Below are 461,373 nucleotides of genomic sequence, written 5' to 3'. Positions count from 1 at the left end.
TCCTTCCCTTTCAAAAATTCCTTAATAAGTTCTGTTTTTCCGATACGTCTCCGGCCGGTTATGACTGCAAATGAGGGTGCCTTCTCATGGAGCATGGTTAACAGTGATAACTCATCCTGTCTTCCATAAAATTTTATATAATTACATTCATAATCATTATATTTATAATTATTATGTATTTCTAAGGCATTCAATATACTCTTTCAATGTCACAAAAAATAAATAAATTTTAATTTACAATGAAATATTATTATTCATAACCCGAAATCCCCCGGCCTGATTATCAACGGGAAAAACTAAATGCCAACCAATCCTCCTGAAAATCTGGTGTCAGGTACCAATATAATGGTTCAATGGCGGGAATTTTAGAGTAAATCATAGATCGGCCCTAATGAATCATAGGGTAGCACATGACACTGACCTCTCATCTGATTAGTCACACCACCATACACTACAAAGGATCTCTCAGGTTTCTGACCGGATAATCTATTCCAATATTCAATATTCTTAAAATAATCTCCGGATATTGTCCTTCCGGCTTTCATCTCAACAGGTATTAATTCAGTCCCTGCCCTGTCAATCAGACAGTCTATCTCATATCCACTCTTATCTCTCCAGAAATAGAGATTACTTTCAAATCCCCGGTTTAACCGGTATTTCAGGAACTCACCGATGATAAAGGTTTCAAATAGCCCGCCTTTCATGGGATGATTTAAAATCTCTTCAGATGAGCGGATTCCGATAAGATAGGCGGCAAGACCGGGATCAGTAAAATAGAGTTTCGGCATTTGCACAAGCCTTTTATTAAAATTTTTGTGGTGAGTTCTTACCAGAAATACAATGAAGGATGTCTCTAATAGCGATAACCAATCCTGAGCAGTTTTATAGTTTATTCCACAATCATTTCCAAGTGAGGAAAAATTTACAATTTGTCCAACCCGGTTTGCACACATCCTCAGGAATGTCTGGAATAATGAGAGATTCTGGACCTGCTTTAATTGCCTGAGGTCCCGTTCCAGATATGTCTGAACATATGCGGAATAGTAATCAGATGGAATGATAGTATCGGTGTAAAGTCTGGGGTAGCACCCCTGATAGAGATAATCTTCATAGTTTTTTTTGTGAATTCCATTCCGATGTAACTCATCCATGGAGAGGGGGAGTAACTTGAGAATTCCAATCCTTCCTGCAAGGGACTGGGATATCTTTTCCATCAATAGGAAATTCTGGGATCCGGTAAGAATGAATCTGCCAGTCGTGTCCTTGTTGTCTATGATTCCCTGAAGGTAGGAGAATAACTGAGGAACATGCTGAGCTTCATCAATAATTGCCCCTGTTTTTGTATATTGAAGAAGAAAAGTCCGGGGGTCTTCTTCAGCAAACCGCCGGGTATCCGGGTCTTCAAGCAGCGTATATGGTATATCTGGAAAGATATCCCTGACTAATGTCGTTTTTCCAGATTGACGCGGTCCGATTACTGCAACAGCTGGAAATCCAATGGCTAATTGTTTCAGCTTCTCTCCGGCAGTTCTCTGAATCATCATTTTTGCCAAATTAGTATTGCAATTCCTAATTTGTCCTATTGGAAGAAAATAATTGTGGTGAAAATTTTCAGGAATGAAGAGAGAATTGCCAGTAACAGGATCTCCCAATTAATAAGTTGAGAAAGTATAGATTATTAATATGTATCATGAATAGGTTTTGGTGTTTGATTACTATCGACAATTTTCTTATATTCTTTGACCTACATTCTCATGTATCTGCATCATGAAAGTCATTACCAATCCTGTTTCATGGCTCGTGATATCGAGCATTTGCCATTTCATAGATTTCAAATAGAAATTGTGTAAACGCCATTGTAATACGAAGAAGAGTAATTATTTAATCCCATACTCTTAAATCCGGATTCCCCCAGGTATATATAATAATTGATGAATATGATAACTTTGTAAACCAACTTATTACCTTGAATCAGGACCGGTTGTACGAGGAAATCACATCGGGGGACAGTTTTTTCAGGACCTTTTTCAAGGTGCTTAAAGAAGGCAGACAGACAGGATCTGTTGCAAACGTATTTATTACCGGAGTCCTCCCAATTACTATTGAGGATCTGACTTCCAGTTATAATATCGGAACATTTCTTACCCTTGGTTCTTCCTTTGAACATATGCTTGGGTTCACCCAGACTGAAGTGAATTCTCTCATAGATACAATCTACCAGGATTATGGAATTGATCCATCTACCAGGAAGCTGGTTGATGAGGTAATAAAAAGCCAGTATAATGGCTACCATTTTGTCAACACAAATATCGATGCAGTATATAACCCGACAATGCTTATGTCCTTTCTCCGGGAATTCTGTGACCAGAAAATTATTCCAAAAAATCTCACTGATCTGAACCTTCGAACAGATCTTTCATGGGTTAAGCGGATTACCAACCGACCGGAGAACACTGAAGAGATCCTCACCGATCTCATTCAATCAAATACAATTCCTTATGAGGGTGTTGCACCAATGATCAATATCATGCAGGATCACAAATGATCGATCTCTACCCCTTAAGCTATCAACCAAAATAGACTAATTGATGTATGAACCTGCATGTATCAATTCCCACTTTACATACTGTGTTTGCAAAAATATAGGAAAAACCTGAACCTCTTGACGGTTTTATAATATTCGTAGCAAATTCTTTAATTTTAACTATACCCTCAAATCTGATAAGTTTTTTTATATTATGCACTAATGCAGCTAAAAAGAATTCTCCCTCGCAATTCTCTTTCCCTTTTTGAGAGAAACTCCTAAACCTCATATTATGTTTCATATTACCAAAAACTGGTTCGACCATGTATTTTCGTTTTCGATATAACTCTCTACCAGTGGGGGATTTCACACGTACTTCCATAACTCGTTTACAAATTTCCTGAGTTGTTGCTTGTTTCTCTCTGTTCATAAAAGATTGCCAAACAAACGTCCCGATACTTTGCAATTCCGGAAATGTGATTATTTCTCCCATACAAATCGCCCGACATATCATTTCCATTCGTGAGATATACCCATCATTATCTGAATATTCTGGAATTTTTCTTTCTTTAGAAGGAGGGATGATGAGTTGAATGCCATAATCCAATTCTGCTAAAGAATTCGGGTATGAGAAATAACCTGCATCAGATAGTAGTATATTAGGCGAAATTGATGGATGAATACCCGTAAAAAGGTCTTCGAGTTCATTTAGCATAGGTATTAATAATTTTTTATCGTTTTGCTCATCTGATATCATTGCAGCGAGGATAAATTGATTTTCAGAAACGATAATCTGCCCATTATACCCTTGAATCCAGCCATTGGTGGTTGACATTATCTGACTTTCAGGATCAGTGAGATTTACTTTTGAATCTGAAGATGGCTCTTTTTTAGGCTCTAAAGGCTTTCTACCTCGTTTCTTTTTACCCGATTCTAATTCTTCTTTTTCGCGGTCCAGAATCTTTTCTTCTTGTTTTTTAGATTCGATATCATGTCGTTCAATTAATTTCTCTTTAGCCCGATTAAGAACTTCCTTTCGTTTTTCTTTTGTTGAAAGATGCTCAGGTAGTCGGTTAATCTCCATATCCTGAATATTTATATCATCGTTTTCTAACTCATCAATTTCCTGTGATTCATCAAAAAGCCGACCTAGCTCTGCTTCAAGGTATTTTAATTTTTTATTGGCTGATAAAGAGGCATTACAGCCAAATTTTGATCCATCGAGGGCTAGGACACCGATTCTTGCTATCCCGGATTCTACGATAATTTGAGATAATTGTTTAAAAAGGGATTTGATTTCTTTTGAATTATTCTTCTTGAAACGATAGATCGTTGTATGGTCAGGTGTAAGATTATTGGCGACGATCCGATATCCAATATCATAATGGCAGCACATCTCAATTTTTCTGCTAGATTTTTCTCCACGAATCATTGAATAAATTATTATTCCAAGCATTGAACGAGGATCAAAAAAGGCAGAACCGCGACCATCGTCACGATATTTATTAATAAATGGACTAATATCGAGAATCGAAAGAATTTCTAATATGCCATAAGTAATATCATTTTCAGATAGCCAGTCCATCGCATTGACAGGGAGTAAAAATTGTTGTTCATTACCATATCCTCTAATCATGTTATAGCGATGAGACATATAATATATTGATCTTAATAATATATATAATTAAGCTTTAATAATTTATATTAAGCTTTTTTTGTGTTTGTGCAACAGCCTCTTATGACGAGGAATATCTTGTTTCAAAATTCAACAAAAATCAATTTTTTAATAGGAATTATTACCCAATCTCTTTGTTTTACCTTGGCATGCTCACCAGGAAAGATGAGTTTATGCTGGAACTTCCCAATCTTTCCATGAGAAAGATCTTTACCGAATACTATAACGAACTCCTTCATATCGATGTATCTACCCGGTATGCATCCATGATGCAGAAGTTCATTCATAATCCAAACCTTGAACAACTCTTCACAGATTATTGGGAACTTTATATCAGGCAATTCCCTGAAGCAATCTTCACTTCGGTGAATGAAAATTTTTATCGCACGACTTTTTATGAACTCTGTAGCAGATATCTCTCAACCTGGTTTACCTGGAACGTTGAACGATCATACCTGAAGGAAGATCTGATCTTGAATTTGTTGGAAAATATCATGAGCGGTTTGCCGGACTTCGATTGGTTATTGAATTTAAATACCTGTCAAATACTGAATTTTCCCGGATGAAAGAAAAACTTGAAGATTTTAAAATGAGGAAAGAGGATACGATCCAGATAGAAGGGTATGCAAAAAGCTTGATACAGGAAAATCCTGAGGCACATATCCGGCTGTTTGTGATATATTGCATAGGTAACACCGGGTTTAAAATATTTGGAATATGAAATAGGAAGATACGGCACGATTTCAGCCTGTCATGACTTGATCAGGATTTATTAATTGTCATCACAACAGAATGAAAATCCGATTATAGAAATTGTCGATACATCTCCAATAAAAACCGTTACTCTATTTTTATCATCACCACTCTACATAAAAAAACGTTCGGCCTACAAGATGTCAATGTGACCATAGGGTCGTTCGATATAACTTTAATGAATTTATAACGCTGGCGATGAGAGGGCAAATATTTGAAAATTCAGGGCACCTTTCATCAATAGGCTGATCACAATCAGATACATTCCGTAGACAATTCATCATACCTCTTATCGCCCTTAACCAAGTATAAGTTAAATATTTACCACCGGAATCACAATCTAATGGACTATTAAATATGCAAAAAAATATCCCCTATGGAATAATGAATTTTGCCGAATTAATTCTGGAAGACCGTTATTTCATTGATAAAACACAATATATATCAGAATTGGAGCTAATAAAAAACCCCATTTTCTTACGGCCAAGAAGGTTTGGAAAATCACTCTTCTGTTCAATGCTCAAGTATTATTATGATATTAAAGAGAAAGATAATTTTGAAAAATATTTCAGCCATACCTGGATTGGACAGCATCCCACTCATAACCATAACAAGTATATTATTTTACACCTGGATTTTTCTAGAGTTGAACCTGAAAATTCAATAGAGAAAATTGAGCATAATTTTAAACAATACTGCAATAACCTGCTCATATTACTTCAAAAGTCTTATTCAGGAGTCTTGGGATCAGCTCCGGATCTTCCCGTAGATAATCCAGCCTCTACAAACCTTGGGATATGGCTGGATGCAATTCAATTATCCGGTGGCCCACCGGTTTATGTAATTATTGATGAATATGATAATTTTGTCAACCATTTCATTACCAGTCATCAGGATCATCTGTATAAGGACATTACATCAACTGAAAGTTTTTTCAGGAGTTTTTTTAAAGTTCTTAAAAATGGAAGACAAACCGGGTCTATCGCAAATCTCTTCATCACCGGTGTATTGCCCATTACTATTGATGATCTCACCTCTAGTTATAATATTGGAACATTTCTTACACTGGACCCATCCTTTGAACACATGCTTGGATTTACCCAGACAGAAGTTGATCAACTTCTGGATTTTATATATAGAGACTATGGAATGGATTTTTCCACTCGAAAACAGGTAAATGAAGTTATTAAAAGTCAGTATAACGGGTATCATTTTGTTCATACCAATTCTGATGCCTTATATAACCCAACAATGCTCATGTTCTTCCTTCGGGAATTCTGTGATCAAAAAATAATTCCAAAAAACCTTACGGATCTGAACCTTCGAACAGATCTGTCATGGGTTAAGCGGATTACCAACCAACCTGAGAATACTGAAGAGATTCTCACCGACATTCTCAAAACCAATACTATACCCTATGATGAGGAATACCTCATTTCGAAATTTAACAAATCCCAGTTCTTTAATAAAAATTACTATCCAATCTCATTATTTTACCTTGGGATGCTCACCAGAAAAGATGATTTTTCCCTTGAACTGCCCAATCTCTCCATGAGGAAGATCTTTACAGAATATTACAACGAACTCCTTCATATCGATGTATCTACCCGGTATGCATCCATGATGCAGGACTTTATCGATAATCCTGATTTGGAGAGGCTCTTTTCTAATTATTGGGATCTATATATCAGACAGTTTCCTGAAGCAGTCTTCACTCAGGTCAATGAGAATTTTTACCGCACGACTTTTTATGAACTCTGCAGCAGATATCTCTCAAACTGGTTTATCTGGAACATTGAGCGATCATATCCTCAGGGAAGATCTGATCTTGAGTTCGTGGGAAAATATCATGAACGGTTTGCGAACCTCCGCTGGGTGATTGAATTCAAATACTTTTCCAATACTGAATTCTCAAAAATGAAGTGCAAAATCGAAGATATCCCCTTGAAAGAAGAAGATACCAGACAGATTCAGGGGTATGCACAAGGCCTCATGCAGGAATATCCAGAAGCATCAATCCGACTTTTTGTCATATATTGTATCGGGAACCAGGGCTTTCGGGTATTTGAAGTTTAAAATCGGAAGATCAGGTAACTATTTTTAAATGATAAAAATGTAACCCCCAATATATATTTCCAAAAAATTACTCCAATACTTTCACCCATAGATGCAGATCCCGGTAACTCTGGTTTATCCGTTCCATACCCCAGACAGATCTATCAGGAACAGACTCATTAAATAATAAAAACTCAATCCTGTTATATCCTTTATCTGCCGCAGTTAGATTATAGGGCAACGTCACGGTTTCATTATGAGGAACAGCGACAGATAACCGGTCAGTCATATTCATCCGGGTGATATACGAGACATTCCCAGATTCATCGGTCTCCATGGTTATCTGGTGGACTTCAATCGTATAGGAAACATTCCGATACTCATGATTTCCAACCCCGATATACATCGAATACTCTTCCCCGATGAACAATCGGTCAGGGTAATCAGCTGCCATCCGCTTCTCCCCCAGGATATAAAATTCAGTAAATTTCTCCCCTTCCTTGGGAAAGACAATAACAAAGATGGTCGTCCCAATCGCAGCAAGAATCGATATCAGAAGGATGATGGAGAGTATTTTATCTGTTCTGTTCCCCTCAGTCGGAAAGAACTCCTCACGAATCCCTGCCATTATCTCATCTGCAGGGAACTGGTACCGGTCATCAGGATCAGTCATCGCCCGGCGCCCCTGGGCAATAAGGACCATAATAATCGTAAACAGGGAGAGAGAGATAACAATCGGGTCAAGCCTGATCCCCCAGGGCGTATAATTCAGACCAAGACCAATGAGAGGTACGACTGCAATAGAGAGACCAAAAGACAGGGCAATACGCTCGATAAGGTCCAGATCTTCATCGGTGGGAAACAGGGCAGCAATGAGGGCATACCCTGGTATGAAGAGAACAAGGGGGAGTGCCAGAAGTACCCTGATAGATGTTTCATTTAAAATCGGGACGTATATACATGTAATGGCACCAATAAGCCAGAGAATTATGAATTTCAGATCTGAAAAGATGCGGGTCTGAAGAAAGGATAAATAAAGTATATGAAGGACAGGACTGTCTCTGTCAGCCGGATGCACTTTAAAGTATTGGAACCAGTATTGTTTATAGCTGGATCATCGGAGTCATGTGGAGCAATCATATCCGATGGGAGGCAGGTATATGAGAAGAACAGGCACAAAACTCATAATTTGTGGAATACTACTCATCATTTTGATTGGTACCGGGCCGGTTCAGGCGTTTTCATCTGACCGGCTGGCAGTTGATCTTCTGGATGATGGCGATGCATATATCGCATTCGAATACACCCTGAACATGGCTGAGCAGGTTGCAGTCTATCTGAAGATCGCCGATCCAAATGCAGAACTGAAAAAAGCACTCGAAGATATGTTCCATCATCCAGTGACAGTGGATGAGGTCACGAACAATTCAGCACGGTTCAGGGTGGAGGCCTTTTCAAATATCACCGAAACAAACGGATCGGTCCTCATGAAGACTCCGGAGATATCATTTACCATGGCTGAGAAGGCACTGCAAAAATACTGGTTTGCTCCTCTCGTTCAGGCAGATTACACTGCGGAGATTGCAACCATCACCTACCCGGACGGATATGTCGAGGAATTTTTCGATACCAATAAAATCCCGGCAATATCCAGGGTCCTTCCCTGATTTTTACGGGAAAAGAGTAAATATCATCTCTACCGAATCGCCTTTTTTTACCGGAACACACCGGTCAACCTGAACCGGCCTATCCAGTCCGTGTGCAATACAGGTGGCAAAGAGGCTGCAGATAACACAGGGACTTAATGTACAGCAGGCTGGGGACTCACGGGTCACGAATAGGCATCCCTCACACAGCCGATATCCTTCCATGTGGATGTGAACACTGGTATCTGACCAGGAAATCTGTATTTCGCTGGTGACTTCCAGAACATCAACCGCTACCTCATGCAGGAGTGTTGAGAGTTCCCCCTGTGTTTCGGGTATGGTGAGTTGATTGGTCTTTTTCAGTTCATTGAGCAGCGGAGTGCAAACCGGCGGTAATAATAGCCCTGAAAAGCCTTCTCCGGAGACAAAGACTGACCCGGCCACCGGTTCCCCAGAATATCGGGACACGGGGATCAGATGCATAACACCCTGTGATTCTGACCGGCTTTGAGGGAGAAAACAGGATAAACCAGAGAGACCAAGATCTGCAGCAACCGTGCATGTATTTATAGTTCCCTGAACCTGGAGCAGTGAAACAAATCGTTGATCAAGTGAATCCGGACGATGAAACACCAGAAGCAGGATTGCAGTCAGAAAGAGGATGACTGCTGATATAAGAAGTGCTGCAGAGATGATGTCCTGTCTTCCGGTGATGCTGACTACTCCGGCACATATGCCTGCGGTGAGGAGGAGAATAAAAGAGCCAAATACATATCGCCCGGGAGATGGGAGTTTCATAAATCATTCCCTCCTGCATGGTAAATCATCCGGAATTCATAGAGCAGCAGGGCAAGAGCAACAAGACCGGCGATGAATAATACCGCCATACAGGGGAGGAGCGTATGCTGAATCCTCTCTGACATGAATGCCAAAAGACCGGTACCAACCGCCCAGAGAGCAAAAAGGGAATACCCATTCCGGTTCTTCATAACATCAAGCCCGGTCAGAAATTCTGCAGTAATAAGGAGTGCAGTTATCACACCCAGGAGAGGAGAGACAAACCAGAGAGCAATGACTGCACTTTCCCCCAAGCAAAACCTGGTGAATTGGTGGGACGGTGTGTGCCGCCAGATATATCCCACCATGACATACAGTGCGAATAGAGAGATTCCCAAATAGGTTTGGTAATCAGGAAAAACCAATGCATACAGAACCAGGGAGAGAATGAGAATACCAGATAGAAGAGAGAAAATCCGTGCCATATTCAAAGTCATCAGATCACCTCAACCGGTTCTCCACAGAGGGAGAAGAGACTCATACCTGATAGATCGGATCGTTTCGGGGTTCGTATCCGGAATGGAATGCTCTGCCTGCCTGCAAGGGCTGCTACCTCCCTGATATGACTCATATCTCCATCACAAAGTGAATACAGAATAATCTCATGAAAATGCCGTTGCATGAGAATAGTGTTCATGGCATGGGCAAACCTGGTGGTTTTCACTTCCTGGATATGCTGTTTTCTGATATCCCGGACCCTGACAATATATGACCGTTCATCACCAGAAATTTCCGACCTGTCCATAGATAACGCAGCGTGATGTATCTCTTTTCTCATATCTGATCGCATCATGAACCTGAATAGATGAAATGTCCGGGGAACAGGATGGATTCTTTCACGGATTATCGTCAGGCAATGGGCCATATCATATCCCTCATAATACAGATCACTCATATTCGGTCCTGATATCCCCATAAGACGAATTGGTTCCTTCTTCGCTAGTTTCGACTCAACGTACCCGGAAATTGAACTGACCATCCGTGAAAATGCCTGCATATCGATCTGCTGTCCGCTATCCGGGAGATCAACAATGACCATGGGGAGTTCATCAGATGGCGTTGCATACTCACGGATATAGAGAGTTCCCCGTTTTGCCGATATCTTCCAGTCAACATGCCGGATGTCATCTCCGGGGAGATATTCCCGAAACTGCCTGATTGAATATCCTTTCACCGGTCCGATACGTTCAAGATCCTTTCCGGATCCGTGTTTTTCAACCGGACCAAATAATGGCCAGGGTTGTACCTGCACTGAGGGAACTGATGATTTTTCCGGTCGAAGGGGCAGTGAACTTGAAAAGAACCGGTTCTGAATCGTGATAATACCCCCCTGATGATATATGGTCCCATGATAGTGAGGGATAAACCGGTAGGAGAGGGTGAGGATCTGTGATCCGGCAATGTCAGTCCAGGTCTGGTTCTCTCCAGACTCAAGGCTGCACATAGCCGGAACAGTATCCAGATATCGAACCTTGTATCCAGGTGGGATTTCCAGGCAGAGGGTGCAATCAATGGCATTACTTTTCCCCTGCCGAATGAGCGATTTTTCCATCTTCCATGAACCGCTGATTGTCCGGTAGGTTTTTTCAACCGTATGAAGAAATTGAAGACAGAGGCCCATGAGCAGTAGTCCGACTGACGTTCCTGCCATGAGGAGGACTGGATCATCCAGGATAATGGCAAGAAAGATGAGGATGAGAAAGACTGCAAGCAGACCCGTAGAGCAGGGAGTGAGCTTCACCGGTTACGGCACCTCAATACGGTCCATGATATCCCGGATAATATCTCCCGGGCGAACCCCTTCAATCTCCGCCTCCCGTGTGAGGTACAGCCGGTGAATCAGAACAGAGAGGGCGATTTTCTTCACATCATCCGGAATGACATACGCCCTGCCGGCAAGAGCCGCGGCACCTTTTGCCCCTTTTACAAAAGATATTGACGCCCTGCTGGATGCCCCAAGCCCGATATCCGGATGGTTCCGGGTAGCAATGACGATATCCCGGATATACCGATGGATTGGATCCTCCATCCTGACCCGTGAAACCTGCGCAATGGCTGCCTGCAGTGCGTCTGGCGATGTGACCGGCTTGAGTGTTTCAGCAAACCGGTTCCAGGTCAGGGTTCCATCTGAAGCCCGTTTAATTACCGCTAGTTCCTCATCAGGACTGAGCGGAGAGATGCCGATACTGAACATGAACCGGTCACGCTGAGCCTCAATGAGGGGAAAGGTTCCTTCAAGTTCAAAGGAGTTCTGGGTTGCAATAACGATGAACGGACGGGGTACGGGGAGAGTTATCCCATCAATGGTCGCCTGTCGCTCACTCATGGCTTCAATAAATGCCGACTGAGCCTTTGGGTGAACCCGGTTCATCTCGTCAGCAAGCAGGACATTGGTAAAAATAGGCCCCTTGCGAAGGTTGAATTCACATGACTGCTGATCATAGATGCGGACTCCGATCATATCAGCAGGCTGTAGATCAACGGCTCCCTGAATCCGTGCAAATTCACACCCGGTCACCATGGCAATGGCTTTTGCAATAGTAGTCTTCGCAGTCCCCGGGAGCCCTTCAATCAGGATATGACCTTCTGCGAGGAGGGCAATCAATATGAGTTCAATGAGATCCTGGTTTCCGACGATAAATGGAGAAAGAGCGGATATAACGGCAGTATGAAGTTGTGCAAGTGCAGAGATATCCTCCTCATCTCCATAATAATCAATGGTCTGATCCATATCACGGTCAGTCATGGCTTTCAATACATCCTATCATTTATCTGCTCTTCTTTACATCATCACCGGTTCAGAACCGATATCTGAAAATCCCGGAGGCCTCTTTCTGAAAAGAAATGCACAGGCGAGGAGGGAGACCAGAACTATCATGGTCTTCAAAAAGGAATCCAGCCGAATATGCCGAAATAACCACCCCATGCCACTGTAATCCGCTGTCCGGCTGTGAATCTGTTCAATAAGAAGATTTGGCCTGTACTGAATGCAACGTGATAAAAACTGCCCATTCCCATACTCTGATTCAATTCCGGACATAGAATTGATAAAAACTCCCGAGTCAGACAGGACGATTATCTCTCCATTTCCCATTTGTTCTTGTGAAAGAACGGTATATCGTCCAAATGACTCATCGGATGAGATGCGAAAATCATTATTGGTATCAATCCAGCTCATGATACCAGTCTGTATCAAAGGAGTTCCCCCGGTCAGGGGTTTTGCCTTATCAAGAACAAGCGAGCCAATGCCACGGGTGAGAGGATGCTCCTGTACCGGGCTGGTGATGAGAATTGAGGAGTTGTTATATGCCCGGTCAATCCCGGCAAGATACGAGGGCCCTATCCTGATGGAACTGCCAAGACCCGATAGAAGGCTGTTTCCGGTATCGGTCTCATCTGCAAGGAATACCGTATTCCCTCTTTTCAGAAATGCATGGATAATCCTTATCTCCTCACCTGACCACGATTCATTCGGTGCAATTATCAGAAGAGTCGTATTTTCCTTCGTTTCCAGTGCAGAGATATCAGTAATCATTTCAGTTGTATGACGATCCAGCCGGGAGAAGAATCCTGAACTCCCGTTCCAGCCGATATTATCCTGTGAGAATTCCAAAGTATTTGTGGTAAGAAATATCCCCAGGATAAGGAGAGCGGTGCAAATCATCAATCCAATAATGAAATTACGCTTCATCTCTCATCTCCTGGCAAGACTTTCGGACCGCATCTGCTGCCTTAATCAGACCTTCGGTGCACCGCACATCCTGACATCCCCCGTATCTGATACGTTCATACCATCCGATAAACCTGGTGAACCGGGCTTTACACACCTCCTCCGGCAAGGCCCGGGCTATCTCCCGCGGGGTCATAACAGGTGATATCTCAAAAACCTGATGACTTGACAGGAATGAGAGCATCTCCAGGTATATTTTCCGGGGTAATTCTTCAGGACCGGAGGGATACTCCGCTGCAGGGATGCTATCCGAATCAATCATACCATCAACTGCACTCCCACCAACCCACTGTTCGCGTACATCTTTCAATTTGGATGAATCTTCAACCTGGCTGACAGATCTCTGAACTATCCCCTTTCGCCAGAGATACCAGATAGGAATTGTAAAGAGAAGAATACCAGGTAGTACAAGTATCCACGGCGGGATAGGGCCGGCCTTTGAACTGGTGACGGATGTGATACGTGTCCCGTCAGATTCAACGATATAATGCTGACTTTCTGATTGAAGCAAGGGATATGAGGGATCATCAAACCGGGTAAATACATCATACCTTCCTTCAGACAGAGGTACCGTCACCAGGTACGTCCCCGCTGCATTCGTCATGACCGTATCACATACCTTATCCTGAACAAGGATGCTGACCGGAACATCCGGAACCGGGTCACGTGCAGTTAGAGTGCCGGTCAGATTAACCGCAGACATACCTTTTACCGGGAGTACCTGAAGTCCCAGCGTAGCTTCCAGAGGCTTTACGACCAAATGAGACGGATCAGAGACCACAATGCCCCATCGGGCGGTGAGGATATGTTCTCCAGCGGAAATATTATGGATCTGCACCGTTGAACGGAATTCACCAATTTCATTAGGGATAACTTCCAAAAAAGGCTCATTATCCAGAGTAATAACGACCGGGAATGAGCGGCCCTGTGATCCGGCGATAAACCCATACACATCTACCTTGTCTTGAAATGTCACATTATTCGGTACTGCCAGGAATGAAACAAAGGGTGATCCGGTATCGGCAAAGCGGGTATACCGGTCACGTTCATTCTGCCGCTCTGCAACCATCCCGGTAAGTTTATCAAATTCAACCCTGCTCTGCATCACGGGCTCAGTATTTACTCCAAGGGTCTTCCCCCGTGATGACAATGAATCGGTTATATCTGCATACTGGTTCTGCAGGGTCTGAATTCTGTTTTTGAGTGCTTTCCCCTGAAGCCTGACTTTGGTTACGGATTCAGGATTCCCTTCGTTCTGATACTGAATCTCCAGTTTTTCAAGTGACTGCAAAGATTCCGATGTTGTTACGAACTGGGAGAGCATATCCTTTTGCTGACCTGCATCCTGAGAAAACCGGGCGATTTCGCTCTCATTCATATCCAGTCGGATGATAAGATTCTGAAGATCATGGTACCGGCTTGTATACCGGGCAAGATCGGAACTTGCGGACTCGATATCAGATTTTCTCAACGTGACAGCAATCGTTCCGCTATAGTCCAGAAGTTCCTGCATCAGGGGGAGAAGATCTGTGGAACTGTTAAATGCCTGTTTTCGGAGGTCGTCGATATTCATATGATATCTGGTCTCACGGACACTCTTCTCAGCAGGATAGAGAAGTGGTTGTAGCCCGTTTCCGATCAGAAGACCTGCAACAAGGAGACAAAGCGTAGCATAAACAAGATAAAAGAGATGCCGCTTTACCTGGCAATTCACCCGTATAATATCACCCAGACCTTTCGAAGCACAATAATACCAAAAAGAACGGTCCCGGCTCCTGCAATGATCATGATCATTCGTGCATATCCGGGACGGACATACCGGGTATCGATGAGTTCGGCAATGATGAGAATGCCAATAAGCCAGAGAATAAAAAGAACCTCAATATCAAAAGATCTGGCCAGGAACATGAATGTGATGATAATAATAAGCCAGGAGACGATGCATCCAATTATCAGGGGTTTTTTTGATATTGTCATGGCTGATTATTACCAGGAGTATGACCGTTCCATGAATTCATTACACCTGCTTTTATGTACAGTGGGATTTTTATTCCACATCTCTCTTTCCTTCGAAAGACAATCTCATTTTTTTAGATGAAAGAAGTAAACTATTTATATCATATTGTATTATATTCAAACAATATATATTTAGATCATGATGCAGACAGGACGGGGGTCCAAAATCCATTATGGTGTGTTCTGATCAGGGCAGAGTAATTTCGAAATGCTCAAAAGTGATGCAGGTGAACATCTTACAGGGAATGGAGGGGGCTTTTACGTGAGGGTCCAATTCCAGACTCATATCCTGTGATATTATGAATTCATCACATGAGCAATGGTGCTTTCAGGGAGAGATTACTCCGGCATGTGATGATCTCTGGTACCATTCCGAAATCAGTTCAAATAATCATGATTTCTCATATCACACCATACCCTCTTCTTTCAGATATCAGTTTAGTCCTGAAGAAGATTCCGGACATCTTCCGATCAATCCATTTTCATCCACTGCAGTCCTCATCCCTGCATACAATGAAGGGCAGATTATCGGTTCGGTAGTGAGAGAGGCGCGAAAAATTATCCCAATGGTAATTGTTATCGACGATGGATCCGCTGATAATACCGCTGAACAGGCAACTGGTGCAGGGGCTGATGTAATTCGGTTACGTGAGAACCAGGGGAAAGCAGGGGCAGTAATGATCGGATGCTCCTATGCAAAGAAACACGGCATCGAAACCATCATTCTCCTTGACGGTGACGGGCAGCATGATCCCAGGGAAATACCAGTTGTTGCTGCTCCGGTCATGACAGGAGTTGCGGATATGGTCATTGGTTCACGATTCATGGGAGAGAAGAATCAGATTCCCCGATATCGGAGGGCCGGTCAGCAGATTCTGAACGGCGTCACCAGACTGGCATCCCAGATTGCCATCACCGATTCACAATCCGGTTTTCGGGTTCTCGGTAAACGGGCACTGGAGAACCTGAACTTCACATCAAAGGGATATAACCTTGAATCAGATATGATAACCCATTTTGCTTCGATTGGAATGAGGATGGTTGAGGTCCCGATTACCGTCAGATATGATGTGCCAAATAAGCACAAGATGAATCCCCTCCGTCATGGGGTGGGTATTATCTCCCATTTACTCTGTAATATTACCAGAAACAGTCAGATCCTCTCCAAAGTCCCGTCAATGACAACGCTCATCTTCGGGGCTGCAATATTCTTCGCTTTTCTTTCAGGGTTATTATCCAGACCGTTTATTGAGATTCATCTCCTTTCCATCGGGCTTTTTACTATGATCATGGGAAGTTACGGGTTCATATATCAGTTGATTCATCGCGGGTAAATGTTTGATGATAGGATTGAATTTTCAAATATTGGAGAACTGATGAAAGACATTACTCCGGATAACAAAATTCAATCAATATTCCAGGAACCAAATTATTACCAGCATTCTATCACGAGTTCATTCCGTATAGCCGTTTGGTGAAGGGTTGGATAAAATAATAGAAGAGTATGGAACTCAAACGCTCAAACCTGCGATGCTATCCATTATTTCAACTGAAAATTGTACCCAGGTGACCCTCTATTCAACAAGAGATCTGTTCCGTGTAAAATCCAATTAATTATCTGATAGAGGATTATATTCTTAAATATTTACGAAGAGGTTCATTTACTTGAACTGAATGCGTGGACCTCCTGATTATCTCAAAAGATACAGCAATCAGGGAGTTAAACAACTTAATAGAGAATAACTCATCGAACGGGAAAAAACGGGAAGGTCAGTCAGGTACGACGCATATTGATGCGACGCAAATGAGACGTAAAATTACCGAACGATAGTATCATACAGGTCAACAGAATCTATCCACTACTCTCATTCGGTGATTTTTATGTCTCCAACAGAACAATATTCCTCTGCACAGGATCAAAAACAATTCCAACAAGTTAGAGCGGTTTTTCACAGCTTCGGTACTTTTCAGCATATTTTTTCTCCTGCAATTGCAGAAGAGGACTTTTCTGATATGCACCTCTATTAGTCTGATCCTGAACTTTACACTCAAAAAGCCAAATAGCATATAAGGTTTGAACCGTCATGTCTACCGGTCCATGATTTGTGGTATCTTCAGGTATGACCAGATATCCAAGGCTTACAACATATGCATAGACGATACTTGCATAATACTCTTCAAAAACGGATATCTGATTTTCCGTTACCAGTTATGAGGAATCGAGGCAGAAAATGATTAAAAACCTCTTTTAACCCACCCACATCCCTGCCCTCAGCAGGTTGGCAAGCCTGACCTGGTTTGCAGAAATATTCCCTTTTTCCGTCAGGGATGTCAACATCAACTGAGAAAAGGCTGATTTGACTTCAAGATTTGGAAACCCTACATTATACAGTCATTTAGATCCTGCAAAAGTCTCTCCCTTTATCGTAAGATAGCCGGTCTGAAAGAGGAGAGACTCAGGGCGAACATCCTCAATATCAGATGAACTGAGGAGTTCTTCACCAGCAAGAAGATTGTCAAGTTCCGGAAGATTAAGGGGTTTTATCTACGTACAAATAGCCATGGGTTCGGATTTCTTTGAAAGACTGAATGCCGATGGGAAGTTTGCCAGCGTTCATACCTGTACCAGTGTATTGGATACATGAAGATTTCATTGTTTATATGAGATGAACCATGAATGGATGACAACAGATGTATCTGGAGTGATCAAATACAAATTTTCGACTCATCCGTGAATGTATTGGTGTCAAAAGTGGGTTTATTAAGTTTTAATATGTAATCATGAAAGAGAATAAAATGTTATCAACTTAAAATATGAATCACTCAGAAAGAGGATATGATGGATGGGAATGTACAATGAACCAAGCATGAAAGATAGATGCGATAAACCAGAAAACAGGAATACAAAGAATGTACCTTTATTCCCACCTGAACTTCTGGAGAGTATGATTCAGACAGAGATATGTGATTGTAATGAGGCACGTCGAATATTGAATGCAAAGGTCAAAGGCAAATTTTCCGATATTATTCGTGAAATACGTGATGAATAACGAACATCATCCAAAGCTGCCCCAGATAATCTTGCAATCTAAAATACGGCATTGGAGTTGATAAAAGGTAGGGCATGCATCGAATCAAATGATAATTATACCCATTTGCCCTTTGTTAATTATATATGTCCAAAATTATATTCTCACAGACCGATTATATCGAGGTTTTTTATTTTACCCATTACATAGATCATCTCATAACAGGTGGCCATACCGTGCATTGGTGAGCGTTAGGTGACATGCATTCCGCTGATTTTTAGACAAAAGAGAGATTTTAAGGACTTATTTTTATGAGTGTGGGGAAATATCGCCAATATGACCTTATTTTTCTGATCGATGGATAAGGAAAAAGAAAATACGGCCAATTTTGCCTCTATTTTTTAGTGCCTTTATGTGAACGGTATATCTACGGATAGGTAGTATCGAAGGGTCAATTCATAATATATCATATTCAGATACGAATCAGATTTATCACACTGGTCAGCATTATTTAAGAAAAGAACTATCTCGAATGTGATAATGAAACCGAAAAACACTATTACTGATGCGGTCCTGAATCTCATACCTGACCTCCTTCGTCTGCCATCCAGTCGGATATGGTGTGATTACGATGAAGAGGATGATGTGTTGTATATCAGTTTTCGAAAACCGCAGCATGCTGATCAAAGTGAGATGGAAGATAATATCATTACTCATTATCCCGTTGACATACATCAGGTTGCTGGAGTGGAAATACGAAATTACCTATGAAGAATTTGATACGAAAACTAAAACACAGGGACCCCGATATAAAGAGGAGGACGACTGGATTGACTGGGGTGATTTGATTGATCTGGTTCAGGGTCTTTTAAAAATCCGGGGAGATGTAAATCTCATAAACAAAGATCTACAATCGTACTGATTCAGAATTATTCTTTCAGCAAATCATTGAATTCTTCGACAGAAAGGCCTGAATCTTTGATAAGATCACGCTGTGTCCCTTTTGCAATCGTTGAATGATTTGGGACAACCAAAAAATCTTCACCCCTAGACAACATAATATGGCTGCCTTTTTGTCTTATAACCTGAAATCCAATTTTTTTGAAGACTTTAACCATTTCGACTCCGGAAACCGGTAGAAGTCTATGGTTCATACTGCAATTGTAACGAGAGATAATCCAGACTGAGAATTAGTTAATGTCATAGCCTTTTCATGTGCTACTTCGAGGTATAATTCAATTGCCTCTTTCATATTTTCAATGGCTTCCTCTTTGGAAGAACCCTGAGAATGGCATCCTTTAAGGGCAGGACAATGGACAGACCAGTAACCATCCTCTTCTTTTTCAAGGATGATATCGAACATCATATATCTCAATACTATGTTTATATAATATTTAGAAGTATATCAAAAAAGGGGGCCTCGATAAAGTCATTGCTAAAAAAGGCCCTCCAATTATGTTATCGCGGCAATATACTCACCTTTTATGGAATTCAAATGATATAATTCTTATTTTGACAGATCGCCAATAAAGAATATACTGGTCACCAGAACTAAGTATTCATTCATTAAATTTCCGGGTGTATTCCCACCAGAGAGGAGAGATCTGTTTATGTGTTCCTATAAGGAAACTGAGGGATACATCTGCTGAACTTATCAGAGTGAATAAAAAAAACATTATATCCAGATCAGAGTCCTTTATAGAGCATCCAGATAACCATACAGTATTAGTATTGAGCGGCTGATATGCATGGCAGTTAATGATGAGCCACCATCAAGTGAAATTATGAAAGAGATAGAGGCAGGAAGAGACAGAAATCCCCAGGCCATAACTTCAGAAGGAATTTGTCTATCAGATATCCTGTCTCATTATGAACCAAATGTGGATCTTGCCATGAGTATTAAAAAAACTTCAGAAGAGATGCGTTCCAGCACTATGCGTGAGGTTCTATTCTAATGGTAGTTCTGGATTCCTCATTTCTTGTTGATATTATTTAAAAAAAAAGATCCTGCAGCAATCGAAAAACTAAAAGAGCTTGAAAGAAATGATGAAATGATATGTTCAACAATAATTAACATTCTTGAAATTTTTAAGGGAGCATATCTCTCATCACAAATAGAGAAAAACCTGCTTCAGGTTGAAGAAATAATTTCAAGCCTTATTCACTTACAAATTGATTCTGGTGTTCAGGAAATCTTTGGAAAGCTTTCAGCCTCTCTTCTGAAAAATGGTAATAGAATCGGAGATATTGATGAAGTGATTGCAGCGATATGTCTTGCTCATAATCAAAATATACTTACAAGGGATTCTCATTTCAATAAAATACCTGATTTATCAGTATTGTCATATTAATATAATAAAATTTTTATACCGGTTTTTTCGTTCTGACATCTCCGAAGGTCATGATCGAAGAACAATGCACCATGATGAAGATTTTTTATTCATCCAGGAAGTATTACGGGGCGGGATAGCCATTGTCTGATACAAAAGAAATTTCTCTATTCTTTCAGAAATTGCATGATAAATTACTATCCTTGACTAAAGAACTTCATCAACATGGACATTATGCAGATGCAGTCTCTTGAAATTCCCTCAGATTTTCTTATTGAAAGCAGATGGCTACCTCCCACTGAAAACAGAAAATTGTTGAATCGGTAAAGAACAAATAAGCATAGAGAACTGTATGAGTACAATTGAAGATGCAGTCAGATCATTACCCCGGATATTCGGGTTAAGGTTAAGATTTATATCGATTCTCTCATGGAAGAACATAAGAAGCATCCGGCCAGGCCGCTTCGTCAGGATTGGGCTGGGGGGTTTTCTGAGTTCAAATCTTAATGCATATAAATAGGTCTCCAAACCTAATGGTGCCCATTGGAGATCCTGGCGAGACGAATGAAAAATTAAATTTTCTTGTAAAACCCCTATGAGGCGAAGCCTCAAGCCTGACGAATTAAAATCTTCATTTTGAACTTCATTCATGATTCCATATAGATTTTCTTGTAAAAAATCACATAAAATTAGCGATATTGAAAGATTATCGTCTTTCTCTTGTTCGTTTTTACCCTGATTTCACCAGGACATCAACGGGAAGAAAACCGCCTGACTACAACCCTCCAGGAAAATTATACACTCATTCCGGGGTAAATTTGTGTTCCTGATTTTTTCCCGAGGGAGGAGGCTCTGTCGTTTTTTCGAGTGATAGGTAATTATCACTTCAGAATTACCCCGTTATCCTGGGCATCCTCATTGAATAATGTCAAAATACCAACCAGAATAACACTCTCCTGGAGGACTTGGTATCTCGTGATTTTCAGACCGGAGCGGGAGAAGAACTATCATGACAACCCCCCCCTTCACAGTGATATCATCTATCGCGTTCTGCTGCACCTGCCAGAGAGGATATCAAAATATACCCCAGAATCATGAGTTATTACGATATATTTATTAAAATAAAGGTCATATTTTACGTTAGTACAAAATAAGGGGTTTCGGGCTGTAATTTCAAACAAACCCTGACCATCCACCCTATGAACCATCCCCCGGATGCAGAAAGATTCATCTCATCATCATATGATCAGTATTATTGTTGGCACGAGGCCGGAGATTATCAAGATGTCCCCGATCATCCGGGAGTGCCAGAGACGAAATATCGATTTTTCTCTTCTCCACACCGGCCAGCATTACTCATATGAGATGGACCGGATTTTTTTTGAGGAACTGAACCTCCCGGTGCCGGATCATCATCTGGATGTCGGGTCAGGGTCTCATGCCGACCAGACCGGGGCTATTATGAGCGGGATTGGACGGGTGTATGAAGAGGAGCGGCCAGATGTGGTGTTGGTCCAGGGGGATACCAACACGGTTCTTGCCGGGAGTCTGGTTGCGGCTAAGATGAGGGTTCCACTGGGGCATGTGGAGGCCGGGCTGCGGAGTTATGATCGGACGATGCCGGAAGAGGTGAACCGGGTAGTGTCGGATCATGTGGGGGATTGGCTCTTTGCACCGACGGAGAAGGCACGGGAGAATTTGCTGAAAGAAGGAATTGATGAGAGTAAGATCCTGGTCACCGGCAATACCATCGTCGATGCAGTGTACCAGAACCTGGAGATCGCGAAAAAGAGGGGTGATGCCCTAAAGACCTTTGAAGTCAGGCCAAAGGAATATTTCCTCGTTACCGCTCACCGGCAGGAGAACGTGGATAACCCGGAGAAATTGCAGCATATTATCAGTGCCCTGACGACGATTCATAAACAATATACTATCCCTATCATTTTTCCAGTTCATCCCCGGACACGAAAGATGATAGATCAGTTTCAGATTCCGGTAAACGGGATATTCCTGACCGACCCTATTGGGTTTTTCAGTTTTCTCCAGCTTGAATCCAAAGCCCGACTTGTCCTCACCGATTCAGGTGGTGTGCAGGAAGAGTGTTGTATTCTTGGAGTGCCCTGTGTTACTCTCCGGGAGAATACCGAACGACCGGAGACAGTGGATGTCAGGGCAAATACTATTGTCGGGACAGAACCGGAAAGGATTCTGGCAGGTGTGCAGAAGATGATTGGAGGATCCGGGGGGTGGAGTAATCCATATGGGGATGGAACTGCCGGGGAGAAGATAGTAAATATTATTACAAAAAGGGCAAAATAATTTTGATCCATGGGAGGGGTGTGGATTTATCAATGAAAATTTTACAGATTGCCCCGTATTTTATTCCATATATAGGTGGCCAAGAAATTTATATCAAAAATCTATGTAAGTATTTGATAAAAAAAGGACATGACATTGATTTGATTGTAAGTAATTTTCCTAAATCAAAAAAAAGAGAGAGATATGAAGGAATAAATATTTTTAGATATTCATGTATTATCAGACCATTAAGAAATCCTATCAGTCCAAGTTTTTTTATCCCCGATCAAGAAATCAAAGGATATGATGTAATTCACACACATAACGAACATAGCTATGCAGCGATAACATCAATTTTTCACTCGGTATCAAAAAGAAAACCTCTTGTAATAACTTGCCATGGTCAACTCTTTTTTGGAAATCCTATAATTGACTTCATAGAAAAAATTTATAGTAAAATCATCGGAAAAATAATATTTACCAAAGCAAATGCAATTATTGTATTATCTTCTTCAGATAAAAAATATGTTGAATCTTTGGGAATTAAACCGGAAAAAATTCACATAATACCAAATGGAATAGATCCAATTGAATTAAATACTGATCAATTAAGCAATCAAGAAATTGAATCCTTTAGAGTAAAAAATAACTTATCAAATAAATTTATTATTTTGTTTGTTGGACAAATTATTCATAGAAAGGGAATTTTATACCTCCTTTATTCAATACCCTTAATTATTAAAAAAACAAAGAAAAATGTATTATTCCTTTTTATCGGAAATGGAGATTATTATTACGAATCGCTCAACCTAGTGAAGGAATTAGAAATAGAAAAAAATACTCTGTTTACTGGATCAGTCAGTAAAAAAGATTTAATTGCATTTTATCAGTCCTCCAATCTTTTTATCCTTCCATCCCTATCGGAAGGCCTTCCAACGACCATCTTAGAAGCTATGTACTTCAATCTTCCAGTAATATCATCAGATATTCCTGGAGTGAGAGATCATTTTGCTGATCATGCAATACTTGTTCAACCTCGTGATTCACAAAAAATCGCTGATGCGGTGATACATATTCTGGATAATGAAGAATTAGCTAGAGAACTCTCATCTAAAGGAAAAGAATTTATCCTTTCTCATTACACATGGGATAAGATTATTTGCGAATATGAGAAAATATTTTTAAATCTCAAAAATACGGAAATAGAACCAATCAATGAAAAAATTAAGACATTTTTTCGCTGAATCAACAAATGAAAGTTTGTCCATATAAAGAATAAAACCAATTTTTTTAATTATGAATCCATTAATTGATTTTCTGAAACCTTCAGTAATTATTAATAATATTGAGTATGGTCTCCTTTTTGCATTTTCACTCATATTCATCTTTTTTTACTCAAAGGGATATTATAGTTATTTACTAATGCTCTTATCAATAATTGGGGTTCTTTTTCTTTTAATTATTATTAAAATATTATTTAAAAATGCACCATATCAAAAATTTTCTTTTCCATTATCATTTAAGAAAAGGAACAAAACTCTGATTATTCTATCAATTCTTTTCCCTTTTTTCTACGGATTAAGTTTCTTATCATTAATGTATGGATTCTATGAAAAAAATCCGGTACTGGCCTCCTTTAGAACTGAACATGGTAGTTTAAAAACTCACTCCAATTCCAAAGATGATCAGTAATACTTTCTAACATTGCTGGAGACTTGTGACTACTTTTTACTTCGATAAAATTATGCACAAATTGAAAGATATTTAGCGCTGAAATGAATCTATTGAGTTTTTTTGAAAAAGAGGCAGTTTTCCTTCCAAAACGGCTCAATCGTTGTCTGATTTTATTATTGTAGCCCTCAATGACTGAGGTAGAGATTGCTTTACTATCTGGATTTCCCATAATTTTCTCTCGAATGACATAAACAAGTTTATTCTTCTCTTTTACTTTGATCACCTGACCATAATCCAAGCATGGCTCACAATATAATTCAGGTAAACAAATGCTATATTGGACGTTTCCATCAGTAAAAATCGATATTTTGTTTTCTGGCGTTGGAAGTTCCATTCGGTTAAAAAATCGAACTAACATATCTGCACAAGTATCAATATTTCTTTTTCCAGATTCAAATGCTAAAAATAATCCAGAATCCCTTTTAAAACAAGTATAGGACCAACAATCACCTAATTCTTCAGAGTCAGTTGTTAGGAGATTCTTGTTTTTTTTTGAACAAACTCCCAAATTTCATCCATCTCACAATCCCCCGCGGAAATGTCATGAATAAAATAATCGTTGAGTTTTTCAGCATGTTCACCGATTAAGTGATAATATCGAGATATAGTGTCGCGATGGTGTCCGGTAACTCGAGATACTCCTCGAATTGAAGTTTTTTCAGTCGAGTGTTTCGCAATTATGAGAACAGCAGTTCGTGGTAAACGAGAATCATACAGAGGAGTATTTTTAGTTTCAATAAAAAAACGTCGACAGTGATGGCAATAGTACTGTTGATTGCCTGCAGAATTATGCCCATTTTTAGTAATATTCTTTCCATCTTCAATTTGAAAATAAGTACAATCCGGATTTTGACACGTAATCAATATAGGACCACGTTTTCCAACCATGAAAATAATTATATCTAAACTTATATTAATTTTTAGTACATAAAATTTAATACTTTATTTGCACTTAGTATTACCAGCTTGCTAACAGGGCACTACCAAAAATCCACTCTATTATGTTCTAATATCAATATGCACAGCAATCCTCATAATCGAAGCGCTAATTATTAATACCCATGTAAAAGGGATTTTTTTAGTCTTAAAATCTTTTTTTTTATCTTTGAATATTTCATTAAGTAATCAAATCATTTTTCCCAAAGGAATTGCTTTACCTGATTTTGATTTACATTTTAGTGCATTTGTCATTCCAATCCTAAAAAATGGTTATATCCCTCACCCAATCATATTTACAGGTACATACGATTTTTTCCCTTGCCATCACATTTTCGCTGCAATTAATATATTGGTCTGCGGTTCAGACCCAAAAAGTACATACATAATTCTGGGTGGTTTTTTACTTTGTTCCACAGTAATATTTATTTTTTTAATCGCAAGGGCATTTTGGAACAATAATTATGCGCTAATAACGGTAATTTTATTTAACTGTCTTGATTATTATTTGATGTATGGAGCACATCCAGAGCATCAAGCATACAATTATTCTTTTTCGGTGATGTTATTATCAATAATTTTGTTATATTTTTCGTCCACAAATTTGCGATATATACCCTGCATTATAATATTAACGATATTGATCATATTTACCCATCATTTTTCTGCAATGATTATTTTAATTTTATTAGGCATATTAGCATTTTTGGAAATTTATGTGAAAAAAAAATTATCCAAACAGAAGGCAATTTTATGGCCTATTTTTTTGATCTTTTTATTGATACTCTCCTTACAATTGATGTATTATTCAAATCTTTTTGGAAGTCTTATCCAGATAATAAATAATTACTATATATCTTTTCAGGATATTTCGATGAATCTGGTAGAGTCAACTGTATATGATCAAGTCCCAATAAAAACTATCTTTATCAATACGATTGGATCTTCGATTTTACTAGGTTTGGCCGTATCTGGATTTTTAATTTTTTTGCGACGAAGAACAATACCAGACCTTTTCATAATATCTATTTCTTTAGTCTTATCCATTTTTCTTGTCCTCGGAATCGGCTTTAAACAGGTAGCTCTCCTACCTGATAGACTATATCCATTATTGCAAATTTTTTCACTAATTTTTTTAGCAGCAGAAGGATTGCTATTTTTTCTTGGAAGGATAAAAACCGATAAAGGAAAAATTGTTACCGCAACTGTAATCCTTATCCTATTATCTTCCTTTTCACTTTCATCAACTATCGCGGGCTTTGAAACTAGTCCTTTTGTCGATGAACATTTATCATATTATAAATTATATGATACAGAGCAAGAAATAGTTTTCAAGGAGTGGAAATCAATTTATACCACAAAAGATAATAACCAAATCTCCAACTTGCCATTGTTAAATTCTGGCCAAATAAATATTAATGATATCCCTTCAAGGTCTCTATTAGATTATAATAAACTCAATATAAAAACTGGTTTCCTTCATCAATTTGGGGAACATATGGGACAATATAATTTTATTAAAATACTTCCGGGAGAATCAAATAAGTTAAATATATTTGATAAATTATATTGTAACAATATTATTACATATTATTATACGTAATAAATAATATAATCTGATTTGTTATTCCCTAGGATATTTATCAAACAAATGAAATCCGGATTTATCTTCTCATGAAAATAATAATGGTACGATCTCATCCCATTAATCCAGATGTAAGGTTAGAAAAAGAAGCGACAACACTATCTAATGCAGGCAATGAGGTAGTTATTCTAGGGTGGGGTAGATATGGTAGTAAGGTAAAAGCTCAAGAAATCAGAAGAAATTATTATATTCATAGATTTCAGTTACATGCGCCACTGGGGTACAAAATATTTTTTTTCCTTCCCTTATGGTGGATATATGTTTCAATATGGCTCCTAAAAGAAAAATGGGATGTAGTTCATGCTGCAGATTTAGATTGCTTAATTCCATCATTAATCATTTCAAAATTTTTATCTCGCCCGATCATATATGATATTTTTGATTTCTATTCCGATCAAATAGCATTTTCACCAACAATTCGGAAAATAGTTGAATCAATCGATTGCTATTTCATGAAACATGTCGATGAAATTATTCTTGTTGATTCATCGAGAATTCATCAAATAAAACAGGGAAATTATAAAAATGTATCTATAATATACAATTCTCCACCAAAGGAACTGGCAGATAAGTTACGTACATCAAACCAATCAGAAAATTTTAAAATTTTTTTTGCAGGAGGACTATCTTTGGATAGAGATATTTCATCAATAATCAAAGCATGTGGTGACATTACAGATATTTTTTTTGAAATTGCTGGTTATGGTCCTCGAGTTGCTGAATTACTAAATATTTGTAAAACAAATTCCCGAGTTCAATTTCTAGGAGAAATTAACTATGATACCGTGATTTTAAAAAGTTTTCAAGCAGATTTACTTTTTGCTTTCTACGATCCAAAGGTTCCAAATAATTTCTATGCCAGCCCCAATAAATTATTTGAAGCAATGATGTGTGGTAAACCAATTTTAGTAAATAGTGGAACAACCATGGCAAAAATCGTGAGTGAAGAAAACTGTGGATTGGTAGTACCGTATGGTGATATCCCCTCAATTCGAGAGGCAGTATTAAAAATCAAAAATGATAAACATTTTCAAGAAAAACTCGGCAAAAATGGCAAACGAGCATTTGAAAGAACGTTTAATTGGAACATTATGGAGAAAAGATTAATTAAAATATATCAGAGAATACTTACCCGATAAATGAAGCAAGGATACCTACTTACTTACATATTCATATAATAAAAGATATCTATCAGCAATAGACTCCCAAGTATTTTTCATCCCAATTTTATGGCCTTCTTTCATATAAGATTTCATTAATTCAGGATTTGAAACCAGTTTTAACAATGTATTCAATATCAATTCTTTACTTTCATTTCTTCCAAAAATAATTGCCACATTCTGTATTTCCATATAATTCTCAACATCAGCCCTTACGATTGGAATGGTCCCACATATCAAATATTCATTAATTTTATTGGAGGATATTTTCACCCAATATTCAGATTCAGGTTTTATAAAATTGAAGCCAATATGCGCTTTTTGAGTTATTTCATTAGTAATAGAATAAGGAACGTACCCCAGATATTCAAATCGTTTTGGATATTTTTGAGATAAATCGTTAATCATTGGTAATAATGATGGATCTAAATCCTTCCCACCTAATATCACCTTCACATTATTACAGGTTTCTAATATCTTAAAAAAAACCTCCAATAAAAGATCGATATCGCGGTCAATTTTTTTGGATAAACCACCGATATATACCATGTTAATTATTGAATCCTCATTAAATTTTTCATATTTATCTTTTATTTTATCTAGATCATAATTCTTAATTGACGGGAAATTTGAAATTGATAGAATATTTGAATATGGAAATATGTTTTTTGTACTTTGATAATAAAGATCAGAAATAATGACGACACCTGAAATTTCTTTTTTATTAATTCTCTTTTCAAAAAAGTTTGGAAATCCAAATATTAATTCTAAATAATTATTTAACACCTCATAAATTTCATGCCTGTCATAAACTAACTGAATATTTCGTGAATACCTTGTTTTTAAATATTCACCCAAAGGGAGTAATTGAGGATCATGAATATGAATAATTATTTTTTCATTCTCATTTATGGATATTTTTTTTAATATTTTTATACAGTCTTTATAAAAAAGAAAAGTTTGACACAGTATTAGAAATAAAAAAGTGTTGATTTTTTTATTGCCAAATAAAAAAATATTCCGTATATATCCCACTTCCCCAAAGAGCGAAAAAGGGCCGGTCTTTATAGTTTTATCTGTATAGTTATAGTGAATTCGATATACTTTAATTTTTTTTTCTAATAAATATTTAATATGCCGCTGAATTCTACCATCTTCTAATGGATGGATATCTAAAATTATAATATTCATTTATATCCCTTTTTAAAAAAATTTTTTTAAAACAATATTAGTCATAATCATTATAAGATTAACGAACTTTAAAATGTCATGTTCAACCGCGACCTTGGGAAGGTTTTGCAATGAAAAAGAAGAAAATTGCGGGAGTTTTCAATTTGATCAAATTTTTCAGCTTAATTCTCAACCTTTAAAAAAGTTGAATCATAAATGCTAAATAAGCAGAAAATTAGAGAACACTTCTAAGCCTGTAGCTATCGTTGATAGATTAGCGCACACACCTGACTTCGATGTACTAGTGGTTCAAGACACCTTAATATGTGGGTAAAGTCGCTTCAATCTACTCCGTGCATCGGCAGTTGTAAATTGCCAATTTACTCCTTTCTGTAATTCATTTCTTTTTAGAGGCTGTTGCATAACTTCAAACAGTTAGTACAATGAGGAAAAACCCAGATTTTTTTCGACGATTTAAGTTCCAATCGAATGGAAATTGTCCTCTTGCGGAAATGACATTTTGGTTATGCAACAGCCTCTAATATATGACAGAAATCATCACTCGGAACCCAGTCTCTAATATCCTCGGGGAGAAGGTAAAGTTGTTCAAAATCCCGACCTATCGTATTATACATTGAGTATATGTTGGACGTACTAAGGTAAAGTACTTTTGATTGACCTTAGTTGAAAAATTATGGGGGGATCTGAGTTGTGCAACACCCTCTTAACTTATATTCAATTAACGTAATTGAGCAACCCGTTTTTTTATGCGAGATATCTTTAGTAAAAATTACCAAAATATGTCTAATTTTTGACTACTGGAATGGTATTAATGTTAGTTTATGTCCTCTACGAAACCATGATCAAAAAGGAAAAATTCTATATCTCCTCTTTGTTGCAAATGTCAGTCGATGGCATGGAATCGATCGCATAATCCGGGGAATCTATGAATATAAAAATAACCATTTAATTTGCCTACACATTGTGGGCAATGGCAAAGAAATTCCCAATCTCAAAAAACTAGTTGATAATTTACACTTATCAAAACAGGTTATCTTTCACGGTTTCAAATCAGGTACTGAACTTGACTCTCTTTTCGACACCTGCCATATTGCTGTGGGAAGTCTCGGTCTTCATAGAATTGGATTATCTGAGTCTTCAACCCTCAAAGTCCGAGAATATTGTGCCCGTGGAATTCCGTGGATTATTGCATGTAAAGATCCAGATTTTCCAGATGATTTTCCTTATATCTTGAGAGTCCCCCCAGATGAATCGCCGATTGACATTGATCCGGTAATAGATTTTGCACAAAAAATATGTTCAGACCCTGATCACCCAAAAAAAATGAGGAAATATGCAGAAGAGAATTTAGATTGGTCAATAAAAATGAAGAAATTAAAGGGATTCCTTGAATCATTAATAGAAGATCCCTCCTCGAGCGCATAGTTATTTTTTTCGCCGCCCGCCGCCCAATCCTCTCCCTCGGCTACACAGACGGAGGCGTTGTGAAAGAACTGCTGGACCAGACAAAGGCAGGAGTCCACTGCGCAACAGAGGACGAACTTCGCAATTACCTGATCCAGGCATACCGGGAATACAAGGAATTGGGGGCGGTCCAGTATCACGGAATTGAGAAGGAGATCATGAAGTACAGCCACGTCGAGATGGCGAGGAAGTTTACTGTATTACTTAATTATTTAACCGAAAAAATTGAATGATTAGTATTGACTGCTTAAATATTAGTTTTGATTCAAATTCACTAAAAAATTGGTATACTCATTAAAATTGATTATTCGATAACATATCGAAATTACATAATGAGAAATTACGGAGGTAGGAAAAATATCTTTAAGATTTGGTGATTATTGTTCAGCACTTGACAACACCACATATATCTACAAAAAAACTTGAAATTGGATTATAAAAACTAGATTTGGACAAAGGCTAAATAAGCAAAAGACATTATAAATCATCGTGAATGAAAGTCAATCATAAGCAGAAATGTATAATGGGGTTTGTTTCAATCATAATTTCATCTCTTAAGAAGTTACCATTTACTTTTCAAATATTAGAATTCATTCAAAACAATCCTCTCTACAAAGGAGTGTTTATCCTTGGCAGTGGGACAGCAGTTACCCAATTGATTGGGATTATTTCGATGCCAATCATAACACGTCTTTATACGCCTTCTGACCTTGGAATCCTTGCAGTTTATTCATCAATATTGGCAATAACTGGGATAGGTGCTTCATTAAGATATGAATTTGCCTTAGGGCTACCAAAACGCGATGAAGATGCTGCGAATCTTTTGGGTTTGTGTTTGGTTCTTCTGTGTTGTACAACGGCCATTTTTGCTTTTATTCTTGTAATAGCTGATGATTATTTTATTGATACCTTTAACTTATATAGTATTTCAGAATATCTTTGGTTTCTTCTTTTTGGGTTCTTTGGACTTGGGCTATATAGTATTTTTAACTATTATACCATACGAAACCAGGATTATCGAATAATTACATATACAAAGATTAACCAAGGTATTGGAGGTGCAGTCTGTAAAATATTTCTAGGTCTTTTTTCTTTCGGTCCAATAGGTCTTATCATCGGGCATATTATCTCCCAAACTGCTGGGATTGGGACTCTAGTGAGGAGTATTTGGTATAAAAAACAAAATATTTATAATTCTATATCAATCAATTCGTTGAAGATTATTGCTAAAACCTACAAAAATTTTCCCATTTTTCATTTTCCAGCATCTATTATGAATACAATATCCCTTCAACTCCCACCTCTAATGTTACTTTGGCTATATGATTCTCAAATTGTGGGTTTTTATTCACTTGCTAATATGCTATTAATTCTCCCTGGTAGTTTTATTTCGCAATCAATGGGTCAGGCTTATCTTGGTGAAGCGTCAAAAATGGTAAGAGATGGTTCAAAAGAATTAAGGAATTTTTATTTGAAAACACTAAAGCACCTTTCGCTCATAGGATTGCCTCTAATTGGTCTTCCAACCTTGTTTGCTCCGGTTTTTATTTCGGTAATTTTTGGACATGTTTGGAAGGAAGCCGGTTGGTATTGTTGGACGCTGGGGGCGATGGTGATAGTTGGTTTTGTAGTTTCACCAACATCGATTCTTTCAATTTATGGTAATAATCATTGGAATTTAATATGGGATATTATTCGAACTGGAGGGGTTTATTTTGGTTTTTATTTTTGTTACGTATTTAATTGTCCAGTATTAATGACATTATTTATTTATTCAATAATCATGATTATGATGTATTTTGTTCTCATTTTTATAGTATTATATGTAATCGAGAAATTCACCCAAAATGTAAAAGGTAAGGTTGATGATTATATTCAGAATTAAAAACGGCATATAATTTAAGGAGAAAATATCTATGGTTACAACAAATATTCATAAATTTTACTTTAAAATCTTAAAAAACCTTTTCAGTTCGAAATAATAAGGAATACGTGGAAATTATGCATTGTCCAATATGCTCTAAAAAAGTTTTCTATATTAATTGAGGCTGTTGCACAAACACAAAAAAAGCTTAATATAAATTATTAAAGCTTAATTATATATATTATTAAGATCAATATATTATATGTCTCATCGCTATAACATGATTAGAGGATATGGTAATGAACAACAATTTTTACTCCCTGTCAATGCGATGGACTGGCTATCTGAAAATGATATTACTTATGGCATATTAGAAATTCTTTCGATTCTCGATATTAGTCCATTTATTAATAAATATCGTGACGATGGTCGCGGTTCTGCCTTTTTTGATCCTCGTTCAATGCTTGGAATAATAATTTATTCAATGATTCGTGGAGAAAAATCTAGCAGAAAAATTGAGATGTGCTGCCATTATGATATTGGATATCGGATCGTCGCCAATAATCTTACACCTGACCATACAACGATCTATCGTTTCAAGAAGAATAATTCAAAAGAAATCAAATCCCTTTTTAAACAATTATCTCAAATTATCGTAGAATCCGGGATAGCAAGAATCGGTGTCCTAGCCCTCGATGGATCAAAATTTGGCTGTAATGCCTCTTTATCAGCCAATAAAAAATTAAAATACCTTGAAGCAGAGCTAGGTCGGCTTTTTGATGAATCACAGGAAATTGATGAGTTAGAAAACGATGATATAAATATTCAGGATATGGAGATTAACCGACTACCTGAGCATCTTTCAACAAAAGAAAAACGAAAGGAAGTTCTTAATCGGGCTAAAGAGAAATTAATTGAACGACATGATATCGAATCTAAAAAACAAGAAGAAAAGATTCTGGACCGCGAAAAAGAAGAATTAGAATCGGGTAAAAAGAAACGAGGTAGAAAGCCTTTAGAGCCTAAAAAAGAGCCATCTTCAGATTCAAAAGTAAATCTCACTGATCCTGAAAGTCAGATAATGTCAACCACCAATGGCTGGATTCAAGGGTATAATGGGCAGATTATCGTTTCTGAAAATCAATTTATCCTCGCTGCAATGATATCAGATGAGCAAAACGATAAAAAATTATTAATACCTATGCTAAATGAACTCGAAGACCTTTTTACGGGTATTCATCCATCAATTTCGCCTAATATACTACTATCTGATGCAGGTTATTTCTCATACCCGAATTCTTTAGCAGAATTGGATTATGGCATTCAACTCATCATCCCTCCTTCTAAAGAAAGAAAAATTCCAGAATATTCAGATAATGATGGGTATATCTCACGAATGGAAATGATATGTCGGGCGATTTGTATGGGAGAAATAATCACATTTCCGGAATTGCAAAGTATCGGGACGTTTGTTTGGCAATCTTTTATGAACAGAGAGAAACAAGCAACAACTCAGGAAATTTGTAAACGAGTTATGGAAGTACGTGTGAAATCCCCCACTGGTAGAGAGTTATATCGAAAACGAAAATACATGGTCGAACCAGTTTTTGGTAATATGAAACATAATATGAGGTTTAGGAGTTTCTCTCAAAAAGGGAAAGAGAATTGCGAGGGAGAATTCTTTTTAGCTGCATTAGTGCATAATATAAAAAAACTTATCAGATTTGAGGGTATAGTTAAAATTAAAGAATTTGCTACGAATATTATAAAACCGTCAAGAGGTTCAGGTTTTTCCTATATTTTTGCAAACACAGTATGTAAAGTGGGAATTGATACATGCAGGTTCATACATCAATTAGTCTATTTTGGTTGATAGCTTAAGGGGTAGAGATCGATCATTTGTGATCCTGCATGATATTGATCATTGGTGCAACACCCTCAATTCACTAAAACTTTTAAATTTAGTTGAATCATCAACTTACCATTGTAAAAATTGTGGATTGTTTTTTCGGTATCCTTTACCTAATGCGAATTCAGTAGCTAAATACTATTCTTCACGATATTTTCGACATGCTGATGACATTGAGAAGAAGATGGCAGAAATCCAATCCTTGTTTATTATTGATGGATTGAAAAAAAATTTGAAAATACCTGATTCAATTAATTATCTTGAATTTGGAGCAGGAAGAGGCTGGGTTTTATCGTTTTTACAAAAATCAGGTTTTATCAACTCAGGAGTAGGGTATGATCCAGATTCTGTTTCAATTCAATGGGGAAAAGAATTTTTACATGTAAACTTAAAAAAGGGATTTTTATGTGAAGATATTGTTCTAGAGATTGTTAGTCAAAACCCTGAAATAAATTTTATTTCTCTCATACATGTTCTAGAGCATCTTCAATCTCCGTGTGAAATAATTAAAACATTTCAACAAAATTTTAAAAATCATTTTCTCTTTTTAGAGGTTCCAGATGCTGATTATGAAGGATACGTGTTAAAAATTGATACATTTCCCTCTAGTTCTATGGGTCAACATTTTTGGTCTTTTTCAGAAACGAGTCTTCGTTTATTATTAGAGAAAAACAATTATGATGTTTTATTGTTAGAAAAGGATGGAAACTCCCATTTCTGGGACTCACGAATTGAAAACATTGTATTATGGATGGAGTTTTTTAATGGTAGAAAAAAAATGTTTAACCAGGGAGAGTTTAATGTAAAAAATATATGTAAATCTGATGTAATTTTTATTATTAATTATCTAACAATGAGTCTCAAAAATTACTATAAAAAAAGGTACACTCGGTTAGATCTGCCCGTAATAAGAATTCTTGCAAGGAAGAAAAATTTCATTAATTGCGATTGATAATACTATATGATGCATTAAAGAAATCATAAGGAATTTTTTTTAAATTTTTCGTTTTTAATGATTTGATCAATTGACTACAGTGTTTTAGACATTTCGAAGAGTAAGTACCAATTAAATCTTCATTTAAGGATGAAAATGATATTCTCTCAGTTAATTCATCCATTTTTAGAACAACCTTTACTAATCCAATTTCACATGCAAGATGAGCATCACTCCCTGCTGTAAAAGGCTTATTAAACTGTTTGGCCAATTCTAATGATAATTGATTTTCAATTTCTGAAGATCTACTATTAAAGATTTCAATTGCATCACATTGATTAATTAATTTTTCATTCAGATTATGACCCCTAAAGGGATGTGGTAAGACAACTATTCCTCCTTGAGATTTTATCTCATCGATTACATCTAAAGATAGTCTAGACTTTATCTCTTCGTTTAAATATAATCCAATAATATCACCAATTTCTGTATGGATTTCACTTCCAACAATCACGGAGATTTTTGAATCAAGATTTATTCTTAGAGTTTCAAGTCCTCCACGAATTGTATTATGATCAGTGATGGCAATAACATCTATTTTATGTTTTTTCGCTTCTTTTATAATGTTTTTTGGAGAAAGAAATGAATCAAATGAATATTTTGAATGAATATGAAGATCAGCAATCATAATTTTTCGTTGGTTTTCCATGTGGAAACTTTATTTTCCGATTTAATATCCTTGAACTTAAAATAAAAAAAGTATCTATCATTTGAATTAAGGTTGGAAGAGGATCTCTAATTATTATATTGCAATATGCTCGTTTGTCAAAAAAATCAGAAATTATCTCAAGTATTGAATATGGATTTGCACATAAGTGAAGTATTTCATCAGGAAATGGCCACTGATACTTAATATCAATATCATACTGGTTGATAGGTTCGACATCCCCTTCGATAGACATCTCAACTAGTAATTTTGGAAAATTCACTTTTGAGGCAATAGAAAGATCTAATGAACCCCAAAATTTCGGATTAATTTCCATTAGCACATAATTTCCATTACATGTTTTTTTCTTAAATTCAACCATGGCAACCCCATGCCAATGGAGTTCTTTTAAAATTTTAAGTCCAATTCTTTTCAATTCATCACAATAAACACTTTTAGCACAAGTACTAGAACCGCCAGTAATTGGATATTCTCGAATTCTTTGATGCATACAAAAGGCTCTCACATTGCCTCTATTAAATAATGCATAAAATCCGTATCCTTCACCAGGGATATATTCCTGAATGACGTTAGTTGCCAAATCTATTTTTTCTGCTTCTTCTTTAGAATTAATATATTTTATCTGTCCAGATTCATATATTCCTTTTAAAACAACAGGATATCTACCAATTTTCTCAATTGAATTGTATTCTTTTGGAATTAATACTTGTAGATTTTTTGCTAATTGTAAGGTTTTTCTTTTATCAGATGCGATATCAATAGCCTTTTTTTCTGCGATGGGGATTTTTACATATGGCAATAATTCACTTCTATTATTAGATATTGTTATTGTTGAATTATAACCAACAGGTAATAATACGTCAATTTTGTTATTCATCAAATAATTTTTCAAAAAATGAATAAAATCAGCTTCATTTTTTGGGTCAGGGGAAATGAGTTTCTCTTTACAGTATTTAGAAAAAAATGATTGTGATCTTTTATTCGGATCCATTGCAATAACATAATATCCAGATTGCCCTAAACTTCTCACAATTCCTAGTGTATGCTTATAGCCAGCATCGGTAACTAATATCTTTATTTTTGATTGCAAAACTCATCCAATCCATCATTTTTGATGAGCATCAATATTCGTTCTCATCCAGGCATCCTTTTCCTGACAATATCCAAGTATCTTCTCAAGAAGTTTTCTCTCAACACTCCATTCCCGATAACTGGTATTATGCCAATTAATTACCAATATTCCCTGACATCCTTGAACTCTTTCAATAATCTGTTGGACTAGTTTCCATCCCATATCAAAATTAAGTCGCATATAATGATGGAACATACTCCCTTCCATAATATGGAGTGGTAATTCAATAATATTGATCTCTTTACCGGTATTCAAATTCACCGGTTTGTAAGGATGACACATGCCAGTTCTAAACCCGATACAATCTGCATAACCAAGCGTTGAATCATAAGAAAAACCTGCTTGTGCAAGCAGTTCCAACGTGTCCGGCATTTGAAATTTGAGGAAATGATTCCGGTAGCCTGCTACTTTTTGACCCAGTATCTTTTCAAGCCGGCTTTTCTCAAGTAAGAGTTTATCCAGATTATATGGGGCTTCAAACCCTCCATGAAGACCTATTTCTCCTCCAGCTTCAAGAATATCCCCAAATACACACTCAATATCAGATAAAAAATACCTGAATTCCGGCTCACCTGGATTTAGCGCCTGAAAAAACCAGGTAGATTTCACACCATATTTCTCCTCTAATGATAGAATCTCATCAAAATTGAAATATGGCTTTTTTTTCGTGTGGAGTGATAAAATTTCTTGTTTTGCTGTTTTCGTATCACCCTGTTTTATTGCAAGGCATCCTGCTATCAATTTTGTATATGGAGATCCATATATAATATCAATATCATGGGTCACCCAAACCGCAAACTCACATCCATCCGGATACTCCGGATTAACTAATCCTTGTTCAAACAAATATTCCGAAACTGAGGGCCTAAAGATATCCCGTTCCCTACTTGCCCAGTATGGAAACCTCCCATACATATCTCGTATAGGATTTTCGTACTCTTCCCGTCGGGTAAACCGGTCCCACAGGTCAGGGCGTTCGGATTTAAGGAATTCAAACCCCATTCATATACTCCCCGACCAGTTCACCAATACTCCCCGATGCACCACTCCCAAACAAGTCCGGATGCCCACCGGAAGGCAGAAACTCTCTTACCATCGCTCCAATCTTCTCCCTATCAGCCCCAACCAATACATTCCACCCTGCCTCTACTGTCTCCACCCACTCGGTATTCTCACGCAAAGTAATACACGGGACCGAGAGCAGGTACGCCTCTTTCTGAACTCCGCCTGAATCGGTCAGGATCTTCCCGGCTGAACCCATTGCCGCAAGCATATCAAGGTATCCAAGAGGAACACAGGGTATGATATTCCCCGGCATGCTATCCCACAACTCAAACGAGATAAGATTTTTCCTGGTCCGGGGATGAACAGGAAATAACGTCAGCAAACCACAATCACCAATGGCCCCGATAATATGTTCCATGTGATCAGGGTTATCAGTATTTGACGGACGGTGAACAGTCAGGATCAGATACTTGCCGGGAGTGAGCGAATACTTTTCCAGAATCTTTGATCGTTCCCTTGCGATCTCCTTATTATATTCAAGAGCATCTACCATCACATCGCCGGTCAGGAACACCCCCTTTGTTATCCCTTCGCTTCGAAGATTATCCACTGCAGTCTGGGTGGGACAGAAGAGCAGGTCAGACAGATGATCGACCAGGACCCGGTTGATCTCTTCCGGCATTGTCCTATCAAAACTTCGAAGCCCTGCCTCCACGTGGGCAACCGGAATATGGAGTTTTGCCGCAGCCAGCCCTCCGGCAAGGGTCGAGTTGGTATCACCATACACGAGGACAAGATCCGGCTGCTCCTTGATCAGGACCTCTTCGATCTTCGCGAGACATTCCCCGGTCTGCTTCCCATGTGGTCCTGATCCAACCCCGAGATGATAATCAGGTTTTGGGATCTCAAGTTCCTCGAAGAAGACGTCAGACATCTCCGGGTCGTAATGCTGTCCGGTATGGATCAAAACTTCCTGGTGGGTTTTTCGAAGCTCCCTGGATACCGAGGCACATTTGATGAACTGGGGTCTGGCACCGACGATTGATATGATCTTCATGAATTGATTTGGAATACTTTTCTGGATTATTCAGATTAACGGTACGGTAAATGGATATTCTTCTGCAACACATGAAAGTATAGAATCACAACAAACAAAAATCCAATCATCATTTGAAATCAATGAAAATGCTGCCAGATGAAGTGAATCAAGGGTTCGAAGGCCAAATTTATCTCCATACGAAAATATGAGTTTTTGGGCTTCTTTAATCACCAGGGGTGTTGTTGGCTCAATACAATAATGAGACATTTCTTTTTCAAATCCTGATATGGCTATATTTAATGATTTTTTTGACAACTCATGATTACGATATCGTCGAAATATTGCACTAAAGTATTCAATTTGCGCAATATCCAGTATATAGAGATTATTTTGTGCATTTAAAATTAATTCACGAGTTCTCTCTGACCCTTCCTCATTATGGAAGATTTTTACGAGGGCAGAGGTGTCAAAAACAGATTCACACTCGGTCATCTCTAGCCAGGATAATGTCATCTGACAGGTTTCCCGTAAGGCTACTCAGAGCAGAACAGACTTCTTCAAATGCATGTTCCCTTTTTTTATTACTTGGTTTCGGGCGAATTGCTTTAATCGCATGAATATACTGATACACAGACAGATATTCTGAAACTGACATGTCTTTAATTTCATCCAAAACCAGATCCTTAACCTTCATGATGGCTCCCTCTTGATAATTTATTTTAATTATCTTATTCACAGATAATATGATTCTTATAGGTAAATCTGTCACTATCTGGGGGTAATATTTATTTCATTCTCTCTTTCTGCTAATGCACAGATGAGAAAATCGATGGTTGAACCAAGGGTTCCTGCAGATGGACAAATGTTATAGAACTCTGCTGCTTTCTTGGTGTTACATCCACCAATTACCAGGGCTTCGGAGATGAGATTATCGTCGACTGCAAGGTTTGTTGCCATCCGCACACCTTTTCACACAATGGATTACATATCATATGTGTAAACGTATAAAATAAAGGTAATTTCCAGATGAGTGATTTAATTTCTTGTATCTTTCAACTTTCTTACAATAATCATGAACAGAGAACAACCGCGATACAATGCCCGCCTACAAGTCCGGGCCGGTACGGGTGAACGTTCCATTTTGTCCCGGCAGCCTCTAGGACCGCCGTCGTATCAAGACCCATGCGGGAGAATATCAGGGATAACTCGTTGACAAGAGCAATGTTCAGGTCACGCTGGATATTCTCGATGACCTTGGCCGCTTCAGCGGTCCTGATATCAGGAGCACGGTACACTGTCGTCACCAATCCGTATACCTGGCAGTTCGTATCTGTAGTCTTTTCATCCATGCCGGATACGATCTTTGTCGTTCGCTCCAGAGTATGCTCATCGTCATTCGGGTTGATCCGCTCCGGGGAGTACCCGACAAAGAAATCCTTTCCGCAGACCATCCATATCATTGATGAAAAATGAGATAAATTTGATATAAATTCATGCCTAACACGTAATAATATGACTTTAAAATTTAAAGTTGAATTAATCCAAGAGCCTGATGGGGGCTATATCGCTCATGTCCCTGCTCTACCTGGATGTCATACGCAGGGTGACTCATTTGATGAAGTAATTGAAAATGTCAAAGATGCAATTCAGTTATATATGGATGTATTATCTGAGGAATCAACCATATCACCCACCAATAGCCAATCTCAAATTGTAGAAGTATCTATATGACACGTCTACCAGTGATTTCTGGATTCGAAATGGTAAAAATTCTAACCCGATTTGGATGGACCCCGGTAAGACAAACCGGTAGTCATTGCATCATGAAAAAACAGGGTTCAATCTTCAGAATTGTTATCCCCCAGCATAGGGAATTACGCCCGGGTATCATTCATCAGATCATGAAAGAAGCAGATTTGAGCATTGAGCAAATAACAAAATATCTATAATCTTTGTTTTCCCTCCATATTTGAGTTGAGATATTTTTGGTTTATGCAGATTAATTCAAAATTTCCCATACCAAATCCCTCTCCCTTCCGCTTCTCCCTGGCCCACAATCCATTATATCCACAAGCACCGGATGGTCATTCATCAGACCACGAATCTCACTGACCCCATCTCCCGGAATTGTCGGTGACCCACCGCCATTATCACCGCATCCATCTTCAGGTCCAGCCCGGGTAACCCTTTCACCCCGAACTGCTCAATCATCTCATCGGAAAGCAGAGGGTTATACCCATACTCTTCAATCGTATACACTATCAATTCCCTCCCTGACGATCTCAAAGACCGGCGACTCCCGAATGTTAGGCACATCCTCCTTGTAGATGCCCCATAATCAGGACATTCGACCCCCGGATCACCTTTCCGACATCATTCAGGCCCATGATAGCCATCCGTGCCACATGACCCGCCATCGAGTCATTAATCGACCGGCCAGAGTCGAGTTGGTATCACCATACACTAGGACAAGAACCGGCTGCTCCTTGATCAGGACTTCTTCGATCTTCGCGAGGCATTCACCGGTCTGCTTCCCATGTGGTCATGAACCAACCCCGAGATGGTAATCTGGTTTTGGTATCTCAAGTTCCTCGAAGAAGATGTCAGACATCTCCGGGTCATAATGCTGTCCGGTATGGACTAATACCTCCCGGTGGTTTTTTCGAAGCTCCCTGGATACCGGGGCACATTTAATAAACTCTGGCCTGGCACCGACGATTGATATGATTTTCATGGAAAAAGTAACTCTTTTTTGGATGTTAAACTGCGAATTTATTTTTTTTGGTGAAAAAAGAGTGATATCAAGATGTTTTGCATAATGAAAGAAGTCATTATCTGTCGTAAAAATGGGTGCATTCTCTCTTTCTGCTAGTGCACAGATGAGAAAATCGATGTGTGACCCCTGGATCCCTGCAGAACGACAAATATTATAGCACTCTGCTGCCTTCTCATAATCAGAGCTTATAAGAGGAAGATCTCGAAAAGCCTGGAGTTTTTCTTTCAATTCTTCGAATTGTTTATTTGAAGAGATTCCAGATAATAATTCCTGTCTGATTGGTCCAATCATCAGTATTCGGGTTTCATCTATTAGTTCAATCAATGAATGAACGAGATTTGCTTCTTCTGGCGTTCTAACACCAGACCTTCTCAGGGCTAATGACCAGACAGATGTATCTACAAGAATTTTCACGTTCTAGACCTATTTTTCTTATAATCATAATCTGAATCATAATCAATTGTTCCGAACAATGATGTAATCTGGATCTGTTTTCTTCTTTGGATGTATTCTATGAGAGCTTCAGTAACTGCTGCTTTCTTGGTGTTACATCCACCAATTACCAGGGCTTCGGAGATGAGATTATCGTCGACTGCAAGGTTTGTTGCCATCCACACACCTATTCACACAATGGATTACATATCATATGTGTAAACGTATAAAATAAAGGTAATTTCCAGATGAGTGATTTAATTTCTTGTATCTTTCAACTTTCTTACAATAATCATGAACAGAGAACAACCGCGATACAATGCCCGCCGAAAAGTCCCGGCCGGTACGGGTGAAAGTTCCATTTTGTCCCGGCAGCCTCTAGGACCGCCGTCGTATCAAGACCCATGCGGGAGAATATCAGGGATAACTCGTTGACAAGAACAATGTTCAGGTCACGCTGGATATTCTCGATGAACTTGGCCGCTTCAGCGGTCCGGATAACAGGAGCACGGTACACTGTCGTCACCAATCCGTATACCTGGCAGTTCTTATCTGTAGTCTTTTCATCCATGCCGGATACGATCTTTGTCGTTCGCTCCAGAGTATGCTCATCGTCATTCGGGTTGATCCGCTCCGGGGAGTACCCGACAAAGAAATCCTCTCCGCATTTCTTCCCGAACTCCTGCTCAAGGATTGGCACGACGACCTCTTCAGTCACACCAGGATAGACCGTGGACTCCATAACAACGATTGCTCCCTCTTTCAGGTTCTGCCCCACCGTTCGTGCAGCACCCATGACCGGGCCAAGATCCGGATCTTTCGCTTTCATCACCGACGTCGGGACACAGATCATGATGATATCCGCCTCCCGGATTGCCTTCGGATCAGTCGTGGCCAGATTATTCGAGCCTGATGCCGTGAGCAGCTCAGTCTTCCTCCGGTCGATGTCAAAGCCCATGGTCGGAAGGTGCTCTGCAAAGGCTCAAGCCAGGGGAGTTCCGATATAGCCAAGACCGACAACGCAGATGGTAAATGGGGTGAGTGGTTTTTTATTTTTATCTGAATGTTCGAAATAGTTTGTCATAAAAATTTTCTCTGGTTTTTACCAGTAGAATCTCAATCTCCCTTGAAGACTCATTAATCTGATATGCTATCCGATATTGTGTTGAATTAAATGTGAAATGGTATGATCTGATACCTTTGAGAGGTTCAGACAGTTCCTCATAGATATATGGATTACGAGCAATGTGAAGAGCTTCCGATTTAATCTTTTCCCTTAACTTTTCTGGAAATTTCTTATAATTTTTCAATGCCGAAGGAGCCATCGAGATACCATAGGGCTCCATTTCACCACTGATCAATAGGAATTCCTTTTTGTTGAGAATATTCCTTTGAAGACTGCTGGATGATCTCAAATGAATCATTATCAAGGAGAATTTCCAAAGTCTCAATCTCCTTTTCATCAAGTGATTTGATTATATGAGCAAGACGATTCAAATTAATGAGATTGAAATCTGTCTGTTGTTCAGAAATAATAGTCATGTTTAAATTAAGATTTAGAAATGCATAGTATTTTTTACTTTGTATCCAATTAGGATCTGTCGTAACCTGCACCTTTAACCTTTTTTCAAAAAACTTTAGTAATACTCGTCTCCTTTTCCCTGAAAAGGAAGTGAATTTCAGGGAAAAATCAGACATATCAATAACATGAAATTATCCGGAATATCACCAATAATATGACAATTCATCCGATTCAGCAATCTCCTCGATAACCTGAATATCATCAATTTGAAGGCAGCCATGGAACAAATCCCGAATTGGTTTATGTGGGTTTCTTGAGACTTCGACTTCTGTTCCATCTGAAAATCCGGTTATTTTATCACATATCTAATTATTTTGTGAAACTTCCGCTTTCACCATAATACTCTATTCCAATCTGAACAGATATCTTTTTTTCATGATACGATGTACAGGTTTTTATCATTGGGATCATTGCGATACCCATTGGTTTTATTTTGTGATTCTACTTTCATCTAAATTATACATGAAAAATCAATTTTCATATCTCTCCTCTAGGGGTCTAGAGCGAGCCCGGTTAGGAGTATAATAAATATCATGAGACCCTTTTCCATGTCGTTTTAAGATATATCCCACTTTCATCACCTTACGGACCACCTCTTTTGATTGATACCGTGGTATTCGTGTCATACAGATACAGGAATTGGGACATGAATATCTAAAAGATACGTTGATTCCGGATCTGTTTCGAGGGCCTCTCTTCTGTTCTCTTCTAATTCAATGGAAATCAGGTTTCGTGCCACATCTTCAGCTATCTCAATAGTTTCATCAATATTATTACCTTGTGCAATTAATCCAGGGAGTACATCACTCGTTACAAGGTAATAGCCCTCAGGCAGATATGTTATTGGGATTGGAATAATTATTGTTTTCACAAACTCACCGGTTCTAAATAATTTATTATCTTATGTATTGTAAGATGGTATCATAAGAGTAGTGCTCACCAAATATACCTCCTCTTCCAGTAGTCCTGTCAAAAATCAGAAGTCAGTCTCCAGATGGACAACCGGAATGTTGAATTTTACTACAGCCAGCCCTCCGGCCAGAGTCGAGTTGGTATCACCATACACTAGGACAAGAACCGGCTGCTCCTTGATCAGGACTTCTTCGATCTTCGCGAGGCATTCACCGGTCTGCTTCCCATGTGGTCCTGAACCAACCCAGAGGTGGTAATCAGGTTTTGGTATCTCAAGTTCCTCGAAGAGGATGTCAGACATCTCCGGGTCATAATGCTGTCCGGTATGGACTAATACCTCCCGGTGGTTTTTTCGAAGCTCCCTGGATACCGGGGCACATTTAATAAACTCTGGCCTGGCACCGACGATTGATATGATCTTCATGAATTGATTTGGAATACTTTTCTGGATTATTCAGATAAACGGTACGGTAAATGGATATTCACTCATGGTTAAAACCTATATTTTCTTGTTGTATTGGATTTAAAACGGTAAATTGACTTTCTTCTGCAACACATGACAGTATAGAGTCACAACAAACAAAGATCCAATCTTCACTTGAAATTAATGAAAATGCTGCCAGATGAATTGAATCAAGGGTTCGAAGGTCAGATTTTTCTCCATATGAAAATATGAGGTTTTGGGCTTCTTTAATCACCAGCGGTGTTGTCGGCTCAATATAATAATGAGATATTTCTTTTTCAAATCCAGATATAGCGATATTCAATGATTTTTTTGACAACTCATGATTACGATATCGTCGAAATATTGCACTATAATATTCAATTTGCGCAATATCCAGTATATAGAGATTATTTTGTGCATTTAAAATTAATTCACGAGTTCTCTCTGACCCTTTCTCATTATGGAAGATCTTTACGAGGGCAGAGGGATCAAAAACAGATTCATACCCGTTCTTCTCTAGCCTGGATGATATCATCTGACAGGTTTCCCGGAAGCCTACTCATGCAGAACAAGCATCTTAAAATGAATGTTCTCTCTATAGATTATTTAATTTCGGGCGAATTGATTTAATTGCATGAATATACTGATACACAGACAGTTCTGCCGATGCTGACAAGTCTTTTATTTTTCCAAAATCAGATCCATAACTCCCAACCTTCATTGAATTATTTAATCACAGATGGGGATAGTTACCGTCGGAAAATTCTTCAATGTGATGTGTACCAGAACCACCTTATATCATCCATATCTTAATAATGTATAAAAGGTAAAAGATGGTATGATGTCAATTCTGGCTGGTTTGAAATGGTCAATCGGAGTCCTCTCCATTATATGTTTGGGAATACTCTATTTCGGAACGGTATCTGCCGTGATGGTATCAAGTCCTGATGTCGTGAAACCAGGTGAAGAGGTTTCAATTTTTATTGGTAACATTAAAGCAGGAGATCCTTTTAAAATTGATATTATCGGCAATATTAAAACTGAAGCTGGCTCATTCTTTTCTTTCAAATTGAATAACCTTAGTTTGCCATTAGATATCACGAATCCAACACTTCGGATAAATATGAATGGATTAGTCCCTAATAGTATGTTGAATGTTTCAGTTAATCAACATAAATATAATGGAGCATTAGATACTGCAGATGCGACAGGATTGTATGACTATGAGATCGATAAACCTACTATGCCTGAAGGAAATTATGATATCGAAATTAATGGAACTGCAGCGAAAACTCAGATCCCAGTTACCTTTACAATTAGAGGGACAAATGTTGTCGCTGAACCGCTCGCAGAATCCACCTTTAGTATTACCGGTTTCTCAAATGGGGTTTTTGATGTAACATCTTATGTTGTTAACATGGAACCGGATAAATATGTAGAGAAGAAACAATTTACCGTTCAGGACCAGCTTATCGCTATAAAATAATAATTTGCCTTGATTTTGTTATAAAATAATTATTACCATTTTCATCCAAATCACCTTTTTTACACTCTTATTCATTGAGAGTAAAGTGACTACTTATGATTCAACATACTTTCATCAACCTTATACAGGTGAGAAAATTTGGTAGTGCCCTGTTAGCAAGCTGGTAATACTAAGTGCAAATAAAGTATTAAATTTTATGTACTAAAAATTAATATAAGTTTAGATATAATTATTTTCATGGTTGGAAAACGTGGTCCTATATTGATTACGTGTCAAAATCCGGATTGTACTTATTTTCAAATTGAAGATGGAAAGAATATTACTAAAAATGGGCATAATTCTGCAGGCAATCAACAGTACTATTGCCATCACTGTCGACGTTTTTTTATTGAAACTAAAAATACTCCTCTGTATGATTCTCGTTTACCACGAACTGCTGTTCTCATAATTGCGAAACACTCGACTGAAAAAACTTCAATTCGAGGAGTATCTCGAGTTACCGGACACCATCGCGACACTATATCTCGATATTATCACTTAATCGGTGAACATGCTGAAAAACTCAACGATTATTTTATTCATGACATTTCCGCGGGGGATTGTGAGATGGATGAAATTTGGGAGTTTGTTCAAAAAAAAACAAGAATCTCCTAACAACTGACTCTGAAGAATTAGGTGATTGTTGGTCCTATACTTGTTTTAAAAGGGATTCTGGATTATTTTTAGCATTTGAATCTGGAAAAAGAAATATTGATACTTGTGCAGATATGTTAGTTCGATTTTTTAACCGAATGGAACTTCCAACGCCAGAAAACAAAATATCGATTTTTACTGATGGAAACGTCCAATATAGCATTTGTTTACCTGAATTATATTGTGAGCCATGCTTGGATTATGGTCAGGTGATCAAAGTAAAAGAGAAGAATAAACTTGTTTATGTCATTCGAGAGAAAATTATGGGAAATCCAGATAGTAAAGCAATCTCTACCTCAGTCATTGAGGGCTACAATAATAAAATCAGACAACGATTGAGCCGTTTTGGAAGGAAAACTGCCTCTTTTTCAAAAAAACTCAATAGATTCATTTCAGCGCTAAATATCTTTCAATTTGTGCATAATTTTATCGAAGTAAAAAGTAGTCACAAGTCTCCAGCAATGTTAGAAAGTATTACTGATCATCTTTGGAATTGGAGTGAGTTTTTAAACTACCATGTTCAGTTCTAAAGGAGGCCAGTACCGAAAATTTCCTGATAAACAATATCAGTCAGAAATTCCCTCTTTATCATATTCTATGGTTAATGACGAATTAGAAAGACTGAATTAATGCGCTATTAAGCAAAAATAAAGTAAATAAAGAACCCATCTGACACTCATAAAAAACCTCATGTCAATGGCCTTAACACAAGAGAAAAATACACTGAATGGAAGATCAAAATGAAATTTATATGCGAGGGAAGGGATTTGAACCCTTGGATTCCTTCGAAACCGGATCTTAAGTCCGGCCCATTTGGCCAGGCTTTGGTACCCTCGCGCCTTATTACATTGGAATACCAGATATTAGAATCTATCCCGTGACCCAGTCAGATGTACACCAATACCCAAATTCATACCTGAAAATCAGGTAATTGACGAACAGGTATACACAATTATTCCCACTTTCCAGAGAGAAACCAATAATTTGCGCACACCAGGATGATAACAAACACGAGAAAAATAACAAGAAGAAGCCATTCAGGCCTTATTTGCAGCCATTTCAACGTCTTCTTCTTTTATCGTTTTCCTACCTGCGTGCATGGCAAGCTTATTTGCTTCCTTTGCAAGGTATCCGATATAATTCTCCGCTTTCTCAACTAATACCGCCGCTGCATCGCTGCCGACACGCTCAGCCCCATTCGATTTCGCAATCCTGACAACTGCTGCAATTGGCAGATCTGTCATAACACTACCCCAAAAATAAGTTATCTGGGATCTATATAAAATTTATGACTCAATTGACGACAACCAGTTTCAATTTCCATAGTACAACAAATTGGTATAGGCCCATGATGCAAGAAAATTAATTTTATGTATGATTAGTAAGAACGAACATGCAATCCGGGAACCTTCCGAAAATGTAAATCACGAGTGATGATACAATAATTATTGGTAAGACAGATTGATGCAATCAATTCATCAAAATCTCCAATACAATCACCCTTTTTTAAGATTTGATGATAGTTCTCATGTCTCTCGAGTACCGTTGAATCAATATCTAATTAAATTAAGACCGAGATTAATTCTTCAACCTCCCTTTTATCTCTCTCAATATCTGATAATCAGAATACTCCCTTGAAAAGTTCCAGTTTAGTAATTAATGGTTATACAGATAATCTCATTATCTCTTTCGAGTTCCCTGAGAAGTGATATTGTATCTCTATCTTTCTGGATAAAATCAATAAGAAAGGAGGGATTGAGAATTACCATTAAAAATTAACCTCACGTAGGACACGTGATCTAATTTCTTCAAGATGCTTATTTTACATGAAAAACCCTATTGGGGAAATCCCTCAAGGCCCTTAATATTCCTGAGGATCAGGCATATTTAGAGTCTGGGACAAGCCCCTAGAAGAGATCCCGTTTCCCGAGAAAATATAATTTTATTGTTGATAGAAGGAGTGATTTTCCAAATCTTCGGGGTCTTGCAAGGAAGAACAGGCCTTTTGGATACCGGACGAGTTCATACACATCTCGCGTTTTATCGACATACAAAAATCCACCCTCAATCAGATCCTGGAATGTGTAGATACTAGTGCTCCTCGGTTTTATCTCTCCCTCTCTTATGATATATTGTGCTGAAAGCGGATAAACCCGGCTCTCTTACATCCTATTTACGGGATCTTCTCTGTTTCCTAGAATAATAGTGACGAAGAAAATATCAGGTCAGGAGTTTCTGGCAGATCTCTGGTTACCCGGTACGTATATATTTCCCGGGGGGGACGATTATCTCAAATTTTGCTCCCTCTCCTAATTTCCCGGTCTCCCGGATTTTCATTCCGGTAATACTCAAAATTTCCCTGACTAGAAATAATCCTAATCCGGTCCCTTTTCCATACCCCTTGGTAAAGATCTGTTCTTTCTCAGTATCTGGAATACCTGGGCCATTATCATATATCGAAATAATAAGACCTTCATCGGATTCATGACATTGCATACGAATACATGGCTTATCTGGACAATATTTAATAGAATTATCAACAATATTAAAAAACACCTTTTCAAGAAGTGGATCAGCATACACCAGAACTGAACTGCAATTATTGGTGCCTTCCCCAAATGCCACGGTACAGTTCATCGTTGCCGTCACATCAAGGAACGTCTGTAATACTGGTTTCCATACCGGCTTTCTAACGCCGATCTCCTGGTATTCCCGGGCAAGATCTATGAAGTTTTTTGTGTGTGTTTTATGGGGAGCGAATATGGTCTGCACTTCTCCGCCGGGGATGAGAAGATTGCAGATTTATTATGGGATATCGGGCTGAGGCGGAACAGTGCCCGTGTGCTGACACTCATGGTAAAAGATGTGGATCTGACCTCCCGTGAGATTGAGAGGGTGGTGGAACTTCGTCAGCCGGAAGTAGTAGTGCAATAACTGATCTTATGAAAAAGAGATGGATCCACATCGTTCACCAGATAACAGAGAATAAAGGGAGACCGATGAAGGTGTTTCACATCGCCAAGACCCTTAATGAGATGCTTGATGAACTCAGGGATACCTTAATCGGTTCATATGAGATGAAATTTCAGGATATCGAGCGGGTTCGTAATTTATTGCATCAAAAACAGGCATAAACGAAATTTTGAGCAAGTAATAACTAGATGGAATACTATGTTTGAATCATTATCCCGCAGCATAACACTGACAAGGGAAAGTTTTGCAGTTATTCAGAAAGATAAGGAGATACTCCTCTTCCCGGTCCTTCCCGGAGTTGCATGCATTCTTTTTCTCTGAACAGTCATAACTGCTACGATTGATTTGATTCTCTCTCTGATTGGGGATAATAACAACATTATCAGACAGATTATTATAAGTATGATCGGCTTTGTATGGAGTCTGCTGACATACTTCGTTAAATCAGTCATGATTTTAAGGGATCTGGGAATTGGGGCATCGATAAAAGAGTCAGCAGCACTCTTTCGAAGAACCTGCGAGGCAATCGTAGGTCCCGGGTCTATCTCACTCATCTTTGTGATCATTGGGATTATTGCACTAGCCCCGGTCTTCCTTGTCTCCCTGAGTGGGAACGGGGCGCTCATCCTGGCCGCGATTACTGAGTATATCCTCCTGATCGTGATTCTTACAATTATTGCATCCGCCCTTCAGGAAGTGCTTAATACTCCATTGCATATCTATGCGAAGACAGGTACTGTTCCATCGGCATTCAGCTCTGATCTTATCACCATTGTATTTGTTCCAAAAAACAGCCGGATGAGTCCGGGAAATAACTATCCCTTTTTTATTGAATTAACCTGAATTCCCAGGTCATCGTTGATGTCTCTCCAAAGATGACCGCAATGGGGCAGAGGAGAGTCATGGTTTTTTTCAGGGTATCTGCTATGACAGCCTCATCACAAGCACATTTCAGGGAGATGAGATGATGTACCGTCTCGAAGGTAGCTGGGAGATCCTGTTTTCGTGTTGCAGTTGTTTCGATCAGGAGCTGTTCAGGTTTTATTCCCTTATCGCCAAGGTCCAGAAGAATCTTAATCCCAATGCACCCGCCCAGGGATGCAAACAGGTAATCGATAGGATTCGGGATGGCACCTCCGCCGCCAAGATGGACATGGGCATCTATCGGAATGGTAAGTCCGGTGCTGGTATGGGCGGAAAAACTCATGTTACCAGTATGCCTGACGGTCATAGTCACCGGCTTAAACTCCATTCTGGCAGAATCCCAGGAAATATCATTACTCATGCATACAGGTTTTTTAAGCAGATAAAAAAAAGTTGGCACAGGAAATGACTATCCGGTATGATCAGATCTGTTCCACATCCGGCTCTTCCTGAACCGACCCGATAATCATCGCAAGGGATCGGGTTTCCGGATAACTCTCAAGGATCATCTTCAGAAGTACTGTCAGGGGAACTGCCACGACAACCCCTGCACCTCCAAGAAAATATCCCCAGAATATCATTGAGATGAATACAATCGCTGGAGAGAGCTCCATACCCCTGCCTGCCAGTTCAGGAAAGAGAACATTTTCAGAGAAGAGATTTACAATACTTGCAACAATTACAACCAAAAGCGCTGCATATGGGTTAATTTCTATAAGAGCCAGCACCGTCGGAGGAACAAGGGCGATAATAAACCCGATATAAGGGACAAAGTTCAGCACAAACATCAATAATCCCCAGAGCCAGGGGTCCTGCACCCCGATGATAAACAAGGCAATACCAAATCCCGCACCGGTAACAAAATTCACTTTTGTCCGGATTATGACATATTCAATAACGACAGAACCAAATTCAGTCATCCGGGTGGCAAGTTCCTGCCGGTACGAACCAAGGACGGTATTGATCTTCTGAGAGAATACCGTAGCCTCTAAAAGCAGGAACAAAGTTGTAAAGAGAACGATAAAAAGAGCGGATAACTGCCCGATAAAAGAGGTAACCATTTCAGGTGAGATGACACCAAGTGATCCGGTCATCTGACTTGCCGGAATGAGAGTAGACACCTTTATTCCAAATTTTGAAAGGATTGTATCAATCTCCCCCATATTGGACTGTATCCCTTCTTCTATCCGGGGTATATGTTCAATGAGAGGTGATATCGAAAGCACCACCATCGCTACAACCCCGATAAGACAACCGAGAAAGATGAAAAATGCCAGATATCCGGATATCCGTGGATCGAATCCCCGTTTTTGGAACCATAGCGAGACAACGGAGAAGATAACCGCAGCAAATACCGATAATAAAAACGGTCCTATAAAACCTCCGGCCATTTTCAACCCTGCGAGGATGATAAAACAGCAGGCGGTCAGGAAGATAATCCGATCGGTCTGAGGAAGATTTTCAAGAGAGACCATAGTATAGAGACGATCGGGAGCTGTATAGTTCTTTTCGTATGAAAAGGGTTATGAGCTGATAGGGAGATGTATTGATTTAGATAATCATCATCTGTTTTTTGCCTGGTGGGGTTGGGCATAACCGGATGTTCTTCTAACTGGTGAATTATGGGGGGATTCACATGGACGGTATCGCCATACTTGGATTATTCTGTCTTATTTCAGCAGTAATCACGTATGGTCTTGGTATTTTTGTCTATGCCAAAAACCCTGATTCCAGAGTGAACCGCCTGTTTCTCATGGTGACCGCCGGTGCATCATACTGGGCTGTCGGAGAATACCTGATTTGGAGTGTTAATAGTTATGAAAATGTCCTGTTCTGGCTGAAGGCGAGTTCCCTATGGACCGTGGTCATCGTAATGTGTATTCATTTCATCCTCTGTTTTGCGGATCATCCGATGGCACGACGGGAAAATCGTGCATATCTCCTCATGCTCCTCTATATTCCCGCAATAATTCTTGCAGGGGTGAATTTTTTCACGGACCATATCTTTACCGTCGGATACTCACCAGATTTCAGGTATTATTACACACCCTCAATCGGGGATCCAATTTATACCGCTGCTACAATCTATTTCCTTGCAGTTCTCTTCTGGGCGATATACATCGGATGGCAGGCACGAAGATCAGCCGGGAATGATACCTTAAAGCGGCAGTCAAGTTCTGTCAGTATCGGACTTCTTATTCTATTAGGATTCGGTTCGCAGTCTGTCGTCATTCTGCCACTTTTTGGAATTTTTGCACCTAATATGGTGTTTATCGGCATTGTTCTCTTTTCGGTGGCAATCACCTATGCAATCCTGAAATACGGACTGTTCATTTTAACCCCTGAAACTGTTGCAACAAATATCATTCAGACCATGCCGGACGGACTTCTCCTCACCGACATGGATGGGCGGGTAATTACCACCAACAATTCTGCAAAAAAACTTCTCACCGGTTCATTTCAGACAAATCCGGAAGTATTCACCGGACCTCCTCTGCCTGAACCGGTTTTTTCCAAAATTCGCGATGATATTGTCCGGAATGGAATGATCTCTGACTATGAACTAATTCCGGATTCTGACACTAAGAAAACCATGAGCATATCAGGATCACTGGTCACTGATCCGGACCGGGGACCAGCCGGACTAATTCTTATCATTCATAACATCACCGAACGGAAGAATGCAGAAAAAGCACTCACACTTGCAAATGAAAAGATATCCCTTCTGACACACCTGACCAGACATGATATCAGCAATCTTGTTATGGCCGTTTCAGGGTATCTGGAGATTTTGGAGAGTGAGGATGATGAACAAAGGCGCAAGGAGATACTCTCTGTCTGTATCAACCTCGTGGAAAAAATTACCAGACATCTGCATTTTTCACGGGAATACCAGAGTATCGGACTTCATGAGCCCGTATGGCAGGATTGTGAACGGCTGATTCTGCGGGCTGTAGAGGATATTCAGCATGACCAGGTTGAACTGACAATTGACCTCGTTCCAGCGGACATTTTTGCTGATCCACTCTCGGTAAAAGTCATATACAATCTCTTAGAAAATGCCATGCGTCATGCCACGGGAATTTCCCGGATAGAGATTTATTCGCAGAAGATGGATGATGGATCATATGCACTTGTCATTGAAGATGATGGTCCTGGTATCAGACCGGATGAGAAAGAGCGCATCTTTAAGCAGGGATATGGAAAGAATACCGGCCTTGGTCTGACACTTGCACGGGAGATCCTGCTGGTTACGAATATTCAGATCTGTGAAAATGGTGAATTTGGAAAGGGAGCACGGTTTGAGATAAGTATTCCACCTGAATCATGGAGAATGAAAACTCGGGAATAAAATCATGAATCATACACCACTTTTTGTAGATTTTCAAAATATCACGGTTGCACACAATACGACGATCCTGTTACATGCACTCTCGGTTCAGATTCCTGACGGAGAACACGTTGCTATTCTCGGACCAAACGGCTCAGGAAAATCCACCTTTATCAGGACACTCATCAGGGAGCATTATCCAGTCTATTCAGAATCAGGCTCAGTATTTCGGATCTGGGGTCAGGAGACATGGGACGTCTTTACTCTTCGATCCCATTTCGGGTATGTATCCCAGGACCTCCAATATACATTTCACCGGAATATTTCCGGGAGAGAGGTGATTCTATCAGGCTTTTTTAGCAGTATCGGGCTCTTCTTTCATACCATCACACCAGAGATGGAAAACAAGGCAGATGAGATCCTCTCTTTTTTGGAAATTTCCCATCTGGCTGATCGATCATTTTCTGATATGTCAACCGGCGAGGCCAGGAGATTTCTTATCGGACGGGCACTGGTTCATAATCCACGGGTCCTCATCCTTGACGAACCTTCAAACAGTCTGGACCTTCATGCCCTGCACATGCTCCGCTCTACCATGAGAAAAGTTGCGGCACAGACTGTCATCATACTTGTCACTCATTCCCTTCCTGACATCATCCCGGAGATAAACCGGGTCATTTTGTTTAAAAACGGTGCCATCTACCAGGACGGACCGAAAGAAGAGGTACTGACAGATCGGTTTATCCGTGCTGTCTTTGATGTTCCGGTCAGGATCATTCATGATGACGGATACTACTATGCAACAGGATATTAACAGATTAATTGAATAATAATCCAATATTTGGATAAAAAAGGGAGATATTGATCTGATTAGAAGCGTCTTCTGTTAAAGCCGCCACTTGAGCCGCCAAACCCACCGCTCCGGTTTCCACCAAAGTCACGGCGTGGCTGCATTGGGCGTGCTTCATCGATACGCATAGTTCTTCCGTCAAATTCAGTATCGTTCAGGGCATCGAGTGCTGCCTGGGCTTCCTCTGAAGTTCCCATCTCGACAAATCCAAAACCTTTGTTCTCAATGATTTTGGCGCTGACAACCTCTCCATAGGATGAGAAAAGTTCGCTGAGCTGGCTTTCGTTTGTGGAGTAGGGCAGGTTGCCTACGTATAATTTCTTTCCTTCCATGATAGTCCCTTATGGGCTTTTGCATAACTGTTGGGCCGCAGTGATCAAAATCACATTGCGCCAGAGAATTACCAAGAATAGCAGTGAGATACCCTTTCGAACTGAACGAGAACTTACAAAAACTATTTCCAGAATTTACTCTTTCGTCTGCACATACAGATTGCCGCATGAGCATATAAGGTTTGTCATCATACAGAAAAATTACCTTCGGATTTTGAGAGAAAAACATCATATTGCTGGTATTGTTCAAAAATGGGATGAAGTGAGATGTCACAAGTGCTTTCCTGCCTGAAAAAATTTCACATGCCCGCTCTCACGAAAATCAGTATCAGGATTCATCCTATCATTGATCAATCACTACCAAAAGACCGGACATGGTCCCAGGCATCATGATATTTTTTCCATGCACCTGTATCATCATACATCCTGATATCAGTCCGATTAAACAAATCCCGGTCAGCTCCAACCGGGCATACCTTGATACATATTCCACATGGAGACCGGTACTCTCCATTCAGGGCAGCACTCCGGTCAGCACACGCCTTTTTATTTGTTTTAGATTCTGGGTAATCCTCCTCTTCCAGGGCATGGACCGGACAGGCACGGACACAGGCATTGCATCGGGTACAGAGGGATGATTCAATAAGAGCATCTGATTCAATCCGGGCACTGGTGAGAACCGTTCCAAACCTGACCCGTGGCCCCCATGCTCTAGTCAGAACCATATTATTTCTCCCAAAGGTGCCGAGACCTGCAAGCACAGCAGCATGACGATGTGAAAAGAACGCAGCCGGATTCTTCTGAAGTACCGTGATACTGCCATACCCGTCACGGGGGATTGAGACCGATGCATAACCCTGATCATTCAGAACAGTCGCTATCCGCCAGGTATATTGATCAAGGAGACTGTTTACGATCTTATACTCTTCACGATACCAGATGGATGGAGCAGTCTCAACCACAGGCAGATGCACGGGAAGGCCGATAACAACAGCGGTTTGTGCCTCCGGATAGATGGCATTCGGATAACATGATTCAGGAACCCACGGGAAAAAGAGGGGCTGCTCCCACCGGATCACAGCGGCACATCCGACACATGAGATGCCCATATCTGTGCAGGTCCGGATGATGAAATCCCTGATTGTCATAACTGAAATATCCTTATCCCAGGGAAATAAAAGGAATGAATTGTCCCTACAGACCTATATGGCATGGCTTACCCTATACCCTGAAACGGGACATATCACGTGATATTTTATCTATCCTGATCGTTGCTTCCTGAATAGACTGGGCAATACAATCAAGTGAAACGGAGTTCTCTTCGGTTAATGCAGCAGTATTGCCCAGCTCATTGATGATAGTGTGGAATGACTCATTCATAGAAGTAATATGCTCCATCACCATCTCATATGCTGCCATCTGATCCTGGCTGGCTGAGTCGATAGAAACGATCCGCTTGGTAATTTCATCGATTGAAGATGCCAGCTCAGAAAAGATCTTCAATGTTTCATCGACTGCCCTGCTGCCATTATTAACATCCTGTCGTGAGGTATCAATGGCACTTTTCATCTTTGCCGACCGTTCCTGGAGAAGAGAGATGATACCACTGATCTTCTCTGCAGATTTCTGTGATTCAAGTGCAAGTGCCTTCACTTCTCCGGCAACTACTGCAAACCCTTTCCCTGCATCACCTGCACGGGCGGCTTCGATTGCGGCATTGAGTGCAAGGAGATTTGTCTGATCAGCAATATCAGTAATGATACCAACAATATCACCGATCTTATCCATCTCCGAATTAATCTCATGAATGATTCTGCCGGTCTCATCATGCGACTTTACAATGGACTTCATACCGATATCTGCAAGAGTACTGCTTTCAGATCCCTTATGTGAGAGCTGCTGTGACTGATTGATAAGAACTGATGCCTCTGCGGTCTGATTGGCTATATCAGAACCGATGGATATCACAGAACTGACCGTATCCTGAATCTTTGTGATTTCGGATTTTGACAGATCAGCCTGTATACTGAGCTCATTTGTCCCCCGTGCAATCGCCTGGGATGCAGACGCAATCTCCTCTACACTAGCATTGGACTCTTCCATCTCGGTCATCAGGCCTTGAACCTCGTTAGAAAGAGCACCAATAAGGGACCCCATCTGGATACCAATGGTATCAAGCGCCGTCCTGAAATGAATAAAGTCTCCTGATACCGGAACACCAGGGTCAAACCGTGCAGAGAAATTCCCTGCTGAATACTCACGGGCAAGCGTCATTGCTTCAGTAACCGGCCGGACGACAGCATCAAGAGTATCATTCACCGCTTCGATGACATGGCGGTACTCACCGGAGAAATGAGCTGGATCTCCACGAACATTGAGATCACCATTTGATGCCGCCTGTGCTATCCCGTTTATCTCTGCAAGGACCGCCTTTTGATCTTCTCCATCCCGGGTGATAGTATTCATTGTCTGCTGCAGGCGGGAAGCCATGGTATCAAAGGTTCTCCCAAGGATAGCAACCTCATCATGTCCGTCAGGATTAATCCGGCAGGAAAGATCACCCTCTGCCAGGCGCCCGGCTGCATATGTGATCTCCTGTATCGGACGACTGATGGATCGTGCAACAATATAAAGCAGCCCTACTCCACCGGCGGAGATCAGGATACCAAAGATGACCAGGATAATGGTAAGGGAGATTGCATTGGCAGTCAGGATGGATGACGGGACCAGGACCAGAACCTTCCATGGCAGGCCAGGATCACCAACCACGACATCTGACATCTTCCCGACATAGGGACCAAGTGTAAAGGTTGCATCAGACTCTCCGGTGATAATGTGCTGAATGGTCTCCTCTGATACTGAAAAAACGGGGGCGAGGGAAGTAAGAGGTTCACCAACCGTTCCGATATCCCCGGTTACTCCTGCTATCGTTCCGTCATTACTCACAATAAGGACAATACCTTCACCATTGTAGAGACGGGTTTCATCTGCAATCCGGTCAATATCAGCAAGGGTGACGTCGACACCAGTTATCCCAAGAAAAGTTCCCTGAGAGAGGATTGGAACGATGGTTGACGCCATCAGGACCGGGACACTCTGTGATGGTTCAACATACGGATTGGTTAGGAGTTTCTGGTGTGTTTGTGCAGGAATGGTATAGTAATCCTGTGTATAATCAGTCTCTGTGTCTACAGAATCCGGCTCATATATCATCCGCTGCTCAACACCATCCTCCCGGTACCAGTACATATTCATCCGCCCTGTACTGGAGAACCCGTTCTTACCTGCATACCGGGAGTCAGCACGATCATACGCATTCTCTTCCCACATCGTGTAAACCCCATTATAGAGAGGATGGTTCTTCAATATTCCACCGATGATTGACTCAACTTCCTCTCTTGGCAGTGGTTTTCCAGCACTATATGGCCCAAGAAGCACTTCAGCCAAAGATTCGGTCGAGTGCATCGGTTCAAGTAATACTCCTTTTATTGCTTCAGCCTGTGCATCTGCGAGAATTTTAAGTTCATCTTCAGCTCCTGATACAGAGGTGTTATATGTAGAAAATGCTGCAAACAGAATAATAACACTGGCAACAACAAGAAGAGAGAGAGAACCTGCATAAAGTATTTTTTTATTGATTGAACTGACCGAAAAGAGAGAAACCATGTAAGATCATGTATGAGCAATGTAATAAAGGAAGAGGGTATGGAGAACATTTCACCTGCACCATGACAGATCCTATCATGGTTGTCGCCAAATGTGTACTATGGACAGCCGGGTACCTGGATCAGAGTTAGAACAACGGATGAAACGATTTAAAGCCCGAATGGAGGATCAAAAACCTGACTATGAACTGGTAGTAATTTTTGGAAATATCAACCTTTATTATTTTACCGGTACCATGCAGGACAGCATGCTTTGCATTCCACGGGACGGAGAACCAACCCTCTGGGTCAGGAAGAGTTATGAACGTGCGAAACATGAATCTGAATTCCCGTATATTGAAAGAATGGGAAGTTTTCGTGACGCTGCCAGGGCATATACGGACGTTCCTGACACAGTACATCTTGAAACTGATATCGTTCCGCTCGCTCTTTACCAGCGGTTTTCAAAGTATTTTCCAATATCGCACGTTGAATCAGTGGATCGTGAACTCTCAATGGTCAGGGCTGTGAAGAGCCCATTTGAAATCTCCCTCATGGAAGAGTCAGGGAGAATTCATGCCCGGGTGCTGGAAGAAAGCGTTCCTGATATGCTGACTGAAGGTATGCGTGAGAGCGAATTCGCCACCAAACTGTATGGGCATCTGGTTAATGAAGGCCATCATGGGATTGCACGGTTTGGTATGTTTAACACCGAAATGCTTCTTGGTCAGATAGGATTTGGAGAAAACTCACTCTATCCGACATATTTTGACGGGCCTGGTGGATCTGTAGGATTATGCCCTGCCGTTCCCCTCCTTGGTGACCGGAAGAGGAGACTGAAAAAAGGAGACCTCGTCTTTGTTGACGTTGGATGTGGATTTGGCGGGTATCATACAGACAAAACCATGACCTATATGTTTGGTGCATCACTTCCTGATGACGTTATTGAGAAGCACAACCGGTGTGTGGATGTGCAGAACCATCTGGCTTCTCTCCTTGTCCCGGGTAATATCCCATCGCAGATATACCAGGATGTAATCGCAACGTTAGAGCCTGAATTTTTAGAGAATTTCATGGGATATAAAGACCGGAAGGTAAAGTTCCTTGGCCACGGTGTCGGTCTGTTAATTGATGAGATCCCGGTGATTGCTGAGGGTTTTCATGAGCCACTGGAAGAGAATATGGTATTTGCCCTTGAGCCAAAGAAAGGAATCCCAGGAGTTGGAATGGTAGGAATTGAGAACACCTTTGTGGTTTCAAAAGGGAGGGGGCGGTGCATTACGGGAACAAATCCCGGACTCATCCTGGTATGAGAGATCCTATCTGAATCTGATATGGTGGTACTTTTGAAGATACTGAAGTATTTTATCTGATTCAATCCATCTTCATCTGCTCCGGGCCTGCATATCCAAACATGGTGGCAAAGGCAATATGTACCACTAAATAACCGATAGAATAGAGATACCCTATGGCCGACAGATTATGGTGATCATTGCGCGAGTTACAAATTCTCGTTTGCAGATTATATTATTCACTGACCTTCTCATTTTTTCTAACCACCAATAAATCGATAAATTGCTGCCTGATTGAAATTTTATTCAAATATAACATGCAGGATAATGATCTACATATCTGTACGACAAATGCATCATTATATCTCTTTCAATTCTACACGATTGATCATACGATCAGCAATCATTTGATTGTCGATCTGAATTCAGCCGGATATGATGATCATCGATCCGGCCGGATATGCCCCCACATGAACCAGATGGTGGAACAACAATGGCTGACAACTTTGATGTCAAACTTGACAACAAAACCTACATCCCAGACCCGTCCTATCAGGCAAATTCTGCCCTGGGTGATTATAAAAAAGCCTATGCAGAGTTTTTATCAGACCCGGATGGATTCTGGGCAGGTAAAGCCAGGGAACTGGACTGGATAAAACCATGGGATAAGGTAAAAGAGTGGAACTGGCCGAATGCCCGGTGGTTTTGTGGAGGAAAACTCAATATCTCCGCAAACTGTCTGGACCGGCATGTTAAGAACGGAAGGAGAAATAAACTTGCCCTGATCTGGAAGGGTGAGCAGGGGAAAGAGGAGATCTACACATACCGTCAGCTCTACCGGGCTGTGATGCGGTTTGCCAATGCCCTGAAAAAACTCGGTGTTCAGAAAGGGGACCGGATATGTCTGTACATGCCCCTTGTCCCTGAGCATATCATCGCCATGCTTGCCTGTGCCCGGATTGGTGCAGTGCACTCCATCGTCTATGCCGGATTCGGAGCAGAGGCTCTCCATGCACGAATCAGGGATGCACAGGCAAAAATTGTCATAACTGCGGATGTCGGAGTCAGACGAGGTAAATTAATCCCACTGCGGAGTATCGTGGATGATGCGGTTAAGAACTCTCCCAGTGTTGAGAAGATTGTGGTACTGAGCAGGGAACGGTGTCCGGTGGAACTCTATTCAGAGATGGAAGTGGACTTTTACGCTATCCAGGAAGGAGTCAGTGATGAATGCCCGCCAGAGGAGATGGACAGTGAAGACCCGCTCTTTATCCTCTATACAAGCGGGACGACCGGCCAGCCAAAAGGAATTGTTCATACCACAGGAGGATATCTCGTCGGAGCTCATTACACCTGCAAATATATCTTTGATCTCAAAGAGAACGATGTCCACTGGTGTACTGCCGACCCGGGCTGGATCACCGGACACAGTTACATCGTCTATGGTCCGCTCTCTGTAGGAGCAACGGTGCTCATCACCGAGACCACCCCTGATTATCCTGACCCGGGAATCTGGTGGAGCCTTATTGAAGAGTTTGGTGTAACGGTCTTTTATACCGCTCCAACCGCCATACGAATGTTCATGAAGGTAGGGGAGCAATGGCCGGATAAGTATAACCTCAGCTCCCTCCGGATCATCGGATCGGTCGGTGAACCTCTCAACCCGGAGGCATTTGAATGGTACTACCGCGTTATCGGAAGAAACAGGTGCCCCATCCTTGATACCTGGTGGCAGACCGAAACCGGCATGCACATGATCACAACCCCGCTCGGACAGCCTATGAAACCAGGATTTGCAGGCGTTCCTATACCAGGAGTTGTGGCAGATGTGGTGGACAAGGAAGGCAATCCGGTTCCTGCACGGCAGGGAGGTCTGCTGGTCATCAAAGAGCCATGGCCGTCGATGATGCGGACCGTCTACAATAATCCGGACCGGTATAAACAATACTGGAACCAGATTAAAAACTGGTATACAGTCGGGGATCTTGCAGTAAAGGACGAGGACGGATACATCATGGTCCTGGGGAGATCTGATGATATCATCATCGTCGCTGGCCATAATCTGGGAACGGCAGAGGTGGAATCAGCGCTGGTCTCCCACGAAGCGGTTGCAGAGGCTGCCGTCATCGGTGTTCCGGACGATGTGAAAGGACAGGCGGTCAAGGCCTTTGTTATCCTGAGACAGGGATATGAACCAAGTCAGAAGCTCGTCTCTGAACTGACATACCATGTACGGATGACCATCGGCCCAATCGCCATGCCATCCGGCATAGAATTTATGGATAAGTTGCCAAAGACGAGAAGCGGGAAGATCATGCGACGTGTCCTCAAGGCAAAAGAGATGGGAGTGGATCCAGGCGATATCTCTACCCTTGAAGAATAACTTTTTTCACCCCCCTCCTTCCCTTCCAGAATGGAAAGAGTACCATATTCATTCATATTATCCAAAAATTAAGCGTATTATTGAAAATAAATTCAATTTAAGGATTTAAGACACCTGATCTGACCTAGGTCAGGCTCCAGAGTCACGATAGCGGCCGTCTATGGAATCACATATTCAAACACTATTCCCGGATCGTTTCCGGTAGGTAAAAGGACCCATTTATTAATATATTATAATTATTATATTCACAATAATGAGTCTCGAATCAAAACAAGACCTTTATAGAACTCTTCAAGATATTCTTCCATATTCAGACTTCCTTCTTGGAAAGGACAGTCAAGTTCCATTATTTTATTAATTACATCCTTTCCTGGCATGATGATATCAATAGGGACTCCTGCCAGTTCGGATCCCTGGATTAACGCCCTCCGAAACGGACCAATACAATAGGCAATCCGTTTTTTATACGTATCTTTTGTTTTTTGAAGATACCCGGCCACCCGATCGGTTTCAATCCTGAGAAAATCCTCCTGTATAGATGGATCCTTCACTTTTCCCAGCATGTACTGATAATGAGCGTAGGGGTACATGGTCTCCAGTTCTGCAGGAAGGATACCACAGGTTCCAAAGATCACGAGATGAAATGAATCCGGCTGCAGAACCTTATCGATGATAGCTCGCATGATCCGGTGACTCGGACTGGTACTGTATGGTTTTCGAACCGCACAGGGGATAAATATGGCAATGTCACGAGGGGGCACCTCATACACATCAATGATGTACCGGTAGGATGCCTCGAATTCAGGAAGATAAAAGGGTGGATCGGTCAGTATCTTGTCAGATGGGGTGCGCTGTACATCAGTTCTCAGATCTTCCATTCCATAACAATGACCATGAAAGTGCATAAAGTCCTATGAGAGAGAAAAGATCATGTCTGGTTGTGACCAGCTAGAACGATATACGCGTGTACCTGAATGGCGTATTAGATGTCCACTCCGGGTTATTGAGATTCCAAAAGAGCTTCAGATCAGAGTTCTATTGCATGCCCAAATGGAATCCTGAATCAAAAATCCCATGTATTATCATATCCAATAAATAAATCATGACTCATTATTTGATTATTTGAGGCTGTTGCACAAACACAAAAAAAGCTTAATATAAATTATTAAAGCTTAATTATATATATTATTAAGATCAATATATTATATGTCTCATCGCTATAACATGATTAGAGGATATGGTAATGAACAACAATTTTTACTCCCTGTCAATGCGATGGACTGGCTATCTGAAAATGATATTACTTATGGCATATTAGAAATTCTTTCGATTCTCGATATTAGTCCATTTATTAATAAATATCGTGACGATGGTCGCGGTTCTGCCTTTTTTGATCCTCGTTCAATGCTTGGAATAATAATTTATTCAATGATTCGTGGAGAAAAATCTAGCAGAAAAATTGAGATGTGCTGCCATTATGATATTGGATATCGGATTGTCGCCAATAATCTTACACCTGACCATACAACGATCTATCGTTTCAAGAAGAATAATTCAAAAGAAATCAAATCCCTTTTTAAACAATTATCTCAAATTATCGTAGAATCCGGGATAGCAAGAATCGGTGTCCTAGCCCTCGATGGATCAAAATTTGGCTGTAATGCCTCTTTATCAGCCAATAAAAAATTAAAATACCTTGAAGCAGAGCTAGGTCGGCTTTTTGATGAATCACAGGAAATTGATGAGTTAGAAAACGATGATATAAATATTCAGGATATGGAGATTAACCGACTACCTGAGCATCTTTCAACAAAAGAAAAACGAAAGGAAGTTCTTAATCGGGCTAAAGAGAAATTAATTGAACGACATGATATCGAATCTAAAAAACAAGAAGAAAAGATTCTGGACCGCGAAAAAGAAGAATTAGAATCGGGTAAAAAGAAACGAGGTAGAAAGCCTTTAGAGCCTAAAAAAGAGCCATCTTCAGATTCAAAAGTAAATCTCACTGATCCTGAAAGTCAGATAATGTCAACCACCAATGGCTGGATTCAAGGGTATAATGGGCAGATTATCGTTTCTGAAAATCAATTTATCCTCGCTGCAATGATATCAGATGAGCAAAACGATAAAAAATTATTAATACCTATGCTAAATGAACTCGAAGACCTTTTTACGGGTATTCATCCATCAATTTCGCCTAATATACTACTATCTGATGCAGGTTATTTCTCATACCCGAATTCTTTAGCAGAATTGGATTATGGCATTCAACTCATCATCCCTCCTTCTAAAGAAAGAAAAATTCCAGAATATTCAGATAATGATGGGTATATCTCACGAATGGAAATGATATGTCGGGCGATTTGTATGGGAGAAATAATCACATTTCCGGAATTGCAAAGTATCGGGACGTTTGTTTGGCAATCTTTTATGAACAGAGAGAAACAAGCAACAACTCAGGAAATTTGTAAACGAGTTATGGAAGTACGTGTGAAATCCCCCACTGGTAGAGAGTTATATCGAAAACGAAAATACATGGTCGAACCAGTTTTTGGTAATATGAAACATAATATGAGGTTTAGGAGTTTCTCTCAAAAAGGGAAAGAGAATTGCGAGGGAGAATTCTTTTTAGCTGCATTAGTGCATAATATAAAAAAACTTATCAGATTTGAGGGTATAGTTAAAATTAAAGAATTTGCTACGAATATTATAAAACCGTCAAGAGGTTCAGGTTTTTCCTATATTTTTGCAAACACAGTATGTAAAGTGGGAATTGATACATGCAGGTTCATACATCCATTAGTCTATTTTGGTTGATAGCTTAAGGGGTAGAGATCGATCATTTGTGATCCTGCATGATATTGATCATTGGTGCAACACCCTCATTTGTTTGGTTTTTTTGTGCGGTATTACTTCCCTTTCAGCAGATATGCAGGATAGCCCTGCAAGGGTGGAACCAATCACTATTACAGAAACCAACCTCACGGAAAACCAATCACAATCAGAATTACAAACGGACAATGAAATGACATCCGATTCACTGGACAAACCTGTTGCAGAAATGGTGGCATTTGTTCAGGAGGCAGTTCAATATGCCCGGGATAATAAAAAGGAAGATGTCCTTGCTGAATTTAGGAACCGGAACGGATCATTCTTCAGAGGAAACCTCTACATCTATGCCTATGATTTTGACGGGATTACCCTTGCCCACCCGCTCCAGACCGAATTAATCGGAAAGAGCAGACTGGAAGAGCTTGATGCGAGCAATGAGTACTTTATCCGGAACCTCCGTGACGCAGCACTGAACGGATCAGGGTTTGTGGTATTTCATTATGTAAATCCTGCTCATAACAATACCGTTGAGAAGAAACTTGGGTATGTAGAGGCAGTAGATGATACCTGGTGGCTTGGCTCTGGGATATATGGTGAAAATGTCACCCTTCCGAAAGAAGTAACCTGGCATACACCAGCATAAAATAAGCCAAACAGGTCCTTTTTTCCGGGCCTGAACCTACTTTTTTCTAAACCTCTAAACCGGCAACCCTTTGGCACATACCGTCTCATGATGTTTATGAGCCGTATAGTGGTTTTATTCATGTCGGGCCTGCTTTTTTTAAGTCTGATATCAACCGGAAATGCAGTCATGACCACCCTTCCAAAGGTCCAACTCCCGCTTGCCCCACCTGCACAAGAACCACCATTTGACGATAGTAAATTCTTTGATCGGGTAAATACAACCATATACCAGATCTGCACCGGGGAATCACTCCCGGTCGGAAAGATAAATAATGCTCTTCATGACTCCCTGGCTGAGACATATTACACCCTTATCAGGATGAATATCAGTCAGGAACAGTATCCACGGGCAGAAGAGATCGTATCATTCCTGTCCTACACTCTCACACTTATGGAAAAATACCTGGACTATGAATCAGAGCAGAATACCTTCTCTCCGGTTGATATGGGCATTACTCCCTATAAGGATCTCGAACTTTGGTATGATGCGGCAGCCGGAGTCTGGAAGAAGATTTCACAGGATTATCCGGATGTGAAGATGTATGATATGCCTGCTCCAATCGAACCAAAAAGATGGATTATCGGGCAGGTTCCCTAGATGCCGGCACTCTCTTCTTTTGTGTATCAGGGATCTGTTCAAGAACCATATGAATAGGAACCATTCAGGCATCCACCAATATTTATTCTTTTTCAGAACACTTCAATCGGAGAGAGATCCTTATGAGTATATGATTATATTTAAGAGTTTTTCGAAATAATATTTGAATTGCCTTGCTATTAACCGATTTTATGAAAGTTCTATGCATCTCACTTTTCATGAACGCATGTAATAATAGCATTAGAGACTCACAGGAATGTATTTTATATACTATGAGAACGGGAATCAATAATTGGCAGGGATGAATACCGGATTTAATACTATTTAAAAAGGAGAGAGGAACTCATGACTATCATTGACAACATTTCTATCGGAAAAAAACTCATTGGCAGTTTTCTCTTTATCGCAGCGATTATTGGTATTGTTGCATTCATTGGATATTCTAATATGCAGACAATGAACACCAGTCTGACATCAGTATATAATGATCGGCTTATCCCAATTCAGGATCTGGGTTCAGCTGCTGCTGTTCTGTATGAAATCAGGGGTGATTTTTACAAATATCTACTCATACCTGAGGAACAAGAGAATACCCGGAAAAAAATTGATGAAAATATTAAACTTGTAGATCAGTTGATGCAAAATTACCAGTCATCGAACCTTCTGGATTCTGAAAAAACGGAACTTACTACATTTACTACCAACTGGGAACGATATAAGACCCTGATTAAGGAAAACCAAGCATACTGGGATGAAGGAAATGAAAAAGTTGTCCTTGATTCACTCACATTTGGTGAGATGCAAAAGGTAAGAAAAAATATTGGTGCCTCAATTGATTCTCTCAAAGAAATAAATAAGAATGCTGCTGAAAATTTAAAAACAGAGTCTGATTCCATATTTGCACAAGCCTCATTGATGAGTACTTTTGCAGGTATAATCGGAATAGTAATTGCTCTTATCCTTGGCATCTATATCAGCAGAGGAATTACCGGTCCCTTAAACAGGGCTGTGAATATGATTCAGGAGATGGGAAAGGGACATCTCGGTTTAAGGCTGGGAATGAACCGGAAAGACGAAATTGGAACTATGGCAAGAGTAATGGACTCTTTTGCCGATGATTTGCAGGGAAAAGTCATCCGAACGATACAGATGATTGCATCAGGTGAGAAAGCACAAAAGCTGGAAGTACATGATACCTCTGATGAGATTACACCCGCTTTAAATCAGATGATCGAAACCCTGAATGGATTACTGGACCAGATGGGTATTCTTATCGGTGAGGCACAGGAAGGACATTTAAATTCACGTGGTGATGCATCACAATTTATCGGAATTTACCAAGATTTGGTTACAGGGATTAACAATATGCTTGATGCCATTACCATTCCATTGAATGAAACCCTCCGGGTAGCTGAACGATATGCCAATGTTGATTTTAATGCACGATTTGACGATGGGTTGACCGTGAAAGGCGATCTTTTAGTATTAAAACAAAAAATGAACCAGATCGGTATTCATGTTGGTCAGGAGTTAAAAGCAGTTATACAGGAGATATCAGATCAGGTCACCAATCTGTCTCAATCGGCTGAATCATCAGCAGCAACCGTTGAGCAACTTGCCGCAGGAGCAGATGCAATATCTCAGAATGTTGAAAATGTCCAGGCAAATGCTGATTTAACAAAGCGATCAGTGCAGCAGGTTCTTACTGCCATGGAAGATCTTTCCACATCAGTCTCAACGGTTGCTGCCAAGGTGGATTCAGTTGCGAGATTAAGTCATGATGCCGATACTACTTCCTCTCAGGGTGTTGAGAAAGCGGCGATCGCTGAAAAAGGGATTCAGGCAATTAACGGTGCAGTAAATGATGTAGGAGACATAATCACTCGTATCAGGGAACAAATGATTGAAATTGGCAAGATCGTGGAGATTATCAGTGGCATTGCTGATCAGACAAATCTGCTCGCACTCAATGCAGCAATAGAAGCTGCACGTGCTGGCGAAGCAGGAATGGGATTTGCAGTGGTTGCCAATGAAGTGAAGACTCTGGCACAGGACTCGCAGGGATCAGCAGAAAATATCGCTAATATTATAGCAACTTTACAAAATCAGTCAGAAAAAGCGGTACAGGCAATGGACCTGGCTACCAGAGAGGTCTCCAAAGGCTCCGCTGCAATTAATGAGACGATTGCCTCATTCCGTTCAATCGCCGAGCAGACACAAGAGATATCCCTGCATATGGGTGAGGTTGCAAGTCTTTCAGAAGAGGAGGCGGCGGCTGTGGAACAGATTACCGCAAGTGTATCTGAAGTCAGCAAGATATCTATTGCTACTGCTGAAGAGGCAGTTGGAGCATCGGCTGCATCTGAAGAGGCAGCAGCTGCATTAAAACAATTATCAGAAATGCAGGTTATCCTCGCTGAAGCAGCAATTAAAATCCAAAAATCGATGGTACGGCTCACCGGTTGATCCAGAAGACCATTTTCAAAAATTTTTTTGTGTAATAAAATTTATCCTCAAAGTTTATTGACGAAATACCTCATCATGGTCTTCAGATAATAGGGATCATAATTCAGGTCATGATTCTTATTGGTAAACACCATAAGATCATACTTTTTCCCCGCTGATTCCAGGGCATCTGCCAGTTGCATAGTCATTGAGGGATGAACATTATCATCCATATCTCCGGTCATGAGAAGAAGATCTCCCTTCAGGTTTGATGCCTTGAGTGCCGTTACCTGCTCCAGATACCGGTCAGTAACCGGATATCCCTCATACTTTTCTCCCCAGAATGAACCATATAACCTGCAATCATGATCCCCTGATGCAGCGACCCCGACTTTGAAAAATTCAGGATACGTGAGCATTGCCTGGGCTGCCATAAACCCACCTGCTGATTTCCCATAGATACCGACCCGGTTCAGATCCATCCATGGATACCGTGCTTGCAGTTGTTTAAGACCTGTGATATGATCAGGAAGACCGCAGTCACTCAGGTTCCCGTAACTGACATCGTGGAATTCTTTTGACCGGTACGCCGTTCCAAGCCCGTCCATGGTAACAACGATGTATCCCAGCTCTGAAAGCATCTGGCAGGTCCAGTATATTTTAGAGTTCCAGGTCAGAGAGGCGGGATAGGCGGTTTGTGTGACAATAGTATAGGGGCCGGGGTAAACCACATCAATGACCGGGTACTTCTTCGTGTTGTCAAAATTCGTTGGTTTAAAAAGCAGCCCATAGAGTTCAGTCTTTCCGTCACGGGCGGTTACGGTGAACCGTTCAGCAGGAGACCAGCCATTTCTCTGAAGATCGGAATCGTCAGCGGTTGCAAGATGCATAAGCAGGGTTCCATCCATGGATCTGAGTACCGTAACCGTTGGAAGATCCGCACGGGAGTAGGCATCAATGAAACAGGTGAGGTCGGGTGACAGAAAAACCGAATGATCGGCCTGACCGGGTGTGAGGAGCCTGAGATCATTTCCATCGGTCTGGACCCGATAGAGATAGTGGTAATAAGGATTTCCTTCTTCTTTCCCACTGGCAGTAAAGTATATGTGGCCATTCTTTTCATCAACAGCCAGAATTTCCCTGACTACCCAGGGTCCTTTCGTAATCTGTTTTTTCAGGGTTCCATTGGCATCGTACCGGTACAGATGTCCCCATCCGTCCCGTTCTGAAAACCAGATGATATCTCCATTCGCGAGGACATGAATATTCGGGGTGCCGGCATATTCAAGGCTTGACTCAATATACGAAGTACCGGTTTCATTGAGTATCTCCCGAACGGTACCGGTCCGGGCATCTCCTGCGAGGAGCCGAAGTGTTTTCTCTCCCCGTTCGACAAAGAGCGAGTAGGTGATATTCCCGGTACTATCCCACCACTGCAGGATATCCTGGTCGGTATCCATCAGACTCACCTCAGGCTGTGCCCTGAATTTCAGAGGAGTCACACTCCGAACCGATGTGTCAATGACAACCGGTTCATACTTTGGAATATGCAGATCTCCGGGAGTTGCGAACTTGTAGGTATACAATAGAGGCCTCTTACCAATACCAGGTGCATCCTGGACAAGCGAAAGGGAACTTACATTTCGCTGATCAACCCGGTAGGTTACAATTTTTGATGAATCCGGGGACCAGACCAGGTATGGTGCAGGAGTCGAATTAAGGCGTAATTCAGAAACCGGGTACCTGACCGTGTCAGATCGCTTTCCGTAGAAATAATCAGGAACTCCATCAGTAGTCAGGGGAGAAGCGGTTTTTGAGCTTACCGTATACAGCCAGAGATTGGAGCCATTGACATAGGCGATCTTCGTGTTATCAGGCGACGGAATGCCAGAGATTATCTCATCAGGAAGGTTATTCTTTGTCAGGGCATACGATACGAGATCGCAGGTCCATGATGAGCCAAAAGAGGTGAATTGCAGGGTCTTTTCATCTGATGACACCTCCATCTCTTGGATGGGCAGGAGTGAGGGTGAAATTTGTTTCCCGGTTGCAGATCCCAGGACTTTTGCAAGCCGGTTTGCATCAATAATCTTCTTTCTGGAGCCCTGTGAGATATTAACCAGAAAGAACCGGGTCATATCACGGCCGGTATCAGCATACCAGAATGCATCAGATCGAATCCAGTGGGGTTCGATGGTAGCATGATAGATATGGGATACGGCATTGTCTGGATAAAAGAACTCTGCCATCTGTTTTTCATACTCTGGTACCGGGTTATGGGTATCTTTTGCCATGACCGGTATAATAAGGAGAGCAGCGACAATAAATAAAAAAAGAAGGAGATATTGTGATCGAAATGCCATAAAAAAGGAAGGAGATTATAAGGTAAATAAATGACTGAAACCGAATACCTGGAACACCCCATACAGGATCACTGAGTGAGGTTTGGCAATGGTCCCTACGGGATGACGGAGAATGAAAAACCAGCCCACAAGATGATAAAAAGAGAGGATATATGAATTCTCTGACAAGGGAGCCCAGGATCCAGATGCTATCCGGGATGATAAATGGACCACGCCGATCAAAGAATTAAAAGGAGTGAGATGATGAGAATTTCCAGGATGAAGAGATGTTGCTCTCATTCAGGTCATTTCTCAATTCTTTCTATTCTCCTGAATTTATTGCTTTTTCCCTCCAAATTTACCGGAACATGGCATTATCGTCACCGAACTCCTGGGGATCTCTTTCTCCAGTGACTCTTTTATGGCATAGATTGTCTTCTGGACATCATCCATCAGTCTGTTTCCATCAAACTCAAGGAAGAGTTCAATAAAGATATCATTCCCGCACTTTCTTGATCTGACGCCATGAAATGCTTCATACTCATCAAAGAAGTCTGCAAGGGATCTGACTACCACCAGTTGCAGTTCCTCTTCGATGGTCTTGTCCAGCAGGTCAGGAAGTGAGGATGATATGGTCCGGTATCCGGAGAGGAGAAATAAACCGATGACGATGAATGATGCAACCGGATCAATATAATCCTCCCAGGGATTATCCTCAATAAATAATACCAGTAAAAGTGCCGCAAGAACAACGAATTCCGTAATCGCTTTTGTCTTAAACAGAGTAATCTGGGCTTCAATGACCGGTGAATACTCCATCTTTGCAATGTGAACCTTCTCCCTCCAGAGAATGGTGCTGACGCAGATGCCGGTGAACATGACGATCATTGCAACGATGGTAACCTCTTCATGGAGCATATGGGGATTGAGAAGCTTCAGGACAGTAAGCCCGAAAACCAGGACCAGTGAGAGGATCATGACAATGCCGGTCACGATACCGGTCATGTTCTCAAATTTACCCATGCCGTAATCATACGCATGAGCTCCCCCTTGTGACATCTTTTTCAGAGCCAACCAGGCGAAAAAGGTAGAGAGGATCTCATTCCCTTTCTTGATGGCTTCGGTGGATAAGGTTACCGAACCAGACATGCCTGCAAGGATAAGGGAGGGGATCCAGAAGATCGTATCTATTATGAGACTTTTGAAAATAACCCGTTCTTTCAGTCTCTGCATGCGAATTTCTGAAGATTTTATCTCTTCTTCTGACTGGACATGGACCATGTGCGGGTACTTGTGGGCGATATGGAGAAAAAAAGTACTCCCACAGAAAGGCAAAAACAGATATACCCCGAACCAACCGGGGGGAATCACAAAAATGATTCCTTAAAAACCGGATGCAAAAGACAAATATTCTCGAAACAGTAATGCATATGTATATTTTCATAACCGCCTATGGCAGCCATTATTGATATTCTCGTTTTAATACTTCTCATTATTGCCAATGGTTTCTTTTCCATGGCAGAATTTGCTCTGGTTTCGTCCAGAAAGATGCGGCTCAAACAACTGGTATCGGAGAATAGGTCCGGGGCCGGTGCAGCATTATCGCTCCTTGAGGATCAGACCTCATTTTTATCTTCAATTCAGATAGGGATAACCCTTATCGGGGTATGTACTGGTGCATATGGAGGAGCAACATTTTCAGGATCACTGGAACCTTTGTTCAGATCGATTCCAATTATTGGTCATTATAGTGCTGCTATCAGCCTGACCTTTATTATCCTTCTGATCACATACTTCTCCATCGTCATAGGAGAACTGGTTCCAAAACGAATAGGCCTTGCAAATCCTGAGCGGATTGCCTGCACTGTTGCCCCGGTTTTCATCCTTATTACCCGGATCTTCTCCCCGTTCTCGTATCTTACTTCAGGGCTGACCAATATTATCGTAAAACTCTTCGGGATATCACCGGTAACTTCCCCGGATGTGATTGAAGAGGAGATTCATATGCTCCTGGAAGAAGGGACCGAGTCGGGTATCATCGACGAGACAGAACAGGACATGGTAGAGAGTGTTTTTGAATTTGGTGACAGCCAGATTGCAGACCTGATGATACCCCGTCCAGACATTGTTGCCCTGAATCTCAATGATCCTATCACAAAAAATTTTGAGATAATTGAAAGAACAGGTCATACACGGTACCCAATCTACCAGGATACACTGGATTCAATTATTGGCATTATATCAATCCGTGATCTCTGGCTTATTGCACATAAAAACACCGAAGTTGATTTTTCAAAGATCATGCAGGATATTCTTGTCGTGCCTGATAATATGAAGGCCCTTGACCTGATTCGTCGATTTAAAACAGCTACATCGCCCCTGGCAGTCATCATTGATGAATATGGTTCAGTTGTAGGCCTTATCACCCTTCATGATCTGCTCGAGGCACTGGTCGGAGACCTCTCCAGAGTTGACCAGGATGATGAAGAGCCCCTGATTACCAGGAGGCATGATGGGTCCTGGCTGATTGACGGGAGAACCTCACCTGAGGAACTCTATGAAATAACCGGGATTGATTGTTCAGAAGAGTCATCAAAAGGGGCATTCCGAACCATGGCCGGGTTTATACTCTACAAAATGGGAAGTATTCCTGCAACCGGCGATTATTTTTCCTATGATGGAAATGAATACGAAGTTGTTGATATGGACGGGCACAGAATTGATAAAATTCTCATAACCCGTCTTCCATCTCCGGAAAATTTATAATTTTTTTGTCCTCTGGTGGTAAAACCGAAGGAACGGCCATATGAGAAGGACAGGCATCGTCCCGATTCCGATCACTATCCATTGCAGGGGAGTTAAGGGAACCGTATCAAAGATCTCTCCCCCATACTGGACAATAAGGATCTGTATTCCAACAATAAGTCCCATTATAACAAAAAATACCGGGTTGCCTCTGAACAGCGGAGGCATGATCCCGTTAATACCCCGGCAGTTAAACCCGTTCCAGACCTGGGCGATTACAAAACCGGCAAAGAACGCGGTTGCCTGCTGTTCGGGGGTCTCCATGAACGGAAGACCGGTTATCATACAGGTAATGCCGACTACAATATAAATCATAGCCGTTATCAGGATCGAAAATTTCATGTAGGGTGTGATTACCGAAGCGGTTCTGGGTATGGGTTTTCGGTTCATGAGAGCAGGATGAGGAGCCTCTGAACAGAGTGCAAGGGCTGCCAGCGAGTCCATGATGATATTGATCCAGAGTAACTGGATGATGGTAAACGGCGGGGGAAAACCAAGAAGCGGAGAGATAAATGTCAGTATCGCAGCGGAGATGTTGATGGTGAGCTGGAAGATCAAAAACCGCTGGATGTTTTCATAGAGAGCCCGACCCCACCAGACCGCACGCTCTATGGTCGGGAATGAGTCATCAAGAAGAATGATGTCACTTGCCTCTCTCGCAACCTCAGTTCCGGCAATCCCCATGGCCAGTCCCACATCAGCATTCCGAAGGGCCGGGGCATCATTTGTCCCGTCACCGGTAACGGCCACGACTTCCCCGTTTGCCTGCAGGGCCTTGACCAGGAGAAGTTTGTCATGAGGCTCGGATCGTGCAAGAACCTGGAGATCAGAAACGATATCCCGTCGCTTTTCATCAGATAACTCACGAAACTCCGGGCCGGTCATGACCTTCCCATCCCTGAAAATTCCTGTCTCCCGTGCGATTGCCGTTGCAGTCTCAGGGCTGTCCCCGGTCACCATTTTAACGGTTATACCGGCATCATTACAGGTTTTCACTGCCTCCGGAACATCAGGACGGACTTCATCACGAATTCCCACATACCCGTCCCAGATGAGTGTTGAAGGTTCCTCACCATCCGGTTTCAGTTCTCCGTGGGCAAACGCAAGGGTTCGCATGGCCCGCTGTGCAAGATGATGAAGATTGGAGAGATCAGGAGCGGGACTGCACCTGGCTGCAACGATCTCCGGTGCACCTTTCACCAGGATATACCGTTTTGAGTCGTACTCAAAGATGGTTGACATCTGTTTCTTCTTGGAGTTGAAAAAATCCTGGGAGATGGAAGGCCAGGCATGCCGGATATCAGTGTAGCTGACTCCGGTCCGGTGCAGCCATCTGAGAAGGGCAGCCTCGGTTGAGTTTCCAACGGTGATCAACCGATCCTCATGATACTCCAGTTCTGCCGTGCTGTTCACCGCAGCATTGAGGGTTATCCATTCAGAGGGGGTTTTCGGCAGGCCGCTGGAGATTTCAGGCACTTCTACAGATGATGCGGCAACCTCCATCTGATTCATAGTAAGGGTACCGGTTTTATCCGTGCATATGACCGTCACCGAACCGACCGTCTCACAGGCAATAAGTCGTCTTACCAGGCTTTTTGCTCTGGTCATCTTCCCCATGGTCAGAGCAAGTGATACCGTAACACTCACCGGAAGACCTTCTGGAACAGAGACCACGATGATGACAACGGCAAACATGCAGGCATGCAGGATCACACTGAAGATCTCAATCGGAGTCTGTGGAGGAACACCAATAACAAAATCCTGAATTAAAACAACCCCGATAATCAGCCCGGCCATGATGTACCCGAATTTACTGATAAGGTGGGCGAGATCATGGAGTTTAATCTGAAGCGGGGTTTCAGGTCGTGTCCCTTCGGTGAGTGACGACGCAATCTGCCCCATTTTTGTCCGGTCACCAACAGCTGCAGCAAACATGGTTGCCCTGCCACCGGTAATGTAGGAACCTTTGAGGACAGAATCCTGAACAATTTTCTTCACCGGTTCGCTCTCTCCGGTAAAGGCTGACTCATCTGCTTCGGTCTCAGCTGCAACGAGGAGGTACCCGTCTGCCGGAACCATATCTCCAGCTTCCAGCAGAATTACATCGCCAACGACGATATCCCGCATCGGAATGCTGCCCGGACTGCCATCTCTGATAACTTTAACACCGGTATCCTCACGCATGGCATTTAATGCATCAAACGCCCGGTTACTCCTGAACTCGGTCAGGAATGCAATCGTTGTTGCCAGGATGACTGCAAGAGCGATTCCAAGGGTATCAATGAGGCTTTCGCCCTCTAGTAATGCAACGAGAGCGGAAAGAACGACTGCAACGAGCAGAATGCGGATGATCGGATCCTGATATTTTTCAAGATATTGTTTCCAGACCGGTATCCGCTTCGGGGGAGTTAATTCGTTCTTCCCATAAAGTTTTCTGGATTCCAAAACCGTTTCGGAAGACAAGCCGTCAGTTCCAAAACGTTCCAGGTCCTGAGTTGGGATCATGGTGATACCATACTCATGTCTTCTGAGAATTTCAAAATTGTGGCAGATACTCTGCAGTGAGCTATCGATTTTCAGAAGAACAGAACAGGTCATTCGGTTCAGGTAGCTTATCGGATGATGAATCCTTATCCCATTCGGAGATAAACGTATTATCAGAGTTTATCTATGAAATGGAAACGTGACACCGGATTGTCGGGAAGGATCTTTTTCACCTGGATTCTGTTATTATTTGTTTATCTTGTCTTTATGGGAGTTCTCATTGCTCTGGGGCTTCCTTCTGTGTTCATTATAGTTATCGCTGTAGGAATGGGTCTGGTTCAGTACTTCTTTTCAGATAAACTGGTACTGATGACAACAGGTGCCAGAATCATCGAGAATGATGAATATCCTGAGCTGCACCGCACGGTAGAAAATTTATGTTCAATTGCACAGATCCCAAAACCCAGAATCGCCATCATGCAATCTCCCATGCCAAATGCCTTTGCCACTGGCAGAAGCCCGAACCATGCAGTTGTTGCGGTTACTGATTCAATAATGGCGACGCTGAACCGAAATGAACTAGAAGCAGTTCTGGCTCATGAACTTGCCCATGTCAAAAACCGTGACATCCTTACCATGACCGTCGCTGGATTTCTTGCCATGATTGCATCCATGATTATGAATAATTTCCTATTTGCTTCAATATTTAACCGTGAGCAGGGAGGAGCATGGATAATTGCAGGTATTGTTGCAGCAGTTGTCTGGGTTATCGCAACGTTGCTCATGATGGCATTATCACGGTACCGTGAATTTGCTGCAGACCGGGGAGCAGCATATATTACAGAGGATCCTGATGCACTCATCTCTGCTCTGCAAAAAATCAGCGGAAAGATGGATCGGGTACCTGTACAGACCAGAGCAGCAGCGGAAGGGGCTAATGCATTTTATATTATTCCTGCAATATCAGGTAAATCTCTCGCTGCTCTCTTTTCTACTCATCCGGCACTTGAAAAAAGGATAGAAAATCTCGAGAAGGTCCGCGAAGAAATTCGTGGTTATTAATTATCCTTTTTCTATTTTTTAAAAAAAATTATCCCAGGTTCTAAAAATTTCTAAATAGGGACACAATTTAACTTTTTACGACTCTTTCACAGAACTATCCATACCAGGTAAACCTTTAAAAAATATGTCCATCTGATCTCCTGATATTAACCTGGTTTTTCAGGGCTATCAGATGAACCGGGGGGTGATGTGTGATTTGTGTAATTAAATAACTATGTACAGATTTTGACCTTGTGAGGGGGTTTTAAAAGATAATGCGAAAAACTCACCTCCAGAGCTATTCAGTAACACTTGGTTACCGATAATATCATATTATCCGGTATTCTAAATACTCACTCTGGTCTGAAAAGCTACCTGTTGGGATCAAACATTACATGAGAGAATTCTTTTACCTTTCCACTACCAATAATAATTAGAATTATGCAATCAACCGGTTTTGGTTTTGCATTGGGCTTTTTCCTGATTTCTCTTGGCATTCCTCTGGAGTGCTGTTACCCGGAACCCCGGATAGTGTCGTTCAATGAACCGGACGAGAGAAATTCCGGGAGACAGAACACTGAAGGACAGGAAAAAAAGGGATCAGCACCTGATGTCAGATGGATAATCCCGAATTTTATACGAGACCTATGGTGTACCCCTTCTGGTTTGAGGGCCGAATTCAGGGGTTACCGAAGAATTACTCCTCAAAATGTTCTGGATCATCCTATCCGCCGGAAAATTTATGCACTGATATGCGAAAATCCAGGAATTGACCTTCATAATCTTGCCAGGAATTCCGGATGTAATGAAAATACTATCCGGTACCACGTGGATCGAATTGCTGAAGAAAAATGGATTACCATCTTTTATCAGGGAAAATCAGATCATTTCTTCGAAAACCACAATACATATTCCGAGGATGCTCAATTATTTCTCGCACGATATGCATCAGGCCTTACGGGGAGGATCCTGAAGGTGATACGACATAGCCCGGGAATTACCAGGAAAGACCTTGCTGACCAGCTTGGTATTGCCGGTCCAACGGTTACCCGGGCTGTGCAGGACCTTGCTCATGAGGGATCCATACGTCTGGAAAAGAAAGGTAAATTCACCAGGCATTATCTCTCAAACGAATCTCTTTCATTGATTCAACAGATAAAATCTGCATAACGTGTAGAAAATCAGGGATATTGTGAAAGATAAGAGATTCCTATAACCGGATCTCAAATCCTGATTTAAATGAAAGAGAAACAAATGAGGCCTATGAAATTGCCATCATTGAGTTTTATCAGGGCATCCACAGGCCATATGAACCCGACCAGCGATTTTTTCAAGGTTTATGACAAATGCAATGCCCATGCCCGGACTATCGAGTTCTGCTGCTCTTTCAATAGCTGAAAGAATCGTTTCGGTCTGATCCACTTCCACCACTGTCAGAATGATCTCTTTTTCCGGCTCGATTGGAAGACCGAAGACTGACTGGGTCTCGTGAATTCCCGTCCCCCTTCCCATAAGAACGGTTCCTCCGGATGCACCAGCTTCCCGTGATGCCTGGATTACCTTCTCAGACCATCCCTTTTTGACAATCGTCACAATCAGATTTTTACATCCTTCATGAATCATGATACATCTCCTTCTTTTTCATCTTAAAGATAATACCAATAATTAATAACATAAGAATCGGAGTGAGAAAAATTAATGAAATCATTCCAAATCCATCCAGGAGTGGATCTCTCCCTCCCATAGAATCAGCAACGCCGACCGCAAATGCCATAAGAAAGGTGACTGCCATCGGACCGGTTGCAAAACCGCCTGAGTCAAATGCAATTCCAATAAAGTCAGAATCACAAAACCGTAGCAGAATGAGAACAAGAAGATATCCACCGAAGATAATGGGAAGAAACGGAAAACCATACAGTATCCTGATCATACCCACACCCACTGATATGGCTACACCAATTGAAAGTGCATACAGGATGAGAGAGCCCTTAATATAGCCATTTGATGAGGTTTCAACCTGGTAACAGAGAACCCGGACTGATGGTTCGGCATATGTTGATAAAAAGCCCAGCATGAATCCAAATGGAATTAATAACCAGGTCTGCTCAATAGTTCCACATAATTCTCCTATCCTCTGACCTGCCGGGAGAAATGCTATCTTAACCCCCTGGAAGAACAGGACCATCCCAATGAGTGTAATGAGAAGTCCCTTCAGTAGATTAATAACATAATCTTTCGGCAGTTTCAGTGAAAGGACCTGCAAAATAAGAAAAAACAAGACCAATGGTGACAACGCCTGAATGACGTCAACGATGACATGATCAATATTGTCAGCAATCGGTAAATAAATCATAATGCCACAATCCCCATAATAAGAATTGAAATAACCGACCCTAGTGATGCGAGCCCTATAAGGCCAAATCCATCAGATATAGCTGAGCGACCCCCGAGGATTGAAGTAACACCAATACCCATCGCTAAAAATATCGGGCCATTAATTGACCCAATGGTGACACCCCCCGCATCAAATGCGATAGGAACATAGTCTGGAGGTGCAAAAAATAAAAGCAACAATACCAGAAGATACCCGCTGGAAAAAAGGTAAGCCAGGGGGACATTATAAATAATTCTGAAAATTGAGGTGGCAATAAAAAAACCACCTCCAACTGATATCACCATAATAAATTGGAGCCGCTCTATACTGTTTTCGGAAACGATCTGAATCATATCAGCCAGAACCCGGACATTCGGTTCAGCTATTGTTGCTAAAAACCCTAAAAAAAAGGTAGTCATGAGAATGATCACTATTGAACCGGAACGGGGAATGTCTGAACCTATGGCATTTCCAATCGGAATCAACCCTACATTTACTCCGACGAGAAAGAGGGCAATACCCAGTGTTACCATCAGGCTGCCTAAGATCAACACCAACGCATTTGATATAGAGAAGTCTGGTATGAAAAGGAAATGGATAATTAAAATGACCAATATAATTGGAGTTATTGCTTTAGAGATTTCAATAAACTGGGATTTGAAGTCTGATAACATATGAGTCTAAATAATGGAGATTTTTCAACCGATAGGATACGTAATTGTATAATGCAAATTTTCTTCATATAATCATAAATTCTGATTATACGATGAATTCCAATGAGCGTTCACTTTTAGAATACCAATCGTTTCACGATGTTTACTCTAAATCCTCATGCAGTGCAGGATAATAAAATGTACAACGATATCCTATCATAATAAAGTATCGATATGAACATTCTTCAAATCTCCAGCAAGATTTACAGCGATTGAAATATATAATAAACCCAAAAAAATTACACGAAAAAATTTAAAATTATTCTGATCTTCGGAGAATGAAAAGAGGTTTTTTAGCATTTCGTGCAATTGCCTCTGTTGTTCCACCAATGATTTTATGCACGAACCCCCGGGTTCCGGTGGACTTTACCACGATAAGGGATATATCCTCTTTTTCAGAGAACCGAATTATCTCATCTGCAGCATCACCAATCCTGACATGAGTTCTGACCGGAATGGATTTCTCTGGGCAGGAAATGACAATACTTTTTAACCTCTCTTCTGCTTCCATCACCGAACGATTTATCTCCTCATCTGTATCCCCTTTCGAGACAACATGGAAGAGATCCACAGATGAAACCAGGGGAAGAATATCTGTAAGAAGAGTTTCAATGTCAGGTTCTGAAAAATCAGTACATACCAATGCCCGTGTGAAGATATCCGGACAACGGACACCAGGTGAGAACTCTGAAACGTTTTCAGGTGGATGGATCAGGAGAAGACTGGATGGACAGAACCGGAGAATATCCCATGCCGTACTTCCCAGCAGTATTGTCTCGATGACTCCCCGCCCTCTTCTGCCCATCAGGATGAGTGAGACCTGCTCACGTTCTGCAACCCGGATGACTGCATCAGAGATCTCTCCTCCGGTAATCTCCTCTACGATGATCCGGACTTTTGACCGGGGCATCTCGATCAGATCCCGTACCTTTTCAAGTCGCAGCCGGGCATAGTCAGCCTCAGGATTTTCCCTTTCCGGAGAAGAGACAAGGTACAGACTTCTGGTGACATGGACCAGGATAACTTCACGTATCCGGGGAATGTTTTTCAGGCACCTGATGATGTATTCAGCGTCATCAGAGAAATCATAGGGTATCAGGACTTTTGTAAACATCAGTTATCACCTTTTTAGAAAATCTGTTTTCAATACAGTAAGAAGGGTCGTATGAATAAATAGTTTCTAATTTATCTCTGGTATAGATAGATGTATCCTCAATATGAGGTGTTCTGGTGATGAACTCATGGTCAGGATTCTGATTTTTCTCCCGGACTGGTGCTTGTTGATCCAAGATATATCGCTCCAAGTGTTAGCACAACACCAAGGACGGTGACACAGGTAAACGGAAGCCTGAAGATGAGAATATCCCAGATAAAAGCCCCGGCTGGTTGCAGAAGTAATATGAGTCCGACTTTAATCGGAACCGTAAAGGGAAGTCCTGCTGATATGAGCAGCCATGCAATAACCTGACATATTATGGCATAAGCAGCAAGATAGAGCCATGAATCAACACTTGGGACGTCGAAACTATCACCTGATCCGATAACCACGAGCCCGGTAATAATGGTGGTGAGGATGGATATCATACACAGATTCGCAATCTTCCCCTCCAGATCAAATGAAGTCTGTAAAAGACGGAGGAATAAAACATACCCGCCGTACCAGAACGCTGTTGTCAGTGCAAGCAGGACTCCCATCTGAAAACCATCAGAAGCAGTGCTCCATTGCACCCCGCAGATAAGATACAGGCCAATTATCGAGACCGGGATTGCAAGAATCAGCCGGGGGGTGACTCTGGTATGAAGGACAAGGACACTGAACGCTGCCAGGACAAAAACCTGAAAATTCCCCAGGATCGTCGCAAGTCCAGGGCCGATGAGGAGGATACTCTGGTGCCAGCAGATGAGATCAAGCGTATAGAAGATACTTGCAAGAAGGGCAATTCCCAATTGCCGGGGACCAAGCCATATTTTTCCCCGGATAAAGACCAGCAGCAGGAGAAGTGGAGGAAGGGATAATGCCATCCGGTAAAATGCAGAGGCACTCGCACTTACTCCGGAAAGAACGACAAAGACCGGTGATAAACTTATGAGAACAGCTCCAATGACAACGAGTAACTGACCATAGACAGGTCCCGGGTTTCGCAGAATGTTCATTGATAGGAAAAAAATTACCTTTTAAAAAGCGATAGATATTTGGATTGTTTCGCTCAACAGATACCAATCACATGTAACTCGGGAATTTTTTTAAAATCCCTGTAATTATCAGTAAGTATTCCATCAGATTCAACATCAAGGGCATGCTGACCGATAATCGCATCATTTGTCATTACATTCTGCCGGTTTGAAAGACCAATTGCACGAAGTATTGTTGAATTATCGATGGGTAGATATGTTATATGCGAAGAATTAAGGATTTTTATCATTCTTTTTTCCGATTCCTCTGAACCAAGAAATTTTCTTAATTTATAATGTACTTCAGAAACAATAATGGAATTTATGATAAACCGAGCATCATTCTCAACATAATCATGAATAATTGACCTTACAATGGGATATTCAGGTGAATCACCAAGGTTAGCAAATATCAGAATATTTGAATCGATAAAGATATTCATTGTCCCCAAATTTCATCATCGATTTTTCGAAGTTCCTGTGAGGTAACAGGCCGACCAAGGATTGCAGGATGATCAATGAGATCGATAAGAGAATCCTCTTGGGATACACGTTTCAATTGTATGGTAGAATTATTTAAAATTTCAATTTTAAATGAATCATGAGGTTTAATACCTAGAATTTCTTTTATTTCTCTTAAGGGAATAAAATAATCTTCCGTTACTTCAATAATTGTTGACATAACTAATCAGTAAGGATTTTTTGATGATAAATAATTGGTGAAGTACATATTAGTTACTTTTTCATTAAGATATAATCTTATATTTTTTTATCCAACAATAATACGATAGTTATATTTGAAAAAATGATTCGGGAATTATAGAATAATGCGAATTTTTCTGAAATAATTCAGAAATATTCGCTTAAACTATGCAGTGCATTTAGAGTGCAAGCCTTGGAATAATCTTTTTTTCAATCTGATTATTCCAAAACGTTTCGCAAGGCACTGTAATAATATATACATCATTCGGTTTTATTAACTCGTGGCCAGATTACCTTAAACAACTCCATGATCACAATAATCAAACATGCCGCTGCAAAGAGCACTCCCCACTGGGACAGGCTGACCGGCTGAAGCCCTAGGACATCCTGAAGAATTGGGATATGCATGGCAACCTGGTGTATCACCTGAGCTGCAATTACCGAACCGACCAGGAATAGATTTCTTGACAGGGGCATCTGGAATGCAGACACGTACTCTGACCGGCAGTTAAACACATGGACATTCTCAAGCAGGACAAAGAGCAGAACTGCAAGATTTCGTGCAGTATTCTCCTCAACACCGATTGAGATCATGGAGTACCAGGCAATAAACCCGATCAACCCCATTACCACAGATGAAACCAGGATCTGGCCGATCATCAGGCGATTGAATATTCCCTGTGACGGTGGTCGTGGCGGACGGTTCATAGCACCCTTCTCACCAGGTTCAAATGCCAGACCGACATGCTGAATTCCATTGGTTACGAGATTCAGCCAGAGCAGCTGAACTGCAAGGAGGGGTAAAGGCAGATGGGCGATAAGAGAGCAGGTAAAGAGGATCACCTCTGCCGCTCCGGTTGAGACGAGCAGATAGGTCACTTTCCTGATATTATCATATGCAAACCGCCCCTCCTCAATACCAGCAACAATTGATGAGAACCGGTCATCGGTGATGATCATCGCCGCATTATCCTTGGCAATATCGGTACCGGACCCCATCGCAACCCCAATATGGGCACGCCGAAGGGCAGGAGCATCATTGACCCCGTCTCCGGTGACAGCAACAAAATGACCCATCCGGATGAGAGCATCAACAATGGAGAGTTTCTGGACCGGGGTGACCCGTGCAAATACCCTGGCCTTCTGGACAAGGTCGAAGAACTCAGGTATATCAACCGACCCGAGTGCATCTATCTCCATTCCGGTGAGAATCTGATCCTGAGTATCGGCAATCCCCAGTGTTTTCGCAATGGCAAGGGCGGTTGCAGGATGATCACCGGTGACCATAACAACAGTAACCCCTGCTTTCTGGCAGGACTCAACCGACTCTCGAGCATCGGGCCGAACCGGGTCGATAAACCCGATATACCCGAGCAGCACAAGTGGAGGGAGACCCGATTTTATAGGATCTTCAGGAATACCAGGAGATACTGCTTCGGCAACTGCAAGAACCCGGTATCCGTCCACTGCAAGTTCTTCTGCCTTCGCAAGGAGGAGTGCCTGATCAACCTCCTCATCACCGGCAGCTGTTCTCATCCTGATACAATGAGGGAGAACTGCTTCTGCTGCTCCTTTGATACCAAACCGTTCCCCGGTTGCGTCAGTGAATCCCGCTGCTGAATATCTCCGTTCTGCTTCAAAAGGAATAAAAAGAGATCTTTCAACTGACTTCTGTATCAGTGACGTATCAAGACCCGATTTGTGTGCAAGTGCTAGAAATGCCACGTCGATTGGATCACCGGAGTGATGCCAGCCCTCATCAATTCTCTCCAGCTGAGCTTCGCTGCAAAGAGCAGCAATATGACAGAGTCGCTGTACCTGATGAAGATCAGTCTCTGAAAGATGTTCTCCTTTGTGCGTATGGATGCTCCCTTCACCAGTGTACCCCGTCCCGGTGACCTGAAACGAATCCCGTCCGGGGAGAAGAACAATATGGGCTGTCTGCTCATTCATTGTGAGAGTGCCGGTCTTGTCACTGGCAATCAGAGTGCATGATCCAAGGCTTTCAACCGCCGTCATCTTCCTGACTATCACATGCCGACCGGCCATCCGGTGAGCAGCGATTGAGAGAACGACGGTCAGAGCTACCGGGAGACCTTCAGGTATTGCTGAAACCGCAAGCGCAACAGCAAAGAAGAAGACATCGATGATTCCCATTCCCTGATAAACCGCAATGATGCCCAGAACTGCAGTTGCAACCAGAACTGCAACGGCAATATGCTGGGAGAATTTCTCCATCCTGATGATCAACGGGGGCTTTGACAGGGTGGTATCTGCAACTGCCACAGCGATCTTTCCAACCTCTGTGCAGATTCCCGTATTGACAATAAAACCTCGGCAGATACCACGGACTACTGTTGTCCCGGCAAACGCCATATTCTCCTGGTCACTTATGGGAATTTCTTCAGGAAGAGTGGTCACCTTTTTTGTAACCGGAACAGACTCCCCGGTGAGAACCGATTCATCAATTGAGCAGTCGGCAACCTGAGTTATCCTGAGATCTGCCGGGACCCGTGTACCTGCTTCAAGATAGACCAGATCTCCAGGTACCAGTTCCTCTGCAGGAATCCGAATCTCATGCCCGTCCCGAGTGACGACTGCAGTGATTCGAAAGAGTTGTTGGAGAGCTTTTGCACTCTGTTCAGCTTTCCATTCCTGAATCGTTCCAATTACTGCATTCACAAGGATGACAACGGTGATAAACGCCGTATCGGTCAGGTGGTCAAGAAACCATGACAACAGGGCAGCAGCTATCAGAACGTAGATGAGGGGGCTCTTGAATTGGCTGAGAAATATGGTGAATACAGATGCCCTTTTCGATTCAGGAAGCTCATTCTTCCCAAATTCCAGAATTCTGGTTGCAGCTTCCTGACTCGAGAGGCCCTTTTCTCCGGTTGCAAGTTTTTCATAGATCTCATATTCAGAAAGAGAATGCCAAGATATTCCTGTCCTGCAATGAGATGCTGTATCCCGGACCATACCACAATTCTATCGCTCTGGAATTAAAGCATTTCCCGATGAGACGGTAATTTAAAAATTTGGAAAGGGGCTTTGGCTACCATAGGTTATTTAAATTAGTGTTGCACAGTGAACATCATGAGGTGATCGAAATGCTGGAAAATGTGAAGATTGGAAAGAAGTTGATTGGCGGATTTATCCTTACTATTATCATAATGCTCATCATTGCAGGGACCGGTTTTATTTTTATCAGTGATCTTGCAGCGAAGAGTGAAGAGATGTATAACGACCGGTTAATTCCGATTCAGCAGATTGGTGTCATTAATGGTGCATTCACCCAATTCAGAGGTGATGTGTACAAGGGTATGCTGATCCCGGAAGAACGTACCGTCAACCTTGATTCTGCAGCAAGTGTACTTGCGTCAGTGAATGACCAAATAGCAATTATTGACAAATTAAATTTGAATGAAGAAGAGAGAAAAGTTTTTGAAAGTTTTAAAACTGCTTTCCAGGGATACAAAGTTGAGTCTGAGAAAACTATTGCTCTCATAAAAGAGAATAAAATACCTGAAGCGATTAGTTCTCTGGCCGCAGGAACCCCTCTGGCAAATTACCGAACTCAATGTAATGAGGCATTGAAAACCCTGATGGAAACTAACCTGAAAGTAGCTGAACAGATTAAGAAAGATAATGATAATAACGCAAATGCAGCGAAAACGACGATGATTATCGTCACCATCATCGGCGCAATCATCGGTCTTGGTTTTGCCATAGCCCTGACCCGGAGTATCACCGGGCCCCTAAGTAAAACCGTGGAGATGATCGATGAGATGGGACACGGGCACCTAGGTATGCGGCTCACCATGGACCGGAAGGACGAGATAGGAATCCTTGCTTCAACAATGGATACTTTTGCAAACAACCTGCAGCATGAGGTTATCGGGATTATGAAAAAGATTGCCGCAGGAGAAAAAGTAACCTCTGTTCCGATCATGGATGATCGTGATGAGATTGGTCCTGCTCTCAAGGAGACCGCAGAAACGCTCAGTGATCTGATTGAAGAGACAAAAACCCTGGCACATGCTGCAGAAGAAGGGAACTTAAGCATTCGCGGTGATGCAGACAAATTTAAAGGAGGATATCGTGAGATCATCGCCGGAATCAACAACACCCTTGAAAACATCATCGGCCCGGTCAATGAAGCCATGAATCTTGCCGGTGCATATGCGTTCGGAGACTTCACTGCTAGTTTTAGTGATAAGGTTTCAGTAAAAGGAGATTTCATACCATTCAAAGACTCTCTGAATAAGATCGGTATTGAAACTGGCAGGGCAATCGGGCAGGTAAAGAAGGAAGTGGATTCACTCCTTGCCGGGATGGAAGAGACCAGTGCAAGTGTCGAGGAAGTGACCGCCGGTGCACAAAACCTTGCCCATAACGCAGGCGTTGTCAGCGATCTGTCAGAAAAGAGCGGAGCAGGCGTTAATCAGGTTCTTCAGGCCATGAATGATCTGTCAACCACCGTATCTGCAGTTGCAACCCAGGCAAATGAAGTGGCCAATCTCACCCAGGAGACTGATGACCTCTCAAGACAGGGAGCGGAACTTGTCGGAAGGACAGATGCCGGAATGCAGAAGATATCAAGCTCCTTTAATGAGACTGATCATGTCATCGGTGAGATCGGAAAGCAGATGGAGGATATTGGAACCATTGTCAACGTTATCAGCTCAATTGCTGACCAGACCAACCTCCTTGCCCTCAATGCAGCGATTGAGGCAGCTCGTGCAGGGGATGCAGGACTTGGATTTGCCGTTGTTGCTGATGAAGTAAAATCCCTGGCACTAGAGTCACAACAGTCTGCAGAAAAGATTGCAAACCTCATTACCGACCTGCAGAAAAAATCACGTGCCGTTACCGAATCCATGAAAAACTCACTGAAAGATGTTGATGAAGGAAATACCGCTGTACGGGAGACCCTGACCGTCTTTAACAAGATTGCAGAGGCGATTGCGAATGTCTCGATCAGAGTCGGAGAGGTTGCCGGTGCCAGTGAAGAACAGGCAGCATCGGTTGAGCAGATAAGCGCCAGCGTTCATGAACTTGGAAATCTCATAGAACAGGCGGCAAAAGAAGCGGTTGATTCATCAGCAGCAACTGAAGAGGCTTCAGCAGCCCTTGATCAGATAACCAGAGTCATCACCGATGCAACTGCATCAATAGACCGCATTTCCCAATCTATGGGTAGATTTACCACCTGAATACCCCTTTACATTTTTCCGGCATCTATTTTTTGATACTTTTTTGCACTTCACCTGGATCCTCCTACTGAATGATAGATTTATGATACATGCTAACATATATCATGACATAGCATCGCACGGTGATCGATATGCTCAATGTGAAGTGTGTCTCCAAATCTTTTGGCGGACTACAGGCGGTCCGCAATGTGGACATGACACTCAGGGAGGGAGAGATCCTTGGGCTGGTCGGGCCGAACGGGGCTGGAAAAACCACACTCCTGAATATGATATCCGGAGTCTGCCGACCGGATGCCGGAGGAATTTATTTCGAAGAGGAGAATATCACCCGGCTCACTCTGGATGCCATATGTAAGAGAGGTATTGCAAAAACATTTCAGCACCCGCGTTCTTTTCCAGGTCTTTCCGCAAAGGAAGGAGTACTGATCAGTGCTCTCTATGGAAACGGGCATAAACCCGGTATGAAGCAGGCCCAGGTGGAAGCAATTGAATGTCTGCAGCGTGTTGGATTTCCGGATGAAAAACTGGACTGCCCGCTTGGTACCCTCAATACCATCGACCTTCGCAAGACACAACTGGCCCGTGCCCTGGCATCAAAACCAAAAATGCTCCTTCTTGATGAGATTATGACCGGCCTAACTCCAAGCGAAGGGAAAGAGGCCATCAAATTGATCCGGTCCCTTCGAGATGAGGGATTGACCATTCTCATGATCGAGCATGTGATGAAGATCATCATGGAAGTATCAGACCGTGTTGTTGTTCTGGATCAGGGTGAAAAGATTGCTGAAGGGACTCCAAGAGAAGTCGCTGCAGATGAGCGAGTCATCGAGTCATACCTCGGAGAACAATACCACTTCCAGGAGCACTAAGTGCTGAACATACAAAACCTCACCGTCTCCTACTCCCATCTGCAGGTTCTCTGGGATGTCAGCCTGGAGGTCAAAAAAGGGGAGATAGTCACCCTTATCGGTTCGAATGGATCAGGGAAGACAACTCTGGTCTCTTCAGTCATGGGATTTGTTCCTGCATCCAGTGGAACAATTACCTTTGCCGATACGCCTATCACCGGACTTCCAACGTATGAGATTGTCCATCACCATCTGAACCTGGTCCCGGAAACGAGGAAATTATTCGGAAAGATGACCGTAAGGGAGAACCTGATGCTGGGATCCTATATGAATCATAAGGACTTTGATATTGAGTACATCTATTCCCTCTTTCCAATCCTACAGGAGAGACAGGACCAGTATGCCGGAACACTCAGCGGTGGTGAGCAGCAGATGCTTGCAATCGGGCGATGCCTGATGTCTGGTCCGGAGATGATCATCCTTGACGAACCTTCACTTGGATTATCTCCGAAATATGTTCATACTGTCCTTGATACCATCAATGCACTCAATAAAGAAGGGCTTACCATCCTACTTGTGGAGCAGAATGTGAAACGGGCCCTTGAGATATCACACCGTGCCTATATCATTGAAAATGGAAGAATTGTCCTCTCCGGACCTGCAGACAAGATGTTACATGATCCCCATGTAAAAGAAGCATATCTTGGCATGTGATCAATGTGATCACTTTTCATCTCCCGTTTTTATCCTTTTTAAATATTGTAATCGTTCCGGAAGACTGACCAGACCCTTTGGCAGGAATATGATCGTCAGGATGAGCAGAATCCCAATCACAATAAACCGCTCATACGTAAAGCCGAGAGCATTTAGTCCTTCCCAGAGAAGACTGATAACAATAGTTCCGATGATCGGCCCTGCAAGTGTTCCAAGCCCGCCGGTTATTGAATAGATAATCGGCCAGAAAGAGATATCAGTCCCGAATATCTCAGGAGAGATGTATCCGAAATGACATACCTCAAGGGCCCCTGCTATTGCCGTGATAAAAGAACTTATCCCAAACGCAAAGAGCTTGAACGGGACCGGGTTTATCCCTGATGCCTTCGCTTCCATCTCATTCTCACGGATTGCTGCAAGTGCAAGTCCAATCTTTGATTTGAGCAGCAGATGAAAGACCAGAATGGAGCCGACAGCGATTGCAAGGATACCATAGTACTCAAGGTTTGGTGACCCCGGAATTGATGAAGGGATAAGCTTTGGAACTGCAAACCCATCCCATCCGCCGGTGATGGGGCTCAGCTGACTTATCACAATAAGGGTCTGGATGATGACCGCAAACCCGAATGTCACCATGGCAAGGAACCATTCCCGGAGTCTTACACAGGTCATTCCGATAAGAACACCAATTCCGGCTGTGACACATGCTCCTGCAAAAACTGCGATAATCAGCGGGATACCGGAGTTAATAGCGATGAGAGATGAAAAATATCCGCCCAGCCCAAAAAAGGCAGCATGACCGAGCGAGCCCTGGCCTGAGAAAGTAAGAAAATTCCAGGCCGACGCATAGATGATAAAAATCAGCATCAGGATAAGGACTGTCCGGTAGTACTGGTTTGATCCCACAATGACCGGAAGAAGAATAGCCACGATGAATGCCAGCACCGCGAACTGATATCTTCTCTCCTGGAGAAACTGAGGGATCATTCACTATCCTCCCCAAAGAGACCTGTTGGACGGATAATAAGCACAATGATCAGGAGAATAAATGATACAGCATCCTTCCATGCACCACCAAGGGTAAAAGCAGTCCCGTTCTCAACAAGACCAACAGCAAGACCTCCGACAATTGCACCGGGAATACTGCCAAGACCTCCCAGAATAATGATTGCAAATGCCTTAATGGCCGGAATGGACCCCATATACGGATTAAAGACCTGGCCGCTGACTGCCCAGAGTGTCCCGGCTGCTCCTGCAAGGGCCGCACCAATGCCAAAAGTTACCATATCCATCCGCTCGACATTGATTCCCATCAGCATCGCACCTTTCCTGTCCTGACTGGTAGCCCTGATTGCCTGGCCGGTCCAGGTGTGATGAAGAAAGATATACAGGCTGATGAGCAGGATAGCCGTAACCGCCATGATAATAAGATAATCAAGCGGGACCTGAATAACTCCCAGATCAACACTGATATCTCTGAACGGACTCTGTATAGTCTTCCATTCATCAGTCCATATCCTGGCAACCAGGTTCTGAATGATATAAATTAGTCCGATACTCACGAAGATCTCATTCAGTTTTCCAGTCCCGAGAATAGGTCTGAAACAGAGCCTTTCTACGATAACTCCTATCACCACAAGAAGCGGAATTGAGGCACAGAGAAGAACATAGGGATTGAACCCGCTCATAACGAAGAGAAAGAAGGTAATGTACGTTCCCAGCATAAGAAATTCCCCATGGGCAAAGTTCACAATCTTCATGACTCCGAAGATAAGATTCAGCCCTGTTGCCAGGAGGATGTAAATACACCCGGTGTATAATCCCCAGAAGAGAACCTGGGTGATTATGTCAATATGTAGGTCCATTCCTGCGATCCTTCTTCTAAAAATGTGATCAGGGAGATCCCGGCTGATACCAGTCAGGGATCACAAATCCGGTCTCACGGATTGATTCAGGCCATACGATATGTGGTCTGATCTCTCCTACAGCCGGATCCATCTTCATCTGTTCAACATACAGGTCAAAACTGCTCTCCTGATAATCAGGACTGAACCGGATCACCTGATCTTTCATCACTTCAATCATGTGGTCCATGGAAATCTCTGAAAGAGCCTTTCGGACTGCATCTTTCTGTACCGTTCCTGCATTTTCGATGGCTTTTGCAGCGATATATACGGATTCATACGTTGCAGCACCCATCATTCCGGCAAACCCGCCATACTTTGTCTGGAAATCCTCAAGGAATTTTTTCGTTCTTTCAGAAGTACTGCCTTTCGGGATGGCATATGGTGAGAACCTGCTCTCCATCAACGTGTAGTCCCCTAACGCTCCAACGCCTGAATAGTAATCAGGGTCATCATTGTTCTCAATTGAGAGGATGAGTGTATCAAGACCGACATCCCGCCTGGCCTGCTGGGTGAGCGGGATCAGTTCATTCAGGAAGGTGACCGCATAGATGATATCCGGTTTTTTCGCTTTTACCGAGGTCAGAGCAGTCCTGAAATCAGACTCTCCCATCTTGAACGTCTCTTCGGCCACGATCTCAATTGGGAGGTTTAAGTCTTGTGTCAGATTTCTGACCGCTCCCTGTTGTCCTTTTCCAAAAGGACTATCCTGAAAGATAAGTGCAAGCCGGAGCGGACGGTCATCGGGAAGATTGAATTTTTTATAAATCTCCGGCCGTACCATTTCATCTATGAAAAGGATGCTAGCTTTGGCTGAATCATCTGTGTTGGGTCGGTGGAAGAACATATAACTGGTATCGATGTCATCACGATGGGATACTGAGGTGCTGGAACCCCCGGAGATGATATAGGGGACTTTATTGTCGGCAACGATGGACTGGTGGGCTGACACAACCGCACTTGAGTACCCCCCGACCAGAAGATCAACATTATCCTGGGTGATTAGCTTGGAGACGGCTTTTATGCCTCCCTCACGGGTTGACTCATCATCACCCTGGACCAAAGTAATCGGGATCTTTTTATTCAGATCTTTCACAAAGACCCCGCCTTGTGCATTGATCTCCTGAGCTGCCAGTTCTGCAGACTGCCAGATGTCTTTTCCGGTTGTACTCGCCGGACCACTCATTGACGCAACCACTCCGATCTTAATCGATTCGGCAGATTCAGAAGCAGGCTGCTCGGTGCACCCGGAGAATAAGAGTGCCCCGATAATGACGATACTCATTACCAGGCTGTATGGAACCCAATGTTTCATGTCTGTTCACCGTGCCATGACATGCCATGACATACTTCTGTATATGATTAGCAACTTTATAGAAATTATGGTATATCATTCAAAAAGAGAGGTTTGCCGCGTTCTTGTCATCACACCCTGTTCGCCGGTTAATAAAATCATGGAGCACAGAACTCTTCCAGTCTGCCAAGAAGCAGGTCTGCAAGAGGGGCGATGGTTATTGCAGGGATCACTCCATTAAAAATGCCCAGAGGAAACCTTACAACTCGGATCGTCTGGCAAAAGGGACGATTTAAATTCGTGAATAATACCTGATGAACGCTTCAAATAATAACTCAAACCGGAGAAGATTCCTGATAATACCGGTAACAATCCGGAGGAACAATAATTTCAAATCTCGATCCAGTTCCGAATACACCAGTCTCTTTCATTGACAGACCGGTGATAGAAAGTATCTCACGTGACAAAAAGAGACCCATCCCCGTGTTTTTACCATACCCGCGTTCAAATATTTTCTCTTTTTCACCGACAGGAATTCCACAACCGTCATCCTCGTACACAATAACCAGATTATCACCTTCTGTTCGGGTAGAGAAGAGAATATTTTGAAACTTCCCCCCATGACGAATGGAATTGTCGATTAGATTATGGCATATAAGGGGAAACAATGGATCTGCATAGATCTGAATCATTCCCATCGAACTGGAAAGATGTATGGATTCATGACAAAAAGTCTTCTGTATCTCTTCAAACTGCTCAGGAAGGCTGTGCCAGATTGGCTCTTTCACACCAATGTCCTGATAATTACGGGTAAATTCCAGTTGCCGCCGAATTGCATCAGCAATCTGCTGCTCTTTTTTGATAAGATCACGATGGGCAGGATTATCAGTCATATCTTAAGATATATCCATATATCCAAGAAGAGAGGTCAGATGATTCAGAATATCATGCCGGGTGATGGATGAAAGAAGGTTTAACTTCTTATTTGCCATTCGAAATGCTTCTTTCGTCGTTTCAAGTTCCTGATTCTGAAAAGCCAGCTCATCTCTGAAATGAGTCATACATTCAACCACTGAGCCGGCAATAAATGCAATGACACAGAGCATAATCGCACGCAATACTGGTTCAAATGAGAGAAAACCCTCATTCAAATAAAAAACAAAGATATGAAGCATGCCAAAGAAAAATGCCAGATATACTGCATATCGTTTGAACCAGATCGCTGCAAGAATAATAATCAGGTAAAACAGGTGAGTATACGCATATGGGATCTTCAGATAATAATGAACAATAATTTCTAAAAGGACACCTAATAAAATGAAAAATATTAGTGATCTTACCTTTGATTTAATGATAAAAACCTGACAAAAGTCATCAATTTTTATAGGCATTCCCTCATGATAGTATAAGAACTACATGCTACTCATAAGTATCGATTCATATTCAGGGGAGAGGAACCAGGTTTTTTACGACCAATGAAATCCCCCCGTCAAGACCGGTAAAAAAATGCTCCCCGTTGATGCAGCAGGTATCATACTCAATGCATCCAGCCAGTTCAAAATCACAGGAGGAAAAAACCTGAAGGGAAGCAGAAGAGGTACAATCTGCAATGACTTTTGAAAACCCCAGGTTCTTGCCATGCTCCACCACAGTATGTATAAGCGAACAGCCAATTTTTAATCGCCGGTATTGTTTATCAACCCCGATCTGGAAGATATGTAGTGCTTCTCCGGGAGAAAGTTCTTCAATTTCTAAAAACCGGTGTTCAAGTTCATCGATGAGAATGACTGTTTCATGAAAGTGGGAGAGGAACCGGACCATCTCCTCCCCTTCATCCGAGATATCCGATTTCAGGTCAAGACAGAAGATAAAACCGATGATATCACCGGTCACGCTGTCCAGGGCAATGAAACTCAGGTTCTTCGGAATGAGAGATCTGACATATATCTCCGCATACCGGATGAATACAGATGGATCAGGGGCATGAAGATAGGTAGTCGGCTCATCAGATATGAAAACATCCGAATAGAGTTGAGCAGCTGCTTTGTAATACTCAGTACTCAAGGGAAGTATCTGAATAGTATCCGGAAGAGGGGTGAGGAGGTTAGTTTTACCTATTAAATTCTGAAATATTGTCATAAAGTTATATCCATAGATATTTACATAGTGTATTAGATAGCATGAATGAAAAAGAGAGAGCCATTGAATATTATACAATAAACTTCGCCATCTCTTTCGTAATATGATCAGTTGCTCTCATTCCATCAGATGCCAGAAGTACCTGATACCCTGCCTGATGAACAATTTTGGCAGCGATCTGAAAATTATTTTCATTATCATCAACAAAAAGACCAATATGTTCTTTTAATTAGCCTTGTTCCGATTGTAAATTTTCCATAATGATGACCATTTCATACTTGAAAAGTAAAGAAATTATAGAAAAATCAGGTATTATCCAATTATTTCCGGATTACTTCCATTGAAATACAAAATCATTCATATGACATATGTCTGATGTACGGGAGAGCCAATGTGATACGGGGAGTATTGGTTCTTCTCATTTGTGATCGGATGATTCCTGGTGGCAGGGTACATAGTCAGACAGATCATAGCGATTCAGACATCTCACCGGGGAAATACTCCATTGGAAAATACCGGATTTACTTTCTGTACCTCAAACCAGGTACACATGACAAGTCATTGGATTATTATGTAAAAATAGAGGATATGACTGGTTGGAAGATTCAACCAGATGGTTGTGTGTTCTTGTTATTCTGCCCGGAGAGCTTCTATCGGGTCCATCTGGGCTCCCCTCCAGGCAGGGTATAAACCGGACAGAATACAGATGATAAGACCGACAGCCATAGCATATGGAAGATGGATCAGACTATCATAAGTGAAGAAATATTTCGTATTTCCAATCATGATATGGATAAAAAAATACCCCATGATAAGACTGAGAATCATCCCGAGAGTTGCACCAAGAATCCCTATTAATGCAGCTTCATAGACAAACATCCTGAGAATCTCTTTCTTTTGTGTTCCGATACTCCGGAGAACACCAATTTCCCGTATCCGTTCGGTAACAGACATCATCATAATGTTAAAAATAGAGACTGCGGCCACAAGCAGGGATATACTGGCGATAAGTGTAGCAAAACTAGTAATCGTGGAGACAGAGGAAGAGATCATGGAGACCATCCGGCTGCTGTCCTGAACCCGCACCGTCTCTTCTCTCCGGTTCATCTGTGAGTCAATATCATTGGATACGGCATCGGCATCATTTATATCATGCAATACGATATTGACCTGGTTGTACTCATCCTTTGCTCCAAAAGCAGATTCGTACATATTCTTCGTCAAAATAACCGCATTATCAGTGCTCAGATCCATGGACATACCCCGCGGTTCGATGATGCCTGACACCTTCACTCCTGAACCTCCCACGGTGAACCTGCTTCCCACTTTGAAATCATTATCTTCAGCAAATGATGACCCTATGAGAACGGAATTATCACTGCTCGGGTAACCTCCGGATGTAAGATTATTGAGGATGGTCTTCATGTCACTGACTTCAAGGCCATAGACCTGTGTGTTCCATTCATCTTTCCCTTTTTTCACCTTCGCACGGATGGAATGAACCCCATATACATACCCGTATTTGCTCGCAATCTTGTAGATATTTTTATACTGACTTTTTGTCAGATTGTCACTTCCGGAAGACATGCCCGGAGGGCCGCCCCCACCTCCCTTTCCTGAATATGGACTTACAATCAGTTTATCAGCCATAGCAGAGAGAGACTCGGTTACAGAAGCGGTCATATTTGATCCGAGCATGCCCATACAAGCAATAGAGATGATACCGATGGTAATCCCGATGGCAGCAAGAATTGACCGGAGGAGATTAATTCTGACATTCCGGACAGCCATAGCAAAGATAATATCTTTCATTACGAACCATCCCGGACGATTTTTCCGTCCCGTATTGTAATTATCCGGTCAGCCTGTTCTGCAATAGTTGGATCGTGAGTGACAATAATGAGGGTTTTCCCCTTTTCATTCAGCTTTTTCAGGATCTTCATAACAAGAACACCGGTTTTTGAGTCCAGGTTGCCGGTTGGTTCATCACACAGGAGAATTTTTGGATTATTAACGAGGGCACGGGCTATTGCTACCCGTTGCTGTTGCCCTCCGGATAATTCACTGGGTTTATGTTTGGCTAGCTCCTCATTGATCCCGACCATGGAAAGAAGTTTTGAAACCCGGCCGCTGGTGTCCTTTTTCCGGTACTTCAGTGTATATGGATATTCCACATTCTCATACGCAGAAAGGAGAGGGAGCAGATTGAATTTTTGAAAGATAAATCCTATTGTCATGAGACGGAGACGGGTGAGCTCATAATCATTCATCTGAGTGATACTCTTTCCACCAATCTTCAGATCTCCGGAGGTCGGAACATCCAGACAACCCAACTGATTGAGGAGCGTGGATTTTCCTGATCCAGACGGGCCGATGATTGCAACAAATTCCCCTTTTTCAATAGAGAGGGAGAGGTCATCAAGAGCCATGACATCTCCCGAAAGAAGGGGATATATCTTGGTGATATGCTCAAGACGAACTACTTCATCTGCCATATCGTCACCGGTCATTTGAAACTGATCTTAATTTTCCGTCCATTGGTCATTCGTTTCCATATCTTCCAGATGATTACAATAACCAGCAGAATGCCAATTCCGTATAAAATTTCCATGACCGGTAGACTATTCAGTCCTGATCCCATCCCAGACAACGGATTCATGGGGTTTGACCTGCCAGACGGACCAGACCCTCCTGCCTGCCCGGATGGAGCTCCTGATGGTGGATTGCCACCCCCTGAAAACCCGCCAGAAGCCCCGTTCATTGCAGAACCAAATCCGCCATTGACCTGGTTTGTATCAATCGAGATGTTCTTCGAGAACTGATTTCCTGATGAATCCTTGTATAAAATGACGAGAGGAACAGATTTCAGGTTTTGAGGAACGGTGATCTCAAAACTTGCAAAGTCCCCGGATGTGATAGTCCCGATAACATACTTCTGATTCGGGTTTCCGGATTCATCGGCAGCACTCTCTAACGCAACAATAACACCATATGCATCCGAAAGACCGGCATTTGATACATCTCCGGTGATCGTATTCCCGCCAGACCCAGATGTCACCTCAATATTGTTTATGATGGGATCAGCTGCAAGTTTATCGGTGCCTAGAGGAATAGCAATGGTATACGATGTTTCATGGGCATTCATTCCACAGGTATAACTGATGTTAAAGGTGAGGTCAGTCTCTTTTGAGGGAGTTATCTCAAAGGGGATTGCTTTTTCAGAATGAGGAGGCAGATCTCCGATGAATGCTGAACTCCGGTTGGACTGGATACCATCTCCGGATGGGATAATGGTAATCCCGGTCATGTTTACACTTTTCGCATTCCCAAGCAGGAGCGTGAGTCGTGTGGTTACGCCACTCGTAAATACCTGGGGGATACCTGATACTGATACCGCAATCTGGGGCTCTTCTACCCGGATGGGAACATTATATCGAAGGCTTCCCGCATCCTTATAATTGATGTAAAATGCCGGATAGTAGATATTCTCAGGCTGGTTGGCAAGAATGGTAAAGGTAAATTTTGTCCTTGTTCCGGCACCGATTGTCCTGCTGCTTTTATAGACATCGCTATTCAGGACCACAATCTCCTTTGAGATAAGCTGGGCATCAGTAATAGCAACATTCGAAGTGCCGGTATTTTCCACGGTAAACGTAATAAGCCCCACATCACCGGTCATTAACACAGATGGTTCTATAACAACGTCAGTTACGGTAATTCGTCCGGCAGCATCAATAGTCTCATTGGTCGCAGCTCCAAGCACCGGCTGAGAACATGTCATGACACCGGCGAGCATAATCAGCAGAATCGCGATTACAGAAAGATTTGAAATCCATTTATAACTTTTTTTATTTTGAACAACCGGTATAATATGTAGCTCATTCATAAAAGACCTCAGGGAATGTGATGCCTGAAATATTTTCTCTCATTATTTCTGGTTCGCATGACGAAAGGAGTTATCGAAATCATGTGAATTATATTTGTAAAATAGTGTTCAAATGGTATCTGATTTGTACGTGATGCGTGGGTCAAACCATGCTGTCATAATTATTTCCAAAAATGAAATATGGTCCGGATGAGAACGCCATTCCTACTGTGGTGGCTTCTCACTTTGGTTCGGAGGGGCCGGGCGTTCACCAGGGTTATTCTTCCAGAACTCGTCAAGGAGACTCTGAGCAGCGGTTGTATTTCCACCTGCAAGAGCAGTTTCAATTGCTGTTACATCCTTTCCTTTTTCCTTCAGTTCCTGGATGATCTTTGCAAGTTGCTCTGCACTCATCTCCGGTCGCTTGGGTTTCGCTTCCGGGTGTGCAGCATAGAACTCATCGAGGAGTTTTCTGGCAGTATCATTATCACCACTGTCAATGGCAGCCTGGATCTTTGATACATCAAAACCCTGTTCACTCAGGTTCTGAACCATTTTGTCAAAGCCACCATTCGGATGTCCATTTGGAGGTGCTGCATGTGTATCCTCTGCAAAAACACTGCAGATCATCACACTCAGAACCAGTGTGATAATCAAAGAAACGATGATATTCGATGCTTTTTTCATACTCAATCTCCTGATTCAGACCATCGAATGCCGAAGATCTGATGTTCAGTCACCACGTATCGGATAAGAATAGAGATAAATATCACGAAACCAGCAAGTACAATATCCAACCATCTGGTTCATCATTCATTATCAGTACCAATGATCAAATCATTATAAATACAGGAAACCATCTATGATTTTCACCAATATTGAAAGGGGATTCTATCAAAGAATTCTTCTCCTGGGAATGTTCCTGCTCAGTATCGTTTTTCTCTGTGGGACGGTAACGGCAGATACTCATGACGCAGATAATTCCGTCATTACATTTCATCTGACAGATTTGGGAGACGATGATATACTCCGCGTGTCCCTGATGAAAGAAGGAGAGTCTTCAAAAAACGGTATGGTCAGACAGGAACAGAATATTGAATTTATCAGAGATCGGAATGAGATCAGATGGAATCCATGCAATGATAACGAATGCATGATCTTCTCTTCAAAAACCGCCGGGGGAAAAACCGGACGTGATCAACTTATCCTTACGATAACATTCAGCAATCCCAAGGTGGATGTTACTTCCTGCTCTGGTGATCCCACCTGTGAACGACTCAAAGGAGGGACATATACAAAAAGCGGGATGCTGGACGGGATACTCTATACCGGTAAAACCTATGCAGTATCTGCAAGCAGCCTGAAAGCAGGGGTCGGGGAAGCGTTTGAAATGCAGGAGATGCCAGCATAATTTTTTCTTACGATTCCGAGATGAGATTTATCATTGCAATAAACTCTTTTACATTCTGATATCGCAGGTTAGGATCAGCCTGCAATGACCTGGAAACAATTTCATCGCAGAATTTTAATGCAGGATTCACTTCTGAAGGGAGGATATATTCATTCTTCTGAATTCTGGTAAATAACTCTCCAATATTCGAACTCCCATACGGTGGCGTCCCACAGATCAGTTCATACAAAAGTATCCCCAGCTGATAGATATCCGTTCTTTGATCACCATTTCCATATTTTTCCGGGGATAACTGTTCAGGACTTGCATAAAACAATGAGAAACTGGTATTTCTCGTATCATCAACCCGTTCAATCAACCGGGAAAGACCCCAGTCGGTAAGTTTTACCGTTCCGTCATCCGCGATCAGGACATTTCCCGGTTTAATATCACGGTGAATAACTCCATTCTCATGAGCATACGCAAGAGCAGAGGCTATCTGCCGGATGATAGTAAGAGCCCTGCCAGGAGATACGGGAAGCGTAATATCTTTCAGGGATCTTGGGATGTACTCCAGCTCAACATAGGGAACCGGGAATATGTTCTGATCAGTAATTTGTGCTATGTGAGGATGCGTAAGATCCCGCCAGACTGACATCTCATTCAAAAAGGTCTTTCCACTTGTTTCATCAGCAGAGAATGGAATTTTAAGCGCAACAGTCTTCCCGTCAGCATTTCTTATCGCACGATATACAATCGCCATCCCCCCGCTTCCAATAACAGAAATGTCATGATATTTCGAGGTTAATCTTTCAGGAAATGAGGGGGGGAGCTCAGCAGATACCAGGGGGAGAGAACGGGTGATGGTTTTATCATGACTGGTTCCAAGACCGGTTCCTTCTTTTTTATGAATGAAATGGGTGGTAATAAGCGAGAAGGCAGCACCAGGAGTAATAATCGTCAGAGCGGTCACAATATTTACTTGTAGTGCGAAGTTTACGGGTATGCGGACTGAGAGAAGGAGAATTATTGCTATAACGGAGAAGAGGATGTGTGCCTGGTGCAGGGGAACAAGGGGACGGGTTCTGAACAGCGATACTGCCTGAATTATCGATGAGAGAGCAAGATAAAACAGGATGCCAAACGTTGCATACATGGTATGTATAAACGGATCAATTCCACCTTCAAACGACCCCAGCCCATATAATATAAAAATAAAAGCACCAATGAGACTGGCGCTGATGATATGACAGATTATCATCATGATTCCCGCCCTTTTGGAAGATGAGTAGTGATATTGTCCCCCGATTGAGAATCCGGCAATGAGCATGATGATCAGAATAATCAGACTCACTCCTATGGACACGGCCGGTAACTGCCAGCTCTCGAAAGGAAGGCGTATAGGTTCAGGTTCCGGGACCCCTCTTCCACCAGTAAACTGTGGCGGGTAAAAAGTTCCGGATTCAGGATAGGGAGATCTGTTACCGATATTATCTATGAAATCGTTATTTTTCCAAACAAGATCCGTGTTTAAGGATTCAGAGGATACAGGGACGGCAAGAACGATAAGGAGACTGATAAAAATAAAAATATTGTAGAGAATGGATTTTGTAATCATATCATTTCAGGTAGTATTTTTTTATTTAATCGGTGATGAAGAGGAACCGTGCCGACATATTGCCGGTTCCAAGGATGATGAGATCCCCGTCGGTTATTGTTCGCCGGGTATGTGGTGAAATAGGTTCGGTATTGACAAAGGTTCCGGATGTGCTGCCACAATCTTCTATCTCCCATACATTTCCATGGTAGATACGTGCATGAGGTCGGCTGATACGGGAGACTGATTTATACTCCGAACTCAGCATCACAACACTACTCTGCATCTTTGAAAAACTCATATCGGTTGGATCAACCCGGCCAAGAGGTATCTTATCACCATTCAAAGAAAAAACCTTGCCTTCTTCAGGTCCGGTTGTCAGATAGAGACAGGGTGAAGTTACTCCAAATTGTGTGCTAATGTCTTTTCGGAGAGTACTCAGTTGTGTCGCAAGATCTGTATGAGTGATCATCAACGATACTTTTGAGAACATCGAAAGGTTCGTTATGATCTGTTCCATCCCGCCTGGTGCAAGTGAATATTTCCATACCGGGTGGATTCCGGTCATAGTCTCTGAGCTCATGCCGGCGTCTTTTCTAACAAGACCAGCCAGAAGGAGTTTGTCAATATGTTTCCTGATATTTTCATAGCTGGTCCTGGTTATAGCGGCGATCTCCTTGAGTTCCATGGGCCGGGTTTCAAGAGAGGAGAGGATCTGCAGCCGGACCGGATTTGCAAGGGCATTCAGATATTCTGACATCTCAATGAGATACTCAGGGTCACGTTTGCCCTGAATGGTATTGTCTGTCATATCAGGTACCCAAGTCATATGTTCACTGGGAGATTATGTCTTTTCTGTATAAAGGAATGCGAGTCACCCATTCCCTGGGATAATGATTGATTCAGAGTGATAACAACAAAGAGATTATGATAATTGATGGATGTGTTGAATTAAGTATTACAATTAATCTTTAAGTATGAATAGATAATATTAATATCAGTAGAGATATACAATTATATGCAGTGGGTTACTTCATCTGGGAGCGGGTGCCCTAAAACCAATACTACCAGCCATTTCATGCACGGACAGAGCGTCGTCTTTAAGAGCAGCACTCATATTATCACTCGTACAAATCCTGGCACCGGCCCATTCCATTGCATGAACTGAGCTAACTTTCATTCATAAGTTCCCTTTGATTGTTCTGAGCACAGTATCTGGTTTTTATGAAATTATAAGTTCAAATTTCTCTGATAATAGTAAATACAAGGTATATCAGCAAAAAGAACTAATCGAAGGAGGGAATTAATAAGTTATCCGGGACTGCCCAGTATTCTCCGTACTGCAGAGAGTAATATCTCCGGATCATAGGGTTTAACGACATAGCCATTCGCACCAGATCTCATCGCCAGATCAATAACCGGACTCTGACCTGCAGAAGTACACAGAATAATCCGGGCTGATGGATTAGCTTCCCGCATCTTTTGCAGAAGATCAATACCATTCATGCCAGGAAGAATCAGATCAATTATTACCAGTTCTGGAGATCTCTCAAAATATTGTTGCAGACCTGATTCTCCATCCTTTGCTATGCCATTGATCCGATATCCAGCCTGGCTCAGAATTTCCCTGGCTCTTTTCAGATCTTCATCCGCATCATCAATGATTAGTATACCCGCCATACCTATACATGAGGAATACAAGAACGTAGTCTTGCCCAATATTTTTTCACAGCATCTCTGTAATGGTATACATTATATTTCTATATCAAAAAATTTTTCTTAATTAAAAAATAATTTATTAGATAACTTGTAGAGAAATATTCTTTCAATGATATGTATATTGAGATGATTAATCATAATTCTTTTGAATTCATAGAACTAAGTATTATAGAAAAATTTGATAATTGAAAAATTAATAAGATTTTATATTTTTTAATATTAATAGTGAAAAATTATTCGCATACCATCATAGAAAAATTATGGACGGGATAGATAGTAAACAATGTGGAGATTTTTCTCCAATGTTAGCCTCCCAGTATCAGATCCCAGGAACTCAGGTAATTATATCAATAATTCAGACCGGTCCATTATTCTATGAATACCAGGTAAAGGAACCAGAACTCATGGGAGACGATTCTGAACGGATCAAATTCCTGCGTTCACATTTTTCCCGCTTATTTCAGGATAAAAAGAGAAATCAGCAGTTTGTCCAAAACTTTTCTCATGAATTCGCCCTTGAAACTTCAAAATTATATCCATCATTATCCCTGGATAAGATCAAATTATTTGAGTATTATATATTCAGAGATTCCAGGGGATTTGGTCCGATTCAACCTCTCATTGATGATCCTTTTATCAGTTCAATAGCGATCAATGGAACGGATGGCTTGGTACATGTAACCCACGACACATATGAGACCATTTCCACCTCCCTTCATCTTCGTGAGGATGAAATTCGAATACTTGTAAAAAAATTTTGTAACAGATCGATTCGCCCGTTTGATTATGATACTATCCCAGACGTAGTCGAACTCCGAACGGGTTTGAAAATAATTTTTTCAGGGCAGAAAAAGAATAAAACCCCTTTGATTATTACTATTGAAAAACCCTCTTCAGACACCCGGAGTCTTGTTCCTGATAGGATCATTTCCTCATATCATCTCTATCATGATATGATAGAAGTCACAATCATCGTATCACCTCCTGACCGGTTTTTTTACCAGATATCCATCATTCCCCTGAGTGATCATGAAAAAAGTGCAATACAGGCATCAATAGAATATATAAAAAAGAAAAGCGGTTTACAGACGTTTCATGAGGGTGCATTCAGGATATCAGAAAATGATTTTTCAGGATTTTTACATACGAATTATCCGGATATTCCGGACCGAAAACACCATCTTCTGTATACAGCCCTGACTTTCAGACAGGATGTTGTAAAATGGATTCGGGTTATTCTTGCTGACCCAAACATTACTAGAATTCTCTGCACCCACCCCGGAAAATCGGTTAAGGTATGGCACAAAAAAACCCTTGGAGAAACAGAAACCTCCGTCATCCCAAATAGATCAGATATTAACCGATTTGCAACCTTTTTAATTAAATCTTCAGGGAAAGATTATGACCCGTCTCAAAATGAAATCACCCTACAATTTAAAATGGGAGAGAGAGTTTTCCTTACCAGAATCAGGGATGATAAAGGTCATTACTACCAGATAGAAATAGAGAAAAACGGGAATAAAAAACCATTACCTGAAAAGAATCAAAGGGTATCTGTTCCGAAGATCACTCACACACTAGAATCCGAACCAGATGAGCGTATTGATGCTCTGATTTCAAAAATTTTCGAACGTGACCTTAAAAAAGAATCATCCGAATCTTTACCTTCACCTAATGAACCGGTAAAATACTCTGAAGAGGAGCAGGGATTTTTCCGTCTCCTGAATCCTCTAAAAAAGGGTTTGAAAGGGTTTTCCCTATCCGGTTATCAAAGAAAAGAAAAGCCCAGCCGGGACGAAGCCCCGGTTCCTGATGTTCTTCAGGTTCCATCGGTCATGAATATTCCTGCCAGAGATGATGATATTGCAGAGGAAGCATACTGGCTTTACCAGCCGCATGCATATGCAGTCATCTTACAGGACAAAAACAAGGAGCGATTGTACCGGGTTATTGAACCTGAACTTACTCCCCGTGAGAGAATCATTCTTGAAGAGACACACGAAACACTCCGTGATGTACTGGTATATGACAAACCGGTATCCCGGGGAGATCTTTTCCTCGAATATGGTGAAGTTGCAAAGATTGTCAGGACGTATGATCCGAAAATTCACGATGATCGGCTCTCAGTTATCTATTATTATCTCCGACGCAATCTGAATGGGTATGGGAAGATTGATCCTCTGATGTATGATGAGCTTCTTGAGGATATCTCATGTAACGGCCATGATCTTCCCGTGTATATTCATCACAGGTATTACGGAAGTATCCCAACATCTATCAGATTTGAATCGGAAGAACTCAATCGGTTCGTTCTAAAACTCTCACAAAAAGCAGATAAACAGGTTTCACTTACATCACCCCTCCTTGATGCATCACTCCCGAACGGGTCACGTGCCCAGATTACGTATTCTGATGTCGTTTCAACAAAGGGTAGTTCTTTTACAATTCGTAAGTTCAGATCCGACCCGATGACCCCAGCGACTTTGCTTGCATTCGGGACGTATAGTAACGAACTTCTGGCATTTATCTGGCTTGCTCTTGAAAATCGTCAGAGTCTTATTGTTGTCGGGGGAACTGCCAGTGGTAAAACATCAGCAATGAATGCATTCTCATTTTTTATTCCTCATAATTCAAAGATCGTCTCTCTTGAAGATACCAGGGAGATTCAAATCCCCCAGAAAAACTGGCTCCCAGTTCAGACCAGAGTGAGCAATTCATTTAATGATCGGGGAAGCGTGGACCTTTTCGACCTGCTGAAGGCATCTCTTCGTCAGCGGCCGGAATACATCATTGTTGGAGAGGTGAGAGGGAGTGAAGCCCAGACCCTGTTCCAGGCGATGAACTCAGGCCATACCACTCTATCTACCCTTCATGCGGGAAATATCGAAGAGGCATTGAACCGTCTAACAAACGAGCCAATAAATGTCCCTCCGGCTATGTTTGGTGCTCTAAACCTTATGGTTATTCAGACATTTCATTACCGTGCCGGCAGGATGATCCGGCGATGTGATGCCATTCACGAGATTGTTCTTGGAGAAGGTGACAAGGTTAACTGGAATACCCTGTATGAATATGATCCGAAAAAAGATTCATTTAAAAAAGTATTTAAAAAATCCAAAACTTTACAGACGATTCAGTACATGCATAACTGGACCGATGAAGAGATTCAGTTCCAGTTGAATCTTCGTGCATCGTTCCTTTCCAAACTCCGCAATCAATATAGTACCGATCCTGAAATCCTCATTCAGATGATCTCTGATCTGCGGAGGATGGCATGATGTTCATATCTCCCCGGCAGGTGGATGCATGGCTTGAAGGAACCAATATTCGAAAATATATCCGGGCAGCTCATCTTCCATATTCACAATATTCCTATTTTTTACTGTTACTCAAATGCAGCATAGCATCAGTCAGTATTTTTGCAATTCTGACCATTTATATACTATCTCTACCTGATGATGTCCAGCTCATTCCAGGAATGGCCAATATCTATACAATCCTTATCGCATTTGTCCTCCTCGTACCTGGTGTTATCATTGGCATTTTCACCTATCCACAGACAGTTGCCACAGGGAGAAAATCCTCTATCGATCTTGATCTTCCCTATGCAATCACATATATGCAGGCCCTTTCCACGACTATGACATTATATAATGTCATCCGGAAGATTTACGAGGCTGATGATCTTTTTGGAGAGGTGGGAAAGGAATTCGGGCTCATTGTCAGAGACGTAGAGGTCTTTGGTGATGATCTGTATACCGCTATCAGAAACCTGCAAAAAGTAACCCCATCGAAGAATCTTGAAGAATTTTTAAATGATCTCCTTCTTCTCTCAAACAGTGGAGGAGACGTGACAAATTTTCTCTCATCCCGGTCTGCATATTTCAGGGAGTCTGCAGCTCGTGAACTGGAATCAATATTAAAAACGATTGAGGTGATGGCGGAGGTCTATGTAACGGCTTTCGTGGCCGGACCTATCACGATGATCATTATCATTGTGGCACAGAACCTGGGAGGAAAATCCGATCTTGCCGGATATATGCCGCTGATTATCATCGGTCTTGCTCTTGGATCAATAGGGATGATTTACATCCTATACTTGATGCTCCCCTCCATTAAAATGGATATTACGAGGAAACCTAGAGAGGAATCTGAATTTTCCGATGTAATGATAGGGAAAGAGGAATATTCAAAGGTTGACAAGAGTTTTTTAAAGAGGGTTGAAGCAAAGAGAAAGCGATTCAAACTGGAGAATTTACTGAAAAATCCGGCACGTGCATATATTTCCGATTATAATTATGGAATAGCACTTGGATGTGTGTGTGGCGGAATTGTATCTGCACTCTATTACCTGGGTTATCTGAATGAATGGATACCGGGGATGTCTCTGGAAGCATTCATAAGTCTGCTCATAATATTTTCACTGGCTCCACCCTCTCTTGCATATGAAGGAAGAAGCTGGTTTGTGAACAGTGTAGAATCTCATACTCCGGAATTTCTCCGTCAGCTCGTAGATATGAAAGATGTGGGAGTTACGTTGCAGACGGCCATCAGTCTGATCTCCAATTCAAAACTCGGGGTGCTTTCACAGGAACTGGTCATGACATCAGAGGATATCAGGAGAGGGGCAACAACCATTAACGCCCTGGTCAGGATGGAAGATCGAATCGGACTGGTATCAGTCAAACGTGCTATCTCACTCCTGGTCAAGGCAAGCGAGGTGACCGATTATATCAAGGATGTCCTGATTATTGCCATCAATGATTTCGAGCATTATCTGAAATTAAAGAAGGACCGGTTTAATATTGCGATCACGTACGTGATGATTGTGTACCTGGCCGTAGGGATTTATATGTATACCGCTTATTCCCTGAATGTCTCCTTTGTATCATCTTTTACGAATTTCAATATCTCATTTGATACATCCGGAAACCTGACCGATATGTTCAGGATCGGGTTGGTTCTTGGGTTTTTTTCCGGCCTTATGGCCGGACAGTTATCTGCGAACAGTGTTCTGGCTGGTTTAAAGCATGCTATTCTTCTTGTCCTTGGATGTTTTGTGTTATTTGTTTTTATTATTCCATATCAGCTGGATATTGCAGCCGAAGCGGCCAGGGTTGCGGCAGATGCAGCAGCAAACGGAGGGGTGTAATGAGAGAAGAACCTGCTGTTTCGGCAGTCCTGAGTGAAGTTTTAATGATATCACTCGTGTTAATCCTCGTGCCGATTGTGACGATAAGTCTGATGAACCAGTTACCTGAGGATCGGGTTCCGACAGTTAATATAAAGATGAGTCCGATTACGAATAATAATGTGACTTTTTATCATAAGGGAGGTGACTGGATAAAATTTACTGATATTAGAATTCTCCAAAATGGAAGGCAAATAAGTTTTATGTATGATAAACCTGTTTTCGATTTGGGAGACCATATTACTGTTAGTGGTGTTATTCAAAATGCTAGAATTGATTTTGTTGCGAAAAATTCAATAATATTTTCAGGTGTACCCCAGCCATGAAAGATAACGCTGTTTCACCGGTTGTTGCCTTTATGTTACTCCTGATGATTGTAGTATCCTTCATTTCTGTTCTCAATGCATATTATATCCCATCACTGAAACAACAGGCAGAGATTGAGCATCTTCACAACGTGGAACAAAGTTTTTTAAAAATTTCATCAGATATCCTTCAAATCCTGACATTTCGGCAAAATATGACGATGAATGAACCGATTCAACTTGGCGGAGGTGATGTGTTTTTTTCACCAGTAAAATCTTCTGGATATTTAGAAGTAAACACATCTGTACAAGATAATCCATTATATACAATTAATATTCAGGTGAAAAATAAGGATGATCATATTATTTATTCTCAATATTCAGAAATTAACCAGTCAAAAATTATTTTCCGTCCAATAGGGAATTTTTGGATTAACCAGGGTTACGAATGGGAAGATGGGATTATTTACATTACTAAGGGAAATCGAAAAACGAGTCTAATATATTCAGATACAGATGAAAAAATACAACAAACAAGGAATAATTACTATAATATGTCTTTACCTCGAATAAAATTATCAGAATCCCAGAATAATCTTACTAACATTATAATAGATATCATTAACATTGAAAATCCCTTACAAAAACGCTCCTACAGCGGAAATGGATACGGAAGTTTTATTGTAGATCTTAAAAAAGTAAAACAGTACAGTGCTCCACTCAACATTAGTGAGAAAATAATTTTTGATACTTCAAATAGTGCAGTTAATTATGGAGTTGACTCCACAATCAATGATACATTCTATCGCTCTATTCCCTGGACAAATGCTATCTGGGATCATAATTCATTTACTCTTACAATACCAAATAATCCAATATTGTTAATGGAAAATAAAATTCCGGATTTGACGATAAATCTTTGGAATCTTTCTTTTCATTTTTAATGAAGAGGAAAATAGGATTTGTGGTTATTAGATAAAAAAAATCTTTGGTCATTCCTCAATTAATACTTCATTTCTGGATATCATTGAATTTTTATAGTAGAATTCTAAATAAGAGGTATTTCCAGGATTGTCGGGATTACTTAGCCTATCTTTTTCTGCGATTTTAGCCTGTATTGTATCAAGATCGGTTGGACTAATATATGAAACATCACCAACTTTAAACGAAGTAATCCCTGAAGCCCATGAATTCAATCCATCTAAATCGGTAATGTATTCTTTTTGTACTTCAGAAGCATTCTGAATTGCATTTCTACCCATTGTTTCAGATGGACGAACAATTACTTTAACTGATGATGTTGGAATTGGATCACCACTCACATGCCGGATCTCCATCCCACCACTCTGACTATATTTTACCTGTAAGGTAGCTGAAGGAGCTTTCGGTTCGGTATCCACGAGACCGCCTGCATAACTGTTAACTATCGCAGCAATAATCAAAGTAAGAGTCAGCATGAGGAGGACGCCGATAACCGGAGAAACCGCTTCATTATTCATGATTTATGACCTCCGCTGTTACCTCTTTATCTGCAATTATTGCCCCACTGGGAACATGTATGAACTGTATTCTTACTGTCGTTCCATCCCGAATATTTTTCCAATTTTTCAGAGTTGCATCCATATATTTAATATCGGTACTATTTGCACTCATACGGGTTCCCCCCAGTAAAGTAAAGTTGCCGAAATCCTTAGGATTTAAACCACCCGGCTCATATCCTACTGGATAGGTAAATTCATTATCAACATTTTTTGATAATGGGGTAATCACAGTCCTATTTGGTTCACCATCACCTCTCCACTCAGTAACTAATTTCAAATCCCGCGTAGGGATACCCTGACTCACAGAAACTACTCTTATATCCAAAAAACTATCTTTTCCCGTTGAATTAATGAATACTGACGCTTCAAATAACAACTGAGGCGGTTTCTCCTGTTTCTGTGCAATTCCCCCGGTCATACCACTAATTATCGCAGCAAGTATCAGGGTAATTGTAATCATAAGCATGATCCCGACAACCGGAGATACGGCCGATTCCTTTTTCACACCTACACTTGAAAAAAATTCTGCCAGTTTCTCTATTACCAGATTTTTCTGATCCTTTTCAGTTGTAAATACAGACATAGCATAAATAAACGACTTAAGAATATTTCAAAATATGTATTAAGTTATTAAAATTTATCATAAAAATTAAACGATATAAGCAATTATATCAGATTGTTGTCAACGGCGGTGTAAAAATCCCCAACTCAGGCGTTATTTATTCCGCCCTAACTGGGGAATTTGATCCCGACGAGATTGGGGGAAATAAACCGCCATTGACACTTACTCGGATAAGACTTACCATTCATGAAATGAAGAATTTATTTTCAAGGCCCCTTATTAATTTCTCACGATTTTTCTGTACCAGCTCATCATACGGGTGAATTCGAAGAACTGAATCATAGGCAGTAATTGCTTTGTCGTAATGACCCATCCTCTCATATCTCTAACCTTTATTGTGCCATGCCTAAGTAGAATTCGGTTTAATCTGAAGAACTTTATCATACGCCAGTATCGCCTCATCACATCTATCAAGGACTGAAAGGTAAAGCCCTCTCAAAAACCATGCTTCAGGCTTTTCCGGATTAACCTGAAGAGATCTATCACAGGCTTGGATTACTTCTTCATCGCAACCCATATACGAATAAACAAGTGCTTTTTCATACCATGCATCAGCATTTTTCCAATCTATACGAATTACTGCATCAAATGCCTGTATTGCTTCATCATATCGACCCAGCCGATAAAGGACTTTCCCTTTTTCAATTCCAGCAGAAAGATTCTTTGGATTCATCAGTATTCTCATGTTATATGCCATTAATTCCCAATTATACCTGATGAATAAGGGTGCAGGCAGATCGTACTCCGTCTGAATCAAATTTCCACAATCAGATGTGATTATGATATGTATCGGTGTTCCGGATAAAACAACCAAAAAACATAGTAGATTAAATATCGAGATCATGCAATGTACTCCGTTTTTTTCAATCCATACAGGACTCCATATATTAAAACAACCGTTCTCATAGAGAAAAAGAAAAAGAAGGTGCCCTTATAAATTTATCATCGGAACCCTCAGTCAATAATAACCTCTCCTTTTCTGATTGCAAATGTCCCCAGATAAACCTTGACAGACATTGATACAACCGGTTGTCTATGCTATTGTGAATACAGGAACCATCCAGGCGTTCAGTAAGCCGGTTCATCGTATCATAAGGCATACTCCGAAACCAGTGATCACAATCAAGCAGGACTGATCTGGTAACATGCTCAATATTTTGTCTCAATTTTTGTTCCAGGTAAAATGCATTACTGACCGGTATATCCAGATCACCTGATCCATGAAGAATGAATGTCGGGGAATTGAGTTGTGAAAGTAATGAGTAACTCTCTTCATGCAAATCCGGATGAATATGGATATCTAAAGATTCAGGCCCTTCCCGAAGCACAAGTTTATTTCTTCCCTTCCGCATAGCATACAGAATAGTACCGAAATGAGAGACGACAAGACGGGTTTCTGGATATAATTTATTTATCGAAACCGGGAAAAAACACGGATTTTTTTGTATTTGTGAGAGATATTTCTGTGAAAGAACAGTTTCAGCGTCTGAATAGATCCCCCCTGCCAGAACGTATCCTGCCGGATGGATTCCTGACCTGGCATAGGTACATAATTTTCGTGAGCCAAACCCATGTCCGAAGAAAATGGTGTTCTTTAATGAATATCCCGTTTTCTGAAGTAAATCATGTAATCAATCAAAACCGGCAACATACACTCATTCGGAATACCCTCTTTCCAGAAGAGATCTGGTGAAGACCCCGGTTTTTTATGATTCATTCATATAAATTAGAGAAGCAGGCATTTAATAATAATTTTATATAAAATCGTAATATTTTTCTATACGTACATCAAATAATTATGTGTGGGTGTGCTATCTCTGATACCATCTCACACATATCCAGGGATTGATTGTTTGGCATTGGGGAACCTTCATCGGATCCTGCAGAATCGTGATCGCACTCGTACACCTTACGGAATAATATTTATTTCTCTTTTTATCAGGAACAATAGTGAGTAATCGGTGAACATTAACCCCCGGATGCTGATGGCAGGGATGATGCCGGGGGCTCAGGAATTATCATAAACCGGCAGATGGATCTGTATCTTCGGGAGAAGTTATTTGACTACAGGATGAATAGCTACGTACGATGAGATTTTTCAATACTGCCGGGCCTGTACAGTGTGAGAAACATTACTGTCTTCCTCCTCTTTCCCGGTTTGATCTACCAGAAATACTCAATCTCATCAATCAGGAGAAGTATTTTGTTCTGCATGCACCAAGGCAGAGTGGAAAGACTTCATGTCTACTGGCTTTGCGGGAATATTTGAACCGTGATGGGAAATTTGCTACATTCTATATGAATGTGGAAACCGGACAGACTGCAAGAAGTGATGTTGGGAGAGGAATGAAAGCAATAATCAGCGAACTTGCATTTCAGACTGATTTAACGATAGAGGACGCATCACTAAGGGATCAGATAAATCATTATATTGATGTATATGGTCCTGATGCAGCATTTAAAATGGTTTTATCAGATATATGCAAAAAGATCTCTCTTCCGGTCGTTGTTCTTATTGATGAGATTGATGCCCTGGTTGGTGACACTCTTATTTCAGTTCTTCGGCAACTTCGATCTGGTTACACTGAAAGACCTGCGTCGTTCCCATCATCAATCATCCTCTGTGGTGTTCGTGACGTCCGTGACTACCGGATTCATTCAGATAAAGATAAGGCAATAATCACCGGTGGAAGTGCATTTAATGTCAAAGCCGAATCCTTACGGCTTGGAAATTTTACTGAAGAAGAAACCAGAACTCTGCTTCTTGAACATACCAAAGAGACCGGGCAGATATTTGAAGAAGAAGCCCTATCCTCTGTCTGGAACCTGACACAGGGTCAGCCCTGGCTGGTTAATGCTCTTGCATATGAGATCTGTTTCAAAATAGAAGAGGGGAAGAACCGATCTAATCCGGTACGTAAGTCCATGGTTATGGAGGCAAAAGAACATCTCATCCAGAGGAGGGAGACTCACCTAGACCAACTGGTGGATAAATTACAGGAAGAGCGTGTCCGGAGAGTTATTGAACCTATATTATGTGGTGAATCCGGACCTGAAACGATTCCGGAAGATGACATCTGGTACACAGAGGATCTGGGAATTATTACAACCAAAGGCCAGCTTCGAATCTCAAATCCTATATATCAGGAGATAATACCCAGAATTCTCACATACTCAACCCAGCTTACTATTACAAAAAAACCTGCATGGTATATTGATTCCAGGGGCAGACTGGAGATGAAAAAACTTCTTCAGGAGTTTCAGCAGTTTTTCCGGGAGCACAGTGAATCCTGGCTCGAAAGGTTCTCCTATCGAAAAGCCGGCCCTCAGTTACTCCTTCAGGCATTTTTACAGCGGATAATAAACGGAGGCGGACAGATTACGCGGGAATATGGACTTGGCAGAGGTAGGACCGATCTTTTTATCCTTTGGCATCTGCCTGACGATACATTTCAGCGGTTTGTCATCGAATGCAAGATTGTGTATGGTTCACGGGAAGCAACGATTCAGAAAGGCCTTGACCAGGTGACCAGGTATGCTGACCGATTTGGAGCAGAAGAGGTATACCTGCTCATATATGACCGGAAGAAAGGAAAGAGCTGGGAGAAGAGGATCTTTACTGATACGATTGAACATGAAGGCAGACAGGTAACGGTATTTGGGATGTGATGTATAGAATGAGGGATCCACTTGAAGATCTTGATCTCGGAGCTCCTTATGATGATCGGATGAAAAAACGGATCATACAAAAGTACAAAGGAAGGGGGAGACGGGCGATATCGATGGTGAGCAAAGGAGTAGTCGTACGGGAAACGCAAGATCATTATATAATTCATGATGATTCATTCGATCATAGAGTCATTGAAGATACCTGCACGTGTCAGGATTATATGCAGACAGGAGGACCGTGTGCACATATGATTGCCGTTGCGATAGTAGAGGCCATGAATCCGAATTTTGATTCATATGATACAGAAATAGAAGCATGGAATGCGTATTATTTTGAGATGTTTGGAAGAAAATGATCGAAAAGCCTGTGGTTTTTCTATTAGCCGGGCTTTACAGGGCATTTCCTTCTCCTCAAGCATGATTGTATCGTTTTACCTATCAATTATATGAATCCATTTTATTGATTATTATCCAAATAAACCCGGATTTCCATCTATCATCCCATGTATACCTTTTTTAGGAGGAATCCTGCGTGGTGTTTTTTTTTCAATCCTTGGAAACATACATAGAGATTGAGGATCTGGAGACCTGTGATGTGATTTCATGAGTGTAAACTCAGGGTATTTCGCCAAAATAAAGTCAGATTAAAGGATTTGTTATTACATCCGATTTTGGCTGATAAATAACAGTAATTTGAACCCTGTTTATAAAATAATCAGAAATTATCGGTTTAATAGAGGGTCGCTATTGTTTAAAATTTTCAAGGTGAATTTATAAGGCCAACCAGATATCCGGCAATAGAAGCCAGCCATAAAAATATTATTATAATAATCATAAAATTATTTTATAAATTATAAATTTATATCTGTTCATTTCTGAAGTACGTACCACTCTGCTCCAGAGGGGCTGACCTATGCCCATTTGAAAAGTCCATCCCTTTTCGTTTTTTCAGGTGGTCCATTGTATTGTATACCCATTGGTTGTTCTGATCTATCTCATTGGATTATGTAATTACAAAAGACAGAATGAAAACCATAAATTATCAGGATCGAATTTCGCGAGTGCTATCACCGGATTTTCAGACAGGGCCCTGTTTTAATCATTTTTCTGTCATTTAACGAAAGGTGACAATTATTATGTAGATCATAAGCCGTGAATGAATGATACATTTTTGTATTTGATGGAACTGGAGTATGGCATTCAAGAGCGGATGAGTGCAGTAAAAGATATCCAATTTCAGGGCAATAGATATCAGAGAATTACCGGGAAGAGATGAAAGATGCCAAAATTTCGTATCGGAACTGATGATTTCAAAAAACTTCACGATCAGGATGGGTACTTTGTCGATAAAACTTTACTCATAAAGGAGATTATCGATGGCAGCGACGTTACTCTGATACCCCGGCCACGGAGGTTTGGTAAGACCCTGAATATGACGATGCTTAAATATTTCTTTGAAAAATCTGGCGAGAACCGGTCATACTTATTTGAAAAGTATGCTATCGCAACCCATCCCCAATATATGTGCCATCAAGGGCAGTACCCGGTCATTTATCTGACATTAAAAAAGATAAAAGGGAATACCTGGGCTGATGCCAAAGAGCAGATCATTCAGATGATTGGCAGATGCTGTTCTTCAGCAGATCTTTCGGTCTCATCTCTGCGTTTGGAGGATCAGGAGATCTACACATCACTGGTATCCTTTCGCCCATCTGACACAATCCTTTCACTCAGCCTTGAATTACTGACGTTATGGCTGTATGAATATCACAAAAAGCCGGTAATAATCCTTATCGATGAATATGATACTCCCATGATAGAAGCGTGGATACGGGGATATTATGATGAAATGGCTTCCTTCATGCGGGAATGGCTAGGTGCAGGATTAAAACAGGAACATGGACATGCACTCTTTCGGGCAGTTATAACAGGAATTCTTCGCATTGCAAAAGAATCGATCTTCTCAGAGCTGAATAACCTGGACGTTGCAAGTCCACTTATGATAGGTCCTTTCTCAGATAAATTCGGTTTTACTGAACCTGAAATGAAATGTATCCTTGATGCCTTTCATGCTCAAAGTCATGCCGGGATCATACGCGACTGGTATAACGGGTATTCATACGGTGAGCAGACAATATACAATCCTTGGTCTGTCATAAGTTACATTCAGGCAATTCCAAATCCTCCCGGACCGAAATGGCTCAATACGTCTTCAAATGCTCTTGTCTACGAGGAACTTGCAACCGGGGGTCTGGAAATTAAACGTGACCTTGAAATTCTTTTATCCGGGGGAGAGATTCGCTATCCGATATCTGAAACCATTACCTTTCCTGATATCGGAAAAAATCCGATGAACATCTGGAGTTTTTTATATTATTCCGGATATCTGAAGGCTGAAAATCCGCAACCTGATCTTCGGGGGAGGATTACCTATCAACTTTCAATCCCAAATCGGGAAATTAGTTACATGTATGAACATTTCATTGAGTCACTTTATGATTAGACAGATGGTGGGCTTGATGCACTTATGAAATGTTTTCTGGGTGAAAGATCGCTCCAGCATCTTGAAAGTATTTTACAAGATCTTACGTTACGTCTGGTAAGCATGTATGATCTGGCAAAACTTCCTGAAGCAGTCTTTCATGCATTCATACTCGGACTTTTGGCGAACCTGAGAAATATCTATGAGATCAGATCAAACCCGGAGGCAGGGTATGGCCGGGCAGATATACTCATGATTCCAAGAAAAAGTCATAATTATTTTGCCTATATTATAGAATTTAAAACTACAGATACCAAAACCGATACAGAGAAAACTGCCCAAGATGCAATCGAACAGATCCAAGAGAAGGAGTATATATCTGCTATCCTCAATGCCGGCATAAAGCCGGATAAAATAATAAAACTGGCAATCATCCTTCAGGGGAAGAAAGTTGTTGTAGAGATTGAGAAATTCGATATACCCTGCATGGTTTGAAACTTAAGTGATGAGATAACGAAAAAAAGGGAGAAAGAGTTCAGGATCGAGAACCAGAGTTGGGAGGATGGGAGGGATTCGGGAAATATATCTGTTCTACTCGATTGTTCACCTCCTTCCCATCAGTACGGCCCCTCCCCTTCCGGCCATTCATCCTCTTAATACTCCGGAACCGGTGTCGGTGTCATCTCGGGTGCAGGATCTCCGGTCTTTATGGAATAATTCACTGTCGCAAATTCTCCTTCGATGGTCAGGTAATGGATTCCTTCCCGGTATATCGTTATCGTCTTTGTTTCTTCGCTTGAGTATCCCCGGTTATATCCATCCTCGGCGATTATTCGTTGCCAGGGATCACTGACGGTAAGCTTTGCCCATACGAGAAGGGGGTTTGTAACGTGCGGGTGAACGGAATAGGTGATGGCAAACGGGCCTTTTGTGATATTCAATAATTTTCCGTTTGCATATCCACCAAGACCAACAGAACCTGAAAATGTGGTGTTAAGTGGTTTTCTGGCATTTGTATCATCATTTCTCAATATCGATGTGCGATTTCCGATTTATTTCGGGAGAGGAAGAACTTCGTATGGATTCCAGTCAGTGACTTTGGAAATAATGGGGGTAGGGATCGGGTGTTGATATCCTTCAAGAGAGGAATTTATAAAAGTCCTATATCCAGGGAAATGGTTATTGTTTTCTTCATGTCAAATTCCGTTTCCTAAAATGATAAAAACCAGGAATGAAAAGAAGCTCAGATCGGGAAGGATAAATGACCTGACCTCTTCGTGTTTGATGGAGACGAGAGTATGGAGAGCAGGGAACGGATGATTATTGATATGGCAATAATACTATTTCCGGGAGTATGTTTTGTGAGCTTTTTCAATCGTTTCTATCTTTGCAATTTTAACAACCTTTTTTTCTTCTTCAATGAGGTAAAAAACTGTATAAGAACGAGAGATATGGAGACGATATACTACCGGAGGATTTTGAAATTCCAGTTTTTCTCTATTGCCCCCGGAAAAAGGATTTAATTGTAGTTCCTGAATTTTTTCTACAATAATCCGACGTGTTTAATGGTAATTTCTGGAGATATTCACGCGCCTTTTTTTCTATAAGGATAGTATACACGGGTTTTACTCCTCTTCCGTTAAATCCCCGTTCATAATTTGTTCTGCCTCAAAAGGCTCAAATTCTCCCGATTGATCAATCTCCATTACCATCTGCCAATCTCTAAAATCTTTTTCACGTTTTATCATTCCAGCGATGAGGTTATCATAGCTCTGCCCAGCCTTTTTGAGTTCATGGAGACTTTGCCATGTTTGAACCTTAATCGGAATCCGTTTAATCTCATTTTGGTTTATATTATACACACTCGATTCCATAGGAATAGATTTGCAACCAGGATAGATAAATTGTGCATATGTGCCAATTTGTGCATATCATAATTGAGAAATGTGTAAATGATTATTTAGGCAGTTAAACTGAATAATGGTTAAAGTAAAATAAAAGACTGGCGAAAAAGGACATGAAAATTATTTTTTTCTCTTTTTCTTAGGAATTCCATAAAAAATACCCTCTTCTAGTAATTTCTTATATTCAGGTTTTATCCTACCGTCACCAGTACTTGCCTTATTCATTATACCTCTCAAGGTCCGAGGGCCTTTCGTAATACCAGGGATCTTTGGTACCATAAAGCAAATAAGTTTTTTAAATTATTAATAAATTTCGATCAATTTTTATATAAAATATAAATACCACTCAGATCTTATTACTTTAATATTGGTTCGCCATTCTAAATCCTGATGAAATGACTTTCATAACAATATTCTACGTAACCAGATAAGCAAAAATTGATAGCGAAGAAGTTATTGTATTGAATTATCCACATGAACCAATTCTCCTTGGTATCCAGGCTTGTTTTGATCTCCACCTACCTCTCCCACAATCATCCCATCAGTACGGCCCCTCCCCTTCCGGCCATGTCCCTTCATAATATTCCGGAACCGGTGTCGGTGTGATCTCGAGTGCCGGATCTCCGGTCTTTACGGAATAATCCACTGTCGCAAATTCTCCTTCGATAGTCAGGTAGTGGATTCCTTCCCGGTATATCGTTATCGTCTTTGTTTCTTCGCTTGAGTATCCCCGGTTATATCCATCCTCGGCGATTATCCGTTGCCAGGGATCACTGACGGTAAGCTTTGCCCATACGAGAAGGGGGTTTGTAACATTAGGGTGAATAGTGTATGAGATCGCAAACGGGCCTTTTGTTATGCTCAAAACTTTCCCAACCGCATATCCTCCCAGTCCGACTGAGCTAGTATACGTGATATTCAGGTGCTGGCGATTGAGAGAGATGGGATTTTTCAGGATTGATGTCCGGTTTTTGGAGGCAGGGGGCAGGGGGAGGATCTCATAGGGGTTCCAGTCAGAAACGGTTGAGATGAGTGGAGTGGGGGTAGGTTCCGGTGTCGTGGGAATAAATTCAGGTTCATAAGAATTGAGTTCGTTCAACTCCGACAGGTCCTCCCCCTGCGTTTGTTCCTGAGTATCCATCGTCGGTTCATAATCAGGTAATCCAGGAATACCCAGACAACCGGAGGTGAGTATGAAAGAGAGAGATATAAAAAAAATGAGAGGAGAGAACAGGATATTGAGGAAATGTGAGTTTTTCATTCTTACATTATTTTAATTTAGAGTTGAAAATAGTTTATATGAAGGTTAATAATTTTATTATTTAGGCAATAAATATAATACAAAATTAAAATTAGTATTATCAAATCATTAATGTATTAAAAAATTAATACTAAATTAGCTCAAAGAAATGAACTGAGAGCTACGGAGAATTATTTATGATAAGGAAAGATTGTGCAGTATCGCCGGTAGTTGGTGTTCTGCTGATGTTGGTGGTGACTATTATCATCGCCGCAGTTGTCAGCGGATTTGCCGGCGGACTAGCCGGATCACAGGAAAAGGCTCCCCAAGCAAGTTTTGAGGTGAAAGCAGGAAGTCAGGATGGACAACTAGAAATATCATTTGAGCATCTGGGGGGAGATCCTATTCTGACCAAGGATTGTGAGTTAATTACCTTTCTTACCCTCCCGAATGGTACGGTGGTAAAACATGTCCAGACTCCTTCCTCACCGCTAGGAAGGGGAAATACAAATCCAGTTGCTATGTATTCCAGAGGACCTCATCTGACAGACCCTCAGAAATACGCTTACCCATGTAATCCAATTGGAGCTGATGTTACTTTAGGAACCGGATGGGTATTGAGTGGAACTGACACATTAGGAACAGCAGAAAACCCTGCATGGTTCGGAAAGGCAGTATGGCTTCCAGGCGATGTGGCCAGAACTTACCATACCAACATGACTGCAAACATCCTTGGTCTGGTAAGTAATCCACAGCCGGGAACTGATGCTGAATATTCCGCCGCAACCGCGATATTAAATGATGCATACACGAAAAATTCGAATGTAGAGATCAAACTGCTCCATAAACCGAGTGAAAAATACATACTGGATAAGAAGATTGTTTTGAGGAAGTGAGAGACCATGAAACAAATTACATATAAAGATTCAGCTGTCTCTCCGGTTATTGGTATTCTGCTTATGCTGGTAGTGACAATCATTATCGCAGCGGTTGTATCCGGATTTGCCGGAGGGTTATCAGGCGGTCAGGAAAAAGCACCCCAGGCGTCGATCAATCCTACAGATTTCCAGATAAAAGATGTCAGGTATATTGGTTCAAATGTCAATTTTGGACAGGGACTACGGGCTCCGGCACAGGGAGCAACCAATCCTGCAGCGGACATATTTATCACTTTTGAACACAAAGGCGGTGAACCTATCAACCTTGATGGGGTTGAAATGCATTTAAGTGCTTTAGATCAACCCCATTCCGGAACAGTGGTAAGCAGAGCATTAACTCCTCAAACCGGACCTGATATGACTCATTCACAGGGAACTGCCGGACAAATTGGAGTGAAATCTACCATTCCGGGATGGAGTCAGGGTTGGAGTAAATATATCGAAAAATTCCCGGATAAAACCAGTACTACCGTTAAACCCGGGGAGCGTTTTGTCCTTCACGCAGATTATGCAAACAACGCAGGTCAGGTAGCCTGGCATCAGCAGGCCGGAGCATATCCGTTCTTTATAAAGCAGGGGCAGGTACTGGTCTACGACCTGATGGATAAAAACACCCAGAAGACTATCTCCAGCGGCAAAGTCGTCGTGCCGGAATTTTCTGTAAGGACCAGCTGACCGGAGGAGAAAAGAATGAAGAAAAATTATCGTTTATTTGAAGACGCAGTCTCACCAGTTATCGGTGTCCTATTGATGCTGGTTGTGACAATTATTATTGCAGCCGTTGTATCCGGGTTTGCCGGGGGCCTCGCAGGAGATACACAAAAGGTTCCCCAGGCAAGTATTCAGGTAAAGACCGGGTACGGAACGAATTACTATGGTGATGCTATTGATAAAAACAACTTTGGCATTTACTTTGAGCATTTAAGTGGGGATCCACTTCCAACCAAAGATATTGAAATTATTACTTACCTGACATTGCCAAATGGAACGGTGGTAACTCACAAGCAGAACGCGAACTCTCCATTCCAGAATGAAACAACCACCGGATATACTCGTGTACCATTTATACGCGACCAGATGCTTGGGAATTATTATAATACCACTGCCCAGATTGATGCAGGTGGAAGTAACCCATGTTGGTTTGGAGTTTATACCCTGATGCCGGGTCAGGTAGTAAGAACATATAAAAAAGGTGTTACTGCAGGATTCCTTGGTTTGGTGCCAGAATCGTCACTCTACCCGGTTAACGCAGCTGACTTTGCAGCAGGAGCAGATCTTCTTGAGCAATGCATTCAGCAGGGATCACAGGTAGATATCAAATGGCTCCATAAACCGAGTGGTAAGTACATCCTTGATACGAAGATAAACTTGCAGGGGTGAAAAAGATGAAATTTATTGAACATAAGGATAGTGCGGTTTCGCCGGTCATAGGAATTCTGCTGATGCTTGTGGTGACAATTATCATCGCCGCTGTTGTTTCAGGGTTTGCTGGAGGGTTTGCAGGAGATACCAGTAAGGCACCCCAGGCAAGTATTGTTGCTAAAGATATAGTTGTGAACGAAGCATATGATGGCTCAAATACTGATTATGATTTTAATGTAGTAGCGGGAAAGGCTGCTGACATATACGTTGTCTTTGAACATCAGGGTGGAGACGGGATTAATCTAAACAACGTTGAGATATATTTAGGTTGTACCAAATACCCCAGTGCAAAATCAGTAATCTCAAATGGAAAAACTCCTGAAAGTAGTGATTCTTTCTTCGGCGATCATACAAATATCCAGTCCACATTCTCAAAGGGATGGACAAAATACCTTGAAACATTTCCAGAAAAAGGTTCAATAAGTTCTCCAGGGTCGAAATTTGTTCTTCATGCTGATTATGCCAGGTGGAGAATATCGGGAGATAGTTCAGCTCCATGGAAGAAAATTTCCTGGAAGCCGAGTGGAGCCGCAGGAGCATTCAGTGTGGATGTCGGTGATTATCTGACTTATGACATCATCGACAAAGCAACGAAAAAGTCAATTGCATCTGGACAGATACCAGTAAAAGACTTTACAGTTTCATTAACATAGATCTTTTTTCTATTTTTCTTTCTTTATTGAAAAAATAGTAATTTTTTATTCAGAATTAATTATTTGTCAAAAAAAGGAGAATTCATGATAAAATCTGATCCAATCATTCAGTTGCATAACATCTATACTGCCTATGAAGGAGCGAACCGCCCTACGTTAACCGACATCTCTCTCTCTGTGGAGAAAGGAGAGTATGTCATCATTGGCGGTCCGAACGGTGCCGGAAAAACCACCCTCCTTGAAACGATAAACGGGATGCTAACCATAACCCATGGAACTGCAACGGTGTGCGGATATGATGTCCGAAAGGATGGAAACCGGGTCAGATGCAATGTAGGGTACCTCATCCAGAACTTTGTATTCGACCCGCTCACTCCCTTTTCCGTAGAAGAAGTAGTGATCATGGGGAGATATGGAATGATTGGAACGTTTCGAAAACCGAAGGAGGAAGATCACATCGCTGCCAGATCAGCTATGTCGCTCCTTGGCATTGAAGACCTGAAGGATACTCCTATCGGCCAGCTATCAGGCGGACAACAACAAAAAGTCCTCCTTGCATTAAATCTAGCCAGAAACCCGGAAGTTCTCCTTCTCGATGAACCGTTTTCAAACCTGGATATGTTTGCCAGGGACATGATAAATTCACTTTTAATAAGGCTTGTAAATGAGGGAATGACTATTCTCATTGTCTCTCATGCATTTGATGATCTTCCTGACCGGGACGTCAGGGTTGTTGTCATGAATAAAGGGAAGATAATGATGAACCGGGTATCAGCACCAGGAAGTGTTGAACAAATGATCAGAAACTGTGGACCGGGGAATATCCATGCTTGAATTCATCATTACAAACATCGTGGTCTGCCGGACCGTGGAAGCAATGCTTTTTGCATCAATCGCATGTGCTGTTCTTGGTGTAATCATCACCCAGGTCCAGATCTCTTCAATAGGGTTTACGATGTCCCATGCCGCTTTTGCCGGAGCGGCAATTGGTATCTTCTTTTCTATTAACGCCACCCTTTCTGCAATTATTGCCAGCATTTGTGTAGCATTTCTTATAGGCCCATTGAGCGACAAGGCGAAAGTATCTGCTGATACAGCCCTGGGACTCCTTTTTGGCATCTGCATGGCACTTGCAATTTTCTTCATTGCGTATATGACGATGCTGGGGAGGGGTTTTTCTGCGATGGGACTGATGTTTGGAAATGTAATTTCATTATACCGTGAAGATGTTTATCTTCTCGCCCTCGTCTGCCTCGTATCGGTCGCATTTGTGGCAATTCTCTACAAGGAGATAACCTGCATCATTTTCAACAAAAAAATTGCTGAATCGGTTGGTATCCGTGTTAGACCCATCTATTATGTCTTGCTTTTTGTCATTGCCCTGACCGTGGCATTGTGTCTCCCGATTGTTGGTGGGCTATTACTCTATATATGGCTTATCACCCCGGCTGCAATCGCTCTTCAGTTTTGTACAAAACTGAGCAGTATGTTTATCGTTGCTCCTATCGTGGGTGCAATTATCAGCATTTCAGGAGCGGTAATCGGCCTTGAATGCTCCCTTCCGGTGGGACCTCTAATTGCAGTTTTCTTCTCATTTATTCTTGTATTTTCAGTAATCCTCTCACCAAAAAGGAGAATTACAAAAGAAAAATTATAATGTTATTGTACGCAATATTGTATGAATGATTAAATTATTATTATTTTTTTTCACACTATTAACCCTTATATTTCCATTAAGTGTATCCGGACTTAATGTTGTGTCAACCACCTCAGTCCTCTGGGAACCAATCCAGTTTATCGGGGGAGAAAAGGTGCATGCAATTTATATCACCGACCCTTCCATCTGCCCTCATATGCAGACAGATATTGTTCCAAACAGGATGCAGATGCAGATTGAATTCATCCGGGATGCCGATCTGTATGTTGCCCATAATGACAGTCTTGATGCTGAAATGGTAATACCATATATTGACAGGTTTATGGACGCTAATGGATTCAAACCCATTACCTGGAAAACTGTTATTCCCGGGACCTCATGGAATACGCCCGATACTGCAAAAAATTTATCAGAGCAGGTTGCAGGATGGTTAAGGCAGGCAGATCCTTCTAATGCCTCTTATTATGAATCAAGACTAACTGAATACCTGGATAAAATTGATTCCGCAGATTTAACAGAAGCAGAGAAAGATGTTATCAGGAATCAGGATGTCATTGTCATGATCTGGCAATCTGATGCTGCTGATAAATGGCTTGGTTTGAATATTGTCAATGTATTCGGTCCTGATTTTTATAACCAGGGTCAGAACACGCCACGGGCGTTAGTATCAGATATTTACAATAGCCCTGAAAAATACCGGAATGTCCGGTATATTATTGAAAATATGCAATCCGAAGAGATGGCAAAAGGTGTGGAAGAAGCATTGAAGTATCATGGCATCAATGCAAAGCGAGTAATTTTTACTAACTTCCCAAAATCATTACCCAATGTTGAATCACTTCCGGATGTTCTGGCATACAATAAAGCACTTGTGATGCCCGATGAATCAGACAATAAATCTAACCCGACAACACCATTATCATTAATTGGACCAATAATTAGTCTTGTAATAATTATATCTGATTATGAATACAAATCCCGAAAAATGGAAGGATAAAAGAAATAAATCCCGGATTATCTTTTTTCAGTTTAATCTGATAATATATTTCCACCAACTAAGAGAAAGTGAGAGCGATACAGGACCATTTCATATCTATTCCGGGTTCAATTCCTTTCTCTCAATAAACAAATGAGACATATAAGATTAAATTTATTAAAAGAAGAATATCTAAACTTTTGTTTCTGAATAAATAATATTTCGTATGAACTTATTTTACATAATAAAAAAAATTATTATTTTATCGCCCCTATAGAGTAGAGTGAATTCCAAAATGGCTCTTCATCCAAACCATTCATATTCAGTACATAAATTCCATTTCAGAAAAACCAGCACACATACTAAAAAACATTCCCTGATTTTAAAATACCTCACAGGAACAAATAGACATGACTTAAAATCATTTTAAAAAAGGACTCATATTATGAAAATATCAGGAATCATCTGGGGCGGAGAACTCCCGCTCCTGACCAGAGCATGTAACTCACAAGGAATAGAACATGCCTTTATTACCAGTACAGCAGCACGAAACCTGGATACCCTCAATACATATATCGCTCATCTCAATACCGCTGATCTTATCATTATTCACCCCTCAACCGATCCCTTCTGGGATGATGTCATCCCAAAAATTCCTGAAGGTATACCGGTAATCCCCATCGGGTATGATCAGGAAGGACTATCGGCTTCAACGGTCCCGGTAAAAGTTGCCGCAACCGCATCTGCATACTATATCTATGGCGGAGAAAAGAACCTCGATCACCTCATCAGGTATCTCCGGGCTGAAGTCCTTCATGAAGATATGTCATATGACCCCCCCGAACCGGCAGTCTGGGACGGCATATATCATCCTGATGCAGACAGAATCTATACAAGTACTGATGATTACTTCACCTGGCGGGGAAAAACACACACATCAACCATCGGCATCCTCTTTTACCGGTTATACTGGGCTAACCGCGACCTGAAGGTTATCAATGCCCTGATCCGAAGACTTGAACAGGAGCATAATGTCATCCCGGTATTCTGTATTGGGACCGGGGATGCAGATCTCGGGGCACGGCCCGGACAGGAGGTCATCGACCATTACTTCACCGGGAAGATAGACCTTCTCATCAATCTCCAGTCAGTCACGTTATCCCGGAATACGAAAGAGACCGTTGAGGGATTAAAGAGCCTGAATGTCCCGATTATCCATCCGGTGATCATCTATAACCGGAGCCAGGCAGACTGGGAACAGGATAGTGCCGGACTTACGGCATCGGAGATAGGCTGGGCCATCGTTGTTCCTGAATTTCTTGGAATGACCAGCATGATCCCGGCTGGTGTCAAATCTCCTGATGATCCGCTTATGGGAGAGACCGAGTGGCATGATCCGCTGCCTGAACGGATTGACCGGATCGGCCAGCTGGTATCTGGGTGGATTCGACTCAAACAGAAGAATCCTGCAGAACGGAGAGTTGCCTTTATCCTAAACAATGCGCCATGTGCATCTATTGAAGCAACCGTGGGGACCGCTGCCCATCTTGATGCATTGGAATCGGTTGCACAGATACTGCAGATGATGAACAATGCCGGGTACACGGTAGACCCACCTGCGGATGGAAAAGAACTTATCACGACCATTCTTGAGAGAAAAGCCCTCTCCGAATTCAGGTGGACATCGGTCACTGAAACGGTGACAAAAGGAGGTGCCCTAGCTCTCCTGGGCAGGGAGACCTGGGAGCCATGGATAACCAGCCTTCCCCGGAAATTACAAGACCAGCTTCGGGAAACCTGGGGCGATCCTCCTGGCGAAGAGAAAGACGGAGTGCCGGCAGGGATGATATATGAGGGAAAACTGGTCATCACTGGCATATCATATGGAAATATTCTCGTCATGACCCAGCCGAAACGGGGTTGTGCGGGAAGCAGGTGTGATGGCCAGGTCTGTAAAATCCTGCATGATCCCGATATCCCGCCGCCCTATCATTACTTTGCCACGTACCAGTACCTGGTAAAAGAATTCCAGGCCGATGCAATCGTTCATGTAGGGACTCATGGCACTCTTGAGTTTCTGCCGGGAAAATCAGTCGTCCTATCAGATTCATGTCTTCCTGATGCCGTCCTTGGCCCGGTTCCGTTCCTCTATATCTACAACACTGACAACCCCCCGGAAGGAACGATTGCCAAGCGGAGAACTGCAGCAACCCTCATTGGTCATATGCAGTCCATTATGACTGAAAGCGGCCTTTATGGAGAATTATCAGAATTAGCAGACCGAATAGATGAATATACCCGTGCCAGGGATGCAGATCCTGCACGAGCCCATGCTCTGGAACATGTTATCCTAGACCTTATCAGGAGATCCAATCTCGGGCAGGAGATCAAACTGGAACAGATCAAAGAATCAGGAGGAGGAATGGATGAGGTCATAAAAGCCGCTCATACATCATTGACACAGATATATAACAGCCAGATTCCAGATGGGATGCACATCTTTGGTTCAATTCCCATCGGAGAGAAACGGGCAGCATACATCACCGGCCTGCTCAGGTTCAACCAGGAACTGCGTACACTTATGCTGGATCTTGCAGGCCTTGATATGATACCAAAAGCCGGTGAATTTGCACTTCACCGGATGCTGGATGACCAGGCAAAAAAATTTGTCTCTGCTCTTCTGGAGGGGGAGAATCCTCGGAATGCTGCTGAAATAGCCTTAGGAGAACGACTGATCCGACCTGATTCTCCATTACTGAGCCAGGTTTCGGAAAAAGTTATCGAGCTCTCAGATCTCATCGGTTCTTCTGATGAGCATGAGGCATTACTCAGGGCACTCTCCGCAGCATATATAGAGCCAGGTCCGTCAGGTCTTGTCAGCAGGGGCAGAACCGATATTCTTCCAACCGGGAGGAATTTTTACAGTCTTGACCCATACTCGGTTCCAACTGAGGCAGCATTCAGGGTTGGGAGAAAACTGGCAGAGGTTCTGCTGGAAAAGTACCGGACTGAAGAAGGCAGGTACCCGGAGACCGTGGCCGTCTACTGGATGGCATCAGACATCATGTGGTCAGATGGGGAAACATTCGGAAAACTTCTCCATCTGCTCGGTGTTGAACCGGTATACCGGCAGGGACGGGTGACCAGTCTGAAAATACTCCCCCTGTCAACACTGGGAAGGCCGAGAATCGATATCAATGTCCGGGCATCAGGCATTCTCCGTGACTGTTTCTACAACTGTATTGATCTGCTGGATGATGCAGTTGCTCAGGTCGCGGCACTTCATGAACCGGACGAGATGAATTATGTCAGGAAACATCAGGCAGATAAATCCGGACTAATGCCCCGGATCTTTGGCAGCCGGGCCGGGACGTATGGAATGGGAGTAAACCTGGCTCTCTATGCCTCTGCATGGAAAGAAGAGACAGAACTTGCAGATATTTACATCGCCTGGAACGGGTACGGGTATGGAAAGGGCGTCTATGGAAGACCCGCACATGATGATCTCATCGCCCAGCTGAAAACCGTTGATGTCACGTTCAATAAAACAGCAACCGATGAGTATGATCTCCTTGGCTGCTGCTGCTATTTCGGGACGCACGGGGGCATGACCATCGCTGCAGAGACTGTGAAAGGTCAAAAAATAGCCACCTATTATGGGGATACCCGCGACCCCAGCCAGGTAGAAGTCCGGACTCTTGCAGAAGAATTAACCAGGGTTGTGAGGACAAAACTTCTCAATCCAAAATATATCGACGGTCTGAAAGAACACGGGTACTCCGGCGCAAGTGAACTCTCCCGAAGAATTGGCAGGGTTTATGGCTGGGATGCCACAACCGGACAGGTGGATGACTGGATCTTTGATGACATTGCCCGGGCCTTCATCTTAAATCAGGAGAACCGGGACTTTTTTGAAGAGAACAATCCCTATGCTCTCGAAGAGATTGGACGCAGACTCCTTGAAGCTCATGAACGGGGAGTCTGGGAAGCAGATCCGGATGTAATTGAGGGAGTAAAAGAGGCATATCTGATGATTGAAGGATGGATGGAAGACCGGATGGATGGAAGTTACGGTCAGGTACAGGGTGGATCTATCGATATCTACACGATGAATGATATTTCGGCCTGGAAAGAAAAGATTGGTCATATGAAAGGGGGGAAATAATGTCTCATCATCATAAAAAACCGCTTATTCCATTTACTGCTATTATCGGCCAGGACCAGATGAAAAAAGCCCTGGTCCTGAATGCTATCAACCCGACCATCGGAGGTGTCCTTATCCGGGGTGAGAAGGGGACTGCAAAATCAACCGCGGTCCGGTCTCTTGCCGAAATACTTCCCATGATAACGGTAGTTCCCGGGTGCCCGTTCTCCTGTGATCCGAAAAAAGAATCTGAATTTTGTGAACTCTGTGCAGAAAAAAAGAAACAAAAATCTCTGCCAAATCCAAAAGACCAGCAGATACGGGTGGTGAATTTACCGGTCGGGGCAACCGAGGATCGGGTTGTCGGCACGATAGACATTGAGCGGGCATTAAAGGAAGGAATTAAAGCACTTGAACCTGGAATACTCGCTGATGCAAATCGCGGAATTCTGTATATTGATGAAGTAAACCTTCTTGATGATCATGTCGTTGATGTGCTTCTTGATGCAGCCGCCATGGGGGTGAACACGGTTGAACGTGAAGGAATATCATTTTCACACCCCTCACGGTTTATTCTCATCGGCACAATGAACCCTGAGGAGGGAGAACTGAGACCCCAGTTACTAGACCGGTTCGGACTCCAGGTATCGGTTGAGGCACTTGATAATCCGGATGAACGAATGGCGATCGTCAAGACATCTGAAGAGTTTTTAAAAGATCCGGATACCTTCCGTCAGAAATTCAAAAGAAAGCAGAAAGATATCGCAAAAAAGATTCGGAAAGCGATAAAAATCCTCCCCAGTGTAACGATTTCAGATGATCTGGTGCGAAAAGCAGTGGATGTGTGCATTGGCCTTGGGGTACGAACACACCGGGCCGAGATCACCATTGTCAGGACAGCGAAGACCATAGCAGCATTTGATGGTCGGAAGACCGTAAACCAGGACGACCTTCGGGAGGCTATTGAACTTGCCCTTCCCCACCGGATGAGAAGAAGACCGTTTGAGGAGCCAAAAGTTGATCCGGAAAAGCTTGATGACCTGATGAACGAACCTTCCCAAAATCAGGAGAATCAGCAGGACAACCCTCCGGATCAACCCCCATCTGATCAACAGGAATCCAAGGGACAAAACCAGCAATCTGAACCAGAAAACAGAACAGATCCATCAGCTTCACAAGGGAACGCTCCAAAGGAACAGCAGGTGTTCCGGATTGGATCGCCCATAGATCCGGATAAGATAAAATCACCGGACCGAAGAACGGTTGAAAAACGATACGCCCCGGGGCGACGGTTTGATACGAACGGAGGAGACCGGCGTGGTCAGTATATCGGTGCGGAAAAAAGACCAACCGGACGTGACATCGCCCTTGATGCCACAATCCGGGCCGTTTCCCCGTATCAGAAGATGCGTCTGTCAGACTCATTGGCCATAGTTATCCGTTCAGATGAAGTCCTTCAGAAGAAACGGATAGGAAAAACGGCCACTGCCACCCTCTTTGTCGTGGATGCAAGTGGTTCGATGGGGGTTGAACAGCGGATGGAGGCAGCAAAAGGGGCTATTTTCTCCCTGCTTGAAGATTCCTACCAGAACCGGGATCGTGTCGGCCTTGTTGCATTCCGGGGTGAAGGAGCAGATGTGGTTCTGCCCCTTACATCCAGCATAGATCTTGCATACCAGCGCTTATCTGAACTGCCAACCGGTGGAAAAACCCCGCTTGCAGCCGGATTGCAAAAATCCCTTACAATACTCATGCGGGAGAAACAAAAGTATCCATCATTACTTCCCCTACTCGTTCTTATTACCGATGGACGGGCGAATGTCGGAAATGGAGGAAAACTGAAAGATGAGATTGGATTAATTACCGATGACCTGGTAAAAGCCGGAATTGAAACCGTCATTATCGATACCGAATCAAAACAGAAAGGACGGTTAAGTATTCAACTTGGATTCTGTCCTTTCATTGCACAGCGGACACAGGGACGATACTTCCAGATCTCAGATCTGACTGCTTCAGATCTATCCAGTGCAGTAGTATCAGGAATGAAAACATCCTTGGCTTGAATATGAATTACTTCATGTACCATCAGAGAAATTTTTGATGAAATCACCAGAAAATGCATCCATCTCCCTATACCTATCCGGGAGAAAACAGAAATTCATAGTTATCACAGGGCTTACCATTCTCCTCTTTTGTGCAAGTATTTATGCCCTGAATGCAGGATCCTACCATCTCTCCTTTGATCGGATCCTTACCATAGTTCATCAGGCAGTAATGAACCCGGATCTTCTGAAAGATTTCCCTTCTGAAAAGACGGTGGTGATTGATTTCAGAATGCCACGGGTACTTCTTGCAATATTTACCGGTATAAGTCTTGCGATAGCCGGATGTGTCATGCAGGCACTCCTTCGAAATCCGCTTGTAAGTCCTTTTACCCTTGGACTCTCATCCGCAGCATCATTCGGTGCTGCCCTGGCTATCGTCTTTGGAGCCTCCCTTATGCCTTTCATCCCGAAAGAATTTCAAAACGGCGTCATCATCTTTTCAGCATTCCTTCTGGGATGGTTTTCAATTCTTTTTATTTATGCAATCTCACAGATGAAAGGTTCATCAAGTGCTACCCTTATCCTTGCCGGGGTTGTTATCGGGTATATCTTCACTGCCGGTGTCATGATTCTGAAGTATTTGACAAATGATGAAAAACTCAGGGAGATTACCCTCTGGTTGATGGGAGGGATGTGGGGTGCGAACTGGGGAGCAATTATTATCGTCGCTCCAATTTCACTCCTCTGTTTCCTTTATCTGGAATCCAAAGCCTGGGATCTCAATACCCTCTCAGCCGGAGATGATGTTGCAAAAAACCTGGGGGTCAATGTGAACAGACTTCGTCTGACCGGACTGTTCGTCTCAACCCTGGCAGCATCAGCTTGCCTTGCATTTACCGGGATTATCGGATTTATTGGTCTGATGGGCCCCCATATCGGCAGAATGCTGATTGGAAATGATAACCGGTTCCTGATCCCCTGTTCCGCCCTCCTGGGAGCACTCATTCTGTTGATCTCGGATACCGCTGCACGAACGATTATGGACCCGGTTGAGATCCCGGTCGGGGTTATCATGTATGTAATCGGGGGTATCTTTTTCATGTTCCTCATATTACGGGGAAAACACCGGATGATCACATGAGAGGCGGATTATGACACTTGTCGTTGAAAAATTATCTGTGCATTATGGATCCATTCGTGTCCTCTCTGATATCAGTTTCTCTCTTCCTCTTGGAGAAGTTCTGTGTATCATCGGACCGAACGGATCAGGTAAAAGCACGTTAATCAAGACAATTGCAGGAATTATGGAGCCTAAATATGGGAACCTTTCATTGGAAGGTCAGAACCTGGATTCTATTTCCCGGAATGAGATAGCGAAAAAGATTGGGTATGTCCCCCAGGATTTTCAGTATCTCACCTCTTCAACAGTCCTTGAAGCTGTCATTCTTGGTCGCCGCCCCCATGTACAATGGTCACTGACCCAGCATGACCTGGCAAAAGTCGATACTGCAATGGAAATGCTCCATATCACATCCATGGCTGAAAAAATGCTCACCGAATTATCTGGAGGAGAACGACAACGGGTTTTCATTGCCCGTGCAATTGCCCAGGAACCGGATTATTTCCTGTTTGATGAACCAACCAGTGCCCTTGATATCAAGCACCAGATTGATGTATTCCAGATGATTAAAAGAATCGCAGATTCTCAAAGTCGATCTGTTTTGGTAGCAGTGCATGATCTTAATTTTGCTTATCATTACGCAGATCGGGTAATCCTGCTGGATAAAGGAGAGATTGTGAGTATGGGAACTGTTGAAGAGGTAATGACTGAGGAAAATATCATTTCAGTATATGGAATCCCCATGCAGTTTGTCACAACAGATGCAGGCAGGTACGTTTTACCTGATTGGAAAAAGGCAGAAGACCGGACATCTCCCAAACCGATAAATGTGATCTGAATGAAAAAAGAAATTCAAAACTGTCCATATAGTAAAATAATCACGAAAAAGCTTACAAAAAACTTCGGTAACCTCTGTGCTGTAAATCAAATCAATCTCTCCGTTGGAAACGAGATATTTGGCATTCTCGGTCCAAATGGTTCAGGAAAAACAACCACGGTTCTGATGCTGACAACTCTCCTCGAACCGACAGAAGGAACTGCAGAAATCTGTGGATATAATATCCAGACCGAACCAAGGAAAGTCAGGGATTCGATCAGTTATGTCCCGCAGGATATGGCAGTTGACGTCAGGCTTACCGGGAGAGAGAATATTCATATGTTTGCAGAACTGTACGGAGTCCAAAACCCGGCTGAACGATCCGAAGAAGTACTCCGGATATTGGAACTATCCGACCGTGCTGATGAATATGCCAAAGTATACTCCGGTGGAATGAGAAGAAGACTGGAACTTGCCCAGGCTCTTGTCCACAATCCCAAGGTTCTATTCCTTGATGAACCCACGGTTGGGCTTGATGTAGCAGCCCGAAAAAAGATCTGGGAGCATATTAAGAAACTCCGCAATGCCGGGATGACGATTTTTGTAACGACACACTACATGGATGAAGCTGATAAGTACTGTGATAGGGTTGCAATTATTGATCATGGCACTATCAAGGCGATAGACACTCCGGAAAATCTTAAAAAAATTATCTCAAAAGATGTAATTTCGGTATCTGTTTCAGGTACATACACAGGAGTTGATCTTCCCGGTGTCAGGTTCGCCTTTTTCGAAGATGAAAGCATAATCTTCTATGCTGATTCGGGAGACGAGGCTCTCCCTCAAATCAAAGATGCCCTGAGTGTAAATGGCGTGACCGTAACCGCCATGTCACTTCGAAAACCTTCTCTGGATGATGTATTTCTCCATCTTGTCGGAACTGAAGAGGATAAGGGTCCTTTTAATCTAAGCACGTTTCGAAATATGACCGGGAGGAGAGGATGAATCCGATTCTGGTATACTGCCGTCGGGATTTGATCCGTTGGTTCAGAGGGAAATGGGGGTTTATTTCCGCCATGGTCATGCCTGCAGCGTGGCTCCTCTTTGTAGGCCTGGCCCTTCCGATATCCTTTACCGATAATTACATCGACTTTGTAACCCCGGGAATTCTTGTGATGACTATTCTCTCAGCATCGCTCGCTGGTGGAGGACTACTCATTCTTGACCGCATGCTTGGATTTTTTAATAAATTTCTTGCTCTTCCCCCACCACGGGAAAGTATTCTGTTTGGAAAGATTCTGGTAATTTCAATCAGGGGAATTATTCAGTCAACGATAATTCTCTGCTTCGCTTTTCTTGTTGGGGCGAAACTCTATACTCCATCCCAATTAGCAGGAACATACCTTATCCTGATCATTTTCGGGGCATTACTCGCTTCAGCAGCGGCGTCTATTGCGATCTACCTGGATGATCATGATCAATATGCTGCTGCCAACGCAATGATTACGATGCCCCTGTTTTTCTCCTCATCGGCAATGATGCCCTACGAACAGATGCCCTCATGGCTAATACCTGTAGCCCAAATAAATCCGCTCAGTTTTGCGATAGATGGGATCAGGATCTTCCAGACCGGAGAGATTCCTCTGACTCAGATCGGATTTTTATCCATCTTGTGTGTGTCCATAATCGGAGTTGCAGTTCATGTATTCAGAAAAGTCCAGGTATGAGAATTCCTACGCTTTTTGTATTGCCAGACGAACAAAAAACTGATGATTACCATGATGAAAAACTCGTACATTTCCTACTTCGCGATATTCGTCATTGTTTGTGGATTAATACTACCATTTTGCTCTGCTGATGTCTCATTCACCGATACGTCAGGAGATACCATCACCCTTCCATTTGCTGCGAAAAGGATTATCTGCCTGAACAGTGATGCAGCAGAAGCATTGGTGATTCTTGGGGCAGGAAACAGCATAATTGGTCTTACTGATAGTACCATGAAAGATACTGCACTCATGAAACACATGCCAAACGCGATAAGTGTTGGAGACTGGCAGACACCCGGTATTGAGCGGATTCTTGCATTAAAACCAGATGCCGTCATTTCGTATTCCAGTTCCAAACCAAAGAACGCTGAACAGTTGAAAAACGCAGGAATTAATCTGATTTATCTTGACTGTTATAAATTCAATACTCTTAAACAGGATATTACATCTCTGGGAACATTGATCGGTGCTGATGAGAAAGCAGAACAATATCTTACCTTCATGAAGAAATGGGAGGATGAAGTTACGTCACGGTTGAAAAATATTCCTGAACAAGATCTCCCGACAGCATACATTGAAGGATATTCTGATTATTCTGCTCAGGGCAAAGACAGCGGAATAGATATTCTTATGGGAATAGCCAGGGGAAAAAACCTTGCTGCAAGTCTTGGTGAACAATGGCCAAAAGTCACTCCTGAATGGGTTATGAGTGAGAATCCGTCGGTAATTATAAAAACAGTCTCCCTTAAGCCGGATAAAACGCTGGAACAGGTCAGGGAAGAGATGATTGCAAGAACCGGGTTTGACTCACTTGATGCAGTAAAAGAAAAACAAGTGTTTGTCCTGAATGGAGACCTTGTTTATGGTCCCCGGAGTCCGGCTGGTCTCGTATATCTTGCAAAGGCATTGCACCCGGATGAATGTAAAGACCTTAATCCAAAAGATGTCTTACAAGAGTATGCTGATACCTTTGTTTCCGGAACAGAAATGGGCGAATATTATGCACCAGTCTTGTAAGGTATTGATGAGGTAAAATTGTTACAGGATAAATAGCCCATAATTACATTTCATTTTCAGAAAAAGAATAAAATATTCCATTTTTGGTCAAGTCAGAAGATAAAAAAATGATTTATTCAATCATTTCCCTTTGTCTGGAACAAATTGAGAGTAATTCAAATGACAATTAATCTCGAAAAAAGAGAATTTTTACGAGAATCTGGAGCACACGGCAATAGGGAGGGACCGTTCTCCAAACCAACCGAATTATCATTCTGACCTGATGGAAACCTCTCTTACAAATACCGAGGATAACCAGAACGTCATTATGAAGGTAGAAATTGTTGGAGATAAAAACTTCAAAAAGAAAGTAACATAGACCAATCGTAATCCTCGTGATGAGAGACCTTATCTGAATTATTCAGATAACTCTGTAACAAAAATAAAGACAAGTTTCATGCTGTTTATTTTACGAGTAATATCTCACCAATTAAGATACATGAAACCCTTTGATATAATGATGTCTGATCACGAACATTATTTGAACCGCATCACTCAGTACGACACGAACCTCTTTCGCATCCTCCCGAATGCGGAGCTCTTCTTTTCCACATGCCTTTCATTCATTCCTCACCGGAAGATCTCTATCATGGAACTTGGTTCAGGGACCGGGTATTTTACTGCACTTATGCTCAGTCAATATCCTGAATATCAGATCACCTGCATGGATAAATCTCCAGAGATGCTGGAACTGGCAAAAAGAAAAGAAGAATTAACAGGGTGCACATTCATCGAAGGTGACATCACCACCGGCCTGCCTGAAGGGAACTATGATTGTATTATATCAACACTTACTCTTCATCACATCTCTGATAATTTCAGAAAAAACCTCATTGATGAGATATATCAAAAACTAAATCCAGGTGGACTTTTTATATGCGGAGATGTTATGAGACCGGAAGAGGACTGGATTGAATCGATATACCGAAACAGATGGGAGCGTCACATGAGAGATACCGGCATGCCAGAAGATCAGATTCTCGAGACAGTATCCGGAAGAGAGAAGGCATGGCCCCTTCTTGACACAAACCATGGTTTCTATAGAAAATTGAAAGCTGCAGGTTTTGCTCGGATACTTTCACCCTTACAGTATGATATGTTTGGAGTGTTTATTGGCTGGAAATAACAAAACCTCGGATAGAAACCAGATTACCCAGAAAATTTCAGATATCAGAATTCTATCCCTTTCCTTGCTTTCACCCCAATATCAAAATAATGTTTCACTTTTTTCATCTCTGTGACCAGATCTGCTGCTTCAATCAACTCATGTGGCGCCTTTCTCCCGGTGAGTACCACTTCAACCCATGACTTTCTGGATTTCAGCATAGAGAGAATCTCTTCAATGGTGATTAGCCGGTAATAGACACTCATGATTATCTCATCAAGGACGACAAGGTCAAAATAACCGGATGACAGCACACTTTTGCAATGTTCAAGTCCCAATCTTGCCTGCTTTAGGTCTTCTTCAGTAGGATCACTGATAATGAACTTCCCGGTTCCATACTGTTCCATCACAAAGGTATCAAAGAGTGTACACAGCCCCAATTCTGCCGTCTCTGATCCTTTACAAAACTGGGCAAAATACACTGATCCACCAGAGAGAAGGGTCCTGAGCGAGAGACCTAGTGCTGCAGTTGTTTTCCCCTTTCCGTTTCCACAATATACCTGAATGTATCCTTTCCGATCTTTATCCATGCGCTTTTTTTACCTTAAATATTGCCTTCTTCAGAATGAATAATCAGAATTACAATCGAAAAATTGAAAGAAATAAAGGAGGAATCATTCAGGCAGGTGAAAGCTGAATCTGTTTTTCCTGGCCGATTGCCCAGATGATGAATTCATCAGGTGATGGAAATGACGCAGCAGGATAGTCATTCTCAAGACCGGTATCAGTTCCAAGGCGAACCACCTTTGATTCTTCCGATGGCTGGTATCTGTACAGAACTTCAAATTCATTTTCTCTGCCATGAAGTTTGGTAATACCCATCTGGTTAAAACCCACAGCAAATTTCCATTCATCTTCCATGATGTCAACAAAAACCCTCCCAACGAGGGATTTGTTGTTTCTCCGAATTAGGACCTTGGTTTCAAACTCATCGGCAAGCTTTGCAGTCTTGGGCTTCGGTTCATAACCAAAAAATTTTGACATAGATCAAAATTTATTGTTCATACAGAAATACTTTGCGGTAATACCATCTTTTGTTTTTATCAGACAAAATAAAATAAATTACAAAAAATTATTTGCTTCTATTCACTCTCTCAACGTCTTTATTGCATATATCAGACAATTTTCTATCTTACCATCCCCCTGCTAAAAAACATATATATGCAGTAATCTGGTCACCATCATTTTTTTTAAATACCTTCATGGAAGTCTTTTACTCCGATGCAATAATAAACAGAAAATTTCATCATTGCATCCAAGAATTTATGATATTATTAGAACAAGTTTTTTTGCATTAAAGTAAAATATTATTATGCACTCATTCGGGAGGAAATTCCAATCATTCCAGCAAAAGTCATCATAGGATCATCTGTTATCAAATAAAAGGAGAAAAAATGATTAATCTTTTCTATCTTGGTTCTGGTAGTGGCGAAAATCGTCTTCTATTTGAGGCTGCAAAAAATTTACGTAAAGAATCCTGTAATATAAATGTTATTCAATATTGCTCTGAAGAATTGGATAAAAATGAGGAGGTTTTTTCTTATGTTCTCAAAGAAATTTCTTCTGTAGATTTTATCATAATAAACCTCCATGGTTCAGTCCCATATTTTAAGAAATTTCCCCGGCTTCGGGAAACAATAAATTCAGAGAAATGCCCTGTGTTTCTTATCAGTACAATCGAAGAGGAAATGACAGAATATCGATCCTGGTTCCCATTCTCAAATGACGATTATCGTCAGGTTTATTCATACCTCCATCTTGGGGGTTTACAGAACATGCGTTCTTTGCTTCTTTGGGTGTATGTGCAGATAGGAAAAGGGGATCACAGCATTCCTAAACCAGTACAACCTCCAACTCATGGTATATATCATCCAGGATGGTACCCGGACATCCAGATATCAGAATATCGAATGTTCCTCCCAAAAAGTACCTTGAAAGCGGGAATTCTCTTTTGGCAAAACGACTACCTTTCGAAATCCCTTGCAGCAGTTGACTTGGTCATCTCTTCTCTTGAAGAAGAGGGTTTGGATACCGTACCGGTATTTTGTTCATCAGCGCCGGATCCAATTAGTGGATCACCTGGAATCTCAGAAATTATTCGCCATTATTTTATGGAGGATGACAAAACTACAATTGATGTGCTGCTTATCATGATGGGGTTTTCCCAGCTCAGCTTTTCGGTATCGTGTTCAGGGGAAACAGGAATTCAGCCAGATAACTTTTTTTCTTCCCTTGGAGTTCCCGTCCTGCAGCTCATTACTACCAACCAAAGTTATGGTGAATGGAGTGAAAATATCGCAGGACTTTCTATTTTGGAAATATCTTCTCATGTAGTCTGGCCAGAATACGATGGACAGATTATTTCAATTCCAATTGCATGCCATGAACCGGATGAAAATTCAAGGAAGATTAATGGAATTGAAGAAAGAACTCGGAAAGTCGCAAAAATGGCAAAATCATGGGCTTCACTTCGACGTACTCCGGTTTGTGAAAGACGGGTTGCAATTATTCTCTACCAGTATGGTCTTGCCAATGATTGCATCGGTGGCGCATTTGGTCTTGATACTCCGGAAAGTGTAGTTCAAATCCTCCACGCAATGAAAAATGCGGGATATGATTGTGGAGAAATACTTCCTGCATCAGGACAGGAACTTATTCACCTGCTCTTATCAGGTCTGACGAACACACCCGAATGTATGGATGAGGGGGAGTTACTAAGTAAATCTGCAGATCTGGTATCCAGGGATGAATATCTGACCTGGCTCTCCAAAATACCGGAGATATGCAGTCAGAAAATTATACATGACTGGGGAGAACCACCGGGAACAATTCTGACTGCCGAAAAAAAGGTTCTTATTCCAGGAAAAATGTTTGGGAACATCTTCATCGGACTGCAGCCACCACGCGGATTTTTAGAGGACGCTGATGCGGTTTATCATAGTACTGACATTGTTATGCCCCACCAGTACTTTGCTTTTTACCGGTGGCTCAAAGAAGGATACAAAGCACAAGCAATCATCCACATGGGAACCCATGGGACCTTGGAATGGCTTCCAGGTAAAAGTGTGGGGCTGTCATCAACATGTTATCCGGATATGATGATTGAGGATCTTCCACACCTGTATCCATATATTATTGATAACCCAGGGGAGGGGATACAGGCAAAGAGACGATCTTCAGCAGTTATCCTGGATCACCTCATCCCTGCCATGACTCGTGCAGGAGGATATGGTAATCTTGAGGAACTCACAGTATATATCCAGGAGTATTTCCGTGCAGAAAAGAACCGCGATGACGTAAAAGCATCTGAAATCCTAAAAGAAATTCAAATATTGGTTGAAGAGACAAACCTTGCTTCTGATCTTCAGATCTCTCTGTCAGCCCCAGAGAATCTGGCAGTATCGCTGGGATCAATGTATGATTATCTATGTACGGCCAGGGATTCTTTAATCAAGGATGGCCTTCACATTTATGGTTTTTGTCCTCAGGGAGAGAGATTTTCTGAAATGCTCTACGCTCTGACAAGAATTAAAAATGGATCAATACCCTCACTTCGTGAATCCATTGGAAAATCTATGGGCCTTGTTCTTTCCGAACTACAGGAAAACCCTTCCGGTTGGAACGATTTATTTCAAAAACCGAATGGTGCATTACTCGATGATATCGATACACTTTCATTTGATATAATCCGAAGCATTGTTGCTACAGGATGTAATCCTGAAAAAATACCAGATATTACACGGGATTTATGCAATGATCCAGATCTGAACGAAACACTTTACAAGATTTGTAAAAATATTGTCCCTAACCTTGAACAGACCACCGATGAGATGAATAACCTGCTATCCGGACTCAATGGCAGGTATGTTCCTCCTGGTCCATCAGGCCCTCCAACCAGGGGAAATGCCCACATCCTCCCCACGGGTAGGAATTTTTACTCTATTGACCCAGCGATAATCCCAACACCTGCTGCTTTTGCCATAGGAAAAAAGATGGCTAATCAGATGATTGAGCGGTACGTCAAAGATGAAGGTGTTTATCCTGAAAATGTTGGAATTGTCATTTTTGCGACCGACAGTATGAAAACCGGAGGGGATGATATTGCATACCTTCTCTGGCTTATGGGTCTTCGTCCTCTCTGGTCAGCATATGGAGGACGAGTTACAGGTCTTGAAATTATTCCATTATCGGATCTGAAAAGGCCACGGATAGATGTTACTCTTCGGATAACCGGCCTCTTTCGTGATGTTTTTCCCGGTCTTGTCGATTTGATTGATGAAGGAGTTGAGATGATTGCAACCCTTGATGAAAAGGATGAAGAAAATTATCTTGCATCTCATCTTCGTAAATCCCTGCTTGAATCACTGAAAAATGGAATGGATCCAGAAGAGGCCAGATCGCGGGCACTTATCAGGATTTTTGGCTGCCCTCCGGGAACATATGGAGCAGGAGTTGCAGATAAAATTATTACATCCGGATGGGAAAAAAAGCAGGATCTTGCAGATACTTATCTTGACTGGGGCGGTCATGCATATGGGCGTAAATATAAAGGGGAGGTTATGAAGGATCTTTTCAAAACTCTTCTCTCCAAACTTGATGTAACAGTAAAAAACCACAATTCGCGAGAACTTGATATATTAGATAATGATGATGATTTCATGTATCATGGAGGTATGATTGCGGTTACCAAAGCGTATGGAGAAAAAGATCCGGTTTCGTTTGTGGGGGATAGTTCTGATCCTGATAAACCGGTCATCCGGACGATTGAAGAAGAAAGTAAATTTCTGTTTAGAAGTCGAATTCAGAATCCAAAATGGCTGGAAGGTCTGAAACCTCACCGGTATAGGGGGGCACAGGAATTAACTTACCTTTTTGATTTTGCTTTTGGATGGGATGCTACTGCTGACGTTCTTGAAGAATGGCAGTACCAGTCACTTGCTGAAACATTTCTCTTTGATGAGTCCTGCCGGGAATGGTTATCGGAAGATAATCCTTATGCACTCATACATATGTCTGGCAGATTGCTTGAAGCGGTGGATCGCGGAATGTGGAGTCCTGATGAAGAAACACTCAGATTACTCCAATCCATATACTTATCCATAGAGAGTAACCTGGAATCTTTGACAGATCCTCAAAAAAAGATATCAACGCAGAATATTTAAGATTTCCTCTATAAGCATGAGTGATCCGGAAATTCCAAAGATTGTTTTGGGAATTATTTCTATTTTTCCAGATGGTGGATGAGAAATATCAATATATCCTCTGCAAATGCCTTGATTTTTCATCATATTTCCTGTTGCTCCATCAGTAAAAACAATATCCGGGTCTTTTCCAGGAAAGATTCCCAGGAACTGAATAAGATGGTTCTCCTGAAGAAAGATCCTGAGTTCATCAGAATATACCTGGCATGAGCCATCAGTAAGTTCTATTCCGACCGGGATCATACCAAGGTACGTATAGAGCCATTTTACCAGGGGAAGTGCAAGAGAACTTTCCGCTCGTATGGCAAATCCTGAACCACGGGGAATTCCGGATACTGCATTTACACGGGCAATATTGCTTGCAGCGGTTTTTTTGGCAGAATGAATCTCCTTATTCACAAAGATGGGATCTGTTCCGAAAGCCCTGCAGATATCGGTAATCCAGGACTTTGTAGCATCAAATCCTACCGGGGCTCCATCTTTTGGCAGAATGAAAGGGATTTTATAGGAATTTGCATAAAAATTGGCTGTTTCAATTGCATATTCTGGAAACACTATGGCATTGAGGGACGCACCGGATGATGCAATGAGGTTTTCTGTGTCTGACCCTGCTCCCGGAGTTGAAAGAACGAATATTCCTGATTTTTCAAGGAGATATGAAATTTCTTTTTTTGTTCCTTCACAATATCGCTGAAGAATCGATAAGCCGATAAGATTGACCTTATTATCGGGTTTTCCTGAAGGTCTTAAATGTTCCAGAATTCTGACCAGCATTCGATCAACTCCGGTTGGTGCTGATAGTGAATATCCAGGTATTTCAACCGGAATACATCTTTCCTCCAGCTCCATAATGGCTATTACTTTTTTCAGATCATCTCCTATGAGTGAAGCACCAGGAGCGTTGATAAGAACGATAAGGCCGCTCCACCGGGTTTTTATGTAGGTCAGGATTTTTTCAAGTTTATCATGAGTTCCAAAGATGTAATCCCTATCGTCAAGATACGTACAAGGAATCCGTGATTGTCCGAAAAACCATGGCTCAGGACGAAGATATGGATCAGAAATATCCGATTCGTTCCTCTTGAGATGTGCAATATGCCCATGATAAAATTTACATCCGGTTGGACTGTTTAAAATCACCATAATATCTGGAATCCCCTCAGCACCCAGTATCATTCCGGTAAGGATGTCAGGATCTGTTACTCCAGTTATCAAAGATCATTCCTCCATCCTTCTCTTACCGGCCCTGAAAGAATAGATGCCCAGTGTTTCATTGAGGATAATGCTCCAAAAAATCCCACATTTGGACAAAAGGGGATCATTCCATACCGTACGTCAGCTTTTTTATAATCAAGCCAGATAGTGGTTAATACAAGGTCCGGGCGGTATGTTTTGATATCATCATAGAGTGCATCAGGAGTATAATCCATTACAATTGATGGTTCTGATTCTTTTTGATTATTTTTCGTCGTATACGGAGATGAAAAATATCCTGCACGGATTATTTCCATCCCACATTCTCTGACCGCCTCTAAAACCCAGGATATATCCGGACCAGATGAGGCGATAATAACCCGTTTTCCAGCAGTCATCAGCATAATCAATGCAATTTCTTTACGGTATATTTTCTCATTTCGTGCGATCAGAGCCGAACCTTTATCCTGGATCCTGAATCTATCAGCAAGATCCTGAATCCATCTGACTGTCTCATTGAAGGTATACGGAAAAGCATGGTTAAAAATTTCTGATCCGGTTTTTTCTGAAATAATTTTAGATATTTCCAGGGTAATTTTATCAGAAGATACCGGCAGAATAAGACTCTGTTCACTCATGGATTGCACTTCGTTTACAGAGGTATATGCAAGAAACCTACATGAAACCTGGATATCAAGGGTAGAGAGATACTGACTTAATTCATTAAAATTTGCAGTAGTATTATTTGCAAGTATTTTTTCTCCAACAAGGATCACAGAACGTTCATTTTTCCCGGCTTCCTGTTTCACCAGTTGTAAAGAGGCGTGATACCCTGCCATGATGCCAGCACTGAAATCTCCCTCTCCGATTCCGTTGACCGATACAGGAATGATCGGAATACCCAGATTCTGGCTCATTTCAGATGCACAACCAACAATATCATCCCCGGTAATACCGGGTGTACAACCGGATACAATAAATATTACACGATTGCCGGATTCAACAGACTTAATAATAGTTTTTTTTAACCCCTCTATCCCCCCGAATACCATCATTTTTTCATCCATTCCAGTATGAATAAATGAAAACGACGTCTGTTTACCATAATCAGCAGATTTATCACGGTCCCGGTTTTGTGAAGAGACCAGAAGATTTGAGACAATATGTGCACAACTTGAGGGACAATGGGCAATAATAGAAGCATCCTGGATTTGAGAGAGTACGGCTATTGCCCCGGCAAATGCACAACCAAAAAGAGAAGGCTTTTGTGGGATTGTACAATGAACAGTTCCATTATCTGTGTCATTTGTTATGGGCCTGAAATTTACAGGGACCTGATGAGAGGGGGAGGTATATCCGGATATATCTCTTCCGAGTATCAGTGACTCAAGTTCCATTACTTCAAGAGGGTGGGCACGATACCTGGGAATAGGATTTTTAGTTGAAAAAAATTCAGATATCAGTTTCCGAAATAATACTGTCTCCTGGCTATTTGGAAATGCAGCAACAACGGTCTTTGAATGCCGTTCTGCGGTAAGAAAGATCTCACTTCTGGGGATCTTTACAAGGATAGGGAGACTGACCGCAACGGAAAATTTTCTGACTTGTTCATCCTCTTCTGCTCCTCCCCGGGAATTATATATTATCCCACCAATTCGTTTAATATTGCCATCGAAGTTATGAATGCCACGAAGGATATTATTCGCTGCATACAATGACATATATTCGCCAGATGTCACAATCAGAATGAGATCTGCATATCCATGTCGGAGTGGGACAGCAAATCCTCCACATACCACATCACCCAGGACATCATAGATGGTATAGGTATACCGGGAAGAATCAGTCTCCATCCGTTTGAGAATTTCAAATGTACTCAGAATTCCCCTTCCTGCACAACCTACACCAGGTTCTGGACCCCCGGCTTCTATACAGGCAATTCCATTATAACCTATTCGGATGAGGTCTGAATAATCAGTCTGAATTTTCGATGTTCGAAAAAAATCGGTTACGGTGTGCGTATGAAGTTCCCCGAGAAGTGTCCTGGTTGAATCATGTTTTGGATCACAACCTATATGTAGGACTGAATATCCTTCATCTGCAAGAGCTGCAGAAATATTAGCTGATATTGTCGATTTTCCTATTCCTCCTTTTCCATACACTGCAATTCGAGAAATCGGTCCGTCCGTGTTATTATATTTCATTATTCAGATATCACCAATATCAGTAGGTAAAAAATTGATTACTGCCAAATAATTAAATTAAACAACTAGCTTTAAGGTTTGTATCCAATGTATTCCATCAGTCAGGTTGGAAAATTTTTTCACTGTACCGGGAGTCTTAATGATCCACGTTATACAACTTTCTGTGGGAGCGATATGTACATGAATCTCTGCCGGTTCATTTTCCTGTGAGATATATCCAATCCTTTCCATGGCTCTTTCTGTCCAGAATCTGAATTTCCCATTCTCTCCAGTTATCCGGGCTGATCCCTTAGGATGGACAGGCATATGAAAATGTCCCCGCTCAGCATCATAGGAGATTTCACCAATTGCAAACACCTGTGAAATAATTCCATTTAAAACCAAATCCTCAGGAGCACCATCATGAAAAGAACCATCATGATTGACGACCCAGAGACGATCTGCGGTTCGCATTGCGAGATCCAGATCATGTGTTGAAAGGAGAATTCCCCGATCTTCGTTCATGGCAAGATTTTTGAGAATGTGCATTATTTCTATCCGGTAGGGCATATCAAGAAAGGCAGTAGGTTCATCCAGAATTATGAGTTTTGAATTTTGTGCAAGAGCCCGGGCAATCATCACCTTTTGTCGTTCGCCATCTGACAGTTCATGTAAATACCGGTGTGCAAAATGTCTGATTCCAATAGCATCCAGAGATGCGGTTATCATATCATGGTCTTCCTGTGCCAATGATCCCATCCAGTCGGTATGTGGATACCTTCCCAGACTGCACACATCATATACCGTCAGTTGTCCAGCCTGTACCGGATTTGTTAGTACCATAGATACCAGTTTAGCCCGTTCCAGAGATGATATCGATCTTATATTCCTGCCCGAAAGAAAAACCTCACCGTCTAACGGCGGCAGAAGGCCAGTAATTGTTTTTAAAAGAGTTGATTTTCCACTGCCGTTCGGACCTACAAGACATATTAACTCACCGGATTTCATATCCAGGTTAAGATGAGAGATGACTTTTCTCTCTCCATTCTTTCTTTTTTTGTATCCGATGGTAAGTTTGTCTATTTTTATAAGCCCCATCAGACACTGACCTCCATCCCATTCCTGCTTTTTGAAAAAATAATCCAAATAACTACTGGTGCCCCGATAAGGGAGGTAATGGCATTTAATGGAAGAGTAATGGAATACCCCGGAACTGATGCAATAATATCAGCAGTAAGAGCAAGACAGGCCCCCAGCAGGATACATGCCGGAATAAGAATGCAATGATTTGCAGTCGCAAAGAGTGCACGGCAGAGATGGGGGACAGATATACCAATAAACCCAATAGGTCCGCAAAATGCCGTTACCACTCCGGAGAGAACTGCGGTGATGATGAAAATTTTATTTCTTGTTCTGATAAGATCAAGACCCATGCTCTCGGCATACTGGTCACCGAGAAGGAGTACATTCAGATGTTTTATCAGAGATATCGAATATATCAGACCTAATACGGCAAACAAAACCAAAACCTGTATCTGGTCCCATGTCGCTCCACCAAATGAACCAAAACTCCATATGGTATATGCCTGTATACGCTCTGCAAGGGCAAAATGCATGAGAATCGAAATGAAAGAATTTGCAGTATACCCAAACATGAGTCCAAGAATAAGGAGCGTCATACTGTTTTGAACTCTTTTTGAAACCGCCAGGATCATCAACAGTACAAGACCTGATCCAAAAGATGCTGCTATTGCAATACCAACACTTCCGAAGAATCCAAGATTACCAAGAATTGAAGAGGCTCCAGCCGTTCCTGCTGAGAGAACAACAATTGCAACCCCAAGACCTGCTCCTGCTGAAAGACCAAGAACATCAGGTCCGGCCAGAGGATTTCGAAAAAGGGTCTGCATAAAAAGACCGGCGATTGCGAGACATGCACCTGCACATAAACCAACCATTGCTTTTGGCAGGCGGAAATTGTAAATGATCATAATCCAGCTGTCATGAGAGGAACCCTGACCAGTAAGAATACGGACAATTTCTGGATAGGGGATTGCAACTGATCCGAGAACTAATTCAAGAAAAAACAGGATAATTAATGAAAGAAGAAGGAATATCATTATTCCTGTAATTCTCATATTGAAATGCCCGGACAGAATCATTGATATTGGATATTTCATTTATTCCAGATGCCGATAGTAAACCAGATTATGATCTGACACGATTTCCGGATGGAATATTTTAATTAAATCCTTTAATACTGTTTCAGGATGTGCCACGCCGGATTCCCAGTAATCATTCCCTCCTCCGGCATTTACTCGGGCATTATTGTTATAAATCTTTTTAGATTTTACAGCTGTAAACTCTGAATACCTGGCGTCCTCTCCCAATAATTCCTGAAGAGTCATAGCAGTACCCGGATTTAACCAATAGTCTGCATTCTGGCCCTTATCATATACTATTTCAAAATCAAGAGGGATGCTTCCGGTAGTTGTGTCATCAGACCAGAGATAATCTGCTCCTGCGTCTCTTAAAAGTTCAGCAACATAACTCTGGCCTCCAGCCATATTCCAGGTCCCTTGCCAGTTATTATTCACAAATACGGTCGGATTGGTACCATTGAGGAAATGAACAGATTTTTCAAGTGACTGGTATTCATTTTTTATCTTTTCAAAGTAGGCATTCGCTTCTTTTTCCCGGTTGAAAAATACTGAAATGAATTTTATCCATTCTGCCCGTCCCAGGGGATCTTCTTCCATGTATTCAGCATTCAGAACAACCGGAATACCTGCTTCCTGGAGTTTTGGGTGTGCATCATACTCCGGTTGTCCGGTTGCATAGGTCATGACAAGATCAGGGTTCAGGTCTATCAAAGTTTCAAGATTGATACCTGTTGCCATTCCGGACCCACCTCCGGAGACATCAATTACTTTCCCCTCCTGTATGAGATTCATAACCTCAGGCGTATACACGGTATTCGTATTCGTGACTCCTTTTAATGAACTGGTGATTCCAAGTATGGGAAGATATGGAAGATAGGTCGATGAGAGTGAAACAAATCGTTCTGATGGAATAGTTATAATTTCTTCTCCTTTTCCAAGATGAGGAGGGCTCACTCCCGGTTTTACGAGGACATATGTATATGATTCATCAGATCCTCGCCAGGGTTTTGTAACTGTGACAACTTTATAGCCCTCATGATATTCAACAGAAAAACCGGTTGCATATTCCGGATGTACCTGATCCTGATCCACATTCTGGAGTTTATCATCTGCCAACACCGGCAGAGGTATGAGAAATCCCAATAGCAAAAATAACACAAAGATAATACAGGAGCTTTGTAAGGAGACTGTATGGCTTACCATGATCAAATTCTCCTTTACATGTGTAACTTTATTTTAGTTAAATATTTTTTTATTTAATTCATCGATATTTGGTTTAACGACCCCTCTCCTGTCTGACAAGCTGAACGATTTCTTCTCCGTTCATCGTATCAAGCAGGGTATATGTTCCCCCGATATGTTCAGCAAGTTTTTTTGCCAGGAAAAACCGGGGGTAGCCACATTCAGTATCTATGACATAGTAATGTGCTTTCTCATTTCTCGCAGCCGCCGCAGCCATCCATGCTTCTGCAACCGGATCATTATCAGATCGTGCATGATTGGCCCTGCCATCAGAGATAATTATGACAAACGGTTCATCATGAGAATTTTTCCGTCTGATAGTTCTGATGAGGCTTACTGTAGTGTAAATTCCAGAGGATAAGGGGGTTTGTCCTCCGGTTGGAAGATGCGCCAGCTGATGATACGCAGTCATTCCACTTCGGGTGGGTTTTAACAGAACTTCTGCTCCCGGCCCCCTGAATGAAATGAGAGCCACCTGGTCTCGGTTGATATATGCATCTTTCAATAATGAGAGGACTGCTCCCTTGACTGCACTCATTCGTTTTGCAGCACCCATGGAACCACTTGAATCGACAACAAAGATTATAGTACGCCCGGATTTTCGTTTCCGTTCTTTTACACGAATGTCCTGTACGGATATATTCAAGGCGAGCGTTCCATTTGATCGGGTAATCTGGTGTGGTGCCGCTGCACGGAAAGTCGCATCAAACGCGATATCGTAGATTTTTCCTGAAGGATTTTTTGACCGGAAATATCTCCCGCTATCAGATATTTTCTGATGTGATCCCTTTTTCCCGGTTTTAACCATTGAATGGAAATTTTTGTTTTTCTTTTGAACTATGAGATCTTTTGTGAATTGTATATCGCCTATTGTAAAGACCTGATCCGGAGCAGGAGCTTGTGGGATTTGTTTTTGCTGTGACTCATTCTGATCCCCTTCTTCGTGCCGGTTATCCTGTGGCAATCCATCGCCGTCCTTTTTATTCTCGGGTTCCGGTGGAGATGATTTATTTTTATCGGTATCATGTGAAGATTGTGGCTCTTTCTGGTAATCTCGTCTTCGGTGTTGGAGAGATACCTGGAGAGTTGCTGAAATATCATCAACCGAAACCTGATCTCGTTCGTTCAACGCTGCAAGGGCAGATGCTGCGCTGGAATGAGCAATATCACCACGATGACCCTCAACTCCCAGGTCTGTAGCAAGGCTGGTGATCAGATCCATTATCCCATCCGGAATTTGGACATATGGGTACCGGTGTTGGGCTTGTAAAATCTGTTCTCTTTGTTGATTTTCTTTTTCAGAGGATTTAGAATCGGGAATAAAATTACCAGGATTTCTTATTATGGCTTTTTCAAGAAACTGCTTCCGGAGCAGTGGATCGGTTATTGCCGGGCATAGAGCACAGAGGGAAAACCGATCAATTATATGTGGAGAGATTTCCCCTTCATCCTGATTCAGGGTCGCGATTATTTTAAAATTTGTCTGATATCCTGATGATATTCCATCTCTTTCAATTTTCACCATTCCGGTTTCTGCTGCAGAGAGAACTGCGGTTATGAGAGTATGATCCATGAGATGAATATCATCCATGATAACAATACCTCCATCAGCCTTTTTTAAAAGTCCGTGCTCAATTACTTTTTCTCCCCGTGCTAATGAGGCCGTGATATCAATTGAGCCAAAAACCCGGTCCCATGTTGCATGTTGAGGGAGATGTACGGTTTTCACATCTGTTACTGATTTGGTCAGCCTGGCAAGATGAGATTTACCAGTACCGGTCCCACCAATAAGAATCAGACTCCTGATAACTGGTGATACCAGGAAGAGAAGAAGTGATAATTTTGCTTCATTAAGTCCTTTAATATCAGCAAAATACTCGTGCTCATGAAACATCCTGATAAAGCTCCGCAATCCAGGATTCTACCTGTTCCATGTTACTATACTGTTCCTCGAAAGGTCTGCGATACATCCGGTGAGGGAGGGCAAGTCCGGCAGCCCGGGTAATGTCTTCCCGGGAAATGGATGCTCTTCCTGCAAGAGCTGCTGAAGCAAGAGCAGCACGTATCAATGTCAGATCAGCCCGATGACCGTCAACACCCAGTCGCAGACTAATAGTTACAACCTTGTCAAGAATTGTATCATCGATTGGTATCCGGTCAGTCATGGGTTTTGCAGACATCACACAATCCCGTAATGCTTTTTCTGATTCATGATAAGAACGGGTGAATTCCTTTGGATTATGTTCAAAGGCCAGTCTTCTCCGGATGATCTCTTTGCGTACCTGCATATCCTCTTCACCGGTTACATCCACCACAAGGCCAAACCGGTCCAGGAGCTGGGGACGGAGGTCACCCTCTTCAGGGTTCATAGTCCCCACAAGAAGGAACCGTGCCGGATGAGAAAATGAAATTCCTTCTCTTTCTACGTAATTTACCCCCATTGCCGCTGCATCAAGAAGTAGATCCACCAGATGGTCTTCGAGCAGATTTACTTCATCAACGTAGAGAATATTTCCATTGGCTTCAGCAAGAATTCCCGGTTGAAACTTTCTCTTTCCAGTCCGGATAGCATGTTCAATATCCAGTGTTCCGGAAACCCGATCTTCAGTGGCACTCAATGGAAGCTCAACAACTCTCATCCGGACCATATCCGGGATCAGTTCTTCCCCGGACAATACACGTTCTTTACAGAGGCTGTTGCACAAACACAAAAAAAGCTTAATATAAATTATTAAAGCTTAATTATATATATTATTAAGATCAATATATTATATGTCTCATCGCTATAACATGATTAGAGGATATGGTAATGAACAACAATTTTTACTCCCTGTCAATGCGATGGACTGGCTATCTGAAAATGATATTACTTATGGCATATTAGAAATTCTTTCGATTCTCGATATTAGCTTACCTTTCGCTGATCTTATAAGGTAAATGTTAAATTATAAAGCTTAACTTTATATCTGAGAAGTGTACATATATATGGGATGATCGCTCCGACACATCAAATTGAACACATCGGCGGAATCCCATATATCTTTGAAACATTAAAAGAACTTCAAATCATACGAATTTTGAATGAGGTATATTCGCCTCACAGAAACTGGGTGGGTTTGCCGATTGGTGAAACGATTGCCATTTGGATCTGCTACTGCCTGACCGAAAATGATCATCGTATGTGTCCCTTGGAGAAGTGGGTTACTACCAAAAAAAATTTACTGGAAAAATTGATTGGTTTTCAATTTAGTCCAAAATGCTTTACTGATGACCATTTGGCTCGTATATTATCTCTATTGCACAATAATGAACTTTGGAACCGATTTGAATCTGAATTAAATCGTTCTACACTGCGTATATATGGTTTAACGGATGAAAACATCGTCCGTCTTGATATGACAACAGTAAACAGCAATGGAATTATCGATAAAAACGGATTAATACAATTTGGCAACTCAAAAGATGACGCCTCCCTCCCTCAAATAAAAATCGTACTTTCAGTGCTTGATGTGCTGGGTTTGCCCCTCACCGTTAGTGTAGTCCCTGGAAATTGTGCTGATGATCCTCTCTATATCCCTGCAATGGAAAAGGTGAAAAAATCTACGGGACAATCTGGATTACTTTTTGTGGGAGATTGCAAAATGGGTGCCATAGCAACTCGTTTGTATACGACTATCAATAATGACTTTTATTTATGCCCGTTATCAGAAGTCTCTCATCCTACTCAGGAAATTTATTCTGCAATCATAGCACATCAGGAGTCTAATCTTTCCTTCACACAAGTTTCACGATCGTACTATGATGGAAGCGATGCGATTATAGCCGAAGGATTTGAGAAAAAAATATCTCATTCAATGGAATATGAGGGGAAAATCATAACCTGGGAGGAACGGCTAATCTACGCAAAATCATTTGCTCATGCAAATAAATTCAGATTATCACTTGAAGAGCAAGTAAAAAAAGCTTTCTTTGAGATAAATTCAATGAATAAAAGAGGAAAGGGAAAGAAAATTTACCGAACAATCGAGGAAGCAAAAGAAAAAGTACATGCTATTCTTGGAGATAAGGGATTAACAGCGGTATTCGAAGTTGAGTATATCGAGCATATTAGTAATACTCCAAAACGAAAATACGGAAACAATCCCGCCAGAATTGAACAATCGACGAGAATTGAGGTTAAACCAACTATTAACTTGCAAGCCCTTCAACAAGCGCAGGAATTATCAGGATGGAGGGTATATGTAACAAATAAACCAGAAAATGAATTATCGATGCAAGATGTTGTTCTGACTTACCGTGATCAGTATATCATAGAGCATCAATTTCATCGGCTGAAGGGAAAGGCACTTTCACTTGCCCCAATGTTTATTCAACGAGATGACAGAATTGATGGTTTAGTGAAGTTTTTGACTATTGTAATGAGACCACTTGTTATTATTGAGAAAAAAGTCAGGGATTCGCTGAAAAGTAGAGGTCAGGGTTTGAGTGGTCTTTTCGAATATAATCCAACGAAAATAGTAAATAATCCTAAAACTGAAAGAATTATTGAGTTTTTCAAAGAGATTTATTTGTTAGTTTCATTTTATGGTGAACAGGTTTTTTACACAATTACTGGGATAAATCAAAAGCATCGAGAGATTTTAAATCTGATGAATGTTGATATTAGTGTTTATACTCAATTGGGATCAATTCAGGAATCTGAATTTAAGATCAGCGAACGGTGAGATTAGTCCATTTATTAATAAATATCGTGACGATGGTCGCGGTTCTGCCTTTTTTGATCCTCGTTCAATGCTTGGAATAATAATTTATTCAATGATTCGTGGAGAAAAATCTAGCAGAAAAATTGAGATGTGCTGCCATTATGATATTGGATATCGGATCGTCGCCAATAATCTTACACCTGACCATACAACGATCTATCGTTTCAAGAAGAATAATTCAAAAGAAATCAAATCCCTTTTTAAACAATTATCTCAAATTATCGTAGAATCCGGGATAGCAAGAATCGGTGTCCTAGCCCTCGATGGATCAAAATTTGGCTGTAATGCCTCTTTATCAGCCAATAAAAAATTAAAATACCTTGAAGCAGAGCTAGGTCGGCTTTTTGATGAATCACAGGAAATTGATGAGTTAGAAAACGATGATATAAATATTCAGGATATGGAGATTAACCGACTACCTGAGCATCTTTCAACAAAAGAAAAACGAAAGGAAGTTCTTAATCGGGCTAAAGAGAAATTAATTGAACGACATGATATCGAATCTAAAAAACAAGAAGAAAAGATTCTGGACCGCGAAAAAGAAGAATTAGAATCGGGTAAAAAGAAACGAGGTAGAAAGCCTTTAGAGCCTAAAAAAGAGCCATCTTCAGATTCAAAAGTAAATCTCACTGATCCTGAAAGTCAGATAATGTCAACCACCAATGGCTGGATTCAAGGGTATAATGGGCAGATTATCGTTTCTGAAAATCAATTTATCCTCGCTGCAATGATATCAGATGAGCAAAACGATAAAAAATTATTAATACCTATGCTAAATGAACTCGAAGACCTTTTTACGGGTATTCATCCATCAATTTCGCCTAATATACTACTATCTGATGCAGGTTATTTCTCATACCCGAATTCTTTAGCAGAATTGGATTATGGCATTCAACTCATCATCCCTCCTTCTAAAGAAAGAAAAATTCCAGAATATTCAGATAATGATGGGTATATCTCACGAATGGAAATGATATGTCGGGCGATTTGTATGGGAGAAATAATCACATTTCCGGAATTGCAAAGTATCGGGACGTTTGTTTGGCAATCTTTTATGAACAGAGAGAAACAAGCAACAACTCAGGAAATTTGTAAACGAGTTATGGAAGTACGTGTGAAATCCCCCACTGGTAGAGAGTTATATCGAAAACGAAAATACATGGTCGAACCAGTTTTTGGTAATATGAAACATAATATGAGGTTTAGGAGTTTCTCTCAAAAAGGGAAAGAGAATTGCGAGGGAGAATTCTTTTTAGCTGCATTAGTGCATAATATAAAAAAACTTATCAGATTTGAGGGTATAGTTAAAATTAAAGAATTTGCTACGAATATTATAAAACCGTCAAGAGGTTCAGGTTTTTCCTATATTTTTGCAAACACAGTATGTAAAGTGGGAATTGATACATGCAGGTTCATACATCAATTAGTCTATTTTGGTTGATAGCTTAAGGGGTAGAGATCGATCATTTGTGATCCTGCATGATATTGATCATTGGTGCAACACCCTCTACAGAGTGAGCAATAATTATCCGGTTCATCAAAATTACATCGGAACGGGCACCCTTTTACGCATTTTCGTTCAGGCAGGAGTGATGCCAATGCCCTGACTGCGGTTGATTTTGCTGTTCCTTTCTCTCCCCTGATAAGTACGCCCCCTATGGAGGGCATTATAATATTATAGAGCAGGGCCTGTTTCATTGCTTCCTGACCAACAATGGCAGTAAAAGGAAAATTGTATGATTCAGACATTATACCGGAATCCTCCTTTTGATTATCCATGCAAGTGTTTTCTGAAGGAGTTCTTTTACCGAGTCTTCATTTTGGAGGAGTGAGTGGAGTTCCTCATCCGGTATTAATCCGCACATTTCCGGAATCCCCTTAAGATAAATTCTCGCAGTGTTTCTTCCTGCAGTCTCAGGGAGGAGACCCCAGCTGATCTCATCCATAATATGAATAATAGCAGTAACTCCGGCGAGAATGGCAGGATCTCGTGCTACCTGTTGAAGTGAACGGAAAAAGGCAGGTTTTCGATTCTCTCCATCCAATCTTGTTGCAAAAACCCAGAGGTCATCCTCCTTCACTCCAAACCGGTTTAACCGTACCATACAATCTGCCTGGCTTTCTGCTGAAAGCTCAGACTGTCTCCGGAGCGCTGTAGTTGTTGCCTCCTTTACCACAATTCCAATAAGTTCACCGAGCTTCGAGTGTTTGCCTGCATCAGTAAGTCGTTTTTCATGAGTTGTGTCTGCAATAACTGCGATTCCATCCGTCCCGGAACCGGTTGCTATTCCTGAAGAATATTTGCTCTGGGCCATGAGTTCCTGTAGCGCTGCTGCTTTCGCCTCGGTTGCAGTCATTACGGCCTTTGTCATGGCGTATGCCGGGAGGTGTGCGCCAATGAGAAGAAGCGTGTTGATAGTGCCGGAAATCATCTCTATATTTCCGTTTTCCTGGAAGTATGATGCCGGATCTCCTGCACGCCCTCCGTTCACTTCTATTCCCCCGGTGACAACTGCGGTAACTTCTACCCCCCTGAATGACCGGGTTACGACTGCAGCATGTTTCATCTTTGCCGCGGTCAGAAGTCCGGCACTTTTCTTTGGTGAAAATCCAAGTCTTCCGGCAACTATTGCCATGTATGCTTCTACTGATCCGCCTTCAAGGCTGTGCGAACAGGTTGCATGATGGGGAGGCTGGTGGTTGAATACTCCCCTTAGTCCTTCCTGGTATCCCCCGTTTATCCATGATGTCGAGAGGACAGCCCGTCCGGGTGGAAGTTTGATAAATATGCTATCCTCTGTCCGGTATATCTCTTCATGGTTCGATGTCGTATGGAATAGTTTTATAGATGGCTCAGGTTCTGACATACGTAATGTATACTCCCCGTATCAGGTTTTATTTACAATTAAATCTGGTAAAGAAATGACCAGCGATCTTATACAAGTGAGATGTATAAAAGTAAAAAATATTTGATCTGAAATTTGTAAAAAGGGTTGTTATGCAATTTTCGGAGAAAGGATTACCTAATAAACAAATGTTTTGTTAACGTTAAATAATTTCAGCGATATTTTATTATCTTACGCGTATTATGCAATGCTGGTGGTCAAGATGTTTGCAAACCTGACCGGACAAAAACTAGAAAAAATTCAGCAATTGGAGAACGAGCTTGGTGTTTACCTGCTTGCAGAACCCCATTATAAGAACCTGACACCAGATGACCTCAAGGCTATTAAGGATCTTGAAGGGAAACTCGGAGCTGTCCTTGTAGCATACGAAGCCTGAAATCTCTTTCAGGCTCTCTATTTTATAATACCTTATTCTAATACCAACGGTTTTTTCTACAGCTTCCCCTCCCTCATCAGCCGTTCCCTGAGCTGTGGAGGTATATCATCAGGAATTTCCAGCCCGCTCTTCGTTGCTGATGCCCGGGGTTGGACCTGTCCGTCCGGAGTGTTGATACTGATGTCAAGGGTTGCATAGCCACCGCTTATCATGACCGTAAAATTACCTTCTCTAAATACAACAAATTCTTTGACTTGCTCACTGCTGAATTCTCGATTATATCCATCTTCATGAAGGATATTCTGGAAAGGATCCAGAACTGTAATTTTTGCCCAGGAAACAAGAGGAGTACTTTTTGGATGCACGGTGAATCTGACAGAAAAGGGACCCTTTTCGGCATGGATTTTCAGTTCCTTTATATTGGAGTTTAATGGAATGTCCGTTTGGGCATATACTGGATTGAGGTTTCCGGGTCCGGACCCTGAAGTATTATTCGAAAAATAAATTGATTCCCGTGAAGGAATAAACACATCATCAGAGAGGGAACCTGCACCCTGAATGACATAGGACGTGGGGACAGGATTGTGTATAGTCTGTTGTGTTTCGGTTATCTGCCTCTGCACAGGAGATGGGATTTTTCCCTCCCGTATGAGTCTTTCCCGTATTTGTGGGGGCATGTCAGGGGGGAATGCCGATTCTGTATTTTCTTCCGGGGCCGGAGTAATTGTAGGCTCTGGGTCCTTATCCTCTGTCAAAGAAGTATCTGAACTATCGGATGAATGAGGGGCAAGGAAGGACATATCAAGACAACCGGCAGAACAGATCATGGTACATAAGAGCAAAAAAAGTGTCCATGCCAGTTTTTGGCAGTTAGAACTGATCATTAATAGTTTCATGGCTTCGAGGGTTTTTTCTCTTTGACAAGTTCAGATTCTAGATTGGAATCAGGTATGCATACGAACGAATCCAGTACCATCATTATTTGGAGACTCTTTTGTGAAGGTGTATCTATATTCAATTTTTTTGGTTATTGAGGCTGTTGCACAAACACAAAAAAAGCTTAATATAAATTATTAAAGCTTAATTATATATATTATTAAGATCAATATATTATATGTCTCATCGCTATAACATGATTAGAGGATATGGTAATGAACAACAATTTTTACTCCCTGTCAATGCGATGGACTGGCTATCTGAAAATGATATTACTTATGGCATATTAGAAATTCTTTCGATTCTCGATATTAGTCCATTTATTAATAAATATCGTGACGATGGTCGCGGTTCTGCCTTTTTTGATCCTCGTTCAATGCTTGGAATAATAATTTATTCAATGATTCGTGGAGAAAAATCTAGCAGAAAAATTGAGATGTGCTGCCATTATGATATTGGATATCGGATTGTCGCCAATAATCTTACACCTGACCATACAACGATCTATCGTTTCAAGAAGAATAATTCAAAAGAAATCAAATCCCTTTTTAAACAATTATCTCAAATTATCGTAGAATCCGGGATAGCAAGAATCGGTGTCCTAGCCCTCGATGGATCAAAATTTGGCTGTAATGCCTCTTTATCAGCCAATAAAAAATTAAAATACCTTGAAGCAGAGCTAGGTCGGCTTTTTGATGAATCACAGGAAATTGATGAGTTAGAAAACGATGATATAAATATTCAGGATATGGAGATTAACCGACTACCTGAGCATCTTTCAACAAAAGAAAAACGAAAGGAAGTTCTTAATCGGGCTAAAGAGAAATTAATTGAACGACATGATATCGAATCTAAAAAACAAGAAGAAAAGATTCTGGACCGCGAAAAAGAAGAATTAGAATCGGGTAAAAAGAAACGAGGTAGAAAGCCTTTAGAGCCTAAAAAAGAGCCATCTTCAGATTCAAAAGTAAATCTCACTGATCCTGAAAGTCAGATAATGTCAACCACCAATGGCTGGATTCAAGGGTATAATGGGCAGATTATCGTTTCTGAAAATCAATTTATCCTCGCTGCAATGATATCAGATGAGCAAAACGATAAAAAATTATTAATACCTATGCTAAATGAACTCGAAGACCTTTTTACGGGTATTCATCCATCAATTTCGCCTAATATACTACTATCTGATGCAGGTTATTTCTCATACCCGAATTCTTTAGCAGAATTGGATTATGGCATTCAACTCATCATCCCTCCTTCTAAAGAAAGAAAAATTCCAGAATATTCAGATAATGATGGGTATATCTCACGAATGGAAATGATATGTCGGGCGATTTGTATGGGAGAAATAATCACATTTCCGGAATTGCAAAGTATCGGGACGTTTGTTTGGCAATCTTTTATGAACAGAGAGAAACAAGCAACAACTCAGGAAATTTGTAAACGAGTTATGGAAGTACGTGTGAAATCCCCCACTGGTAGAGAGTTATATCGAAAACGAAAATACATGGTCGAACCAGTTTTTGGTAATATGAAACATAATATGAGGTTTAGGAGTTTCTCTCAAAAAGGGAAAGAGAATTGCGAGGGAGAATTCTTTTTAGCTGCATTAGTGCATAATATAAAAAAACTTATCAGATTTGAGGGTATAGTTAAAATTAAAGAATTTGCTACGAATATTATAAAACCGTCAAGAGGTTCAGGTTTTTCCTATATTTTTGCAAACACAGTATGTAAAGTGGGAATTGATACATGCAGGTTCATACATCCATTAGTCTATTTTGGTTGATAGCTTAAGGGGTAGAGATCGATCATTTGTGATCCTGCATGATATTGATCATTGGTGCAACACCCTCTATTGATAAAATTATATGTTGATGCGTTTTATGAGAGATTGATCCTGATTCTCCACAAATAGTTTCTTCCTGGATATTACAATGTTCCCTTATGATGCGTGTTTTCTATGGTATTACCGGGATAGTAAAAAGATTGCATTGAATGCCTTTAGATTCTAATTAGGGTGCCCACATATGAAAGAAATGTATATTAATGTAGAACCATCATTCTTTTTTTGCTAAGAATTTTTTTACTTAGCACAAAAATATTTGAGCGTGTGACAATGATGAAAATAAATAAAGGCAGAACGGATCCGGCAGTATCGCCTGTGATCGGTGTTCTGTTAATGCTTGTGGTGACGATTATCGTTGCTGCTGTGGTGAGTGGGTTTGCCGGGGGGCTGGCCGGAGATGCCAAGGCAGCTCCATCGGTGTCCATGGATGTAAAGATTGATACATCTGCAAGTAATGGGATGGGAGGAACAACAAGCCAAATGACATTCGAAATGCTGAGTGGAGATCCTATACCCACCAAAGATCTTGAAATTATTACCTACTTTACCAATAGCACGGGTCATATTTACAAGACTTCTCACTCCGCCACCAGTGAAAAATTTGATTTATATGGATATGGAACAAGTTATACACGGTTACCATATCTCAATGACATTTCAAAGGTTGGATATGCTGGAAATAATGATAAAGCAGATTTTGGTAACTACACCATTTCAACTGGTGACATCCTTTCTGCAGGATCTACCCGGCAGGTTGCAGAATTCCTCGGCCTTGATTGGACTGCAGGGACGGATCCGGATCCTGATACTATTGATGATGCGGACTTTAAACCAGGGGCAACCGTTCAGGTAAACATTCTTCATACTCCCAGTCAAAAAACTATCTATTCCAAGGAGGTTGTGGTAAAATGATCGCTGTAAGAAAAGATGAAGCGGTTTCACCGGTTGTTGGCATTCTCCTGATGCTGGTAGTAACGATTATCATCGCTGCAGTAGTCAGTGGATTTGCCGGATCATTAGCTTCAGATCAATCCAAAGCCCCTCAGATCTCTCTTGGAGTAAAAGGGATTATCCAAAATATTTCCGATACAGATAAAACCAACTATCAAGCAGATCATCCATCCGGATTTGTGTCCGCAAATGGTTTGGAATTTGAACATAAGGGTGGAGAATCTTTTGCTCTTGCAGATGTTGCCCTCCAGATTCAATCAGGTGACACAAAAACAATTATTGATTTAAGTGACAAAATCCCAAGTACTACCTGTCTTCCACCATCTGTAGATAAGTATATTATGGAAATTGGAGACGATGATGGATTCATAAAACCCGGAGATAAGTTCATGGTTTATGCAGATGACTGCCGTATTGATTCCAGTGGTTCCGTGATATCCTGGAAACCAGATGGTGCAGCAGGTGGTTTTGCAGCATACCTGAACACCAAGTGTGAGTATAAACTCATTGATAAGGCCAGCGACAAGGTCATGCAACAGGGATCTTTTGTTTTACAATAAAGCAATTATTCCCCTTTTTTTGTTAGATTTTTAGAGAAAAACAAAAAAATAACCCTAGAACGCCATTTACAAAAAAATGACTCTCACTTCTCTATCAGACCCCTTTTCAGTGAATAATTAACACAGGCGAACAGATAACCAGGGAATATGACTTAAGGATAGGCCTGTCTGATGTTTTTATTCAATTGTCTCTTCCGGATGGAACAATTCTGTGGTTTGTTATTGAATGCAATAATTTGAGAGGATTACGCAAAGCAATAATTACCAGGAAATGTAGCCCGATTTCTGGATCTACTAATTAATGCGGGGCTAATGAGATCTACTTGCTCATGTAAGATCGGGAGGAAGAGAAAATCTGGGATGAGAAGATTCTAACTGAAACGGCAGAGCATGATGGGGTACAGGTATGATCTTTGGGATCGTACCCAAATGAATTACAGAAAAAAGGTTATTTAAGGAAATTATGTGATTCAGCCGTTCTTTTCAGCCGATTCATGAACAGTTCAATGACCTGATCATATTCTCCTAATCCTTTGGTTTCAACTGTGACAGAACAACCAATGGATTCTAACTGCTTCTGCCACGACTGGGTATTTGCATTGCCGGAAAGTTCTATCCATGCATGAATTCCCGGAACGATGGTGAGTGGAACCAGTTTAACTTTCTTTGCTCCGATATGGGACAGACGTTTTTTCACTTTCTCAAAATCCGGATAACCATTCACTGTTCCAATAATAATCTGACCACCTGGACAGATATCATCCAGAATCATCTGCAGTTGGCATAATGCAGGTTCAGCTCCCCCTTCTGCCGTTGGAGATACCAGAACAACTGCCTCATCTTTTGCCTTAATTGAGTAAATTGACTCGATTGCCTGAGCCGTGTCAACATAATCCTCCGGGTTCATGAGCAGTGAGGAACTGATAAGTATCCCGTCAAAACCCACTGCTCCATGTGCTCCGGCTAGTTCATTGAGGGCAGTGATAATCGGATATAACTCATGATATCGTGCCCCGGATGTAATGAATAATGGCTGCACAACAACCTGTGAATGACCTTTATCCAGAAGAGATGTAATCGCCGCCAGAGGTCCCAGAATATATTCATTCTGTTCCCGCAGGACAAGTCTGACCGGTTCGGATGTGAATGAATACGCAACCTCTGCTTTTGGATATTCTTTCTGTATCTTCTTTATACAGGTATCAATAACTGCTCTCCCTTCCGCCTGGGTCGTTCCGATGGAGACAAGTAACACTGCTCCATGACTCTCAATTTTCTTGCCATGACCTTTCATTATGCCACTCCATAAATTTATAAGCACATAATTGTGTGTAATTATTTACTTATAAAATTATTTATTTTGTTAAATTTATATATAATTAAAAATAATTTTAATATACTCGCTATTACAATAAATTTGCGATAAAATACGCATTATTTGTAATTTGTAGAGAAGGCATTTAAATTTATTAAATTATTATTTAAAATTGAACTTAAATAGTTAGTGATATGTAAGACTTGACCATTCAATTTTACAAAAAATAACTGCACCACATATCCTTATTCATTCAATCAAAAACTCAGGAATTCTTCCTTGATCGCTGAAAAAATCTTAAATGCCAGTAATTTCCAATCCTTAATTCAATTAACATGGCACACATGAACGATCATCTCATCCCCGGATCCTAATCGCCCCTATTAACTCACTAAAGGGCACGTATACGAGATAACATACTTTTTATCAAATACCCGTGCCTTTTTTTGTGCCGGATATTTGCCCCCAAAATGTTTGTACCACGAGCCACTATTTCTAAATCTTGTCTGATTCATATCAAACCATGATCCTAATCATCCCCACAATAGCGGGCATTTAAAAATCTAATTTCGTACAATTTTTAGCCATTATAAACCCTATTTGAACTCCCTTTATTATTTAAAAAAGCAGTCAATCTCAAATTAGCAAATTCGACTTTATTTTAAAAAAAAAGACCCATTTTATTAATTTGAACATCAAGAAAAATATTTGAGTTACACACGTGTCATACCCCCTTACCTGGTATAGAAAATATGAGATTATATTTTTTAATCTTAATCACCATTGTAACATATAGATATCCTCTTCAAAAAATCCGAAATGCCATTCCAAATTATATCAGGGAATAAGCTATGTCAATGAATACAATGAAGAATAATATTTCTCGAGTTTAAAAGTGATTACGCGAGGAATTCGAACAATATTATTACGTATTGAAAATTTTTAATATTTAGTTAGTATTATTAACACTATTTTCCCAACATATATGCCTGGATCAACAGGCTATTAACCCATTAAAACAAATATTTTGTATCAAAGTAAATATAAATTTACTTAATGGGGCATAATTTTTTCAGGAGAATAGAAATGCCTATATTTCGATTAAATACCATCCAAAAAAAGATTGCAATATCATCAACATGTTGTATGATTCTTATCGGATTATGTGTGATTGTATTCTCATGGTTCAGTTTATCAGCCCTTGCTGCACAATCTGCAGAGGAACTACTGGTCACCCAAAATACTATGGAATTAACCATAATCAAGGAAAAAATAAGTGAAGGGCTCCTCTGCGCTAACATGCTTTCGACATATTTTTCAGCTAATTATCAAAACCATCAACTCTCACGTGATGATGCTACGGAACTTCTAAAACAGATACTCATAAAAAATCCGGAATACTTTAGTTTTTTTATTGCTTTTGAACCAAATGCTTTATTAAATCTTTCTCGGTTTCAGATCTGATTTTCATGTATTCTATCTTGTATGTTGATGATGAACCAATAATTCGGGATCTCATCAGCTTATTTCTCCCTAAATTTGGTGAATTCTCCATAGACCTGGCTGAAGATCCTGATACCGGTCTGATAATGCATCAGGAAAAGAAATATGATGCAATTATTTCAGATTTTGATATGCCTGGATCAAATGGCATTACCTTTCTTATCAATCTTCGATCAACTGGTGACAAAACTCCATTTATTCTTTTTACCGGGAAAAGCAGGGAAGAGATAGCGGTAGAAGCCCTGAACTGGGGTGCAGATCACTATCTCCATAAAGGTGGAGGATCTGATCAGTTCCGTGAACTTGCTCATGTTACCATACATGCCATCCAGCGGCATCAATCAATTGAAGAAGTAAAACGATCCAGTGCGACAAGAAGCAGTAAATCGGATTGCGAACCCGGTTTAAAATCGGGAACGCCACCCAATCCATTCTGGGCGTCCCTACCTGCACGTGCGTGTTTAGCAATAAACGGGTGCGAAGCTGCAGGAACAACGTGGTGATTCCCATAGTCTCTTTGGGATAAGCTGCCAGGGAAAGGTATCATGGACAAACAAACGTTGAACCGCTGCAGGATCGTTAATTATATCAGGAGGAAAGAGATTTGCCCCTGTCCCCACTGAGGGAGAATCACGGTATCAGTAGCTTGAATTATGCTGGTACGAATGGACGAAGCTGATTCCGGTCTATGGGCGGGTCCTAAAATACCACAATTATCCGATTTATTGAACTTGGAAAACCCAATACGCTCCTAAAAAAAAAAAAAAAAAAATTTTTTTAGGTAAGAACCTTGTGAGAGGAACCACATGCGTAGTGGGAGTAGGAGGCTGCAAAACGCGAATGCCCGGCTGTAATGGCTGTGGATAGGGGTTCAAACTTTGCCCTGACCTGAAAGGGTGCCGACGTGCAGCTGGTTTTTCACGGCGAACAGGATGGTTTCAATGAACGGGATAAGTTCAATTACGCATAAAAGCGAGGACATCTCGGACAGAAAACTTGCAAAACAATGGAAGAAATTTCCATTTGCTAAAGCAAGAGATTATGTAAAGCGACTTCAGACACGTATCGCAAAAGCAGTGAAGAACGGCCAATGTCGACTTGCAAGACGACTCCAGTATCTGCTTACACATTCGTTTTATGCAAAAATGTTGGCAGTACAACGAGTAACCAAAAACAGAGGTAAAAGAAGTGCAGGAGTAGATGGGGAAAAATGGACCACCCCTGAACAGAAAATGAAAGCAGCATTAACGCTTTCGGACAAGGGCTATCGGGCAAAACCTCTCCGGAGAATCTACATCCCTAAACCGCAATCGAGTAAAATGCGACCTCTTTCGATTCCAACCATGTATGACCGTGCTATGCAAGCTTTGTATGCAATGGCTCTTATGCCTTGGGCTGAGACCACAGCAGACAAGACATCATTCGGATTCCGAATGAAGCGAAATGCACAGGATGCTGCTTCATACACTTTTCAGTGCTTAAGCAGAAAGACTTCGGGCCAATGGATATTAGAAGGTGACATAAAAGGGTGCTTCGATAATTTCGCACACCAATGGATGCTTGATAACATCCCTCTTGACCAAAGAATCCTTAACCAATTCCTGAAAGCCGGTTATATTTATGATGGAATACTCTACCGTAACAAGTCAGGTACGCCCCAAGGCGGCTTAATTTCCCCCTTATTGGCTAACATGGCTCTTGACGGCATGGAAAGAATGTTGAAAGAACACTTTCCCGGAAATAAGGTTCATCTCATACGGTTTGCAGATGATTTTCTCGTAACGGCAGACTCACAGGAAACGGCACTCCAGTGCAAGGAACTCATCACTGAATTTCTTCATGAACGAGGGCTTGAACTCTCTGAGGAAAAGACCAAAATCGTTCATATCAACGAGGGGTTCGATTTCCTGGGCTGAAATTCAGAAAATTCAAAGGCAAATTCCTGATACAACCTTCGAAGAAAGCTATTGCCGCAATCATTGATAAAGTAAGGGTAATCATTAAGTCGGCGAAGGCCTGGAAACAGGAAGACCTTATCAAAGCCCTAAATCCCGTAATTAAGGGATGGGCAATGTATCACCGGACGGTTTCTGCAAGTATGACCTTTGGGAAACTTGACTGGGTTGTCCGAAATATGTTGTGGAGATGGGCAAAGCGCCGTCATAATAATAAAGGGAAGAGATGGATTGCCAGAAAATACTGGCACCCAACACTTACCAGAAAACAGGTCTTTAGAACCTCTACTCTTACTCTCGAAAACTTCTCCAACACCAAAATTCAATACCGAAAATTCATAAAACTGGATGCAAATCCGTTTATTGATACCGAGTATTTTGAAAACAGGCCAGGAGTTTTCCTCTCAAAGCAAAGATCGATACGGATGTTCCTTCACTACGCCCATAAAAGCGGGTAGTGAAAAACTTGAGCGGATTGCGGTGAAAATCGCACGGTCCGTTCTTGGAAGGCTGGGTTAGGGTAACCTAACCTGGCTATTCGACGCAGGTACATGAACAATTCTATGACCAGATTATATTCTCCCAATCCTTTGGCTTCAACCGTGACAGATATACAATTGGATTCAAACTTTTTCTGCCATGACTGATTTTTAACATCGCCTGAATATTCTATCCATGCATGAATACCCGGAACAATGGTGAGTGACACCAGTTTGTCCTTATGTGCCCCGATATATGTCAAGCGGGTTTTTACTTTCTAAAAATCCTGATAACCATTCACTGTTTCTATGTTGATCTGACCACCAGGACAGATATCGTCCAGGATCATCTGCAATTGCCAGAGAGCAGGTTCGGCCCATCCTTTAGCGGTTGGGGATACCAGAACAACTGCATCATCTTTTTCTTTCGAAAAATTGAAGCTATTACACCTCAATATGTCAGAATAACTGTATTTATCTAAATACTGGCTTCTATCGTAAACCTGCTTTGTATATTCTTAGCGACACATTAACCACAAATTCTTATAATTCCATCAGCTTTATCGAAATATGAATCAAATGAGACTATTTTATCAAGATGTTGTATTTTCATTATGAAAACTGATACAGCATCTGGGACTGAAAGAGTCCCATCGTACTTTAAAAACTCAAATATGCCTTATTTTAGGGTTTTTTCTCCTAAATGAACAGTATGGCAATTATCAGTAAAAATAATTGAATAGTTACTCTCCTGCTTTTCCTCCACTTCTTTTTCCTATTATGGATACCGATTCAACTATGATAAGATCTGAAATAAGCATATTGTCATCTGCAAGAACAGGCAGGAGATCTTTTGCCTTTTTAAGCCATTGATCCTTTGAATCAACAAGTGCGACAAAAAAAAAGATGAATCAACAAAAATCATTTCTCACCACATTGATTTTTCTTTTTATCTTCTACAGCATCCCCTCCAGAGCTTATAGAACCAAAATATCAGATAGTGTCACCCTCTTTCTTGGTTTAATTATAATTGTAGAGGCTGTTGCATAACTTCAAACAGTTAGTACAATGAGGAAAAACCCAGTTTTTTTTCGACGATTTAAGTTCCAATCGAATGGAAATTGTCCTCTTGCGGAAATGACATTTTGGTTATGCAACAGCCTCTGTATTATTGTCAATATACCATTGGAGAATATCCCCGGGAGTTAGGGTTAGTGTTTTTCTGATTTCAGCAGGGAGAACTGTCGAGTAACCTTCTGAAATTTTTGTCTGACTAGTTATGATAATCACCTTATTGAACCATACTCTCCTAGGTATTAAGTATTCACTAATAATATATGATATACGAAGTAAAATAGTATCTTTTTCCATATCAGATCATCCTTCCAATATTGACCGGGTTTTTTCATTGTGAACCTGATCTAAAAAACAACAAACTCACATATTGGTGAAATGAACGTAGTTCCATAAAAATCTAGGATTTTTATCAGTGTAATAATATCACGAATAAAAATTTAAGTTTTGGACTGCATACCCACGACCACCGCTCATAGTCACTTCAACACGAAATCAAGTATCTAATTTCATGACTGCATGACCGCGGTGACCAGATGAACCAATCCATTGTGACATTATAGCCTTATATCCTCATCTACTGGATCATAGGCGCATAAGAAAACTTGTTTTAAGTCTAATTTTTACTTTGTTTTAGAATAATTTTGATAAATAACCCTATTTTTAAACTTTTTAACAGTTACATTTAAATATTTTATGTGCTTATAAATTAGTAACAGAAATGCAGGTTAAAAAACGTATCAAAAAAATTAATGGGATTGAGTACTGGTACGAAGATACTCCTTACTATGATAAAGAAAAAAAGCAGATCCGGCATAAATCAAAGTACCTCGGAAAAAACATAGATGGGCAACCTGTTAAGGTTCGAACGAGTGAAATGATTCCTGCACGAATGGTAGTTTCTTCTGCCCCAAAATTCGCATATAATCACGGGAATCTGCTACCACTTCAAAGTATTACCCAAGAGCTTTCAATACAGGCAACACTGGAAGAATTTCTTTCAGAATCAGAAACGGATACATTATTAACTCTCGTTTACAACCGAATTCTTCGCCCAACGGCGATGACAAATGTTCAGGTGTGGTATGAAGGATCTTCACTATGGCTAAATAACAATAAATTGCCTCTATCTAGCCAAAGAATAAGTGAATTCTTGGCAAACCTTGGTCAAAAAAACATCCCTGAAGAGTTTATGAGACGATTCGCTGCTCAAATTGAACCAAATGCAACTCTTCTCTATGACATTACCAGTTTATCCAGTTCATCTAAACTTTTAGAGAGCCTAGAATATGGATACAATCGGGATAATGATGGCCTTCCTCAGATTAATTTTTCACTGGTAGTGGATAAGGAAAAAGGTATTCCCGTCCGTTATGATATATATCCAGGAAGTATTGCCGACATCACTACGTTGAAAAATACCATCATACGATTGAGAGATGCTGGTTCAGAACAATTTAGACTAGTAATGGATAGAGGTTTCTTTTCCCAAACCACATTGGCTGAACTTTTGAGCGAGAATATCCCTTTTATTCTGCCTGCGACCTATCAACTCACGTCAATTAAAGAATTAATGAGTAAATCTCAAAATAAGGTAAAACAAGCTGAATATCTTCAGAAATTGGAGAAAGGTCCTATATTTGCAATGCCAGTGAAATTAGAGCATCAATTAGAGATCGATGATAAACCTCGAACAATTACTGTTGATGGCTATTGCTATTATGACCCAAAAAGAGAACAGGATGAAAGAGATTCTTTTTATGTACAATTATTCGACGCGGCTGATAGATTGAAGAAAGCAAGACCACAAAGTTGGAAAAGACCTGAAGTAGTGGTGAATGAAATCGCGAAAGGGTTTGCACGTTACCTGAAATGGAAATTTACAGACGGAACATTCGAGGTTTCAATAAGACAGAAAGCAGTTACTCAAAGAATAAATCGCCTAGGACGATTTATTCTTTTTTACAACGGCGAATTAGACTGGCTTTCCTGTCTCACCCTTTATCGTGAGAGAGATGCAGTTGAGAAGTGTTTCTTAAGAATGAAGAACGATTTGGACACTTTACCTCTTAATGCAAGAAGAGAAGATACGGTGAGGGGTTATTTGTTCATGGTTTTTATAGCCCTTATCATTAGAATGAGATTACAAATGATTTTGAAGGAAACGGGCCTTTCAAAACAATATTCTGTCGAAAAACTACTTCTCGAACTTGAAAAGATCAAACTTTTTGTACTATCTCAGGGAGAGATTATTCAATCTGAAGTCAGTAAGAAAAATAGAGAAATTTTGACTGCATTAAGTCTATGCGCCTAAAGGTTTTCGGGAGGTGAGGTTATATATAAAATACGTATTTTCGCCAGGTTCTTTTATTGCGAGAGAGTTGGGGAGACCCCATAATCTGCTGTCATTCTGCATTGAAGGGACATAGAAGATGATATCACAAAATTTTTGTCAATTTTTTACCCCCTGAAATTCCACCCATCCTTTTCCCATATGCAGACTGTACCAAAGGTCATAATGCCCAAATTATATGTCAGATCATATCTACCAAAGGGATATATATGCTCACTAATATAGGGCCACAGTAAATCGTAATTTTCTTATAATTTTCGAAATGAACGTTAATATGCCCGTTATTCGGACATCTGGAAATCTCTAAAATTAAACCTCTATTTTGGGGTTATTTTCAAAAAATATGGTAGGAATATTTATAATAGGAATCTTGAATATTCGGGGAAAGGATCTGTTATTGATGTACAGGAGATTCATGGTGTGATTGAAGAAAATGACTGAACGATTATAAGAACATGAAAGAAATTATCAATATATCTGGATATTCCGTTGATTTGGAACGGTATAACAACTCCTGGGAAGAAGTCAGGAGATTTGTAAAGGATATGGAATGTTCAGGTGTTGAACTCCTGATGGGGGGAGAATATGACGAAACAATCCCAAGGGATCTCATATCATCGGTTCACCTTCCCGGCTGGCTTGGATGGGTACGCCTCTGGCGGGAACCTGAATCAGTTCCTGCGAAATGTGATCCATTCAAACAGGCATACTATTATGGAGCTGCAACGCCGGATACACTCATCCGGACATTTTGTGATAACCTGGAAAAAGCCGGAAAACTGGGTGCAGTATATGCGGTGTTTCATATCACCCATATTGAACTTGACGAATTTTTTACCCGGAACCACCGATATTCCTATCACGAAGTCCTCTCCTCTGCTGCCTCATTTTTAAATGCCGTCTGTAGGAATTATCCAGGTGGTGAGCCCCCGGTGACTATTGGATTTGAAAACCTCTGGTGGCCTGGGCTGACGTTCTTATCACAGGCTGAAGTGGATTTTTTTACGGAGCAACTTGAATTTAATAACTGGATCTTTGTCCTTGATACCGGACATATGATGAATGCTGGAGATATCCGGACTGAACAGGATGGAATTGTATATGTTATATCAGCTCTTGATGGGTTATCTGAGAGAACGATAAGACGGATTCGATCAGTTCATTTCCAATGTAGCACCTCCGGAGCATATCAAAGAGAACACTTTTTCAGGGAACCCCCATCCGGTTTTTCGAGTCTCTCATATGGGGATCAAATTTCTCTGCTCATGCCCATGGTTGCTAAACTTGATGAACACCGGCCTTTTTCAGATCCATGGTGTAAAAAAATAATTGAGATAATTAACCCTGACTACCTGGTGCATGAATTTACCAGTAGATCAAGAGATGAATTTCAGGAAAAGATTATGGCTCAGAAAAATACTCTAAAAAGGAGTATAGAAGTTACAATTCCCTGATTTTCGGGGCAATCTCCTCTAACAGATCCCACAGACGCGGCCCGGCACGATCTGCAATATCACTATTAACCATGATGGTCTTATTTGAAGTAATTGCTGACAACCCGGATAATCGAGGCTCATTTACGAAATAATCTAAAATATCTGTCTTATCACTTCCCATTCCACTTCCTGAGTTTACCATGATAATATCCGGTTTCTTACTGATAAATTCCTCAATATTTGCGATTGCATGACTGTTCTTATCTGAAAAGGCATTCACTCCCCCGGCAATCTGAATAAGTTCATCCTGGAATGTCCCTTTCCCACTTACGTAGATCGGATCATACCAGATAACATGGGCAATAACCGGTTTTTTCGTAAAGGCTTCTCCCTCTTTCCGGACTTTTTCTTCCCTGGCTTTCAGTTCAGCAATTATTTCCGATGCCTTATCAGATGTTCCGGTTATGTATCCCAGTTTTTCAAAAGTGGCATATATACCAGCAAGGTTCTGGGCATCTGCAAAATAAACCGGAATACCAAGGTCTTTGATCCGATCAACCGCTTCCTGGTTATTTCCTGGAGAGGCAATAACAAGGTCAGGGTGTAATGCAACGACTCTCTCGATACTCACCGTAGAAAATCCGCCTATTTTACTTTTTTCTAATGCTTCTGCCGGATAATTACAAAAATCGGTGACTCCGACGATCCGGTCACCAAGTCCAAGGGCAAAAAGAACTTCGGTATTCGATGGGGCAAGGGAGACGATTCGTTGAGGTTCAGAAGATACCAGTACTGATTGCTGTTGATCATCCTGAATTGTCCGCGGCCATGGATCAGAATTCCCTTCCTGAAGAGTACCTGAAAGAGGAGAACACAGAAGAGATATGAATATTATACAATAAATCGCCGCTTTCAGCCATTTCAAACGATAATTCGATCTCATATCAGATTCGGATTTTCTCTTCATCATAACACAATCACTTATCTTACATTAAGTAAAAATTAATTTAATAATTTCCCACTCATCATATGAATACCATTCGAAATTTTCTAATACTTATCGGACTCTTTTGTACGGTGATTATAGCGATCCTGCTATCTGTCATCACCGGCCCGGTTGAAATATCATTGATAGAAATTCTGACCGGTATAATGCAGGATACTACGCATTCGCAGATCCTTTTTGATATCCGCCTGCCAAGGGCTATCGCAGCGTCGCTTGTAGGTGCCGGACTTGCCTGTGCAGGAGCAGCCATGCAGACATTATTCCGCAATGATCTTGCTGATCCGTATACACTTGGAACATCAGCAGGTGGGGCGGTTGGTGTATCTCTTGCCATAATCACCGGTGCTGTTTTGCTGGTACCGATTGCAGCATTTTGCGGCGCAATAGGTTCGGCATTTCTCGTGTATCTTCTGGCAGCACAAAAGAGACGACTCAGTACAGGAAATCTTCTCCTTACCGGGATCGCGGTTTCCATGTTTTTCTCGTCGGTGGTTTCTGTATGTCTGGTATTTTCCGGAAAGAACATGCACCAGATAATGTTCTGGCTGATGGGAGGGCTGTGGAATGCTTCATGGGCAGATATTCCTCTCCTTCTCATAACGCTCATCCCTGCCGGGATACTTGCACTTTTTTCCCGTGACCTGAACATCATGTCTTGTGGAGAGGCAGAGACACGAACTCTCGGTATTGATCCAGAGAAAACAAAACTCCTTCTCCTTGCGGTATCAGCAGGAATCACCGGCCTGGTAGTTTCAGTATCCGGATCAATCGGGTTTATCGGACTTGTATCTCCCCATATTATGCGTATCATCACAGGTCCGGATCACCGGGTCCTAATTCCTGCATCGCTGGGATGTGGAGCACTCCTGTTGGTCTGTGCAGACACTATCTCCCGGACATGGCTTGGAGATCTGCCGGTTGGAATTGTTACCGCATTTTTTGGGGCACCATTCTTCCTCATGCTCATCAGACGGAGATCAGATTTATGACTGGACAGATCCTCGAAATATCAGATCTCTCTACCGGTTATGATGAGAATGATATTCTTCATGAGATCTCACTGCTCGTCAGGGAGAAAAGTTTTATTGGAATCATAGGACCGAACGGCTCAGGAAAAAGTACGTTTATGCAGGTGCTTGCCCGATCACTTCCGGTCAGGGAAGGGGACATTATGCTTCTGGGTGATTCCCTTCAATCCTATTCATTTCGTGATTTTGGGATGAAAGTGGGCTATGTACCACAGGAATCGGAAATAAAATTCAAATATCCGGTTTATGATGTGGTTATGATGGGCAGGAATCCACATATCGAGCGATTTCGTTCTCCATCAGAAGAAGATCATGAGGCAGTCAGAAGAGCTCTTGCGCAGACCGGGACCCTCGAACTTGCAGACCGACCAATTACCGCACTCTCCGGAGGAGAACGGCAACGGGTCATGATCGCACGGGTGCTTGCACAGGATCCAATTCTCCTTCTGCTCGATGAACCCTTCGCCCATATTGATATTCATCACCAGTATGAACTCATCCGGATTATTCGTGAGACATCCAGGGATAAAAGAGCAGTAATCGGGGTTTTTCATGATATCAACCTTGCTGCGGCATACTGCGATCACCTGGTACTCATGCATGACGGCAGGATACGGGCATGTGGAAAACCGGAGGAAGTCCTGACCAGCGAACTCATCCATGAGGTATTCAGGATAAGACCAGTTATTGATATCAATCCCATAACCGGAACACCCTTTGTATATGTAGAGGAGGAGTGGAAAGAGTCAGAAGTGCACAAACCCAGGGTTCACCTGATTTCAGGGGGAGGAACGGGATCATACCTGATCTCACTAATGAGCAGATCCGGATATTCACTCAGTTGCGGAGTATTGACAGAAAATGATTCAGACTGCATGATGGCAAGAAAATATGAGGTTCCAACTCTTGCAGAACCACCTTTTTCCCGTCTCTCCCTGGAAATGGAAGAAAAACTGACCGAACAAGTACAAAAAGCTGATGTTGTCATCGTAACATCAATGCCGGTCGGGTGGGGGAATTATCCAAATATCAGGGTTCTTGAACAGATTGATCCAAAAAAGATAATTTGCATTCTCCCTTCGTCAGAACCATTTCTTCCGGATTTTACAAGCGGGGTTGCAACCGAAACCATAAAAAGGCTTTTGTCAGCCGGTGCACATAAGATATCAAACCCGGCTGAACTTCTGGAGATGATGCAATCAAAAATTTTCTCTAAAGATACAATGCAATAATTATGCATCATTATTACTCTCAGTCACCTAATATCCTGAGAGCCCCTCATTATGATAACGACACCGGAGATTTCTATACAACAAGCCGCAAAATTACTGGGATTTTCTAATAAAGCCAGCCTGATGGAAATCAGGAAAAGATATCATGAATTAGTCAGGGAATGGCACCCGGATGTATCAGCACATGAACCTGATGAATCCCATGAGATGATGATACGGTATAAAGAAGCATATGAGATCCTTGTTGATTACTGTATGAATTACCAGGTCACATTTACCGATGAAGGGAACAATAAACGGCATATTTCCCGATCAATGGAATACTGGAAGGAACATTTTGGTGATGATCCGATTTGGGGATAAACGGCTGATGCAAAATCAGTTTTTCAGACTTTGTCACGCTTATTAAATTTCAGGATACAAAATCCCAATCTGCAATCGATTGATGTGATATCAAACCCAGTCCCAGTGATCATGTGAATCACCTCATCATGCTCATAAAACCGGGCATGCGAAAGAAACCTCCCCTTATCCGGACGGGCCAGATATCGCTCTGCAATAATCCCACCTTTTTCAATACATGCAACCAGAAGGTCCCCATTATGTATGAGAATCCGATGGACCTCCCGGAAGGTCTCCTCAGGTTTTTTTAGAAAACAGAGAACGGTAATCATCACGACCATCCAGATTATTCCAGGCTTCATCGGAACTGCTTCTCCCACAGCACGGATAACCTCAATTCCTCTCTCTTTCGCCATCAAACCAAGAGCACGGGATGGTTCAATACCATGCCTGATACCAAGCGGCTCTGAAAACCGTCCGCTGCCAACCCCGATCTCAAGAGCCGGAGAAGGGATATCCCCTATAGCCTCCCTGATCCGTTTTAATTCCTCCAGATAAACATCGCGATTATCTAAAAACCACTGATCATACTCATCAGCATACTCTTCAAAGACGGAAAAAGACATGAAATCAGGATGAATTACCATATAACCGGGTTTTCACACGCTCCATGAGAGCGGCATCACGATGGTTAAATCCAGAAATTCAGGAGTAACTTCTGTATCAAGGATGAATTCTTTCATAAACGAACCGTCAGCACAATATTTATGGCGATTAGATCTGAGAATCCGCATGGTGGGCAATCTCCTTTATAGCATCAGCGGCTATCTGGCATTCTTCATCAGTCGTAAACCATGAAGGACTGATTCGTACACATCCGGCTCCATCATCTATTGCATTATGCAGCAGTGGAGCACAATGAAGACCGGTTCTGACAACGATATTATCTTTCCTGGCAAGAATATACCCCACATCATCATTATCAAGTCCGGCAATGTTACACGCAATAATCGGAAGATCAGGCTCAGGATTATAGATGGTAATCCCTGGTTCGGATGAGAGTTCCTTCATGAAATATTCAATCTGACGATCTGCTTTTCTTTGCAGGGTATCCATCCCGATTGTCTGGAGGAAGGAGATACCTGCAATCAGCGATGCAACTCCCGGATAGTTGTGAGTTCCAATCTCATACCGCTCCGGCAGATCACCCGGTTGATCAAGGGATTTGGAATTAGTACCAGTTCCCCCCATCCGAACCGGAAGAACCGGATCAGGATTTCGAATACAGAACCCGCCAATACCGGGCATTCCAAAGAGACCTTTATGCCCGGTAAACACAAAGGCATCTAGTTCGAGAGAGGAGAGATTCAGGGAAATATGTACGGCGGTTTGTGATCCGTCAACAATAAAGAAAATTCCTTTATCATGCAGATACTCCCCAACCGCACGGATGTCCTGCACCGATCCAAGGACATTGCTTCCATGATTCATTACCACCAGATGGGTTTTATCGGTCACCGCTTCAATGATGGACTCAGGATTTACCTGTGCATTGGAAAAAGGGATATAATCCAGATAAATCATCCCTGTTTTTTCCAGATAATGAAGAGGCCGGAGCACAGAGTTATGTTCAAGGGCGGTTGTAATCACATGGAATTTTTCGGTCTGTGATGCAGCAAACCCATGAATGAGAGTGTTTAAGGCATCGGTTGCATTCAACGAGAAGACGATTGTATCCGGAGAATCTTTACCAAAAAATTGTGCTACCGTTTCCCGACCTTCGGTCAGATAATCCCTCTGTGCTCTGCCAGTTCCCCTTCCTCCCCCACCGAAGGGTAATTCCAATGATTCCTGAACGGCCTGAATAACTTCCGGCGGTTTTGGCCAGCTGGTTGCAGCGTTATTCAGATAGATAAGGGGGTTTTCTTGTTTCAATAATACATACTAAGGGATAAGGTCGCAAAAAGGTTTTGCAGGGTGAAAATTTCTAACAAATGTCACAATTGAGATAGTTGACTGAAAATGGAGAGATGGTCCAGGGGTTATGTCCCGATGATCTCTGTTCGTTACAAACGAATAAATAATCAGAAAATAACATATCATAATTGTGCTCAAAAGTGCCCTGAGACAAACCATCATTGATCAACAAAAAATCCTGGACTTTGATGAACAGTATGTCCCCCGAGACATTCCTCTTGAATCACTCCTTCAGTCAGAAGAAATCATCGTATTATCCGGGATTCGCAGGTGTGGTAAGAGTACAATCCTTACCCAGTTGTCAAAAATACTTGATGGCAAGTTTCTTTATATTAATTTTGATGATATCAGGTTTTCAGATTTTAATCAAGAAAACTTTCAGCATATTTATGAAATTTTGGGCGAACTCTTTGGACCTGATGCACACGTGATCCTACTTTTGGATGAGATCCAGAATATCCACGGTTGGGAACGCTGGCTTAACAATCTCCATACTTTTAAGATCAAAACCATTGTGACTGGATCAAATGCATCGGTTCTCAGCTCTGAACTGAGTACATATCTTACCGGACGACACAAAACAATCAGGGTCCATCCATTTTCATTCAGGGAATACCTTCGATATTACTCCATATCCTGTGAGAATCCTGAATTCGTTTCATCAACACAGAAGGGAGAAATAATCCGCTATCTTAGAAAATACCTGGAAGAGGGAGGATTTCCTGCAGTTATCCGTTCTGGTGATATCGCTCTTTCCGAGCAGTACCTGACAGATATCATATACAGAGATATTGTGAGCAGATTTGGAATTCGTGAGATCAAGGAATTGAAGGATCTGACAGTGTATCTGATTTCCAATGCTGGCAGGATGATATCATACAAAAAACTTGCTGATATTACCGGCCTTAAAAGTGTAAGCACGATAAAGAATTATCTTGATTATCTGGAGCAGGCATTTCTTCTCTTCCGGATTGCGCCTCTTCATTATTCACTCAAAGCAACCAGCAGGGCATCACATAAAATCTATGCAGGGGATCTTAGTTTTATCCAATCAGCAGGATTTCATCTGTCCGAAGATCTGGGTCAAAGAATAGAAAATCTCATATTCCTGGAGCTGCTCCGAAGATATCAGGAAGTATACTTTTACTCTGGCTCTGGAGAATGTGATTTTCTTGTTAAAAAGAATCAGGTAGTAGAAGAAGCAATTCAGGTATCCTATTCACTTAGTGATCAAAAAACTCTGGACAGGGAGATAAAAGGGCTTACCCTCGCAATGGAAAAATTCAATGTGAAAAAGGGACTTATCCTGACTTTTGAAGACGAAGAGTTATTTGATATTCCTGATATTAGAATATCAGTTATCCCAATTTGGAAATGGCTGTTAACAGCCCCATAATTTTTTTTCGGAAAAGGATAACACCCAAAACGACCGGATGTCTAACTCATTTTCCGGAGTATCAACTCCTGTTTCATCGTGCTCACCGATTCTATGTACGCGTTCTCAACGACTTGAGAATTACCCATAACATCCATGAGAGTAACTGAGGTTTCCCTTTTTATTGCACCTACGATATTCCGGGTAATCTTCTCCTGCTCTTCTGAATCTGCTGTCTTTACATAAACGGTAAACTCACACATATGACTCTCCTGTTTTGTATCATATGGATCTTGTAATATTCCAATGTTTTCATGAAAATTTTATAATTCCATGTGAGTATGAGAACTTCATCATGTGATTTCAGATACTCATTAAGGCCATCCGTAATATTTATATCATTACGGATATCCTAATTATGTAGCACATGGATCCGACATCCAGATTACGGCTCTCCCTGGGATTTGTTTCAACGGTCATGAGTATGATCTTTGGAACAAATAAAGGGAGAAAAAACCTTCTCAGCCCGGGAGCCATTGAGATACTCTACTCATCATATTTCTCCAGGATTTGTATGGGAGATATTGCCGGAATGCTTGAGATATCCCCCAGCTCTGCTACAGACCTGGTCAATTATCTTGAGCGGGAGGGGTATGTTAGACGCGTTCCTGATACAGAGAACAGACGGAGTATTCAGGTGATACCTACTGAAAAAGGTGAGGAATGGATCCTTTCTACTGAAGAAAAGATCTATGGATTTCTCGAATCCGGTCTTTCCAGGTTGACACCTGATGAACAAAAACAGTTTGCTGACCTCTGTACACGGTTTTCAGGCGTACATGATACTGCCAGTTTCACCTCATCACTGAGAACATTCCGGGAAACAGGAAGTCAGAATCGGATCTCGCTCATCCAAAGACGAAACGGCAGACTGCTCAGGTTGGAAGAAGTTGTTGATGGACGATATGCACATTCACATGAAACAGACATAAAAGAGGAACAAATGACATTAAAACCCAGAATACCAGAAACATCAGAAGGAATACAAGATGAAATTACCGTAGAGCAGTATGACCATATGCAAAGAGGGCTTCGGGATAACGGGCATCTCCCGGTTGAGGAACTGATCCGGGCGTCAAAACCAGGAGATAGTGCTCTTGAAATTGGTCCTGGACCCGGGTACTTTGGTCTAGAATGGCTGAAACATACAAAAAAAACTCACCTGACCGGCCTTGAGATAAGTCCTGCCATGATTCGTATGGCAGAGAAGAACAGCAAGGATTATGGTCTTTCTGACCGTTCAATCTATCATGAAGGAAATGCCCTCTCTATGCCATTTGCAGATAATTCATTTGATCTTGCGTTTTCAAACGGATCCCTGCATGAATGGGAAGATCCGGGAAAGGTTTTTTCAGAGATATTCAGGGTCTTAAAACCAGGCGGGGAGTTACGTGTGAGTGATCTCCGAAGGGATCTGTCACCAGAGATCTACCAGTTCATGCTCGATAGTTGTAAGGGGCCGGAGATCAAAAAAGGGTTTCAAACCTCAGTTCAGGCAGCGTATACAAAAGAGGAGTTAGAGATCCTGTTACAGGATATCGGTTTTACCTGGGTACAGGTTATCGCTCACCCATATGGACTGGTTGCTGTGGGAAAAAAATAATTTTTTTATCCCTGAATCAGAACTTCAGGTTTGGCAATGAGGTTTCGGTCATAATAAAATTCGAGATAAACCGTATTTCCTTGATATTTTTCGGCCATGAGATCATATTTACCATTTAATTTTGAGATGTTTGTATCACCAAAAACACCATGAGTATCTCCAACTTTCATTGATGTTATCCCATTTGCCCATGTTTCTGAATAAGTTCTGCTATTTGTAATATTTGCCTTGCCTATTTCTATAAAATTATTCTCTGCATCATCACCAAAAGTCCGGGTAGGCCTTAAAATTATTGAGATATCAGATACAGGTAATGGATCACCAGAAACATGAGTAATCAAAAGACTGGCATTGTTGGGATCAGCAATGCGATTTTGATGAAAAGTGGCCTGCAAAGTAGCCGAAGGAGGTTTTTCTTTGGTATCCACAAGTCCTCCGGCAAAACTATTCACAATCGCAGCAATAATTAAGGTCAAAGTTAACATGAGAAGAACGCCAATAACAGGCGAGACCCCTGAATCCGTTGTCATCAGTAATCTCCTTCAATAATGAACTCTTGGTTGTAAATTGTGGACTGTGATGGAATATGAATGATTTTTATATCAACAATACCTCCGGCATCGACCAGTGCATATTGATCCCCGAAAAAAGCCTCAATTCCATCCGTATTATTTACAATCATTTTTGTTCCGCCTAGAAGGGTATAATTACCAAAATCTTCAACTAATGGGTTTCCTCTACTTGGGACGAGCCCCAGGGGATATTTAAAACCGGGTACTGTAATATTTCCACCAGAATATGATCCTGAAGTCCATGATGTTATGATCTTTAAATCTCGTGTGGGTATCCCATTCCCTGCTGATAATACAGTCATTGAAACGTTAACATAATCACCTTTTACCAACTCGGTTTGTAAAACTAATTGTGGAGGTTTACTTTTTGTCTCTGACATTCCACCAACGTAACCGGATATTATCGCTGCAAGAATCACGGTGACAATAAGCATAAGCATTATTCCAATGACTGGAGAAACCGCAGGATCTTTTATCTTTTTTTCATTTCCGACGGATTGGAAAAAACTTTGGAAAGGTGTACCTCGAATTATTTTCTCATTGATTACTCTATTATTGTTCATATCATATGTCCACGAAATAACCACAATTATTTTGGATTAGATAAAAATAAATTTAATTGATGAGACATAAAAAACCTTTGATTATAATTCCAATTCTTTTTAAAATAGTGATTATAGGGGAAAAACTATTGATTCGTAGCTGAAAGATAACACGGCATGCACACCCGCTTTCCATCAAGTTCGCGGGTTTTTGCATCGGCTACCATCTCACCACAGCATTCACAGGGAATTGACTGAAATATCCTCGCTTTCTGGGGTGGCTGCATATCAACAAATTGTATCTTCAGAATTTTCTCTTCTGGTGCTGAAAGTATTGCATGAACACCCTGATGAGCAAGTTCCTGGTATCGTGCTTTTTCTTCCTCTGTTGCATGGCCGGAGAACACCTTTGGTCTAAGCGAATTCATCTCTTCAGGCAGGAATCCATCAAGACTGGTCACAACACGAACGGCTTTGTTGCTCTTCCTGCAGTAAAAAGTAAACGCATGTTTTCCATAATCATGAATGATGAGATTTCCTTTGCCTGCCGTGCATCCGGTAATGAACTGGATGGCATCAACACCACAGGCATTGGTCTCTGCGATTGCTACCAGTTCTTCATCTTTTGGACGCTCTACTCCGAGTGCTTTCAGCGCAGCAACAGCGACCCGATAGCCGGATGCAAGTCCACCGCATGAATGTCCATGAAACTCAACTGCCTGTTCATATGACCCGTAATTGCCCCGGGCGGGTTCTCCGGCGGATGATGAAATACACATATGATATTAGGTTATCGGTGGAAACACATATATCCATCGTTTTTGTGTCTGAATTGTATTATGAGTGACTCTTTAAATTGAAAAAATTGAGATAAAGAAAGAAAATCTATCAAAAATAGTTACTCAATTGTGAAAATTTATGAAATTATTTTCAATAGTTTTAAATTTCATAATAATCGTATAATTAATTAAGATGTCTTTAAAATTTGTAAAGTAAATTAAGACGGATTGTGGCTTAAAATTACTTTATTAAAACAGACATCGGATTTCTTAATGAATGGCAATCATTCCGGATGAATGAGGAATACAATGAAACGAACGATAATCTTCCTGATAGCATTCTGCTGCCTGGTTATACCATTATCAGCAACAGCTGAAGATGATCTCATGTATGACCTTGGGTCGCGGGCAGCGGAAGTAGGTATGGATCTTTTGAAATTTGAACCGGGAGCAGACAATATCCTGGCCCTTACCAATGCCGGCCATGCAATTGTGAAAGGAAAGACCACAGAACGTGCTCTTTCCGGCCTTACTGATATGTCCGGTCTTCGAAATGGTGACAATAATCTTTACCAGGTAAACCGCCCGGACTGGAAAGGGCTCTGGTTCTACTTTTATAACAAGGATTCAGGACTTGCTGCATATATGGAACCGGATGCAGCGTTCTACACCATGAGCACAGAGGAACGGACAGCTCTTCCGGCAGACAAGGCGTTCGGACAGGTTACGCTCATGAGTGCAAATCTGGACACACTCCTTGCAAACCCAAATGAAGGGAATACCACCTTTAACAAGAAAAAATTTGGCGGGAACGAGTTCTCGCTTGTAGGACTCTCAAATGTCTGGGCTGCAGGAGCAACCTATGATTTCATGAACGCTGCAGCATTTCATGATCATCTCTGTCCGGGTGTTACCAGTGGATATATGATAATCAAATATATTCAGAAGAACCTGCCGATCACGAATCAGTCGGCTGAAACGTACATCGACATCGGATGCCCGAATTGGTGCAAGGAAGATGCATTCCAGATGATCTGGGATAGTACCCCTGGTAAAAACAGTATGTTTGTTATGGCATTAAGCCCAGATGATGAAGCCGCCCTGAAGGCAAAGTATGGGACCCGTCCTGCAGGAATAATCATCAGATGGAATGATGCAGCCAAGAAAGGAAAAGGAGTTGCCCTTGGGTTTGACTTTGATACTATCAGCGAAGAAGTTGGAGTTGCAAACTGGACCGGACCATCCTGGGCTCCCAAGCTGGTGCAGGATATCGGCATGATGGATTATATTGACAAACCTGAATCAGTCATCACTACGCTTAAGGAGTTTGATATCGACGAGGCAAATTTGACAAAATTGAAGACAGCCGGGAATAACCCGTACAAAGTCCTGGGGATGCTGTAATTGCATTACCACCTGCATACAAAAAAATGTGAGTGATCATATGAAAAACCTGACAAAAATTCTGGTTGCAATCTTAATGCTGGTTTCTCTTGTATCTATACCAGCATGCATGGCTACTGATTCAAATGGAGCAGAGAGAACAATTACCGATGGATTTGGCAGAACGGTCACCATTCCAACAGAGGTAAAAGAAGTTATCTGTTCAGGCTCCGGATGTCTCCGGTATCTTACCTACCTTGATGGACAGGATCTGATTGTGGGTGTTGATAGTATTGAGAAAGAACCGCAGGCCATGGATGCTCGTGGATATGCACTCCTCAACCCACAGTTTAAGGATTACCCTTTATTCGGTGAATTCAGAGGAAAAGATGATCCTGAAAAGGTAATTGCTCTAGCCCCCCAGTTAATTTTTAAGACCGGAGCTTCAGGTCAGCCATCTGCAACAAATTCTGTCGAAGGGGATAAATTAACCGAAAAGACGAATATCCCCGTTGTTATGTTTCCTTATGGGTCACTAAGAACGGCTGCTGAACAGGCCGAGATGTTTGGTGGACTTCGTTTAATGGGAGAAGTAATTGGTAAAGAAGACCGTGCAAATGAACTGATTGCTTACATTGAGGAGACCATTTCTGATCTTAAATCCAGAACTAAGGATATTCCGGAGTCTGAACAAAAGACAGCATATGTCGGAGGTGTCAGTTATTCAGGAGCTCATGGAATTATTTCAACTGAACCGGCATATCCACCATTCCTATGGCTGAATATCAAGAATGTTGCAGGAAAAATGGGGACTCAACATGCTGATGTTGCAAAAGAAGCAATTGTTGACTGGGATCCTGAATTCCTGTTCATGGATGTTGGAACGCTACAGATGGACAGCGAAGGAGCAATTGGAGAATTGAAGAATGATCCGGCCCTTCAGGGATTAACAGCAGTGAAAGAAGGAAAGGTATACGGAGTTCTCCCATACAATTTCTATAACACGAATTATGAGAATGTTCTTGCAGATGCATACTACATTGGAAAGATCGTCTATCCAGAGAAGTTTGCAGATATTGATCCTGAAGCAAAGGCAAATGAGATCATGACCAAATTCCTTGGTTCATCTCCACTGGACAAAATTAACTCCCAGTATAAAAACATGGGATTCTCTCAAATCTCTCTTTGATGTCGATGAACAACCACATTTCCTTTTTTTCCGGAGGTGATAGATGTGCATGTCGCTGATGGAAGAATCCCAGCTGATTATCTCGGTTATGTCAGAATAAAATACCTCTGGATTGTTTTTGGAATTATTCTCCTATTCTTTCTGTTTATCATATCCATTTCAGTTGGTGCTGTCTCCATACCACCATATGATGTTCTTATGACACTTTTTGGACAAAATGTGAATCATAAATACGATGCAATCATCTGGAATATCAGGCTTCCACAGGCATTGACCGCAATTATTGCAGGTATTGGTCTTTCTGTGGCAGGGGTTGCGATGCAGTCAATTCTCAGAAATCCCCTGGGATCGCCATTCACATTGGGAATATCCAATGCAGGTGCATTTGGAGCTGCAGTATCGGTGATATTTTTAGGGACAGGAAAGATACAATCCACCATTGCTAACCCGATTACCATAAATAACCCGTACATCACCACCATATCTGCATTCATCTTTTGTATGATTGCAACGGGAGTAATTCTTATGATCTCCCGAATTAGGGGAGCATCCCCTGAAGTAATGGTCCTCACTGGTGTAGCATTATCTTCATTATTTACTGCCGGGACCATGTTTCTGCAGTATTTTGCATCAGATACACAACTAGCCGCTGTTGTATTCTGGACATTTGGTGATGTAAGCCGTGCAAACTGGTCTGAACTCGGCCTTATGTCAGTCCTTGTCACCCTTGCCTGCATTTATTTTCTCTTAAACCGGTGGAATTACAATGCGATTGATGCGGGAAATGAGACTGCAAAAGGCCTTGGGGTGAACGTGGAACAAGTCAGGTTGTTTGGAATGACAATTTCTGCAATGATAACCGCCGTTCTTGTTGCATTTCTTGGAGTCATCGGATTTGTCGGCCTTGTCTGTCCCCATATGGTACGACGAATCATCGGTGATGATCAGCGGTACCTGATCCCCGGATCGTGCGTAATGGGAGGTATCCTGCTCCTGACATCTGACACCGTTGCACGGCTTATTGTTGCCCCATATGTCCTTCCTGTTGCAGTCCTTACAGCCTTTATGGGGGCTCCGGTATTTATTTATCTTATCATCAGGGGGTATAAGCGATGATTCTGAATGTTCAGGAACTCGGTTTTTTGTACAGGAATCACGATGTACTGCATGATATTGCATTTGAAGTAAATCATGGCGAAATAATGGCGATTCTCGGTCCTAACGGGGTAGGGAAGACCACACTTCTCAAATGCCTGAACAGGATACTTAACGCGAAAAAGGGCCATATTTATCTGGATGGATCAGAGATCCAAACACTTGAAACGCTTGAAATTGCCCGTCGGGCCGGATATGTTCCCCAGCGGGTTGAGACCGGAAGACTCACTGCGTTTGATGCCGTTCTTCTCGGCAGAAGGCCTCATATCGGTTGGGATGTGAGTGATCGGGATCTCCGTATTGTTGATGCCATTTTCAGCCGGCTGTCAATGGATAATCTCCGGCTCTCGTACATCGATGAGATGAGCGGGGGTGAACTGCAGAAGATCGCCATTGCTCGTGCACTTGTCCAGGAACCACGGATCTTACTCCTTGACGAACCTACCAGTAGTCTTGATCTGAAAAACCAGGTGGATATCCTTTCAACAATTGCAGGAATTGTAAGAGAACATGGAATTGCTGCAGTGATGACCATGCATGATCTCAATCAGGCACTGCGATATGCTGACCGTTTCATCTTTTTAAAAGACGGGTATATTCACTTCCATGGTTCATATGATGCCGTTACACCGGAGATTATTGAAGACGTATACGGTCTTCCTGTTATGATGGGAATGGTCGGAGGGGTGCGGTGCATTGTTCCTGGCCTCAGCCCTTCTGAAGCATAAACAAACATTAATTTATCGAATTTGACGATTAAAATGATAGACTGGGCTCACATATGGAAAGAACAGTATGAAGCAGGGAGCAGACTCAAAGAAGTCGGAGACTGTGCCTCTCTTTGGAATTCAAAAGAGCGTGCCCTTGAATTTCTGAATATGTCACGGGAAAACCCTGAACGGATAGAGCAGGTATTATCACGACTTCCGATAACCCATGAAAGCCGAATTCTTGATATCGGTGCAGGTCCCGGAACACTTGCCTTTCCGTTTGCAGAACGGGCAGCACATGTCACTGCCATAGAACCGTCTCCCGGAATGATTGAAGTCATGAAGGACCAGATTGCTGAATTACAGGTACATAATCTTACTATTGTTCCAAAACGATGGGAGGATGTCGATCCTTCTTCAGATCTTACGGAAAGATTTGACATCATTGTTGCATCGTACTCTCTTGGAATGCCCGATATTAGTGCTGCCATTGACAAAATGCTCGCTGTTTCTTCTGGCCAGATATGGCTTTTCTGGTTTGCAGGAACAACACCCTGGGAACGGCACATGGAACGGTTATGGCCGGATATACATAACGAATCTTACTCACATGGTCCGAAATCTGATGTTTTGTATAATGTGCTGTATCAAAAAGGGATTTACCCGAATATGACGGTGCATGAGATGAAATATGAGAAAAAGTATCAATCCATGGACGATGCAGTCTATGAAATGAGGCGGCAGATTGGGTGTTCTGATAATTATGATCCTCTTATCAAAGAATATCTCAAGGATAAAATTTACATGAACGGACAGTCTTTCATCGAAAATGGCATGACCACACGGGTATGTATGTGGTGGGATTCGAATCAGTACCCCAAAAAATGATGTAAATCACATGAAATATAGGAGTTGCATGTAATATGAAGATACTTATTTGTGGAAAAGGAGGCAGCGGAAAAAGCACTCTGACCGCTCTTCTTGCAGAGTATTATGGAAAAGATGGAAAAAAAGTCATGGTCGTAGATACCGATGAATCAAATCTCGGACTTCACCGGTTCCTTGGAGTGAACCATCCGACTGATCTTATGGATCAGATGGGAGGAAAACAGGAACTTTTGGGGAAGATGATGTCAGCCATGAAGAGTTCTGAGGGCATTATGAATCTACAGTTATTTGACCAGGAATGGAAGCTTCAGGACATTCCCCCTGCCTGTATTGCAGAAAACGGTACCGTGAGACTTCTTTCTATCGGAAAGATACATCATGCCGGTGAAGGATGTGCCTGTCCCATGGGTTTTGTAGCCAAACAGTTTCTGAAAAACCTCAAACTCTTGGATAACGAGATGGTGATCATCGATACTGAAGCTGGTCTCGAACACTTTGGACGGGGAGTTGAGGAAGGAGCTGATGCTGTTCTGATGGTCCTTGACCCTTCGTATGAGTCTGTTCTTCTCGCAAAAAAAGCTGCAGATATGGCCGCGTCCCTGAGTCTTCCGATGTACTTTGTTCTCAATAAAGTCACACAGGAAATCAGTACCCAGATGAGAAAAGATCTCCCCGCTGACAAAATCATCGGAGAAATCCCTGTTGATCAGAACCTCCTGTCAGCAGGACTTGCCGGGAAGGAGATAACCGGTTCATCACAGTCTGTTATGCCGGTTATCCAGAATATCATCGCAGGAATAAAAAGTTCCTAAAGAACAAGAAACATTCTTTATTTAAAAAATTTATATCCGAAGCGGCATGGTTTTTTTATGGAGAACCACGCTTGCCAGAATCAGGATAATTGTGAATGCCAGCAACATTCCAAGATCAAAACTAATCGGAAAACTTCCTGCACCGGTATACGAAAACCGTACAATATCGGTAAAGTATGTAAGGGGTGAAATAAAGGCTAATATCTGGCCCAGCGGAGGGAGCTGATCAACCGGCATAAAAATTCCGGATATAAATATCAGGGGAAATTTCACCAGAGTTGATAAGAGCATGATATTCTGGGGGATAGCAGTTGGCGGAACAGATAACAGAATTCCGATTGCTGAAAAACATAGTGCTCCAAGAATAATTACACAGATGAGTAAAAAAAAGTTCAAAACCGATGCTCCGAGTATTAGACCAATTATAAGTGCAACCAAGGTTACTGCAATACCAAATACCGAGGATGCTATCAAATCCCCAAGGATGATGGCTTCAGGAGATATCGGGCAGGAGACAAGCCGCTCTAAAGTTTTTGCCTGTCCTTCCCAGGGAAATATGACAGGGGAAACTGCGGTTGATGTGAAGAACAATGTCATTCCAAGCAGTCCGGATATTAAAAAAGACATGGATATCGGTTTGCTCCCCATGAGAAATGCCAGATAGAGAAATACCGGCATCAGTATGCCGGAGATCAGCACCGGGGGTTTATAGTAATAAATTCTGATATCTTTCTTTGCAACAGCCCATGCTCGTAGAACCTGTTCACCAATAATCCGGGTATTCATGAATACTGCCCTCCGGTCAGCTGGAGAAATACATCGTCAAGTGTTGGGGCGAGAGTATGTAAAGAAATAATCGTCAGCCCTTCCCGTTCACTCAAACGAACCAGTGAGCGGATGAGTGCATCGTTATTATCGCCAGAGATCTTCCATTTGTCTCCAATATGAGACATCTGCTTTATTCCCGGGATAATTCTGAGCAGGTCTTCAGATATTTCCTGTTCAAAACTTACTTCCACCTGGTGAAGTTTATCTATTGTATTCTTGAGTTTTTCTGGAGAATCGATCGCAATAAGCTTTCCTGACCTAATGATACCCACCTGGTGACATAGATTATTTGCTTCATCCATGTTATGAGTAGTAAGAAATATCGTCACTCCCCGCGTATTCATCTCCCGGAGCATTGAGAGAATCAGGCGGGAACTTGAGACATCCAGACCGCTGGTCGGTTCATCAAGAAAGAGTACCTCTGGCTCATGGAGAATGGCCATAGCGAGAACCAGGCGTTGTTTCATGCCTTTTGAAAAAGACTGAACCTTTCTCCCGGCATGTTCAGTTAATTCAAATGCCCTGAGAAGGGTTTCTGATTGTCTCCTGGCATACGCATCAGAAAGTCCGAATACCTCTCCCATGAACATCAGATTCTGCCAGGCAGTAAGATCAGGATATGCATTTGACGTTTCAGGGACCACACCACATTTCTGTTTTGCCTGAAGAGGAGCGGTAACCATGTTGTCGCCAAATATCTGAATATCCCCGGCATCTGGTTTTATAATACCAGTGATCATTCGTGTCGTCGTCGTTTTGCCTGCTCCATTCGGACCAAGAAATCCAAAGATTTCTCCCTTTCTAACAGAAAATGAGATATTATCTACAGCAGTGAGGGAACCAAAATGTTTGGTAAGGTCTTTGACTATTATTGCATCTGACATGATACCCATAAATGAGAAGATGAATTACTCGAATTTCTTCTCAAGAGCACGGAGTCTTCCATCAAAACTCTTTCTTATCTCATGGCAATTGCAGAATGGTTCTGGTTCAGGTGCGTTATAACCACTGCATGCACTGGTTTTGTTGTTTCTCTGGTGTGGAAAACACATAGGCGACACCTCGTCTCCTCACTTCACTATGATAATCATACTATTTAAACTATAACATTCATAGTAATGGAATGTCATGTGTGCCGATAAAGACCATGTTTATCTGTGTGCTACCGGAGGCATACTTTCCATTATCTCTAAAAAATGGGCCCTTTTAATCATTTACAAATTAGGAACCAGAGGAAGGCTCAGGTTTTCTGAATTCTCAACCGAACTTGATTCGATAAATCCTCAGGCGTTATCTGAAACCTTAAAAGACCTGGTACATGAGGGGCTCGTTGAAAGGGAATCATTTTCTGAAATTCCTCCCCGGGTAGAGTATTTCCTTACGACAGAAGGGCTGACCCTCTGGGAATCAATAAAACCTCTAATAGAGTGGGCTGCAGAGCGTGATTATCGTGATAAAGACCGATGTGAGAAGAAATGCAGGAAACAGATATGCCAGTCAAAAGAAAAAATATGCATGAGAAAAGACGATATGAGCCGTAATCTGTGAGGATAAATATCTAAACTCTCAAGATATTACTCCGGGTTATTTTTTAGGTAGTGTTTTTATTTAGATTATAATCCATGATCTTAAATTTTTATATTATAGGAGTTACGCAGAACAACCTCTAAAAAATTTATAGCGCATATTTTGGGTTCTGAATATATTCTGAAATTCCAACTTTTATGATTTGCCATTGAGCATCGTACGGAGTAACACCATTCAAAAATTTATTGACTTCGAATTGTAAATATGCCCGAAGTGAGCAATTAATATGATTTCGTTGGATAATTCCCTTTCTAGCTTGGCATTTTTCGACACCACATAGTTCTTTGATTGCCCTATGATAATTCTCGATTGTCCAGCAAATAGATCGTAAAACCAGCCTATCTTCATTATTCATCGGCAAAAAATTGGTTGCCCAATATCTACTTACACCTTTACGATTTAGTGAGTGAAAAAGACGAATAAATCCATATTTCTTTAAATGGACTTCTAATCCCTCCTCTGGTATATTTAATGATGACACTTGAACAATACCTTGGGCATCGGGATTGACCATACGATTTTTCTTAACTCGTGTGAAATAAAACCATCCAAGACGGTTAATCAACTTCAAATTTTCATTTCCGGAATACCAACTATCAAACAAGACAAAGGCAGGAGTAAATCCTCTCTTGAAAGCTGTCAAGGCCATTTCTTGGAGATGATCATTTTTGGTCTTATCATCAACATCCTTATCATAAATTCGATAATCAATTGGAAATGAAGTGATTCCATCTGTCCAAATTAAGGTAATCAATCCTATTCCTTTGATTACTTTGTGCTCTTTTCCACTCCACTGGTAATATGTACATTCGATTTTTTTGGAATGTTTTTTATCTAGAATAGTGTCATCCAGAACCAACCAGCCCCTTTTTCTGTCAACATATGCCTCAACTTCAGCCCACAACGTCTCAGGAGTTAGAGACTGTCTTGTTAGGAATCGATTGAAGGTATAATGTGATATCGAGAATTCAGACGTCGAATAACAATCAGCGACTTTTATACAAGAAACGTCGCATCGAGCTGCGATGAGGTAATTGACATAATCTACATCTGAAGGCTGCTTCGTTATAGGCACGTATATTATAGGTGTTGTCAATATATATAGATCTTTCTATAATAAAAGTTAACTGCGTAACTCCTATATTATTTTTATATATAGAGGCTGTTGCATAACTTCAAACAGTTAGTACAAAGAGGAAAAACCCAGATTTTTTTTCGACGATTTAAGTTCCAATCGAATGGAAATGGTCCTCTTGCGGAAATGACATTTTGGTTCTGCAACAGCCTCTATAATGCAACTTAATATAATATAAAATAACACAAATCAAATTTTTTTAATATTTTAAACACACATAAACTAATTATCATGAGAGAAACATATCACAAAATCTGGAGTTTGCTCTTCCTTATTTTGAGCTTTGTCACAATCTGCTGTTCTATGGGAGTAATTGCAGATGACGCCATACTTCGTATCGCAACCACGAATGAAGTCAAGTCACCAGCATTTATTGGCGATTATACCCTCGGCATTTTTAACCATCTTTCAAATCCACCCCTTATGCAGATGGATGAGAAAGGAAAATTAATCGGCCTGCTAGCAGACCACTTTGAGGTATCACCTGATAATACAGAATGGACATTTGTTATCAAGGATAACCAGTTCTGGAGTGATGGAATACCAGTAACGGCAGATGATGTTGCTTTCTCTATTCAGATGTATGGCACCAGTATTCCGAATGCAGGCTGGATTGGAGAGACACTAATTGACACACAGGTTGACGGTAATAAAGTAACCTTCAAATTCAACAAACCATACACAAATCTTGCCCTTGAATTTACCTCGTATAGTATTCTCCCAAAACATATCTGGGAATCTATTGAAAACCCGAATGAATTTACCAGTACCGGCCCGTATGTCGGAGCGGGACCTTATTATCTGGATAATGTTGATTTAAATGCAGGAAAAGTGATTTTTAAGAGAAATCCAAGTTGGAAGGGAAAGATATCAGATTATGAAACGGTCGAGATAAGCTGGTTTAAAAATGAAGATGCAGCGGCAAAGGCATTGGAAAGCGGTATAATGGACACCTACTGGAAGTATGCATCATCATACCCGTATGCAGCCATTGACTCACTCAGAAAAACCGGCAATTTTGAAATGCTGGAAAAACCAACAAGTGGGCTCACATTTTTAGGATTTAACCTGAAAAGGGAGCCAATGTCTGATCCAGCATTCAGAGAAGCAGTCAGTAGTGCCATAAATTACCAGGAACTAGTTGATATTTCAACACTAGGATATGGATTAGTGCCGAACAGGGGCTTTGTTCCTCCGGCCATGGATGGGTATATCCAGACAAAACCAATGGAATATAATCTCGAAACTGCCAAGAAGACCCTTGATTCAGCAGGATATAAAGATTCTGACGGAAATGGTATCATAGAGGCAGCAGATGGGAAAGATATTACTCTTGACCTATTAATTAGAAATTCCTATGCCCGTGAGGCAGAACTTATTAAAGAGTACCTTGAAAAAGCAGGAATCGGAGTTGAGGTAAGAACAGTTGAAGATAATACATGGTTTGAGATGAAAGACAAACTTGACTATGATATCACACTGACACGAACCACACCATGGGGAATGCTTATGCATGCCGGATGGGCAACGGGATATTTTGACAGCAGGAGAACGGGGCAGGGTGTCCTCCATACCGTTGATGATGAAGTCTTCCTCAAACTCTGTGATGATATCCTGAGTACAACTGATCAGACCTTACTCAACGGGTATGCAAAGGAAGTTCAGGAGTATTATGCAGAAAATCTGCCAGGGATTCCTCTGTACTGGAAGAATGATATAACCCCATACAACAAGAAGATTACTGGCTGGTACTCAAATCCACTGTATGGGATCATGAATGAATTCACCTTCACCGGTGTAAAATCCTCTGCCTGACCCATCCAGGCCTTTTTTTATGGTGATGATCCACCCGGCAGGTATTTTTTTATCCCGAAAATTGCTCAGATATATCCTTTCTTTTTTCTGCATTCTGTTGATAGTTTTTCTCCTACCCAGAATGATGCCCGGTGATCCGGTCTCGAACCTGGTTGGAGAAGATATTTACCTGTCACAGAGTACTATTGATTCATTACGAGCAGCATTTGGGCTTGATACCCCGCTTCATGAACAGTTTCTCATATATTGTCTCCAGATCATGCATGGAAATCTTGGATACTCCTATCATATGCATGGGCCTGTTTTTGAAATTCTCATCAGCAGAGCATGGTGGACTCTTTTGTATACCATTCCCTCCATTATTATCGGTGCATGGATTGGTATATCCCTTGGAGCACGAGCGGGTTTTCAGAGTGGAAAATGGTGGTCAGATGCAATATCTTTAATAGCTCTTGTCATATCTTCAACCCCACCCTATCTTCTCAGTCTTCTTGTCCTGGTCCTATTTGTCTACCATCTCGGTTTATTCCCTTTCAAAGGGTTTTACGATACCTATAATCTTCAAAGTATCCTCTACCATCTCATATTGCCAACGTTCGTTTTGATCTCATTTTATACTTCAAGAAATATTCTTATCATGAGAGGTGCGGTATTAACCGAAAAGGAACTCCTTTATCCACAGTTTGCCCGGTCACTGGGTATTTCTGAACGGAATATATTGCTCCATCATATCAGAAAAAATGCAATAATTCCACTGATAGCACTAATCGCTCTTGACTTTGGATTTCTTTTTTCAGGTGCACTTTTTATCGAGATTGTCTTTTCCCTGAATGGAATGGGGAGCCTTATGTATGACGCAATCCTTGCCAGGGATTATCCGATACTGACCGGATCACTCCTTATCATTGCAATCTTTGTCATTATTGCCAATATCACTGCAGATATCATGTCACTTATTATAGATCCCCGAATCAGGAGAAGTTCATGACCATGGTAATTTTCCCTTCATGGTTAAAAAAAATGGGATATTCTCCGACATTATGCATCATTATCCTTGGAATATTTGTATATGCGGCCATTTTTCCCAAGACTATCTCACCATATAGTCCGGATATCCGTTTTTCGCCGTATGGAGAACCTGATGAGAATCATATCCTCGGAACTGATGACATGGGATATGATGTTCTCACACTCCTTATTTACGCAACCAGGATATCTCTCATAATTGGCGTTTTCACCGGTATTCTCTCGTTATTTATCGGAACCTCAATTGGAATTGTAAGTGGTTTTCTCCAGGGATGGGTTGATGACCTGATGATGGGAGTGACCGATATCACCCTTATTATTCCGAAAATTCCGGTGATTATCCTTATTGCAGCATATTTGCATCCCAGCATCTGGATACTTATCATTGTACTTGGTTTGTTTTCATGGGAGACAACCGCCAGGGTTGTACGGACAAAGACTATGCAGATTCGTAATTCCGGATTTGTCCTTTCTTCCCGGTGCCTGGGATTTTCATCTTTTTCAATTATAATTCATGACATTATCCCGGTGATTTACCCGGTTCTTCTGCCAAAATTTATGCTCACAATTGCCAGTGCCATGATATCTGAAGCATCACTCTCATTTCTGGGATTGTCTGATCCCATGATGGAGAGCTGGGGAAAGATGATCGCAGATGCGTTTGATCATGGGGGATTTATTCGTGAAATGTGGTGGTGGTTTCTTCCTCCTGCGATATGCATGTGTGTAACGGTGCTTGCTATCACCCGGATAGGTATGATTTATGAAAGTAATGAACCGGAGATGGTATTTGAATGAATTCTCCTTATCCGATACTTGACATTTCAAACCTTTCCATCACCTTTCTTTCAGATGGAATAAAAATTCCTGCGGTATCCAGTTTTTCCTGTAGAATTATGCAAGGGACATGTACGGCAATCATCGGGGAGTCTGGATGCGGAAAATCTGTTGTTGCTCATGCAATTCTCCGTCTGCTTCCAAAAAATTCACAGGTTGAAGGCACAATAATTTTTAAAAATCAGAATATTTACAGACTTGATGAGAGATTGTTACAGAGCATCAGGGGAAAAGAGATTGGTATCATGTTCCAAAGTCCAGATAGGGCACTCAATCCGATCTACCGGCTTTATAAACAGATGTTCCAGCCACTTGATACACATAAAGTTGTCCCTGTACAAGAGAGAGAGGCACACATCCATAAGGCACTTATAAAAGCAGGATTTTCAAATCCTGAACTGGCTGCAAGGCTTTATCCATGTCATTGTTCCGGAGGGATGAACCAGCGTGCTGTCACTGCAATCATCCTATCTCTTGAGCCGGATCTTGTAATTGCTGATGAACCAACAAAAGGACTTGACAGATCAAAAATTCTAGACATTCAGGCCTCATTACAAGAAGTTTTACATGAAAAAAGGACTTTGCTCCTGATTACTCATGATATCAGACTTGCTCATACTATGGCTCATCATATCGTGGTCATGTATGCAGGAGAAATTGTTGAAGCAGGTCCTGCAAATGCAATTCTGTCCTCACCATCTCATCCATATACCAGAGGTCTGATACAAAGCCTTCCGGAGAACGGGTTTAATCCAATTCCAGGATGTGCCCCTCCACTGACCAATCTTCCTGAGGGATGCAGGTTTGCAGACCGGTGCTATCAGGTAACAAAGTTGTGCCATAAAAGGCCTGCAAAACTTACACAGGTGAATGGAAGAATGATACGATGTCATCGGTATTGATTGAAGCCAAAAATGTATCTAAACGATATCGAAACGGCCTGGCTGGAGAGTGGCAGCAGATACTTACCAATGTGTCCATGATGGTGCATGATGGAGAAACTGTAGGAATATGTGGACCGTCTGGTTGTGGGAAGAGTACCTTAAGTCGCATTCTAGCCGGGCTTGAAGAACCGGATAAAGGGGAGATATGGTTTCGGACAATTCTTCTTTCATCTGTAGATAACAAGATACGAAAAGAGATGAGAAGAAAGATCCAGATTTTATTTCAGGATCCGGGAAGTTCATTTAATCCGGTCAGAAAATTAAATGTCTCAATGAATCGGCTTATCAACCTCCCAGGCGTCACCTTGCCCAGGCAGGGATTTTCAGAAATCCTGCATAAAGTAGGATTACATGAGGAGATTCTCTCCCGGTATCCACATGAAATATCGGGAGGACAGGCACAGCGTCTTGCTCTTGCCCGCATTCTTCTTACTAAACCTGAACTAATCATCCTTGATGAGCCTACATCCGGACTTGACATTTCAGTGCAGGCTCAAATACTCAGGTTACTTAAGGAAGTAAAAAAGAGAGAAAAGATGTCATATATTATCATCTCCCATGACTCTGATGTCCTCTCCTTTATGTCAGATCGTATATATTCTATGGAAAACGGAGCATTATCATGAATTAAAATTATCTCAATCTGAAGACGTAAAAAATTAAGAGAAGAAGAAAATAAAGGAAAAATAAGGTAAATTTAGCCCTATGTCTTTAACCCCAGGGTCTTTTTCATCTCTTCCATATCAATTCCGGTCTTGAGCCGTCCACCATAGAGTAATTTTATCGACTCTTTATCAAGTTCTGATAATTCAGTATTTCTGACACCTCCCACCTGATAGAAGAAACTATCCCTTTCTGAATAGGTTGTTCCATGCATTCCCATGCTATAGAGTGTACCATAAAGCATGTAGTATTTCCGATCTTCAAATGACATGGAATCAACCAGATAGAGGTGATCATTTCCTACAATGCCTATGAGTTTTCCTTCTGAATCCTTAATCAGACGCTCATCGCTCTTTCGGTTATCCTTGAACTCATCAAGCATCTTTTGGGGGATGATCTTGATGTTATAGAAATTATAGGGAACATCTGCATAATTCGTCTTCAGGAACCCGAGAGCCAGTTCTTCATCTTCGAATTCGGTTGTATCAGAGAGGGTATTCAGGAGTTTCGCTAATTCAAGAAGATATTGTGTATCATCAGATGTATAGTACGCATCAAGCCAGAACTGGTAATCCTTATTGGATTTAAAGAGATTCAATTTTGCATTGTCATTACCAAAGACAATATCAACAAGATGTTCTGCAACGTCTGTTTTATCAAAGGTCTTTCCTGCCTTGCCAGTTTCTTTCTGAAGATCGACAAGGTCTCCCCGGATGTAGAGTTTTCGAGGAGAGACGATACCAATGATGTCACCGTTTTCGTTTCTGATAAGTGATTCATCACTGTTCAATTCATTTTTCATGGATTCCAGGTCTTTGGGCGAGACAATCCTGATATTGTAAAAATACCGATCATCATCCGTTCGTTGGATTTCAGAGCCGGATTCAGATGGACTTTTTGATACTGGTGCTGTTGTTTGTTCATTGTGTACCGGTGACTGATCCGATTCCGGTCCTGATGCGAATACACACCCGGCCGGGAGAAGGATTGCTACGAGGCAGGCCAGAGAAAAAATGGTATACCACTTCATTTGATTACTCCTGTTTCATATTTTGTTAATATAGTATTACGAAATATTGGTATTAATAATTAAGTTGTTACGATCTCTAGAGATCCTATAGATCTATTGAAAATATTGTTTTTTGTTCAATTTTTATTGATATTATTCTTTTGAGACTATACCCAGGGTTTTCTTCACTGCCTCAACATCAAGGCCGGATTGGAGACGTCCCCCATACAAAAGTTCTATTGCCATTTTATCTAATGGAGATAATACAGTCTTAATTCCATGATTATAAAAGAAACTATCCTGCAACTTACTCTCCCCATGAAATCCCATGCTAAAGAGAAGTCCTTTGAGAAGGAAATGTTTTCGTTCATCTCCGGAGAGATCATTCAGAAGAAAGAGATGATCATTTCGAACTAATGCGACTGAAACCCCATTATTGTCCTTCAGAATCTGTTCTTTTGAACTATCACGCTTATCCAACTTTTCCTTCAGCAAATCTTTGTCAACAATGCTAATTTTATAATAAATATAGGGAATCGGATTGTAATTTGGCTTATATGAAGGAAGAGCGATATCATCATCACTGAACCTGGTAGTCTGGGAGAGATCATTTATCTCCTCAATAAATTCACGAATTGTCTGAAGATCTTCAGGGCGATACATCGCATCAAACCAGATGAGGTATTCCTTCGTATTATCAAACAACTCAGTTTTCGAATTATCACGACCAAATGTGATATCGATCAGATGGTTCCCCACTTTCTCATCAGTACTGTCTTGAATAATCTGCCTGACCGGAAAGTCCTCTTCATTCAAATCACCACGTAAATACAGTATTCCAGGAGTAAGAACGCCAATAAATAGACCCCGTTCAACTTTGAGTGGGACTGCCTGTTTTCCATAATTAAGCAGAACGGTTTCAAGCATCTCCGGTGAGACTATCCGAATCTCAAATAAACCTACTGTATCATCATAACTGACCAGATTCATTGACTGTGAGGGTTCTCCTGTATTCACCTCTGCATATCCTGCAGTGAATATGAAAACTGAAAGAAATAAAGACAAAATCAGACGAATCAGAATTTTTTCTCGCATCATGTACTTTGGTAATTCATACCGGGTAATATTTTTCTCATGAAAACCAATAACACTCACGAATAAATCATTTTTCATAGAGAGATCATGAATTCTGATTCAATTGCGCATGAAGAATTACCCTGCATGTATGAGCATAGTGTGACATGAAATGGATCCCGCAATCTTCAGATAATTTTTTCTATTCCCGGCATGGATGATGAAGTCATGGTCGAATCCGTAACCGTGATGATATCTGGTATATCCTTTTTTGTTCGACGAATCTTTAGTACATCCTCGACAAATATCTGCACATTTTTTAAAAAACGCTTATCAATCGGGTGTTGAATGCATTCACCAGATAATCGCTCCCGTATTCGTTCCGCCATATCATGTGGCATCTCCCTGAACCAGTGATCATCATCAAGCATTACAAGCCGACTTACAGAATTGTTCTTCTGTTTTAATTTGGTCTCAAGAAAAAAGGCATTCGTTACTGAAATATCCAGATCCCCTGAACCATGTAGAATTACTGATGGGGCATCAAGTGTGGATAATAATGCAGAGGGTGATGATTCATCTGAAAATAACCTTTTTGGAATCGGTAACTCGAGGAAATGATTCAATTCCTTTAGTTTAATCTTTTCTCTTCCTCTTCGGGCTGCCTGCAGGATCTTTCCAAGGTTCTTTATAATCAGTGCAGTATCCGGATCAACCGGAGAATAGTTCTTTACCCCAGCAGATTGCAGATTCAGATCCTTAAAGGGGAAATATTTCTGAGTAAGAATTGATTCAACATCCGAATAGATACCACTTGCAACTATAAATCCTGCAGGTTTCAGACCATATGCAACCAGCTCACACATCATACACACTCCAAACCCGTGCCCGAATAATACAGATTTATTCAGATTACAGGAGGATTCTTTCATTAATTTTTTTATTGTTACATATGCATCGGGGATTTGTGTAGCAGCTAATATGGTAGCATCAGATGGAATTTCATCAACTTCCATTGGACAAGACAGGGTAAGTACGCCAAATCCGCTCTGATAAAAAAAACGGTATATCTCATCAATGAATTTTTCCTCCCTGATCCAGATGTCTTTTCGTAGTCCGGGCCCACATAGGGGAAGTAGTCCATACACCCAGTCAGGAATTAGTATGACAACTCCTGGCTGGGAAGTATGAGGAGGGAGGGTTAGATTCCACTGAAGAATTGTATGAGGTGGAGCAACGTGATTGTCCATATATCACTTTAAGTGATTTAATAATTATTAATACTTATTGCCAACCAAGTCATATTTGAGCGCGGTTAAAAATCTCAAATAGTAATTTATTTAAAAATTAAATATTAATTTTTCAATTTATTCAAAAATCGTTTATCAGATATTGTTTGCAGGATTGCTAAAAAAATAAATTTCGTAACATTTTTAGATTGGCTGGATAATGATATAATGAGATAGCAGTACCAGGAAGATATTCATTCTGAAAGAGGTCCGTTTATGGATGAGATACGACCTGTTCTGAACAGAAAGCATGGTGAGACGTGATTTTGGATATACCTGATACTGCTATCGTCGTTTTTCATTAATTCAGTATAATAATTCAGGTTGCATAGTTACGGTAATTTTTTTATATTTCAATATGCAGAATAGGTGACAGATATATCCTGATTTCTAAAATTAAAAGGGATTTTTACTATCAGAAAATCATAAAAAATTAAATCAGGGTAATTGCATCCCCGCATTTCCAACTCATTTTCCTGACCAGTTCAGGCATTGTAGAACAGATGATTGATGTATCAGCATGCTCATGTGCATACGTATCACTGGATTTGGCAGGAGAGATCTCAGTATGTAATTCAGAGCGAAGATTATCAATAGTCACGTGCTCAATCCATGGATCAACATCACTGATGATGATACTGTCCACAACACCATCAAGTTTCTTTGCAATCGCCCAAGAGACAAACCTACCTCCCAATAAAGCCACCGTATCACCAATCTGACCGTCAAGTGCCATTGAAACAATATCCTGTACAGTCTTGAGAACATGAGTCCGGGAGAATACCGGAGTATGGGGAAGACATGCCCAATGTGCATCTCCTACATACGTATATCTGATCTTCTGTGGATAGACAGTATCAATTCCTACGACCTTCACCGCCCGTGCAAGTGCTTCTAATTCACCTTTTTGAATTGGAGTATGTGTCCATCGATCCCGGACCTCTTCTTTTATAATCTGTAAAATCCGCGGTAATCCAAAATAACCTCTCTTAATCTTACCGGGAGAATAGCCACACATATACCCGTGGTGATTCTTTGGAAAACCTGTAATTATTGCATTCAATCCAGCCCGAAGTCCAATTCTGCATTCATCTTCATATGCACCATTGGTAGCGACAATCTTCCCCGGAACCAGAATGCGGGCGATGGCTACAGCCCTGGCAAATGCTGTGAGGCGGTCTGTTGAGCAGTTAAAAGGCCCTCCTTCCAGGACAAAAACATCCACACCCATATCAAGAGCTGCGGTAAATCCCTTTATTAAATCATCATATCCATCACCAACGAACATGATTGCCTCGATCCCTTTCCCATATTTTCTCGCAAGGTCTGCAACTTCCTGCGCCTCATCCAGGGGAGCTGCATGACCATCAGCACCCTGAACACAGGTAAGATTCACGGCAACCGATGACGAAATTTTCACCCATTCATCCCGATCTGATAGCGCATCCTGCTCAACATCCAAAAGCCGTGAGTGAATCCGATCTCGTGGACAACCGGAAAAAGGAGGTCCTTCATTATAGCATTGACCATTACAACCGATAATTTGAGGAGGCAGCCTCATAGGACCATATCTCCCGAAATGATCAAGGTCCAGGGGTACTTCAGTTATCTCCCGTACTTCTTTTAAAAGATCGATTCCTTTCATACCATGTGCTTCAGCAATATCTGCAAAGGCATATGCGCATACATGAATAGATGCTCCAATACTATCGGCAAGCATACAATTGCCTAAAATATCAGTCTTTTCAAGATCAGATGCACAGGTGCCTACAAGTATTTCTGTAAGATCACACCCCAGAGGGAACCGTTTAAAGGTATTTCCGAGTTTAATTGCTTCTTCACGGTTTAGCGACGTGACCGCGTCGATGACGTCACGTGGACCCTTTTCGATTTTAGAGAGTTCCCATGCAGCATCAGGGTCATTTATGGCTTTTCTAATTAAATCATGCATAATACAACCCAAAAAAATTTTATACATATGAATATGTGTTAAAAATTTTAGTATTTTTGCATTTATTAATATGATATACATTAAATTTAAGAATATACCTATTCGTTAATTACTGGGAATAATTTTCTGACAATTCTTAAATTTTGTATTCAATATGGATTCAAAATGGCGAAGACACATCACTACCCCGGATTTCTGTCTGGACATGATCTCACATGCAGATGAGAATCGGAGATCAGCATAGTGTTCTGATGTAATTACCTCACTTCCCTTCTCATAGACCAGGGCTATCCCCCCTTTCCCGACACCGGCACAGGTTCCGATGCCAATATCTGCACAGGTCAGATTTTTTACTGCCTGGGCCATCAAAAAAGCCATTAGCAGATCCTGGTCCTGGTTGTATATCTTAATGTCATTTATTACTTCAGCAGGAGGAAGGGGCTCAAAGTGAAGAATAGTCCGAATGCCTGACAATGTCGGGATGAAAAGACCAGCTATCACCGATATTGGAAAGTCTTCCGGGTCAGTGCTCCAATGATACGTAAGGGGATATCCCATGGAAAATGCATGAATCTCACGTGAGATTAACCCATGCGTAAAACATTCTGCAAGGGCTACCCTGATAACCATGTTTCATGAAGGAGTGTTAAAATTTCTGCCGTCATTACCTCAGAAACCCGATCCAGGATATGGGGGGTCACCGGTTCCCAGTCACGGATGAGTTTTCCGGTCCCAACTAATATGTGGCCCTTAATCTGCTGGTCACGAAGAGATTTCACAATCGGATTATGAGGGTCAGCTGAATCGATATCCAGGGCTCTGATCTGCTCATTACCGATACCAGATACACCCATGGTACTGATAGTTTTGGCACCATAGGAATGGGCATGAGCAACGATCATCGCAGTAACCGGAAGGGTATCGCCTCCAGCAATCTGAATGCTAACCACATCACCAGTAATCAGGTCAAGATTATGGGGTGCAATGTTTTCATGGATGGTTTCAATTTGACGTGTATTTTGTGGATGTGACAACTGGTGCAGGAGATCGACTTTATATTCTCCGATTGTGCCCCCATTCATCCGAAATATGATGTCCTCTGCTGATATCTTCTGTCCATCTATCACTGTGATCTTTTTCGGACCACCCCGATGTACCTGAATAAGATCCAATGCTATGCGAAATCCAAGTCTTCCAAGGCCAACCAGAGTGACATGACCCCTCGGAATTTTCTGGTTTTCCATCTCAATGATTGTCATACTCTCTCCTGACACCCCTGTTCACACTCCTCGTCCATGGGATGCCAAAATTTCTAACCTGTACGTCCAGGCCATATGATGAGATCATTTCACCAAGCCGGTACAATCCGGGCAATTCAGTTGCATGATGAGTCGCATCAATGAGGGTAATGTTTGCATTCTTTGCAAGAACCGCCCCAGGATGGGTTAAATCGCCGGATACAACGATATCCACTCCTTTGCTGATCGCTTTTGATATGAGAGGAGGAGTAAGTCCAAAACCTGATATAACGCAGATTGTACCAACCGGTTGAAATCGGTTACAGTTCACGGTCCGAATATCATGGACTCTGAGCGTTGCCATGATTTCATGAATAAACCGACCCTGAGTGATAATATCTTCTGTCTCCCGATCAATTCCCCCAATTCTTCCGATTCCAGTTGATTCATCCAGAACATCGAAAGAGGTAATGTTTAGGGCATCTGCTAGAGCATCACATGCACCACCCGTGACAATATCCCAATTGGAATGAATAACATATGTAGGAATTACCGGAGATATAGGCGGAGGATGGTGAAGTACAAGCAAATCATAGAGAGAATAGTCAATGTTTGGTGATTCTGGCAGAATATAATCCATCAGAACAAGTATTTTCTGAACATCGAAGATATGAGGATCCAAAGTTCCAATATACCCGTTTTGATCACCCGGTACTGCATAAGATGGTGGAATATCCTGCTCGAACCGGGAGAAAAGTTCAACAGCCTTCATTGGAAATCCTATGCCCCATCTATCTGGCACAAAATCCGGCTGAGATATCTCTTAAGTATTGCATCGGGATCAACATCTTTCAGAGATGATATTATCAGGGCTGATCGTAGCAATTGTGTGAAAAATTTATCCAGATCGTTCTCTTTAAAGATCATTCGTTCAAAAAAATCAAGATGAGATGAGCAATATAAAACCCCTTCTTCCTGTAATGCCGCATTCATACTGGAACGGATAACCTCCAGGGTAAGGGTCATCGTGCCGGATGTCTTCGATCCCAGTCCGAATGTCCGGAGGATTCCTTTATGCCTCGTCCCCATGGCTGTGAAGAGGGATTCATGTAAGACAGCTTTGTAGATTAATCCAGATCTTGAGGCATAATTTTTCAATAATTCGTATTACACTGTATGTCTTATCATGAAGATAGAGATACTTCTCTGATCCATTTCTTTAACCCAGACGCGCAAATGTCTCACTATAGTGGTCTAAACTACAATCATTGAAACTTCAAAGAGACGATAGAAAAAAAGAGAGAATTACGAGTATTTTCCGGTTTTTTAACGATAACTAATAGTACATAACCCTCCTTCAGACTATCGATCCGAAGATAAAGACCTACAAAATTTCAGAAAATTTCAATGAGAGAGTTTCTTTTATGTTGCGGCTTTTTGCAAGGTGCCGCAGTGATTTTTCTAATTTAACCCATCGTTTGTTTACGTTCCCTTTGCCAAATAAATTTTGATTCAAAACACTCAAAAACTCCAATCCTTTCTCTGAAAATACTTTTGACCATAACATCGGGGTATATTTTCCTTTATCATTTTTTCGAGACGTAGATACAATCCAGGAAAACAGATCTCTGCTAATAATAAACCGTAGTAACATGGAATAAATGTGAATAAACGCCATTGGCTCATTTCCGAGAAACATTTTTCCAAGGTCGTAATCCCCTTTTAATTCCTTAAAAATAAGTTCAATCACCCAACGAAATCGGTATAAATCATAAATATCATCAGCCGAAAATAACTCTTTACTGATATTTGTGATATAGAGGTGCCATTTTTCAGTAAGAGGATTCCAGGTACAAATTACCCTGAATTCTTGAAAAATTGGAGTTTTAATTTTGTTAATCCGCTTGTCTCCAACATGAAATGAACAAATGAGATCATAAACTCCTTTTTTTGGCATTAGATCTAAAAAATCGTAGCCATTAATGCTTTTAAAACGAATATGATCAACAATTGATGTTATTTCAGAAGGTCCTGAATTGATTGAAACAACCTTAAAAACAGCATTGCTTTTTATTCTACTAACAAAAAAACCTCCATATTGTTGAATTTTAGAGAAAATTTTTAGAGAATAGTATCCCAGGTCGTTTATTAGGAGAATATTCTCTATTTCAGGTCCAATTTTTAACATCTTAGAGTCATGAACCCTTTCTGTTGTTATAATTGCATTTTTTACTGAATTAGAAACAACACTATAAATTGCATGGATCTTTAATCCAGCAGATTCATCGCGAGAACGTGCTGCAGGATGCAATTCATAGAGTTTTTTACTAATTCGAATAATACTGCTGTCTTGAACTAAAATATCTTTGAAACCCCCTACAATTCCCTTTAAATGAGCAGGAGACTGATGAACCATTTGATCTATATAATGTTCCATCAGTGATTTCAGAAAATCTACTAATTTTAAATTAAACCGCTTCCTGAAACTTTGGTTACGAATTGAGGTTAGTATCTTTGGATTATCATCAAGGTCAATATAATGACGATGGATCTCGTCTAATGTGGGTTTCATATGACTGCTGACTCCAAAAATGAGGGTAAATATCAAAAGAACAGGATCGAGTTTCCTTTTTCTCTGCATAAATCCTGTTTCCCGAGCTGTCTTTTCAATAAAATCAAAGGTAAATTTTTGAAATACCCAAGATTTTAGGTTTTTTAGACCCTTAGAAGAAGGCTTCTTCATATTCTTTAGGTCGCCCGACGGTGCTCACCGTAGGGCGGCGCAGAAAATATATAAAGGTATCGATTTGTATTTGAAAATGTATTCTTGATAAGTAACACTGATTTTGGCTCTGTTAGGTATCAGGCCATAAAGCTGTCATGCATGAATTCATCACATTACTCTCATGAAGGATCATGAAAGGAAGATTGTATATGTGTAAATAAGATGCGACATAAGACTAAAATGTGTGACCTATTTTTCAAGATTTCCTGAAAATTTAAACAGAAACCAAAAAATTATCGATAGATGAATTGTTATTATCATCTCAGTATATTAAGCCTTGATCAGCATCTCATCTTTTGTGATTAAATCAGAAAGTATTCTTACGATCTGATATAAAATACATAGTATCTTCATAAACCTACTATGCAAAAAAACCAGACTATTCCTTGAGAATGATACCTATGACAGAAAATCTGAATGAAAACGACAATTCGCGGTGTTGGGCTGCATTCTGGGAAAAGACAACCCAAACCGGAAACAAGAAAGGACCTTTGACTCCCGCGTTCTGGAACCATATGGCTCACCGATATGCCCGGGACACACCCCAGGAAAAAGAAGAAGCCAGACTGAAAAGGATATTGGACCTGATTATCAGTACAGGCATTGACATAAAAGGATCCCAGGTTCTTGACATCGGTGCCGGAACTGGTTCTCTCTCAATCCCACTTGCACATATGGGTGCTCACGTGACCGCCCTTGATTTTTCAGATGAGATGCTGAAAAAATTAAATAAACGGGCAGATGAGGAGAACGTCACCATTCAGACAATCTTAAAATCCTGGGACACAATCAATCCTGATGAGGAAGGATTTCGAAAGAAATTTGATCTTGTTATTGCATCCATGACACCAGCAGTCAGGAATCCCCATGATCTCTCCCTCATGCTTGAAACGGCAAAAGGAATCTGCTATTACAGTGGATGGGTTCATCGAAAATGGGATCCCTCATACTATGACCTCTACAAAACTCTGTTTCATGAGGAGTTCAAAGAATCACCCCATGGGTTTTACCTCCCGTTCATGTACCTGTATCTGCTCGGATACCGGCCGGAAGTATCCCTTCTTGAGGATGACTGGAGTAATTACGAGACGATAGATGAGTATATTGAGACTGCTGCTGGTTTTTTCAGCACCACAAGACAGATTGATGACCAGATGAAAGACCGTATCAGGGAGTATATCACCCCCCATGCACAAGATGGAAAATACCTTGCCCGATCACAGGTAATAACCGGCATGATGGTCTGGGATGTAAGAGAACAGAACACAAAACCCTGAATTTACATCAGGAGAAGATACAATTATGAAGCTTAAACCAATGAAGAGGGAATCTGTATTTCCCCTTCCAATAACCCTTATCTCAACGATCAGTTCAAAAGGCATCAGAAATATTGCACCATATTCCTGTGTCATGCCCATATTACGACCACTTGATCTGGTCTGCATCGCAACCGCCAAACGACGGGATACCCTTGACAATATTAAGGAAACCGGGGAGTTCGTCATCAACATGGCTACAACCGACTTAACTGATGCAGTCATCCCGACTGCCCGAATTTCTCCTCCGGAAGAGGATGAATTTATTTCAGCCGGTCTTGATGAGAAACCATCAGTCGTCGTAAAACCCCCGGGAATAATGGGCTGTTATGCATGGATGGAATGTACATTGGATAAACTCATTGAAGAGCCATCATACATCCTCATTATCGGGAAAGTTGTACATCTTGAGATTCTTGATGAGATATACAGGCCGGATGGTTCATGGGATGTTGAACGGGCAGAACCACTCCTCATGACCGGATCTGATACCAGTATGCATTATTGCACCGTAACTGACACTGGACGTTCGGATCCATTCAGTGCGATGTTCCCGCATAATGTCGATCCCATCGCGAAAAAATACCAGGATGATTAAATCCTGGTTTCAACCAGATTGTGTGACCAAGTTGGACTATTCTGTCCTGCAGAATGCTGTTTTTCCGATGATGAACATAATGATGTCAAAACAAACCAGGACCAGGATATCCAGTTCCATCGGAAAGAGCTGCACCCAGGTATCTCCCATCATAACCGTCCGGAGGGCATCAACACCATAGGTGAGAGGATTTAGATAACTCGCCCATTGAAGCCAGATTGGAACATTGGCAAGCGGAAAGAGTGCCCCGCTTAAAAAGAACATCGGGAGATTGATAAACGTCTGAATTAGCCCGAATCCCTCAAAACTTTTCATCAGGCTTGCAAAGGTAAGGCCAATACACACAAGACCGGTTGTTATCAGGATCATAAGTGGCAGAGCCTCGAAAACCATGAACACAGTAACCGGTATTCCAATCAGATACGCAAAAGGAAATATGATAATCCCCTGGATCATTACATCTGTACTGACGCCAAGCATTTTCCCCAGAAAGACTGACGTTCTTGAGATAGGAGAGACGAGGATCTCTTTTAGAAACCCGAATTCCCGGTCCCATATGACCGACACTCCCATGAACATAGCAGTAAACAACATTGCCTGGACAACCAGTCCGGGGAAGATAAACTCCTGGTAATTTATTCCAGGCATACCAGATGAAAATCGCATCCCGGTTCCAAAGATAAAAAGCCATAACAGAGGCTGACAGATGGCGTTTAATAGCCTGGGTTTTTCCCGCAGGAATTTCTTGACTTCCCGAAGCCACAGGGTGTAAATTCCCCGAAGTTCACTCATCTGGCTCTCCGCCTCTTCATCATGGCAACCCTGCCGGTCTGCTCCCGTACCTCTCCCCCACCCAGGTCTTTTCCTGTATAATGGATGAAGACGTCATTCATATCCGGATGGGTGATGGTAATATGGTCAATCCGTATCCCTGCATGAACTGCTGATTCGACAATTCGGGGAAGGAGGAATTGAGCATTCTGCACAAAAATTTTAATTTCTGACCCCTGAAAGGACACATCTTGTACAATATTATCCCGTATCAGCACGTCTGACAGATTCTGGATCTGATCAGAACCCATTATGATAGTATCTCCTGCTACTTCCTGTTTTAATAATGAAGGCGTGTCCATCGCAACTATGCTTCCCTTATCAATAATTGCAACTCTATCACAAAGCCGGTCTGCCTCCTCCATGTAATGAGTGGTCAGAATAATGGTCATCTCTTCTCTTTTTCGCAATTTTCTGATATAATCCCAGATATGTTCACGGCTCCTGGGATCCAGACCGATGGTGGGTTCATCAAGAAACAAAACACGGGGATAATGGAGCAGGCCACGGGCGATTTCCAGTCTTCTTCGCATCCCTCCGGAATAGGTATACATGAAATCATCAGCCCGATCAGATAATCCGACGAGTTCTAGAACCTCGTAAATCCGCACATTCTGCTCAGAAATCGGAACCCCATAGAGATCAGCATGCATCTGGAGGTTTTCACGGGATGTCATATCAGAATCAACACTTGGATCCTGAAAAACAATACCTATTGACTTGCGGACCTGAGCCGATTCACGAATAATATCAAACCCGTTTATTTGTGCAGAACCGGAGGAGGGTTTCAGGATGGTACAGAGCATAGATAAAAAAGTGGTTTTGCCCGCACCATTCGGTCCGAGTAGTCCGAAAACCTCTCCTTTCTGGATAGTCAGAGATATATTGTTCACGGCAGTGTGTGAACCGAATCGTTTGGTAAGATCGTGTGTTTCAATAATAGATGCCATATATCATTTATCCAGTTAACGGGATAACAACCGGATATCCATACATCTCATTAATTGCTGTCTGAACACCATAGACATCATGGATCATCTCCGGAGTAACATCCTTACAGGTTCCTGCAGAATAAATCATCCCTGATTTGAGAAAGATGAACTTATCAAGGAATCGTAATGCAAGGTTGAGATCATGCATGGTCATGATGACAGAGACAGAATGAAACCGGGTAATATTACGGATCTCGGAGAGTATCTCAAGCTGGTTTTTAAGATCCAGGCTTGATGTTGGCTCATCAAGGAGAAGTAAATCAGGCTCCTGGACAAGAGCTCTTGCAATAGATACTTTTTGAAGTTCCCCTCCGCTCATCTGATCAATATACTGAAGGGAGAGATGTTCCAGGTTTAACCGCTTTATAACTCCATGAACAATCTTCAGATCTTTTTCTGAAATATCCCAGGTGATATGAGGCCGCCGCCCAAGAAGAATAGCATCAAATGCCGTCATTCTTCCACTTTCTTGTTTCTGAGGGACATACCCGAGCCGTTTTGCCACGTCACGCTTTGCAAGATGCATGATATTCTGTTCTTCTACCATAATCGTTCCCCCGGTTGGTTTGAGGATAAGATTCAGACATCTAAGTAAGGTAGTTTTCCCAACCCCATTCGGTCCCATTATAGCAAGAACTTCATTTCGTCCCAGGTCGAATGTCACATCATTAAAAATTTCCCTGCTTTTATACTGAAACGATAAACCACCGACGGTAAGAATCATCGATTATACCCCCTGATCAGGAGATAGAGAAACATGGGTGCACCAAGGAATGAGGTGACCACAGCAACGGGTACAACATGTGGGACTATTATCACCCTTCCGATGGTATCTGATGCCAGAAGTAAAATTGCCCCCATGATAATCGTCCCCGGGATAGTAAACCGATGGTCATCACCTACTATCCTCCGGATGATATGAGGAGAGATGAGACCCACAAATCCAATAATTCCTAAAAATGACATTATCACCGCAGTTATCACAGAAACAACGATCATTCCTACAATCCGAATCCTTGGTACATGAACCCCAAGACTTGATGCAGTCTCATCACCGGCATCGATAGCATTGTAGTCCCACCGGTGATAGTAAAAATATACCAGGGATAAAACAGTAACAACTGCCATAATTGCAAGTTCTCCCCAGTCTGCCCTGCTCACATCCCCAAAGGTCCAGAATACGACTGCTGCAAGCTGAGTATCATCTGCAAAAAGCTGGAGAAACATGGTCGCGGCAGTACATAATGAACCGATTGCAACTCCGGCAAGAACAGTAACTTCAGGTGTCGCACGTTTCAGGTGGGAAATCAATAAGATTACTGCGGTAGCCAACAGGCAGGAGATAAATGCGACAAATGTAGTCGCGAAGGGATTATCAATGACATACGGATTGATGGAGCTATTCTGCATCACACCAGAACCAAGGATAATTATTGAGAATGCTGCTCCAAACGCTGCTGCATGAGCAATCCCAAAGGTAAATGGTGAAGCAAGAGGATTTCGTAAGATCGACTGCATCGCAAGACCCGCACATCCAAGCCCGGCACCGGCTACGATAGCAGTCAATGCCTGAGGAAGTCTGATGCTCAGGATGATCTTATTCCATTTTGGCGATACAGACTCCCCTATTAATGTCTGAAACACTTCAATCGGGGGTATCGAGACCGCACCGCTTGAAATTGACAATATCAGGAGAAAAAAGAGAATAATTACCCCGATACAGAGGATAATGATCTTCGTCCGGGTATACTGGAGATAAGCTGCTGGTAATTCTTCATTGTCAAAATGCATGAATTACTACTTCCTCTCTCCTTATTGCATACTCAGCTTTGTAAATGCCAAATTTTCAAATCCATCCCTGTTGATCTGTGAGAATAACTTCTTCCCAACAAGGAATTCATAGATTTCATCAGCCTCACTGACCGGATCAATATCGGAGAATTTTTCAGGATAGAGTAATTTTCCGATGTAATAGGCATCTGCAAGAACGCTCTCCTGATTTGTGGTATACCAGTTAAAGGAGAGCAATCCATATACATCCCCGTTCTTTACCGCCTTCATATCCTCAAATTCTGGTTTCTTCAGTTCACTCAGTGCATCTGCACCCTGGGACTTGAGTTGTTGTGAACCAAGGTCAATGAATACCATGTCCGGATCCCACCCGATGATAGATTCCTTCGCAACATCACCACAATCCATATCAGGTTTTGCTGATTCTGCTGCAACATTTTTGACTGCTACCAGCTGGAACGGAGTATATGCAAATGACGTCCCCTGCAGACCATGTGATCCGGCACATCCCACTCCACCGACATATGCAGATATTTTGTCTGCATCAGGTACATCTTTCGTCCGATCAGAGAGATCCTTCTTCCGTTCGTTGAAGAAAGATATTACCTCTTCTGCACGGTTCTCCTTATTGAGGATTTTTCCCATGAGACGAAGGGTTTTCTGCATATCCTCATACTCATCAACCAGGTCCCCATATTGTAATGCAACTACCGGGATTCCGGTCTTTTCCTGAAGCTGATTTGCCTCATCCTTGTTTGTGTATGTTTTGAAGATAACCTGTGGACCAATATTTGTGATCTTTTCCGGATCATCCTTCCTGAACTCACCAAAGATGGGGAGATCGCCAAACTGTGGATTTGCAAGTCGGTACGCACGTGAATCGTCCGGAGAGATGTTAACCTCCAGGGCATCTACTGCAATTACCTTATCCTGTGCCTGCAGGTAGGTCAGGTATCGCAGACACCCGGCTCCTGAACAGATTACCGAATCTGGATTGAGAGGGACCGTGACCTCTCTTCCGAGACCGTCAGTAATCGTTGTCTCTTCTCCTGAAACAGGAAATACACATATTCCTGCGAGGAGAGAAACTATCATAAACCCGAGAAAAAAGGTTTTCGAGAATGAACGAAACATACAGATGTACGTTTAGGTTGTATTTATTATTACGTTTTTTGAATTGTTAATATTTTAATATAATTATTTTTTATTGGCTAATACTTAATCTGACTCCACCTTTGTATTCGCAAGCCGTGCAGAATTTTTAAGGGCTATCGCGAGGGCAACCTGATGGCCAACTGCACCGAGTGCTGGGGATATAACCCCTGTTCCGGCTAACACTATCAGTAAAAAATTAAGCAGAAGGGACAGTACCACATTTATCAGGATAATTCTGCTGGTCCGTCTTCCAAGTCTGAAAAAGTCAGGGAGTGCTGAAAGACTACCCTGCATAAGAATTAGATTGGAGGTCTCCAGTGCAATGGTATATCAGGGAAATCCAAATATCTCGATTGCAGGATATGCCATTTAATGTATTATTATGAATGAATAAACAAGGAAAAATAATAATTAGAGATTCATTCATACAAGTAACTAAAAAAATAATTTCGGTAATACTATCTATATTAAAATTTAATTTTATATAGAATAGGTATGAAAAAGATTTATGGACTGCTTCTGGTACTCCTCATGGCAGGATTCCTGCTCGGAGCCGGATGTACCTCAACAGATACAACCCAAAAACCTGTTGATACAGCATCTGAAAAACCTGCTGTTACGATCACACCAACAGAGGCCCCATCCGAAAAAGTTCTTCGTGTCGGAGATCTATGGGCTGTCTCTTCTATTAATCCGGGAGACGGACATGACGGGGGAACCTTTGTTACTGAAAAAGCAATCGTAACTGAAACATTAATCGGCGCAAATGATAAGTTTGAATTAACGCCTAATCTCGCTCTTTCGTGGTATCAGGTAGATGATACCACATGGGAGTTCAAGATCCGTCCCGGTGTTCATTTCCATAATGGCAAAGAGATGAAAGCTGCAGATGTGAAGGCCTCTCTTGACAGAACTGCCAACCTGTCTCCAAGTACTGCAACACTCATGTCGTATGACAGATGTGAAGTTGTTGATGATTACACCATCCGCATTCACACAAAAGAACTCAATCCCCTTGTGCCAGGAATTCTACACTATCCGGATACAGCGATTGTAAGCGGTGATTCATACGCAGCGGATGGTACATTTACTCATCCGATAGGGACAGGGCCTATGAAGGTTGAATCCTTTGATGAACAGACCGGAACACTTACTGTCGTCAAAAACACCGACTGGTGGAAAGGGCAGGCAAATTTTGACAAGATGATAATCCGCGGATATGAGAGTCCGGCGACCCGTGCTATGATGATTGAAAACGGAGATCTTGAATTTACCTGTGATCCACCATACAGCGAAGTCGATCGTCTTGATGCTATTGATGGAATCCGGGTTGAAAAATACAACACCCCACGACTCTATAAGATCGATTGTAATCTGAATAACCCGGTTATGGCAGATAAAAATGTTAGAAAAGCGATTTCTCATGCAATCGACCGGACCGGTATTGCAAAGAATGTACTCTATGGCGTTGGTTCTCCTGCCGGTGGCGTATTTATTCCAAGCATGAAATGGAAGAATACAACTCTTCAGCCATATGAGTACAATGTATCCCTGGCAAAACAATATCTAGCCGAATCAGGCTGGACTGATACGAATAATGATGGATATGTTGACAAAAAGGGTGAACCACTCACATTGAAATTCTTCACCTATACCGAACGTCCTGGACTTCCGCCGATGCAGGAAGCAATTTCTGCAAATCTGGAAAATATCGGGATAAAAGTTGAGCAGGTAGCCATGGAGAACGCTGTTCTTTCCAAAGCAATGGGAGATGACTGGGATCTGTATCTTTCAGCAACCAACCTTGCCATGGTCCCAGACCCGGAGTATGTGCTCAAAGGCTGGTATTCAACCAATGGAGTAAGTAACAAGGCAAAATACAGCAATCCTGTTGTTGATCGCATGATCATCGATGGACACCGTATCGTGAATGAAACCGAGCGGTATGATCATTTCCGTAAGATTGAGGCCATTGTATATGATGATCTGCCAACTATCAATGTTGCATATTATGGCGTTGCCATTGTCATGAAAGACAATGTGACCGGATATACTTTCGATCCAACGGCTCATGATTACCGGATTGACCCAGGGATGTCTATCTCATAATCATCACTTTTTTGGTGGCATTTCAGGTAATCTGGCCATGTTCTACAGAGACTCATTATTCATTTTATAATGCATTGTGTGAAAAAGCTGGAAGAACATTGGTTTTTTTATGTGAGAGAAATTATGGATGAAGAACAGATAAAAACCGAAATTTCAGAAAGATGGAATGAGAGTGCCTCCCGGTATGATACCTTTGTATCACATGGCATTCATACGGATGATGAGAAGAAACTCTGGATACATGCTTTTGCAAAGGTACTGCCAGAAGGAAACAAACCGCTGTCTGTTCTTGATGTGGGATGTGGAACAGGTGCAATCGGACTTATATTTGCAGAGATGGGGCATCAGGTGACCGGCCTTGATTTATCTGAGAAGATGATGGATGAAGGTCGGAAAAAAACAAAAGAGAGAGCACTGTCGATGACATTTCTCCATGGTGATGCCGAAAATCCTCCTTTCCCAGATAACCACTTTGATGTGGTCATAAACCGTCATCTGCTTTGGACGTTACCAAATCCTGAAACGGCCCTCAAGTCATGGAAACGAATTATAAAACCCGGAGGAAGAGTAATAATCATCGATGGATTATGGAATGATAAAAGATTGAAATCGCTAATCTGCCGGAGATGTAGTGAATATCTGGGAAGGATTTTAGATCCTGATACTGCAGAGAACCTTGATTATTCTCCACAATTACAACAAAACCTTCCTCACATCGGTGGTATCTCTGAAGCAAAAGCGGTCATTTATTTCAAAAATGCCGGATTTGAAGATATAATAACAGAAAATCTCATGCATATCAGGAAAAACCAGCATCACCGGCTTATGTGGTATCAGAAAATTAAACCGATGGGGACGTACTATCTCATTTCCGGCACAAAACGAGCGTGAGAGATGCACCAGTACATTGTGATGAGAACCGGATACCTGATCCTGACCTTATTTATCGCGTCGGTCTTCACCTTTTGTGTTGTCAATGCTATTCCAGGAGAACCTGCTGAAGTATTGGCAAAACATCTGTTTCTTGGTCTTGAGGAATCAGCACCACCAGAACTGATCGCAGAAGTCTCTGCACGATATGATCTGAATAAACCTTTGATAGAACAGTACTCTGAATGGATACGGGGTATATTATCTGGAAACCTGGGAAATTCCATAATTTATAATAAATCAGTCGGGAAACTCCTTGAACTGTATCTTCCGCCGACGATTCTCCTTACCTCCTTTGCCATGACCTTTGCAATAATCACCGGTATAGCTCTTGGAATTGCCTCTGCTCTTCATCAGAATAAAACAGCAGATCATCTCATACGGTTCATTACTATCTTTTCAATTTCCATGCCTTCATTCTGGGTCGCTGTTATGCTTATCCTCATTTTTTCCCTCTGGCTTAATCTCACACCTGTTGCCGGATATGGTGAGCCAAAATACATAATTTTACCATTAATAGCACTCGGACTTCATTCGATGGCGTCAATTGCTCGTATTATGAGGACAAGTATGCTGGATACTATGGAAAAACCGTTTATAATATTTTCAAAAGCTAAAGGCCTTTCAAGAAAGAAAATTCTCTTCTCTCATGCTTTTAAAAACGCGTTTTTACCAGTTCTTACCGTGATTGGCATGTCATTTGGTTCACTCCTTGCCGGTTCTGTCATCATCGAAACAATATTTACATGGCCAGGGATCGGAGCCCTATTAATGAAAGCAATTTCAGCCCGTGATCTCGTGGTGATTGAAAGCACAATCATGGTGATTGTGTTCATGTTTCTCATCGTGAATTTCGTCATAGACATTCTATACCACGTGATTGACCCGAGGATAACCTATGAGTGAATGTACATTATCCACACAGGTCAGAAAAATCTCCATATCCATTCAAAAGTCAGACTGGCTCTATAGGTTTAAGATGAGACGTGATCTGCAGGTAGCATGCGTATTAATTGTCATCATCCTTATAATGGGGTTTTTTGCTCCTGATATTGCCCCCCAAAACCCGAATATTACAGATCTGGAGGGAAAAAATCAAGGCCCTTCTGCAGATCACATTCTCGGTACTGATTACCTGGGAAGAGATCTCTTCTCACGTGTCATCTGTGGGTTACAAACCTCACTTGAGATAGCACTCGCTACAATTGTGATCTCATTTATTATTGGAGTTACTATTGGTAGTTTCTCCGGATACCAAAGTGGGTGGATTGATAATGTCATCGCCCGAATAATTGACGTATTTTTAGCATTTCCATCCGTAATCCTCGCTCTGGCTCTGATGATGCTTCTGGGAAGCGGAGTCTTAAACATGATAATTATGCTGTCCATCGTTCAGTGGGCATCGTTTGCCAGACTAACGCGTGGCCAGGTCCTCGCAGAAAAAAATCAGGAATATGTATTATCAGCCAAAGCTGCAGCCCTTCCCGGATGGTGGACTATGACAAAGCATATCCTTCCAAATTGTATCATGCCCGTTATCGTACTTGCAACGATTGATATCGGTCATGCAATTCTCACCATTGCAACCCTCTCATTCCTTGGTGTCGGGATTCCCCCGGCTATTCCGGAGTGGGGCTCAATGATTAATTCTGGGCTGCCATATATGCGTATTGCTCCTCTGAATGTAATAGTTCCCGGACTTGCAATTACGTGCGTTACTCTTCTCTTTAATATCACGGGCGAAGGAATTCGTGATATCACCGATCCAAAGACAGACAATGAGGGATCTTTGTGAATACCGTTCTTGAAGTAATGGATCTTAACGTGACCTTTCCTACAAGAGCAGGAGCAATCAGAGCCTCTCAACAGGTGAGTTTTCGGATGCAGAAAGGAGAGATATCAGTTCTCATTGGTGAGACTGGTTCAGGAAAATCTGTTATCGGGCTGGCAGTTCTTCATCTGCTCCCTGAGGCTGCGATTATATCCGGCAAAATCAACTACAATGGGAGAGAAATTCTCTCAATGTCAGAAAAAGAATTTTCCAGGTTCCGCGGAAGAGATATCTCCCTGGTACCACAAAACCCGTCAGGATCATTAGACCCCCTTATGAGATGTGGGAAACAAATATCAGAATCACTTGAAATACGTGGGATTTCGAACTTAAAGCAGAGTACAGAAGTAGAGAATATCCTTTCTAATCTTCAATTTTCAGATCCGAAACTGACTGCTGCTTCATTTCCTCATGAATTATCCGGCGGAATGCGTCAGAGAGTGACAACAGGGATTGCCCTGGCCTCCGAACCCAAACTTCTCGTATCAGACGAACCAACCAAAGGACTGGATTATTCATCCAGAAAAACCTCGATGAAGATGTTTCTGCACCTGAAACATATCAGGAAAGATACACATCTGCTTATTACTCATGATCTTGATCTAGCTCGAATGATTGGAGATACTATTCATGTCCTGTATTCCGGGGAGATAATAGAATCAGGCCCGGTTGATGAGATCTTTTCTGACCCCCATCATCCCTATACAGAGGGACTTATCGCCGCTCTGCCCCGGAACGGAATGAAAGCAATGCCAGGTATGTGTCCAGGTCTTATCGATCTTCCTTCGGGGTGCTACTTTTACAGCAGGTGTCCGTATCAGTGTGAACAAGGAAAAACAATCCATCCGGCAATTATCCCTGTAAATGGGAGAAGGAGTGTGAGATGTCATCGGTTCTCCAGGTAACAAATCTCTCGAAAACCTTCGGCCATGGAGATATCTTCCGTGATGTGTCATTCACTCTGAATGCCGGAGAAACTATCGGTCTGTTCGGTCCAAGCGGATGTGGAAAGTCAACTTTGGGACGGTGTATATTGGGCCTTGAAAAATTGACAAAAGGCTCAGTACTCTTTGAAGGGAAGGACATTTTCAGACTGGACCGAAAGGAGCGATCTTGTCTGCAGGCAAAAATGCAGATGGTATTCCAGCACCCGGAGGTATCATTTGATCCTCGCCGACGCTTGATCTATAGTGTGACTGAACCACTAGTGTATCATGAAAAGGGCGAATCCGAAGATGTATTACACTCCCTTCTCCCATTAATCCATGCAGTCGGTCTTCATCCGGGTATCCTGGATAAATATCCCGGACAACTCTCCGGTGGTGAACTCCAACGAGCGATGATGGTCAGAATTTATTCACTCTCTCCCCACCTTCTTATTGCAGATGAACCAACATCCATGCTGGACATGTCAGTTCAGGCACAAATTTTGAATCTCATGAAAGAGATGCAGAAGAAAAACTCTACGGCATGTATTTTCATCTCCCATGATCCGGAGGTCATGCAGGTGATGTGTGATCGGATCGGTGTGATGTCAGAGGGAAAGTGTGAAATAATGAATAAAAATTACTTTTCAGAATGGATACAGCCGTTATTGGTGATGGACACAATGGAAAAGGATCATTATGAGTGTCTTTTAACTTCTTAAAAAGGTTAGCCTGATAATCCTGGTATACGTCAAAATATTTCTTCGGAAAAAGAATTACAGGATGATAGAATCTGTTTTTGGATCCATAACATCCCGGATTTCACTCCCGATAAGGTTTGATGAGAGAACAAATACCAGAATCATCGCTCCAGCAGAAAGAGTAATCAGGGGGGCCTTTCCTAAATACGGGAGACCTTGATTCATGATAGTTCCCCACTCCGGTGTGGGAGGTTGAATTCCAAGCCCTAAAAACCCAAGTCCTGCAATGGAAATAATTTTTCCTCCCAACCCTAATGTTGCAATTTCCATGATCGGGGCAAGAGAATTGGGAAGAATATGTTTAAAGATAATGTATCTATCTTTCGCCCCAAGTGCCCTGGCACTTTGAACATACCCTCGGTTTTTGATTGATAAGGTTGTGGATCTGGTAACCCTGGCATATTTTGCCCACCCGGGAATTGCAAGAGCTGAAATAATGGTCGGAATACTAGGTCCGAATATACCAACCAGTGCAAGAGTAATTACCATTGATGGAAATGCCAACATAATATCAGTAACCCTCATCAACAGACCGTCAAGTTTTCGATAATATCCGGCATATAACCCCACCAATAGTCCGATAAATACAACAATAATTGTTGTTATCACTGCTACGGCAAGAGAAGTCTGGGATCCATACACAATCCGACTAAAAATACATCTTCCAAATTGATCAGTACCAAGTGGATATTCAAGACAGGGACTCTTGAACCGGTCTTTTAATGATTGATCATTTGGATCATGAGGAGCAATAATCGGAGCAAAAATTGCAATCAGACACATCATAACCAAGATGGTAAATCCAATTAAGAGTAATGGCTTTTTTCTAATTTTATTGTTATATTCCTGGTATAATTCATAACATGAACTGAAATAATTATCCAAGTAACTCATTCTACTCTCCCCTGGGGATCACAAAGATATTGCAGAATATCAATTCCAAGATTGATAAAAACAAAAACAAGAGCGAAAATCAACACACACCCCTGGAGTACCATAATATCACGGGTAGAAGCAGATTCAACAAAAAGTCTTCCAAGACCGGGAATAGCAAATAGTGATTCGATAATCATAGAACTACCAAATAACCATCCATATTGCGTTCCCATATAGGTTATCACAGGTATTATTGCATTTTTAATTGCATGTCTTTGGATAACCAGATGTTTTGAAAGGCCTTTCGATATCGCTGTCCTGATATAATCTTCCTCGAGTACTTCAGCCATACTGGTTCTCATCAATCTCATAGAAATGGCACACAAGCCAACTGAAAGGGCAAAAGCCGGAAGAATGAGATAATTAAGTCCCTGGTATCCTGCGACGGGAAGCCAGTGCAGATATATTGAAAAAACCATTATCCCAAGAATGCCAATAAAAAAATCCGGAATTGACAAACCTATTATTGAAAGAGCCCTGGAAAAATGATCTATAATGGAATTTTGTCTCATTCCGGATAAAATTCCAAGGGGGATAGCAATAACACAGGAAAAAACCATTGCCATCGTTGATAAAATTAGTGTTACCGGAAATGCACGTCCAATCTCTTCAATTGTACTTCTCCGACTTTGATAAGAATAGCCCATATCTCCGGACATCACTCGTGAAATCCAGGACCAGTACTGGATATACCAGGGTTTATCTAGGTTCATTTCAATTCTCATCGCTGTAATGGCTTCTTGTGGTGGGTGCTCGGTATTCATAACGGCTCGAAGATTAATTACTGCAGGATCACCAGGAGAGAAAAGAAGTAAAGTAAAGACAATAAAAGTAATACCAATTAAAACAGGAATTGTCTGAAGAAATCGAATAAGAATAAATGAAGGCATAATACAGATGAAAAAGAGAATTAGGATAGAGATACATCTTCAAGATGGAATGCAAATTCCGTTGGATGCATGCGATATCCTTTCACATTTTTAGAGGTTACATCCTGATTCACATAATAACTAAGGACTGAAACAGGAGCTTCATCATTGATGATCTGCTGTACTTTATCATAAATTTCTTTTCTGGCCGCTGAATCGGTAAGTTCTCTTGCCTGAGTTAATAAATCGTCAAGTTCCTCATTTTTCCAATGGTACGGGCCATATCCATTATTGAATGAACCTGATGAATGATAATCTGCCATTAGGATCCAGTCTGGATCTGGAGCGTTTAACAAAGAACGTCCCCCGAGGTACATATCAAAATCGCCACTGTTTTTTAAATTTTCAGATGTATCAATATCCACAGCCTTGACTTCAACATCAATACCAATTTTCTTCAACTGATCCTGAATAATTTCAGCCATTGGTGGGAGTTCAGCACGTTCAGTATATGTTACAAGTGAAATTGAGAATTTTTCTCCATCCTTATCCAGGATACCATCATTATTACTATCTGTCCAGCCTGCATCAGAAAGCATGGTTTTTGCTTTTTCGGGATTATATGAAAATGGCTGAATTTTTTTATTACCCCAGAACATAGTGGGTGGGAAAAGACTTGTTGCTGGTTCTCCGACTCCTTCAAGAACATAATCTATGAGATCCTGACGGTTGATTGCATAATTCATTGCCTGTCGAACGGTTGTATCAGCAAAGGGCCCCTCTTCGCAATTGTACGAAATGAGTCTGACACGTGAAATCGGCTCGGTATTAATGGTATATGAACTATCGGATGAATAACCTTCAGTGATAGTAGGTGTAAGAATCTGTGCTATGTCCACATCTCCTCCTCGGAGCATCAGGGACCTGGTTTCAGCTTCAGGGACAACGTGATAAACTACTTCGTCAACTGAAGGTACTTTTCCCCAGTAATCCGGATTCTTTATTGCCACAAATTTTTCGTTGGGTGAATAAGAACTAAAGATAAAAGGCCCGGTGGAGTATGGGATTGAAATGTCACCCTGGTCAATTGATGATTCAGATAATGCTGCACTTTCTCCTTTTGCCATGTATGCAGGGAGAGATGGGAATGATTGAGTGAGAACAATTTCTAGAGTATTATCATTTACTGCTTTTATCTCCTGAATCGGAACACTAGAGAATGTTTTTGATTTTTTAAGGGAATCTTCGAGGGATTTTTTCATAGCCTGTGCTGTAAAGGGAGTTCCATCATGAAACTTAACTCCTTCACGAAGATGAAACGTCCATGTTTTTTTATCGCCTGAAACCTCCCATGATGTTGCAAGTCCTGGAGAAATCATTGCTTCATCATTAATATCTACAAGAGTTTCGGTTGTTCCCATACGTTGGGCAATTGCTCCATTGACATGTGGATCACTGGTTTTTGCATCCCATGGAGCAGCGATATCAAGCACCGTTACTCCGTTATCTGCAATTACTAGTACGTTACATAACAAGAGTAGAATACACCCATAAAAAATGAAGAGTTTTACCCACTTCATAAAATAATTTCTGAATAGATCACATATAAATATATTTATTTAAATTTCGTAATACTATTTCACCAATAACAAATCCTTACCGGTTAATTGATGAATTCCGAAGCTCATAATTCGAATATTATAGTAATGCCGGCAGAGGTAGCAGATAGGCCCTCATCTTCTAAAAGTTGAATCGACATCTTTGTTCGACGATAGACCGGGTAGCGATTAAGACTATTAAGACTGCTTATCAGATGGAGCTTATCTTCATCGAGTGGTTCAAACTGCATTTTTTCACATAATTCTGTTCTACGAATAACAGAGATCGATTTCTCACAACTACCTATCTCATGCTGACTCGCACAAACACAGACTTTAGGTTCAAATCCATAATGAGTAGCACATAAAAGAAAGGAAGAATTATATCGATCTGTCCGTCTACCATAAATGGTTATGGCATTGTCACAGAGGATTGTCTGTGGTACTGCTCCAACAAATGAAAAAAACCGACGTGTGCCTGAATAACGTCAAAAGTGGTTTGTGAGGGATAGAGTTTTCCAAATCGATACGGACTAAAATTCAAAATGAAGATTGCCAGAGGGATCTTTCGTAATGAACCATGAATTACAACATAAGCGTATGCCCAGTCAAATTCAGTTCAATGTCCTTTAGGGGGATCTTAAAGAGCACATATATTACGTTTATCATTAGAATGCTTCCATTCATAAACGACCTTCTTCACATTAGAATATCCGACTTGATGGCCACTGGCTTGCGCAAGCTGGGGGATATCAAGAGCGGATAATCCTTGCTTTCTCGGTTTAGGTTTTTCCCGTCTAATTTTCTGTGCAGAAATTCAATTAACTGCGGTGTTAATATCCGTTTAGGTCGAATAGGTTTTTATGGATCTTATACCAGTTCCTCCTGAAACCTTTCCTTACTTCCTGAATGTAGTGTAAATACTTTCTCACCAGATTATGGGAAATTTTTAAATTCATGCGAAACTCGAGATATTGAACCATACTCACCGTAAAGTCGTTGAATTTCATTAACCAAAATCATTTTAGCCTTAAATGGGAATGTCGACAACTACCGAAAAGGTGGAGGTCAATGATTTGTGGCGTTTGTTTACAGCCTAATGTCCCGGACACTCATAACAATACCGAAAAATAAAACCCAATTCGTAGTTAATTTTGCAATAAAGAAATCATATATTATGAAAATTGAATAAAATCATTGTCTGATGCCCATACACCTAACGAGGCATATTATTTACTACATATATTACCTCTCATCGATACAATCTAATCAATATTAACTGGTTAAAGTTTTCATCTCGTCATGAATTCCGGGAATTTAGGTTATATACTCTAAGCAATCTGAACGTGACGAAAACACCTCATTCTTTCAGTATTTGAGGTTTTACCCCCATTACCAGGAACGTTGGCCCCCAATGACCCATCCGGAGATGATCCCCAAGAGTAAATGCTCTCTGATTTACATCCATAAAGACCTGCACATCTGAAAGGCCGGCGTTTTGAAACAGAACCATATCATCTTCCGGTCGATTTGCATGGGTAGACCAGAGGTCCTGAATAACTTCAGGATCAATATTCTTCCATGCATTTCTTCTCTCCCGAATCGAAATATAAAGCCGTGATGCCTGTTTCCAAACCTTTTGAACGAAGGTTTTTCTTCCACTGTACCAGTTACCATCGATGATACAGACTCTGCCTCCAGGTTTTACAACCCGTGTCCATTCACGAAGAGCTGATGTTGGATCAGGCACGGTCCAGAGCACCCACCGGTTTACAACCGCATCAAAAGTGTTATCATCAAACGGTAAATTTTCCGCATCTCCTTTGCGGAAATCGACAATAACGTTAGATGCTACTGCATTTTTCCTGGCAAGATCCAGCATATTATCTGATAAATCAACAGCAGTAACCATGTGTCCCATACTCGCAAGCGGTATGGAGATAGATCCAGGACCAGTGCCAACATCGAGAATCTTTAACGGGGCTGTCCCAAGGTATTCAGAGAAGAGAGATTTCCAGCCGGCGGTTCCTTTCTCTGATTTTAAAAAACGTTCAACACCGGAGTTATACCGAAATGCTCCGGAGTTCCAGTATGATACGATCGATTCTTTCATGAAGATACAACTCTTTTTTTCAGTTACTCCCCGCCTGTCTCTGCTTTGGATTCCACCAGACCACTGCAGTCTGATACTCCCTGACAACCCGTTTTCCTTCCGGAAGGTCCTGGCTGTGATCCTCCAGATACCGGGTTATCTTCTCCTCGACTTCCGGAGTATAATCGGTATACAGCGAATAAAAAACCTTGTACATCGTCCGAAGCCGTTCAGCAGTTCTAATACTTGAAGAAGATATCACTTCAACATTAGGGACTCTGCCATTCTGGTACAGGATATTATAGATGTACGGGTATTCCGGATACTGGGGGTAGGGAATGTCACCCATAATACTCTCCCAGAGATCCAGCTCAGGTCCACTGACTGATCCGAACCCTGCTGCAATACAACAAGTTCCTCTACAGACCTCTTCCATTCTCTTAACCTGTTCCATAATATCACGAAACATCCAGATGACCGTAGAAGAGAGTAAAAGGTCAAATTTCTCCCGGCTGGCAGAGACATCAACTTCCTGCCATATCTTTGGGATAATTGTATAATTGGTTATCCCTGATTCATTCGCATTCTCACGGATCCGTTCTATCATCCCTTTTGCAGGTTCAACAGCAGTATAATGCCCAACGTGAGGGGCGAACGGAATTACGAATGTTCCAGGTCCTGAACCTACTTCAATCACCTGGGAGTCAGATGACACGAGATGTCGTTTCCTGAGCACTTCAAGAACTTTATTACCATACTCATAATTATTGGACCGCCTTGATTCGGAGTAATCCTGTGACCGGGTTGTCCAGTCGTCAACCGCATAGTCGCGTTTCATGATGGTCATCCGATCATCATAGATCTTCTCCCAGATCTCTTCCCAGTCAATCTTCCCGTCCATCATGCTACCCTCCACCATAATAGGCCCATCAACCCGTTACTTGAGACAATTCCGTCTTTTAATCGACTTTTTACATAATCACGAATGATCTCCGTATCCTTGCTCGTAAGCGGGCGATACTTCTGCACCACCTGCTCCATCGAAGAGATTGCAGATCGCTCTGATCGATGAGTCTCATAGGGTAGGACCGTTACATTCGGTCTCATCCCTTTCGAATTAAGCAGATTAAAGAGGCAGTGAAACTGGTCAAACTCCATCTCCCTGATTCTAAGCGTTTTATAAAGATAGGCAGAGTCCTCACTAGTTCCAAATCCCCCTGCAATACAGCAGTATCCACGGGAGACCATATCCATACGCTTTAACTGGACCATAATATCAGGAAAATGCCAGAGCGAGTGGCAACAGAGGACAAGATCAAAGGATTTTTCAAATTGCCTCGTATTAACTTCCTGCCATGTCTTCTGAAGCGGATAAATATTCTTCAGATTCTCCCCTTTTGCATTCTCTTCCAGTTTCTGAATCATCTGTGCTGCAGGCTCTATTGCAGTTACCGACTGAACATTTCGTGCAAAGGGAATCGTCAGAGCACCAGGACCAGATCCGATATCTATGACCTGAGATTCCGAATCTGCAAGGCCCTCTGAAAAGCAGAACTGCCGTATCTGTTCTCCATGATGAAACGCACTGTTCAGGACCATATCCGAGTAATCCTCTGCCCTGGATTCCCAGTAATCCACCGTTGTCCTGGAGGCAATATCCTGAATATTTCTCTCCCATATCTCTTCCCAGTTTATTGATACTGTCATACTATACCTCATGTACAAGGGCCCGTCTCTCGCCCTACATTTGATTATTAAATATTCACTGCAATAAATTTAATAATACTTTTATTTATTTTGTAGCACTAATTAGAATATGAAGATGAATAACATTATTGAGATCTCTGATCTTACTGTATCATTTAAAGGCGAGGGATATCTGCTCACTGCAGTTGATAATCTTTCGCTCTCCGTGATACATGGTGAGACCCTTGCTATCATTGGGGAGAGCGGGAGTGGAAAGTCCGTCCTTGGTCTTGCTATACTAAGACTACTGCCTGATACTGCTGCCATTTCAGGTTCAATTATTTTTCAGACCCAGGACATCCTCACACTCAGTGAAGGGATGATGGAAAAGATCAGGGGAGGGAAAATTGCTTGGATCCCGCAAAATCCAAAACTTGGGTTTAATCCCTCGATGAAGATCTGGAAACAGGTTTCTGAACCGATAGTTCTCCACACAGATAGTTCATGGTCAGAAGCAAAGAAACAGGCGATTAGACTTCTTCGTCAGTACAGTATCGTACCTCCGGAGAAGTGGGCCGAGGAGTACCCCGTTGCATATAGTGGTGGAATGCTCCAGCGGGCGATGCTTGCCATGGGAACCTCGACCATTCCATCGGTGTTAATAGCTGACGAACCAACAAAAGGGATTGATGCGATTAACAAAAAAGATGTCATTGAGATGTTTAACACACAGAAAGAGAGGGGCATCACCCAGATTATCATCACCCATGATCTTGATTTTGCTTCAGAGGTTGCTGACCGGATAGCGGTGATGTACTGCGGGCAGATAGTGGAGCTCACCAGTGTTGAAAGGTTTTTTACTACTCCACTTCACCCCTATTCAGTAGGGCTAGTAAACTCACTTCCTCAGCGGGGATTATCACCGATTCCCGGTACTTCTCCGGCAATGCATGAAAAACAGGCGGGATGCAGATTCAAGTCACGATGCTCTCTCTGTAGTAGGGTCTGCTCAGAAGAGATCCCCCTTTTCCCTGTTGGGTATGACAATGTCAGGTGTATCCAGTATCATAACCGGAACTGGGCTTGGTAAAATCTACCAATCCGGGTTTTTCAGTCACCAGAAGACTTTCGCAGTGCAGGATGTAGATATTGAGATTAAAGCCGGAGAGACCTATGCTCTTGTTGGAGAGAGCGGGAGTGGAAAAACCACTCTGGGAAAAATTCTGCTCAAACTAATCTCACCTACCACTGGCAGAATTTTCTATCATAACGAGGATATTACTGATCTTCAAGGTCCAGAACTCATTCCAATCCGACGAAAGATGCAGATAATACCACAGCACCCTGAGGATGCATTTAATCCACGGTGGAGATTATCACGGTCAATAATGGAGCCTTTTTTAATACATGGTCAGGCTCAGGAAAAGGGGGGATTAAAGAATGTTCTCTTAGAGCTTCTTGCCGAAACCGGTTTGAACCCAGATTATGCAGAGCGGTATCCACATCAACTCTCAGGCGGTGAACTTCAGCGGGCAGCCATTGCACGTGCCCTTGCATTAAAGCCGGACTTTATCCTCTGTGATGAACCTACCTCGATGCTTGATGTTTCTGTGCAGGCGGCAATAATCCAGCTCCTCCTTTCACTTCAGAAGAGAAGTACCATCTCTCTCCTTTTCATCACCCATGATTTAAAACTTGCAGACCATATTGCAGACCGAGTCGGAGTAATGTATAATGGACATATTATAGAGGAAGGAAGTGGCATACTCAAATCCCCTATGCACCCCTATTCACAGTCTATCGTTCGCGGACACAAACATCAAAGACCCGATCAGTCAATACCATCTCATGAATCCTGCCCATTTGTCCTACAATGTCCGAATAAAACAGAAAAATGCCAAACAATTCCGTCTGTAACAGATTGCTCAGGAAGAAAAATACGATGTCATCATCCATTTAAGTATGATTAGATACAATTATGTAACACATATTAAAATAATTAAATAAAAGATATGAATAAATTTATTAAAGGAGACTTCTTCTTCTGATTAGTCTCACATCCTTTACTGCAGTGAGTTCGAACATTCTGAACGTAGGCGGGCTATGGAGTCCAAAGACAACAGACCCGCATATAGACAGGTACTCATACCATTGTTAGGGAAAATACATTAGTTGATGTTAACCAGGATGCAGCGCTTATTCCCGGGCTTGCAACCAACTGGCAGGTATCCGGAGATCAACTCACCTGGACATTTACCCTCCGTGACGGGGTGGTATTCCATGACAAAACTCCATTTAGCGCAGCTGCGATGAAGAAATCACTTGAAGACTCCTTAGTGAAATCCAAAACGTTCGCTAATGTTCCAATAAAAGAGATAAAAGCACCCAGTGATAACGTCCTTGAGATTGTACTTTCAACCCCGTTTTCAGGACTTCCTGCATATATGGCCAAGGGAGAGAGCGGCGCCCTGTCACCTGACTGTATCGACCAGGGAGATATAACCCGGCCAATCGGTACCGGACCTTTCATTTTTGAATCATTTACACCAAAAGAAGAGATTCGGACGGTTAAAAATCCAAATTATTGGGGAAAGGTTCCATCGGTGGATGGAGTAGTATATACCTCAATTCCTGATGCGGTGACCAGATCCATGATGCTCCAGAGTGGAGAGATCGACATCAGTCTTATCAACCCCCCGGAGATTACAGAAAAGTTCCAGGCTATGGGCGGATTTACCGTGAAGGATCAGCCGATTCACCGGGTGAGAATCCTGGCCTATAACTGTGATGAAGGACCATTTACCGATAAGCTTATCAGGCAGGCGATGAACTACGCCATTGACCGGTAGGCACTCGTCACCTATGTAATGGAAGGGGTCGGATCTCCCGCAGCCAGCATATTCCCACCGGAGTTTTACTGGGCAAACAAGGATATTCAGCCGTTCCCATACAACCCTGACCAAGCAAAGTCACTCCTGGCACAGGCAGGATGGACCGACAGTAATAATGATGGTATCCTTGACAAGAATGGGGAGAAGTTCTCGATAACCCTCTTAACCTATCCGGAACGAGCAGAGTTGCCACCAACGGCTGAGGTTATCCAGAACCAGCTGAAGAAGGTTGGAATCGAGGTAGAGCTGGTTGTAATCGATACCGACTCATCCAATGCTCGCCGTAACAAGGGAGAGTTTGATATCAACCTTATCGGAAGAGGTCTCTTGTTTGTACCGGATCCAGACGAGGTTATGATGACCGACTACCATTCATCAGGGACCTCTGGCGAGGGATGGGGTGCATACCGGTGGAGTAATGCAGAGGTTGATGAACTGATTGAGAAGGCACGAGGTATCATTGATCCGTCTGCACGTAAGTCACTCTATGACCGGGTACAGCAGATCGTTGTTGATGAAGCACCGGTCTCGTTCCTGAACTATTATGTCAACCAGGATATCTACTCTGACAAGGTGAAAGGGTACCGGATGCATCCGACCGAACTCTCGTATCACCTGGAAGAGGTATCCCTCTCCTAACTTTTTTCACATACTTAATCCGTGAATCCAATGAAGCAGTTCATTCTGGTCAGACTCCTGCAGACCATCCCGGTACTGATTGGTATCACCTTCATCGCGTTTCTGCTCATGATGGTAACCCCGGGTGACCCGGCTGAGATTAACCTGCGGGCGATGATGAACACCGATTTCCCCCCAAAAGAGGCTGTTGCAATCATGCGGGAGCAGATGGATCTTGACAAGCCCTGGTATATCCAGTACTTCTCCTGGCTGTCAAGGGTTCTAAAGGGGGATCTCGGGTACTCGTACCAGACTCGAAAGAGCACTACGGATGAGATACTACGGGCCTTTCCAGTGACCTTCCTGCTCTCATCTATTGCAATGCTTTTTTCGATTATCATCGCAATCCCGATAGGTATTCTTGCAGGGATACATCCGAATGGAAGACTGGATCATCTCTCACGGGCGATATCTATCATTGGCCTGTCTATTCCTGATTTCTTTCTTGGTATCCTTGACATTCTCATCTTCTCGATAACATTGAAGATCCTGCCGGTAGCCGGTTACAAAGGCCCTGAATACCTTATCCTGCCTGCCTTTGCCCTCTCTATCAGTCTCTTTGCTGTTACCATGCGACTTATGAGGACGAGTATGGCTGAGGAGCTGGAACAGGAGTATATCACGACGGCGATCTCGAAGGGTCTGGACCGGGGCACAATAATCAGGCGTCATGCATTGAAAAACGCCATTGTCCCGGTCCTGACCTACATGGGAACGCAGTACGGATGGCTGTTTGGGGGAGCGATGATCATCGAATCACTCTTTGCATTGCCCGGAATGGGACGTCTATTTGTTGATGCAGCTGCTTCCCGGGACATCATGGTGATGCAGGCGTGTATCATGGTTTTTGCTATTATTTTCATCATAATCAATCTCTGTATCGATATCTCATACTACCTGCTTGACCCGAGGATGAGGGATACTCATGAGTAGTACGGTGTATATCCCGATATCAGATCAGGGGTTTTGTGCCTTAGGGATGAGGGTTCTGAAAAAACGACCGCTATTGGTTTTCGGACTGATAATTCTTATCCTTATGTGTCTGATGGCAGTATTCGCTCCATATATCGCTCCGCATGATCCCTACGAGCAATCGCTTGAGAACCGGTTTCTGCCTCCATCGACCGAATACCCACTTGGAACCGACCAGTTCGGGAGATGTGTGCTAAGCCGGGCGATCTATGGTTCTCAGCCTTCGCTTATAATCGCTGTCGTCTCTACCATACTGGTAGTTATCATCGGATTACTGGTCGGCTTATGTGCGGGATATTACCGAAGAGTAGATGGATTACTGATGAGGATCACCGACATTATGCTTGCATTCCCGAGTATGGTGGTGACGTTGGCTCTCGTAGGGATTATGGGGCCGGGAGTTCCCTCAATTATCCTGGCATTGGCACTTCCCGGCTGGGCCAAATATGCACGGGTTGTACGCTCCTCAACCATGTCAATCAAAAACAGAGGATTTGTTGAGAGTGCACGGGCTCTTGGCGCAAAAAACAGGTATATTCTCTTCAGACACATCTTACCAGACGTCCTTGCTCCGGTTATGGAGATCGCAACGCTAGGGCTTGGGAGTAAGATCATCATGATTGCCGGACTTGGGTTTTTAGGTCTTGGTATTCAGGTACCAACCCCTGAATGGGGGAATATACTGAACCAGGGGCTTCCGCTCCTCTATAAAGCACCCTTAATAGCCCTCTCAGCAGGTGCTCTGATCATGGCGTTTGTGCTGGCAACAAATCTTATCGGGTCAGAGATACGGGATCTGATGGATCCGATGAGCGATTCGGTTAAGATATGAGGGTCAGGACTGGTACACGATCACGGGAACCCCCATATTCAAAAAGTGGGGACCGTTAGAGACAACAGGGGCATCAATTGCAAGTGCCGATCCAGCAATTAGGGTATCAGCAACAGAAATCCCATGAAGTTACAAAAAACCTGCATTAATTGCAATTTCATCATTCAGGGGGAGAATAATAAGTTTAGAATGTTGAATCTGTGTAACTCGTAGTCAGGCGATAGAATCATTTATATTTCTTTTATAGAGACATACAAGTTCGGTCTGGGTAATAGTCGCAACATACCCCTCATTATCATCATTCTGAATCTCATCCATTAATGTTTTGATTATTTCAGACCCATATTCACGGTTGAAAAATGCAAGAAATGCATGAGTGTCAAAGAGAACTTATTCTACAAGATCTTTATTCCATTCGTCTCTAAATTCTTTTAGCGCACTTTTCGTATCTACCATAGAATCTACTCCCCAGAGATGTGAGATATTTATGAGGGGTTTTAGGTGTATGCTATCCTTCTCCTCAACTATTACTAGAGAATCACCATCAGACAAAGAGAACGTCTCACATCTTTTTGAAGGAAGAGTTATCTTTCCATTAGATGAGAGAGTAACAACATCCATAGTATGAGTTTATTGGCAGTGTAATGATATATTCCTTACTTGCTTGTGTACGCCTCATTATTAGTAGTTCTTTTTCCATATGGACAGACATATACACAGAGGCCACAGATTGCCAAAAGTCCCATCTTTTTCCTATCTGAAAACCCTTTACTACAGGCAGCTCTATCGAACCGGAATGATCCTGGTTCCTTTGTACCGAAGGGATCTCCTGATATCGCATGCACCGGGCAGATCTGTGTGCAAGCCTTACATCGTCCGCACTGCTCATCCATCGGCTCTTTCTCCTGTGGTATTGGGGCTGATATTAGAACGGTAACCCATCTGACCCGTGGACCATGTTCCGGGGTGATAAGAAGAGCACTCTTTCCAATCCATCCATGGCCTGCCTGGTGAGCGGCTATCTTATGGGAGAACTCTGAAGTCAGTCCATCCGGTCCTCGTGGTGATGAGGCTGGGACGTGATAAGTCTTGTATCCAAAATCCTCAATAATAGAACATATCTCTGTAGCAATGGAATCAAGGTGATGGTTTGTCTCGTCATAATGACGGCAGTATGCCTGATATACAGATACATCGTCACGATTTGGAAGGGAGTTGATTATCTGATCCGAGAGCGCAATTCCAACCGAGACTGCTGCAGGATAATCATGGACCCGGTATCCTTCAAGGTCTGGAATGGATGAGGTAAGGGCTGATATATCTGCAAAACCACAGTAATATGCACCCATTCTTCTGGCAGTATCAAAAACGGGCTTAGTGAAAAGCATGGATGTGTGGTGATTTACTGAACTGTGCCCCAGATGATATTTACTTCGTGCTGGCGTTCATGGTCACTCGCAGAATGCAGGCGCTGGTGATACTCAGCAATATCCTTTAGGTTCTTTGACTGAACATCTCCAAGGCCATTTGTTGTGAAGAGTTCCTTTAACGACTCAATTGTAAGCTGATCCCCATTTGGAAGTTGCATAGTAATCTCCTTTGAGTAAGTCTGTTCCCATAGTTTTTCCTGATCTGATTTCTCTGATTCATCCTTCTCATCTGAGTGATGAAAGTAGTCTTTTGGCTCCTGGTGTCCATCTATCGCGATAATCACCCCGCCAGGTCTGCAAATCCTTGACCATTCTCGGATAGCCACATCTGGATGAGGAAGTGTCCAAAGCAGATGACGGCAAATTACCACGTCAAACATCCGATCAGGAAACTCCGGGTTTTCAGCATCACCAAGTAAAAACCGTATTGATAGGTCTTTTGATTCTGCTTTCCTATTCGCAATATCAAGCATCTCTTCACACAAATCGATACCCGTGACAGAATGACCGAGTTCAGCAAGGTTGATAGCAATCATACCCGTTCCGGTCCCAAAATCAAGGACATCTTTTTTGTCGTCGCCTATGATTGTTCTCAGCTGATTTTTCCATAACTGGCATTCGTGATGATCTGCACCATGACCAACATCCTGGTCAAAAGTTTTGCTTCGTTCGTTCCAATATATCCGGACATTTTTCTTGACCGGATCCTGATTTTCTCGAGATATCTCCATATTAAACTCACGTGTATCTTAATCTTCTTGATTCTGTTCCATAAAAAATATTAAATTCTGGATAAAAAATCCCTGTGTGGTGTCAGATACTCTTTTAATCCTTCACCTAAGCGGTATATTGACCATACCGTAGCAACAAGCATTATCCCAGGGAATATAGAAGTCCACCATATTCCTCTCATGACGTCACTTTGTGCCTGGTTGAGCATATTCCCCCAGCTGGCCATGTGTGCAGGAATCCCCAGCCCCAGAAAACTCAGCATGGCCTCCATCATGATCGCATGAGCAGCCATAAGCGTAACTGAAATGACCAGGATAGAATACAGATTCGGAAGAATATGCCTTTTCATGATATACCGGTCATCTGCCCCAAGAGCTATCGCAGCCTCAACAAAGGGTCGCTCTTTAATGGATAATGTCTCTCCCCGAATCAATCGTGAAGTACTCATCCAGTGAGTCAGGGAAATAATGAGAATTATAGTCAATATACTCCGGGGAAATATGGTTGCAAGGACAATAAGCAGGATAACCTCAGGAGGAGAGTTTATCGTATCTACAATTCTCATAAGCAGACCATCAACTTTTCCCCCGATAAATCCTGCGGTAATTCCTATACCGGCTCCCATTGAGACGGCCAAAACGGCTGCAGTCAAACCAACAATAAGTGATATTCTTGTGCCATATATCGTCCGGGTAAAGACATCCCGGCCAAGTTTATCAGTTCCACACCAGTGATCAAGAGAAGGTGGCTGTTCAGCCTCTTCCAGGTTAGCCCGGTTTGGGTCATGAGGAAGGAGAAACGGAACCGCAACTGCGATCAATATGATGATTATGAGAACTTTAATTCCAGGAATGCAGAGTATCGTACTTACTTTCATTATGTTCACTCGTATCTGACACGTGGATCGATAATTGCGTATGCAATATCTGCCAGAAGATTGCCGATAATCACGAGAATACTGGTAAAGAGTGTCAGACCTATAAGGAGCATAAAATCAGACTTCATTGCTGCATCATATGTCAGTCTTCCAATTCCCGGCCATGCAAAAATAGTCTCAATAACAACACTTCCAGATATTAGCCAGGGAATTGCCAAACCTAACTGAGTGACAAAAGGAAGCAGGGAGTTTCGAAATGCATGTCTGATAAGAATCGTACGCTCGTCTATCCCTTTGGCACGTGCAGTGATGATATAATCCTGTTTTATTGATTCAGAAAGACTGGAACGAAGATATCCATAAAACAGGGCAAAATGACTCATCCCAAGAGCTGCAGCAGGGAGAATAATATGGCGGATTCGGTCTGCTAATTCTGCAAAAAAACCCGGTGGCACTGAAATTGAGACCATTCTCGATGAAGGCAACCATCCAAGCCAGACTGAAAAGACCAGTATAAGAATCAGGGCAATGAAAAAACTCGGTGCTGCATACAGGAGAAAACTGGTGTTTGTAATAATTCGATCGATCAATCCTCCCTCCCGGCTGATGACTATCAACGCAGCAAGGATTGCAAGAACAATCGCAACTCCATATGCAACAAAGCTCAGATACAAAGTAGCAGGGAGCTTTTCAATAATAATGTCAATTATGGGGCGTTTATAAATATGCGAACGACCAAAGTCCCCCTGGAAGAGATGGGAAATCCATGAAAAATATCTGACATGAAGTGGTTCATTCAAGCCCCACTCATCCTTTACTTTCATTATATCCTCATCTGACATCTTCTGAACGATCGGCAGGCCAAAATGAGCAACTACCGGGTCAACAGGAGAGAGAAACATGAGTAAAAAAGTAAGGATGCTGATTCCAACTAAAAGAAGTGGGATTTGAAGAACTCTCCGGCTAATATATCCAAGGAGAGCCTGATCCATGAGTATTTAACTCCTTATATCCCACTCTTCAATATTCCACCATAATTCTCCGTTAATTCCACCCATAGATCCATGTGGACCCATCCGGGGAACTAATCCAGTAAGTTTGTCACTCACTGCAAAGACGTAGTTTGAGAAGAGAATCTGCGGAGTTGGCTGATCTTCGGAGAGAATCTTCTGATACTGACCATAGATCTTTTTACGTTCCTCCCTATCTGAAGTGGTTCGCCCCTGTTCTAAAAGCCGGTCAACTTCTGGATTACAATATCCAGCCGGATTATTCCAACCATTACCGATGTATGAACTATGATAGATCTGGTAATTGTTATTGTCAGGATCAAAGGGTGAACCAAAAGCCATAATCACCGCATTATTATGGAAAACATTCTGATTTAACTCATCCCAGTTGGCTTTGGATGTTGGGATCGCCCTGATACCGATCTTTTCAAGATCAGATGCAACAGCAACCGCTAAATCTTTCCTTTCCTCTGATGTTGCAACATATAAAAGTTCAAATTCTAATTTTACACCATCTTTTTCTCTTATACCATCTTTTCCTGGTTTCCACCCGGCATCATCAAGAAGCTTTTTAGCTTTTTCTACATCCTGGTTAAACTCTATTGCAGGATTATACACCCAGCTCTCTTTCCGATATGGTCCATAGGCAGGCACTGCATGACCAGCGAAGATCGTATCAACCATAAGTTTTTTGTTTAAAGCATAGGCAATAGCCTGGTGAACGGCAGTATCCTTGAACTGGGGAAGAATATAGGGAAGATTAATACCATACCAGTTTGCTGACGGGTTTGAAATGATTTTTACTCCTGCCTGACCTTCAAGTGCCTTTGAAGATTTGGGGAGTATCTTAATTGCCTGGACATCACCGCTTTTCAGAAGGTTAATTCGTGAATTCTCATCTGGAAGGATGATATACCGAACTGTCTCAATCTTTGGTTTATCTCCAAAGTAATTAGGATTTGCTTTGAAGATGATCTCCTCTCCCTTATTCCAACTGTCAAAAACATAAGGCCCGGTTCCAACAGGCTTTTGCCAGAATTCAGTTGAACTCAGATCCTGCCCGGCAAGGATATGTTTTGGCAGAATGGGAAGTGCAAGCCATTCCATAAAGGGGACACTTGCCTCCTTGAGTGTGAACTTAACGGTTTTTTTATCGACCACATCAACTGAAGAGATTATACTGTATTCGCCCGAAGTTGGAAAGACTGCCACATTTTCACCGCTGGTCATAAGATCATACGTGAACTTGACGTCATCAGCGGTGAATTCAGTCCCATCATGCCATTTTACACCATCTCTCAGATGAAAGATGATAGTCGTAGGATCCGGCTGTTCCCATGAACTTGCAAGATCTCCTATCATCTCAAGGTTGTTATCTGACTTGATAAGTCCATTAAAAACCTTAATTACATCATAAAAGACTGCATTACCTGCAGAACGGATTGGATTTAAATCCGTTGGTTCTTCACTCAGCCCAATTACCACGGTCTTCCCATCCGCATATACCAGACCGCACGTTCCGATAAGGAGGAGAACGAGAAATACTCCTGCAATAATTTTTTTTATCATACTAACTACCAAAATGTAAAATTACTTATCCCATTAACCTATTTCACACCATGTACGAGATAATAAGGCATCTGATACCCTATCCGGTTTGAAAGAGGCATGTACTTCCTCTGAATGGTCATAATTTCATCCAGGGAATGCAGGGTGACATTATGGAATCCTGCACGTTCTACATATTTCACTGCTTCGAAGGCCTCCATCCCTTTCGGATGAGGGAGGTTATCGATCAGTTCATCCGGATAATATGACTTGAACGGGTTTCTGCGTTCAGAAATAAGAATCCCAAGTTTCGAGAGGAACCTTCGGGATTTACCAGAGAGTGATTCAGGGAACCAGAGTCCATCGATAACTGCTATCATCCCACGGGGTTTCAGGACCCGGTTCCACTCTCTCAGCGCTTTTTCAGGATCCGGTAACGTCCAGAGCAGGTGGCGGTTTATAACCAAGTCAAATGATTCATCATCATATGAGAGAGATTCTGCATCGTCAATTGAAAACGAAATAGAGTAGCCTTTTTTCCTGGCTTTATCCTCTGCTCTCTTCAGCATGTTCTCAGAGAGATCGATTGCATGAACCGAATGCCCCATCTCTGCAAGAAGAAGACTCATCTCACCGGTTCCACAACCAATGTCAAGGACCGTGATCGGGGTATCAGAGGTAAACTGTTTAAACAGGTTTACCCATGCTGTATGCTCCTCTTCTGACTGGACTCCATGGGCATGTTGCATGTCGTACCGCTCTGCAGACTCATCCCATGCAGATTGGATCATTTCTTTGATACCAGACGGATCAGGAGCCATAATAATTGTATGATCAGATAAGTTATGAATATTTTTAATTATGTATGAAATATTGTAAAAAATTACCGCCGAATGTCGTTTCTTATCATATTGGTGAAAAAAATAGATTGTCCCTTTTTTGACCTTCAGAATCAGGATGTGTTTCGGTCTTGCAGATCCTGAATACGACCATCATGAATCTGAATAACCCGATCACACAGGGTTTTGATCAGATCTTCATCATGAGATATAAAGAGAATGCTAAGAGTATGCTCCTGTTTCCATCGCTTCAATATTTCAATAATCTGAGCCTGAACTGATACATCAAGTGATGCTGTCGGCTCATCAGCCACCAAAAACTCAGGTTCCAGAATCAGAATTCTTGCCAGAACAATACGCTGGTTCTGCCCCCCACTGAGCTGATACGGATATCTGCTTAAGTACTCTTCAGTGAGCCCGATATAGGATACCATGGATCGAATCTTTTCATCCCTCTCTTTCGGGGATAACTCCGTATACAATAGGAGAGGTTCTTCAATTATCTGATAGATCCGCATCTTCGGATTTAACGAACTTTCAGGATCCTGAAAGATTATCTGCATTTCCCTTCGCAGTGGTCGCATCTCCTTCCTGCTTACATGGGTGATATCCCGACCCTTGTAGCTGATTCTCCCTGAAGTCGGGTCGATTAATCTGAGTACAAGCCTTCCGATTGTTGTCTTTCCACTCCCGGATTCACCAATAAGACCAAGAGTCTCCCCCGTATGAAGCGTGAATGAGACATCATGGACTGCAACTTTAACTTCCCTTTTAAATAACCCGGAATGATATACCTTGGTCAGGTTCTTCACTTCGATTAATGGCAATGACATCTGTTCTTCCTGTGATGTGAGTGACCATTTGAGAGATCGGGATGATTCGTTCTGCATTTGGCGCAGGCATCAGGGCATCGTGGGTGAAACCTGCATCCGGAGGGGAGATCAATGAGTGAAGGACTACTTCCAGGAATTGCCTTGCACCCGTTTTTTGGATGAGCCTTTATGAATGCTATCGTATACGGATGCAGGGGATCAGAGAGTATCTCATCACAGGGGCCATCCTCAACAATCTCACCGGCATACATAACGAGGATCCGGTCACATAACTCTGAGGCAGCAGCCAGATCATGGGTGATCATGATCATGGAACTTCTCTCTGCAGTATCTGAGAGGAGACTTAGTATCTCCTTCTTATTCCCCTTATCAAGGGCTTTTGTCGGTTCATCTGCAATGATCAGATCTGGCTCACTTGCAATGCCAATAGCTATCATCACCCTCTGCTTCATTCCGCCACTTAGTTCATGAGGATACCGGTTCATGATATATTCAGGATCCTGAAAGTTTACTTCTTTGAGCAGGCGTAACGTCTCTTTCCTGGATTCCTGAGCTGAAAGATTCTTTCCTTTCCGGACTGCTTCCTCAATCTGCCCGCCGACTCGCATGAGCGGATTTAATGAGACACTTGGATTCTGAAGAATAAATGAGATTTCACTCCCCCGGATATTCTGCATGTGACTCTCCGGAACGGTCATGAGATCCTTTCCTTTATATGATACCTTTCCAGAGATTGAAGTGTTATGAGGAAGCAGACGAACAACAGACATGCCAAATACCGTTTTTCCGCAACCAGTCTCACCAATCAGGCCAACTTTCTCTCCTTTCCGAAGGGATAAATCAATAGAATCAACAGCCTTTACAATCCCTTCTGGTGTTCTGAATGAAGTTTTTAAATTGGATACCTGAAGCATGATGAATATGTAATTATTGTATTTCGTAATACATAATGTTAATTAAATAGTGGTAAGAGAAAAGAATTTACTACCCATTAAAGAATATCCATTGAATCAGTAAACGAACAATCCCAAGATAATGAACGATCTCATGAGATCTGATGAATCCAGAAAAAATCAAAGAATTCAAAGAGGAGATACCTTATATCTCCTGAGCTGCAATAAGTGAAGCGTACAATCCATCATGCTGTAACAATTCATGGTGAGTACCCTGCTCAATTATCTCTCCCTGGTTGAGCACGAGGATCGTATCAGCATGAACCACTGTACTGAGCCGGTGTGCGATCATAAATACCGTCTTTCCTTTCATCAGTTCACGAATGGTATCCCGGATCATCATTTCAGTTCCGGTATCCAGATTACTGGTCGCCTCGTCCATGATAAGGACCGGAGAATTTTTAAGAATTGCCCTGGCAATTGCAACCCTCTGACGTTCACCACCGGAAAGACGAATCCCCCGTTCTCCGACAATTGTTTCGTATCCATCCGGAAGTCCGGAGATAAACTCGTGAATCCGGGCAAATCGTGCAGCCTGTTCCACTTCCTGATCAGTAGCTGATGCCTTCCCCACCCGGATATTTTCCCGGATAGAGGTATTAAAGAGAAAGATATCCTGGGTAACGATAGAAACCGTATTTCTGAGATAATTAAGGTTCAGATCCCTGATATCATGTCCGTCAATCCTGATAGAGCCCTTCTCCGGATCCCAAAACCGCATGAGAAGATGAGTAAGTGTTGTTTTCCCAGCTCCGGTAAGGCCGACTATTGCTGCTGTGCATCCTGAAGGGATGGTAAATGATACTCCTTTGAGAACATAGGGCTCCGATTCTCCATATCTGAACCAGACATTAGATACCTCAATTTCTGGAACTGCTGACAATGCTACTGCCGGTGAGCCATTTTCCTGAACTACCGGAATGTCATCCATGATTTCAAAGAACCGTTTTGCGCCGGCAATGGTCATGCTCAGTTGTTTTGACACCTCAACAACTTCCCGTGTAGCACTAAATGCTCCGGCTGACAATATGACAGTAATAGGAAGATAGAATGGATTGATCTCTCCATTCTGAGTAAGAATAGTAGCCGCCACAAGAACAATGACAATACCACCGGATACGAGAACCGCGTATGAAGCTGATGCACAGGCATTTACCTGGACATATGACCGTTGTTCTTTCCGGTATTCCAGAACCATTCGGATTATTGCCTCAAGCCTGTCTTTTCCTCTTCCAAATGCAAGGATTTCCCATATACCCTGGACACTGTCGATGAGAAAACTCCCCATGTTGGCAAGGAACAGCCTGAGATGATCTCCTTTCTTTTCATTCATCCTGATAGCAAGAGTCGGAATAAGAGCCGTCATAATAAGGAATATCAGAAGAATTCCTGCAAGTGACGGATGAATAAACAAAAGGCCACAGAGAACAATCAACGGCACCAGAACTGCAACAACAATCTGGGTCAGCGTATGAGCAAAAAAGAGTTCCAGTATTTCGATATTATTAATCGCTACCGAAACAAGATCGCCGGTTCTCCGGGAGATAAAGATAGCAGGAGCAAGTGGATCTACTTTCCGGTATAACTGATTCCGGAGATCTGATAATACCTGAAATGCTGCAATATGATTAAGATATGGCCCGAAGTACCCGCAAACTCCCCGTGCAAGGGCAAGAATCAGGATCGCTCCTCCTATTGGAAGAAGAGCGGAAGCGTTGCTCTGTTCTTTTGCAGTATAGATGAGAAAAACACCCAAAAGACCAATCCCGATCGTAATCAGTTGCTTTGTCGCATCACAGATCATTCCCGCTGCAAGAAGGCGGAGATGGGATTTCACAAGGCCGCTCAGCCTGATTAATTGCTGAAGTGGTGTTGCTTGAGTCATTCTGCACCCCCTACAATATCTCCCCCTACAGGAGCAGATTCAAGCATTCGCAGCTGGGCCTGAACCAGTCGGGCATAATGACCGCCAGACTTGAGCAGTTCTTCATGGGTTCCGGTCTCAACAATTCGTCCTTCATCCATAACCATGATCCGATCTGCCCTTTTTATTGTGGATAACCGGTGAGCAATGACAAGAACAGTCCGGTCTTTGCATAGTTTATCCAAAGCATTCTGGATTAGTTTCTCGCTCCCGGCATCAATGCTGGAAGTGGGCTCATCAAGGAGAAGAACAGGTGAATTCTTCAGAATTGCCCGTGCTATTGCAATCCGTTGCTTTTCTCCACCTGAGAGCCGGGTTCCCCGCTCACCGGTTATGGTATCATATCCTTCAGGAAGCCCGGTTATCCAATCATGAATATTGGCTGCATTTGCTGCTGCAATAATATCAGATTCCCCCGCTGCAGGATTTCCGATAAGGAGATTATTCCGGATAGTATCATAAAAAAGGTACGTCTCCTGTGATACCAGGGAGAACTGTTCCCGAAGCTGGGTAAGTGGAAATGAATGAATCGGAGTGTCATCAAGATATATGCTCCCTTTCTGGGGATCATGAAACCGGTAGAGAAGATCGATAACCGTACTTTTCCCAACTCCTGAAGTTCCGACCAGGGCAACAGTTTCACCGGATTTTACGTCAAATGTCAGATTTTTTAAAACCTCACGGCCCGTTTCATATGAGAACGAAACGTCATTGAACCTGACAGCCGGAGGTGGTGTCCGGTGAACAGAAACCGGGATAACCGGAGCTGATACCACTGGTTCTTCTTCCATTATTTTCTCCAGGGTATCAAGTGCCCGTTTTCCATACAGGCTGTTATGGAAATGCTGGCTAAGTGCGATTACATGTTCATAAAAGATTGGTCCGACAAGGAGTACGGTCATGACCCCTTCAATGCCGAATTTTCCATATGAAAACTGAATACAGGCATACAAAAGGGCAAGCCCATACCCCAGGTATGGAACAACATCACAGACATAATGAACCCCAAAAAATATTTTAAGGGCTTTAATGTATGTTTCCTGCAATTTTTGTGCTTTTTTATGCAGTAATCCGGCACGATGGTCACTGAGACCAAACATCTTCAGAGTGGTCAGTCCCTGCAGACTTTCTGCATAATATGAACTCAGGTCATGGTAATCCCGCCAGATGTCCAGTTTTTCATTCCATGAGAGTTTATATGACATGGCTACCGAAAAGGGAACAAGCGGAACAAATACGAGAAGGATGAGTGCTACCGGAAGGTCCAGCATAACGGAGAATGCAACAAAAAGAATACCTGGCACGACAAAACACAGGACCAGACAGGGAATAAAAAACCCGACATATTGCTCAAGGGTATCAACCCCGTCGGCTATTGTTGCAGCAACAGAGCCGGAACTTTTATGTTCTGTGTATGCCGGCCCGAGCCTGAGCAGGTGTTCATAGACTCGTGTGCGAACCGAGAGTTTCATCAGGTCCGATGTTCTTTGTGCAGAAATATCCCGGAGGGCTTCTGCACCGCCCCGTATCATGAAAAGAAGGATCATACCACCGATGACCGGAGCAAGGCTCATCAAAGGATCTCCATTCATAACCCCGGCGATGAGCATACTTACCAGAAAGAGCATGCCAATATTCGTTCCTGAACTGATTAGTCCGGCAAAGGTTGTAACTGCCATACTCTGACTCATCCCTTCTGCCAGATGGAAAATTCTCCGGTCAAAAAGAGCAGTGGTGAGCCAAGATATCAATGAGATATTATCATCTTTCAGTAATTCTACCATAATTAAATAATTCCTTTAAAAATTTTACCTGCAATTCCATTCGTTTCCATTTAAGGATAATGAAAGAAGAAAAGGCCAGTCCCGGTGACAATATCTAATATTTCGGATTAATTTTTCAGAATGCCGATCCTGGTTATCAGATTTACAATTTCTTTTCATCTTTTCCTTTCTCATAATGGATATTCCAGTGATGAGACATCGCTGAACGCATTTTTCAGAATACCCAATTCTCACACATCTCCCTCATTTGGTCGTCCATTGCACCAGGTGTATGTTTCAAACAAAAGCATCATGTCAGATCTCCTGTGCCTTGATCAAAGAGGTATATACCTGGTTTAATCGGATTAATTCCTCATGTGTTCCTCGTTCAACTATCTTTCCTTCCCTGAGGACCAGAATCTGGTCGGCATGCATGATAGTGGAAAGACGGTGGGCGATAATGAGCACCGTTCTTCCCATACTTAATTCCTTCATAGCCTCTCGTATCTCAAGTTCTGTACAGGTATCTAGGGCGGAAGTTGCTTCATCCATGATCAATATGGGTGCATTTTTCAAAACAGCCCGTGCTATGGCGATTCGTTGTCGTTCACCTCCGGATAGTCTGATTCCCCGTTCACCGACTATCGTATGGTATCCATTCGGAAGAGAACAGATAAACTCATGAATCCGGGCAAACAAAGCGGCTGCCATCACTTCTCCGTCTGATGCATCAGCCCGGCCAAGCCTGATATTTTCCATGATAGAAGTGTTGAGGAGGAAAATATCCTGCGTAACCATCGCCACCATATTCAGGAGATATGAAAGGGAGAGGGTACGGATATCATACCCTCCAACCCGGATAATTCCCTGAACAGGATCCCAGAATCGCATGATAAGATGTGCAATCGTTGTCTTCCCTGCTCCTGTCATGCCTACGAGAGCAACGGTCTTTCCCATGGGAACATCAAATGAGATATCCTGTAAAACATCAACATCTGTATCAGAATACCGGAATGAAACACCATCAACCGAGATAGACGGTTGAAACTCGTGTGGACAGACAGGCTGTTCAGGTTCAGTAACATGGGGCTTTAAGTCCATCAGGTCATAGAGTCGTTTTGCCCCGGCAAGGGTCAGACTGAGTTGTTTTGATATTTCAATGACATTCGCCATCGAGCTGAACCCTACTGAAGCAAATAAGACTACAATCGGAAGGTAAAGTGGATCGATAGATCCTGCAACAGTCAGGAGTGACGAGTCTGCCAGGAGTGAAATTATTCCTCCGGAAAGGAGCAGAATGTATATCGCGGTAATAATCGAATTCTTTTGAACATATACGCCGTACTCTTCCTGGTAGGCATCATTCAGGTCCATTACCTGATTATATCTGAATGATGAACGTGAGAATGCAAGGATCTCCCGAATCCCCTGCACACTGTCAATGAGAAATGCATGGATATCGCCAACCAGCACACGAAGCCACTCCCCCCGTTCGTTATTCAAAGACATTGCAAGACTTGGAAGAGTAAGTATCAGGATCGTGAAGATTCCATATATTACTGCGATATGTGGATGGATAGAAAAGAGCGATACAAAGACCAGGATGGGGATGACGATTGCAGTTATCAGCGGAGCGATAGTATGAGCAAAGAAGAGTTCAAGCGTTTCAATATTATTCCCGGCAACAGAAACCATATCACCGGTTCGGCGATGCATCAGTATTGCAGGAGCAAGTGGTTCTAGGATGCGGTAGAACTGGTCCCGAAGATCTGCAAGCAGCCGGTATGCACCGATATGGCAGAGATATGGGCTCAAGTATCCAAACACTCCTCTGGAAACCGCCAGAATACAGATGAGCACCCCACAGGGGATAAGAACTGAAGCATCCGCTCCTTCCCGTGCCATCCGTAACAGATCGACACCCAATAACCCGATAAGAAGGGTTACCCCGTATTTCAGAATATCAGCGAGAACTCCCAGACTTATGATCGGTATCTGTGGGATAATAACTTTGAAGAGCCGGAAAAATGCGGTTCTTCCCCTCATGATACACTCCCTCCCTGATGTGAAATCGCTGTTCCCCCGGCAAGATCTTGGGCCTTTACCAGTTCTGCATATCTGCCATGGTGCTGTATCAGTTCCTCATGGGTTCCTGACTCAACAATACTTCCGCCTTCCATGACCAGAATCCGGTTTGCATCCCGTATCGTGGACAGGCGGTGAGCGATGACCAGGATCGTCCGTCCTGACTGGAGGGTTCGGATACCATCCCTGATATGCCGTTCACTCTCTGCATCCACACTTGCAGTGGGTTCATCAAGAATCAGAATCGGTGCATCTTTGAGTATAGCCCGCCCGATTGCAATCCGTTGTCTCTCACCTCCGGAAAAACGTAATCCACGCTCCCCGGCAATAGTATCTAACCCCTGGGGCAACGATTGGATAAAATCATCAAGGCGGGAGATTTGGACTGCCTTCTCAATATCAGCATCATTCGCATCAGGGTTTCCAAAGAGAAGGTTGTTTCTCACGGTATCATGGAACAAATACGTATCCTGTGAGACCAGGGAGAGATGACTCCGGAGCAGATCAAGAGGAATTGAACGAATCGGCAGACCACATATCTCGATCTCACCCTGTTCTGCATCATAATACCGGAAGAGTAAATCAACAATCGTACTTTTTCCTGCTCCGGAGGCGCCGACCAGGGCAACCATTTCACCCTCCTGTATGGAAAACGAACAGTGATTCAGGACCGGACGGCCCGGTTCATATGCAAAAGATACATCAGAAAACCGGACCGACCAGGGACGGGGAAGGGATGGTATCGTTGTATTCTCTGGTTCTTCGATAGTCGGGTCGGTTGTGATGAGTGAAAGGATGGATTGAATGGTACTTTTCGCATTCACACTGATATGATAATACTGGCCCAGATGAATGACATGCTCATAAAAAACCGGACCGAGTAAGAGAACAAGCATGACCTGTCCGGTCTGCATATATCCACTACTCAATTGTATGCAGACATAGAGCATGGCAGCACCATACCCAAGATACGGGATCATATCTGCTACCAGACTAACCAGCAGACCAATACGAAGACGCCTGACATAGGTACTGCTTAACTGCTCTGCCTTTTTTCGTATCTCACCGGCACGGGAAATATGCTGGTTGAATAATTTCAGGGTTGGTAATCCCTGCAGGCTTTCGGTATAATAGGAACTGAGTGCCTTGTAATCCTGCCAGACATCGGTTCTTTTCACTCTGCTTTCCCGGTTTGATATCATGATTGCGAGAGGAACCAGAGGTACAAAGACGAGTAGAATACATGCCGTTATGGTATCGATTAACAATGCAAATGCAATAAAAAGGGAGAGTGGGACCAGCATGCAAAGCAGGATGTAAGGTATATAATATGCAACATACTGCTCCAGCTGCTCTGTTCCATCTACAAAAACAGCCGCTATTGATCCGGAATCTTTCTGATCTGTGTATGCTGGACCTAAGGAGAGAATTTTCTGATAGAGCAGTGATCGCAATGATCGCTTCATCAGACCGGCGGTATCGTGAGCTGAACGTTCCCGATAGACCTCAGATATGACCCGGAGCAGGAGCATACCTCCCATTGCAACGATAACAGGTGACATGGTACCGGGTGATTGCCCCTCAATAAGTCCGGAAATGAAAATACTTACGTAAAACAGCAACAGAATCGAGGCTACAGAGCTCAAAAGAGCAGCAATGAAGGTCCGGACTACCCGAATCTTCAGGCCGGGTATCAGACGGATAAACCTGAAATCAATACAGAGTGATGCAACCTGATAAAGGAGTGACTCATCCCCGATGTCCCGGGGACAGAGGTTTTCTGCATGAGACATTCAGGCCGGTATCTCCATGCTGACTTCTGCTTTGAAATCATCCGGACGAAAATGCCCGTATTCCACCGGTCGAATCGGAACCACGTGAGGTTTTCCAAGAACTGAAATGATCTCTGCTTTTACTCCATACACCTCTTCAATCATTTCCGGAGTATACAGGTCCACCGGGCTTCCAGCAGAAAAGATAACACCCTGTCGAAGCATTACCATTGAATCAGTATACCGGGCACCAAGATTCAGGTCATGTAACGCAATGATCGCTGACATATTCCGTTCTTTTACGAGATGATTGACAATTTCCAGAACTTCGAGCTGGTGTCTGATATCTAGGGCTGATGTTGGTTCATCAAGAAGGAGCACTTCCGGTTCCTGGCATATTGCCCGGGCCAGAAGGACCATCTGTTTCTGTCCTCCGGACAAACTTGAAAAATCCCTCATTGCCATATCCCCTATACCCAGACGTTCGAGAGCATGTGCAACCTTGTTAATGTCCTCTTCACTGATTCTCCAGGCAGCATGAGGCCTTCTGCCCATCAGAACAGTTTCAAAGACAGTTGAGTCCATTGCACTGGTACCATGCTGCGGAACCAGTCCGATACTTTTTGCCAGATCAACCCGGGGCATAGTCAGAATGTCCTTCCCGCTTAATAGAATCGAGCCTTTGGGTTTTAATATGGTATCAATGCATTTAATGAGGGTACTTTTCCCTGATCCATTTGGTCCGATTAATCCGGTCATCTCTCCAGGTCCGATAGAAAAGGTGATATTGTGGAGAATATCAGCACCCGGATAACTGAAACTGACATCGTTAATTTCTAGGTTTACCATAATTCTTTCCTCTTTCGCATAAAAAGAAACATAAAGAAGGGAACACCCACAAGGGCGGTCATAATACCCACTGGTAAAATCATAGGGGCAAGGATCGTTCGAGCAACGGTATCAGCACCCAGGAGGAGAATTCCTCCGACAAGGGCAGATCCTGGAATCACATACCGGTTATCTCCCCCGATAGCCATCCTTGTGATATGCGGGGAAACCAGCCCTACAAATCCGATGATTCCACAAAAAGCAGTGACTGAAGCGGTGAGAAGAGCAGCAAATATAAGTGTTCGCATCCGTACATGCTCCACATTTATTCCCAGGCTGTGAGCGGTTTCATCTCCGGCTCCTATAATGGTGAGATCTGATGCCTTGTAGATGAGATACGGGATGGCTATGACTGCAATGCAAAAAACAATAAAAACAGTCTCCCAATTGGCTACCGATACACTTCCCATCATCCAGAAGACCACGGCCTGTACCTGTTCGGCTGTTCCGAGGTATTGCATAAATGACGTAACCGCATCCAAAAGGAACATGATAGCAATACCAGCAAGGATTATCGCTTCCGGGGTCATTCCTTTACTTTTTGCAATGGAGTAAATGACCATGGTAGCAAGAAATGCACTTATGAATGCATTGAGGACCACACTGTATGCTCCAAATAATTTAAGCCCCCCGATGATTGCAAGGGATGCGCCCATCGCGGCAGCTGAAGATATCCCTAAGGTAAATGGTTCAGCAAGCGGGTTTCGAAGCACTCCCTGCAGTATTGCACCAGCTACACCAAGACTTGCCCCGCATACAATGGCCATGGATATTCTTGGGAGTCGGATATCCCATATTATCGTATTCGCAACAGATTCTGGTATTCCCATCCCGGGAAAAATGCCTGCAAATATTGTGGTGTATACCGAAACAAGATCCAGCTCATAGGATCCAAAAGATGCCGCTATCCCAACCAAAAATAGAATTCCAAATGAAACGGAGAGAAGAAACAGGACCTTTCGAGAATGATACCGATAATACGAGGATTGTATTTCAGACATTGAAGCATTACTTTGAGAATTTTCCGGGTTATGTTGACTCATGACCTCACAATACCTCAGGGATACCCCCTGATGATCGTTCATAGAAATGTGTTGGGATGCAATATTACTATTTTGAAATAAGGTATGAATGATTGTGCTATATTTAAATTTGATCATAACATAAATTGATAGGTAGTGATTTAGTATGAAAAAATGGTGTATCTATGGAGGAGTGCTCTTAACACTCCTCACTCTTTGTTGTCTGACGACTACAGGATCTGCATCAGGGATGGAATTTACCCTGTATATTTTTGGAAATGCGAATTCAGATATGAACATTGATCAGCAGGATATTGATCTTATCAACGAAATTGCCGCTGGAAAAACAGCATCCACTCCACTTGCAGATGCCAATCAGGATGGAAAAGTAGATAGTGCAGACGCTGAGCAGGTACAGAAGATCATCGATGGAACTGCGACAGAAATGTGGGTACAGGATGCCTTCAAACAACCAGTAAAAGTAAAGACCCCGGTACAAAGGCTCATTACTCTTGACCGGATGATCGCAGAAAATGCACAGGTTATCGGAGTCGGGGACAAGATCGTAGGAATTGATGAGAATACCGTAAACCGGGATATTATTCTTCCAACTATCAGCAAGCAAAAGAATCTGGGTTCTGCAGAAGAACCGGACATGGAAGCACTTATTGCTCTCAAGCCTGACCTGATTGTGAATAATCAGTATTTTGATGAAGGACTGATGAAAAAATTACAGGAATCAGGCCTGACTCCGTTGGCTATGATTTACCATGGTGATATTCAGAACAGCCTTGGTTATTCGAAGATGCTTGGATATCTGACCGGTTCTCCATCAACTGCAGAAGAGTATGTCAACTGGATGGGAGGAACTCTCGGAAGCATTCATGACAAGGTAGCAGGATTATCTGAAGATGAGAAGACAAAAGTCATTTATCTGTACCCACGAAAGAACGGAGCTCTTGGAAGTGGTGGCAATGATTGTCCGACAATCAAGACATTACAGTTCCTCGGAGCAGATACCATGACCCAGAATACGAAAGATACCGCTGGAAAGATCATGGATACTGCGTCCTACTTCGAGATTGATCCAGAAGTGGTCATAGCGAAGAATCCGGAAGCTATTGTTATGGAAGACTTTGATGAAGCACTCGGATATGGGTATACTGACAAGAATGCGGCCCAGGCAGAACTTGATCGCATAAAGAGCAGACCTGGATTTGATAAACTTGATGCGGTCAAGAATAACAAAGTCTATCTCCTTGATGTGAATATCGTCTCACACAGCAACTGTCTTGGAGCCTTATACATGGCAAAAGCTCTCTATCCGGATCAACTTTCTGATATTGATCCTTATGCAATCCATCAGGAGTATGTAGATCGGTTCCTGAAAGTGCCGGGTCTTGATGTAAAGAAGGACGGGATATTCATCTACCCACAAATCTCATAATCTCCTTTTTCCCTTATTTTTTTGAGAGATTTCATCCATGGTAACAGAATCTAAAAAGAAGATTTATTCTAGTATCGGGGGGCATTTCCTGGTAGATCTCTACTCACCATTTCTGCCCATCATTCTTCCGGTCCTGATTACTAATATGAATCTCTCATTTTTTCTGGCAGGATTTATGGTAACTGCCTATAATGTGACATCATCATTAGTTCAGCCGGTTGCAGGGCTGTTCAGCGACAGGACTGGAAAAAAGGTACCCATATGGATATGCGTACTGCTATCAAGTGCCGGGATATCTCTCGCAGTCCTGACAAATAACTATCTTCTTATGCTGGCCCTGGTTTCAGGTGCAGCACTTGGGAATGCACTGTTCCACCCGGCAGCGATGGAATCAGTATATCGGCTCAGTCCAATAGAGAAGAGAGGTATATTTAACTCGATCTTTACAACAAGTGGAAGTATCAGTTACTCAATAGGCCCACTCATCGCTGGAGTAATGATAACCTTCTTCGGGCTATCCAGCATCGCATGGCTGGTAATTCCTGGGATATTGGGAGCAGTTTGGATCTATTCTGTTGATAAAAAATTCAATACTTTAGTATCTGCTCATTATGAGAGGAAAAAGCCAGTATCAAAGCAGAAAAAGGAGAGATACTGGTGGGTTCCTGCCGGTCTTGTGGTATTTCTCTGTTCTCTTCGAGCCTGGACTTATGTTGGAATAATTACCTACCTCCCGGCTCTCTTAATGCTCGGACAGCATGGTATGGACACTATAACCACATCACTTATCGTCACAATAATGCTTTTTATAGGTGTTGCCGGCCAGATTGCCGGAGGATATCTTTCAGACAGATATGGGCGGAAAAATATGCTGGTGTTCGGCTTTGCAGCTGCAGTTCCCTTTTTTTGTCTTATCTTTCTAAGTCAGGGATGGCTTATGTATAGTGGTATCTTTATGTACTCCTTCTTTGCGTGTTTCTGTTATGTCACCTCGGTCACTATGATGCAGGAACTTCTGCCCGAATCCGTAGGGTTTGCTTCAGGTCTTACCTTAGGTCTTTGTGTGGGGGTTGGGGGTATCGGAGCCGCGATCATCGGCTGGGCTGCTGATAATATGGGTTCCCTTCCGGATGCGATGTTTCTCATGATAATTCCAACCGCATTATCGCCGATTCTTGCGTTGTTCATCAGATACCCGGATCAGAGAAGGATACGAGGCAGGGATGCTGACCTACCTGAATGAACGTATTGCTCATGATCATCACAAAAATGGTATCCTATTATCTCCGCTGGAGCAAGGCATCTGTATTCAGATGAACGTATCCCATATACGGAGAACATATCTCTTCTTTCCGACATATCACTGCAGGTTACAGTCCGCGTTGGAGATCTATTCACATTCTGATAATGAAAACCCACCACATACATGTGGTACCAATACCCGATAATTATGAAATATTTGTGAGGCTGTTGCACAAACACAAAAAAAGCTTAATATAAATTATTAAAGCTTAATTATATATATTATTAAGATCAATATATTATATGTCTCATCGCTATAACATGATTAGAGGATATGGTAATGAACAACAATTTTTACTCCCTGTCAATGCGATGGACTGGCTATCTGAAAATGATATTACTTATGGCATATTAGAAATTCTTTCGATTCTCGATATTAGTCCATTTATTAATAAATATCGTGACGATGGTCGCGGTTCTGCCTTTTTTGATCCTCGTTCAATGCTTGGAATAATAATTTATTCAATGATTCGTGGAGAAAAATCTAGCAGAAAAATTGAGATGTGCTGCCATTATGATATTGGATATCGGATCGTCGCCAATAATCTTACACCTGACCATACAACGATCTATCGTTTCAAGAAGAATAATTCAAAAGAAATCAAATCCCTTTTTAAACAATTATCTCAAATTATCGTAGAATCCGGGATAGCAAGAATCGGTGTCCTAGCCCTCGATGGATCAAAATTTGGCTGTAATGCCTCTTTATCAGCCAATAAAAAATTAAAATACCTTGAAGCAGAGCTAGGTCGGCTTTTTGATGAATCACAGGAAATTGATGAGTTAGAAAACGATGATATAAATATTCAGGATATGGAGATTAACCGACTACCTGAGCATCTTTCAACAAAAGAAAAACGAAAGGAAGTTCTTAATCGGGCTAAAGAGAAATTAATTGAACGACATGATATCGAATCTAAAAAACAAGAAGAAAAGATTCTGGACCGCGAAAAAGAAGAATTAGAATCGGGTAAAAAGAAACGAGGTAGAAAGCCTTTAGAGCCTAAAAAAGAGCCATCTTCAGATTCAAAAGTAAATCTCACTGATCCTGAAAGTCAGATAATGTCAACCACCAATGGCTGGATTCAAGGGTATAATGGGCAGATTATCGTTTCTGAAAATCAATTTATCCTCGCTGCAATGATATCAGATGAGCAAAACGATAAAAAATTATTAATACCTATGCTAAATGAACTCGAAGACCTTTTTACGGGTATTCATCCATCAATTTCGCCTAATATACTACTATCTGATGCAGGTTATTTCTCATACCCGAATTCTTTAGCAGAATTGGATTATGGCATTCAACTCATCATCCCTCCTTCTAAAGAAAGAAAAATTCCAGAATATTCAGATAATGATGGGTATATCTCACGAATGGAAATGATATGTCGGGCGATTTGTATGGGAGAAATAATCACATTTCCGGAATTGCAAAGTATCGGGACGTTTGTTTGGCAATCTTTTATGAACAGAGAGAAACAAGCAACAACTCAGGAAATTTGTAAACGAGTTATGGAAGTACGTGTGAAATCCCCCACTGGTAGAGAGTTATATCGAAAACGAAAATACATGGTCGAACCAGTTTTTGGTAATATGAAACATAATATGAGGTTTAGGAGTTTCTCTCAAAAAGGGAAAGAGAATTGCGAGGGAGAATTCTTTTTAGCTGCATTAGTGCATAATATAAAAAAACTTATCAGATTTGAGGGTATAGTTAAAATTAAAGAATTTGCTACGAATATTATAAAACCGTCAAGAGGTTCAGGTTTTTCCTATATTTTTGCAAACACAGTATGTAAAGTGGGAATTGATACATGCAGGTTCATACATCAATTAGTCTATTTTGGTTGATAGCTTAAGGGGTAGAGATCGATCATTTGTGATCCTGCATGATATTGATCATTGGTGCAACACCCTCTTGTAACAAACAGAATTCCATAAAAAAGGATCTTACCTGAATATGATGAAATTATTAACTTAAATTCATTATCAACCATACTTCAGACCATTCAATGAGAACATGCAACAAAATTAAGGTGGTCAAATTAAGAATATTTTTTTAAAATATCAGATCTCATGGCGAGAAAAGTTTCCTATTAAAAAATTCCACTCATAAACGATGAACTGCTACATATGTATCAGTGAAAAAACGTAACACTTTTTTTATTACCACACAAAAAACAATGATTTGAGATGTTTTCTGGATATATGGCTTAATACACACTTAAAATTCGTAACACCGACAGAAACCTTATCTATGGCTATTCAATAATATGAGGTGGAGGCAAAAAGAATGTGTTGTCACGATTCAGATAAGCATGAACATGCACATGAGCATAATGGAAAAGTACACACCCATGAGCATATCCACGATAGTGAACACCATCACTTTCATGAGAACTGCTGCCATGGACATGACTAAACCTCTTTTTTAAACATTATCGTCCCAATTTCTAATCGAATTGATTATCTCCTCTCGTCATCCTCATGGGAATTATCATTTCGTTAAGATTTCAATCTCTTAAGATTCACAGGATTCATGTCATAATCCCCCACCTATCCTTAAAAGTCATGTTGGAGATCATCCTGTCAAATTCATCAGAATAAAACGAATATATATGGGCGTTTAATTCCGGTTAAGGAGTATTTAATGAGCAGAAAAGTTCATGTATATAAATATTTATTGTGTATACATGGTTTCTGTCATTTCAATACGCCCTACCTCATAAATATCACGAAAGATTGAAGCACTGTCTCTTCTTACTGCATTAGATCGCTCTTCCCTGATTCGAATGGCCTTGTCCTCAGGTCTTGATGAAGAACTCAGAAAAAATGCTTTGGATCAGTACAGGCAGGGACGTATTTCACTCGGAAAAGCCGCAGAGATATGTGAGATATCTGTGAGAGAAATGATAGATCTCCTGAAGAAGAACAATGTAATCCTTAATGTATCAGTTCAGGATATTCAGGATGATTATCAGGCAGCAATGAAGATATGATTCGGGTATTTGATTCATCACCACTGATCTATTTTGCAAGGGCCGGAGCTCTCCATCTCGCTTTAGAGGTACATTCAGAAAATTACATCCCCCCTGCGGTATATGCAGAGGTTGTTACGATCGGGAGGGTACAGGGACATCCTGATGCTGAAGTTACCGCTCATCTCATTACGCAGGAATCTCTTACCCTGAAACCGCCAGAAGAGCATTTTTTAGAGAAATTCTCTGGTTTGCACCGTGATCTTCACCCAGGGGAGATGGAGGTTCTGGCTCTCTCGGACGAACTACAAGGCATCGCCATAGTTGATGACCGGATAAGTCGTGAGATCGGAGAAATGTTTCAGATTGAAGTGAGAGGATCTGCATTTATTCTTTTTACTCTTGTGAAAAACAGAATCATATCCAAAGAGAAAGTAAAAAAGATTCTCCAGGTAATGATCCGTGAAGGTTTCAGAATCGGATCTGAACAATATGGACTAATCCTTGATCTGCTGGAACAGCTTCAGGGAAAGAAGGATGAATCCTGGTCTTGAATGCAGCAATCGCGGATTATCTAAAGATAAGGCAGACGCAAAATCTTTTAAACCTGACTCATTCCCTGCCAGGTACATCCTGTACCAATGAGGGGGGACAATATAATAAAAGCTATATTCTCCCAAAGACAAACATGTCACCAATGGTTGATCCGGATATCACCGATCTTCAGAAAAAAGCAGAACATTTTGAATCTCAATATAACGCCATTAAAAAAGAATTCAAAGATTTCATTGAGACAACACGAAAAAATGAGGAATTGAAAAAGAAAGACCTTCAGGCAGATCAAGCAAAAAAATTACTGGTTATTGCAGATTCGTTATGTCGCATGATGCACAGCTCAAAAAATCCCACCTGTGATGCCGTGCGGGAGGTCCATGAAAATTATCATCTCAATATTGAAGGGATGTATCAGCAGGTACTCTCATCAGGCAAACTGACACCCATCGACCCACAACCCGGAGCCATATTTGATGATACCCTGCATATGGCAGTCGGACTTGAATATAATAGCAAATACCCGGAAGACACTATATTTTCAGTAGTAAGACGCGGATACCTGCGGGAGTCTCAACTTATCAGACCGGCAGAAGTCATCATCTCGAAAAAGCCAAGGGAGCCTCTACCATTACAAAAGCCAGGCATGGTCACTTCAATCTTTAACCGGATATTTCCAAACCGGCAGAAATTTGATGCAATCACTCATGATATCGACCAGCTGGCCCATAAAGAGAGTGAACATATCACCAGGCTTGAAAAGGAGATAGCAGAACTGGAGAAGAAGATTGAACAGAATGAAGAGGAGATTCATGATTTGAGTCAGATTATTACCGAACAGGCTGACATTCAGGGACAACTGGAAGATGATATGCAAAAACTGAAAGATGATCTTCGCACATTAACTACCCATGTCAGAGAATTTGAGAGATGTATTTCGATAAGGTTACATAATAACTCGCTGAATCTGGTTGAACAGATGCCACGATACCAGGATCCATACCAGCCCGGTGAGTGAATGAAAATTTTAAACTGGACACTACAATGAACAAAGATATAATCGGCATAGACTTTGGCACAACAAATTCCAAGATGGCATATATGCTTCTGGATGAACCAGTGGTCATCGAGAACGACCAGGGCAGCAAAATTACCCCATCGGTTGTATATTTCAAAAACGAAAAGGAGTTCTCCATCGGGGAGCAGGCCAAGCATAATCAGATTATCCACCCTGATAAAGTTGTCAGTTCCATCAAGCGTGAAATGGGAACTGATTATAAGAAACAGGTGGGGAGGTTCAAATTTCCCCCTGAATATATCGGGGCCCTCATCTTTCAAAAACTCATCCAGGATGCCAGGGAACGGACAGGAAAAACCTTCTACGATGCCGTCGTATCCGTCCCTGCAAACTATTCTGACAGCCAAAGGCAGGCGATCATGGATGCAGCAGAGATTGCAGGAATTAATGTTGTCCGGCTGATAAACGAACCGACCGCTGCCGCACTTGCCTATGGAATCAGGGAAGATAGGGACCGAAAAGTTCTGGTTTACGATTTTGGTGGGGGAACATTTGATGTGTCCATCCTTTCTGTCTCATCCGGCTTTTTTGATGTCGATGCAAGTACCGGAGAACACCGGCTTGGCGGAGACGATTTGGATACGCGGATCATTGCTTATGTCACGAAAGCATTACAAAAGGAACTCGGAAAAAGCGATAAAATTGACCTGGCATTGCAGGCTACACTCAAGGAGGCTGCCGAGGAGGCAAAGATAGCCCTTTCTACAGAAGAGAGTACACAAATTACCATTCCGTTTGTTGCAGAGAACCGTCCTCCATTCACGATGGAACTGACCAGGCAAACACTCGAATCCCTGATTCAGGATCTGATTGAACGCACCCGTGCACCAATGGAACGTGCCCTTCACGATGCATCCCTTGAAAAAGATGAGATCGATGATATCCTCCTTGTTGGGGGAACAACCCTGATACCAGCGGTCAGAAGGTTTGTTACGGAATATTTTGGAAAAGAACCGCTGGAAGGAGATCCATACACTGCAGTTGCAGAAGGGGCAGCACTGGCAGGAAGTACCTATGTTCCAGAAAAATCCAGGATGGCGAAGAATGTGGAGATCAGTGATGTAATATCTTCTTCTCTTGGTGTAAAAATCACGAACGGAACTCTGTCCAGGGTAATCGAACGAAACACAAAAATCCCAATCTCCCGGACAAGGCTTTACACAAATTCATGGGATTATGTTCCTGAAGTCATCATCGCAGTATATCAGGGAGAGGAGGAGATGGCGGAGGATAATGAATATCTTGGGCAGTTTTATATCAGCGTCGAACCTATGCCAGCCGAAGAAAATAAAATTGAAGTCACATTCGCGGTAGGTGAAGAGTTCGGAATCCTCAATGTCCGGGCCTATGACACTGACTCAGGAAACGAGCGGACGGTAAAATTTGAATCACGCTCCCGTCTTTCAAAGAAAGAGAAGAGCAAGTGGATGAAAAAACTTGTCGGGAAGAGGAGTGTTCATGTCGTCATCGGAGATGAGTCAGGGAAGACGACCCTGGATATGTACCTCAATCCTGCAACCTCTATCGAATCACTGAAACGTGAGCTGATTGACCGGCAGATTATGACAGGAGATGAAATGATTGAGATCGGAGAGATGACACCGGGTGATGACCTGCGGATATCTGATTTAAACCTGGAAGACGGGTGTATTATTACCATCCGGGGGAACAATGGGGAATAAAAAGAGAGCACAAATACAGAAAAGCCCAAAACAATCGCCCCCACCATTGAATCCTGACGATGATCCGTACTGGAAAGTCTCGTCGGAGAATATCGATCCACGAAAAGGAGTGCAATATATTGAACGGTTTTTCAATTACAAGTCGCGGTATCCTCAATGGGTTGAAGACATCAGTTCAGGTATTCCATCCTATTATGCTGTTCTGGGAGTACTGAAAGGGTTTTCAAAAGAGACGCTTCAAAAAGCATATGAACGGGAGTGCACATTATCGGTCTATCCGGATGATTCTATCGAAGAGGCCTACAGGGTGCTTTCAGACCTGCAACTCCGGGTGAAATATGATGAATTTCTTATCAGGTTTGAGCATGCTACCAGATATAGCCCGGCTCATTTGATCGAGAATCTCAAAAAAGCCCATGATGAGTATTTAAAAAATGCTCTTACTATTCGAAAATTAGGAGCTTTTACTCAAAATCACCACGATTACATGTTCCTTATCTCAAAAGGAATGCCAGATATTTTTGAATTTTCTGGACTGAATCAGGATTGCAGTGAGGAGGAGGCAATAGCATATGCGTCATCCGGTGATGAATTATCAGTTTTAATATCAGCGATAATGCAGGACCCGATAAAGCGGGAACAGTTCATAAACTGCAAGAATTTCATTCAGGATAGTCCAAATGAAGATGCAAAGGAACTGATAAAAAAACTGCGAAAAAGATGGGAAGTTTTTGATCCGCAATTCGTCAGCAAAGTTATGTATATGTCGCTTACAGTATCAGAGCAGATATTGGATATTTTTGACCGGATAGGAAATAATTTATCCTCAAATCATGACTGGAAAGAATTCCTCCCCCCCTCTGATAGAACATTCTTTTCAATCTTTGGTGTCGATGAACATATCAGCTCACTTCCAAAAAGTGAGATTGAATCTCTTCTTCGTTCCCGGTACCGGACACTGGAACGGACACCGGATGTCAATCTTGCATATACGGTCCTGAAAAATCCAACCCTTCGTGAAGAATATATCTGGATGTTGCATCATTATGAGTTACAGAAGATCGATGATATGATCAGGGAAGAAGAAAAATATACGGATGAATTGAATGATGCCCAGATTCAAAAAATAATCGCAAAAAAAATACGAGAGTTTGAGAAGATATATTGCAGATTATCATGAGATGAAATGTATGTAATCATCCCTGAACCTGATAAAAAGCCATAATATAAAAATAATAATTTCATAATGATCACGGTATCAGAATCCGGAATATTAGGAGTGTGTGCAGAACCACCCTTGATTACTTCCAACGGTATCGGTGAATGATATGAATACAATTCAACGCTTTTTTATTTTCACTCGAATATAATGTAATACGAAACAGGGAAAGAACCCTGAAATCCTTATACCCTATGGCAACCACATACCGTCACAATCAATCCGTTCATGAATACCCACTGGTAACCCATTCCCTCACCAAAGGATTTGGTGATCTTCTGGCAGTAGATAACCTGACCCTTTCAGTCGGAACCGAAATATTCGGTCTTGTCGGGCCGAACGGCTCCGGAAAAACAACAACCGTTCTGATGCTGACAACCCTTCTTGACCCAGACAGCGGAGATGCGACCATCTGTGGATATGACATCCGGAAAAACCCCCGAAGGGTTCGGGAGTCCATTAGTTATGTTCCGCAGGATATGGCAGTCGATGTCAGACTGAGTGGGAGGGAGAATGTCATCATGTTTGCCGAACTCTATGGCGTGAAAAATCCCGTTGAACGATCCAATGAGGTTCTGAAAATTCTTGATCTTTTGGACCGGGCAGATGAACGGGCAAAGGTGTATTCGGGAGGGATGAGAAGACGTCTTGAACTTGCCCAGGCTCTGGTGCATAACCCGAAGATCCTGTTTCTTGATGAACCAACCGTCGGCCTTGATGTTGCTGCCAGGAAAAAGATCTGGGAGCACATCAGAACGCTTCGAAATGATGGGATGACGGTCTTTGTCACAACCCATTACATGGATGAAGCAGACCGGTACTGTGACCGGGTTGCCATCATTGACCATGGCAGAATTCAGGCGGTTGATACCCCGGCAAGATTAAAAGGGATAATTTCTCAGGATATCATATCAGTTTCTATATCAGGGAAATTCACCGGTATTGATGTGCCGGGAGTGAGCTTTGCACATCAGGAGGAAGATACCCTCATATTTCATTGTGAAAACGGAGCAGCAGCACTCCCCCTGGTGAAAGATGCCCTAAGCGATGCCGGAAATCAGGTTTTATCCATGTCAGTCAGGCAGCCGTCCCTTGATGATGTATTTCTTCATCTTGTAGGACCAGGGGAGGATAAAAGTCCGTTTAAATCAAGCACCTTCCGGAATATGATGGGGAAACGATGAATCCGATACTGGTGTACTGTAAACGTGACCTTGTCCGGTGGTTTAGAGGAAAATGGGGGTTTATTGCAGCAATGGCCATGCCGGCTGCCTGGCTAATCTTCGTAGGTCTTGCTCTTCCCATACGGTTCACTGAACATTACATTGATTTTGTAACACCGGGCATTCTGGCCATGACCGTCCTCTCTGCATCACTAGCCGGTGGAGGTCTTCTTATCCTTGACCGTATGCTGGGATTTTTCAATAAATTCCTTGCCCTCCCCCCTCCCCGGGAGAGTATCCTGTTTGGGAAGATACTGGTCATTACCATCCGGGGAGTCATCCAGTCAACAATCATTCTCATCTTTGCATTTCTTCTGGGAGCCAGGTTATACTCCCTGACCCAGCTTATCGGAACGTACATTATTCTCTTCATCTTCGGAGCACTCCTCTCCGCTGCGGCAACAACAATTGCCATCTATCTGGATGATCATGACCAGTATGCAGCAGCAAATGCCATGATCTCAATGCCACTCTTCTTTACCTCATCGGCTATGATGCCCTATGATGTCATGCCCGCATGGCTGGAACCCATCGCCAGAGTGAATCCACTCAGTTTTGCAATCGATGGCATCCGAATACTCCAGACCGGTGAGATTCCAGTGACCCAGATCAGTGTATTATCCCTGCTTTGTATCGGTGTTGTCACTCTTGCGATCCATGTATTCAGAAAAGTGAAAATATAAACCGGAGTCAGAAAATTTCAAATACAGACCCATAATACCCTGAATAGGAAGAGATGTGATCCATATATTCATCATTTCGTGAGAGATAAGTAATATACTTATGTCTCACATTAACTTCATCAACCGCACTCATGAACTCGCATTTCTTGAAGACCGGTATCGCTCACACAAGTCTGAACTTATCATACTCTATGGCAGGCGTCGGGTTGGGAAGACTGAACTGCTAATTCGGTTTTTAAAGGATAAACAAGGGATTTACATTCTGGCAACAACAGAATCTGAAAAGACCAATATCGGGATCTTTGCACAAGAAATATCTGATTTCCTGAATGATCCCAATTTTGCACGTGTATCGTATCCGTCATTCGAAGCACTCTGGACCAGTTTCCTATCACACCATCAGGTTCAGAAAATTGTCAGGATACAACAGAAAATTCCTATCGTTATTGATGAATTTCCATATCTTATCGAGAGAGACCGATCAGTTCCATCCCAATTCCAGCGAATCTGGGACCTGCATATGCGGGATAATCCGGTGATGCTCGTCCTCTCCGGTTCAAGTATCAGCATTATGGAACAGGAGGTCCTTGGATATAAAAGCCCCCTGTATGGGAGAAGAACAGGTCAATGGCAGGTGGAACCATTGTCTTTTCTTCATATGAAAGAATTCCTTCCCTGGTCATGTGTTGATCTGGCTCAGGTATGGTTTACAACCGGAGGGATTCCTGCATATCTTGAACTCTTTGATCCCACCACTGACTTCTGGTCTAATATTACCAGACTCTTTCTTACCAAAGGTGCTTACCTCACGATGGAGGCTGAATTATTACTCCAGTATGAATTCAGAGAACCTGCAAATTATCTGACAATTCTGAAGGCAATAGCTGAGCGAAATACCTCACTTGGTGAGATCATTCAGCAGACAGGTCTTGACCGGAGTATGGTCTCAAAATATCTTTCTGTTCTGATGAAACTTCATATTGTGCATGAAGAACTGCCAGTTACTGCTTCTCCGGGATCCAGGAAACGACGATACCGGATTTCAGATCCCTATCTCTCCTTCTGGTTCAGATTCATCTATCCGGAGATGACGGCTATTGAAGCTCGGCAGACGCCAGAGGTGCTCACAAGGGTCCAGAAGAATTTTTCTCTCTATTCCGGAGCACTTTTTGAACTTCTGACAGAACATCTCATCAGGGAAAGAGTCCTTTTTCCACACATCCACATAAACCAGCTGGGAAGATGGTGGCATAATGAGATGGAGATAGACCTCGTGAGCATCTGTGAAGATGAAGACCTGATGATCTGTGTAGAATGTAAATGGACAGATTTATCCAAGAATGAGGCGATGAGCATACTCAAAAAACTAGAAGAAAAGAGCCGGAACATATGGTGGAGGAATGAGAACCGAAAGACCATCTGTGCTCTGGTTGGAAAAAAAATATCAGGGAAGGATGAAATTCGCAAAGCAGGATATGAAGTGCATGATCTTTCGGATATTCCGTATTGAGAAGTCTTTATTTGAAAATTAACCATAGAGAATGTGTCCACCTATAATACAATTATATATATTGATGTGTGGATATAGACCAATCCCCGAAAAAAATATCAACAATGTGAAGGTATTTTTGAGAAATAAGAGAGAACTGATGTACCAGGCACTCCCCGTAATCCTCGTATCAAAATAAGTTCTAAATTAACTTTTGATTCAGAAAATATCCCTAAAATACACTCTTATAGCGCCTCGCTATTCATCAGTCAAACCCACCCACACAATGTATTGGCTGATTTCCGATCTGACAATAGCAGGGCTCTGGTGAAGCCCGTGATCTGGAGCTAAAAAACCAATAAATCTCCAATTTTACCACATAAGGTAAAAAATCAACCTTGAATCGCGGATGTAAGAGAAAAGGAACGGGGTTTACCCGAGAAACTTTCGGATTGCTCCAGCCCTGATGATCATATCCTGTACACTATCTATCTGACAGGCAGTCACGGCCTTCTCTATCTGACCAGAGAGGACTCTATGCTCAGAATGGGGATCAATCTCAATCCAGTCAGGGAGGATCTTCTTGATCTCATCCGGCAGAAATGAAGAGTCAGGATTGAGATATCGGCATGCATCACTGAGATCTTCAGTCACATACCGGTAATTCTCAAGGACAAACTCCCGATCGTTCTCAGTCAGTGCAGATAATCCCAGGACCTCCGGAGGTATCCCGATTGAATACAATGCAGCGGTCACGGTAATCGCACGGGGAAGTGAAACACCACCCATGTTCCGGGAATACCCGAATAAGCCCACATGGAGCTTTCGTTTCCGTCGGCTTGGAATATATGCCGCCACACGATTAATAAGAGGAGCCAATGACCGTATCTGTTTCTGATACCCGGCAGCATATCGCTCGATGAGTGATATCGCATACGTATCATCAATCTCCCGTGCAGGAGTGATCTCCCGTTCCTCAAGATACCGGATTGCAGACACCGCTTCTTCCAGATTGGTATCGTACTTAAATGCCGACTGGATAGTAAAGGTATACGCCCCAGCATACTCATCAGTCACCCTTCGAACGGTATCCGGCCGTAAATTCCCTCTAAAAGGGGCTGATCCTGCCCCGATGATCGGATAGACGGGAATCCCGGTATCTTCCGACAGAAGGTGAAGACGCCAGAGGGCAATTTTATTCAGGAGTACTGCCCCAATCTGTCCATAATTCACCGCCGGATCAGATCGTGCAAGGAACACCCGCTGGTAATCAAGATCCTTATCCTGAAAATACCGCCGGAGGATCGTATCAGCGGCAAGCATACCATCCTTATCCTCAAAGAGCGGAATGACACGGATCTTGTCTGGATGGAACGGCCCAATCCACTCTGCAATCGTAAGATCACGGCCACCTAACCGTTTATATTGCTGACCGATGACAAAGTCACAATAGTACTGGTAGATGTTGTCAATTGATGCAAATGAAGTTGTCATCGGGAGGATAATCTCAAAGATCGGGGCATAGGTGTCGTTATAGAAATGATGTGCAACATCATAGGACCGGGGAATTGACCCCAGTGTTTCCAGTAGGATCTTCGCTTCTGTCCGTTCTATCTCCGGGTTTGGTACCCGAAGCGTGAGGAAGAGATCACGGCCCAGATGATGCTCTTTAAAATAATCGCCATACCGGGAAAGTAGTTTCTTCACAACGTAATTATCAACTTCTTTCCCTTCACAGTCCCACATCTGCTCAGTGCATCCCAGGTGTGAATACACGTAATACGCTTCCTTTACCTCATCTTCACCGGTGAGCTCAATATTCTCAGTGAAAAACGGAGTATGGACATTATCCGGGTGCTGGGTACTCATCGTTCGGGGTATTTTCAAAGGTTTTCCATACTGCTCGTTCATGGTTATCAGTAATTATTGGAGGTAATAATGCAATAGTATTCGTATGAGTGCTCATGAGAGAGTAAAACCCCCCGGGAATAGCGATACAGGAGTGTGGGCAAGCATAAACACCCGGAATACCATATACATTAATTTTCCGAAGGAGAGGCGGAATAATACCGTAACGCAAGTATTGTGCAGTCATCACTCTGGGGATTGTCACCAGTCCAGGTTTTCACTTCATGATTGAGTAAATCGACAACCTCCAGGGGTGTTTTCGGAGATTGCTCTGATAAAATCCGGACTACCCGTTCTGATCCATACAATTCCTCACCTCGTTCTGCCTCAGTAACGCCATCACTGACGAGTACAAGCAGATCACCCTGTTTTAGTGAGACGAAATGCGGGATGTATTGTTCATCTTCCAAAACTCCAGCCGGGAGATTCCCGTCTGATTCAAGTTCGATTGTTGCTGAACGGGTTATCAGATATGGCGGAGGATGGCCGGCATTACAATAACAGACCTCACCTGTCTGTAGATGTACTATTCCAACAATCAGGGTGATGAACTGTCTGCTGTCACCATCTTCCAGAAATGAACGATTAATCTCACGAACGAGGGCACAGGGATCACGTGTTTCACGGATTTTTGATCTGAGTATCATCCGGGTGGATGACATCAGAAGAGCTGCAGGGACACCTTTTCCAGATACATCACCTAATGCAAAATACAGATCCTCATCATCGAGTTTCAGGTAATCATACAGGTCACCTCCGATGTATGAAGCGGGAAGAAGGGATGCTGAAAGGGATACATGATCCCATTCCTGGTTCTGTTCAGGGAGAGAGCCGATCTGGATCTGACGGGCTGCTGTAAGCTCCCCCTCAATCTGAAAAGATTTCCGGTTATTTTCTTCTTCCAGCCGGAGATTGTTAATGATAAAGACAAAGATGCATAATCCGAGGATTGTGGGGAGGAAAATGTCAATAGTCCCTTCGATAACCTCACCGGGTAGCAGAATATCCTGATTAATCCCATCTTTTCCAATAATAAACTGAACTGATGCCACCAAAAATCCCAGGAGAAAGGCATGTGACATCCGGATTATGGCATCTTTGTGCAGGTACCAGAACAACCCGCCCATTATTCCCGAGAGAAATGTTATGATGAGAGTAAATGGCCCGATGGGTTCTCCGAGTCCGATATGTAACAGGATTCCAAGCGATCCGGCGAGTAGACCACTGATCGTCCCGGCAACAAGCCCTGCAATCACCGGTCCGAGCATCTGGATACTGATATCATAGGGTCCAATCTGAACACCAGTCATCATCCCATACAGATAAAAAAAACCTCCAATCAGGGCCATGAAAAGAGCGGAAAAAGGAGAGAATGTCTTTGATACAAAAACCGATGAATACCTGGTTCTGGTGAGAAAATATGCAATAAGAGAGAGTACTGCAACACCGTCACACAGCTGCACGAGTCTTTCTAATTCAAAGATCATTATTCCTCATGAATGGAGTTACGCCTGAACAGGTGAAATGCCTCTTATATGGATCTGATTACATATTAAGGTGTAATAGTCCGTCTCCATCTTCCGTAAGTTACCCGAATCTCAAACCATGCACGTTCGCCCGGCTCTCCGTTCTCATCCATCCACAGTCCATTCACATTATCCCGGCATATCAGATTCAGCGTTCTTTTGTAACTTCTCTCTGTCCATCTTCTCCTGAAATGTCCGAAAATCGCTAAAATGTCAAGTTTGAAAGGCTCATATCCAAAATTATATCGATTGATCTTTATATATAAAGGGACAATATTTTGACTGTGCAAAATCACGATGAGAAAACGAGACTGAAACTCTCAGCAAGACCATAGTAACTCATATTGCCTTAATTGTGCATTTATTAGAATTAAAGCCCTAAAAACTGTTTTCTGCAAAAAACCTTAACGGATGGGCAATCGCCCTGGAATATGATAAAGGGCTTTTAGAAAACCCATCAAGATGTCATATATCAGTAATTTCGGACAATTTCAGCTCGGTAAATAATCAATCATTCAATCATTTCCTCTCTCAATCTCCTTGGGATCACCGACGGCTCATAGATTGGATTATCACGAATGGATGGCGTCTTATAGGAAAAAACGGTGCATTAGTTATCGATGAATGTGGAAACCCAAAGGCTGGGAATTACTCCATTGGTGTTAATAGCCAATATTGTGGGAATTCGAGTACGGTTGAGAACTATCAGGCTGATGTCTTTATGGCCTATGTCACGAATGGTTTTCGGTTATTGCCTGACTTCCGTCAGTATCTTCCTGGTATCCGGACAAAAAACCCCAGCCGTTGTGATGCTGCTGGCATTCCCCCAGAGTTTCAATGTTTTAAAACCAAAGCCGAGTTGGTATATGAATTAATCTGTCAGGTGATTGAAGCCAAGATCAAGTTTTCTTTTGTCGCAATGGATTTTTTTATGGAAAACACCCTTGGTTATTACCCCGCATTGAGAACAAAGGAGTCACGTATGTGCCCGACATTGGTTGTAAAGATCGCGTAATTATCGAAAAACCAGAATATGGCATTCCTCCAAAAAGAGTCTTTTGGGCAGAAATCCATCGATAATAAAAGTCCTAAACATGGTTCCCATTCGTATGGAAGAGATTGAAAAGACCATAACTCGGTGGAGAATAATCCGGATCAGGAAGTCAATTGAGGAATTTCTAAACATAAAATTTACTGCTATAAGGGTTTTGAGGAGAGACAAAGATGTTAATCGATCAATCCCGGTTTGGCTTCTAATCCGCAAATATCTCTATGATTCGATATTGTTCTCATACATGATGATTCTGGTTTTTTCAGATACAGAATTTGGGCAGTCATATCGAAAAAGTATGAACACCATTTCCTGTCCCATCGTGTCAGTCACCTTATCAATACCGATCTGTGGAAGTCTTTAACTTTCCATATGAAGAGAAGCTTTCGTGGAGAAACCATCAGAAGATCCGGAAGACAAATTCCATGATTCAGATATCGCACCATCCAGGTACCCTGACCCCGGGAATGTGCACGTGCTGTGAGAACTTGAATCCCTGATCTCCGTTAACCGGGACTACTAGAAATTTGCCTACGGATTGATGGAGGCATCTGTTTCAGAAAGGTTAAGATACCATTGAGCAGAGAAAACCAGTACAGTGGACTATAAATAGCTGCATGTGCATTACTGCTACTAGGAAAAAAGTACAGGGGGGGGGGAGGAACATAACAGATACCTTATTTGAACTGAGAAAATTTGTAGCTCCTGAATTCATCATTGGTGTTGATGCCCGCAGACTGGCAGGACGGTATGCAAAGAATTTTGGTGCAAATCATGTATTTCTCGTTACCGGACCAAAACTCATCAAAGCCGGCTGGGTCGGTGATGTAACAGAAAGCCTTGAGAGTGAGGGAATACAATATACAATCTTCCCTGATGTCTCCCCGAACCCTCGTGATTATGAGGTCATGAACGGGGCAGAACTCTATAAAAAGAAAGGATGTGATGCCGTTATTGCAGTGGGCGGGGGAAGTCCGATTGATTGTGCCAAGGGTATCGGGATTGTCGTATCCAATGAACAACACATCCTTGAATTTGAAGGAGTGGACAATGTCAGTATCCCGGCCCCTCCCCTTATCTGCATACCGACAACATCCGGATCTGCTGCTGATGTCTCACAGTTTGCAATTATCAATGATACCAAAAGAAAAGTAAAGATCGCAATCATCAGTAAAAAAATCGTTCCCGATATCTCACTATGTGATCCGGTCCCCCTCACGTCTCTCACCTCGGATCTGACGGCACATACCGGGATGGATGCCCTGGTTCACAGCATCGAGGCATATGTTTCAAATGCATCTTCACCGGTTACAGACATTCAGGCTCTTGAATCGATCCGTCTCATCAGTGCATACCTGCCCCTTGCATATCATAATCCTGACCATATCGGGTACCGGTATAAAACAATGCTTGGCAGCCTGCTTGCCGGACTTGCGTTCTCTAATGCAAGCCTTGGTGCAGTCCATGCCATGGCACACAGCCTGGGCGGACTCTCTGATCTTCCCCATGGAGAATGCAATGCCCTGCTCCTTGAATCGGTCATAGATTACAACTTTGAGGTCTGTCCTGAACGGTACGAAACCATTGCGCAGACGATGAATGTTGACTGCTCATCCCATGATCCACAGGAGATAAAACAGAAGCTATTATCAGCTCTTCAGGCACTGAGAACTGAGCTAGGTATTACAGAACGGCTTGGAGATCTTGGAGTATCAAGAGAGGATATTGCAGACCTTGCAAAATCCGCCATTCGGGATCCCTGTCTGGCGACAAATCCACGAAAACCGACTGTAAGCGACCTGGAACACATATATGAAGGAGCACTCTGAAGAATCACCCGACTGGGATGACCAGCGGATGAAGATCATCGGCCTTGGCGAGTCGTCGATTCGGAAAAGTTACTATCCCGAACTTCAGCAGCGTCTTCATGAGCTTGAGCAGACCAATGCAGACCTCCTTGATGCTATTGAAGAGATACAGCAGAAGGAAGAGGAACTGAGAGAGAATTATGATGAACTGAGAAATATCCAGTCTGCTCTTGATCTTGCAAGGAAAAAATTAAACCTTTTAAACTCCCTCACCTTTCAGGATATCCAAAACGCTCTTTTCTCTTTAAGCGGGTATCTGACCCTGACAAAAGAAGCAGTATCCGATGAGCCGGTCCAGATGTATCTTGAGAAATCCCTCTCCCAGATGCAGAAAATTGAGCGGATTTTACACCTGGCAAAGCAGTACCTGAACATGGGTATTCATCCGCCAAAATGGCAGAATGTCATGGAAGTCTATGTTTTTGCCGTTTCTCATCTTGACATGTCGGAGTATGAACGAAGCATTACGCTTGAAGGACTGGAAATTTTCGCAGATCCATTACTTGAAGATGCATTTTTTTACCTGCTGGAAAATATCAAATATCACAGCGTTCATGCAACCAAGTATCAGTTTTATTTTAAAGCCTCTGAAAACGAAGTATCCCTGATCCTTGAGGACAACGGGATTGGGGTCGAATCTGATCGGAAAGAAAAAATATTTGAGCGGAGAACTGGGCTTGTTGGAGGAATCGGACTGTTTCTGGTGCGGGAGATTTTGTCAATTACCGATATGAAAATCTGTGAAAATGGAGAACCGGGAAAGGGAGCCCGGTTTTTGATATCCATCCCCCGGGGAGTGTTCCGGATAAAAAAGATATCCTGATCCAAGGTAATAACCAGGCCAGGACTTCTAGAACACATGCCTCTATCAACCGGCTCGAATGAACTCAATTCTCATCTTTGGAGGAATCCTTGTATATATTCTCATTCTGACTGTCAGATTCAGGATCTCTCCATTTATTACCCTTATCTCTGCAGCATTCATCTATGGAATCCTTGATGGGAATGACCCGGTTGTTTTGTATCTGGGGATCGTATCAGGGGCTGCGAAAATATTTCAGGTTCTTGCGATCATGGTCTTTTGTGGAGTCTGTATCGCCCATATGCTCAGGCGGTCAGGGTACATCGACACCATTGTGGATGATATCTCCCGATTCATGAAAAGCCCGGAGAATACGGCAGGGATAGGGGGATGGATCCTGTCTCTTCCGCTCATGTGCTGTAATACTGCCTTTGTTCTCATCGCGCCGGTCATTGAGCAGACAGTCGGTAAAAAATCAGCGTCACCATACTTGTATATTGCAGCAATTGCTTCGATAATATCCTTTGTTCTCATATACCCTTCTCCGGCAGTGGTCCCGGTCATGGTGACCCTGTTGCCCTCTCTTGCAGATCCCTGGGCTCTGGATCTGGTCCTTATTCCTGTTGCCGTGATTATGCTTGTATTGCTGCTTTTGTATGCACGAAAAAAGACAGGGGGTCTTGAATCAGAGGTAAGAATCCCACTAAAAAAGCACTCACGGGTGAAAGCATGGGCTCCGGTGATAACCCCTTTTCTCCTGGCAGGACTCGGACTTCTGATTCCAGCCATCTCATTCTTTTCCATAATCTCCATAGCCCTCTTTTGTGGTCTGCTTGTGGCCATGGTATCAGTCGGGAAAGAGGCACGGGATATCGGTATTCATGACGGGACAAAATATGCCGGGCTGATCATGTTTGATCTCTGTGGTGCCGGAGCATTTGGAGCGGTTATCGCCGCCGGATCCTTCCCACAGGAGATCTATTGGTTCGTATCCGGATCTATTCCTGCACTTTTCCTTCCTTTTATTCTTGCTGCAGCGCTCCAGGCAGCGTCCGGATCACGGGTTGTATCGGCTGCAACAACGGCAGAGATCCTGGCAAAAGCTTCAGATTTTCCTGATATTCAGCCGGCAGCCCTGGTCCTGATGATCGCCGGGGGATCATGTATGGTGTCGTTTGTAAGCGATCCCTACTTCTGGCTGGTGAAACGATTCACCGGAGATGAAACAACCGGTGTTATTAATAATTATACCCTCCCTCTGGCTGGAATCGGTCTCATTATCGGGTTTTCAGGAGTTATTATCCAAATCCTCTCCGGATATCTGTAGTCAGAATGGATGGGTTATGCTCCGGCCCCGTTCCAGACCAGGTGTTCAAGGAGGATTCTGATCCCGATAAGAGTCAGAATAACACCTCCAAGAATATCAACCCGCTTTCCAAGTATATGTCCTATCTTTCCCCCGGAATATACACCGCCGACAGAGAAAATCGCAGATATCAGACCGATGATGAGTGCCGGAATGAGCGGGACAATATGCAGCAGTGAAAAACTCAGACCGACCGCAAGAGCATCAATACTGGTTGCCACTGCAAGAATGAATACTGCAACAAAGTTAAAAACATCCGGCGCTTCTTCTTCATGCCCGTCTTTAATCCCGTCAAGGACCATTTTACCGCCGATGATGAAAAGAAGCCCGGCTGCAACCCAGTGATCATACGCAGCAATGGCATCAGCAAATCCAGAGCCGAGGAGCCACCCAAGCAGAGTCATGCCACCCTGAAATCCCCCAAAGAAAAGTGCCAGGATGAAAGCCGCTCGTATCCGGGACGTCTTCTGATGTGCACCAACCGCAAAGGAAACAGCAAGACAGTCCATTGCAAGGCCGATACCGATGAGAACAGAGGTGAAAATCAAATCCATGATCTCAGGTATTGTTGGTGGTTATGAGGAAAGAGAGTATCCGAGTTTCTCATGAGCCGGTAACAATAACCATTTCCATAGAGGAATATATCTGATAACACCAGAATAGCCAAACCACTCCTCCTGTTGTTCACCCTCTTCATACATGGTCAACATGACAAGGTTGGAGCATTTTAGATCATGTGCTCCCTTTAGAAGGGCACGTACCTCTCTTTCTTTCGTGTTTGTATCATCCATTTTTGTACATACCTGAACAAGAGCGATAATTTTGTGATATACACGGACTACAAAATCTATCTCTTCCTGTTGAGCATTTTTCCAATAATAAAAATTAATCAGGCCGGATAACTCATCTTTCTTGAGTGAGACTGCAACAATATTCTCCAGAAGTCGTCCACTATTTCTCGAGGAGGAAAACCCTTTCGCTGTAATAAAACCATTATCAATGCAGTAAATTTTCTTATGAGAAGAAACCTGTTCTTTAAATTTAAAGGAGAACCGGGGTACAGAAAAAAATAAGAACGTCTGTTCCAGATAATCCAGATATTTTTTTACTGTCTTATCACTTTTACACCCGGAAATTTTTGTAAGGCTGTGAACAGAGTATTCATTCGAGATTGTACTACACAGATAATGGGCAAGGTCACCCAAACCCTGAGGATAGCCGATATTGTATCTTCTGATAATATCTTTGTAGATTATCGCATCAAAAAGGCGGATGAGATAATCTTTTTTGTCAATAAAGGCTAAAAGAGGTTCTGGAAAACCCCCCGTAAGGGAATACTCCTCCAGGGATTCACGATATTCTGCCTCTGTCAGGTCTTTATTTTTCATTTGCAGAAATTCTTGAAATGAAAACGGAAATATTGTTGTGACCGAATGTCTTCCGGTCAGGTGCGTTGCAAGCTCTTTACTGAGGAGATGAGCATTACTTCCGGTAATAAATAGATTATACCCCTGACGGGCCAGACGGTTCACAAGAAGTTCCCAACCGGAAATATTCTGTATCTCATCCATCAGGATTGTTCTCGAGCCTGCATAAATATCATTGATAGCCGTCAGAATATCAGGAATTTTTTCCAGATCAGTAAGTTGTTCATCGTCAAAATTCACATACCCAAAAGGAACGGTATCAAGCAGGTATCTCATTACAAAAAATGACTTTCCCGCTCTTCGGGGACCAATGATAATTTTAATCAAATTGCTATCTGGATTTTTAATTTCTACAGAACGGGGTATGTATTGACTTTGAAGCCGAAGAATCAGTTCTTTTTTTTGTTCCAGAAGAACATCCTTTACCTTCATACCCCCACCTTAGGTAATGTAATACAATAAAATAGAAAAAAGTTTGGATTTCATTTCCCAGAATTCACGAAATACCCTCAAAAGCAGATAGCCGAATCACCATATCAGGCATTGTTGCCCGCTCTTTTTCACCTCCGTATTTGAAATACTTCCCGCAGGGGAACTGTCATGTACACATTGGAATGGATCGCCGGAACCACGATATGACCAGGTGAGACGTTCCTGAACGCAGACCAGCTTGTCAGCAATTGATTCAAGGTCCGAGATGGTTGAATCAAATGTTTCTGAAATTAGGAGAACCTCCTGACGGTTCCCGGAACGTTTCCGGCACACATAGCCAAATGGTCCGATATACTCCTCATTATGACGAAACCATGCAGGATCATACGCAAGGATGATAAATCTGGCGGGGTCACTCTCAAGCATCGTGATTATATCGATGATATTGCGCTCCTGCCTGAATACAATCCGGCTCTTGTCACCGGCAGACGATTGCAGGTACAGGTTTCCACCGCCGGAGTGAATGTACACAATGGTGCCCTGCCTGAATTTCACTGGAACATCGGCGAGCATTCTACTCAGAAAATCACTGAATCCAACCAGAATCGTGAAAGAATCATTTGGAATACTTATAAACTTCTTGTTCATATCTTATTCTTATGCCCTTATTTTCACAACTATAAGAAGTTCAGGTAAACAGGGTGAAAGTGATCTGACATATGAGTCAGGGAACCAAAGACCACGGTTTCATCACGGTTCCTGGGCTGAAATGGCTTTTCGATGCAATTTTTTTTATATGAGTGCTACAATATTTATATCCAGGTAAAAACTATGGCAGACTTACCGATTGCAGCAGTTGTACGGGTTGCAAAGAGCAGTGGTGCTGAGCGTGTCGGAAGCGATGCATCAGAGATTCTTGTGGCAAAGACTGAAGAGTACTTAGGAAAACTGGTAAAAGAGGCAGTCAAACTTGCCGCACACGCGGGAAGAAAAACTCTCAAAGAAGAAGATATTGAAATGGCTGCAGAAAAGATAGCCTGAACTCTGGATCTCTTATACTACTCCCTTTTTTCGCAGGTCAAAGATCCAAAAAAGTGATTAGGATAACCCATAATCCTGGTATTCCTGAACGGTATCGATAGGCTCTGCATATCCGGAGTCATCCACCCCATAGTACTGGTCGTCACGAATATAATCGCGCCACATGGCATTTGCCGCATCATATACGTTCTGACGGTTCTGATACGTATCATGAATGATATCAGATGCATCATATCCTGCATACAGGCCATCATAATACCCGCCAAGCGTCCCTGACGGAATATACTGCCCTTCATAGTTCTGGAAAAAGTTTTCACTATAATTTCCAAATTCTGACGGATAATAGAATTTATTCGTCGTGGGATCGAAAAAAACTCCCAGATTCGGGATATAATAATACCCGGTATCAGTATCCCTATAGAGACCGGTATACGGATCATACGCAAAATCCTTCGTCCCTGATGAAGAATTTATCGCGTTTAGAAAAACACTTGGATCAGCATCCAGATCAACCGGAGTGAAATTATAACTCTGGTGTGGGTCCCGTGGCCTGACACTTAAAAGAGATTTCAGAGTGAAATTCCCATATTCTGTCTGATATAACCCAACAGGCTCGCGGAGAAGGGCATAGATGACATCGTCCTGTGTACTCATGATGGAAGAAAAGACAAGTTCTCCCATGTCTTCATCAAGATATGACCGAAAGCAGGTTGAGCGGTTCTCATCCTGGCTGTATTGATCCTTCCCCCAGGTGAGATTGTGCGATTCATTGACGATAAATTTCATTCGTGCTGACTCTTCATAGTTCAGCAGCGTTTCTGTCGGTAAGACAAGCCATTCAGGGTTCTCCATTGAGGTCACCACGAACGTAACCGGCGGGTCTTTTTTTGTCTGAAGATGATATGTGTTTCGTCCATCTTCAGCAGTTACCTGAAGCGTCATACCGGCAGGGTACCCAAAGGTAAAATAGGGATCTTCCTGAACCAGATATGCGTATCCGGATCCACCCAATAGATCTCCTGATTCTGCTGCACAGACTCCGTATGAGGAGAGGAGAAGGAACACAATTATAAAACCTGTTCTTCCAGAAATCTTCACATCCTGCATATGCATACCTCGTTTATACATACTCTGAAAGATACCCCATAAAAAATATGATCTGCTATGCAACCTGTAAAGTTTTTATTACTCTCATGATTCACCCTTTAAACCTGTTTTTAAGTCAGTCAGAGGAGTCACCATCGTATGGAATAGGCCTGATGGTCTGCCCTTTTGATGTCTGTTGCGAAGGAGTATCGGCAATAACCCGCACGTCGGGGGGCCAGTCGGCTTCATAAGGGAGATATCCGGTGATAAGGGCCTTCGTATCCATGCTCTTGGAGACAGGATCCGGTGATTCGATGACAAGGCATCCATCCGTCCGATATCTTTCAATTCAAGTGTAATAGAAGTATTTATATCAGTAAGGGCATCATGTTCCCCATTTCTACATGAAACACAGTTAATAAGAGCTTCAATTCATTCACACATAAGGAGAATGGCTATATTATCCATTAAAACGGAGTACATGTTGATTTCCTGTTCTTTCATGCACCCCGACTGGTCCCGGTAAGGTAAATTCATAAATACTCACATCTCCAATTTTTCATCACCAGACATGGAAAACATCAGTAAAAAACGGATAATACAGTGCTTTTTATTCGCCGGATTTTCTATCTTCCTATTTCTTGTCGGACTCACCGTCATTCCCTGCTTTGATGGCGGGTGTGCCCTGATGTTTCTGAGTATCTTCCTGTTTTTCTCCTCGCTGGCTGTCGCAGGCCTCATATTCTATCCGATGTCCCGGGCATTTGATGCCGTGGTGACCGATGCGAATCTCCTGGCACACTGGACCTATGATCCTGCCTGGTATGACCGTATTCTGAAACGTGAATATGAGGAGCATAAAGAGAGGAATGCAGCCCTCCTGGTTATTATAGATGGTATGTTTCTGTTGTTTGCCCTCTTTTTCATACTTTTTGTACCGGAAGGGGGAGTAGAGACCGGCTTTGTTCTTCTGGGGATAGCGGCATTTATGTTTGTCGTTGCGAAAATTACTCCCGGGTTTTTCAGAGATAGAAAAGCTAAAATGCCGGCAGAGGCATGGATTAGTACGAAAGGGCTCATCTATGAAGGTGCAGTATACCCATATTCCGGATTTTTATATGGTTTTACCGGCGTATCATACCAGGAAGGGGATGAACCTGCCCTTCTCTTCAGATTCTACCAGATCACCGGGGCAAAGATTTATGATCCTTTTACCATAACTGTTCCGGTTCCAAAGGGTGAAGAGAAAAAAGCAAGAGAGATACCTGCACAACTGGGGTATTGAGACCTCTCCATCCATTTTTTGATACACTTAAAATGTGAATAATAATTCATCAGGATTTAGGAAATATGCCTGCACCAATGATCAATTCTTCCTCTGTCTTTTCGGTATATCCAAGTTTCAGACGGATTTCATAGTCAGAATCCGGATCGGCAAAGAAATAGTAGGTATATCCAACGCCTTGTTCTCCATTGGCCATAAGATCTGCACCGGGTATTTCCCGTACGGATCGCGATCATTCAGGCGGTTTTGTCCGACCAGACCTGGGAAATACGGATTTGCAAGGAGTGTCCCATTCATATCAAAGGCAAAGATGAACATCTCTGGATCTGAAAAGGTCCCGCTCGGATCATTGAATTCACGAATGCCCGCATCCCTCCCCTGCTCATAAACATAGTGAACAGCTTCTCCATCCATTTTTTCATTTTTTCCCGCTTCTCCTCTGCAAAAGAAACCGAAACATCAGGGAGATAGATACCGGTTCCGACCACAAGGCTGGAAGATGCGGGTTTTTCATATGAGATCTTGAATTCTGGTGTATTGTCTGCAGCAGGATTATGAAAGAGATAATAAAAGAAACCCCGCCATTATCAGTGGCCATGATCTTTTCAGCACAGATTACAACACCATTTTCATCAGTCAGATCTTTCTCATTTCTTCAGATTCGATCCTGATGAATTCTGACCAAAAAAGATGGATTTTCCATTATCACTGATGCGAGGAACCCTGAACTTTCTGAATAAAACTCTGGAGTTCCTCTCTGGATATCGTCCTTGTAAGTACTTTTGCAGCTATCTGCTCAAGTTCTTCACGTTGTGAGAGGAGTTGTTCCTGAGCCAGCCCCTGAGGTGTGGTTTTTATTCCCATTACCCGGTTCACTTCAGAGATAAAATTATAGATCTGAAAAGGTTTAATTACATATGAGTCAGCCCCATATTCCATCGCCTGATCGATCATTCGCTGTGTTTTTATAGCAGAACAGATGACTATCTTTGAATCGGGATGTGTCTCTTTTATTCGACGTAATACCTGAATACCCTGTACCTTTTGCAGGACAAGAGCTAAAATTACGAGATCTGGTGTGTAAAGATAGTATAAATCAAGGGCCTGCTGACCGTCAACTGCCTCACCAATTACTTCGTGACCACTACATTCAAGCGCAAAACGAGTAATATTTCGCATAAATGGAACACGTTCAACAATTAGGACCCGGACCATATTTCTCAGTAATGTTTTGGTGTTACCTATTGTCCTTTATGCTATTTTAAGAAGACTGATTTTTTGAAAATTAGAAAAAATGTCCTTTTTATCCAAACCATATATTGTGTAACTATCTGCTAGTATTCTAAAAATGATACAATGAGTCAATTATTTATGAGTGGAGGGTTTTTAAACGAGGGAATATCAGGGTAAATGTCGTCCCGGTATTCCGTCCATCGCTTTTTACCTGAATTATTCCTCCGTTCCGTTCAACGATCTTCTGGGTAATCGAAAGACCAAGCCCGTATGATTTTCCATCATGTCGTGAACTGTCAGCTTTATAGAATTTTTCGAAGATGTGTTCTTCTTCTCCAGGAAGCAGCCCAATACCATGGTCCCTGATTGTGATAATAATTCCCTTTTCAGTTCGTTCTCCCTGAAAAGTAATACTCCCCCCGGTATTTGAAAATTTTATCGCATTATCCAGGAGATTTCCAAAGATAGTATCAAAATCGATCGGGCTCATTCTGATTTCAAGATCCGCAGGAATATCATTCGTGATGATCAGACGTTTTTTTAATATCTCATATTCGAAATTTACAGTCAACTCATGAATCATCTCACGAATCGGAAGAGAGGTCCCGATACCGGGGAGATATGATTTATTCAGACGAGCCATCTGAAGAATACTGATCAGCAGATCATGCATTTGTGCAGCATTCCGAATCGCCATATCAAGATATTGAATCTTTTTTGGGTCACTCTCTTTTCTTCTTAATACCGGAAGAATTGCAATTACCGGAGTCAGGGAAGTTTTCAGATCATGACCTATCTGGGTGATGAACTCATCCTTCTGTTTTAATAGATCTTCAATCTCTTTCGTCCGTTTTTCAACAATATCATCCAGATGCTTATTAATTTCAGAGAGCTGGCTTTTCACCCGGTTTAACTCATCATTCTTCTCAGTCAGTTCTGAAATATATTTTTTCAGATATTCGACCGCCCAGACTTGTTCGGTGATATCCTGTCCAATCCCAATGATTAATAATGGCCCCCCGTCTGGTCCGTTAAAACGCTCAAAATTCCATACAACAGACCGAATATCTCCTGATTTCTGGACTATGGGAATCATGGCACTGAGAAGAGCCGGTTCAGGTCCATGGACCTGCTGAATCAGGCTCAGTGATCGATCTCTCTGACTGTCAGGAAACAACGTAAAGATTTTCTGGCCGAGTACTTTATCAGAAGAAATTCCGGTAAGTCTGGCAGCACCAAGATTAAAGAGCGTTATTGCATATGATGCATCCCAGCCAATGATAGGAATATGTGCAGTCTCCACAAACCGGTAAAAAAAGAATATAAAATCAGATATTTCTGTATCATCGAATGAATTGATTCTGTCATTATTGTTCTCTGACAGATCATATACGGGTGATAACGTCTTCTTCTCAATATTTTTCCGAACAAAACCATTTATAATCATATTTGAATAATTACAGGGAGTAATCTCTTTTTGAAGCGGGGATCTGTGATGAGGGGCTCCAGACGAATACCCAGGAAAGCCGATAACGAATGAAATATCTTGTGCAGACATAATCGCTCCACGCAACCCTCCCGACTGATCATACAATGGTGAAGCATACAGCCGGAGATGAGCGCCCTTTCCATCGTTAAGATGCGGAAAATAATCATTGATGACCCAAATATTTCCGATGGAGATGAGAGGTTCATACTGATTCCTGACGGCATTATGATAATCCACCAATAAGTCTATCAGAATTGGTTCATAATTTTTGAAAAACGGAAGTGAATGCACATTTTGGTCTTTGCCGAGAATCTGAAAAGCAGAATACCCCGTCAGATTCACCATCCCTTTATTCCAGATGTGAACCTCCCTTTTATTGTCCATTATAAAAAATGGGTCAGAAATGCCTTGTACGAGAGAAAATAGATCAGATACCTCTCCCTGCAGGTGCATAAATCCCCGCTGAATAACACCATGGTAGATGGTGTGAATAAGATCTTCAAAAAGAAGCTGGTTTTTATCTGTTTTAATATGAAAATACCAGGAATTCTTAAAATTCCCTGGATTTTTTTCTACCACGACATTATCAGATGAAAATGTAATTATAATAATATCTGGATTATTTCTTCGGATTTCATCAAACCCATCATCACATCGGTCACTACTCTCCGTATTTACGATGAGCACATCATACCGATGAAATGGAATATTTTTCAGGGCTTCGCTTCTCATGAGGAGAGTATCGACATGAATCCCTTCATGCTCCAGATATGAATGCAATTTTGACTGGAAGATTGGATCTGATGAGAAGGATAGCGCAAAGAGGGAGGGGATCATAAAATTAAATGATCTTTTTCAGGTTTCAGGAATATTTTGCATCCACATCGCAACAAGTTCTACCAGAAGTTCGGGGACAATTGGCTTGGTAATGTAATCAGACACATACTTTTCAATGCCAATCATTCCTTCATCCGGGTTATCCTTAGCAGTAAGCATACAGATGATGATCTTATGGTACAAGTCACGTGACTCAATCTCTCGTATTGTTTCCCATCCGTCCATGTCAGGCATCATGATATCAAGGAGAATCAATCCGGAGAAACCATCCTCCAATATTTTTATACACTCCTCCCCGCCATTTGCCGTAAGGACAGTCCAGGATTCTTCCTCCAGTATTGCCTGTACTGCCAGACAAATGTCAGGATGATCATCAACAACGAGGATTTTCAATGCATCAGTCATCTGATCCCTTCTATATACAGTCTGGTGCAGAGCTATAGATATATCCTCTGATGATGAGAGTCAGGCATGATTGAGTAGAAATTTACCCACATATAAAATACCAAAGAGAAATACACAGGCCTAGACCGACAATTATCCATCTGAAAATTTCAGGATGAACCATTTCAACAAACGTGCCTCCGACTAGACCGCCGAAAACTGACCCAATACTCATGATAACCACAAGTGCCCACAAAATACTGCCGGTGAAGATGAAGTAGAGTGAAGCCACCAGGTTCACACTGAATGAAATGATAAGTTTGAGAATATTCAGACTGACAAGCGAGTCGTCATAAAGGAGACCCAGGACGGCAATGATGATAACACTTACTCCGGCACCAAAATACCCCCCATATAATGCCGCAAGAAACAAGAGAAGGAATCCCCCGCCGGACACGAGCCGGGGGTGGTCTATGTGATATGAACCATGTATCAAAAAATTTTTTGTCCGATCCTGCACTGCAAGCAGAACTGTAGCGAAGAGAATAAGATATGGTATGAGTGTCCGAAACGATGATTCATCAGAATGGATGAGGAGAAAACCGCCAATAAGACCACCTGCAATACAGATTGGAAGGATCTGATGAATTCTGCTCTTCTGAAAGGCAAATTCTTTCCGCTGGGCAATCATCCCGCCACAATATCCAGGGCAGAGCGACAGGGTATTGGTAATGTTTGCTGTAACCGGGGGAATACCTAAAGCAAGCAACGCCGGAAAACTCACGAGAGTGCCTCCCCCTGCGAGTGCATTGATCAGTCCGGCTAAAAATGCCGCTCCGAAGACAAAAAGTTCATCCATGAACCGGATCAGGTACGTTTTTTCCCATTATTATCTGTTTGCGCATGTATTGGTATGAGGTGGGGTTCTGGTGATGTGATGTCAATCCCGGTTTTTCTCCTTATATACTATGTATTCACATGGTACCAGTACCATGGATTATCTGTATACCATCATCAAATTCCTAACCGCCGGGTTCATCATAGTCGGAGTGACTCTGATAGTCCAGCATATGGACCCAAAATATGGGGGGATACTTGCTGCAGCACCAATTACTACCACCATCGCATTTCTCTTTACCACCTTTGAATCTGGTCAGGACGTAACCAGAGAATTAACCCTGGGATCATTCTATTTTGCAATTCCAACCCTTGTATTTATCCTCTCCCTCTATATCCTCTTGGAACACGTTTCTTTTTTTATGGGAATTGCTGGAGCATATCTTGTCTGGCTAATTGGTATCGTCATTATCCACCGGATTGTCTTCACGTAACAGGTGCAGAGATTTTTGAAAATAATGCCCATTATACACATAAATACGCATATTTTCAATAAAAAATTCACTTTTCACTTTCACCCTGCTATTTAAGATTCATATACCTGGTGACAAAACTGGTACTGAGCAAAAAAGGGAGTATACCACATATACATATGGAAACCTACGGACGAGGGCGGGAAACATCCCCGGTAATGGAAAAATTTTTGATATTGGGTCGATTTCTAAGGTAATGACCGGGTTATGAGTATCCAACCGATGAAGCAATTCTCATCAGGTTCAATGACTTCTGGACTGCAACCGGCGGATTCCATTCAAACGCAGATGATATGGCGATACTTCTCGCTGCTGAACTTGGCTTTATTGACACATCGTTATCTGACGCAATTGTGATGACTTACAAACCGTATGCAATCATTACAGAAGGACCGCCACTTATGAAACAAGGATTATTCTGGGATATTCTCTATAACCGTGACGGGACCATCATCCTCTCTAAATCAGGAGAAACCAACGCACACCAGGCAGCTATTGCTTTAAACTCTGACCTGCAGTCAGGAGTAGTTATCCTTGCCGATACGACAACCATTACCGGGGATCATGTCATAAACAACGCACATCCTCTTCTGGAACGAATGTAGGTGAAGCATAAAAAAAGTAAGTTGAGTGATCAGAGGGATACTATTTAAGAATTGAGCCTCTAATCTTCTCATTCTGGTCCTCATCGACATTTTTACCATAAGGGGTTCATCGGTAGTATTGAAATAAAAAAGGTGTCATTTTTCAATATCCCAGACATTGGAGTCTGGCCTGGATATTACCAGGATTGACATTTTTGCACATGAGGTGACTGCTCCGGGTGTTACATTTATAGATACATCATCGGAATAAGTGTTAAAAAAAGAGAAGTATCCCGAGTGATAAGGTACTTAGTATGGTACATCCCCATCAGGTAGCAGTCATACTTTGTATAGCTCTCTTTTTCATGGTCCCTGGATCAGCAGTAATTAATGATACTCCATCCTCGAACCTCTTCCATGTATCAGCGTACTCACTCCTAGCTGACGGTCAGTATGACGGAGTCGTAACGGTTGGTGACCTTAAAAATAACGGAACATTCGGGATCGGAGGGTATGAACACATGGATGGAGAACTACTCATGCTTGACGGGACGGTTTGGCAGATAACCCACGACGGAGTAGTATATGAGCCATCAGATGACACAAAAGTCTGTTTTGCAAACATCATCCACTTCAACCCAACCATCACTCACCAGGTGAATGAAACCCTGGATAAAGCAGAGGTCTATACAGTCATCACCGACTTATTCCCTGATGATGATACTATCTATGCCGTGAAAGTTACCGGAGATTTTGCAGATATGCAGGCACGCAGTGTTCCCTCACAGAGTCCTCCTTACCCGCCATTATCAGAAGTAATTCAAAATCAATCAGTCTTTGACCTTGGCCCGGTTATCGGGACATTGACCGGGTTCTGGTTCCCGGACTGGATGGCAGGTGTAAATGTGGCCGGTTTCCATCAACACTTTATATCCGCTGATAACACATCCGGCGGGCATGCCCTGAATTATACAATTGAGAACGTGACAATATCAATCCAGCCGGTAACCGGGTTTACTTATATCCATCCGTGAAAAAAATTATTGAATCGGGATATCCCCGCCACTCTCTTTCTCTGCCCGTTTGAAAATAACCTCTAATACCCCGTTTTCAAACTTGGCCTGTGCTCCTTCTTCTAAAACCTCAACAGGGAGGGGAACACTCCGGCTGACCGAACCATAGAACCGCTCCCGAATAAAAAAGTCCTTATCTTCCTGTTCTTTCTCATCGGTCCGTTGACAGGAGATCTGAAGGAGGTTTGGTCTGACCAGGCGGATTTTAACATCCTCTTTATTACAACCCGGAAGATCAGCTTTTGCAATAACCTGATCATCCTGTTGTTTTACATCCACGGTGAATCCACCGGAGAAAACAGGAGAAAGTTCACGCCCTCTCTGTGAATATGCAGGATAAGAGGGAAGGAGTGACTGAAATCTGTTTTCCATCTCGGCAAACATATTATCCAGTTCACCCCTGAACATGTGGAACGGATCACGTTTGATGATTGCCATGTACATCTCCTCTTGTCTGGATACCAGACAAAATCGTATATAGATGTACCAAAAAATAAATTTTTTCAGGTCCCTGGTTTGGAATCATTTCATGCATTTGTCGAAATAAATCATTATACGAATCGTTTTTATTCTGAACCTACTCTTCATTACCAGGAAAAACAGAGACATCATACATGACCAGGGAGATACCTACTGTCTGTGGGATGTACTGTGATGAGTGTGATCATTTTGAGAGAGACTGTCCGGGATGTGATGAGTCAGACGGGAGCGTCTTCTGGACAGAATTTGCAGACACTGATGTCTGCCCGGTTCATGAATGTTGTGCAAATGAAAAAAAGTTCGCACATTGCGGATTTTGTAATGAGATGCCCTGTGAAAAATACTTCAGATTCCGCGATCCTGATGTTTCTGAAGAGGAGGCAGCGAAGATGCTTGAGAAGCAGAAAGAGAATTTAATGAAGAGAAAGAGAGCATATGAGGAAACCTAATAATTCATCTATTATCGCTCTTTGTCGAACTGATCTTCGTTAATTATATAACCACTCTCCATCATAGTGTACTGGCATGGAATCGGGACTTCGTCATCGACTCGCGGAGAAGATGGCGGGGGAGATAACACTCTCTGATTCTCCGGGAAAAACCCTGAAGAAATGGCGACTGAGTTTTGACATATCTCAGGGACAACTCTCCGAGTACCTTGGTGTATCGCCATCAGTCATTAGTGACTATGAAAGCGGAAGGAGAAAAAGTCCGGGCACTGCCATTATCGGACGAATTGTTGACAGTATTCTAGCCATTGATGAAGGAAAGGGCGGGAAGTATATCCATAAATATGCATCCCTCCTCTTTGCAGAGATGGGGGACGGTGTAATTTATGATCTCCATGATTATAAAAGTCCCATTAATCTGTCAACATTCGCCAGTGTCATTGGTGCTGATATCATTACCGGTCCGGTGCATCTGAGCATTTATGGATACACGGTAATTGACAGTCTCCGGGCGATAATGAACCTGACCGCAAGCGAATTTAACCGGATATACGGCTGGAGTACTGAGCGGGCGCTCATTTTTACCGGAGTTTCTAATGGAAAGTCACCGATGGTGGCTATCCGGGTTACTCCCTTCAAGCCCCGGTGCGTAGTGCTTCACGGTATCAGCCTTGGTGATGTGCATCCGATTGTGCCAAAAATGGCCGAGAAGGATAATATCACCCTTATGTGTACCACACAGGGCATCGAAGATATCGTGGAGAGACTGAGGGAAGAAAAATGGTAGGAATCATCTCGTACGGTGCATATATCCCACGGTACCGTATCAAAGTAGAAGAGATTGCCCGGGTATGGGGTGCAAATGGCACTGAAATCTCCCGTGGCCTTGGTGTCTTTGAAAAGGCACTGCCAGATATGGATGAAGACACGATCACCATCTCCGTTGAAGCTGCCCGTGCAGCAATGGCGCGGAGAGTAATCAACCCTGCAGACATTGGAGCGGTATATGTTGGATCAGAGTCGCATCCTTACGCGGTGAAACCTACGGCTGTTACCGTCGGAGAAGCAATCGGGGCAACCCCCGTCATGACCGCTGCAGATTACGAATTTGCCTGTAAGGCAGGAACAGCCGCAATTCAGACCTCGATGGGTCTCGTGAAATCCGGCATGGTTACTTATTCTGTTGCAGTCGGTGCAGATGTTGCCCAGGGAGAACCGGGAGATGCACTCGAATATACCGCTGCAGCCGGTGGAGCAGCGATGATCATCGGAAACGACGATCCCATCGCCGAAATCAATCATACCTGTTCATTTACCACCGACACCCCTGACTTCTGGAGACGTGAAAACAAGCCTTATCCACGTCATGGAGGACGGTTTACCGGAGAGCCTGCATACTTTAAGCATGTCATTGGTGCTTCAAAGATGATGCTTGAAAAGATGGGAACAAAGCCATCTGACTATACCTATGCAGTTTTCCACCAGCCAAACGGTAAATTCCCGGTCCAGGCAGCATCAATGCTCGGATTTACCATGGAGCAGATAAAACCTGGTCTTGCGGTCACCTATCTTGGAAATACCTACTCCGGTGCCTCCATGGTCGGTCTTTCATCGGTTCTGGATATCGCAAAACCAGGAGACCGGATCTTCATGACTTCATACGGGTCTGGCTCCGGGAGTGACTCGTTTGACATCACCGTCACTGATGTTATCAATTCTGACCTCTTTAACCGTGATGCTGCACCATCGGTCTCTGCTCTCCTCGCAGACAAGAAGATCGTAGACTATGCAGTCTATGCAAAACACAAAGGCAAAGTGGTGATGATGGAATGAGAGAAGTTGCAGTAATCGGCGTAGGCTGTACAAAGTTTGGAGAGAAGTGGGAATCGTCATTCCGTAACCTCTTTGTCGAGGCAGGAGCTCTTGCCCTTGAGGATGCAAACCTCTCCGGTGAACAGATAGACGAAATATTTGTCGGAAACATGAGTGCCGGCAGGTTTGTTGAGCAGGAACATATCGGGGCTTTGATTGCAGATTATGCAGGTCTCGCAACAGATAATATCCCGGCAACCCGTGTTGAGGCAGCCTGTGCATCAGGAGGTCTCTCATTCAGACAGGCATACACCGCCGTTGCATCAGGTATGTCAGATATCGTGGTCGCGGCCGGTGTTGAGAAGATGACTGACGTAGGAACCGAAGTTACGACTGATGTTCTTGCCGCAGCAGCAGACCGGGAATGGGAAGGAATAGCAGGTATTACATTCCCCGGCCTGTATGCAATGATTGCAACGGAGTATATGCACCGGTACGGCCTGACAAGAGAGCAACTCGCCCAGGTCGCCGTTAAAAACCATGATAACGGTGCAAAGAATCCAAATGCCCAGTTCAGAAAACCGATCACCCTTGATACCGTTATCAATTCAACACTTGTCGCAGATCCGCTCCGGCTCTTTGATTGTTCACCGGTGACCGACGGAGCTGCAGCAGTCATCCTTGCTCCCCTGGAACGGGCACGGGAATTTACCGACACTCCGATCAAGGTCCTTGGAGCTGGACAGGCATCAAGTACCATCGCCCTGCATGACCGGAAAGATATCTGTACCCTCGATGCAACCGTTGCTGCTGGTAACCGGGCATTTCAGATGGCCGGAGTTGAACGGAAAGATATCGGATTTGTTGAAGTACATGACTGTTTCACCATTGCTGAGATCTGTGCAATTGAGGATCTTGGATTCTGTAAGAAAGGTGAAGCAGGCAAACTGACCGAAGAGGGACAGACTGCAATTGGTGGAAAGATACCGATCAACCCAAGTGGCGGTCTGAAGGCATGTGGTCACCCGGTCGGAGCAACCGGCGTTAAACAGGTTTATGAGACGGTCAAACAACTTCGTGGCGATGCAAAGGGAAGACAGATCGATACTGAAATCGGAATGACCCATAACGTGGGTGGTACCGGAGCCACCGTTGTCTGTCATATCTTTGGGAGGGTATAAGATGTCAGTCGCACGATTCTGGAGAAAACAGCAGAACCGGTATAATCTAATTGGAACCCGATGTACGACCTGTGGAAAATATTTCTACCCGCCCCGGGGATTTTGTCCGGATTGCAGACGTGAAGGTAAGATCGTAGACCACCAGTTTAAAGGAACCGGAAAGGTAGTCACATACTCTATCATCCGGAGTTCATCAGGTAATTTCAAACTCCTGACTCCGTATGTGCTTGCCATCATCGAGCTGGATGAAGGAACCCGGCTTACCTCTCACCTTGTCTGTGATATCGACCAGGTGTATATTGGTATGCCAGTCAGACGGGTCTTCAGAAAACTGGGAGAAGACGGATCCAGCGGCGCAATCTTCTATGGGACGAAATTTGTCCCGGCTTAATCATTTAACCCCCGTATTACCTTTTTTTCTCTTTTTTCAGTATTGTCCATACCTCCCACATATAGGCACGTTCGTGATATGTCGATGGAACTTACGTTAATTATATAACCTTGTGGTGAGTAGTATTACTTATCACACCGCCATCCCCCCGGGTGGCAGGAGAGATTTCCGGTTTGGTCGCCGGATAACCTATGCTCCGAACTTACAGCGTTCATTATCGCTATCCTCCTCCGGACCGGGGCAACCCCCGGTTTTTACGTAAATTCGTTCCGATTATTTTCTGTCATACGTAATCAGGATCTCCGTTGTATCTGTGATGTAGATATCTAATGAAAAGTAATAACATCAACCGGTGAGAATAGATCATCTATATGTCAACCAGGACCCTCAATGTTGATCCATTTGAGATAATTCAGTCGATTGATGAACCTCTTTTTGTATTAAATGAAAAATATGCAGTTGTCTTTGGTAACCGTGCTTTTGATCAGACGTTCGGGGTGAATAGGGCAGATATCGAAGGCAGATCAGTCTATGAAATCGGAAATGGAATCCTGAATATTCCGGTGATCAGACAGACCCTGGAAAGCCTGAAAAATGCTGGTAATGAGGTCAAACACTTTGAGGTCGAGATCCCCATCCCGCAGGGGAAAAAGACCTTCATTGTAAAGGCCGGGGTGATGAGACGGTACGGCTCCTCAAATGAGGATCAGATCCTGGTTAGGTTTGAAGATATCAGTGATCAGCTGGCAGCCGAGATATCCATCCGTGAAAAGAATGCTGCAATTCTTGAACTCTCCACTCCGATTACCAAGATATGGGATGAGATCCTTGTCCTCCCCATGATTGGAACGCTCGATGCCGAACGGGCAAATAAGATGATCGAGCAACTCTTGGATGCCATCAGCCGTGAACGGGCCAGATCAATTATCATGGACGGGACAGGAATCACCCACATCGACGAGATGGTGGCAACTCATATCATCAAGGCAACCACGGCAGTCAAACTTCTGGGCTCCCAGGTTATCATGACCGGTGTAAAACCTGAAGTAGCCATGATGATGGTAAAACTTGGTATCGACCTGAAGGATATCGTAACCCGCGCAACGCTGCAGGAAGGGGTTCAGTATGCCCTTGATTCACGGGGATACATGGTTGTCAGTAAGTCAAGTATTATGTCTGAAGAGCAGACATTCCAGACCGCAGCACCACGGCAGAACGGTCAGAGTGCAAAACCAACAATACGAATTGTCAATCCCTACCGCGAACCCTGATCCTTTTTTTTCTTTCTTTGACATTTCCAAACATTGATATCCAACCGATGAGACTCTCATTTCATGGATATTGACCGTGAGGAGATCGCACAGAAATCACTGGCACTGCACCTGGAACATCAGGGAAAACTTGCTGTTCAGTCTAAAGTCCCGGTGCAGACCAGAGAGGACCTCTCACTTGCCTATACTCCCGGTGTTGCTCATGTCTGCCGGTACATTGCCGAGGATGAAACACGGGCATTTTCCTGTACATTAAAACGTAATACCATCGCTATCATCACCGATGGAACTGCCGTCCTGGGACTTGGAAATATTGGTCCGACAGCGGCAATTCCAGTTATGGAAGGGAAGGCAATTCTCTTCAAGGAGTTTGCCGGGATTGATGCCTTTCCCATCTGTATTAACGGAGACCATGATGATCTGATCGGTCATATACGCAGCATTGCACCGGTATTCGGGGGAATTAACCTCGAAGATATCGCGGCTCCCCGGTGTTTCGAGATTGAAGAGGAACTTCAAAATCTCGGTATTCCGGTGATGCATGATGATCAGCATGGTGCTGCCATTGCAGTTCTTGCAGCCCTCATAAATGCCTGTAAGGTGACCGGAAAAAAATTCAAAGACCTCACCGTCGTGGTATCAGGTGCTGGAGCTGCAGGATATGCCATCTGCCGGCTGCTGAAATGTATCGGATATGAAGGGGAGACATGTACAGCAGTAAAAGAACTCATCGTTTGTGACCGAGAAGGGATCATCTACCGGGGACGTCACGGGCTCTATCATAATATCTACAAATACCTGCTCGGTGATGAAACGAACAAGATGCTCAGGACCGGAACGCTCTCCGATGCATTACGGGGGGCTGATGTCTTTGTCGGAGTTTCATCAGGAAACCTGGTGACGGCTGATATGGTGCGGCAGATGAATCCGGATCCGATTGTCCTGGCTCTTGCAAACCCGACTCCGGAGATCATGCCTGATGAAGCCCGAGCAGGGGGAGCTGCAATTATCGGTACCGGCCGGTCGGACTTCCCAAACCAGGTAAATAATGTCCTTGTGTTTCCGGGTGTGTTCAGAGGGGCTCTTGATGCAGGTGCAACGAAAATAAGTGAGGAGATGAAGATTGCTGCAGCTCATGCTATTGCCCTGTATGTGAAAGATCCGACACCGGAAAAAATCCTTCCGGATCCCCTGGACCGGGGGGTTGCCCAGGTGGTGGCAGCGGCGGTTGCAGAGATGGCACGGAAATGTGGGTGTGTGAGAGAGGAGTGAGATAGCGAAAAAATCCTTTTTTTTGAAAGTAAGACTGAAGGAGTGATTTTATCCGGGCGCATTATAAAAACCCCAGAGTTTGCCGACAACGTCGGTCATAAAAATCAATCACACAACCAGTTCAAACAAGTGAAACAAAAAATCAATCATCGCACGATAATTCGGACATTTTTCGTATACCTTCTGTGGATCCACCCTTCCCATCAGGACTTAATTCCCATACCCGTTGATATAAATCGCTGTTACCCGGATATTCTGCCTGGTCTTTTCTGCAAGATGCTTTCTGATCAGCCCCTCAATTGACCTTTTTTCAGTATCGCCTTCAACAATCAGGATAAATCTCATTCCATCCCCTCAAGCTCACCTGAGAAAAAGAGGGACCCAAGCGTATAATATTCAAGCCAATATTTAAGCTTCTCTTCGGAAACTTGTCGCATCACAGATGCACCCTCTTTCCATTCAATAATTAAAGTGCTCGGAATAAACCCCCCACAGGCCGTAAAAAATTCAGATGAATGAGTGCGAATAATAACCTGTGTTCGTTGTGACATCTCTTTTGCGTATTCTGCAACTATCCGCATCATAGCAGGATGAAGGCCGGTTTCCGGTTCGTCAATTGCTATCAAAGAACCAGAATCAGGGTGAGCCAGAATTGTGAGCAGAAACAGGTACCGGAGGGTTCCATCTGAAATATCTGATGCAGATCGCTCCTGTTTAAGAGTCTTCCACCTGATCCTGAGCTGGATCTGTTTATCCGCAGCTGGGGGAAAAACAAGTTTATCGTAATCTTCTCCAAATGCTGCAACCATTGCAAGGTCTATTGATCGTTCAAATTCACGGTTGGTTGTATAGAGAGTGTGACGCACTGAGATGAGGTTACTTCCATCTAAGAAAAGGGCAGTATCACATCTTGATATCGTCGGTTTGCGAATCGGTGAATGGGGAGAAGTATCTATGACTGAAAAATTCTCCAGGAAGAAATTAACTTCTGTAATTTTGAGGGAATAGAGAGGGTGTTGCACAACTCAGATCCCCCCATAATTTTTTAACTAAGGTCAATCAAAAGTACTTTACCTTAGTACGTCCAACATATACTCAATGTATAATACGATAGGTCGGGATTTTGAACAACTTTACCTTCTCCCTGAGGATATTAGAGACTGGGTTCCGAGTGATGATTTCTGTCATATATTAATTGATTTAATCTCAATTCTCGACCTATCCCCATTATATAAGGAATACCGGGAAGACGGCCAAGGTGCGGCATTTTATCATCCAGAAATAATGACTGGTTTGATCATTTACTCATATTTTAATGGAGTTCGTTCAAGCCGTCAAATAGAGAATAAATGCAGATACGATGTAGGATTTAGAATAGTAACCCGCAATTCTCTCCCAGACCATTCCACAATCTCGCGATTTATCAAGAAAAACAGTTCTTTTATTGGACAACTTTTCATTCCAGTATTGACTCTCCTTAATGAAGCAGGATTAATCAATAACGTCCTTCTCGCCTTGGATGGAACAAAACTAAAGGCGAATGCTTCACTTGGATCGAACATGCCATATGAAAAGATTGAGGGAGAAATTCAAAAATATCTAAAGGAAGTCCAAGAAAAAGATGATGTCGAGGATCGTCTTTATGGCCCGGATAAATCAGGTAACGAGGTTCCCGATGATTTTAAGACTCACTCAAAAAGGATAAAACGATTCATTCAAGCAAAAGAACGACTTGAGGCTGAACATAAGGAGAAATCCCAAAAAAAGGAAGAGAAGATTGCCCAAAGGGAGGAAGAGGAGAGAGAGTCTGGAAAAAGGAAACGAGGTAGAAAACCTAAAAAGCCTGCAAAAAACCCTGATGAACAAAGTCTTGCAAACACTACAGATCCTGATAGTTCAATAATGAAAAGTGGGCCTGGTTGTATTCAAGGATATAATGGCCAGATAATTGTAAACCAGGATGGCTATATTCTGGTTCCGTTTTTAAGTAATTCACCCGTTGATTACAGATTACTTCAACCATGTTATGAAAGATTAGAGGAAATTGCTCAATTAACCGGCTTATCGCTTGAATATCTTAATTTACTTACTGATGCTGGTTATTGGAGCTATGAAAACTATCTGTATATGAAACAGCAGGATATTGGATTTCTCTGTTCTACATGCCATGAACCAGATATTTTCAGTATTAGAGGCCTCGAGAGAAGTTTACTTGAACTTGAACGAATTTCCGATCAACTTTTTGATGGCATTTGCAGTATTCCAACGTTAGCATCTATTGGTGATTGGTGTACGAGAAATCTCATTCAAGATGATAATATTCCAACACCCGCTTCTATTGCTAAAGGGATTATGGAAGTGACAATGACTCCGTATGGTGCCAAAAAGACATATTCACAACGAAAAACGATTGTTGAACCCGCATTTGGATGGATTAAAGAAAATCGCAATTTAAGAAAATTGCAGAGAAGGGGAATATCACATTGTCAGGATGAATGGAGTTTGATTTGTTTAACACAGAATCTTCGGAAGGTCTGTTCAAGAGGGGAGTTGAAGAAATTCAGAGAACTGATCCTGCAAAAGAAGCGGCATATTATCTGTAATAAGGGAGTGGGTATTAGAATACCTTATTCAATATTGTCCGATGCATTATCATCTTTGGGCAGAATGATCGGAGACAATTTTCTAAAGATGTTGATAAGAAAAAGTACTTACCAAAAATTTTCCAAATTTTAGTCATGCAACACCCTCTAGAATCTTTTGTAAATGGAGTTTTTAATTGTGATAAAAGTGTCTCGGTGGATTCAATTTCCATCGAGATTGAATCAGCGTCGACATTATTACGGAAATATGAGAGTGAAGGATTTCGTTCTAAAAAGTGACAGATTCATGAAGTTCAGAAGGAACATGTATAGTACGTAAAAATTCTTGTTCGATCTGAAAATCTCCCTCATATCCCTTTTTCCTAATCTGAAGAGAATATTCAAGATCGAAAGAGGCGATTTGTTCATGGTCCCCATCTCTGCAAAAGTTGATATGAATCTCTATTTTCTCTGCCTGATTATCCCAAAGAATCTGATCCCTCCCTCCTTCACGAAGGACATAATCTCTGAATTCTCCATCAGCATACAGACGAATCATATCCAGTAATTTGAGAAGGTTTGATTTCCCGCTTCCATTCGGTCCAATAACTATGTTAAGACTTTCGGGTGACCATGAAATATCTTTAAAAGAACGAAATCCCTTGAGTGAAAGACTACAGATTTTCATGTTATTCCTCTGATCTCATCTAAACCACAGACATATTGGCGGCAGTATATATTACCTAACCCCATAACTCATCCTTCTGCACAGATTGCCATATTGAAATCGGTGATCATCTGACTAAGACCGCTTTCAAATGCCCGTTCAACCTCAAGATGATCGTAAAAAAAATGTCCCATCCGAATGTGCGAAGGAGTGGATCTATCTTCTTCTTCCTGGTCACTCTCTCGCTTATTGGGGACATGGTATCACAATTCTTATAGCGTGGTGCGCTTTTAAGAGACTAATTCCTGACGATTTGAAACGCCACACGAAATATTGTTTTATAAAATTCACTGATTATCTACATATAATAGAGCAAACGGTTCAAAGACCAGCCGTATTGACTCATTCCCTTCAATCCCTGCAGGACCCACAAAAACGGTTGGTGCAAGGAGGTTTTTTTGGTGATAGATCGTCATGTACTCTTCAAATAGCAGTTTATTGGTCGTGTTGCCATGAAGGTCATAGTATACAATAGGGATTTCCGGGTAAATCTGCTCAAATTCCCTGAAATAATCCATCGCATCCTGACATGATTGACAGATGAGATCATGAAACACAATCACCGGTCCCTCACCGGTGTATTCTTCAAACTGTTTCAGAATATCATCTTTCGATAGAGAACCATTGTACAACGTGCCATCAGAGAAGAATACCCGTTCTGCCTGAATGGGTCCAATCATGCAAAGGACGATACAAAGGATCAGAGCCATCCTTGAGAGAAAAACCCGAGTCTCTTCCAGGATGTGAGAAAGGAATATGATATCATCCATAAACCCAAATCACCTCTCGTTCAACATATGGTCGTATAAATGGGGATAATCATTTTACGGTTACAAGATCAACTGACCGGCCAAAAATTTCTTCCAGTTCATCTGCCAAATGAATAAATTTCCTGTATATCCCTTTTTCAGGGGGAAAATCCACCAGAATATCAATATCGCTATCCAGAGTATCCTCTCTCCGGCTGACAGAGCCAAAGACTCCAAGTCTTGTCACCCCATACGTCCCCCTTATCTTATCAATATGGCTATTCAATTCTGATAGAACAATTGGAAGGGATGAGGGAGAGGTTGTACTCATAGTAATACTTCATCATTTTTTCCATATGGCAATATCGAAAAACCTCATGGATATCACATCATTGCCTAGTATTTAACCAACTTATGGTTCGAACAATTTCCGGATGATACTGCCCAAAAAAACTATTTTTACTCTCCACCTGAAGACGTATCTTGATAATCGCTTTCTCAGTGACCCAGTCACAACTATGATGAAACCATAATCCCATCCATATATATGGCACAAAAACCTGCACTCCTCATCATCGATATGCAGAATGATTTTGCCTCAGCTCATGCAGTTCTCCCTGTTGCCGGAGCACAGGCAGTCATCACCCCCCTTACTCAATTGCTTTCTCTATTTCGCGGAAAACATCTCCCGGTTTTCCATATCGTCAGGGTTCATGAACCGGATGGTTCAGATGTTGAATGGTTCAGGGCTGACCTGTTTAAAGACAAACCATTTGCAGTCAGGGGGTCACATAGTGCTGCGGTTATCGATGAACTCACACCAGTCCCAGGTGAGCACCTGATCGAGAAGGTACGGATGAGTGCCTTTATTGGAACTACCCTTGACCTGATGCTCCGGACCCTCGGGGTAAACATCGTTGTTGTGGGAGGAATCCAGACACCGAACTGTATCCGGACTACGGTATTTGATGCAATGGCTTTTAACTATGAAACGATCCTCGTCGATGACGCAACCGGGGCACAGACAAAAGAGATCCATGAAGCCAACGTGCTTGACATGAAAAATATCGGAGTAAAGATTCTCCATGCTGCAGATGTAGGTCCGTGGCTTGACTCGCGGTGATACCACTATTCAGTCCTGTACCCATGTTTTTCAAAGTACCGGGCAAACCATTCATCCCGTTCCTCATCCCCCTGCGGAATTTGCTTGGCGCATAATTCATAGAGGGAACGCAAATCCGGATCATCTGAATGAAGTGCACCCATACCGGTGATATACCCCACCTGTTTTTCACCGGAGTAAATTCGCACTACCACACACCGGTATATCTTGCACTGGGCAGGGCTGGTCTCATGAATGGTGCAGACGATCCTCCCGTCATTAGTCGGTCGGAGAAAAGGACAGGCATGAGGATGAGCACGGGGAAACTCATCGTTATCAAAAAATTTTCGTTTATCCTCATCAACGACGGCATGAAAAGGAGTGTTTGTTGAAACACAGGAACAGGAAAAGGTATATGGCCCGGTCTTTGCATCAATGACAATATAGTCTCCCAGGTACATGCAGCACTGACCACATTGAGCACAGGTAAAAACCATACTCAGTATAGGTTTTCGATTGATATGCACCATGTGATCTGAATCTCACCGATCTAAGTGGTGCATTTGACACCCTATTTTGCACCACCTACCTTTCCTTTATTTAGTGACATCTCCTATCTGTTCATGAGTATTATGCGGAGTGATGATGTCAAGGCAGGATATGCCCGGGCTCCCAATCGTTCCCTCATCCGTTCTCTCGGGATAGATGAGAGTGAGATGCACCAGCCCTTTATCGGTATCGCAAACTCTTGGAACACCATCGTTCCCGGCCATACCCATCTCCGGGTTCTTGGTGAACGGGTCAGAGAAGGGATAACTGCCGGAGGAGGAACTCCTTTTGAATTTAATACCATCGGCATCTGTGACGGCATTGCCATGGGGCATGAAGGAATGCGGTACTCCCTCCCATCACGGGAAAATATTGCAGATTCAGTCGAACTCATGATACAGGCCCACAAGTTTGATGGTATTGTCTGCATCTGCACGTGTGACAAGATTGTTCCTGGTATGCTCATGGCTGCAGGAAGATGTAATATCCCTGCCATTGTCCTGACCGGGGGTAATATGCTTCCTGGAAATCTCCACGGCTGTGAACTCTCACTGACTGATGTCTTTGAAGGAGTCGGAAAGGTGGCAGGAGGGACCATGACGGAGGAGGAACTCACCGAACTTGAAACTGCTGCGATGCCAGGGTGTGGTTCATGTCAGGGCCTGTATACTGCAAATACCATGGCATGTATGACTGAAGCCCTGGGCATGTCACTTCCCGGGTGTGCCGCAACTCCGGCAGTCTATGCAGATAAAATCCGGCTTGCATACAGAACCGGAAAACGGATTGTGGATCTGGTAAGAAAACAGATCCTTCCCCGTGATATCATCACCCCGGCAAGCCTTCGAAATGCTATCAGGGTTGATATGGCCCTGGGTGGTTCAACCAATACCGTCCTTCATCTGATGGCTATTGCAACTGAAGCAGGAGTACCTTTTGACCTGCAGGAATTTAACCGGTTATCAGAGCAGATACCACATATCGCATCAATGATGCCGGCTGGTCCTCACTCCATGCAAGCTCTCCACCATGCAGGAGGAATTCCGGCAGTCTTCAGGCAGATAAGGAGCCATCTTGAAAATTGTCAGACCGTATCCGGCATGGATATCTACACTATCGCCGATTCAGTCAAATATGTAGATGAGTCTGTTATTCGACCCGAACAATCGCCAGTCCACCAAAGCGGAGGGTTGATGATCCTAACCGGTAGCCTTGCACCAGACGGGGCGGTCATTAAAAGCGGGGCAGTTCAGGATGAGATGTGGAAGCATACCGGACCGGCCCGTGTCTTTGACGGGGAAGAGCTGGCAATGAAAGCAATCCTTGCACGTGAGATAAAAGAGGGGGATATCATCGTCATCAGGTATGAGGGTCCGAAAGGCGGGCCAGGAATGCCTGAAATGCTGTCACCCACTTCGGCACTCGTCGGACTTGGATACAGCAGGGTCGCTCTTATCACTGACGGGCGGTTCTCTGGCGGAACACGGGGACCATGTATCGGCCATGTGGCACCTGAAGCAGCGGCAGGCGGTCCGATTGCCTTTGTAAAGGATGGAGACCAGATCTCTATTGACCTGTTTACCAAGACGGTGAATCTGAATATTTCTGCTGATGAGATCGAGAACCGGAAGAAGGGATGGAAACCACTCAAGAGACCGCTTACTGGCGTCCTTGCCAGGTATGCTGCTGCAGTCGGCCCTGCTGACCTTGGTGCCGTCCTCCAATAATATTTTTTCTGGCTTTAAAAGAACGAAGTCCGTTTTTTCCCATCAGAAGCAAAACTAAACCTATAACACCTTTCATCTCCAATCAGGTAACCATTATGGAAAAGTCCATCGATGAGATCAACCGGCGTATTCGTGATGGAACAGCCCGGGTGGTCACTGCCGATGAGATGCCGGACATCGTCAGCGAACTCGGAGAAGAAGGAGCACTCCAGGAGGTGGATGTTGTAACCACCGGAACCTTTGGGGCTATGTGTTCCTCTGGTGCCTTTTTGAATTTCGGTCATGCAGAGCCTCCAATAAAGATGGAACGACTCTGGCTGAACGATGTCGAGGCATATGGCGGTATTGCAGCTGTGGATACTTACATCGGTGCGACAAACAAGTCAGTAACCAGAATGGAAAGTTATGGTGGAGCCCATGTTATCGAGGATTTTATATCTGGGAAAGCCATCGAACTTCGAGCCCAGTCTTCAGGATCAGACTGCTATCCACGGCGGAGTATCACAACCGAGGTGCGACTGGAAGATTTAAACCAGGCCATTATGGTCAATCCCCGGAATGCGTACCAGCGGTATGATGCTGCAGTCAACACCTCTGAAGATACGTTATATACCTACATGGGAACCCTTCTTCCGCATAATGGAAACGTTACCTTTTCCGGAGCCGGCACATTAAATCCCATATGCAATGATCCAAACCTCCGGCTAATCGGAAGTGGTGTTCCAATCCTCCTTGGCGGAGCTCAGGGCATGGTGATTGGTGAAGGAACTCAGCACTCCTCGGCAGGGAACTTTGCCACTTTAATGACCACGGCCGATATGAATGACATGAACACCGATTTTCTCAGGGCTGCATATATGTACCGGTACGGCCCGACCCTCTACCTTGGTGTCGGTATTCCCCTGCCGGTTCTTGATATCGAAACTGTCAGGCGCACTGCGGTTCGTGATGAGGATATTATGGTCAGTATCAAGGATTACGGAGTCCCCTCACGGAGCCGACCGGTTCTTGGTCAGGTCAGTTATGCTGAACTGAAGTCAGGAACCATCGAACTCGATAATGAAGAGATTAAGACTTCATCCCTGTCATCATTCCGCCGGGCAAAGATGGTTGCAAACACTTTAAAACGATGGATTGAGGATGGACAAATGACCCTTTGCCTCCCTACCCGGTATCTTGATCCCTCAAAACAGGCAAAACCAATGAGGGAAACAAGAAAGGTAGTCCTGGTTCAGGAGATCATGCAACGAAAAGTGGTCACCATCAAGGAAGATCAGGAGATCACAGAGGCAGCAAAGAAACTCCTCAGGGGAGAGACAAATCACCTGCCGGTTCTGAATGAACAGGGACGGCTCACTGGTGTTGTAACCACCTTTGATATTGCCAAGGCTGTTGCACGGCCTGAACGAAAGGTAAAAGTCCAGGATGTCATGACCAGAAATGTGATCACCACGTTGGCCGATGAACCGATTGATATTGCTGCTCAGAAGATGGAACATCACCGCATCAGTGCATTACCGGTTGTTGATGCACAAAACCAGTGTATTGCCATTCTTCATGCAAGTGACTTAGGGAAACTGTTCAAACCCGGCGGAGGAAGACCATGAAGTTATTAGTCAGGCTTATTCATGAGAGTAAGCCGATTATTGCCCAGGTGGTCAAAGAAACCGGCGTTCTCATCAATGTTGACCGGGCACGATCTGATGCGCATGAAGGAGAAGAAGCCCTTGTGGATGTCCCAGACGAAAGCTGCATCCTGGTCAGCGAGCGGATGAGAAGCCTTGGTGCTGAGGTCAGAATTCTCGAGGAAGGTATCAGACATGATGAGGAGGAGTGTGTTGACTGCGGGGCATGTATTTCTATTTGCCCAAAAAGAGTCTTCTCCTTTGATGAAGAATGGAAATTACATGTTGAAACGAAGAGATGTATCCTCTGTGGACGGTGTATTATCAGTTGTCCCCATGCAGCATTATCATTAAGTTACTAACCTGAATGACCCTCCGTCATCATTTTGAGCTCAGGGAGACAATTGCCACAATTCTGGCCGATGAAGAGCTGGTGATTGAAACCGCTTGTGAAGGAATCCGAACGGCCAGATACGAACTTGAGCGGTATATCATTCAGGATCCCTTTTTTAATTCCAGTTTTGAACCATTGACTATCACACAGGGCCCGGATATTATTAAGAACATGGCTGCTGCCGCATGGAAAGCGGGCGTGGGGCCAATGGCAGCGGTTGCCGGAGCGATTGCCCATGCCGGAGTGAGCGCAGCACAAAAAAAGGGAGCATCCTTTTGTATCATTGATAATGGAGGAGATATTGCGATGATAACAGACCGGCCGGTACGGGTGGGCCTGTATGCGGGAAATTCTCCATTATCTGGCAAATATGCATTTTTTATCCCACCTAAAAATGAGATATACGGGATATGCACCTCATCAGCAACGGTTGGTCATTCCTTTTCATTTGGAACGGCAGACAGCGTAACGGTCTTCTCAAGAGATCCTCTTCTCGCAGATGCCGTTGCAACAGCCGTCTGCAATGTCCTGACAATTGCCGATCAGTCATGCCTTGACAGGGTGGATTCTCATATCGACGGAATATTCGCCGTGTTTGGAGAACAAAGTATCATATGGGGAGATATCCCGCAGATAATCAGGGCAGAAAACCGTAAGGATCTCATTACCGCCGGAGGCTTAGGTTTTTTTCCTGGCACGCTGATATGAGGTATGATCCAGCATGACCACCATAACCTCAATAATTGTAACCCTTGATTTTCTGGAATTTCCAAATTCGTATACCTGCAAAGGAGAAGACCGGACTCCAGCATTGAATATTAAAAACCTGAATGCCACCTCTGTCGCTATCATGGTGTTTAATCCGTTCATCAAATCATGCTGTTCCTTTACTCCGTGGATTGTCTGGAACCTTCCCCCCCTCTCCCGAATCCCGGAAGGTATTCCAAAAGAGCCGCAGGTAACATACCCGGTACAGGCCGTGCAGGGAAGAAATGATTATGGCACCATCGGATATCAGGGACCCTGCCCGCCTGAAGGTGAGATGCACCGGTATCAGTTCAGAGTTTATGGTCTGGATACCATGCTGGATCTGCCAGCCGGATCAACAAAAGATGAACTCATTCAGGCAATGAAGGGCCATGTCGTTCAATATGGAGAGACGGTGGCCTTAGCCCGGTAGGCCGGCCCAAAGATTCGGCGGGATTATTGAGTTCTGTAGATCTATGTTTTCAAGGACACTCTGGCACTATCAGATACATCAGATACCACATCCGCAGCCATCATATGAATCTGATCTGGCTGCATCTGCTTTACCGGACATTTCCAGAATGGATACGGACACTGCCGATTGCTTTTCTCTTCAGAACATACCGGCATTCCGTGTAGAAACCACAGGTACAGACAATGGGGACGGTTAGGATGTTTTTCAGGGTTTGTACTCACTCTACACCGACTTCCTGCTGTTATCCTAGTACTTTCTCTGTCTGAAGGTCTAGAAGCTTTCGAAAAAAGGTGTCCGGGCCTTCATGGATCTGACCGGTGCCGGACCATGAAAAGCGCACTGAGAAGAACTGAAATACAGACAATACCCTCAAATAATCCGGATTTGGTAGGAGTTGGAACAGGACTCTCCACTGGAGGGGCAACAGGAGTCAAGGTTGCAGGTACCGGCGCCGGATTTAATATCGCAGAAATGCTGATCGTCTGTTTATCCATAACCTGCACCTTGCTGACATAGTCTATGAACCCGTCCTTTCGCACAAGGAGGGTGTGTTCATCTGGAGATACTCCTGTGAGGACAACCGGTGTAAAGCCCCGGTACTCATTATTCAGATACACACCTGCACCCGGGGGTTCAGATTGAACAGATATCGATCCTGCTTTCTGGTACCGTTCCCCGATTCTTACCATGTCAGCATCAACGTAAGTTGTCCTGCCCCGTGACACGTACACATCTTCTGAATAATCATAGTAGCCGGCAGTTTTCAGACGGAGGGTATAGGTGCCAGGGCGGAGATTTTCAATGGTTCGGTAGCCGGAATACGGAGTATAGCCTCTGAACCGGTTATCCAGATATATTTCAGCCTGATATGGAGTACTGGATACTTTCAAAGTACCATCTGCGTATGAGTAATACTCCCATTTTCGATCATATGGATCATAATAGGATGGGCGATAGTACCGGTCATCATACCATGTGTGGATAACTACTGGCTCCTGGTATCGGGGAGACGGGATATACACCGGGGAAGAGTATTCACGTGGAGGGATATACTGAGTCGGTTCTGGTTCAGGCGGGTATGCGGGATAATACGGAACCGCGATACCGGGGTCCGGGTATTGGGTCGTCACCGGTACAACCTGCACCGGATCTTCATAGGTATTTCCTGGGGAAGGAGGAGAGGACGGATAATAGGGCTCTGCAGTTCCCGGATCCTGATATGAACTCCCAACCGGATCATGTGAGAAGACCGGCTGATTTGGTATCGACGAGGAAGGAGGTGAAAAGTCGGGGGATGGTGAAGGGTCGGTATACACATACTCCATTCCTGGTTGGATAGTGATAATCTGCATATCCTGGTCCGGAGTAAGATCTGTATCAGGGGAGGGGACATATGACGGATAAAAGGGTTCTGCACTACCTGAACCCTGCTGGTCATAATACAAATTATCTCCCTGATCAGCATATCCGACACCACTGATACCAGATATAATACAGATGAGTGCCAGAAAAATTCCTTTTTGTGTGATATATTTCCTCATAGTACCCTCCCCAGATGATGATTTTGATATTGGTATACCAAGTGCGAGGATCTTACACCTACAAGGGTATATGTTCTCCTATGGTATGAAAAACCATGGCATGAAGATTGAATTATGTATTCTTCAGTACCGGTGATCATTATTATCCAAGATCCTCATGAACCCTGCAATAAAAGATACGAACAAGGATGTCATTCAAAAAGCCCTCGAAATAATGAAAAATTCAACTGATTTTTCAAAGATAAGATTTATTGCACTCTATGGATCAGTCGCCACCGGGGAGAGTACCATCCACTCAGACATCGATATCACTATATCATGTACCATGGAGCGATTAGAAGCAGAATTGTATCGAATATCATTGTTGTCCGAGCTACCAGAAAAGATAGCTTTAAACATCTTTGAAAACCTGCCTCTTTATATCCGAAAGTCAGTACTGGGAGGGGTGTTCTTGTATATGCAGGATGAAGATGAAGTGTATGACCTGGCATATGATACCATCCGGGAATACAATCTGTTCAAACCTCATCTTGACGACTATACCGGAGAACGATTCATAGCCTGAATAAAAAAATGAGATTGGAAGAAATTCGAATCCGTTTACGTGAGATAGAGAATTCAATAGAGATAATAAAAGAGAATTTTCCTCCCGACTGTGAATATCAACAATTTTCAAATATGGGCATTGTAAAGGAGGGTATTTATAAGAGAGATTAGCTAATAACTCCCTTCCAACAAATGTGGGTTTACAAATACTTTATAAACTTGCGATCACCAAAGGGGGGTTTTAGCTATCCTCAAGAGATTGGAATATGCCATCAAGACGGCTTTTGATATCTGCGCCATCATAAACAGGGATTTACGTTTTGGAGTGCCTGAAGATGATGAAGACATCATAGAGAATCTGTGCTCAAAAGGAATTATTGATCAGAATTTTTCAGAAACGATGAAAAAATGAAGAGTTATCGAAATATTCTTGTCCATCGCAATGGGAAGATCGATGATGAAACAGGATACTATATTCTGAAAAACCACCTGGAAGATCTATACGTCTTTTGTGAACAAATAGAAACCTATATTGAAAAGGTGAAAAGATAATCAAAAAAAATTTATTTTTTCATTATCATTTCAAGATCTTCAAGGAGACTTTGAAGATCCTCTTCATGCTCAACTTCCTGAGTGATGATGGTGAGAATCATATTGTACGTAACCGGGTCTTTGCCCTCAACCATCTTCATCAGTTTGTCATACGTCTTAATAGCACACTGTTCCCCTTTGATATTCTGCTCAAGCACGGCCTTCACATAGGGATCAACCGGTGCATCATACCCGCAATTAGTCAGATTGTACCATTCCTTCGGCTCAAGAACCGGGGTTCCTCCCAGTTGAACGATCCGGAGGGCTATCATATCAGCATGTGAGAGTTCTTCTGTTGCATGCTGGACCAGCTCGGCAATAACAGCATCCTTGGTTGGTCCTTTCACAACCTTTGAACCGACCCAGTACTGGTAATATGCAAGCCATTCATCAGCGAGTGCCTTGTTGAGGAGAGAGATCAACTCATCAACATCCATGCCGACAATTTTACGTCCTTGTGATCCCATAGATCTTCCCTGAATGGACTATTCTCATTAAGGCTATAAGTATCCATCGATTCAGAGTATCCATTCAATGATCAAGAGGGAGAACCGTGGAGAATCTGAATAAAAAGGACTTTTTAATTGTTCTTTTATTACTCCTTACCCTTCTCTATAGCCAGGTATCTGGAGATCGAATCGATAATTCCCTTTCTGTTTCCGGAGAAAAGCCAGCCATTACCTTTCCATCGACTGCACAGGCGATTGAGGAGGAAGTACATAGTGCACTCTCCCAGACTGACCAGGAAATTGCATCTCTTCTCTCTCTTCCTGCCTGTGAACGGAATGAAACAAATACAATACTCCGTCTTGAAGAGATTCTGACCAGACTTGATAACCGTCTTTTAAAATATCAGACCCTTGCCAGTTTGTATCCGGACCGGGATCTTCAGAACACAGCGTTCATGGCAGCAGAGAAACGGGATACATACATCAGGAACCTTTCATCACATGATGAACTGTACCGCTCCATATTAGATACAAAACCGGAGTCAGAGTATGGGAGATGGTTGTATGATCAGGAAATCCGGTTTTTCAGATGTGGTGGTGCCCTCAGATCTGAAGAAGAGAAAACACGATTATCATCTCTCTATCAGGAACTTGGATCCTTGCAGAACCAGTACATGATGCATATCAGGGAAAAACACCCTCTTACAGAAAATCTCAATATATTCACAAAAACTGCGATTCTTCGAAATTCTATCGCATCCCTTCTTGGGTATACAACCTGGACCGACCTGAAAGCAGATGAACAGGGATGGAGAATAAACGGGACAGACATTTCATCCATGCTCGATGAGATCACGCCCCTTGTGAAAGACCTGGTAAAACCGGTGGCGTCTGATCTTCTCCAAAGAAAGAGAACCAGAGATCCAATGGCAAAAGAAGTATTTGATTATGAGACGGATCTGCTCATCACCTCGCAACAGAGAAATGACTCCCCAAATACGAGAGATTTTTCATTACCACTCCATGTTACGATATCCCGAACCATCGCATTATTCTCCTGCCTGTTTGGTGTCAGAACTGAACTCGTGGCAGATGCCCGGGGGTACGCTCCAGATGTTCTCCTCTTCCGGGTTGCTGATGAAAAGACAAATGATACGAAAGGATGGTTCTATCTTGATCTGGAAGAAAGGCCAGGGAAAACCAAAGAGTGGATGACTGCACTCATAGCCGGAGATGGGGATGGAAGAGAAGATGAAGGGGGTCTTCCTGCACCAGTATTTATCGTGAGTGGCATTCTGGATCACAATACTGTTCGAAATGGACTCGAAAAAGAAGGATATTCCTTACTATTCCATGAACTGGGTCATCTCTATACCAGGATCCTTGCCAGTTCTGATCAAACATCTTCGGTGCCAACCATAATGCCCGTAGAACTGACCGAAGCTTTATCACATCTTTTTGAATATCTGGCATTTTCTCCGGAAATACTAAGCATCCTCATGGCTCCGGAATCCCCCCTGGAACCTCAGAACGGAGACAAAATTATGCAATATTCAATAATGTCCGATCCATATTCTCCAGAAAGACGGTTGAACCTGGGGAAAGACATGGCAATAGGCATTCTTGATTACCGGTTTACAAAATCCCCTGATTCCATTTCATTTGGAGAAGCATACGCAGAAATATATACAGAAATAACTGGAATACATAGTACTGACCATGGGGGTTATCTTCTTCAGTCCCCGCATTTGACTGGAGATACTGCAGGAATGTACTGGATATATCCTGTCGGTCAGCTCTACGCCATGATTCTGTTTTCAAAAGTAAGAGAATCCGGAATATTGAACCGGTCCACATGGGATGCTTTTATCCATCAGATCATTCTTCCGGCAGATCCCCAAAGCAGATCAGAGATCAGGCTCACTCATTTCCTCCATACAGATACGCCTGATTTTCATGATATAATAAACCATAATCACCAGAAGACTGCGGATACGAACTGGTCATATGTCCCAGGATGTATTGGGAGGATTCTGTCAGGGTAGCACGAGAGGGGGTGCAGACGGTTTCGGGCATATGAATTAACTGACCCCTTCATTTCCACTGGAGCGCGAAAGAATTTGCAGGAGATTAAGATTTTTAAATCCAATATGCACTTTTTCTGTGAATTTCAAACCGAATCGTTTATGGCAGGTTACCACTATTCCTGCGGGTGACACGATGGTGCGATACCTCCCCGCAGTTGACGGGGAGTATATCAATAAGATATATAGCAAAGAGATTTTCTAATTTAAACCATTATTATTTGATTTTTTACCGGCGCGTTTTTGGGTTTCATACAAAGGAGATGAGTATGCTTTTACACTAACTTCAAGTAAATACTCTCGCATAATTTTTATTAGATTTTAATGGCTAAAATTTTGATTAATTGAGATATTTGGAGAATTTAAGATTTTCAGTGATGATACATTAATACATAGACATCAGGTAGAACGAGATACATATATATAGAACCACATTACAACAATTATGGTGAACCTCTATGAACGATTCCGCAGATACCAATCTTGAGAAAAAATCAGAAATGAATCAGGAAGGAGAGGATGCCCTGATTCCGGAAGGATCACCCCCGGAAGAGGAGAAAAGTCCCCTTGAACTACTCCGGTCAGAGTATGATGACCTCAATGACAAATATTTGCGGCTTGCAGCTGACTTTGAAAATTTCAGAAAACGTTCCGTCCGGGATACAGAACAACGGATTGCTCAGTCTATCGGACAATTTGCCCGTGACATGCTTGAAGTGGCAGACAGTCTGGACCGTGCCTTAGAGGCAGAGGGCGGAGCACACGAAGGGCTTGCTCAGATACAGAAGCTGCTGATTCAGGTAATGAAGAGACAGGGAATCGAATCATTCGAGTCAGTCGGTGAAAAATTTGATCCAACCCGCCATGAAGCGATCGCGATGATCCCATCAGATGTTGATGAGGGAACTATCTGCGATCAGGTCTGCAAAGGATACTGCCTGCAGGACAAAGTGATCCGTCCTGCCCAGGTTGTTGTCTCGCAGGGTACAGCACCAGTCGAACAGAAGTAATCATTCATATATAGGAAATTCATTATGGCAAGCGAAAAAATTCTCGGTATCGATCTTGGAACAACGAACTCCTGTATGGCTATCATGGAGGGTGGAAAACCAGTCGTTATCCCCAATGCAGAAGGAGGCAGAACCACTCCGTCTGTTGTTGCATTCACAAAAGAGGGTGAGCGGCTTGTTGGAAGCCTTGCAAAACGTCAGGCGATCACCAATCACAAGAACACCGTCATATCTGTTAAACGTGATATGGGAACTTCCAAAAAGATCGAACTCAACGGGAAGAGCTTTACCCCTCAGGAGATCTCTGCAATGATTTTGCAGAAGATGAAAGCCGATGCAGAAGCATACCTTGGGGAAGAGATCAAAAAGGCAGTCATTACTGTCCCTGCATACTTTAACGATGCACAAAGACAGGCAACCAAGGATGCAGGAACGATTGCAGGGCTTGAAGTTCTTCGTATCATCAACGAGCCGACCGCATCGGCACTGGCATATGGTATTGACAAAGAAGATGATCACACCGTCCTCGTCTACGATCTTGGTGGTGGGACCTTCGATGTCTCTATCCTGACCCTTGGTGATGGTGTCTTTGAAGTAAAGGCAACTTCGGGAAATAACCATCTTGGTGGCGATGACTTTGACAAGCGAATCATCGATTACCTCGTTGCCGAATTCAAAAAGAAAGAGGGTATTGACCTTTCAAAAGATCCAATGGCAATGCAGCGTCTTCGTGATGCAGCAGAGAATGCCAAGATAGAACTCTCACAAAAACAGAAGACCAATGTCAACCTGCCCTACATCACCACCGATTCATCAGGGCCAAAATTCCTTGACATCGACCTGACCCGTGCCCAGTTTGAACAGCTCATCTCCGACCTTGTCGAGAGTACTATTGGACCGGTGAAGCAGGCACTCTCCGACTCAGGACTCAAGCCATCAGAGATTGACCGTGTCCTGCTTGTCGGTGGTTCAACCCGTGTTCCAATTGTCCAGCAGAAAGTCAAGGAACTTCTTGGAAAGGAACCGGATAAAGGCATCAATCCTGATGAGTGTGTTGCAGTGGGTGCTGCAATTCAGGGAGGCGTACTTGCCGGTGAAACGAGTGACATCGTACTCCTTGATGTTACTCCGCTGACCTTGTCCATTGAGACACTTGGTGGCATTGCAACCCCAATCATCGACAGAAACACAACAATCCCGACCAAAAAGAGTCAGATATTCTCAACTGCAGCAGATAATCAGACATCTGTTGAGATCCATGTCGTGCAGGGAGAACGAAAACTTGCAAATGACAACTTTACCCTGGGACGGTTCATGTTGACCGGTATCCCTCCGGCACCTCGTGGTATCCCGCAGATCGAAGTCACCTTTGACATTGATGCCAATGGTATCATCCATGTCACGGCAAAAGATCTTGGAACCGGGAATGAACAGGCGATCACCATCAAAGGCAGTAAGAAACTCTCTGATGATGAGATCAAGCGTATGGTCGATGATGCCAAGAAGTTTGAAGAGGAAGACAACAAGAAGAAAGAAGAGATTGAGATCCGCAATAACGCAGATATGGCTGTCTTCTCTGCAGAAAAGCTTCTGAAAGAGAGTGAAGATAAGATCGAAGAGGAAGACAAGACAAACATCCAGGACCAGATCGCAAAGATGAAGACTGCTCTTGAAGGAACAGATTCTGACGCCATTAAAAAACAGATGGAAGAACTGACCGAGGCAGTCTTTAAAGTTACCACCAAGATATATCAGAAAGTCCAGGCAGAGCAGGCAGCACAGAAAGGAGAGGGCAGCTCCTCCTCTGCTTCTGATGACAATGTCGTGGATGCAGACTTCACTGAAAAGAAGGAGTGAGTATAAAAAATGGCTGCGGGAGATTACTACGATATCCTTGGCGTGTCCCGCAATGCCGATGATACCGAGATTAAAAAGGCATACCGGGGCCTGGCCCGAAAATATCATCCGGATGTGAATAAAGATCCGGGAGCAGAGGACAAATTCAAAGAAATTAACGAGGCATACAGTGTCCTGTCCGATGCACAGAAGCGACAGCAGTATGACCGGATGGGACATGAAGCCTTTACCAACGCCTCAAAAGGATCGTATGGCGGTGGAGGATATGGCGGAGGATTCAACGCCGACTTCTCCGGTTTTGGTGATATCTTTGACTTTGCAGGGGATATTTTCGGGGGATTCGGACGTCAGCGGGGCCCAAGACGGGGAGACGATCTTCTCATGCGGATCGAAGTCTCCCTTCGGGATGCTGTATTTGGTGCAGACCGTGAGATAGAGGTCATGCATGCTGAATCCTGTACAACCTGTGACGGTACAGGTTCAGAGACGAAAAAGACAAAGAATTGTCCAAAATGCGGAGGAACTGGACAGATCCGGCAGGCAACCCAGACCCCGTTCGGAAATTTTGTCAGACAATCCACCTGTGATTTCTGTCATGGCAAGGGGAAGGTTGCAGAAAAACCATGTTCCAAATGTAAAGGGTCCGGACATGAGAAAGTCAGAAGAAAGGTTTCAGTCCATATCCCCCCCGGAGTAGATACCGGCATGCGTCTCCGTCTTGAGGGATATGGAGAGGCCGGGGATCATGGAGCACCAAATGGTGACCTGTATATTGAAATACATGTCAAACCAGAGCCCCGGTTCCATCGTGATGGCGATACCCTCCTGACGAAGATTCAGATAACCCCGGCTCAGGCAGTGCTTGGAACCACTGTTGAGGTTACCACCATAGACCGCAGACATCTGGAGGTTAAGGTCCCTGCAGGAACTCAGGGAGGCAAAAAACTTCGGATATCAGGAGAGGGAGTCAGAAAAAGGGGCAGACCTGGAGATCTTCTGGTTGAGGTCGAAGTCACCATCCCAAAACATGTAAGCGGAGAACTAAAGGAACTCTACGAAAAGATCCTCGAACTTGAAGGTAAAAAAAACCCGGGAGGATCCGGAAATGAAAAGAAAGGGTTCTTCGAATCTATTCTAGGGGGATAACCCCTCCCCTCATTCTCTCCTCACCTATCACAACGCTTAAACGTTTCTGCAGAAAAAGTACAAAGTACATGGCGCGGATCCTCCTTGTTGATGATGCAGGATACATGAGGCGGCTTGTTGGTATCATGGCCACAAAAGGAGGGCATGAGATCGTCGGCGAGGCTGAAACAGGTCAGATTGCCATAGATCTCTACGAAAAGGTAAAACCTGATCTGGTGATTCTTGATATTCTGATGCCTGATATGAACGGTCTTGAAGCTTTAAAGAAGATCAGGGAGATTGATCCTGATGCCCGCGTTCTTATGTGCACAGCCTCTGAGCAGTCCTCTCATGTACAGGAGGCACTCTCACTTGGTGCCAAGGGATATATTGTAAAACCCTTTACTAAAGAAGTCATCCTCTCTACCATAGAAAATGCATTTGCCGCCTGATTTTTTTCAATATTCCATAGGAGCATGAGTGAAACTCATCCTTGAATTATCCGGGGAGCACCCGGCAATCCCCGTAGAAGAAGTAAAAGCAATTCTTCCGGTCTTCGAACAGAATACCCAGGTACTGATTGCTGAGGCACCATCCATAGAAATCATAAACCGGTTTGCCTATACTCACGCGGCAATGACCTATATCGGGACATGTCCGGCAGATAAAGAGTCTTTTATACAGATGTTGGAGGACCTCGATATCACATCACCCGAACCCTTCTGCGGCAGAGTCAAAAAGATGGCAGACCATGGTATGGACGCATCATCCGGAGAACTTGAACGACTGATCGGCTACCATGTGAAAGGGCGGGTATCAGTCTCATCACCGGAAAGAGTCTTCAGAGTAGTTATTGCAGGAGGAAGATGCTACTTCGGAGAACTCACCTGGGAGCTTGACCGGTCCCCGTATCATACCAGAAAACCGGGAAACCGCCCATTCTTTCACCCGGGTGTCATGATGCCGCGGATGATCCGGGCACTCATTAATATGTCTGGAGCCCTGCCCGGTGAATGGATACTTGACCCGTTCTGTGGGACAGGGGGGACATTAATTGAAGCGTCACTTATCGGATGCAATGCAGCAGGAACTGATGCTGACCGTGAGATGATTGCAGGAAGCAGAAAAAACCTCTCCGCTGCAATGGCCGGAGTTGCTGATGCCCGACACCTCCCGTTCCCTGATAACTCCATCGATCACGTGGTATCAGATCTTCCGTACGGCCAGTCGGTTACCATTATTGGAAACGGGCTCAATGATCTCTATCATCAGGCACTCACTGAGATAAAGCGGGTGGTGAAGAAGGGCAACCATTCTGTTCTGGTCACCCATCAGGACATCAGACCGCTGGCTCATCAGCATTGTGAGATCATCGGATATTTCGAACAACGCGTACATAAAAGTCTTACCCGCCGGATACTTGTCATCAGGTGATCGGGAGGGTATGCAATATCGGAGCAGAAAAACACAGAGAAGGTTATCATGGCGTTCACATTCTTCTTTCGCGATGCCCAGACGTTAAATCTTGCAATTGATCATTTTCTGCCCTTTGTGCAAAGCAGACGGACCATAACCATCTGGAGCGCCGGATGTGCCATGGGTCAGGAACCCTATACCTTTGCCATCCTTCTGCGGGAGCGGATGGGGCCACATCTCTTCAGGAATGTGAAGATTTACGCAACCGATATAGACACGTATAACCAGTACGTGCAGATAATCGGGACCGGACGATATCCTGAAAAGGACCTCCAGCGTATCCCTCCCGAGATTTTTCAGGCATACTTCAGAACAGATCCTACAGATCCCGGCTATGTCTATATATCCGATGAAATCCGCAATGCGGTTGAGTTTAAAAAACACGATCTCCTGACCTTTGAACCCATCAGAACCGGCATCCACATGATCATCTGTAAAAATGTTCTGCTCCATTTCTCTGCTGAAGAGCGACTAAAGGTCTGGAAGATGTTCTACAATGCCCTTGAACAGGGGGGTTTTATGCTTCATGAGCACACACAGAAACTTCCAGATGAACTGAACGGGCTCTTTGATCAGATTGTCATGAACGCACAGATATTCAGGAAAAAAGAGATCTATGCTGGTACGAAACCTGACGGAACAGAGTGAGTATTACACATCCAATGTCTGGCATATCTGCGGGACATATCATGCATTATCAGACCTGAATACGCTCATCGACGTCGGACGGGACCCGACAATCCTTGAATCACTTGAAAGTATCAGGTGCGGTCTTGGGAAACGTCCCGTCGACCAGGTTGTCCTGACCCATTCACATTTTGATCACGCCGGCATGTTGCCAAAAATCAGAGAAAAATACAGCCCGCAGGTATATGCTCACCCACTCAGCAGAAATGACAATATCACGCCACTTGCTGACCGGCAGAAGATTCAGATCGGGGAGCAAACCTGTATTGCAGTCTATGCACCAGGTCACAGTGACGACTCAGTATGTATTCTCTGCGAAGAGGAACAACTGCTCTTTTCCGGAGATGTGCCTATGAGGATTTACTCGCATGACGGAGAGTTTACATCGCAATTTCTGGACGCATATGAACTCTTTGTATCAGCTGAAGTAAAGACCATATACCCCGGACATGGAGATCAGATAACCTACAGAGTCCCCCATCTGATGGAAGAGTCACTCCGGAACATTCGCCACAGCAGGATTGTGTAAGAGATGGAGATTTTCAATCTTACCGAGAAGAGTGCTGTGTACACATCCAATGTATGGCTGTGCTGTTGTGACGGAGCGGCTTATGGCGGGGTGCTCATCGACACCGGATGTGATCCGGCAATCCTCGAATTCCTGCGTGAGAGAAAAAAAGAGATTGGCAAAAGCCCGGTGAGCAAAATACTACTCACCCATAATCATTACGATCACGCACGTCTGATAAAAGAGATTAAAGAAGAGTTTCAGGCGGTAGTGTACGCATCATCACCTTATACAACCGGAATAGACCAGATTCTGACCGACGGTGATGTTATCAGCTGTGGCCGCTATCATTTTGAAATTGTTTCAATTCCAGGCCATACATCTGATTCAGTCTGCATTTACTGCCCTGAAGAAGAAATTCTCTTCTCCGGTGATACTCCGGTGATGATCTGGGGTACTGATAACACGTATGAAAAAACATTTGTTCACGGATTTGAAGAACTGGCAAAGAAAAAATTTCATATTATCTATCCAGGACATGGAGAGATAATTGAGACAGGTGTTGTCGATCTCATCAGGCAGTCACTTACAAACATACATAATAGCAGGATTATTGGGTTAAATCCCCGAAAAGAGAAATATGAAGCTGAAGACAGATTCTGATATCTCCCGATCTTCTGATATCTCATAAATTCCGGCAGTCTTTTTTTTGTGTTATATGTCATACATGTATTGACATATTGAAGATATGATATCATGATATCCCGAATTATGCATGGTTTAGCAAAAATCACCATTCCATTTTCAAGATTATGAAGACATTAATACTTGGCGGCGGGCTGTGTGGATTAACACTGGCACGCATTCTTACATTACAAGGAAAGGACGTTACCGTTCTGGAGCAGGAGATACGTCCAGGAGGATTGTGCAGATCCCAAAAAACAAAAGGCTTTACCTTTGATACCGGAGGATCGCATATTATCTTTTCAAGGGATATCGAGGTTTTATCGTTTATTCACGATGTACTTGGTGAAAACAGGGCTGAAAGGGTTCGAAATACCAAAATCCTCTATAAGGGAAGATATGTCAAATACCCCTTTGAAAATGCACTCTCGGAGCTTCCAAAAGAAGACTGTTACACCTGCCTGCATGAGTATATAAAAGCCCTCATCGCTTCGGAGAAAGGTGAATATAACAGCCCGCAAAACTTCCAGGAGTGGATAGTTCAGACCTTCGGGAGAGGTATTGCCGATGCATATCTGATCCCCTACAACACAAAAATCTGGAACTATCCCCCGCATCTCATGTCGGCGCACTGGATGGAGGGAAGAGTTCCCCGACCACCTGTTGAGGATATCATCAAGTCTGCAGTCGGAATAGAGACCGAAGGCTATACCCATCAGGCAGTATTCTCATACCCGGTGACTGGCGGGATTGAAGCGCTGATTCATGCCATTGCGGCCCCTATCAAAGAAAACATTCTCACCGGATTTCAGGTCAGCTCAATATCAGGACAGGAGGGTCAGTATGTGGTTTCTGATGGAACACGTACTCTGTCAGCCGACCAGATAATCAGCACCATTCCCCTTCAAAATCTCATCCCATGTCTTGATACTATTCCCGATGAGGTGAGAAAAGCAGTCGCTGACCTGAAATATAACTCGGTTATGGCAATCGGGATCGGAATACAAGGGACTGTTCCCCCCTTTTCATGGGCATATATTCCGGATGCCGGTGCCTCTCTTGCGAACCGGATCTCATTTCCCTCCAACTTTTCAGATACCACCGCCCCTGATGGGTGTTCATCAATCCTTGCCGAGATCACCTACAACGAAGGTGATGAGATATCCCGCATGACTGATGCAGAAGTTACGGATCATATCATCTCATCACTCTCTTCTCTCGGTCTTTTCACGATGGATAGGGTCATTGCCACACAAATAACACGGAATAAATTTGCATATGTGGTGTATGATCTTGATTATATCAGAAATATCACCACAATCAGGGAATATTTCAAAAACCGGGGCATCCCCCTGGTCGGTCGGTTTTCACAGTTTGAGTATCTGAATATGGACGGTATCATCCGTTCAGTTCTAAATTTTGTACATGGACAGACATGAAGATCAATTTTGTCGTGGAAGACATGTTTGTCTTCAAGTATATCGGATGCGCAACCGTTGCACGAACCATTTACCGTGGTCTGAAAAAGCAGAACGGTATCGATCTGACCTGGGAGCGGTACAAATTTCATGCAGATATCTCACATTACCACACGTTCGGACCGATTGCCCTCCTCAACCGCCGGCTGGCATCAGGTAAGAAGATCCTGACTGCTCATTCAACTCCCCGGGTAAATATCGGGAACCTGGCCCTTACCAGGACGATTAATAAAAGATACCCTGACATTTACCGAAAATTTGATCATATCATCACCATCTCCGAGGCCTGTGAAAAGGAGGTGCAGGAGATGGTCCCCGATGTTCCTGTCACGAGAATACCAAACGGAATAGACCGGGATTACTTCTCCCCATCACCTGATAAGCGGGAGGCATTCAGGGATATGTGGGGGATTACACCCGAAGAACAGGTTGTCCTGACGGTGGCCCAGGTAAGTCCGAGAAAGGGGATCTATGATTTTATGAAACTTGCATCAAAGAATCCGGATACACGCTTTATCTGGGTCGGGGGATTTCCATACGGGCTGTTATCCAAAGATTATTTCAAAATAAAAATGATGATGCAACGAAAACCGAAAAATGTCCTTTTCACTGGTTTTGTCCGTGATATTGCAGAGGCATATTGTGCAGCAGATGTCTTTATGATGCCAACCTATGCCGAAACATTCGGGCTTGCCGTGCTTGAAGCGCAGTCCTGTGGTCTCCCGGTCATTGCACGTGATATCCCTGAATTCCATGAGGTTTACCAGGACTCGGTACGTTATTTCAGAACACCTGATGATGCTCATGCAGAACTGTCAGATGAGAAAACGTTGCATGCCTGTGCAGCACGGGCACGAGAATACTCAGCAAAGTATGATATTAAGCAGGTCTGCAGAGACCATCTCTCCCTGTACGAAGAACTGGTAACATCATGATATCCATAGTAATTCCCTCATTTAATGAAGAAGAACGTATAGAACGGTGCCTCGTATCCCTGGTACAGCAGGATTTTCCCCGGGAGGAGTATGAGATCATCGTGGTTGACGGTGGATCAAAAGATAAGACCCGCGAAATTGCTGAAAAATATGCAGATCTTGTTTTCATCCAGACCAGCCCGAAAGTGGGAGGGGCGAGAAATGACGGGGCTTTACGCGCCAGGGGAGAGATAATCGCAACAACTGACGCTGACACGATCCTTCCGCCTGACTGGCTGAGCAGGATAAGACAGGATTTTCTTGACCCGGAAGTTGTCATGCTCTACGGACCAGTAAAACCGATTGAGGCGACGATAAAAAACCGGTTTTATCTCTTTCTTGCCAATAGCTTTGCTCATATCGGATACCTCACCGGGACAATACTCTTCACTCTGGGATGTAACAGTGTATTCAGAGCAGAACCGTTTAAAAAGGCCGGTATGTACCGGGTTTCAGATGCCGGCGATGACCTTGAGATCGCCCACCGGATGAGAAGAATTGGAAAGGTGAAATTTGATCGGAAACTGTTCGTGAGTTTTTCGATGCGGAGGTACGATCAGTTTGGTGCTCTTAAGTCAATTTACGAGTGGTTTTATATCGTCTTTCATGGTGGAGATGCTGAAAAATACCAATATACCAAACGGGAATACCGGTGAATGAGATATAAAACAAGAGTTAATAAACAGGCATAAACAACTGATAATTACAGGTCCACGATAATATATTGCACTCCTGGCAGGCACCTTATGTTTGATACAAGAAAAAGTCCCCTGACGGAGATACTCATCGTTGAAGATGATGATATCATAGCAACCCTTATCGAGAGATTTCTTCTTCAACGTGAGTATGTCGTGTGTGCCAAGGTTGCCACCGGAGAGGATGCCCTCTATAAAGCAGCTGAACATCTTCCTGATCTCGTCCTCATGGATATCAACCTTGCAGGAAAGATAGATGGAATCACGGCAACCAAGTTCATCACAGCCATTTTTCACATACCGGTAATCTTTCTGTCTGGTCAGGATGATGAAACCACCCTTGAGCGGGCGACCATGGCTGAACCGGCCAGTTTTATCATCAAGCCATTCAATGCAAAAGACCTCTACTCCAATATTGAGATTGCTCTGCACAATGATCGAATCCTGAAGAGGTCCAAAGATTACAAAGGAGGGAAGATCCGACGGATTGCACGTGCAGCCCTGTCAGAGCTGGATGCATATTTCATCCTTGATAAACGAGGGAGAATTGTATTTATCAATCCTTATGGGGAACACCTGTTAAATGTGCACAGGAATGATATAATCTTAAAGCCAATCGGTAAATACCTCACCTTTTACGATACCAGGCAGAATACCGTATTTACCGATACCTTTCAGGATGTCATCCGGGAAAGCCTGGTCCTTGGCGTGAGGCAGCATATTGCTGTGAAGATGAGTGATAATTCATTCAGGCATGTCGTCATCCAGTCAACTTCTATCAGGGATTCTGAAAATGAGACCATCGGAATGATTGTCAGGATGCATATGAAGACCAAAAGTGAGATATGAATACCTTCATTAGTGATGAGCTATAACATATACAGGCACTTCTGGTCCCGGTAGGGTAGTGGATATCCTAGAAGCCTGCGGAGCTTTTGACCTGGGTTCAAGTCCCAGCCGGGACGTCAGAGCGATTAATTCGCTTCTTTCTTATATGAGTTTTTAAATTTTCACTTATTATAATCTTTTACAGTGCAGATTTTTTCGTTTTTGGAATGATAAATGTTCCTTCTCGATACAAATATCTGACTTGAACGCCTTCTTGACAGACGCCATTCTCATGTTGTAGGGAAAATGTTAGATGAAACACCTACGAATGAACTCAGTCTGACAGATTTTTCATTATACACTATTGGACTTATCCTCTGCAGTATGAAAAAAGAAGAGATGTATGATGTTTTTGTAGATGACATTCTCATCAATGCTCACTTCAAATTATGGCTCAATGGAATTTGGATTTTCATGATGCTTATCAGATGGCAATTTGTGAAACATATAATTGTACATTGGTACGTTATGACCACGACTTTGATAGAACTCAAATTGGACGGACAATGCCTGAATAGATCAGGTATCAGGAGTAATCAAATAAGAAAAAATTATTTTTTCTGTTTTTTCCGGACCAGACGTGCCTGCAGACCATAATACATGGAATACCCGATAGCATCAGTCTGATCAATAGTTGTTGAATCAAATGAAGCGACATCGATTGAGTAGAACGAATCAGGAGAGGAACGACCAAGCACGGTCACTGACCCCTTGAATAACCGGACATCAACCGTCCCGTTTACCCGCTTCTGGGTGGTGTCAATAAAGGCATTCAGGGCATCCCAGAGCGGTTCATAAATCAGACCATAATAGGCAAGCTGAGCCCACTTGGCATCAACACTCTGCTTGAATGCATACTCTTCACGGGTGAGGACAAGCCGCTCCAAATCTGCATGTGCAGTCAGCAGAACATTGGCAGCCGGGTGTTCATATATCTCACGTGCCTTGATACCAAGCACACGGTTCTCCATCATATCATTCCGGCCGATACCATGACCTCCTGCAATCTGTCCTACCGTGCGGATAAGGTCTGCCCCTTTCATCCTTTTTCCGTCAAGAGCTACCGGGATACCTGCTTCAAATGTAATTGAAAGGACCTGTGGCTCATCTGGTGCTTTCAGCGGTGAGACCGTCCATGCATAAATCTCCTCCGGCGGATGAAATGCCGGATCCTCAAGCTTCCCACCCTCAATGGAGCGGCTCCAGAGATTCTCATCAACAGACCAGGGTTTCTCCTTGTCAACAGGAACCGGTATTCCATGCTTCTCTGCATATCCAATCTCCCACTCACGGGTCATGTTACGTTCCCGGATTGGAGCAATAACTTCAAGATCTGCTGCACGGAAGACAACATCAAATCTCAGCTGATCATTCCCCTTCCCGGTACATCCATGTGCAACCGCAGTAGCGTCTTCCTTTTTTGCTATCTCAACCACTGCTTCGGCAATCACCGGACGGGCAAGGGAGGTTCCCATCGGGTACCCTTCATAGAGACCATTTGCCTTGATTGAAGGCATCAGGCACCGGTCAACAAACTGATCGATCAGATCCAGGGTATAGTGTTTGTCTGCAAATCTCTTCCCCTTCTCTTCGGCTATGGATATCTCCTCTTTCCGCTGACCGACATCAGCGGCTACCGTAACAACCCGGTCATACCCGTACTCTTCTTTTAAAAGAGGAATGCAGATTGACGTATCAAGACCGCCGGAATATGCAAGTACTACTGTTCCTTTTCCCATGAAATTTCACCGGTTTATCTCCTACATATGAGTGTCGGAAGAAGAAAAAACCGCACGTAAAAAAAGTTTGTATAGAGTATTCAGCGACCGATATAATGCTGTAGTGGTTCAATTGTCAGGTTCTCTTCCCTGACTGAATTGATAGCTTCCGCAGCTGCGACTGCCGCCTGCAAAGTGGTGATATAGGGTGTCCCATAATCTACAGCGACCCGCATTATCTGCTGATGATCATGGCGTGACTGCTTGTCAGCGAAATTATTGATGATAAGGCTGATCTCTCCGGCTCTTAGCATATCAAGTACATTCGGAGACCCTTCGGCAATCTTTCTGACAAGGTTTGCCGTAATACCCCTTTCTGCAAAGAATTCAACAGTCCCCGATGTTGCATAAATAGAGAGACCATTTTCAGTAAACGTCTTTGCAACCTGAAGTATCTGATCCTTAAGGTCATCAGTTACAGATATGAAGACGTTTCCTGATTTCGGGAGCCGGTTATGAGCGGCAATACTGGCCTTGTAATATGCCCGGCCAAAGTCATAATCGATCCCCATGACCTCTCCGGTGGATTTCATCTCAGGCCCAAGGACCGTATCAACACCGGGGAGTTTGTTGAAGGGAAGCAGAACTTCCTTCACGGCAACATGGGAGACCTCAATCTCCTTGTATGGCATATCAGCAAGTCGTTCACCCATCATCACACGCGCAGCTATCTTTGCCAGTGGTATTCCTACTGACTTTGCCACAAAAGGAACGGTCCGACTGGCACGAGGGTTTGCTTCAAGAACATATACCGTGCTTCCCTGCACTGCAAACTGAATATTTACAAGACCGACAACTCCAAGGCCAAGAGCAATCTTTCTGGTATAATCACGGACATCAGCCAGAATTTCAGGAGACAGGGACTGCGGAGGGATGACACAGGCTGAATCTCCGGAATGAACCCCGGCGGTCTCAATATGCTCCATGATTCCCCCGATGATAACATCAGTCCCGTCACAGACCGCATCAACATCAAGCTCAATGGCATTCTGTAAAAAACGGTCGATAAGAACCGGATGACTTTTCGAGACGCGAACTGCTTCACGCATATAGGTTGCAAGTTCCGTATCATCATGCACGATCTCCATCGCCCGGCCACCAAGGACATAGGACGGACGGACAAGAACCGGATAGCCGATTCGTTCCGCTGTTGCATATGCCTCCTGCTCACTATACGCAGATCCGTTTGGAGGAGTTGGAATGGAGAGTGAATCAAGCAGTACACTAAACCGGTCACGATCCTCGGCCATATCCATGGCATCAGGAGTTGTTCCAAGAATCCTGGTTTTCAGGTTTAACCGATCTATCTCATTCTTTAAGGGGACTGCCAGATTAACTGCGTTTTGACCACCAAACTGAACCATGACCCCGTAATAATCATCTTTTTGAAGGATATGTGAGACATCCTCCAGCGTCATTGGCTCAAAAAACAGCCGGTCAGAGGTATCGAAATCGGTTGACACCGTCTCAGGATTGTTATTGACAACATGAACCTCATAACCATCTTCCCTGAGAGCGGTAACCGCATGTACTGTGCAGTAATCAAACTCAATACCCTGCCCAATTCGGATAGGCCCTGAACCCAGAATCATGACCTTTTTCCGGTCAGAATGGGTTACTTCACAGACCTTATCCCCATAGGTTGAATAGAAATACGGTGTCTGTGCAGGAAATTCAGCAGCACAGGTATCTACCATTTTGTATACCGGAAGACCAACTTTTGATTCGACTTCAGAAACATCCTTTCCGGAATATTGAGCAATTTCAAGGTCAGAAAACCCAAATTCTTTTGCCTTGAGAATGGTTGCATCATCAGGGTGTGCAGTCAGGGCTTTCTCCATCTCAACAATATTCTGAATTTTTTCAAGCCAGAAGGGAGTTATCCTGGTTATCTCTGCGATCTCATTCAGGGTCATCCCCTGGCGAAGAGCGTCAAACAGGGCACCAAACCGCTCATCTGTCGGCCGTGAAAGGATCATTTTCAGTTCCGACAGGACTGTGTGATGTTCAACATCGGTATCAAGTGAGCGGAGTGCTTTGAGGAAGGCTTCTTCAACACACCGGCCGATTGCCATCACTTCACCTGTCGACTTCATTGCGGTTGTAAGAGTCCGGTCAGCAGTCTTAAACTTGTCAAAAGGCCACCGGGGGACTTTAACGACGACATAATCGATCGAAGGCTCAAATGAGGCAGGCGTCTTTCCGGTGACAGTATTTAAGATCTCATCAAGCCGGAGGCCGATTGCAATTTTTGATGCTACCCGTGCAATCGGATACCCGGTCGCTTTTGAAGCAAGAGCAGATGAACGGGAAACCCGTGGATTAACCTCGATGACACGGTACTCATCATCTCCCTTAAAGGCAAACTGGATGTTACAGCCACCCTGAACATCAAGCGCTCGGATGATCTTGAGAGCAGCATTTCTCAGGAGATGGAATTCGTCATCGCGGAGGGTGAGTATCGGTGCAACGACCACGCTCTCTCCGGTATGAACACCCATGGGATCAACATTTTCCATCCCACAGATGGTAATACAGGTATCATTCGCATCACGCATGACCTCAAACTCGATCTCCTTCCATCCGGCAACACTCTCTTCAATGAGAACCTGATGGATACGGGATTTTCCAAGACCCAGCTCAACTATCCGGCGGAGTTCATCTAGATTGTAGGCAATTCCGCCACCAGCTCCTCCAAGCGTATAAGCCGGACGGATGATTGCCGGAAAACCGACAACAGATGCTGCATGCTCCAGTTGATCCAGGGAACTGACAATGACAGAACGAGGGACTGGTTCACCGATCCGGTTCATGAGGTCACGGAATTTCTCCCGGTCTTCTCCTTCATAGATTGCTTTCAGAGGTGTTCCAAGGATCTTAACCCCTTCAAGAGCACCCATCTCAGCAAGTTCTGCCGTCAAGTTCAGACCGGTCTGACCCCCCATTCCGGAAAGAATCCCATCGGGCTTCTCTTTTTTAATGATCTTGGCAATGATATCTGCCTGTAATGGCTCGACATAGGTAACATCAGCCATGTCGGGATCTGTCTGAATAGTGGCAGGGTTTGAGTTCACCAGTACAACCGAAACTCCTTCTTCGCGAAGAGCGCGACACGCTTGTGACCCTGAAAAGTCAAATTCTGCTGCCTGGCCAATCTGAATCGGCCCTGACCCGATGAGAAGGACCTTTTTAATGGATGGATCCCGTGGCATCAGACCATCCTCCGAAACATGGTATCAAAATATTTTTCTTCAGTATCATGCGGTCCTGCATGCGCTTCCGGATGAAACTGAACGCAATAGATACCAAGTGAGGGATCCTCAAAACCTTCAAGAGTCCCGTCATTGCAGTTTACATAGGTAATTCTGCATCCTTCCGGAAGGGTATCGCCGTCAACAACAAATCCGTGATTCTGGGATGTAATGGAAATACTCCCATCAATGCATCTGACCGGCTGGTTTGCACCCCGGTGTCCGAACTTCATCTTTTTGCAGTCTGCACCAAGAGCGAGACCACATACCTGATTCCCCATACAAATACCAAAGACAGGCATCTGGCCAATCAGTTCGCGGACCGTTGCAATGGTCATCTGTGCCTGTTTAGGATCGCCCGGACCATTACTGATGAAGAGCCCATCCGGACGACAGGCAAGAATCTCATCAGCTTTTGCATCATGAGGAAAGACATAGAGGTCGCCGCCACGCGATGAGAGAGATTTAAGCATGTTTGTCTTGATTCCAAGATCCAGAACAGCAACTTTGGGTCCGGTACCAGGATTATGCCATGGTTTTTTACAACTGACATCAGGAATGAGGGATTGTGCGGTGATATCCGGGGTTTTCCGTGCCATCTCAACCGCTGCCTTCCAATCATCACTCCCGGTGATAAGAGCAGCACGAACGGTTCCCTGTTCACGAATGCTAATCGTAAGATGGCGGGTATCAATCCCGGATATCCCAAGAAGACCCTGTTCTTCAAAAAAAGAGTGGAGAGGAGGTGATTGCGCGGGTTTCCGGCAGAGTTCGTGGATAACGCACCCCCCTGCCCAGACACGCGGATTTTGAAAGTTTTCTGGATCAACGCCGTAATTTCCAATTAACGGATAGGTGAAAAGAAGAATCTGACCATGATAACTCGGATCAGTGAGAGCTTCCATGTATCCGGTCATCTGGGTTGTAAACACGAGTTCGCCTCCTGTTTCACCCTCAACTCCAAAGCCCTCTCCGAAGAAATATCGTCCATTCTCGAGTCCGAGCACTGCCTTCATGGTGAATATCCCATATGTGTTAGCCTGATAAGATTATAAGGTACAACCGGATAGGACCATCAAGCTCTATCTACGTAATTCAGACACACGGACTGAAGACCTGTGCTGACACAATTTTTGACTGTTTTTTGATACCTGTACAGACGGATTGTTTTTATGGTCAATCACAGCTCATGGATATAGAATGATGGTCCCGCGGAGAGTCTTCTTCACCGGAGGGGTTGGAGTTCATAAAGACCGGCTGGCATCCTTCGAAGCCGCACTGCGATCAGCAGGTATTGAGATGTTTAACATTGTCAATGTCTCAAGTATTTTTCCTCCAAATTGCATCGAGATATCACGGGAGGAAGGCCTGAGCATGTTAAAACCTGGAGAGATCGTGTATACGGTAATGGCCAGGAATGACACCAATGAACCAAACCGCCTGATGAGTGCTGCGATAGGTCTTGCTGTTCCTGAGGAGAAAAACCACTACGGCTATCTTTCAGAACATCATTCCTATGGGGAGACCCAGCTCCAGGCAGGAGAGTATGCGGAGGATCTTGCAGCAACCATGCTTGCAACCACCCTTGGTATTGAATTTGATCCTGACACCGCATGGCAGGAGCGGGAGCAGATTTACAAGGCAAGTGGCAAGATAATCAAAACATCACATATATGCACATCAGAAAAAGGTGACCCGGACGGCCGGTGGACAACCGTTCTTGCTGCAGCTGTATTTGTCATGTAAATGCTGCATTGGAAAGGACCATTGAGCAATGTATATAATCTATACACAGAATAATTCTACTATCAGCCTGTATACCCGGTAATTTTTCCGGGGAATTTTCACATACTCATTGATTGCTATGGATGCCGCATTACGCCGGGAGGTCAGAAATCTACTCCGTATGGGTGAATCAGCCCTTGAAAGGAAGGACTATGATCAGGCATCATTTTTATTCAGGAAAGCCTTCACACAGGACCCGGATAATGTTGCTGCGATAATAAATCTCGGGTATACCTATGTAAAAATGGGAAGGTTTTCCCATGCGAGAAAGTGTTTCACGACAGCACTTGATATTGACCCAGAGAACCCGGTCGCACGCAAAAACCTCACACTCCTGATGCGTCCCGGAGTGAAAACCGATCAATACCGTCCGAAATACCGGTCCAGGCCTGAAGAGGAGATTTATATCAGGTACATGCAATGGGGGAATCTCCTCATGGACCAGAAAAACTACTATGCGGCGATCCAGTATTTTGAATCCGCCAGCGCCATTCACCCGGATTTTATTGAACCGTTTATTAAAATTGGTCTTTCATACGAGGAACTGGGAGAATACTCTCTTGCGTGCAGAGCATTTGAAGAGGCCCTCGGAATTTATGCGGCTGATCCGGTGGCAAAAGAGCATCTGGAGCGATGCCAGTCCTTTGAAGGCCAGCCTAAACGGGAAACCGCATCCCCATCTGATAAAACTCCTTCTGAACCGGTAAGAACTGCACATGCACTGACTGATGATGAGTTATATGAAGAATCACCCGTACCAGAGGAAAAGACTCCGGGGGTAAAACCATCTGAACCTCAAAAACCCCAGACTGAAGCAGATATTGTTATGTCCATCCTCGCCCAGTACTCTTCTGACCAGGAACCTTCATCAGAAGAGAGCAGCGAACCAGAGAAAAAACCATCAAAGCCGGTACCGGAACCCGGAATATCTGCTGATGATCCGGTCATGAGCATCCTCATGCAATACAAGGATGAGATCCCTGAAGATGGAACCGCTGATACTGAACAGAACCCGGCTGAGGAACAAATTCCCCGGACTGGGGCAGCACCGCTAACCAATACTATGAAAGATAAATCAATCAAAGATTTCCGGGTAGATCTGAATGATAATCAAAAAGATGCGCTCAGGGAACTAGGGAATATTGGTGCTTCTCATGCAGCAACCACGCTCTCCACGATGCTGAACACCCCCATAATGCTGAATGTTCCGGAGATAAGTATCGTAGACCTTCATGCCATTAATGAGCAGATTGAACAGGGCCTTTCTGCCATGGTCGTCTTTACCATGGAAGGTCAGATGGCAAAAGCCGGGTATGTCATCCTCCATGTCCCACAGGAGTCAGTCATTCAGATGACCAGTATCATGCTTGGACTGCCCATTGAACCTGACCGGCCGCTTAATGAGATGGATGAGAGTGCCATCAATGAGATAGGGAACATCATGGTATCGGCCTTTCTTGATGGCACTGCAGAATTACTGGGAATTATTATGCTTCCCTCACCACCCAGGACAATTTTTGATCTCCCGAAAAATGTCTTTGATCTTGTGATTAAAGAAAGCAATATTCTCTATGATAATGTTGTCTTTTTCAAGACTGAACTGATATGTGATGAACATGAGCTCAGTCTGAACATATTTATGCTGCCAAACCCGCCGGTCTTGCTTGATATCGTTAAGATGCTTGAAAAGATAATCGAAGATTCAGCGGCAGGGATGTAAAAAAATTTAAATTTCTCTTGTTGTTCCGTCAGCCTGCCTGATGACTAACCGGCCGTTTTCTTTTGGATAATAGGTTACTGTCCTTCCAATGGTCCCGCCCAGGTCTTCCCGGACAATTGGGATGGATAATTCTTTTAAGATGGCCTTGAGTGCTTCAGCATTCCGCTCACCGATATTCAGGTTTCCTGAAAAGTTCTGAAACATGGAGGCGCCACCGGCAAGTTTTGCCTTCAGGTTGCTTACCTTGCTTCCTTTTTGCGTAAGTTCCTTAATCAGAACTTCAACCGCGGTATCAGCGTATTTTCCCGCCCTTTCATTTGGTTTCCCGCTTGATTTTGGAAGCATGACATGGGCAAGACCACCGATCTTTCGTGTTTCATCATGGATTACAAGACCGATGCAGGAACCAAGACCTATGGATGTCATGACAGTATCCCCTGTACTCCATTCACCAATACCGATGATGATGACCTCACGCTGGTCACTGCCGGTAATTGTCTCGCTCATTCAATTCAGCCTGATTTTGCTACCGCTATGACATTCTCCATTCTGGCAAAAATTTCTGCAAGCAGGGATCTGCTTGGAAGGAGGATTATATTTGCTTTAATCTCATGGGTTGCACAGGTCAGTTCAGTCCTGAACAACACCACTTCATCAACATTCTCCTTAATCTCTTGGGTAGCAATAATGGATTCAAGCGCAGCATGAGGCATATCAATGACCATAGAGGGAGGGGAGGGGATCATGATGATATTCAGCAAAGTGGCACATGCATCAAGGAACGATGAGGTCATAATATTCCCGATCTCATTGATGGCACTCCGGTCCATGTCATCAATCTCCCGGTTCAGCTCAGTCGTCCCAATCATGATATTGGTAAGCCTGATGATCGAATCCTCAGGAATGTGCAGTATAAGATACCCTTCACCTTTGATCTGGCCCTGTATCTGAAAGACCGTCATGGCGGCCATGACATCATCAAGATAATTGCGCAGATTCGCAAGATTGACCAGGATGATCTCAGGCACCCGGATCTGTATCATCGTACTCAGAATTGTAGACAGGGTTGTTGCAGCATGAGCTGCGCCAATATTTCCAAGTTCCCTCAGTTCATCGGCCTGTTGTTCACTAATAGCCAGATCTCCGTCTGCTATCACATTTTTTATCATCTTTTTCACCCTCCTTCCGCCTGATTTTCGTCCGGATTTCTGTCCTCCTTCCCGAAGAATTGCCTTCACATCAAGAACCGGCACTACTTCCCCGTCACCTGGAATCGTAACACCACTGACACCCTCACATGCTCCGACAAACTTCGAAAGTGGTTTTATAACCACCTCCTGCTGCCCTTCAATGAGATCTGCGATGATGGCACCCTTCCGGTTCCCATTCTGAAGAACGACGATGACCTCTTCTGACTTGGATCGGCCTAACATATCATCAAGCCGGTAAAGAACAATGATCTCATCCCGCATCAGCAGACCTTCTCCATTGCCGATGTTCTGGATAGGGAATGCAGCAAGGCTTGCAACCTCAGCAACGTTGGTAATCGGGATGGCACACCGCTTCCCATTGATCCGGATCATCATTACCATCACAATTGCCATCGTCGGAGGCAGGACCAGCTCAAATCTGCTCCCCTGACCAGGAACAGACTCAAGTTTTATTGTGCCCTGTAATGAGGCAATTGTGGTCTTCACGACATCGAGGCCTACCCCCCGGCCGCTGATATCAGTGATCTTATCTGCCGTTGAAAACCCGGGCTGGAAGAGGAGATCATATGCATCCTGATCACTCATTGATGCTGCAATCTCTTCGGTGATAAGACCCCGTTCAATAGCCTTCTTTTTAATCTTCTCAACGTTGACACCGCCACCGTCATCTTCAATGACAATAATGACATTATCCTTGTCCCTGGATGCGGAGAGGGTCAGCCTGCCTTTCGGGTTTTTCCCGTTTGCTATCCTGACATCCGGTGGTTCAATGCCGTGATCAAGAGCGTTTCTGATAAGATGTAAAAGCGGATCATTCAGACCGTCCATAACCGACCGGTCAAGTTCCGTGTCACCACCCTCGACCACGAAGTCAACTTCTTTTCCTTCTTTGGCAGCAATGTCACGGACCGTTCGTGGAAACCGGTTAAAGATATGATTCAGCGGAATCATCCGGATGTCCATCATCATGACCTGCAGATCAGATACCGATCTGCCGACCATGTTGAGGGTTTCATCGAGTTCTTTAATCTTATATTGCTGGGCGATCTGCTCAAGGCGGCCACGATTGATGACCAGATCCTCAACCAGGTTCATCATATGGTCAAGCCGGTCAATATCAACCCGGATATTTTTAACTTCCCGTTTTTTCTCTGCCTTATCTGCTGATGATGCTCGGATTCCGGCAAAAGAGGTACTATCTGAACCCTCCAAGGCAGCGCCGGGTTCTTTTGAAATCTCGGGTACTTCTACCCTGACAGAATAATTTTTGATATCTGAACCCTTGAGCAGGGCATGGATCTTCTCCTGTGGCTCGACTGTACTGAGGAGAATATCCATAACCCCGTTGTATGTATCGCTATCCTCGATGATCTCACGCTTTGGAGAGAGATGTAAAATGGTTCCGAGCCCCTCAAGGTTCTGAAGGAGCAGCATTGAACGAAGATTACGTGAATCAACCGAAGACGAAATCTCCACGTGGATTTCATACCTGAAACCGGTGTCTGAAGGACCCTTTGTTAGAGGAATGGCAGGTTCATCTTTCGCCTGGGGAACACCAGATACTTCAGCGGGTATGGCAGGCTCAGAGATCGTCCGGGTTTTAATATCCGATACACCGAGAATGGTTTCTATTGCACTCTTTCCGGCATTTGTCCGAAATTCCAGGGTGACGTTCCCGGTGAAATTCTCATCATCCTCAACGATAGTCCGTTCAGGAGAACAGGTAACAATCTCGCCGATACTTTCCAGATTCTGAAGTATCAGCATCCCACGAAGGTTTTTGTTATCTACATTGTCAGCAAGTGAGAACGTTATTGTGTATGTCAGACAACCTGACCCGTAATCCTGATCATATGCAGGACCTTCATACATATCACCAGCTGTATCAGATGAGGGAGGTTCTATAGGTGCAGGGGTCTTTGGTGCAGGTTTTACCACCTCCTTCTCTTCATCCGCTGACAGCCAGCGTTTCAGACTTTTTACCCGCTGGTCCTTATGATCCAGCTGTCCATCACCACCAGCCTCGATCTCATCAATCATCAGTTCGATATCATCTGCACCACCGAGGAGATCATCAACCAGTGACTGGGTTACCTCAAGTCGGCCACTCCTGATCTGTGAGAAGACATCCTCAAGAGCATGACAGATCTCTTCCATGTGTGAAAATCCCATGGATGCAGACATGCCCTTGAGTGAATGAGCAGACCGGAAGATCTCATCTATCGCATGAGAATCTGTACCCTTTTCCAGAACTAGAAGATTGCTGACAATACCCTCAAGGTTTTCCCGCGATTCTGCAACATAGAGACTCCGGTATGCATCCAGATCAGACATAATTCACCCGTTCATTGCCCTGATAGTTTCAACGATCTTTTCAGGAATTGCCTGCAAAGAGAGCACATGATCCACACAGTTCCGGGATAATGCTGAACGCGCCATCCCGTAGACAAGACAGTCCTCTTCCCTGCATACTATCGTGACTCCGCCTGCCTTTTTTATCGCCTCGGTACCTTCGCCACCATCATTTCCCATCCCGGATAAAATTGCGGTGACACAGTGATTGCCAAACACCTGCGCTGCAGAGATGAACGTCTTATCTACCGCGGGTTTTACATTATGAACCGGTGGAGAGTCTGTCAGGATAATTTTGCCACTCTGACTGCCACCTTTGTCAAGGACAGACGAAATAATGGTATGAAATCCTGCTCTGGAGACGAGAACGGTACCGTTTTTTAAAACATCCCCGTTCTCCGTTTCCCGAATCTGCAATGGTGAGATTCTGTTCAGACGCGCCGCAAGTGCTGCAGTAAATCCGCCTTTGGGCATGTGCTGAGTGATAATCACCGCTGCATTCAGATCTGAGGGTAGTTTTGACACGATTGTATCAAGCATCGGTGGTCCTCCGGCTGATGAACCGATAAGCACAACATTCCTGGCATTACTATCCTTTAGTACAGGTTTTGCCGTAATGTAGGCGATCGTACAGATATTTTTTATTTTATGCTTTAACTCTCCACCAATCTCACGGATATTCTTAATTCCTCTTGGTTTCAGCATAAAGTCATCAGCACCAAGAGCAATAGCCCGCTTTGTCATCTCTGCCCCTTCAGAAGTCAAAGAGCTTAAAACCAAGGTTTTAGGAAACCTGTCAATCTCCTTTTTCCTCTCAAGCATTGACAATCCGTCAAGCCTCGGCATCTCTATGTCCAGGGTGATAAGATCTGGTTTCAGTTCCCTGATCTTATCCAGCGCTTCAAGACCATCAGATGCGACACCAACAATCTGAATATCCGGATCATCGGAAAGCATGTCCTGTACTACAGTCCTGATAAAGAGTGAATCGTCGATGACGAGAACCCTGATCATGTGTTAAGCACCAAGGACATTTCCAATTTCTTCCAGAACCTTTGGAGCCTGGAACGGCTTTACAATATAACCTCTCGCTCCGCTTTTAATTGCAAGTTTCACCATCTGTTCCTGACCAACCGCCGTGCACATGATCACTTTTGCATTGGCGTCAAGTGCTTTGATGGCTTTTAATGCCTCAATGCCATTCATCTTTGGCATGACCACATCCATCGTAACAAGGTCAGGTTTCAATTCTCGGTATTTGGTAACGCCGATATCACCATCTTCAGCTTCCCCGACGATCTCGTGTCCCCCGGAGCTGAGTATGTTCTTGAGCAAGGTCCGCATAAACAATGTATCATCGACAATCAGGATTCGTCCCATGGGTGAACGGTTCCTCCTATGAATTAAACGATATTAATTGGTAAAAGGATTGTGGAATATCTGGTCTTACGAAGGTGGCTTGAGTGCGTCGGTGATGTATCTGACACCCTTCGGAGTCAGTTGCACTTCCTTTCTGACCATTACAACATCCACGAGTTTTAACTTTAAAAGAGTCTCGTATATTGCATTCAGTTCTTCAGGCGGAAGGCTGAGCATGTTTTCAATCGATTTCGTATCCATTCCGCTGTAGATAAGCATGGCGACCTGGGCAGTCTGGGCATCAAGCTGATCCAGCTCAGACCCTTTCATGTCCATATCCTTGGTTGCATCACGAAGGAAATTGTATAAAACCTGCAGAGTTGAGAGCGGACAGAGGATGAAACTGGTGACAACTTCGCCACCCTCAAGGTGGTCGATCTTAATCACATCAAGTTTCTTCTTTTGTAATTCCCGTTTTGTCAGCTCAAGACTTGCGACCTCTTTTAACGGCACGCTAATCTGCTTATCCTGACTTACAAACCAGATGCCGGTCTTTAAAACTGCAATAGCCCCCTTCTCCCATTTCGCATCAGTTACGAGAACGCCACCTCTGATAGCCGGTGACATGAAATGGGCCATGATCCTGTATGCATTACAGGCCATGATGATCTTCTTGGTAAGAATCGTAAGGACTTTTTCAACCGATGCGATCTTGTACGGGCGCTCGGTCTTGTCCGGCATCGTGACGAGGAGCGTGATCATCTGTCCGCGTTTCTGAAGATCAACAATACTCCGGTAGCTGACTGTGACATTCCATGGATCTTTGAGAACGATACCGTCATTTCCGATATCGATTCGTGAGGTCACCCATGACCCGCCTTTTTCCAGTTTTGCCGGAACCTCTGCCATAGTCTCCTTTCAGATATCTTTTCGTGGTATTTATCTTCTTTTTATTCTTCGGTTGATGATAGTCATGATCTCCTGAAGCTCTTCAGCAAGTTCCTCAGCAGTCACATGAACATCCTTCAAATCCCGCAGAAGTACATCATCATCCTTCTTCTTCAGGTCTTCGATATCAGCCTTCAGTGAAGCGATAAGATCATCATCGCCCCCACCCTTCATCTGACTGAGTTCAAACTGTTCTTCCCCGCCGGAGTCGTCATCCTCCTGACCATACATATAGGGAGTATCTTCAGATGAACTGTAGGTAGAAAGATCAGAAGAACTGATCGTATCTCCCCCTTCAAGATTGGAGATCACATCACCGCCGGAGTCAGAGCCTATGTCTATGGTACTTGAGTAGATAGCGTCGATCTCGTCAGGACCCTGGTCATCATCCAGGATAATCTCCTCTTCCTCATCCTGGGTTGAGATATCCATCTTTTTCACGTCAGAATCGGAGGGGATCTCAGGCATGACCTCCCCTTCTCCATAAGGAGTCCGGATATTGTCAAACTCCGGATTTACTGAGTCAAGTTCAGCATCGATGTCAAGACTGTCATCAAGATCCAGACCTTCCAGAAGGTCGGCATCAAATGTAGTATCATCTGATTTTACACTATCAGATGCCACGCCCGCTTCTTCGATCTCCTCTTCTTTATCTGCCGTTTTTTCAGGCATTTGAGACTTTTCCTTCTTTTCTCTCCCTTTCTTCTCTTCCTTGGCCTTTTTCTTCTCATCACGGGACTTTTCAGACCGTGCGGGGAGCTTTATTGCAGGGAGAGCGATAGATGGTATCTTTATCTTACCGGAGAGTGATGAAAAGATTCCTTCGCCTTTCGCCTTCTCTTTTCCTTTCTCTTTTGGCTGCTTCTCTTTTTTAGGTTTTTTGGGCCTGCTTTTCAGCCAGTACCGCAAATCCTGAATTAATTCTGACAGGATGATAGTGCCGGTAATGACCAGCAGAACGATGGCTATGCCAATGACGCCCATCATCAGATACAGGACGGGAATATCGAAGATAAGAAGAACTGAACCCCCAAGGACTATTGCTACAAATATGACCAGCCGCCGGGTAGAGTCTGAGAGTTCAACCATCGCTTATACACCTTCAAAGACGGGAATCATAAAGAATATTCCGGTTATGATTGGAGCCACTATGTAAAGAAGCCCGGATACAGAACAGATAAGACTTGAATAAAAATATACTAATGCATTATCCCCGCCCGAAACAATCTTCCCGGCCACCACATTCGAGATCGTGAGCATGGTAATGATGATGATGACATAAAAACCGATAGCATCCTTATCAAAATTGGAAAAGACAAACATACTTCCACCCATTGCTCCGGCAATTGATGCACCCTGCCCGGATGTTAATGCCGCACCTGCTTCCCCAAGCGATGCCATTTTTTCGGATATTGCATCAGCCATTACAACCAGAATATGATACAGAAACAGGAAAATGGCAACCATCATGGCATGCATTGGAACAAGAAGAGTCATAAAACCCATGGAAATAGTATGCCGGTGATCCCGCAGCAGAACCTGATCAAGCATGGATGAACTGACGATCTGACCAACCGTGTCAGCCTTACCACCAAGCTTGAGCGCATCCCGGTAAATATTCAGATACTTGTATATCAGATAGCTCCCGCCATCGTTGATAAATCGCTGCCAGGTCCGGTCCTCATCCAGTCCCAGGTTTAATTTTGAAAAGACAGAATTGATCAGGGGCTCGAGATAAGGAAGTGATTTTTTATCAATATCCTGAATAGCCGGGGCAATAGTGGTCCCTTTTCCTCCCTGTACCGCGCCTACACCTTTGATAAACGTAGGGAACTCCGAGTCACGAAGCGTGATATTCCCGTCATCGATGAACGCAATCACCCCAAGAGGAAAGAGCAGCATCCCGATAAGCATCAGGACAAGACCGAAATTCATACCCAGGAGCAGAAGCAGAATGACGATGATACAGAGGATGGGAACCACCTTCTTTTCCATCCGGTGAATCATGTTTTGTTCCGGCGATCCCTGCAAGAGTCGGTGTGTCTTAGGATCGGCCGGAACCGCTTTATACATGGTTACAATGCCCAATATGGAAATTCCACCGATGAGGACATAAGAGGTCATCAAGGTGCCCTGGATATTATCAGGTGCGTAAATGGCAATGGAGACCATGATGATAATCCCGACAAGGGCACCTGAGAAGAGCATCGAAATATATGCATCACCCCATTTTTTGAGCATCTCAATGCCCTGTTCATAACTCGATTTGTAGATATTTCTGATAGTTTCAAGTTCACGTTTCAGATAATCGCTGTCAGGAACACCTGACTCAATTGCATTTGCATACCGGTTCACCATGGAGAAGAGCATCTCATTCTCTATCTTCTTCGCGACATTGGAGAGCGCTTCAACATAACTGTACCCCCATCGTTTCACCAGGAGATCAGCGCGGCGGATATATTTTGTAGAGACATATTCAGATCGTGCTCCGGTATATGCAAAAATTTCAGGACGTGACGCATCGGCACTGATGATCGCTGCCATGTACGTCAGCATGAACAGAAGATCTGAACCCATGTACTTGTCTTCTATGAAAAATTTGTAGAGTTTTGCATAAATCGTCGCATACAAATCCTCAAAGGGTAATTTTCCCTGGTTGGACGCACGCAGTTTATCTAAAAAACCCTCAAATGCCATGGATCAGATATCGATATTGAGAAGTCCCTGTTTTTTCAATTTTGTTATCATCAGAAAGAGTTCGATAAAGTCAGTATATCCTGCTTTATGAAGCCGTTCCAGGATCTTAGCACGTTTTTCTACTTCCATGTACATTTGCGCCTTTTTATGCTCAGGAATACCAAGCATGGTTGCGATCTTGTTTTCCAGAAGATAGCTTGAACCTTTACCGGTAAATTCGTGCGTATCAGTGACCGGGTCCCAGGTAAAGACCTCAACAAAGGAGAAACCTCCACTTTGTGCATCATATCCGACCAGTTCAGAAACATTCAGCTGACGTCTGACCATCGCTCCATCAGGCCGCCGGACTGCACTTTGAATGACCACCAGGTTGAGGTTATCAATGAAGGTCTTGGGGATAAGAATGGGGTCACCGGTAAGACGCTGAATCAGTTTCTCCACCGTTGCTGCGTGGAATGTACTCATCACCGGGTGGCCGGTCTGCATGGCACCGAATGCGACTGCTCCTTCCACTCCACGGATCTCTCCGACCATGATCATGTTTGGACGCTGACGAAGTGCAGCACGAAGGAGATCGAACATGGTAACATCTGAACCTTCACCTTCACCTTTTCCTTTTCCTTTGGATACTTCACGGGTCCAGTTTTTATGAGGGATGATAAGTTCCGGAGTGTCCTCGATACTGACGATCTTTGACTCAGGGGAGATGAAGGTTGTAAGAGCATTCATTGAGGTTGTCTTGCCGGATGCCGTCTCGCCGGACATGAAAAGGGACATTCCGTTCTCAATGCAGATCCAGAGATATGCCGCAAGTGCATAACTACAGGTTCCAAATTCGACCAGCTTGGTGATGGAGATGACATCATCCATCGCTTTACGAATGGTAAAGTTACTCCCCTGCCGGCTGATCTCCGTTGAATAGACGATATTGATACGTGATCCGTCCGGAAGGGTCGCATCAACGATTGGATTCCGGTACGTAATCGGGCGACGCGATTTTTCTGCAAGCTTAATACAGAAATCATCAAGTGCAGCCTCCTGATCAAAACCGACGACAGATTTGAGCCCTTTGAAGATCTTGTGTTCGATAAATATGGGGCCAAGCCCGTCACAGGTGATATCCTCAATAAAATTATCCGAGATAAACGGATACAGAAGTCCGACATCGATTTTGTCACGGATCATCTGGTACTCAATCGCTTCAAACTCCTGGGGACTCACTATGATACGCCCGTCAGAGAGATGGGGCACATCTGCAAAAAGCCGCTCGGCACCCGGTTCTTCTTTGGCGGTCAGATCAGTGGTAAGGAATGATTTTAACTTGTCTCCAAATCCTTTCGGCCCTTCAATCTTCAGCAGGCTGGGATCAATTGCTTCTCCTGCTTTCTTGATATACATGACCTGTCTGAGCAGGCGTTTTAATACCGCTGTCCGCTCTTCCGGAGTAACCGGGTCTTCTTCCAGGGCATCAAGCAGGTCTACCAGCCGGTACTCGATTGCCGGAAGCAACCGGCCGATATTATGCATGAACGATGGTTCGATGGGGATGTAAAAGTTCCTGACATCATTCGGATCAAAGAAGATATGAATGAAAATTGGAGGTTTTGCAGGATAAATGAGATTCGGATCCTTAATCCCTTTCAAATCACGTTTCAGCTCAGAAAAGAATAACGGGATTCCGAATTCATCTACCGGGAAGATATGGAGGTATTCAAGAAGGTGGGGATAGTTCCGGGCATACTCTTTGGCATTTGCGGGCAGCATCCGGTACAGGGCGCAGGACTCAGGGTTTAGTATACACTCTTCAGTATCATGACTCTCAGCCTCCTGAAAAGGTATTTTCCCCTGAATCTGCAGCCGGGACATATTCAGACTTTTGCAACTGATACCGGAATAATCTTCATCCCATATCCGGGATGGACTTCAAAGCTGACAAGGTTACCAGTAGTCTTCCTGGCACCTCTGACCTTCACCACTTCAAGAACCATAACGTACTTATCACCCATGAGTTTTCTCATGAGGAGAAGATGAGCATCACAGATTGATCTGACACGGGTCAGGACTTCATCAGTGAATGCATAACTGTGCATGGTGATAAGAATTGTTTTTCCCTGGTCACAGATGTTTTTTGCCTGGGTCAGAAACGTCAGTACCGCTTCATTCGTTGTATACTCAGTAAATATAGTAAGTGAATCAATGATTGCCACATCGGTATTACTGAACTTGACATGGGTGATGATTCGTTCAAGGATATCGTTCATGGCATCCGGAGTCCATTTGAACTCTACCAGATGGCAGTGAAAGAGGCGGATATATCCCCACGCAAAGAAGTCAGAGATATCAAGGGACATCGATTCCATCTGGGTCAGAAAACTCTTTGTGGTAAGTTCTGTCGAGAAGAGATCGACGCGGAGGTTATTGTGCATACTTCCCCAGATAAACTGCTGGGTAAGGACTGATTTGCCGGTATCGTTCTCTCCTTCGATCAGGGTAAGGGACCCGAGAGGGAGACCATCGGCGATTTTTTTGTCGATTTCAGCGTTTCCAGTCGTGAGGATTTTTCGTTCCTCTTTCCCGAGGAGATCTGCTATGTCTCCCCGGGCTTCATCCATGCCTCCGGTAAGATCTAATTCTGCCATATGTTGACTGCCCCTTATGTATAATTCTTCTATTTGCTAATAGGTGTTCTCTTAATTTTAATTTGATAATCTAGTTATAGGTTAATTTTAGAGAAATCAGATAATAATATTAGTTGATGAGCTAACACCATTGGAGGTGACAAATTTTACCCATGCAGGTGTAATCGCAGGATCATTAGTCAAATTAATATTAATATTGATGATTTCACTTGGATCCCACATGTTTTTATTTACCACATCATTCTCAATTGAATATGAAAATCTATCAGAGCCCGACCCTTTTACATATTTTCCTAAAAAAGATGACCCATCATAAATAAATAAATCCATTTTTTGAATATCAGTTCCACTAAATACAGTATTTCCGATATTTTTTACATCAATTATTAGCCAATTCGAACCTGAATAATTACCCATAATCTGAATATTACTCTGTAAAATTTGCTCCTTTGCCGCAGTTACATCAATTTGAGCCAATGTTGTCGTTTCTGCCACCATGAGAATCCCTGATGCTATGACATATCCAGCAATAATTATTAATAAAAGACTTACGGCTCCAGCAATAAGTGACGATGCCATATAATAATTAACTTCTCGTAAATGTCGTGGTTCTTCGAATACTATTTGGCAACGCAAAGGAGAAAGAAAAATCAATCCCCGATGCAGGGCTAATCCCCAATATTGAAATTTCTAATGTTTCTCCGATCTCCCAATATTCTCCAATGGATGTCCCACTATCAATAAAGGAATTCCCATCAGTACCAGATCCATAACCATATCTTTTATAATTAGATGAAGACAACCCTAAAAATACATCTGCATTTCGGACATCATAGACGGAAATCCGATTATTTCCAACATTTTTCATCCAAACTTGAACTGCAGAAGCATTCGCATAAGTATTCACTATCCGAAAATCCGTTTTAAGTTTCTGCTCAGCCGACGACGAAACGGTCCCGAAGGTATCACCAGCCGAAAAAATAGCTGGAAGGATTGCGGTAATAAGGACTGCGGCCCCAAGGACCGCCCCTATTATCATAATTGACGATGAGATAGCTTCGCTTGCCATATCGGCAGTTACTCACGAGAGGGTATATACTCAAACTCTGAGTCATCCTCTATCAGGTTTGTCTCCTCAATCCGGCCTGATGGCATTGCCATCTTTCTCTTCTCAATCAGGACATCAAGCATGTCACGGTCAAGACCCGGATCATCAGGTTGCAATATCCGGTTGAGTTCATAGAGTGCCAGAACAAATTCATCTGCCTTCATCTCATGGACTTCCCCGATGGACGGTGCCATAAGGCGGGCAATATCTTTCACCTGTTTACAATGCTCTTCAGAGATATGACCCATCTCCTTGTACGATTCAAGCATAAGGTCAACCCGGTCATGCCCGTATCGTTTCACATTATTGGTCGTCCATTCAAACAGGCTGTATACTTTCTGTATCTTCACCTTCTCACGTGGCTTTTTCTGTTTTACAGGTTCTGCAGGCGGTACAGGTTGGGCAAACAATTGGTTCCTGAGCGCTTCAAGCATCCCTTTCTCCGCTGCAAGAGAAGACAAGGCTGATGAGACGCTGCCCGCTCCCCCACCAAGACCTGCAGTCATTCCCATATCCGGTTGTCCGACCGGTTCAATCGCTTCTGGTTCTTCTGACACTGACATCGTCCCCCCTTCCTCTGAAAAACCCCCACCTGATGGTTCCTCATCATAATCATCGATATAACCCTCCATGGGAGTGGGAGCTGTGGTATGCTGGCCCACAAACTCCACCGGGTTTCCCTTTAACGCCTGAACAAGCGGATTCTCCGCATCATTCATACGTTCCCGTATATCGATGAGCAGGCGTTTTATCGAGGTCTTCAGCAGCTCAACCTCATCCCTGAGCTTAAGCAGTTGAATCTCCGGATCTTCGGCAGATGCCGAAGAAATGATGCTGTCGACCTGCGCCTGGTTGACTGGCATAATGATGTAATGATTGCAACCAGAAGTATAAATACATTTTTTGAACTTTTAGATTGAGATTTTTTTCTAGAAAGGAGACCACTAATTGCCTGAATTTCTTCATGAAAAGAATAGAGGACTGAAAAAATACGGGGATAAAATTCGGTACGATCTCCCTCATCTCACACATAGGTTCTGCATCCGTCGAATAGGAAGAGGAGTTAATTTTTTCAGATAGCAAAAAGGGCATGTACGGCATAGCCACAAACATTATTTCATTCTATTCCAACCGTGTACTGAATGAACAGATTAGTTCCTCTCATCACTTTTTTTATAATTCTCATCCTTGTCCCCACAACTTTTGCAGAAACGGATGAAATGACAGCAGATGAGCATTATCTTATGGGAAATGCATTGTCCTCCTTTGGCCAGTATGAAAATGCCACAAATGAATACCGGCTCGCTCTGAAGATGCGTCCGGGGTTTTCCGATGCACTCAATAACCTGGGGATCGTCCTGAACAGGCAGGGAAAATATGAAGAGGCCCTCGAAGTTGCAGATGAAGCAGTCAGAGTTACTCCACAGGATGCTGATGCATGGTATAACCGGGGGGTCACGCTTGGGAAACTAGCACGGTATGAAGAGGAGGTAGACTCATACCGGCAGGCATTGAGTATTCGTCCGAATTATTCCAGTGCATGGGAAAATATGGGAGCCTCATACTTTGACCAGGGGAAATTCGAGGAGGCTATTGCAGCATACCTCAATGCAACAACCTATGATCAGAATAATGCCGTCGGATGGTATTACATCGGGACGATATATGAAAAGATCGGACAGAATACACAGGCCATTGATGCATTTGAAAAAGCGATCAGCATTGATCCAAACCTCACCGTTGTGCAGTCCCGTCTGGAGACGGTGAAGAAAAACATCACTTCATCGATTGGGGATCATGAGAAAGAATCGGATAATACTACTGAAAATACCTCTTCAGAACTTTTTTCCGGCCTTTTGAATATTCTGAAATAATTCATCCGATACTTATTTTTGCAACACTAATAATCAGCAGGAACAGAACCGGCTGATGAATAAGATATATCAGAAGGGAGTGCCTTCCCAGATGAGCCAGAGAGAGTACGAAACTGCCGGGGGCGCCAAGATCACATCGTGGATTGCCATATGGAAAGAGGAACCGGCCGGCAGATAATCCAATAAGAAATACTGATAGCCACGGTATGAGTGGTGCATAATCTACCGAATAAAAATCATCCGGGCAGATACCAGACCATGCAAGCCATAAGGGCCCGGAAGGGAGGAGGTTTGTGTATGCGATCAGGATGAGAGCGGCTGCAAGGATTAGCCCGGTATAATTTAACCGGTAGAGGAGCGGGGTCAGAATAAGTGCTGTACCGATGAGGTGCAGGATTCCAAATACCACATAACCCTCGCCATCCATCACCCACCAGGTGACGATGGTAATACCCATGCCAATCAGGAGAAGTTCGCCCCCCCGTTTGAAAAACGTAGAGAACTGATTCATCATCCCCGGAGTTTTTTCAGCTTTCAGGTGTGCCGAAATTCCTGCAATACCAATAAACGAGATCGTGGTCAGCATCCCGAAGATACGAAGGAGACCTGAAAAGGGATCAGGCCCGGGCAATCCAAGAAATGCAAGATCTACAAAAAAATGGAACCAGATCATCATGAGGACGGCAATACCACGACAGGCATCCAGCTGCGGATATCTGCCATGGTATGATCCCATGAAGGATCAGACCTGAGTCTTTCCACAAACCGGACAAAACTTTGCCAAAGCAGGAAACCGTGAACCACAGTGTATACAGTACCTGGCTTTCCCACTGCTTCCGCTAACAGGAGTTGTGTCCCTTCTTTTAAACCGGAGCGGGCTGATATTGGGTTTTTCTAATGAAATTTGTATTGATTCCGTGTCAGGTGCCGGAACTGATATACGTTGTTTCCCATTTTTTGGAATGGGCATGGTTTTTTGTGGAATGGACTCCGGAGCCTTATCAACAACCGGAGCTTTCGGTGCTGGTGAAATGACCGCTGGCACTTCAGGGGAGATTTCCACAGGCGCCGGGGGAGAAACGGGTTCCTGTTGATAGTGGATGATGGGTGTTGGTGCAGGTTCCAGTTGTACCGGTGCAGGAATCTGCTCCTGAATCTCCTCAGTTTTTGGTACAGGAGAGACTGCTTCTGCATCAATTATCGGAGAGGGCACTGGAGCGGGTGCAGGAACCGGTAGAGGCCCTGCAGTACCGGGCGGGGAGAGAGAGACCGGTGTTGGTTCTGGTGTCGGTTCTGGAGCAACCAGGAGCTCAGGTTCCTGATTAAGTTCCGGTTCAGGGGGATATCCATTAATGGCAGCAAACCATTCACGGCATTCGGTCTCTGGTTCAGCAATAAGTCCGGTAAACACCAGTTTCATCAGACGGGTCTGACCTCCGACCTCCATTGATACCGCCAGGGATGGCCGGTTCTTCTCATCCCGCTCCATCGCAGCACCCTGAATCATGGAGACAGGTATCTCCTTTGCAATGGTTCCTGCACTCTGCTGGGCACTTTCAATCAGAACAAGTCGGTCACTGGTCAGAATAGCAAGGAAATTGTAATTCTTGATCCTGATGCCATCACAATACCGGACCATGCTCTCTCCGATCTCAAGAATGCGGAACGGATTAAATTTCCCGCCCCCTGCCTCTTCTCCATCACCGCGGCGGAGGTTTTCAATGATGGACATTCAGATTGCCCCCCGAATCATTGCGGGAATTTCTGACAGCCGATCTGCAACCGGGACACCGAGATCCCGAAGTCGTGCAATCTTGGCATTTGCATCACCCTCACCTCCGGTGACTATAGCTCCGGCATGACCCATTCTCTTCTCAGCCGGGGCCGTTGTTCCCGCAATAAAAGCAACAACAGGTAGTTCTGCAGACCGTGCACCTTCCTCCTCAAGGTTACCACCAAGTTCCCCAAGGATGACGACCGCTTTTGTCAGCGGATCTTCTGCAAACCTTTCAAGAACATCAGCGAAGGTCTGTCCGATGATGGGATCCCCACCAATGCCGATGATCGAACTCTGACCGATACCTGCTCTGGTCAGCTCATGAACCACCTCATATGTCAGGGTCCCGCTCCGTGAGATAACGCCGACCGGACCCCTGGTTGCCAGATGAGCAGGCATGATACCCATGCTGATCTCGCCAGGGGAGAAGAGACCTGGACAGTTCGGACCGATGACCGTACAATCCCTCATTTGCGCATAGGTGACCGCATGCATCACATCATGAACCGGAATATGCTCGGTGATGGTTACCACAAGATCCAGCCCGGCATCCGCCGCCTCCATGATCGAATCCCCTGCAGCAGAACCGGGAACAAATAATACCGCGGCGGTTGCATTCTGTGCCTCGGCTGCTTCGAGGATGGAGTTGTATACCGGTACCCCATGCACTTCCTGCCCGCCTTTTCCCGGAGTAACCCCTGCAACCACACCTCTTCCGCCAATTGAACGGGCGTACTGGTTCATCCGGTCAATATGAAACGAGCCCTGGTTCCCGGTGGCACCGCAGACGATAACGCCGGTTTTTTTATCTGCATAGATCATGATGCTGCCTCCACCGCGGCAGTCACCGCTTCTTCCATCGTGTCAAGCATCAGATATCCTTTTGATGAGAGGAGGGCTTTTCCTTCCGCCTCATTTGTCCCCGCCAGCCTGACAATGATCTGCTGACTGACACCTGCCTCAATAATACCTGCTGCCACTTCATCACACCGGGTAATCCCACCAAGTAGGTTTACAATAATGACTGTCACATCCGGCATGGACCCAAGCAGACGGACGGCATGCGCAACTCTGACCCGGTCTGCTCCTCCACCAACATCCAGGAAGTTCGCAGGTCTGCCACCCATCCGGTTGATGAGATCCACGGTTGCCATGGTAAGCCCGGCCCCGTTGCCGATAACACCGATATTGCCATTCAGTTCCACGAACGAGAATCCATGAGCAGCAGCCTTACGTTCACGTTCCGAGAGATCCCGGTTCTCCTGAATGCCATGACGGGCCAGGGCATTATCGTCAAGAATCAGCTTTGCATCTGCGGCAAACAGACCATCAGGAGTCATGACCAACGGATTGATCTCTGCAAGCAATGCGTCCTGTGACATAAAAACAGTATATAATTTCTGAATAATGGCTCCAATCTCCTTTGGGGCACCATTCAGAAGGTATCGGAGGGTGTATCCGGGAACTTTGGAGAGGAGGGGATATACGGTTGCTTTTCGTATTGCGGCAGGATTTTTTTGTGCAACTTCTTCAATATCCACTCCCCCCTCGGTTGTGAAGAGAATGACAGGCGCTTTTTGAGAGCGATCGATGGTGATCGAGAGATAATACTCATGTTGGATCTGAAGTTTCTCTTCGATGAGGATCTCTTCAACAGGGAGGCCTTTTATGGTGGTTTGAAAGAGTTTTTCAGTCGTATCCCTGATACCTGCATGATCTGCCATGAGAATGCCGCCGGCCTTGCCCCGTCCCGCTACTTCCACTTGTGCCTTGATCGCTGCCTCTTTAATATCCGGACTAACCAGATAATCCGAACCCTTCTTTACTAATACACCACGGGGAATTGGTATGCCTGCTTTTTGCAGGATATCCTTTGCTTCATATTCCTTTAGTTTCATGATGATCCACCCTCGATGCCCAACTCCTGTCCACGTCTCATCGCCTTCAGATTCAGATCCTCTGTCCCTTTCGGAACGCTGTCAAGGATGGCCTTCTCAAGAGCAGGACCGGAAACAACCGTCGTAGCGGTGGTTAATGCACCAAGCATGATAATATTTGCAACAATCTCCCGGCCAAGGTCTTTCTTTGCAGACAGGGTAGCAGGTATACCAACCCATGTGCATGAAGGCCGGTCATGCACCAGATCTGAATCCAGAAGCATGACTGCATCAGCACGGGGGTTTTTTCCATATTTTTCAAATCCCTGCTGGCTCATGATAACATAAGTATCCGGATCCCTGACCTTTGGGAAGAGAATCGGTTCATCATCGATGATCACCGCACTCATCGATGCTCCTCCCCGGGCCTCAGGCCCGTATACCTGGGTCTGGACCGCATATTTCTGATCATAGAGAGCAGCAGCCCGTCCAAGAATGACAGCCGAAAGGATGATGCCTTGTCCTCCAAACCCGGAGAACCGGATTTCATGCCTCATCTGGCACCCCCATTACCGGCCTTTGTCTTCTCACAAACTCCCCAACCAGGAATGAATCAGCGGGAAGTTCAGCTCCAGGTGCGGCGGTTCTCTCCCATTTCTCTTTCAGGACTGCATGTGACTTCAGGTATGTCATGTAATCTACAGGCTCACGATATTTATTGCGCCTCCCGTACGATGTCGGACACTGACAGCGAACTTCTATAAGAGAAAATCCCGGAGTATTTAGACCGGTAAGCACAGATTCCGTCAGTTGTTTCACGTGAAATGATGTCCACCGTGCGACATAATTAGCACCAGCCGCAATGGCGAGTTCTGCGAGATCAAACGGAGCTTCATCTGCACCATACGGAGTTGTGGTAGAGGTCTTTCCGATGGGTGTTGTAGGACTTCCCTGTCCTCCAGTCATTCCATAGATATGATTATTCATACAGACAACGGTGATATCGATATTTCTCCGGCAGGCATGAATGAAATGATTTCCCCCGATAGCTGCGAGATCTCCATCCCCGGTAAATACCACCACATGCAGGGAGGGATTTGCCATCTTCACACCGGTCGCAAATGCTATTGCACGGCCATGAGTGGTATGCAGTGAATCGGTCAGGATATACCCCGGAGCACGGGAAGAACACCCGATTCCTGATACAAATATTGTCTTTTTCTGATCCCATCCGGTTCTTTCAACGGCTTCGAGGACACAGTTCATGATGGTTCCATTTCCACACCCGGCACAGTAGATATGGGGGAGACGATCCTCTCTGAACCAGTCATCTCTCATAAAAGACCACCTGCAACCCTCACTGCTTCAACCAGTTCTTCAGGAGTATGGAGATCTCCTCCGATTTTGCTGACCGGGATGACCGGAACGCTGACATGACGTTCTATCTCTCTTGCCATCATGCCAAGGTTCATTTCAGGAACGATAAAGGCCTTTACCTTCGGAAACCGGCTGAGAAGATCCTCTGGAAACGGCCATACTATACGAAGCTGCAGATAACCGGTATCAGGAATCCTGAAACGCTCAACTACTTCCCTGACGGTTCTGACCGGTGCCCCATAGCAGACAAAAACATACTCTGCTTCCTCATTCACGATTGCATAATCTGCAATGTCATGTCGTGCATCTTCAATCTTTGAGATAAGTCTCCTGACCAGGGATTCGTGTCGTGCAGGGTTTGTAGTATCCGGATAGCCACGTTCATCATGAGTCAGACCAGTAACCGGGATGTGCCGTCCGGTTCCAAAGGCGGCAAATCCAGGAACCCCGTCCGGACCGGGAGCAAAGGGAAGAGCACCTTCTGCAAGGGTTTTTGGCCGCACAATCTCCACACTGTCAGGTATCTCGATCTTCTCACGCATATGTCCGATAACCTCGTCAGCCATGAGGAAAACAGGAGTCCTGAAACGGTCAGCCAGATTGAAAGCTTTTGCGGTCAGGTCAAAGCATTCCTGAACACTTGACGGAGCAAGGGCGATAATACTGTAGTCTCCGTGAGATCCGAACTTCACCTGCATCATGTCACCCTGTGCTGCCATAGTAGGCTGTCCGGTTGAGGGACCCCCACGCTGAATATTCACAATGACACAGGGAGTCTCGGTCATAACTGCATACCCGATATTCTCCATCATCAGGGAAAAGCCGGGCCCGGATGTTGCGGTCATGGATCTGGCACCGGTCCAGGCTGCCCCGATAATAGCAGCCATAGAGGCTATCTCATCCTCCATCTGGATAAAACACGCCCCTTTGATCTTTGGCATACGGGCGGCCATATGTTCAGCCACTTCAGTTGAGGGAGTAATCGGATACCCTCCAAAGAAGGTACATCCTGCTGCAAGCGCCCCTTCTGCACTTGCAATATTTCCCTGCATAAAAGCAATCCGGCTAATACTCAATCACCACTTTCATTGGTTCAAAGGGCTTTTCAGGCACCCACCGGATTGCCTGATCCGGACAGATTAATGCACACACACCGCATAACCGTCGTCCGTACAATCCCTGGAGCCGGCAGTTCGGGCAGCGTTCCGGCTGATCGAGGTCAGGAACATAAATCCCCCTGCGGTTTGGACGACTCCCCGGCCTGTAAATTTTATACGGGCAGACCATGGTACACAGGTTGCAGCCTTTGCACCGGGATTCGTCAATCTCAAGTTTCATATTCTGGTCGTACTGGTTGGATACATAGCCTGAAATACTTCATGTGCATGATCTTCGATCACGGCAAAGAGATCTCCGCCATGTGCATCCATCGCAACGGTAAGCGGGAGCTTGTCAAGTTCAATTACCCAGACCGCTTCTGCCATTCCAAGTTCAGGGAAATGAACACCGGTGCATTTCATCCGGGCTGCGGCAAGATTTGCACACCCTCCGGTAAAGGCAAAATATACTGCCCTGCCTCTCAGGAGCTCCCTGACCTCTGCTGACATCCCCCCTTTCCCAATGATCCCTCTGATTCCGGCATCCAGCATATATCCGGTCAGGCGGTTCATCCGGGCCGAGGTCGTCGGACCTGCGACGATGATCCGGTTATCGGCAATAACCGGCCCACAGTGATAGAGCACAGCCCCTTTCGGATCAAAAGGAAATCCATCCTCCATGATCTTCAGATGGGCCTCATCCCGTGCGGTGTAGACAGTTCCTGAGAGGGTAACCATCTCTCCGGCCTTAAGCGAGAGGACCTCATCACCCAGCGGAGTCTGGAGTTGTTTCATAGGGGAACCTCCACGGTTGCCCGCCGTGCAGCCCAGCACTGGATATTGACCGCTACCGGAAGGGAAGCCGTGTGACACCCGGCAGTTTTGATTTTTACGGCAAGGCAGGTGGTGTCACCCCCAAGCCCCATCGGACCAATCCCAAGCTGATTAACCTGATCACAGATCTCCTGTTCATAGCCGGTCATCGAATCCACCGGTTCCAGCAATGCCTCTTTTGCCAGGGATGCAGCGACATCAAAGGTTCCCCCGATTCCAACACCCAGAATGACCGGGGGACAGGGCCGCCCTCCAGCTTCCAGCATGGTCTCAACAACAAATTTTGGAATATTTCCCTTATCTGACGGGTTCATCATCCTGATTCTGGATACATTCTCAGATCCTGCACCTTTGGGGAGGGCGGTGATGGTAAACCGGTCACCGTGTTTCACATGGACAGGGGGCATGGAAAGACCGGTATTTGTTTTGGTATTTTCACGGCTCACGGGGTCAACAAGATTTGGACGAAGCGGAATGTGCTGTGTGGCGTTTTGAATTCCGGTCAGGACTGCCTGTTCCATTTCAGGGGTCCATGTCATGCCATAAGGAACGGTGATATACATTACCGGAATGCCGGTATCCTGACAAAGTGGTGCAAAACGTTCTTCTGCAAGACAGATATTTTCAAGAATATTCTGAAGTTCCTGCTTCGCGACAACAACAGACTCCACCTTCAGGGCCTCTGTCAATCTGGCCTTCACATCATCTGGAAGATATATTTCTGCATTACGGACTGCTTTCTCTGTAGCATCAGAGATCCGTTTCAGAAGATCAGGATAACCGGATTCAGACATACCTGATATATCTGTCTGAAAGGAGGTATAGAAATGATCCAATAAAATAAAAAAAGATTTCAGGAAAAATTATGATTCCTGTTTCATCTCAATAACGAGATGGGTGGGGGAAGGAAGCTTATGACCACCGTGACGGAGGGCATCCTTGATCTTTTCAACACTTGCAGGATTTGAAAAGACCGTAAAGATCTTCTGATTCTGCTGGCAACGGGCCGCAGTTCCGACTGCCTTCCCAAATGCAAGGCGCATACCCTGTGACACACGGTCAGCACCTGCTCCGGTTGCCTGCTTGTTCTCACGCAGGACATGATGTGGATAGGTCCGCAGTTTGAGGTGGTAGTTCATACGCCCCAGTTCCTTGTTCAACTTCCTGTTAATGCTCATACGGGCTGCTTCAAGAGCGGAGTGCCGGATCTGGCAGCTCTCATCCACAACCAGGGAAACTTCCATTGGAAATTCGCTTGTCAGGTTCCCCATATCAAAGTGAACGACTTTAACACCTGGGATACCTCCCATATATTCCTTGCGAGTATAGGCCTTCTTCGCAAGGTTTCTGTACATGCTGTTTGGTTTTCTGACCATGAACCCGAACTCCTGTATTGATATGTGCTTTTATAAATTGCCGGATTTACACTTAATCCTTTCTTCCTCTCGTTCCTCTTCATCGATCATCTCGAGAAGACAACGCCTGAGATCGATAAACTCCTTGTTTGTCCTGTCACGTGGCCGTGATATCGGTATATTGATAATCTCTCTGATAACACCAGGCCGTGGAGAGAGAACCACCACACGGTCAGAGAGGAACACGGCCTCATCACAACTATGTGTAACAAATAAAATAGTCTTCTTTTTTGTCTCCCAGATATCCAGCAGTTCACACTGCATATGATTCCTGGTTTGGGCATCAAGAGCGCCGAATGGTTCATCCATGAGCAGAAGATCTGGATCTGTGGCAAGTGCCCGGGCTATTGCAACCCGTTGTCTCATTCCACCGGACAACTCATACGGAAAACTTTGTTCAAACTGAGAGAGGCCGACGAGTGAGATGTATTTTCGTGCAATCTCTTGCCGTTCCTCTTTTGGAATCCCTCTCATCTGAAGTCCGAAGGCAACATTGGAGAGAACACTTCGCCAGGGAAACAGGGAGTACTCCTGAAACACCATCCCGACTTTCTGACCCGGTCCGGTGATGAGTGATCCATCAACCCGGACTTCTCCGGAACTGGCCTTATCAAGACCGGCGATAATCCGGAGCAGCGTGGTCTTCCCACACCCTGAGGGACCGACAAATGAGACAAATTCATCATCGGCGATGGAGAGATTAATATCTGAAAGGGCAACAACCCGATCCCCATCCTCCTTGATAAATTCCCGACTGATATGAGATATTTCCACTCTGCCCATATCAGTTCACCTCTCCCTGGCGCCATTTGAGCAGAGTCCGGTTCATCCCATATCTGAAGATGTAATCAATAAGAAGTCCGATAAAACCCAGAATCAGCATATAGACCATGACCTTGTCCATCTGATGCAGATTATAGTACCACCAGATCTTCTGGCCCAGACCAAACCTGGATACCCCAAACATCTCCGCCGCCACAAGGCACATCCACGCAACCCCGCTTGCTACCCGGAAACCGGCCGCAAGATGAGGCAACGCTGCGGGAATGGCGATAAAACGGATAAGAGCGGCATTACTCGTACATCCAAGCATCTTCCCGGCTTCGACAAAAATCCGTGGGATATTGCGAAATCCCTCGTATGTGTTAATGAGAACCGGAAAGACGGCTCCGATGAAGATAACAAAACCTGCTGCAAGGTCGGTAAGCCCAAACCAGACGATGGCAAAAGGAATCCACGCAAGGGGAGGGATAGGGCGGATGATCTCAATGATGGGATCAAGCAGCCGGTTGACGACCGGGTACCATCCGATGAGGATGCCGGCAGGGACGCCGACAAGGAGAGAGAATCCAAGTCCGATAAAGAAATGGATCATACTCACGGCAAAGTCCATAGGTAATGTTCCGACAAAGAGAAGTTCATAAAAGGCGATGATAACATCGGTAAAGGATGGCAGAATAAAGTGATTTCTCACAATCTCATCTGCAAGCACCTGCCAGAATATCAGGAGTGCTGATATTGAGAGAATTGTGTAGCCGGGGGATCGTGATCCCGGTAGAATTCCTGTCATTGCTTAATTCTCACTATGGTGCCAGCATGCTGACACGTTGCTCCAGTAGTAATGGTCTTTGAGAAAAGGAAAAAGTATGGGGTGAAGCGTTACTGCTTATCCCAGAAGCTGGTATCAATCAGATCATCAGCGTTCAGCGGAGTCTTAATGTACCCAAGTGCAGCCTGATCCTGTGCATAACTGGTCACAGACTCGACGATGATATGTGGATCAGATACCCACTCGCCATCCCACTCATTTAGCGATTTCATAATCACTGAGGTGTTCATGGCCGTCATCTCTTCCATATATCCAGAGGCTTCTTCCCAGTTCTGCTTGTTATATTCAGTTGCCTGCTGATGAATCCTCAGAACCTCGGCGACGATCTCCGGATGTTCTTTGATCATCTTTCCGCTTGCAACAAGAACACAACAGACATGGTTTGGTGACATCTCACCTGAATGAATGATGATCTTTCCTGCTCCGGCCTCCTCAATGGTTGTCGGGGAAGGTGCCGGTAGGAATACCGCGTCAACTTTTCCTGCCATGATTGCTGTCGTTGCATCTCCCGGTCCCATGGCTACAATCTTGACGTCCTTCTCCGGGTCAAGTCCCTGCTCTTTCAGCCAGGTCCGCAGAATGGTGTCCTGAATGGTCCCAGCCGGGAAGGTTGCAATAGTCAGTCCCTTCAGGTCTACAGGGCTGGTATAATTCAGACCAGTCTTCAGGACGACTGATGAACCCTGGGTCTGGGCCGCAGCGATGATCTTACCATCAAGGCCGGTTGCAGCAGCAGTGACAAAGGGAGCAGCACCAACATATGCAAAGTCAAGGTCACCAGCAAGCATGGCCTGCATTTCAGGAGCACCAGTCGGGAAACTATATGCTTTGACCTCTTTTATGCCAAGAGGGGCAAGAGTCTCATTGTACATACCCTTGCTGTATGCGGTCATAAATGCCATCTGATGGGTACTTGGCTGGTATCCGATATTCAGAACAGTCTTTTCACCTGCTGCACTTTGCTGTGATGCAGGGGCTGTCTCCTGGGTTCCGGTACATCCACATAAGAGTACCAGACCGGTAATGAGGAAGAGAGAAGCTATAAGCCAAACATTCTTCATGATAATCTCACCTGTCTTATGTACTAGTCGGTTCAGGTTCATAAACTATCCTTTTTTATTCGATTAAATGATTATTGAGCCCATTTTATTCCTTGTTTTTGCCCTCATTGTATTATTCATAACGGTGAGATCCGGGGATTGTCAATAACTCCACCACCTGATACATCGGTGGACATTAATGATCCTCCCGTGAAAGATATACGGGATTATGACCAGAGATGTCGTCAGAAAGGCACGGCTCTCCGGGGAGAGGACAGAAGATATTGAATCACTCCTCTCCTCGATGGAGGCGGACAGAAATATCGCTTCTTCAGATGTTCTGGTCGATATGGCACATCTGGTAATGCTGACCAGACAGCAGATCGTACATGAGGACCATGCAAAGACCCTGATGAAGGAACTTTTATGCATGTATGAATCCGGTGTGCCCGCAGAGGCGTTTGATCCCTCGTATGAAGATATCCATGCGGGGATTGAAACCATCCTCACCAGAAAGACCGGGGGTGATGTGGGGGGACGGCTCCATATCGGCCGGTCACGAAATGACGAAGTGGCAACCTGCCTTCGGATTAGAACGCGGGATATCATCCTTGACCAGCTTGAAGCGCTGACACGGCTCCGGTCAGTGCTGCTCTCTGTTGCAGCGGACCATATTACTACGGTCATGCCAGGATTTACGCATCTGCAACATGCCCAGCCGGTTACGCTGGCCCACCATCTGCTTGCCTATGAACAGATGTTCTCCCGGGATTTTGACCGGTTGTTTGATGCCTTGCGCCGGGTGAACTGTTCCCCGCTCGGATCTGCAGCCCTTGCATCAACCGGATATCCGCTTGACCGACCCTTTACGGCAGACCTGCTTGGGTTTGACAGGATTCTGGTAAATTCAATGGATGCCGTTGCATCACGTGACTTTGCAGAGGAGACCCTGGCATGTGACACCATGCTTCTGACAAATATATCCCGGTTCTGTGAGGAACTCATCATCTGGAGCTCAGCATTTGTTCAGTTTGTGAACCTTGATGACCGGTACTGTTCAACCAGCTCAATAATGCCACAAAAGAAAAACCCTGACGTAGCAGAGATACTCCGGTCCAGGACAGGAACTATTCTGGGATCATTTGTATCAGCGATAACGATTGTCAAGGGACTGCCGATGGCATATAACCGGGACCTGCAGGATCTGAACCCTCACCTCTGGCGCGGGATAACCGGAGTCAGGCGGGATATCGATCTTCTTGCAGGCATGGTAGAATCTGCGACATTCAATCGGGAGCGGATGGCAGAAGAAGCAGGAAGAGGGGGGACGACAACAACTGAACTTGCCGACACGCTGGTCAGGGAATTTAATATTCCATTCAGAACTGCCCACCATATTGTTGGAAAGGCGGTGAAGGATGGATCGCTTGATCTTGTCACGCTTGACCGTGGAGCAGAGGAGTTCTATGGAAAAACCCTCTCTTCCCTTGGAGTCACACAAAAGAACATAGACTCAGCCCTGTCAGTCAGTACATCCCTCTCAGTCAGGAAACTGCCTGGCGGACCTGCCCCTGATGCGGTGCTGGATGCCCTGGCTGAACGTCGGAAAGAACTTGAAAAAGATATCGAACTGATTTGCGATAAAAAGACGCAGATATCAGCATCATTACATGAACTTCTCACACAGGCACGGAGAATTGCACAATTATGAGTACTACATTTGAAACCGGAGATCTTGTCAGATGTACCTTGCAGGGATGTTCCTGTGAAGGGACATATATTACAACACGGGACGGGATGGCAACCGTCAAACTCACATCAGGATATAATATCGGTGTTCCGGAAGAAAGTCTTACGAAAACCGGCAGCTCTGAAATGGCAGAGCCTCAGGAGGTTGAGATTATCCAGGATACAACACTTCCAAAGGTCTCAATCGTCTCTACCGGTGGAACGATAGCAAGTAAGATAGATTACCGGACGGGAGCTGTTACCAGTCAGTTCCGGGCAACAGACATCCTGAACGCTATCCCGGGCCTTGCATCTCTTGCCCAGTTCAGTGCAGTCCAGCTCTGCAATATCCTCTCGGAAAATATGACTCCTGCTATCTGGCAGCAGCTTGCCCGTGCAATATATGATGAAATCAGATCAGGTGCTCAGGGTATTCTGGTAACTCACGGGACCGATACCATGGCATACAGTGCCGCTGCCATGAGTTTTATGATAAAAACCCCGGTCCCGGTTGTCTTTGTCGGCTCCCAGCGATCGGCGGACCGTCCCAGCAGTGATAATGTCATGAATGGTATGTGCGCCGTAAAAACTGCCCTGTCAGACCTGGGAGAAGTAGTGGTGGTGATGCATGGAACAACCAGTGACGATGTCTGCGCCATCCACCGGGGAACACGGGTCAGAAAGATGCATACTTCAAGGCGGGATGCATTTCAGACCATTGGCGATGGCGTAATCGGTTCTGTCACCTATCCGTCACTCGATGTGTCACTCGCTTCCCATGCGGTGAAGAGAGGGAACGGTGAGCCTGAACTGAAAGACCATCTGGAAGAAAAATGTGCCATAATCTGGTATTATCCAGGGATGGATCCTGCTCTTCTTTCAGCATGGAGCGGATACAAGGGAATTGTACTTGCGGGGACCGGACTTGGACATTGCGGGACAGATATGATTGCACGAATAAGGGAGATGTCAGCAGCAGGAACGCTCTTTGTTATGACATCCCAGTGTCTGCACGGGCGGATCTGTGACCGGGTGTATGATACCGGTCGGGACCTTCTCGGAGCCGGAGTCATCGAGGGGGAAGATATGCTTCCTGAAGTCGCCCTGGTCAAACTCATGTGGGTGCTTGGAAACAGCAGCAGTCTCTCCGAGGCACGGTTGATGATGACGCAGAATCTGGCCGGTGAGATAACCCGGAGGTCATCAGTATGACTATAGACTATCAGAAACTCGGGTTGATTGCCGGGATTGAAATTCACCAGCAGCTGAACACGAAAGAGAAACTCTTCTGCAGGTGTCCAACGACGATCCGTGAGGCTGAAGAGTCAAAGGGGGAATTTTTCAGGTACCTCCGTGCAACAAAGAGCGAGATGGGCGAACTTGACCGGGCTGCTGAAGAAGAGATGATGCAGGTCAGACAGTTCAGGTACCTGACCTATGATACAACCTGTCTTGTTGAGAATGATGAAGAGCCGCCGGCACCGCTCAATGAAGAGGCACTTGACATCGTTCTCACGATTGCAAAAGTCTGCAGGATGACGCCGGTCCCTGAGATCCACACCATGCGAAAACTGGTTATTGATGGATCGAACACGAGCGGTTTTCAGCGGACTGCTCTGGTTGCGATGAATGGCACTTTACCAGGCGGTGCAGGGATTGAGACCGTCTGTCTTGAGGAAGAGGCGGCGCAGAGGATCGAAGATACCATCTTCTCACTTGATCGTCTGGGCATACCCCTGATTGAGATCACAACCAGTCCCTGCATGCATACGCCAGAAGCTGTCCAGGAGACGGCTGCACAGATCGGTATGATCCTCCGTTCAACCGGAAAGGTAAAACGCGGTCTTGGGACCATCAGACAAGACATTAATATCTCCATTCGTGAAGGTGCCAGGGTTGAGATCAAAGGAGTGCAGGAACTTGATCTTATCGCTGAAGTCGTCAGGAGAGAAGTATGCAGGCAGGTTTCACTCCTTGAGATCAGAGAAGAACTTAAAAAACGAGGAGCATCTGTAGAGAAGACCCTGGTTGATGTAACATCGCTCTTTACCGACAGTAAGAGCAGAGTTCTGAAATCAGCACCGAAAATTCTTGCCATCCGTCTGAATAAGTTTGCAGGACTTGTGGGCCGGGAAATCCAGCCTGGCCGGCGTCTTGGAAGTGAGATGTCTGATTACGCAAAGAAATGCGGAGTTGGAGGGCTCTTCCATACTGATGAACTGCCCGCATACGGTGTTACCGAAGATGAAGTAACAAATCTCAAGAAGGCTCTTGATGCAACACCAGATGACTGTGTTATCATTGTGGCAGACAAACCACAGCGGTGTCAGTGTGCCATGCAGCAGATCATCAGAAGAGCAGAGATGGCTTTTGAAGGGGTGCCAAAAGAGACCAGGAAGATGCTGGAAGGCGGCTCGACTGCATATATGAGACCATTACCAGGTGCTGCCCGTATGTATCCGGAGACCGATGTATTTCAGGTACGGGTCACTCCTGAACGGTTTGCCTCCCTTGAGATTCCTGAAATGATAGATGATACCATCGCACGATACATGCAGGAGTTCGGCCTTGCACGGGAAGTTGCGAGGCAGATGGCATACTCGGAGCGGAGAAGTGCATTTGAAGAGGCAATACATTCAGGAATCAAACCCGCCCTTGCTGAACGGGCATTTAACTCAACACTCCGGGAACTGAGCAGGGAGGGTGCACAGGTTCACCGTATCAAGGATGAGGACATCTTACAGGTCCTTATTCTCATAAACTCTGGAGAGGTTGCCAAAGAGGCATTGTCACCCATCCTGACCGCCCTGGCAGAGGGGAAGACGCCGGCAGAGGCATGTGAACGAGCCGCGCCAAAGGTCTCAGAAGAAGAACTTACAAAAATTATAAACCGGATTGTAGCAGAGCGTGCTGATTTTATCAAAGAGCGCGGGAATGCTGCAACCGGTCCGGTAATGGGCGTTGTGATGAAAGAAGTGCGAGGATCAGTTGACGGGAAGATCGTGAACCAGATTCTCCGCGAGGCTATCTCTCAGGTACTGAAAAATGCCTGAATGATGGACCGATATTAGACAATCTTTAATTGATGATAACGGGCAATAGTACAGGCATTCGCGAGGTGCAATTATGGGCAAGACAGGAACCACGGAATGGATGCAGATAAAGGGAAGCAAAGGTCAGATACGCCTTGTTCCAAAGAAGGAAGGAGAAACGAAAAAGCCAGGGCCAAACCAGCGGTTTAAGGCACAGACCACCATTAAGAGAATGGAACGGGCTGCAGGCCGTGGTGGAAGAGGTCGTGGTGGAGAGATGCGTGGCGGAAGCAGAGGAGGAGCTGGTGTTCGGGGCGGACGCGTTGGCAAAGGAGGAGCCGGACAGACTCAGGCACTCCGCACCATGGCAGCCCGAAGAAGAATGGGACGCCCGAAAGTATCCATGCTTGGCCAGAAACAGCGCTCGAAATAATCAAATAGCCTTTCACTCTTTTTTCGGCCATGAAACATCCAACGATGGATATGCTCAGCATGTCGTCCTGGATGTCATGGGTTTTCGTTGAATTGAAATTCTCCACATCAGTGTGAAAAATGGATATCAAAAAGTGATCTCTTCTCACCATATGAACATTACTTATAATGCGTACGGTCAGTACGTACTATGGACAAGAAGGGTGCTGTTTCCGCGTATCAGTATGGTGAGCGGGCAAAATCAGAATTAATTATAGCATCACAACTGATTACCGTGTTATCCGGTCTGAAGGATGCAGAACGCACCGGTGGGAGAAAGATTGTTCTTCAGTGCCTTGAATCTGTACGAATTGAACTACAGTTTGCACTCAGGGCAACGAATAATTCAGAATTTCAAAAATCAATCGATAATCTGAACCATGCTATCAGTCTGGTAGAAAGCAGTGATTTTGATCAGTCGGTAAAGAGCATTGGATCTGCTATTACCCACGCCACAACGGTTGCAATGCTTGCCTGGCAGGAACTTGAAAAACATGAATTTGTCTGAACTCAACCGTTTTTTAGCTGGACGAACATCGGTCAGACAGTATCTCCCAGAACCTGTTGCCGATACCATTATCGAGGAGATCCTTCTCTCTACCCGCTCAGCTCCTTCTGCAGGAAATCTGGAGTCATGGGACGTTATTGTGGTAACGGATGAAGGAACACGGGAGCTTCTGTGTGATGCAGCATTCCAACAGGAACATGTATCAGCTGCTCCGGTTATCTTTGTAGTCTGTGCCAACTATGTCAGATCCATGTCCAGGTACAGTGAGCGGGGCATACTCTATGCGATGCAGGACGCAACAATTGCAGGAACATACCTGATGATGGCAATTCATGCATCCGGGCTTGGTTCCTGCTGGACCGGAGCATTCGATGATGAGATGGTTCGTGAGATACTGGACATCCCCGGACATATAAGGCCGGTCACACTTCTCACTGCCGGATATACCCGTGAAATAGTGCCATCCCCTCCCCGTATGGAAACCGGTGAACATGTTCATTACGGATACTGGTAACCCCCTAGAAAAAAGGAGTAAGAATGCCTGATTATCTCGTTGTATTAGAATCTGCCTGGACAATCCGTGATGCTGATTCGGTCGATGACGCCATCAGTATTGCGATCAGTGAGGCAGGAAAAAGACTGAACCCAACCGCGAAATTTGTTGAGGTTGAAGCAGGAATTCTTTCATGTCCATATTGTGAGGAAGAACTTCCGTGCACACTGATTGTTGCAAGAACCGCCCTTGTCGGAGTAAAAATGGAGATGAAAGTATACAAGGCGGATTCTGAAGAGCATGCACGCAGAATTGCATTATCAACCATCGGAAAAGCCCTCCGGGATATCCCTCTTGAGATTATCGAGGTTGAAGAGTTGTGATATCCGTAGTCGGTCATACTGCTGTTGATCATATCTGTAAAGTCTCCCACCTCCCTGGTCCGAATGCATCAGCATCAATACTTGAGAGAACGATTGCGTTTGGTGGTGGGGCAGCAAATATTGCCGTGGGAATCGCCCTCCTGGGAGGGAGAGTGTCACTTATCAGTGCAGTTGGCGGAGATTTTGCAGGGAGTGCATATGACTCCAGAATGAAAGAACTTGGTATTGACCAGCGGTTCTTCATCGCTCCTGAAAAGCACACGGCAACTGCATTTATGTTCACCGGCCCTGAAGGGGATCAGATGACCTATTTCGAGTGGGGTGCATCATATCTCTTTGAGACCGAAAAAGCCCCTTCACTCCCCTTCGTGCATATGGCAACTGCAGACCCCGGATTTAATGTACAGGTTGCAAAACAGTCAGGATTTGCCTCATTTGATCCCGGGCAGGATCTTCACCGGTACACAGCAGATCATCTGAACACCATTCTGGATTCAATCGACCTTCTCATCGCAAATCATCATGAATATGCCGGCATGTGCAAAACCCTGGGAATTGACCGTGACGAACTGATATCCCGGGTCCCGATGGCTATTGAGACCAGAAGCGGAGACGGAGCAGTGCTCTATGACCAGGGAAAAGAGCACTTCATCCCTGCGGTACCGGTCCCCTGTGTTGACCCGACTGGTGCTGGAGATGCATTCAGGGCAGGATTTCTTACTGCCTATGCTGCAGGGTATTCTTCCGAAGATGCATGCAGAATCGGGGTGGTTACCGCGTCCTTTGTCGTGGAGACCTGCGGGTGTCAGACCGGCCTTCCTAACTGGCAGACTATGGTCAGACGGTATGGAGAAAAGTTTGGCCCATTCCCCTCTCATGGTCCAAAACGGGCATAACATACAGGTACACAGGCATGGATACCGTTCCTGGTAGTGCAGTCAGAATGGAAAAGATGTCAAAGTACATCTTTACCGCACCACGATGGCCGGCGTCACTTGGCATTCTGATAATTCTCGGGCTCCTTTTGGAAATTCTCTCCAGAAGACTTGATCCATCCTATGAATGGTTTGGTATCCTGGGATTTATCGTGCCGGGAGTTATTGCATTTCTGCTGACACGGCCTCTGATCATACTGCTCAACCGTCAGATGACCTGGAACAGAGGGGCATTGCTGGCGGTTTCTTGTACACTCTTTTCATGCCTGATTACTCTCATCGGCCTTATCTTCCTTAAGGACCTGCTTGATCTGTGTTATGCCATTTCATTAGGATTTATCTTTGGAGTCCGGCTTCTTGTCCTCGTCTCGATTGCAGATTACCGGACATCGAGGATGATCATTCCGGCATCCATTCAGAGTATCGCCGGATGGGTCTGTGTCCTGCCCATCCTTCCGGATCCCTTCCCCGTTCTTACCCCTGTCCTGATGATCTTCTTTGGAACCGGATTTGCCATCCTGATATGGCTCATTGATCGGCCATTATACCGGGCATTTCACATACGTGGCCTGAAGTTCCTAAATGCATTCATTGCCCACCTTACCGACGGGGACAAGGGAATGGAAGAGTTCTTCAGAGATATCGGACAGGAGGCATGGATACCACAGGTCAGTATTTTCTTCAGACGTGAAGGAAAAAAGGATCTAATCCTCACGATTCCAAATGTGCATCCAGGGCCGATGGGAGAGATCGGGGGAGGAAATCTTCCCTCAATTCTGAGAAAACGCTTTGATGAGGAGATGATGGTTGCTCATGGATGTGCAACTCATGATTACAACCTGGTATCTGAAGGTGAGATTGACAAAATTGTCGATGCAGTCAATGAAACCAAGGCATCACTCCACTGGCATGAATCTGCAGGAAAGCCGGGCAGGATACAGGTGGGAACAGTATCACTCCTCTACCAGCGAATCGGAGATGCCCTGCTGATGGTCAGTACCCGCTCCCCGGATAAGACTGAAGATATTGATTTTGGTATCGGGCACGCCATCATCTGTGAAGGACATAAGATCACACCCCATATAGGGTTTATAGATGCGCATAACTGTCTTGGTGATGAGATCGATGTCATTCTTCCGGGGACCAGAACAGCACATGAATACTTCACCGCTGCTACAGAGGCAATGAACCGGTGGGAAGTTGAACCACTCTACCCTCTGCAGGCAGGATATGCACATCTCCCCCTGCCATACACCAGAGAGGAGGGAATCGGAGATATTGGTCTGCAGGTCCTGGTAACTGAAACCGGAGGGATGACTGCTGCGTATATTCTCATTGACGGGAACAACATGGCACAGGGAGTGAGGGAATATATCAGAGATGAGGTCCGTGCCCTCGTCGATGAGGCTGAGGTGATGACTACTGATACCCATGTTGTGAATACTATCAGTGGTAAAAACCCGGTCGGGCTTCAGATTTCACCCGATGACCTCGTGACTCATGTGCTTGAAGGGGTTGAACTGGCACTCAAAGACCGTTCGGAAGCGAAGGCTGCCGGTAGCTCTGCAACCTGCAACGGAGTCATCATATTTGGATCAGACTCTATTGCCCAACTTGCAAGTATTGTAAATACTATTCTTGTCTATGTTGTTCCCATAAGTGCCGGGATGCTGCTCCTGGCAGTTGTCTTATCAGTCATCGCATATATGGTTATTACCTGATAAACCGGAAACATGAAAGAAATTGATTCAAAAGAAGAGTGAAAATTCAATATCCAGGAGGAGAACATGTCATATCATACCCCGTATGAAATCATAGCAAAAGGTGCTGAGTCCGGGAAATACCGGATGTCACTTGAGGGATGGAATATTCTGCTCAGGGGAGGGATGGCCGGGGCATATATTGCCATGGGTGCATCACTGATGATGATCGTATCGACCGGTGTTGTACCTGCCCTCGGAACAGGAATAGCCCAGCTCCTTTCGGGCTTCGTATTTCCCCTCGGGCTTATCCTGATTGTCCTGACCGGTGCAGAACTCTGTACCGGGGATGCAATGCTGGCACCTTTTGCTGCATTTTCCGGTCAGGGCAGCTGGCTTTCTGTATTCAGATTATGGGGTCTGTCCTATATCGGAAATATTATCGGAGCTCTCTTTTTCGCCGCCCTTGTGACCTTCGGAGTCCTCCTCCAGCCAGGTCCTGAGGGAATGACTGCTGGGGCATCTGCGGTAAACGTGGTAGCCTTTGCTTCAGAACGGTGCAGTTATCCTGGGCTTATTGGGATATGGGCCTGTTTTATCAAAGCAGTCGCAGCGGGCTGGCTCCTGAACCTTGCCGTTCTCCTTGGTATCTGTGCCGATGATGCAATAGGAAAGATCGCCGGTGTATGGTTTCCTTCCATGGCCCTTGCATCAACCGGTCTTGAGCATTCCATTACCAATGCTGCTCTTGTTCCTGCCGGGCTTTTATGTGCACCTCATCTTACGTTCCTGCAGGTGGCACAGGTCGGCCCGCTTGCGGGAAATCTTGGATGGAGTATATTTATCTTCAGTAATCTCATCCCGGCAACAATAGGAAATCTTCTGGGCGGTCTGGTTTTATCAGGAGTTCTTCTCTGGGTAGCATTTAAAAAAGAGATTGCACATTGATTCAGGGAGCCGCTTCCCAGAGGGCATCCAGATACTCTTCAAAATAATGAATATGACAACTGACCGGGAAGGGTATCCCTACCGTTGATATAACGGCATCTCCCCGGTCAAGAGTCTGGATTTCCGTGTCAAGAACCCTGAGATCATGTTTTGCAGATGACGCAATGATCTCACGGTCATGATGATCAGCAAGTCCCATGACAAAGAGGGTGTTCATCTGGGCCAGCACCCGTTGATCAATATTTTTCGGCTGCTGGGTGATAACGCCAAGACCGACTCCAAACTTTCTCCCTTCCATGGCAATCTCTCGAAAAACTCCTGTTTTTTCAGACCGCTGGGATAGGACACGTTGAGCCTCTTCAATGGATATGAGAACCCTGCCGCTTGCGGCTGCAGAGCCCTGTTCAATAAACCGACGTTGACGATCCTTAAATATTGCCCTGGAGATTGCAGATAGGATGAAAAGTTCTGCAGCATCACTCATCCCCGGGATGTCAATCAGGACAACCTTATTTTCATCAAGATCAGAGAGAATTTCCGGGAGGGAAGAGGACGATGAATCTACGAAGAGTGAGGTCAGGTCCAGGAGAGTCCGGATCTGACGCTGGACAAGACGAAGTGCATCAGCCGGCGCACTCCTGACACGCTGTGCGATATCCTGATGGTTCCCGATGTAGGCTGTGGTCCGCAGGTGTGAGGGGAGGGATTCGACATCTTCATTGATGAAAAAATCGATGATTTCATTTGTTGAAAAGGGCATCAGGAGGTTGACAACTTCATACTGTGCCGCAGTCAGATCAAATACCAGCCCAAGGTCTGAAATCGAGAGATCCTTATGACCGATCCGGAGCGGTTTCATCCCATATTCCTGGGCAATGGCCGGTTCGCGGATAGTAAATACAGAAAGGCCCTCCTGAGCTTTCGGGTGATGAACAAGACCCCGTGAGTCCGGGTCGCCTGGCTGGCCGGTTGCATACTCCCCATGCGGATCGGTGAGGAGTATGCCTGCATTTCGCGTATTGATTGCAGAGGCACAGAAGACCTTCATGAGATTACTTTTTCCCATACCGGTCGTGGCAAATACTCCCAAGTGCTGGTTTAAAACTGATGACGGGATACCGATAGGGAGGTCAACCACCTTCTGGTTTCCGCTCATCATGAACCCGACTTCCAGTTCTCCCATGAACCTGCGGAGTATGGCATTTTCATCTGCATCCAGGGGTCTGACCGGTGAATACAGCGCAGGGATGGTTCGTGGCTTTCGATATTCCCCATCCAGACTGATGCACCCGATGGGAAGGCCGGTTACCAGGAGCCCACCTGTCTCCGGTTCATGATTCATTCTTGTAACCCGTGCAAAATAGCGGGTTTTAGTTCGTTCATCCGTGACTACCGCCAGTTCTCCTACAGCAATCATTTCTCCGGGGGGGAGAATCCAGGTGTAAGAAAGCACATCTGTCCCGGTCAGAAGATGAAATCGGTTATCCATGATCTGAAAAGATATTCATCTCAGGGAGATAATAAGAGTGAGTAGCCGGCATGAGCGAAGATACTTGAACTGTGAAGCAGTACAAGATATCATGCAGAAAGTCCATATCCGATTTTTTGGTATGATGTTTTCCGTTCTCATACTTTTATCGGCGCTCATTATAGGCGTATATGCTGCAGTCATACCCTGTGGAACCGGTATGTATGATCCTGCTACCCAGACATGCTGCCAGGGTCAGGTGTATGACGATAAAACCAAGATTGTCCCATGTGGAGACAGCTGTTATGATCCAAGCACACAGTCGTGCTGTAGGGGTCAGATATATGATGGCCTGATGTGGGGGGAGTGTAAGGGTGTCTGTTTTAACCGGGAGAAGCAGGTCTGTTGTGAAGGATACCCGGTAAACGGAACCCGTTGTCTTTCGACCTGTCATGGAGTGCAGTTCAACCCGGACACGCAGTCATGCTGTAATGGTCAGGTCCTGGATGGCCGGTACTGGGGAGCATGTGGCGGGGAATGTTATGACAAGATGACCCAGTCATGCTGTAATAACAAGACTCTTGAAGGCCCGAACTGGAGAGAATGCGGCAATGCCTGTTATGATACTGAAAAGCAGTTCTGCTCACAGGGGAAGGTGTATGATGGAAAGGGGGTCATGTTCTGTGCAGGCTCAACATATGATCCAGGCAGTCAGTCATGTTGCAAGGGCACCATCTACGATGGTTTTGGATACCAGCCCTGTGGGGATACCTGTTATAATCCAAAGACACAGACATGTTGCCAGGAGCAGGTATTTGAGGGACTTGGTCTGCAGCCATGTGGAGACACCTGTTATGACCCGAAAACACAATCATGTTGTCAGAAACAGGTGTTTGAAGGTCTAGGATCCCAGAAGTGTGGCGATACCTGCTATAACCCGAAAACACAGACATGTTGCCGGGGCAAAGTCCTCGAAGGGAAGCAGGACTGTCAGTATTAGTCTCTGAAGCTGATTCATAGATTTATTTTTTTAAAAGATCCGCACCACTTCATCTTTTCCGAATCGTTCCTCTTATTGCATCACGGAACCAATCGTACAGTCAGGTGCATATATGTCTAAACGGTCAGTAGATGCGGTATTTCAGGGACTCTACCTTCTTACGGATATCAGAGGTATGCTTCGGGATACAGTCCCGCACCATCAGTTATCGGTTGAACAAAAAAAGGAGGCTGAAAAGAGGCTGTTGCACAAACACAAAAAAAGCTTAATATAAATTATTAAAGCTTAATTATATATATTATTAAGATCAATATATTATATGTCTCATCGCTATAACATGATTAGAGGATATGGTAATGAACAACAATTTTTACTCCCTGTCAATGCGATGGACTGGCTATCTGAAAATGATATTACTTATGGCATATTAGAAATTCTTTCGATTCTCGATATTAGTCCATTTATTAATAAATATCGTGACGATGGTCGCGGTTCTGCCTTTTTTGATCCTCGTTCAATGCTTGGAATAATAATTTATTCAATGATTCGTGGAGAAAAATCTAGCAGAAAAATTGAGATGTGCTGCCATTATGATATTGGATATCGGATCGTCGCCAATAATCTTACACCTGACCATACAACGATCTATCGTTTCAAGAAGAATAATTCAAAAGAAATCAAATCCCTTTTTAAACAATTATCTCAAATTATCGTAGAATCCGGGATAGCAAGAATCGGTGTCCTAGCCCTCGATGGATCAAAATTTGGCTGTAATGCCTCTTTATCAGCCAATAAAAAATTAAAATACCTTGAAGCAGAGCTAGGTCGGCTTTTTGATGAATCACAGGAAATTGATGAGTTAGAAAACGATGATATAAATATTCAGGATATGGAGATTAACCGACTACCTGAGCATCTTTCAACAAAAGAAAAACGAAAGGAAGTTCTTAATCGGGCTAAAGAGAAATTAATTGAACGACATGATATCGAATCTAAAAAACAAGAAGAAAAGATTCTGGACCGCGAAAAAGAAGAATTAGAATCGGGTAAAAAGAAACGAGGTAGAAAGCCTTTAGAGCCTAAAAAAGAGCCATCTTCAGATTCAAAAGTAAATCTCACTGATCCTGAAAGTCAGATAATGTCAACCACCAATGGCTGGATTCAAGGGTATAATGGGCAGATTATCGTTTCTGAAAATCAATTTATCCTCGCTGCAATGATATCAGATGAGCAAAACGATAAAAAATTATTAATACCTATGCTAAATGAACTCGAAGACCTTTTTACGGGTATTCATCCATCAATTTCGCCTAATATACTACTATCTGATGCAGGTTATTTCTCATACCCGAATTCTTTAGCAGAATTGGATTATGGCATTCAACTCATCATCCCTCCTTCTAAAGAAAGAAAAATTCCAGAATATTCAGATAATGATGGGTATATCTCACGAATGGAAATGATATGTCGGGCGATTTGTATGGGAGAAATAATCACATTTCCGGAATTGCAAAGTATCGGGACGTTTGTTTGGCAATCTTTTATGAACAGAGAGAAACAAGCAACAACTCAGGAAATTTGTAAACGAGTTATGGAAGTACGTGTGAAATCCCCCACTGGTAGAGAGTTATATCGAAAACGAAAATACATGGTCGAACCAGTTTTTGGTAATATGAAACATAATATGAGGTTTAGGAGTTTCTCTCAAAAAGGGAAAGAGAATTGCGAGGGAGAATTCTTTTTAGCTGCATTAGTGCATAATATAAAAAAACTTATCAGATTTGAGGGTATAGTTAAAATTAAAGAATTTGCTACGAATATTATAAAACCGTCAAGAGGTTCAGGTTTTTCCTATATTTTTGCAAACACAGTATGTAAAGTGGGAATTGATACATGCAGGTTCATACATCAATTAGTCTATTTTGGTTGATAGCTTAAGGGGTAGAGATCGATCATTTGTGATCCTGCATGATATTGATCATTGGTGCAACACCCTCAAAAGATCCTCGGGAAACTTGAGAAACAGATCACTATCCTGAAGGAGGAGTTACTGGCATGAATTGTGGTGAAGGCATCGATTCCAGGCAGATTGATGAGCTTTTTATCAACCTTGATCCAATTCAGGCCGGTGGACGACTGACCACCGATGCCATGAAGGCAGTCCTGGCATATGGTGACGGATATTCAGTCTGCGATCACTGTACCAAGCCATTCAGACTTGATCATATCTCCAAGCCCCCGCTGGCAGAATTTCATAGGGATCTTGCTTCATTTCTGAACATGGATGTTGCCAGGCTGGTGCCCGGTGCACGAAGAGGCTTTCAGGCCGTTGCTTCTGCCATGGTAAAACCAGGTGATCCAGTCCTCCTGACAGCGTACTCCCATTACACGGAATTTTTATCTGTGGAACAGTCAAAGGGAACAGCTTTTGAAATTCCTGCTGATGAATCACACATCATAACCCCGGACGCAGCAGCAGCCAGAATTGAGGAAGTGATTAAGACAACCGGGAAAACCCCGGCCCTCATGTTTATTGAGCAGGTTGACTATCAGTATGGAAACCAGCACCCGGTTTCGGATCTCAGCAAGGTTGCTCACCAATATGATATTCCAGTCCTGTGTAATGGAGCGTATACGATCGGTATCATGGATGTAAACGGAAAAGAGCTGGGTGCAGACTTTCTTGTTGGTTCTGGTCATAAAAGCATGGCTGCTCCTGCTCCATCCGGTGTTCTTGCAACAACCAGCGAATGGGCAGAGAAGGTCTTCAGGACGACCGGTATTAAGGGAGATCTCACCGGCAGGACATTCGGAGTAAAAGAGGTTGAGATGATGGGATGTACTCTGATGGGCGTTACATCGGTCGGGATGATGGCATCATTTCCCCATGTGAAGAGAAGGGTGAAAGAATTTGATGCACAGGTACAATACGTAAACCGGATTGTCGATGCCCTGCTTACTATAGAAGGAACAAAAGTTCAAAGCGAGTACCCCCGGAAACATACCCTCACCAGGATGAATACAACCGATTCATTTGACACCGTTGCCAAGACACATAAAAAGAAGGGTTTTTTCCTGACCAGTGCTCTTCGTGAACGGGGTATTGCAGGAATCCTTCCAGGATCTACCAGGGTTTGGAAATTTAACAGTTATGGCATTACCAGTGAACAGGCTGATTATATTGCAGAGTCATTCATTGAAATAGCAGAGAAAGAAGGGCTGGTCTGCTCACGGTAATACTATCAGGTACTCTGAAAAATTCCATTTTTTATCACTTTTATCGATGAAAATTTTAGGATATCTTCGATGACGGACCCTAAAGATGCTTGTTCCATAAGCCTCTCAATCTGATGGACATCTGACCTGGTAACCGGCCGGGGAGGGAGGACACTGCATGAGGTGTCCCCTGGTTCAGATGAGAATGATCCTATCTTTCGTGCAAGAGTTATAATCTCCTCCTTATCATACCCGATGAGCGGACGATAGATTGGGATCTCTATACCGGCAGAGATGGGAGCAAGGTTGTGAAGGGTCTGGGTTGCTACCTGACCAAGATTATCTCCGGTTATAATACCATCACAGCCTGATTTTTGTGCGTAGCGTGATGCCAGTTCCAGCATGCCACGTTTACAGAGAACACACCTGAGCTTGGGTTCGGAGAGGGTCATAAGTGCCTGATAGAACGGCTCAGCAGGGATGGTAATGACAGGTAATTCAAGACCCGGAACCCAGTGTGAAAGTGCGGCAAGGTTGTTTTCAAGGTTTCGTCTGATATCTTCTCCACCAAATTTTCCCGGTTCGATATGAAGGAAGATCATGCGGACACCCCGGCGCATCATCAACCAGGCAGCAACCGGTGAGTCTATTCCGGCAGAGATGAGAGCAACCGCTTTTCCCTGGGTCCCATAAGGAAGGCCGCCCGGACCGGATATCCGGGTATCGTACACCATGCTCCCATCTTTTCTGGCCTCGATAAAGATCTCATACTCCGGTGCAGTCAGATCCACTTTTAGATCAGGAATGGCATCTATGATCCGGGATCCTGCTTCTGCAGCAAGTTCCTGGCTGGAAAAACCCTCAACACCTTCACGCCGAGCCCGAACCGCGAATCGGGTATGGGGCATGAGATGAGATTGTGCAACCTGGATCGCAGTATCACAGAGATCATCCATACTATTCCCACAGACCGTTACCGGAGCTATATCAATGACGCCAAAAATCCGTGAGAGCATGGGTACAAGATCTACGGGGGATTCGGAACTGACCAGAATCCTGCTCCGGGTGATCGTTATAGTCGCTTCCACGTTCAGTCCCTTCAGACCGGCACGGATATTATCCCGGAGCCTGTTTAAAAACTCCCTGCGCACCGGTTCACTCTTTAAAAATATTTCTCCGAACCGGACCATCACGACCTTGCGGGTATCCTGCTCCATCTCGTCAGTACTTTATTTTCTGTCTTGAAATGGCTGTTGAAAGGCTGGGTAGTATACCGGCTCATGCCATGCAGCCGACAAACTCTTATGCCCGGTCAATCACAGGTGTATGTAATGGCTCCACGCAAAAAGAAAGAATCGGCATCAGCGCAGGAAGAAGCTCCAATGAAGCTCTTCTATATCTTTTACAGCCAGGAGCGATGGGATAACTGGATAAACTCCCTGCGTGAGGCTGATTTTGAGGGTGGCGATGATGATGATATGCCTGAAGGATACCAGTTGTTGAATGGTTTTAATCAGGATATCTGTATTGAAGTCTTGAAGATCATCAAGCTCTACCAGAACAACAGGTTTTCGAAGGAGGAATCGATGAATAAACTCATCGAGGTAGAGGAGATCATCATGGAACAGGAGGTAGGGGAGGATATGATTGAACTCATAGCCCCCATGCACTTCCAGTTACTTGTCCTGTTTGCCTCTGCCAAAAAATACCTGGAAGGTGGCTATGACGAAGATATCAAGGCTCTTGTCAAGAAAGGACGTAGTATTGATGAGGAGAATACCGAAGAACTACTCGCGATAGCTGCGGAGATCGGTGCGAACGTCATTAATGGCAAATCCTGCTGTGGCAGATATATTAAGGACTCAGAGGATATGGGCGTCTTTGATGAATGGCTTATTCAGATTGAGACTATGAATGAGGCCATGGGAACGCTCAAGAACTTTGACGAGGAAGCAGGCGAGGTTTCGTAAATATATTTTTTCAGAGGCTGTTGAATAACTATCGAACCGAATGAGCAATATGATCCGGAGGCACTCCACATTGCGATAGAATTCGAACATTCATTCTACGATCTGCTTTTTGTATCACAAGCAATCGCCAGAGGTGAACTCTTGATCACCAGTGATGAGCGGCAGGCACAAACCGCAGAAAAATGTGATGTCAGAATTGTCAGAGTCTGAAAAACACAGCATCCTCAAATTCCATACTTCTCAGTAATTAATTGATACATACCAACCCCCTCATTGATTGATCCTTCCTTCTGTTTGAATAACACACACAAAAATTGGTGATAACCAAGGGCCTATATCTGAAGACGGATACGAAGGAACCGGAGTTTTTTACCCTAACATCCGTAAGAATCATCAGTTCTCCAAGCCCTACTCTTCTCAGCAATATGTCTCTTCCAAAACTTCCAATCGGCATTCAGGCATTTTCAGAGATGAGAACCGGAGGATATGCATATGTCGATAAAACCAAGTTCATCTCCGAACTGGTCGCGAAAGGGAAATATTACTTTCTTTCACGTCCCCGAAGATTTGGAAAGAGTCTCTTCATTGACACCCTTGATTGTGCTTTTTCCGGACGGAAAGAACTCTTCTCCGGGTTATACCTCGATTCTCCAGATGCGGGTTGGGACTTTGAAACAACGTACCCGGTTCTTCGGGTTGATTTTGCAGGAGGGACACTCAAAGAGATCTCCGATCTCATTACCAGATTAACTACTACCCTTGATGAATGGGAGGAATATTATGAGATCGATAAAAGCAGCGGGGATCCCGGTGTCCGGCTCCTCTCACTCATTCCAAAAATTGCAAAAAAAACCGGGAAACAGGTAGTCATCCTCATCGATGAGTATGACAGACCGATTCTTGATAATATCGGGGATATCAGCCTCGTGAAGGAGATGCGGGATTGTCTGAAAAATTTCTATGGAGCAATAAAACCACTTGATATCCATCTTAAGTTTGTTCTTCTTACTGGTGTTTCGAAATTTGCTAAAACAGGAATATTCTCAGGATTGAATAATCTGAATGACATCACCCTTGATAGGCCATATTCAGCTATTTGCGGCTACACTCAGCATGATCTTGAAACAGTCTTTTCTGAATATCTCAAGAAATTTGATGTTGATGAGATTCGTGAATGGTATGATGGGTATTCATGGACCGGCGAATCTGTTTACAACCCGTTTGATATTCTTCTCCTCTTCTCAAAGGGGATAATTCGACCATACTGGTTTGAGACAGGCACCCCTTCATTTCTCATAGCCCTCTGGAAGAAACACCCCCGCCTTCCAGCAGAATACGAAGGCCTTATCGCCGGTGATGACCTCCTGGGATCCTTTGATCCTGAATACATCAGAACTGAAACACTCCTCTTTCAGGCAGGTTATCTAACAATAAAATCGTGGACCTCCGATCCAATCCGGGGATTTCGCTGTGTCCTTGGTTATCCAAACACCGAAGTCAGGTCATCACTGAACTATCTCTTTTCAGAGGCATTAATCGGACGTGATTCCTTCGGCATTCGTGACCAGTTGTATGATGCACTGGAACAAGAGGATAGTGATCGGTTACATTCTTGTTTTCATTCGTTCTTTGCATCCATTCCACATGACTGGTACAGAAACAACCCGATCGCCAGATATGAGGGGTATTATGCCAGTGTGGTATACACCTATTTTGCAAGTCTTGGATACGAAGTTATTCCGGAAGATACATCGAACAAAGGGCGGGTTGATCTCACCGTGAAGACGAGATCAGGAATCTGGATATTTGAGTTCAAAGTCATTGGGATCGATAAGAGTGGGGATGAAAGTCCACTTGAGCAGATCAGAAAGCGGGGATATGCAGAGAAGTATCGATCAGATTCAAGACCAATTTACGAGGTCGGAATTGTATTTGACCCGGAGACAAGAAATATAGAGCGATGGGAGATGTAATCAGATTACTATCTCATCCGGAGACTCTGACATCTGAAAAATCATAAATTTTTTTCCTTTCAGACGATTATGCACAGAACATTCTGAAATTATATACCTGTAACAGATGATATATCAATAAACAACAAACGATCATACACGATTCATAAGGATCATTACATAGGATCCTGATTCTCTTTCATTACCTTGGAGCATATATGATAGCATCCCGTGCACGACTTCGCTATAGCCGTCAGATCGGAAAATTAATTGGGTTTCGACTCCCAGAAGGAGCCTTTCATGGTGCAACTCTTGAGGCGCTTCTCTCCGTGCCATATGACTCATTTGATCGGTCAACACGAGAACAGATAGTGGCGTTTATCAAGAGTTTTCTCTCCTGCAAATGCCAGGAAAACCCGTTTTGTGGTTGTCCTGAACGAAAATTTGTCAAGGAAATAATTGAGCTTCGGGAATCAGGACTTGATCATATTCAGATCAGTCAGTACCTTCGAGATGAGTTTGGGATTGAGATCTATCCTGCCGATATCCTGAGTTACCTCGAGGAATCAGTGCATCTGCTGGAGGCAATTCAGGATATTGCAGATCAGTTTCATGTTCCCCGGATGCAGGAACTGGTTGAACTCCATATCAGAGCGATAGAAAAGGGAACTCCAGTCATATCAGAATCCTGAATCTCTTCTTTTTTGGGCTTCATACACAGTTCTTTGTGTTCGAATTGCAAACCCCTGCCTAATAGTCAACTCACAAAAAAAGAGATGGAACTCATCTGATATTCACCTATCATTACTCTACGAGAATCGCCAGGGAATAGGTCGTTTCATTGCCCACCGTTTCTTCCCATGGCTGTTTATAGATACCATCAAAAGTCTGGTTACCTGCAGCAACAGCTTCAACGTACCACTCATGGATACCACCAACACCAACCATCCCCTCTGGTGTGGGATCCTGAACATATCTGTCATTCAGAAGGGTAAGGCCATCAGAAAGAGTTACATTCCATGAAAAGCCGGTAGTAGGATTTTCAGAAAGCTGAATCATTGCTACCTGGTTCAGGGTCATATTCAGTTCAGTCGTATTTACGTCAGCAGAGATATTGTATGCGAAGACTTCTTCGGTAGTCTCTTCGGTGGTATCTTCAACAACTTTTTCAGTTGTTACTTCTGCAACCGGGACTTCTCCAGCAACATCAGATGCAAGAGGTGCAGCCAGTTCTTCAGCAATACACCCCGGTACTAGTAGGAGCGCTAGAACCAGTACGAGAAGGAACGTTACAATCCGATCCATGATCAATCATGTTATCATACCAACCCAATAAGGTGATCGTATGCACGAATTGCAGAACAATACAATAAAAACGTAATCTGGAACAAAAAGAAGTGTCGGGGTTATCCGACAATAGATGAAATTTACTCTACGAGGATTTTAAGAGTGTATTCGCTGCCAGTCTCTTCTGAATCTGCCTTCTTTTCTACACCAGAGAAAGACTGTTCTCCAGCTGCAACAGCTTCAACAAACCACTGGTGGAAAGCGCCGACAGTTTCGTCAACTGCATCGACATGGATGTCCTTGATAATAGTAAGACCCTCTGATGCAGTTACATTCCACTCAAAGTCAGTAGTTACCGGAAGTTCGATCATTGCAATCTGACCAACAGTCATGTTGATTTCAGTGCTGTTTACATCAGCGGTGACATTGTACACCGGAAGTTCTTCAGCGACGACTTCAGTTACTTCCTCAGCCTGAACTTCGCCTGCAACTTCTTCAACGACTTCTTCGGTTGCTTCTTCCACAACCGGGACTTCTGGAACAACTTCAGTTGCTTCAGGTGCTACCTGTTCTTCTGCAATACACCCCGGTACCAGCAGGAGTGCTGAAACCAGTAAGAGAAGGAACGTTACAATCCGATCCATGTCTCTTTAGGTCAACTCAATAAGGTAATAAGCTAATGGTATGGTTTTCGTTTATCCAGTGATTTTGGATCATTGTTTTCAGGAAAACAATTTTACTTAAAGCATTTGTGGAGAATGCTGTTGCGCGCCCTCTTTTTTTTTAATAATCAATTTTCAGGGATTAATTCCACGTCCTTTATAGAATGTATAACTAAATGTCCCGTCTTTTTGGGCAGATCGAATCAGATCCGATATCCCTTCATCAAAGTCTTTTGCTGACATCAGACCTGCCGCAATTGCTGGATCTCTGATCCCCTGGATCATGGCTATGAAGGTCTTCTCAGTAAATCCCGTGGCTAAGTCAGGTCTCCCCCCATCAGCATAGACCAGCCGTGGTGAAACCATGACATCGGTGAGCCCTGATGAAACCAGCAGCGGATAGAGTTTTCTTCCAATACAGGCATCACCCCCGGCTCGTTCCTGAAGAAGGACCTGACACCGGATGGCCATGAGAGCCTTTTCACTCTCCGGATGAAAACAAACCGATCCATGATCCCCTTCAATAGCAGTAACCGTGCCACCTGGTTTTACCATCTTCATGACACGGCGGATTGCTTCTTCAGGTTTTCGAATATGTTCAAGAACAAAGCAAAAAACCGCGTGGTCAAACATCCCAAATGGGAGTTCATCTCCTAGAATATCTGCATGCTGCAGGGTAACGTTCGAAAGACCTGCAGCACTCACCCGCTTTTCTGCAATTGCAAGTGATGTGTGAGAAATATCAACAGAAACGAACTCACAACGGGGGTTTTTACCCGCAAGAATACAGGTCTGTGCCCCGGTCCCGCATCCGGCTTCAAGTATCCTACTGCCCGGAGGAAAAATTGAGTCATGGTGAATCAGGCAGGTCAGCGTTTCAGCCTGATCAAACAGTCGTTCAGCTTCACGTTCAGAATATCCATGAACATAGGATTGGGTCATGTGTACCCAAACAACTATGCCACCATTCTTCAGATGGTTTCTGCTGTCAGGAAAGAGAGGATGATAATGCCTTTTGCATGATAAGACAATTACCGGAATCAGTCTGCTTGTATCTGACTTTATCCATGAGTGAGCGGATCAGGTGAACCCCAAGACCGCCAATCCGCCGCTCATCAATTCCTGCATCAACATCTGCAGGCGGAATAGTTAACGGATTAAAATGCGGTGCCTCATCGCAGATCGTGAGTGTAACAAAACCATCTGCAATTTCACATGTCACTTCGATCATTCCAGGTTTCCCATTATACCCGTGGGTGATGATGTTCACAACTGCTTCTTCTGCAGAAAGTTGCATTGCATTTTCAACTTCAAAAGAAATGCTCTCCTTTTCAATTATGTCAGAGAGGAATTCTGCAAGTTGTGTTACTGCAGTGATCGCATCTTCAAGGTTAATCTGATATACTGCCATTCATATTCGAACGAGACATAAAATTACGATTTGAGTTTTTCAACTGCCTGTTCAACCGATGGACTTATCGGAAAGAGCCGGTCAAATCCTGTCATTTTAAAAACTTCTCCGGGACCAGGCTGTAGAGTAGCGAGTGCGATGGTCCCTTCTTCGGCCTTGACCCGCTTCAATGCTGCGAGTATTACCCGAAGCCCAGAACTGCTGATATAACTCAAATCCTTCATGTTAAGGATAAGAGTCGTAACCCCGGTATCAATCTTCTTTCCCAGCTCTCCTTCAATTTGTGATGAAGTTGCAGCATCTATTCTTCCGGATATATCCAGAATAGTAATTCCGGAGATTTCACGTTCCTGTATTGAAAGATGATCTTCCATTATCCTATCTTCTCCATGTATAATGACACAAGTCCTAGTATAATCAGTTCTCTGCTAGGAATTTATGATTTGTGAAAGCGAGATCAATGCGTGAAAACGAAACAGGCTATTCTGCAGAATGAACGATGGCAGGATGTTCCTGGTACGGCTCATGCCAGAATCTTTCCCTGTATTCGAAAACCTGACGTGACCAGCTCGAATGTGTATCTACTCACTATAGGGGATAATATTGTCTTTTTAGATACGGGTGCGTCGCAGGAAGTTATGGACACTGCATGTGATGCTCTAGTAACATGTTCATATGACAGAGAAAAACCACTCATCATCATTTTCGGGCATGCGCACTACGATCACATCTACGAGGGATTGGTAGACCGGCGATTTGAAAAATTTGGAAAGCCGGTATTTGTCTGTCATGCATCTGGTGCAGATATTATCAGAACAGGAGACCAGCGATATACCCAGGCCTATCTGGTGGATTTACCAATACCGCCCCTTCAGATAGAACTCCCGCTTTTCCATAATAAAAACCAGGATCTGGAAATTTCGGAAATTTTACCGGGATTTCAGCTTATTCCCAATAACATACACATTTCGGACGAAATCCTCCTGCTTTCTGAAGAGCTTCGCTTTCCTGACGGGCAATCACTGTTTTTCTGGGCAGTACCGGGGCATTCATATGACAGTATGGCCATCCGTATTGGAAATCTTTTGCATGTCGGGGATATCCCCTTTGCACTCAATCCCGGAGTTGCAGGGATTCTGGGGTGGGACACCATTGAATTTTCTAAAACGCTCCAAAGGATGGAATGGATACTTGAGAATTATGAAATTTCAGTGATCTGTCCGGGACATGGTAATGCATTCAGCGTGTCGGAGTTTCGAAAAATACTTCACAATCTTAAGCAATCTCATGAAACCTTACCAGATGTTGCCCTTTTTGACAAAGGGCGGGTAAATCTTTCCATGAGACATGCTATGGACCTTATGGATGAGGCATACCGACTCTTTCCTATTGTTGCCGGAAGAATCATGCTCCTTCGGTACCATCTTGAAGAACTTGAAGAATTTGAAACCGCAGAAGACCTGGAACGTCTCATACCTGTCGATGATATTGAAAAAACCCTTGATGGATTTACAACCTATTACAAAGATTTTCAAGAGAAAAAACTCTCCGAGCTACAGGTTATCCTGAAATCTTTGCAGACACTTCAAAAGATCAGGTCATATCTTACAGGACATACTCTTGAGCACCTCATCGATCCCTCCCTGGTTCGTCGGACTACCAGACTATTCTCAGATCTTTTATCTGCCATGCAGGGAGTGATTCCGACTGCGAGACTCAAAAAATGTGATCCGGTACACGTCCTGAATGATCTTATATTGAAACAGAACTCTTGTGCATTCAGTGATGATGACCTGTTGCATTCTATCGATGATGTCACCAGTTTTCGAAATATATTGCTGAGCAGACTTGCAGAGTACCAAAACTGCAAAGAGATCAGGTTCTCTATCAAAACTCCGGATACTGTTCAATTCATATATGCCGATGTCGACCGGTTATCAGATATCTATAGTGCATTGTCCGATTATTACCGATTGTATGGTGCAGATAGTGTCAATGTTGAGATTTTTCCAAAAAAAGATTTCGTTCATATCGCAATCACGCCAGTCGGTGTAGACTGGAAACCCGAGCTTCCTCTTTCACGGGCCCTTCTCCGAACCGTCAGGTATGCCGGGGGGAAAATTGTGAAATTACCAAAGCCTGGTGATGAAGAGATCATCCTGCAATTTCCGATGGAAAAATAAAGGATCAGACTGCCCTGAAGAGGATAAGAGTGATGTCATCTGACTGGGGAGCATCTTTTGTAAACTCTTTGATGGATGTCTTTATTGCATTAATGAGTGCGGAAAGATCAAGGTCACGGTTCTGCATTAAAACCTCAGTAAACCGTTCTATTCCATACTCCTCTCCATCCTTGTTCATCGCTTCGGTAATACCATCAGTATAAAGCGCAACCATATCTCCCTTCTTCAAATCCACCGTTACCGAAGCAAGGTCAATATCATCGATGATTCCAAGGGCGATCCCTTCAGCCTTTAAAAGGGTTATATCACTCTGGTCTCCTCCGGTCAACATCAGGGGAGGATTATGGCCGGCATTAACATAGGTGATCTGCCGTTTCTTTGAGTCGATAACCAGGTAAAAGAGCGTTACAAACATACTGGCCTTGGAGTCACGACAGATAAGCGTGTTTGCCTCAGTGATTGCACTTGCAGGAGAGCTTTTCCAGGTAGCACTTACCCGGATTAGGGTTCGGGAGAGTGCCATGAACAGTGCTGCTGGAACACCTTTCCCACTCACATCGGCAATAACCAGCCCCCACTGATCATCACCAACCGGGATAAAGTCATAAAAATCTCCTCCAACTTCAAGAGCCGGGCTTGAAAATACCGCAAGTTCCATACCAGGAATATCAGGAACGTTGTCTGGAAGGAAACTCTGCTGAATTCCCTGGGCAATCTCAAGTTCACGCGTAAATCGCTCCTTCTCTGCGGTGGTTCTCCGAAGTTCTACAATATAATTGCGAAGGTCATTTGTCATCCGGTTAAAGGCGCCGGCCAGCTCCTCAAACTCATCACCAGTATGTATCTCAACCGGAGTCTGCAGATCCCCATTCCCGATTCGTCTGGCCCCTTCACTTAGTATCATAACAGGACCGGTAATGATTTTAGAGAAGAATATTGCAATACCCGTCACTCCGATGAAAAGGAGAAAGAAACTTGTAATAAGGATTTTTTGCAAAAAGGACATCTGTTCGGTGATGTGTGAATGGGTTTCTTCACTTGCCAGGCGGATGACTGAACCGGTGATATGAGCAGGTCCGATTACCTGTTCTACCGGTACGACAAGGCCAATGCTCCATCCGACACTTTTTACCGGTGCATAGGCGATATACTTGTCACCTTCTGCAAATCTGCACCGACTGACACCGGAAAGACCCCTGGTCATCTCTTCTGCAACCTTTCTGAGATCTTCATTCGTACTCTGAAGAAGATTCTCTGTCTCGTATGACTTATCCCACCTGGTCTCTCCAGCGCTCAGACCAGGTCTGGAGAGAATATCCCCCCGCTGATTTATCAGAAATGCATATCCGTCTTCACCAAGCTGGGTGGTGATAATCCGGTAGTTAATCGTTTCAATAGTAATATCAGAACCAATGACCCATGTCCGGGTTTTATCAGGACTGTGAACTGCCTTCGAACAGGTGATGGTAAGACCATTTCCTAAGACATCAACATACGGATCAGACCATACGAATTGCGAACTATTCACCGCTTCCAAAAACCAGCTTCTGGATCGTGGTTCAAAGGTAGGATCAACTCGTGGAGTCCAGGGGAAGATGAAGGTGATCCCTGAAGAAGAGGTAACATACAATGCAGTGAGCCGGTTATCTGCATGGAAAAGGGTATTGAAAACAGGCTGGAATGAACTCAGTGCCATGATTTCATCCAGAACGTGTTCTGCTGTCACTCCGGGAGAAAGATGGATGATACCCGTCTCACCTGGTTTTGCGGGCTTTATATCACGGGTATACCACGTAACAGGAGTCACATTATTTTCTTTGATCATCACTTTTCCATAGTCATTGAGGACATTCATCTCGGAAATGATCCGTTCAAAGACCATATCGGTGATCTCTGCCTGGTCTTTTACAAGCCGGAGAAGATAGATCTCTGCATCCTCTTCCAGAGCGGTTGTGCTCTCACCTATGGCTTGTTCCCCAAGAGCAAGACTGGACTGTGTTGCATAGGCTCCCAGATTCCCCATCACAATCCATGATATACCGCCGATAATGATGAAGATGAGACTGGTGAGCAGAACCATTATCAGCAATAATTTTCCAGCGACTCCAATTCTCATTCTTTTCATAAGATCATATTTTCTTACAGAACCGTTACGGTAATTTTATGCTGGATAGTTTCCAGATTCCATGACAAATTTCTCGGTCGCAGATATCCGACAAAAGTCTGAATACCGGGTGAGGTTGCACACACCATCCATTCCCGGGTTCCGGAGACTTCAACTGGAATACCGGGTGGAAAGGGAGTGTACCGGTCGCCAGTGACAAATAATCCCTCAGTTACTGAGACACGCCAGTACCTGCCATCCTCCGGTGTCCAGGGGTATGAAACCATCATGGTATCTCCAACTGACAGAATTACATCTGATGTACTTTCATTTGCATACACATCAGGTGGTTGCCTGAATGATTCCGGACGAACGGTAAATCCGGCTTCAGGCCGGACACAACCGGACAAACAAAGGATCATTATGAGAAGCAGATAGATTAAAATCGGTGTTTTTACCGTTTTTAGATACCACCTGTATTCCGGCATTATCATCAGTAGTAAGAAAAGTACGTCCTGCAGGGTTAAGTACCGTTTGATATGTGCCTCATCCTGCTGCGACAGACCTATCTTCTTCTTTCTCCTATTTTGATATATGACCCCCAGCCAGATACCTGACGTTCTCGTTCAGGCCCGGCCCCTCACTTCCGAAGGGTCCGCAATTTTGATCGGATTTCCGGGAAGTGGTCTTGTAGGAAGTATTGCGCTCTCTTATTTAGTTGAAAAACTCGGGTTTGATTCCATCGGGACAATGACCAGTAAATATTTCCCGCCAATGGCAATGATGTCAGAGGGTGTCATTGCTGTTCCGGTGAGAATTTATGAAAAGGGTAAGTTTGTTGCTATTCTTGCCGACATTCCTATTCATCCCCAAATATGTTACGAAGTCTCAAATGCCATTCTTGACTGGCTCGCTCCTTATAATGTATCAGAAGTCGTAACGTTGGCTGGTATTATTACAAATGAGCCGGAAAAGCGGGTTTTCTCAGTTGCTACAGAAAAACCCCTTCTGGACAGACTTGGTGACTCTGCAATCAGGCTCCCTATTGGTAGTATTTCCGGTATTGCCAGCAGTATACTCACCGAGTGTAAGATACGAGGGATACCGGGTATTGGCCTTTTGGGAGAGACGATCAATGCACCAGATCCCAGGGCTGCTGCAAAAACGGTGGATGTACTGAATATTCTGTATAATCTGCAGATTGAAACGTCAGGCCTTATTGAACAAGCTGAAGAAATTGAAGCGCAGATGCACAGACTGGCAGAAGATGTCCAGACCGCTGAAGAGCAACCAGTCAGGAAAGAACCGCAACTGCCGATGTATGGGTGATATCCATGGAATGTATTGCACTTACCGGGATTTTTCCCCAGGTTATCGAAGAACTGAAAAAAGGTATTCCACGGACTATTGAACTTACCAGTGCACATAATGTTATCTCACTGACGCAGGTGACACCAGGTTCACTCATTTTTCTGACAACTGTTGATTGCGAAGATGTTACTGTCGGTGATACAGGAATTATCGCTGAAGTCATCTCCGTTGCAATTACCATGAAACATACCGTTGAATCAGGGTCAGGATATCATATCATGGAGCGCGAAAAACTCGCTGCACGGGTGAAGCTCAAATTCCTCTCGAAAACCACCATTCGTGCAAATGTTACCAGATGTTCAATTACCGAACCAAGAATTGTTGATGTGGTCAGGCCGGTTGCGTACCATGCAGGGTGAAAAACTCACCATCCTCTTTATTCATACGCTACTATTATCTGGTACTGGTGGAAATAAAATAAGGCACATCTTTGGGCCTGTGGCTTAGCCAGGATATAGCGTCGGGCTTCTAACCCGAATGTCGGGGGTTCGAATCCCTCCAGGTCCGCTCGTTTTTAAAAAAATTTAGAGGTACATGTATCGACTGATACGAATGACCTTATCATAGAAATGATACATTGTACCGTCAATAAATGACACATCTGCAGCGATTCTGTCCATACAATTATTTGTCGCGGTAAAAACAACCTCATCTCCGATGTTTTTTCCAAGGCTCTGTGTCTCTTTTGACCCGTCCGGACCGATCCGGTGAACCTGTAAAGTTTTTATCATATTCTGACCGAATCCACCCCTGAACTGAACCTCAATTCTGCTAATATCGACATTTGCCTGGATGACTACAGATTTGTTCACAGGAATTTCCTGAACAGGATCAGGTTTCAATGAGGGAGAACGGGCAATCTCTTCACAGGGATCCACAGTCGGAGAATAATCTGCAGGACAGATACCCCGGATATACTGCATCTTCTCATTCAGAATGACATAGCTCATACCGTTTTTAAAATTGGCTGTGGCAATTACCTGGTCGCCACACCCTGACCCTTTGAGCATGACCGAATCACCAACAACATTTCCGATTACTCCTGAGTCTTTGGACCCGTCCGGGTGAATTACCTCGACCTGTATTTCCTTAAGTAATCTCTGTCCATGCCCGCCTCTGAAAATAGCGGTTGTATACTTCCCTTCCTGATTCAGTTGAACTGATACCGTCAGATTTGCAGGAGGCTGAACCGTTGTGACGGGGACCGGGAAATCCCCAGTATCACATGCAACTGATGAAAATCCGGCTAAAATCAGGACCAGTGTTGCACCGATCAGGACCCATCTCCATGTTCTCATATGAAGAGCCATATGAGTGAATCCTACTGCCACCTATTTCAAGATTATGAATGAAAAAAGTAAGATGCTGTCCGGTTATTCAATAATGATATTTTGAATATCGTGTTCTCTTAATGCCAGCATCTTGGTCCGGTTCAGGTTTTTTCCTGCCTTCCCAATTGCACGGCCACGATCTTCATCCCGGATGACAACATGGGCGATCTGCTCGCCATGATAATCTGAAAACTGTACCTCTTTCACCTGGGCCGGATGGAAGCAGTTCCTGATGAACTGTGCCGGATCGTCAGAATACTCCACAGCCTCTATCCTTTTCCCGAAAGATTCTGATGCTTTTTTAATATTGACGCCTTTTTTCCCAATCGCGTATCCCATATCGCCGGGATTTACAATGAAAATGAGACGGTCATCGTCACCATCATCAATAACATCGCGACTTCCTGCCCCTGTGATTTTTTCAAACTGGGCGATAAGTGCGATTGTTTCTTCATTCAGGACTACTCCCATGCAGCCTCGTTACCGGGAAAGGGTAAGAATGTCAGAGTCACCGGACTCTTCGATTGCTAGTGCGCTCACAATAAAGGGCTTACCACAAGCACGACCAAGCTGGACGCCTGACCCTTCATAGGTATACGTCTTTACTCCATCCTTACCGGAGAGATAACCGGAAAATTCTGCAGGGCAGTTTGCCGCAACGACGACAAGCTTTGCAGATCCCTTCTCAATGCTGTCCTTTGTCTCGTTCTGACCGAGGATAACCTTCCCAGTCTTAATTGCACGTCTCAGAGATGTATTGAAATCCATATCAGATACCCCTATACTTTCTGCTTTACTACTAATTTAACATCCCCTGTTCCAAGCTGAATTGGCTGACCAACAATGACATTCTCAGTCACACCACAGAGGATGTCAGCTTCATGGGCCACTGCCGCATCCAGGAGATGATTCACGGTCACTTCGAATGCTGCACGGGAAAGAACAGATTCCTTCTCTCCGGCAATACCGTGACGTCCGATTTGCTTTACTTCACCTTCCATGCACATCATATCTGCAACGAGCATGATGTGGCGCACATCGACCATGATACCCTGTTCGGAGAGAGTCGCAAGTGCTTCGTTGATGATGGCATTTCTGGCGGCTTCGACACCAAGAACTTGTGAAATCTCGTTTATGTTGTTCGTCCTGGTCCTGGTTGTATCAACACCACGGATGGCAAACACATCTTTCAGGTTGGAGCCTTCGGTGTAGAGAATGTATTCTCCGGACTCCTTTCTGACGACTACACGTTCAATGTCATCAATACCCTGAACGATAACATTCCGGACATGTTCTTTGAGCTGGAACAGGTTCTGATAACTCCCCCGATCCTTGGGGATGAAGATGAGCAGCCCTTCAGACTCATTCGTCTCAAACTCAAAATCACGATAATGTCTTCGTTCCTTGATCTTCTTTGGAGCGGTCTCAAGGATCTCCCTGACTGATATCTTCCGTTTCTCACAGACCGCTTTGTTGACATGAACCACGATCTGCATATTTGCCATGTCAGTGGTTATATCTCCAAACTCCTGAAGCGGAGCTGCCTCAATCTGCCAGGATACCTGCCGCGCTTTATCACGGTCAGTTGAGTACCCCTCACGGAGATAGATGGTCATGGTCGGGGTGGATGGTTCCTTCCTGGCATCCATGATCTCAATCAGACGGGGAAGACCTAAGGTAACGTTAATTTCAGCCACACCCGCGTAGTGGAAAGTACGCATCGTCATCTGCGTACCCGGCTCACCGATAGACTGGGCTGCAACAACTCCGACCGCTTCACATGGTTCTATCCTGGTGTGCTTATATTCCTTGACCATCTGGGCGAGAATCTTGGCATACTGCTCGTCTGTTACAATCCGGGAGGGATCAGTCAGACCCTCAATCTCACGTCCGATGATAATCTTGGCAAGAGTGGTATTGGTCCGGTGCGGAAGACCTATGGCTATCAGCTCAAAGAACCGTTTGGACATCCGCTGGGTAACTTGTGGGTGTTCGACAAGTTCATTCAGGGAAGAGAGGTGATCCCGGAGTAAAGCGCGGAATTTATCCTGCTCAAACCGGTTCAGGCCCTCAAATGCCGCTGCATCGACCCAGTCAGGAATCTTAATCTCTTCTTCAGGAACAGCCTTCCTGACCGTGAAGACTTCCTGCTCCATGTCAGCTGGAAGCGGAAAGGTCTGCATGACCCAGTCTTCAAAATCGCCCTTTTTGAGAAGATTGGTCAGAAATACCGTGTATTGTTTCTGAGTAAGCCTGAAGTTCGGGTTTTCCTGGCGTTTGATATCCTTTATTCTATCCTTAAGGATCTTCTCAATCCGCTCGGGGATGGAGTTAATCTTCTCAATAGTCATCTGGTAGTCAGAAAAGTGCTCCCTGACTTCCATTGATTTTTTATCCAGTGTAGTAAGTCGCGGACGGGCTGTGGGAGTAATGATGGTCTGAGGGAGGATTATCGACTCATCATCATCTGATGATACCACGAGAGGAGAGAAACTCTCTTCGAGCCAGTCATAGAATTTCTCTGCATGGATGAGATCTTCCATCTTGGCAATAAACATCTGGTCATCGATAGTATCTTCTGCCTCCTCATCCTCTTCCTTCATCCGGTACTCAACCATCTCGATGAGCACTTCACGAATATGTTCCGGAACATCATCTGGGAATTTTTTCTTGACTTTGTGCTCTTCAAAGTACCGGAGAACTGCTGCTGCAGCTTCTGAGGGGATCATCAACTCTTCCATCAGATCTCCTCCTTGAGGACATTACTCACAATTCCTTCGACATCCACCGGTTCACCAAATGAACTCTTCATAGGATCGGTAGAATCCTCACCATATTCGAACTGGATGATTCTGCCTCCGGTGGTTCTGACGGTCATATCATAGGCTACTTTCAGGTCCTGCAAAGCGTTAATCATCCTCCGCTGGAGATAACCAGACTGGGATGTACGGACCGCAGTATCCACCAGACCCTCACGACCTCCAATTGCATGGAAGAAGAATTCAGTCGGGTTCAGACCGGATTTGTAACTGTTCATGACAAACCCATGAGCCATTGCTCCCCGGTCATGTTTCTTGAAATGGGGAAGGGTCCGATCCTCGTACCCTCGCATGATACGCTCACCACGAACCGCCTGCTGACCGACACAACCGGCCATCTGGGTCAGGTTCAGCATCGAACCTCTGGCACCGGAGACCGCCATGACCACGGCAGAATTCGACAGACCAAGGTGTCTGCCTGCAATCTCTCCCGTATTATCACGAGCTTTTCCAAGAACCTGCATGATCTGCATCTCAAGGGTCTCTTCCGGAGTTCTGCCAGGCATGGGTTCGAGCTGGCCATCCTCAAAGATCTGAATACGACGCTCCACATCCTGGGCGGCACGTTCAAGAACTTCACGAATCTGGCCATAATCGCTCTTGGAGAGATCTTCGTCATCGATAGCAAAGGTAAACCCGTCATGCATAATTGCCCGAATCGAAAGACGGGTCATGTCATCGATGAAGCGTGCAGCTCGTTCATATCCGTACTGTCTGATGATACGGTGGAGAATTGCACCATCGAATGCACCAACCGCTTTTTTATCGATAACACCGGATATTAACTCACCATCGATGATCTGCACATATGCATCACGTTCACAATCAACCCGCTGGCATTCATCACAGCCCTTACAGGAGGATGCACGGAATACCATGTTCAGATCTGCCGGGAGGATCTTTGAGAATATCTGCTTGTTGGACCAATATTTCACGCCATCCTCTACTTTCCCTGGTTCACCGAGACGATCAATCTTGTTATTTTTGAGAAGATCGATGGTCTCTTCCTTCGTAAACCACCGGAGTGTGTGGGTCAGAAGGAAGATACCGGAGATGTGGTCATGGATACCCCCGATGATCGGTCCGCCAAAACGGGGCGACAGGATATTCTCCTGCACTGCTGCGAGCATGGCTGCTTCAACCCTGGCCTCTTCGGTCTGCGGGATGTGCAGGTTCATCTCATCCCCATCAAAATCCGCGTTATAGGGGGGACAGACTGCCGGATTCAGACGAAATGTCTTGCCATCCATAAGCCGGACCCAGTGGGCCATAATTGACATCCGGTGGAGGGACGGCTGTCGGTTAAAGAGCACAATATCACCATCACGGAGATGACGCTCGACAATCCATCCAACGTCTATCTGATCGGCAACAAAGTCAAGGTTCCCGTCATCTGCCCCGGTACCTTTTACCAGACGGATACGACGCTTGTCAGGCCTGATGACATAGTTTGCACCACAGGGGGATTTGAGGTTTGGCCGATCAGGTCCGACCCTGACAATCCGGCGGAGTTCATCTATATTAAAAACCGTGACCTGAACCGGAATGGTCATCTCATTCGCAATCTTCTGGGGGATACCCACTTCATTGACCGAGAGGTTTGGATCCGGAGAGATAACGGTACGGGATGAGAAGTTCACACGCTTACCAGATAAACTTCCTCTGAAACGCCCGTCTTTTCCTTTCAGACGCTGGGAGAGGGTCTTGAGCGGACGGCCGGACCGGTGACGTGCTGGCGGACATCCAGCGACCTCGTTGTCGATATAAGTTGTCACATGGTACTGGAGAAGTTCCCAGAGATCTTCAATGATCAGCTGGGGTGCTCCTGCATCCTGGTTTTCCTTGAACCGCTGGTTAATCCTGATGATATCAACCAGTTTATGCGTCAGGTCGTCCTCTGAACGCTGACCATTCTCAAGAATAATGGATGGCCGCATGGTGACCGGGGGAACCGGAAGCACGGTCATAATAGTCCATTCAGGACGTGCCACGCTGCCTATAATACCCAGTTTCTGCAGGTCGTCATCAGGAATCTTTTCAAGACGTGCTCTGATATCTGCCGGGGTAAGTTTATTTTCTACTTTTTTGCCCCGTTCGTCGGTCGTGATCTCGGCAAATGTGGTTGGCTTTTCAAAGTTGATCTTCAGCTGCTGCTCACCACAGTGCGGACAGATACGCTCCTTCTTCACATCCTTCTCACTGACCGAGTCACTTCCCATCTCTTCTTCTGGTCCGATGATCTTCTCGATCTCTTCATCAGACAGAAGCAGACGGCCACACTCTCTGCAGGTAACACGAAGCAGTTTTCGAATAAGCCGAGTATACCCGACGTGGATGACCGGCTTTGCCAGCTCGATGTGACCAAAGTGTCCGGGACACTCACCTGCTTTCTGACTGCAGGTCTTGCACCGGAGACCAGGATCAATCACACCCAGATGCAGATCCATCAAACCCTGGGGATAGGGGAACCCGTCATCGTCGTACGTATCCGCCCAGATGATCTTTCTGACACTCATCTGTCGGATCTCTTTCGGGGAGAGGAGACCAAACTCGATCTTCCCGATCCGTTTAGGACTTGGCATTGCTTCTCTCCTCCTTATACAACATCCTCGAGGTTGAGACGGGGAGCAATGGTCATACTCTTCATCTCATCAAGGAGTAATTTGAATGCATACGACATCTCAACCGGGTAGATATCAGTCTCGCTGCCACAATTGAGACATCGGGTAATATTCTGTTTCCGGTCCAGCATGGCAACCATACCACACCGTGCACACACATACTCGGTGACCTTGTCGGACTCTTCAAGCAGACGTTCTTTCAGGGCCATGGCTGCTCCATGACCGATCATAACATCACGCTCCATCTCTCCGAAACGCAGACCTCCTTCACGGGCACGACCTTCAGTCGGCTGTCTGGTCAGAACCTGGACCGGACCTCTGGAACGGGCATGCATCTTGGATGAGACCATATGATAGAGTTTCTGGTAATAGATGACACCGACGTAGATATCTGCAAGGAATCGTCTTCCGGTGATACCGTCCCACATGGCTTCACGACCGGTGTGTGAGAACCCGAACTTTTTCAGTGATGCACGAAGATCCTCTTCACGTTCTCCGGAAAAAGCTGTACCAGCAATACGACGTCCTTCAAGAGAGCCGACCTTCCCACCAAGCATTTCAAGCATGTGACCGATAGTCATTCGTGACGGAATTGCATGAGGATTAATGACCAGGTCAGGAGTCAGACCGCCCGCGGTGAACGGCATGTCAACACTCGGAGTGATAAGCCCTACGACTCCTTTCTGCCCGTGTCGTGATGCGAATTTGTCTCCAACTTCCGGAATACGGAGATCACGGGTTCTGACCTTGACCAGTTTGGAGTTGTTCTCTCCTTCGGTCAGAATAACAGTGTCAACAATACCATGCTCGTTGGAACGCATGGTCACGGAGGTATCACGGCGCTTTTCTACGGTAATCAGCTCAGACGTTGGTTCTTCAAGGAAACGCGGCGGAGAAGTCTTTCCGATAATGACATCCTTCTCTTTGACAATGGTTTCTGGATTGATGATACCATCATCGTCAAGGTTGGCATAATAATCAGATCCATGTGCTCCTGTCACGTCTTCGTCAGGGACCTCAATACGGTCAATCTGACCACCAGGATACCGGCGTTCTTCTCCTTCATATGTTCTGAAAAAGTGTGAACGTCCGACACCACGGTCGATTGATGCCTTGTTGAAGATCAGGGCATCTTCAATGTTATAGCCTTCATAGGAGAGGATTGCAACAACAAAGTTCTGACCTGCAGCCCGGTCATCTGAACCGATAACATCAGAAGTCTGCGTATATACCAGAGGTTTTTGAACATAGTGGAGAAGGTGACCACGGGTATCAGGTCGGAGCTTCATATTTGCACAACCAAATCCCAGTGCCTGCTTGACCATTCCGGCTCCCATGGTAACACGGGGAGATGCATTGTGCTCAGGGAATGGTACATGAGCTGCCCCGATACCGAGGATGAGAGAGGGATCTACCTCAAGATGAGTGTGTTCAGGAGTGATATTCTCTGGTTTGATTGCAATATTCAGGTCTTCTTCCTCTTCTGCATCAATCAGTTCAATATATCCCTTTTTGATAAGATCAACAAACTCTATCTCTTTATTTTTCAGTTTTTGAATTTCCTCTTCAGGAATGGTCGGGACGCCATTTTCAAGCACAATAAGAGGTCGCCGTGCCCGCCCGCGATCGGTGTGAATGATAATATCGCCGTTAAACTCCTTGTACGAGCAGTTTACCTCGGTAGAGATGACACCCTGCCTCCTCAAGGCACGAATTTGAGTTACAAGAGCTTTCGGATCATCTACCAGACCGATAAGTGCTCCATCAACGAACACTCTTGACTGTGTGGAAATCATCAAATCTCAACTCCTATCCTCTCTACACCCATACCATAGAGCATCCGAATAATCTCTTCATCTGAATGGACGCCTTTACTAATCTCCACCATCTGGGCAAAATTTTTCACCAGACCACAATTTGGTCCTTCAGGAGTTTCGCTTGGACAGATACGACCCCACTGGGTTGGGTGGAGATCACGAGCCTCGAAGTGCGGCTGGGAACGGGAGAGGGGAGATATGACTCTGCGTAAGTGTGAAAGGACACTCATGTGATCAACGCGGTCAAGCAGCTGTGACACACCAGTTCTTCCTCCGACCCAGTTACCGGTTGCAAGCGGATGAAGGAGACGCTCAGTCAGCACATCTGCACGGACTGCGGTGGCGATCGAGAGGTCGCGGTGCCTCATGCTGGCACGTTCCAGCTGATACTTGACATCACGGGTCAGCCGGTTCAGAGAGATACGGAAGAGGTCTTCCATTAAGTCACCGGCCAGTTTGAGCCTCTTGTTTGCATAATGATCCTTATCATCAATACGCCGCCGGTCAAGAACCAGATCAAAACATGCCTCTGCCATCCGGCCAAGGAAATGAGCCTTTGCAAGCCGGACAGAATGCACAATTTTCATACACTCTTCATCCTCTTCGTTCACTGTACGGGGCATCAGGTAATTGAGGTGTGGCAGAAGATAATTATCAAGAACAAACTCTGCACGTTTGCGCTGATAATCGCGAGTCTGGTTGGGTGCCAGCTTCTTCCCGACGTACATGACACCGCATTCAACGGTCTCACATTCGCTCTCCTCAAGATTCTGCATCATGAACGTGAGGATCTCTTCATCGGTTGAGACAGCACGGACGATATCAGCATCGCTGGTCATACCAAGGGCCCGCATCATATCAACAAACCGAAGATGACCGGCAACCGACGGGAAGGTAACTTCAAGCAGGTTTTTGCGGTTCCGCTCTACAACGACCAGGGCACGGTACCCACGAAACTGGGAGAACACCTTGGCAACGTAGATACGCTCATTGTACCGCTCGGTATATTCTGTCATGATCTTGTTTGAGGCAAGATCTTCAAGCGTCATGAGCACACGCTCAGTACCGTTCACAATAAAATAGCCACCCGGATCAAGGGGATCCTCTCCATGAGAAGTCCGCTCCTCATCTGTCATGCCATACAGATTGCAGGCAACTGAGCCCACCATGATCGGTAATTGTCCGATAGTTGCAGTCACCGGCTCATGTCTGACTCCTCCCTGAACAAGAGTCAGGTCAAGCTGAATCGGTGCTGCATAGGTGATGTTTCGCAACCGTGCCTCACCAGGATAGAGTTCGGACTGAGAACCATCCGCTTCACGGACCAGTGGTTTTAAAATTTTCAGATCTCCAAGTTCAACAGAGACCGGTTCATTCCCTTTCCCCCGTGTTTCAATATCCGTCTCAATTACCCGCTGCTCATCAACGACCTTCTGGAGATTGTTGAGAAGAAAATGATTGTATGAGTCCAGCTGGTGACGGGCTACATGTTCACGGGAAAAGTAAGCCTGAGAAAGTATACTTAAATCAATCAACAGATCAGCCCCGGAAGGTTATTTTTTGGGTCGTCTTACTACCAGACGATAGGATTCTGCTCGGCCGGCAGTCATACTTTTTCGGACGATTTTAATTACGTCACTAATTCTGGCCCCTATTGACAATACTGCCGGATCATCATGATAAATCTTCGGCAATTGTTCGGGTCCGATCTGGTATCGAGCATAAAGATTTTTTACATCTTCTTCGCTCATGATACTGTGTTCTGGTACCATCTCATGTTTCAGTACGTTCAGCTCGGCGGACACGCCATACCCCCTGGAAACGCGTTTCGGTAAAAAGTCTGCACAAAAGACCACAACTGTCGTGGAGCGGGCTCGAGGGGATTTGAACCCCCGACCACCTGGTTAAAAGCCAGGCGCTCTGCCTAACTGAGCTACGAACCCCGTTAGTCACTGATCTGTAGCACTATTAGAAGGATGTTTTACAATATAAATATTGCTCAGTTTTTTCATGATTGCTTATGCATAATACCGATGAGAAAGGGATATCTGTCCTCATGATACAGGATATTAAAAATCAGGTGCTGCGCGGGAATAACTTATATCTGTCATCATGGTGTAGTTTTAAAGGAATTGTCCGTCTCCCCTACTGGAGAAAAATAATCAGGATGATTTTTAGTAAAATACCATACCAAACAGAATATGGAGGATAGTGTCAGGGAATAATGGATGATCTCGCACAATGGATAGAATCTCATCATAAATTATGTCAGCCGCGAAGAGAACATGCTCAACGGGCACTCCGGCATCTCTCGCGACTTGAGAAGAAAAATCTCTTTTCTGACGAAATATCCTATATGCGATCAGCAGAGGGGCGGTGGTTTGAGATGATCGCCTATGAGCTCTTTCTTGACATCGCAGACAAGACCGATGCCATCAAGACCGTCGTCCTCAAAGGAGCAGACGTGAAGGGAAGAAATCCCTACCCTGCCCTTGGTCAGAATGGCTTTTTTTATTCACGGAATGGCGATATCACCATCAGGGGAAATGGCCAGGATCTTGCAGAGTTTGATCTGCTGATGACAAAGCCGGATGGATCGGTCATTTTTGTTGAGGTAGTCACATCTCCCTCTGACCTGAAGGATTTCCTCCAGGAGATATATTATAAGAAACAGGTGATCAGGTACCTGTTTAACCAGAAAGCGGTAACCTTCATCCTCGTAACCTCATTTCCCCTGACAAATTACAAGGGGGGACGAAAAGTCCTTGGATCAGAGGAGCATATCTCACTCTGCACCCGTTCATGTGATAATTTCAGAAAACATATCGCCGGAACATGGAATAAACAGTCACAAAAACCTTTCCTGCCGGTTGGTAAGACCTGTTTATCCACCGATTTGAATACCGCCGCACCTTTTCCCTATAAACAATTTCATGATTTGGAGCGGGAATGGGTATTTACCCATCTGGGCGGAGAAGGAATCATTGATCTTCCCTCACCATACCGGACACATACACTGGTAAAGAAGATCCTGTTTGGAAGACTTTTTCCCTCAACTGCCAAACGATTGTGTGAGCGGTACAGATTTGTATACCGGGATAAGGAGTATACTGCAGATGATCTGCAGGCCCAATTTTCTAAGATCATTCTTGCGGCCGATATTCCTGATTACAGCCCTCTGATATACTTAAAGCCAAGGCAGAAGAAGGAGTATTACAAAATGGTCTTTGATGGTCAGGGGACATTCAAGTATGAACGGAAAACCCCACCGAAGGTAGGATTTTATATATGGCTGGAATCCCTTGAACCTGAACTTGGATACCAGGTTGCAATACGGCTTATCGACGAGTTGTCTCATTATTGTTTCTCAGCTCCGGTGAAACAACCGCCTGGGTCGTAATTGCCGGGAAGTGTCAGATATGGGGACCAAAGTAACTCTATTTCGTAAAGGCCATAAGGAGTTGACCTAAAAACCGGTGGATGAATAGTCTGATAGCATTTTTTTAGAGAGAGATAGTTATGCCCCCGGTCACATCCCAAATATCGTAACCTTCCTCCCCTGATGCTCTATTATTTGATTAAAAATCTTCTCATCCCAGCTCTTCTTTGTATCCCGGTCAAATATGAGCAGGTACACCTCTTCTGCTCCGCACCGGTCAGCATACCTCATCACCTGATCAAGACCTTTGCTGATGGTGGCTTCTCGGGATCCATATACTATCTTGCATTCAATGACAAACCGCTGGTATGTCCCATCTGGCAGACACCAGAGGATGAAAAGATCTGTCCTGCCTTTGCCCAAGCCATATTCCCGTGTTATCTGACCGCCCCCGTTCACTATCCGCTGGAGGAATGCCTCAAGGATGAGTTGAGGAGCAGCTTCTTTATACTGGGCGATTTCAGTCCAGCTTTCGGAGTGCTCCCGGAAAAATTGTTGGAATGAGACCAGGAGATCATGGACCCGGATGCTTCCATTCTTATCGATATACCATGCTGCTTTCAGAGACATACCAGACTGGGCAGTATAACTGAGTTCCCGGGGTATTATCTCCTGGTATATCGGGTTTGAAATTGCCAGAGCTCCTCCCCTTTCCGGGGTTATAAGCCCGAGATCGACAAGGTAATAAATATCATCAGATTTCAGGTTCTCTTCAAATATCTCTCCGGTAAGTATCGGTTCAATAACTCTCCGGACTCGTTCTTCCTGGAGTTTATCCACCAGCTGATCAAGATGGGTCTCCCTTCTCTGGATAAGTCGCTCTTTCGCTTCCATGACAAGGGACTGTGTTATTGGATTGGAGCGGTTCTTTCCCCCCTCAATTTTAAAACAGACCTCATATGCAAGGGCATTGACAAGCCAGGGCTGACCTCTCGTCAGGTTCCAGACTGAGGCAAGGGCTTCATCTTCAAAAACCTGCCCGGTCTCTGTGGTATGTTCAAGAAAAAGTGTCCTTGTCTCATCTTCGGTGAAATTACCTAACCGTAAAGATTCTGCTTTTATATTAAATGCACTTCCACCGGTGATGACTGATTTGTCTTTATCGGAATGGATACGATAGTCACGAAAATCACGAACTCCACAGAGGATGATGGATGATGGAAAATGAAGTGGACGAATATCATATCCAGATCGAATCTGCCTGAGAACAGAAATTAATGTATCACCCACAAGTGTATCGATCTCATCTATCATCAGGATAAGTGGTTTATCCAGTCTGTTAGACAATCTGTAAAAAAGGTTGTCATGGCACCAAACGGGCCATTATCAAGAATTATCTGCTCAAGTTCCCCAGATGAGATAAGATTTGGAAATTGAATCTCCATTCTCTGAAGCATCCCATACAGGATAGCCCGCATTGCTAACGTGACATCTTCCCTCGCAGCCTGGCCTGCTTCAACATTTGTATAGAGTGCATATTACCGCCCGTCTTTATTGAAGTATTCAGCACATGCAAGAAGACAGGAGGTCTTCCCACTTTGTCTTGGCGCATGGAGAACAAAATACTTCTCCTGGCTAATGAGAGTAAGTATTTCTGGCAGATTAAACCGGCTAAGAGGTGGGAGACAATAATGTTTCTCACAATTTACCGGTCCGGCGGTATTAAAGAACCTCATCATATATATCTTTACCCTGATACCAGAAAACTTCTCCCTGTGAAACCCGTCATATTATCCTGAAAATAAAAAATCCAGATAATTTTTATCCCCTTTACCCCTCACATTCTTATTTTTGGTTTTCAAAGTCCCCGAATAGATCTGTGGCATACAAGATCTCCAGGGCTTTGAGAGAATAATAGCCTATTTGAGAATATCTTCTACAGGGAATGGATAAATGACTGGTTCCGGAATGATATCAAGAATCTTCCAAACAATTCTCCCCGGACAATTTTCAGACAGGCAGGATCAAGAAGACGGGTACCTTCATTCTATCAAAGAAGTATTTATCTATCCCCGCATATTCAGGGAATGTTAGAAAAAAGAGGGATTTTATCGGTTTAATTTTATTCAAGAAGGATATCCCAGGCCTGGTCGCGGTATGATTCCATGACATAGGGGATACCTGAAACTTCTGCTGCTTCTGGAGTAAGGGCCATCAGATCATTTCTGTTCACAGATTTCAGGGAGAAGTTTCTGCTGCCTGCCATGATCTGCTGCATTCCGGTTCTGAATTTCTGTGCATAGGTGTAGATACCAATAGCACCAACCGGAATCTCACTCAGACGGTTTCCATACTTCTCTTTCAGGGTCTCGTAAGTAACGAAGAGTTCAGGGATGGTAGATCCGTACTTGGAGACGGTCTTTGGAAGTTCTCCATCCTTGATCCACTTCTCAATATTCTTTCCAACCATTCCCGGGATCATGAGGGCACGACCCATACAGACAGCTTTGAAGTACGGGGCACCCATGGCGAGGGCCTTGAATGCATTTGCTTCATCGGCAAATCCACCAGCAATGGCAAGATCTGGAACACGCATTCCCTTCTTCTTTAATGCCTCTGCCATCTGGTAGGCAAGGGACTGAATATAGAAGGTCGGAATACCCCACTCATTCATCATAGGCCAGGGGCTCATACCAGTTCCACCAGGAGCTCCGTCGATGGTGAGCAGATCAATCTTTGCTTCTGATGACCAGCGGATCGCCATTGCAAGCTCTTTCATGGAGTAGGCACCAGTCTTCAGGGTTACACGCTTAAAGCCAATACCACGCAGCCGGTCTACTTCCTCCAGGAAACCTTCCTTTGATACAAATCCAAGTCTTGAATGACGCTCAAATTCCTTGATTGCCCCGTCCTTAAATGCGGCGATATTGTCAGCCCGGGTCGGATCTGGAAGAACGATATACCCACGTTTCTTGAGTTCCTGGGCTCGTTCGAGGTTTTTAACCTTGATCTCTCCACCAATACACTTGGCACCCTGTCCCCATTTCAGTTCAATAGTCTCAAGGTTGTGCTTGGAAGCGACGTACTCTGCAGTACCAAGACGGGTATCTTCCACGTTCATCTGAACGAGAAGCTCTCCATATCCCTCGTGGAACTTTTTGTAGGTGTTGATTCTACGGTCCATTTCCGGTGAGGAGACAACCTTCCCATCTGATCCCAGCTTGAGTTCCGGATCGACACCACAGACATTCTCACCACAGACAAGGGTAATTCCTGAAATTGCTGCTCCAACGGCAAAGTGCTCCCAGTTGATTCGTGCAATATCAGTAGAGCCCAGTGCACCGGTGAAGATGGGTACGCGCATCTTTACTTTAATGTCCCAGCCGTAATCAGTTTCAGTGTTGACATCATCAAAAACAGCAGTATCCGGATTTGCTGCAACGCCATCCGGAAGCCCGTTTGCTCCGCAGGCATACCCATGTATATTCAGATGTGAGTAATCAATCGGGTAGTTCTTGTCTGCCCCTGCAGTGACCTCACCAAAAGGCCCGGGATACAGAACTTCTCTTCCCCGAAATGATGCAAGCCATACATCGCAGGCACCTTTACACCCGTCCACACAACGGGAACACATGCCAGACATCGGAACAACATCGCGTGAGCGATTTACAGTCCCGACCGCCTCATTGGAATTAGGACGTTTAAGATTCATGGTAACTTCTCCCTGAGCACAGACTTCTATCTGCACCGGATGAGATGGTCCGGTTAAATCCGAACATGTTATCTTTCTTTGTGAACCGTATAATCCCTTTCCTTCCGTCACTCTTAAAATATATTTGGAAAGTCTTTAAGAGAGAAGTAAGAAGGAAGTAGATTATCAGAGAAAACCCACCTACCTGCATCTTAAAATATGAACACGTCTAATCACCACACATGCCCCCAAAGGTAAAAGGAACTGCTGCTCCTATGGGTAGTATGAATCCAAAAGTCGAAAAAGCACTGAATGAACAGATAAATGCAGAACTCTATTCCGCATATCTGTATCTCTCGATGTCCTCCTGGTTTGACTCAGTCGGACTTCGTGGATTTGCCAATTGGGAACGGGTTCAGGCCATGGAAGAACGGGATCATGCATTAAAGATCTTCGATTATGTTCTGGCCCGCGGTGGTCGTGCAGTAATGCAGCAGATTGAAGCCCCGCAAACTGAGTGGAGGGATGCAAAAGATGCCTTTGAGACACAGATGGCTCACGAGCTAAAAGTAACCAGTCTTATCAATAACCTTGTGAATTTGTCTATTACCGAAAAAGATCATGCAACGGTGAATTTTTTACAGTGGTTTGTAAATGAACAGGTTGAGGAGGAAGAGAATGCACGGACGATCCTGGATCAACTCCAAATGATCAGCCAGGAGAAAGGTGTTGGCCTTCTTTATATGCTGGATAAAGAACTTGGCACAAGAGTCTATACACCACCAGTTACATCCCCCTCATGAAAATTTTTTACCTTTTTGAGTTCCTGATTCAGGTCACCTCAATACGGGTATATGGATCAAACGGATTTGTTCTGACGGCAAGAGAATACAGATACGGATAGTTCCGGTTCAGATATCCCATGTAATGAACCCACTCATAAGCGAGTGCCCGATATACTCTGCTGATATCTCCTGCCAGATGTGCCTGATCTGATGCAGATAGTCGGTCAATAACTTCACGATGACCAAGTTCCGCCGTAAGGTGAAATGCTGCCTGAAGGAGCGCAGTAAAACTCTGATGCTCAAGCATGACCGGGTTTTCCATGAGCCGTAATAGAAAATTGCGCTTTTCTTGTAGAAAATCCTGAATTTCCTTAAAATCTATCTTTTCATGTTGAATCTGAAAACGGTGATCAGATACCACTCTTTCCATAGCTTTCTCATCAGGATGCTCTTTTCCCTGGAGAACAAATGAAGACCCAAAGGCTGTTGATTCAGGATCAGCTTGAATAATCCTTTTCAACAATTCATTTCCGACTTCGGTAAAAAAAATCCCGATAACCATGTTCAATTTTTCAAGACGGGCATTTCTTGCACGACGTGAAAGAAGCTCATTAATGACCAACGTAACAAGCAGGACATTGATGAACAAAAAACCGAACGAGTTGAAGATATACTCAACCGTTCCTGATATATTGTCAATCACGGTAAGTTTTGTGAGATACACAAGAGCAGAACAACTCACCAGAAGGATTCCAAGACGTGCCTGCCAGGGTACTACAACCATGCCTATCTGTTAGTTCTGAGTGCAATACTACTTTCACAGGAATAATAGGATGAGCCATCGATTAGTATTCATGCCTCGTGAACTATCTGAACGCGATATCCAACTCCTCCAGGTTCTCGCTCCTGAATTCTCCGGGGAAATCTGCAATGGTTCGGGGATGCCCTATCGATCGATTCTGCCTCCGGTCGCAAATCATTATGCAACAAGCGCAGAGGATTTTAGGAGACGGGTTGACCGGTTAAGTGCGGATGATCTCAGATATCTCATCGATCTTGTTATGACGGGAGAAGAGAGCCTGCATTGTATTTCTCCGGATTATTATTCAGTATTGGACATGCGAATTGCTGAGGTCCTTGGTGAAGATATAGCCCATACAATACGTGGATTTTATGCAATGACATGTGAATAAAACCATCCATTATGGCAATATAGAAGATGATCAGAATTCTATATATGAAACGATACCTGTTTTTTTTCATCTGCCTTGCCCTGCTCATCTGTGCCACCGGTATTGTGCAGGGATATATCATCACAATTGATACGCCGAAAACTGTTATTAAAGGAAGTCCCCTTTTGGTCACCGGAACAACAACATTTCCAGAGGATTCCTATTTTGATCTGGTTCTTTTCTATTCAAAATATACGGCGGGTGAGGTTGCCAGAACACGGGTGATTGTTGATAAGACTCAAACCTTTCGTGTAGACTTTGATACACGACACCTTGAGCGTGGTCAATACAAGGTAGAAGTTCATAATATCGTATCAGACAATGAAATGTTTGTCGAGCGACAACTGGGTTCATCTTCTATTGTCAGACGAATCATTCAGATTACAGATAGATCTGACGAGATTTCCATCACATCCCCAGTTACACAACCGCTCTCACAGGCGTTAACGATAAGCGGAAGAATGAGAGGAATCGGGGACGGAGTACTTACTATCCGTGTCTTCGGACCTGGTGACTTTACGTACGGGCCCGAACAAGTAATTACTAAAAAGGGGTTTGCTGATAATTCCGGAGATTTTTCAACAACAATTCCGGTACCGTCACCCGGGGAGTACGTGGCAAGTATTTCAGATAAGAACGGTTTTATCGGAGAGTACCAGTTTACCATCACCGGAGCAGATACGAAAAAGACAGAAATCATTACTCCGGCGCCTACTATTGAGACGATCGCAACAACCATTCCTGCAACAACCATCCCTGAAACACCAGTTATTCCTTCACCGACTAAAACACAGGCATCTTCAGGGATCCTTGCAGGAATTCTAAGTCTCTTATGTTTCATCCTGATTACCGGAAAGAAAAGATGAGATTTAAAGGATTTCGATAGTGCCAATATTCCCAACACTATCATCTCCTGGAATGTCAGGAGCAATATACATGAGTGGTCATCCCGGTGTCGGCCATTCTGGGGCAAATAATCCGATAATATACTGAGGCAGGTCAGAACCGTCCATCTTATCAACTATCAGATAATCTGAAGAACCGGAAATTATATTCCGGAAAATTTCTGCAAAACATTACACATTTCGCTCCATGAGCAAAAAAAGGGGATGATATCATTATCTTTTTCGATAGAAATCAAAAATGAGACCGATGATAATTACCAGCACTGCCCCAATGAGAATTCCCTCTGCAAATTCGGGCAGGTGCGGAAATGGCGTTTCAATTTCTTCCAACCACTGGGTGGGACCCGCTAATGGAGCAACTGTTGGAGCGGGTGCCATCTCCATCATCCGATCCGCTGCATAAGAGGCAATATTGGACTCCATCTTCTGGGCGCTGCCTGCTGGCGCAGAATAGTAAAGCGGGGCGGCCTTCTGAGAATGAAACAGAGTGAATGAGGTAAGCAGAACCGCAAGTGCGAGGGGAATTGAAAGCAGTGTTGCACATCTTGCCAGAACCGCTTTTAAATCAAATGATTTCGGTGATACGATAAGAACCTGATCAATAAGCCGGTACACTTTCATCTCACGGCCTTTTACACTATATCTGGTTCTGCTGACCTCAATAAGACCAGCAGATGCAAGGTTTTCCAGATGATACATGACTGTAGAGACAGGAGTTTCAAGTTCCTCTGACAGCATCATCGCAGTGACTTCCCGTCCGGCCATGGATGAGAGGATCTTCCCGGCGGTCTCACTCGCTATGGCCTTTCCGATAAGCCGTGCCTGCTCATCATCCGGAGAGAGCAGCCGGACTTTTTGTACACTGTCTTTTTCAGGTTCTTCAGACATGAAGAGCGCTTTTTATAAAACTCTCACCTGCAGCAAGAGCATCATCAATTTTAGAGACATCTGGACCGCCGCCCTGGGCCAATGTCGGTTTTCCTCCGCCCTTTCCTCCAAGTACAGCGCAGACTGTTGATATGACATCTCCCGCTTTTACTCCTTTCTGCCCGGAAGACACTACAACCCGGGCTGTCTCTCCCCCGGCGACAAGGATGGCAATCCCACCTTTATCAGAGATACCGGTCGCAACTTTGACCAGTTCCGGATTTGGAAGATCAAGCCGTTTCACAAGGACTGAAATTCCATTATAATCAACAGTCTCAAGGTTTTTACTCTCCAATTCACTAATGCGTGAAGAGAGTTTTTCAATCTCCTTTCTCTGCTCCTTCCACTCATCAAAGAACCGTTTGGATGTTGCCGGGAGTGCCTCAACCTGAACTGAAAATGCCTCTGCAGATCGGTTCAGAAGATCTTCCTGATGATGTTTATGCTGGATTGCAGCGATACCGGCGGCAAACTCCAGACGCTCCACTCCATCCTGTACATGCTCAACGCGGATGATAGAGATGGTTCCTATATCACCAGTATGGGCACAATGTGTTCCGGCACAGGCTTCAATATCACCGGCAACCTTGACCACACGAATCCGTGATCCGGGAGGTACACCTCCCTGATACAGACAGAAACCGTATTTCTGTTCTGCATCAGTACGATCTTCCCAGGCGATGGAGGTGGAGCTGTTTGCCATAACCAGGCGGTTTGCAACAACCTCTATCTTTTTAAGCTCTTCAGGAGTGATGTGCTTATAGTGCCTGATATCAATCCGTGAACTATATTCACCCTTTTGGGCACCTGCCTGATGTATATGAGCACCGAGCACTTCTTTTGCCGCATGGAGGAGAATGTGGGTTGCGGTGTGGTGCCGCATCAGAGATAATCTCCGATCCTCATCGAGGATACCACGAATCATGTCCCCTTTTCTTACATTCCCCCCATCGATACGGTGAAGAATTGACTCGCCAAGCTTGATAGTATCGCAGACTCTGACCGTCAGACCATCAGGTGTCAGGAACAAACCGGTGTCACCTGGCTGGCCTCCTCCTTCTGGATAAAAGAGAGTCTGATCGAGGACAACATACTGACCATCGAAGATTTCCAGAACTTTCGCTTCAAACTCCATCGATCCGGGCCGTTCGTAAAATAATTTCCTGGTTTCGGGAAGATGAGCAAGCCGATCTAGATAATCAAACAGCGGGTTCTTCTCCTGGATCTGCTCTGATTCGGAGTGCATATTCGCAATCCGTGAGTAAAAGTCATCAGGAAGATCTACAACCGCTCCCTGAGAAGTTGCAAGATCTTTTACCATGTCAGGAGGAATGCCATGTGAATCATACAACGTGATGATCTCATCAAGCGGAATCTTTTCGCACTTCTTCTTATATGTCTGTGCAAGACGCTCAACTGTCCTGGCTCCCCGTTCCATGGTTGTCCGGTACTTGTCAACCTCACGGTCAACAATCTCCATAACCACATCTGGATCCTGCTCAAACTTTGAAAGACCAATAATCTTCATCTGACGCTCTATCAGATCCCCCAGTTTTTCGTCAGGCAGGTCCAGTTCCCGCATCATCCGGAGTGTTCTTCGAAGCACCAGTCTTGCAAGATATCCATCCTTGGCATTTGACGGAACAATGCAGTCTCCAAGCATGTAGGACAGACATCGGGTATGATCCACGATCGCATAGACACTCTCAACCGGTGCGATCATCTTCTCAAGTTTGTCGGTCGGTATGCCGATCTTTTCTGCAACCTTCTGTCTGAGCTCGAAAATCCGCTGGCCAGATATATCCATAAGACCCGCGAACTTCGCATTCTCTCCAAGAATATGAATGAAGTCCGAATCATGGAGCCGGTGACCAAATCCTGCCTCCTGCATCACATGACTGACCATCTCGGGAAATACAGCATCATAAATAGTGGGTGATCCCTGTGATGCCCAGACAAACCGTTCAAGTCCATACCCCGTATCGACAATCCGAAGAGTCATCGGATAATAGGGTGTTCCTTCAAGTTCAATGGGAGGCTTTTCAGTCTTCTGCTTTCCAAGACTCATGAACACCAACGTTGCAACCTCAAGCCCGCCTATCAAAACCTCCACACTTGGACCTGCATTTCCTCCTCCAATCCACGGGTGTTCCTTATAGGTCACCATCTCCTTATTTGCACCAAGTGACGTCAGGAGCTGATCACAGAGCTCAACCGTGCGATCTTTCCAGTAGATCTCTTTCTCATCAGAGTTGAAGGCATGATGAGCCATCATCTCAAAGCATGTGAGGTGACGCCCTGAACGACCGACAGAATCCAGATCATTGAGACGGATACAGGGCTGAGAGATGGTAAGGGGATTTGCCGGGGGAGGCACTACGCCGCTGGTAACAAATGGCTGAAAATCTGCGATCGATGCAATTGTCAGATAGATATCATCACGCCATCGTGCAGCGACCGGATACCGGTCAATCCGGGTATGCCCCTGCTTCTCAAAAAAGGAGAGATATGCTTCCCGCATTTCATCTACAGTTTTCGCTCTGAAGATAGGATTTCCTATAAATTGGTATGGTTCGCAGGGAGCGTCCCCACATACCATCCGATCAGGATTACGAGTCCAGAATGCCTTTCCACACGAGGAACAAATGTTACGAGTCAGACCTTCAGACTTAAAATATTCAAGTTGATATTCATCTTCCATCATGAAAATTGCCTGCGATGCCTTAGATATCCGTTTGTATTCTATATGGGATAATTCCCTGTTCTTTCAGATCCTGATAATACCAGAGATCTATCAATTCATACCTGCCAATTGCCCGGGCAATACATACTGCAAGTACATGGGCGCAGACGGTGCCCCGGTGAAGAAAATCTTCACATGAACAATAATTCCCCTCAACAACGTATTCCCCCGTCTCTCCAACCACCACAAAGAAATCACGATACCGTTTGACCCGGTCATCATCCACTATTTCAAGGGCTTTTTCTCCCCGATGGCGATAATATCCGGAAATGCGCTTGCGCATCCGCTCATCAAGTATGTTTGTTTCATGCAGAATGTCTATGGGACTTTTCATGAAAGAGAGTGCAACACCGGAAGATCGTCGATGTACTCCCATCCATGTTTTTCAGCAAGAACGCGCATTGCAGGAGATTCCAGAGCATAATGGGTTGACTCCAGAAGAGGAAGAGGTGATGACCGGTACACCGAATGCCGAAGTTCAGCAGAAAGGAATGCATCAGCTCCCAGAGACTGCGCTTCCCTGATGAGCGCACTATCAAACCCTGAACCTGCGGCAATGGCTAATCTCTGTACCTTCTCCACATTTCCCCATATCCGTAAAGGAGCTTTCAATATTCTGACCATCTCCTCTACCGTTCGTACGCAGGTACCGACAAGACCCAGTGACATATTCTCACGCTCAGTCAGACCAAGGAGATCTGCAAGAATATCATTCACTCCTCCTGGTGCATGATCCCAGTTCGTGTGCATCACATACACATTCATCTCCGACTGGAGAATCATCGAGAAAAGTCTGGCATCATCTCCTCCAATAGAAGTCAAAGGAGCCCAGATAGGAGTATGATGAGCAATCAAAAGATCAGATCTGTTCTCAATTGCTTTTCTGACAACCGCAGGGGTAACATCAAGACAGGTACTGATCTTAGTGATATGTTCTTTTCCTTCAATAATCAGACCAATCCTTCCGGAATCAAAAGATTCTGCAAGTTCAGGTGGTGCAAGACCTGCAAGAAGATCAAGAATCTCCTGTCTGGAGGTTCCGGATTTTGAGTGAGGATCATATGTCATGTAATGAGATTGCAGAGCAGAGTAAAAATAATTATGAATAGTATTTTTCTGAAGAGGAGAGCATTCTGAGTTCTTCTTCTCCTTCTTCAATTCTGCCCTGACAGATACATATTGATGCACGAATCAGTCTGGCCATATGAACGTCATCCGAATCTTGTTCTCCTTCAGAGATGATTCTGGAAACGAGACCGAGTGCTTCATCATCCACTGCTGCCTGCATAAGAGCATAGGCATGGGCAACATGGGGTCCGCACCGTCCGGGTTTAAATGAATGAACCTTCCGATCAGGTTCAAACCAATCTTTATGATAGGAATTCCGCCACCCGATCACATTCAGAAGTTGTCCTGCCTGATCAAAAACCATCCATTCAGGTGGAGCATGTAATAGAATATCCTGAAGAAGACGAACTGCCTCATCAATATCCCCCTCTTTTTTAAAGACCTCGAAAAGAGCTTTTTTAAAGACCTGATGAACCGGGGCAGGACGGGTACAACAGAGAGGAGGTGCAATCCTCCCTGCTATCATATACCAGACATCGGGAACAAAATCCTGAAAAGACATTCTTATTTCTTTTCAACCTTCTCTTCTTTCATCACATATTTAGCGACCATAAAGACAACCAGGGCGATGATAATAAAATTAATACATTCTGCCGCAAATGGACCGATGCCAAGCTGGACAGGACCAATCGCCAGGACGGCTTCTTTCCAGTCTCCGGAAGGAGTGATAACACTGACAAAAGGCATAATCAGGTTATCTACAAATGATTTTACAAGAGCAGTTGCAGCAACTCCCATGATAAACGCTATAGCAAGGGCAACTACTTTGTACTCTTTTAAAAAATCAAGAAATTCAGATATCAACGTCATTTGTATCAGAGATACATCCACCGCAAAAGAAAAAGAACCTTTGCATGATATATCATGCAAAAGGCTGCTGCTGCGTCGCACAATGAATCGTTCCAAATCCTTCAACCATGGCTCGTGCCGGTATTCCTATGACTTCACGATCCGGGAAGAGAGGCTGAAGTATCTCAAGAGCACGACTATCATGCTCATCATCAAAAACCGGGACCAGAACTACTTCATTTCCAATATAAAAATTGAGATAACTTGCCGGATACCGGTTTGATTCATCCTTCACGGGATGAGGCATCGGTATTGGGATGACCGTTAAAGGATTATTATTCTGATCGGTTTCTTTAGACAAAATCCTGAAATTTTCCTGTAAAGGAAGATAGTTCTCATCCTCCTGATTCTCCTCAATGGCACATACTACCGTGGTTGGATTCACAAACCGTGCAATGTCATCAATATGTCCGTCGGTATCATCTCCTGCAATACCCTCATGTAACCAGATGATCTTTCTTGCACACAGATATTCACACAGATAATGCTCTATATCGTCCTGGGTGAGATGGGGATTACGATTTGGATTCAGGAGACATTGCCGTGTGGTAAGAACACATCCCCGTCCATTGCTATCAATAGATCCCCCTTCAAGCACGATACCAGGCCTGAATATCTTCATGCCAAGGGTCTGAAATAACTCATGGGTTTTTACCCCATCCAGAATGAGCTCATCATACTTGTTCCCCCATGCATTAAAATCCCAGAATACTGCTGATACATCATGAAGGGCCCGGTTTACTACACATGTCGGACCGAAATCCCGTATCCAGACATCAGAGTAATGAACAATATGGAACCTGATATGTGAACAGTCCACACCCCTGAATGAGAGCATGTGTAGGATTTTCTCCTGATAGGTGGGATCAGCGATGAGAAGTTCAACCCGTTCTGATCGGAGTGAAGAGAGAATGGTCAGGTAGGTCTCTTCTACTGCCTCAAGGTGGGGAAATGTCAGATCATTATATGGCCATGCCATCCAGACAGCATCATGATGCTCCCATTCAGCCGGCATGTGATATCCCTGGTTTGCCGGTGTCAGAGATTCTGTGCTTGATCCGGGTTTTTCCAAAGCAGTGAGTGAGTGATAGGTGTCCGGCCTTCTGTTTCTAAAAAAGCCCCATGCTTCACGGATTGAGGGGCCAAGCGAGAGATCAACTTCTGCAAGAATAATTTCCTCGTCTATATCTCCTTGTACGAGGATCTTTCCAAATGCGTCGCAGATAAAGGAGCCTCCAAAAAAGAAGAGTTCATCCTCCCAGCCACACCGGTTTACCGCAGCGACCGGAATACTGTTCGCGATAGCATGTGACCGCTGAATTACCTTCCATGACTCCTTCCAGTCACCTTCTGCGGGGATCTCGCCCCTGATATGACCGATAGCAGTTGGATAAAAAATGATATCAGCACCATTCAGTGCTACCTCCCGAGCTGCTTCGGGAAACCATTGATCAAAACAGATTAAAACTGCTAGATTTGCATATTTTGTCTTATAAACTCTGTATTCATCGCCAGGGTTAAAATATCCCTTCTCATAAAAGAGCGGATCCTGAGGGATGTGAATCTTACGATATGGCCGAAAAACCGACCCATCAGCATCAATCACCACTGCACTATTATATATTCGATTATCTGAGCTTTTTTCACAAATTGGAACAATCAGAACGCATCCCAGTTCCAATGCCAGTTTACTGAACCGGTAAATCGTAGCGCCATCACATGTGTCGGTAAATGGGGAACTATCAAGTCCGATATGTTGTGGAAAATATGGTGTTGAGAATAATTCTGGAAGGCAGATTATCTGTGCACCACTCTCAGCAGCCTCTCTGATGTTTTCCATGGCATGCTGAATATTCCAGGATTTGTGAGGACTTACAGAGATCTGTATCAGGCCAATTATGCATGACATTGTTCTTATAATTCTCTTTTTATAGAACTAAAGACCTGATCCTCAAATCAGGTTTTATGATCATGGTGATGATGCAGATCCGGTTTATGCGGATGATCATGCGTTATCTCCTTGTGTGCATGGAGATGACTGTGTTCATCGGAAGAAGAGACCGGTGGAGCATAGGGATCATGGACATGATCATGGTGAAGATCAGTGTGAGAATGACGATGATTATGCACCAGCGGAGGGTGATAATGCTGATGTGAATGACTCTCGCTTACCAGCAGATATACCCCAATAACCATGACCAAAAATGCCAGGAAAAAGACCTCATGGAATGGTTCTCGGAACAGAAAGGAGGAGAATAATACTCCGAAAAAGGGAGATAGAGCAAGAAATAAACCGGTTCTGGCGGTTCCTATTGAACGAAGTGCCAACAGGAAGAATACACTGGCAAGCCCTCCATAACTGAAAAAGCCGATCAGTAAGAAAAGAGGAATTTCAAGGAGAGGAGGAGCGATCTCACCTGCCAGAAGGCCTATTACTCCGGTGCAAACTCCAGCAGAAAGTCCCTTAATCATAATACACATAAATGGATCTTTTCCTGAAACCCTCCGACTGATATTGTTATCAAAGGCCCAGAAAAAACACGCAAGAAGAACTCCAAATGCCCCGATGGAAAAACCAAATATTCCCTTTGGATCATATGATAAAATAAGACATGAAAGGGTGATGAATGCCATTGCAGCCCAGATGCGCTTTCCCACCGCTTCCCTGAAGAGAAAGGCAGCCATCAGCCCGGTTGCAACTGACTCAAAATTTAACAGAAGAGAACCGGTTGCTGCCGGGGTAATCTCCATAGAATACATGAGGGTGACTGGTGCAAGAATGCCTCCGAAAAATGACATGCCGGCCAGATAGGGTATGTCAGACCGTGAGACAGGAGAATCAGCAGGAGATGCTCCTCGTCTGATTATCCGCCTACCGGTGATTATACAACACATACCAAGCCCGCTGCCAAGATAAAAGAGAGCAGCAAGCATAAGCGGACCGATATCTGATACGAAATATTTCGTTACCGGAGCACAACTTCCAAAAAATAACGCAGATAGTATAGCATACAGGAGAGGGATATAATCTTTTTTTTGAAAATTCATGATGCATAAAGTCCGTGTCAGAATATTCCTGACAGGTTCATCATGATCAGGTTTATGCTATTCGGAAAAAAGAAATGGATTACTCCATTTTATATTTCTGTTTCAGTGCTTCCCAATCAGGTGAAGCCATGAGTTTCTCAAGGCCTGAATTGAGCTTTTCCAGCAGTTCTGTATCTTCCTTCCGAACAGCAATGCCGAAATCCTCATTCGTCTCAACCATTCCAATCTTTGCAACAGGTTTTCCAGCAATGATGTCATTCATGACCGTACTGTCATACATCACCGCATCAATACGACCTGAAACCAGATCATCAACGGCGAGCGGGGTGTTGTCGTACAATTTCAGATTTTGTGCGGGCATAAGACTCTGATTTACCAGGTTTTCATCGATCCATATTGCTGCAGTACATCCACGCTGCGTTCCGATGACAACAGAACCGTTCTTTACCTGTTCTAATGTTATCGGAGATCCTTCTTTCACAACTACCATCTGGTTGACTGTCCAGTATGGCTTTGAAAAGTTTACTTTTTCTTTTCTCTCTTCAGTAATGGTCATTCCTGCGTAGACGAGATCAATTTTTCCGGCAAGGAGAGCAGGAATTATACCGTCCCAGGCAATGGGTAAAAATTCAACTTCAAATCCCTGATCTTTTGCGATCCATTTCATGGAATCAACATCAAATCCGGTCGCTTTTCCATCAGGTCCGACCATTGAAAATGGTTGATATGCAGCATCTATACCTACCCGGTAAAGGGGAACAGATTCTTTTGCTTGCGATACTTCTTCAGTTGGCTGAACATGTACTTCAGATGATGGAGCAGTCTGCTCAGTAGTCGTACAGCCGCTCATGAACAATAACAAAACCAGTCCAATAAGAGAGACCAGCACCAATCCTTTTCTTTTCATCATTGTTGGATTTGTTGAGCATATACATATGTATTAGGAATTGAATCAGAGGACGTGTCGGGATGTATCCACATGACTTTTAAAGACCTGTTCAGGTAAAGAAAACCAAATGAAAACGGATAAATGAATGGCAGGAAAAACGTTTGTTGATGGACAAAAAGGTTGTATCTGTTCTTATCACATTCTTTGTTCTTATTGGAGTTTGTCTGTGCGGATGTACGGAGAAACCGGCAGAGGAGAAAGGTGCGGTTGTCGCCCCGGAAGCCACAGCAGCAGGTTCCGAGGAGAAGCCAACATATATCGTAGGTATTGACGGGGAATATCCACCGTACAGTTTCATTGACAAAAATGGGGAACCCCAGGGATTTGATGTTGAATCAGTCAAGTGGATTGCCGATGAAATGGGCTTTAATGTCAAGATTCAGGCTATGGCATGGGACGGTATCATCCCCGCTCTGCAGGCAGGAAAGATTGACATGGTCTACTCCGGAATGACCATCACCGATGAACGGAAAGAAGTCGTCAATTTCAGCGACCCATACTGGAAGGTAAACCAGTCAGTAGCAGTTCACGATGACTCAGAGTTCACCATGGATGACTTCATGGCTGGTGCAGGAAAAGTCGGAGCACAGCGCGGGACTACCGGTGCCTTCTGGGCTGAAGACAACCTGGTCAATAAGAGTATAATGACTGCAGATATGCTCGTTACTTATGATAATTTCCCACTCGTTGCAACAGACCTTCAGAATAAGCGGATTGATTTCGCAATATATGACCGGCCACCAATGCTTGATGCTATTGCAGGAAAACCGCTTCATATCATCGGTGAAATTGATACCGGAGAAGAATATGGTATTGCTATCAGAAAGACTGATACTGAACTTCTTGAGACCATGAATGAAGGACTTGTCCGGCTGATGGCATCTCCAAAATGGGATGAGCTTAAGAAGAAGTATGAGATGGAATAAATCAATTCATCTTTTCTTACTACCCATTATTGATTATAAAAGATCCAAGGCCATCTATTGTGGATCTATAAGGGATTGCATCCCGCAAGATCATGATGTCAGGGCCGGAGTTTAACAGATTATGGCATTATCCATTTTAATCGACTGGTTTCCATATCTTTTCAGTGGAATTGTACTGACACTAGGTCTTGTCGCATCTGCCCTTATTATCGGGGCGGGAGTCGGACTTCCCCTGGCTCTGGGTCAGGTCTATGGATCACTTCCTGTACGATCTGCAATTGCAACGTTCGTATGGTTTTTCAGAGGTCTTCCTGTCCTTGTTCTCCTATTTTTATTCTATTTTGGTATATTTCCTGCATTAGGACTGGATTTACCTGCATTCTATGTTGGAGCAGTAGTTCTGGGTTTGTGGGGTGCAGCATATCAGTCACAGGTATTCCGTGGAGCAATCCAGTCAATCTCCGAAGGTCAGATGATCGCTGCTCGTTCACTGGGTATGTCACGGTTTCAGGCAATCAAAAGCATTATTCTACCCCAGGCCTTGAGAATTGCTCTTCCCGGATGGTCGAATCAGTATCCGGAGATATTAACCGAGTCATCTGTCTGTTATGCAATCGGAGTAGCCGAGTTACTCACCCGGTCATCACAAATTGTCTCACAAACCTACGTTACCATGCCAATTTACCTTGCCTGTGCTGTAATTTTTATTCTGCTCAGTTATGCGGGAACTTCATGCATTCATATGGTCGAGAAGAAGATTGCAATACCAGGTTTCGGACCAGGAGGATCATAATCACATGACTGACACCACATATATTTTACGGATTGAAAATATCAAAAAAGCCTTTGGAAAAAATGAAGTCCTGAAAGGAGTTTCATTAGATGTCAAAAAAGGCGAGACGATCTGTTTTATCGGCCCATCAGGTACAGGAAAAAGTACTCTCCTCAGGTGCATTAATCAGCTGACAATTCCTGATAGTGGAAAGATATTTTTGAATGACGAAGAGGTCACTCATGCAGGCCCCCGGATAAATTATTTCAGACAAAAGATCGGCATGGTTTTTCAGAACTTTTTCCTGTTCGATCATCTCACTGCTGTCAGAAATGTTGAGATTGCCCTCCTGAAAGTGAAAAAGATGGACCCGAAAGAAGCACGGGAAAAGGCAATGTTTGAGTTAAAACAGGTCGGCATGGCTGACTGGGCTGATCATTATCCTGCAGAGTTATCCGGAGGACAGGCCCAGCGGGTATCGATTGCCAGAGCTCTTGCCATGGACCCGGACATCATGTTGTTTGATGAACCTACCAGTGCTCTTGATCCCGAACTGACCAGGGAAGTTCTTGAAGTGATGAAAAAACTGGCTGTAGAGGGTATGACCATGCTGGTCGTGACTCATGAGATGGGATTTGCATGTTCTGTTGCCAGTAAAATCTGCTTTATGGAACATGGACATATCAAGGAACAGGGAACTCCCGCTGAACTTCTGAATAATCCTAAATTTGAACGGTGTAAGGCATTTATTGGAGAATTCAGGGAGTATAGTCAGTAAGGCAGAACCATGGATCAGATATCCTTCATCTTTGACATTATGGTCCCGGCCTTTGCAAATGGCCTGCTCATAACTCTGGCGCTTGTTGCTATTACTGCACCCATTGGTTTTCTTCTCGGGGTTGGAGTTGCATGCGGGCGGGTGTATGGTGGAAAAGGTCTTTCCTGGCTGATGCACATATACACCATATTTTTCAGGGGTTGCCCATTATTACTGCTCCTTTTTATTCTGTATTTCGGACTACCTTCAGTTGGTATTGTTCTGACCCCCTTTGTTGCCTCAGTTCTGGGATTTATATTCTGCAATAGTGCCTATAATTCAGAATATATCAGAGGCTCAATATTATCAGTAAAAGAAGGTCAATTAATCGCTGCAAAAGCACTTGGTATGACAAAGAATCAGGCTATTTTAAATATTGTATTACCCCAGGCATTACGTCGGTCAATACCAGGGATTTCGAATGAATTTATTTATCTTATAAAATATTCATCGCTGGCTTATATGATCACCGTGATTGAATTAACCGGTGCAAGCAAGCTTATTGCAACCAAATATTTTGCATACAATGAAACCTTCATCGCCGTTGCGATTGTGTACCTTCTTCTGGTAACCATCACAACGTTCGGGGCAAATGCTTTGGAGAAAAAATATGCAATTCCGGGATGAACCGGACTATCCCTATTTTCAGAGAACGTTTGGATATACTGTTTCTGATTCAGCCTTTGCAAATATTTCATCACCAGGGAATGATGCTTTTACGGCATACGTTCCCTTGTCACGGGCGGGAAAACTGAATTCAAAATACCCTATTTCATCAGTAGTAACAGGTCCCAGTGTCTGCCAGATTCGCCTTGCATCATCTTCACACAGGACACAACTGTATGAAGGAAGACCAAATGAATACCAGACCTCTCGGTAAGGGATGCCGTTTCCTTCATAATCCCGAAGCCAGCCACTCATCTGGCCGGACTCTCCCATAAAGACACGATTAAAAGGACCAGATATGGTAAGTTCTGTCTCTTTCACTTTTGCCCGTGGGGTTACTTTAACCGGAACGACCGGGCTTGCATATTCACTATATCGTGCCTGAAAACTCCAGTCACCAATGGCATCAGCCAGAAACTCGATATTAAATAATCCTTCAGTGCTGGTTTTCAATTGATAATAGGTATCAGCCCTGCTTTCTTTCGGAGAGGTTACCTGCAGGAGAACCCGATCTCCAGGTCTGGATAGTAACGAAGGGACAATGTAACCCTCGACGAGGATGGTGTCCCCAACTTCAACTACAGATTTTGAAGACGTTAAATCCATGAATGCTGTATCTGGTTCACTTGTATTTGCTGCAATAACAGAGTAACTGCAGGACAATCCAACGAAAAATAATATACTGCATATCCGAAAAACATCTGACCATTTTATCATATGACTTTCAATAACCTGAGGATCAGGTAACCATATGAGGTTTTCCCGTGAGAAGAAAGGGACAGATATCAATTTTTGTATTGATTCTTTAGTAAAAAGCATTGCAAAATCAATACGTGAAACAAACCTAAAAGAATAGTTTTTCTCATTGAACAATAGCAGCGAGGATGATTTCCCGAGGACTCGCGTACCTCAGTACCGTTATCCACGTGAGGTGTCTTAACTTCCGTGTTCGGAATGGGAACGGGTGTGACACACCTGCTGTGGCCGCTATTGAAACTGAACACCGGTATGACCCGGTTAAGCCTCGTGCTTTTAAATCAGTTACAATAGAATTTTCTCGTTGAACAATAGCAGCGAGGATGATTTCCCGAGGACTCGCGTACCTCAGTACCGTCATCCACGTGAGGTGTCTTAACTTCCGTGTTCGGAATGGGAACGGGTGTGACACACCTGCTGTGGCCGCTATTGATAGCCAAACTCCGGGTTCGAACCGGAATTGAGTTGACCTGCTGTCAACCGCGTGACTGCTCAGCCACTTGGCCTGGCTTGGATGTGTGGAAGATGCGAGATATAATTACACCAGCGTTTAAGGATTTCGTCTGGGTTTGAGAAACATGAATTGACGTTATTAAGACGATTAGTATTCGCGGACTGAACACGTCGTTGCCTTCGTGCGTACATCCCGAACCTATCAACCGGGTCTTTTACCCGTGTCTTTCATGAAGTCTCTTGTTCAGGCTGAGTTTCAAGCTTAGATGCTTTCAGCTTTTATCTCTTGGCGCGTAGCTGCCCGGCGTTGCCTTGTCAGACAACCGGTAGACCAGTGGCGCCGAATGAAAGTTCCTCTCGTACTATTTCATTCTTGCCTTCAGACTTCCAACACTCCTTATAGATAGTAACCGACCTGTCTCACGACGGTCTAAACCCAGCTCACGATCCCCTTTAATAGGCGAACAACCTCACCCTTGGCTGCTGCTGCACAGCCAGGATGGAAAGAACCGACATCGAGGTAGCAAGCCGCCGGGTCGATATGTGCTCTTGCCGGCGACGACTCTGTTATCCCCGGGGTAGCTTTTCTGTAGTCAATAGCCCTCATCAACAGGGCGTATTGGTTCGTTAGACCCGAGTTTCCTCTCGCGATTTCTTGCTATGCGAAATCGCGTCAGGCCAACTTTTGCTCTTGACACTCTTCAGCGGGTTTCTGACCCGCTTGAGTTGACCTTAGGGCACCCTTGATATTTTTTCGAGGGTGTGGCGCCCCACCCAAACTGCCTACCTATCGATGTCCTGATAAATCAGTTAGAATTACAATAAAACCAGGATGGTGTCTCATCGGTGACTAACCAACCCCCACAAGGGTTGGATCGACGTCTCCCATCTACCCTGCGCAGGTAATACCGTAACCCAACGACAGGCTGCAGTAAAGCTCCACGGGGTCTTCACTTCCCATAAGGAGTCACTAGTCTCTGCACTAGTACAAAAGGTTCAACGGGTATGTGTTAGGGACAGTATCGCTCTCGTTATTCCATTCATGCAAGTCGCCAATTAAGCGACAAGGTACTACGCTACCTTAAGAGGGTCATAGTTACCCCCGCCGTTTACGAGTCCTTCGTCCGGTTGAACCCGGTGTTCAGATACTCGCACTGGGCAGGAATCACAGACTATACGAGTCCTTTCGGAGTTGCAGTCTGCTATGTTGTTATTAGACAGTCGGAGCGATCTTGTCACTGCGACCTGCCCAATCGCTGGGCAGGCACCCCTTATCCCAAAGTTACAGGGCTAATTTGCCGAGTTCCCTTAACACATTTACTCCCGACACGCCTTCGCCTTCTCAGCGAGGGGCACCTGTGTCAGTTCTCGGTACGGACCGTATCACCCTTTTCACGGGCTCCTGGAATCAGCATTGTTACCCCATCACCGTTTTGAAAAATTCTCACCATTACGGTACTCCAATTTCATATCCGGCTTAGACGGAGCGATGACTCCGCAATGCCTATCCGAAAGCGTCAGGATTGTTTGATACAGGTACAGGAATATTAACCTGTTTCCCTTTCGGCGTACTCGAATTACGGTACGTCTTAGGACCGACTAACCCTCGACTGACGAACATTGTCGAGGAAACCTAGCCCCTGCGGCGGATTGGATTCTCACCAATCTTAAGCTTCTACTACTGCCAGAATTTTCATTCCTGCACGGTCCACAGGATCTTGCAACCCTGCTTCCGCCCATGCAGGACGCCTCTCTACGCCATCATACAATTCGTATGGTCCGTGGTATCTGTGGCAGGCTTAAGCCCCGTCCATTTTCAGCGCCCTGAATCTTGACTGGTAAGCTGTTACGCACTTTTTAAAGGGTAGCTGCTTCTAAGCTCACCTCCCAGTTGTCTTTGACCCAGGACTACTTTCAGTGTTTACACTGAGCCTGCACTGAGGGACATTAACCACGGTCTGGGTTGTCTCCCTTACGCATTACAAGCTTACCCCGTAATGCGGACTTCCGATCGTCGCTGATGACAGGGAATTTGGAGTTTGACAGGAGAGTGAGGAATTTCTTCCCCAGCTTCCCCAATCAGTGCTCTACCTCACTGTCGATCTCAGATCAGGTCATGCTACGGCATGTTTCGAGAGGAACCAGCTGATGCCCGGCTCGATTAATCTTTCACTCCTATACGCAGGTCACGCGAATGATTTGCATATCAAAACCGCTTGCGGTCCTCCACGCACCTTTCGGCACGCTTCAACCTGCCCACGCATAGATCGCCGGGCTTCGGGTCTTATCCTGCTGACTCCACGCACTGGTAGTACGTCGTCCCTGACCTTACGGCTGCGGACTTGTTGGTTTCCCTCTGGCTTCTTTCATAGAAATTAACCGTCGCCAACAGAATAAACTCTCTGGCCCGTTCTTCAAAACGTACGATACGACACCGGCAACAAAACCCGTACTTGAGTCTCGCAACTCGTTCCTTCGCTTTGAAGATCCTTTCGTGCCGTATCACGCGATAACCTGTCAGTTTCAGGCACTTTTCAACACCTTTCCAGGGTTGCTTTTCAGCTTTCGCTCACGCTACTACTACGCTATCGGTTTCGGGGAGTATTTAGTTTTGGAGGTTGATGACCCCCACATTCACGCGGGAATTCCGACCCACGCTACTCAGGATACCGCTAAAGTCTGCATGCATACACATACGGGACTGTCACCCTCTCTGGTATACCGTTCCAGGTAACTTCAGTTCTGAATGCAAATCTTATGCCGCGGTCCATACACCACATCTCCCGAAGGATTCGGTTTGAACTCTGTCGTGTTCGATCGCCTCTACTAACGACATCCCGGTTGGTTTCTTCTCCTGCCCCTACTAAGATGTTTCAATTCGGGGCGTTCCCTTTCCGATGGCGGAATGATGCTTTATGCATCTGGATGTCCTATTCGGGGATCTCCGGTTCAATGACTCCATGCGTCTACCCGGAGCTTATCGCAGCTTGGCACGCCCTTCGTCGGCACCCGAACCGAGCCATCCACTGACAGGCGTAAGAACGTCTTTTTGTAGTTTCTTCAAACCCATGTAACGTCCAGAAACGCCTAGTGATTTTCTCTACGCATCTCCTCTACACAGCGTATCATCGCCCCGGTTTCACGGGGTCTCAAGCCCTTCCCCGGTTCTGTCGCCAGACCGGGTGCATCGAAAAATACCAGTGGACCCGTGGGGATTTGAACCCCAGGCCTCGGCGTTGCAAACGCCGCGCTCTTCCAGCTGAGCTACGAGCCCTCTGATTCCATTCCGGAACACTGATAACTCTATGGTCTGTCTCCATCTGCCACAACTTTCATTTCGTTAGGAGGTGATCCAGCCGCAGATTCCCCTACGGCTACCTTGTTACGACTTAACCCCCCTTGCAAAACCCAGATTCGAACATATCACTGATACATCCTCATCAAGACCTCACTCGGGTGGTTTGACGGGCGGTGTGTGCAAGGAGCAGGGACATATTCACCGCGCTATGTTGAAACGCGATTACTACGGATTCCAGCTTCATGCGGGTGAGTTACAACCCGCAATCCGAACTTCGGACAGGTTTAGGAGATTATCCTCACCTCTCGGTGTCGAAACCCATTGTCCTGTCCATTGTAGCCCGCGTGTAGCCCGGATAATTCGGGGCATGCTGACCTACCGTTGCCCATTCCTTCCTCCCCTTTAGCAGAGGCGGTCCGAGCAGTGTCCCCATCAACCCGAAGGTCAAGCTGGCAACTGCTCGCGTGGGTCTCGCTCGTTGCCTGACTAAACAGGATGCTTCACAGTACGAACTGACGACGGCCATGCACCTCCTCTCAGCTAGTCAAGTAGAGTCTTCATCCCGACTATCATTCAGCTGTCTTATCCGGTGAGATTTCCGGCGTTGAGTCCGATTAAACCGCAGGCTCCACCCGTTGTGGTGCTCCCCCGCCAATTCCTTTAAGTTTCAGCCTTGCGACCGTACTCCCCAGGCGGCGCGTTTCACGGTTTCCCTTCGGCACCTCAGTGACACGTGGTCACTGACACACCTAACGCGCATCGTTTACAGCTGGGACTACCCGGGTATCTAATCCGGTTTGCTCCCCCAGCTTTCGTCCCTCACTGTCGGACCCGTTCTGGTGAGATGCCTTCGCCATAGGTGGTCCCACCGGGATTACAGGATTTCACTCCTACCCCGGCAGTACCTCTCACCTCTCCCGGTCCCTAGAAATACAGTTTCCCCTGAACGCCCACCGGTTAAGCCGGCGGATTTCTCAAGGGACTTGTATATCCAGCTACGGACCCTTTAAGCCCAGTAATAGCGGCCACCACTCGAGCCGCCGGTATTACCGCGGCGGCTGGCACCGGTCTTGCCCGGCCCTTTCTTCACCAGTTATTTACACTGGTGGACAGCCAGCCTGTGCTGGCACTCGGGGTTTCCTTATCACGGTTGCCCGCATGGTAAAGTTTTCGCGCCTGCTGCGCCCCGTAGGGCCTGGATTCGTGTCTCAGAATCCATCTCCGGGCTCTTGCTCCCACAACCCGTACCGATGACAGGCTTGTTGGGCCGTTACCCCAACAACTACCTAATCGGCCGCAGACTCATCCTGAAGCGACGGATCTTTCGTTCGCATAACATTCCAGTCAGCACGAACTATGGAGTATTACCCCCAGTTTCCCGGGATTATCCTCCTCTTCAGGGCAGATTGTCCACGTGTTACTGAGCAGTACGCCGAGGTCTTGCACCTCTCGACTCGCATGGCTTAGTCAAACCCCGATAGCAGTGGCCTCTGGCAGGATCAACCAGAATTTCTATTTTTCTCGCACACTGTATCTCTTAAAGTATTGGCAGATGCAGACAGATATCCACATTACCAGTATTCCTATGTCAGAACCGATACTGCACCAAAGTGCATTCGTCGGGTCTCCATTAAAACGGCCTCTTACGTTGCTCGCTGAAGGTTATATACTTTCGTATTGCCCTTCCCGAACAATCATTCCCCGGCCGCCGGCTCCTGATGTTTCAGGAAGCGTGTGGGATACAATAGTTGATCGAATTCACATATATAGATAACGAGGTTCTGAAGAAAAATTTCTGTCACTTCATCACATTCACTCTATCTGCGTTACATCGGTCAATATTTTCCAACTCGGTTTTATGAAGATATTTTTTCGGAATTATACTTCCGATGCAGGAGCCGGGAGGATCTCCGGAGGTCTCTATTCTCTCTAGAGCGCAGATTCAGATCATACCTGATCCGGTCGCATGCTGAATCGCCGCATACGTGGCTGGATTGGGCTCAATATATACCTCGCCAAAAAACGTATCCTGGGAAATCTCCAGGTATCCTTCATGCATAAGGAAGAGCAGCGGGATAAATACATGAACGACCGGCCATTTCAGACGGTTTGCAATCTCCGATAAAGTGACTTTCCTGCCCTGAGACACACAGTCCACACAGCAGGTTAATACTTCCATGGCATTCTCCTGGTACGCTTCCTCATGGGCGATTGAGACGACTTCTTCAGTATACACGAGCCCGTCATAACTCCAGACTTCGCGTTGTCGCCTTCGCTCTTCTTTTTCTGCATTCCGAAGAAGGTTGATGAGGTCGTAAAGGGTAATCGGCTGTTTGCGCATACTCTTTCGTTCCAGCCGGCGCGTGATCTCATGTTCAAGCAGCTGGACTGGATTGTGAATCCGTGACAGAACATCATCGTCCGGACTCTCAGGGATATCCCCCCCGTCATCTTCTTCCTCAAATCCCCAGGAGCGATCTTTCAGATAATCGGATTTGATCCGCAGAAGAGTTGCGGCATACAGAAGAGTTCTCGCTGAAAGGCGGAGATCAAGCATCTCCTGTTTTTCCATCTCGACAAAGAACCGATCCGTAACTTCAGTAATATCAACATTCCAGGGATCAATCTCCCCGCGTTCAGCCATCTTTACCAGGATTTCAACCGGATCATCAATCATCCATACTCACCCCGGTCACAAGACTGGTCTTGTCAGGCCGGATAGTCACACCGAGGATTCGGTCTGCAGAATCAATCATCGGTTTTCGAAGAGAGATGTTAATAAATTGTGACGTTCCTGATAACTCCCGGATCATCTCTGCTATCCGCACTACGTTTGATCCATCAAGATTCATATCCACTTCATCAAATGCATAAAATGGCGCAGGGATGTATTTCTGTATTGAAAAGATAAAGGCAAGCGTTGTAAGCGACTTTTCACCACCGGAGAGTGCAGAGAGATGGTGCACTTTTTTATCACGTGGCTGGACTGCAAAAGACAGACCACCAGTAAAGGGATCATCGGGGTTTTCAAGCCTGAGTTCTCCGGAACCCATGGTAAGGCGTGAGAAGATATCCCTGAAATTGGCATCTATAGATGTGAACGCATCCTGAAAGGCTTCATACTTTTTCTTTGAGAAAAATTCTATCCGTTCCTGAATATCATTCATCTCCCGTTTTAACGTTTCAACCCTGGACATTCGTTCCGCAACAACTGCATGGACCTGTTCATACTCCTCTATGGCCCGCATATTGACATCCCCAAGACGTTCAATGGCGACGATTGTCTTCTGTGACCGGTCTTCAATCTCCTCTTCACTTAAATCGGTTCTGCACTCACCTGCTTCGGTTACCAGCTCTGCAATTTCCGATTTCAGAGCAGATAATTTCTCCTCCATACTCTCTATTTTCAGCAGAACCCGATCCTTTTTCCCTGAAAACTCGCGAATCTCCAGATCAAAGGAGTCTGCCTTGTTTGAAAGTAATGAACGCTCTGACCGGAGATCCTCTATCTCCTGGGAGAACTTGGCTACTGTTGTCTCGGCATCCTTGATATCCTGTTGCTTCTTCGCAATCTCGTCATGACACTCGCGTATCTCTTCCTCGTACCGTTTCATCTGTTCCCGGATACGCTCCATCTGCTGACGTTCTTCCTCAACTTTTTTCTGGGCAAACCCAATCTCCAACCGGATTTCGTTGATCTCCTGTTCCTTATTATGCAGCCTCCTCTGTATCTCGGTGATCTGTCGTTCTGCCTCTTCACGTTGTTCGTAGAGTTGAGGAATGCCGGTTTCTGACAGATGATCAGTGATATCCTGAATCGCTTTCTGAATTCCCGCAAGAGTCTGATTCTTCTCTTCTATTGCAGCTTCAACTGTTGCAAGTTCAAGAGAACTGCCACCGCCTCCCCCGCCTGCTGCTTCACGCTGTTTCTGAAGAGAATCCTTCTCGGAAAGGAGATTAACCTTTGCTGATTCTGCAGATTCCAATTGTCCTTTCGCCCTGACAATGGCACCTTCAAGTTCCAGTCTCCGGCTCTGTACAGAATCACGCTCTGTGGTATCAGCTTTCAATGACTCGGACAGTGCCTGCTCATCTGCAGTCAGAGCAGCTAATTGGGATGAAAGATGCTTCACCTCATCAACCGATGTCGTCCCAAACCCGCCGGCATCTTTCTTTATACTTCCTCCGGTCATTGTTCCTGATGGTTCAAGCAGCGAGCCATCAAGCGTCACCATGCGTGATGAACCAATCCGTTTACGTGCATGGTCAAGGGTATCAATAACTATGGTGGAACCGAATACAACCCTGAAGGCTGCATCAAACCGGGGATCATAATCAAGCAGATCCAGAGCAAATCCCAGAACATCTGATCCTGGTGGCAGAGAAGGAAGCGGTTTTGGCCTGAGCTTATTTAATGGGAGAAATGTTACCCGACCCAGTTTATGCTCCTGCAGGTACCGGATTGCATCCGCAGCAATTTGATCTGTTTCTACAACAACAAAATGGATCTTTCCTCCAGCTGCAATAGTCAGTGCATTCGCATATTCAGGTTTACAGGTTGCAAGATCTCCAATAGTGCCATACACCCCGTCCATCCCGAGAACTGCTTCCATCGCGCGATTATACCGACCCTGGGCCTGTTGCTGCGCTTCTTTTCTCCCGATTTCAACTTTAAGATCCCGGATCTGTCGAATCAGTCGATCATGCTCTTCACGTTTCGTATAAAGAGCAGTATCAAGAGCGGCCATCATCCGATCATGCTCTTTCTTCTCTTCGGTAAGCCGGGATAATGCCGTGGTAAGACCTGCGATATCCTCATCCTTCTCCCGGATGTCTTTGTCTATCGCAATTATACGGGAGGTAAGGCGGTCTTCTTCAGCGCTTCGCATCCGTGACCGTTCAATGAGAATATCCTGTTGATGCAGTAATTCACCCCGTTCTTCGCGGATTTTGTGAATCTCTGAACGCAGGTTTTCCAGTCGAGCCTCCTCTTCTTCAAGACCTTTCGTCTCCTGGGCTATTGCCTGCGATATGCGATCAAACTCCTTTTGTACTGCAGATGCCGTCATAGAGAGATTGGTCCGGTCAATCATCAGGTTCCGCATTTCGGTATCAAGGGCCTGTATACGCTCTTCCTGTCGCTTTACATCCGTGAAAACATCAGAAAGCCTTTTATTCGCTTCCTCCTTGTCTCGTCCGGCCCGATCTATCGAACGATAAAATCCATCAATTGCAGCCTTTGCCTCAGCAATCCTGGACACCAGAGCCATATATTCACTTCCAGTCCTGGCGGCAATCTTCTGATCTATCTCCGCAATCTCATCCCTGATAAAATCCCGTTCATGAGACTTCCATGAGATATCTGCCTCAATCTGTACAACCTGACTTTTTTCTTCGGCTATTGACTGCAGAAGTGCATCCTGATCCTTCTTTCGGGCAGATAGTCGTGCGGCTGACCGGCACATTGTCAGATATTTCAGTTCATCCTGTAATTTCCGATAGGAAACAGCCTGTTCTTTCTGTTTCTCCAGCTGAGCAAGCCTGACACTCAGCTCCTCAATGTGAACCGACTCTTCGGTCATTCGCTCTCTGACCTGTGAGAGTTCGGAAAGGGCCATATCTTTCTTTGAATCAAACTCGGCAACGCCGGCTATCTCATCTATAATCTTTCTCCGTTCATTATCACTCATCTCAATAATGCGGTTGATGTCCCCCTGCATGACCACATTATACCCATGGGGGACAATTCCATGACCCGCAAGAAAGTCCAGAAGCTCCCCCTGCCTGCAGGAGCGTCCATTCAGATACAGATAATTATAATAGGTGTTTTCGGTTCTCTTGATACGACGCCGGATATTCGTCCCGTCAGAGAAGGTGATCTCAACTTCAGCGGTATTTCTATCGGTGTTCAGATTGATGAGATCAGTCAGTTTCTCTGCACGAAGATGCCTGGATGAAGAAAGGGCAAGAACAAAAAGGATACTATCAATAATATTGCTTTTTCCTGAACCATTCGGTCCGGAAATTACTGTAAATCCTGGTAAAAATGGGATTTTTGTTTTTCTCCCAAAAGATTTGAAGTTATCTATTTCAAGTTGTGTGATATGCAAATCCTTACACCAGAGCAAGGAAAGGGAATTATTTTCCTGATTTACAAGTCTTCTGAAGGCTCTTTATCTTCTGCAATGATGAGATCATTCGAACCACTTCTCTGATGCTGGTCTTTATATCTCATCCGGGCATCGCGGGCGGATGCAATGATAATCTCTTCACCGCTCTCCTTTTCCGGCTGTAATGTACCATCAGGCTGCATCTTCAGGGTGATCTTATCCCGTATCGGAGGAGAGACAGGTTTTACCGTTTCAGCCTCCGGTTCAGGACTTTCCCGCTCAACCTTGCTTCGGGAGATTGGTGGAGCAACTGCCTGGATAACCGGTGGTGGTCGCTGTTCCTTTTTCAGCTTCATAACTACCGCCTTCATATCCAGCATTTCATCAGTCAGGCCTTTGATGAGCGCTTCCATGTCTGCTACTTTCCGTTCTAGCAGACGAACCCGTTCATCAAGATTATTTGTCCCGTACCCTTCTTCACTCATAACCTTACAATCCTGATATAACCCGGCAATCTGTCTGTGTTAGTATTTGATACTAATACATATATATTTCCCTTCTCAATTTTTCATTTTCTCTTAAACTGGCCGCATGACAGGGAAAAATTATCCGGATTTACAAAACCATATTACCCTTTTATGCCAGATGTGTATGCACATGTCCTATCTGGAAACGACTGATCCAGAAATTGCAGCGATCATCGATAAAGAAACCAACCGTCAGATAAACGGCCTTGAACTTATTGCTTCAGAGAATGTCGTCAGCAGGGCAGTCCTTGAAGCTTCCGGTTCAATCATGACGAACAAATACGCAGAAGGGTATCCGGGTAAACGATACTACGGCGGATGTGAGTTCCATGACATGGCAGAAAATCTGGCTCGCGACAGGGTTTGTTCCCTGTTTGGTGCAGAACATGCAAATGTTCAGCCACATTCCGGCAGCCAGGCAAATATGGCAGTATACTTTACTGTCCTCAAGCCAAGTGACAAGATCCTTTCCATGAACCTCTCACAGGGTGGCCATCTCTCCCATGGGTCACCGGTGAACTTTTCAGGTATTATCTATGAATCGCACCAATATGGTGTTGATTTAAAGACAGAGCGGATGGATTATGGCACGATCGCCGAGATGGCACGAACTATCAAACCGAAGATTATTGTATGCGGTGCGAGCGCCTACCCAAGAGAGATTGACTTTAAGGCCTTTGCTGAAATCTCAGAAGAGGTCGGAGCATACTGTGTTGCAGATATTGCGCATATTGCTGGTCTGTGTGCAACCGGCATCCACCCAAGCCCGGTCGGTCTGACAACCTTTACCACTTCAACCACGCATAAAACACTTCGTGGTCCCCGTGGTGGATTCATCCTCTGTGACAAGGAGTTTGCAGCACCAATTGACAAAGCAGTATTCCCCGGAATGCAGGGCGGACCCCTGATGCATATCATTGCTGCAAAAGCAGTCTGTTTCAAGGAAGCATCCACAAAAGAGTTCAAAAAATATTCAGAACAGGTTGTGAAGAATGCACGGACGATGGCTGAGACTTTATCAGCAAACGGTGTCAGACTTGTATCAGGAGGAACCGACAACCATCTCTGTCTTCTTGACCTGACGAACTTTGGAATTACCGGACTTGAGGCGGAACAAGCTCTTGGAAATGCCGGGATTACCGTAAACAAGAACACCATTCCAAATGAGACCAAGAGCCCCTTTGTCACCAGCGGTCTTCGTGTCGGAACTCCCGCTGTTACCAGCCGGGGTATGAAGGAGAGTGAAATGAAACAGATCGGAGAATGGATTGCAGCAATCATCCGTGACAGCAAGAATACCAGACTTCAGGAAACAATCAGGGAAGAAGTCAAATCTCTTGCCAGCCAATATCCCCTCTACCCTGATCTTACATGATATTAGATGGTAAAGGACTTGCAGCACGTAGACTCGAACTGCTGAAAGAAGATATTATTGAGGGGGGCCTCTCCCCAACTCTTGCTACCGTTATTGTAGGTGATGACCCGGCATCACATATGTATGTCAGGATGAAGCACCGGGCTTGTGAACAGGTGGGAATATCTTCGGTAAATATCTCCCTGCCGGAGGACACAACAACCCGGACTATCCTTGAACGTATCCGGCAACTGAACGAAGACCCGGATATTGATGGAATACTGGTCCAGCTTCCTCTCCCAAAATCCATCGACACCGAAGCGGTTCTTGCAGCCATTCTGCCTGAAAAGGATGTGGACGGATTTCATCCCCTGAATATGGGCAGGCTGGTCACCGGACTTCCCGGTCCCCGGCCCTGCACACCAAATGGGATCATGACACTTCTTCATGAGAACAAAATTTCAATAGCAGGGAAGCGGGCTGTTGTTGTTGGTAGGAGTGTAGACGTCGGTCGTCCTATTGCTCTGCTTCTTCTCCATGCAGACGCAACTGTGACCATGTGTCACAGCAAGACAGAGAATCTGAAGGAGATTACAAAACAGGCTGACATACTCGTGAGTGCTGCTGGAAAAGCAGGCATCATTACTGCTGATATGGTAAAACCAGGAGCGACGGTTGTTGATGTCGGGACAAACCAGGTTAACGGAAAACTCTGTGGTGATGTAGCATTTGATGAGGTGGAGAAGATTGCCGGGGCTATTACGCCGGTGCCGGGTGGTGTCGGGCCGATGACCATCGCATCACTTATGGAAAACACCGCAGATATTGCAAGGAATCGATGCGGACATTTCATGTAAAGGGCATTCATATCGGCAGGCCCTGCCCTGTTCTGATGGGTGTTCTGAACATTAGTCCCGAATCTTTTTATCCAGGTTCTTTTGTGCCAATTTCAGCGGTTCATGAGACTGCCGTTCAGATGATCGCTGACGGGGCTGAGATTCTCGACATTGGGGCACGAAGCACTGCACCGGGCAGCCCTCCGATTTCAGTATCTGAAGAGACTGCCCGGATAAAAGAGTCTTTACACAAACTGCAAGGTGAGGACTCTGTCATCAGTATTGATACCATGCACCCAGAAGTCCTGAATGCAGCTCTTCATTTTGATATCCATCTTGCAAATGATATTTCCGGGCTTTCAAACCCGGATATGGCAAAGCTCATCGCAGATGCCGGACTTCCGGCAGTTCTTATGGCATCTGGAAAAGCCCCGGGTGATGCCCGCTCTCTAAAGGATACCCATGACTCCATCAGAAATGTTCTGACACGGGCACGTGACCAGGGGATTGAGGATATAATTCTTGATCCTGGCATCGGCAAATGGATACCTGAACGGACAGCAGAAGATGACTGGGAACTATGCAGGCATTTTCATGAATTATCGGCATATAATCTGCCACTTCTTGTCGCTGTCTCAAGAAAGTCATTTATTGGAGAATTAACCGGTCAGTCACCAACCGGAAGACTTGCCGGAACACTTGCCGTGACGACCAGATTAATTGAAAACGGGGCATCAGTTATTCGTGCCCATGACATCCCGGAGACCAGGGACGTAATAAAAAGTGTCATGCACCTGATGAGGTAGGAATGAGACAATTTCAGATCTTCGGACTACAGACTGCACTCATAAAACCTGGAGACTCCCTGCTGGAACATCTCTATGCTGCCTTTGATACTCAGGGACTTGTCCTGCAGGATCATGATATCATCGTCCTTGCAGAGTCAGCGGTTGCAACCGCCCAGGGTAGAATTATCGAACTCCAATCTATCCAGCCATCAGAAGAGGCACGAGAGGTAGCTTTGCAGTATGACATCGAACCGGCTCTGGCTGAAGTGGTAATCCAGGAGTCTGATGCTATTGTAGGGGGGATACCCGGGTTTTTACTATCCATAAAATCTGGACATCTTCTTCCGAATGCAGGGGTTGACGGATCAAATGCACCTGAAGGGCATGTCACGCTCCTTCCGGCAGATCCTGATGCACTGGCACACGATCTCCGGAAAACTATTCTTGAAAAGACCGGCTGTGTTGTTGCAATTCTCATTATCGACAGCAGGACTCATCCCATGCGATATGGATCCGGAGGGGTAGCCATCGCCTGTTCCGGCATTCCTGCCATCATCGATGAAAGGGGAAGAAAAGATCTCTTTGGCCGGGAACTCAAGGTCACCAGGCGGGCGGTCGCAGACAATATCGCATCTGCAGCCGAACTGGTCATGGGAGAATCCGATGAACAGACCCCGGCAGCCTTGGTTCGTGGTCTTGATATCGAGTTTGGGGAGTTCGAAGGGATAGATCTTATCGCACCGGATGAGTGTATCTTTATCGGAAGCCTGAAAAAGGCATATATTACTCCTCCCTGACTGTTTTTTTCAATTCATACAGGAGGATCATAATACCAGTGAGAATCACAATTACCGGCCAGAAGGGGAAGGAAAAATTCCACCATCCGATATCATTTCCAAGCCAGACAAATCCCCAGCAAAAGATTAAAATGCCAAGTCCGATGACCCCGACATTCATTCTATGAAAATATTTCATTTCCGTAACAATTCCATAGGATAAATCAGAAAGCGGTACACTATTACAACCCGAACGGCATATCCCAAGTATGACTACAGGCATTGCATTTACATTTTGCAATCATACTTCCTGATTCCGTCGTGACCAGATCTTCAAAATCCGTGTCTTTCGAGTTGCATTTCGGGCAGATTATATCTCCCATGATATCAGCATCACATCACCCGGGGGGGTCTTACTTACAATTCTGCATCTGGATCTATTTGAACCCGGTGATACGCAGATGCATTATATATACAACATCAGGTCTTTTCTCTGTTTGCCTGATCAAGAGTCATTGTTCGGGAAACTTCTTTCATATAGACGGCAAATAAGAAATTAGCTGTGCTATTTCACAGGGGGTTTACATGATAATTCCAGGGAACATTTCATCTCTCACTCTTCTTACAGGAGTGATAGTCATCATCTGTGTACTCACACAGGCAGGAACGGCGATTCCTGATCAGAGTATTTTATCCAATCCATCGCCAATACAACAGATTTCTCCTCCGACGGTATCACCGGGGGTTTCTGGTGCTGTATTACAGTCTTCAGCTCTTCCCATAGCTGTCCAGTCGGTTGAAGTGTCAACAGAATATGCGCCTGATCGGCTGATTGTGCGATATAATCCTGACCGCCCACGAGCTGAATCCTCGATGATGTCGATTCAATCAGCAACAAATACACAGGCCGGAACATCGGTGGTAAAGGACCTGAGTGATGCAGGAATTCCTGGTATGCAGGTCGTTCAGGTTACCACGAACACACTTGATGCAGCAATGGAGGCATATAAAAACAGTCCGGATGTTTTGTATGTCGAACCAGACTACAAGATCTCCTTAAGTCCGATTGAAAAGACCGGAAAAGTGGCGGATGTCGATACGATGAGTATCAATTCTGCTGCATACCCGAATGATCCCGGCTACCAGTATTTATGGGGACTTCACAACACCGGACAGGCCCCGTTTTATGGAATGGCCGATGCCGATATCGACGCACCTGAAGCCTGGGGCATCACGACCGGTTCACCCAATGTTGTTGTTGCTGTCGTAGATACTGGTGTTGACTACAATCATCCTGACCTTGCTGCGAATATCTGGCAAAATTCCGGTGAGATCATCAATGGGGTTGATGATGACGGGAACGGATATATCGATGATGTCCGGGGCTGGAACTTTGTCTCAAAGAACAATGATCCCATGGATGACAATGGTCATGGAACTCATTGTGCAGGTACCATTGCTGCGGTGGGAAACAATGGGATCGGGGTCACCGGGACAGCCTGGAATGTAAAGATAATGCCACTCAAGTTCTTGAATGCCCAGGGCTCTGGATATGTATCTGATGCAATTTCTGCAATTTTATACGCCAACCGGAAAGGGGTAGCCGTAATCTCCAACTCATGGAGTGGTACCGGGTATACCCAGTCACTGAAGGATGCCATAGATGCATCTTCTGCAGTTGTCGTATGTGCAGCAGGTAACAGCGGTGCAAATTCGGATATTGCTCCCCAGTACCCGGCAGCATTTACCAGCAGTAACATCCTCTCGGTAGCGGCGACGGATTATAATGACAAACTGGCATCATTCTCCAATTATGGACCCAACTCAGTCGATCTTGCAGCGCCGGGTGTCAGTATTTACAGCACGTCCAAATCAGGCACCTATCAGTACCTGAGCGGGACATCCATGGCCACACCACATGTGTCGGGAGTTGCGGCATTGATAAAGTCACAAAATCCGTCAATGTCTGCGACCCAGATTCGAAGCAGAATCTTCAGCAGTGTTGATACGATATCATCCCTCTCCGGCAAGGTTGGATCTGGAGGAAGACTGAACGCCGCAAAGGCCCTTGGAGGATCAACCCCAACGCCGACTCCGACACCAACCAATACCCCTTACCCGACGGTAACGCCTACGAAGACACCGACACCAACGCCGACATATACTCCATATCCAACCCCGACACCGACCGTATCACCTACACCGAAACCAGGGTCTGATTTAAGTGCTGCTTTTTATGCTGCACCAACCTATGGAAGGGCACCATTACGGGTACAGTTCATTGACCAGTCATATGGAAACCCGAACAGGTGGACATGGTCATTCGGTGATGGTGGATTTTCATATCAGAAAAATCCATATCACACCTATCTCAAGAAAGGGACATTCTCAGTCCGGCTGACGGTAAACAGAGGCGGACAGGCAAGTACGGTTTATAAACAGCGGTTAATAACCGTAATATAACTTTTTTCAGCAAAAAATCAGAGTTGTATAGAAGCAAGTGCTTCTTTTACTTTTGGTCTCCAGGATTCAAATGGCCGCTGATATATTTCAGCAGCTTTCTGATGATCGGGATCGTCATTATTCTTCTCAATCCGGTCCAGCGTAAGCCGGGCAGTATCCAGAATCCAGCAGTCAACCACAGTTTTATCAACGGCGGTAATAGATTCTGCCCTGATTGATACCAGGTTTCTGCCATCAGGGGCCTGAAACACCCCAGGCTTTCCAATAATGACTACATAGGATGGTGATTCGATCGATGAGATCTGATGAAGCGCTTCGGGTTGGTAGCTCCCGGCACTCACAAAAAAGATACCGGCAGGCACATGAGAGCAGACTTTTGCAGAGGAAGGCAGAGTTTATCATTCAGAATGCCCCGGTGCCGATATTTGAAATTAATCCTGACCTCTCTATTGCGAAGATCAACTCAGCATGTTCTCAGGTTACTGGTTATTCAACCGAACAACTCCTGAAGATGAACCTCTCCGAACTTACGGTGACCAAACGAACCGGAAGAACAGCACGGGATGCCATTGAAATGAAGACCGTTCTTTCAGGAGAGCTTGAACTTGATGTTCCGGCAGGGCAGAAGGTACTTGAATACCTCTATCTCCCGATCCTTGACGACAATGGCGATGTTCTATCAGTTATTAGTTTTTATGTGGATAAAACAGCGGAGAAGACTGCAGTCAGGGATATTATCAGTCTGACTCAAGCTGCAAAAGCAGGCCAGCTTGATACCCGGGTTGATCCGGATAAATATGAGGGCGATCTTCTCCTGCTTGCCAAAGGGATTAATGCCACTCTAGATGCGGTTATCGGCCCCTTGAATGTCGCTGCCGAGTATGTTGATCGTATCTCGAAAGGTGACATCCCCCCGAAGATCACTGATTCGTATAACGGAGATTTCAACGAGATCAAGAATAACCTGAACCAGTGCATTGATGCCGTCAACTGTCTCATCGCTGACGCCGGTATGCTCTCCCGTGCTGCGGTTGAAGGGAAACTGGATACCCGTGCTGATGCCACGAAGCATCAGGGTGACTTTAGGAAGATCGTCGAAGGTGTGAATGCCACGCTTGATGCAGTTATCGGCCCCTTGAATGTCGCTGCCGAGTATGTTGATCGTATCTCGAAAGGTGACATCCCCCCGAAGATCACTGATTCATATAACGGAGACTTTAACGAGATCAAGAATAACCTGAACCAGTGTATTGATGCCGTCAACTATCTCATCGCTGACGCCGGTATGCTTTCCCGTGCAGCGGTTGAAGGGAAACTGGATACCCGTGCTGATGCCACGAAGCATCAGGGTGACTTTAGGAAGATCGTCGAAGGTGTGAATGCCACTCTTGATGCAGTTATCGGCCCCTTGAATGTCGCTGCCGAGTATGTTGATCGTATCTCGAAAGGTGACATCCCCCCGAAGATCACTGATTCATATAACGGAGACTTTAACGAGATCAAGAATAACCTGAACCAGTGTATTGATGCCGTCAACTATCTCATCGCTGACGCCGGTATGCTTTCCCGTGCAGCGGTTGAAGGGAAACTGGATACCCGTGCTGATGCCACGAAGCATCAGGGTGACTTTAGGAAGATCGTCGAAGGTGTGAATGCCACTCTTGATGCAGTTATCGGCCCCTTGAATGTCGCTGCCGAGTATGTTGATCGTATCTCGAAAGGTGACATCCCCCCGAAGATCACTGATTCGTATAACGGAGATTTCAACGAGATCAAGAATAACCTGAACCAGTGCATTGATGCCGTCAACTATCTCATCGCTGACGCCGGTATGCTTTCCCGTGCAGCGGTTGAAGGGAAACTGGATACCCGTGCTGATGCCACGAAGCATCAGGGTGACTTTAGGAAGATCGTCGAAGGTGTGAATGCCACTCTTGATGCAGTTATCGGCCCCTTGAATGTCGCTGCCGATTATGTTGATCGTATCTCGAAAGGTGACATCCCCCCGAAGATCACTGATTCGTATAACGGTGACTTCAACGAGATCAAGAATAACCTGAACCAGTGCATTGATGCCGTCAACTGTCTCATCGCTGACGCCGGTATGCTCTCCCGTGCTGCGGTTGAAGGGAAACTGGATACCCGTGCTGATGCCACGAAGCATCAGGGTGACTTTAGGAAGATCGTCGAAGGTGTGAATGCCACGCTTGATGCGGTTATCGGTCCGGTGAAAGAGGCGATGCGGGTTGCTGAACGATATGCGAAGGCTGATTTTTCAACCCGTGTTGATGAGAACCTCCATGTTGCAGGAGATTTTGTCCTCTTTAAAAACTCATTAAATAATATCGGCATTTTTGTTCAAAGCGCGATTCAGGAGATACAGAGAATCTCGAATTTATATGCTTCAGGCAACTTTGCAGCGGAGTTTGATCGGAATCTGAAGATTGAAGGGGATCTTGCCCTCCTGAGAGATGCCCTTGATACGATCGGAATGAATGTCTCCGAAGTCCTCTCAGTTATCGCCCGTGAGATGAAACAACTCGCCCACCAGGCGGAGACGGCCGGGACAGGTATAGAGGATTTAAGCAGGGGAGCTGAGCTTATCGCCAAGAATGCAGATCAGACAAAGCAGAATGCCGAACGGAGTGAAGATGGAATCAATCAGGTCCTGCAGACCATGGAAGACCTTACCAGAACGATCTCCGAGGTATCGTCAAATGCTGAACGGGTTGCAGGTCTGAGTGTCCAGGCGAATGATCTCGCAAAGCAGGGAATTGGTGCGGCGGGGAAAGCAGATAAGGGAATGCAGAGCATTACCAAGACCAGTGAAGAGGTTGAGACGATCTTTGCAGAGATCAGGGCACAGATGCACGAGATCGTAAAGATCGTGGATCTCATCACTGACATTGCAAACCAGACCAATCTTCTCTCATTAAATGCAGCCATCGAAGCAGCCAGAGCCGGTGAGGCCGGAAAAGGATTTGCCGTGGTTGCAGCGGAGGTCAAGTCTCTTGCGCAACGGTCCAGGCAGTCTGCCGAACATATTGCTGACATGATCAGTGATCTGCAAAAGAAGAGTGATGCAGCATCCGGAGCGATGGCTGAAGCAGGAACGGCGGTTGCAGAAGGAAGTGCAGCACTTTCAGAGACTCTTGGCATATTCAATACCCTGACGACGTCGGTTGAGGATATTACCCGGAATATGGAGATGGTTGCTAGTGCAACAGAAGAACAGGCAGCATCATTTGAGGAGATTACTGCAAGTGTGAACGAGATGAGTCTGCTTGTGAAGGATACGGCAAAGGACGCCCTGAACTCATCTGCAACCAGTGAAGAGGCTCTTGCGGTTGTGGATCAGATAACAAATGTTATTAGCCAGATTAATGAAGTGGTCAAAACGATTGGCACCGAAATGGATAAGTTCACCTATAAGAATAAAAGCTGAATTAATTCTCAAATTTTTACTATGAGCGAACGTTATCATCAGTGGATATCATGAGCATAATGGATATAATTTCAAATATTCGGATAGGACCGCGTCTTCTTATCGGTTTTATCATAGTCATCCTCCTGATGGGCCTTGTTGGAGTGATTGGGTTTATCGGGATGAATTCTATCAGCATCGGGATGGATAAGGTCTATTCTGATGGAACAATACCGCTTCTTGAGGTATCAGAGATCGAAACCTCACTCAATTCAATTCGTGCACTGGTCTTTCGGATTGTCGCTATTCCTGCAGAACGGACCCAGGATTATGATCGGATTACGAGTGAGATACAAAAAATCGATGAAAAGATTGCACGTCTGAAAACAGTTTCATTATCGCCCGATGTACAGCAGAATCTTAAAAAATTCGAAGAACAATGGAATGCGTATAAATCGGCTGCGCAGGGAGTATTCTCATTATTATCAGAGGGAAAGACCAATGAGGCACTGGTTTCCATAGCAAATGGGGGAGAACACTCGAATGCACGCCGGGCTACCGTCGATACGTTCGACAAATTAAAATCCGGTATTCTCACCCATGCTGAACAGATTGCACAAGAGGGTCAGGCTGAAAAGGATCGGACCGTTCCGGTTATGATTATTCTGGGCTTCCTTGCGGTAATTATTGCCCTGGGATTTGCATTCGCGGTGACAAGAAGTATTACTCTGCCTCTACGGCAGGTCATGGACCAGTTTGACCAGATGAGCCAGGGAGTTGTTTCCGGTCGTCTGCATCTGGAACGAAAAGATGAAGTCGGAGAAATGGCCGGAATGTTTGACCGTTTTTCTGATTATCTTGAACACGACGTGGTCGGGACCATGCATCAGATTGCCGCAGGAGATCTCTCTGCAGATCTCACGATAAGAGGTGGGAATGATCAGATCACTCCCGCTCTTAAAGATACCCTTGCGTCACTAAAATCTGTAATAACTGAGTTAAAGATCTTGTCCGAACGGGCATCAGCAGGAGATCTTACCGTTCGTGGAAATCCCGGTGATTTGGCAGGTTCATATCGTGAGATCATTATAGGTTTTAATGCAACGCTTGAAGCACTCATTCATCCACTGAACGGTGCAATTCAGCTCTCAAAGAGTTATGCCGATTGTGATTTTACTGCCCGGTTCCCTCATGACATCCCGGTAATGGGTGATTTCCTTGCATTCAGGCAGGCCCTTGATGCCATTGGGAGCGAGGTCTCAAAAGCACTTGAGATTGTGACCAGGCAGATGCATGATCTCGCTGTTCATGCGACAAAAGCAACAGTTGGTATTGACGATGTCAGGCGTGGTGCAGGGATTATCGCTGATAATGCAGACCAGACTAAAACCAACGCAGAACAGAGTGAAGAAGGAATCTCCCAGGTGCTCCGGGCCATGGAGGATCTTACCAGTACCGTTGCATCGGTGTCTTCCAATGTCGAAGCAGTTGCCCGTGCCGGAGCTGAAGCCGATGAGCTGGCACGAAAAGGGGTTGATTCTGCAGCGAGTGCTGAAAATGGGATGATGAGTATCAAACGTTCATCTGACGAGGTCGAAGTTGTGATCCGGGATATCCAGTCTCAGATGAATGAGATTACCAAGATCATCGGGATTATCACCGACATCTCTGAACAGACCAACCTTCTTGCCCTGAATGCAGCAATCGAAGCTGCCCGGGCTGGCGATGCTGGACTAGGGTTTGCCGTTGTAGCCGGTGAAGTAAAGGCACTTGCGAACCAGACCGGTGAATCTGCACAGAAGATCGCAACCATGATCAGTAATCTTGAGTCACAGAGTATGAAGGCCGTCACCGCAATGGAACAGGCAGGTTCTGCTATCAACCAGGGTGAGAGAGCGGTTCAGGAGACCATATCGGCATTTACTGATCTTACTAAATCCGTGGCGGAGATCAGTCATAATATGACCAGTGTGGCCGGAGCAACAGAAGAACAGGCTGCTTCTTTTGAAGAGATTACCGCAAGTATTAACGAGATGAGCGGACTTGTCAAGAACACTGCAAAGGATGCTCTGAATTCGTCGGCCACTGCAGAGGAGGCCCTGACTGTGGTTGAGCAGATAACAACCATAATTAATGAGATTAATGAGGTTGTTTCGGTAACCAATGATGAGATGAAACGATTTAAGATATAAATCTTAACCGTCTTTTTCTTTTAATTATTTTTAAAATCCATCTTTCAAGTCGAAATGCCGGGAGGCAATCAGGTGCAATCGCGAACATATTTATTACCGGTATTCTCCCGATCACGATTGACAATCTTACCTCTGCTATAATATCGAACACGTTATAGCATTTCATCCTCAGCTTGAGGGTATGCCCGGATTTACCAAACCTGATATCCGGAAAGCAGATCTGTCACTTCATATCATCTCCTGTTTTGGCAATACAGGATACAAGGTATATGATGTGAGTCCGATACTTCTGGAGCGGGGTGAATTATAGGTTATCCAACTTCCCATTTATCGATATTTTTTGTTTCCGGGTTAAATGTAATTCCAATCTCGTAGATCTTTTTTTGATCGGAATAGTATTTTTCTGCATATCTCCTTTCTCTGATCTGGGTCAGAGGGCTTGTATCCCTGGAGGTATCAAGGCCTAGTACTTTAAATTCAAAAATCCATATCCCGGTTCTGGTTTTAACGGTGAGATCAATCCTTCCCTTATTTGTTGTGTCTTCAGGAGTAATCTCATACCCCAGACTGGCAAAGTAGGCATACAGGACAGTGGCATAAAATCCTTCAAATTTTTTTATCTGGGTTTTTCTGTACCAGTCATGGGGTATGGATGCAAAGAATGCATGTATGAGTGAACGTAATTTTTCTGTATCTCCAGACTCAAAAGCCGTCCTGATTAGGGGAAGTGGAACCTGTTTTTTCGAATCAAAAAGGAGTAGTATTTGTTTGTTAAATGCCTCCCTGACCTCTCTGTTTGGAAACCCCAGAGTATACCAGGTTCCTTCACTGGCATTGCTTACCCATGAGCGGATCGTAAGATATCCTGTCTGAAAGAGGAGCGTCTCTAACCGGATTGAATCGGTATCAAAGGATCCCAGTAACTCCTCACCGGCGATGAGATTTTCATATTCTGCAGGAAGACGTGGGGATTGTTTCCACAGATTTATGAGAAATGACGGGGTGCCAGTTTCAAACCAGTGGGCCTTATATATTCCCTGGTCAAAAAGCAGAAGAATGTCAAAGGGATTATAGACTGGCTGGCCTGTCCAGCTGTATCCGTTATACCACTCTTTGACCTCGTGCTTATGAAACTGGCAAAGCCATTCTGCAAATACGTTCTCCAGATCCTCTTCTGTATACCCACAGATTGCTGAATACCTGCGGTCAAGTGTGATATCTTTCAGGTTATTCAGTCCTGAGAATATTCCGGTTTTTGAGAACTTTGAGACACCTGTGAGCAGAACAAATTTCACATGGACATCAAGTGGTTTTATCGCTCCATAAAAATCTTTTAACAGATCCCTCATATCAGTGGCGAGGTATGAATCACCCAGATTATCCAGGATTGGTTTATCATATTCATCAACAAGTATAACAACCTGTGATTGTGTTTTTTCAGAAATTTGGGGGATGAGGGTGAGGAGCCGGTCACCGGGAGAACCATTTGAAGGCCCTATGGAGTACTTATGTTCCCAGCTATCCAGGATCCTGTGCAGGCGGTTTGTCAGGTCAGATTGACTCCGGAGTGTTCCTCCAGCAAAATCAATTCTGAGAACCGGATATATGTGTGAAAAATCCCACCCGGATTCCACTGCGTGAAGATACAGACCTGTGAAGAGATCACTCCTTCCGGAAAAAGCACACTCAAGGGTGTCAATGAAAAGACTTTTCCCGAATCTCCGTGGACGAGATAGAAAATAGTATTTTCCTTCCCGCACAAGAGACGCAATATATGGCGTTTTATCCACATATGCATATCCTCCGGTTCGAATCTCCTGGAACGACTGAATACCGATGGGAAGTTTTCTCTGAGTCATGTTATTGATGAGTATTTCATTCCGTTTTGATGATCGTACACTTATATGTTCTGGCTGTTAGAATTACCGGTGAAATACTCTGCGAAAAAAATATTTTTGACGCGCCTTATCACGAACCTATCCGAAACCTACCCTTGGGAACCGAGATAATGAATTGAGCTCCCATCCCTGGCACTCCCTTCTCGGTGATGGTCAAACCAGTAATCTGTAAAATCTCCCTGATAAGAAACAGTCCTAAACCGGTATCTGAACCGAACCCAATCTGGAAAATTTGCTCTTTCACATCATCTAAAATTCCACACCCATTATCCTGGTATATGATATTCAGATTATCCTATGATGATTCAACGTGAATAAAAATATGGGTGGCCCGGTCTCCATGCCTGATTGAATTGTCTTTTAGATGGTGACCTTCCCCATGATGTCTCTGCGGTAATGGTACCCGCATCCCGGCATATTTCACGGTAATACTCAAAAACCGGAATCCTTTCATTGAGGATAGTATCCACCAGCATCGGACGGTTGTCCCCGTACAGTGCTCGTGCATACATCCCGTCTCCCTTCCCGATTATCTCATCTCCCGAAATTCCGGTAAGGGCAGCCTGAGCCCGGTTCCAGGCTATTACTTCACCGCTCAGGTTAATGGTAAAGGGTGGACCCGGATCATGGTTCCTCCTTGTCCAGGTCATAACATGATCCGATGTATCCGGTAAATTCTCCCTTCAGATCATAGATGGGGGCGCCATAGTCGGCAATCCGGTGATATGAGCCATCATGGTGGCGGAGCCGGTATTGTATATAAAATGGGATTCTTTTATCAAATGAAGAGAGGTATTGTGATATGCACCGATCAAGATCATCCGGGTGAACTCCGGTTGCCCATCCGTCATCATATTCCTCTTCCAGAGTCCTCCCGGTAAATTTCAACCATGCTTTGTTGAAGTAATTACATTTTGCATCAGGCCCGGAGCGCCATATTGGATTAGGAAATTCATCCAGGATCTTCAGGTAATAATCCCGTGAGGCTGCAAGTGTGAATTCACTTTCCAGCAGGGCAGTGATATCACGTGCTGCTGCGAATACTCCCTGTATATTTCCGTTTTTATCCCGGTATACTGAAGCGTTGTATAGGACCGGAGTGCTATGACCATCTTTATGAATAATTTCAAGCGGATAATCCCTGACATACCCTTGTGAGAAAACACGTTCATATCCCTCCCTTGCTTTTTTGGGGTCTTTAAAGTATGCGCAGAAATCCGTTCCGATAAGGTTCTCCCTGGCATATCCGGTGACCATCTCGGTTGCATGATTGACATCCTGAATCTTTCCATCCTGACCGATGGTCACCAGAGGGTCAAGGGATGCCTCTATCAAATTTCGTGTGTAATTATGAGACTCTTCCAGTTTTTTCTGGAATTTTACGATCTCTGTGATATCACGTGCTGCTGCGAATACTCCCTGTATATTTCCGTTTTTATCCCGGTATACTGAAGCATTGTATAGGACCGGAGTGCTATGACCATCTTTATGGATAATTTCAAGCGGATAATCCCTGACATACCCTTGTAAGAAAACACGTTCATATCCCTCCCTTGCCATCACCGGGTCCGAAAAGTACGAGCAGAAGTCTGTTCCGATAAGTTTCTCGCGAGAAAATCCTGTTGCCATCTCGGTTGCGTGATTGACATCCTGAATCTTACCATCAGGACCGATGGTCACGAGTGGATCAAGGTTTACTTCAATGAGATTCCTGCTATAGACGCTGGCATCTTCAAGTTCCTGTCTGAATTTGGTTATGTCTGATATGTCCCGGGCTACTGTGGAGAAGAGCATCTCTTCTCCTTTGCCTTGCTTATGAGCGATGATTACTTGCGATACCGGGATGATGGTTCCATCCGTTGCGATAAGTCTGGTCAGTCCCTGCCATATCCCCTCCCTGATGGCAATACTCCGACCTTCAAGAATCTTTGTCCATTCATCAGAAGTCATGAAACTGGCATTATTATATCTGGTGATATCCTCGGTTTCAGGTATTTTCAGGATCTTTCTTCCTGCCTTATTCATATAGAGGAGATCTCCATGAATATCTGAAATTCTGACAATATCTGGAGTATTTTCTATTATGGCACGAAGCCTTTGATTATGCTCTTCAATCAATTTTGATTTGGTAATATCCCTGCCGATCCCCCGATACCCGGAGAACTGATGTTCATCATTAAACAGTGGTATGCCGGAAAATTCAATCCATACTTCTAATCCGTCAGATCGGGTCATAGGGAATGCAATCTGTTCAAATGGCGAACATTTAGCCCCTGAAAAATAGTGCTCGATATGATTCCGGTAATCCGGATTAATTTTACTCCAGATTTTTTTCCCGACTAATTCTTCGGGAGAATACCCCAGGATGGATGTTGCTTTTGGATTGATGTATACGATTGTTCCAAAGAGATCTGTTTCCCAGATTATGTCGGTGGTAATCTCAGTCAGGTTCCGGTATTTTTCTTCACTTCTTTTCAGTGCCAGTTCAAGTGACTTTCGCTCGTCAATCTCTTTCCTGAGTTGGGCCGTTATCTCACGAAGTTCAGATGTTTTCTCCTGGACATCCTGATTAAACTCTTTTTGGAGTCGCAGGTAGAGATTCTCTCTTTCACGCTCATCGGTGATATCTCTGCCATATCCGTGAAGTTCAGTCAGGATGCCCTGTTCTCTGACCGGATGAAATACCCAGGTCTGCCATCGCACAGATCCGTCATTCATCACGACCTGAATATCGCTGACTGTCGGTTCATTCAAAGACCAGTTTTTTAAAACATCCTCTTTGATTCGGGTAAAATCATCCTGGGTGGCTAGAGGGATGCCATTCGTGTGCAGAAGATCTGACGCCCGTGCATTGCAATAAGTGGCATACGATTCATTGACATACAGAACATCTCCCTCGGCGTTCAGATGAAGGATAAAGTTCGGCGTCTCGCGAGTCAGGTACTGGTAGGTTCTGATGTGGCTCTTCTCTTTTTTATGGGAGGGTGCATTGTTTGCCTGTTCGGCAAGGATAAGTGCAAGCCCCTGTGTCCCATCATCAAATATACAGGGAACAACGGTGAGATCAAATCCTCGTTTACGCCAGGATATCTCTTTATAAAGAGGGGGTGCGACTGCTCCATTCCGATATTCCTGTATGTATTTTTTTACAACAGGATTGGTAAATGCCGGATGAAATATTTCTGAAAATGGTTTTGATAATAATTCATTCTTATCTGATCCGGTCATTTCCCTGCAATAGCCTAAAACCTCCTTGACATACAACAGCTGGTCAAGACCGATGACACAGCCACGGGTAATCAGTGAAAGGGCATGGAATGGTATTCTCGTCGTTTTTTTGTAAAGCTTCACTTTTCCATAGGATCGCAGTTCAACCCTGCCCTGCATGTGAAGAATGGACAGATATTTTGCAACCAGGTTCCGGTTCATGTTGAGGGCAGATGATATCTCCCCGATACTGGCTCCCTGTGGAGCGTCGGATAATAATTCCAGGATACGTGAACTGGTTGCAATGTCACTCTCCTGGCTTGGCATATGTTTCTGGTTTTAATTCAGAGATAATAAGGAGAGCGATATGCATGGCATTATTGCCCGGCAAATAAGCCGTGTTATACTCAATCACAGTTTATACATATTTACTGAGTATTGGTGATATCGGATGACTTTTGATAGAGATGATTTAGGATTCTGTCAGAATGTTCTGAACGGGGTTGCAACGCCGGTTATTCAAATAAGTCCTGACAGGACAATTCAGATGATCAATGATGCCGCTCTTGAAATACTGGCTTTGACCCGTGAGCAGGCTGTTGGTCAGAAATGCCATGAATTATTCAGAACCGACGATTGTGATGGTGGGGAATGTGCTACCCTTCGGGCTATGAGGGAAAAGAGAAAGATTGAGAGTGAGACTGTTGCTCACATACGGGGAAAAGATATCCCCATCCATTACTATGCCTCTCCATTGTTCAATGATTCAGGTGAGGTCATTGGAGCAGTTGAATATTTTGAGAATCTCACTGAGATCAAGAAAAAGGAAGATGATTTAAGACGCGCCGGAAAGGAGATTCAGGGGGTACTCAATGGTGTTGCAACCCCGGTGATTGCCATTGATATGAGCCAGAAAATTACTTATATCAATAATGCAGGAGCAGACCTCTTTCAGAAAAAACCGGAAGATTTAATCGGGACAATTTGCCATACCCTGTTTCAAAATGATGTTTGTCAGGGTGGGAATTGTGCGACCATGCGAAGTATCCGGGAACGTCGGGTTATCACTGAAGAGACGGTTGCCCACATCGGTTCAAGGGATATTCCCATACTCATCACCGCAACCCCGATAGTAAATGATGAGGGGGTATGTACCGGTGCAGTAGAGTTTATTATTGATCTTACCTCTCAAAAAGCAGCAATCCAGGATGTTCTGACGCTCACCAGGGCCGCCGTAGAAGGTCGTTTAAATACCCGTGCAGATGCAAGCAAACATCAGGGTGATTTCCGGAAGATCGTAGAGGGTGTGAATGATACTCTGGATGCGGTTATCGTGCCGCTCAATGTTGCCGCCGGTTATGTCGATCGTATCTCGAAAGGTGATATTCCAGAAAAAATCACTGATACGTATTATGGTGATTTCAATACTATCAAGAATAATCTGAATCAATGTATCGACGCAGTCAACGCTCTGGTTGCCGATGCAAATATGCTAAGTAAGGCAGCTGTAGAAGGTCGTTTAAATACCCGTGCAGATACAAGCAAACATCAGGGTGATTTCCGGAAGATCGTAGAGGGTGTGAATGATACCCTGGATGCGGTTATTGGTCCCCTGAATGTGGCTGCCAGATATGTTGATGATATATCCAGAGGTGACATTCCTGCAAAGATTACTGATAACTATAATGGTGATTTCAACACCATCAAGAATAATCTGAATCAATGTATCGACGCAGTCAACGCTCTGGTTGCCGATGCAAATATGCTGAGTAAGGCAGCTGTAGAAGGTCGTTTAAATACCCGTGCAGATGCAAGCAAACATCAGGGTGATTTCCGGAAGATCGTAGAGGGTGTGAATGATACCCTGGATGCGGTTATTGGTCCCCTGAATGTGGCTGCCAGATATGTTGATGATATATCCAGAGGTGACATTCCGGCAAAGATTACTGATAACTATAATGGTGATTTCAACACCATCAAGAATAATCTGAACTCTTGTATCGACGCTGTCAACGCTCTGGTTGCCGATGCAAATATGCTGAGTAAGGCAGCTGTAGAAGGTCGTTTAAATACCCGTGCAGATACAAGCAAACATCAGGGTGATTTCCGGAAGATCGTAGAGGGTGTGAATGATACCCTGGATGCCGTCATCGGTCCATTACATGACATTTCTGCTGTCCTTAAAAGGATGGCTGTGAATGACTACTCACATGGCATAGAAAAGAAATATCTTGGTGATTTTGCACTTGTTGCATCTGATGTGAATGAAGTGAGGGACCGGGTTAATCATATCGCAAACTCCATAATTCAAATAAGCAACGGAGATCTTTCAGAGTATAATAATTTTGTAAAAGGTGGGAAGAGGTCTGATGAAGATATACTTGTTCCCGCATTTATTAAGGTGTATGAAACCCTTCAGGCATTACAAAATGAATTGATTCGGTTAACCGAAGCTTCAAAAGCGGGAAAATTATCTGAGCGTGGAAACCCGGATCAGTTCAAAGGAGCATATGCTGATGTCATCCGGGGTATGAATCAGATGCTCGATGAGATTCTTATCCCTATTGGAGAGGGTAACCGTATTCTCGAGCAGATTAGGGGTGGAAATCTCCGTGAAAAAGTAGAGATCGTTTGTCATGGTGATCATGAAAAGATGAAAAACGCGATAAATGGTGTTCATCTTTGGAGGGTGTTGCACCAATGATCAATATCATGCAGGATCACAAATGATCGATCTCTACCCCTTAAGCTATCAACCAAAATAGACTAATTGATGTATGAACCTGCATGTATCAATTCCCACTTTACATACTGTGTTTGCAAAAATATAGGAAAAACCTGAACCTCTTGACGGTTTTATAATATTCGTAGCAAATTCTTTAATTTTAACTATACCCTCAAATCTGATAAGTTTTTTTATATTATGCACTAATGCAGCTAAAAAGAATTCTCCCTCGCAATTCTCTTTCCCTTTTTGAGAGAAACTCCTAAACCTCATATTATGTTTCATATTACCAAAAACTGGTTCGACCATGTATTTTCGTTTTCGATATAACTCTCTACCAGTGGGGGATTTCACACGTACTTCCATAACTCGTTTACAAATTTCCTGAGTTGTTGCTTGTTTCTCTCTGTTCATAAAAGATTGCCAAACAAACGTCCCGATACTTTGCAATTCCGGAAATGTGATTATTTCTCCCATACAAATCGCCCGACATATCATTTCCATTCGTGAGATATACCCATCATTATCTGAATATTCTGGAATTTTTCTTTCTTTAGAAGGAGGGATGATGAGTTGAATGCCATAATCCAATTCTGCTAAAGAATTCGGGTATGAGAAATAACCTGCATCAGATAGTAGTATATTAGGCGAAATTGATGGATGAATACCCGTAAAAAGGTCTTCGAGTTCATTTAGCATAGGTATTAATAATTTTTTATCGTTTTGCTCATCTGATATCATTGCAGCGAGGATAAATTGATTTTCAGAAACGATAATCTGCCCATTATACCCTTGAATCCAGCCATTGGTGGTTGACATTATCTGACTTTCAGGATCAGTGAGATTTACTTTTGAATCTGAAGATGGCTCTTTTTTAGGCTCTAAAGGCTTTCTACCTCGTTTCTTTTTACCCGATTCTAATTCTTCTTTTTCGCGGTCCAGAATCTTTTCTTCTTGTTTTTTAGATTCGATATCATGTCGTTCAATTAATTTCTCTTTAGCCCGATTAAGAACTTCCTTTCGTTTTTCTTTTGTTGAAAGATGCTCAGGTAGTCGGTTAATCTCCATATCCTGAATATTTATATCATCGTTTTCTAACTCATCAATTTCCTGTGATTCATCAAAAAGCCGACCTAGCTCTGCTTCAAGGTATTTTAATTTTTTATTGGCTGATAAAGAGGCATTACAGCCAAATTTTGATCCATCGAGGGCTAGGACACCGATTCTTGCTATCCCGGATTCTACGATAATTTGAGATAATTGTTTAAAAAGGGATTTGATTTCTTTTGAATTATTCTTCTTGAAACGATAGATCGTTGTATGGTCAGGTGTAAGATTATTGGCGACGATCCGATATCCAATATCATAATGGCAGCACATCTCAATTTTTCTGCTAGATTTTTCTCCACGAATCATTGAATAAATTATTATTCCAAGCATTGAACGAGGATCAAAAAAGGCAGAACCGCGACCATCGTCACGATATTTATTAATAAATGGACTAATATCGAGAATCGAAAGAATTTCTAATATGCCATAAGTAATATCATTTTCAGATAGCCAGTCCATCGCATTGACAGGGAGTAAAAATTGTTGTTCATTACCATATCCTCTAATCATGTTATAGCGATGAGACATATAATATATTGATCTTAATAATATATATAATTAAGCTTTAATAATTTATATTAAGCTTTTTTTGTGTTTGTGCAACAGCCTCTTTGGCTTTCAGACTTAATTGTGTACGTGACAAAACTATCTGAGGGCGATATGACTGCAGATGTTCAAAAAGCCTCAGAAAAAGATCAAATTCATGAATATTTGATACAACTACGGGATAATATTAAAGCATTAGTGGAGGATGCAAATTTACTTTCCAAAGCAGCTGTAGAAGGTCGTTTAGATACCCGTGCAGATGCCTCCAAACATCAGGGCGATTTCCGGAAGATCGTTGAGGGTGTGAATGATACGCTAGACGCGGTTATTGGACCGCTCAATGTTGCTGCGAGATATGTTGATCGTATTTCCAAAGGAGATATTCCGGCAAAGATCACTGATAACTATAACGGTGATTTCAACACCATCAAGAATAATCTAAATGTCTGTATTGATGCTGTCAACGCTCTGGTCGATGATGCAAATATGCTTTCCAGGGCAGCACTTGATGGAAAACTTAAAACACGTGCAGATGCCTCCAAACATCAGGGTGATTTCCGCAAGATCGTACAAGGAGTCAATGAGACACTGGACAGTGTTATCGTCCCGGTGAACGAAGCCCTTCGCGTTTCCAAAGAATATGCAAATTCCAACTTTACTGCACGGGTGGATCCATCACTGAAGGTATCAGGTGACTGGGTAGAATTTAAAGACGCCCTGAACAATATCGGTATCCAGATATCGGCAGCTGTGGGTCTTATCAATAAACAACTTCTTGACCTTGCCTCCAATGCTGAAGAAGCGACCGCAAGTATTGAGGAGGTTTCAGCCGGAGCACAACAAATTGCAAAAAATGCCGGGGAAGTCAGTTCTAATGCAATACGGGGAGAAGATGGTATTCACCAGGTTCTCAAAGCTATGGAAGATCTCAATACCACCGTTGCTGAAGTATCCCGCCGTGCCGAGGAGGTATCATCCACCGCAACCGCAGCAAACGGGTATGCAAAGAACGGGGTTGAACTGGCACAAAAATCTGAGACGGCAATGGAGGAGATCAAGCGGTCATCGTCTGAAGTTGATCAGATAGTCAAAGACATCAATCAGCAGATGGATGAGATCGGTAAAATTGTAAGACTCATTTCAGATATCGCAAACCAGACCAACCTTCTTGCCCTGAACGCAGCTATTGAAGCAGCACGGGCCGGTGAAGCAGGACGAGGATTTGCGGTAGTTGCAGCTGAAGTCAAATCCCTTGCCCAGGATTCACGTCAGTCCGCCGAGAATATTGCAGATATGATCATGGCCCTCCAGACAAAAGCCAAAAAGGCGAATGATGCCATGGGTCATGCAGGAGAGACTGTTGCCATGGGAAGTTCTGCCCTTTCAGAAACGCTCGGGGCTTTTGAGCAGATTGCAGCATCCATTGATGACATCACCCGGAACGCAACCGATGTGGCATCATCATCAGAAGAACAGGCAGCATCAGTAGAAGAAGTAACCGCCAGTATTAATGAAGTAAGCGGGCTGGTTCAAAATACGGCAAAAGAGGCAGGAGATGCAGCAGCTGCAACCCAGGAAGCTTCGGCGTCTATTGACCAGATCAGTAAGATAGTTGCAAATGTGAATGAGATCGTGGAAATTGTCTCCAGTGAAATGGCGAAGTTTAAAATTTAGAGGGAATCATGGAAATTGCTGATCTAAAGATTCATACTGGCAAAAAGGAACAGGATGATGAAATCCAGGTTGTTGAGTTTATTATTGGAGAGGATAAATTTGCAGTGAATCTCTTTGATGTCCGGGAGATCGTTGAAGCCTCAAAAATTACCCCTCTCCCTCACGCTCCATCCCATATCAGAGGAATCATTGATCTTCGCGGTGAGATAACCACGATCATTGACCTTCGTCAGCTCCTTCAGATTGCAGCAGCAAAAGACAAGTCTTCTGCAGACCTCCGGTTTATTGTTATGGATGATACGGTCTCGTCACAAAAAACCGGAATTGTTGTGGATGAGGTTACTTCAGTTCTGACCGTGCCGGTCACGGACATTGATCAGGCTGCACGGGGTGGCACTGAAGAAGAGGGGCATATTCTTGGGATAATAAAGAAGGAAGTAGGTGAGCGGGGAGAGAGCAGAAAAGAACTGGTTATCTGGATTGATGTCCGTAAGTTGATATCAGATATGAATCAGTAATAATAATATATCTTAATTTCATAATTATTTCTGACTCCTGTTATTGAAATGACGGTCTTCCGGTTTTATGATGCTATATGGCTTGAATATGTACAGCACAATATAACGTATTTATCGACTTATGGACTACCTTTAATCAGGTTTATGCAATCTACTGATCTTACCATCAGTATTAATTCCTTCCAAAAAATGTTCTTTGGTCTCCCATATCAGCGATGGAATCGATTAGTCTCATCTGAATCCGGAGTTATATAATGGATAACTCAAGGCGCCAGATCCCTACCCCTCTCCCAGATGCTCCTGATCAGCATCCTCTCCAGAAAAAACCCGAATACACTGAAGATTACCAGAAACTCTATAACTCTCTTATCCTTCAAAATGCTGAAATCTCTGTTTTAAATGAGGAACTCATCGCTCAGCAGGATGAGCTGCGTCTCCAGTACCAGCAGCTTGCCCAGGCGGAGTATGAAATCCGTAAGCGTGAGGAACAACTGCGGTTTATTACCCGGCAGATTCCGGCAACTCTCTGGGTTGTTGACAGGGAGCTCAATTATCTTCTATCAGAAGGAAAGGGCCTATCCCTTATTGGTCTTACCCCCGGAGAAGTTGTCGGACAGAATCTTTATGATTTTTTTCACTCTTCAAAAGGGAATCACCCGGCAATAGAGGCGCATATCCGTGCATTACGCGGAGAAGAAGTAACATTTGAATATGATCATAACGGGGTAATCTTCCAGACCTCGCTCACCCCTATGACCGGACCGGATCAGATAATCAACGGCGTTATCGGGATTGCATATGATATCACAGAGCAGGTGAAAGCCGCTGAACGGATCAGGTTTGAACGGGAACGTGCACATCAGTATCTCAACGTTGCAGAGGTGATGATTCTGGCCTTTGACCGGCATGGCACAATCACTCTTATCAACCGGAGAGGGTGTGAGTTCCTGGGTCTTTCGCATGATGATATCATTGGAAAAAACTGGTTTGATCAGTTTCTTCCCCCCTCTGAATGGGCCCTGACACGGCAATTCTTCCATGAATTCTTCCAGGGCTGGTATGGAGATTGTTCACGGTTCAAAGGGGAAATTCTAACCAGTGACGGTTCACCCCGGTTCATCTCATGGTTTATGCATGCGATTCGCTCTCCTTCTGGCAAATGCATCGGAATTCTTGCTTCAGGGAAAGACATCACCCGGGAACGGCAGCTCGAAGATGAAAAAACTGCAGCAGTCAGACAGATAGAGAAGAATATTGCAAAACTAGCGGTTCTCAATGACCAGATCCGCAATCCTCTCAGTATCATCCTTACGCTGGCAAGTATGTCTGATGACGTGGAATTTGCAGAGAAGATCAGTGAGCAGGTTGCAAAGATAGATTCCATCGTGAATGATCTGGATCACCGGTGGATGGAGTCTGATAAGGTCCTCGAGTTTCTTCGAAAACATCATAATTTTAATACAGCGTCCATTACTGACGGGGAATCGAAGTAAACCCCCAGAGATATTGAAGGACTTTTTTTGAGCGAACGTTCAGAAAAGTGTACTTTTGCAACACTTTTATGATCCAAAAAGTGTACCATTCGTACAGAAAATGGAACGTAAAATCATCCCCTGTCTGGATGCATGGAAAGCTGATCCCCGGAGAAAGCCTATAATTATTCAGAGAGCACGGCAGGTTGGATGAATATTCTATTCTGATACCATACGATCGAAAAGTCTGATGCGATACGTCGAATTGTATAATCCTCCCTATGCGATTCGTGTTTCAACGAAAAATTTCGGATCAGATTCATCGATACGTTCTATTCTCCTGTATGCTCTCTTCTGTCTGAATTTGTAGTGGTATCGGAGGTACTTCTTCTATATCTCCATTTCCCCTTAGGGATATGTATTTCAAATCTGGACCCCTTTGTTTCCATTCCAGATTCGCATATGGTCAGGCTGTTTATCGAAAGCATCTCCCTCGCAAGAAAGAGACCTATTCCCGTATGTTTTCCATGGCCATATCTGAAAATTGCATCTTTCTCTACATCCGGAATTCCTACACCGTCATCTTCGCAGTAAATTATCAGACCTCCCTCACGCTCCTGGGTGTAAAACCAGACTTTTGTCAGGTTCTGTCCATGTCGAATAGCATTTTCATACAGGGCCTTGAAAACTTTTTGAATCATCGGATCTGTAAAAACCTCAATGTTCTCCGGAACAGAATTTTCAAAAAGGATATCCCCTGCCGCAACTTCTTCCCGAATCGAGTCTATGATCCGGTGGAGGACCATCCACAAACTCTGTGAGGAGGCAAAATTATCGTACTCCTTGGTAAACTGTAATACTCTCTCAATCCTTCGCAGTCCTTCCTCAGATCTCTTGATAAGTGAGTAGATCTCCGTAAGGTCGTTGGTATCAAGGGCAAGGTCATGCATGAGATGCATTGCCGTCAGCTCATTAAAGATGTCATGTCGGTTGATCTGGGTGAGGAGCAGTAACTTCTGTGTGGAGTCTTTCAGTTTAGTCTCCATCTCCTTCCGTTCGGTAATATCCTGGTTGACCCCGAAGAGCCTGGTAATCTCTCCTGCATCATCCCGGTCAGTCTTCAGCCAGGTGGTCACCCAGAAGGTGCTGTTATCCGGACGGCGTAGCTCTCCCTCGATTATCATCTCGAATTCGGGATCAGATGATTCTGCTGCCTTTTGTATTATCTCACGTACCTGACTGGCATATGCCGGGACGATGAACCTATCTGCAAACTCATCAGCTGACATCTGGTAACCACCAGCCTCTGCAGCCGTTATCTTGAGCATGGAATAAAACAAGTCATTAAAAGTAAACATCCCGGTCTTCAGATCATACTCCCATGCTGCCATTTTTGCAATCTTCATCGCTTCTGATAGTGAACGGGAGAGAACGAACAGTTCATGTTCTGCCTGTTTTCGCTCCGTCATATCTTCATAAATTGCGACCATCTCTCCTGATGGAAGTTTGTAGACATAATTTTCCCTCCATCCGGTCACCCGGTTGTCCTTGTAAAATGAGATCGGAAATTTTTCAGGGATTCCAGTCTCGTATACTCGCTGAAAAACCTCAAAAAGACCAAAATCCCTGACCCCGGGGAATACTTCCAGAACACTTCTCCCAATAATGTCTGTTCTTTCTATTTTCTCAATCTGTTCACCTGCACGATTAAAGTCTGTAAAGATGAAATCAGTTCCGTTATCTACCGGCCGATAAATGGCTACTGCAACAGGCAGATTATTGAAGAGTTCATAAAACCTGGTTTCACTCTCAATAAGTGCCTTTTCTGCCCTCTTTTGTTCGGTAATGTCGGTAAGCATCGCAAAAGAGCCGTTGAACGTTCCATCTGCATTTACCAGAGCGGTTGCTGATACATGCAGCCAGATCCGGGATCCATCCTTTTTCACAAACTCCTGTTCATACCGCTCATTCTCTCCATGCATCCGGTGGATCATCCTTTGTGCATGATGATCAAGTTCCTCTGGTGGCATAAATGATGTGACATTTTTCCCCAGCATCTCTTCAGGAGTAAACCCGAGCATCTCTGCCATCCGTGGATTTACATATACCGTATTCTTCTGTCGATCCATCTGCCAGATGCCCTCTTGTGCAGTATCAACTATTCTCCGGTACTGCTCCTCCCGAAGAGTCAGCTCTTCCCTGATTGCATGCTGCTTCGTAATATCCAGGGAAAGGGAGAGCACTGCCTGCTCGTCATCCTGGGAAAACCTGAAAGGAATCAGCCGGTTATAAAAGTATTTGAGCTCCCCCTGCATCATTACCGGAACCTCACCGGCAAACGGAATGCCGGTATCAATGGTTGTCCGGTAATTCTGAATCAACTCTTCTGCTTTCTCTTCAGATACAAAATCCCTGATGTTCTTTCCGATTACAAACGATGGATCCTTACCTGAAAGATTCCTTGCTGCGGTGGCATTTGCATAGATGAATGTCCCGTCCCGGTCAATGACAGACATTGTCTCCTGTATTGCATTGACAAGAGTCCTGAATCGTTCCTCACTTTCTTTGATCTCTTCTTCTTTGTGCTTCTTCTCTGTTATGTCTGTAGCAATTTCCAGTCGCACAAGTCTTCCGTCCGTCCACCTGATAGCCCGGTCCCGGCAGTCAAACCACCTTCCGGTTCTGGTATTATAATATTCCCACCGGTACACACCTGTTGGCCCTTTTTCATCAACGAGGAGATGGTTTGTGCAGAACTGGCAGGGACCATCTGCATTATTCTGGAAATAGGTGTAACATTTCTGGCCCAGGATATTTCCAAATATATAACGACCCTGTTTATTCAGGTAGAGGATTTCATACGTCTCCATATCTGCTACATAAATCAGGGCATCAATACTGTCCAAGATGGTATAGAGTTGTGCCTGGAGCTCTTCGATAAAGAGTTCATATCTGCCGGATGGGCTAAAACCCGATTTTTCACCGTTCTGATGGATATCTGGTAATACATCCGGGTATTTGTTGATGTCAAATCCGGTCTTTTCGAAATCATGCTTCTTCAGGAAGTTCAGAATCTTTTCTGATTTTATCCACTCCCGGTCAAGACTATTTACCATCTCATCTATCCTGCTTATCTCTGCAAGAATGAGGTCTGCAGTCTGTGTATCCGCAGCCATTTCAGTGAATGTTGCGATGATGGTGAGGGGATTTCTGATACCGTCATTGAGTATGGCCAGTTTTGCAATATTTTCCTGTATCTGGGCAGCAGCCTCATCTTTTTCCCGCTCTAGCTGCCGTTCTGCGGTAATATCCCTGCCCTGAGCGATAGTTGCACGGGGTGTCATCCCATCAGGATCATAAATGGTTGCCGAGTTCCACAGGACTGTCTTTATCTCACCATCTTTATTTAAAAGAGGAATTTCTGCGGTCTCCCACCTGACCCCTTCAAGGGTTGTCTGGATGAGCCGCATCGAGCGTTCTGCCTCATCAGGAGGGAAGAGGGTCTCGAGCTTTTTTCCCACGATCTCATTTGCAGGTTTCCCAATAAGAAGTTCGAATGCGTGATTTATTCGCGTAATGGTGAATGAGGGATCCCAGACAATAATGGGCACATTTGCATGATTAATAAGATTTTCAAGAAAGCTGTTCGTCTCTTTGAGCTGTATCTCCTGTTTCTTCCGCTCGGTTACATCCTGAATCAGAGTTGCAAACTGGCCCTTGACCGGGGAGTATGCAGTGACCTCGTAATATTTTCCGAGTTCATGACTGAAATTCTCGAAATGCACTGTCTTTCCGGTACGTGCTACTTTTCCGTATGTTTCAATCCAATATGACTCCACACCGGGCAGGACTTCAGTTACCCGCTTTCCGATGATATCTTTGGCTGAAAGTCCGGTAATCTTCTCAAATGCCGGGTTTATTTCAAGGAACCGGTAATCAACCGGAACATCTTCTTCGTTCCAGATAATTTCATGCAGAGCAATACCTGCTTCGCTGGTGTTGAATAAAAGGCGATATTTTTGCTCACGTTCTTCAATCTCTGCCTGTGCCGAGAGGATCTCTTCAAGTTGCTGCTTCAGCTCCTCTTCGGTTGATGAAAGTTCTTCAAAAGTTGCCTGAAGTTCCTCATTCTTCCGTACAATTTCATGCTCTGATCGTTTTTTATCGGTAATATCCGAGGTATATCCGATATAACAGGTATCAGAAATTCTGACTGCCTTTACTTCCCAGTATCTGATCTCTTTAGACTTCGTAACATACCGGCAGTCTCCTACCGCAGATCCGGTCTCCTTGACCTGTGCGAAGTGTCTATATGCAAATTCCCGGTCATCAGGGTAGACGAACTGTATGAGGTTTTTTCCGATGAGCTCATCTCTGGTATACCCGGTCATGGTGCAGGCAGCATCATTCACAAAGAGATATCTGCCCTGGTCGTCGGCAACAAAGATACCTATTGGTGCGTTTGAAAAAAAAGCCTCATAGGGTATCTCCTCAAATCCAGGAATCGATTGGTCTGACCCAGGATCAGTCATCCTCTCTCCTCCGGTCTCTGATCTGTTCCAAGACGGAACATCCCTTTTGGAACTCGGATCTCAAATCTGGCCCCCTCCCCATCTGTGCCGGTTTCGGTGATGGTCATGCCGGTGATGGAGAGGATCTCTGCTGAAAGAAAGAGTCCGAATCCGGTATTACACCCGACGCCTCTCTCCATGATCTGATCTTTCATCTCCGGGGCAACACCCGCTCCGTCATCCTCAATAATCCATATCAGATCTTCACCGTCCGTTCGGTAATATCCGAATATCTTCGAGAGCTTGGCGCCACCATACCGAAGGGCGTTATCAATCAGGTTGTATATGACCTTCTCCAGCATGGGATCAGCAAAGATCTCTATCCCTGACAGATGTTCTTCAACCGTTATCCTCCCTGTATCAAATTGATCGGATGCTTTCTGAAAACAGCGGGAAAGATCCTGCCAGATTGCCTTTTGCAGTCCCAGAACCTGATAATCATGGGTAAATTTGATCTGTTTTTGAATAGTCAGTGCGTATGCCTCAATCCGGTGGAGGTTTTCTCTGACAACAGGCGAGAGATCTGATCGTGGAATACTATCAAGGAAGAGGAGAAGACCCCCAAGTGAATTTAAGATATCGTGTCTGGTGATACTGGATAGAAGCTGAAGTTTCCGGTTCGCTTCGATTATTGACTTTTCGCTCCGTTTCCGTTCAGTGATATCCCGGCAGATGGAAAGGACCACCCGTGATCCATGAAGCTCGAAGAGATGTGCTGAAACCTCGACCGGAAAGATAGAGCCGTCTTTCCTGACATGGGTGCCTTCAAATAAGGCATGTCCTTCACTGATAAGCTGCCTGGTGATATCCGGAGCAGCCTCTTTGTCAGATAGGGTATTAATATCAAACACCGCTTTCTCAAGGAGTTCCTCATGTGAATACCCAAGAGCCCTGCAAGCTGCATCATTGACCTCAATGAATCGCCCATGGGAGTTATCATCATGCAGTTCATGGAGGAAAATGGCATCTGATGCATTGTTGAAGAGCTGGCGAAACCGTTCCTCACTCTCCCTGAGTGCCTCTTCAGCCTTTTTCTGACTGGTGATATCATGAAGGAGTTCAACAATAAGCTCTGGCTTTCCCTGATCGTTGAGGATAGGATTACTGGTGCATTCAAGGAACTTTCCAATTTCAGGGCTATATCTCTGAATTGTATATAACTGTCCTCGTGCAATAGCTTCACTGGTCGCACAAGGAACACAGGGGGTATCCCTGCCGATGAGTTCATAGCATTTCTTTCCCACAACTTCAGAAGCGGATAGACCAAGAGCCTCATACCCTGCTTTATTATACCTGACAACCGAATGGTTAGGAAGCTGCAGGCCCACGATATCATGGATGCCATTAAGCATACCCTCAATGATATTATTTGCCTGAATGAGTTCCTGTTCTGCCATTTTTTTATCAGTAATATCAATGAAAGATGCCATAATGGCCTGAGGGGTGCCTGATTCATCCAGTATGGAATGGGCTGAAACTAAGAGGATCGCATGAGAACCATCTGTCCGTTCAGCTTCCATCTCTCCCTGCCATTGTTTTGCAGTTTTGATTGCCTCGATAACTTCTGCAGCCTGGTCATGGTTCTTCCAGAATGTAATCGCACTCTTTCCGATCACCTCATCTCGATGATGATAATTCCAGATTGACAAAAAAGCAGGGTTTACATAAGTCAGTATTCCTGAGAGGTCTGCGATAGCAATCCCGTTCATCGATGATTCAATTGCATAATTCTTAAGAAATAAAGCCTCCCTGGTCTCTCTTTGATGTATAATCCCCCATAATTCATTTCCAAAGGCAATGAGTGCCTGACTGTCGTCCTCATTATATGGACGGGTTTTATTTGCTACCGCCAGAAGAGCAACGATCCTATCCCCGTCAAAAACCGGAACCTCCAAAAACCTGGTGATAGGAACATGGCCTTTTACAAATCTTTTTTTACCGGAGTCTAGGTCCTGAAATGAATTCAGGATAAGAGGCTTTCGCGTTCTCAGCACATCCCCCCAGATTCCTGAATCCGCAACCTGGAAATTCTTCTTCTGTTCCTGTACCCTGCAAGTCTCTATAACCGAAGGTGACCAGGCATGGATGGTGACTTCGGTCTCATCAGGATTAACAAGACCAATAAATGAGAACTGACTCTGAGTAATCTTCAGACATGCATTTATTGCATAATCCAGAAGCTCTGCACGTGATGGAGCATTCAACCGGTTCAGTTCAAGGAAGGCTGATATCCGCTCTGCATGGAGGGTAACCTGTTCTTTTATTGCCCGAAGTCCGGTAATGTCTGATAATATCGAATAAACTTGAAAGGGTTTCTCATCTCCATTCCGAAACAGGGGTGTGGCATCCACGTGAATCCATCGGCATTCATCATCATCCGAATGGCAGATACCCATAATGGTATCGGCAATCACCTTTCCCGTGTGCAGGGCCTGTGTTGATGGCTGCTTCTCTACCGGAAACGGAGAGTTGTCTTCCTGAATCATGTGTAGGGATAACTCATCCCATCGCTTTCCGGTAAGTTGATCCAGAGGGATCCCAAGGATTCTTTCTGCTGCAGGGTTTGCTTCGATGATTGTACCGTCCCTGTCCTGGTATATCACTCCCTGCCCCATCGTTTCAAAGAGTATCCGGTGTCTGGTATCCTGTTCATGAACTGCTCGTGCCGATCGTGTACTGCATACTGCGGTTCTCACCTTTTGGGCCAGTTCTGCAAACTGGGATCGAATTTCACCGCCTTTCTGAACATAACCGTCTGCACCGCGTTCAAATGCCTCAATAACAACCTCCTCCCTCCCCTTTCCGGTGAAGATAATAAATGGGGTATCATCCCCGCGTTCCCTGATAGCCTTGAGGAGATCCAGTCCGCTCATAGATTCCATCTCATAATCAGCAATGATGGCATCGTACTCGTTTTCTGAAAGTCTGGCAAGGGCGGAGGATCCTGATACTGCAATATCAACATCAAAAGAGAAACATGTCTTCAGATACTCACGGGTAGCATGCAGAACCACATCCTCGTCATCAACAAGGAGTATTTTTAAAATATCTGATGAGGTGCGTGAGGAGGTATGCATATATTTCGTGACCGTGGGATAATTGATGAGGTTTATGTCCTGTTATAATAAGGAATTTTCGTAGTGCACTGTATAATCCTGTGAGGTCGCTTCAATTGCGGCCTGATTACTTAAATCCGGTTGATTCAGGATTTATTTACCTGCCTCTGGTATGTCCATTTTCCCTGTATGCCAACCGACAGGGGTAAGTTTATGAATGAATAAACCAAGTATCAGGAGAGGATATATCATGGCAACCTATAGTGTTGAGGCCCAGGCAGCCTTTGATGAGGAAGGACCTGCAATACAGGCTCCCGTTCAGACAACGTCACGGATCAGGACAAAGGGGGCAGGGACCATCCAGGTCGTTGAATTCATCCTTGGTAATGAACTCTTTGCAATTGATCTCTTTGATACCAGGGAGGTGATCACCCAGACCGAAGTAACTCCGCTCCCAAACACCCCTCCTTATCTAAAGGGTATCATAGACCTTCGGGGAATGATAACCACCATCATTGACCTGAAAGATCTCATGCATATCACCACCGAATCATCGGGGAAGAAAAAATCCCGGATCATCGTGCTTGATCGTTCGATAACAGAAAAGCCAATCGGCATCCTCGTGGATGATGTCTTCTCTGTTACAACTTATGGCAATGAAGATATCGACAAGGAGAATACATCATCGCAGAAGACTCACCGGGACATTCTGGGTGTCATCAGGAAGAAGACAAAAACAACCGGTGAGAAGGATAAAAGCGGACTGGTTGTCTGGCTTGATATCAGGACCATGATCGAAAAAATCGCCGCTGAGCTCTGATCCCGTGTCCGGATCTCCCTCGTAAATATCCTTTTATGTGGGGGAAATTTTTATTTGCCTATCATAATTCCCTGTTTTTGTTTTATTGCATGGCATTACTGACGTGCATATCTGAATGGCATATCCTTATCAATATACTCTCTAAATGGAAATTACCTCAAGTACTATCCCATAAATGATGAACATTCAATGCATAGGTCAGTTCTTTACCGGACAAGAGAATCGCCGTATGGATCTGATATGTATCATCTGAATATTCTGGTTGCAGGCCAAAGACCGGGAAAGGTAAAAGGGAGTCTTAAATGTGTGTGTGACGAGCGTCTTGGGGTATTTTTACCGGTCTTTGTTTTTAGGACAGGATACACATGTCAACAGAGGGAACGTCAGCTTTTGAACGAATGTATGCGACAATCGATCCCTTGATTGAATCAGTTTTTTGTGCTGCTGATGAATGTCAGATAAGGGGTGAGTATGAGATCGCAATCAGGCTTTACAAAGAGATTATTGAAAAAGAGCCGAATAATGGGCGGGCATTTCAAAAGGTTGCAGATTGCCTGGATCATATGGGAAACCATGCAGATGCACTGGTCTGGTATGATAAGGCACTCGAATCTGATCCGAACAATGCAGAAGTTTGGTACAATAAAGGAATGACTCTTCGAAAGACCGGGTACCAGGAAGAGGGGCTTTCATGCATTCAAAAAGGGATCTCCCTTGCCATGAGTGCTCCTTCCCCCCGGTACCGGGTATAGTACGAGATCATTCTACTTTTTTTGTACTCTTCACACTCTCACTCTCGTCCGAAAAATATTACATGTAATTCTGCAATGCATGGCAGAATTGAAATGCAAATGCTTATCCATCAGGGATAGATATTATTAGTCAGCCTCCAGTTCAGTCCTGATCGGATATCAGTGTACATATTCTCATGGGGGCATGTACAGATGAATATGTGCATGGAAACAGGAAAGAGGGCCTGTTTCACTCCAATCAGTACGTAGTACCACGAGCTTTGTCGTGATATGTTCCAAAGAATGCAGGAAACTGAAATGATCGCTCATGGAAAACAAACCGGATCTCCGTCTTTTTCTTCACCAAAACCACGCACATCTTCAACCGGATATCCGGATCTGTCATCCGTAAAACCGGATTATGCATGTTTTTCACCAGGATCTTTGAAACCCTGGCACTGGTCTTTGGAAACTCGGGATATATAGGTCGATAGGGCTTTCCTATCACGGTATGTGCAGCCGTGA

At 43.6% G+C, this 461,373-nt stretch carries 428 protein-coding genes, 5 tRNA genes, 4 rRNA genes and 7 pseudogenes (1 of these 444 only partly in view); 206 read left to right on the top strand and 238 right to left on the bottom strand.

The window, feature by feature from the left end; genetic code table 11:
- Both MHUN_RS02150 and MHUN_RS02145 read right to left on the bottom strand, forming a co-directional pair.
- A protein-coding gene (locus MHUN_RS02150) for an ATP-binding protein (protein ID WP_011447469.1) crosses the window boundary here: on the bottom strand, positions 1–194 show its start. Its footprint begins 1,237 nt before the window's first position; the window shows 194 of its 1,431 coding nt (coding positions 1–194); it begins with the start codon at positions 192–194; its stop codon lies beyond the left edge, outside the window.
- A 171-nt stretch (positions 195–365) separates the two neighbouring features.
- Positions 366–1,544 carry an ATP-binding protein gene (locus MHUN_RS02145; protein ID WP_011447468.1) on the bottom strand — a complete coding sequence of 393 codons (1,179 nt, stop codon included), beginning with the start codon at positions 1,542–1,544 and terminating at the stop codon, positions 366–368.
- Positions 1,545–1,921: 377 nt separating this feature from the next.
- On the opposite strand from MHUN_RS02145, the gene MHUN_RS02140 reads away from it, so the two are divergent.
- Complete coding sequence (locus MHUN_RS02140) at positions 1,922–2,545, top strand: AAA family ATPase (protein ID WP_275039207.1); 624 nt, start codon at positions 1,922–1,924, stop codon at positions 2,543–2,545.
- Between the two features lie 22 nt (positions 2,546–2,567).
- Here MHUN_RS02140 and MHUN_RS02135 read toward each other — a convergent pair whose 3' ends face one another.
- Complete coding sequence (locus MHUN_RS02135; RefSeq protein WP_011447087.1) at positions 2,568–4,178, bottom strand: IS1182-like element ISMhu2 family transposase; 1,611 nt, start codon at positions 4,176–4,178, stop codon at positions 2,568–2,570.
- A gap of 170 nt (positions 4,179–4,348) precedes the next feature.
- On the opposite strand from MHUN_RS02135, the gene MHUN_RS19380 reads away from it, so the two are divergent.
- The 3 genes from MHUN_RS19380 (at position 4,349) to MHUN_RS02125 (ending at position 7,028) form a co-directional block, all read left to right on the top strand.
- Entirely contained in the window at positions 4,349–4,765 is a 417-nt protein-coding gene (locus MHUN_RS19380; protein ID WP_052288793.1) for a hypothetical protein, read from the top strand.
- Positions 4,648–4,920 (top strand): PD-(D/E)XK nuclease domain-containing protein, encoded by a 273-nt coding sequence (locus MHUN_RS19375; RefSeq protein ID WP_338040851.1) that lies wholly within the window; start codon positions 4,648–4,650, stop codon positions 4,918–4,920. Before MHUN_RS19380 ends, MHUN_RS19375 begins: the two co-directional genes overlap by 118 nt.
- Positions 4,921–5,309: 389 nt before the next feature.
- A complete protein-coding gene (locus MHUN_RS02125; protein WP_011447466.1) occupies positions 5,310–7,028 on the top strand; it encodes an ATP-binding protein in 1,719 nt (572 codons plus the stop codon).
- A 67-nt stretch (positions 7,029–7,095) separates the two neighbouring features.
- Here the strand turns inward: MHUN_RS02125 and MHUN_RS02120 are convergent, their stop codons facing one another.
- The gene (locus MHUN_RS02120) at positions 7,096–8,085 is read right to left on the bottom strand and encodes a DUF1616 domain-containing protein (protein ID WP_011447465.1); all 990 of its coding nucleotides are present in this window, start codon (positions 8,083–8,085) and stop codon (positions 7,096–7,098) included.
- Between the two features lie 49 nt (positions 8,086–8,134).
- Here MHUN_RS02120 and MHUN_RS02115 point away from each other — a divergent pair, with 49 nt between their 5' ends.
- Positions 8,135–8,674: a hypothetical protein gene (locus MHUN_RS02115; protein WP_143709320.1), complete on the top strand. Its 540-nt coding sequence runs from the start codon at positions 8,135–8,137 to the stop codon at positions 8,672–8,674.
- 3 nt (positions 8,675–8,677) lie between these two features.
- On the opposite strand, the gene MHUN_RS02110 is transcribed toward MHUN_RS02115, so the two are convergent.
- From MHUN_RS02110 to MHUN_RS02080, 7 genes are read right to left on the bottom strand one after another with little or no spacing between them, the layout of a single operon-like run.
- The gene (locus MHUN_RS02110; protein ID WP_011447463.1) at positions 8,678–9,451 is read right to left on the bottom strand and encodes a hypothetical protein; all 774 of its coding nucleotides are present in this window, start codon (positions 9,449–9,451) and stop codon (positions 8,678–8,680) included.
- Positions 9,448–9,927, bottom strand: coding sequence for a hypothetical protein (locus tag MHUN_RS02105; protein WP_011447462.1), 480 nt, complete (start codon positions 9,925–9,927; stop codon positions 9,448–9,450). Before MHUN_RS02105 ends, MHUN_RS02110 begins: the two co-directional genes overlap by 4 nt.
- A complete protein-coding gene (locus MHUN_RS02100) occupies positions 9,927–11,231 on the bottom strand; it encodes a DUF58 domain-containing protein (protein WP_011447461.1) in 1,305 nt (434 codons plus the stop codon). The genes MHUN_RS02105 and MHUN_RS02100 overlap by 1 nt, the downstream gene beginning before the upstream one ends.
- A 3-nt stretch (positions 11,232–11,234) precedes the next feature.
- Positions 11,235–12,236: an AAA family ATPase gene (locus tag MHUN_RS02095; protein WP_011447460.1), complete on the bottom strand. Its 1,002-nt coding sequence runs from the start codon at positions 12,234–12,236 to the stop codon at positions 11,235–11,237.
- A gap of 36 nt (positions 12,237–12,272) precedes the next feature.
- Complete coding sequence (locus tag MHUN_RS02090) at positions 12,273–13,181, bottom strand: DUF4350 domain-containing protein (RefSeq protein WP_011447459.1); 909 nt, start codon at positions 13,179–13,181, stop codon at positions 12,273–12,275.
- The gene (locus tag MHUN_RS02085) at positions 13,171–14,934 is read right to left on the bottom strand and encodes a DUF4129 domain-containing protein (protein WP_011447458.1); all 1,764 of its coding nucleotides are present in this window, start codon (positions 14,932–14,934) and stop codon (positions 13,171–13,173) included. The genes MHUN_RS02090 and MHUN_RS02085 overlap by 11 nt, the downstream gene beginning before the upstream one ends.
- The gene (locus MHUN_RS02080; protein WP_011447457.1) at positions 14,931–15,197 is read right to left on the bottom strand and encodes a hypothetical protein; all 267 of its coding nucleotides are present in this window, start codon (positions 15,195–15,197) and stop codon (positions 14,931–14,933) included. The genes MHUN_RS02085 and MHUN_RS02080 overlap by 4 nt, the downstream gene beginning before the upstream one ends.
- 338 nt (positions 15,198–15,535) lie before the next feature.
- Here MHUN_RS02080 and MHUN_RS02075 point away from each other — a divergent pair, with 338 nt between their 5' ends.
- Positions 15,536–16,570 (top strand): glycosyltransferase family 2 protein, encoded by a 1,035-nt coding sequence (locus tag MHUN_RS02075; RefSeq protein ID WP_011447456.1) that lies wholly within the window; start codon positions 15,536–15,538, stop codon positions 16,568–16,570.
- A gap of 602 nt (positions 16,571–17,172) precedes the next feature.
- Here the strand turns inward: MHUN_RS02075 and MHUN_RS19925 are convergent.
- Positions 17,173–17,427 (bottom strand): PD-(D/E)XK nuclease domain-containing protein, encoded by a 255-nt coding sequence (locus MHUN_RS19925; RefSeq protein WP_394296012.1) that lies wholly within the window; start codon positions 17,425–17,427, stop codon positions 17,173–17,175.
- A 340-nt stretch (positions 17,428–17,767) separates the two neighbouring features.
- Positions 17,768–17,854 carry an AAA family ATPase gene (locus tag MHUN_RS19920; protein WP_394296011.1) on the bottom strand — a complete coding sequence of 29 codons (87 nt, stop codon included), beginning with the start codon at positions 17,852–17,854 and terminating at the stop codon, positions 17,768–17,770.
- Positions 17,855–18,079: 225 nt separating this feature from the next.
- Between MHUN_RS19920 and MHUN_RS02070 the strand changes: the two genes are divergently transcribed.
- On the top strand, positions 18,080–18,286 hold the full coding sequence (locus tag MHUN_RS02070; protein ID WP_048067208.1) for a hypothetical protein: 207 nt from the start codon (positions 18,080–18,082) through the stop codon (positions 18,284–18,286).
- 519 nt (positions 18,287–18,805) lie between these two features.
- On the top strand, positions 18,806–19,036 hold the full coding sequence (locus MHUN_RS18075) for a DUF2283 domain-containing protein (RefSeq protein ID WP_083758378.1): 231 nt from the start codon (positions 18,806–18,808) through the stop codon (positions 19,034–19,036).
- A gap of 158 nt (positions 19,037–19,194) precedes the next feature.
- Here the strand turns inward: MHUN_RS18075 and MHUN_RS02060 are convergent, their stop codons facing one another.
- Entirely contained in the window at positions 19,195–19,383 is a 189-nt protein-coding gene (locus MHUN_RS02060; RefSeq protein WP_239441556.1) for a type II toxin-antitoxin system HicA family toxin, read from the bottom strand.
- 32 nt (positions 19,384–19,415) lie between these two features.
- Positions 19,416–19,631: a type II toxin-antitoxin system HicB family antitoxin gene (locus MHUN_RS02055; protein ID WP_011447454.1), complete on the bottom strand. Its 216-nt coding sequence runs from the start codon at positions 19,629–19,631 to the stop codon at positions 19,416–19,418.
- 382 nt (positions 19,632–20,013) lie between these two features.
- Between MHUN_RS02055 and MHUN_RS02050 the strand changes: the two genes are divergently transcribed.
- From MHUN_RS02050 to MHUN_RS02030, 4 genes are all read left to right on the top strand, one after another.
- On the top strand, positions 20,014–20,220 hold the full coding sequence (locus MHUN_RS02050; RefSeq protein WP_048067206.1) for a hypothetical protein: 207 nt from the start codon (positions 20,014–20,016) through the stop codon (positions 20,218–20,220).
- 24 nt (positions 20,221–20,244) lie between these two features.
- On the top strand, positions 20,245–20,616 hold the full coding sequence (locus MHUN_RS02045) for a type II toxin-antitoxin system VapC family toxin (RefSeq protein WP_011447453.1): 372 nt from the start codon (positions 20,245–20,247) through the stop codon (positions 20,614–20,616).
- Between the two features lie 1,221 nt (positions 20,617–21,837).
- On the top strand, positions 21,838–22,914 hold the full coding sequence (gene wecB, locus MHUN_RS02035; RefSeq protein ID WP_048067725.1) for a non-hydrolyzing UDP-N-acetylglucosamine 2-epimerase: 1,077 nt from the start codon (positions 21,838–21,840) through the stop codon (positions 22,912–22,914).
- Between the two features lie 32 nt (positions 22,915–22,946).
- The gene (locus tag MHUN_RS02030) at positions 22,947–24,137 is read left to right on the top strand and encodes a glycosyltransferase family 4 protein (protein ID WP_011447451.1); all 1,191 of its coding nucleotides are present in this window, start codon (positions 22,947–22,949) and stop codon (positions 24,135–24,137) included.
- 392 nt (positions 24,138–24,529) lie between these two features.
- On the opposite strand, the gene MHUN_RS18070 is transcribed toward MHUN_RS02030, so the two are convergent.
- Positions 24,530–25,515 (bottom strand): IS1-like element ISMhu11 family transposase gene (locus MHUN_RS18070; protein WP_143709314.1). Its coding sequence is split into 2 segments (ribosomal slippage): positions 24,530–25,122 and positions 25,122–25,515, totalling 987 coding nucleotides; the frame shifts between segments, so codons are not numbered across the junction.
- A 217-nt stretch (positions 25,516–25,732) separates the two neighbouring features.
- Here MHUN_RS18070 and MHUN_RS02020 point away from each other — a divergent pair.
- The gene (locus tag MHUN_RS02020; RefSeq protein WP_011447450.1) at positions 25,733–27,166 is read left to right on the top strand and encodes a hypothetical protein; all 1,434 of its coding nucleotides are present in this window, start codon (positions 25,733–25,735) and stop codon (positions 27,164–27,166) included.
- A 71-nt stretch (positions 27,167–27,237) separates the two neighbouring features.
- A complete protein-coding gene (locus MHUN_RS02015; protein WP_011447449.1) occupies positions 27,238–28,347 on the top strand; it encodes a glycosyltransferase family 4 protein in 1,110 nt (369 codons plus the stop codon).
- Between the two features lie 15 nt (positions 28,348–28,362).
- On the opposite strand, the gene MHUN_RS02010 is transcribed toward MHUN_RS02015, so the two are convergent.
- Positions 28,363–29,559 carry a glycosyltransferase family 4 protein gene (locus MHUN_RS02010; RefSeq protein ID WP_011447448.1) on the bottom strand — a complete coding sequence of 399 codons (1,197 nt, stop codon included), beginning with the start codon at positions 29,557–29,559 and terminating at the stop codon, positions 28,363–28,365.
- Between the two features lie 690 nt (positions 29,560–30,249).
- Between MHUN_RS02010 and MHUN_RS18065 the strand changes: the two genes are divergently transcribed.
- From MHUN_RS18065 to MHUN_RS01985, 5 genes are all read left to right on the top strand, one after another.
- The gene (locus tag MHUN_RS18065; RefSeq protein WP_011447447.1) at positions 30,250–30,984 is read left to right on the top strand and encodes a glycosyltransferase; all 735 of its coding nucleotides are present in this window, start codon (positions 30,250–30,252) and stop codon (positions 30,982–30,984) included.
- A gap of 59 nt (positions 30,985–31,043) precedes the next feature.
- Positions 31,044–31,256: a hypothetical protein gene (locus MHUN_RS02000; RefSeq protein WP_048067203.1), complete on the top strand. Its 213-nt coding sequence runs from the start codon at positions 31,044–31,046 to the stop codon at positions 31,254–31,256.
- Positions 31,257–31,516: 260 nt separating this feature from the next.
- The gene (locus MHUN_RS01995; protein WP_011447446.1) at positions 31,517–32,908 is read left to right on the top strand and encodes a lipopolysaccharide biosynthesis protein; all 1,392 of its coding nucleotides are present in this window, start codon (positions 31,517–31,519) and stop codon (positions 32,906–32,908) included.
- Between the two features lie 241 nt (positions 32,909–33,149).
- Positions 33,150–34,760, top strand: coding sequence for an IS1182-like element ISMhu2 family transposase (locus MHUN_RS01990; RefSeq protein WP_011447087.1), 1,611 nt, complete (start codon positions 33,150–33,152; stop codon positions 34,758–34,760).
- 220 nt (positions 34,761–34,980) lie between these two features.
- Positions 34,981–35,748, top strand: coding sequence for a class I SAM-dependent methyltransferase (locus MHUN_RS01985; RefSeq protein WP_048067202.1), 768 nt, complete (start codon positions 34,981–34,983; stop codon positions 35,746–35,748).
- On the opposite strand, the gene MHUN_RS01980 is transcribed toward MHUN_RS01985, so the two are convergent.
- The 8 genes and pseudogenes from MHUN_RS01980 to MHUN_RS01945 form a co-directional block, all read right to left on the bottom strand.
- Positions 35,735–36,418: a PHP domain-containing protein gene (locus MHUN_RS01980; protein ID WP_011447444.1), complete on the bottom strand. Its 684-nt coding sequence runs from the start codon at positions 36,416–36,418 to the stop codon at positions 35,735–35,737. The genes MHUN_RS01985 and MHUN_RS01980 overlap by 14 nt on opposite strands.
- Positions 36,408–37,547 carry an ATP-grasp domain-containing protein gene (locus MHUN_RS01975; RefSeq protein WP_143709318.1) on the bottom strand — a complete coding sequence of 380 codons (1,140 nt, stop codon included), beginning with the start codon at positions 37,545–37,547 and terminating at the stop codon, positions 36,408–36,410. Before MHUN_RS01975 ends, MHUN_RS01980 begins: the two co-directional genes overlap by 11 nt.
- 15 nt (positions 37,548–37,562) lie before the next feature.
- Positions 37,563–38,591 (bottom strand): polysaccharide deacetylase family protein, encoded by a 1,029-nt coding sequence (locus MHUN_RS01970; RefSeq protein ID WP_011447442.1) that lies wholly within the window; start codon positions 38,589–38,591, stop codon positions 37,563–37,565.
- Complete coding sequence (wecB, locus tag MHUN_RS01965) at positions 38,581–39,651, bottom strand: non-hydrolyzing UDP-N-acetylglucosamine 2-epimerase (RefSeq protein WP_011447441.1); 1,071 nt, start codon at positions 39,649–39,651, stop codon at positions 38,581–38,583. Before wecB (MHUN_RS01965) ends, MHUN_RS01970 begins: the two co-directional genes overlap by 11 nt.
- Positions 39,652–39,681: 30 nt before the next feature.
- Positions 39,682–40,146 carry a type II toxin-antitoxin system VapC family toxin gene (locus tag MHUN_RS17095; protein ID WP_143709317.1) on the bottom strand — a complete coding sequence of 155 codons (465 nt, stop codon included), beginning with the start codon at positions 40,144–40,146 and terminating at the stop codon, positions 39,682–39,684.
- Positions 40,112–40,402, bottom strand: coding sequence for a hypothetical protein (locus MHUN_RS01955; protein ID WP_011447439.1), 291 nt, complete (start codon positions 40,400–40,402; stop codon positions 40,112–40,114). The genes MHUN_RS17095 and MHUN_RS01955 overlap by 35 nt, the downstream gene beginning before the upstream one ends.
- Positions 40,402–40,590: a type II toxin-antitoxin system VapB family antitoxin gene (locus MHUN_RS18060; protein WP_083758375.1), complete on the bottom strand. Its 189-nt coding sequence runs from the start codon at positions 40,588–40,590 to the stop codon at positions 40,402–40,404. Before MHUN_RS18060 ends, MHUN_RS01955 begins: the two co-directional genes overlap by 1 nt.
- Before the next feature lie 128 nt (positions 40,591–40,718).
- A pseudogene (locus MHUN_RS01945) lies at positions 40,719–41,084 on the bottom strand (nucleotide sugar dehydrogenase); the annotation flags it as partial.
- Positions 41,085–41,145: 61 nt separating this feature from the next.
- On the opposite strand from MHUN_RS01945, the gene MHUN_RS01940 reads away from it, so the two are divergent.
- Together MHUN_RS01940 and MHUN_RS19915 are read left to right on the top strand one after the other, a co-directional pair.
- Positions 41,146–41,364, top strand: a complete 219-nt coding sequence (locus MHUN_RS01940) for a type II toxin-antitoxin system HicB family antitoxin (protein ID WP_011447438.1) — start codon at positions 41,146–41,148, stop codon at positions 41,362–41,364.
- The gene (locus MHUN_RS19915) at positions 41,361–41,582 is read left to right on the top strand and encodes a type II toxin-antitoxin system HicA family toxin (RefSeq protein ID WP_011447437.1); all 222 of its coding nucleotides are present in this window, start codon (positions 41,361–41,363) and stop codon (positions 41,580–41,582) included. The genes MHUN_RS01940 and MHUN_RS19915 overlap by 4 nt, the downstream gene beginning before the upstream one ends.
- Before the next feature lie 142 nt (positions 41,583–41,724).
- Here MHUN_RS19915 and MHUN_RS18570 read toward each other — a convergent pair whose 3' ends face one another.
- From MHUN_RS18570 to MHUN_RS19905, 10 genes and pseudogenes are all read right to left on the bottom strand, one after another.
- The gene (locus MHUN_RS18570; protein ID WP_143709315.1) at positions 41,725–41,919 is read right to left on the bottom strand and encodes a hypothetical protein; all 195 of its coding nucleotides are present in this window, start codon (positions 41,917–41,919) and stop codon (positions 41,725–41,727) included.
- A 139-nt stretch (positions 41,920–42,058) separates the two neighbouring features.
- Positions 42,059–42,367: pseudogene (locus MHUN_RS18055) on the bottom strand (UDP-N-acetylglucosamine 2-epimerase); the annotation flags it as partial.
- Positions 42,368–42,502: 135 nt separating this feature from the next.
- Positions 42,503–42,823, bottom strand: a pseudogene (locus MHUN_RS01930) (PIN domain-containing protein); the annotation flags it as partial.
- Positions 42,820–43,020: a type II toxin-antitoxin system VapB family antitoxin gene (locus MHUN_RS01925; RefSeq protein WP_011447436.1), complete on the bottom strand. Its 201-nt coding sequence runs from the start codon at positions 43,018–43,020 to the stop codon at positions 42,820–42,822. The gene MHUN_RS01925 and the pseudogene MHUN_RS01930, both read right to left, overlap by 4 nt.
- 113 nt (positions 43,021–43,133) lie before the next feature.
- Complete coding sequence (locus MHUN_RS01920) at positions 43,134–43,799, bottom strand: nucleotide sugar dehydrogenase (protein WP_052288789.1); 666 nt, start codon at positions 43,797–43,799, stop codon at positions 43,134–43,136.
- A gap of 97 nt (positions 43,800–43,896) precedes the next feature.
- Positions 43,897–44,166: a type II toxin-antitoxin system RelE/ParE family toxin gene (locus MHUN_RS19910; RefSeq protein ID WP_048067718.1), complete on the bottom strand. Its 270-nt coding sequence runs from the start codon at positions 44,164–44,166 to the stop codon at positions 43,897–43,899.
- Positions 44,167–44,188: 22 nt separating this feature from the next.
- On the bottom strand, positions 44,189–44,383 hold the full coding sequence (locus MHUN_RS18875) for a hypothetical protein (protein ID WP_158498129.1): 195 nt from the start codon (positions 44,381–44,383) through the stop codon (positions 44,189–44,191).
- 662 nt (positions 44,384–45,045) lie between these two features.
- Entirely contained in the window at positions 45,046–45,294 is a 249-nt protein-coding gene (locus MHUN_RS19125) for a type II toxin-antitoxin system HicB family antitoxin (RefSeq protein ID WP_011447433.1), read from the bottom strand.
- A 117-nt stretch (positions 45,295–45,411) separates the two neighbouring features.
- Positions 45,412–45,759: pseudogene (locus tag MHUN_RS01900) on the bottom strand (UDP-N-acetylglucosamine 2-epimerase); the annotation flags it as partial.
- A 58-nt stretch (positions 45,760–45,817) separates the two neighbouring features.
- The gene (locus MHUN_RS19905; protein ID WP_011447431.1) at positions 45,818–46,315 is read right to left on the bottom strand and encodes a type II toxin-antitoxin system VapC family toxin; all 498 of its coding nucleotides are present in this window, start codon (positions 46,313–46,315) and stop codon (positions 45,818–45,820) included.
- A gap of 303 nt (positions 46,316–46,618) precedes the next feature.
- On the opposite strand from MHUN_RS19905, the gene MHUN_RS01890 reads away from it, so the two are divergent.
- Positions 46,619–47,266: a hypothetical protein gene (locus tag MHUN_RS01890; RefSeq protein WP_011447430.1), complete on the top strand. Its 648-nt coding sequence runs from the start codon at positions 46,619–46,621 to the stop codon at positions 47,264–47,266.
- 237 nt (positions 47,267–47,503) lie between these two features.
- Positions 47,504–48,489 (top strand): IS1-like element ISMhu11 family transposase gene (locus MHUN_RS18050; RefSeq protein ID WP_143709314.1). Its coding sequence is split into 2 segments (ribosomal slippage): positions 47,504–47,897 and positions 47,897–48,489, totalling 987 coding nucleotides; the frame shifts between segments, so codons are not numbered across the junction.
- Between the two features lie 222 nt (positions 48,490–48,711).
- On the opposite strand, the gene MHUN_RS01880 is transcribed toward MHUN_RS18050, so the two are convergent.
- The 4 genes from MHUN_RS01880 to MHUN_RS01870 all read right to left on the bottom strand — a co-directional run bounded on the left by MHUN_RS01880 (position 48,712) and on the right by MHUN_RS01870 (position 50,731).
- Positions 48,712–48,796 (bottom strand) — tRNA-Leu (locus MHUN_RS01880).
- 200 nt (positions 48,797–48,996) lie between these two features.
- Positions 48,997–49,203, bottom strand: coding sequence for a histone family protein (locus MHUN_RS01875; RefSeq protein WP_011447427.1), 207 nt, complete (start codon positions 49,201–49,203; stop codon positions 48,997–48,999).
- Between the two features lie 663 nt (positions 49,204–49,866).
- Positions 49,867–50,049, bottom strand: coding sequence for an AAA family ATPase (locus MHUN_RS19900; RefSeq protein ID WP_394296010.1), 183 nt, complete (start codon positions 50,047–50,049; stop codon positions 49,867–49,869).
- 160 nt (positions 50,050–50,209) lie between these two features.
- On the bottom strand, positions 50,210–50,731 hold the full coding sequence (locus MHUN_RS01870; protein WP_143709313.1) for a sensor histidine kinase: 522 nt from the start codon (positions 50,729–50,731) through the stop codon (positions 50,210–50,212).
- On the opposite strand from MHUN_RS01870, the gene MHUN_RS19370 reads away from it, so the two are divergent.
- The 4 genes from MHUN_RS19370 to MHUN_RS01860 all read left to right on the top strand — a co-directional run bounded on the left by MHUN_RS19370 (position 50,708) and on the right by MHUN_RS01860 (position 51,775).
- Positions 50,708–50,893, top strand: coding sequence for a hypothetical protein (locus MHUN_RS19370; protein WP_052288787.1), 186 nt, complete (start codon positions 50,708–50,710; stop codon positions 50,891–50,893). The genes MHUN_RS01870 and MHUN_RS19370 overlap by 24 nt on opposite strands.
- A 65-nt stretch (positions 50,894–50,958) precedes the next feature.
- Positions 50,959–51,093 carry a hypothetical protein gene (locus tag MHUN_RS19665; protein ID WP_275039199.1) on the top strand — a complete coding sequence of 45 codons (135 nt, stop codon included), beginning with the start codon at positions 50,959–50,961 and terminating at the stop codon, positions 51,091–51,093.
- A gap of 37 nt (positions 51,094–51,130) precedes the next feature.
- Positions 51,131–51,253 carry a hypothetical protein gene (locus tag MHUN_RS19660; RefSeq protein WP_275039198.1) on the top strand — a complete coding sequence of 41 codons (123 nt, stop codon included), beginning with the start codon at positions 51,131–51,133 and terminating at the stop codon, positions 51,251–51,253.
- Positions 51,254–51,259: 6 nt separating this feature from the next.
- Entirely contained in the window at positions 51,260–51,775 is a 516-nt protein-coding gene (locus tag MHUN_RS01860) for a DUF6159 family protein (protein ID WP_275039206.1), read from the top strand.
- On the opposite strand, the gene MHUN_RS01855 is transcribed toward MHUN_RS01860, so the two are convergent.
- On the bottom strand, positions 51,759–52,217 hold the full coding sequence (locus MHUN_RS01855; protein WP_048067198.1) for an OsmC family protein: 459 nt from the start codon (positions 52,215–52,217) through the stop codon (positions 51,759–51,761). The two genes, MHUN_RS01860 and MHUN_RS01855, sit on opposite strands and share 17 nt — an antisense overlap.
- A 61-nt stretch (positions 52,218–52,278) precedes the next feature.
- Entirely contained in the window at positions 52,279–53,331 is a 1,053-nt protein-coding gene (locus MHUN_RS01850; protein ID WP_011447423.1) for an AI-2E family transporter, read from the bottom strand.
- 161 nt (positions 53,332–53,492) lie between these two features.
- Here MHUN_RS01850 and MHUN_RS01845 point away from each other — a divergent pair, with 161 nt between their 5' ends.
- Together MHUN_RS01845 and MHUN_RS01840 are read left to right on the top strand one after the other, a co-directional pair.
- Positions 53,493–55,208, top strand: a complete 1,716-nt coding sequence (locus MHUN_RS01845) for a histidine kinase N-terminal 7TM domain-containing protein (RefSeq protein WP_011447422.1) — start codon at positions 53,493–53,495, stop codon at positions 55,206–55,208.
- A gap of 4 nt (positions 55,209–55,212) precedes the next feature.
- Positions 55,213–56,001: an ABC transporter ATP-binding protein gene (locus MHUN_RS01840; RefSeq protein WP_011447421.1), complete on the top strand. Its 789-nt coding sequence runs from the start codon at positions 55,213–55,215 to the stop codon at positions 55,999–56,001.
- Between the two features lie 56 nt (positions 56,002–56,057).
- On the opposite strand, the gene MHUN_RS01835 is transcribed toward MHUN_RS01840, so the two are convergent.
- From MHUN_RS01835 to MHUN_RS01820, 3 genes are all read right to left on the bottom strand, one after another.
- Positions 56,058–56,369, bottom strand: a complete 312-nt coding sequence (locus tag MHUN_RS01835; RefSeq protein ID WP_011447420.1) for an RNA recognition motif domain-containing protein — start codon at positions 56,367–56,369, stop codon at positions 56,058–56,060.
- A gap of 350 nt (positions 56,370–56,719) precedes the next feature.
- A complete protein-coding gene (locus MHUN_RS01825) occupies positions 56,720–57,517 on the bottom strand; it encodes a 4Fe-4S binding protein (RefSeq protein WP_011447419.1) in 798 nt (265 codons plus the stop codon).
- 73 nt (positions 57,518–57,590) lie between these two features.
- Positions 57,591–60,035, bottom strand: a complete 2,445-nt coding sequence (locus tag MHUN_RS01820; RefSeq protein ID WP_011447418.1) for a methyl-accepting chemotaxis protein — start codon at positions 60,033–60,035, stop codon at positions 57,591–57,593.
- Between the two features lie 91 nt (positions 60,036–60,126).
- On the opposite strand from MHUN_RS01820, the gene MHUN_RS01815 reads away from it, so the two are divergent.
- Positions 60,127–61,326: a M24 family metallopeptidase gene (locus MHUN_RS01815; protein ID WP_011447417.1), complete on the top strand. Its 1,200-nt coding sequence runs from the start codon at positions 60,127–60,129 to the stop codon at positions 61,324–61,326.
- 472 nt (positions 61,327–61,798) lie between these two features.
- On the top strand, positions 61,799–63,688 hold the full coding sequence (gene acs, locus MHUN_RS01810; protein WP_011447416.1) for an acetate--CoA ligase: 1,890 nt from the start codon (positions 61,799–61,801) through the stop codon (positions 63,686–63,688).
- A 245-nt stretch (positions 63,689–63,933) separates the two neighbouring features.
- Here the strand turns inward: acs and MHUN_RS01805 are convergent, their stop codons facing one another.
- Positions 63,934–64,566 carry a DUF5591 domain-containing protein gene (locus tag MHUN_RS01805; RefSeq protein ID WP_048067195.1) on the bottom strand — a complete coding sequence of 211 codons (633 nt, stop codon included), beginning with the start codon at positions 64,564–64,566 and terminating at the stop codon, positions 63,934–63,936.
- A gap of 328 nt (positions 64,567–64,894) precedes the next feature.
- On the opposite strand from MHUN_RS01805, the gene MHUN_RS01800 reads away from it, so the two are divergent.
- The 4 genes from MHUN_RS01800 to MHUN_RS17085 all read left to right on the top strand — a co-directional run bounded on the left by MHUN_RS01800 (position 64,895) and on the right by MHUN_RS17085 (position 70,268).
- A complete protein-coding gene (locus MHUN_RS01800) occupies positions 64,895–66,505 on the top strand; it encodes an IS1182-like element ISMhu2 family transposase (RefSeq protein WP_011447335.1) in 1,611 nt (536 codons plus the stop codon).
- A gap of 208 nt (positions 66,506–66,713) precedes the next feature.
- A complete protein-coding gene (locus MHUN_RS01795; RefSeq protein WP_239441554.1) occupies positions 66,714–67,163 on the top strand; it encodes a cache domain-containing protein in 450 nt (149 codons plus the stop codon).
- A gap of 120 nt (positions 67,164–67,283) precedes the next feature.
- Complete coding sequence (locus MHUN_RS01790) at positions 67,284–67,802, top strand: hypothetical protein (protein WP_048067194.1); 519 nt, start codon at positions 67,284–67,286, stop codon at positions 67,800–67,802.
- 345 nt (positions 67,803–68,147) lie between these two features.
- Complete coding sequence (locus MHUN_RS17085; RefSeq protein WP_011447412.1) at positions 68,148–70,268, top strand: methyl-accepting chemotaxis protein; 2,121 nt, start codon at positions 68,148–68,150, stop codon at positions 70,266–70,268.
- 47 nt (positions 70,269–70,315) lie between these two features.
- Here MHUN_RS17085 and MHUN_RS01780 read toward each other — a convergent pair whose 3' ends face one another.
- Together MHUN_RS01780 and MHUN_RS01770 are read right to left on the bottom strand one after the other, a co-directional pair.
- Positions 70,316–72,610: a S9 family peptidase gene (locus tag MHUN_RS01780; protein ID WP_011447411.1), complete on the bottom strand. Its 2,295-nt coding sequence runs from the start codon at positions 72,608–72,610 to the stop codon at positions 70,316–70,318.
- Positions 72,611–72,925: 315 nt separating this feature from the next.
- The gene (locus tag MHUN_RS01770; RefSeq protein ID WP_048067193.1) at positions 72,926–73,870 is read right to left on the bottom strand and encodes a cation diffusion facilitator family transporter; all 945 of its coding nucleotides are present in this window, start codon (positions 73,868–73,870) and stop codon (positions 72,926–72,928) included.
- A 171-nt stretch (positions 73,871–74,041) separates the two neighbouring features.
- Here MHUN_RS01770 and MHUN_RS01765 point away from each other — a divergent pair, with 171 nt between their 5' ends.
- A complete protein-coding gene (locus tag MHUN_RS01765; protein ID WP_011447408.1) occupies positions 74,042–75,355 on the top strand; it encodes a hemolysin family protein in 1,314 nt (437 codons plus the stop codon).
- On the opposite strand, the gene MHUN_RS01760 is transcribed toward MHUN_RS01765, so the two are convergent.
- Positions 75,350–77,899: a calcium-translocating P-type ATPase, PMCA-type gene (locus MHUN_RS01760; protein WP_048067711.1), complete on the bottom strand. Its 2,550-nt coding sequence runs from the start codon at positions 77,897–77,899 to the stop codon at positions 75,350–75,352. The two genes, MHUN_RS01765 and MHUN_RS01760, sit on opposite strands and share 6 nt — an antisense overlap.
- A gap of 165 nt (positions 77,900–78,064) precedes the next feature.
- Between MHUN_RS01760 and htpX the strand changes: the two genes are divergently transcribed.
- Entirely contained in the window at positions 78,065–78,940 is an 876-nt protein-coding gene (gene htpX / locus MHUN_RS01755; protein ID WP_011447406.1) for a zinc metalloprotease HtpX, read from the top strand.
- Between the two features lie 420 nt (positions 78,941–79,360).
- Entirely contained in the window at positions 79,361–80,089 is a 729-nt protein-coding gene (locus MHUN_RS01750; protein ID WP_011447405.1) for a winged helix-turn-helix transcriptional regulator, read from the top strand.
- 105 nt (positions 80,090–80,194) lie between these two features.
- Here MHUN_RS01750 and MHUN_RS01745 read toward each other — a convergent pair whose 3' ends face one another.
- The 8 genes from MHUN_RS01745 to MHUN_RS01710 form a co-directional block, all read right to left on the bottom strand.
- A complete protein-coding gene (locus MHUN_RS01745) occupies positions 80,195–80,542 on the bottom strand; it encodes a P-II family nitrogen regulator (RefSeq protein ID WP_011447404.1) in 348 nt (115 codons plus the stop codon).
- Entirely contained in the window at positions 80,532–81,272 is a 741-nt protein-coding gene (locus tag MHUN_RS01740; protein ID WP_011447403.1) for a DUF1538 domain-containing protein, read from the bottom strand. Before MHUN_RS01740 ends, MHUN_RS01745 begins: the two co-directional genes overlap by 11 nt.
- On the bottom strand, positions 81,269–81,967 hold the full coding sequence (locus MHUN_RS01735; RefSeq protein ID WP_011447402.1) for a DUF1538 domain-containing protein: 699 nt from the start codon (positions 81,965–81,967) through the stop codon (positions 81,269–81,271). The genes MHUN_RS01740 and MHUN_RS01735 overlap by 4 nt, the downstream gene beginning before the upstream one ends.
- Positions 81,968–82,265: 298 nt before the next feature.
- The gene (locus MHUN_RS01730; RefSeq protein ID WP_011447401.1) at positions 82,266–83,120 is read right to left on the bottom strand and encodes a universal stress protein; all 855 of its coding nucleotides are present in this window, start codon (positions 83,118–83,120) and stop codon (positions 82,266–82,268) included.
- Between the two features lie 131 nt (positions 83,121–83,251).
- Positions 83,252–84,160 (bottom strand): DMT family transporter, encoded by a 909-nt coding sequence (locus MHUN_RS01725; protein ID WP_011447400.1) that lies wholly within the window; start codon positions 84,158–84,160, stop codon positions 83,252–83,254.
- Between the two features lie 53 nt (positions 84,161–84,213).
- Entirely contained in the window at positions 84,214–84,621 is a 408-nt protein-coding gene (locus MHUN_RS01720) for a type II toxin-antitoxin system VapC family toxin (protein ID WP_011447399.1), read from the bottom strand.
- Positions 84,618–84,860: a hypothetical protein gene (locus MHUN_RS01715; protein WP_011447398.1), complete on the bottom strand. Its 243-nt coding sequence runs from the start codon at positions 84,858–84,860 to the stop codon at positions 84,618–84,620. The genes MHUN_RS01720 and MHUN_RS01715 overlap by 4 nt, the downstream gene beginning before the upstream one ends.
- A gap of 281 nt (positions 84,861–85,141) precedes the next feature.
- Positions 85,142–87,859: a cation-translocating P-type ATPase gene (locus MHUN_RS01710; RefSeq protein ID WP_011447397.1), complete on the bottom strand. Its 2,718-nt coding sequence runs from the start codon at positions 87,857–87,859 to the stop codon at positions 85,142–85,144.
- A 131-nt stretch (positions 87,860–87,990) separates the two neighbouring features.
- Here MHUN_RS01710 and MHUN_RS17080 point away from each other — a divergent pair, with 131 nt between their 5' ends.
- From MHUN_RS17080 to MHUN_RS01695, 3 genes are all read left to right on the top strand, one after another.
- Positions 87,991–90,096: a methyl-accepting chemotaxis protein gene (locus MHUN_RS17080; RefSeq protein ID WP_011447396.1), complete on the top strand. Its 2,106-nt coding sequence runs from the start codon at positions 87,991–87,993 to the stop codon at positions 90,094–90,096.
- 131 nt (positions 90,097–90,227) lie between these two features.
- Positions 90,228–90,965, top strand: coding sequence for an ABC transporter ATP-binding protein (locus MHUN_RS01700; protein WP_011447395.1), 738 nt, complete (start codon positions 90,228–90,230; stop codon positions 90,963–90,965).
- On the top strand, positions 90,966–91,658 hold the full coding sequence (locus MHUN_RS01695) for an ABC transporter ATP-binding protein (protein WP_011447394.1): 693 nt from the start codon (positions 90,966–90,968) through the stop codon (positions 91,656–91,658).
- A 9-nt stretch (positions 91,659–91,667) separates the two neighbouring features.
- On the opposite strand, the gene MHUN_RS01690 is transcribed toward MHUN_RS01695, so the two are convergent.
- The 10 genes from MHUN_RS01690 to MHUN_RS01650 all read right to left on the bottom strand — a co-directional run bounded on the left by MHUN_RS01690 (position 91,668) and on the right by MHUN_RS01650 (position 101,547).
- A complete protein-coding gene (locus tag MHUN_RS01690) occupies positions 91,668–92,645 on the bottom strand; it encodes a branched-chain amino acid ABC transporter permease (protein WP_011447393.1) in 978 nt (325 codons plus the stop codon).
- Complete coding sequence (locus tag MHUN_RS01685) at positions 92,642–93,523, bottom strand: branched-chain amino acid ABC transporter permease (RefSeq protein ID WP_011447392.1); 882 nt, start codon at positions 93,521–93,523, stop codon at positions 92,642–92,644. The genes MHUN_RS01690 and MHUN_RS01685 overlap by 4 nt, the downstream gene beginning before the upstream one ends.
- A gap of 28 nt (positions 93,524–93,551) precedes the next feature.
- The gene (locus tag MHUN_RS01680; protein WP_011447391.1) at positions 93,552–94,877 is read right to left on the bottom strand and encodes an ABC transporter substrate-binding protein; all 1,326 of its coding nucleotides are present in this window, start codon (positions 94,875–94,877) and stop codon (positions 93,552–93,554) included.
- A 314-nt stretch (positions 94,878–95,191) separates the two neighbouring features.
- Positions 95,192–95,749, bottom strand: coding sequence for a sensor histidine kinase (locus tag MHUN_RS17075; protein ID WP_011447390.1), 558 nt, complete (start codon positions 95,747–95,749; stop codon positions 95,192–95,194).
- Positions 95,750–95,752: 3 nt separating this feature from the next.
- A complete protein-coding gene (locus tag MHUN_RS17070; RefSeq protein ID WP_011447389.1) occupies positions 95,753–96,247 on the bottom strand; it encodes a hypothetical protein in 495 nt (164 codons plus the stop codon).
- A gap of 52 nt (positions 96,248–96,299) precedes the next feature.
- On the bottom strand, positions 96,300–96,995 hold the full coding sequence (locus MHUN_RS01670) for a GNAT family N-acetyltransferase (protein ID WP_011447388.1): 696 nt from the start codon (positions 96,993–96,995) through the stop codon (positions 96,300–96,302).
- 630 nt (positions 96,996–97,625) lie between these two features.
- Positions 97,626–98,807, bottom strand: coding sequence for an ABC transporter permease (locus tag MHUN_RS01665; RefSeq protein ID WP_011447387.1), 1,182 nt, complete (start codon positions 98,805–98,807; stop codon positions 97,626–97,628).
- Positions 98,807–99,490 (bottom strand): ABC transporter ATP-binding protein, encoded by a 684-nt coding sequence (locus MHUN_RS01660; protein WP_011447386.1) that lies wholly within the window; start codon positions 99,488–99,490, stop codon positions 98,807–98,809. Before MHUN_RS01660 ends, MHUN_RS01665 begins: the two co-directional genes overlap by 1 nt.
- Positions 99,491–99,501: 11 nt before the next feature.
- A complete protein-coding gene (locus MHUN_RS01655) occupies positions 99,502–100,881 on the bottom strand; it encodes a COG1361 S-layer family protein (RefSeq protein ID WP_011447385.1) in 1,380 nt (459 codons plus the stop codon).
- A gap of 204 nt (positions 100,882–101,085) precedes the next feature.
- Positions 101,086–101,547 (bottom strand): hypothetical protein, encoded by a 462-nt coding sequence (locus MHUN_RS01650; protein ID WP_011447384.1) that lies wholly within the window; start codon positions 101,545–101,547, stop codon positions 101,086–101,088.
- A 175-nt stretch (positions 101,548–101,722) separates the two neighbouring features.
- Between MHUN_RS01650 and MHUN_RS01645 the strand changes: the two genes are divergently transcribed.
- Positions 101,723–102,271 (top strand): hypothetical protein, encoded by a 549-nt coding sequence (locus tag MHUN_RS01645; protein ID WP_011447383.1) that lies wholly within the window; start codon positions 101,723–101,725, stop codon positions 102,269–102,271.
- A 7-nt stretch (positions 102,272–102,278) separates the two neighbouring features.
- Here the strand turns inward: MHUN_RS01645 and MHUN_RS17065 are convergent, their stop codons facing one another.
- From MHUN_RS17065 to MHUN_RS01630, 4 genes are all read right to left on the bottom strand, one after another.
- Positions 102,279–103,868 (bottom strand): serine/threonine-protein kinase, encoded by a 1,590-nt coding sequence (locus MHUN_RS17065; RefSeq protein WP_011447382.1) that lies wholly within the window; start codon positions 103,866–103,868, stop codon positions 102,279–102,281.
- A gap of 25 nt (positions 103,869–103,893) precedes the next feature.
- On the bottom strand, positions 103,894–104,658 hold the full coding sequence (locus MHUN_RS01635) for an FHA domain-containing protein (RefSeq protein ID WP_048067706.1): 765 nt from the start codon (positions 104,656–104,658) through the stop codon (positions 103,894–103,896).
- 222 nt (positions 104,659–104,880) lie between these two features.
- On the bottom strand, positions 104,881–105,027 hold the full coding sequence (locus tag MHUN_RS18870) for a hypothetical protein (RefSeq protein WP_158498128.1): 147 nt from the start codon (positions 105,025–105,027) through the stop codon (positions 104,881–104,883).
- 131 nt (positions 105,028–105,158) lie between these two features.
- Complete coding sequence (locus MHUN_RS01630; RefSeq protein ID WP_011447380.1) at positions 105,159–105,527, bottom strand: response regulator; 369 nt, start codon at positions 105,525–105,527, stop codon at positions 105,159–105,161.
- A 299-nt stretch (positions 105,528–105,826) separates the two neighbouring features.
- On the opposite strand from MHUN_RS01630, the gene MHUN_RS19365 reads away from it, so the two are divergent.
- The 4 genes from MHUN_RS19365 to MHUN_RS01610 are packed head-to-tail and all read left to right on the top strand — an operon-like array spanning position 105,827 to position 112,006.
- A complete protein-coding gene (locus MHUN_RS19365; protein WP_239441553.1) occupies positions 105,827–108,844 on the top strand; it encodes an ATPase, T2SS/T4P/T4SS family in 3,018 nt (1,005 codons plus the stop codon).
- On the top strand, positions 108,841–110,718 hold the full coding sequence (locus MHUN_RS01620) for a type II secretion system F family protein (RefSeq protein WP_011447378.1): 1,878 nt from the start codon (positions 108,841–108,843) through the stop codon (positions 110,716–110,718). Before MHUN_RS19365 ends, MHUN_RS01620 begins: the two co-directional genes overlap by 4 nt.
- Entirely contained in the window at positions 110,718–111,083 is a 366-nt protein-coding gene (locus MHUN_RS17055) for a type IV pilin N-terminal domain-containing protein (RefSeq protein WP_052288786.1), read from the top strand. The genes MHUN_RS01620 and MHUN_RS17055 overlap by 1 nt, the downstream gene beginning before the upstream one ends.
- Positions 111,080–112,006, top strand: coding sequence for a hypothetical protein (locus MHUN_RS01610; protein ID WP_011447377.1), 927 nt, complete (start codon positions 111,080–111,082; stop codon positions 112,004–112,006). The genes MHUN_RS17055 and MHUN_RS01610 overlap by 4 nt, the downstream gene beginning before the upstream one ends.
- Before the next feature lie 48 nt (positions 112,007–112,054).
- On the opposite strand, the gene MHUN_RS17050 is transcribed toward MHUN_RS01610, so the two are convergent.
- The 4 genes from MHUN_RS17050 to MHUN_RS01590 all read right to left on the bottom strand — a co-directional run bounded on the left by MHUN_RS17050 (position 112,055) and on the right by MHUN_RS01590 (position 114,577).
- Positions 112,055–112,561 (bottom strand): type IV pilin N-terminal domain-containing protein, encoded by a 507-nt coding sequence (locus MHUN_RS17050; protein WP_011447376.1) that lies wholly within the window; start codon positions 112,559–112,561, stop codon positions 112,055–112,057.
- Complete coding sequence (locus MHUN_RS01600) at positions 112,554–113,186, bottom strand: type IV pilin (protein WP_011447375.1); 633 nt, start codon at positions 113,184–113,186, stop codon at positions 112,554–112,556. The genes MHUN_RS17050 and MHUN_RS01600 overlap by 8 nt, the downstream gene beginning before the upstream one ends.
- A gap of 385 nt (positions 113,187–113,571) precedes the next feature.
- Entirely contained in the window at positions 113,572–113,922 is a 351-nt protein-coding gene (locus MHUN_RS01595; RefSeq protein WP_011447374.1) for a tetratricopeptide repeat protein, read from the bottom strand.
- Positions 113,923–114,127: 205 nt separating this feature from the next.
- Complete coding sequence (locus tag MHUN_RS01590; protein WP_011447373.1) at positions 114,128–114,577, bottom strand: alpha/beta fold hydrolase; 450 nt, start codon at positions 114,575–114,577, stop codon at positions 114,128–114,130.
- Positions 114,578–115,313: 736 nt separating this feature from the next.
- Here MHUN_RS01590 and MHUN_RS01585 point away from each other — a divergent pair.
- The 4 genes from MHUN_RS01585 (at position 115,314) to MHUN_RS19360 (ending at position 119,871) form a co-directional block, all read left to right on the top strand.
- A complete protein-coding gene (locus tag MHUN_RS01585) occupies positions 115,314–116,894 on the top strand; it encodes an ATP-binding protein (protein ID WP_011447371.1) in 1,581 nt (526 codons plus the stop codon).
- Between the two features lie 8 nt (positions 116,895–116,902).
- Positions 116,903–117,250: an SWIM zinc finger family protein gene (locus MHUN_RS01580; RefSeq protein ID WP_204223008.1), complete on the top strand. Its 348-nt coding sequence runs from the start codon at positions 116,903–116,905 to the stop codon at positions 117,248–117,250.
- A gap of 923 nt (positions 117,251–118,173) precedes the next feature.
- A complete protein-coding gene (locus MHUN_RS01575) occupies positions 118,174–119,397 on the top strand; it encodes an AAA family ATPase (protein WP_052288785.1) in 1,224 nt (407 codons plus the stop codon).
- A gap of 24 nt (positions 119,398–119,421) precedes the next feature.
- Positions 119,422–119,871 carry a PD-(D/E)XK nuclease domain-containing protein gene (locus MHUN_RS19360; RefSeq protein ID WP_052288784.1) on the top strand — a complete coding sequence of 150 codons (450 nt, stop codon included), beginning with the start codon at positions 119,422–119,424 and terminating at the stop codon, positions 119,869–119,871.
- Positions 119,872–120,029: 158 nt separating this feature from the next.
- On the opposite strand, the gene MHUN_RS01570 is transcribed toward MHUN_RS19360, so the two are convergent.
- From MHUN_RS01570 to MHUN_RS01555, 3 genes are all read right to left on the bottom strand, one after another.
- A complete protein-coding gene (locus MHUN_RS01570) occupies positions 120,030–120,407 on the bottom strand; it encodes a hypothetical protein (protein WP_011447369.1) in 378 nt (125 codons plus the stop codon).
- Between the two features lie 594 nt (positions 120,408–121,001).
- A complete protein-coding gene (locus MHUN_RS01560) occupies positions 121,002–121,250 on the bottom strand; it encodes a hypothetical protein (protein ID WP_011447367.1) in 249 nt (82 codons plus the stop codon).
- A gap of 571 nt (positions 121,251–121,821) precedes the next feature.
- Positions 121,822–122,379: a hypothetical protein gene (locus tag MHUN_RS01555; RefSeq protein WP_143709311.1), complete on the bottom strand. Its 558-nt coding sequence runs from the start codon at positions 122,377–122,379 to the stop codon at positions 121,822–121,824.
- Positions 122,380–122,717: 338 nt separating this feature from the next.
- Here MHUN_RS01555 and MHUN_RS19120 point away from each other — a divergent pair, with 338 nt between their 5' ends.
- The 15 genes from MHUN_RS19120 to MHUN_RS01480 all read left to right on the top strand — a co-directional run bounded on the left by MHUN_RS19120 (position 122,718) and on the right by MHUN_RS01480 (position 140,243).
- Positions 122,718–123,416 (top strand): type IV pilin N-terminal domain-containing protein, encoded by a 699-nt coding sequence (locus tag MHUN_RS19120; RefSeq protein WP_011447365.1) that lies wholly within the window; start codon positions 122,718–122,720, stop codon positions 123,414–123,416.
- Between the two features lie 6 nt (positions 123,417–123,422).
- A complete protein-coding gene (locus MHUN_RS19115) occupies positions 123,423–124,133 on the top strand; it encodes a type IV pilin N-terminal domain-containing protein (protein WP_011447364.1) in 711 nt (236 codons plus the stop codon).
- A gap of 15 nt (positions 124,134–124,148) precedes the next feature.
- A complete protein-coding gene (locus MHUN_RS01540) occupies positions 124,149–124,838 on the top strand; it encodes a type IV pilin N-terminal domain-containing protein (RefSeq protein ID WP_011447363.1) in 690 nt (229 codons plus the stop codon).
- 5 nt (positions 124,839–124,843) lie between these two features.
- Positions 124,844–125,533, top strand: coding sequence for a type IV pilin (locus MHUN_RS17035; protein ID WP_011447362.1), 690 nt, complete (start codon positions 124,844–124,846; stop codon positions 125,531–125,533).
- An 84-nt stretch (positions 125,534–125,617) separates the two neighbouring features.
- Entirely contained in the window at positions 125,618–126,367 is a 750-nt protein-coding gene (locus MHUN_RS01530) for a metal ABC transporter ATP-binding protein (protein ID WP_011447361.1), read from the top strand.
- The gene (locus MHUN_RS01525; RefSeq protein ID WP_011447360.1) at positions 126,360–127,190 is read left to right on the top strand and encodes a metal ABC transporter permease; all 831 of its coding nucleotides are present in this window, start codon (positions 126,360–126,362) and stop codon (positions 127,188–127,190) included. The genes MHUN_RS01530 and MHUN_RS01525 overlap by 8 nt, the downstream gene beginning before the upstream one ends.
- Positions 127,191–127,290: 100 nt before the next feature.
- Positions 127,291–128,187, top strand: coding sequence for a metal ABC transporter substrate-binding protein (locus MHUN_RS01520; protein WP_239441552.1), 897 nt, complete (start codon positions 127,291–127,293; stop codon positions 128,185–128,187).
- Between the two features lie 424 nt (positions 128,188–128,611).
- A complete protein-coding gene (cobN, locus tag MHUN_RS01515; protein ID WP_011447358.1) occupies positions 128,612–132,331 on the top strand; it encodes a cobaltochelatase subunit CobN in 3,720 nt (1,239 codons plus the stop codon).
- The gene (locus MHUN_RS01510) at positions 132,331–134,373 is read left to right on the top strand and encodes a putative cobaltochelatase (RefSeq protein ID WP_011447357.1); all 2,043 of its coding nucleotides are present in this window, start codon (positions 132,331–132,333) and stop codon (positions 134,371–134,373) included. Before cobN (MHUN_RS01515) ends, MHUN_RS01510 begins: the two co-directional genes overlap by 1 nt.
- Positions 134,374–134,410: 37 nt before the next feature.
- Complete coding sequence (locus MHUN_RS01505) at positions 134,411–135,496, top strand: FecCD family ABC transporter permease (RefSeq protein ID WP_011447356.1); 1,086 nt, start codon at positions 134,411–134,413, stop codon at positions 135,494–135,496.
- A gap of 10 nt (positions 135,497–135,506) precedes the next feature.
- Entirely contained in the window at positions 135,507–136,313 is an 807-nt protein-coding gene (locus MHUN_RS01500; RefSeq protein WP_011447355.1) for an ABC transporter ATP-binding protein, read from the top strand.
- A complete protein-coding gene (locus MHUN_RS01495) occupies positions 136,314–137,297 on the top strand; it encodes a daunorubicin resistance protein DrrA family ABC transporter ATP-binding protein (protein WP_011447354.1) in 984 nt (327 codons plus the stop codon).
- Positions 137,294–138,019 (top strand): ABC transporter permease, encoded by a 726-nt coding sequence (locus tag MHUN_RS01490; RefSeq protein ID WP_011447353.1) that lies wholly within the window; start codon positions 137,294–137,296, stop codon positions 138,017–138,019. Before MHUN_RS01495 ends, MHUN_RS01490 begins: the two co-directional genes overlap by 4 nt.
- A 51-nt stretch (positions 138,020–138,070) precedes the next feature.
- Positions 138,071–139,078, top strand: a complete 1,008-nt coding sequence (locus MHUN_RS01485) for an ABC transporter substrate-binding protein (protein WP_158498127.1) — start codon at positions 138,071–138,073, stop codon at positions 139,076–139,078.
- A gap of 478 nt (positions 139,079–139,556) precedes the next feature.
- Entirely contained in the window at positions 139,557–140,243 is a 687-nt protein-coding gene (locus tag MHUN_RS01480; protein WP_204223006.1) for a class I SAM-dependent methyltransferase, read from the top strand.
- Between the two features lie 44 nt (positions 140,244–140,287).
- Here the strand turns inward: MHUN_RS01480 and MHUN_RS01475 are convergent, their stop codons facing one another.
- Positions 140,288–140,812, bottom strand: coding sequence for a cob(I)yrinic acid a,c-diamide adenosyltransferase (locus MHUN_RS01475; RefSeq protein ID WP_011447350.1), 525 nt, complete (start codon positions 140,810–140,812; stop codon positions 140,288–140,290).
- An 88-nt stretch (positions 140,813–140,900) separates the two neighbouring features.
- A complete protein-coding gene (locus MHUN_RS01470; RefSeq protein WP_011447349.1) occupies positions 140,901–141,266 on the bottom strand; it encodes a hypothetical protein in 366 nt (121 codons plus the stop codon).
- Between the two features lie 410 nt (positions 141,267–141,676).
- Between MHUN_RS01470 and cobN (MHUN_RS01465) the strand changes: the two genes are divergently transcribed.
- Positions 141,677–145,444 carry a cobaltochelatase subunit CobN gene (cobN, locus tag MHUN_RS01465; RefSeq protein ID WP_011447348.1) on the top strand — a complete coding sequence of 1,256 codons (3,768 nt, stop codon included), beginning with the start codon at positions 141,677–141,679 and terminating at the stop codon, positions 145,442–145,444.
- Here cobN (MHUN_RS01465) and MHUN_RS01460 read toward each other — a convergent pair.
- From MHUN_RS01460 to MHUN_RS01430, 7 genes are all read right to left on the bottom strand, one after another.
- On the bottom strand, positions 145,427–146,698 hold the full coding sequence (locus MHUN_RS01460) for a nitrogenase component 1 (RefSeq protein ID WP_011447347.1): 1,272 nt from the start codon (positions 146,696–146,698) through the stop codon (positions 145,427–145,429). The two genes, cobN (MHUN_RS01465) and MHUN_RS01460, sit on opposite strands and share 18 nt — an antisense overlap.
- The gene (locus MHUN_RS01455) at positions 146,695–148,881 is read right to left on the bottom strand and encodes a nitrogenase component 1 (RefSeq protein WP_011447346.1); all 2,187 of its coding nucleotides are present in this window, start codon (positions 148,879–148,881) and stop codon (positions 146,695–146,697) included. The genes MHUN_RS01460 and MHUN_RS01455 overlap by 4 nt, the downstream gene beginning before the upstream one ends.
- 57 nt (positions 148,882–148,938) lie before the next feature.
- A complete protein-coding gene (locus MHUN_RS01450; RefSeq protein WP_011447345.1) occupies positions 148,939–149,958 on the bottom strand; it encodes an ABC transporter ATP-binding protein in 1,020 nt (339 codons plus the stop codon).
- Positions 149,958–150,980, bottom strand: coding sequence for an iron ABC transporter permease (locus MHUN_RS01445; RefSeq protein ID WP_239441551.1), 1,023 nt, complete (start codon positions 150,978–150,980; stop codon positions 149,958–149,960). The genes MHUN_RS01450 and MHUN_RS01445 overlap by 1 nt, the downstream gene beginning before the upstream one ends.
- A 60-nt stretch (positions 150,981–151,040) precedes the next feature.
- Positions 151,041–152,141 carry an ABC transporter substrate-binding protein gene (locus tag MHUN_RS01440; RefSeq protein WP_394296009.1) on the bottom strand — a complete coding sequence of 367 codons (1,101 nt, stop codon included), beginning with the start codon at positions 152,139–152,141 and terminating at the stop codon, positions 151,041–151,043.
- Positions 152,142–152,298: 157 nt separating this feature from the next.
- Positions 152,299–154,158: a VWA domain-containing protein gene (locus MHUN_RS17030; protein WP_011447342.1), complete on the bottom strand. Its 1,860-nt coding sequence runs from the start codon at positions 154,156–154,158 to the stop codon at positions 152,299–152,301.
- Positions 154,148–154,969 carry an ATP-binding protein gene (locus tag MHUN_RS01430; protein WP_239441550.1) on the bottom strand — a complete coding sequence of 274 codons (822 nt, stop codon included), beginning with the start codon at positions 154,967–154,969 and terminating at the stop codon, positions 154,148–154,150. Before MHUN_RS01430 ends, MHUN_RS17030 begins: the two co-directional genes overlap by 11 nt.
- 85 nt (positions 154,970–155,054) lie before the next feature.
- Here MHUN_RS01430 and MHUN_RS18855 point away from each other — a divergent pair, with 85 nt between their 5' ends.
- The 3 genes from MHUN_RS18855 to MHUN_RS01420 are packed head-to-tail and all read left to right on the top strand — an operon-like array spanning position 155,055 to position 158,468.
- A complete protein-coding gene (locus MHUN_RS18855) occupies positions 155,055–155,201 on the top strand; it encodes a hypothetical protein (protein ID WP_158498124.1) in 147 nt (48 codons plus the stop codon).
- Positions 155,202–155,254: 53 nt separating this feature from the next.
- Entirely contained in the window at positions 155,255–156,988 is a 1,734-nt protein-coding gene (locus MHUN_RS01425; RefSeq protein ID WP_011447340.1) for an IS1634-like element ISMhu4 family transposase, read from the top strand.
- Positions 156,918–158,468, top strand: coding sequence for an IS1182 family transposase (locus tag MHUN_RS01420; RefSeq protein ID WP_011447339.1), 1,551 nt, complete (start codon positions 156,918–156,920; stop codon positions 158,466–158,468). Before MHUN_RS01425 ends, MHUN_RS01420 begins: the two co-directional genes overlap by 71 nt.
- Here MHUN_RS01420 and MHUN_RS19840 read toward each other — a convergent pair.
- Complete coding sequence (locus MHUN_RS19840) at positions 158,456–158,776, bottom strand: Mg-chelatase subunit ChlI-like protein (RefSeq protein WP_011447338.1); 321 nt, start codon at positions 158,774–158,776, stop codon at positions 158,456–158,458. The two genes, MHUN_RS01420 and MHUN_RS19840, sit on opposite strands and share 13 nt — an antisense overlap.
- Positions 158,776–159,894: an adenosylcobinamide amidohydrolase gene (locus MHUN_RS01410; RefSeq protein ID WP_011447337.1), complete on the bottom strand. Its 1,119-nt coding sequence runs from the start codon at positions 159,892–159,894 to the stop codon at positions 158,776–158,778. The genes MHUN_RS19840 and MHUN_RS01410 overlap by 1 nt, the downstream gene beginning before the upstream one ends.
- Before the next feature lie 226 nt (positions 159,895–160,120).
- On the opposite strand from MHUN_RS01410, the gene MHUN_RS18555 reads away from it, so the two are divergent.
- Entirely contained in the window at positions 160,121–160,309 is a 189-nt protein-coding gene (locus MHUN_RS18555) for a hypothetical protein (RefSeq protein WP_143709310.1), read from the top strand.
- A gap of 56 nt (positions 160,310–160,365) precedes the next feature.
- Here MHUN_RS18555 and MHUN_RS01405 read toward each other — a convergent pair whose 3' ends face one another.
- The gene (locus tag MHUN_RS01405) at positions 160,366–161,205 is read right to left on the bottom strand and encodes a hypothetical protein (protein WP_011447336.1); all 840 of its coding nucleotides are present in this window, start codon (positions 161,203–161,205) and stop codon (positions 160,366–160,368) included.
- 218 nt (positions 161,206–161,423) lie between these two features.
- Between MHUN_RS01405 and MHUN_RS01400 the strand changes: the two genes are divergently transcribed.
- From MHUN_RS01400 to MHUN_RS01390, 3 genes are all read left to right on the top strand, one after another.
- A complete protein-coding gene (locus MHUN_RS01400) occupies positions 161,424–163,034 on the top strand; it encodes an IS1182-like element ISMhu2 family transposase (RefSeq protein ID WP_011447335.1) in 1,611 nt (536 codons plus the stop codon).
- 330 nt (positions 163,035–163,364) lie between these two features.
- Positions 163,365–164,006, top strand: a complete 642-nt coding sequence (locus MHUN_RS01395; protein WP_052288783.1) for a type IV pilin N-terminal domain-containing protein — start codon at positions 163,365–163,367, stop codon at positions 164,004–164,006.
- The gene (locus tag MHUN_RS01390; RefSeq protein WP_011447333.1) at positions 164,003–164,605 is read left to right on the top strand and encodes a type IV pilin N-terminal domain-containing protein; all 603 of its coding nucleotides are present in this window, start codon (positions 164,003–164,005) and stop codon (positions 164,603–164,605) included. Before MHUN_RS01395 ends, MHUN_RS01390 begins: the two co-directional genes overlap by 4 nt.
- 448 nt (positions 164,606–165,053) lie before the next feature.
- Here MHUN_RS01390 and MHUN_RS01385 read toward each other — a convergent pair whose 3' ends face one another.
- Positions 165,054–165,899 carry a sirohydrochlorin cobaltochelatase gene (locus MHUN_RS01385; RefSeq protein ID WP_011447332.1) on the bottom strand — a complete coding sequence of 282 codons (846 nt, stop codon included), beginning with the start codon at positions 165,897–165,899 and terminating at the stop codon, positions 165,054–165,056.
- A 1,167-nt stretch (positions 165,900–167,066) separates the two neighbouring features.
- Here MHUN_RS01385 and MHUN_RS01380 point away from each other — a divergent pair.
- From MHUN_RS01380 to MHUN_RS19350, 4 genes are all read left to right on the top strand, one after another.
- Positions 167,067–167,384, top strand: a complete 318-nt coding sequence (locus MHUN_RS01380) for a hypothetical protein (RefSeq protein ID WP_143709309.1) — start codon at positions 167,067–167,069, stop codon at positions 167,382–167,384.
- A 5-nt stretch (positions 167,385–167,389) separates the two neighbouring features.
- Positions 167,390–167,926, top strand: coding sequence for a response regulator (locus tag MHUN_RS01375; RefSeq protein ID WP_011447330.1), 537 nt, complete (start codon positions 167,390–167,392; stop codon positions 167,924–167,926).
- Positions 167,927–168,364: 438 nt separating this feature from the next.
- Complete coding sequence (locus MHUN_RS01370) at positions 168,365–169,339, top strand: reverse transcriptase domain-containing protein (protein ID WP_239441549.1); 975 nt, start codon at positions 168,365–168,367, stop codon at positions 169,337–169,339.
- Positions 169,336–169,836 carry a group II intron maturase-specific domain-containing protein gene (locus MHUN_RS19350; RefSeq protein ID WP_338040850.1) on the top strand — a complete coding sequence of 167 codons (501 nt, stop codon included), beginning with the start codon at positions 169,336–169,338 and terminating at the stop codon, positions 169,834–169,836. The genes MHUN_RS01370 and MHUN_RS19350 overlap by 4 nt, the downstream gene beginning before the upstream one ends.
- Here the strand turns inward: MHUN_RS19350 and MHUN_RS19895 are convergent.
- Both MHUN_RS19895 and MHUN_RS01360 read right to left on the bottom strand, forming a co-directional pair.
- Entirely contained in the window at positions 169,815–170,120 is a 306-nt protein-coding gene (locus tag MHUN_RS19895) for a sirohydrochlorin cobaltochelatase (RefSeq protein WP_048067185.1), read from the bottom strand. The two genes, MHUN_RS19350 and MHUN_RS19895, sit on opposite strands and share 22 nt — an antisense overlap.
- Before the next feature lie 886 nt (positions 170,121–171,006).
- Positions 171,007–171,228 (bottom strand): AbrB/MazE/SpoVT family DNA-binding domain-containing protein, encoded by a 222-nt coding sequence (locus tag MHUN_RS01360; protein ID WP_048067184.1) that lies wholly within the window; start codon positions 171,226–171,228, stop codon positions 171,007–171,009.
- Between the two features lie 424 nt (positions 171,229–171,652).
- On the opposite strand from MHUN_RS01360, the gene MHUN_RS01355 reads away from it, so the two are divergent.
- Together MHUN_RS01355 and MHUN_RS01350 are read left to right on the top strand one after the other, a co-directional pair.
- On the top strand, positions 171,653–173,245 hold the full coding sequence (locus MHUN_RS01355) for an IS1634-like element ISMhu8 family transposase (RefSeq protein WP_011447329.1): 1,593 nt from the start codon (positions 171,653–171,655) through the stop codon (positions 173,243–173,245).
- Positions 173,246–173,739: 494 nt separating this feature from the next.
- A complete protein-coding gene (locus tag MHUN_RS01350; RefSeq protein WP_011447328.1) occupies positions 173,740–174,738 on the top strand; it encodes a TIM barrel protein in 999 nt (332 codons plus the stop codon).
- Here MHUN_RS01350 and MHUN_RS01345 read toward each other — a convergent pair.
- Positions 174,725–175,663 (bottom strand): ABC transporter substrate-binding protein, encoded by a 939-nt coding sequence (locus MHUN_RS01345; RefSeq protein WP_048067695.1) that lies wholly within the window; start codon positions 175,661–175,663, stop codon positions 174,725–174,727. The genes MHUN_RS01350 and MHUN_RS01345 overlap by 14 nt on opposite strands.
- Positions 175,664–175,749: 86 nt before the next feature.
- On the opposite strand from MHUN_RS01345, the gene MHUN_RS01340 reads away from it, so the two are divergent.
- From MHUN_RS01340 to MHUN_RS01330, 3 genes are read left to right on the top strand one after another with little or no spacing between them, the layout of a single operon-like run.
- Entirely contained in the window at positions 175,750–176,715 is a 966-nt protein-coding gene (locus MHUN_RS01340) for a FecCD family ABC transporter permease (RefSeq protein WP_011447326.1), read from the top strand.
- Positions 176,712–177,986, top strand: a complete 1,275-nt coding sequence (locus MHUN_RS01335) for an ABC transporter ATP-binding protein (RefSeq protein ID WP_011447325.1) — start codon at positions 176,712–176,714, stop codon at positions 177,984–177,986. Before MHUN_RS01340 ends, MHUN_RS01335 begins: the two co-directional genes overlap by 4 nt.
- A 51-nt stretch (positions 177,987–178,037) precedes the next feature.
- A complete protein-coding gene (locus MHUN_RS01330) occupies positions 178,038–178,349 on the top strand; it encodes a J domain-containing protein (protein ID WP_011447324.1) in 312 nt (103 codons plus the stop codon).
- Positions 178,350–178,372: 23 nt separating this feature from the next.
- Here MHUN_RS01330 and MHUN_RS01325 read toward each other — a convergent pair whose 3' ends face one another.
- Together MHUN_RS01325 and MHUN_RS01320 are read right to left on the bottom strand one after the other, a co-directional pair.
- Entirely contained in the window at positions 178,373–178,954 is a 582-nt protein-coding gene (locus tag MHUN_RS01325; RefSeq protein ID WP_048067694.1) for a methyltransferase domain-containing protein, read from the bottom strand.
- Positions 178,955–179,102: 148 nt separating this feature from the next.
- A complete protein-coding gene (locus MHUN_RS01320; RefSeq protein ID WP_011447322.1) occupies positions 179,103–180,263 on the bottom strand; it encodes an aminotransferase class V-fold PLP-dependent enzyme in 1,161 nt (386 codons plus the stop codon).
- A 172-nt stretch (positions 180,264–180,435) separates the two neighbouring features.
- Between MHUN_RS01320 and MHUN_RS01315 the strand changes: the two genes are divergently transcribed.
- Positions 180,436–181,701 (top strand): ATP-binding protein, encoded by a 1,266-nt coding sequence (locus MHUN_RS01315; protein ID WP_011447321.1) that lies wholly within the window; start codon positions 180,436–180,438, stop codon positions 181,699–181,701.
- 41 nt (positions 181,702–181,742) lie between these two features.
- Here the strand turns inward: MHUN_RS01315 and MHUN_RS01310 are convergent, their stop codons facing one another.
- A complete protein-coding gene (locus tag MHUN_RS01310) occupies positions 181,743–181,943 on the bottom strand; it encodes a CooT family nickel-binding protein (RefSeq protein WP_048067183.1) in 201 nt (66 codons plus the stop codon).
- 164 nt (positions 181,944–182,107) lie between these two features.
- Between MHUN_RS01310 and MHUN_RS17025 the strand changes: the two genes are divergently transcribed.
- Positions 182,108–183,343, top strand: a complete 1,236-nt coding sequence (locus MHUN_RS17025) for a methyltransferase domain-containing protein (RefSeq protein ID WP_011447320.1) — start codon at positions 182,108–182,110, stop codon at positions 183,341–183,343.
- Between the two features lie 5 nt (positions 183,344–183,348).
- On the opposite strand, the gene MHUN_RS17020 is transcribed toward MHUN_RS17025, so the two are convergent.
- The 3 genes from MHUN_RS17020 to MHUN_RS01290 form a co-directional block, all read right to left on the bottom strand.
- Positions 183,349–183,873 (bottom strand): type IV pilin N-terminal domain-containing protein, encoded by a 525-nt coding sequence (locus tag MHUN_RS17020; RefSeq protein WP_011447319.1) that lies wholly within the window; start codon positions 183,871–183,873, stop codon positions 183,349–183,351.
- Entirely contained in the window at positions 183,873–184,478 is a 606-nt protein-coding gene (locus MHUN_RS17015) for a type IV pilin (protein ID WP_011447318.1), read from the bottom strand. The genes MHUN_RS17020 and MHUN_RS17015 overlap by 1 nt, the downstream gene beginning before the upstream one ends.
- A gap of 125 nt (positions 184,479–184,603) precedes the next feature.
- Complete coding sequence (locus MHUN_RS01290) at positions 184,604–185,236, bottom strand: FmdE family protein (RefSeq protein WP_011447317.1); 633 nt, start codon at positions 185,234–185,236, stop codon at positions 184,604–184,606.
- Between the two features lie 309 nt (positions 185,237–185,545).
- Between MHUN_RS01290 and MHUN_RS01285 the strand changes: the two genes are divergently transcribed.
- Genes MHUN_RS01285 through MHUN_RS01260 form a run of 6 tightly spaced genes read left to right on the top strand, consistent with a single transcriptional unit; the run spans position 185,546 to position 191,373 of the window.
- Positions 185,546–186,640, top strand: coding sequence for an FmdE family protein (locus MHUN_RS01285; protein ID WP_011447316.1), 1,095 nt, complete (start codon positions 185,546–185,548; stop codon positions 186,638–186,640).
- 40 nt (positions 186,641–186,680) lie between these two features.
- Positions 186,681–187,808 carry an iron ABC transporter substrate-binding protein gene (locus MHUN_RS01280; RefSeq protein ID WP_011447315.1) on the top strand — a complete coding sequence of 376 codons (1,128 nt, stop codon included), beginning with the start codon at positions 186,681–186,683 and terminating at the stop codon, positions 187,806–187,808.
- Positions 187,809–187,853: 45 nt separating this feature from the next.
- A complete protein-coding gene (locus MHUN_RS01275; protein WP_048067182.1) occupies positions 187,854–188,924 on the top strand; it encodes a FecCD family ABC transporter permease in 1,071 nt (356 codons plus the stop codon).
- A complete protein-coding gene (locus MHUN_RS01270) occupies positions 188,921–189,691 on the top strand; it encodes an ABC transporter ATP-binding protein (RefSeq protein ID WP_011447313.1) in 771 nt (256 codons plus the stop codon). Before MHUN_RS01275 ends, MHUN_RS01270 begins: the two co-directional genes overlap by 4 nt.
- A gap of 33 nt (positions 189,692–189,724) precedes the next feature.
- Positions 189,725–190,561, top strand: a complete 837-nt coding sequence (locus MHUN_RS01265; protein WP_011447312.1) for a class I SAM-dependent methyltransferase — start codon at positions 189,725–189,727, stop codon at positions 190,559–190,561.
- 35 nt (positions 190,562–190,596) lie between these two features.
- Positions 190,597–191,373 (top strand): P-loop NTPase, encoded by a 777-nt coding sequence (locus MHUN_RS01260; RefSeq protein WP_011447311.1) that lies wholly within the window; start codon positions 190,597–190,599, stop codon positions 191,371–191,373.
- A gap of 30 nt (positions 191,374–191,403) precedes the next feature.
- Here MHUN_RS01260 and MHUN_RS01255 read toward each other — a convergent pair whose 3' ends face one another.
- The 3 genes from MHUN_RS01255 to MHUN_RS18850 are packed head-to-tail and all read right to left on the bottom strand — an operon-like array spanning position 191,404 to position 193,253.
- Positions 191,404–192,159 carry an ABC transporter permease gene (locus MHUN_RS01255; RefSeq protein ID WP_011447310.1) on the bottom strand — a complete coding sequence of 252 codons (756 nt, stop codon included), beginning with the start codon at positions 192,157–192,159 and terminating at the stop codon, positions 191,404–191,406.
- On the bottom strand, positions 192,156–193,085 hold the full coding sequence (locus MHUN_RS01250; protein ID WP_048067690.1) for an ABC transporter ATP-binding protein: 930 nt from the start codon (positions 193,083–193,085) through the stop codon (positions 192,156–192,158). The genes MHUN_RS01255 and MHUN_RS01250 overlap by 4 nt, the downstream gene beginning before the upstream one ends.
- A gap of 24 nt (positions 193,086–193,109) precedes the next feature.
- Positions 193,110–193,253 (bottom strand): hypothetical protein, encoded by a 144-nt coding sequence (locus tag MHUN_RS18850; RefSeq protein WP_158498120.1) that lies wholly within the window; start codon positions 193,251–193,253, stop codon positions 193,110–193,112.
- Positions 193,254–193,329: 76 nt separating this feature from the next.
- Here MHUN_RS18850 and MHUN_RS01245 point away from each other — a divergent pair, with 76 nt between their 5' ends.
- Positions 193,330–193,749 (top strand): winged helix-turn-helix transcriptional regulator, encoded by a 420-nt coding sequence (locus tag MHUN_RS01245; RefSeq protein WP_011447308.1) that lies wholly within the window; start codon positions 193,330–193,332, stop codon positions 193,747–193,749.
- Between the two features lie 127 nt (positions 193,750–193,876).
- Here the strand turns inward: MHUN_RS01245 and MHUN_RS01240 are convergent, their stop codons facing one another.
- Positions 193,877–194,863, bottom strand: coding sequence for an IS701-like element ISMhu9 family transposase (locus tag MHUN_RS01240; RefSeq protein ID WP_011447307.1), 987 nt, complete (start codon positions 194,861–194,863; stop codon positions 193,877–193,879).
- A 363-nt stretch (positions 194,864–195,226) separates the two neighbouring features.
- Between MHUN_RS01240 and MHUN_RS01235 the strand changes: the two genes are divergently transcribed.
- From MHUN_RS01235 to MHUN_RS01215, 5 genes are read left to right on the top strand one after another with little or no spacing between them, the layout of a single operon-like run.
- Positions 195,227–196,738: an ABC transporter substrate-binding protein gene (locus tag MHUN_RS01235; protein WP_204223004.1), complete on the top strand. Its 1,512-nt coding sequence runs from the start codon at positions 195,227–195,229 to the stop codon at positions 196,736–196,738.
- Positions 196,739–196,757: 19 nt separating this feature from the next.
- On the top strand, positions 196,758–197,726 hold the full coding sequence (locus MHUN_RS01230; RefSeq protein ID WP_011447305.1) for an ABC transporter permease: 969 nt from the start codon (positions 196,758–196,760) through the stop codon (positions 197,724–197,726).
- On the top strand, positions 197,723–198,562 hold the full coding sequence (locus tag MHUN_RS01225; RefSeq protein ID WP_011447304.1) for an ABC transporter permease: 840 nt from the start codon (positions 197,723–197,725) through the stop codon (positions 198,560–198,562). The genes MHUN_RS01230 and MHUN_RS01225 overlap by 4 nt, the downstream gene beginning before the upstream one ends.
- Positions 198,559–199,503 carry an ABC transporter ATP-binding protein gene (locus MHUN_RS01220; RefSeq protein ID WP_011447303.1) on the top strand — a complete coding sequence of 315 codons (945 nt, stop codon included), beginning with the start codon at positions 198,559–198,561 and terminating at the stop codon, positions 199,501–199,503. The genes MHUN_RS01225 and MHUN_RS01220 overlap by 4 nt, the downstream gene beginning before the upstream one ends.
- A complete protein-coding gene (locus tag MHUN_RS01215; RefSeq protein ID WP_011447302.1) occupies positions 199,488–200,171 on the top strand; it encodes an ABC transporter ATP-binding protein in 684 nt (227 codons plus the stop codon). Before MHUN_RS01220 ends, MHUN_RS01215 begins: the two co-directional genes overlap by 16 nt.
- A 77-nt stretch (positions 200,172–200,248) precedes the next feature.
- Here the strand turns inward: MHUN_RS01215 and MHUN_RS01210 are convergent, their stop codons facing one another.
- The 9 genes from MHUN_RS01210 to MHUN_RS01170 all read right to left on the bottom strand — a co-directional run bounded on the left by MHUN_RS01210 (position 200,249) and on the right by MHUN_RS01170 (position 209,512).
- Complete coding sequence (locus MHUN_RS01210) at positions 200,249–201,238, bottom strand: hypothetical protein (RefSeq protein ID WP_011447301.1); 990 nt, start codon at positions 201,236–201,238, stop codon at positions 200,249–200,251.
- 132 nt (positions 201,239–201,370) lie between these two features.
- Positions 201,371–202,372, bottom strand: a complete 1,002-nt coding sequence (locus MHUN_RS01205) for a hypothetical protein (RefSeq protein WP_204223002.1) — start codon at positions 202,370–202,372, stop codon at positions 201,371–201,373.
- 107 nt (positions 202,373–202,479) lie between these two features.
- Positions 202,480–203,541 carry an alpha/beta fold hydrolase gene (locus MHUN_RS01200; RefSeq protein ID WP_011447299.1) on the bottom strand — a complete coding sequence of 354 codons (1,062 nt, stop codon included), beginning with the start codon at positions 203,539–203,541 and terminating at the stop codon, positions 202,480–202,482.
- A gap of 472 nt (positions 203,542–204,013) precedes the next feature.
- Entirely contained in the window at positions 204,014–205,531 is a 1,518-nt protein-coding gene (gene hmdC, locus MHUN_RS01195) for a 5,10-methenyltetrahydromethanopterin hydrogenase cofactor biosynthesis protein HmdC (RefSeq protein ID WP_011447298.1), read from the bottom strand.
- A gap of 105 nt (positions 205,532–205,636) precedes the next feature.
- The gene (locus MHUN_RS01190; protein WP_011447297.1) at positions 205,637–206,161 is read right to left on the bottom strand and encodes a UPF0254 family protein; all 525 of its coding nucleotides are present in this window, start codon (positions 206,159–206,161) and stop codon (positions 205,637–205,639) included.
- On the bottom strand, positions 206,146–206,790 hold the full coding sequence (locus MHUN_RS01185) for a ThiF family adenylyltransferase (RefSeq protein WP_011447296.1): 645 nt from the start codon (positions 206,788–206,790) through the stop codon (positions 206,146–206,148). The genes MHUN_RS01190 and MHUN_RS01185 overlap by 16 nt, the downstream gene beginning before the upstream one ends.
- Complete coding sequence (locus tag MHUN_RS01180; RefSeq protein WP_011447295.1) at positions 206,777–207,541, bottom strand: Nif3-like dinuclear metal center hexameric protein; 765 nt, start codon at positions 207,539–207,541, stop codon at positions 206,777–206,779. Before MHUN_RS01180 ends, MHUN_RS01185 begins: the two co-directional genes overlap by 14 nt.
- Positions 207,542–207,549: 8 nt before the next feature.
- The gene (locus tag MHUN_RS01175) at positions 207,550–207,927 is read right to left on the bottom strand and encodes an SAM-dependent methyltransferase HcgC family protein (protein WP_011447294.1); all 378 of its coding nucleotides are present in this window, start codon (positions 207,925–207,927) and stop codon (positions 207,550–207,552) included.
- 226 nt (positions 207,928–208,153) lie between these two features.
- Positions 208,154–209,512, bottom strand: a complete 1,359-nt coding sequence (locus MHUN_RS01170) for an IS4-like element ISMhu6 family transposase (protein ID WP_011447293.1) — start codon at positions 209,510–209,512, stop codon at positions 208,154–208,156.
- A 557-nt stretch (positions 209,513–210,069) separates the two neighbouring features.
- On the opposite strand from MHUN_RS01170, the gene MHUN_RS01165 reads away from it, so the two are divergent.
- Entirely contained in the window at positions 210,070–210,831 is a 762-nt protein-coding gene (locus MHUN_RS01165) for a class I SAM-dependent methyltransferase (RefSeq protein ID WP_204223000.1), read from the top strand.
- Between the two features lie 25 nt (positions 210,832–210,856).
- A complete protein-coding gene (locus MHUN_RS01160; protein ID WP_011447291.1) occupies positions 210,857–211,468 on the top strand; it encodes a flavin reductase family protein in 612 nt (203 codons plus the stop codon).
- A 36-nt stretch (positions 211,469–211,504) separates the two neighbouring features.
- On the opposite strand, the gene MHUN_RS01155 is transcribed toward MHUN_RS01160, so the two are convergent.
- The 6 genes from MHUN_RS01155 to MHUN_RS01130 form a co-directional block, all read right to left on the bottom strand.
- A complete protein-coding gene (locus MHUN_RS01155; RefSeq protein WP_011447290.1) occupies positions 211,505–212,260 on the bottom strand; it encodes an ABC transporter permease in 756 nt (251 codons plus the stop codon).
- Positions 212,257–213,249: a daunorubicin resistance protein DrrA family ABC transporter ATP-binding protein gene (locus tag MHUN_RS01150; protein WP_011447289.1), complete on the bottom strand. Its 993-nt coding sequence runs from the start codon at positions 213,247–213,249 to the stop codon at positions 212,257–212,259. Before MHUN_RS01150 ends, MHUN_RS01155 begins: the two co-directional genes overlap by 4 nt.
- A 7-nt stretch (positions 213,250–213,256) precedes the next feature.
- Positions 213,257–214,015, bottom strand: coding sequence for an ABC transporter ATP-binding protein (locus tag MHUN_RS01145; RefSeq protein ID WP_011447288.1), 759 nt, complete (start codon positions 214,013–214,015; stop codon positions 213,257–213,259).
- Complete coding sequence (locus MHUN_RS01140) at positions 214,012–215,082, bottom strand: FecCD family ABC transporter permease (protein ID WP_011447287.1); 1,071 nt, start codon at positions 215,080–215,082, stop codon at positions 214,012–214,014. The genes MHUN_RS01145 and MHUN_RS01140 overlap by 4 nt, the downstream gene beginning before the upstream one ends.
- A 21-nt stretch (positions 215,083–215,103) precedes the next feature.
- On the bottom strand, positions 215,104–216,177 hold the full coding sequence (locus tag MHUN_RS01135; RefSeq protein ID WP_048067687.1) for an iron ABC transporter substrate-binding protein: 1,074 nt from the start codon (positions 216,175–216,177) through the stop codon (positions 215,104–215,106).
- Positions 216,178–216,300: 123 nt separating this feature from the next.
- Positions 216,301–216,531, bottom strand: coding sequence for a hypothetical protein (locus MHUN_RS01130; protein WP_048067179.1), 231 nt, complete (start codon positions 216,529–216,531; stop codon positions 216,301–216,303).
- 201 nt (positions 216,532–216,732) lie between these two features.
- Here MHUN_RS01130 and MHUN_RS01125 point away from each other — a divergent pair, with 201 nt between their 5' ends.
- The 6 genes from MHUN_RS01125 to MHUN_RS01100 all read left to right on the top strand — a co-directional run bounded on the left by MHUN_RS01125 (position 216,733) and on the right by MHUN_RS01100 (position 222,755).
- A complete protein-coding gene (locus MHUN_RS01125) occupies positions 216,733–218,346 on the top strand; it encodes an ABC transporter substrate-binding protein (protein WP_011447285.1) in 1,614 nt (537 codons plus the stop codon).
- Positions 218,347–218,469: 123 nt separating this feature from the next.
- The gene (locus MHUN_RS01120; protein ID WP_011447284.1) at positions 218,470–219,237 is read left to right on the top strand and encodes a class I SAM-dependent methyltransferase; all 768 of its coding nucleotides are present in this window, start codon (positions 218,470–218,472) and stop codon (positions 219,235–219,237) included.
- A gap of 3 nt (positions 219,238–219,240) precedes the next feature.
- Positions 219,241–220,182 (top strand): ABC transporter permease, encoded by a 942-nt coding sequence (locus MHUN_RS01115; RefSeq protein WP_011447283.1) that lies wholly within the window; start codon positions 219,241–219,243, stop codon positions 220,180–220,182.
- Positions 220,175–221,071, top strand: coding sequence for an ABC transporter permease (locus tag MHUN_RS01110; RefSeq protein ID WP_011447282.1), 897 nt, complete (start codon positions 220,175–220,177; stop codon positions 221,069–221,071). Before MHUN_RS01115 ends, MHUN_RS01110 begins: the two co-directional genes overlap by 8 nt.
- Positions 221,068–222,012 carry an ABC transporter ATP-binding protein gene (locus tag MHUN_RS01105; protein WP_011447281.1) on the top strand — a complete coding sequence of 315 codons (945 nt, stop codon included), beginning with the start codon at positions 221,068–221,070 and terminating at the stop codon, positions 222,010–222,012. The genes MHUN_RS01110 and MHUN_RS01105 overlap by 4 nt, the downstream gene beginning before the upstream one ends.
- Positions 221,991–222,755 (top strand): ABC transporter ATP-binding protein, encoded by a 765-nt coding sequence (locus tag MHUN_RS01100; RefSeq protein ID WP_011447280.1) that lies wholly within the window; start codon positions 221,991–221,993, stop codon positions 222,753–222,755. The genes MHUN_RS01105 and MHUN_RS01100 overlap by 22 nt, the downstream gene beginning before the upstream one ends.
- A gap of 54 nt (positions 222,756–222,809) precedes the next feature.
- Here MHUN_RS01100 and MHUN_RS01095 read toward each other — a convergent pair whose 3' ends face one another.
- The 6 genes from MHUN_RS01095 to MHUN_RS01070 form a co-directional block, all read right to left on the bottom strand.
- Positions 222,810–223,688 carry an ABC transporter permease gene (locus MHUN_RS01095; RefSeq protein ID WP_011447279.1) on the bottom strand — a complete coding sequence of 293 codons (879 nt, stop codon included), beginning with the start codon at positions 223,686–223,688 and terminating at the stop codon, positions 222,810–222,812.
- Positions 223,685–224,620 carry an ABC transporter permease gene (locus MHUN_RS01090; RefSeq protein WP_011447278.1) on the bottom strand — a complete coding sequence of 312 codons (936 nt, stop codon included), beginning with the start codon at positions 224,618–224,620 and terminating at the stop codon, positions 223,685–223,687. Before MHUN_RS01090 ends, MHUN_RS01095 begins: the two co-directional genes overlap by 4 nt.
- A gap of 20 nt (positions 224,621–224,640) precedes the next feature.
- Positions 224,641–226,179 (bottom strand): ABC transporter substrate-binding protein, encoded by a 1,539-nt coding sequence (locus MHUN_RS01085; protein ID WP_011447277.1) that lies wholly within the window; start codon positions 226,177–226,179, stop codon positions 224,641–224,643.
- Positions 226,180–227,557: 1,378 nt separating this feature from the next.
- Positions 227,558–228,310 (bottom strand): class I SAM-dependent methyltransferase, encoded by a 753-nt coding sequence (locus tag MHUN_RS01080; protein WP_011447276.1) that lies wholly within the window; start codon positions 228,308–228,310, stop codon positions 227,558–227,560.
- A gap of 19 nt (positions 228,311–228,329) precedes the next feature.
- The gene (locus MHUN_RS01075; RefSeq protein ID WP_143709306.1) at positions 228,330–229,208 is read right to left on the bottom strand and encodes a class I SAM-dependent methyltransferase; all 879 of its coding nucleotides are present in this window, start codon (positions 229,206–229,208) and stop codon (positions 228,330–228,332) included.
- Positions 229,190–229,996, bottom strand: a complete 807-nt coding sequence (locus tag MHUN_RS01070) for a class I SAM-dependent methyltransferase (RefSeq protein WP_011447274.1) — start codon at positions 229,994–229,996, stop codon at positions 229,190–229,192. The genes MHUN_RS01075 and MHUN_RS01070 overlap by 19 nt, the downstream gene beginning before the upstream one ends.
- Positions 229,997–230,105: 109 nt before the next feature.
- Here MHUN_RS01070 and MHUN_RS01065 point away from each other — a divergent pair, with 109 nt between their 5' ends.
- From MHUN_RS01065 to MHUN_RS01045, 5 genes and pseudogenes are all read left to right on the top strand, one after another.
- Positions 230,106–231,065 carry an ABC transporter ATP-binding protein gene (locus MHUN_RS01065; protein ID WP_011447273.1) on the top strand — a complete coding sequence of 320 codons (960 nt, stop codon included), beginning with the start codon at positions 230,106–230,108 and terminating at the stop codon, positions 231,063–231,065.
- Entirely contained in the window at positions 231,016–231,945 is a 930-nt protein-coding gene (locus MHUN_RS01060) for an ABC transporter ATP-binding protein (RefSeq protein WP_204222998.1), read from the top strand. Before MHUN_RS01065 ends, MHUN_RS01060 begins: the two co-directional genes overlap by 50 nt.
- A 180-nt stretch (positions 231,946–232,125) precedes the next feature.
- Positions 232,126–233,505: pseudogene (locus tag MHUN_RS19345) on the top strand (ABC transporter substrate-binding protein).
- A 30-nt stretch (positions 233,506–233,535) separates the two neighbouring features.
- Positions 233,536–234,477 (top strand): ABC transporter permease, encoded by a 942-nt coding sequence (locus MHUN_RS01050; protein WP_011447271.1) that lies wholly within the window; start codon positions 233,536–233,538, stop codon positions 234,475–234,477.
- The gene (locus MHUN_RS01045) at positions 234,470–235,348 is read left to right on the top strand and encodes an ABC transporter permease (protein WP_011447270.1); all 879 of its coding nucleotides are present in this window, start codon (positions 234,470–234,472) and stop codon (positions 235,346–235,348) included. The genes MHUN_RS01050 and MHUN_RS01045 overlap by 8 nt, the downstream gene beginning before the upstream one ends.
- A gap of 390 nt (positions 235,349–235,738) precedes the next feature.
- Here the strand turns inward: MHUN_RS01045 and MHUN_RS01040 are convergent, their stop codons facing one another.
- The 15 genes from MHUN_RS01040 to MHUN_RS00970 form a co-directional block, all read right to left on the bottom strand.
- Positions 235,739–235,969: an AbrB/MazE/SpoVT family DNA-binding domain-containing protein gene (locus MHUN_RS01040; protein WP_011447269.1), complete on the bottom strand. Its 231-nt coding sequence runs from the start codon at positions 235,967–235,969 to the stop codon at positions 235,739–235,741.
- A 35-nt stretch (positions 235,970–236,004) separates the two neighbouring features.
- Entirely contained in the window at positions 236,005–236,736 is a 732-nt protein-coding gene (locus MHUN_RS01035) for a 4Fe-4S double cluster binding domain-containing protein (RefSeq protein WP_011447268.1), read from the bottom strand.
- 14 nt (positions 236,737–236,750) lie between these two features.
- A complete protein-coding gene (locus tag MHUN_RS17000; RefSeq protein ID WP_011447267.1) occupies positions 236,751–237,509 on the bottom strand; it encodes a class I SAM-dependent methyltransferase in 759 nt (252 codons plus the stop codon).
- A 50-nt stretch (positions 237,510–237,559) separates the two neighbouring features.
- A complete protein-coding gene (locus MHUN_RS01025) occupies positions 237,560–238,387 on the bottom strand; it encodes an ABC transporter permease (protein WP_011447266.1) in 828 nt (275 codons plus the stop codon).
- A 5-nt stretch (positions 238,388–238,392) separates the two neighbouring features.
- Positions 238,393–239,379: an ABC transporter permease gene (locus MHUN_RS01020; RefSeq protein ID WP_011447265.1), complete on the bottom strand. Its 987-nt coding sequence runs from the start codon at positions 239,377–239,379 to the stop codon at positions 238,393–238,395.
- 6 nt (positions 239,380–239,385) lie between these two features.
- A complete protein-coding gene (locus MHUN_RS01015) occupies positions 239,386–240,966 on the bottom strand; it encodes an ABC transporter substrate-binding protein (protein ID WP_011447264.1) in 1,581 nt (526 codons plus the stop codon).
- Positions 240,967–241,004: 38 nt separating this feature from the next.
- The gene (locus MHUN_RS01010) at positions 241,005–241,766 is read right to left on the bottom strand and encodes a class I SAM-dependent methyltransferase (protein ID WP_011447263.1); all 762 of its coding nucleotides are present in this window, start codon (positions 241,764–241,766) and stop codon (positions 241,005–241,007) included.
- Between the two features lie 131 nt (positions 241,767–241,897).
- Positions 241,898–242,617, bottom strand: coding sequence for an ATP-binding cassette domain-containing protein (locus tag MHUN_RS01005; protein ID WP_011447262.1), 720 nt, complete (start codon positions 242,615–242,617; stop codon positions 241,898–241,900).
- Entirely contained in the window at positions 242,602–243,531 is a 930-nt protein-coding gene (locus MHUN_RS01000; protein WP_011447261.1) for an ABC transporter ATP-binding protein, read from the bottom strand. The genes MHUN_RS01005 and MHUN_RS01000 overlap by 16 nt, the downstream gene beginning before the upstream one ends.
- A gap of 184 nt (positions 243,532–243,715) precedes the next feature.
- Entirely contained in the window at positions 243,716–245,455 is a 1,740-nt protein-coding gene (locus tag MHUN_RS00995) for an ABC transporter ATP-binding protein (protein WP_011447260.1), read from the bottom strand.
- Positions 245,452–247,278 carry an ABC transporter ATP-binding protein/permease gene (locus MHUN_RS00990; RefSeq protein ID WP_011447259.1) on the bottom strand — a complete coding sequence of 609 codons (1,827 nt, stop codon included), beginning with the start codon at positions 247,276–247,278 and terminating at the stop codon, positions 245,452–245,454. Before MHUN_RS00990 ends, MHUN_RS00995 begins: the two co-directional genes overlap by 4 nt.
- 294 nt (positions 247,279–247,572) lie before the next feature.
- Complete coding sequence (locus MHUN_RS00985; protein WP_011447258.1) at positions 247,573–249,303, bottom strand: ABC transporter ATP-binding protein; 1,731 nt, start codon at positions 249,301–249,303, stop codon at positions 247,573–247,575.
- Positions 249,300–251,135 (bottom strand): ABC transporter ATP-binding protein/permease, encoded by a 1,836-nt coding sequence (locus MHUN_RS00980; protein ID WP_011447257.1) that lies wholly within the window; start codon positions 251,133–251,135, stop codon positions 249,300–249,302. The genes MHUN_RS00985 and MHUN_RS00980 overlap by 4 nt, the downstream gene beginning before the upstream one ends.
- Positions 251,136–251,963, bottom strand: a complete 828-nt coding sequence (locus tag MHUN_RS00975) for an ABC transporter ATP-binding protein (protein WP_011447256.1) — start codon at positions 251,961–251,963, stop codon at positions 251,136–251,138.
- The gene (locus MHUN_RS00970; RefSeq protein WP_011447255.1) at positions 251,957–253,045 is read right to left on the bottom strand and encodes a FecCD family ABC transporter permease; all 1,089 of its coding nucleotides are present in this window, start codon (positions 253,043–253,045) and stop codon (positions 251,957–251,959) included. Before MHUN_RS00970 ends, MHUN_RS00975 begins: the two co-directional genes overlap by 7 nt.
- Positions 253,046–253,190: 145 nt before the next feature.
- On the opposite strand from MHUN_RS00970, the gene MHUN_RS00965 reads away from it, so the two are divergent.
- From MHUN_RS00965 to MHUN_RS00910, 11 genes are all read left to right on the top strand, one after another.
- Positions 253,191–254,471 (top strand): ABC transporter substrate-binding protein, encoded by a 1,281-nt coding sequence (locus MHUN_RS00965; RefSeq protein ID WP_011447254.1) that lies wholly within the window; start codon positions 253,191–253,193, stop codon positions 254,469–254,471.
- A gap of 37 nt (positions 254,472–254,508) precedes the next feature.
- Complete coding sequence (locus MHUN_RS00960; protein WP_011447253.1) at positions 254,509–255,714, top strand: MFS transporter; 1,206 nt, start codon at positions 254,509–254,511, stop codon at positions 255,712–255,714.
- 302 nt (positions 255,715–256,016) lie between these two features.
- Positions 256,017–257,627: an IS1182-like element ISMhu2 family transposase gene (locus MHUN_RS00950; RefSeq protein WP_011447087.1), complete on the top strand. Its 1,611-nt coding sequence runs from the start codon at positions 256,017–256,019 to the stop codon at positions 257,625–257,627.
- A 941-nt stretch (positions 257,628–258,568) separates the two neighbouring features.
- On the top strand, positions 258,569–258,775 hold the full coding sequence (locus MHUN_RS00945) for a UPF0175 family protein (RefSeq protein ID WP_052288777.1): 207 nt from the start codon (positions 258,569–258,571) through the stop codon (positions 258,773–258,775).
- On the top strand, positions 258,772–259,308 hold the full coding sequence (locus MHUN_RS00940; protein WP_011447252.1) for a DUF3368 domain-containing protein: 537 nt from the start codon (positions 258,772–258,774) through the stop codon (positions 259,306–259,308). Before MHUN_RS00945 ends, MHUN_RS00940 begins: the two co-directional genes overlap by 4 nt.
- Positions 259,305–260,324 carry a nucleotide exchange factor GrpE gene (gene grpE, locus MHUN_RS00935; protein WP_011447251.1) on the top strand — a complete coding sequence of 340 codons (1,020 nt, stop codon included), beginning with the start codon at positions 259,305–259,307 and terminating at the stop codon, positions 260,322–260,324. The genes MHUN_RS00940 and grpE overlap by 4 nt, the downstream gene beginning before the upstream one ends.
- A 26-nt stretch (positions 260,325–260,350) precedes the next feature.
- On the top strand, positions 260,351–262,066 hold the full coding sequence (locus tag MHUN_RS00930) for an Hsp70 family protein (RefSeq protein WP_011447250.1): 1,716 nt from the start codon (positions 260,351–260,353) through the stop codon (positions 262,064–262,066).
- A complete protein-coding gene (locus MHUN_RS00925) occupies positions 262,056–263,246 on the top strand; it encodes a molecular chaperone DnaJ (RefSeq protein WP_011447249.1) in 1,191 nt (396 codons plus the stop codon). The genes MHUN_RS00930 and MHUN_RS00925 overlap by 11 nt, the downstream gene beginning before the upstream one ends.
- A gap of 233 nt (positions 263,247–263,479) precedes the next feature.
- On the top strand, positions 263,480–264,469 hold the full coding sequence (locus MHUN_RS00920; RefSeq protein WP_011447248.1) for a daunorubicin resistance protein DrrA family ABC transporter ATP-binding protein: 990 nt from the start codon (positions 263,480–263,482) through the stop codon (positions 264,467–264,469).
- Positions 264,466–265,191, top strand: coding sequence for an ABC transporter permease (locus tag MHUN_RS00915; protein WP_011447247.1), 726 nt, complete (start codon positions 264,466–264,468; stop codon positions 265,189–265,191). Before MHUN_RS00920 ends, MHUN_RS00915 begins: the two co-directional genes overlap by 4 nt.
- 100 nt (positions 265,192–265,291) lie before the next feature.
- Positions 265,292–266,701 carry an ATP-binding protein gene (locus MHUN_RS00910; RefSeq protein ID WP_011447246.1) on the top strand — a complete coding sequence of 470 codons (1,410 nt, stop codon included), beginning with the start codon at positions 265,292–265,294 and terminating at the stop codon, positions 266,699–266,701.
- A 411-nt stretch (positions 266,702–267,112) separates the two neighbouring features.
- Here the strand turns inward: MHUN_RS00910 and ppcA are convergent, their stop codons facing one another.
- Positions 267,113–268,591 (bottom strand): phosphoenolpyruvate carboxylase, encoded by a 1,479-nt coding sequence (gene ppcA, locus MHUN_RS00905; RefSeq protein WP_011447245.1) that lies wholly within the window; start codon positions 268,589–268,591, stop codon positions 267,113–267,115.
- Positions 268,592–268,719: 128 nt separating this feature from the next.
- Positions 268,720–270,075, bottom strand: coding sequence for a PP2C family protein-serine/threonine phosphatase (locus MHUN_RS00900; protein ID WP_011447244.1), 1,356 nt, complete (start codon positions 270,073–270,075; stop codon positions 268,720–268,722).
- A gap of 424 nt (positions 270,076–270,499) precedes the next feature.
- Here MHUN_RS00900 and MHUN_RS18020 point away from each other — a divergent pair, with 424 nt between their 5' ends.
- The 4 genes from MHUN_RS18020 to MHUN_RS00875 all read left to right on the top strand — a co-directional run bounded on the left by MHUN_RS18020 (position 270,500) and on the right by MHUN_RS00875 (position 275,162).
- A complete protein-coding gene (locus MHUN_RS18020) occupies positions 270,500–271,129 on the top strand; it encodes a transposase (protein WP_083758368.1) in 630 nt (209 codons plus the stop codon).
- Positions 271,130–271,782: 653 nt separating this feature from the next.
- On the top strand, positions 271,783–272,994 hold the full coding sequence (gene ercA / locus MHUN_RS00885) for an alcohol dehydrogenase-like regulatory protein ErcA (protein WP_011447243.1): 1,212 nt from the start codon (positions 271,783–271,785) through the stop codon (positions 272,992–272,994).
- Entirely contained in the window at positions 272,978–273,856 is an 879-nt protein-coding gene (locus tag MHUN_RS00880; RefSeq protein WP_048067172.1) for a sensor histidine kinase, read from the top strand. Before ercA ends, MHUN_RS00880 begins: the two co-directional genes overlap by 17 nt.
- A 58-nt stretch (positions 273,857–273,914) precedes the next feature.
- Positions 273,915–275,162 (top strand): GntP family permease, encoded by a 1,248-nt coding sequence (locus MHUN_RS00875; RefSeq protein ID WP_011447241.1) that lies wholly within the window; start codon positions 273,915–273,917, stop codon positions 275,160–275,162.
- Between the two features lie 14 nt (positions 275,163–275,176).
- On the opposite strand, the gene MHUN_RS00870 is transcribed toward MHUN_RS00875, so the two are convergent.
- The 3 genes from MHUN_RS00870 to MHUN_RS00860 all read right to left on the bottom strand — a co-directional run bounded on the left by MHUN_RS00870 (position 275,177) and on the right by MHUN_RS00860 (position 277,633).
- The gene (locus MHUN_RS00870; RefSeq protein WP_011447240.1) at positions 275,177–275,755 is read right to left on the bottom strand and encodes a manganese efflux pump MntP; all 579 of its coding nucleotides are present in this window, start codon (positions 275,753–275,755) and stop codon (positions 275,177–275,179) included.
- A gap of 21 nt (positions 275,756–275,776) precedes the next feature.
- Positions 275,777–277,060, bottom strand: a complete 1,284-nt coding sequence (locus MHUN_RS00865) for an ATP-binding protein (RefSeq protein WP_011447239.1) — start codon at positions 277,058–277,060, stop codon at positions 275,777–275,779.
- Between the two features lie 96 nt (positions 277,061–277,156).
- The gene (locus tag MHUN_RS00860; protein WP_204222996.1) at positions 277,157–277,633 is read right to left on the bottom strand and encodes a hypothetical protein; all 477 of its coding nucleotides are present in this window, start codon (positions 277,631–277,633) and stop codon (positions 277,157–277,159) included.
- 258 nt (positions 277,634–277,891) lie between these two features.
- Here MHUN_RS00860 and MHUN_RS00855 point away from each other — a divergent pair, with 258 nt between their 5' ends.
- Complete coding sequence (locus MHUN_RS00855; protein WP_011447237.1) at positions 277,892–278,101, top strand: histone family protein; 210 nt, start codon at positions 277,892–277,894, stop codon at positions 278,099–278,101.
- A gap of 57 nt (positions 278,102–278,158) precedes the next feature.
- On the opposite strand, the gene MHUN_RS00850 is transcribed toward MHUN_RS00855, so the two are convergent.
- Positions 278,159–279,229: an OCRE domain-containing protein gene (locus MHUN_RS00850; protein WP_143709303.1), complete on the bottom strand. Its 1,071-nt coding sequence runs from the start codon at positions 279,227–279,229 to the stop codon at positions 278,159–278,161.
- A gap of 94 nt (positions 279,230–279,323) precedes the next feature.
- On the bottom strand, positions 279,324–279,473 hold the full coding sequence (locus tag MHUN_RS18845) for a hypothetical protein (RefSeq protein ID WP_158498119.1): 150 nt from the start codon (positions 279,471–279,473) through the stop codon (positions 279,324–279,326).
- A 285-nt stretch (positions 279,474–279,758) separates the two neighbouring features.
- Between MHUN_RS18845 and MHUN_RS00845 the strand changes: the two genes are divergently transcribed.
- A complete protein-coding gene (locus tag MHUN_RS00845; RefSeq protein ID WP_011447235.1) occupies positions 279,759–280,472 on the top strand; it encodes a hypothetical protein in 714 nt (237 codons plus the stop codon).
- Positions 280,473–280,589: 117 nt separating this feature from the next.
- On the opposite strand, the gene MHUN_RS00840 is transcribed toward MHUN_RS00845, so the two are convergent.
- The 5 genes from MHUN_RS00840 to MHUN_RS00820 all read right to left on the bottom strand — a co-directional run bounded on the left by MHUN_RS00840 (position 280,590) and on the right by MHUN_RS00820 (position 285,274).
- Positions 280,590–280,886: a cache domain-containing protein gene (locus tag MHUN_RS00840; RefSeq protein WP_011447234.1), complete on the bottom strand. Its 297-nt coding sequence runs from the start codon at positions 280,884–280,886 to the stop codon at positions 280,590–280,592.
- A gap of 291 nt (positions 280,887–281,177) precedes the next feature.
- The gene (locus MHUN_RS16995; RefSeq protein WP_011447233.1) at positions 281,178–281,687 is read right to left on the bottom strand and encodes a response regulator; all 510 of its coding nucleotides are present in this window, start codon (positions 281,685–281,687) and stop codon (positions 281,178–281,180) included.
- A 154-nt stretch (positions 281,688–281,841) separates the two neighbouring features.
- On the bottom strand, positions 281,842–284,031 hold the full coding sequence (locus MHUN_RS00830) for a hybrid sensor histidine kinase/response regulator (RefSeq protein WP_011447232.1): 2,190 nt from the start codon (positions 284,029–284,031) through the stop codon (positions 281,842–281,844).
- A gap of 18 nt (positions 284,032–284,049) precedes the next feature.
- Positions 284,050–284,436 (bottom strand): response regulator, encoded by a 387-nt coding sequence (locus MHUN_RS00825; RefSeq protein ID WP_011447231.1) that lies wholly within the window; start codon positions 284,434–284,436, stop codon positions 284,050–284,052.
- 82 nt (positions 284,437–284,518) lie between these two features.
- Entirely contained in the window at positions 284,519–285,274 is a 756-nt protein-coding gene (locus tag MHUN_RS00820; protein ID WP_011447230.1) for a sulfite exporter TauE/SafE family protein, read from the bottom strand.
- A 109-nt stretch (positions 285,275–285,383) separates the two neighbouring features.
- Between MHUN_RS00820 and MHUN_RS00815 the strand changes: the two genes are divergently transcribed.
- From MHUN_RS00815 to budA, 3 genes are all read left to right on the top strand, one after another.
- The gene (locus MHUN_RS00815) at positions 285,384–285,746 is read left to right on the top strand and encodes a DUF3147 family protein (RefSeq protein WP_011447229.1); all 363 of its coding nucleotides are present in this window, start codon (positions 285,384–285,386) and stop codon (positions 285,744–285,746) included.
- 332 nt (positions 285,747–286,078) lie between these two features.
- On the top strand, positions 286,079–286,390 hold the full coding sequence (locus MHUN_RS00810; protein ID WP_011447228.1) for a hypothetical protein: 312 nt from the start codon (positions 286,079–286,081) through the stop codon (positions 286,388–286,390).
- Between the two features lie 293 nt (positions 286,391–286,683).
- Entirely contained in the window at positions 286,684–287,403 is a 720-nt protein-coding gene (gene budA, locus MHUN_RS00805) for an acetolactate decarboxylase (RefSeq protein ID WP_011447227.1), read from the top strand.
- A gap of 6 nt (positions 287,404–287,409) precedes the next feature.
- Here budA and MHUN_RS00800 read toward each other — a convergent pair whose 3' ends face one another.
- Positions 287,410–287,880, bottom strand: coding sequence for an Hsp20/alpha crystallin family protein (locus MHUN_RS00800; protein ID WP_011447226.1), 471 nt, complete (start codon positions 287,878–287,880; stop codon positions 287,410–287,412).
- 176 nt (positions 287,881–288,056) lie between these two features.
- On the opposite strand from MHUN_RS00800, the gene MHUN_RS00795 reads away from it, so the two are divergent.
- The 7 genes from MHUN_RS00795 to MHUN_RS00765 all read left to right on the top strand — a co-directional run bounded on the left by MHUN_RS00795 (position 288,057) and on the right by MHUN_RS00765 (position 294,298).
- Positions 288,057–288,371, top strand: a complete 315-nt coding sequence (locus MHUN_RS00795) for a DUF3795 domain-containing protein (RefSeq protein ID WP_011447225.1) — start codon at positions 288,057–288,059, stop codon at positions 288,369–288,371.
- A 76-nt stretch (positions 288,372–288,447) separates the two neighbouring features.
- The gene (locus MHUN_RS00790; RefSeq protein ID WP_011447224.1) at positions 288,448–289,158 is read left to right on the top strand and encodes a helix-turn-helix domain-containing protein; all 711 of its coding nucleotides are present in this window, start codon (positions 288,448–288,450) and stop codon (positions 289,156–289,158) included.
- Entirely contained in the window at positions 289,152–290,204 is a 1,053-nt protein-coding gene (locus MHUN_RS00785) for a hydroxymethylglutaryl-CoA synthase (protein WP_011447223.1), read from the top strand. The genes MHUN_RS00790 and MHUN_RS00785 overlap by 7 nt, the downstream gene beginning before the upstream one ends.
- Positions 290,201–291,364 (top strand): thiolase domain-containing protein, encoded by a 1,164-nt coding sequence (locus tag MHUN_RS00780; protein ID WP_011447222.1) that lies wholly within the window; start codon positions 290,201–290,203, stop codon positions 291,362–291,364. The genes MHUN_RS00785 and MHUN_RS00780 overlap by 4 nt, the downstream gene beginning before the upstream one ends.
- Before the next feature lies 1 nt (position 291,365).
- Positions 291,366–291,755, top strand: coding sequence for a Zn-ribbon domain-containing OB-fold protein (locus MHUN_RS00775; RefSeq protein ID WP_011447221.1), 390 nt, complete (start codon positions 291,366–291,368; stop codon positions 291,753–291,755).
- Positions 291,756–292,126: 371 nt separating this feature from the next.
- Complete coding sequence (locus tag MHUN_RS16985) at positions 292,127–293,026, top strand: STAS domain-containing protein (RefSeq protein ID WP_011447220.1); 900 nt, start codon at positions 292,127–292,129, stop codon at positions 293,024–293,026.
- 63 nt (positions 293,027–293,089) lie between these two features.
- On the top strand, positions 293,090–294,298 hold the full coding sequence (locus MHUN_RS00765; protein WP_011447219.1) for an NAD(P)-dependent malic enzyme: 1,209 nt from the start codon (positions 293,090–293,092) through the stop codon (positions 294,296–294,298).
- Between the two features lie 210 nt (positions 294,299–294,508).
- Here MHUN_RS00765 and MHUN_RS19655 read toward each other — a convergent pair whose 3' ends face one another.
- Positions 294,509–294,643: a hypothetical protein gene (locus tag MHUN_RS19655; RefSeq protein WP_275039197.1), complete on the bottom strand. Its 135-nt coding sequence runs from the start codon at positions 294,641–294,643 to the stop codon at positions 294,509–294,511.
- The gene (locus tag MHUN_RS00760; protein WP_143709302.1) at positions 294,640–295,164 is read right to left on the bottom strand and encodes an AAA family ATPase; all 525 of its coding nucleotides are present in this window, start codon (positions 295,162–295,164) and stop codon (positions 294,640–294,642) included. The genes MHUN_RS19655 and MHUN_RS00760 overlap by 4 nt, the downstream gene beginning before the upstream one ends.
- A 232-nt stretch (positions 295,165–295,396) precedes the next feature.
- Here MHUN_RS00760 and MHUN_RS00755 point away from each other — a divergent pair, with 232 nt between their 5' ends.
- Positions 295,397–297,034: an IS1182-like element ISMhu1 family transposase gene (locus MHUN_RS00755; RefSeq protein ID WP_011447217.1), complete on the top strand. Its 1,638-nt coding sequence runs from the start codon at positions 295,397–295,399 to the stop codon at positions 297,032–297,034.
- A 135-nt stretch (positions 297,035–297,169) separates the two neighbouring features.
- Here MHUN_RS00755 and MHUN_RS00750 read toward each other — a convergent pair whose 3' ends face one another.
- The 3 genes from MHUN_RS00750 to MHUN_RS00740 form a co-directional block, all read right to left on the bottom strand.
- Complete coding sequence (locus tag MHUN_RS00750) at positions 297,170–297,568, bottom strand: AAA family ATPase (protein WP_011447216.1); 399 nt, start codon at positions 297,566–297,568, stop codon at positions 297,170–297,172.
- A 326-nt stretch (positions 297,569–297,894) separates the two neighbouring features.
- Positions 297,895–298,377 carry a hypothetical protein gene (locus MHUN_RS00745; RefSeq protein ID WP_048067170.1) on the bottom strand — a complete coding sequence of 161 codons (483 nt, stop codon included), beginning with the start codon at positions 298,375–298,377 and terminating at the stop codon, positions 297,895–297,897.
- Between the two features lie 49 nt (positions 298,378–298,426).
- Positions 298,427–298,687, bottom strand: coding sequence for a nucleotidyltransferase family protein (locus tag MHUN_RS00740; protein WP_011447214.1), 261 nt, complete (start codon positions 298,685–298,687; stop codon positions 298,427–298,429).
- 216 nt (positions 298,688–298,903) lie between these two features.
- Between MHUN_RS00740 and MHUN_RS00735 the strand changes: the two genes are divergently transcribed.
- Complete coding sequence (locus MHUN_RS00735; protein WP_011447213.1) at positions 298,904–299,479, top strand: cysteine hydrolase family protein; 576 nt, start codon at positions 298,904–298,906, stop codon at positions 299,477–299,479.
- Between the two features lie 5 nt (positions 299,480–299,484).
- Here the strand turns inward: MHUN_RS00735 and MHUN_RS00730 are convergent, their stop codons facing one another.
- On the bottom strand, positions 299,485–299,988 hold the full coding sequence (locus MHUN_RS00730) for a hypothetical protein (RefSeq protein ID WP_011447212.1): 504 nt from the start codon (positions 299,986–299,988) through the stop codon (positions 299,485–299,487).
- A 102-nt stretch (positions 299,989–300,090) separates the two neighbouring features.
- Here MHUN_RS00730 and ilvD point away from each other — a divergent pair, with 102 nt between their 5' ends.
- From ilvD to MHUN_RS00705, 5 genes are all read left to right on the top strand, one after another.
- On the top strand, positions 300,091–301,734 hold the full coding sequence (gene ilvD, locus MHUN_RS00725; RefSeq protein WP_048067168.1) for a dihydroxy-acid dehydratase: 1,644 nt from the start codon (positions 300,091–300,093) through the stop codon (positions 301,732–301,734).
- A 95-nt stretch (positions 301,735–301,829) separates the two neighbouring features.
- Positions 301,830–303,341, top strand: coding sequence for a homocysteine biosynthesis protein (locus MHUN_RS00720; RefSeq protein ID WP_011447210.1), 1,512 nt, complete (start codon positions 301,830–301,832; stop codon positions 303,339–303,341).
- Positions 303,338–303,721 (top strand): 4Fe-4S dicluster domain-containing protein, encoded by a 384-nt coding sequence (locus tag MHUN_RS00715; protein WP_011447209.1) that lies wholly within the window; start codon positions 303,338–303,340, stop codon positions 303,719–303,721. Before MHUN_RS00720 ends, MHUN_RS00715 begins: the two co-directional genes overlap by 4 nt.
- A gap of 5 nt (positions 303,722–303,726) precedes the next feature.
- Complete coding sequence (locus MHUN_RS00710; protein WP_011447208.1) at positions 303,727–304,461, top strand: UPF0280 family protein; 735 nt, start codon at positions 303,727–303,729, stop codon at positions 304,459–304,461.
- Positions 304,462–304,474: 13 nt separating this feature from the next.
- On the top strand, positions 304,475–304,933 hold the full coding sequence (locus MHUN_RS00705; protein ID WP_011447207.1) for a YbhB/YbcL family Raf kinase inhibitor-like protein: 459 nt from the start codon (positions 304,475–304,477) through the stop codon (positions 304,931–304,933).
- Between the two features lie 344 nt (positions 304,934–305,277).
- Here the strand turns inward: MHUN_RS00705 and MHUN_RS00700 are convergent, their stop codons facing one another.
- A complete protein-coding gene (locus tag MHUN_RS00700) occupies positions 305,278–306,516 on the bottom strand; it encodes a PEGA domain-containing protein (protein WP_011447206.1) in 1,239 nt (412 codons plus the stop codon).
- A 157-nt stretch (positions 306,517–306,673) separates the two neighbouring features.
- Here MHUN_RS00700 and MHUN_RS00695 point away from each other — a divergent pair, with 157 nt between their 5' ends.
- The gene (locus MHUN_RS00695) at positions 306,674–307,081 is read left to right on the top strand and encodes a nucleotidyltransferase domain-containing protein (RefSeq protein WP_011447205.1); all 408 of its coding nucleotides are present in this window, start codon (positions 306,674–306,676) and stop codon (positions 307,079–307,081) included.
- Between the two features lie 228 nt (positions 307,082–307,309).
- A pseudogene (locus tag MHUN_RS19890) lies at positions 307,310–307,614 on the top strand (DUF86 domain-containing protein).
- An 11-nt stretch (positions 307,615–307,625) separates the two neighbouring features.
- Here the strand turns inward: MHUN_RS19890 and MHUN_RS00690 are convergent.
- Entirely contained in the window at positions 307,626–308,120 is a 495-nt protein-coding gene (locus MHUN_RS00690; protein WP_011447204.1) for a ferritin-like domain-containing protein, read from the bottom strand.
- 86 nt (positions 308,121–308,206) lie between these two features.
- Here MHUN_RS00690 and MHUN_RS00685 point away from each other — a divergent pair, with 86 nt between their 5' ends.
- The 15 genes from MHUN_RS00685 (at position 308,207) to MHUN_RS19885 (ending at position 322,086) form a co-directional block, all read left to right on the top strand.
- Positions 308,207–310,147, top strand: a complete 1,941-nt coding sequence (locus tag MHUN_RS00685) for a M3 family metallopeptidase (protein WP_011447203.1) — start codon at positions 308,207–308,209, stop codon at positions 310,145–310,147.
- A gap of 497 nt (positions 310,148–310,644) precedes the next feature.
- The gene (locus MHUN_RS00680) at positions 310,645–311,196 is read left to right on the top strand and encodes a nucleotide exchange factor GrpE (protein WP_011447202.1); all 552 of its coding nucleotides are present in this window, start codon (positions 310,645–310,647) and stop codon (positions 311,194–311,196) included.
- A gap of 24 nt (positions 311,197–311,220) precedes the next feature.
- A complete protein-coding gene (gene dnaK / locus MHUN_RS00675; RefSeq protein WP_011447201.1) occupies positions 311,221–313,053 on the top strand; it encodes a molecular chaperone DnaK in 1,833 nt (610 codons plus the stop codon).
- A 9-nt stretch (positions 313,054–313,062) separates the two neighbouring features.
- Positions 313,063–314,199, top strand: coding sequence for a molecular chaperone DnaJ (gene dnaJ / locus MHUN_RS00670; protein WP_011447200.1), 1,137 nt, complete (start codon positions 313,063–313,065; stop codon positions 314,197–314,199).
- 68 nt (positions 314,200–314,267) lie between these two features.
- Positions 314,268–314,630 carry a response regulator gene (locus tag MHUN_RS00665; RefSeq protein ID WP_011447199.1) on the top strand — a complete coding sequence of 121 codons (363 nt, stop codon included), beginning with the start codon at positions 314,268–314,270 and terminating at the stop codon, positions 314,628–314,630.
- Positions 314,631–314,658: 28 nt separating this feature from the next.
- Entirely contained in the window at positions 314,659–315,612 is a 954-nt protein-coding gene (locus MHUN_RS00660) for a methyltransferase domain-containing protein (RefSeq protein WP_011447198.1), read from the top strand.
- 48 nt (positions 315,613–315,660) lie between these two features.
- Positions 315,661–316,302 (top strand): CheR family methyltransferase, encoded by a 642-nt coding sequence (locus tag MHUN_RS00655; RefSeq protein ID WP_011447197.1) that lies wholly within the window; start codon positions 315,661–315,663, stop codon positions 316,300–316,302.
- Positions 316,271–316,870 carry an MBL fold metallo-hydrolase gene (locus MHUN_RS16980; RefSeq protein WP_011447196.1) on the top strand — a complete coding sequence of 200 codons (600 nt, stop codon included), beginning with the start codon at positions 316,271–316,273 and terminating at the stop codon, positions 316,868–316,870. The genes MHUN_RS00655 and MHUN_RS16980 overlap by 32 nt, the downstream gene beginning before the upstream one ends.
- Positions 316,871–316,873: 3 nt before the next feature.
- On the top strand, positions 316,874–317,512 hold the full coding sequence (locus MHUN_RS00645) for an MBL fold metallo-hydrolase (protein WP_011447195.1): 639 nt from the start codon (positions 316,874–316,876) through the stop codon (positions 317,510–317,512).
- Positions 317,513–317,661: 149 nt separating this feature from the next.
- On the top strand, positions 317,662–318,972 hold the full coding sequence (locus MHUN_RS00640) for a protoporphyrinogen/coproporphyrinogen oxidase (RefSeq protein ID WP_011447194.1): 1,311 nt from the start codon (positions 317,662–317,664) through the stop codon (positions 318,970–318,972).
- Positions 318,969–319,946 (top strand): glycosyltransferase family 4 protein, encoded by a 978-nt coding sequence (locus tag MHUN_RS00635; RefSeq protein WP_011447193.1) that lies wholly within the window; start codon positions 318,969–318,971, stop codon positions 319,944–319,946. The genes MHUN_RS00640 and MHUN_RS00635 overlap by 4 nt, the downstream gene beginning before the upstream one ends.
- Positions 319,943–320,641, top strand: a complete 699-nt coding sequence (locus MHUN_RS00630; RefSeq protein WP_011447192.1) for a glycosyltransferase — start codon at positions 319,943–319,945, stop codon at positions 320,639–320,641. The genes MHUN_RS00635 and MHUN_RS00630 overlap by 4 nt, the downstream gene beginning before the upstream one ends.
- A 90-nt stretch (positions 320,642–320,731) precedes the next feature.
- Entirely contained in the window at positions 320,732–321,529 is a 798-nt protein-coding gene (locus MHUN_RS00625) for an ATP-binding response regulator (RefSeq protein WP_011447191.1), read from the top strand.
- A gap of 44 nt (positions 321,530–321,573) precedes the next feature.
- Positions 321,574–321,645: transfer RNA gene (locus MHUN_RS00620), tRNA-Arg, on the top strand.
- Positions 321,646–321,957: 312 nt separating this feature from the next.
- Positions 321,958–322,086, top strand: a complete 129-nt coding sequence (locus tag MHUN_RS19885) for a hypothetical protein (protein WP_394296008.1) — start codon at positions 321,958–321,960, stop codon at positions 322,084–322,086.
- Positions 322,087–322,119: 33 nt separating this feature from the next.
- Here MHUN_RS19885 and MHUN_RS00615 read toward each other — a convergent pair whose 3' ends face one another.
- The 3 genes from MHUN_RS00615 to carA all read right to left on the bottom strand — a co-directional run bounded on the left by MHUN_RS00615 (position 322,120) and on the right by carA (position 327,613).
- Positions 322,120–323,307 carry an argininosuccinate synthase gene (locus tag MHUN_RS00615; protein ID WP_011447190.1) on the bottom strand — a complete coding sequence of 396 codons (1,188 nt, stop codon included), beginning with the start codon at positions 323,305–323,307 and terminating at the stop codon, positions 322,120–322,122.
- An 80-nt stretch (positions 323,308–323,387) separates the two neighbouring features.
- Positions 323,388–326,558, bottom strand: a complete 3,171-nt coding sequence (gene carB / locus MHUN_RS00610) for a carbamoyl-phosphate synthase large subunit (RefSeq protein WP_011447189.1) — start codon at positions 326,556–326,558, stop codon at positions 323,388–323,390.
- Entirely contained in the window at positions 326,558–327,613 is a 1,056-nt protein-coding gene (gene carA / locus MHUN_RS00605; RefSeq protein ID WP_011447188.1) for a glutamine-hydrolyzing carbamoyl-phosphate synthase small subunit, read from the bottom strand. Before carA ends, carB begins: the two co-directional genes overlap by 1 nt.
- Before the next feature lie 184 nt (positions 327,614–327,797).
- Between carA and MHUN_RS00600 the strand changes: the two genes are divergently transcribed.
- A complete protein-coding gene (locus MHUN_RS00600; RefSeq protein ID WP_011447187.1) occupies positions 327,798–328,343 on the top strand; it encodes a pyruvoyl-dependent arginine decarboxylase in 546 nt (181 codons plus the stop codon).
- A 118-nt stretch (positions 328,344–328,461) separates the two neighbouring features.
- On the top strand, positions 328,462–330,102 hold the full coding sequence (locus MHUN_RS16975; protein WP_011447186.1) for a tetratricopeptide repeat protein: 1,641 nt from the start codon (positions 328,462–328,464) through the stop codon (positions 330,100–330,102).
- Positions 330,103–330,108: 6 nt separating this feature from the next.
- Here MHUN_RS16975 and MHUN_RS00590 read toward each other — a convergent pair whose 3' ends face one another.
- The 12 genes from MHUN_RS00590 to MHUN_RS00535 form a co-directional block, all read right to left on the bottom strand.
- A complete protein-coding gene (locus tag MHUN_RS00590; RefSeq protein ID WP_011447185.1) occupies positions 330,109–330,609 on the bottom strand; it encodes a chemotaxis protein CheD in 501 nt (166 codons plus the stop codon).
- Between the two features lie 5 nt (positions 330,610–330,614).
- Entirely contained in the window at positions 330,615–333,647 is a 3,033-nt protein-coding gene (locus MHUN_RS00585; protein WP_011447184.1) for an ATP-binding protein, read from the bottom strand.
- 3 nt (positions 333,648–333,650) lie between these two features.
- Positions 333,651–334,679: a chemotaxis-specific protein-glutamate methyltransferase CheB gene (gene cheB, locus MHUN_RS00580; protein WP_011447183.1), complete on the bottom strand. Its 1,029-nt coding sequence runs from the start codon at positions 334,677–334,679 to the stop codon at positions 333,651–333,653.
- Positions 334,680–334,682: 3 nt separating this feature from the next.
- Positions 334,683–335,045, bottom strand: coding sequence for a response regulator (locus tag MHUN_RS00575; RefSeq protein WP_011447182.1), 363 nt, complete (start codon positions 335,043–335,045; stop codon positions 334,683–334,685).
- 66 nt (positions 335,046–335,111) lie between these two features.
- Positions 335,112–335,933 (bottom strand): CheF family chemotaxis protein, encoded by an 822-nt coding sequence (locus MHUN_RS00570; protein WP_011447181.1) that lies wholly within the window; start codon positions 335,931–335,933, stop codon positions 335,112–335,114.
- A gap of 30 nt (positions 335,934–335,963) precedes the next feature.
- Complete coding sequence (locus MHUN_RS00565) at positions 335,964–337,061, bottom strand: hypothetical protein (protein ID WP_011447180.1); 1,098 nt, start codon at positions 337,059–337,061, stop codon at positions 335,964–335,966.
- A 3-nt stretch (positions 337,062–337,064) separates the two neighbouring features.
- The gene (gene flaJ, locus MHUN_RS00560; protein ID WP_011447179.1) at positions 337,065–338,669 is read right to left on the bottom strand and encodes an archaellar assembly protein FlaJ; all 1,605 of its coding nucleotides are present in this window, start codon (positions 338,667–338,669) and stop codon (positions 337,065–337,067) included.
- 3 nt (positions 338,670–338,672) lie between these two features.
- Complete coding sequence (locus tag MHUN_RS00555; protein ID WP_011447178.1) at positions 338,673–340,535, bottom strand: type II/IV secretion system ATPase subunit; 1,863 nt, start codon at positions 340,533–340,535, stop codon at positions 338,673–338,675.
- Between the two features lie 2 nt (positions 340,536–340,537).
- Positions 340,538–341,308: an ATPase domain-containing protein gene (locus MHUN_RS00550; RefSeq protein ID WP_011447177.1), complete on the bottom strand. Its 771-nt coding sequence runs from the start codon at positions 341,306–341,308 to the stop codon at positions 340,538–340,540.
- A gap of 96 nt (positions 341,309–341,404) precedes the next feature.
- A complete protein-coding gene (locus MHUN_RS00545) occupies positions 341,405–341,887 on the bottom strand; it encodes a hypothetical protein (protein WP_011447176.1) in 483 nt (160 codons plus the stop codon).
- A 7-nt stretch (positions 341,888–341,894) separates the two neighbouring features.
- Positions 341,895–342,377 carry a hypothetical protein gene (locus MHUN_RS16970; RefSeq protein ID WP_011447175.1) on the bottom strand — a complete coding sequence of 161 codons (483 nt, stop codon included), beginning with the start codon at positions 342,375–342,377 and terminating at the stop codon, positions 341,895–341,897.
- A gap of 8 nt (positions 342,378–342,385) precedes the next feature.
- Positions 342,386–343,279 (bottom strand): hypothetical protein, encoded by an 894-nt coding sequence (locus MHUN_RS00535; protein WP_011447174.1) that lies wholly within the window; start codon positions 343,277–343,279, stop codon positions 342,386–342,388.
- Positions 343,280–343,558: 279 nt separating this feature from the next.
- On the opposite strand from MHUN_RS00535, the gene MHUN_RS00530 reads away from it, so the two are divergent.
- On the top strand, positions 343,559–344,290 hold the full coding sequence (locus MHUN_RS00530; RefSeq protein ID WP_011447173.1) for a tetratricopeptide repeat protein: 732 nt from the start codon (positions 343,559–343,561) through the stop codon (positions 344,288–344,290).
- 1 nt (position 344,291) lies between these two features.
- Here MHUN_RS00530 and MHUN_RS00525 read toward each other — a convergent pair whose 3' ends face one another.
- From MHUN_RS00525 to MHUN_RS00460, 14 genes are all read right to left on the bottom strand, one after another.
- Positions 344,292–345,026 carry a heparan-alpha-glucosaminide N-acetyltransferase gene (locus MHUN_RS00525; RefSeq protein ID WP_011447172.1) on the bottom strand — a complete coding sequence of 245 codons (735 nt, stop codon included), beginning with the start codon at positions 345,024–345,026 and terminating at the stop codon, positions 344,292–344,294.
- 6 nt (positions 345,027–345,032) lie between these two features.
- Entirely contained in the window at positions 345,033–346,022 is a 990-nt protein-coding gene (locus MHUN_RS00520; RefSeq protein WP_011447171.1) for a hypothetical protein, read from the bottom strand.
- A complete protein-coding gene (gene sucD / locus MHUN_RS00515) occupies positions 346,023–346,889 on the bottom strand; it encodes a succinate--CoA ligase subunit alpha (protein ID WP_011447170.1) in 867 nt (288 codons plus the stop codon).
- The gene (locus MHUN_RS00510; protein ID WP_011447169.1) at positions 346,886–347,965 is read right to left on the bottom strand and encodes a succinate--CoA ligase subunit beta; all 1,080 of its coding nucleotides are present in this window, start codon (positions 347,963–347,965) and stop codon (positions 346,886–346,888) included. The genes sucD and MHUN_RS00510 overlap by 4 nt, the downstream gene beginning before the upstream one ends.
- Entirely contained in the window at positions 347,962–348,501 is a 540-nt protein-coding gene (locus MHUN_RS00505; protein WP_011447168.1) for a 2-oxoacid:acceptor oxidoreductase family protein, read from the bottom strand. The genes MHUN_RS00510 and MHUN_RS00505 overlap by 4 nt, the downstream gene beginning before the upstream one ends.
- Positions 348,491–349,282, bottom strand: a complete 792-nt coding sequence (locus MHUN_RS00500; protein WP_011447167.1) for a thiamine pyrophosphate-dependent enzyme — start codon at positions 349,280–349,282, stop codon at positions 348,491–348,493. The genes MHUN_RS00505 and MHUN_RS00500 overlap by 11 nt, the downstream gene beginning before the upstream one ends.
- Complete coding sequence (locus MHUN_RS00495) at positions 349,279–350,373, bottom strand: 2-oxoacid:acceptor oxidoreductase subunit alpha (RefSeq protein ID WP_011447166.1); 1,095 nt, start codon at positions 350,371–350,373, stop codon at positions 349,279–349,281. Before MHUN_RS00495 ends, MHUN_RS00500 begins: the two co-directional genes overlap by 4 nt.
- Before the next feature lie 13 nt (positions 350,374–350,386).
- A complete protein-coding gene (locus MHUN_RS00490) occupies positions 350,387–350,659 on the bottom strand; it encodes a 4Fe-4S dicluster domain-containing protein (RefSeq protein ID WP_011447165.1) in 273 nt (90 codons plus the stop codon).
- Positions 350,656–351,213 carry a FumA C-terminus/TtdB family hydratase beta subunit gene (locus MHUN_RS00485; protein ID WP_011447164.1) on the bottom strand — a complete coding sequence of 186 codons (558 nt, stop codon included), beginning with the start codon at positions 351,211–351,213 and terminating at the stop codon, positions 350,656–350,658. Before MHUN_RS00485 ends, MHUN_RS00490 begins: the two co-directional genes overlap by 4 nt.
- On the bottom strand, positions 351,210–352,046 hold the full coding sequence (locus MHUN_RS00480; protein WP_011447163.1) for a fumarate hydratase: 837 nt from the start codon (positions 352,044–352,046) through the stop codon (positions 351,210–351,212). Before MHUN_RS00480 ends, MHUN_RS00485 begins: the two co-directional genes overlap by 4 nt.
- 69 nt (positions 352,047–352,115) lie before the next feature.
- Entirely contained in the window at positions 352,116–352,628 is a 513-nt protein-coding gene (locus tag MHUN_RS00475) for a 50S ribosomal protein L16 (protein ID WP_011447162.1), read from the bottom strand.
- A 30-nt stretch (positions 352,629–352,658) separates the two neighbouring features.
- Positions 352,659–353,450, bottom strand: a complete 792-nt coding sequence (locus tag MHUN_RS00470) for an ABC transporter ATP-binding protein (RefSeq protein WP_011447161.1) — start codon at positions 353,448–353,450, stop codon at positions 352,659–352,661.
- A gap of 1 nt (position 353,451) precedes the next feature.
- Positions 353,452–354,237 (bottom strand): ABC transporter permease, encoded by a 786-nt coding sequence (locus tag MHUN_RS00465; protein ID WP_011447160.1) that lies wholly within the window; start codon positions 354,235–354,237, stop codon positions 353,452–353,454.
- Positions 354,238–354,326: 89 nt separating this feature from the next.
- Positions 354,327–355,337, bottom strand: coding sequence for an ABC transporter substrate-binding protein (locus MHUN_RS00460; protein ID WP_048067167.1), 1,011 nt, complete (start codon positions 355,335–355,337; stop codon positions 354,327–354,329).
- 208 nt (positions 355,338–355,545) lie between these two features.
- Between MHUN_RS00460 and argH the strand changes: the two genes are divergently transcribed.
- From argH to MHUN_RS00410, 10 genes are all read left to right on the top strand, one after another.
- On the top strand, positions 355,546–357,027 hold the full coding sequence (argH, locus tag MHUN_RS00455; RefSeq protein WP_011447158.1) for an argininosuccinate lyase: 1,482 nt from the start codon (positions 355,546–355,548) through the stop codon (positions 357,025–357,027).
- Positions 357,024–358,256, top strand: a complete 1,233-nt coding sequence (gene gatD, locus MHUN_RS00450) for a Glu-tRNA(Gln) amidotransferase subunit GatD (RefSeq protein ID WP_011447157.1) — start codon at positions 357,024–357,026, stop codon at positions 358,254–358,256. Before argH ends, gatD begins: the two co-directional genes overlap by 4 nt.
- Positions 358,253–360,097 carry a Glu-tRNA(Gln) amidotransferase subunit GatE gene (gene gatE, locus MHUN_RS00445; protein WP_011447156.1) on the top strand — a complete coding sequence of 615 codons (1,845 nt, stop codon included), beginning with the start codon at positions 358,253–358,255 and terminating at the stop codon, positions 360,095–360,097. The genes gatD and gatE overlap by 4 nt, the downstream gene beginning before the upstream one ends.
- A gap of 73 nt (positions 360,098–360,170) precedes the next feature.
- Positions 360,171–360,509 (top strand): DUF5350 domain-containing protein, encoded by a 339-nt coding sequence (locus MHUN_RS00440; RefSeq protein WP_011447155.1) that lies wholly within the window; start codon positions 360,171–360,173, stop codon positions 360,507–360,509.
- Between the two features lie 189 nt (positions 360,510–360,698).
- Complete coding sequence (locus tag MHUN_RS00435) at positions 360,699–361,055, top strand: hypothetical protein (RefSeq protein ID WP_011447154.1); 357 nt, start codon at positions 360,699–360,701, stop codon at positions 361,053–361,055.
- Entirely contained in the window at positions 361,042–361,569 is a 528-nt protein-coding gene (locus MHUN_RS00430; protein WP_011447153.1) for a nitroreductase family protein, read from the top strand. Before MHUN_RS00435 ends, MHUN_RS00430 begins: the two co-directional genes overlap by 14 nt.
- Positions 361,570–361,592: 23 nt before the next feature.
- On the top strand, positions 361,593–361,931 hold the full coding sequence (locus MHUN_RS00425; RefSeq protein ID WP_011447152.1) for a DUF555 domain-containing protein: 339 nt from the start codon (positions 361,593–361,595) through the stop codon (positions 361,929–361,931).
- Positions 361,928–362,827 (top strand): carbohydrate kinase family protein, encoded by a 900-nt coding sequence (locus tag MHUN_RS00420; protein WP_011447151.1) that lies wholly within the window; start codon positions 361,928–361,930, stop codon positions 362,825–362,827. Before MHUN_RS00425 ends, MHUN_RS00420 begins: the two co-directional genes overlap by 4 nt.
- A gap of 17 nt (positions 362,828–362,844) precedes the next feature.
- On the top strand, positions 362,845–364,587 hold the full coding sequence (locus tag MHUN_RS00415; protein ID WP_011447150.1) for a DUF2070 family protein: 1,743 nt from the start codon (positions 362,845–362,847) through the stop codon (positions 364,585–364,587).
- A 66-nt stretch (positions 364,588–364,653) separates the two neighbouring features.
- Complete coding sequence (locus MHUN_RS00410) at positions 364,654–365,514, top strand: formate/nitrite transporter family protein (RefSeq protein ID WP_011447149.1); 861 nt, start codon at positions 364,654–364,656, stop codon at positions 365,512–365,514.
- A 1-nt stretch (position 365,515) separates the two neighbouring features.
- Here the strand turns inward: MHUN_RS00410 and MHUN_RS00405 are convergent, their stop codons facing one another.
- Positions 365,516–367,003 (bottom strand): ATP-binding protein, encoded by a 1,488-nt coding sequence (locus MHUN_RS00405; RefSeq protein WP_011447148.1) that lies wholly within the window; start codon positions 367,001–367,003, stop codon positions 365,516–365,518.
- A gap of 37 nt (positions 367,004–367,040) precedes the next feature.
- On the opposite strand from MHUN_RS00405, the gene MHUN_RS00400 reads away from it, so the two are divergent.
- From MHUN_RS00400 to pscS, 4 genes are all read left to right on the top strand, one after another.
- Positions 367,041–367,982 (top strand): hypothetical protein, encoded by a 942-nt coding sequence (locus MHUN_RS00400; protein ID WP_011447147.1) that lies wholly within the window; start codon positions 367,041–367,043, stop codon positions 367,980–367,982.
- A 112-nt stretch (positions 367,983–368,094) separates the two neighbouring features.
- Positions 368,095–368,256, top strand: a complete 162-nt coding sequence (locus MHUN_RS19105; protein WP_204222994.1) for a hypothetical protein — start codon at positions 368,095–368,097, stop codon at positions 368,254–368,256.
- A 45-nt stretch (positions 368,257–368,301) separates the two neighbouring features.
- Positions 368,302–369,912 (top strand): IS1182-like element ISMhu2 family transposase, encoded by a 1,611-nt coding sequence (locus tag MHUN_RS00395; protein WP_011447087.1) that lies wholly within the window; start codon positions 368,302–368,304, stop codon positions 369,910–369,912.
- Between the two features lie 125 nt (positions 369,913–370,037).
- The gene (gene pscS, locus MHUN_RS00390) at positions 370,038–371,219 is read left to right on the top strand and encodes an O-phospho-L-seryl-tRNA:Cys-tRNA synthase (RefSeq protein WP_011447146.1); all 1,182 of its coding nucleotides are present in this window, start codon (positions 370,038–370,040) and stop codon (positions 371,217–371,219) included.
- 5 nt (positions 371,220–371,224) lie between these two features.
- Here the strand turns inward: pscS and thiI are convergent, their stop codons facing one another.
- Positions 371,225–372,415 (bottom strand): tRNA uracil 4-sulfurtransferase ThiI, encoded by a 1,191-nt coding sequence (gene thiI, locus MHUN_RS00385; protein ID WP_143709299.1) that lies wholly within the window; start codon positions 372,413–372,415, stop codon positions 371,225–371,227.
- 114 nt (positions 372,416–372,529) lie between these two features.
- Between thiI and MHUN_RS00380 the strand changes: the two genes are divergently transcribed.
- The 3 genes from MHUN_RS00380 (at position 372,530) to MHUN_RS00370 (ending at position 375,812) form a co-directional block, all read left to right on the top strand.
- On the top strand, positions 372,530–373,168 hold the full coding sequence (locus MHUN_RS00380) for a DUF2150 family protein (protein ID WP_011447144.1): 639 nt from the start codon (positions 372,530–372,532) through the stop codon (positions 373,166–373,168).
- Positions 373,169–373,593: 425 nt separating this feature from the next.
- Positions 373,594–375,141: an ATP-binding protein gene (locus tag MHUN_RS00375; protein ID WP_011447143.1), complete on the top strand. Its 1,548-nt coding sequence runs from the start codon at positions 373,594–373,596 to the stop codon at positions 375,139–375,141.
- Between the two features lie 197 nt (positions 375,142–375,338).
- Positions 375,339–375,812 carry a DUF5814 domain-containing protein gene (locus MHUN_RS00370; RefSeq protein WP_011447142.1) on the top strand — a complete coding sequence of 158 codons (474 nt, stop codon included), beginning with the start codon at positions 375,339–375,341 and terminating at the stop codon, positions 375,810–375,812.
- Between the two features lie 112 nt (positions 375,813–375,924).
- Here the strand turns inward: MHUN_RS00370 and MHUN_RS00365 are convergent, their stop codons facing one another.
- The 5 genes from MHUN_RS00365 to MHUN_RS00345 form a co-directional block, all read right to left on the bottom strand.
- A complete protein-coding gene (locus MHUN_RS00365; protein ID WP_011447141.1) occupies positions 375,925–376,425 on the bottom strand; it encodes a protease inhibitor I42 family protein in 501 nt (166 codons plus the stop codon).
- 122 nt (positions 376,426–376,547) lie between these two features.
- Positions 376,548–377,051 carry a protease inhibitor I42 family protein gene (locus MHUN_RS00360; protein ID WP_011447140.1) on the bottom strand — a complete coding sequence of 168 codons (504 nt, stop codon included), beginning with the start codon at positions 377,049–377,051 and terminating at the stop codon, positions 376,548–376,550.
- 153 nt (positions 377,052–377,204) lie between these two features.
- Positions 377,205–378,011 carry a methyltransferase gene (locus MHUN_RS00355; RefSeq protein WP_011447139.1) on the bottom strand — a complete coding sequence of 269 codons (807 nt, stop codon included), beginning with the start codon at positions 378,009–378,011 and terminating at the stop codon, positions 377,205–377,207.
- 46 nt (positions 378,012–378,057) lie between these two features.
- Positions 378,058–378,480, bottom strand: a complete 423-nt coding sequence (locus MHUN_RS00350; protein ID WP_011447138.1) for an ATP-binding protein — start codon at positions 378,478–378,480, stop codon at positions 378,058–378,060.
- 23 nt (positions 378,481–378,503) lie between these two features.
- A complete protein-coding gene (locus MHUN_RS00345) occupies positions 378,504–378,854 on the bottom strand; it encodes an STAS domain-containing protein (RefSeq protein ID WP_011447137.1) in 351 nt (116 codons plus the stop codon).
- A 90-nt stretch (positions 378,855–378,944) separates the two neighbouring features.
- Between MHUN_RS00345 and MHUN_RS00340 the strand changes: the two genes are divergently transcribed.
- Positions 378,945–380,663 carry an MBL fold metallo-hydrolase gene (locus MHUN_RS00340; protein WP_011447136.1) on the top strand — a complete coding sequence of 573 codons (1,719 nt, stop codon included), beginning with the start codon at positions 378,945–378,947 and terminating at the stop codon, positions 380,661–380,663.
- Between the two features lie 4 nt (positions 380,664–380,667).
- On the opposite strand, the gene MHUN_RS00335 is transcribed toward MHUN_RS00340, so the two are convergent.
- A complete protein-coding gene (locus MHUN_RS00335; protein ID WP_158498117.1) occupies positions 380,668–382,779 on the bottom strand; it encodes a SpoIIE family protein phosphatase in 2,112 nt (703 codons plus the stop codon).
- Between the two features lie 23 nt (positions 382,780–382,802).
- On the bottom strand, positions 382,803–383,189 hold the full coding sequence (locus tag MHUN_RS00330) for a protease inhibitor I42 family protein (RefSeq protein WP_158498116.1): 387 nt from the start codon (positions 383,187–383,189) through the stop codon (positions 382,803–382,805).
- Between the two features lie 172 nt (positions 383,190–383,361).
- Between MHUN_RS00330 and MHUN_RS00325 the strand changes: the two genes are divergently transcribed.
- The 3 genes from MHUN_RS00325 to MHUN_RS00315 all read left to right on the top strand — a co-directional run bounded on the left by MHUN_RS00325 (position 383,362) and on the right by MHUN_RS00315 (position 384,645).
- Positions 383,362–384,096, top strand: coding sequence for a proteasome assembly chaperone family protein (locus tag MHUN_RS00325; RefSeq protein WP_011447133.1), 735 nt, complete (start codon positions 383,362–383,364; stop codon positions 384,094–384,096).
- A 5-nt stretch (positions 384,097–384,101) separates the two neighbouring features.
- Positions 384,102–384,497, top strand: a complete 396-nt coding sequence (locus MHUN_RS00320; RefSeq protein ID WP_011447132.1) for a DUF473 domain-containing protein — start codon at positions 384,102–384,104, stop codon at positions 384,495–384,497.
- Between the two features lie 73 nt (positions 384,498–384,570).
- A tRNA-Arg gene (locus MHUN_RS00315) sits at positions 384,571–384,645 on the top strand.
- Positions 384,646–384,662: 17 nt separating this feature from the next.
- Here MHUN_RS00315 and MHUN_RS16965 read toward each other — a convergent pair.
- From MHUN_RS16965 to MHUN_RS00270, 9 genes are all read right to left on the bottom strand, one after another.
- Positions 384,663–385,448 (bottom strand): hypothetical protein, encoded by a 786-nt coding sequence (locus MHUN_RS16965; protein ID WP_011447131.1) that lies wholly within the window; start codon positions 385,446–385,448, stop codon positions 384,663–384,665.
- Positions 385,449–385,511: 63 nt separating this feature from the next.
- A complete protein-coding gene (locus MHUN_RS00305; protein WP_011447130.1) occupies positions 385,512–385,940 on the bottom strand; it encodes a NusA-like transcription termination signal-binding factor in 429 nt (142 codons plus the stop codon).
- A gap of 9 nt (positions 385,941–385,949) precedes the next feature.
- Positions 385,950–386,237: a 50S ribosomal protein L30e gene (locus MHUN_RS00300; protein ID WP_011447129.1), complete on the bottom strand. Its 288-nt coding sequence runs from the start codon at positions 386,235–386,237 to the stop codon at positions 385,950–385,952.
- 11 nt (positions 386,238–386,248) lie between these two features.
- Positions 386,249–387,439: a DNA-directed RNA polymerase subunit A'' gene (gene rpoA2 / locus MHUN_RS00295; protein ID WP_048067662.1), complete on the bottom strand. Its 1,191-nt coding sequence runs from the start codon at positions 387,437–387,439 to the stop codon at positions 386,249–386,251.
- A gap of 770 nt (positions 387,440–388,209) precedes the next feature.
- The gene (locus MHUN_RS00290) at positions 388,210–390,870 is read right to left on the bottom strand and encodes a DNA-directed RNA polymerase subunit A' (protein ID WP_011447127.1); all 2,661 of its coding nucleotides are present in this window, start codon (positions 390,868–390,870) and stop codon (positions 388,210–388,212) included.
- Positions 390,871–390,884: 14 nt separating this feature from the next.
- Entirely contained in the window at positions 390,885–392,705 is a 1,821-nt protein-coding gene (rpoB, locus tag MHUN_RS00285; RefSeq protein ID WP_011447126.1) for a DNA-directed RNA polymerase subunit B, read from the bottom strand.
- Positions 392,705–394,261, bottom strand: coding sequence for a DNA-directed RNA polymerase subunit B'' (locus MHUN_RS00280; protein WP_011447125.1), 1,557 nt, complete (start codon positions 394,259–394,261; stop codon positions 392,705–392,707). The genes rpoB and MHUN_RS00280 overlap by 1 nt, the downstream gene beginning before the upstream one ends.
- An 18-nt stretch (positions 394,262–394,279) precedes the next feature.
- A complete protein-coding gene (locus tag MHUN_RS00275; RefSeq protein WP_011447124.1) occupies positions 394,280–394,531 on the bottom strand; it encodes a DNA-directed RNA polymerase subunit H in 252 nt (83 codons plus the stop codon).
- Between the two features lie 64 nt (positions 394,532–394,595).
- Positions 394,596–394,669, bottom strand: a tRNA-Lys gene (locus MHUN_RS00270).
- Between the two features lie 281 nt (positions 394,670–394,950).
- Between MHUN_RS00270 and MHUN_RS00260 the strand changes: the two genes are divergently transcribed.
- Entirely contained in the window at positions 394,951–396,126 is a 1,176-nt protein-coding gene (locus tag MHUN_RS00260; protein WP_011447123.1) for a hypothetical protein, read from the top strand.
- Between the two features lie 129 nt (positions 396,127–396,255).
- On the opposite strand, the pseudogene MHUN_RS00255 reads toward MHUN_RS00260, so the two are convergent.
- Together MHUN_RS00255 and MHUN_RS00250 are read right to left on the bottom strand one after the other, a co-directional pair.
- Positions 396,256–397,841, bottom strand: a pseudogene (locus MHUN_RS00255) (ATP-binding protein).
- Between the two features lie 386 nt (positions 397,842–398,227).
- Positions 398,228–399,817, bottom strand: coding sequence for an FMN-binding glutamate synthase family protein (locus tag MHUN_RS00250; RefSeq protein ID WP_011447120.1), 1,590 nt, complete (start codon positions 399,815–399,817; stop codon positions 398,228–398,230).
- Between the two features lie 263 nt (positions 399,818–400,080).
- Between MHUN_RS00250 and MHUN_RS00240 the strand changes: the two genes are divergently transcribed.
- Complete coding sequence (locus MHUN_RS00240) at positions 400,081–400,599, top strand: ferritin (protein ID WP_143709298.1); 519 nt, start codon at positions 400,081–400,083, stop codon at positions 400,597–400,599.
- Positions 400,600–400,627: 28 nt separating this feature from the next.
- On the opposite strand, the gene MHUN_RS00235 is transcribed toward MHUN_RS00240, so the two are convergent.
- Positions 400,628–401,365 (bottom strand): hypothetical protein, encoded by a 738-nt coding sequence (locus MHUN_RS00235; protein ID WP_011447118.1) that lies wholly within the window; start codon positions 401,363–401,365, stop codon positions 400,628–400,630.
- A gap of 49 nt (positions 401,366–401,414) precedes the next feature.
- Between MHUN_RS00235 and MHUN_RS00230 the strand changes: the two genes are divergently transcribed.
- The gene (locus MHUN_RS00230; protein ID WP_011447117.1) at positions 401,415–401,774 is read left to right on the top strand and encodes a hypothetical protein; all 360 of its coding nucleotides are present in this window, start codon (positions 401,415–401,417) and stop codon (positions 401,772–401,774) included.
- Positions 401,775–401,818: 44 nt separating this feature from the next.
- On the top strand, positions 401,819–402,679 hold the full coding sequence (locus MHUN_RS00225; RefSeq protein WP_143709297.1) for a hypothetical protein: 861 nt from the start codon (positions 401,819–401,821) through the stop codon (positions 402,677–402,679).
- A 252-nt stretch (positions 402,680–402,931) separates the two neighbouring features.
- On the opposite strand, the gene MHUN_RS16960 is transcribed toward MHUN_RS00225, so the two are convergent.
- The 9 genes from MHUN_RS16960 to MHUN_RS00180 form a co-directional block, all read right to left on the bottom strand.
- A complete protein-coding gene (locus MHUN_RS16960; RefSeq protein WP_011447115.1) occupies positions 402,932–403,606 on the bottom strand; it encodes an ArsR/SmtB family transcription factor in 675 nt (224 codons plus the stop codon).
- Positions 403,599–406,349: an alanine--tRNA ligase gene (alaS, locus tag MHUN_RS00215; RefSeq protein ID WP_011447114.1), complete on the bottom strand. Its 2,751-nt coding sequence runs from the start codon at positions 406,347–406,349 to the stop codon at positions 403,599–403,601. Before alaS ends, MHUN_RS16960 begins: the two co-directional genes overlap by 8 nt.
- A 19-nt stretch (positions 406,350–406,368) precedes the next feature.
- A complete protein-coding gene (locus MHUN_RS00210) occupies positions 406,369–406,722 on the bottom strand; it encodes an SWIM zinc finger family protein (protein WP_011447113.1) in 354 nt (117 codons plus the stop codon).
- Positions 406,719–407,456: a Nif3-like dinuclear metal center hexameric protein gene (locus MHUN_RS00205; RefSeq protein WP_011447112.1), complete on the bottom strand. Its 738-nt coding sequence runs from the start codon at positions 407,454–407,456 to the stop codon at positions 406,719–406,721. The genes MHUN_RS00210 and MHUN_RS00205 overlap by 4 nt, the downstream gene beginning before the upstream one ends.
- 31 nt (positions 407,457–407,487) lie before the next feature.
- Positions 407,488–408,018, bottom strand: coding sequence for a hypothetical protein (locus tag MHUN_RS00200; RefSeq protein ID WP_011447111.1), 531 nt, complete (start codon positions 408,016–408,018; stop codon positions 407,488–407,490).
- Positions 408,019–408,020: 2 nt separating this feature from the next.
- Complete coding sequence (locus MHUN_RS00195) at positions 408,021–408,326, bottom strand: MscL family protein (RefSeq protein WP_048067660.1); 306 nt, start codon at positions 408,324–408,326, stop codon at positions 408,021–408,023.
- 52 nt (positions 408,327–408,378) lie between these two features.
- Complete coding sequence (locus MHUN_RS00190; RefSeq protein ID WP_011447109.1) at positions 408,379–410,274, bottom strand: agmatine deiminase family protein; 1,896 nt, start codon at positions 410,272–410,274, stop codon at positions 408,379–408,381.
- Positions 410,275–410,321: 47 nt separating this feature from the next.
- The gene (locus MHUN_RS00185; RefSeq protein ID WP_011447108.1) at positions 410,322–411,413 is read right to left on the bottom strand and encodes a DMT family transporter; all 1,092 of its coding nucleotides are present in this window, start codon (positions 411,411–411,413) and stop codon (positions 410,322–410,324) included.
- Between the two features lie 79 nt (positions 411,414–411,492).
- Positions 411,493–412,323, bottom strand: coding sequence for an ABC transporter substrate-binding protein (locus MHUN_RS00180; protein ID WP_011447107.1), 831 nt, complete (start codon positions 412,321–412,323; stop codon positions 411,493–411,495).
- A 146-nt stretch (positions 412,324–412,469) separates the two neighbouring features.
- Here MHUN_RS00180 and MHUN_RS00175 point away from each other — a divergent pair, with 146 nt between their 5' ends.
- The 4 genes from MHUN_RS00175 (at position 412,470) to MHUN_RS00160 (ending at position 415,504) form a co-directional block, all read left to right on the top strand.
- A complete protein-coding gene (locus tag MHUN_RS00175; RefSeq protein WP_011447106.1) occupies positions 412,470–413,288 on the top strand; it encodes a basic amino acid ABC transporter substrate-binding protein in 819 nt (272 codons plus the stop codon).
- Positions 413,289–413,409: 121 nt separating this feature from the next.
- Positions 413,410–414,081 (top strand): amino acid ABC transporter permease, encoded by a 672-nt coding sequence (locus tag MHUN_RS00170; RefSeq protein WP_011447105.1) that lies wholly within the window; start codon positions 413,410–413,412, stop codon positions 414,079–414,081.
- Positions 414,082–414,085: 4 nt separating this feature from the next.
- Positions 414,086–414,838, top strand: a complete 753-nt coding sequence (locus MHUN_RS00165; protein ID WP_011447104.1) for an amino acid ABC transporter ATP-binding protein — start codon at positions 414,086–414,088, stop codon at positions 414,836–414,838.
- Between the two features lie 9 nt (positions 414,839–414,847).
- The gene (locus tag MHUN_RS00160) at positions 414,848–415,504 is read left to right on the top strand and encodes an amino acid ABC transporter permease (RefSeq protein WP_011447103.1); all 657 of its coding nucleotides are present in this window, start codon (positions 414,848–414,850) and stop codon (positions 415,502–415,504) included.
- 18 nt (positions 415,505–415,522) lie between these two features.
- Here the strand turns inward: MHUN_RS00160 and MHUN_RS18005 are convergent, their stop codons facing one another.
- The 9 genes from MHUN_RS18005 to MHUN_RS00115 all read right to left on the bottom strand — a co-directional run bounded on the left by MHUN_RS18005 (position 415,523) and on the right by MHUN_RS00115 (position 426,645).
- Positions 415,523–416,260, bottom strand: coding sequence for a hypothetical protein (locus tag MHUN_RS18005; RefSeq protein WP_143709295.1), 738 nt, complete (start codon positions 416,258–416,260; stop codon positions 415,523–415,525).
- A 153-nt stretch (positions 416,261–416,413) separates the two neighbouring features.
- Positions 416,414–416,535, bottom strand: a 5S ribosomal RNA gene (gene rrf / locus MHUN_RS00150).
- Positions 416,536–416,608: 73 nt separating this feature from the next.
- Positions 416,609–416,730 (bottom strand): 5S ribosomal RNA (rrf, locus tag MHUN_RS00145).
- A gap of 149 nt (positions 416,731–416,879) precedes the next feature.
- A 23S ribosomal RNA gene (locus tag MHUN_RS00140) occupies positions 416,880–419,803 on the bottom strand.
- A gap of 150 nt (positions 419,804–419,953) precedes the next feature.
- A tRNA-Ala gene (locus tag MHUN_RS00135) sits at positions 419,954–420,026 on the bottom strand.
- 68 nt (positions 420,027–420,094) lie between these two features.
- Positions 420,095–421,560, bottom strand: a 16S ribosomal RNA gene (locus tag MHUN_RS00130).
- The 16S, 23S and 5S rRNA genes sit together here with 1 tRNA gene alongside, the layout of an rRNA operon.
- A gap of 432 nt (positions 421,561–421,992) precedes the next feature.
- A complete protein-coding gene (locus tag MHUN_RS00125; protein WP_011447101.1) occupies positions 421,993–422,727 on the bottom strand; it encodes a segregation and condensation protein A in 735 nt (244 codons plus the stop codon).
- A complete protein-coding gene (gene smc, locus MHUN_RS00120; RefSeq protein WP_011447100.1) occupies positions 422,720–426,160 on the bottom strand; it encodes a chromosome segregation protein SMC in 3,441 nt (1,146 codons plus the stop codon). The genes MHUN_RS00125 and smc overlap by 8 nt, the downstream gene beginning before the upstream one ends.
- Before the next feature lie 41 nt (positions 426,161–426,201).
- A complete protein-coding gene (locus tag MHUN_RS00115) occupies positions 426,202–426,645 on the bottom strand; it encodes a DUF7518 family protein (RefSeq protein ID WP_011447099.1) in 444 nt (147 codons plus the stop codon).
- Positions 426,646–426,817: 172 nt separating this feature from the next.
- Between MHUN_RS00115 and glyA the strand changes: the two genes are divergently transcribed.
- From glyA to cofE, 4 genes are read left to right on the top strand one after another with little or no spacing between them, the layout of a single operon-like run.
- Entirely contained in the window at positions 426,818–428,062 is a 1,245-nt protein-coding gene (gene glyA / locus MHUN_RS00110; protein ID WP_048067159.1) for a serine hydroxymethyltransferase, read from the top strand.
- A complete protein-coding gene (folD, locus tag MHUN_RS00105) occupies positions 428,059–428,898 on the top strand; it encodes a bifunctional methylenetetrahydrofolate dehydrogenase/methenyltetrahydrofolate cyclohydrolase FolD (RefSeq protein WP_011447097.1) in 840 nt (279 codons plus the stop codon). The genes glyA and folD overlap by 4 nt, the downstream gene beginning before the upstream one ends.
- A complete protein-coding gene (gene folP, locus MHUN_RS00100; protein ID WP_011447096.1) occupies positions 428,880–429,683 on the top strand; it encodes a dihydropteroate synthase in 804 nt (267 codons plus the stop codon). Before folD ends, folP begins: the two co-directional genes overlap by 19 nt.
- A 2-nt stretch (positions 429,684–429,685) precedes the next feature.
- On the top strand, positions 429,686–430,462 hold the full coding sequence (gene cofE / locus MHUN_RS00095) for a coenzyme F420-0:L-glutamate ligase (protein ID WP_011447095.1): 777 nt from the start codon (positions 429,686–429,688) through the stop codon (positions 430,460–430,462).
- On the opposite strand, the gene MHUN_RS00090 is transcribed toward cofE, so the two are convergent.
- A complete protein-coding gene (locus MHUN_RS00090) occupies positions 430,449–430,640 on the bottom strand; it encodes a hypothetical protein (protein WP_143709294.1) in 192 nt (63 codons plus the stop codon). The two genes, cofE and MHUN_RS00090, sit on opposite strands and share 14 nt — an antisense overlap.
- Positions 430,641–431,026: 386 nt before the next feature.
- On the opposite strand from MHUN_RS00090, the gene MHUN_RS00085 reads away from it, so the two are divergent.
- Positions 431,027–432,904, top strand: coding sequence for a S8 family serine peptidase (locus tag MHUN_RS00085; RefSeq protein ID WP_011447093.1), 1,878 nt, complete (start codon positions 431,027–431,029; stop codon positions 432,902–432,904).
- A 17-nt stretch (positions 432,905–432,921) separates the two neighbouring features.
- Here the strand turns inward: MHUN_RS00085 and MHUN_RS00080 are convergent, their stop codons facing one another.
- Positions 432,922–433,266: a hypothetical protein gene (locus MHUN_RS00080; protein ID WP_239441546.1), complete on the bottom strand. Its 345-nt coding sequence runs from the start codon at positions 433,264–433,266 to the stop codon at positions 432,922–432,924.
- A 14-nt stretch (positions 433,267–433,280) separates the two neighbouring features.
- On the opposite strand from MHUN_RS00080, the gene MHUN_RS00075 reads away from it, so the two are divergent.
- From MHUN_RS00075 to MHUN_RS19650, 3 genes are all read left to right on the top strand, one after another.
- Positions 433,281–436,349 (top strand): methyl-accepting chemotaxis protein, encoded by a 3,069-nt coding sequence (locus MHUN_RS00075; RefSeq protein ID WP_239441545.1) that lies wholly within the window; start codon positions 433,281–433,283, stop codon positions 436,347–436,349.
- Between the two features lie 59 nt (positions 436,350–436,408).
- Complete coding sequence (locus MHUN_RS16955) at positions 436,409–438,520, top strand: HAMP domain-containing methyl-accepting chemotaxis protein (RefSeq protein WP_052288771.1); 2,112 nt, start codon at positions 436,409–436,411, stop codon at positions 438,518–438,520.
- Positions 438,521–438,701: 181 nt separating this feature from the next.
- Positions 438,702–438,830, top strand: coding sequence for a hypothetical protein (locus MHUN_RS19650; protein ID WP_275039196.1), 129 nt, complete (start codon positions 438,702–438,704; stop codon positions 438,828–438,830).
- Between the two features lies 1 nt (position 438,831).
- Here the strand turns inward: MHUN_RS19650 and MHUN_RS00065 are convergent, their stop codons facing one another.
- The 4 genes from MHUN_RS00065 to MHUN_RS00055 all read right to left on the bottom strand — a co-directional run bounded on the left by MHUN_RS00065 (position 438,832) and on the right by MHUN_RS00055 (position 443,952).
- On the bottom strand, positions 438,832–440,379 hold the full coding sequence (locus MHUN_RS00065) for an ATP-binding protein (RefSeq protein ID WP_011447090.1): 1,548 nt from the start codon (positions 440,377–440,379) through the stop codon (positions 438,832–438,834).
- A gap of 109 nt (positions 440,380–440,488) precedes the next feature.
- Complete coding sequence (locus MHUN_RS18000; protein WP_275039226.1) at positions 440,489–440,698, bottom strand: ATP-binding protein; 210 nt, start codon at positions 440,696–440,698, stop codon at positions 440,489–440,491.
- Between the two features lie 25 nt (positions 440,699–440,723).
- A complete protein-coding gene (locus MHUN_RS00060; RefSeq protein WP_048067158.1) occupies positions 440,724–441,068 on the bottom strand; it encodes a hypothetical protein in 345 nt (114 codons plus the stop codon).
- Positions 441,043–443,952 carry a PAS domain S-box protein gene (locus tag MHUN_RS00055; RefSeq protein ID WP_011447089.1) on the bottom strand — a complete coding sequence of 970 codons (2,910 nt, stop codon included), beginning with the start codon at positions 443,950–443,952 and terminating at the stop codon, positions 441,043–441,045. The genes MHUN_RS00060 and MHUN_RS00055 overlap by 26 nt, the downstream gene beginning before the upstream one ends.
- A 124-nt stretch (positions 443,953–444,076) precedes the next feature.
- Here MHUN_RS00055 and MHUN_RS17995 point away from each other — a divergent pair, with 124 nt between their 5' ends.
- Positions 444,077–446,329 (top strand): PAS domain-containing protein, encoded by a 2,253-nt coding sequence (locus MHUN_RS17995; RefSeq protein ID WP_011447088.1) that lies wholly within the window; start codon positions 444,077–444,079, stop codon positions 446,327–446,329.
- A 48-nt stretch (positions 446,330–446,377) separates the two neighbouring features.
- Here MHUN_RS17995 and MHUN_RS00045 read toward each other — a convergent pair whose 3' ends face one another.
- Complete coding sequence (locus MHUN_RS00045; RefSeq protein ID WP_011447087.1) at positions 446,378–447,988, bottom strand: IS1182-like element ISMhu2 family transposase; 1,611 nt, start codon at positions 447,986–447,988, stop codon at positions 446,378–446,380.
- Between the two features lie 69 nt (positions 447,989–448,057).
- Here MHUN_RS00045 and MHUN_RS00040 point away from each other — a divergent pair, with 69 nt between their 5' ends.
- From MHUN_RS00040 to MHUN_RS00030, 3 genes are all read left to right on the top strand, one after another.
- Positions 448,058–449,680, top strand: a complete 1,623-nt coding sequence (locus MHUN_RS00040; RefSeq protein WP_239441542.1) for a methyl-accepting chemotaxis protein — start codon at positions 448,058–448,060, stop codon at positions 449,678–449,680.
- A gap of 8 nt (positions 449,681–449,688) precedes the next feature.
- Positions 449,689–450,198, top strand: coding sequence for a chemotaxis protein CheW (locus tag MHUN_RS00035; protein WP_011447085.1), 510 nt, complete (start codon positions 449,689–449,691; stop codon positions 450,196–450,198).
- A 254-nt stretch (positions 450,199–450,452) separates the two neighbouring features.
- A complete protein-coding gene (locus MHUN_RS00030; RefSeq protein ID WP_011447084.1) occupies positions 450,453–451,691 on the top strand; it encodes a PAS domain S-box protein in 1,239 nt (412 codons plus the stop codon).
- 311 nt (positions 451,692–452,002) lie between these two features.
- Here MHUN_RS00030 and MHUN_RS00025 read toward each other — a convergent pair whose 3' ends face one another.
- Complete coding sequence (locus tag MHUN_RS00025; RefSeq protein WP_011447083.1) at positions 452,003–456,202, bottom strand: PAS domain S-box protein; 4,200 nt, start codon at positions 456,200–456,202, stop codon at positions 452,003–452,005.
- A complete protein-coding gene (locus MHUN_RS16945) occupies positions 456,199–459,318 on the bottom strand; it encodes a PAS domain S-box protein (RefSeq protein WP_011447082.1) in 3,120 nt (1,039 codons plus the stop codon). Before MHUN_RS16945 ends, MHUN_RS00025 begins: the two co-directional genes overlap by 4 nt.
- 196 nt (positions 459,319–459,514) lie before the next feature.
- Here MHUN_RS16945 and MHUN_RS00015 point away from each other — a divergent pair, with 196 nt between their 5' ends.
- Together MHUN_RS00015 and MHUN_RS00010 are read left to right on the top strand one after the other, a co-directional pair.
- Positions 459,515–460,117, top strand: a complete 603-nt coding sequence (locus MHUN_RS00015) for a chemotaxis protein CheW (protein ID WP_011447081.1) — start codon at positions 459,515–459,517, stop codon at positions 460,115–460,117.
- Between the two features lie 365 nt (positions 460,118–460,482).
- Positions 460,483–460,869: a tetratricopeptide repeat protein gene (locus MHUN_RS00010; RefSeq protein ID WP_011447080.1), complete on the top strand. Its 387-nt coding sequence runs from the start codon at positions 460,483–460,485 to the stop codon at positions 460,867–460,869.
- A 238-nt stretch (positions 460,870–461,107) separates the two neighbouring features.
- On the opposite strand, the gene MHUN_RS18840 is transcribed toward MHUN_RS00010, so the two are convergent.
- A complete protein-coding gene (locus tag MHUN_RS18840) occupies positions 461,108–461,275 on the bottom strand; it encodes a hypothetical protein (RefSeq protein ID WP_158498254.1) in 168 nt (55 codons plus the stop codon).
- Positions 461,276–461,373 lie beyond the last annotated feature (98 nt).

The organism is Methanospirillum hungatei JF-1, from assembly GCF_000013445.1.
GTDB lineage: Archaea > Halobacteriota > Methanomicrobia > Methanomicrobiales > Methanospirillaceae > Methanospirillum > Methanospirillum hungatei.
The sequence above is the reverse complement of the archived record's forward strand: the minus strand, read 5'-3'. Positions and strand labels throughout refer to the sequence as shown.

Excerpts from the sequence above, each read along its gene's own strand:
- MHUN_RS02145 (WP_011447468.1), bottom strand. The coding sequence starts at position 1,544 with ATGATGATTCAGAGAACTGCCGGAGAGAAGCTGAAACAATTAGCCATT.
- MHUN_RS02135 (WP_011447087.1), bottom strand. The coding sequence starts at position 4,178 with ATGTCTCATCGCTATAACATGATTAGAGGATATGGTAATGAACAACAA.
- MHUN_RS19380 (WP_052288793.1), top strand. The coding sequence starts at position 4,349 with ATGCTCACCAGGAAAGATGAGTTTATGCTGGAACTTCCCAATCTTTCC.
- MHUN_RS02125 (WP_011447466.1), top strand. The coding sequence starts at position 5,310 with ATGCAAAAAAATATCCCCTATGGAATAATGAATTTTGCCGAATTAATT.
- MHUN_RS02110 (WP_011447463.1), bottom strand. The coding sequence starts at position 9,451 with ATGAAACTCCCATCTCCCGGGCGATATGTATTTGGCTCTTTTATTCTC.
- MHUN_RS02105 (WP_011447462.1), bottom strand. The coding sequence starts at position 9,927 with ATGACTTTGAATATGGCACGGATTTTCTCTCTTCTATCTGGTATTCTC.
- MHUN_RS02095 (WP_011447460.1), bottom strand. The coding sequence starts at position 12,236 with ATGACTGACCGTGATATGGATCAGACCATTGATTATTATGGAGATGAG.
- MHUN_RS02090 (WP_011447459.1), bottom strand. The coding sequence starts at position 13,181 with ATGAAGCGTAATTTCATTATTGGATTGATGATTTGCACCGCTCTCCTT.
- MHUN_RS02080 (WP_011447457.1), bottom strand. The coding sequence starts at position 15,197 with ATGACAATATCAAAAAAACCCCTGATAATTGGATGCATCGTCTCCTGG.
- MHUN_RS02075 (WP_011447456.1), top strand. The coding sequence starts at position 15,536 with ATGAATTCATCACATGAGCAATGGTGCTTTCAGGGAGAGATTACTCCG.
- MHUN_RS19920 (WP_394296011.1), bottom strand. The coding sequence starts at position 17,854 with ATGAACGCTGGCAAACTTCCCATCGGCATTCAGTCTTTCAAAGAAATC.
- MHUN_RS02070 (WP_048067208.1), top strand. The coding sequence starts at position 18,080 with ATGGGAATGTACAATGAACCAAGCATGAAAGATAGATGCGATAAACCA.
- MHUN_RS18075 (WP_083758378.1), top strand. The coding sequence starts at position 18,806 with ATGAAACCGAAAAACACTATTACTGATGCGGTCCTGAATCTCATACCT.
- MHUN_RS02060 (WP_239441556.1), bottom strand. The coding sequence starts at position 19,383 with ATGGTTAAAGTCTTCAAAAAAATTGGATTTCAGGTTATAAGACAAAAA.
- MHUN_RS02055 (WP_011447454.1), bottom strand. The coding sequence starts at position 19,631 with ATGATGTTCGATATCATCCTTGAAAAAGAAGAGGATGGTTACTGGTCT.
- MHUN_RS02050 (WP_048067206.1), top strand. The coding sequence starts at position 20,014 with ATGGCAGTTAATGATGAGCCACCATCAAGTGAAATTATGAAAGAGATA.
- wecB (WP_048067725.1), top strand. The coding sequence starts at position 21,838 with ATGATCAGTATTATTGTTGGCACGAGGCCGGAGATTATCAAGATGTCC.
- MHUN_RS02030 (WP_011447451.1), top strand. The coding sequence starts at position 22,947 with ATGAAAATTTTACAGATTGCCCCGTATTTTATTCCATATATAGGTGGC.
- MHUN_RS02015 (WP_011447449.1), top strand. The coding sequence starts at position 27,238 with ATGAAAATAATAATGGTACGATCTCATCCCATTAATCCAGATGTAAGG.
- MHUN_RS02010 (WP_011447448.1), bottom strand. The coding sequence starts at position 29,559 with ATGAATATTATAATTTTAGATATCCATCCATTAGAAGATGGTAGAATT.
- MHUN_RS01995 (WP_011447446.1), top strand. The coding sequence starts at position 31,517 with ATGAAAGTCAATCATAAGCAGAAATGTATAATGGGGTTTGTTTCAATC.
- MHUN_RS01990 (WP_011447087.1), top strand. The coding sequence starts at position 33,150 with ATGTCTCATCGCTATAACATGATTAGAGGATATGGTAATGAACAACAA.
- MHUN_RS01985 (WP_048067202.1), top strand. The coding sequence starts at position 34,981 with ATGGCAGAAATCCAATCCTTGTTTATTATTGATGGATTGAAAAAAAAT.
- MHUN_RS01980 (WP_011447444.1), bottom strand. The coding sequence starts at position 36,418 with ATGATTGCTGATCTTCATATTCATTCAAAATATTCATTTGATTCATTT.
- MHUN_RS01970 (WP_011447442.1), bottom strand. The coding sequence starts at position 38,591 with ATGGGGTTTGAATTCCTTAAATCCGAACGCCCTGACCTGTGGGACCGG.
- wecB (WP_011447441.1), bottom strand. The coding sequence starts at position 39,651 with ATGAAGATCATATCAATCGTCGGTGCCAGACCCCAGTTCATCAAATGT.
- MHUN_RS17095 (WP_143709317.1), bottom strand. The coding sequence starts at position 40,146 with ATGACATTATCCTGGCTAGAGATGACCGAGTGTGAATCTGTTTTTGAC.
- MHUN_RS18060 (WP_083758375.1), bottom strand. The coding sequence starts at position 40,590 with ATGGCAACAAACCTTGCAGTCGACGATAATCTCATCTCCGAAGCCCTG.
- MHUN_RS01940 (WP_011447438.1), top strand. The coding sequence starts at position 41,146 with ATGACTTTAAAATTTAAAGTTGAATTAATCCAAGAGCCTGATGGGGGC.
- MHUN_RS19915 (WP_011447437.1), top strand. The coding sequence starts at position 41,361 with ATGACACGTCTACCAGTGATTTCTGGATTCGAAATGGTAAAAATTCTA.
- MHUN_RS01925 (WP_011447436.1), bottom strand. The coding sequence starts at position 43,020 with ATGGCAACAAACCTTGCAGTCGACGATAATCTCATCTCCGAAGCCCTG.
- MHUN_RS01920 (WP_052288789.1), bottom strand. The coding sequence starts at position 43,799 with ATGGGCTTTGACATCGACCGGAGGAAGACTGAGCTGCTCACGGCATCA.
- MHUN_RS19910 (WP_048067718.1), bottom strand. The coding sequence starts at position 44,166 with ATGGCTCCTTCGGCATTGAAAAATTATAAGAAATTTCCAGAAAAGTTA.
- MHUN_RS18875 (WP_158498129.1), bottom strand. The coding sequence starts at position 44,383 with ATGACTATTATTTCTGAACAACAGACAGATTTCAATCTCATTAATTTG.
- MHUN_RS19905 (WP_011447431.1), bottom strand. The coding sequence starts at position 46,315 with ATGATATCATCCAGGCTAGAGAAGAACGGGTATGAATCTGTTTTTGAT.
- MHUN_RS01890 (WP_011447430.1), top strand. The coding sequence starts at position 46,619 with ATGATGTCAATTCTGGCTGGTTTGAAATGGTCAATCGGAGTCCTCTCC.
- MHUN_RS01875 (WP_011447427.1), bottom strand. The coding sequence starts at position 49,203 with ATGACAGATCTGCCAATTGCAGCAGTTGTCAGGATTGCGAAATCGAAT.
- MHUN_RS19370 (WP_052288787.1), top strand. The coding sequence starts at position 50,708 with ATGGGGAGCGAATATGGTCTGCACTTCTCCGCCGGGGATGAGAAGATT.
- MHUN_RS19665 (WP_275039199.1), top strand. The coding sequence starts at position 50,959 with ATGAAGGTGTTTCACATCGCCAAGACCCTTAATGAGATGCTTGATGAA.
- MHUN_RS19660 (WP_275039198.1), top strand. The coding sequence starts at position 51,131 with ATGTTTGAATCATTATCCCGCAGCATAACACTGACAAGGGAAAGTTTT.
- MHUN_RS01855 (WP_048067198.1), bottom strand. The coding sequence starts at position 52,217 with ATGAGTAATGATATTTCCTGGGATTCTGCCAGAATGGAGTTTAAGCCG.
- MHUN_RS01850 (WP_011447423.1), bottom strand. The coding sequence starts at position 53,331 with ATGGTCTCTCTTGAAAATCTTCCTCAGACCGATCGGATTATCTTCCTG.
- MHUN_RS01845 (WP_011447422.1), top strand. The coding sequence starts at position 53,493 with ATGGACGGTATCGCCATACTTGGATTATTCTGTCTTATTTCAGCAGTA.
- MHUN_RS01840 (WP_011447421.1), top strand. The coding sequence starts at position 55,213 with ATGAATCATACACCACTTTTTGTAGATTTTCAAAATATCACGGTTGCA.
- MHUN_RS01835 (WP_011447420.1), bottom strand. The coding sequence starts at position 56,369 with ATGGAAGGAAAGAAATTATACGTAGGCAACCTGCCCTACTCCACAAAC.
- MHUN_RS01825 (WP_011447419.1), bottom strand. The coding sequence starts at position 57,517 with ATGACAATCAGGGATTTCATCATCCGGACCTGCACAGATATGGGCATC.
- MHUN_RS01820 (WP_011447418.1), bottom strand. The coding sequence starts at position 60,035 with ATGGTTTCTCTCTTTTCGGTCAGTTCAATCAATAAAAAAATACTTTAT.
- MHUN_RS01815 (WP_011447417.1), top strand. The coding sequence starts at position 60,127 with ATGTGTACTATGGACAGCCGGGTACCTGGATCAGAGTTAGAACAACGG.
- acs (WP_011447416.1), top strand. The coding sequence starts at position 61,799 with ATGGCTGACAACTTTGATGTCAAACTTGACAACAAAACCTACATCCCA.
- MHUN_RS01805 (WP_048067195.1), bottom strand. The coding sequence starts at position 64,566 with ATGGAAGATCTGAGAACTGATGTACAGCGCACCCCATCTGACAAGATA.
- MHUN_RS01800 (WP_011447335.1), top strand. The coding sequence starts at position 64,895 with ATGTCTCATCGCTATAACATGATTAGAGGATATGGTAATGAACAACAA.
- MHUN_RS01795 (WP_239441554.1), top strand. The coding sequence starts at position 66,714 with ATGACATCCGATTCACTGGACAAACCTGTTGCAGAAATGGTGGCATTT.
- MHUN_RS01790 (WP_048067194.1), top strand. The coding sequence starts at position 67,284 with ATGTCGGGCCTGCTTTTTTTAAGTCTGATATCAACCGGAAATGCAGTC.
- MHUN_RS17085 (WP_011447412.1), top strand. The coding sequence starts at position 68,148 with ATGACTATCATTGACAACATTTCTATCGGAAAAAAACTCATTGGCAGT.
- MHUN_RS01780 (WP_011447411.1), bottom strand. The coding sequence starts at position 72,610 with ATGGCATTTCGATCACAATATCTCCTTCTTTTTTTATTTATTGTCGCT.
- MHUN_RS01770 (WP_048067193.1), bottom strand. The coding sequence starts at position 73,870 with ATGGTCCATGTCCAGTCAGAAGAAGAGATAAAATCTTCAGAAATTCGC.
- MHUN_RS01765 (WP_011447408.1), top strand. The coding sequence starts at position 74,042 with ATGGCAGCCATTATTGATATTCTCGTTTTAATACTTCTCATTATTGCC.
- MHUN_RS01760 (WP_048067711.1), bottom strand. The coding sequence starts at position 77,899 with ATGATCCCAACTCAGGACCTGGAACGTTTTGGAACTGACGGCTTGTCT.
- htpX (WP_011447406.1), top strand. The coding sequence starts at position 78,065 with ATGAAATGGAAACGTGACACCGGATTGTCGGGAAGGATCTTTTTCACC.
- MHUN_RS01750 (WP_011447405.1), top strand. The coding sequence starts at position 79,361 with ATGCAATCAACCGGTTTTGGTTTTGCATTGGGCTTTTTCCTGATTTCT.
- MHUN_RS01745 (WP_011447404.1), bottom strand. The coding sequence starts at position 80,542 with ATGATTCATGAAGGATGTAAAAATCTGATTGTGACGATTGTCAAAAAG.
- MHUN_RS01740 (WP_011447403.1), bottom strand. The coding sequence starts at position 81,272 with ATGATTTATTTACCGATTGCTGACAATATTGATCATGTCATCGTTGAC.
- MHUN_RS01735 (WP_011447402.1), bottom strand. The coding sequence starts at position 81,967 with ATGTTATCAGACTTCAAATCCCAGTTTATTGAAATCTCTAAAGCAATA.
- MHUN_RS01730 (WP_011447401.1), bottom strand. The coding sequence starts at position 83,120 with ATGTTTACAAAAGTCCTGATACCCTATGATTTCTCTGATGACGCTGAA.
- MHUN_RS01725 (WP_011447400.1), bottom strand. The coding sequence starts at position 84,160 with ATGAACATTCTGCGAAACCCGGGACCTGTCTATGGTCAGTTACTCGTT.
- MHUN_RS01720 (WP_011447399.1), bottom strand. The coding sequence starts at position 84,621 with ATGAATATCTTTATCGATTCAAATATTCTGATATTTGCTAACCTTGGT.
- MHUN_RS01715 (WP_011447398.1), bottom strand. The coding sequence starts at position 84,860 with ATGTCAACAATTATTGAAGTAACGGAAGATTATTTTATTCCCTTAAGA.
- MHUN_RS01710 (WP_011447397.1), bottom strand. The coding sequence starts at position 87,859 with ATGGTCCGGGATACAGCATCTCATTGCAGGACAGGAATATCTTGGCAT.
- MHUN_RS17080 (WP_011447396.1), top strand. The coding sequence starts at position 87,991 with ATGCTGGAAAATGTGAAGATTGGAAAGAAGTTGATTGGCGGATTTATC.
- MHUN_RS01700 (WP_011447395.1), top strand. The coding sequence starts at position 90,228 with ATGCTCAATGTGAAGTGTGTCTCCAAATCTTTTGGCGGACTACAGGCG.
- MHUN_RS01690 (WP_011447393.1), bottom strand. The coding sequence starts at position 92,645 with ATGATCCCTCAGTTTCTCCAGGAGAGAAGATATCAGTTCGCGGTGCTG.
- MHUN_RS01685 (WP_011447392.1), bottom strand. The coding sequence starts at position 93,523 with ATGGACCTACATATTGACATAATCACCCAGGTTCTCTTCTGGGGATTA.
- MHUN_RS01680 (WP_011447391.1), bottom strand. The coding sequence starts at position 94,877 with ATGAAACATTGGGTTCCATACAGCCTGGTAATGAGTATCGTCATTATC.
- MHUN_RS17075 (WP_011447390.1), bottom strand. The coding sequence starts at position 95,749 with ATGACTGATAATCCTGCCCATCGTGATCTTATCAAAAAAGAGCAGCAG.
- MHUN_RS17070 (WP_011447389.1), bottom strand. The coding sequence starts at position 96,247 with ATGCCTATAAAAATTGATGACTTTTGTCAGGTTTTTATCATTAAATCA.
- MHUN_RS01670 (WP_011447388.1), bottom strand. The coding sequence starts at position 96,995 with ATGACAATATTTCAGAATTTAATAGGTAAAACTAACCTCCTCACCCCT.
- MHUN_RS01665 (WP_011447387.1), bottom strand. The coding sequence starts at position 98,807 with ATGAAAGATATTATCTTTGCTATGGCTGTCCGGAATGTCAGAATTAAT.
- MHUN_RS01660 (WP_011447386.1), bottom strand. The coding sequence starts at position 99,490 with ATGGCAGATGAAGTAGTTCGTCTTGAGCATATCACCAAGATATATCCC.
- MHUN_RS01655 (WP_011447385.1), bottom strand. The coding sequence starts at position 100,881 with ATGAATGAGCTACATATTATACCGGTTGTTCAAAATAAAAAAAGTTAT.
- MHUN_RS01650 (WP_011447384.1), bottom strand. The coding sequence starts at position 101,547 with ATGAAAAAAGCATCGAATATCATCGTTTCTTTGATTATCACACTGGTT.
- MHUN_RS01645 (WP_011447383.1), top strand. The coding sequence starts at position 101,723 with ATGATTTTCACCAATATTGAAAGGGGATTCTATCAAAGAATTCTTCTC.
- MHUN_RS17065 (WP_011447382.1), bottom strand. The coding sequence starts at position 103,868 with ATGATTACAAAATCCATTCTCTACAATATTTTTATTTTTATCAGTCTC.
- MHUN_RS01635 (WP_048067706.1), bottom strand. The coding sequence starts at position 104,658 with ATGACAGACAATACCATTCAGGGCAAACGTGACCCTGAGTATCTCATT.
- MHUN_RS18870 (WP_158498128.1), bottom strand. The coding sequence starts at position 105,027 with ATGAAAGTTAGCTCAGTTCATGCAATGGAATGGGCCGGTGCCAGGATT.
- MHUN_RS01630 (WP_011447380.1), bottom strand. The coding sequence starts at position 105,527 with ATGGCGGGTATACTAATCATTGATGATGCGGATGAAGATCTGAAAAGA.
- MHUN_RS19365 (WP_239441553.1), top strand. The coding sequence starts at position 105,827 with ATGGACGGGATAGATAGTAAACAATGTGGAGATTTTTCTCCAATGTTA.
- MHUN_RS01620 (WP_011447378.1), top strand. The coding sequence starts at position 108,841 with ATGATGTTCATATCTCCCCGGCAGGTGGATGCATGGCTTGAAGGAACC.
- MHUN_RS17055 (WP_052288786.1), top strand. The coding sequence starts at position 110,718 with ATGAGAGAAGAACCTGCTGTTTCGGCAGTCCTGAGTGAAGTTTTAATG.
- MHUN_RS01610 (WP_011447377.1), top strand. The coding sequence starts at position 111,080 with ATGAAAGATAACGCTGTTTCACCGGTTGTTGCCTTTATGTTACTCCTG.
- MHUN_RS17050 (WP_011447376.1), bottom strand. The coding sequence starts at position 112,561 with ATGAATAATGAAGCGGTTTCTCCGGTTATCGGCGTCCTCCTCATGCTG.
- MHUN_RS01600 (WP_011447375.1), bottom strand. The coding sequence starts at position 113,186 with ATGTCTGTATTTACAACTGAAAAGGATCAGAAAAATCTGGTAATAGAG.
- MHUN_RS01595 (WP_011447374.1), bottom strand. The coding sequence starts at position 113,922 with ATGGCATATAACATGAGAATACTGATGAATCCAAAGAATCTTTCTGCT.
- MHUN_RS01590 (WP_011447373.1), bottom strand. The coding sequence starts at position 114,577 with ATGCGGAAGGGAAGAAATAAACTTGTGCTTCGGGAAGGGCCTGAATCT.
- MHUN_RS01585 (WP_011447371.1), top strand. The coding sequence starts at position 115,314 with ATGAGATTTTTCAATACTGCCGGGCCTGTACAGTGTGAGAAACATTAC.
- MHUN_RS01580 (WP_204223008.1), top strand. The coding sequence starts at position 116,903 with ATGAGGGATCCACTTGAAGATCTTGATCTCGGAGCTCCTTATGATGAT.
- MHUN_RS01575 (WP_052288785.1), top strand. The coding sequence starts at position 118,174 with ATGCCAAAATTTCGTATCGGAACTGATGATTTCAAAAAACTTCACGAT.
- MHUN_RS19360 (WP_052288784.1), top strand. The coding sequence starts at position 119,422 with ATGAAATGTTTTCTGGGTGAAAGATCGCTCCAGCATCTTGAAAGTATT.
- MHUN_RS01560 (WP_011447367.1), bottom strand. The coding sequence starts at position 121,250 with ATGGAATCGAGTGTGTATAATATAAACCAAAATGAGATTAAACGGATT.
- MHUN_RS19120 (WP_011447365.1), top strand. The coding sequence starts at position 122,718 with ATGATAAGGAAAGATTGTGCAGTATCGCCGGTAGTTGGTGTTCTGCTG.
- MHUN_RS19115 (WP_011447364.1), top strand. The coding sequence starts at position 123,423 with ATGAAACAAATTACATATAAAGATTCAGCTGTCTCTCCGGTTATTGGT.
- MHUN_RS01540 (WP_011447363.1), top strand. The coding sequence starts at position 124,149 with ATGAAGAAAAATTATCGTTTATTTGAAGACGCAGTCTCACCAGTTATC.
- MHUN_RS17035 (WP_011447362.1), top strand. The coding sequence starts at position 124,844 with ATGAAATTTATTGAACATAAGGATAGTGCGGTTTCGCCGGTCATAGGA.
- MHUN_RS01530 (WP_011447361.1), top strand. The coding sequence starts at position 125,618 with ATGATAAAATCTGATCCAATCATTCAGTTGCATAACATCTATACTGCC.
- MHUN_RS01525 (WP_011447360.1), top strand. The coding sequence starts at position 126,360 with ATGCTTGAATTCATCATTACAAACATCGTGGTCTGCCGGACCGTGGAA.
- cobN (WP_011447358.1), top strand. The coding sequence starts at position 128,612 with ATGAAAATATCAGGAATCATCTGGGGCGGAGAACTCCCGCTCCTGACC.
- MHUN_RS01510 (WP_011447357.1), top strand. The coding sequence starts at position 132,331 with ATGTCTCATCATCATAAAAAACCGCTTATTCCATTTACTGCTATTATC.
- MHUN_RS01505 (WP_011447356.1), top strand. The coding sequence starts at position 134,411 with ATGAAATCACCAGAAAATGCATCCATCTCCCTATACCTATCCGGGAGA.
- MHUN_RS01500 (WP_011447355.1), top strand. The coding sequence starts at position 135,507 with ATGACACTTGTCGTTGAAAAATTATCTGTGCATTATGGATCCATTCGT.
- MHUN_RS01495 (WP_011447354.1), top strand. The coding sequence starts at position 136,314 with ATGAAAAAAGAAATTCAAAACTGTCCATATAGTAAAATAATCACGAAA.
- MHUN_RS01490 (WP_011447353.1), top strand. The coding sequence starts at position 137,294 with ATGAATCCGATTCTGGTATACTGCCGTCGGGATTTGATCCGTTGGTTC.
- MHUN_RS01485 (WP_158498127.1), top strand. The coding sequence starts at position 138,071 with ATGATGAAAAACTCGTACATTTCCTACTTCGCGATATTCGTCATTGTT.
- MHUN_RS01480 (WP_204223006.1), top strand. The coding sequence starts at position 139,557 with ATGAAACCCTTTGATATAATGATGTCTGATCACGAACATTATTTGAAC.
- MHUN_RS01475 (WP_011447350.1), bottom strand. The coding sequence starts at position 140,812 with ATGGATAAAGATCGGAAAGGATACATTCAGGTATATTGTGGAAACGGA.
- MHUN_RS01470 (WP_011447349.1), bottom strand. The coding sequence starts at position 141,266 with ATGTCAAAATTTTTTGGTTATGAACCGAAGCCCAAGACTGCAAAGCTT.
- cobN (WP_011447348.1), top strand. The coding sequence starts at position 141,677 with ATGATTAATCTTTTCTATCTTGGTTCTGGTAGTGGCGAAAATCGTCTT.
- MHUN_RS01455 (WP_011447346.1), bottom strand. The coding sequence starts at position 148,881 with ATGAAATATAATAACACGGACGGACCGATTTCTCGAATTGCAGTGTAT.
- MHUN_RS01450 (WP_011447345.1), bottom strand. The coding sequence starts at position 149,958 with ATGGGGCTTATAAAAATAGACAAACTTACCATCGGATACAAAAAAAGA.
- MHUN_RS01445 (WP_239441551.1), bottom strand. The coding sequence starts at position 150,980 with ATGATATTCCTTCTTCTTTCATTAATTATCCTGTTTTTTCTTGAATTA.
- MHUN_RS17030 (WP_011447342.1), bottom strand. The coding sequence starts at position 154,158 with ATGTTTCATGAGCACGAGTATTTTGCTGATATTAAAGGACTTAATGAA.
- MHUN_RS18855 (WP_158498124.1), top strand. The coding sequence starts at position 155,055 with ATGATTAGAGGATATGGTAATGAACAACAATTTTTACTCCCTGTCAAT.
- MHUN_RS01425 (WP_011447340.1), top strand. The coding sequence starts at position 155,255 with ATGATCGCTCCGACACATCAAATTGAACACATCGGCGGAATCCCATAT.
- MHUN_RS01420 (WP_011447339.1), top strand. The coding sequence starts at position 156,918 with ATGTTGATATTAGTGTTTATACTCAATTGGGATCAATTCAGGAATCTG.
- MHUN_RS19840 (WP_011447338.1), bottom strand. The coding sequence starts at position 158,776 with ATGTCTGAATCATACAATTTTCCTTTTACTGCCATTGTTGGTCAGGAA.
- MHUN_RS01410 (WP_011447337.1), bottom strand. The coding sequence starts at position 159,894 with ATGTCAGAACCTGAGCCATCTATAAAACTATTCCATACGACATCGAAC.
- MHUN_RS18555 (WP_143709310.1), top strand. The coding sequence starts at position 160,121 with ATGCTGGTGGTCAAGATGTTTGCAAACCTGACCGGACAAAAACTAGAA.
- MHUN_RS01405 (WP_011447336.1), bottom strand. The coding sequence starts at position 161,205 with ATGAAACTATTAATGATCAGTTCTAACTGCCAAAAACTGGCATGGACA.
- MHUN_RS01400 (WP_011447335.1), top strand. The coding sequence starts at position 161,424 with ATGTCTCATCGCTATAACATGATTAGAGGATATGGTAATGAACAACAA.
- MHUN_RS01395 (WP_052288783.1), top strand. The coding sequence starts at position 163,365 with ATGATGAAAATAAATAAAGGCAGAACGGATCCGGCAGTATCGCCTGTG.
- MHUN_RS01390 (WP_011447333.1), top strand. The coding sequence starts at position 164,003 with ATGATCGCTGTAAGAAAAGATGAAGCGGTTTCACCGGTTGTTGGCATT.
- MHUN_RS01385 (WP_011447332.1), bottom strand. The coding sequence starts at position 165,899 with ATGAAAGGTCATGGCAAGAAAATTGAGAGTCATGGAGCAGTGTTACTT.
- MHUN_RS01380 (WP_143709309.1), top strand. The coding sequence starts at position 167,067 with ATGATTCTTATCGGATTATGTGTGATTGTATTCTCATGGTTCAGTTTA.
- MHUN_RS01375 (WP_011447330.1), top strand. The coding sequence starts at position 167,390 with ATGTATTCTATCTTGTATGTTGATGATGAACCAATAATTCGGGATCTC.
- MHUN_RS01370 (WP_239441549.1), top strand. The coding sequence starts at position 168,365 with ATGAACGGGATAAGTTCAATTACGCATAAAAGCGAGGACATCTCGGAC.
- MHUN_RS01360 (WP_048067184.1), bottom strand. The coding sequence starts at position 171,228 with ATGGAAAAAGATACTATTTTACTTCGTATATCATATATTATTAGTGAA.
- MHUN_RS01355 (WP_011447329.1), top strand. The coding sequence starts at position 171,653 with ATGCAGGTTAAAAAACGTATCAAAAAAATTAATGGGATTGAGTACTGG.
- MHUN_RS01350 (WP_011447328.1), top strand. The coding sequence starts at position 173,740 with ATGAAAGAAATTATCAATATATCTGGATATTCCGTTGATTTGGAACGG.
- MHUN_RS01345 (WP_048067695.1), bottom strand. The coding sequence starts at position 175,663 with ATGAGATCGAATTATCGTTTGAAATGGCTGAAAGCGGCGATTTATTGT.
- MHUN_RS01340 (WP_011447326.1), top strand. The coding sequence starts at position 175,750 with ATGAATACCATTCGAAATTTTCTAATACTTATCGGACTCTTTTGTACG.
- MHUN_RS01335 (WP_011447325.1), top strand. The coding sequence starts at position 176,712 with ATGACTGGACAGATCCTCGAAATATCAGATCTCTCTACCGGTTATGAT.
- MHUN_RS01330 (WP_011447324.1), top strand. The coding sequence starts at position 178,038 with ATGATAACGACACCGGAGATTTCTATACAACAAGCCGCAAAATTACTG.
- MHUN_RS01325 (WP_048067694.1), bottom strand. The coding sequence starts at position 178,954 with ATGTCTTTTTCCGTCTTTGAAGAGTATGCTGATGAGTATGATCAGTGG.
- MHUN_RS01310 (WP_048067183.1), bottom strand. The coding sequence starts at position 181,943 with ATGTGTGAGTTTACCGTTTATGTAAAGACAGCAGATTCAGAAGAGCAG.
- MHUN_RS17025 (WP_011447320.1), top strand. The coding sequence starts at position 182,108 with ATGGATCCGACATCCAGATTACGGCTCTCCCTGGGATTTGTTTCAACG.
- MHUN_RS17020 (WP_011447319.1), bottom strand. The coding sequence starts at position 183,873 with ATGACAACGGATTCAGGGGTCTCGCCTGTTATTGGCGTTCTTCTCATG.
- MHUN_RS17015 (WP_011447318.1), bottom strand. The coding sequence starts at position 184,478 with ATGAACAATAATAGAGTAATCAATGAGAAAATAATTCGAGGTACACCT.
- MHUN_RS01290 (WP_011447317.1), bottom strand. The coding sequence starts at position 185,236 with ATGTGTATTTCATCATCCGCCGGAGAACCCGCCCGGGGCAATTACGGG.
- MHUN_RS01285 (WP_011447316.1), top strand. The coding sequence starts at position 185,546 with ATGAAACGAACGATAATCTTCCTGATAGCATTCTGCTGCCTGGTTATA.
- MHUN_RS01280 (WP_011447315.1), top strand. The coding sequence starts at position 186,681 with ATGAAAAACCTGACAAAAATTCTGGTTGCAATCTTAATGCTGGTTTCT.
- MHUN_RS01270 (WP_011447313.1), top strand. The coding sequence starts at position 188,921 with ATGATTCTGAATGTTCAGGAACTCGGTTTTTTGTACAGGAATCACGAT.
- MHUN_RS01265 (WP_011447312.1), top strand. The coding sequence starts at position 189,725 with ATGATAGACTGGGCTCACATATGGAAAGAACAGTATGAAGCAGGGAGC.
- MHUN_RS01260 (WP_011447311.1), top strand. The coding sequence starts at position 190,597 with ATGAAGATACTTATTTGTGGAAAAGGAGGCAGCGGAAAAAGCACTCTG.
- MHUN_RS01255 (WP_011447310.1), bottom strand. The coding sequence starts at position 192,159 with ATGAATACCCGGATTATTGGTGAACAGGTTCTACGAGCATGGGCTGTT.
- MHUN_RS01250 (WP_048067690.1), bottom strand. The coding sequence starts at position 193,085 with ATGTCAGATGCAATAATAGTCAAAGACCTTACCAAACATTTTGGTTCC.
- MHUN_RS18850 (WP_158498120.1), bottom strand. The coding sequence starts at position 193,253 with ATGTGTTTTCCACACCAGAGAAACAACAAAACCAGTGCATGCAGTGGT.
- MHUN_RS01245 (WP_011447308.1), top strand. The coding sequence starts at position 193,330 with ATGTGTGCCGATAAAGACCATGTTTATCTGTGTGCTACCGGAGGCATA.
- MHUN_RS01235 (WP_204223004.1), top strand. The coding sequence starts at position 195,227 with ATGGGAGTAATTGCAGATGACGCCATACTTCGTATCGCAACCACGAAT.
- MHUN_RS01230 (WP_011447305.1), top strand. The coding sequence starts at position 196,758 with ATGGTGATGATCCACCCGGCAGGTATTTTTTTATCCCGAAAATTGCTC.
- MHUN_RS01225 (WP_011447304.1), top strand. The coding sequence starts at position 197,723 with ATGACCATGGTAATTTTCCCTTCATGGTTAAAAAAAATGGGATATTCT.
- MHUN_RS01220 (WP_011447303.1), top strand. The coding sequence starts at position 198,559 with ATGAATTCTCCTTATCCGATACTTGACATTTCAAACCTTTCCATCACC.
- MHUN_RS01215 (WP_011447302.1), top strand. The coding sequence starts at position 199,488 with ATGTCATCGGTATTGATTGAAGCCAAAAATGTATCTAAACGATATCGA.
- MHUN_RS01210 (WP_011447301.1), bottom strand. The coding sequence starts at position 201,238 with ATGAAGTGGTATACCATTTTTTCTCTGGCCTGCCTCGTAGCAATCCTT.
- MHUN_RS01200 (WP_011447299.1), bottom strand. The coding sequence starts at position 203,541 with ATGGACAATCACGTTGCTCCACCTCATACAATTCTTCAGTGGAATCTA.
- hmdC (WP_011447298.1), bottom strand. The coding sequence starts at position 205,531 with ATGCATGATTTAATTAGAAAAGCCATAAATGACCCTGATGCTGCATGG.
- MHUN_RS01190 (WP_011447297.1), bottom strand. The coding sequence starts at position 206,161 with ATGGTTATCAGGGTAGCCCTTGCAGAATGTTTTACGCATGGGTTAATC.
- MHUN_RS01185 (WP_011447296.1), bottom strand. The coding sequence starts at position 206,790 with ATGACAATCATTGAGATGGAAAACCAGAAAATTCCGAGGGGTCATGTC.
- MHUN_RS01180 (WP_011447295.1), bottom strand. The coding sequence starts at position 207,541 with ATGAAGGCTGTTGAACTTTTCTCCCGGTTCGAGCAGGATATTCCACCA.
- MHUN_RS01170 (WP_011447293.1), bottom strand. The coding sequence starts at position 209,512 with ATGAAGAAGCCTTCTTCTAAGGGTCTAAAAAACCTAAAATCTTGGGTA.
- MHUN_RS01165 (WP_204223000.1), top strand. The coding sequence starts at position 210,070 with ATGGCTCACCGATATGCCCGGGACACACCCCAGGAAAAAGAAGAAGCC.
- MHUN_RS01160 (WP_011447291.1), top strand. The coding sequence starts at position 210,857 with ATGAAGCTTAAACCAATGAAGAGGGAATCTGTATTTCCCCTTCCAATA.
- MHUN_RS01155 (WP_011447290.1), bottom strand. The coding sequence starts at position 212,260 with ATGAGTGAACTTCGGGGAATTTACACCCTGTGGCTTCGGGAAGTCAAG.
- MHUN_RS01150 (WP_011447289.1), bottom strand. The coding sequence starts at position 213,249 with ATGGCATCTATTATTGAAACACACGATCTTACCAAACGATTCGGTTCA.
- MHUN_RS01145 (WP_011447288.1), bottom strand. The coding sequence starts at position 214,015 with ATGATTCTTACCGTCGGTGGTTTATCGTTTCAGTATAAAAGCAGGGAA.
- MHUN_RS01140 (WP_011447287.1), bottom strand. The coding sequence starts at position 215,082 with ATGCATTTTGACAATGAAGAATTACCAGCAGCTTATCTCCAGTATACC.
- MHUN_RS01135 (WP_048067687.1), bottom strand. The coding sequence starts at position 216,177 with ATGATAGTTTCTCTCCTCGCAGGAATATGTGTATTTCCTGTTTCAGGA.
- MHUN_RS01130 (WP_048067179.1), bottom strand. The coding sequence starts at position 216,531 with ATGCAGGGTAGTCTTTCAGCACTCCCTGACTTTTTCAGACTTGGAAGA.
- MHUN_RS01125 (WP_011447285.1), top strand. The coding sequence starts at position 216,733 with ATGAAAAAGATTTATGGACTGCTTCTGGTACTCCTCATGGCAGGATTC.
- MHUN_RS01120 (WP_011447284.1), top strand. The coding sequence starts at position 218,470 with ATGGATGAAGAACAGATAAAAACCGAAATTTCAGAAAGATGGAATGAG.
- MHUN_RS01115 (WP_011447283.1), top strand. The coding sequence starts at position 219,241 with ATGCACCAGTACATTGTGATGAGAACCGGATACCTGATCCTGACCTTA.
- MHUN_RS01110 (WP_011447282.1), top strand. The coding sequence starts at position 220,175 with ATGAGTGAATGTACATTATCCACACAGGTCAGAAAAATCTCCATATCC.
- MHUN_RS01100 (WP_011447280.1), top strand. The coding sequence starts at position 221,991 with ATGTCATCGGTTCTCCAGGTAACAAATCTCTCGAAAACCTTCGGCCAT.
- MHUN_RS01095 (WP_011447279.1), bottom strand. The coding sequence starts at position 223,688 with ATGAGTTACTTGGATAATTATTTCAGTTCATGTTATGAATTATACCAG.
- MHUN_RS01090 (WP_011447278.1), bottom strand. The coding sequence starts at position 224,620 with ATGCCTTCATTTATTCTTATTCGATTTCTTCAGACAATTCCTGTTTTA.
- MHUN_RS01085 (WP_011447277.1), bottom strand. The coding sequence starts at position 226,179 with ATGAAGTGGGTAAAACTCTTCATTTTTTATGGGTGTATTCTACTCTTG.
- MHUN_RS01080 (WP_011447276.1), bottom strand. The coding sequence starts at position 228,310 with ATGAAAGAATCGATCGTATCATACTGGAACTCCGGAGCATTTCGGTAT.
- MHUN_RS01075 (WP_143709306.1), bottom strand. The coding sequence starts at position 229,208 with ATGGTGGAGGGTAGCATGATGGACGGGAAGATTGACTGGGAAGAGATC.
- MHUN_RS01070 (WP_011447274.1), bottom strand. The coding sequence starts at position 229,996 with ATGACAGTATCAATAAACTGGGAAGAGATATGGGAGAGAAATATTCAG.
- MHUN_RS01065 (WP_011447273.1), top strand. The coding sequence starts at position 230,106 with ATGAAGATGAATAACATTATTGAGATCTCTGATCTTACTGTATCATTT.
- MHUN_RS01060 (WP_204222998.1), top strand. The coding sequence starts at position 231,016 with ATGACAATGTCAGGTGTATCCAGTATCATAACCGGAACTGGGCTTGGT.
- MHUN_RS01050 (WP_011447271.1), top strand. The coding sequence starts at position 233,536 with ATGAAGCAGTTCATTCTGGTCAGACTCCTGCAGACCATCCCGGTACTG.
- MHUN_RS01045 (WP_011447270.1), top strand. The coding sequence starts at position 234,470 with ATGAGTAGTACGGTGTATATCCCGATATCAGATCAGGGGTTTTGTGCC.
- MHUN_RS01040 (WP_011447269.1), bottom strand. The coding sequence starts at position 235,969 with ATGGATGTTGTTACTCTCTCATCTAATGGAAAGATAACTCTTCCTTCA.
- MHUN_RS01035 (WP_011447268.1), bottom strand. The coding sequence starts at position 236,736 with ATGCTTTTCACTAAGCCCGTTTTTGATACTGCCAGAAGAATGGGTGCA.
- MHUN_RS17000 (WP_011447267.1), bottom strand. The coding sequence starts at position 237,509 with ATGGAGATATCTCGAGAAAATCAGGATCCGGTCAAGAAAAATGTCCGG.
- MHUN_RS01025 (WP_011447266.1), bottom strand. The coding sequence starts at position 238,387 with ATGAAAGTAAGTACGATACTCTGCATTCCTGGAATTAAAGTTCTCATA.
- MHUN_RS01020 (WP_011447265.1), bottom strand. The coding sequence starts at position 239,379 with ATGGATCAGGCTCTCCTTGGATATATTAGCCGGAGAGTTCTTCAAATC.
- MHUN_RS01015 (WP_011447264.1), bottom strand. The coding sequence starts at position 240,966 with ATGATAAAAAAAATTATTGCAGGAGTATTTCTCGTTCTCCTCCTTATC.
- MHUN_RS01010 (WP_011447263.1), bottom strand. The coding sequence starts at position 241,766 with ATGGCTCCTGATCCGTCTGGTATCAAAGAAATGATCCAATCTGCATGG.
- MHUN_RS01005 (WP_011447262.1), bottom strand. The coding sequence starts at position 242,617 with ATGTCATTGCCATTAATCGAAGTGAAGAACCTGACCAAGGTATATCAT.
- MHUN_RS01000 (WP_011447261.1), bottom strand. The coding sequence starts at position 243,531 with ATGCTTCAGGTATCCAATTTAAAAACTTCATTCAGAACACCAGAAGGG.
- MHUN_RS00995 (WP_011447260.1), bottom strand. The coding sequence starts at position 245,455 with ATGACTCAAGCAACACCACTTCAGCAATTAATCAGGCTGAGCGGCCTT.
- MHUN_RS00990 (WP_011447259.1), bottom strand. The coding sequence starts at position 247,278 with ATGGTAGAATTACTGAAAGATGATAATATCTCATTGATATCTTGGCTC.
- MHUN_RS00985 (WP_011447258.1), bottom strand. The coding sequence starts at position 249,303 with ATGAGGGGAAGAACCGCATTTTTCCGGCTCTTCAAAGTTATTATCCCA.
- MHUN_RS00980 (WP_011447257.1), bottom strand. The coding sequence starts at position 251,135 with ATGTCTCATGCAGAAAACCTCTGTCCCCGGGACATCGGGGATGAGTCA.
- MHUN_RS00975 (WP_011447256.1), bottom strand. The coding sequence starts at position 251,963 with ATGGTAAACCTAGAAATTAACGATGTCAGTTTCAGTTATCCGGGTGCT.
- MHUN_RS00970 (WP_011447255.1), bottom strand. The coding sequence starts at position 253,045 with ATGAGTCAACATAACCCGGAAAATTCTCAAAGTAATGCTTCAATGTCT.
- MHUN_RS00965 (WP_011447254.1), top strand. The coding sequence starts at position 253,191 with ATGAAAAAATGGTGTATCTATGGAGGAGTGCTCTTAACACTCCTCACT.
- MHUN_RS00960 (WP_011447253.1), top strand. The coding sequence starts at position 254,509 with ATGGTAACAGAATCTAAAAAGAAGATTTATTCTAGTATCGGGGGGCAT.
- MHUN_RS00950 (WP_011447087.1), top strand. The coding sequence starts at position 256,017 with ATGTCTCATCGCTATAACATGATTAGAGGATATGGTAATGAACAACAA.
- MHUN_RS00945 (WP_052288777.1), top strand. The coding sequence starts at position 258,569 with ATGGCCTTGTCCTCAGGTCTTGATGAAGAACTCAGAAAAAATGCTTTG.
- MHUN_RS00940 (WP_011447252.1), top strand. The coding sequence starts at position 258,772 with ATGATTCGGGTATTTGATTCATCACCACTGATCTATTTTGCAAGGGCC.
- MHUN_RS00930 (WP_011447250.1), top strand. The coding sequence starts at position 260,351 with ATGAACAAAGATATAATCGGCATAGACTTTGGCACAACAAATTCCAAG.
- MHUN_RS00925 (WP_011447249.1), top strand. The coding sequence starts at position 262,056 with ATGGGGAATAAAAAGAGAGCACAAATACAGAAAAGCCCAAAACAATCG.
- MHUN_RS00920 (WP_011447248.1), top strand. The coding sequence starts at position 263,480 with ATGGCAACCACATACCGTCACAATCAATCCGTTCATGAATACCCACTG.
- MHUN_RS00915 (WP_011447247.1), top strand. The coding sequence starts at position 264,466 with ATGAATCCGATACTGGTGTACTGTAAACGTGACCTTGTCCGGTGGTTT.
- MHUN_RS00910 (WP_011447246.1), top strand. The coding sequence starts at position 265,292 with ATGTCTCACATTAACTTCATCAACCGCACTCATGAACTCGCATTTCTT.
- ppcA (WP_011447245.1), bottom strand. The coding sequence starts at position 268,591 with ATGAACGAGCAGTATGGAAAACCTTTGAAAATACCCCGAACGATGAGT.
- MHUN_RS00900 (WP_011447244.1), bottom strand. The coding sequence starts at position 270,075 with ATGATCTTTGAATTAGAAAGACTCGTGCAGCTGTGTGACGGTGTTGCA.
- ercA (WP_011447243.1), top strand. The coding sequence starts at position 271,783 with ATGTGCATTACTGCTACTAGGAAAAAAGTACAGGGGGGGGGGAGGAAC.
- MHUN_RS00880 (WP_048067172.1), top strand. The coding sequence starts at position 272,978 with ATGAAGGAGCACTCTGAAGAATCACCCGACTGGGATGACCAGCGGATG.
- MHUN_RS00875 (WP_011447241.1), top strand. The coding sequence starts at position 273,915 with ATGAACTCAATTCTCATCTTTGGAGGAATCCTTGTATATATTCTCATT.
- MHUN_RS00870 (WP_011447240.1), bottom strand. The coding sequence starts at position 275,755 with ATGGATTTGATTTTCACCTCTGTTCTCATCGGTATCGGCCTTGCAATG.
- MHUN_RS00865 (WP_011447239.1), bottom strand. The coding sequence starts at position 277,060 with ATGAAGGTAAAGGATGTTCTTCTGGAACAAAAAAAAGAACTGATTCTT.
- MHUN_RS00860 (WP_204222996.1), bottom strand. The coding sequence starts at position 277,633 with ATGCTCGCCGATGTTCCAGTGAAATTCAGGCAGGGCACCATTGTGTAC.
- MHUN_RS00855 (WP_011447237.1), top strand. The coding sequence starts at position 277,892 with ATGGCAGACTTACCGATTGCAGCAGTTGTACGGGTTGCAAAGAGCAGT.
- MHUN_RS00850 (WP_143709303.1), bottom strand. The coding sequence starts at position 279,229 with ATGTATAAACGAGGTATGCATATGCAGGATGTGAAGATTTCTGGAAGA.
- MHUN_RS18845 (WP_158498119.1), bottom strand. The coding sequence starts at position 279,473 with ATGGATACGAAGGCCCTTATCACCGGATATCTCCCTTATGAAGCCGAC.
- MHUN_RS00845 (WP_011447235.1), top strand. The coding sequence starts at position 279,759 with ATGGAAAACATCAGTAAAAAACGGATAATACAGTGCTTTTTATTCGCC.
- MHUN_RS00840 (WP_011447234.1), bottom strand. The coding sequence starts at position 280,886 with ATGGATGGAGAAGCTGTTCACTATGTTTATGAGCAGGGGAGGGATGCG.
- MHUN_RS16995 (WP_011447233.1), bottom strand. The coding sequence starts at position 281,687 with ATGGTCCGGGTCCTAATTGTTGAACGTGTTCCATTTATGCGAAATATT.
- MHUN_RS00830 (WP_011447232.1), bottom strand. The coding sequence starts at position 284,031 with ATGATCCCCTCCCTCTTTGCGCTATCCTTCTCATCAGATCCAATCTTC.
- MHUN_RS00825 (WP_011447231.1), bottom strand. The coding sequence starts at position 284,436 with ATGACTGATGCATTGAAAATCCTCGTTGTTGATGATCATCCTGACATT.
- MHUN_RS00820 (WP_011447230.1), bottom strand. The coding sequence starts at position 285,274 with ATGGATGAACTTTTTGTCTTCGGAGCGGCATTTTTAGCCGGACTGATC.
- MHUN_RS00815 (WP_011447229.1), top strand. The coding sequence starts at position 285,384 with ATGTATTCACATGGTACCAGTACCATGGATTATCTGTATACCATCATC.
- MHUN_RS00810 (WP_011447228.1), top strand. The coding sequence starts at position 286,079 with ATGGCGATACTTCTCGCTGCTGAACTTGGCTTTATTGACACATCGTTA.
- budA (WP_011447227.1), top strand. The coding sequence starts at position 286,684 with ATGGTACATCCCCATCAGGTAGCAGTCATACTTTGTATAGCTCTCTTT.
- MHUN_RS00800 (WP_011447226.1), bottom strand. The coding sequence starts at position 287,880 with ATGGCAATCATCAAACGTGATCCGTTCCACATGTTCAGGGGTGAACTG.
- MHUN_RS00795 (WP_011447225.1), top strand. The coding sequence starts at position 288,057 with ATGACCAGGGAGATACCTACTGTCTGTGGGATGTACTGTGATGAGTGT.
- MHUN_RS00790 (WP_011447224.1), top strand. The coding sequence starts at position 288,448 with ATGGAATCGGGACTTCGTCATCGACTCGCGGAGAAGATGGCGGGGGAG.
- MHUN_RS00785 (WP_011447223.1), top strand. The coding sequence starts at position 289,152 with ATGGTAGGAATCATCTCGTACGGTGCATATATCCCACGGTACCGTATC.
- MHUN_RS00780 (WP_011447222.1), top strand. The coding sequence starts at position 290,201 with ATGAGAGAAGTTGCAGTAATCGGCGTAGGCTGTACAAAGTTTGGAGAG.
- MHUN_RS00775 (WP_011447221.1), top strand. The coding sequence starts at position 291,366 with ATGTCAGTCGCACGATTCTGGAGAAAACAGCAGAACCGGTATAATCTA.
- MHUN_RS16985 (WP_011447220.1), top strand. The coding sequence starts at position 292,127 with ATGTCAACCAGGACCCTCAATGTTGATCCATTTGAGATAATTCAGTCG.
- MHUN_RS00765 (WP_011447219.1), top strand. The coding sequence starts at position 293,090 with ATGGATATTGACCGTGAGGAGATCGCACAGAAATCACTGGCACTGCAC.
- MHUN_RS19655 (WP_275039197.1), bottom strand. The coding sequence starts at position 294,643 with ATGAGATTTATCCTGATTGTTGAAGGCGATACTGAAAAAAGGTCAATT.
- MHUN_RS00755 (WP_011447217.1), top strand. The coding sequence starts at position 295,397 with ATGTATAATACGATAGGTCGGGATTTTGAACAACTTTACCTTCTCCCT.
- MHUN_RS00750 (WP_011447216.1), bottom strand. The coding sequence starts at position 297,568 with ATGAAAATCTGTAGTCTTTCACTCAAGGGATTTCGTTCTTTTAAAGAT.
- MHUN_RS00745 (WP_048067170.1), bottom strand. The coding sequence starts at position 298,377 with ATGGATGATATCATATTCCTTTCTCACATCCTGGAAGAGACTCGGGTT.
- MHUN_RS00740 (WP_011447214.1), bottom strand. The coding sequence starts at position 298,687 with ATGAGTACAACCTCTCCCTCATCCCTTCCAATTGTTCTATCAGAATTG.
- MHUN_RS00735 (WP_011447213.1), top strand. The coding sequence starts at position 298,904 with ATGGCACAAAAACCTGCACTCCTCATCATCGATATGCAGAATGATTTT.
- MHUN_RS00730 (WP_011447212.1), bottom strand. The coding sequence starts at position 299,988 with ATGGTGCATATCAATCGAAAACCTATACTGAGTATGGTTTTTACCTGT.
- ilvD (WP_048067168.1), top strand. The coding sequence starts at position 300,091 with ATGCGGAGTGATGATGTCAAGGCAGGATATGCCCGGGCTCCCAATCGT.
- MHUN_RS00720 (WP_011447210.1), top strand. The coding sequence starts at position 301,830 with ATGGAAAAGTCCATCGATGAGATCAACCGGCGTATTCGTGATGGAACA.
- MHUN_RS00715 (WP_011447209.1), top strand. The coding sequence starts at position 303,338 with ATGAAGTTATTAGTCAGGCTTATTCATGAGAGTAAGCCGATTATTGCC.
- MHUN_RS00710 (WP_011447208.1), top strand. The coding sequence starts at position 303,727 with ATGACCCTCCGTCATCATTTTGAGCTCAGGGAGACAATTGCCACAATT.
- MHUN_RS00705 (WP_011447207.1), top strand. The coding sequence starts at position 304,475 with ATGACCACCATAACCTCAATAATTGTAACCCTTGATTTTCTGGAATTT.
- MHUN_RS00700 (WP_011447206.1), bottom strand. The coding sequence starts at position 306,516 with ATGAGGAAATATATCACACAAAAAGGAATTTTTCTGGCACTCATCTGT.
- MHUN_RS00695 (WP_011447205.1), top strand. The coding sequence starts at position 306,674 with ATGAACCCTGCAATAAAAGATACGAACAAGGATGTCATTCAAAAAGCC.
- MHUN_RS00690 (WP_011447204.1), bottom strand. The coding sequence starts at position 308,120 with ATGGGATCACAAGGACGTAAAATTGTCGGCATGGATGTTGATGAGTTG.
- MHUN_RS00680 (WP_011447202.1), top strand. The coding sequence starts at position 310,645 with ATGAACGATTCCGCAGATACCAATCTTGAGAAAAAATCAGAAATGAAT.
- dnaK (WP_011447201.1), top strand. The coding sequence starts at position 311,221 with ATGGCAAGCGAAAAAATTCTCGGTATCGATCTTGGAACAACGAACTCC.
- dnaJ (WP_011447200.1), top strand. The coding sequence starts at position 313,063 with ATGGCTGCGGGAGATTACTACGATATCCTTGGCGTGTCCCGCAATGCC.
- MHUN_RS00665 (WP_011447199.1), top strand. The coding sequence starts at position 314,268 with ATGGCGCGGATCCTCCTTGTTGATGATGCAGGATACATGAGGCGGCTT.
- MHUN_RS00655 (WP_011447197.1), top strand. The coding sequence starts at position 315,661 with ATGGCGTTCACATTCTTCTTTCGCGATGCCCAGACGTTAAATCTTGCA.
- MHUN_RS16980 (WP_011447196.1), top strand. The coding sequence starts at position 316,271 with ATGCTGGTACGAAACCTGACGGAACAGAGTGAGTATTACACATCCAAT.
- MHUN_RS00645 (WP_011447195.1), top strand. The coding sequence starts at position 316,874 with ATGGAGATTTTCAATCTTACCGAGAAGAGTGCTGTGTACACATCCAAT.
- MHUN_RS00640 (WP_011447194.1), top strand. The coding sequence starts at position 317,662 with ATGAAGACATTAATACTTGGCGGCGGGCTGTGTGGATTAACACTGGCA.
- MHUN_RS00635 (WP_011447193.1), top strand. The coding sequence starts at position 318,969 with ATGAAGATCAATTTTGTCGTGGAAGACATGTTTGTCTTCAAGTATATC.
- MHUN_RS00630 (WP_011447192.1), top strand. The coding sequence starts at position 319,943 with ATGATATCCATAGTAATTCCCTCATTTAATGAAGAAGAACGTATAGAA.
- MHUN_RS00625 (WP_011447191.1), top strand. The coding sequence starts at position 320,732 with ATGTTTGATACAAGAAAAAGTCCCCTGACGGAGATACTCATCGTTGAA.
- MHUN_RS19885 (WP_394296008.1), top strand. The coding sequence starts at position 321,958 with ATGGCTCAATGGAATTTGGATTTTCATGATGCTTATCAGATGGCAATT.
- MHUN_RS00615 (WP_011447190.1), bottom strand. The coding sequence starts at position 323,307 with ATGGGAAAAGGAACAGTAGTACTTGCATATTCCGGCGGTCTTGATACG.
- carB (WP_011447189.1), bottom strand. The coding sequence starts at position 326,558 with ATGCCACGGGATCCATCCATTAAAAAGGTCCTTCTCATCGGGTCAGGG.
- carA (WP_011447188.1), bottom strand. The coding sequence starts at position 327,613 with ATGAAGGCAGTGCTCGGACTCGAGAATGGACGATATTTCTTCGGAGAG.
- MHUN_RS00600 (WP_011447187.1), top strand. The coding sequence starts at position 327,798 with ATGATGGTCCCGCGGAGAGTCTTCTTCACCGGAGGGGTTGGAGTTCAT.
- MHUN_RS16975 (WP_011447186.1), top strand. The coding sequence starts at position 328,462 with ATGGATGCCGCATTACGCCGGGAGGTCAGAAATCTACTCCGTATGGGT.
- MHUN_RS00590 (WP_011447185.1), bottom strand. The coding sequence starts at position 330,609 with ATGAGCGAGACAATTACCGGCAGTGACCAGCGTGAGGTCATCATCATC.
- MHUN_RS00585 (WP_011447184.1), bottom strand. The coding sequence starts at position 333,647 with ATGTCTGATCTGGATGCATACCGGAGTCTCTATGTTGCAGAATCGCGG.
- cheB (WP_011447183.1), bottom strand. The coding sequence starts at position 334,679 with ATGATCAGGGTTCTCGTCATCGACGATTCACTCTTTATCAGGACTGTA.
- MHUN_RS00575 (WP_011447182.1), bottom strand. The coding sequence starts at position 335,045 with ATGGGACGAATCCTGATTGTCGATGATACATTGTTTATGCGGACCTTG.
- MHUN_RS00570 (WP_011447181.1), bottom strand. The coding sequence starts at position 335,933 with ATGGCAGAGGTTCCGGCAAAACTGGAAAAAGGCGGGTCATGGGTGACC.
- MHUN_RS00565 (WP_011447180.1), bottom strand. The coding sequence starts at position 337,061 with ATGGTTGAACTCTCAGACTCTACCCGGCGGCTGGTCATATTTGTAGCA.
- flaJ (WP_011447179.1), bottom strand. The coding sequence starts at position 338,669 with ATGGCATTTGAGGGTTTTTTAGATAAACTGCGTGCGTCCAACCAGGGA.
- MHUN_RS00555 (WP_011447178.1), bottom strand. The coding sequence starts at position 340,535 with ATGTCCCGGCTGCAGATTCAGGGGAAAATACCTTTTCAGGAGGCTGAG.
- MHUN_RS00550 (WP_011447177.1), bottom strand. The coding sequence starts at position 341,308 with ATGGCAGAATTAGATCTTACCGGAGGCATGGATGAAGCCCGGGGAGAC.
- MHUN_RS00545 (WP_011447176.1), bottom strand. The coding sequence starts at position 341,887 with ATGGCATCGTCACTTATTGCTGGAGCCGTAAGTCTTTTATTAATAATT.
- MHUN_RS16970 (WP_011447175.1), bottom strand. The coding sequence starts at position 342,377 with ATGGCAAGCGAAGCTATCTCATCGTCAATTATGATAATAGGGGCGGTC.
- MHUN_RS00535 (WP_011447174.1), bottom strand. The coding sequence starts at position 343,279 with ATGCCAGTCAACCAGGCGCAGGTCGACAGCATCATTTCTTCGGCATCT.
- MHUN_RS00530 (WP_011447173.1), top strand. The coding sequence starts at position 343,559 with ATGAACAGATTAGTTCCTCTCATCACTTTTTTTATAATTCTCATCCTT.
- MHUN_RS00525 (WP_011447172.1), bottom strand. The coding sequence starts at position 345,026 with ATGGGATCATACCATGGCAGATATCCGCAGCTGGATGCCTGTCGTGGT.
- MHUN_RS00520 (WP_011447171.1), bottom strand. The coding sequence starts at position 346,022 with ATGTCCATCATTGAAAACCTCCGCCGCGGTGATGGAGAAGAGGCAGGG.
- sucD (WP_011447170.1), bottom strand. The coding sequence starts at position 346,889 with ATGATCTATGCAGATAAAAAAACCGGCGTTATCGTCTGCGGTGCCACC.
- MHUN_RS00510 (WP_011447169.1), bottom strand. The coding sequence starts at position 347,965 with ATGAAACTAAAGGAATATGAAGCAAAGGATATCCTGCAAAAAGCAGGC.
- MHUN_RS00505 (WP_011447168.1), bottom strand. The coding sequence starts at position 348,501 with ATGAGGCATGAAATCCGGTTCTCCGGGTTTGGAGGACAAGGCATCATC.
- MHUN_RS00500 (WP_011447167.1), bottom strand. The coding sequence starts at position 349,282 with ATGAGAGATGACTGGTTCAGAGAGGATCGTCTCCCCCATATCTACTGT.
- MHUN_RS00495 (WP_011447166.1), bottom strand. The coding sequence starts at position 350,373 with ATGCAGGGAAATATTGCAAGTGCAGAAGGGGCGCTTGCAGCAGGATGT.
- MHUN_RS00490 (WP_011447165.1), bottom strand. The coding sequence starts at position 350,659 with ATGAAACTTGAGATTGACGAATCCCGGTGCAAAGGCTGCAACCTGTGT.
- MHUN_RS00485 (WP_011447164.1), bottom strand. The coding sequence starts at position 351,213 with ATGAAACAACTCCAGACTCCGCTGGGTGATGAGGTCCTCTCGCTTAAG.
- MHUN_RS00480 (WP_011447163.1), bottom strand. The coding sequence starts at position 352,046 with ATGTCTGAATCCGGTTATCCTGATCTTCTGAAACGGATCTCTGATGCT.
- MHUN_RS00475 (WP_011447162.1), bottom strand. The coding sequence starts at position 352,628 with ATGGTCAGAAAACCAAACAGCATGTACAGAAACCTTGCGAAGAAGGCC.
- MHUN_RS00470 (WP_011447161.1), bottom strand. The coding sequence starts at position 353,450 with ATGGGCAGAGTGGAAATATCTCATATCAGTCGGGAATTTATCAAGGAG.
- MHUN_RS00465 (WP_011447160.1), bottom strand. The coding sequence starts at position 354,237 with ATGACAGGAATTCTACCGGGATCACGATCCCCCGGCTACACAATTCTC.
- MHUN_RS00460 (WP_048067167.1), bottom strand. The coding sequence starts at position 355,337 with ATGAAGAATGTTTGGCTTATAGCTTCTCTCTTCCTCATTACCGGTCTG.
- argH (WP_011447158.1), top strand. The coding sequence starts at position 355,546 with ATGACCAGAGATGTCGTCAGAAAGGCACGGCTCTCCGGGGAGAGGACA.
- gatD (WP_011447157.1), top strand. The coding sequence starts at position 357,024 with ATGAGTACTACATTTGAAACCGGAGATCTTGTCAGATGTACCTTGCAG.
- gatE (WP_011447156.1), top strand. The coding sequence starts at position 358,253 with ATGACTATAGACTATCAGAAACTCGGGTTGATTGCCGGGATTGAAATT.
- MHUN_RS00440 (WP_011447155.1), top strand. The coding sequence starts at position 360,171 with ATGGGCAAGACAGGAACCACGGAATGGATGCAGATAAAGGGAAGCAAA.
- MHUN_RS00435 (WP_011447154.1), top strand. The coding sequence starts at position 360,699 with ATGGACAAGAAGGGTGCTGTTTCCGCGTATCAGTATGGTGAGCGGGCA.
- MHUN_RS00430 (WP_011447153.1), top strand. The coding sequence starts at position 361,042 with ATGAATTTGTCTGAACTCAACCGTTTTTTAGCTGGACGAACATCGGTC.
- MHUN_RS00425 (WP_011447152.1), top strand. The coding sequence starts at position 361,593 with ATGCCTGATTATCTCGTTGTATTAGAATCTGCCTGGACAATCCGTGAT.
- MHUN_RS00415 (WP_011447150.1), top strand. The coding sequence starts at position 362,845 with ATGGATACCGTTCCTGGTAGTGCAGTCAGAATGGAAAAGATGTCAAAG.
- MHUN_RS00410 (WP_011447149.1), top strand. The coding sequence starts at position 364,654 with ATGTCATATCATACCCCGTATGAAATCATAGCAAAAGGTGCTGAGTCC.
- MHUN_RS00405 (WP_011447148.1), bottom strand. The coding sequence starts at position 367,003 with ATGGATAACCGATTTCATCTTCTGACCGGGACAGATGTGCTTTCTTAC.
- MHUN_RS19105 (WP_204222994.1), top strand. The coding sequence starts at position 368,095 with ATGTCTAAACGGTCAGTAGATGCGGTATTTCAGGGACTCTACCTTCTT.
- MHUN_RS00395 (WP_011447087.1), top strand. The coding sequence starts at position 368,302 with ATGTCTCATCGCTATAACATGATTAGAGGATATGGTAATGAACAACAA.
- pscS (WP_011447146.1), top strand. The coding sequence starts at position 370,038 with ATGAATTGTGGTGAAGGCATCGATTCCAGGCAGATTGATGAGCTTTTT.
- thiI (WP_143709299.1), bottom strand. The coding sequence starts at position 372,415 with ATGGAGCAGGATACCCGCAAGGTCGTGATGGTCCGGTTCGGAGAAATA.
- MHUN_RS00380 (WP_011447144.1), top strand. The coding sequence starts at position 372,530 with ATGGCTCCACGCAAAAAGAAAGAATCGGCATCAGCGCAGGAAGAAGCT.
- MHUN_RS00375 (WP_011447143.1), top strand. The coding sequence starts at position 373,594 with ATGTCTCTTCCAAAACTTCCAATCGGCATTCAGGCATTTTCAGAGATG.
- MHUN_RS00370 (WP_011447142.1), top strand. The coding sequence starts at position 375,339 with ATGATAGCATCCCGTGCACGACTTCGCTATAGCCGTCAGATCGGAAAA.
- MHUN_RS00365 (WP_011447141.1), bottom strand. The coding sequence starts at position 376,425 with ATGGATCGGATTGTAACGTTCCTTCTCGTACTGGTTCTAGCGCTCCTA.
- MHUN_RS00360 (WP_011447140.1), bottom strand. The coding sequence starts at position 377,051 with ATGGATCGGATTGTAACGTTCCTTCTCTTACTGGTTTCAGCACTCCTG.
- MHUN_RS00355 (WP_011447139.1), bottom strand. The coding sequence starts at position 378,011 with ATGACCCAATCCTATGTTCATGGATATTCTGAACGTGAAGCTGAACGA.
- MHUN_RS00350 (WP_011447138.1), bottom strand. The coding sequence starts at position 378,480 with ATGGCAGTATATCAGATTAACCTTGAAGATGCGATCACTGCAGTAACA.
- MHUN_RS00345 (WP_011447137.1), bottom strand. The coding sequence starts at position 378,854 with ATGGAAGATCATCTTTCAATACAGGAACGTGAAATCTCCGGAATTACT.
- MHUN_RS00335 (WP_158498117.1), bottom strand. The coding sequence starts at position 382,779 with ATGAGAATTGGAGTCGCTGGAAAATTATTGCTGATAATGGTTCTGCTC.
- MHUN_RS00330 (WP_158498116.1), bottom strand. The coding sequence starts at position 383,189 with ATGATCCTTTGTTTGTCCGGTTGTGTCCGGCCTGAAGCCGGATTTACC.
- MHUN_RS00325 (WP_011447133.1), top strand. The coding sequence starts at position 383,362 with ATGACCCCCAGCCAGATACCTGACGTTCTCGTTCAGGCCCGGCCCCTC.
- MHUN_RS00320 (WP_011447132.1), top strand. The coding sequence starts at position 384,102 with ATGGAATGTATTGCACTTACCGGGATTTTTCCCCAGGTTATCGAAGAA.
- MHUN_RS16965 (WP_011447131.1), bottom strand. The coding sequence starts at position 385,448 with ATGGCTCTTCATATGAGAACATGGAGATGGGTCCTGATCGGTGCAACA.
- MHUN_RS00305 (WP_011447130.1), bottom strand. The coding sequence starts at position 385,940 with ATGGGAGTAGTCCTGAATGAAGAAACAATCGCACTTATCGCCCAGTTT.
- MHUN_RS00300 (WP_011447129.1), bottom strand. The coding sequence starts at position 386,237 with ATGGATTTCAATACATCTCTGAGACGTGCAATTAAGACTGGGAAGGTT.
- rpoA2 (WP_048067662.1), bottom strand. The coding sequence starts at position 387,439 with ATGTCCAAACGGTTCTTTGAGCTGATAGCCATAGGTCTTCCGCACCGG.
- MHUN_RS00290 (WP_011447127.1), bottom strand. The coding sequence starts at position 390,870 with ATGCCAAGTCCTAAACGGATCGGGAAGATCGAGTTTGGTCTCCTCTCC.
- rpoB (WP_011447126.1), bottom strand. The coding sequence starts at position 392,705 with ATGATTTCCACACAGTCAAGAGTGTTCGTTGATGGAGCACTTATCGGT.
- MHUN_RS00260 (WP_011447123.1), top strand. The coding sequence starts at position 394,951 with ATGGATGATCTCGCACAATGGATAGAATCTCATCATAAATTATGTCAG.
- MHUN_RS00250 (WP_011447120.1), bottom strand. The coding sequence starts at position 399,817 with ATGAATCTTAAACGTCCTAATTCCAATGAGGCGGTCGGGACTGTAAAT.
- MHUN_RS00240 (WP_143709298.1), top strand. The coding sequence starts at position 400,081 with ATGAATCCAAAAGTCGAAAAAGCACTGAATGAACAGATAAATGCAGAA.
- MHUN_RS00235 (WP_011447118.1), bottom strand. The coding sequence starts at position 401,365 with ATGGTTGTAGTACCCTGGCAGGCACGTCTTGGAATCCTTCTGGTGAGT.
- MHUN_RS00230 (WP_011447117.1), top strand. The coding sequence starts at position 401,415 with ATGAGCCATCGATTAGTATTCATGCCTCGTGAACTATCTGAACGCGAT.
- MHUN_RS00225 (WP_143709297.1), top strand. The coding sequence starts at position 401,819 with ATGAAACGATACCTGTTTTTTTTCATCTGCCTTGCCCTGCTCATCTGT.
- MHUN_RS16960 (WP_011447115.1), bottom strand. The coding sequence starts at position 403,606 with ATGTCTGAAGAACCTGAAAAAGACAGTGTACAAAAAGTCCGGCTGCTC.
- alaS (WP_011447114.1), bottom strand. The coding sequence starts at position 406,349 with ATGATGGAAGATGAATATCAACTTGAATATTTTAAGTCTGAAGGTCTG.
- MHUN_RS00210 (WP_011447113.1), bottom strand. The coding sequence starts at position 406,722 with ATGAAAAGTCCCATAGACATTCTGCATGAAACAAACATACTTGATGAG.
- MHUN_RS00205 (WP_011447112.1), bottom strand. The coding sequence starts at position 407,456 with ATGACATATGATCCTCACTCAAAATCCGGAACCTCCAGACAGGAGATT.
- MHUN_RS00200 (WP_011447111.1), bottom strand. The coding sequence starts at position 408,018 with ATGTCTTTTCAGGATTTTGTTCCCGATGTCTGGTATATGATAGCAGGG.
- MHUN_RS00195 (WP_048067660.1), bottom strand. The coding sequence starts at position 408,326 with ATGACGTTGATATCTGAATTTCTTGATTTTTTAAAAGAGTACAAAGTA.
- MHUN_RS00190 (WP_011447109.1), bottom strand. The coding sequence starts at position 410,274 with ATGTCATGCATAATTGGCCTGATACAGATCTCTGTAAGTCCTCACAAA.
- MHUN_RS00185 (WP_011447108.1), bottom strand. The coding sequence starts at position 411,413 with ATGAATTTTCAAAAAAAAGATTATATCCCTCTCCTGTATGCTATACTA.
- MHUN_RS00180 (WP_011447107.1), bottom strand. The coding sequence starts at position 412,323 with ATGATGAAAAGAAAAGGATTGGTGCTGGTCTCTCTTATTGGACTGGTT.
- MHUN_RS00175 (WP_011447106.1), top strand. The coding sequence starts at position 412,470 with ATGGACAAAAAGGTTGTATCTGTTCTTATCACATTCTTTGTTCTTATT.
- MHUN_RS00170 (WP_011447105.1), top strand. The coding sequence starts at position 413,410 with ATGGCATTATCCATTTTAATCGACTGGTTTCCATATCTTTTCAGTGGA.
- MHUN_RS00165 (WP_011447104.1), top strand. The coding sequence starts at position 414,086 with ATGACTGACACCACATATATTTTACGGATTGAAAATATCAAAAAAGCC.
- MHUN_RS00160 (WP_011447103.1), top strand. The coding sequence starts at position 414,848 with ATGGATCAGATATCCTTCATCTTTGACATTATGGTCCCGGCCTTTGCA.
- MHUN_RS18005 (WP_143709295.1), bottom strand. The coding sequence starts at position 416,260 with ATGATAAAATGGTCAGATGTTTTTCGGATATGCAGTATATTATTTTTC.
- MHUN_RS00125 (WP_011447101.1), bottom strand. The coding sequence starts at position 422,727 with ATGATTGATGATCCGGTTGAAATCCTGGTAAAGATGGCTGAACGCGGG.
- MHUN_RS00115 (WP_011447099.1), bottom strand. The coding sequence starts at position 426,645 with ATGAGTGAAGAAGGGTACGGGACAAATAATCTTGATGAACGGGTTCGT.
- glyA (WP_048067159.1), top strand. The coding sequence starts at position 426,818 with ATGTCCTATCTGGAAACGACTGATCCAGAAATTGCAGCGATCATCGAT.
- folD (WP_011447097.1), top strand. The coding sequence starts at position 428,059 with ATGATATTAGATGGTAAAGGACTTGCAGCACGTAGACTCGAACTGCTG.
- folP (WP_011447096.1), top strand. The coding sequence starts at position 428,880 with ATGCGGACATTTCATGTAAAGGGCATTCATATCGGCAGGCCCTGCCCT.
- cofE (WP_011447095.1), top strand. The coding sequence starts at position 429,686 with ATGAGACAATTTCAGATCTTCGGACTACAGACTGCACTCATAAAACCT.
- MHUN_RS00090 (WP_143709294.1), bottom strand. The coding sequence starts at position 430,640 with ATGAAATATTTTCATAGAATGAATGTCGGGGTCATCGGACTTGGCATT.
- MHUN_RS00085 (WP_011447093.1), top strand. The coding sequence starts at position 431,027 with ATGATAATTCCAGGGAACATTTCATCTCTCACTCTTCTTACAGGAGTG.
- MHUN_RS16955 (WP_052288771.1), top strand. The coding sequence starts at position 436,409 with ATGGATATAATTTCAAATATTCGGATAGGACCGCGTCTTCTTATCGGT.
- MHUN_RS19650 (WP_275039196.1), top strand. The coding sequence starts at position 438,702 with ATGCCCGGATTTACCAAACCTGATATCCGGAAAGCAGATCTGTCACTT.
- MHUN_RS00065 (WP_011447090.1), bottom strand. The coding sequence starts at position 440,379 with ATGACTCAGAGAAAACTTCCCATCGGTATTCAGTCGTTCCAGGAGATT.
- MHUN_RS00060 (WP_048067158.1), bottom strand. The coding sequence starts at position 441,068 with ATGACCTGGACAAGGAGGAACCATGATCCGGGTCCACCCTTTACCATT.
- MHUN_RS00055 (WP_011447089.1), bottom strand. The coding sequence starts at position 443,952 with ATGCCAAGCCAGGAGAGTGACATTGCAACCAGTTCACGTATCCTGGAA.
- MHUN_RS17995 (WP_011447088.1), top strand. The coding sequence starts at position 444,077 with ATGACTTTTGATAGAGATGATTTAGGATTCTGTCAGAATGTTCTGAAC.
- MHUN_RS00045 (WP_011447087.1), bottom strand. The coding sequence starts at position 447,988 with ATGTCTCATCGCTATAACATGATTAGAGGATATGGTAATGAACAACAA.
- MHUN_RS00035 (WP_011447085.1), top strand. The coding sequence starts at position 449,689 with ATGGAAATTGCTGATCTAAAGATTCATACTGGCAAAAAGGAACAGGAT.
- MHUN_RS00030 (WP_011447084.1), top strand. The coding sequence starts at position 450,453 with ATGGATAACTCAAGGCGCCAGATCCCTACCCCTCTCCCAGATGCTCCT.
- MHUN_RS00025 (WP_011447083.1), bottom strand. The coding sequence starts at position 456,202 with ATGACTGATCCTGGGTCAGACCAATCGATTCCTGGATTTGAGGAGATA.
- MHUN_RS16945 (WP_011447082.1), bottom strand. The coding sequence starts at position 459,318 with ATGCATACCTCCTCACGCACCTCATCAGATATTTTAAAAATACTCCTT.
- MHUN_RS00015 (WP_011447081.1), top strand. The coding sequence starts at position 459,515 with ATGAATAAACCAAGTATCAGGAGAGGATATATCATGGCAACCTATAGT.
- MHUN_RS00010 (WP_011447080.1), top strand. The coding sequence starts at position 460,483 with ATGTCAACAGAGGGAACGTCAGCTTTTGAACGAATGTATGCGACAATC.
- MHUN_RS18840 (WP_158498254.1), bottom strand. The coding sequence starts at position 461,275 with ATGCATAATCCGGTTTTACGGATGACAGATCCGGATATCCGGTTGAAG.